The sequence below is a fragment of the Streptomyces sp. NPDC048172 genome, from assembly GCF_043202595.1.
Classification (GTDB): domain Bacteria; phylum Actinomycetota; class Actinomycetes; order Streptomycetales; family Streptomycetaceae; genus Streptomyces.
In genome coordinates this window covers 181,347-630,654 of the sequence record NZ_JBIDAT010000002.1, presented here as the reverse complement: position 1 = coordinate 630,654, position 449,308 = coordinate 181,347, and the positions used below count along the sequence as shown (strand labels likewise).

The following is a 449,308-nucleotide window of genomic DNA, read 5'->3' as shown; positions in this document are numbered from 1 at the left end:
CCCCAGCGCAGCGCCGCGCTCCAGGCGGTCGAGGCGGGCCTGCACGGACCGCTCGTCGCCGTACGTGGCGGGGAGCAGCACGCGGGCGCAGATCAGCTCCAGCTGCAGCCGGGGGGAGGTGGCCCCGCGCATCTCCGTCAGCCCGGTGCTCACGAGGTCGGCGGCGCGGCTCAGCTCGGCGGCGCCGAACACCGACGCCTGCGCCCGCATCCGCTCCACGACATCGCCCGGGGCATCGATGAGCCCCTTCTCCCCGGCCTCCGGAACGGCGGCGAGGATCACGAGGTCGCGCAGCCGCTCCAGCAGGTCGGCGACGAACCGGCGGGGATCGTTCCCCCCCTCGATGACCCGGTCGACGATCTCGAAGGCCCGCGCCCCGTCCCCGGCGGCGAAGGCATCGACGACGTCATCGAGCAGCGCCGCGTCCGTGTACCCGAGCAGGGCGGTCGCCATGGCGTACGTCACACCGTCCTCGCCGGCTCCGGCGAGGAGCTGGTCCATGACGGACATGGAGTCACGGACGGACCCGGCCCCCGCCCGTACGGCCAGCGGCAGCACGGCGTCGTCCACGGGGATGGCCTCGCGCTCACACACCTCGGCCAGATAGTCACGCAGCGTCCCGGGCGGCACGAGACGGAACGGATAGTGATGGGTCCGCGACCGGATGGTCCCGATGACCTTCTCGGGCTCGGTCGTGGCGAAGATGAACTTGAGGTGCTCCGGCGGCTCTTCGACGACCTTCAGCAGGGCGTTGAACCCCGCCGGGGTGACCATGTGCGCCTCGTCGACGATATAGATCTTGTAACGACTCGACGCGGGGCCGAAGAACGCCTTCTCCCGCAGCTCACGGGCATCGTCCACACCACCGTGCGAGGCGGCGTCGATCTCGATCACATCGATCGAACCGGGCCCGTTCCTGGCCAGGTCCGTGCAGGACTGGCACTCCCCGCAGGGTGTGGGCGTGGGCCCCTGCTCACAGTTGAGACAGCGGGCGAGGATGCGGGCGCTGGTCGTCTTGCCACAGCCGCGCGGGCCGCTGAAGAGATACGCGTGGTTCACACGGTTGTTGCGCAGCGCCTGCTGAAGGGGATCGGTCACATGCTCTTGCCCGATGACCTCGGCGAAGGTCTCGGGGCGATAGCGGCGGTACAGGGCGAGGGACGACACACCCCCGACGATATAGGGGACCGCCGACAAGTGGTCCCGGTCACACAAACGCCCCCCACGCACCCGCCAGAGCCAACCTACCCTTGCTGCCTTCCGGCCCTGGGGGAGTTCAGTCAGATAGCGCCACGTGAGGGGCTGGCGCCAACACTACCCGATCCCGACCGGCGACTACGAGTTCGCGAGCACTCCCCGGAGTCTTGTATTGTTTGCGGCGGAGGATTCGCCTAGTGGCCTAGGGCGCACGCTTGGAAAGCGTGTTGGGGGCAACCCCTCACGAGTTCGAATCTCGTATCCTCCGCCCAGCCTCACCGGGCTGAACGAAGACCCCGACCGGTTCGCCGGTCGGGGTCTTCGTAGTTTCGGGGTCGGGGTCGGCGGGATTTCTCTTCGTGTGACCAATCCGGTGCGTCGTCCGCTGCGAATCACAGGGTGATGGGCAGGCACGAGGAGCGTATGGAGGCTGGGATGCCGCGGGCGAGGAGTACGGCGAGGGCTGTCCGGTGAGGGAGCCCGTCGCGGTGGACGCGGGGGGCCAGGAGGAGGCTGCGCTGGAGGAGCTCGTCAAGCGGGTGGCCACCGGGGACCAGGACGCCTTCGCGCGCGTCTACGACCAGGTCGCCGGACCGGTGTTCGGGATCGTGCGCTCGGTGCTGCGCGACCCGTCCCAGTCCGAGGAGGTGACGCAGGAGGTGCTGGTCGAGGTGTGGCGGACCGCCGCGCACTTCGACGCGGGCAAGGGCAGCGCGATGACCTGGGTGATGACGCTCGCGCGGCGGCGGGCCATCGACCGGGTGCGCTCCGCGCAGGCCGCCAGCGACCGGGAGCGGCGGGCAGCGAGGCTGGACCGGACGCCCGACTACGACGACGTGGTCGAGCAGATCGAGGCACGGCTGGAACGGGAACAGGTGCGGCGCTGTCTGCGGATGCTGACCGAGATCCAGCTCCAGGCCGTCACCCTCGCCTACTACCGGGGGCTGACCTACCGCGAGGTCGCCGAACTGCTGGCGCAGCCGCTGGGGACGATCAAGACACGGCTCCGCGACGGGCTGATCCGGCTGCGGGACTGCCTGGGGGTGAGCGCATGACGGCCGCCGAACTCCACACGCTGACGGGCGCCTACGCCCTGGACGCGCTCTCCGAGGACGAGAGTGAGGCGTTCGAGCGGCATCTGGCCGACTGCGCCTCCTGCGGCCTTGAGGTCGCCGAACTGCGCGCCACCGGGGCGCGGTTGGGCCTCGCCGTGGCGGAGCAGCCGCCGCCGGAGCTGCGCGCACGCGTCCTCGGCCGTATCGGTGCGGTGCGGCAGGAGCCGCCGCGACCGCCCCGGAAGGAGCCGCGCCCGCGCGGCACCGGGGGAACGGCGGGCCACCCCGGTACGGCCGGTGGCCGGTGGAGCAGGGCGCGGCGGTGGCAGACCTTCGCGCTGGCCGCCTCCGTTGCCGCCGTCGCGCTGGGCGGCGTGGCCGTCTGGCAGCAGCGGGACGCGGACGACGCGCGGCGCGACAGCGCCCGGGAAAGCGCGCGTTCCGCCGAGTTGACCAAGGTGGCCGAGGTGCTGACGGCGGCCGACGCGCGGACGGTCTCCAGCAAGAGGCTGCCCGGCGGCGGTTCGGGCACCGCCGTCGTCTCCCAGCGGCTCGACAGGGCGGCCTTCCTCGCCTCGGGCATGGCGCCTCCGCCCAGCGGCAAGGTCTACCAGTTCTGGTTCGACGACCACGGAACCATGCGCTCCGCCGGTCTGATGGGCCGCGACAACACCGTGCTCCTCGACGGCAAGGTCGACGGCGCCCGGGGAATGGGCATCACGGTCGAGCCCGGGGGCGGCTCCTCGCAGCCCACCTCGAAGCCCGTGGCGCTGATGGCCTTCCCGGCGGATGGGGGGTGACGAGAGCGTTCCGTCCCGTTCCTTTCCGCATTGCCCCGTCCTGTCCTACGTCCGTTTCCTGGGCCTGCGGGGGAAGAAGCCGCTGGTGCGTGCGGCGTACGCGGCGTAGCCAAGGCGGTCCGCCATGTGCTGCTCCAGGAGGCGCTTGCCACTGCCGACGGTGAGCAGTCCGCTCATCGTCAGCGGGGCGGCCAGCAGCACCAGCGCCCCGGCGGCGTCGGCGACGGCCACCAGGTAGAGGCCCCACCACACGCAGAAGTCGCCGAAGTAGTTCGGGTGCCGGGTCCAGCTCCACAGGCCCTGGTCCATGATCCGGCCGCGGTTCTCAGGGCGTGCGGTGAACCGGGCGAGCTGCCGGTCACCGACGGCCTCGAAGACCATGCCCGCCAGCCAGACCGCGACACCGCCCCAGGCGAGCACGCCGGGCGGCTCGTGCGCGTACTGCCCGGCCTGGACCGGCAGTGAGATCAGCCAGACCAGGGCGCCCTGGAGCAGGTAGACGGTGCGCAGGGCCGCCAGCGCCGGGGGGCCGCTGGACCTGCCGAGCATACGGGCGTAGCGCGGGTCCTCGCCCTTGCCCCAGCCGCGCCGGGCCAGGTGCGCGGCGAGCCGCAGGCCCCACGTGGCCGTGAGGGCCGTGATCAGCGCGCGGCGCCCGGGGTCGCCGTGCCCCGCGGACAGGGCGCAGCTCGTCACCGCCACGGCCGTGAAGGCGAGGCCCCACGCGACGTCGACGTAACGGTGTCTGCCGCGGGCGGCCCCGAAGCAGAAGGTCACCAGCATCACGCCGAGCGCAACGCCCGCGCAGACACCGAGATGGGCGGCGCACGCCTCCCAGTCCACGCCGCCGGTCAAGCCGGTCGCCGGTCCGCCGGTCACTCGCCCTCCTGCCCTCGCTCCTCGCGGAGGAGGAGCAACTGGCGTACGTCGAGGTAGCCCGCGCGGAATCCCGCCTCCGAGTAGGCCAGGTAGAGGGTCCACATGCGGCGGAAGGTGTCGTCGAGGCCGAGGGCGGCCACCTCGTCGGCGCGTTCCGTGAACCGTTCGCGCCACAGCCGCAGCGTCTCGGCGTAGTGCGCTCCGAAGGCGGCGTCGGCGGCCGGGCGCAACCGGGTCTCCTCCCGCGCGATCCGGGACAGGGCCCGGAGCGAGGGGATCATGCCGCCGGGGAAGACGTACTTCTGGATCCAGGTGTGGGTGCGGCGGGTGGCGAGCAGGCGGTGGTGGGGCATGGTGATGGCCTGCAGCACGACCCGGCCGCCGGGGGCGAGCAGCCGGTCGAGGGCCTTGAGATAGACCGGCCAGTACTCCTCCCCCACCGCCTCGATCATCTCGACGCTCACGATCGCGTCGTAACTCCCCCGCACCTGGCGGTAGTCGCGCAGCAGCAGCGTCACCCGGTCCGCGAACCCCGCCTCCTCCACCCGGCGCCGCGCCACCTCCAACTGCTTCTGGGAGAGGGTGACGGAGACGACCTCCGCGCCGCGCTTGGCGGCGCACAGCGCCAGTTCACCCCAGCCGGTACCGATCTCCAGCAGGCGGGTGCCGGGCCCGGCACGGAGCTGGTCGAGCAGCATTTCCGTCTTGCGGCGCTGCGCGGGTGCCAGGTCCCGCCAGGCGGGCGGGAAGCTGCGGAAGACCGCGGAGGAGTAGGTCAGGGTCTCGTCGAGGAAGAGTGCGAACAGCTCGTTGGAGAGGTCGTAGTGGCGGTGGATGTTGCCGCGGGCGCCCTCGGGGGTGTTGCGCTGGGAGGCGGGCCGGACCGGGGCCCACAGCGGGCGCAGGCGCTGGAGCGGTGGCGGTACGAGCGTTTCGGCGTGCTCGGCGAACACCCGCAGGACGCCGACCAGGTCGGGGGCGTCCCACTCCCGGGCCATGTAGGACTCGCCGAAACCGATGAGGCCGGAGTGCCCGAGGCGGCGGTGGAAGGAGTCCGGGTCGTGGATCTCCAGGCGGGGGCCGCCGGTGCCGAGGGTCTCGCCACCGGGCAGGACGGTCCACAGCGGCAGGGCTTCCAGGGCGCGGCGGACCAGGTGCCGGGCGACGGCCGTACGCGGCCGGGAGACGCGGGGTACGACGGCCACGTCCGGCCAGCGGCGGCTGTCCACGTGGTGCCGCGCCGGGCCGGTACGGGGGGAGGTGGGGGCGCTCACTGCATTCCCTTCTGTACGGGGTGGTGCGGGCGTGGCCTCACGCGCAGGCCGCGCGCCCAGAGCCACAGGCCGTGGACGCGGATCGCCGCGGAGACGGCGAGCGTCGGCCAGGGGTGACATGCGGCCGCGCGCAGCAGTCCGGCGGGGGTGGCCCGAGTGCGGTCGCCGTGGACGGTGGCGAGGAAGGGACGGGTTCCTCGGCGCTCCAGGCGCACGGAGATCCGCAGGCGGGCGTCCGGTTCGGGGAGGCGCATGCGGTAGGCGCCGTCGACGGGGAAGAACGGCGAGACGTAGAACTCCTTGGGCACGTACGCCCGTCCGTCGGCGTCCGGGTGGAGCAGATGGCAGTGCCGTTCGCCGTACGTGTTGTGCACCTCGGCCACGATGCACAGCGGAGCTCCCGCCGCGTCGTGGCACCAGTAGAGGGTGAGCGGGTTGAACACGTGGCCGAACACCCGGGCGGCAGTGAGCATCGTGACCCTGCCGCCGTCCAGGTCGAGCCCGCGCGCCGCCAGGAAACGCTCCAGGCCCCCGCGCAGGGTGGGCGCCGTACCGCCGAAGTGATCGCGGGCCTCGAACCTGGCCAGCGGGTGCAGCGGGCGGGGCAGTCGCGGGGGCCGGTCGATGTCGAGGAACCACAGGTACGTGCGGTGGTGGAAGGCGTGCCGCACGGGCCCGTCGCGTACGTGCGTGACCACGCAGCGGTAGAGGGCGGGGACGGCCACGGTGGAGGGGGTCACCAGCTCACCCCCAGCGTGCGGGCGGCCTCGATACCGGAGCGGCAGCCGTCCTCGTGGAACCCCCACCCGTGGTAGGCGCCCGCGTACGCGACGGGCCAGCGGCTGAGGCCGGGAAGCCGTCGCTGCGCCGCCACCGACTCCGGGGTGTGGAGCGGGTGTTCGTAGGCCATGCGGGCCAGCACACTGCCGGGCCGGACGAGGTCCTCGGCGCCGAGCGAGACGACGTGCTCCCTCGGTGAGTCCAGGCGCTGGAGGCGGTTCATGTCGTAGCTGACGCGGACGTGCGCGGTCGGCGTACGGCAGTCGGGCATCAGGTAGTTCCAGGCGGCGCGGGCCGTGCGGGAGCGGGGCAGCGGTGCGGGATCGGTGTGCAGGAGCGCGGAGTTGCGGGAGTAGGGGAGGGCGCCGAGGACCCGTCGTTCGTCCTCGGTGGGGCCGTCGAGCAGGCGCAGCGCCTGGTCGGGGTGGACGGCGAGGACCACTGCGTCGTACTGCCTCGGCTCGCCGTCCCCGGTGGCCAGTTCGACGCCGTCGCCGCGCCGCCGTACCGCGCGTACGGGGGTGGAGGTGTGCACGGCCGCGAGTCGCTCGGCGATACGCCGCACATACGTCCGGGAGCCGCCGGTGACGGTCCGCCAGGTCGGCGAGGAGCCGACGCTGAGCATCCCGTGGTGCTCCAGGAAGCGGAAGAGAGGGCGGGCCGGGTGACGCAGCGCTGTCTCGGGCGCGCAGGACCAGACGGCCGAGACCAGCGGGGTGACGAAGTGCGCGACGAAGTACGCCGAGAAGCGGTTGCCGCGCAGGAAGTCGCCCAGGGTGGCCTCCGCCGCGTGGTCCGTGCCCGGCGTCGTGGCCGACGACGCCCCCGGAGCTGGGCCCGGAGCCGGGCCCGGCTCGGTGGCCAGCAGACGCAGCGCCCGGCGGTGGAAGACGGGCACCTCGGCGATCATCCGCAGGTACGCGGGCCGCAGGGCGTGCCGGGGCGAGGCGAACAGTCCGCGCGGGCCCTTGGCGCCCGCGTACTCCAGTCCGCAGCCCTGGCAGCGTACCGACATGCTCATCGCCGTCTCCTGGCTCGCGACGCCCAGTTCGTCGAAGAGCCTGGTCAGCAGCGGGTAGGTGCGCGGGTTGTGCACGATGAACCCGGTGTCGACCGGGAGGGTCCGGCCGTCCGGTGCGGCGACGTCGTGGGTGTGGGCGTGGCCGCCGAGCCTGTCGTCCGCCTCGTACAGCGTCACCTCGTCCCGTTGTCGCAGCACGTGGGCCGCGCTGAGCCCCGCCACACCGCTGCCCACGACAGCGATCCGCCGGGCCCCGGCAGAGCGTTCGGTCATGGCGCTCCCTTCCGTCCGTACCGGCTGTCCGGACGCATCGGCTCTCCGTCCGGCGCGTGCGATGCCTGTGGCAGGAGTTCGGAGCCGATCGCGTAAGGGATTGGTGTGAGTACGCGCCGACGTGCCGCTTCCTCCCCCGTTCACTCTTCCGGGGGGCGGACCAATCCTCCGGACCCGTCGCTCCGAAGCAGGGGTGTGAGTGACAGGAGAGACGAGACATCAGGCGCGGACGGCAGCCGCGGCCTCGGGGCTCGCTGGGCCCTCGGGGCCCTGAGCGGGCTGCTCGCCGGGTACACGGCGCTGGCCGTCGCCGAGCTGGCGTCCGTGCCCGTACGTCCCGAGGCGGGCCCGGTCGTGGCGGTGGGCGGCGCGGTCATCGACCGTACGCCCGTCTCCGTCAAGGACTGGGCGGTCCGCACCTTCGGCAACGACGACAAATTCGTACTGCAGCTCGGCATCGTCGTGCTGCTCGCGCTCTTCGCGGTGGCCGTGGGGATGCTGGCCGTGCGGCACCGGAGGCTGGGCGCCGCGGGGGTCCTCGGCTTCGGTGCGCTGGGCGCGTTCGCCGCGCTCAGCAGGCCCGACGCGGCCACCCTCGACGCGGTGCCCTCGCTGGCGGGCGCGGTGGCCGGTGCCCTCGTCCTCCACTTCCTGGTGGGCCGGATGTCCGCCCGGAACGAGGGGAGGGAAGCGGGCGAGGGCACGGACTCGAACGCGGACGGCGAGGGGGCGCGGAGCGGACCCGCCCGGCGCCGCTTCGTGCTCGCGGCCGGAGCCGTCGCCGCGGGCGCGACCGGCGCGGGAGCGCTGGGCCGCGGCCTCAACGCGTCCAGCGGGGGCGAGGCCGTCGCCTCGCGCGACGCCGTCCGGCTGCCCCGGCCCGTCTCCCCCGCGGCCCCCGTGCCGCGCGGTGCGGAGCTGGGGGTGAAGGGGCTGAGCCCGTTCCGTACCCCCAACCGGGACTTCTACCGGGTGGACACCCTGCTGCGCGTACCGCGTCTGACGACCGGCGGATGGAGCCTGCGCATCCACGGCGAGGGCGTGCGCCGCCCGCTGACCCTGGAATACGACGAGCTGCTGGGCCGCGGCCTGATCGAGCGGGACATCACAATGACCTGCGTCTCCAACGAGGTCGGCGGCTCCTACGTCGGGAACGCCCGCTGGCTCGGCGTCCCACTGGCGCCCCTGCTCTCCGAAGCAGGTGTCAGGCCGCCCTCCAGGGGCGGGCGTGCCGATCAGCTGGTGGCCCGTTCCGAGGACGGCATGACCCTCGGCAGTCCTGTGGAGACCGTCATGGACGGCCGCGACGCGATGCTGGCGGTCGGGATGAACGGCGAACCGCTGCCCTTCACGCACGGCTTCCCCGTCCGCATGCTCGTCCCCGGGCTCTACGGCTATGTCTCGGCCTGCAAATGGCTGCGCGAACTCGAACTGACCACGTTCGACGACTTCGACGTCTACTGGGTCGAACGCGACTGGAGCCGCCGCGCCCCCGTCAAGACCCAGTCCCGCATCGACACCCCCCGCCCCCTCGTCGGACTCCGGCGCGGCACGGTCCCGGTCGCGGGCGTCGCCTGGGCCCAGCACCGGGGCATCGACCGCGTCGAGGTACGGGTGGGCGACGGGCCCTGGCACCGCGCCCGGCTGGCCGACGAGGACAGCACCGACACCTGGCGCCAATGGGTGTGGGAGTGGGACGCGACCCCCGGTACCCACCGCCTCCAGGTCCGCGCCACCGACCGCACCGGGCGCACCCAGACACCCGACCGGCAGGGCACCGTCCCCGACGGCGCCACGGGCCGGCACTCGGTGGTGGTCACCGTGACCTGACCCCTCGCACTCCCCCTCCCGGTCCTTGATGTCCACCTCTCGCAAGGAGATCCCTCATGAACACCATCCGCGCGTCCCGCGCCCTGATCGCCGCCACCGCCGCCGTAGTGCTCCCCCTCGGGCTGGCCGCCTGCGGCAACGACGACGACGCGGGCGGGTCGAAGAAGAGCGAGCCCAGCAAGAGCCAGAAGAAGGAGGACATGGGCGAGGACTCCGCCATGAGCACCTTCGGCCCCGCGTGCGCCTCCGTACCGAAGAGCGGAAAGGGCAGCTTCAACGGCATGGCCAAGGACCCCGTGGCCACCGCGGCCTCGAACAACCCCGAACTGTCCACCCTCGTCGCCGCGGTGAAGAAGGCCGGACTCGTCGACACGCTCAACAGCAGCAAGAACATCACCGTGTTCGCCCCGACCAATGACGCCTTCAAGAAGATCCCGAAGGCCGACCTGGACAAGGTCATGAGCGACAAGAAGATGCTCACCAAGATCCTCACGTACCACGTGGTCGGCAAGCCGGTCGGCAAGGACCAGCTCAAGGACGGCACGTTCACCACGCTGGAGAAGGACAAGGTGACCACGGAGGGCTCCGGCGACTCCTACACCGTCAACGGCAGCGCGAAGATCGGCTGCGGCGACGTCACCACCGCCAACGCCACCGTCCACCTCATCGACACCGTCCTCATGCCCCCCAAGTAGCCGCGAACGGCAGCGGGTCCCCCGGGAGGGGGCAGGCCACGCGGCCTGCCCCCTCTCCCGCTGCCCACTGCTTGACCCGCTCGTGCACGGCCGGACGCGACACGTGCACCCGCCGGGCGATCTCCTCGTGGCTGATCCGCCCCTGCGCGGAGACCAGTCTGACGATCTCCCGGTCCACCGGGTCGAGGTCCTTGGGCATCGCTGTTCTCTTCCGTTCGTCCGAGTCGTTCCCACAGCTGGCAGCCCCTGCCAGCCGCTTCCGGCACCGGCTTCTATCCTCGCCGGGTGAGTACCACCAGTCGCACCCGCCAGGTCAGGCACACGCTCCGCTCCTGGGCGCTCCTGCCACCCGGCGACGGGAACGGCTACGGCTACGGCGGTACGGCGCGGGAGTCCGCGGCACGGCCCGTACCGCGCGGGCCCCGCGTCCCCCCGCGCGTCATGGACGTGGCGCTGACGGCGGTCGTGCTGCTGTTCGCGGTGTGGAACAGCTACCTGAACCCCTACATGGGACCGGCCGCCCACTGGGCGAACATGCTGCTGGCCGCGATGAGCGCGCTGCCCCTGCTCGCCCGGCGCAAGGCGCCCGAACTGGTGCTCGCCGTCGGCCTGCTCGCCAAGGTCCTCCAGGTCTCGCCCTTCGTGGTGCCCTTCGCCTACTACGCGGAGGGCGCCTACCGCGGCCCGCACAGCCGCCGCGCCGCGTGGGTCTCGGCCGGAGCCGGACTGGTGTTCGCCCTCGCGCCCTGGAACCCGGAGGTGTGGTCCAGCTTCCGGGCGGTGGCGACCTCGTTCGCCGTGAACTTCGTCTTCTCCTGCCTCGTGCCGCTGCTGCTGGGGCTCTACGTGGGCCAGCGGCGCGCGGTCGTCGCCGGTCTCGTCGAACGGGCGGAGCGCGCCGAGCGGGAGCAGCGGCTCATCGCCGAGGCCGCGCGGGAGGAAGAGCGGCGCCGTATCGCCGGAGAGATGCACGACGTGGTCTCCCACCAGGTGAGCCTGATCGTCGTGCACGCCAACGCGCTCAGCGCCGTCGCCCACGACCCGGAGACGACGGGCGAGACCGCGCAGATCATCCAGACCGCCGGCCGACGCGCGCTCACCGAGCTCCGCGAGATGCTGGGGCTGCTCAGGGGCGGACCGGCGGACGGACCCGCGGACGGACCGGCGGACGGACCCGCGGATGGACCCACGGAGAGTCAGACCGGGGCCTCCGCTCCCCGTACGGTCGTCGACCGGATCACCGAGCTGGCCGACAGCTCGCGGACCGCCGGGCTGCCCGTGGACGTGCTCGTCGAGGGCGCGCCGCAGCCGCTGGCGGAGCCGGTCGAGCGGGCGGCGCACCGGGTCGTGCAGGAGGCGCTGACCAACGTGCACAAGCACGCGCCCGGCGCCGCGACGCGCGTCCACCTCACGTTCGGCCCGCGAACCGTGCGCGTACGGATCGTCAACGGCCCGCCCGGGAGCCCCCTCGGGCGGCCCGAGGACGACGGCGAGCCGCTGCTGCCGAGCGGGGGACACGGGCTGATCGGCCTGACGGAACGGGTCCGCCTGGCCGGGGGCACCATCGGGTCCGGGCCCACCGAGGACGGCGGCTTCCGGATCGACGCGACACTGCCCGTGCCGACGCCCATGCCCACGCCCTGAACTCGTTCAGGACAGACCGGCGTCGTGGGTGATCAGCGCGACCTGGGTGCGGTTGACGGCGTCGAGCTTGGTCATGATGCGGCCGAGATGGACCTTGACCGTGGACTCGCTCACGAACAGACCGCTGGCGATCTCGGAGTTGCTCTGCCCCTGGGCGACGGCCTTGGCGACCTCGCGCTCGCGGGCGGTCAGTTCCGTCATCCGCGCTCGCGCGCGCGGCGCGGCGGCGCCCGTGCCCGTGGCGAAGGCGGCCAGCAGCTTGGTGGTGATGCGCGGGGAGAGCATCGCCTCGCCGCGCGCGAGGACCTGGACCGCGCTGGTCAGCTCGTGCGTCGGGGTGTCCTTGAGCAGGAACCCGGCGGCGCCGTGCTGGAGCGCGGCGTAGACGTACTCGTCGACGTCGAACGTGGTGAGCACCGCGACAGCGGGAGGGTCGGGCAGCGCGGTGAGCCTCCGGACGACCTCCAGGCCGTCGACGCGGGGCATCTGGATGTCGGTGAGCACCACGTCCGGACGGTGCCCGGCCACCAGGTCCACCGCCGCCGAACCGTCATCACCCTCGGCGACCACCTCGATGTCCGGGTCGGACTGGAGGATCAGCCGTATGCCCTTGCGCACCAGCTCCTCGTCGTCGAGCAGGAGCACCTTGACGGCCACTCGCGCCACCACCCACCTCGTACGCGTACGGGCAACACCACCCGCACACGGTATCCGGCGGCCCGGCGTACGACTTTCGGGCAAGTACGGGCGAGCGGAACGGGTGACGTGCCGGGGGTGCCGACCGGGAGGGGCTCGACAGTGTCGGAGTCCGGGAGAACGAAGGAGGCCGGGATGACCAAGCGGGGCAAGGTGGCGCTGGGCGCGGTGGCGGTGGCGGGGGCGGTCGCGCTCACCGTGGCCGGGACGCCGTCGGCATCGGCGATCATCGGGGGCCACAAGGCCACCTCGGAGTACCCGTTCATGGCGAGCGTGCAGAAGGACGGCAAGCACTACTGCGGGGCCTCCCTGATCAAACGGGACTGGGTCGTGACCGCCGGGCACTGCACGGTGAACGTCAAGACGAAACAGCTCTCCGTACGGGTCGGCGACCACGACCGTACGAAGGGTGAGGCGGCGAAGGTCACCAAGGTCGTCGCGCACCCGGACTTCTCCTACGAGCCGTTCCGCGACGACGTGGCCGTCATGAAGCTGGACCGCCCCGTGGACGCGAAGCCCGTCGAGCTGGCCAAGAAGTCCGGCCCCGCCGGCACCGGCACCCGGATCCTCGGCTGGGGGATGACCTGCGAGGACGGCAGCGAGTGCCCGAAGCCGCCGGTCACGTTGCGGGAACTGGACACCGAACTCGTCCCCGGCGAACGGTGCAGCGAGAACTACGACGCGGCCAACGAGCTCTGCACCGACAGCCCCACCAAGAACGCGCAGGCCTGCATCCTCGACTCCGGCGGCCCGCAGCTCAAGGGCCGCCCCGGGCACTGGGAACTGATCGGAGCCACCAGCCGCGACGGCGACGCCGACCCGAAGTGCGCCACGGGCCCCGGCATCTACACGGACCTGACCGCCCACCGTGCCTGGATCGAGCGAACGACCGCGAAGTGAGCCGCGATCCCCGGCCGTTCCGGAATCGGGCACTGTTAGATTTTCCGCGCAGTGCTCAACCTGCCGGTACCCAGCGGGGTTCGATCGTCGTACGGTCGGGACATGTCCTCAGTTCAGCAGTCGACGGCCGACGCGCCGCTCTCCCTGCGTGAGCGGCGACGGGCCGCTGCCAGTCGGGAGATTCTGGAGGCCGCTGAGCGGCACGTGACCGAGCAGGGACCGCACGCGCTGTCGCTGCGGGCGGTGGCGCGGGGGCTCGGGATGACCGTGCAGGCGCTGTACCACTACTTCCCGAACCGGGACGCGCTCGTCACGGCGCTCATCGCGCAGGCGTACGACGACCTGGCCGATGCCGTGCAGGAGGCCGTCGACGGGACCCCGGAGGGGGACGCGGAGGGGGACGCGGAGGGGGACGCGGACGGGGACGCCGAGGGGGACGCGAAGGTGCCGCGTCTGGTGATCGCGACGGAGGGGTACCGGCGGTGGGCGATCGCCCACCCCGAGCGGTTCCAGCTCATCTTCGGCGCCCCGCTGCGTCATTACGAGGCGCCCGTCGAGGGGCCGACCACGCAGGCGATGCGGCGGATCGGCGGGATCTTCGAGCGCGAGATGTTCGGCGGGTTCAGCAGGGAGCAGCTGGAGGCCGCCGACGTGCACGCGCTCTCCCCCGCGCTGCGGGGCCACTTGGAGGGGCTGCCGCAGAGCGGGCTGGGGAGCCTGCCGCCGCCCGCGATCGCGCTGCTGCTGAGCGCGTGGGGCCATATGCACGGGCTCGTCGTCCTGGAGGTGTTCGGCCACGGCTCGTTCCTCGGCGGCCATCAGCAGGAGATCTTCCGCCTGTCGATGCGGAACATGCTCGCGGACATCCGCCGCCGGATCCCCGGCGCGGAGGCCGGGTGAGCGACGGGCGCGGCGGACGCGACGGACGCGACGGGCGCGGCGAGCACGCGCGGTTGTGGACCGCGGCGGGGAGCGCGCGGGTGGAGCTGCTGGCCGCCCGGTTCGAACGGTTCGCCTTCGACCGGCACAGCCATGAACAGCTCTCCGTAGGCGTCATCGAACAGGGCGCGGAAGGGCTGCACATGGCCGGAGGGACGGTCGTCGTCCCGGCCGGGGAGCTGGTCGTGCTCAACCCCGGGCAGGTCCATACGGGGTTCGCCGCGGGGGAGTCGGGCTGGCGGTACCGGATGTTCTATTTCGACACCGGCATGGTCGAGGAGCTGGCCCGCACGCGCCTGGGAACGGGGAGCGTCTGGTTCCCGGACACCGCCGTACGGGACGCCGGGCTGTTCGAGCGGCTGCGGCGCGTCCACCGCGAGCAGGAGCACGCCGACGACCCCCTCACCGCCGAGTCCCTGCTGCTCGAAGGGCTGGGCGCGATCCTGCGACGGCACGCGCGGACGGGACGGGTCCGCCACCTCGTGCCCGGAGCCGGAGCCGGCGCCGGAACCGGAGCCGTGGGCGGCGGCCGTACGTCACGCGGGGTCGATCTCGCACGGCAGGTGCTGCACGACCGGTGGACCGAGCCCGTCACCGTGGCGGAGCTCAGCGCCGCATCGGGGCTGCCGCGGGCGTCGCTCATCGACGCGTTCCGGCACGCGTACGGACTGCCGCCGCACGCCTACCTGTTGCGTCTGCGCGCCAACCGCGCACGCCGCCTGCTGCTCGCCGGGCGGCGGCCGGTGGAGGTCGCCGCCGTCACCGGGTTCGCCGATCAGGCGCATCTGACGCGCGTCTGCAAGCGGTACTTCGGGGTCACGCCCGGCGCCATGCACCCCCTTCGCTGAACGGGCCGGGCTCGTCCGACTTTCGTTCAAGACCGGCCGTCGCCCGTACCGCGAGGCTGTGCCCGCCCGTACGAGCACGCGTACGGCGAACGGAAGGGTGACGGTGACGATGGTGTGGGCCTGGGCGGTGTCTCCGCTCGTCATGGTGCTGGGGGTGATCGCCGGACTGCGGAAGCCCGCGTACTGGGCGGCCGGGGCCGGTGTCGCGCTCGCGGCGGCGCTGATCTGGTGGCTGCCGGAGTTCACGCTGCCGAGCGGCGCGTGGGCCGGTGGCGCGGGCGGCGCCGGGCTGCTGGTGCTCAACGCCGCAGCGGTGATGCTGCCCGGCGTCCATCTCAACCAGGTGCTCACCCGCCGCGGCGTCCACGGCGCGCTACGGGAATGGGTGCGCGAACTGCCGTTGCCGGGGCCCGCGAAGATCGCCCTGGTGGTCGCGGGCATCGCGCCGACGGTCGAGGCGCTCACCGGGTTCGGGGTCTCGTTGCTGGTCACGGTCCCGGTGCTGCTCGCGCTCGCGCCGCCCGCCACGGCCCTGCGGCAGGCCATGCTCGGCATGAACGTCATGCCCTGGGGCACGCTCGGCCTCGCCACCGTGATCGGCGCCGCGCTCACGGGGACCGGTACGGCGGAGCTGGGCGCCGCGACCGCCGTGACCAGCGCCCTGGTCTTTCCGCTGGTGACCGTGTGGGCGGCGCTGCTGGCCCGGCCGCGCCGCCGCCTCCTTGCCACGCTGGTGGCGGCGGTCGCGGGCGGCACGCTCTCCCTCGGGCTGCTCGCCCTGAACCTCGCGGGCGTGGTCCAGCCCGCGGGCGTACTGGCGGGGTTGTGCACCACGGCGCTCGGGCTGACGCTGTGCGCCGTACGCCGATCGGCCAGAAGCACGGGCAGGGGTACGGGTACGGGCACGGGCACGGGCCCCGGTGGGCGGCTGGTTCCGCCGCGTGTCGTCCTCTCCGCGTACGGGCTCGTGCTGGGCGGCATCGCGCTCGCCCGCGCGGCGACCGCTGCCGGGGTGCCTCCGCTGGAGCTGCACGCGGGCGGCGCGGGGTTCGCGCTGCTCTCCTCGCCGGGGCTGCCGCTGCTCGCCGCGGCGCTGGTGCTGGACCGGGGACGCGCGCGCGGCGCGGACGTACGGGCCGCGTTCGGGCGCGTGGGACGGCCGTTGCTCGCGCTGTCGGGGTTCGTCGTGCTCGGCCGGCTGATGGGGGACAGCGGCATGATCCGGGAGCTGGGCGAGGCGGTCGCGGGGGCTCCGCCGCTGGTCACGGCGGTGACCGTGCCCGCGCTGGGCATGCTCAGCGGCTTCCTCACCGGCTCGAACGTCGGCGGCAACGCGCTCATGATGCCGCTCCAGCAGCGCCTCGCCCCGGACGGCGCCGGGCTCGACACCTGGTTCGCGGCCCTCCAGAACAGCGCCTCGGGGCACGCCGTCTTCACCTCGCTGCCGATGATCATGCTGATCCTCGCCGTCGCGGGCGACAGCCTCCCCCGGCGCGGGTCGGCCGTCGCGGAACACACCTTGCTGCGCTTCGGCCTGCGAGTGGCGGCCGCGGTGTACGCCGTACTCGCGGCGACGGCGGCGCTCCTCGTACTGCTCCACGGGGGCTGACGCGTATACGGAGGCCGGTCCGGGGGACGATGCCTGACGTGCGAGAGAACGAATCGCGGAACGGGACGGAGAACGGGCCGGAGAGCAGATCGCCGGGCGAGGACGTCGGCGCGGCCCTGCGGGAGGCGGCCCGGCACGGCCCCTTCTTCGCGCTGGCCACGGGCGGAAAGGGCGCGGAGGCGGCCGCCCCGGCGTGGCGCCCGCTCGCACGCTCCGGCCCCGAGGCACTGCGCCCCGTGATCGACTCGTACGCCGCCAAGCTCCGCACGGACGAGCCGCGCGTCGCCGCCTCGATCCTCTTCCAGGCGCTCGCCGCCCGGCTGTGGACACCGGTGCTCGCGACGGCCACGGGCCCGCACCGCGTCGTCCCCGACCTCGCGGAGCTGCGCTGGCGGTACGCCGAGGAGGACGGCCTCTCCCTGTGGCTGCCCGGGCCGACGGCGTACGGGGAGGGAGGGGGCGAGGGCGACCCCGTCGCCGCGCTCCACGGCACGGTGGTCGGCGCGCTGCTGCGGCCGCTGGCCGGGGCGTTCATGGCGACCGTCAAGATCGCCGAGCCGCTGCTGTGGGGCAACGCCGCCGCCGCGCTGGCCGGTACGGTGCACACGGCCCCGGCACCGGCCCGGCGCCGGGACCGTACGGCCGCGCTCGTCCGCGCGCTGCACGCCCTCGAACCGCTGCGCGACGCGGGCGACTTCACCCCCGGCGGCTACCTCCGCCGGAGCTGCTGCCTCTACTACCGGGTGCCGCCGGGCGGCGCCAAGTGCGGCGACTGCGCGCTGCGCACGGGACCGTGAAACGAAGGAGGTGCGGGCGGGTCGGTCAGGCGCTCAGCGGGGCTGCCTGAGCGCCGCCTGGAGCGTCTCGCTGATGTCGTGGAGGGCGTCGAGCTGCTCGGGCGAGAGGGCGTCGAAGAGGCACTCGCGGACCTCGCTGACGTGGCCGGGCGCCGCCCGTACGAGCGCGTCGTACCCGGCGTCGGTGAGCTGGGCCACGGCGGCGCGGCGGTCACCGCCCGCGAGGCCGCAGCGCGAGACGTAGCCGAGCTTCTCCAGCGCCGCGACGGCGTGCGAGAGACGGCTGCGCGAGGAGTTGCACAGCTCGGCGAGGCGGGTCATGCGGAGGGAGCGGCCGGGGCTCTCGGAGAGCATCACGAGGATCTCGTAGTACGCCACGGGCATGCCCGACTCTGCTTTGAGCTGGCGGTCGATACGGGCCTGGAGCGCTTGGTTCGCCGCCATGTACGACCGCCAGATCTGCTGCTCACGGGGGGTGAGCCAGCGGGTGTCGGCGGGGTCTTCCATGGTTCCAGGATACACGTGGTTGAAGACTCAACATCATCTGGTTATGGTTGTTGAGAGCTCAGCAACATGCACCATCGGGCACCGCACCCCGCGCCCCGCCCGTACCCCCGTCCACGAGCTCTAGGAGCCACCATGTCCACTCCCACCGAAGCGGCCCTCCCCGGCTACACGACCGGCACCTGGGCCATCGACCCGATCCACTCCGAGGTCGCCTTCTCCGTGAAGCACCTGGGCATCGCCAAGGTCCGCGGCCGGTTCGACGACTTCGAGGGCCAGATCGTCACCGCGGAGAACCCCCTGGACTCCACCGTCGCCGCGACCATCCGCACCGCCTCCGTCTCGACCGGGAACGAGCAGCGGGACGAGCACGTGCGCACGCCGGACTTCCTGAACGTCGAGGAGTTCGCGGAGATGACCTTCCGCTCCACGGGCGTACGGGCGAACGGGAGCGCCGGGTTCCAGGTCGACGGCGAGCTGACGCTGCGCGGCGTCTCCCGCCCCGTCACCCTCGACCTGGAGCTGAACGGCTTCGGGCAGGGCATGGAGGGCAAGCCCGCGCTCGGCCTCTCCGCGAGCACCGAGATCAGCCGCTCGGACTTCGGCGTCACGGCCGGTCCGGCGAGTGCCGTCGTCGGCGACACGATCAAGATCACGCTCGACGTCGAGGCGAACCAGGTCTGAGACGAACCAGGTCTGAGACGCTCGCACATCCGGTTGAGCGTCGGCGTCATGTCGGGCCCGTACGCGGGCGAGTTGACTGATCCGCATGACGAACACGAAGCAGAACACCACCCAGAACACCACGCAGAACGCCACGACGGACGGTCAGAAGACGCTGGTCATCGGCGGCACCGGCAAGAGCGGGCGCCGGGTCGCCGAGCGGCTCGTCGCGCGCGGAGTGCCGGTGCGCGTCGGCTCGCGCTCCGGTACGCCCGCCTTCGTCTGGGAGGACCCGGACACCTGGGACGCGGCGCTCGACGGCGTGGACGCTGTCTACGTCACGTACTACCCGGACCTCTCCTTCCCGGGCGCGGCCGAGCAGATCGGCGCGTTCGCGAAGCTCGCGGTCAGCCGGGGCGCCCGGCGCCTGGTGCTGCTCTCCGGGCGGGGCGAGGAGGGCGCCGTCGTCAGCGAGGACGCGCTGAAGGACTCCGGCGCCGACTGGACGGTGCTGCGCGCCAGCTTCTTCGCCCAGAACTTCAGTGAGGACTTCTTCCTGGAGCCCGTCCTCTCGGGCGAGATCGTGCTGCCCACCGCCGACGCCGTCGAGGCCTTCGTGGACCTCGACGACCTCGCGGACGTCGCCGTCGAGGCCCTCACCGACCCGCGCCACGCGGGCAGGACGTACGAGCTGTCCGGCCCGCGCCTGCTCAGCTTCGGCCAGGTCGCCGAGGAGCTGAGCAAGGCGACGGGGCGCGAGATCCGTTACGTGCCGGTCTCCAAGGAGGAGTACCGCGCGGCCCTCGAACAGCAGGGCATGCCGGGCGAGTTCGCCGAGCTGTTCGAGAGCGTGCTCGACGGGCGGAACGCCCACCTCGTGCCCGGCGTGCGCGAGGCGCTCGGCCGGGAGCCGCGCGACTTCGCGGAGTACGCGCGCGAGGCGGCGGCCACCGGCGTCTGGACGGTTCAGGAGCACTGACTCAGGTGCACTGACTCAGGTGCACTGACTCAGGTGCACTGACTCAGGTGCACTGACTCAGGTGCACTGACTCAGGCGGACCGGGCCTCTATCGCCCAGCGGCCGACCTCGCGGTAGGCCGAGTCGTAGATGACCGATCCGTCGCCCGGCTTCAGCTCGTAGTGGTGAAGGTTGCCGCCCCAGTACCGGAGGATCCGGCCCAGCTCACGGGCGGCATCCCCCTCGGACAGCACGTCGTCCATGTCGACCTCTAGTGAGAACTTCATGGCTTCAATTCTTTCATTGAAGTGCTTTTTGAGACTTTCACCGAGGATTCGACTGGCTCTGAGGGAATCTGATCGCCGAACCCTCAAATCCCGTTCCGAAGCCGAGGAGCGACGGGACACGGCGCCGGCCTCATCACTGGCCGGGTGGCCGGGAGTTCTGGCCAGTCGGCAGAGGCGGCGGGCCGGAAGGGCCTCGTACGCTCGAAGAATGATCGACGGCAGGGGTGTCACGGGCTTCGCGCCGCGGTCGCTGCTGCCGGGTGAGCTGGCGGCGGCGAGCGTGGGAGCGGAGGTGAGCGGGCGGAACGTGCGGCGGACGTTCCGGGACGGAGTGGTGGACGGGCTCCTGTTCATCGGCGCCGTGATGGTGGGCCTCTTCATGCTCGGCACCGGCCAGAGCACCAAGGGGGTTCCGCCGTGGCTCCAGGAGCTGGACCCCCTGCTGGGCGCGGTCTCCTGCCTCGCGCTGTGGGCGCGGCGGCGCTTCCCCCTGGGGGTGACGCTGCTCGCGCTGCCGGCGATATCGATGTCCGCCAGCGCCTTCGGCGCAGGGATGGTCATCATCGCCAACCTGGCGATAAGGGTTCCGTGGAACCGCTCCATACCCGTGCTGGGCCTCTGTCTCCTCGCCTCCGTGCCGAATCTGCTGATCGTCTCCGTCCCGCGCGGCGACGTCGGGATGGCGATCGCGATCACCGTGGCGTACTACCTGTTGTTCTTCGCGTGGGGCAGCGCCCTGCGGGCCCGGCGGATGCTGGTGCTGAAGCTGCGCGAGGAGGCCGACCGGGAGCGCGCGGACCACGCGAGGCGGCTGGCGGACGCCCGGCGGGCGGAGCGGCGCGCGATAGCCCGGGAGATGCACGACGTGATGGCGCACCGGATCTCCCTGCTCTCGGTCCACGCGGGCGCCCTGGCGTACCGCAGCAAGCAGGCGCACGCGGGCACGGCACCGGCGCTCAGCGACGCCGAGGTGTCCGAGAGCGCCGAGGTCATCAGGGGGAACGCGCACCAGGCGCTGGAGGAGCTCCGGGAGGTCCTGCACATACTCCGCAGCGAGGGCGGCGAGGAAGGGGACGAGGGCATCCGGACGGACGGGACGGAGGGCACGGCGGCACCGCAGCCGCGGCTGGAGGACGTCCGGCACCTGATCGAGGAGGCACGGACCGCGGGCCAGCCGGTCGACTTCCGGGACGGGGAGCTGCGGGGCGACGGCGTACGGGGCGACGGTGTACGGGGCGACGAGCCGCGAGGCGACGAGCTGCCGCTGCGCCCCCAGCAGCAGCGCACGGTCTACCGAGTGGTGCAGGAGGGTCTGACGAACGCACGCAAGCACGCCCCCGGCGCCAAGGTCACCGTCCGGCTGGGCGGCACCCCCGGCGGGGAGTTGACGGTGGAGGTGCGCAATCCGCTGCCGTCGGGGGCGTCGTCCTCCGGGATCCCGGGCGCGGGCGCGGGGCTGACCGGGCTGAGCGAGCGGGTGGGGCTGGAGGGCGGAGTCCTGGAGCACGACGGGGCGGGCGGCATGTTCATCCTCCGGGCCCGGCTACCGTGGCCCGCGAGGTGAAGCCATGATTCGCGTACTGCTGGCCGATGACGATCCGTTGGTCCGTGCCGGGCTGAAGCTGATGCTGCGCGGGGCGGACGGCATCGAGGTCGTCGGCGAGGTGGAGGACGGCGGGGGCGTGGCGGAAGCCGTGCGGGAGCTGACGCCGGACGTCGTGCTGATGGACATCCGGATGCCGGTGCTCGACGGGATCGCGGCGACCCGGGCCCTGGCCCAGGCGCGCGCCGCCGACCAGGAGGCACCGGCGCCGCAGGTGATCGTGCTGACCACCTTCGACAAGGACACCACCGTGCTGGAGGCGATGCGCGCCGGGGCGGCGGGCTATCTGCTCAAGCACACCGAGCCCGAGGAGATCGTCGAGGCGGTGCGCAGCGCCGCCAAGGGGAGACCCGCGCTCTCCCCCTCCGTGGCCCGCACCCTGATCGACTACGCGGCAGGGGGTTCCGGCACCCGCGCCGAGGAGGCCCGCACCCAGCTCGCCCGGCTCTCCGACCGTGAACGGGAGGTCGCCTCCGGCGTCGCGAAGGGCCTGTCCAACACCGAGATCGCCGAGCACCTCCACCTCTCGGCGGGCACGGTCAAGGCCCACCTCTCCAGCGCGCTCGCCAAGCTCGGCCTCGACAACCGCATCCAGCTCGCGCTCCTGGCCCACGACGCGAGCGACCGCTAGGCATCCGGGTATGCACCGCACGCTGACGGAGCACGCCCGGTGTCTCTACGGCGACGAGTACCGCCCGGCGCCGGAGTGCGCGGCGGAGCACCGGGAGCGCTATTTCGTCGAGGAGCTGACGTTCGCGGACCCGGACGCGGTCCTGGCCATGCTGCGTGAGCTGTGCCCGCACCTGGTCGACGGCCACCTGCCGGTCTGGGTGCGGAACCTGGCCTATCGGCTGGTGCTCCTCCAGCGCCCGGACGAGCCGTCGCTGATGCGGGAGGCCGCCCAGAGCCTGTGGTTGCACGGTCCGGACTGGGATGGCATCGCGGCGGACCTGGAGCGGCGGGCGGCGGAGCTGGAGGCCCGCTGAGCGGCGGGCCCGGGCCGGTCCGGGACGCCTTCCCTTCTTCCCCCACGTCACGCGCTGCCCGATGATGGGGGCCGGTACGGCTGAGAGCCGTGCTGACCGTGTGCCGCAAGTGCGCACCGGGAACGGGGATATGGGGGTTACGACATGGACAGGCGTGGTTTTCTGCGGGGCGCGGCGGTGCTTCCGGCGACGGGGCTGCTGGCGTACGCGGGTACGGGAACGGGCCTCGCGGCGGAACGCACCAGGGCACCTGGGAAGAAGGCGGTCGCCGGGCCGCAGGACTGGATGGCGGGGCTGGACGCGGCGACCCCGCTGCGCGCGCTGACGATCCCGGGCACGCATGACGCGGGCGCGCGCTTCGGCGGTCCCTGGGTGGAGTGCCAGGACACGGTGATAGCCGACCAACTGGCCGCGGGAGTCCGCTTCCTGGACGTGCGGTGCCGAGCGATCGACGGGGTGTTCGCGATCCACCACGCGGCGTTCTTCCAGAACCTGATGTTCGGGGACGTGCTCATCGCCTGCCGCGACTTCCTCGCCGCGCACCCCGGCGAGACCGTCCTGATGCGGGTCAAGCAGGAGTACTCGGAGGAGAGCGACGCGGAGTTCCGGCGCGTCTTCGACATCTATCTGGACCAGAAGGGCTGGCGTTCCCTCTTCCACATGGACGGCACGCTCCCGGCGCTCGGCGCGGCGCGCGGCAAGGTCGTGCTGCTCGCGGACAACGGCGGGCTGCCGGGCGTGCGCTGGGCCGACCCGTCGGTGTTCGACGTGCAGGACGCGTACCAGTCGGAGCCGTTCGCGAAGTACCCGAAGATCGAGGAGCAGTTCCGCCAGGCGGCCGGGAGCCCCGGACCGTTCTATGTGAACTTCGTGAGTACGGCCGCCGGGCTGCCGCCCAAGTGGAACGCCGACCGGCTCAACCCGCAGGTCCGCGCCTTCCTCGACGGCCCCGAGATGGCGGGGAAGACCGGCCTGGGCATCGTGCCCCTCGACTTCCCGCAGTCCGAGCCGGGCCTCCTCGCGTCCGTCCTCAAGCACAACCCGGGAGCGGCGTGACCTCCGTGACGCCCGGGGCACCCCTGCGCATCGGCCTCTATCTCGCCCACCCCCGCCCCGGCAGCTTCAACCACGCGCTGTCCGACGCCGTCGCCGACGAGCTGCGGACGCGGGGCCACGAGGTGTGCGCGCACGATCTGTACGCCGAGGGCTTCGACCCCGTCCTGCGCGCGGACGAGACGGAGACCGTCGACGCCGCGACGCAGGACGGCGCGGACTCCCCCGACCCCCTGCTCGCCGCGCACCGCGCCGAACTCCCCACGCTGGACGGACTGGTGTTCGTCCACCCCAACTGGTGGGGCATGCCGCCCGCGGTGCTCACCGGCTGGGCCCAGCGCGTGCTCGCCCCCGGCGTCGCCTACAAGCTCGGCACCGCCGACGGCGAACCCGTCGGCCTCCTCCAGGCGGGCCGCGCCCTCGTCCTCAACACCTCCGACACCCCGGAGGACCGCGAGCGCGAGGAGTTCGGCGACCCCCTCCAGCGCATCTGGGCCGCCTGCGTCCTCCCGTACACCGGCGTCACCGACGTCCGCCGGACCGTCTTCCGCACGGTCACCGACGCCACTGCCGAACAGCGCGCGGAGTGGCTCGGCCGGGCCCGTGCGCTGGCGGCGGAGTTGGTGTCCGGGAATGAGCGAAGTGGTCGTCGAATGCCCACATGACGGCTAATGTTCACCGCGCAGGCACTCAGCCGCACTTGACGCCACGGCCGGTCCAGCGCGCCCCACCGTGCCCCGCCCTGCCCGTGGTCGTACCGGTATCAGGGAGCAGGGAGCAAGGGGGCGCGGCATGCGCGAAATGGTCAAGGGTTCCAACGTCGGGCTGGCGGCCCTCAGCGACGACACGGGATCCGTCTTCGTGAGCCTCGGCTGGAGCAGCGCGGCGGGCGACGGCGACGCCGACGTCTCCGTGCTGCTCTGCACGAGCACCGGAAAGGTGCGCGGCGACGGGGACTTCTTCTTCTACAACAACCCGGCCGCACCCGACGGCAGCGTCCAGCTCCTCGGCAAGACCCCCACGGCCAACGGCAGCGAGGACCGCATCGGCCTCGACCTCACGGCCATGCCGCCGGAGATCGAGCGCATCGTCGTCGCCGCGAGCCAGTACGGGGACAGCACCTTCGGCTCGCTGCACGACCTCCGGCTGACGCTCGCCGACCGTACGGGCGAACCCCTGCTCGGTTACTCGGTGGAGGGCGCGGGAACGGAGACCGCCATCATCTTCGGCGAGCTGTACCGGCGCGGGGAGGAGTGGAAGTTCCGCAGCGTCGGCCAGGGCTACGACACGGGGCTGGCCGGTCTGGCGACGGACTTCGGCATCGACGTCGACGCCGACGCCGACGCCGAAGCGGGTGCGGAAGCGGAAGCGGGGCCAGGGCCGGAACGGGAACCGGAACCGGAGTCCGCATCCGAGCCGGGCCCCGCCCCCACGCCTGAACCCACGCCTGAACCCACACCCGAACCCGCGCAGGAGCCAACGCCCGCCCCCGCCCCCAAGCGGGCCGTGCGTCGCCCCCGTACGGCGAAGAAGAAGATCACTCTCCCGCAGACGGTCCGCAAGTCGCTCGCCGACAACGACGGCTGGCGGCAGGCGCGGCTCTTCCCCGCCCCGACGCTGAAGAGCGACCGGGAGCGCGAGACGCGCGCGACGTCCGTGCTGCTGTCGGTGATGGCGCAGGTGCCGGAGTTCGGGCGGCGGCTCACCGCCGGGTTCGGCGCCCCGGCGGGGCACATGCAGACGTTCACCGAGGTCACGCTCCCGAACGGGGACAGCCCCCGGCGGCCCGACGGGGTGATCCGCGTGGAGCGGGCCGGAAAGCTGTGGACCGCGCTCGTGGAGACCAAGACGAACGGCAATCCGCTCCGGGCCGAGCAGGTGCGCGAGTACCTGGACATCGCCTCGCGGCGTGGCTACGAGGCCGTGATCACGCTCTCCAACGACGTGGCCCTGGAGGGCAGTCCGCTCGTGGACGTGAAGCTCGACGGGCGGCGCAAGAACAGGGTCGCGCTCTGGCACCTGTCGTGGGCGGAGGTCGCGCACCAGGCGCAGATGCTCATCCGCCACGAGGGCGTCGGCAACGCCGCGCACGCCTGGCTGCTGCAGGAGCTGCTGCACTATCTGCAGCACGAGCACTCGGGGTGCCACGGCTTCCAGAACATGGGCCCGGCCTGGGTGCCCGTACGCAACGGGATCGACGCCGAGACGCTCTGCCGGGGCGACGAGCGGGCCGTCGCCGTCGTCGAGAGCTGGGAGCGGCTCGTACGCCAGGTCTCGCTGCGGCTCGGCGGCGAGCTGGGCCAGAAGGTGCTGCCCGTGCAGCGCGCCCGGCGCGGGACCGACCCGCAGTCGCGGCGGGCGGCGCTCGCCGACCGGCTCTGCGACGAGGGCAGGCTCTACGCGGAGCTGCGCGTCGACGGCACCCCCGGCATCCTCGGCCTCACCGCCGACCTGCGTACGGGCAGGCTGCGCACGTCGATCGACGTGCCGACGCCCGCGCAGGGCTACCCGCTGTCCTGGGCGAAGCGGCTGATACGCCACCTCGCGGAGGCGCCCGCCGACCTCCATGTCGAGACGCTGGTCGAGGGCGACGGCGGCGGGCCGCGCGGCACGCTGGAGCGGCTGCGCCCGGAGCCCGCCGATCTGCTGCCGAAGGACGGCGGGCAGGTCACGGGCTTCCGGCTCTCGCTGTTCCGGAGCATGGGCAGCACGCGGGGGAACGCCGAGTCCGGGTTCATCCGCAGCGTGGACGACGCCATCGACCGCTTCCACGAGAGCGTCGTGCTCCCACTGCGCCGCAAACAGCGCACGGGCGCGGAATCCGTCCCCGCGAAGGCTGAATTCGACACGGCGCGCTAACTCCGGCGGTACGCCGTTACGCAGTACGGGGCACGGTCCTCCTCAGAGGATCCGCGCCCCGTGCCGCGTAGGTTCTGCTACTTGCCGTTCTTGCCGCCCTTGCCCCCGCCGCCCTTCTCACGCTCGTTCTCACGCGTGACGGTGACGCCCTGCGACGCGTTCTCGGCCGTGATGCGGTACGGGCCCGTGACCGTACGGGAGGGGAGCTGGTAGCCGTCGGGCACGGCCGTCTCGCGCAGGTAGTACGAGTCCAGCATCAGGTCGTCCCAGGTGCAGCTGCCGCGCGCGTTCGTGGCGCAGCCGGTGCCGACGCGGGTGTCGGGGTCGGTGCCCGAGGTCTGGAGGCCGGGGCGGCCGTTGGTCTCGCGCCACGCCTCGAACACGGCTCCCTGGAGCGGCTTGCCGGTGGAGGCGTCCTTCTTCATCACCGTGAGCGAGCCCGTGGGCGTGTTCGGCGGCGGGACGTCGGCGCAGCTCGGCAGGTCGCCGTTGAACGGGTAGTTGTGGATCTCCTGGCCGCCGCCCCCGCTCGCGCTGGAGGTGTGGGTGAGCGAACCGGCGGTGTAGAGGCGCCCGTTGAGGCCCGGCAGGCTCAGCGTGGTGGTGCTGGACTGGTTGCCGGCCAGGACGCTGCCCTGGAACTGGCCCGTGCCCTCCAAGTTGATCTGGTCGGCGTCCGGGAAGTTCCACAGCAGCCGGTCGCGGAGCTGGTTGAACGGGTCGGTGTCGGCGATGCCGCCGCTGGAGGTGTTGATGGTGCGGGGCCCGCCGATGACGTTGACCAGGACGGTGGCGTCGGCCGGGATGCCCGCGAACTCCAGCGCCTGCTGGCCGCCGCCCGGGGCGACCATGTCGAAGTCGACGTTGAAGACCTGGAGGTCGGAGGTGCCGTCGCCGGTGAAGACGGTGGAGACGCCGGTGTTCACGGCCGTACCGGTGGCGGGGCGGCCCGAGCCGTCGTCGCCGTACGCGTAGCAGTTGCTCGCGTCCGTGAGCTGGTCGCGCAGCGCGCGGTACGGGGCGACCGCGTCCGGGTCCCGCACGGTGTCCTGCGCGAGGATCGTGCCGGTGGCGGTGCCCGCGTGCCGGACGACGCCCTGCTCGGCGAGGAGCCGCTGTCCGCTGGTGACGGAGATGCCGCCGCCCGTGGTGAGCCAGTCCGAGCCGTCGGGCGGCGGGACGCGGGAGCCGACGCCCGCCTCGCCGATGTTGTAGATGTCGCCGCCGCGCGTCCTGTTCATGTCGAAGTCGCCGAGCGTGACGACGCGCCCTTCGGCCTCCGCCGCGCCCTCGCGGACGAGGAAGTCGCCGCCGACGAAGACGCTGAGGTTGTTGTCGTGCCCGGCTACGGGCCCGTTGTTGATCGGCGGGAACGGGTCGGGGCAGTCGGGCCCCACGCACGGGCCGAGGCCGCCGGGGAGCGGGTCGGCGGCGGCCGGGGTGGCCGGGGCGAGGACGCCGAGGCCGCCCAGCACGAGCACGGCGAACCCCGCGAGCCCGGCCCGCACGGGGCGGGCCGCGCGCTCGGGACGACGGGTCGTCCTGTGGCGTCTGCGGACGGCCGAGAGCCAGGCTGACAGCGTCATCGTGTTCCTCTTCCTCCTGTGACGGCAGAGGCGTGTGCCCTGCGAAGGAGGATCGCGCCGCACCGGCGGCGGGCGGGAGAGCGACACTGCCGTACGGGTGCCGCCGGGCCGATGATCACTCCATCGGACCCGTACCTCTGCCCGTCCCCGTGCCCGTACCCGTGCGCTACGCGGCGACCGGCGGCGTCACGTCCACCGGCGCGGGGTTCAGCCGGGCGAAGCCCTCCTGGCGCTGGTACGGGAAGTACGGGTACGGCGCGTGGCGGGCGCTCGCCGCGTCGAGCCGGGCGGTCTGCTCGGGGGTGAGGGACCAGCCGAGGGCGCCGATGTTCTGCCGGAGCTGCTCCTCGTTGCGGGCGCCGACGATGACGGAGGAGACGGTGGGGCGCTGCAGCAGCCAGTTGAGGGCGACCTGCGGGACGGTCCTGCCGGTCTCCTCCGCGATCCCGTCGAGGGCGTCGACGACGCGGAAGAGCGCCTCGTCCTCGACGGGCGGCCCGAAGGAGGCGGTCTCGTGGAGCCGGCTCCCGGCGGGGAGGGGCTGTCCTCGCCTGATCTTCCCGGTCAGCCTGCCCCAGCCGAGCGGGCTCCAGACGACGGCGCCGACGCCCTGGTCGAGGCCGAGGGGCATCAGCTCGTGCTCGTAGTCACGGCCGACGAGCGAGTAGTAGACCTGGTGGGCCGCGTAGCGGGGGAGGCCGTGGCGGTCGGCGGCGGCCAGGGACTTCATGAGCTGCCAGCCGGAGAAGTTGGAGACGCCGGTGTAGCGGATCTTGCCCGCGCGCACGAGCTGGTCGAGGGTGCCGAGCACCTCCTCGACGGGCGTCGAGGCGTCGAAGGCGTGGAGCTGGAAGAGGTCGAGATGGTCGGTGCCGAGGCGGCGCAGCGCATCGTCCGTGACCTTGATCAGCCGGGCCCTGGAGGTGCCCCAGTCGCCGGGCCCGTCGCCCATCGGGAGCGCGGCCTTGGTGGAGAGGATCACCTGGTCCCTGCGGCCCTTGATCGCCTCGCCGAGCACCTCCTCGGAGGCGCCGTCCGAGTACACGTCGGCGCTGTCGAACATCGTGATGCCCGCGTCCAGCGCGATGTCCACCAGGCGGCGGGCGGCGCGGGCGTCGGTGTCGCCCCACGCCCCGAAGAGCGGGCCGCGCCCGCCGAAGGTGCCGGTGCCGAGGCTGAGAGCGGGGACCTTGAGGCCGGAGGCGCCCAACTGCCGGTATTCCATGATCGGTTCACTCCTTGGGGAGGGGCGAGGCTCTAACGGGACTGATTTCCCGTTAACCTGAGAAGTACCGTAGCAGGAGCGAGGCATTAATGGAACTGGAGACCCGTTATGGCGCGTGAGGCGGAGCAGAACGCACCCGGCCCTGGCCCTGGCCCCGGGACCGGCCCCGGGACCGTGCGGCCCGGTGGGCGGACGGCGCGGGTCCGCGAGGCCGTGCTGCGCGCGGCGGGGGACGCGCTGGCCGAGTGCGGGTTCGCGGACCTCGACCTCGCGGACGTCGCGCGCCGGGCCGACGTCGGCAAGACGACCGTCTACCGCCGCTGGGGCACGGCGACCGGCCTCCTGGCCGACCTCCTCGCGGAGATGGCCGAGTCCTCCCTGCCGCGCACCGACACCGGCACGCTGCTGGGCGACCTGAAGGCGAACGCCGCGCTGGTGCGCCGCACGCTCACCGATCCGCGCCAGGGCCCCCTGTTCAAGGCCGTGATCGCGGCGGCGACCTGCGACGAGCGCACGGCGGAGGCCCTCCGCCGCTTCTACGCGGTACGCGCGGAGGAGTGGGCCCCCTGCGTACGCCAGGGCATCGCCCGCGGCGAGGTCCCGGACGGCACCGACCCCCACGAGGTCGTCCGCGCCGTCTCCGCGCCCCTCTACTACCGCCTCCTGGCCAGCGGCCACCCCCTGGACGAGGCCAGCGCGGAACGGGCGGCGGAGGCGGCGTACGAGGCGGCCCGCGCGGGCGCGTACCGGACGCACGGCGCGGAGTGACCGGTGCCCGGAGCCGAACAGGCAGGAATGGGACGGGCGTTCGCCGTCGGGACGTTCTCCGGCGGCTCCGGTGCTGACAGACTCCGGCCATGACTGATGCTGCTGCTGTGTGGAACGTGGCCGTGTTCGGGGCCGGAAGCGTCGGGTGCTACGTCGGCGGCCATCTCGCGGGCGTCTGCGACGTGACGCTCGTCGGGCGGGCCGCGGCGATGGAGGCCGTGCGCGAGCGCGGGCTCACGCTGACCGCCTCGGACGCGGAGGAGCTGCGCGTGAAGCCGGGCGCGCTGCGCACCGCGGACGGCGCGACGGGCGTACGGGACGCCGACTGCGTGCTGATCACCGTGAAGTCGGCGGCCACGGCGGAGGCCGCCGAGGCGATACGCCCGCACCTGCGGGACGGCGCCGTGATCGTCAGCTTCCAGAACGGTCTGCGCAACCCCGGCATCCTGCGCGAGGCCCTCCCCGGCCACGAGGTGCTGACCGGGATGGTGCCGTACAACGTGCTGGGCACCGGGCCCGGCACGTACCACCGCGGCGTCGGCGGCGCGCTGATGCTGGACGAGGGCGAGGCGGGCGCGCGGCTCGCCGGGGCGCTGCGGGACGCGGGGCTGGAGGCGGAGACGCGGCCCGACATGCGCGAGGTGCAGTACGGCAAACTGCTGCTGAACCTCAACAACGCGATCAACGCGCTCTCCGGCCTGCCCCTGCGCGAACAGCTCGCGCAGCGCGCGTACCGGCAGTGCCTCGCGCTGTGCCAGGAGGAGGCACTGGCGGTCTTCCGCGCGGCGGGCGTCGAGCCCGCGCACCTGGGCCCGGCCGCGCCGGACCTGATCATCGACGTGCTCCGCCTCCCCGACGACGACTACCGCCAGCTCGCCGCCGGCAGCCTCGACATCGACGCCACGGCCCGCTCCTCGATGTGGGAGGACTTCCAGCGCGGCCGCCTCACCGAGATCGACACGCTCCAGGGCGAGATCGTCGAGCTGGCCCGCGAACACGGCCTGGAGGCCCCCGCCAACGCCCGTATGACCGCCGTCGTCCACGAGGCCGAACGCGCCGGGACGCCCCCGGCGTGGCAGGGCCCCGCACTGCTGGCGGCGCTCACCGAGGGCTGAGAACACACGGATCTCAGCAGGTCAGAGCACCTCGCGGGCCGCGTGCGCGAAGGCGCGGACCGTGGGGGTGTGGTGGGTCTCGCGCCAGACCAGCCCGTACGTGAGCGGGTCCGCGTCGGCGAGCGGGACATAGGTGACGCCGGGCCAGGGGTGGTACGTCGCGGCGTGCGCGGCGGTCAGCCAGGCGCCCTTCCCGGCGGCGACGAAGACCAGGGCCTCCTGGGCGTTGGACACCGCGGGGCCCGGCGGCACCGGGCGGCCCGACGGGGTGCGGTCCGGGGCGAGGACGGTGCGGCAGGCCGCCGGGAGGTCGGCGTCGACCGTGAGGAGCGGGACGTCCGCCAGGTCCTCCAGCGAGGCGACGGACCGCGCCGCCAGCGGATGGGACCTGCCGACCGCGAGCACCCGGCCCTCGGTGAACAGGCCGGGGCCCGAGACGAGGTCGGACTCGTTCCGCCCGATGGGGAGTTCGACGAGCTGCACGTCGTAGGTCCCCGCGCGCAGCGCGCTGTACGGGTCGGCGAACGGCACCTCGCACACATGCACCTCCACCCCCGGGTGCCGGGCCCCCAGCGCGTCGGCGGTCCGCATCACGGCCTCGCCCGCCAGCGGGCCGGAGAAGCCCACGTTCAGCGTGCCCTCGACGGCGCGGGCCGAGGCCGCGGCCCGCGCCAGCGCGGCGTCGATCGCGCGGTGGTGCGGCTCCAGCTCCTCGCGCAGTGCCGCGCCCAGCGCGGTGAGGACCACGCGGCGGCTCGTACGGACGAACAGGGGTGCCCCCACGCGGCGTTCGAGCCGCTGGACGAGCTGGCTGACCCGGGCGCGGGAGAGCCGCATACGCTCCGCCGTACGCCCGAAGTGCAGCTCCTCGGCGAGGATCAGCAGGCACTCGACCTCTTCGCGCTCCATGCCGCACCCTCCACCGGGGACGTTCGGTAAGCCTGGCTTACCGAACATTGCGCTGATCGCCGTTGTTCCCCCTCCGCACGCGGACGGAGGGTGGAGGGCATGCCCACCACCAGCTCTCAGCCCCCGCAGGCCCGCCCTGTCCGCATGTCACGGCGCGACATCGGCGTCCTCTTCGTCCTGTGCGGCGCCATCTTCCTCGAAGGCATCGACATCGCGATGCTCAACGTCGCCCTCCCCGAGATCCGTGCCGACATGGGCATGGCCACCGGCGAGCTGCAATGGGTGATGAGCGCCTACGTGCTCGGCTACGGCGGCTTCATGCTGCTCGGCGGCCGCGCGGCCGATCTCTTCGGACGGCGCCGGATGTTCGTGGGCTGGCTCGGCGTCTTCCTCGTCTTCTCCGGGCTCGGCGGCTTCGCGACGGAGGGCTGGATGCTGATCGTGGCCCGCTTCGTGGCGGGCGTCGCGGCGGCGTTCATGACCCCGGCGGGCCTCTCCCTGATCACCACCGGCTTCGCGGAGGGCCCGCCGCGCGACAGGGCGCTGCTGATCTACTCCGGCACCGGCGCGGGCGGCTTCGCGAGCGGCCTCGTCATCGGCGGGCTGCTCACCTCGCTCGACTGGCGCTGGGTGTTCTTCGCGCCGGTCGTGATCTCGGCGCTGATCCTCGCCGCAGCGCTCGTCTGGATCCCCAAGACGGCCCCCGGGCCCTCCGCCGTACGGTCGTCCGTACGGGCGCGGGGCCCGCGCTTCGACATCGCGGGCGGCGTCGTCATCACGTCCGCCATCGTGCTGCTCGTCCTCGGCGTGGAACGCGCCCCGCACGCCTCACCCGCCACCACCGCGCTCACCCTGGCCGCCGGACTCGCGCTGCTCGCCGCGTTCGTCGCCGTCGAACGCCGCTCCTCCGCGCCGCTCATCCGCCTCGGCATCCTCCGCTCGGCCACGCTCGTCCGCGCCGGCGTCTCCGGGCTGCTCCTGGCCGCCGGATTCTTCGGCTTCCAGTTCCTCGTCGTCCTCTACCTCCAGGAGCTGCGCGGCTGGAGCACGATGGAGACCAGCCTCGCGATGCTGGTCGCGGGCGCCGACGCGATCCTGTCGCCGACCCTGACCCCCGTCCTGGTGCGGCGCTTCGGCCTCGGCCGGGTGATCTTCGCCGGGCTGCTGGCGGCCGCGCTCGCGTACGGGCTCTTCCTGCCGCTCGGCGCCGACTGGACGTATCTCGCGATGCTGCCGGGCCTGATCCTGACGGGCCTCGCCTTCGCCCTGACCTACGGGCCGCTCACGATCCAGGTGACGACCGGCATCAGGGAGGACGAACAGGGGCTGGCGGGCAGCCTCTTCTACACCTGCTTCCAGTTCGGCGCCGCGCTCGGCCTGTCGGCCGCGGCGGCCGTCAACGTCGCGGCCACGCACGGCGACTCGCCCTCAGCCGCCCTCGACGGATACCGCGCCGCGCTCGTCGTCCCCTTCGTCGCCGTGCTGCTGGCGGCCCTGATCAACGGCCACGCCCTGCTGAAGCGCCGCCACGTCCTCGTACGACGGCACGTACCCGGTGACGGGGCGCTCCCCGCGCACGGCGACGGCGGCCTCGACGGCGGCACCGAGCGCCCGGCGGAACAGCAGCGAACCGAGGCTCACCCGGCCCACGCCCAGCGAGGCCAGCTCGGAGAGCGGGGGCAGCGCGGGGGTGTGCAGGACGTTCAGCGGGACGTCGAACGCGGCGAGCGCGGCGACCAGCCGGGCGATGTCTGCCGGACGTGAGACGCCGGGGACGAACGCGCCGTCGGCGCCCGCCCGCCGGTATCCGGCGAGCCGGTCCAGCGCCTCGTCCAGCCGCTGTTCCTCGGCGAGGCCGGGGAGCGGGAGCCAGTGGGTGTCGGTGCGGGCGTTGACGAAGAGGCCGGGCGCCGCGTCCTTGACGGCCGCGATCTTCTCGGCGTGCGCGGTGGGCGGGCCGAGGCCGTCCTCCAGGTTGATGCCGACGGCACCGGCCTCGCTCAGCTCGCGCGCGAGGTCGGCGACGGCCGCCGGGTCGTCGCTGAACCCGCCCTCGATGTCCACGGACACCGCGAACGGTGCTTTCTGCAGCCGCCGTACGAGCCGCACGGTCTCTTCGCGGGCCCCCTCGGTACCGGCCCCGTCCGGCAATCCGGCGGCGGCGGCCACGCCGAGGCTGGTCGTCCCGATCGCCGTGAACCCCTGCTCCGCCAGCGCCCAGGCGGAGGCGTGGTCCCATGCGTTGGGCAGCACGAGCGGCGCATGGGGCGCCCGGTGCAGTGCCGCGAACCCCTCGCCGCTCACCACGTACCCTCCACTTCTCCGGACCCGGCACTCGGGTCTGACCAGGGGCTGCCCCTGTCCGTGCGTCGCAGACCGCCGGTGCGCGGTGGCCGCTCGCGCAGTTCCCCGCGCCCCTGAGGCGCACCCTCCGGTTCTCCGGGGGGCTTCAGGGGCGCGGGGGACTGCGCGGGTGGGCACGGTGCAGTCGCGGGCCGGGGATTGGGGGCGGGGCAGCCCGTGCCCGGCCGTCCGAGGGGCCTGGTCTCCAGGATTCCGGTGGCGAGGGCGAGGGCGTGGGGTTCGCCGGGGCAGCGGCGAGGGGCGGCGCCGAAGGCGAGGGTGACGGAGGGAGGCGCGGCCTCGGCGGTGCGCAGCACCACCGTGTCGCCGGGCACGATCTCCGTGCCGCCCACGCGCGTGGCCGCGACGGCGCGGCGCCGCATCACCCGCAAGGGCGGGTCCTCGCGCAACGTACGGGCGAGGAGCTCCTCGACGGTCTCACCGGCACGCCGCCCCCGCGCGGCATGCGCGACCAGCGCCGCCGTCGCGTCGCACGCCTGCACGAGGATCCCGATCCGGTTCGCGGCGAGTTCCGCGTCCCCGCCGACCCGGGGCAACAGCCACCGCACCGCCTCGTCGCCCGCGGGGTCCGGGCCGTCGCCGCCGAAGTACCCGCCCGCGACGACGGTCACGGCGCGGGCGACACCCTCGGGGTCCGCGTACCCGAGGCACGCGGCGAGCGCCGCGACGGCGGTCACCCGTACGTCCTCGTCGTCGGCCCCACAGCCCCCGCGGGCGCGCGCCGCACGGCGTACCGCCTCCGGCGCCAGCCGCGCCAACTCGCCCTCGACCAACGCCCGCCGCCGCGCGTGCGGCTCCCCCGCGCAGAACCGCGCGACGGTCGCCCGCAGCCACGCCATGGTCCCGCCCGCTGCCCCGTCCACGGCCCCGGCCACCGGAGGTACCGGCTCCGGGACCAGCGCCGGGTCCGCGAGCGCGGCGACGACGTCCTCGTAACGATCACTCTCGTACGTGCCCATGCCCCGACGCTAGGCCCGCCCCGCTTCGGCCCCCGCCGAAGTGTTCGTGGCGGCGCCTTCCCGGGCGGCCGGGATGCCTCCCCCTGAGCGCACCCCGGCTGCCCGGTCGGCGCCGCCCGACGCTGTTCCGTCACCGGCCTCCCACGGTTCAGGACAGCGTCTCGCAGAGGTCCTCGTACTCGCCGTCGAGCGCGAGGACCTCACGTTTCGTGCGGTCGCCCTCGGTCGTGATCTTGATGGACATGTAGCCGTGCGCGATGAGCAGCTTGTTCGCGGGCTTGTCCCCCTTGTGCAGCACCCCGGCCCAGTCGGGGCCGCTGAGGATGTCGGTCTTCTTGTCGGGGTACGTGTGCGTGCCCGTGCCGGAGATGTCGCGCTCGACGGTCTCCCCGGTCCAGGTGTTCGTCACGCGTGCCACGAGCGGGCCGCTCTCGATCGCGAAGACGGGATCGCCCGCGTCGTTCTTCCACGTCCGCAACGTCAGGTCCGCGACGGGGAATTCGGTGTGCATGTCGAACGGGCACACGTCCCCCGCCGGGTTGTCCCGCGGCTTCATCTCCGGGTGGGTGACGAACGGCCCGTGCATCCCGCCACCCGCCTTCGGGCCCGTGCTCGCGTCGGCGTTCGCGGCCGGTGCCGCCGCCAGCAGCCAGGTGACGGCGGCACCCGCGGCGAACGCGGCGAGCGCCCGTGTTCTCCTCCGCGTCCTCATGGGCCTACGGTGCCGGGAGGGGGTGTGCCGCGGAAGACGATTCGGCCCTGCCCGACACGTCCGGCCCGGCCCAACACGGCACGGGACCGCACGGCACCGGAGCCCGATTCGGGGAGGACGAAGGGAATTGCGGATCCATTTCACGGTCGGCGACCTGGCCAGGACCCGGCTCGGCAGCCGTCCCAGCCCGCTCGCCATGGCCACGTTCAGCGCCTACCGGCTCTCCCAGCCGCCCGCCACGCGGCCCGAGCCCGCGATCGACCTGTGGCGCCGTACCGTACGGGCCGCGTGGCGGCAGCCCGCGCCGCCGATGTTCAGCGAACTGGCGGCCACCGACCCCACGCACCCGGTGCCCCGCTTCCTCCGCCCGTACGACGGACTGCCGTCGCTGAACGAGGAGTTGGCGCGGTTACGGGCCACCCCGCGCTCCGCGCTCCGCGCCGACCTCGCCTACGTGGCGCGGCACCGCGAGATGCCGGGCTGGGTGCGCGGCCTCGCGGACGGGGACGACGGCACGGCGAAGGGCCTGGCCGCCTCCGTCCGCGCCTACCACCGCGTGGCGCTCGCGCCGTACTGGCGCGGGATGGCGGGCGACCTCGACGCCGATCTCGCCGCCCGCACCAGGCAGTGGCGGGACGGCGGCGTCGAGCGCCTGCTCGACGGGCTCGGGCCCGCCTTCCACTGGCGCCCGCCCTTCCTGGAGATCGAGGGCGCCGAGGGGCCCGACTATCCGCTGCGGGGGCGCGGACTGCTGCTGACACCCGCCGCGTTCTCCGCGTATCTGCCCTGCGACCCGGACGACGAGCAGCCCACGCTCTTCTACCAGGTGCCGACCCGCCCCCTGAGGTCCGCGGCGCCCGCCGGTCCGGACGACGGCATGCTCGCCGCGCTGCTCGGGCACAGCCGCGCGGCCGTGCTGGAGACGATCGCGGCGTACGACGCGCTGTCCACCGGCGAACTCGCCCGCCGCGCCGGGCTCTCCTCCCCCTCCGCCAGCGAGCACGCGAAGGTCCTGCGCGGCGGCGGGCTCATCGCGACGGTCCGCTCCGGCAGGACCAGCCGTCACACGGTCACCGCGCTGGGCACCGAGCTCCTCCTCCGCGCCACGGCGCCCCCGGCACCCACCGAGCAGCCCAGCAGCGCCAGTGCGAGCCCCGCGACCAACGCCGGGGGTATGAGGGCCGGTTCGCCGGGCGCGCGGGTCGCGCCCATGTAGTCGAGCAGGGGCATGCCGTTGACGACGACGTACCAGAGGGGCAGATAGACGGCCTGGAAGAGCCGGTGCGTACGGCTCACCGTGCCCAGCGCGAGCGCCAGCGCGGGGATGAAGAGCGCGCCCGCCGCCCAGGACGCGATCCCGTGCCCCTCCCCGTCGCGCACGAGCGCCACCAGCGGGCCCAGTCCGAGCACGGCGGTCAGCGCCACCCCCGCCGCCCACTCGGCGCACACCCGCCGGGCGGGGCGGGGCACGGCGCCCAGCAGCGCCTCGACGCCGTGCTCACGCGCCTGGGTGCCGAGCCGGGACCAGAGCACCACGGGCCACACCCACGCCATGGGCAGCACGACTCGCGTGGCCCCGCTGCCGGTGGCGACCAGCGCGGTGAGCGAGATCAGCGCCGCGCCCGCCCACCACCAGGGGGACACGCCCCGGACCAGCACCCGCACCTCCCCCGCGACCAGTCGTGGCAGCGCGAACCCGCCGGTACGCGCCGGAGTCACCGGCAGCCCGACGGCGGACGCCGGGGCGGCCCACCCCACGCGGGCCGGCCCGCGCTCGCCCGCGCCGTCCCTCGTGCCGTCCCCCGCGCTCTCCTCCTCCTTCGCCTTCGCCTTCACCCTCGCCCTCGCCCTCGCCCTCGCCGGGTCGAACCGGGTGAACCAGAGCGCGGGCAGCAGCGCGCACGCCACCGCGCCCGCGATCAGCGCCGCGCGTCCCAGCAGGAAGGCGGCGTCCGGCGTGAACCCGCCCCAGTCGAAGGACGTCAGCGGCTTCTCGACGTACGTGAAGCCGAGACTGAACTCCCCGCCCTCCACGTCCCGTCCGCGCAGCGCCTCCCGCATCGACCCGGCCGCGACGTCCGTGCCCAGCGCGCCCTGGCCGCCGAGGACCAGCACCATCCAGACGAAGAACCACACGACGTTGCCGAGCCCGCCCCGCAGCCCCGGCAGCGCCTCCATCAGCAGCGCCGCGGCGCCCGTCGCCACGGCCAGCGGCAGCGCGATCACCACGAACGGCAGCAGCAGCTCCCCCGGCCGCACCGCGTACGACTCGCCGCGCAGCAGCTGCATCGCCAGCGCGGTGACCGCCAGCACGCCCAGCATCGAGGCGAGGACGAGCACGTTGCTGAGCAGCTTCCCCGCGAAGTACGCGAGGGCGCGCAGCGGGGTGGCCGCCAGCAGTCTGCCGACGCTGCCCGCCTCGTCGCGCGTGACCGGCCCCCGCACGACGTAGAACCCGCCGAGCGCCAGCCACAGCGACGCGGCGAGTGCCGTCGCGAAGCCGACGTACGCGCTCGTGTACCGGCCGCGGAACGGGCCGATCTGGAGGATCGCCCAGTGCGAGCCGGTGTCCGGCACGGCGAGATAACCCAGCCCGACGGCGGCGAGCAGCGTCACCAGATACGCGGGCCGCCGCACCCGGTCGCGGAAGTCGGCGAGGGCGACGCCCCAGGCCCCGCTCACAGCGCCACCCCCGTGTTCACGGCCCCGTTCGCCCCCGCGTTCGCCCCCGCGTTCACGACCGCCAGATAGGCGTCCTCCAGGTCGGGCACGGCCGGTGCGGCACCGGCCTGCGGGGAGCCGTGGGACAGCACCCGGACGCGCACGCCGTCAGCTGTGCGCACCATCCGGCTGACCAGGTGCCGCGACCGTACGGCCGTGAGCGCGTCCGGCGGGACCGTCAGCTCCCACACCATCCCGGCCGTCTCGCGCAGCAGCTCTTCGGGCGTGGCCCGGCGCAGCAGCCGTCCGCCCGCGACGACCGCGATGTCGCGGGCCACGGACTCGACGTCGGACACGATGTGCGTGGAGAGCATCACCACGCGGTCGGCGGCCAGGTCGCTCAACAGGTTCCGGAACCGCACCCGTTCCTCCGGGTCGAGCCCCGCCGTCGGCTCGTCCACGATCAGCACCTGGGGGTCGGTGAGGAGCGCCTGCGCGATGCCGACGCGGCGCAGCATCCCGCCGGAGTACGCACCGAGGGGGCGCTTGCCCGCCTCCGTCAGATTCACGAGGTGCAGCAGCTCCTCGATCCGCGCCCGCGCTGCTCCGGCCCGGAGTCCCTTCGCCGCGGCGAGGTACGAGAGGAACTCGCGCGCGGAGAGGTTGGGATAGACCCCGAAGTCCTGCGGCAGATAGCCGAGTCGGGCCCGCAGCGCCCCGGGGCGCGCGACCGCGTCCTCCCCGTGGAAGAGCACGCGCCCGGCGGAGGGCCGGGTCACTGTCGCCGCGATCCGCATGAGCGAGGACTTGCCCGCGCCGTTGGGCCCCAGCAGCCCCACCATCCCGGGCCCCATCCGCAGCGTCACGCCGTCCACGGCACGCTTCCCGCCCCGGTACGTCTTGGTGACGTCGACGAGCTCGAACACGCGCTTCCTCCCAGAGGCTCGGCCCCGCACGGGCACTTCCCGTACATCTCCGTACGTCTCCAAGCCTCCGCCCGCCAACCGGTCCTCCACATCTGCCGAACGGCAGATATCACCGGCCGACCGGCGGGGGGAGCGTCAGCCGGGAAGCAGGGCGCGGACTCGCCACCCCGCGCCGTGCGGCCCCCACTCCAGCGTTCCGCCCAGCGCCTCGACGCGCGCCGCGAGCCCGGCCAGCCCGGTGCCGCCGCCGACCCGCCGCCGGGCCTTGCCCCGCGCCCCGCCGGGAACCCCGCCGTCGTCCGTCACCGTCACCTCCACACCCTCCGCGACGCGTACGACGCGCACCCGTACCCGTACCCGTACGTCCCCCGCCCCCGCCCCCGCACCCGTCCCCGCCGCGTGCCGCCGTACGTTCGTGAGCGCCTCCGTCACCACCCGGTGCAGAGTGTCCTCGGCCGCGCGCGAGAGGGTGCCGTGGACGTCGTCGGCGAGGTCGAGCGTGGCGCCCGGCACATGTCCGACGGTCTCCGGAAGATCGGCCAGGCCCCTGATCCGTACGGGCGCCGCCTCGGTGCGCAGCGAACGCACCGTGTGGTCCATCGACTCCAGCGCCCGCGTCCCCGCCGCCTCGATCCGTTCCAGCGCCTCGCGGTCGTCCTCCTCGCCGCCCCCGAAGCGCGCCGCCTGCGCCTCCAGCACGATGCCCGTCAGCTCGTGCGCGACGAAGTCGTGCAGGTCGGCGGCGACATCGAGCCGCTGGGCGCGCAGCGCGTCGGTGACGGCACGGGCGCGGCGGTTGTCGAGCGTACGGAGCCAGAGCCCGGCGCCCACCGCACAGCCCGCAGGGAAGAGGGCCAGGGCGCAGGTGAGGGCCACCGCCTGGCCCTCGGCTCCGGGGTGCGCGAACAGGAACCGCACCGGCAGCGCGACCACCGCGCCCACGGAGAGCGCCCCCACGACCGCCGCCTGCCGCTCCCCCGCACACCGCGTCACCCGCCCCACCAGCACCAGCAGTGCCGGGAATTCCACGAGCGCCCACAGCACCACGAACCCCTTCGGCCCGTGGTACGCCGCGTCGGCGGCGAGGGAGAGCAGCGCGACACCGCCGACGAGCAGAGCGGCCCCTCCGGCGCCCGGCAGCAGCGCGGCGAACGCCGCGCCCGCCGCCGGGACGGCGACGACCAGGGCCACGGGCAGCCCCACCAGCGAGGGCAGCAGCACGGCGACGGCCACGAGCCCGGCGAGAACCAGCCGTCCACGGTCCGGCGTCACGGGGTGCGGCCCCGTCGTGGGGTGCGGCCCCGTCGCAGGGTGCAGCCCCGTCACAGGGTGCGGCCCAGTCGCGGGGTGCGTCACGGGGTGCCCTCCGCGTAGCCCCGCTCCCACCCGTGGACGGCGACGCCCACCCGGTTGCGGACGCCCAGCTTCCGCTGGATCGCGGCGACATGGGTCTTGACCGTGCCCGGCGAGATGAAGAGGGCGCGGGCGATGTCCGCGTTGGTGAGCCCCTGCGCGACGTGTCCGGCGATCTCCTTCTCGCGCGCGGTGAGCTCCTCGTGGGGCTCGGGACCCCGCCTGGCGGAGGGCGGGCCTCCGGTGACGTGCTTCAGGAGGCGGACCGTGACCGAGGGGCTGATCAGGCTGTCCCCGGCGACGGCGGCCCGTACCGCCTCCGCCAGCAGCGCCGGGCCCGACCGCTTCAGCAGGAAGCCGGAGGCACCGTGCTGGAGCGCCGGGTAGACGTACTCGTCCAGGTCGAAGGTGGTGACGACCACGACCCGTACGCCCTCCGGGCCCCCGCAGAGCCGCCGGGTGACCTCGATGCCGTCGAGGCGCGGCATACGGACGTCCACGAGCGCGACGTCAGGACGCAGCTCCCGCGCCCGTTCCAGCGCCTCCGCGCCGTCCGCGGCCTCCCCGACGACCTCGATGTCGTCCTGGCCGGAGAGGATGCGGCGGATGCCGCGCCGGACCATCTCCTGGTCGTCGGCGACGAGGACGCGTATCGGCCGGTTCACGCCGGGTCCCCCTTCGGCGGCCAGTGGTCGAGCGGGAGCGGGCCCCGGCTCAGCGTCGTCCGGATGGCGAAGACGCTGCGCGCGTCGCGTACGGGATGGATGCCGAGGATGTCGTCGAGCAGCACCTTCTCGTACGCCGCGAGGTCCGGCACGGCCAGCTCCAGCAGGAAGTCCGCGGACTCCCCGGAGACGACATGGCAGGCCACGACGGCGGGCAGCGAGGTCAGCGCGTCCTCGATCTGCCGGGAGACGGCGCGCGAGTGCTGGTCGACCTTGAGCGAGACGAAGACGGTCAGCCCGAGGCCGAGCTTGGCCCGGTCGACGTCCGCGCGGTACCCCGCGATGAGCCCGTCGGCCTCCAGCGCCTTGGTGCGGCGCAGACAGGCGGAGGGGGAGAGCCGGACGGCCTCGGCCAGCTCGACGTTGGGGATGCGTCCGGACCGCTGGAGGTGGGCGAGGATCTCGCGGTCCACACGGTCGTAGGTGGGTCTGGAGGGCGGCTTCGGCATGCTGTGCAGCGTAATCCGGGATCTGCGGCACAGAGTTGCGCGGATACGGGCCGGAGGGCGCCAACAAGCCACCGCGTGCGGCACCTTCCGCGCCATTCTGCCGCCATGACGCCTACGCCACGAGACGACACCCTCTCTGCGGCCCGCGACGACTCCCGTCGGACAGTCCGCAGCGGCTCCCGCCCGACAGCCCGCGACGACACCCTCTCCACCACCCGTGCCGCCTCCCTCTACATAGGTGCGCTGCTCGGCCCGGGGCTGCTCCTGCTGCCCGGCCTGGCGGCCCGCGCTGCGGGTCCCGCCTCGATCCTCGCGTGGGCCGGACTGCTGGCGCTGTCGGCGCTGCTGGCCGCGGTCTTCAGCGGCCTCGGTACGCGCGTCGGTTCGGGCAGCGGCGTCGCCGGATACGCGGCGGCCGGGCTCGGAGCGCGCGCCGGACGCGCCACGGCCTGGTCCTTCCTCGCGGGCGCGGTCGCGGGCGCCCCGGTCGTCTGCTGGATCGGCGGCACGTACGTCGCGGAACTGACCGGTACCGGCCGCACCGGCACCTTCGTCGCCTCCGCGGCACTGCTGGCGGTGGTCCTCGCGATGCGCCTGGCGGGCGCCCGTACGGGCACAGGCGTACAACTCGCCCTGGTGTGCGGCCTGACGGTCCTGGTCGTCGTCGCGGTGGCGGGCTCGGCGGGCTCGGTACGGGCCGCGCACTGGACGCCGTTCGCGCCGTCCGGCTGGCAGGGCGTGGCCCGCGCGGCGTCGCTGCTGATGCTCTCCTTCGTCGGCTGGGAGGCGGTCGCGCCCCTCACCGTCCGGCTGCGCGACCCCCGCCGCACCCTGCCGCGCGTCATGCTCCTCGCCTTCACGGTGACGGCCGCCCTCTATCTCGGCCTCGCCGCCGCCACGGTGGGCGCCCTGGGGTCCGGGGCAGGCGGCCCCGTCCCCCTCGCCGACCTCCTCGCGCTCGCCCTCGGCAGCGCGGGCCCGGCGGTCGCGGCGGCCATGGCCGTGGCCCTCACCCTCGCCGCCACCAACGCCTACCTCACGGGCGCCGCGGCCCTGGCCTCCAGCCTTTCCCGCCGCCCCACCGAAACCACTGAACCCACTGGACACAGCAGGCACGGCGGGCACGGCGGAACGCGGGCGATGACGGTGGCGATCGGGGTCGCGGGGGCCGTCCTGCTCTCGCTCGCGGGAGCGGGCGCGGTGACGCCCGAGAGCCTGGTCACGGTGCCGACGGCGCTGTTCCTCCTCGTCTACCTGACGTGCACGGCGGCCGGGGTCCGCGTGCTGTCCGGCGGCCACCGGGCCGCCGCCGCGCTCTCCTGCGCCCTGGTGGCGCTCCTCCTGCTCACCTGCGGCTGGGCCGCACTGCTCGCGGTCGTGGTGGCGGTCGCGACGGCGATGGCGACGGGCCGGAGCCCGGATGAGTAGCCGTACTCATCCGCGCCGCGACCCCGGCTGGGACGCTGCGTCCATGGATGACGGAAGGACGTTCGCGCTCTCCGTCGGCGTGCCGCTGTGGGCGGTGACGGTGGCGTCGTTCGGCTTTCTGGCCTGGGTGTTCGTCAGGGCGCTCGGCACCCTGGTCGTGATGGCCGTCGCGGGGATGTTCGGCGTCTCCCTCGAACGCCTGGAGGGACGAGAGGGACGACAGGGACGACAGGGGCGGCTCCGCTTCGGCACCCCCTTGCTCGCGGTGGCGGCGCTGGCCGTGAGCGGCGCCGCGTGCGGTCTCGCGTACTGCTTCCCGGCCATGCGCGCGCTGCCGGGAAGCCACCAGTTCGCGGTGCTCGGGGCGCTCGCGTGCGGCGCCCCGCTCGTGGCAGCGGTCAGAACAGCCACCCGGTGACTACGCGGCCCGCCGCCCCGAGAGCGCCAGCGCCCGTACGAAGTCCGAGGCCCCCTCGGGCACCGGGCACGGGTCGGCGAAGCCGTCGTACTGGCGGTAGATCTCCGCGTGCCGCTCGACGACGCCCAGGACGAACGCGCCCAGCCGGTCGGAGACCTGGACCTCCTGGCCCGTCGTGGTGGCGACGTCCCAGCCGTGGACGGCCATCTCCTTGACGACCATGCCCGCGATGTCCGCCGCCGGTACGGACATGTGCCCGAGGTCGATCTCGCCCTGCCAGGCGTCCGGCTTCTCCCACGCGGCGACCGCGCGGTCGAGCTGGCGGGCGTAGGAGGCGGCCCAGCCGGGCTCGGACGGGAAGTCGCGGGCGGTCAGCTCCGCGGGCAACTCCTCGCGCCGGGCGCGCCGTTCGAGGCCGTGCGCGGTGTAGAGGATCCAGTGCTGGAGGAGGGCCCGGAGGTCCCAGTCGGCGCAGGGGCTCGGCGCTTCCAGGGGCGCACCCTCGGCGCCGCGCGCGAGCCGGGCGGCCTCGACGGCGGCCTCGCGCATGCAGATCAGGCCGTTTTCGTACATCTGTTCGCTCATGACGACTACGCTACGGGCGCCGCCCGCAGCCCCTCTTGAAGAAACACGACAGAGGGTGTCCGCATTACCGGGTACGGTGTACTCAATTCTTCTGGCCCGCTGCCCCCTGGCCTCCCCGGCCCCGATCCCGAGCGAGGAATTCCCGATGCACGCCGACGCCCACCACGTCATCGAGGTCCGAGGCGCCCGCGAGAACAATCTCGCGGGCGTCGACCTGGACATCCCCAAGCGCCGCCTCACCGTCTTCACCGGGGTCTCCGGATCGGGCAAGTCCTCGCTCGTGTTCGGCACCATCGCCGCCGAGTCCCAGCGGCTGATCAACGAGACGTACACCGCGTTCATCCAGTCGTTCCTGCCGAGCCTGGGCCGCCCCGACACCGACGCGCTGCGCAATCTGAGCGCGGCCATCGTCGTCGACCAGGAGCGCATGGGCGCCAACTCCCGCTCCACGGTGGGCACCGCCACCGACGCGTACACGATGCTGCGGATCGTCTTCAGCCGCCTGGGCACCCCGCACATCGGCACCTCGACCGCCTTCAGCTTCAACAGCGCCGAGGGCATGTGCCCGGAGTGCGAGGGCCTCGGGCAGGTCTCCACGGTCGACATCGGCCAGATCCTCGACCGCGACCTCTCCCTCAACGAGGGCGCGATCACCGCGCCGGGCTTCGCCGTCGGCAACTGGTACTGGCAGGTGATGATCTCCAGCGGGCTCTACGACCCGGACAAGAAGCTGCGCGACTTCACCGAGCAGGAGTGGGAGGACCTGCTCCACCGCCCCACCGGCAAGATCAAGCTCGACCCCGGAGCGGGCGGGGCGGGGGTCACGAACGTCACGTACGAGGGCGTCGTCACCCGCATCCAGCGCACGATGCTCGCCAAGGACCGCGACTCGATGCAGTCCCACATCCGGGCCTTCGCCGACCGTGCCGTGGTCTTCGCCCCGTGCCCCGCCTGCGACGGCACCCGGCTCGGCCCCGCCGCGCTCTCCTCCACCATCGACGGGACGAACATCGCGCAGTGCTCGTCGATGCAGATCAGCGACCTCGCGGAGTTCGTGAGGACCCTCGACGACCCCGCGGTCGCGCCGCTGCTGGCCACGCTGCGCCAGACCCTGGACTCGCTGGTCGAGATCGGCCTCGGCTACCTCAGCCTCGACCGCACCTCCTCCTCCCTCTCCGGCGGCGAGGCCCAGCGCGTGAAGATGGTCCGCCACCTGGGGTCGAGCCTGACGGACGTCACGTACGTCTTCGACGAGCCGACCGTCGGGCTGCACCCGCACGACATCCGGCGGATGAACGACCTGCTGCTACGGCTGCGCGACAAGGGCAACACCGTCCTCGTCGTCGAGCACAAGCCCGAGGTCATCGCGATCGCCGACCACGTCGTGGATCTCGGCCCCGGCGCGGGCACGGACGGCGGCCGGGTCTGCTACGCGGGCGACGTCCCCGGCCTGCGCGCCTCCGGCACCCTCACGGGCCGCCACCTGGGCCACCGCGCCGAGCTGCGCGACACGGTCCGTACGCCGAAGGGCGAACTGGCGATCGAGGGCGCCTCGCTGCACAACCTCAAGGACGTCAGCGTGACCCTGCCGACCGGCGTGCTGACCGTCGTCACGGGCGTCGCCGGATCGGGCAAGAGTTCGCTGATCCACGGCTACCTCGCGGGCAGGGACGGGGTGCTCGTCGCCGACCAGTCCCCGATCCGCGGCTCCCGGCGCAGCAACCCGGCCACCTACACGGGCCTGCTCAGCCATGTGCGTACGGCCTTCGCCAAGGAGAACGGGGTCAAGGCGGCGCTCTTCTCCGCGAATTCGGCGGGCGCCTGCCCGAAGTGCAACGGGATCGGGCTCGTCTACACCGACCTGGCCATGATGGCCGGGGTCGCCACGGTCTGCGAGCAGTGCGAGGGCAAGCGGTACACGCCCGAGGTCCTCACGTACACGCTGCGCGGCAAGAACATCAGCGAGGTGCTGGCCATGTCGGTCGCCGAGGCCCGCGAGTTCTTCCCGTCGGGGCGCGCCTCCGGCGGCCAGGCCCGCGCCGTCCTCGACCGGCTCGCCGACACCGGCCTCGGCTACCTCCGCCTCGGCCAGCCGCTCAACACCCTCTCCGGCGGCGAGCGGCAGCGCGTCAAGCTGGCCATCCACATGGCGGAGAAGGCGACGACGTACGTCCTGGACGAGCCGACGACGGGCCTGCACATGGCCGACGTCGACCAGCTCCTGGCCCTCCTGGACCGGCTGGTCGACGACGGCAACACGGTCGTCGTCATCGAGCACCACCAGGCCGTGATGGCCCACGCCGACTGGATCGTCGACCTGGGCCCGGGCGGCGGCCACGACGGCGGCGAGGTCGTCTTCACCGGCACCCCGGCCGACCTCGTCGCCCACGCGGACACCCTGACGGCGACGCACCTGCGCGAGTACGTCGGCGGCTGAACCGGGCTCAAGAACGGCTATCGGGGGAGCAGTTCGGGATCGAGGTCCCCGTCGAGGAGCTGCCGCGCGACGTCGGCCAGCCGGACCCGGTTGGCGCGGGCGTACGTCCGCAGCACCGCGAACGCCTCGTCCAGGCTGGTCTGCCGGCGCTCCGACAGCACGCCCTTGGCCTGCTCGATGGCGATACGGCTGGTGAGCGCGGCCTGCAACTGCGCCCGCTCCAGGTTGCTCTGGGCGAGCGTGCGCTGCTGGAGGATGGCGATGGTCGCCACGTCCGCGAGGGCCTGCGCCACCCGCGCGTCGGCGGGGGTGAGCGTCCCCGCCCGGGTGTGGAAGAGGTTCATCGCGCCGATGGAGCGCTCACGCAGGCGCATCGGCAGCGCGTGGGTGGTCACATACCCGGCCTGCCGCGCCCGCCGCGCGAACGGGACGAAGCCGGCGGTCTCCCGGCTCGACGTCAGATCGACGTCGAGCCGGGCGACGCCGCCCCGGTAGCTCTCCACGCACGGGCCCTGGTCGTGCTGGAGCGCGAACAGCTCCAGCAGGCGGGTGTGTTCGTCGGAGGCGGCGATGGGCTGGAGCTGTCCGTGCTCGTCGGCGATCACCACGCCGACCGCTGCCACGTCGAGCAGTTCGACACACCTCACCGACACCCGGTGCAGGAAGTCGATCAGATCGAAATCCTCGGTCAGCGTGTCGATGGCCTCGACGACGATCTCCAGAACCCGTTCCTCGCGGGCCATGTCCTTCATCCCCTCACCTCGACGGCGGGGCCTGTCCCCTGGCCGTCGTCTCGAAACCGCAGCCGACGGGCGACGACGTCCTCCGCCACCTCGACCACCGTCCTGCCGTACCGGTACGCGTGCGCACGCAGCAGCAGCAGCGCCTGTGCCACAGGAACCCCCGCCTGGACACTGACCATTCCGCTCGCCTGGTGCACCACGACCCGGTGCAGCCCGGAACCGTCCTCACCCTCCGGGTTCCCGGCCCGCGCGTCCCCATCCAGCACCACCCCCGTCAAGGCGGCGCCGAGCACGAGCGCGTCGTCCATCTCGGCCGGGGACAGCGCCCCGGTCCGCCCCCTGTGCAGCGTAAGCACCCCCACGCCCGCCGCACCCACCCGTAGCGGAAAACAGAAGACCGCGCCCACAGCGAGCGCGGTCAGCTCCGGAAGCAGCATCGGCCACCTGGAACGGGGCACTCTGCCGAGGTCGTGCTCAAGGACCAGCGAGAGACTCTGGAGCGCCTCGACGCCCGGCCCCTCACCAAGGGTGAACTGAAGGTCGTCCAGCCGCGCGCTCACCCCCGGGGTGCTCCACACCAGCTCGCTCTGCCGGTCACCGGCGGCCAGGGAGACCGCGACGCCGTCCACGCCCAGCACGCGCGCGTACTCCCGGGGGTCGCCGCCGACGAACTGCTCCGGCGCGGAATCCCTGAGGGTGTGCAGCAACGCAGCCATCCGAGCACTGGCTACCATCGCTGTCCTTCCTGGGTCCGGGCCCGGGGCCCATGTTCCGGGCAGCCTAACGCCGGGGCCACGGACCCCGCGCGCCCAGCGCGTCCGTCCCGCCTCCGCCCGGCATTGGGTCCTTAACGGCATGCGCCCCTCCCTGTCCAGGCCTTCCCGGAACTCACACCCGAAAGGGTGATTTCACTCCCGGGTTGACGCGATGAATCGTCTCTTCGAACCATGGGCCGTACGGCGGCGACTAATCTGCCGGGTCCCGGCCCTGGACCCCGGCCGCGCATCCACCGGCACGCGCCGGGACCGCCGCCAGGGATGAAGGGCCGCTCATGGTTACCACCCTGCACCACCCCACCACGGAGCACAGTGGTTTCTGGCTCGTCCAGGCATCGGGCGAGCTCGACATCGGCACTCTCCCGGACCTGGAGCGGGAGCTGTTCCAGGCGCTCAGCATCTCCCCGCCGCCCTCGACGCCGCTCCTCGTGCTGGACCTGCTGCCCGTCACGTTCCTGGACTGCGCGGCCGTGCGGCTCCTCCACCGGACCCGGGCCGCGGTCCTGGGCCGGGGCGGCTGGTTCAGCCTCGTCCACGCCGAGCGGCCCACAGGCCTGCTGCTGCGCAGGCTCCGTCTCCAGCACCTCTTCCCCGCGTACGAGTCCGTCGGGGACGCCGTACGCGCGGCCTCCGTCCCCTCGTGCGGCAGCCCGCCGTGCGGTGGCGGAACCGGGGGATCCGCCCCAACAATGACGTATGAGCGGAATACCGGGTAACGACCCTCTCGCGCCCTTCGCCCGACTCGCGAAGAGCGCCTGGCAGACGGTGCTCGCCGGCGGCGTGCTGGCGCTGGTCCTCGGCGTGCTGGTGCTGGTGTGGCCAGGCGTGTCACTGCTCGCCGTGGGTGTCCTCTTCGGCATCTATCTGCTGGTCAGCGGCATCGCCCAACTCGTCGCCGCCTTCGGCACGCACACCTCGACGGAACTGCGCGTGATGGCCTTCATCAGCGGCGCGCTCTCGGTCCTGCTGGGCCTCTTCTGCTTCCGCGGCGCGTTCCAGTCGATCCTGCTGCTCGCCCTGTGGATCGGCATCGGCTGGCTCTTCCGCGGCATCACCCAGACCGTGGCCGCCGCCTCCGACCCCGGGATGCCCGCGCGCGGCTGGCAGATCTTCCTCGGCGTCGTCAGCGCGCTGGCGGGGATCGTCCTCCTCGTCTCCCCGTTCGAGTCCGTCGCCGTCCTCACCGTCGTCGGCGGCTGCTGGCTGCTCGCGCTGGGCGTCGTCGAGATCGCCACGGCGATCCGGGTCAGGCACCGGCTCCACGAGCACGGCCACGGCGGTCACGACCACGGCGGTCACAACCCCGGCCACCACCGGCCGCCGGACGCCCCGAGCACTCCGAGCGCCCCGAGCGCCCCCGGATCCCCGGCGGACACCACGTCCCCGGCTCCGTGAACACAACGACCACAACAACCAATACTTTCCTTACCGCGCACGTGCAGACACCGCTCCGGCACCAGGGCACGATGTGGGCCACCTCACCCCCGTCCCCCTGGAAAGGCGGTGCCGAGCGTGCGCCCCCGCGCCCTTCTTCCCCCGCTCACCGCCCTCGCGGCGACGCTGCTGGTGCCCCCGCTCCTCACCACCGGCAGCGGCGCCGAGACCGGGACGAACATCCCCGGTCTGCGCATCATGGTCCCCAACACCCCCGGTGGGGGCTATGACATCACGGCCCGTACGGCGGCCAAGAACGCCGAGGACGCCGGGCTCAACCACAACATCGAGGTCTTCAACCTCCCCGGCGCGGGCGGCACCGTAGGCCTCAGCCGCCTCGTGGGCGAGCGCGGCAACGGCAAGCTCGCGATGTCCATGGGCCTCGGCGTCGTCGGCGCCGTCCACACCAACAAGGCGCCCTCCACGCTCGCCGACGCCACCCCCGTCGCGCGGCTCGTCGAGGAGCCGAACATCGTGGTCGTCGCCAAGAACTCGAAGTACAAGACGTTCGGGCAGCTCCTCGCCGACTGGAAGAAGAACCCCCGCTCCCTCCCCGTGGGCGGCGGCTCCTCGGCGGGCGGGCCCGACCATCTCGCGCCCATGCTGATGGCCCGCGAGGCCGGGATCACGCCCAAGTCCGTGAACTACGTGCCCTTCGACGGCGGCGGCGAGCTCCTCGCCTCCGTCCTCGGCGGCAAGGTCAAGTTCGGCGTCTCCGGCATCGGCGAGTACCGCGACCAGATCAAGTCCGGCGAACTCCGCCTCCTCGCCGTCACCGGGCCCGAGCGCGTCAAGGGCTTCAAGGCGCCCACCCTCCAGGAGGCGGGCCTGGACGTGGAGTTCACCAACTGGCGGGGCATCATGGCGCCGCCCGGACTCTCCGAGGCCCAGCGCGACAAGCTCGTCCACTTCGTCTCCGAGCTGCGTCGCTCGAAGGAGTGGAAGAAGTCGCTCCGTACGAACGGCTGGGACGACGCCTATCTCCCCGGCGAGAAGTACGGCCGCTTCCTCAAGGCCCAGGACAGACGCGTCGACACCGTGCTGAAGGAGCTGGGCCAATGAGCGAGGCACGGACCATCCCGCCCTTCCTGCGCGGACGCTCCGAACTCGGCGTCTGCGTCCTGCTCCTGGCCGTCGGCGTCCTCGTGCTCACCGACGCGCTCACCATGGACACGGTCGCCTCGGTACGCGGCCCCGTCGGCCCCCGTACCGTCCCCCTCGTCGTCGGCGGCGCGCTGCTCGTCGTCGCCGTCCTGCTCGCCGTGGACGTGCTGCGCGGCGGGCGCGGCGAGGCCGAGGGCGGCGAGGACGTGGACCTGACCGAGCCGGGTGACTGGCGTACGGTCACGCTGCTGGTCGGCGTCTTCCTCGCGTTCGCCGCGCTGATCGAGCCGCTCGGCTTCCCGCTCGCCGGGGCGCTGCTCTTCTGGGGCTCGGCCTTCGCGCTCGGCTCCCGACAGCACACCCTCACCCGCGACCCGCTGATCGCCGCGGTCCTCTCCCTTCTGACGTACGTCGTCTTCAACACCCTCCTCGGGGTCCCCCTCCCCGGCGGCCCGCTGATGGAGGTGATCTGAGCATGGACTCCCTGAACAACCTCCTCGACGGCTTCGGCACGGCGCTGACCCCGCTCAATCTGCTGTGGGCCGCGCTCGGCGTGCTGCTCGGCACCGCCATCGGCGTCCTGCCCGGCATCGGCCCCGCGATGGCCGTGGCGCTGCTGCTCCCGGTCACGTACGGGCTCGATCCGACGGCCGCGTTCATCATGTTCGCGGGGATCTACTACGGCGGGATGTTCGGCGGCTCGACGACCTCGATCCTGCTCAACACCCCGGGCGAGAGCGCCGCCGTGATCGCCGCGATCGAGGGCAATCCGATGGCCAAGGCCGGACGGGGCTCGCAGGCCCTCGCCGCCGCCGCCATCGGCCACTTCGCGGGCGGCATCATCGGCACGGTCCTGCTCGTCGCCCTCGCCCCCACGGTCGCGGAGCTGGCCGTGGACATCGGAGCGCCGGACTACTTCGCGATCATGGTGCTGGCCTTCGTCGCCGTCACCTCGGTCCTCGGCTCGTCCCGCGTCCGCGGCTTCGCCTCGCTCCTCATCGGCCTCACCCTCGGCCTCGTCGGGCTCGACCAGATGACGGGGCAGCAGCGGCTGACGTTCGGCAGCCTGCAGCTCTCGGACGGCATCGACGTCGTGATCGTCGCCGTCGGCCTCTTCGCGATCGGCGAGGCGCTGTGGGTGGCCGCGCATCTGCGCCGGGAGCAGGACAGGGCGATCCCCGTCGGCCGCCCCTGGCTGGGCCGCGACGAGCTGCGCCGCACCTGGAAGCCGTGGCTGCGCGGGCCCGCGATCGGCTTCCCGTTCGGCGCGATCCCGGCGGGCGGCGCGGAGATCCCCACGTTCCTCTCGTACATCACGGAGAAGCGGCTCTCGCGCCACAAGAAGGAGTTCGGCAAGGGCGCGATCGAGGGCGTGGCAGGGCCCGAGTCGGCGGCCTCGGCCTCCGCCGCCGGGACGCTGGTCTCGATGCTCACGCTCGGCCTCCCGACCACGGCCGTCGCGGCGGTCATGCTCGCCGCCTTCCAGCAGTACGGCATCCAGCCGGGCCCCCTGCTCTTCGAGCGCGAGCCGGAGCTGGTGTGGGGCCTGATCGCCTCCCTCTTCGTGGGCATGGTGATGCTGCTGGTGCTGAACCTTCCCCTGGCCCCGGTCTGGGCGAAGCTGCTGCGCATCCCGCGCCCGTACCTCTACGCGGGGATCCTCTTCTTCGCCGCGGTCGGCGCGTACGCGGTGGGCGGCGAGGCGATCGACCTGGTCATCCTGCTGATCATCGGCCTCATCGGCCTGATGATGCGGCGGTACGGGCTGCCCGTGCTGCCCGCGATCATCGGCGTGATCCTCGGCCCGGCCGCCGAGCAGCAGCTCCGCCGGGCCCTCCAGATCAGCGACGGCAGCGTCACGGGACTCGTCAACACCCCGTTCTCGATCACGGTCTACGCGGTGATCGCGCTGCTTCTCCTCTGGCCCTGGCTCAAGAAGGGACTCAAGAGCACGGTCACGCGCGGGAGTTCGCGCGAGACCTGACCTCTCGGTCCCTCCCGGACCCCGTGCCCCGTCGCGAGCCCCCCGCGCGACGGGGCACGGTCGCGTTTTCGCAGGTCAGAGGCTTCGTAAATGATTTGGTAAAGTAACTATTAACGCCTTCTTGACGATCCCTTGACCTTGCCGGAGGAGCTATCCACTTGCTGACGCCTGCCCGCGCGCCCATATCCGTCCTGCGAGGCGGGTGATCATGGGGCACGCAGACACCCTGCTCGCCATGGGCGGCGCCTTCGTCGCCGCCGCCGTCCTCGCCCGGCTCGGCAGCCGCATCGGCCTGCCGACGATCCCCCTGTTCATCCTGGCCGGGATCCTCCTCGGCCCGAACACGCCCGGCTTCGTCCTGCTCCACGACCCGCACGACCTGGAGATGCTCTCCGCGCTCGGGCTCGTGCTGCTGCTCTTCTACCTCGGCCTTGAGTTCCACATGGACGACCTCAAGACCGGCGGCCGGAAGATGGCGACAGCGGGCGGCCTCTACCTCGCGCTGAACGTCGGCGCGGGCCTGGCCTTCGGCTTCGCCCTCGGCTGGGGCACCTCCGAGGCCCTGGTCCTCGCGGGCGTCCTCGGGATCTCGTCCTCGGCGATCGTCACCAAGACGCTCGTCGACCTGAACCGGATCGGGAACCCGGAGACCAAGCCCATCCTCGGCATCATCGTCGTCGAGGACATCTTCCTGGCGCTCTACCTCGCCGCGCTCCAGCCCGTGCTGGCGGGCGCCGAGGACATCGGCAGCGCCGTCTTCCAGATCGGCAAGGCGTTCGGCTTCCTGCTGGCGCTGGCCCTGATCGCCCGTTTCGGTACGAAGATCATCGGCAGGCTCTTCGCCACCAAGGACAACGAGCTGCTGGTCATCTCCTTCCTCGGCGCGGCCGTGCTGGTCGCGGGCATCGCGGAGGAGTTCGGCGTCGCGGACGCGATCGGCGCCTTCATGGTCGGCCTGATGCTGGGCAACACCTCGTCCGGCGAGCGCATCCGCGAGCTGGTCCACCCGCTGCGGGACGCCTTCGGTGCGATCTTCTTCTTCGCCTTCGGCCTCTCGATCGACCCCGGCGACCTGCCGACGGTCATCGTCCCCGTCCTCATCGCGGTCGCCGTCACGATCGCCATGAACATCCTGGCGGGCCTCTGCGCCGCGAAGATCTACTCCTTCGGCCCCGACCAGGCGGCCAACGTGGCGACCACGCTGCTGGCCCGCGGCGAGTTCGCGCTCATCCTCGCGACGATGGCCGCGGTCGCGGGACTCGACGCCCGCCTCTCCCCGTTCATCGCGAGCTACGTCCTGATCCTCGCCGTCGTCGCCCCCCTGGTGGCAGGCCGCAGCCACTGGCTGGCCCGCTTCCTCCCGGGCGAGACGAGTGCCCCGTCAGGGGCGCGGGGAACTGCGCGGGAAACCACGGAACAGCCGGAGTCCGCGACGCAGCGCTAGGGGCAGCCCCTCCCCGGCCCCCACCGCCGGGACGGCGGAACGGCGGAACGGCGGCAAGTCAGCGACGCGCGTGCTTGCCGCCGCCGCCACGGCGGGGCGGAACCTCACCGGCCGGAGAAGGAGCGGCGGCCTCCGCAGGGGCACCCTTCTTCCGGGCCCGCAGGAACTCGATCACGATCGGCAGGACGGAGAGCAGGACGATGCCGACGAGCATCGCCTCGATGTTCTCGTGCACGAAGTCGATCTGGCCCAGCGCGGCGCCCAGCAGCGTGACGCCCGCGCCCCAGAGCGTGCCGCCGATGATGTTGAAGAGCACGAACGAGCGGTAGCGCATCCCGGAGACACCGGCGATGATCGGCGTGAACGTCCGCACGATCGGCACGAAGCGCGCCAGGACCAGCGCCTTCGGGCCGTACTTCTCGAAGAACTCGTGGGCCTTCTCCACGTTCTCCTGCTTGAACAGGCGTGAGTCGGGCCGCTTGAAGAGCGAGGGCCCGACCTTCTTGCCGAAGAGATAGCCGACCTGGTCGCCCAGGATCGCCGCGGCGACGATCATCACGCACATCAGCCACAGCGGGAGGTGCAGATACTGGTCGGTGACGATCAGCAGGCCCGTCGTGAACAGCAGCGAGTCGCCCGGCAGGAAGAAGCCGATGAGCAGGCCCGACTCCGCGAAGACGATCGCCAGGATCCCGACCACGCCGAACGTCTGGATCAGGTAATCAGGATCCAGCCAGCTTGGTCCGAGTGCGAGTTGGGTCACGGAGGGCTCCTGATCAGGGGCACGGGAGAGCGGAGTCGGAGGTTACACGCTACCAACGCGGCCCCCGACCTCACCGTTCCCCACCGGCCAACCACGGGCCGTAAGCAGTCATCGGCACCCGTGGCAATCCGTAAATCAGGCGTTCCGCGCGCCCCCCGTGGCCCGCTACGTTCCCGCCGAACGGCACAGCACTGCGGCACCGTCCCTCGTACGGAAGGACCAGGTCTGTGAACGTCACGCTCCGCAAGAGACCCCGGCGCGCGAAGGCGCTGGCCGCGCTCGCGGCCACCGCGCTCGCCGCGCCCCTCCTCCTCTCGGCCGCCAACGGCGGCCCCGCCTCCGCGGCCGGCGGCGACCCCGGCAAGGAGGGCGACAAGCTGGCCAGGAAGCTCGTCCAGCGCACCGACGCCAAGGGCGCCATGAAGCACCTGAAGGCGCTCCAGGCCATCTCCGACGCCAGCGGCGGCGACCGTGCCGCCGGGTTCAAGGGCCACGAGCGCTCGGCGAAGTACGCGGGCGCCCTGCTGAAGGCGGCCGGGTACAAGGTCACGTACCAGAACTTCGAGTTCACGTTCCGCGAGACCCTGGCCGAGAAGCTCAACGTCCTCACCCCCGAACAGCGTGACGTGCCCATCACGCTGATGACGTACACGAAGTCGACACCCGTCGGGGGTATCGAGGCGCCCGTGGCGGAGGTGCCCGTGGACGCCGACGGCACGACCGGCTGCGAGGCGGGCGACTACGCGTCCGGCGCCTTCACCGGCAAGATCGCGCTGATCCAGCGGGGCGGCTGCACGTTCGCGCAGAAGCAGGCCACGGCCGCCGACGCGGGGGCGGTCGGCGCGGTGATCTACAACAACGTCGACGGCCCGCTCAACGGCACCATCGGCGACCCGGCCGCGGCCCGCATCCCCACCGGCGGGGTCAGCAAGGCGGACGGCGACGCGCTCTCGGCGCTCGTCGCCAAGGGCGGCGTCACCGTCAACCTGGAGGTGCGCGAGCGCCAGGAGCAGCGCACCACGCCGAACGTCCTCGCGGAGACCCGGGGCGGCGACCCGGACAATGTCGTCATGCTCGGCGCCCACCTCGACTCCGTCTCCGAGGGGCCGGGGATCAACGACAACGGCTCCGGCTCGGCCGGAATCCTGGAGACGGCGCTCCAGCTCGCCAAGGCCGACCACAAGGGCAAGCACGCCAACAAGGTGCGCTTCGCGCTGTGGAGCGCCGAGGAGCTGGGCCTGGTCGGCTCCGAGCACTACGTCGCGCAACTGCCGCCCGCCGAACGAGAGAAGATCGCCCTCTATCTCAACTTCGACATGATCGCGAGCCCGAACTTCGGCCTGTTCGCGTACGACGGCGACGACTCGGACGGCACCGGCTCGGGCCCGGGCCCCGAGGGCTCGGCCCAACTGGAGAAGGACATCGTCGACTTCCTCGGCAAGCGCGGTCTGGAGACCCGCGGCACGGACTTCGACGGCCGCTCCGACTACGGCGCGTTCATCGCCAACGGCATCCCCGCGGGCGGCACCTTCACCGGCGCCGAGGGGATCAAGACGGAGGAGCAGCGCAAGCTCTGGGGCGGCACGGCGGGCACCGCGTACGACTCCTGCTACCACCAGGCGTGCGACACCCTGAAGAACATCAGCACCAAGGCGCTCGACGCCAACGTCAAGGTGATCGCGAACGCCGTCGGCCACTACGCGTGGGACACCAGCGGCGTCAACGGGGCCGCGCGGAGCTCCGGGAAGGCGAAGTCGGCCTCCGGCAAGGACAGTTCCGCCGCGTACCGGGGCGGCCTGCTCGTCAGGTGAGCGAGCGCTCAGTGAGTTCTCACTGAGTCCTCGCTGAAGGCCCGGGGAGTTGTGCACAGCCTGTGCACAACTCCCCACCCTTGCGACCCCCTTCGAGCGAATCCCGCGCCGCCTGCCCTTCTTCGCTCCGAAAAGCCGGGATTGCACCAGTGACACAAGGCTGCGCCCGGTACCGCAAGCCCGGTAGGCTTTCCGTGTGATCTTCAAGCGAATCGGAAACGGGCGGCCGTACCCCGACCACGGCCGGGAGAGCACCCGCCAGTGGGCGGATGTTGCCCCACGCCCGGTGCGCCTTGACCAGCTCGTCACCACCAAGGGCCAGCTCGACCTGGAAACCCTCCTCGCGGAGGACTCGACCTTCTACGGCGACCTCTTCGCGCACGTCGTGAAGTGGCAGGGTGACCTCTATCTGGAGGACGGCCTGCACCGCGCCGTCCGGGCGGCACTCCAGCAGCGCCAGGTGCTCCACGCCCGCGTCCTGGAGCTGGACTGACGCCCGTACCCCCCTGCCGGGGTTGGCCCGATCGGGTTGGCGCTGCGACCATTCGCTGATCGTTCAATAGGCAGTGTGCACTCTGCGCATTACGCTGCGCACATGAGCATGCTCACTCCCCCCGGCATGGGCGGAAAGTACCGCATCAAGGGTGACCGTTACCCGCGTATGCGCAGGTCGCGGGGGCGGGGAAAGGTCATCGCGTCGTCCGTCGCCGCGGTCGTGGCCCTCGCCGTGATCGGGTGGGGGACGCTCCAGCTCATCGACATCTTCTCCGGCGGCGACAAGGCCGCGAGCGCCTCCGACGGGAGCGCCCGTACGACGGACTGCGCGAGCGCGTCCGCCTCGGCGTCCCGCGCCGCGAAGCAGGCGGAACCGCTCCCCTCGCCCGGCTCCGTCAAGGTCAACGTGCTCAACGCGACGTCCCGCGCGGGCCTGGCCAAGACCACGGCCGACGCGCTCAAGAAGCGCGGCTTCAAGATCGGCAAGGTGGGGAACGCGCCGAAGGCCCTCGACAAGAAGGTCAAGAAGACCGGCGTCCTCATCGGCGCCCCCGGCACGGACACCGCGGCCGGCCTCAAGGTGCTCGGCACCCAGCTCGACGGCGCCGACATCCGGCACGACAAGGCGCGCAAGGGCGGGGACGTCGACCTGGTGATCGGCGAGAAGTTCAAGAAGCTGGTCAAGGAGGGCGCGGCCACCAAGACCCTGGCCAAGCTCAGCAAGCCCTCCCCGAGCCCCAGCGCGACTCGCTGCTAGAGCTGCCGGTGGGTCACCCGGCGGTCCCGTACATCCGGTCCCCCGCGTCGCCGAGGCCCGGGACGATGAAGCCCTGCTCGTTGAGCCGCTCGTCGACCGAGGCCGTCACGACGGTGACCGGCGTGCCCGCCAGCTCCCGCTCCATGACCTCGACGCCCTCGGGCGCCGCGAGCAGGCAGAGCGCCGTCACGTCGTCGGCGCCGCGCTCGATCAGCTCGCGGATCGCGGCGACCAGCGTGCCGCCCGTCGCGAGCATCGGGTCCAGCACGTAGACCTGGCGGCCCGACAGGTCGTCGGGCATCCGGTTCGCGTACGTCGACGCCTGGAGCGTCTCCTCGTCACGGATCATGCCGAGGAAGCCGACCTCCGCCGTGGGGAGCAGCCGCACCATCCCCTCCAGCATGCCGAGTCCGGCCCGGATGATCGGCACGACCAGGGGGCGCGGGCGCGAGAGCTGCACGCCGGTGGTCTCGGTCACCGGCGTCCGGATCCCGACCTCCTCCACGCGCACGTCCCGCGTCGCCTCGTAGGCGAGGAGGGTCACCAGCTCGTCGGCGAGGCGCCGGAAGGTGGGGGAGTCGGTGCGCGCGTCGCGCAGGGTGGTCAGTTTGTGCGCCACCAGCGGGTGGTCGACGACGTGGGTCCGCATGGTCCGACAGTATCGGAGGGGTGGCGCGCGGGACCCGAGCGGGACCCGCGCGCGTGCTCGGCGGTCCGCACTGGCGTACGCCCGCGGGGAGAGGGAAAGTAGGCAGGTACGCCGGAGGTGTGCATATGCCAGAACCGCAAGAGCCCACGGACTCCCGGGAGTCGGTCCAGGCGGCCCGACGCCGGGCCGCCGACGCCGAGCGGCTCCGCCGCAGGGCGCGTTTTCTCCGAGAGCTGAACGAGGCTCGGGAGCTGCGCGAACGCGTCCAGCCGCGCCGCACCCGCGTCGCCCGCATGCGGCAGCAGGCGCTGCGCATGCGCTCGTTCCGCTGGTGAACCCGGAGCGGCACTCCGGGGATTCCGCCGAAGTGGTCCAATCCTCAACCAGCTCACGCGCAGCGAGGTATCTCTGAGTCGCGAGGGATGACGGTGCGTCGCCGCGGCGCCGGATCTGCACAAACACCGGCACGACGCACTGTCGAAGACCCTTCGCGCGGCGCGGGTTTCTGCCACGATTCCGATGGGGCGGGGGCACGGTCCTCGTCAGCACTCGGGCACATCTTGAATCAGTGGGAGAGTCACGGTGTATTTCGCCGCACTGCTCGCGCGCACCGAAGACGGGTGGGAAGCGAGCGACACGGAGCTGGATGATGTGGAGACCCTGGCCGACCTGGCCGAACTGGCCCGGGAGGCCGCGACCGACGACGAGACAGTGCTGGTCTGCATCGAGCAGGAGGGCGCCTGGTTCGGCGTCGTCCGCGTGGACGGCGAGGACGATCCCCGTGTCTTCGTCTCCGACGCGGCGGCGGCCATGCGCAGCTCGTACGGCGAGATACTGCTCTCCGACGAGCTGCTGGGCCGCGAACCGGAGGACCCGGCAGCACTCGACCAGCTCGTCGACCTCGACGGGACGGAAGAGGGAGAGCCGGAACCCGGACCGGACGACGAGGAAGAAGGGGGCGAGGCGGGAGATTCGGAGGCGGCCCCTCTCGGCCCCCTCGGCGACGCGAGCCTCCTGACCGACCTCGGCCTGGAGGAGAAATCCCTCCTCTCCCTCACATCGGAGGACGCCCTGAGCGAGATCGCCGACGCGCTGGGCTGCACGGACGTACTGGAGGCGGTGCGCTGACGGACCGCCGCCGAAGCGGCACGCGGCGGGAGGGGACGCCCCTTCCCGCCGCGACGGGCCTCCGGGCGACACTGTCCCCATGACCGCATCGACCGGACCCCGGGAAGAGCCCGACCCCGTACGCGACCCCTGGCTGCCCGCGATGCGCCAGGCCCTCGCGGAGGCGGCCGAGGCCCGCGAGACCGGGGACGTCCCGGTCGGCGCGGTGGTGCTCGGCCCGGACGGTACGACGCTGGCCCGCGCCCACAACACCCGCGAGGCCGACGGGGATCCCACGGCCCACGCCGAACTCCTCGCCCTGCGCGCCGCCGCGCGCGCCCGCGGCACCGGCGACTGGCGGCTGCGCGGCTGCACCCTCGTCGTCACCCTGGAGCCCTGCGCGATGTGCGCGGGCGCGAGCGTCCTCGCCCGCGTCGACCGCGTCGTCTACGGCGCCCTCGACCCCAAGGGCGGCGCCGCGGGCTCCCTCTGGGACCTCCTCCGCGACCGCCGCCTGAACCATCGCCCCGAGGTCGTGAACGCCGTCCTCGCCGACGACTGCGCCCGCCTCCTCACCGACTTCTTCCGCACCCGCCCCCCGTCCCCCGAATCGGATTTCGGCTCACGGCCCCCCTTGGGCTAGAGTTCCTCTCGGTAGCGTGTCCGAGCGGCCGAAGGAGCTCGCCTCGAAAGCGAGTGTGGCGCAAGTCACCGTGGGTTCAAATCCCACCGCTACCGCTCTGAGCAGCACGGAGAAGGTCCGGATCCCTGACGGGGTCCGGGCCTTCTTCGCGTGCTGGGTCACCTGCCCTGGCGTACGTTGAGAGGGCCGACTGTTCCCAGGGGGGAGCGAGGAGCGGGCCATGCGTGCTGTGGCGGTGAAGGAGCTGGGGGCCGGGCCCGAGGTGACGGACGTGGTGCGGCCCGAGCCCGTCGGCAACGAGGTGCTGGTGCGGGTCGAGGCCGCGGGCCTCAACCCGCTGGACTGGCGGATCGCCGACGGCATGCTGAAGGGCACGCGGGCGTACACGTTCCCCATGACGATGGGCGTCGACTTCGCGGGGTACGTCGAGGACACCGGGCCCGACGCGCGCCGCTTCCGGATCGGGGACCCGGTGTACGGGCAGGTGGTGGACCCCGGCCGGGGCGGGACGTACGCGGAGTACGTGGTCGTGCCCGACGACGGGGCGATCGCGCCGTCGCCCTCGTCCGTGCCGCACGACGTCTCGGCGGGCGTACCGACGGCGGGCATGACGGCGCGCGGGATCGTGGGCGCCGCGGCGCTGCGGGAGTACGAGAGCGTGCTCGTCGTGGGCGCCGCCGGGGGCGTGGGGACGTTCCTCACCCAGTTGGCCGCGGCGCACGGCCTGCGGGTCGTCGCGGCGACGCACGGGAACGACCAGCGCCGCATGGGCACCTTCGGCGCGGCCCTCACCGTCAACAGCAGGGAGCACCCGCTGACGGAGCGGGTGCGGGACGAGTACCCCGGCGGCGTGGACGCGCTGGTGGACCTGGCCTCGGGCCCGGAGGAGTTCGCGGCGCACGCGCGGCTCGTACGGAACGGGGGCGTGGCCGTCAGCACACGGTTCGCGGCCGACCCCGAGGCGCTGTACGCGGCCGGGGTCGAGGGGATCAACTTCTCGCTCGACGCCTCGGCGGAGCTGCTGGACGCGCTGGCCCGGGAGATCGACAGCGGGGCTCTGATCGTGCCGGTCGAGGCGCGGGTGCCGCTGGACGAGGCCCCGGACGCGGTCGCCAGGAACCGGTCCGGCGGGGCCCGCGGGAAGACCGTCATCACGCTCTGACAGGCAGTACGGAGCGCAGGGGCAGGGCAGACGCAGGGGCAGACGCAGGGGCAGGGGAAGCGGCTACGGGGGGACAAGCCGCTTCCCCCACCGTGGACGCGGCCCAGGTCCGGCTCCGCGCACAGGGGGAAGCCGCGTGCAGCCGGACCCCGCAGTGCGGGTCACGTCCCGGGCCGGCGGATTCCTGCCAGATCCTGCCTGGGCCCTGCACCCCATCCTTCCGGGCGCCCGCGCCGGGCGGGCCAGGCAAAGGACCTTGTTTGCCGGGTCTTTGGTCCCTGAAGCCTGTCTCGCGGACCGCGCACGGCCGCTACACTCACACAACTGCACAGATGTACGTACGGGGAACAGGGGCCGCATGGACCGCGTCCGGGGGGAGAGGCAGGACGATGGGTAACGCGAAGAAGATCCTGACCTACGGGGCTCTCGTCTTCGTGCTCTACACGATCATCACGTCACCGGCCCGGGCGGCCGACCTCGTCCAGATCGGCTTCGAGGGCATATCGGACGCCGCGCAGGGCGTCGGCACCTTCATGACCGAGCTGATCAGCTGAACCTTCGGTTCCGCTCCACCCCCTCGGCCGTTCGCGGCACGGGGGGCTTTTTCTTGCCCTTCGCGGCGTTTTCGCTGGTCTTCACCCCTCTTCACCCCTCCTCACCCCAACTGGCAAGCAACACGGAGTTATCGGGTGCTTGCGCATGGTGCACATGTCTTGTGATGCTATGACCGCTTTTGGCGGATGAATGACCGAACCGTAAAGGGGTGGTGGCTGAGTGGACGGGACAGGAACCACCGAGGCTCCGCCTTCCCCAGCCGAAGCCCAGCGGGAGCGGGCGGCACGGACCCGCGCGTTGACCCAGTCACTCTTCGAGCAGTTGACCGGCCTCCAGCCGGGGACGGCCGAGCACGAGCGGGTGCGCTGCGCGCTGATCGAGGCGAACCTGCCACTGGTGCGCTATGTCGCGGCGCGCTTCCGCAGCAGGAACGAACCGATGGAGGACGTCGTCCAGGTCGGCACGATCGGCCTGATCAACGCCATCGACCGCTTCGACTCCGGCCGGGGAGTGCAGTTCCCGACGTTCGCGATGCCCACGATCGTCGGCGAGATCCGGCGGTACTTCCGGGACAACGTCCGCACCGTGCACGTCCCCCGGCGGCTGCACGAGATGTGGGTGCAGGTCAGCGGCGCGACCGAGGACCTGACGACCCTGCACGGGCGCTCGCCCACCACGGCCGAGATCGCCGCACGGCTGAGCATCACCGAGGAGGAGGTCCTGGCCTGCGTGGAGGCCGGACGGGCGTACCGCGCCACGTCGTTGGAGGCCGCCCAGGAGCGCGAGGACGGGATGCCGGGCCTGCTGGACCGTCTCGGCTACGAGGACCCCGAACTGGACGGGGTCGAGCACCGCGATCTGGTCCGGCACCTGCTCGTACAGCTGCCGGAGCGGGAGCAGCGGATCCTTCTCCTCCGGTACTACCGGAATCTGACGCAGTCCCAGATCAGCGCCGAGCTCGGGGTCTCGCAGATGCATGTGTCGCGCCTGCTCTCGCGCAGCTTCGCCCGGCTGAGAGCCGCAAATCGAATCGACGCCTAACCGGATCGGGCGACCCTCGCCCCGGTCCCACAGCCCTCATCTGTGCAGTTTTATCGACATGAGGCTACGTCGCGTTGCCTACTTGTGACATTCTGCAAGAGCTGCGTTTGCCGCGGCGGCGCTTCCGGTAGGCAGGGGAGGGTGCTTCCCTCGTCCGAGGGCGCCGCAGCGACCCGTCCGCGACCTCAAGGGGGTGGCATGTCCGTAGAACTGGGCAGCTCAAAGGTGCTCACCGAGAACACGACGGCGGGAGGACCCCCGCCAGGCCCTCCGGCACCCGTGACCGCGCCGCACGACCTCGCGGAGACCCCAGGCACCCCCGAACTGGCCGGTGCCGACGTCCCCGCACCGTCCGCGATGTCGTCCTCCACCGACGCGATCGACACCCGCACGCTCTCCCGCTCGCTCTTCCTGCGCCTCGCGGCGCTCGACAAGGCGGCGGCGGCCGAGGGCGGCTCGGGCGCGCCCAGCGCGGAGCGTACGTACGTCAGGGACACGCTCATCGAGCTGAACCTGCCCCTGGTGCGGTACGCGGCGGCCCGTTTCCGCAGCAGGAACGAGCCGATGGAGGACATCGTCCAGGTCGGCACCATCGGCCTGATCAAGGCGATCGACCGCTTCGACTGCGAACGGGGCGTGGAGTTCCCGACGTTCGCGATGCCGACCGTCGTCGGCGAGATCAAGCGGTTCTTCCGGGACACGTCCTGGTCGGTGCGCGTGCCGCGCCGCCTCCAGGAGCTGCGCCTCGCGCTCACCAAGGCGAGCGACGAGCTGTCCCAGACGCTCGACCGCTCCCCGACCGTGACCGAACTCGCCACCTGCCTAGGGGTGTCGGAGGAGGACGTGGTCGACGGCCTCGCGGTGGGGAACGCGTACACGGCGTCGTCGCTCGACTCCCCCTCCATGGAGGACGACGGCGGCGAGGGCTCGCTGGCCGACCGGCTGGGGTACGAGGACACGGCGCTGGAGGGCGTCGAGTACCGCGAGTCGCTCAAGCCGCTGCTGGCCAAACTCCCGCCGCGGGAGCGCCAGATCATCATGCTGCGCTTCTTCGCGAACATGACGCAGTCGCAGATCGGCGAGGAGGTCGGCATCTCCCAGATGCACGTCTCCCGGCTGCTGACCCGCACCCTGGCCCAGCTCCGCGAGGGTCTGATCGCCGAGGACTAGCCGCGGAGGAGGCGGGATTGATTGCGGGGGATACGCTTCACATCTGACGTAGCGTCAGCAACACTGCGCGCATGCGACGGACTCATACGACGAGCCGCCGGGGCGGCCTGATAACCGCCTCGGCGGCTCTGGTCTGTCTCGGCGGCCCCGCGCTGACGGCCTGCGGCGCGGGCCAGGACGACGGATACGTGGCGGTCGGCTCGGCGGCAGGCTCGGAGCACTCCACGGAGGCCGAACGCCCGAAGGGCGAGGTCTCCCTCGTACCGCTCCCCGGACAGAGCCGCGGCGAACGCGCGTCCGGCACCCCGGACAGCACCCGGAAACGAGGAAGCGAGAAAAGCGGGGAGAAGGGGGAGAAGAAGGCGAGTGAGCCGGAGGCGTCCAGCGGAGCCTCCAGCGAAGCGCCCCGACGCCCCTCATCCGGCACGGAGCACCCCGCGGAACCGGGCGGACCCGACGACTCCGGAAAGCCCCCAGGCTCCCAGGGCCCCGGCTCCGCCGATCCCGGGCCCGCCGCCCTCAAGACGGGCAAGCCCGAGCGGGCGAAGGGCGAGGACCGGTGGTGCGAGAAGGTGACCGTGACGTTCCGGAACGCCGGAGGGCGCCCCGTGGACTCCGGCACCGTCACCTTCGGGACACACGTGATCGACGCGCTGGGCACCGACTGGGCCACCCGGGAGAGCACCCGGAAACTGCCCGTACCGATCGCACCGGGGAAGAAGAAGGAGAAGACCTGGACCGTCTGCCTCGACGCGTGGCGCGTGCCGCTCGGCATGCACGTCGAGACGCGGGACGTGAAGGTCAGCGGCTGGCGCTAGCCCCCACGCGCGTACGGGCGCCTTACGCGAAGGCCAGCCATCCCACCGCGGCGAGGACCACGACGGCGGCGACGATGCCGACGATCAAGCCGATCCGCGGACCGGACTGCGGCTGGACCGCCGCCGTGCGCTGCTGCGGGCCGCCCTCGTCGACGAAGGCGCGGAACATCTGGGTGCTGCCTGCCGGGTCCTGGTGACCGTCGGGACCCTGCGGAGCCTGCGGGTTGTGAGCCATGGGGCAGGACACTAGCGAACCGTACGCGCGCGAGACAGCCCGGGCTCAGGGCTTCCGGACCGTGCACGGCGCCGTGCGCGAGTGGGCCGTCCCTTGCCCCTCCCTTGGTGATCCGCACACGGTTCCTTTGTTGATTGTTTGCCTCGCATGCCCGAAATCAACTTGCGTGCAGCAACTAACCGACTCTATGGTTGCCCTAAGCAACAAGTTCATGGGGTACAGATGGCCGAACGCAGTCAGTACGAGGAGCTGGCCCGGCAGATCAGCGCCATCGGTGCCGTGAAGCGCGGAATGGCGCGCGAGCTTCCGCAGGACTGTCCCCCCGCTTCAGCGGCCGTTCTGATGCTGCTGAGCAGGCACGGGGAGATGCGGACGAGCGGCCTGGCCGAACTGATGGCCATCGACATGTCTGTCATGAGCCGCCACGTGGCCCACGTGGCGGAGCGCGGCTGGATCGAACGTCATCCCGATCCGCAGGACGGCCGGGTCCGGCTGCTGCGGATCAGCGAGGCGGGCGACCGCCTGCTCGACGACCTGTCCGAGCGCACGGCCCTGGCGCTGGAGCGGCACCTGAGCGACTGGAGCGACACTGACGTCGCCCAGCTCAACGCGCTGTTGGGGCGGCTCCGCACGAGCTTCGGGGACTGCCGCGCACGCGGCCCCCACCACGAGACCACAACGACCGCACCGTAACGAGTAAGAAGGACGCCGAATGGCAACCACCCGTCCCCAGGCGCAGGGAGCACACGGGGCCGGGGGCGGAGCGAGGCACGCGGCACACGGCCACGCGCACTCCGCCTCAGCTCCGGCCCCGGCCTCCGCGGCCTCCCCGTCGTCGCCCCCGGGCTCCGGCGACGCGGCACCGATGACCCACCGGCAGATCATGGAGGCGCTCTCCGGGCTGCTGCTCGGGATGTTCGTCGCCATCCTGTCGTCGACGATCGTCTCCACGGCCCTGCCGAAGATCATCTCCGATCTGAACGGCAGCCAGAGCAGCTACACCTGGGTCGTCACCGCCTCGCTGCTGGCCATGACGGCCTCCACCCCGCTCTGGGGCAAGATGGCCGACCTGGTCAGCAAGAAGGTGCTGGTCCAGACCGCGCTGATCCTCTTCGTGCTCGCCTCCGCGGGCGCCGGACTCTCGCAGAACCCCGGCACGCTCATCAGCTTCCGCGTGGCCCAGGGCATAGGCATGGGCGGTCTCTCCGCCCTGGCCCAGATCTGCATGGCCGCGATGATCTCCCCGCGCGAGCGCGGGCGGTACAGCGGCTACCTCGGCGCCACCTTCGCCGTCGCCACCGTCGGCGGTCCGCTGCTCGGCGGCGTGATCACCGACACGAGCTGGCTCGGCTGGCGCTGGTGCTTCTACGTCGGCGTCCCGTTCGCCGTCATCGCACTGATCGTCCTCCAGAAGACCCTCCACCTGCCCGTCGTGAAGCGCCAGGGCGTCAAGGTGGACTGGCTCGGCGCCTTCTTCATCGCCGCGGCCGCCTCGCTGCTGCTGATCTGGGTCACCTTCGCGGGTGACAAGTACGACTGGCTGTCCTGGCAGACGTACACCATGGTCGCGGGCGCGATCGTGCTCGCCCTGATCTTCGTGCTCGTCGAGTCGAAGGCCAAGGAGCCGATCATTCCGCTGCGGCTGTTCCGCAACCGCACCATCACGCTGGCCTCGGTCGGCTCGCTCTTCGTCGGCATCGCGATGTTCGGCGCGACCGTCTTCCTGAGCCAGTACTTCCAGCTCGCGCGCGGCAAGTCGCCGACGATGGCCGGCGTCATGACCATCCCGATGATCGCGGGCCTCTTCGTCTCCACCACCGTCTCCGGCCAGGTCATCAGCCGTACGGGCAAGTGGAAGGCATGGCTCATCTCCGGCGGTGTGCTGATGACCGCGGGCATGGCCCTGCTGGGCACGCTGCGGTACGACACCGAGTACTGGCACATGGCGATCTTCATGGCCCTGCTCGGCCTGGGCGTCGGCATGATGATGCAGAACCTCGTCCTCGCCACCCAGAACCAGGTGGCCCCGCAGGACCTGGGCGCCGCCAGCTCCACCGTCAACTTCTTCCGTTCCCTGGGCGGCGCGGTCGGCGTCTCGGCGCTCGGCGCCGTGCTCTCCAACCGGATCACCCACTACATGGAGGACGGCTTCACCAAGATCGGCGTGAAGCCGGGCGGCGGCGCGACGGGCGGCGGCGGCAGCGCCCTGCCCGACCTCGACAAGCTGCCCGCGCCGGTCAGGACCGTCGTGGAGAGCTCGTACGGGCACGGCATCGGCGACATCTACCTCTACGCGGCACCGATCGCGTTCGTCGCGCTGATCTGCGTGCTGTTCATCAAGGAGGTCCCGCTGAAGACCCAGTCCGGCATCGAGCAGGGCAAGCAGGGCGACGCCCCGGCTCCGGTCCCGGCTGCGGTCCCGGCCTCGGCCTCGGTCGACGAGGTCCCCGCCGTCGAGCGGACCGCGCCGCAGCCGGTGGCGGTGGGCGCGTCCCCGTCGAACGGCACCGGCCAGGAGGCGCAGACGCGGCAGCTCCGCGAGTACGCCGCCCCGGCCGCCGCCCCGGTGGCTCCGGCCGCCCCGGCCGCCCCGTCGGGCTCCGGCATCCACGGCACCGTCCGTAACGCGGAGGGCGTCGGCGTCCCGCGCGCCGCCGTCACGCTGATCTCGCTCAGCGGGCGCCAGTTGGGCCGCTCCGTCACCCGTGAGGACGGCTCGTACGGACTCGACGCGCCCGGCGCGGGCTCGTACGTGCTGATCGCCGCCGCCGACGGCCACCAGCCGCAGGCCTCGACGGTCGTCGTCGGCGAGGAGCCGCTCAGCCACGACCTGCTGCTCTCCGGCACCAGCGGCCTCGCGGGCCAGGTCCGCAGCGCGGTCGACGGCGGCGCCGTCCAGGGCGCGATGGTCGTCGTCACCGATGTGCGCGGCGAGGTCCTGGCCACCGGGCTCACCGGCGAGCAGGGCGAGTTCCGCTTCGACGAGCTGGTCACCGGCACCTTCACGGTCGCCGTCAACGCCACGGGCTTCCGCCCCACGGCGATCCCGGTCGACGTGCAGGGCCAGGGCATCACCCGCCTGGACGTCGAACTCGCCGCGGGCGCCCGGGTGTCGGGCGTCGTGCGCGCCGGTGCCGACCGCAGGCCGCTGGCCGACGCCCGGGTCACGCTCGTCGACGCCGCGGGCAACGTGCTCGCCACGTCCACCACCGGTGAGGACGGCGCGTACGCCTTCACCGACCTGGACGCGGGCGACTACTCGGTCATCGCGAGCGGCTACCCGCCCATGGCCAACGCCCTGCACGTCACGGGTCCCGGAGTGGACGCGTACGACATCGAGCTGCACCACCCGGACGAGTAACCCGTCCGACCAGACCCCCCGGGCCCGGACGGCGCGCGGATCGAGCGGAGCGCGCGGCGTCCGGCCCGGGGTGGGGAAGGGCCCCGGCAGCCGCTGCCGTGAGGCGGGCAGGGGACGGCCCGCCGGCACGGCGGCCGGGGCCCCGTATGCGAGCGATTGAGGAGCGAAGAGGGATGTCAGCCGCAGGACCAGCCTCGGGAGCGGGCGTACGCGCACGGGTGCGTACCCGGGACGGATGGGCGGTGCAGCACGCCGTGCTGACCGTCACGGACATGACGGGGACGCAGGTGCTGCGCGCCGAGGCCGACGACGAGGGACTCGTACGCAGCGGGGAGCCGCTGCCGTCCGGCCCGTACACGGTCATCGCCACCGCCGTGGGCTACGCCCCCGCGGCCTCCACGGCGATGGTCACGGCCTCCGGCCGGGCCGACCTCGGCACGCTGGTGCTGGCGCGGCAGGGCGGCGTGGAGCTGCCGCCGCCGGGCGCGTGGACGATCGACCCGATGCACTCGACGGTCGCCGCGAGCGCCCAGCACCTGGGGATGACCAGCGTGCACGGCCGGTTCACGGAGTTCGGCGGGCGCGTGGAGATCGCGCAGGACCCGGAGAAGTCCCGCGTCGAGGCGGTCATACGGGCCGCGAGCATCGACACCGGCAACGAGACGCGCGACCAGCACCTGCGCTCGGCCGACTTCCTCAACGCCGAGACGTACCCGGAGCTGACGTACCGCAGCACCGGCATCGTGCCCGCCGGGCCCGACCGCTGGACGGTCAACGGCGAGCTGGCGATGCACGGCGTCGTCCGCGAGGTCGGCCTCGACCTCAGCTACCTCGGCACCGGGCCCGACCCGTGGGGCGGCGTCCGCGCCTCGTTCCGCGCGACGGCCGAGCTGCGCCGCTCGGACTTCGCGATGAACTACAACCAGGTCGTCGCCGCGGGGATCGCCGCGATCGGCACCACGCTCAAGGTCGAGCTGGACATCCAGGCGGTGCAGGGGGAGTCACTGCCGTTCGGCTGAGCTCAGCCGGTGCGGCCGGTGCGGCCGGTGCGGCCGCTATGGTCAGCGCCCGGATGCCCTCGATCACACAGTCCAGCGCGACGGCGAACTCCCGCTCGCGCGCGTCCTGTCCGTCCCGCTGCCCCACCACCGGGACGGACTCGCCGTAAGCGGACTCGCCGTACTCAGGCCGCTCCCGCATCCGTACGCGCAGGGCGCGGCGGCACTCCTCGGGGCTGAGCCCCGCCTTCCGGCAACGGTCGTCCCACCCCGTCTCGACGGCCCCGTGCCCGTACACGAACGAGAACAGCGCGGAGAGCGCCCCGTCCGCCTGCCGCTCCGGGACCCCGGCGCGCAGCAGCAGGCCGCGCACGCCCGCCGCGTACGTCATCGCGCGGGGGCCGACGTTGAGACACCGGCCCAGCAGGGCGGGGATCCACGGGTGGCGGCGCAGCAGCGCGCGCAGGTCATGGGCCACGGCGCGGAGCGACGGCCGCCAGTCCCCCGCGCCCTCAGCGCCCTCAGCGCCACCAGCGCCACCGGGCTCCTCCAACTCGCCCTGGGCGGCGTCCAGGGCGAGTTCGAGGAGCTCGTCCTTGCTGTCCACGTACCAGTACACGGACATGGCCGTCACGCCCAGCTCGGCGGCGAGGCGGCGCATCGAGAACCGCGCGAGCCCGTCCACGTCCAGCATCCGGACCGCCGTGGCCGTGATCCGCTCGCGGTCCAGCCCCTCGGGCTGCGCCACGCTCCCGCCGGCCCGCCGCCGCGGCGCGGGCCGCTCCTCCCACCACACGCTGGTCCGGCGCCCGTCACCTGTGCGGCTGCCCTGCGTCATACGCGCCCGCTCCTTCGAGGGATCCCGCCCCGTTACCCCTTCGATACTAATCCGTGTCCCGCTATACGGACGCCTGTCGGCTGTGGGCGCCAAATCGCATACGCCCCTTGCGTACAGGGGGCGCGGGGCGGGCGCACGGACGCGTAACCACCGGACTCCCGCAGTTCTCCGGCACCTCATAAGTCGCCGTCAGTTCCCCTGAGTTCCGGGGAATTTGGGGCACCGCAGAAATATGCGAAAGAAAATGCCCAATTCCGTTTACAGGCGTGCGCGATACGTGCACCCTCGTGCGCCGCCTCATGCTCCCGCCGCGTCGTTTCCGGCATATACCCCGGGGGAGGCTCCGCCCCAGAATCGTGGCAGGCACCCCGATATGCCGGAGGACATCATGGCGATACCGAGCGGAAGGCGGGAGACCTATCTCTTGGTCGTCACGACCCTCGTCTCCTGCCTCGGGTCGTACGCGCTCACCTGGGCGCTCACCAGCTTCCCCGCCATCCAGTCGACGTCGATGGGGAACGCGGGCCAGGCATACGGAGCGGCGGCCGCCACCACGTCCGTCGTCGTCCTCGTCTACCTCGCCCGCACCTTCCGGCACCAGAGCGAGGAGGCCCATCTGCACCGCCAGGTGATGGAGGCTCAGGTCTCGGAGCTCGGCCTGCAGCGGGAGACCACGCAGGACCAGCACAAGACCGTCCAGCGCTCGGCGGAGGCGGCGGTCCGCGGCCAGCACGTGAAACTCCTCGAAATGGCCATCAACGACCCGCTCCTCATGGGGTGCTGGCCCGATTACGGCCCCGACGTCTCCCCGGAACGCAGCAAGCAGTACATGTACTGCAACCTCGTCGTCTCGCACCATTACATGTGCTACCAGCTCGGCTATTCCACCGACGACGAAGTGGAAGCCTCCCTCCACCACCTCTTCGGCAACGAGATCCTGCGGTCGTTCTGGGGAACCACCAGAACCCCCCGCGGTCGCACCGCCCCCTACGGCGGCCCCATGCGGAAGTTCTACGACCTCGCCGACCTCGCCTACGCCCGACGACTGGCGGACGACGGACTCACCGCCTAAGGCCTGTCGTCCGGATCAGGCCCTAACCCACCGGCGGCGTCCACCCCGCGCTGATCAGCACCTCCCGGGGAACGACCACGAACTCCTCCCCGTCCCCCACCCCGGCCCCCGCCGGCAACGCGCCCCGCTCCTCACCCGGCACCCGCCGCCCGATGAACGCGACGTCCCCCGAGGAGAGCGCGAAAACCGCCGGGCAGTTGTGCTCGTTCAGACACTTCCCACTCGGCGTGTCCAGCCGACGTGTAACCCGCATAGACGAGGGACTCTCCTCCTTGACCCCGAACCCGCCAACCAGGCCGGGAGGAGGATCCTAGGCGACACCACCCCCGCGCCGACGACGCCGCTCCTTCTGACGCTCAGCGATCTCGAAGACCACCACCAGCACCCCACCGAGCACGGCACTGCCGTACCAGCCCAACGGCTCCCGGAACACCCTGGCGCAGAGCCAGAGACAGATGGTGGCGCACGACCAGGACACGGCCCACACCAGCAGATCCGGGCTCTCGGACGATAAGTCCCTCATCCCCCGACGGTATCCACCCCACCCGTCCTCCAGCACAACACGAAAGAGCCCCACTCCGGTCAGCCGGAGTGGGGCTCTCACTTGGTGCGCGCTCGGCAGGATTCGAACCTGCAACCTTCTGATCCGTAGTCAGATGCTCTATCCGTTAAGCTACGAGCGCTTGTGCTTTCCGGCCTGTCTGGCCGGGCGGCGCGTTGCGAGAACAACATTACATGACCTGCGGCGCGAGGCGAAATCCGATTCGGATACCCCTTCTGACCTGCACAGATCCCCAGCGACGGGCCTGGAAACGCGAGAGCCCCGACCGGGGTCGGGGCTCTGGTGATCGGCGGGTCGCGATCAAGGCTGCGGAGGCTGAGGGATTTGAACCCTCGATCAGGGGGTTACCCCGAAACCGCATTAGCAGTGCGGCGCCATAGACCAGACTAGGCGAAGCCTCCAGACACACTCGGGCATGACCACGAGGTGTGTGCTGATGATGGCACAGCCGCGCGGGCTGTCTCCAATCGGCCCCTACCGTACTCGGTCCGGGGACCGCTGGGCAAAGGCGTTCTCCAGGAGGGCGCGAGGGCGCAACGAACCGCGCATATGGGCGTTAGTCGGAAGAGAGGGAGAGAGGGGTGCACGCCCCTCGGTCCGTTCCCCTTCCGTACTGACGCCCGAACCGGGAGTGCCCATGCGCCGCCACCGTCATCTCGCGAGCACCACCACCCTCACCGCCGCCACCGCGCTCGCCGCGCTCGGCATGCTGGCCGAGGCGCTGTCCGCCCCGGCGGCGCTGGCGCGCGGCGGGGCCGACGAGCTGACCGTCACCGTCACGGACAGCGGGGGGAACACGACGGACGGTACGTACACGGTGCGGTGCCGGCCGACGGGCGGTGACCACCCCGAGCCGGAACGCGCGTGCGCGGCGCTCGACGAGGCGGGCAGAGGAGGGCGTGACCCCTTCGCGCCGGTGCCGCGGTCCGAGCCGTGCACGATGATCTACGGCGGACCCGCGACGGCCCACGTCACGGGCGTCTGGAAGGGCCGTTCCGTCGACGCGCGGTTCAAGCGGAGCAACGGCTGCGAGATCGAGCGCTGGGACGCGCTCGTCCCCGCGCTCCCCAAGGTGTCCTAGAAGTCCCAGAGAGCCGCTCCGGCCCTCGCCGGTCCGCCTCCAGTCCCCCTCCGAGCCCTCTCCGATCCCTCTCCGATCCGCCCCGGTCCCTATCCTTCGGAACTCATCCGTACTCGTTCACACTCGTTCGTACTCGTACCTACTCGTCCGTACGAGGTCGTGGCGGCGGGCTCCGGTGGCGGGGGTTTCTCCCCGCCCCGGTTCACGTTCCTCCCCCACATCCGCCGCCGCGCGCACAACCGCTGCCCGTAGACTCCCCCTAGTGACACGCCCGGGGCGAGCGGCAGACTGACTGCCGTGATCTGACCGACCGGCCCCCGACGGGCGGACAGTCACGAGCACCGTGGGGTCAGCAGGGAGGAAGAGTCGCCGTGAGCAGCAGGCCATCCCGAGGCGCTGCTCGCCTCGCCGCCATACTCGACGCACTGCCCGATGCGCTGCTCCTGGTCAACTGCAACGGCACGGTGGTGAACGCGAACACCATCGCGCTTGAGGCATTCGAGACCCCGGGCACGGCGCTCGTCGGGCGCGGCCTGCTCGACCTGCTGCCGGAGTTCGACTCCAAGCGCATCCCGGGTTCGATGCGGCGCCCCGAAGAGGTCGCCCAGCAGGCGCGGGTCCGCACCAAGCCGACGCGCATGGTCGCGCGGCGCACGGACGGCACCGAGTTCCCGGTCGAGGTGACCAGCGCCAACCTGGAGGACGGGCGGACGCCGTACGCCTCCGCGTTCGAGGCCGCGTTCGCCGACCACGGCGGGTCGTCCGGCGGGTACACGGGGGACGAGCTGCTCATGCTCGTCGTCCGCGACCTCACCGGGACGCTCGACACGGAGGCGGAGCTCGGGCGTCAGCAGCGCCAGACGGAGATGATCCTGCGGGCCGCCTCCGAGGGCGTCGTCGGCGTCGACGCCGAGGGCCGCGTGGTGCTCGTCAACCCGGCGGCCGCTCAGATACTGGGCTACCGCGCCAGCGACCTCGGCGGCCAGCAGCTGCACCCCCTCGTCCACCACTCGCGCCCGGACGGCACCCCGCTCTCCTACGAGGAGACGCCGCTCGCCGACACCCTGCGCTCGGGGCGCAAGCACCGCGTGCGGGCCGGGCAGGTGCTGTGGTCGAAGGACGGGACCGCGGTCCCCGTGGACATGACGACGGCACCGGTGCGCGACGGTGAGCAGCTGGTCGGCGCCGTGCTGGCCTTCACCGACCGCCGCCCGTACGAGACCGTGGTCGCCCGGCACCAGCAGCTCAGGGCTCTGCTCGGCGAGGCGCTGCGCGGGCCGCTGGAGCAGCTGCGCGGTGATCTGACCGGGCTCGCCGCCGACCCGGCGGGCCAGCTCTGGCCCGAGGCGAACCAGGTCCTCCACCACCTCGCCGCCGGGTACGCCCGGATGACGACCCTGGTCGACAACGTGCTCAGCTACCAGCGCCTCGATGCCGGGCAGGAGAAGCTCGCGACCGAACTGGTCGCGCTCGACGGCGTGGTCTCCGCGGGCGTCGAGGGCGCGGTCGAGCTGATCGGGCCCGGCCGGGCGCAGTTCGCGGTGCACGCGCCGCCGATAGAGGCCGAGGTCGACCCGGAGCGGATGGCGACGGCGCTGGCGCATCTGATCGCCGACGTCGCGGGCGTCGACGCGACGGGCCAGTCGGCGGTCGCGCCGCCGCCCGGCGTGGACCCCACGATCGTGGTCGCGGCGGCCCAGCGCGGCGATGTCGTACGGATCGAGGTGCGCGGCCCGCACGGCGGCGGCAGCCCCGTGCACGAGCCCCTCGTCCGCGGCATCGTGCGGCGGCACGGCGGCGTGCTCCAGACCCACGAGGTGCCGGGCGCGGCCGGGGGCAGCGCGTACGTCCTGGAGGTGCCGGTCGCGTCCACGGGCGGTACGGGAGGCGCGGGCGGCACCGTCGGCGGTACGAGCGGTACGGGCGGCGTCACGAACGGTACGGGCGTCACGAACGGGCTGGGGAAGGCGACCGGCGAGACGACGGTGATGCCCGTCCCCGCCGAACCGGCGCGCGGGACCGAGCCCGTGCCGGGGCCCACGCCCGGGCCCGCCGCCCCGATGATTCCGGCCCAGCCTGCCCAGGAACAGCCGGTCCAGGGACAGCCCGTCCAGGGACAGCAGCAGGTTCAGGGCCAGCAGCCGGTCCAGGAGACGGTGGTTCCGGAGACGGTGGCTCCGGAGACGGCCGGGGGCGGCGTCGAGGCCGTACCGCGGCCGACCGGACGGCGGCGCGGGCGGCCGAGCCCCGCCGAGGAGCAGCACGAGCAGGCGGCGGCGCTGGAGCAGGCCGCCACGCGCGGCGGCGCCATCGCGCTGCCGCCCGGCGGCTCCGAGGGCGCGAACGCGCCCGTGCCCGCGCAGGGTTCGGGGCGGCGCGCCCGGCGCGCCCTCGCCGACCCCGCCGAGAACCAGCACCGTCAGCCGATGCCGCTCCCCGCGGGCGAAGGGGAAGCTCAAGCCGAGCCCCAGGGCGACGTGCCGGACGCGGGTCACGCCATTCCGGCCCAGGCCCAGGCCCAGGCCCAGCAGCCGCAGCAGGCCCAGCTCCAGGTGCAGCCCGGTACGGGGCGGCGCGCACGTGGCCGTGCCGTCGAACCCGACACCGCCGCAGGCCAGAGCATCGGCGAGGGCGAGCAGCTCGCGCCCGGGACGCCCGGGAGCGAGCTGGAGGTCCCGGCCGCGGGCGGGCGCCGGGCGCGCCGGATCGCCGCGGCACAGGCGCGTGCGCGGGCGCAGGCGGAGGCGCAGCAGGGGCCGCAGCACGCCCCGTTCGCGCTGCCGCCCGCCACGAACGACGCCGAGGCGGCCGTTCCGGCCGCCCCCGTCGAGCCCGAGCCGCCCCTCCAGAGCGAGAACGGCCTCGCGCCCCAGCAGGCCCAGCAGGCCCAGCAGCCCCAGCAGCCGCAACAGGCCGTCCCGGAGGCGCAGGAGGCGGAGCCCGAGGCGCAGCCGCAGTCCGTCGAGCACACCGTCGTCGCGGCCAGCCCGATCCTGGGCGGCGGCCCGTTCCCGCAGCAGCCCTCTTCGCCGCAGCCGCAGGGCCTGCCCATGCCGGAGCAGAACGCGGCAGCGCCGTACGGGGACGACCAGGGGCCGCGCGTACGCACGCTCGGTCAGGGCATGCCGTTCAGCCAGCGCGTAGCCGAGCAGGCGGCGCAGCAGTGGCACGGTCAGACGCCCGCCGCGCCCGCACCGGCGCCCGCCATACCGTCCACGCCCTCCACGCCCCTCCCCGCGCCGGGTTCGGGCCGTCGGCGGAAGCTGGGGACCCCGCAGGAGAAGAGCGAGACGGAGAGCACGGCACCGGGCGCACCGGGCACACCGGGCACCCCCGGCACACAGAGCGCACCGGCCCCCACCGCCTCGCCCCGCGAGTTCAGCATCGGCTCCATCGGCAAGCCCGGCGGCTCCGTGACCGAGGGGCCCGAGCCGCTGGACGGGCCCGACAGTCCGGTCGAGGTGACCGACGGGCGCGGTCTGTCGCTGCCGCCCCAGGTGGTGGACGACGAGCTTCCGCCGGAGCCGCTCGACAACCCGCGCAGGCTGCTGGTCTGGCCGGAGCCCGACGTCTCCACGCAGCAGGCGCTCTCCGACCGCGGCTACCGCCCCGTGCTGGTGCACTCGCGCGAGGAGGTGGACGCGCAGATCGCGGCGTACCCGGCCGCGCTCTTCGTCGACCCGCTGACGGGCCCAATCACCAGGACGGCGCTCCAGTCGCTCCGTACGGCCGCGGTGGCCGCCGAGGTGCCGGTGCTGGTCACGGCCGGGCTCGGGCAGGCGACGCGCGAGGCGGCGTACGGCGCCGACCCGGCGGTGCTGCTCAAGGCGCTGGCGCCGCGCGACAGCGAGCAGCACCCGCCGCGGGTGCTGCTGGTGGAGGAGCACGAGGCCATCGCGGGCGCGTTCGCGGCGACGCTGGAGCGGCGCGGGATGCAGGTCGCGCACGCCCCGACGGACTCGGAGGCGGTGAACGTCGCCGCGCAGGTCCGGCCGAACCTGGTCGTGATGGACCTGATGCAGGTGCGCCGCCGCCGCGCCGGGATCATCGACTGGCTGCGCGTGAACGGGCTGCTGAACCGCACGCCCTTCGTCGTCTACACCTCGGCCGACATGGACCCGGCCGAGCTGCCCCGGCTCGCGTCCGGCGAGACGGTGCTCTTCCTCGCGGAGAGGTCGACGAACACGGAGGTGCAGTCCCGGATCGTCGACCTCCTCACGAAGATCGGCGCGAGCTAACCGTACGAGCTAACCGTACGAACCAGCCGTACGGACTAGCCGTCGATACGGGTGACGTCCAGCTCCCCGTCGGCGTACTGCTTGCGCAGCACCTTCTTGTCGAACTTGCCCACGCTCGTCTTCGGCACGGACCCGACCGTCGTCCAGCGCTCGGGGAGCTGCCAGCGGGCGACGTTCTCGCCGAGGTACGTGCGCAGCTCGTCGTAGGGGACGGCGGGCCCGCCCTCGCGGAAGACGACGGCGGCGAGCGGCCGTTCGCCCCACTTCTCGTCCGGTACGGCCACGACGGCGGCCTCGGCGACGGCGTCGTGCGCCATCAAGGCATTCTCCAACAAAACGGATGAAATCCACTCGCCGCCCGACTTGATGACGTCCTTGGCGCGGTCGGTGATCGTGAGATAGCCGTCCGGCGAGATGCTGCCGACGTCCCCGGTGCGCAGCCAGCCGTCCGGGCTGAACTTGTCGTCGGGACGGAGCGGCTCGCCGTCGGCGCCGCCGTAGTAGGCACCGGCGATCCAGGGGCCGCGTACCTCCAGTTCGCCCGTGGAGTCGCCGTCCCAGGGCGCGAACGTGCCGTCGGGCGCCGCCAGCCGCGCCTCGACACCGGCCGGGAAGCGGCCCTGGGTGACGCGGTACGCGAACTCCTCCTCGGGGCTCACGCCGCCGGGGGGCATCGCGACGCTGCCGAGCGGGGAGGTCTCCGTCATGCCCCAGGCGTGGCACAGGGTCACGCCGTGCCGCTCCTCGAAGGCGGTCATCAGGGAGGGCGGGCAGGCCGCGCCGCCGATGGTGACCCGCTGCATGGAGGAGACGTCGCGCGGGCGCGCGTCCAGTTCGGCCAGCAGCCCCTGCCAGATGGTGGGCACGGCGGCGGCGTGCGTGGGGCGCTCGGTGGCGATCATCTCGGCGAGGGGCGCGGGCTGGAGGAAACGGTCCGGCATCAGCAGGTTCACGCCGGTCATCAGCGCCGCGTGGGGGAGGCCCCAGGCGTTCACGTGGAACATGGGGACGACGGGCAGGGACGTGTCCGCGTCCGTCAGCGCCATCGACTGGGTCATGTTGACCTGCATGGAGTGCAGGTAGATCGAACGGTGCGAGTAGACGACGCCCTTGGGCTCGCCGGTCGTGCCGGAGGTGTAGCACATGGCGGCGGCGGAACGCTCGTCCAGGTCGGGCCAGTCGTAGCTGGTGGGACGGTCCGCGAGGAGGTCCTCGTACGCGTGCACCCGCGCCGCGTGGCCCTCCAGGGCGGAGGTGTCGCCGGAGCCGACGACGACGATGTGCTCGACCGTCTCCAGATGGGGCAGCAGGGGCGCCAGCAGCGGGATCAGGGAGCCGTTGACGAGGACGACGCGGTCGGCCGCGTGGTTGACGATCCAGGCGAGCTGGTCGGCGGGCAGCCGGAGGTTGAGAGTGTGCAGGACGGCGCCCATGGAGGGCACGGCGAAGTACGCCTCCAGATGCTCAGAGTTGTTCCACATGAGGGTCGCGACGCGGTCCTCCTCGCGCACCCCGAGCTCGTCGCGCAGCGCGTGGGCGAGGCGCGCGACACGTTCGCCCGTCTCGGCGAACGTCTGCCGGTGCGGCGCGCCGTCGCCCGTCCATGTGGTGATCCGCGATCCGCCGTGAACCGTCGTGCCGTGGCGCAGAATGCGCGCGATGGTCAGCGGTACGTCCTGCATCGTGCTCAGCACCGGGGCCTCCCCAGGTTTCCGGTTGCCTGCGCCTACGCGTGAGTAGGCGCGGGTTTTCGCGGAAGCCTGCCACCGACCGCGCGGTATGTCACGGGGTCGTGCACAGGAGGCGGAGGTGGCGAGGGTGCCGTACGCCGCGTCGGCACGGCGCCGTACGCTGCGGCGCCGCGGTCGTCAGGCCGCGGCGCGCGCCTCGAACGGCCCCCCGGCCGTCGCCCCCGTCGTTCCCCCGTCCGTGGTCCCCTCCGTGGTCCCCCCGAGCACGTCGGAGGCGAGCTGCGTGTCCTCGCGCAGCTTCGCCAGCGCGCGGGAGACCGCGCTCTTGACGGTGCCGACCGAGACCCCCAGCACCTCGGCCGTCTGCACCTCGCTCAGGTCCTCGTAGTAGCGCAGCACGACCATGGCGCGCTGCCGCGCGGGCAGCTTCAGCACGGCCCGCCACATGGCGTCCCGTACCGCCTGCTGTTCGGCGGGGTCGGGAGCGGGCAGCGGGTCGGGCTCCGGCAGCTCGTCGACGGCGAACTCGTCCACCTTGCGCCTGCGCCACTGCGAGGTGCGGGTGTTCACGAGCGCCCGGCGCACGTAGCCGTCGAGGGCGCGGTGGTCCTCGATGCGCTCCCAGGCGAGGTAGGTCTTGGTCAGCGCGGTCTGGAGCAGATCCTCGGCGTCGCACGGGTTGGCGGTGAGCGAGCGGGCGGTGCGCAGCAGCACCGGCCCGCGCGCCTGCACGTACGACGCGAACGTCAGCGGTGTTCCCCCCGAGCCTGGGGGCACGGGAGGACGACCCGCGTGCTTCGTCTTTGTGGTCCGGGCCCTCTCGGTGCGAGCGGGCCGGACGGTCCCAGGCGTGGTCATGGCTCGACATTAGAAGTCGAGGGGGGTGCCACGGATCGCCCGGAGGTCCCGATGAGGCGTCCGCCCTAGGGCGTAGGGGTGGTGCTGCCTACACCTCCTGAAGGTGGAGGCCGTCCACCGAGGGGATCAGGGACGCGCTCAGGGTTTCAGCCCATCACGGCGACCGGAGCGTCCACCAGGTTCTGGTCGATGTGGAGCGTATGACCACCGTACGTCCGCTTCACGTTACCCGTGAACTGGTGGATACGGCGGTGCGGCTGCCAGGCCAGGGGGTGGATACGGCGCTCGGAGCCGGTCGAGGCGGGCACCCGCCAGCGGGCGAACCAGAGCGCCGTCGGGAGCCCCCTGCTGCCCGCGGCGCGGGCCCGCTCGATGTGGGTGATCCCCGAATCGGCGCTGCTGTAGAAGCCGGGGATGTACCGCTGCTGGCGTACGGCCGCGTCCCAGCCCTGGATGAAACGCAGGGTCGTCGCCGCGCAGCGGGACTCCTTCTGCCGGTACGCCTCCATGTCGAGGTAGATCGTGGTGCGGGGCACCATGCCGAGGGCGCGTGCCCGCTGCACCGCGTCCATGCCCTCGCGCCGGCCGCGCGTGTAGGGCGAGCTGTGGCTCATGGCGAACTTGCGCTTGTGCTTCGCGATCACGCAGGGCGACTGCGAACCGACGTACAGGGGGAGCATCTTCCAGCCCATCCGGTGCACACCGCGCGTCCAGGAGGGGGTGAGGTTCTTCTGGTTCGGGCAGCCGCGTCCCCGTCCGCCGATGTAGACGCCGACGGCGCCGTACGGGGAGGACTTCCGCCAGGCGCGCATGGTGGCGTACGAGGGGGCCTGACAGGCGTCGAAGGCGTGGCCGCTGAAGGTCCTGGCACCGAAGCGGCGGGGGTCGCCCTGGATGAGCGAGGGCGGTCCGGCGGCCGCACCCGTCCGCTTCTTCCCGGGGGACTCGGGGGAATCCGGGGTGGCAGGGCCCGCTCCCGCGCCCGTACTGGCGTTCGCGGGCAGGGACCCGCCCGTCAGCAGGGAGGCGAGGGCCGCGAGGAAGACGACCACCTGTCGCATAGTGTGACTTTTCTGGCGCATGCGCCGAGTGAAGCGAGCCCGCGCCCCGCGCGCAGGCCACCACGCCCGCCGCAGCCCCGGATTCAGCCGTCTGAGCCATCCGACGCGAGGACGAGGCCCGAGGTGGGCACACCCGTTCCCGCCGTCACGAGGGCCCGCTCGGCGCCCCGTACCTGGTTGACGGACGTCCCGCGGATCTGCCGCACGGCCTCGGCGATCCCGTTCATCCCGTGCAGATACGCCTCGCCGAGCTGGCCCCCGTGGGTGTTGAGCGGAAGCCGTTCCTCCGCGACGAACGGTCCGCCCTCGCCGCGCCCGCAGAAGCCGAACTCCTCCAGCTGCGCCAGCACGAAGGGCGTGAAGTGGTCGTACAGGATCGCCACGTCCACGTCCGCGGGGCCGATCCCCGCCGTACGCCACAGCTGGCGGGCCACCACGCCCATCTCCGGCAGCCCGGTCAGGTCGTCCCGGTAGAAGCTCGTCATCTGCTCCTGCGCCCGCCCCGCGCCCTGCGCGGCCGCCGCGACGACCGCGGGCGGGTGTCGCAGGTCGCGGGCGCGCTCGGGGGTCGTGACGACGAGCGCCTGGCCGCCGTCGGTCTCCTGGCAGCAGTCCAGCAGCCGCAGCGGCTCGACGATCCAGCGCGAGGCGGCGTGCTCGGCGAGGGTGAGGGGCTTGCCGTGGAAGTAGGCGGCCGGGTTGGTCGCCGCGTACTTGCGGTCCACCACGGCGACATGGCCGAACACCTCCGGCGTCAGCCCGTAGGCGTGCAGATAGCGGCGGGCCGCCATCGCCACCCACGAGGCGGGCGTGAGCAGCCCGTAGGGCAGCGCCCAGCCGAGCGCGGCGCCCTCGGCGGTCGGCTCGCGGTGCTGGACGCCCGCGCCGAAGCGGCGGCCCGAACGCTCGTTGAAGGCGCGGTAGCAGACGACGACGTCCGCGACGCCCGACGCGACGGCCATCGCCGCCTGCTGGACAGTGGCGCAGGCGGCCCCGCCGCCGTAGTGCACCCGCGAGAAGAAGGACAGCTCGCCGAGGCCCGCCGCCTGCGCGACGGTGATCTCGGGGCTCGTGTCCATGGTGAAGGTGACCATGCCGTCGACGTCGGCGGGCGCGAGCCCGGCGTCGTCCAGGGCCGCGCGGACGGCCTCGACGGCGAGCTTCAGCTCGCTGCGCCCGGAGTCCTTGGAGAACTCCGTCGCGCCGATGCCCGCGACGGCCGCCCGGCCGCCGAGCCGGTCACGGTGCCGGACGCTCATCGCACGGCCTCCGTCCCGTTCCCGCCCGCCGGGACGACCGTGACCGTGGCGGTGACATGGCTGCCCAGGCCGTTGGTGCCCGTGACGGCCAGCTCCACGGCACCGTCCTCCGCGACGGACGTCACCCGGCCCCGCAGGGTGAGCGTGTCCCCCGGGTAGTTGGGCACGCCCAGCCGTACGGCGACACGGCGCAGCTCGGCGCCCGCTCCGGCCCACTCGGCGACGTAGCGGCCCACCAGCCCGTTGGTCGTCAGGATGTTCATGAAGATGTCCGGCGAGCCCTTCTCCCTGGCGGCCTCCGCGTCGTGGTGCACGTCCTGGTGGTCCCGCGAGGCGAGGGCGCCGGAGACGATCAGGGTGCGCGTCACGGGAATCTCCAGGGGCGGCAACTCCTCGCCCACGGCCGTCCCCGGCGCATCGGCCGTCCCCGACACGTCGGCCGTCCCCGGCCCACCGGCCGTCCCCGGCGCATCGGCCATCCCTGTCATACGTCCTCCCGCCATTCGGTGTCGTTCCCGGGGTCGGCGAGCAGGTCGCCCAGTTCGGCCAGCAGGCGTCCCGGCGCGCCCAGATGGGCGTCCAGTTGGCGCCCCCACAGGAAGTGCCGGTGCACGGGATGGCCGACGTCCGCGCCGACGCCCCCGTGCAGATGCTGGCCCGCGTGCACGACACGGCGGCCCGCCTCGGACGCCCACCAGGCGGCCGTGAGGGCGTGCGTACGGAAGGGGAGGCCCTGGTCGTGCCGCCAGGCCGCCTCATGGACGGTCACGCGGATCGCTTCGGTGTCCATATGGGCGTCGGCGGCCCGGAGCTGCACCGCCTGCCGCGTGGCGAGGGGACGGCCGAACTGTTCGCGCCGGGTGGTGTGTTCCACCGCGCGGGCCACCGACCCGGCGCACACGCCCACCTGGAGCGCGGCGAACGCCGTACGGGCGCGGGCGAACGTCGGTCCGTACGCGCCCTCGCGCAGGGGCTCGCCGGGAGCGCCGTCCAGGTCGAGTCTTCCGCACGACCAGGGGGCGGTGGTCTCGACGGGGGTGACGGTCACCTCAGGGCGTACCGTCTCGACGAGATGGCACCGGTCGGTACCGTCCGCCACCAGGACATGCGTGGCGTCCCGCAGCCAGGGGACGACGGGGACGGTCCCGGACAGCCGCGTTTCCTCGCCCCATTCGGACGTCGAAACGGCCGCACCGTCCCCCGGGTCTCCGGGGAGGGGCAGGGCGCCCGCCACCACCGCAGAACCGTCGCGCAGGGGCGGCAGCAGACGGGCGCGCTGTTCGTCCGTACCGTGCGCGGCGACGGTCAGCACTCCGTACGCGCAGCTCGCCGCGAGCGGCACCTGCGCGGTCGTACGGCCCTGCTCCTCCAGGACGAGCGCGAGGCCCAGCAGCCCGGTCTCCTCGACGGCCTCGGGCAGTCCGGCGGCGCACAGGGTCTTCCACAGCGCGCGGTCGGTCTCCGTACCGTCGGCGTCGGTGTCGGCGTCGGCGCGGAGTACGGCCAGCCGGTCCGGCGTGGACAGGTCCGCGCAGATGCGGGCGGCCAGACCGCGCACCGCCTCCTGCTCCTCCGTGGGCGTGAAGTCCATCAGCGGGCCGCCTCCTCGTCCCCCGTCCGCGCCCGGAAGACGGGCAGCTCCAGCTCGTCGTCCACGCGCAGGAACTCCAGCTCGACCGGCATCCCGACGCGCACCCGGTCGTGCGGGACACCCGTGATGTTGCTGATCATCCGTACTCCCTCGGCGAGTTCGACCAGCGCGACCGCGTACGGCACGTCGAACGCGGGGAAGGGCGGATGGTGCATCACGACGTACGAGTAGACGGTGCCGCGCCCCGACGCCTCGACCGCCGTCCAGCTGTCCGAGCCGCACGCGTTGCAGCCGGGCAGCCAGGGGAAGCGGAGGGCCGCGCAGGCGTCGCAGCGCTGGACGAGCAGCCGGTGCTGGGAAACCCCCTCCCAGAAGCCCGCGTTGTCGCGGTTGACCACGGGCCGGGGGCGCCGCGCCCTGGGTGCGGACCGGGCCGCCGGCCGGTACTTGAGGATCCGGAACCGGTGCGTGCCGACGAGCGCGCCGTCCCCGGCCCTGCGGATGTCCATCCGGGTCGTCACGAAGTAGCCCGTGCCCAGCTTGGTGGTCTTGCGCGGGGAGACCGACTCGATCACCGCGTCGTAGCCGACCTCGTCGCCGGGGCGCAGCGGGCGCGCGTACTCCTGCTCGCTGTCGGTGGCGACGACCGAGGTGCAGCCCGCCTCGTCGAGGGCGCCGAGGAGTTCGTCGTACGCGGAGGCGCGGGCGCTACGGCCACGGTCGAGGCCCGGCATCGTCCAGACCTGGAGCATGGTGGCGGGCGCCGAGCCGTCGGGTGGCGCGGGGTGGCCCATGGCCTCGCACCAGTGCCGGATCATGGGCGTGTTGACCGGGTCCCGCCCCCGCGCGGCCTGCGCCGCGGGCTGGCCCTCGTACGCCTTGAGCTTCTCGAAGAGCGCGTCGGGACCGCCGTCGTCAGGTGGGCCGGTGCGGTCAGGGGTCTCTCTCCGGTCTCCGCTCACCGCTTCGTCCTCCGCATCCCCAGCCGGCTGGTCGCGACGATCTCGCGCTGGACCTCGCTCACTCCGCCGCCGAAGGTGTTGATCTGCGCGGCGCGGTTCATCCGCTCCAGTTCGCCGTCCCCGAAGGCGCCGGGCGCTCCGGCCCGCAGCAGTCCGCGCTCGCCGAGCACCTCCTGGCAGAGCGCGTAGACGGCGACGGTGCTCTCCGTGCCCGCGAACTTCACCCCGCTCGCGTCACCCGGCGCGAGGGAGCCCGCGCCCACGTCCCCGACGAGGCGCCAGTTGAGCAGCCGGGTCGCGGACAGCCGCGCGTACGCCTCCGCGAGGCGCCCCCGCGCCCAGGGCTGTTCGAGGGCGCCGGAGGCGCGTACGGCGTCCAGGACCTCGGTGAAGTGGTCGCCCGCCTGCATGCCGAGCGCGGCGAGGGCGACGCGCTCGTGGTTGAGCTGGTTGGTGATCAGGTCCCAGCCCGCGTTCTCCTCGCCGACCAGGTGCGAGGCGGGCACGCGGACGCCGTCGTAGTACGTCGCGGTCGTGGTCAGCCCGCCGACGGTCTCGATGGGCGTCCAGGAGAACCCCGGCGCGCCGGTCGGCACCAGGAGGATCGAGATGCCACGGTGCTTGGGCGCCTCGGGATCGGTACGGCACGCGAGCCAGATCCAGTCGGCGTGCTGGGCGTTGCTGGTGAAGCTCTTCGCGCCGTCGATCCGCCAGCGCCACCCCACGCCACCCGGCCCCACCGTCTCCGGGCGCGGCTCAGGTTCCCGTACGGCCCGCGTACGCAGCGACGCGAGGTCCGTGCCCGCCTCCGGCTCGGTGTAACCGATCGCGAAGACGGTCTCGCCGCTGAGGATGCCGGGGAGGAAGCGCGCCTTCTGCTCCTCGGTGCCGTACTTGATCAGCGTCGGCCCCACGGTGTTCAGCGTGACCATCGAGACCGGGGCGCCCGCGCGGTACGCCTCGTCGAAGAAGACGAACTGCTCGTCGGGCCCGCACCCCTGCCCGCCGTACTCGACGGGCCAGCCGAGCCCGAGCCAGCCGTCGGCGCCGATCCGGCGCAGCAGTCGGCGCTGCTCATCGGGGGCGAGCCCGCCGGGGGTACGGGCCTCCGGCGGCATCACCGCGCGGAAGTAGGCGCGCAGCTCGGCGCGGAGCGCACGCTGGCGCTCAGTCGGTGCGAGACGCATTTTCTGACTGTCCGTCAGATTCAGAGCACCTGTCAAGACACGGGACCTCTGGGCGCTCGGCCCCGGACGCACGACCCAGGACACAGAGCAGCCGCGCGTCCGCACCAGGTGCGGACGCGCGGCCTCAGCCCATCCCCATGAACGCCCGGCTCCTAGGGAGCCGTCAGTCGAACCAGCCGGCGTCAGCCGACGTTGCTGAACACCACGGTGTAGGTGACCGTGTTGTTCGTGGTCTCGTTCGACTGGTCGACGACGGCACCGTTGCCGTTGACGGTCGCGTTGTTCGCGTTGTTGGTGTTGTTGCCGTCGCCCTCGGCGTTCTGCGCCTGGACGCTGGAGCTCGACTGCGAGTTCGAGGCAGAGCCGTCGTCCGCGAAAGAGCCGTTGTCAGCGTTCGCCACGCCGCCGAGGACGGCGAAGGCCAGCGGGACGGAAGCGGCCGCTGCGATGACGCGGGCGGTGCGGATGCGTGCCATTTTCATTCCTCCAGGAACCGTAAGTGCCGTGTTTCGTAAGGCAGTTGGCCGTACTGCCTCGGTGTCGCTACGACGTCGCGGAACCAGAGTTGCCCACCGAATCCCCGGCGAACCACCCCGACCGGCATGATTCGCTCGCAAGCATGACGACGTGTCGATAAACCCCCTACACGCCCGCGATCCCCCCACAGCTCCCGTTTCACCGCAGGGGTCGCCCTTGCCCCGCAAGCGGTAAAGCGTTCCTGCATCTTTTCGGCCAAATTCACGTGCATGGCCGGTCCGGGCCAATCCACCCCTCCCGCCCACTTTTCGACCCCGAACTCGCGTACGAAGCTGACGGCATGAGCATTGCCGCTCTCGACCACGCGCTGGCCGCCGCCAGCCGCGGGCTGCCCGTGCTGCCGCTCTCCCGGACCAAGCTTCCGGCCGTACGTTCGCCTCACCGCGCACGGGAGACAGCGAGCGCCACTCCAGGCTCCCCCGCACCCCCCGACGAGCCGCTCTGCCAGGGCGAGTGCGGGCTCCCCGGCCACGGGGTCCACGACGCCACCACCGACCCCGACGCCATCCGCGCCCTCTTCGCCGCCGCGCCCTGGGCCACCGGCTACGGCATCGCCTGCGGCAGGCCCGCCCTCCACCTCGTCGGGCTCGACCTCGACGTGAAGAACGGCACGGACTCGCTCGCGGCGCTGGAACGCCTCGCCGTCGAGCGGGGGTTCACCATCCCCGAGACGACCACCGTGCTCACGCCCAGCGGCGGACGGCACCTGTGGCTGCGCGGGCCGAGCGACGTCACGATCCCCAACTCCGCCGGCCGCCTCGCGCCCGGCATCGACATACGCGGCCTCGGCGGCTATCTCGTCGGCCCCGGCTCGGTGACCGTACGCGGCACGTACCGCCTCGCCCCCGGCTCCCGTACGCGCGCGCCCGCCGCCGTCCCCTCCCGGCTGCTCCCGCTGCTGCTGCCCCCGCCGCCCGCGCCGCGCCCGTTCCCGCAAGGGGACGGGGACGACGGCCGGGTACGGGGCGGCGCCGCGCTCGTCCACTTCGTACGCGGCGCCCGCGTCGGCCAGCGCAACGCGCGCCTGTTCTGGGCGGCGTGCCGCGCGTACGAGACGGGGCGCGGCTCCGAACTGGCGGACGCCCTGGTCCAGGCCGCCGTCGCGACGGGGCTGCCGCCGCGGGAGGCCCGCGCCACGCTGACCTCGGCCTCCCACCGCGCGGCCCGCCTCAGCCCCCGTTCCGGCTGACTCCTCCGGGGTCGACGTTCCACGTACGCGGCAGGTCCGCGCCGCAGAAGACGCAGACGAAGTCGCCCTCGCGCACGATGGCCCGTTCCTTGCAGTCGGGGCAGCGGCGGAACACCACCTCGTGCGTGAAGCCGTCCGGACGTCCGAGCCCCGCGCGGTCCAGCGCCGCGGCGACCGCGTGCCACGTGCTCACGTCCGGGCAGTAGCCGGTCGACTGGTTGCTGACCTCGCTCACCGTCCACCGCGACCGGCGCCCCTCCTCGCGCGCGAAGGCGATCTCACCCGCGCCCAGCACCGGCTCACCGCCCGCGCACGCCACATGCTCGCTGCGGCGCGGGGCCAGCCGCAGCGTCCCCTCCGTGCCGACCACGAACGTGAACGGCTCGGTCAGTTCGGCCGCCGTACGTTCCCCGGCCCATGCCTCGAAGTCGGCCGCCGAGCCGATCCGCCGACCGCCCTCGTCCGGCCGGACGGCGGCGCGCAGTTCGGGCGGTCCCACGTACCGATAGCTCCGTGCCGCGCGTTCGCCGTCGTCCCTCATCCGGGAGAAACTAGCCCACCTTCGGCGGCTGCCAGTCCGGGTCGCGGCCGCCGAGACCCACCACCTGGTCCAGCAGGGGCGCGTCCGCCGCGACCGGAACGGGCGTCCCGAACAGCCCCCCGCCCTCCCCGTCCCCGTCTCCGTCCTCGCGCCCCTCCGCGTCCCCGTCTCCGTCCCCGGTCAGGTCCGCGGGCTGGGAGAGCAGGGCCTGGACCGCCCGCAGGCTCGCCTCGTCGCTGGTGAAGTCCTGGCCCGTGGCGCGGGCGAGGTCCCAGCCGTGCAGGACCAGTTCGTCGAGCGCGATCAGCCCGGCGACCTCGCCGGGGAGGTCCACGCCGCCCGCCCGCGTCATGCCGGTCCAGGCGTCCGGGGCGCGCCACGCCTCGGCGAGCGCGTCGAGCTCGCGCGGCAGCCGGTCCCGCCAGTCCGCTTCGAGGGGGCGGATGCCGCCCTCCCCCGGGTCGGTGTCCGTCGTCGGCCCGAGGTCCTTGCGTGCCGCGTCCCGGAACGCGACCGACAGGTCTCCCACGTGCCGGAGCAGGTGCCGTACCGCGTACTCCTCGCACGGCGTCGGATCGTCCAGCGCCTCGTTCCGGACCCCGCGCACGAGCGTGGCCATCGCGCGCGCGGCCGACCGCAGATCCACGGTGGGTACGGTCGTGTGCGTCGTGTCTGCCATGACCAAATGCCTCCGTCCCCGAACCCTCGCGGGCTCTTCTCTCCGTACAGACCGGACGGACGTACGAAACTCATCGGCGACGGCCCCGTGGATGTCGGCCGGTCACCTTCCAGGCAGCGACCTGCGCAGATACTCCGCCGTGTGCGAGTCGCCCTCGCGCGCCATCCGCTCGGGCGTCCCCGCGAAGACGACCCGGCCGCCGTGCGCGCCCGCCTCGGGGCCGATGTCGACGATCCAGTCCGCGCGTTTGATCACGTCGAGGTCGTGCTCGACGACGACCACCGTGCTGCCGTCGTCGACCAGCCGGTCGAGCAGCGTGAGCAGGGTGTCGATGTCGGCCATGTGCAGCCCGGTGGTGGGCTCGTCGAAGACGTACACCCCGCCCTGCGGCCCGCTCCTCCCGCCTCCGTCCCGGAGGTGGTTCGCGAGCTTGATGCGCTGCCGTTCGCCGCAGGACAGCAGCGACAGGGGGCGGCCGAGCGTGAGATAGCCGAGACCCACCTCGTTCAGGGGTACGAGTCCGCGGCGAATGGCCGGATCCGCGCCCAGCGGCCCGCTCTCCACCACCGCCAGGGCCTCCTCGACGGTCAGCTCCAGCAGATCCGCGACGTTCAGCCCGCCGATCCGGTGCTCCAGCACCTCCGCGCGGTACCGCCGCCCCTCGCACACCTCGCACACGGTCGTCACCGGCTCCAGGAAGGCCATGTCCATGGTGAGGACGCCCCGCCCCTGGCACTCCGGGCAGCCGCCCTTGGAGTTGAAGCTGAACATCCCCGGATCGACGCCGTGCTCCCGGGCGTAGGCGCGCCGCACCGGGTCCCAGACACGGGTGTACGAGGCCGGGGTCGAACGCGGCGAGATCCCGACGGCCGACTGGTCGAGAACGATCGCCTCCGGATACGTCTCGGCGAACACCCCCGAGACCAGCGTGCTCTTGCCGGACCCCGCCACCCCCGTGACCGCCGTGAGCACCCCGGCCGGGAAGTCGACCGCGATGCCCCGCAGGTTGTGCCGCGTGGCGTCCCGTACGGGCAGCGCCCCCGACGGCGTACGGACCTCCGCGTCCGTCTTGAGCGGGGGCAGCGCCCGGTAGCGGCGCCCGGTCGCCGTGTCGGCCTCGGCGAGCTCCGCGACCGTACCGGCGAACACGATGTCGCCCCCGTGCGCACCGGCCCCCGGGCCCATGTCGACGACATGGTCGGCGACGGCGATGACGTCCCGGTCGTGCTCGACGACCAGCACCGTGTTGCCCTTGTCGCGCAGGGCGAGCATCAGCGCGTTGAGCCGGTCCACGTCACGGGCGTGCAGCCCGACGCTGGGCTCGTCGAAGACGTACGTCATGCCCGTGAGGCTGCTGCCCAGGTGGCGCACGGTCTTGAGGCGCTGACCCTCGCCCCCGGACAGCGTCTTGGTGGGGCGGTCCAGGGTGAGATAGCCGAGGCCGACCGACTCGACGCGGCGCAGCGCGGTGAGCGCGGCGCCGAGCACGGGCCGCGCGGAACCGGGGAGCGGGGCGGCCTCCAGCACGCGGATGAGCGCGCGGACCTCCAGCCCGCACAGATCAGCGATGCTGTACCCCGCCGACCCGCCCGACCCGGCCGCCCCGCCCGCTCCACCCTCCCCTCCGATACGGGAGGCGAGGGCGCGCTCGTTCAACCGCGCGCCGCCGCAACGCGCGCACGCCTGCTCGGAGACAACGCCCTGGGCGAGCCCCCGCTCACGCTCGTTCAACGATTCCAGTCCGGGCTTGAGGAAGCGGCGCGTGAAGCGGGGCACGACGCCCTCGAAGTCGTTGACGGCGGCGGAGCCGTCCCGGTGGGGCCGCCGCGTCTGGAACCCGTGACCGTGAAGCAGCAGTTCACGCTCCTCCGGCGCGTACGCGCGCAGCGGCTTGTCCGGGTCGAAGACGAGCGGGCCAGGCGGCAGATCCAGCGGCTCGCCCTTCTCGTACCGGCTGATCTCGGCGTACCGCTTCCAGTAGTTGGTGCCGACGGCGAACGAGGGATGCCGGATCGCCCCCTCGTTCAGCGAACGGTCCTCGTCCAGCAGCTTCCCCAGATCGAGCTGGAGCGTCCGCCCGAGCCCCTCGCAGTCCGGGCACATGCCCTGCGGATCGTTGAACGAGTAGACGTGGGAGAGCCCGGCGCTCGGCTCCCCGTACCGCGAGAACAGCACCCGCAGCACCGGGTGGACCTCCGTCATCGTCCCCACGGTCGAGCGCGAGCCGCCGCCGACGGGCTTCTGGTCGACGATGATCGCCGGCGCCAGGTTCTCCATGAACTCGAACTTCGGCCGCTCGTACTGCGGCATGCGGTTCCGCACGAACAGCGGGTACACCTCGTTCAGCTGCCGCTGCGACTCCACCGCGAGCGTCCCGAACACCAGCGACGACTTCCCCGACCCCGACACCCCGGTCACCACGGTCAGCCGCCCCACGGGGATCCGGACCGTGACGCCCTTCAGATTGTTCTCCCGTGCTCCACTGACCACGATGTACTCGCCCGGCACCCGTCGCACTCCCTCCGCTCTGCGTACGGGCACCACTGTGCAGGGAAAACCAGACACCCCCTGTCTGGATTTCGCGTGACCCCGTACATCCCCGTACGGTCGCGTCGTGACCGCCGTCATAGCCGCAATGATCACCGCAGTCGTGGGCGTCCTGGGCACTCTCTTCGCGCCCTTCCTCTCCCACCGGATGGCCGCCCGGCAACGGAGCGAGGAGGCGCGCGAGGCCGACCGCGTGCGCCGCTTCGAGGAGCGCCGCGCCTCGTACACGGCGATGAACCGCGCCTCGCGCCAGTTCAGCACGCTGCTCAAGGACGCCCTCCACCGCCTCCGCGACGGCGTCTACACCGACCAGGAACGCACGGCCCTGGAAGAGGCCCGCCTCGACTACCGCGACCGCTACGCCGAGGCCCAGATGATCGTCCCCGAACGCGTCCTGGAGGCGTCCCGCGCGGTCAACCGCGTCCTGGCCTCGACCGACGGCGCCGTAAAACGCCTGGACCGCGGCCACCCCCACCCCGACGAAACCCCATCCGCCCTCCTCCAGACCCTCACCACGGAAGGCGACCCCCTCCTGGCCGCCATGCGCCACCTCATGCGAGAGGACCTGGGCATCGACGACTGAGCGCGGCAGCTCGGACGCGGCTGAGCCAGGAGGGCACGACGGTGCGTCAGGCGCGAGCCGTGTGGACCGAGGTGCCGTACGTCTTGCCGTTCTTCCACAGAGTGAACCGGAAGTACACCTTGGTGCCTTCCTTGATGTTGTAGTTCTTCGTCACGCTGTGCTTGTAGTCGCCCAGGTCGTATGAGTCGAAGTACTCCTTCTTGCCCTTCGTCCACCACATGGAGGCACTCATGTGCCACCCGTCCTTCTTCTTGTCGGTGATCTTGAACTTGTCACCCTTGTGGTAGAAGGTCATCGAAGCGCGCTTGTCCTTGATGGACTCGGACGTGCCCGCGACGGAGGGGGAAGCGCCGACGCCGAGCATGGTGAGTGCGGCGACACCGGCAGCGACGGCCTTGACGGCCGCATTGCGAAACTTCACGCGATCTACTCCTGAACTGTGTGGCCCTGTACGCAAGGTGAAAGCCGGCCGCACCGCCCCAAAGGCCATGCCCTGCCCCGCCGGAATGTTCTCGGCTGCCGTGAGGAATCGGCACTCCCACGGATTCACCTGCGCCGGAATGCCCAGCAAGCTTGCTTGCGCCCAGAAGCCCGATCAAGAGGCCTCTTCTTATCCCTGCGATCACTCCGGGCTATCGATGACCAGCCCCGAAGAACACACCTCACCCCTGAACGCGGCGCCCCCCCGAACGCCGAAGGGCCGCCCCTCTGCGAGGGGCGGCCCTTGAGAACCTGCTAGGTCTCTTGCTCCGGCGGAGGCGGTGGGATTTGAACCCACGGTGACATCGCTGCCACGACGGTTTTCAAGACCGTTCCCTTCGGCCGCTCGGGCACACCTCCCCGCGTCGTCCCTGGGGACGGCGCGGGGACAGCCTAGCGTGTGGTGGCCTGCGGGGACGAAGGACTACTGGTCGCCCTTGCGGGAGCCCAGGGTGACGTCGGTCGTGCGTTCCTTGCCGTCGCGCTCGTAGGTGATCTTGACCTTTTCGCCCGGCTTGTGGGTCCAGATCGTGCCGATGAGGGTCTGGCCGCTGTCGATCGCCGTGTCGTTGAGCTTGGTGATGACGTCGCCCGCCTTGAGGCCCGCCTTGTCCGCGGGGCCGTCCGACGTGACGGCGTCCTGGCCCTCGCCCTGGCCCGAGCGGGAGATGGCGGCGCCGTTCCCGTTGCCCGCGCCCGTGTCGACCGTGGCTCCTATCACCGGGTAGACCGGCTGACCCGTCTTGATGAGCTGGCCCGCGACGCGCTGGGCCTGGTTGACCGGGATGGCGAAGCCGAGGCCGACGCTGCCGGACTGGCCTCCGCCGCCCATGCCGCCCTCGCCCCCGCCGCCCGGCTGGATGGCGGAGTTGACGCCGACGACCGCGCCCTGCGCGTTCAGCAGCGGGCCGCCGGAGTTGCCCGGGTTGATGGACGCGTCCGTCTGGAGCGCGCTCATGTACGAGGCGCTGGCGCCCTGGCCGTCGCTGGAGGCGACGGGGCGGTTCTTGGCGCTGACGATGCCGGTGGTGACCGTGCCGGACAGGCCGTACGGGGCGCCGATGGCGATGGTGGCGTCGCCGACCTCGACATCGGTGGAGTTCGCGAGGGGGATCGGGGTGAGCTTGCGGTCGTCCGCGCCCTTGAGCTTGAGGACGGCGATGTCGTACCCCTGGGCCTCGCCGACGACCTCCGCGTCGTACTTCTTGCCGTCGGAGAAGGTGGCCTTGAGCTGGCCGCCCCGCGCCCCGTTCGCCACGACGTGGTTGTTGGTGAGGATGTGGCCCTCCTTGTCGTAGACGAAGCCGGTGCCCGTGCCCTCCTCACCGCCTCCGGACGACTGGATGGTCACGACGCTGGGCAGCGCCTTCGCGGCTATCCCGGCCACCGACTTGGGCGACCGGTTCAGCGTCTTGGGGTCGGCGGACGAACTGATCGTCGTCGAGTCCCCGTTGGAGCTGCGGTCCGCCGCCCAGAAGCCGAGGCCGCCGCCGACACCGCCCGCGACGAGCGCGGCGACGACGATGGCAGCGACGAGGCCACCCCGCCGTCCGCCTCCGTTCGGAGCCGGTACGGGCGCGGAGGGCATGGCCCACGGGTCGTGCGGCGGGGGCGTCCCCGGACCGCCGGGGCCGCCCGGACCGCCCGGACCGCCGCCGTACGGAGGCGGCGGGGGAGGAGTGCCCGCGCCCCCGGCCGCCGCACCCGACGCGCCGTAACCCCAGCCGCCGCCGGAGGCGGGCGGGGGCGGGGGCGGCGGCTCGGAGGAGTGCTTGCTCAGGTCGGCGGCACCCTGGGGAGGCGAGGGCTGCGCGGGCTGGGGAGGCTGCGTGGGCTCGGCGGCCTGCACCGGCTGCACCTGCGTGGCCGGCTCCGACGGGGAAGGCCCGCCCGGCTCCTCCTGCCGCCGCAGCAGCGCCGTGTCCCCCTTCGCCGCATCTGAAGAAACCGCGTCAGAAGGAACGGCGTCAGAAGGAGCCGCATCGGACGGAGCCGGCTCGGACGGAGCCGCCTCGGCCGCGTCCGGTGAGGCCAGCGAGAAGTCTTCGTCCTCCGCGCGCGTCGAGGCGCCGGCCGACGGCGCTTCGTCGGCCGCCGGGGGCGTGGGATCGGGCCCCGCCGCAGGCGTCACGGCAGCGCCCTCGTTCTCGGTGCTCACAACTTTCTCCTCATCAGGTGCACGACATCGCAAGGACGGGGTGTTCATATATTTGGGTATCCACAGACAGCCTTTCCCATGACACGTCAGACGGACGTAAGCCGCCGTACGCGCCCACCCGCCCGACGCTTACGCCCCACCGACGGGCATCCGCTCCGGGCGGCCGGAAACGCCGCACGCTCCGATCAAGAGTAGGCCGGGCCCCCGGAGGACGCCCGTGGGCGGGGTCCAGCGGGCGGGACCAGCGGCCGGGACCAGCAGGCGGGGCCAGCGGCCGGGACCAGCGGGCGCGGGGCCGGCAAGCGGGGGTCAGTGGCACGATGACCCGGTGAGCTCTGAGATCGACACCGGCCCGCGCCCGTCCCCCGCGCGCCCCCTGTCCGTCATCGCCCACCGGGGCGCCTCCGTGGCGGCCCCCGAGCACACGCTGGCTGCGTACCGCAGGGCGATCGAGGAGGGAGCCGACGGTCTGGAGTGCGACGTACGGCTCACCGCCGACGGGCACCTCGTCTGCGTGCACGACCGCCGGGTCAACCGCACGTCCAACGGCCGCGGCGCCGTCTCCGCACTGGAGCTGGCCGATCTGGCGGCCCTCGACTTCGGCTCGTGGAAGGACCGCGACGCCGATCCCTACGAGTCGCCCGACACCGCCACCGACGTGGACACCCACGCCGACGACCCGGAGCGCACCTCCGTCCTCACCCTCGAACGGCTGCTCCAGCTCGTCGCCGAGGCCCCGCGCCCCGTCGAGCTGGCGATCGAGACCAAGCATCCGACCCGCTGGGCCGGCCAGGTCGAGCAGAAGCTGCTGGAGCTGCTCGACCGCCACCGGCTCACGACGCCCGTCCGGGTCATGAGCTTCTCCGCGCGCTCCCTGCACCGCGTACGGGCCGCGGCCCCGCACCTGCCCACCGTCTACCTGATGCAGCTCCTGCTCCCCCGCCACCGCGACGGGCGGCTGCCGCCGGGCGTACGGATCGCGGGGCCCAGCATGCGCATCCTGCGGGCCCATCCGGACTACGTGGACCGGGCCCACCAGGCGGGGAACCAGGTGCACGTATGGACGGTGGACGACCCCGCCGACGTCGAGCTGTGCGCCCGGCTCGGTGTGGACGCCGTCATCACCAACCGTCCCCGCCAGGTCCGCGCCCAGCTCGACGAACTGGGCTGACGCCGCCCGGCGGCCCCCTACCGGGTGTGCACCGGCGCATTCACCGCGTAGGGGAAGGTTGCGAATGCGTCAAGACAGGTGGGGTGGCCGGTTTCCTGCCCACTCACTTGGGGCATTCATCCCGTGGCGTGGGGCAAAGGAGGTCTCGGGGGTGGCGTTGGTGGTGGCACAGGAGGTGCCAACTTCGTCGACCATGACCGTGCCCCATGGGCCAGCGGGCGTGGGCGTGGCACGGCGCAGGATGCGCGAGGAGCTTCTCGCGAGCGGTGCGCCGGACGCCGTGGTCGATGACGCGGTTCTTATTCTTTCCGAGCTGCTCAGCAATGCGTACCGGCATGCCCGGCCGCTGCTGAACAGCCAATCCGTCAGAGCGTCCTGGAGCCGGGACGCGCAGGGCGAGCTGACCATCGCCGTCACGGACGGCGGCGGTCCCACTCGCCCTCTTCCGGCCACACCCTCCGTGAGCGCGCGGGGTGGCAGGGGGCTGGCCATCATCTCGGCGCTCGCGCGCGACTGGGGCGTCAGGTCCGGGTCGCCGGGCGAGGGCGTGACCGTATGGGCGCTGCTCCCCGCGAGCAGCGGCTTCAGCGACCGACTCGCCGCGAGCCTGCAGCTGGACCTCGCGTCCATCGACGAGCTGGCGTGACGCGGCTCGCGTAGAGAACGACGCGACGCTCGTAGAGAACGACGTGGCGCTCGTGCAGAGAACGACGCGGCTCGCGCGAAGCGCGTGAAGAGGCTCGGGTGAACGGGGCCTGTACGTACGAGGTTCGTACGTACAGGCCCCGTCGCGCACCTCGTGCAGGGCCCGCGCGAAGGGGCCCGTGGAGGGGCGCGCGCGGCGCGTTCCGGGGCGCTTCGGTCCGGGACCGCGCCCGTCGGGCCCCGGACAGCGACTAGGATCGCGGCCCCAACCACTGCCGCAGACCTGGAGTACCGCTCGTCATGGCAAAGAAGCGCCGACCTCAGACCCCGGCCGCGACGGCGAAGGGAAGCGAGGGAAGCTACCCCGTCGTCGGCGCGCGCCAGCCGTGCCCGTGCGGCTCGGGCCGCCGCTACAAGGCGTGCCACGGGCGGGCCGCCGCCCACGCCGTCACCGAGCTGGTGCGCCGTCCCTTCGAGGGCCTGCCCGGCGAGAGCGACTGGGTGGCGCTGCGCGAGCTGGTGCCCGCCGCGACGGTGCGGCTCACCCTCAAGGACGGCCTGCCGGACGACGTGCCGTCCGTGACGCTCGCGACGGTGCTCCCCATGGCCTGGCCCGCGCTGCGCCGCGACAACGGCGAGGTGCTGCTCGGCCTGCAGAACGACACCGCGTCGGGCGACCTCAGCCGCGACCTCGCGGGCACGCTCCAGCGCGCGCTCACCACGCAGCCCGGTTCGCCCGTCGAGGGGCAGCGTCCGGACCTGGACGGTCCGCGTCTCCAGGATCTGCTCGACCTCGACGCGCCGTTCGTGCCCGAGGTCCACAGCGGGTTCGAGTTCTGGCTCGACGGTACGGACAGCGCGGAGAAGCCCTCGGGAGAGGTCGCGGCGTCGCTCGAACGTGCCAATTCAGCCGCCATCCCGACGGCCCGCCTGGCGGCGGTCGAGGGCGCCTATTGGTGCGACGCGGGCGACAAGAACCATTTGCGCTGGGTCATGACGCACCCCGAGGAGCAGCTCCTCGACGCCCTCGCACGGCTGCACGCGGCGGGCGCCTCCTCACTCGGAGACGGTCCTTCCGCCGCCGGGGGCGAGGGGTCGCGCCTTGTCGGTTCGTTCCGGGCGCACGGCCTGACGGTGCCGGTGTGGGACCTTCCGGTCGGTATGACCTCGGAGGACTGCGAGAAGCCCGCCGCGGCGTTCGCCGAGCGGCTGGCCGAGGCGATGGCGGTCACGGCACCGCTCACGGCCGACGAACGCCGGGCGCGCAGCGGTCTCACCAACCGTCAGGTGACGCTCAGCTAGGGGATGTCGAGGAGAGCGGCGGGGGATTCGGCAACGGCCTTGCGAAGAAATCGTGACCGTGACTCGCGTCACACTGGGCGCCCAACTACCTGTACTCACAGGTAAATCCGCGTCCGGATCTGCACGATCGAATTTGCGAACAGCCGATCTCTTGTTACCGTTCTAGGAGCCCGGTCGCTGGTGCATCCCCCGTCGCCAGCGACCGGGTTCTTCTATGTCCGGGACAGGGGCCGCGAGTTGTCGCCCCCAGGACCGCCGGGAGCGCTCCCAGCGCGCAGCAGAAGCCGCTCCCCGTCCCGCGAGGCGACCTCCGCCACCGCCGTGGCCTCCTCGCCCTCCGTCACCGGCACGCGCGGCGTCTCGCACAGCCCCGGCTCGCCCGCCGCCGGCATCGCGCACCGCACCCGCGTCGCACGGCCGTCGGGGCGCATCAGCGTGAGGACCGTCGCCAACTCGCCGTTCGTGGCGTTCCTGTAGTACGCCCTGGCCCAGGTGGCGTCCCCCTGGGTCAACACGCAGGTCTGGGCCTCCACCCCTTCGGGGGACGTGATTTCGGGCCCGCAGACGGAGTTCGGTCGTCCTTCGTCCGCGAGCCGGCGCGAGAGCGTGCCACTCCCCTCGCCCGATTCCGGCCCCGAGGCGCCCCTCTGCTCCTGCCTCTGCCCCGGCTCCCGTTCCGGCTCCGGTCCTGTCTCCGGTCCGCCCTTGCCGTCCGTCGCGGGAGGGGACGCGGGCGCGGGCGCGTCCTGGCCCGCCGTGGCGGCCGCGAGCGGCAGCGCGACGGCGAGCGCGACCGTACTGGCGAGCGCGACCAGGCGGAGACGGGAAGCGCGCTGCGGCTGTTGCATGAAGGGGCACACCTGCGAATCGCTGAAGAGAGGTGGGGGGGACGGCGAGAGAGCGGAAACTGCGGACCGCGCTGGTCCGGTGAGGTGAACATATCGGGGAAAGGGGCTGCCGACGCCGCCCGGCCGCCCGTTTCCCGTACTCGCCCGACAGCTCCTACCCGTACGAGTGAAGCCCCGAGGACGCGCGGCCTTCAGCCCTGCGGAGGTCTTGCGGAGGTCCTGCCGAAGTCCCCCTGCGAGGGGGAGGACCCGAGCCCGGAGGCCCAGGTCTCAGTACGCCAGCCTGCTGCCGCTGTCCGGCGTGGCCGCGCTCTCCTCGACGAGCACGTCCAGCAGGGTCTCCATGCGGGGCAGCCAGGGCGCGCCCTCGCTGCCGCGGGCCCCGTCACGAGCCCCGGCGCCCTCCGGCTCGCGCTCCCAGCGCACCTTGCCCGCACCGGTCTCGGAGGGGGGCAGCGCGACATAGCCGCCCTCGCCGTGGAAGCGCAGCGAACTGGGCACCCAGTCCTGCGCGTAGAGCAAATCGCCCAGCTCCTCCAGCCCGTACGGCTCGACCAGCACGGAGAAGCGGGTCGGCGTCGCGACCACGGGGCCCAGGCGGACACCTGTTCTGTCGAACGTCGCCAGGGCGCGGGCGCCCGCGACGGCGGGCAGGCTGATCGCGCAGGGCGCGCGACCGCCGGTGGCCAGGATCACCGGGGCCCCCGGCCGGTTCGTCCACCACCAGCGGACCATGGCCTCGTCGGTGGTCGCCGCGAGCAGGATCGGGTCGAAGGGGTGTGCCCCCGGCACCACACAGGCCGGGTCCGGGCAGGAGCACACCGCCGCGGCGGCCTTGCCCGACGCCTTGCCGGAGACGGCGGCGCCCGGGACCACGGGCCACTGCCATCGCGTGGCGCAGGTGAGCGCCGCGTTCCGCAGCGATGACCTGTGGGGATACCTCCGAGAAGTCCCCCACAGCCTCCGGCCCGAGAGGTGCTCCCAGGCCCAGGTGAAGCGTCGCCTTCCGAGGATCTCGCGCATGAGCGCTCGTTCCTTTCCGTCAAACGCCAACTGACCGTCTCGTCGGAGATCTAGCCCTACACACCGAGTGGATCGTTCGTGACCGCGCGTACAGGACAGCGCATCATGCCGCGGGCCGAGCGTGGAACGTGGCGGGGGGTGGCGCGCGCCTGGCGCTTGCGCTTCGTACTGCCACCGGTGCCGGTACTGCTCTGACTGCGCCCGTTCGTACAGCGACTGTGCCGCCTGGTGCATTCCCGCCGAGGAGAGGGTGGGACGCGCTCGCTGGTTCCTAAGACGCTCTGGCTCCCCACTGGGTTCCGTACCCGCAGCAGCCATGCCAACGCGCTGTCGGATGGCCTCAGTCGACAGCAATATGCACTCCGGGAGGGCTGTTTTCCGCCATTCTTCACCAACCCCGGCCAGCCCCCGTGAAATCAGCACGCCACCACGGACACCATCAACCCTGCTGGCACAGTGCTGGACATCGCGTCAACGGTGTGTGTACATGTAGTGCCATTGATAGCGGAGCAGCATGACATGGGGGTTTGCGATGCTATTGAGAGAGTTCCTCCGCAGTCAGAGCCGCCGCCCATGACGGCCCCGCGCTCGCCGAAAGTGGCTGGAATCCAACCGGCGTTTTCCCCACCGTCGCAGACTCCGCCCTCCGAGTCCCGGGCGGCCTCCTCGTCGGACACGGCGGAACCGGCGGACGTGTCGGAGCGGCTCTCCGATCTCACCGCCCTTCACGAACTCACCGCAGAACTCGCACGTACGGAATCCCTGGACTCCGCTCTCCGCGAGACCCTGCGCGCCGGGGCGGCGCTCCTGGGCGCCCGGCGTGGCCTGATCGCGCTCGAACCCGGAGCCGCGCCCGGCACCGCGCCGGAGCGCACCATCGGGCTGGGCCTCGGCCGCGCCGATCTCGGCCAGATCGAGACGGTGCCGCGAGCCTCGGCCGCGTACGCCCGCATCCTCGACGGGACGGCCGACACCGCACCGGTCACCAGCACGTCCCAGGCCCAGGCCCAGGCCCAGGGCCAGGCCCCGTCCTCCTCCCCGTCCCCTGGCGGGCACGCGCGCGCCGTCGAGCCCGAGGAACAGGCGGCCGAGCATCCTCATCCCGAACCCGCCTCCGGGGAGGAGGCACGCGCCGCCCCCTCGCTGGCCGGGATCGCGTACCCCGACATCGCCACCGACGAGGCCCTCGACCCCCTGCACCGCGAGGTCGCGGCCCGTATCGGCTTCGCCGCCAGCTACGCCGTGCCGCTCGACACCCGCGACGGCACCCGCCTCGGCGCCGCCGTCTGGCTCTACGACGACCCGGCCGAGCCCACCGCCCGCCAGCGCCACCTGCTCTGCCAGTACCTGCGGTACGCGACCGAGCACGCGGCCCGCATCGGCGAACTCGCACGGGCGCGTGCCGAGATGACGGAGCTCCGCGAGGAGCTGCTGCCCCCGGCGCTGCCCCGCGTCCCCGGCGTGCGGCTCGCCGCGCGGCACCGGACCGGGCCGCGCGGCGGCGGCGACTGGTACGACGCGCTGCCGCTGCCCGACGGTGCGCTGGGCCTCGCCGTCGGCGGGGTGACCGGGAGCGGTCCCACGGCCGTCGCCGCGATGGGCAGGCTGCGGGCCTCCCTGCGCGCGTACGCCGTGATGGAGGGCGAGGACCCCGTCGCCGTCCTCTCCGACCTGGAGCTGCTGCTGCGGCTGACCGAGCCCGCGCGCTCCGCGACGGCGCTGTTCGCTTACGCCGAGCCCGCGAGCCGCCGCGTCCTGATCGCCGGGGCCGGGCACTGCCCGCCGCTCGTGGTCGGGCCCGAGCGCGTCGAGCCCGTCGAGACGACGCTCTCGGCGCCGCTGGGCATGCTCGCCTGCTGGGAGGCGCCCAGCGTCGAGGTGACCCTGCGGGAAGGCGAAACGCTCCTCTTCTACAGCGACGGGCTGCTGCACCGCACCGGCGATCCCATGGACCGCGCCTTCGCGCGGCTGCACGGGGCCGCCGCGGGGGCGCCGCCCGCGGCGCGCGAGGATCCGGACGCGCTCGTCGAGCACGTCCTGCGCACCCTGCTCCCCGGCCCCCTCGCCGACCAGACCGACCACCCGGAGGACGTCGTCCTCCTCGCCGCCCGTTTCTGACGTCTTCGTTCGACGTCAGCGCTCGTCTTCGTCCGACGTCACCGCGTTCACCGTTCGTCTTCGTCGGACGTCGGCTTCCGACGTCCCTTTCCGACGCTCGCCGTCGCCCGGAGGGTTGCCTCCGTGGCGGGGGCCGAAGGTCACATCCGCACGCCTCTGGACCACGCCTGCCCCGGCCATACGATGGAAGACGGTCTTATCCATCCAAGAGGAGGCACACGTGGCAGACGCCGCTGAGGAGCAGCCGATCAAGCAGCGGAAGAACGGCCTGTACGCGGGCGTCTCCGACGAGCTCGCCGAGAACATGAAGTCCGGCTGGGCCGACACCGAGCTGCGCGATCTGGAGCCGATACCGCAGGCCGCCGAGACGGCTGCCCGTCGCGCCAGGCTCTCCGAGCGCTTCCCCGGCGAGCGGCTGGTCGTCCCGGCGGGCAACCTCAAAACGCGGTCGAACGACACGGAGTACCCCTTCCGCGCCTCCGTGGAGTACGCGTACCTGACCGGCAACCTGGTCGAGGACGGCGTCCTCGTCATGGAGCCCACGGGTGAGACCGGCCACAAGGCCACGCTCTTCCTCCTCCCCCGCTCCAACCGTGAGAACGGCGAGTTCTGGCTCGACGGCCAGGGCGAGCTGTGGGTCGGCCGCCGCAACAGCCTCGCCGAGAGCGAGCAGCTCTACGGGCTGCCCTGTGCCGACGTCCGTACGGTCGCCGACGACCTGCGCAAGGCCACGGGCCCGGTGCGCGTGGTGCGCGGGTACGACGCGGGGATCGAGGCCGCCCTCACCGACAAGGTGACCCTGGAGCGCGACGAGGAGCTGCGCGGCTTCCTCTCGGAGATGCGCGTCGTGAAGGACGCGTTTGAAATCGGCGAGCTGCAGAAGGCGTGCGACTCGACCGTGCGCGGCTTCGAGGACGTCGTGCGCGTCCTGGACAAGGCCGAGGCGACCTCCGAGCGGTACATCGAGGGCACGTTCTTCCTCCGCGCCCGCGTGGAGGGCAACGACGTCGGTTACGGCTCGATCTGCGCCGCCGGTCCCGACGCCACCCACCTGCACTGGATGCGCAACGACGGCGCGGTCCGCTCGGGCGAGCTGCTCCTGCTGGACGCGGGCGTGGAGACCCACACGCTCTACACCGCCGACGTCACCCGCACCCTCCCCGTCAACGGCCGCTTCACGGACCTGCAGCGGAAGATCTACGACGCGGTGTACGAGGCGCAGGAGGCCGGGATCGCGGCCGTCAGGCCGGGCGGGAAGTACGCCGACTTCCACGACGCCGCGCAGCGCGTGTTGGCCGCCAAGCTGGTCGAGTGGGGCCTCGTCGAGGGCCCGGTCGACCGCGTGCTGGAGCTGGGCCTCCAGCGCCGCTTCACGCTCCACGGCACCGGCCACATGCTCGGCATGGACGTGCACGACTGCGCCGTCGCCCGCCGGGAGACCTACGCCGACGGCACGCTGGAGCCCGGCATGTGCCTCACCGTCGAGCCGGGGCTGTACTTCCAGGCGGACGACACGACCGTGCCGGAGGAGTACCGCGGCATCGGCGTCCGTATCGAGGACGACATCCTCGTCACCGAGGACGGCAACCGGAACCTGTCCGGCGCCCTGCCCCGGACCAGCCAGGACGTCGAGCTGTGGATGGCGAAGCTGAAGGCGTGAGCCGCGGCGCACCGTAGAGGGCGCGCCCCCTGAGGTGTCGTACCCGACGAGGAAGAGAGCACGCTTTGGTATCCCGGTTCCGCACCGGACTGCTGTCCGCGTTCCCCTTCCTCGCCATGGGCTGCGTCACTCTCGTCGACCTCATGGGAGGGCCGGGGATCGGGCTGCTGCCGATGATGGCCCTGGGCCCCGCCTTCGCGGGGCTCATCGGCGGCATGCGGCGCACCGCCTTCGTGGGGGTGCTCGCGATGGCGCTCTCCATCGCGCTGAGCGTCTACAACGGGCAGTTCGGCGAGCGCCGCGGCGACGCGACGCTGATCTCGGTCGGCGGCGTCGCCGTGGCGGCGCTGCTGGCCACCTCCATGCGGCAGCGCCGCGAGGCCGAGCTCGCCAGCGTCCGTTCCATCGCCGAGGCGGCGCAGCGGGTGCTGCTGCGTCCCGTGCCGCGCGGCGCGGGGCGGCTGCGCGTCGCCGTCTCGTACACCTCGGCGGTGGCCGAGGCGCGCATCGGTGGCGACCTGTACGAGGTCGTCACCTCCCCGCACGGCGTCCGGGTCATCGTCGGCGACGTGCAGGGCAAGGGCCTGGAGGCGGTCGAGACGGCGGCCGTGGTGCTGGGCGCGTTCCGCGAGGCGGCGTACGACGAGCCGGACCTCGTCGCCGTCGGGGAGCGCCTGGAGCGGGCCCTGGACCGGCATCTGCTGGGGGAGAAGTTCGTCACCGCCGTCCTCGCCGAGGTCCGCCAGGCGTACATGGGGCACGGGAAGGACACGTCCGTGGCGGAGGAGGGCGGCGACCGGGCCGTGCTGCTCAACTACGGGCACCCCGCGCCCCTCGCGATACGGCACGACGGCACCGTGCACTACGCCGAGCCGCCGGAGCGGACCCTTCCGCTCGGCCTGGGGCTGCACGGGACCGATCCGCCCCGGCCGCACGAGGTGCCGTTCGCGCCGGGCGACCAGATGCTCTTCTACACGGACGGCGTCACCGAGGCCCGGGACAGCTCGAACACGTTCTATCCGCTGGACGAGCGGGCCGGCCTGCTCAAGGACACCGATCCGGACGCCGCGCTGGAGGCCGTCCGCCAGGACATCGAGGAGCATGTGCGCTCCCCGCTCAACGACGACGCGGCGATGCTCCTGCTCCGCTACCGCGACTGCACGGAGCCCGCCGTCACCGCGTCATGACGCCGACGCCAGTTCGTCGGCGACGCCCGGTTTCAGGAGCTTGTCGAAGCTGACGACGGCGCCGCCGCGCCCCGGCCGGTTCCGGAAGCGGACGTGGTCGGCGAGGGTCTCGATGAGGAAGAGTCCCCGCCCGGTCTCCGGCACGGCACCCTGCTCCGCGTCCTCCGCGTCCTCCACCTGACCGCCGCAGCCCGTGGGGAAGCCCGGGCCCGAGTCCGCGACCTCGATACGGCAGCGGTCGCCCTCCAGATAGGCGGTGACGCGGTACGCGCCGCTGCCGTGCTCGACCGCGTTGGCGCACGCCTCCGTCAGCGCGAGCGACAGTTCGAAGGAAATCTCCGGATCGGCCCCCGCCGCCTCCATCGCCCCCAGCAGCAGCCGCCGCGCGAGCGGCACGCTGGCGGCCTCGCGCCGCAGCCGGAGAGACCACCACAGGCTGCTCATGCTCACCCTCCACCCGGCTCGTCGGGGCCTGGCACACGGGTTACGTATTGCCTCACCGGCCGCTCGCTACGCGGCCCGGGGACGATGCCGCCCGTACGGCGGATGCGTACGCCGCCAGAGGTGTGTAGTGCGACCCCCACACGCGCACCGCGCGTCACGCGCGTACCCGCGCCGTTCCTGCCGCGTCCCGGAGTGGGCACCCTGCCCGGAATCGTCCGGGAGGGCCAGTGCGAGAATGAGTCCGCCATGACTGCCGGGCTGGATCTCAGAGCGCTGCGGGCCGCGGTGTTCGCCGCGGTCTGCGTCTCGGTGTCCGCCGCCGGTCACATTCTCGCGGCCGGTACGGGCGTGCCCGCGCTCACCCTGGTCCTCGGTTTCGCCGCCGCCTTCGCCGTCGCGCTGCCGCTCGCGGGGCGCGAGCGGTCCCTGCCCGGCATCGCCGCACTGCTCGCCCTCGGCCAGCTCGGGCTGCACCTGATCTTCTCCTGCGGCCAGGGCGTCCAAGGCGTCCAGGGGCACATGAGTGCGGGTGCCCACGGCCAGGGCGGCTCCGGCGGGAACGTACGGGACCTCGCACGCTCGCTGCTCTGCGGCGACGCGGCGAACGGGATGACCCAGGCCGAGGCCCACCGCGTCGTCTCGCAGGCCGGGCTCCCGGCCCCGGCGGGGGGCGCCACCGGGCACACCGCGGGGCACGCCGCCTCCGGCGCGCTCCCGGACACTCCGCTCGACTGCCTGCGCGGCGCCGCGCGCGCCGCGCTCGGCCTGCTCGACGCGCCCATGCTCCTCGGCCACCTGCTCGCGGCCGTCCTGCTCGGCTGGACGCTGCGCCGGGGCGAGGCCGCGCTGTGGCGCCTGGTGCGGCTCTCCGCCGAGCTGGCCGCCACCGCGGACGAGGTCGTCGCGGCCCGCGCACTGCGCGCCGCGATGGCGTACGTACGGGCGCTGCACGCCGGGCTGCTGCCCCACGCGCCGGTGACCATGGCCTTCACGGACGAGCGGGACGCGCGTACGCCCTGTTCCGTGACGTTGCAGCACTCCGTGCGCCGCAGGGGCCCGCCCGCGGACCGGGCGGATTCGCTCACCCTCGCGGCCTGACGTACACGAACCGCGCGTACGGGGCCGCCGACCGCGCGTGCGCGCGTGCCACGGCGCACGCCCCGCACCCCCGCGCGGTCCGCAACGTCGCAACGTCGCAACGTCGAACGTCCCCTGTCACTCCGTCCTGTCCGCACAGGAGCGCACACTCATGAAGAACGCACACCGCCGCGCCGCGATCGTCGGCGCCGTCGCGGCCGCCTCCGTCCTCACGCTGGCCGGTCCCGCCTCCGCGCACGTCAGCGTCGACCCGCAGGAGGCCCCCAAGGGCGGCTTCGCCACGGTCAACTTCAAGGTCCCCAACGAGCAGGACGACGCCTCGACCGTCAAGGTCGAGGTCTCCTTCCCGACCGACCACCCGCTCGCCTCGGTCATGCCCCAGCCGGTCCCCGGCTGGGACGTCAAGGTCACCAAGACCAAGCTCGACAAGCCGATCGAGATGCACGGCGAGAAGATCACCGAGGCCGTCTCCAAGGTCACCTGGAGCGGCGGCAAGGTGGGTCCGGGCGAGTTCCAGCAGTTCCCCGTCTCCATGGGCCAACTGCCCGAGAAGGGCGACCAGCTCGTCTTCAAGGCCCTCCAGACCTACGACAACAAGGACGTCGTACGGTGGATCGAGGAGCCCAAGGAAGGCCAGGAGGAGCCCGAGAACCCGGCGCCCGTCCTGAAGCTCACCGCCGCCGAGAGCGAGAGCGGCGACGCCAAGAACGGCGCGGAGAGCGCGAGCAAGGCGTCGGCCACCGGCGGAGACTCCGGTTCCGGTGACAGCTCCGACACCACCGCCCGCGTGCTCGGCGTCGTCGGCATCGTCGTCGGTGTCGCCGGCGTGGCCTTCGGCGTTCTCGCCGGACGCCGCCGCTCCGCCTGACCCTGCCCCATGGCGGCGCGGCCCCGGGCCGCGCCGCCCGCACCCACGGGAACGCACTATGCGCACAACCAGAACCGTCACCACGGCCGCCGCCTTCGCCGCCGCGGCCGCCCTCACGCTCACCGCCTGCGGCGGCTCGGGCGGCTCGGGCGACGACGCGGGCGCCGAGAAGCCCGCGACCGTCGAGAAGGAGCAGAAGAAGGGCGGCTCCGTGCTCGACTCGCCCTTCGAGAAGCCCGACCTGACGCTCACCGGCACGGACGGCAAGCAGTACGACATGATCAAGGAGACGAAGGGTTACCCGACCCTGCTCTACTTCGGTTACACGAACTGCCCGGACATCTGCCCGCTGACGATGAGCAACATCGCGGTCGCCAAGTCCAAGCTGCCCAAGGACGAGCAGAAGAAGCTCCGCGTCGTCTTCGTCACCTCCGACCCCAAGCGGGACAAGCCCAAGCCGCTCGGCACGTGGCTGAAGGGGCAGGACCCGTCGTTCATCGGGCTCACCGGCGACTTCGAGACCATCCAGGCGGGCGCCCGCAGCGTCGGCGTCTCCATCGAGCCCTCGTACAAGAAGAAGAACGGCGACATCGTCTCCACGCACGGGGCGCAGCTGCTCGCCTTCTCCCCCAAGGACGACAAGGCCCACGTGCTCTACACCGAGCGCAACACCACGCCTGAGGTCCTGGAGAAGGAGCTTCCGAAGATCATCAAGGGGGAGAACCCGTGAGGCCCGCCAGCCGCGCCCGCCGCAGTGCCGTGGTCCTTCCGGTCGCCGCGTCCGTCGTGACCGCCCTGGCGCTCTCCCTGGTCGCCTGTTCCTCCGACGGGGAGGGCGGGAAGGACGGCGAGAAGAAGGCCGCCGCCACGAAGTCCGTACCGAGGCTGAAGATCGAGGGCGCCTACGTCCCGCAGCCCGTCGACGACAAGATGGCCGGCGGTTTCCTCACCGTCCGCAACTCCGGCGGTACGGCGGACAAGCTGACCTCCGTCACGAGCGACCTCTCCGGCGACGTCACCATGCACAAGACGGTCAAGCAGCAGATGAGCGCGGTCAAGTCCTTCACCGTTCCCGCCGACGGCTCCTTGAAGCTGGAGCGGGGCGGCAACCATCTGATGCTCATGGAGCTGAAGCGGAAGCCGAAGAAGGGCGACGAGGTCACCTTCACGCTCCACTTCGCCAAGTCCGGGGCCGTGACCGTGAAGGCGCCGGTCGAGGCGACGAACCACACACCCGACAAGTGACGCGACAAGTGAGGTGCGCAGGCGTGCCGCCCACCACCGCTGAACGGTCCGTGCGGAGGTCCGCGCGGATACCCCGCGCCCTCCTCGCCGTCCTCCTCGGCGCCCTGTGCGCCTTGGGCGTCGTCGCCACGGCCACCCCGGCCGCGGCCCACGCCGCGCTGACCGGCAGCGACCCGGCCGAGGGCGCGGTGGTGGACAGCGCGCCCCGGCAGGTCGTACTGACGTTCTCCGAGGGCGTCGCCATGTCCGACGGCGCCATCCGTGTCCTCGACCCGCACGGCAAGCGCGCCGACAAGGGCACCGTCAAGGACGTCGGCAAGGGCGGCTCCGTGAAGCGCGCGGCGGCCCTCAAGTCCGGGCTCCCCCAGGGCACGTACACGGTCGCCTGGCAGGCCGTCTCCGCCGACAGCCACCCCGTCGCGGGCGCGTTCACCTTCTCCATCGGCAAGCCCTCCAAGACCACGGCCGGGGTGCCGGGGCAGAGCTCCGAGGCGGGCGGCGGCACCGTCGGCGTGCTCTACGACACCGGGCGGTACGCCGCCTACGCGGGCTTCGTGCTGCTCGTCGGCAGCGCCGCCTTCGTGCTCGCCTGCTGGCCGCGCGCCGCCACCGCGCGGTCCGTGCAGCGCCTGACCGTCGCGGGCTGGACGACGCTCGCCGCCTCGACCCTCGCCATGCTGCTGCTGCGCAATCCATACACGGGTTCGGGCGAACTGGCGGACACGTTCGACCTGGGCGGCCTGAAGTCCGTCGTGGAGACCAAGCCGGGCGCGGCGCTCGTCTCGCGGCTGCTGCTCCTTGCCGCGGCGGCGCTCTTCGTCTCCGTCCTGTTCGGCACCTACGCCAAGCAGCGCGAGGACGACGACCCGAAGGCAAGCCGCGATCTGCGCTTCGGGCTCACCCTGGGCGGCGCGGTCGTCGCGGCGGGGCTGGCCGCGACCTGGGCGATGGCCGAGCACGCCTCGACCGGCATGCAGACGGCGCTGGCCATGCCCGTCGACGTACTGCATCTGCTGGCCGTCGCGCTCTGGCTCGGCGGGCTGGCGGCGCTGCTCGTCACGCTGCGCTGGGGCCCGCAGCCCTCGCGCGCGGCGGTGGACCACTTCTCCCGGACGGCGCTCGTCTGCGTGACCGTCCTGGCGGCCACCGGGCTCTACCAGTCGTGGCGCCAGGTCGGCTCCTGGAACGCGCTGGGCAGCACCTCCTACGGACAGCTCCTGATCGTCAAGGTCGGGCTGGTCGCGCTGCTGGTGTCCGTCGGCTGGATCTCGCGCCGCTGGACCCGGCGGCTGGCGGACGCTCCACGGGAGCGCGCGCAGGAACGTGCCCAGGAACGCGTCACCGTCGGAGCCGGGAACGAGGACGGCAGGGAGGACGACGGGGAGGAAGCCGCCTCCGGCGATCCCGTACGCGCCGCGCAGCTCGCCCGGCAGCGGGCCGCCACCAATGCCGCCGCCCGCAGGAAGGAGCGTGACGCCGACCCCGACCGCGGCGGACTGCGCCGTTCCGTGACGGCCGAGACGGCGATCGCCGTCGTCCTGCTCGCCATCACGACCGTGCTCACCAGCACGGAGCCGGGGCGTACGGAGGAGCAGGCCCGCACCGCCGGGTCCGGATCCGGGTCCGGCGGTTCCGGGGAGCAGCGCGAGGCGCGGAGCGGGCCCGTGAAGCTGACCGTCCCGTTCGACACCGGGGGCCCGAAGGGCAAGGGGACCGCGAAGCTCCGCATCAGTCCGGGGCGCAGCGGCGACAACACCCTGGACGTGCGCGCGACCGCGCCCGGCGGCAAGCCGCTGGACGCGCCCGAGGTGAAGGTCTCGCTCACGCTGCCCGCCAAGGACGTGGGCCCGCTGCCGGTGAAGCCCGCGCCCGTCGAGGGCGAGAAGGGACACTGGAGGGCGACCTCGGTGCAGCTCCCGATGGCCGGGGAATGGAAGATCGCGGTCACCGTCCGCACCTCGGACATCGACCAGACCACGGAGACGAAGACCGCGAGGGTCGGCTGAACCACCATGACGCAGCACACACCTGAGAAGACGCCCGGAAAAAGTGAGACCTCTTTGGAGGCCGGTGTCTCCCGGCGCCGCCTCCTCGGCACCGCCTCGGCCGCCGGTGTCGCCGGGCTCGCGCTCGGCGGCGCGGGCGGCGCCTACGCGCACGCGGCCACGCGCGAGGAACCTCCCGCCGCGCTCACCACGCTCGGCTCCGGCTCGGTCCCCTTCCACGGCGTCCACCAGGCGGGCATCACCACGCCCGCGCAGGCGCACGGCCATCTTGTCGCGTTCGACCTGGCGCCGGGCGCGGGCCGCAAGGAGGCGGCCGCGCTGCTGCGCCGCTGGTCGGACGCCGCGCGCCGGATGATGGCGGGCGAGCCGGTGCAGGGCGGGCAGGGCGGCGGCGCGGACAGCGGCATCGCCCTGGACGCGGGACCGTCGTCCCTGACGGTCACCTTCGGATTCGGCCGTACGTTCTTCGGTCGTACGGGCCTCAAGGGCGGGCTGCCCAGGGAGCTCGCGCCGCTGCCCGAGTTCTCGGCCGACGCGCTCGACAAGAAGCGCTCGAACGGCGACCTGTGGATCCAGGTCGGCGCCGACGACGCGCTGGTCGCCTTCCACGCCCTGCGGGCCCTCCAGCGCGCGGCGGGGAAGGCGGCGAAGCTCCGCTGGCAGATGAACGGGTTCAACCGCTCGCCCGGCGCGACCTCGCACCCCATGACGGTCCGCAATCTGATGGGCCAGGTCGACGGCACCAACAACCCCAAGCCGTCCGAGAAGGACTTCTTTAAGAAGGTGTTCGTCCCCGAGGACGGCTCCCCGGAGTGGATGGCCGGAGGCTCGTACGTCGTGCTGCGGCGCATCCGGATGCTCCTCGACGACTGGGACGAGCGTTCCCTGGACGAGCAGGAGGAGGTCATCGGGCGCCGCAAGTCCGACGGCGCTCCCCTGTCGGGCGGCAAGGAGCACACGGAGCCGGACCTGGAGAAGCGCGCCAAGGGCAAGCTGGCCATCGCCGCGAACGCGCACATCCGGGTGGCGGCGCCGGAGACGAACGGGGACGCGGCGATGCTGCGCCGCCCGTTCTCCTTCCACGACGGCTTCCGGGACGACGGCGCCCCGGACGCCGGGCTGCTCTTCCTCGCCTGGCAGGCCGATCCCCTGCGCGGCTTCGTCCCCGTCCAGCGGAAGCTCGACAGGGGCGACGCGCTGTCGCCGTTCCTGCGGCACGAGGCGAGCGCCCTGTTCGCGGTGCCGGGCGGGCCGCGCGAGGGCGAGTACGTGGGGCAACGGCTGCTCGAAGGGTGACCCGCCGCCACGAGGGGGTGTCGTGCGGCTGCTCGAAGGGTGAGATCGCGCCGACGTGCCGTCCGGCCCGCGACTACCGTGGCGGCATGTCACCAGCCAGCCGCTACACGTACCTCGGTCCCGAAGGGACCTTCACCGAAGCAGCCCTGCACACCCTGCCCGAGGCCGCCACCCGCCAGCTGACGCCCATGGTCTCGGTGCCCGCCGCGCTCGACGCCGTACGCAGCGGGGAGGCGCAGGCCGCGTTCGTCCCGATCGAGAACTCGGTGGAGGGCGGGGTGACCGCGACCCTCGACGAGCTGGCGAGCGGCTCGCCGCTGATGATCTACCGCGAGGTGCTGCTGCCGATCGCCTTCGCGCTGCTCGTACGGCCCGGCACCGCGCTGGGCGACGTCAAGACGGTGACGGGGCACCCGGTGGCGCAGCCGCAGGTGCGCAAGTGGCTGGCGTCGAACCTGCCGGACGCGCTGTGGGAGTCGGCCGCCTCGAACGCGGACGGGGCGCGGCTGGTGCAGGAGGGGCGGTACGACGCGGCGTTCGCGGGCGAGTTCGCGGCGGCCACGTACGGGCTGGAGCCGCTGGTGACGGGCATCCACGACGCGGAGAACGCGGTGACGCGGTTCGTGCTGGTGGGCCGCCCCGCGCGCCCGGCGGCGCCGACGGGCGCGGACAAGACCTCGACGGTGTTCTGGCTGCGCAGGGACCACCCGGGCGCGCTGCTGGAGGTGCTCCAGGAGTTCGCGGCGCGCGGGGTCAACATGATGCGGATCGAGTCGCGGCCGACCGGCGAGGGCATCGGCCGCTACTGCTTCTCGGTCGACTGCGAGGGGCATGTGCAGGACCGCCGGGTCGGCGACGTCCTGATGGGCCTCAAGCGCGCGTGCCGCGAGGTGCGGTTCCTCGGCTCGTATCCGCGCGCGGACGAGCAGCCGCCGACGCTGCGCGCGGGCACGGGGGACGACGACTTCGTGGCGGCGGCCGACTGGTTGACGCGGTGCCTGGACGGGGGGGGCTGAGGAAAGCCCCCCGAGTTATCCACAGGGTGGGGTGGAGAGCTGTGGATTAGTCGACAGGCGAAGCGGACACTGTCGACAAAGCGGCATGCAGACCACATCTCCGTCCACAGCGCCTCACCTCACCCCCGTCACCACAATTCCCTTGATCAACGCTTTGGAGTGAGCAAAACCCGCTCGATTGAGTGTGTATTTCGGGTTTGGGGCGGGAATTCTGCGCCAGCCGAACAGACGGCGGAACGATCACGTCCAATTTCCACAGCCAGAGGAAAGAGCCTGTGGACAACCCCGTGGACAACTCTCCGGCTGTGGATAAGTTGGTGGATGACGCCTCCCCAACTCGCCCCGCGCGGCCCGCAGATCGGAGCACCGTGCCGTCAACGCGCCGCAGGGGAATTCCCCGAAAGTGGCCCGGGAATAAACAACCCCCAATACGGACAAAGTGCCACTAAAGCCATATCAAGTCGAGCGCCCGCCCCGGCCACCGGTAGGCTGGCGGCGTGATTGACCTTCGCCTGCTTCGTGAGGACCCCGACCGTGCGCGCGCCTCGCAGCGCGCCCGTGGAGAGGACGTCGGCCTTGTCGACGCGGTGCTCTCCGCCGACGAGCGGCGCAGGTCCTCCAGCGTCCGCTTCGACGAGCTGCGCTCCGAGCAGAAGCAGCTCGGCAAGCTGATCCCGAAGGCCGAGGGCGAGGAGAAGGCCGAGCTGCTGCGCCGCGCGGGCGAGCTGTCCGCCGCCGTGAAGGCCGCCGGCGCCGAGCAGGACGAGGCCGCGGAGGAGACCCGCCGCCTGCAGCTCCAGCTCGGCAATCTCGTCCACCCCGAGGTCCCGGTCGGCGGCGAGGAGGACTTCACCGTCCGCGAGACCCTGGGCACCCCGCGCGACTTCGCGGCCGAGGGCTTCGAGCCGAAGGACCACCTGGAGCTGGGCCAGCTGCTCGGCGCCATCGACGTCGAGCGCGGCGCCAAGGTCTCCGGCTCGCGCTTCTACTACCTGACGGGCGTCGGCGCGCTGCTGGAGCTCGCGCTGGTGAACGCGGCGATCGCGAAGGCCACCGAGGCGGGCTTCACGCCCATGCTCACGCCCGCGCTGGTCAAGCCGCAGGCCATGGAGGGCACCGGCTTCCTCGGCCAGGCGGCCCAGGACGTCTACCACCTGGAGAAGGACGACTTCTACCTCGTCGGCACCTCCGAGGTCGCCCTCGCCGGGTACCACATGGACGAGATCCTCGACGCCGAGCGGCTGCCGCTGCGGTACGCCGCGTTCTCGCCCTGCTTCCGCCGCGAGGCGGGTTCGTACGGCAAGGACACCCGGGGCATCTTCCGCGTCCACCAGTTCGACAAGGTCGAGATGTTCTCGTACGTCGCGCCGGAGGACTCCGAGGCCGAGCACCTGCGGCTCCTGGAGTGGGAGAAGGAGTGGCTGACGGGCCTGGAGCTGCCGTTCCAGGTGATCGACGTGGCCACCGGCGACCTGGGCTCCTCCGCCGCGCGGAAGTACGACTGCGAGGCGTGGATCCCCACCCAGGGCAAGTACCGGGAGCTGACCTCCACCTCGGACTGCACCGAGTTCCAGGCCCGCCGCCTGTCGATCCGGATGCGGGACGGCAAGCAGGTGAAGCCGCTGGCGACGCTGAACGGGACGCTGTGCGCCGTTCCGCGCACCATCGTCGCCCTGCTGGAGAACCACCAGCGCGAGGACGGCTCGGTCTGGGTGCCGCCGGTGCTGCGCCCGTACCTGGGCGGTCGCGAGCTGCTGGAGCCGATCACCAAGTGAGCGACGCGTTCCCTTACAAGCTGGTCGCCACCGATCTCGACGGCACCCTGCTGCGCTCCGACGGCACCGTCTCGGCGCGGACGCGGGCCGCGCTGGACGAGGCGTGCGAGCGGGGCGCGGCGCACATCGTCGTCACCGGGCGCGCCGTGCCCTGGACGCGGCACATCCTGGACGACCTGGGCTACCGCGGCCTCGCGGTCTGCGGGCAGGGCTCGCAGGTCTACGACGCGGGCACGGGGCGCCTGCTGACGTCCGTCACGCTCGACCGGCGCGTCGCCGGTTCGGCGCTGGAGCGGATAGAGGCCGAGGTCGGCCCGCTGGCCGTGGCCGCCTCGCGGGACGGCGTGGACGGCGAGGTGGTGGTCGGCCCCGGGTACGACGTGGGGAACGGAGGGTTGGCCAGCCTGCCCTTCGAGGACCCGGCGACGCTGTGGGCCGAGCCGCTCAACAAGCTCTACATCCAGCACCCCGGCGGCCTGGACGACGACGCGCTCGCGCGGGCCGCGCGGCTGGCCGCCGGTGACCTGGTGAGCGTCACGCTGTCCGGTCCCGGGATCATCGAGCTGCTGCCGCTGGGGCTGAACAAGGCCAGGGGGCTGTCGCTGGCGGCACGCCGTCTGGGCGTGCACGCGTCGGAGACGGTCGCGTTCGGGGACATGCCGAACGACGTCCCCATGTTCGCCTGGGCCGAGCGCGGCATCGCGATGGAGAACGCGCATCCCGAGCTGCTCTCGGTGGCCGACGAGGTGACAGGGTCGAACGAGGCCGACGGCATCGCCCTGGTGCTTGAGCGACTGCTCAACGACCAGTCGCGCGCGTAGAGACGCGTACGAGCGGCCGTTCTACACAGGCGGCAGAAAAGGCCCCGGGCCCTTGATGGAGCGGATCATCGGATACGTCTCCACCTGCCGTACGGAGGGCAGTTCGGCGATGGGGCCCGTCAGATACGTGTAGAGCGCGGCCGTGTCCCGCACGACGACGGCGAGGAAGAGGTTCGAGGGGCCCGTCATCGCGCAGGCGAAGCCGACCTCCGGGTGCTCGGCCACCGCCTTGCCCGCGGCCTCCAGTTCGGCGGGCGGGACGGAGAGCCAGAGGGAGGCGCGGACGCGCAGGCCGAACAGGTTGTGGCCGTAGTCCACGTCGAAGTAGAGCGCGCCGGTCCCGCGCAGTTCGGCGAGGCGACGGCGGGCCGTGGTGAGCGACCATCCGGCGGCGTCGGCGATCTCGGCGTAGGAGGCGCGGCCGTCCCTGGCGAGGACTTCGAGCATCCTGTGGTCGTCGGGGGCGAGCTCGACGGGCTCCGCGGGGCGTACGGGCGCGGGCGGCGAGAGCGCGGCCACCTGCTCGGGGGTGAGCATGCCGGTCTTGAGGACGAGCCCCTGGGCGCCGCCGAAGTACGAGCGGAGCTGCAGGTGCGCCGTCACGCCCAGGACGCCGGGCGTACGGGGCAGCTGGCTCAGCAGCACGTTGTCGGCTTCCAGGTCGCTGTAGGGCCGACCCTCCGGCAGGGGGCGCACGCCCGAGCGGACGACCGCGGTGACCTCCGTGCCGCCCGCCAGAAGGGCGACCCAGGACGTGTCGGTCCTGCGCGCCATCGCCTGGGCGAGGGGCACGGCGGCGTCGGGGGTGGTCTGGACGCGCATGCACCAGACGGTCTCGCCCAGCACCTCGGGCTCCGCCAGGCCCAGCACCCGCATCGTGCCGCTGGAGCGGAGCTTGGCCCAGCGGCGCGCGACCGTCTGGTCGGAGACGCCCAGCACCTCGGCGACGCGCGAGAAGGGCGCCCTGCCGTCGAGCTGGAGCGCGTGCCCGATCTTCCGGTCGAGGTCGTCGAGCGGGGGCATCTCGCGGCGGCTGGTGTCGGATCCCATCTCTCCAAGGCTAGCTCGCGTCGGAAAACACCGCCCTTCTGTCGCTGGCTGGGGAATCCGGTGAGGCAACTCGCAGCCTGACGGGCATGAGGAACAAGTGGTGGCCGCTGACGGCCATATGTCTCGGCGGCTTCATGCTGCTGATCGACGTGACGATCGTGACCACGGCCCTTCCGGAGATGGCGCGCTCCCTGGACGCCTCGTTCACCGCGCTCCAGTGGGTCGTCGACATCTACGCGGTCGCGCTGGCGGCGCTGCTGATGGCGGCGGGCTCGGTGGCCGATCTGTACGGCAGGCGGCGGGTGTTCGTCTGGGGGCTGGTGATCTTCGCACTCTCCTCGCTCGCCTGCGGTCTGGCGCCCGGCGAGAGCTCCCTGATCGCCGCGCGGGCCGTGCAGGGGATAGGCGCCGCGGCGGTGTTCGCGGCCAACGCGCCGCTGATCACGTCGACTTACCAGGGCAGGGACCGCGGGGTCGCGTTCGGCGTGTGGGGCGCGGTGATCGGCGCGGCGACCGGCTTCGGACTGGCCCTGGGCGGGCTGCTGACCGAGTACGTGAGCTGGCGCGCGATCTTCTTCGTCAACCTGCCGCTGTGCGCCGTCGCCCTGTGGATCACGCTGCGCACGGTCCCGGAGTCCAAGGCGCCCGCGCCGTCCTCGGGGCGGGCGCGGATCGACTGGCCGGGCGCTGTGCTGTTCACCGTGGCCTCGGGCGCGCTGACGTACGGGCTGGTGCGCGGCGGCGAGGCGGGCTGGACGGACACGCGCGCCGTGGCGGCGCTGACGGCCGCCGCGGTCGCGGCCGTCGCCTTCGTGCTGGCCGAGCGGAACCGCCCGTCGCCGCTGCTGGACCTCGGGCTGCTGCGGCGTCCGTCGTTCGCGGTGCTGATGGGCGCCGCGCTGCTGGTCCAGGCGGCGGCGTTCGCGCACTTCGTCTACAGCTCCCTGTGGGCGCAGTCGGTGCTGGGCATGAGCCCGCTGGCGGCCGGTACGGCGATGCTGCCGATGGCCGCCGCCTCGTTCCTGGTGTCGGGGCTGGGCGGCCGGTACTTCCTGCGGATGCGGCCCCATCTGCCGCTGGGCGTGGGCGTGATGGTGATCGGCGCCGGGGTGCTGACGATGACGCTGGTCGGCCCCGGCTCGTCCTGGACGGCGCTGCTGCCGGGCTGTGTGATCACCGGGTGCGGCGTCGGCCTGGCGATGACGGTGATGGTGTCGGCCGCGCTGGGCGCCGCTCCCCCGGAGCGCGCCGGGATGGCCAGCGGCGCGGTCAACACCTTCCGGCAGCTCGGGTACGCGCTGGGCATCGCCGTGCTGGGCACGGTCTTCGCCTCGCGGGTGAAGGACTCGCTGGGCGCGCACGGGGTGCCGGAGGCGGCGGCCGACGCGGTCGGCAGCGGCCGGGCGCGGGCGTCGGGCGTGCCGATGGACCAGGTGCGCGAGGCGTTCACCTCGGGGCTCGACCGGATCTTCGTGATCAGCGGGGTGACGGCGCTGCTGGTGGGCCTGGTGGTGCTGCTGGTCGTACGGGAGCGGGCACCCGGCGGGGACCACGGGCCGCGGCCCTCCGCCACCGACGCCGGTACCGGCACCGGCACCCCCTCCGAGGGGCCTCAGGGCGCCTCTGCGGCTCCGGGAGCCTCCGCCGGGTCCACGGGGGCCGCCGGGTCCGTCGGGGCCGGGGTGACGTCGTAGGAGGCGTCGTAGGAGGCGTTGTGAGTGCCGTCCCCGGTCCCGTCCTCGGCCCCGTCCGCGGTCCCGCCCCCGGACCCGTCGTAGAGGGCCTGGACGGCGGCGGCCCGGCGGGCCAGCAAGGTGCGGGCCTCCGGAGGGTCCAGGACCTCGACCCAGGTGGAGAACTGGAGGAGCTGGCTGACGGCGGGGAGCAAGGGGAAGGCCAGCCGGACGGGGACCCACTCGCCCGGCTCCTCCTCGGACACATCCGTCACGTTGGAGCCGAGGACCCGCAGGAGCATGTCGAGACGGATGCGCCGCACCCGCGCGGTCACATACACCGGGTCGGGCCACTCCTCGACCCAGCGGCGCAGTTCCTCCCACACCCCGGCCAGTTCGACGCCCTCGCGGCGCCGTACGGGCGTGTCCGTGACCGTCGCGGCGGCGACGCGGTCCGCGCGGAACGGATAGGGCTTCCCGCGCCGGTCGGCGACCAGGTACCAGGTGTCGGCCTTGTTGACGAGACCGTACGGATCGACCGTGTACGTCCGGTGCTCGGTCGTCCCTCCGTGCCGGTAGCGGATGCGCAGTCTGCGGTCGGCGAAGACGCCGGTGTGCAGCACCTCCAGGTCGACGGCGCGCTTCCCTCCGGAGCGCCAGGCGCCCGGGTCCACGAGGATGCGGCGGCTGGTGAGCTCGGCGGCGGGCCGGTGGGGTGCGGGCAGGGCCGCCATCACCTTGCGCAGGGCCGAGCCGAGCGCGCCCTCCAGGCCGAGCGCCGTATGGGCGCCCTCGGCGGCCAGGACGAACAGGGCGCGCGCCTCGTCGGTGGTCAGCCCGGTGACGTCCGTACGGAAGCCGGGGAGGAGGGAGATGCCGCCGTTCCGGCCGCGCTCGGCGTAGACGGGCACGCCGGAGGTCGAGAGGGCCTCGACGTCGCGGTAGATGGTCCGCGCGGACACTTCCAGGCGCTCGGCCAGTTCGGCGGCGGAGACGCGGCCCCGGGTCTGGAGGAGCAGCAGGATCGACAGGAGACGGTCGGATTTCACGCTCTCCAGGGTGCCGCGAAAACTTGACGGCCGGTGTCCAGTTATCCAGTGAGACTTCGTTCTGTCCGGGCCGTGGTCGGTCCGGACGGACCGAGGGAGTGAGAGAGCGTGAACGAGACATCCGCGGGGACGGGCCGGGCGACGGACGAGCAGGGTCGGTGGGACCAGCAGGACCGGCGGGACCAGCAGGACCAGCAGGATCCGCGCCTCCGGCTGGCGCGGGCGACGGAGCGGTTCGGGGCGCTGGTCGCGCGGGTGCGGCCCGAGCAGCTCGGAGGGCCGACACCGTGCGCGGAGTTCGACGTGCGGGCCCTGGTGGGGCACATGGTCGGCGTGGCACGCCGGATCGCGCACGTCGGCGAGGGCGGCTCGTACGCGGACGCGCCCCCGTGGGCCGAGGACGTCCGGGACGACGACTGGGCACGCGCGTTCGAGGAGGCGAGGGAGCGGATCCGCGCCGCGTGGGCGGACGACGCGAAGCTGGCGGAGACCGTCGGGGTGCCGTGGGGAACGGCACCGGGCGGTGCCGCGCTGGGCGGCTGGACGATGGAGGTCGTCACGCACACCTGGGACCTGGCGCGCGCCCTGGACCTGGACGGCGAACTGGACGAGACGGACGGCGTGAACGCCGAACTGGGCGCGTTCGCGCTGGAGCTGGCCGCGATGGTGCCCCGCGAGGCCCGGGGCGGCCCCGTGCCGTTCGGGGAGGTGCGCGAGGCCCCGGAGGGCGCGGACGCGCACACGCGACTGGCCGCCTGGATGGGCCGCGACCCGGAGTGGCGCCCGGCGCGCGGCCCGGTCCTCACGGCGGTCGACGAGGGGTACGACGAGGAGCGCAAGGGCTTCCAGGCGGGCGACGCGCACCGCCCCGACCGCCTGGTCGTCGCCGAGACGGCTCAGGACGTCCAGGAGGCCGTGGCGTACGCCCGGGAGCGCGGCCTCCCGGTGGCCGTGCAGGCGACGGGGCACGGGCTGTCGCGCGCCGCGCGGGACGGCGTGCTGGTCAGCACGCGGCGGATGACGGGCATCCGGGTGGACCCCGACGCGCGCACCGTATGGGTCGAGGCGGGCGTGCGCGCGGGCGACCTGGTGGCGGAGGCGGCACGGCACGGCCTGGCGCCGGTCAACGGCTCGTTCCCCGGCGTGGGGGTCGTCTCGTACGCCCTCGGGGGCGGTGTCGGCATCCTGGGGCGGCGCTTCGGCTACGCGACGGACCAGGTGCGCCGCGTGGACGTGGTGACGGCCGACGGGCGGCTGCGGACGGTCACGGCGGAGAGCGACCCGGAGCTGTTCCGGGGGCTGCGCGGCGGCGCCGCGCACCTGGGCGTCGTGACGGGGCTGGAGCTGGAGCTGGTGCCCGTGGAGCGGATCTACGGCGGCATGCTCGTCTTCGACGGCGGGGGCGCGGGTGCGGCTGCGGGTGCGGGCGCGGACACGGGCTCCGGCGGTACGGGAGCGGCCGAGGACGTGGTGAACGCCTGGCGGGAGTGGACGGAGACGGTTCCGGAGGAGATGGCGTCGGCCGTCTCTCTGCTCCCGATGCCGGACGTGCCGGGCGCCCCGGACGCGCTGCGCGGGCGCTATCTGGCCCAGCTGCACTTCGCGTTCACCGGTACGCCGGAGGAGGGCGAACGGCTGATCGCGCCGCTGCGCGAGACGGGGCCCGTACTGGTGGACACGGTGCGGGAGATGCCGTACACGGAGTCCTCCTCGGTCTTCAGCGAGCCGGGCGCGCCCCACGCGTACCGCGGCGTCAACGCGCTGGTGGGGGAGGGCGGGATCGGCCCGGCCGAGGTGCGGTCCCTGCTGAAGCGGACGGGCCCGGAGGCGCCCGTGATGTGCGTGGTGGGCATCCGTCACATGGGCGGCGCCCTGGCCCGCGAGCCGGAGGTGCCGGACACGGTGGGGCACCGGGGCGCCGCCTATCTGGTCGGCGTCCTCTCCCCGCTGGACGGGACGGGCGAGGACACGGTGCGCGGGCTGCACGCCCAGGCGCTGGAAGCGGTGGGCCCGGGCACCGTGGGACGGCGGCTGAACTTCCTGTACGGGCAGCACGACGCGGAGACCGTACGCGCCGCCTACGAGCCGGAGGACCTGGCCCGGCTGCGTGCCCTCAAGGAGTCCCTCGACCCGTCGGACATGTTCCGCTTCACCCCCGGCCCCGGGCTCCCGAGCGATGGCGGTAGGCCCTGAGGAAGACCCCGGCCGAGAGGGCGAGCAGCGCCCCGAGGGCGGCCAGGAGCGGCCAGAAGCCGAATCCGCCGCCGGTCTTGGGGAGCTGCGACGGGGGCTTGTGCGGCCCTTCCGAGGGGCCCGCCGTGGGCGTCGGAGTGGGCTTCGGCGTGTCCGTGGGGGACGGGGTGGGGGTCGGGGAGTCCGTGGGCGTCGGCGTGTCCGTCGGGGTCGGCGACGGGGTCGGGGACGGGGTCGCGCCGACCTCGTCGACGACCCAGGGCGCCTCGGTGGCCAGCAGTTCGGTCGTCGTGCCGTCCGAGTGACGGCGGTCGCCGTCTGCGGCGATCTTGTTCCAGGTGCGCTCGTCGCCCTGGAACGGGCCGCCGTCGGGGGCGCGTTCGGGGACCTTCATCGACCAGGTGAGCGTGTAGCGCTCGCCCGGGGTGAAGACATGGCCGTCGAAGTCGAACCGTACGGAGCGGATCTCGCTCCAGTCGGTGACCGCTGAGGCGGGCTTCCAGGAGGTGTCCTGCTGGCCGCCGCAGTAGAAGGGGGCCGTCTTCGCCTGGGTGTTGTCCATTTCGGGGCGGCAGGGGTCCGCCTTCGTCGAATAGGTCAGCGTGACGGGGGAGCCGCCCGTATCGATCGGACCGGTCAGTACGGGCCGCCATTCGTTCCCGGCGTAGTCGTTGTACCGGCCGCTGGTGACGCCGTGGTTGCCGGGCACGGGCAGCAGGTCGTAGGCGACGACATGGGTCAGGTCGGTGTTGCCCAGGTTGCCGAGGACGGTGCGGTAGGAGACGCTGCCGCCCGCCGTGGACCGTCCTACCTGGTCCTCCTTGCCGGGCACTTCCGCCGATCCCTTGTAGGCGTCGTCCTGGTCGCCCTTGACCTCTTTGGAGACGAACAAGGCGGCGGACTGGGCGATGGCGAAGTCGTCGCTCCCCTCGGCCACGTTCTCGGTCGTGTCGCCGTCGCCGTCGATGTCGTGCTCGTCGGTCTGCCGGGTGCTGACGGGCCGCTGAGCGTCCCACAGGCCGACCCTGTTGCCCGCGTAGTCGTCGTCGGCCGGCGAGCCGTCGTAGGTGCCGCTGGCGACGCCGGGCTTGACGGTGGTGCGGAACTCGTAGACGCAGGAGGAGTCGTCCGCGGGGATCTCCGCGCCGGGCCTGGCGACCAGTTCGACACGGGTACGGCCGTCGGCGGCGGGTGTGACCGTCTCGGTGAAGTCGTCGCCGCCGGGGCAGTAGGCGGGCTGCCCGTCGGCGAGCTTCCAGGAGCCGCGCACGTAGGTGAGCTGACGGGGGACGACGTCCACGACGCGCGGGCGCAGGGGCGAGGATTCGCTGCGGTAGCGGTCGTTGCGGACCGTCACGCTCCAGGTGTGCGTGCCGCCGGGCCCGACCGGGGTCGGGTCGGTGCGCTTGGAGACCTCCGGCTGCGCGACCTCGGGCCGGATCTCAAAAGAGGCGCAGGATTCCTGCTCGTCGGTGGCGCCGCCGCCGGTCTCCTCCAGGTTCAGCCGGGCGCAGTTGCGTACGGTGCCGCTGCCGCCCGGCACCTCGTCCGCGTCGGCCCGGCCGCTGATCTGGGCGATGAGCCGGGTGCCCGCCGCGAGCCCCGGGACGTCGATCCGTACGGCCGTCACGTCGCCCGCGTCGCGCAGGTCCACCTGTCCGTTGCTGGGGGTGAGCGTTTCGGTGCTCCCGTCGGCGCGGGTGACGACGACGCTCCAGTCGCCCGGATAGTTCGAGCCGTCCGTACGCGACAGGCGCAGCGATTCGGCGTCGAACCCGCGCGGGATCTCGTCGCGCAGCCGCGCGTCGGCCGCGACGGTGCCCGTGTTGCCGAACCGCATCACGTACGACATGCGCTGGCCGTCGCCCGCGAGCGGGGTGTCGGCGGACTTGTCGAGCGTGCCGGAGACCTGGCCGCTGGTGCCGATGGTGGTGGTCAGGCTGTCGGACTCGGTGACCTTGGTACTGTCCGGCCCGTACGGATCGCCGCTGACGGACGCCTCGTCGGTCAGCTGGGCGCCGTCCTGGACGTCGTCCTTCACCCGCACGGTGATCTCGTGCACCACCCCGTACGGATACGTCGTCACCTGTGCCAACTGGTCGCCCGCGCGGTCGGGTTCGGTGTCGACGGGCCAGGTGACCGTACGGGTCGCCGGATCGTACTGGTAGCCCGAGGGTGACGCGTCGACCAGTTCGACGCCTTCCGGGAGGACGTCGGTCATCACCGCGTTCTCCAGCGCGAGGTTGCCGCGCGGACGGTTGGAGTCGCGGGGGTCGTTGGTCGCGGTGAGCTTGTAGGTGAGCGTGTCGCCGGGGCGGGCCGCGCTCGGGCCCTCCTTCTTGACGGCCGGATTGGGCTCGGCGGTCACGCGCACGGTGGCGTCGTCCGTGCTGGGCGTGCCGTCGCCGTTGGACGCGCGGGCGCTCATCCCGGCGCGCTGGTCGCCGGGGGGCGTCCAGTAGTCCTCCGTCGGCCAGCTCACGGTGAGCTGGGAGCTCTGGCCGCTGGGGATCCTGTCGTAGGTGACGGTGACCGTGCCGTCGTCGTCCGCCGTGACGTCGGTGACGCCGGGCGGATACGGCTGGGAGACCGTGCCCTTGCCGGAGTGGCCCGGCGGCGGGGTGAACGTCACGGTGACGTTCTGGCAGTCGCCCGGGATCGAGCACTCGATGAGCCCGTTGTACGTGACGTTGTCCCCGGCGGGGACCGGGCTGGTGGCGGGGTCGAGCCGCACGCTCATGCGCGCGTCGGCGCGCGCCGGGGCGTACGGGAGCAGCACGAGCGCCACCAGCGCTGTGACCAGCGCCAGCGCGAGCATGGCGAGACGGCGGTCGATCCGGGGTCTTCCTGCGCGCACGGCTCTCTCCGGTGCCAGGGCCAGTCGTTCTCGGACCTCCCACGCTGCGCCCGGCCGCTCGCCACGGAGGGTCACGGGCGGGCGTGCCCGCCGTTTTTCACCTGTTCAGATCTACGGACCGGAGTGGCCCGTCCGTGAGGCCCTTCCGTGAGGCCCGTCCGCCACACTTCCCAGCCGCTTCCAGTCACCCCCCCTCGCGAATGTTAGACCTTATAACTCTCGCGATGTACTCTCATCCCGAGGGCGGCCAACGGGCCGTCACCGCGCCGAAGGGAAGTGCGTCATGCCCCAGCAGAACCCCCAGCAGATCCACGCCGTCCTGGGATCCGGCCCCGCCGGACGGACCCTCGCCGCCACGCTCGTCGCGCGCGGCCACGCGGTCCGTACGGTCGACCGGGGCACGGGCGGCGGCCCCGTCGTGCCGGGCGCCGAGCACGTCACCGCCGACCTGTCCGACCCCGCCGCCGCGCGCGAGGCCCTCGACGGCGCGGCCGTCGCGTACCACTGCGTGAACGTCGCCTATCACCTCCAGACCGAGGCCATGCCCGGCATCCAGCGGGCCGTGCTGGAGGGCGCCGAGGCGGCCGGGGCGCGGCTGGTGGTGCTGGACACGCTCTACCCGTACGGGCCGACCGGCGGGGCCGTCATGACCGAGGACACGCCCTGGAACGCGACCACGCGCAAGGGGCGGATGCGGGCCGACCTGGACGAGCGCTATCTGGAGGCGCACCGTTCGGGCCGGGTGCGCGTGAGCCTCGGCCGCTCGGCCGACTTCTACGGCCCCGGCGTCCTCAACTCCTCGCTCGGCGGCGCCGTCTTCCCCGGCGCGCTGTCCGGGGGCACGGTCCTGGGCTTCGGCGACCTGGACCTGCCGCACAGCTACACGTACATCGGGGACGTCGCCCTGGGGCTGGCCCTGCTGGGCGAGACCCCGGAGACGGACGGCCGGGTGTGGCACCTGCCCACGGCCCCGGCCCGTACGACGCGCGAGGTGCACGCGCTGATAGCCGGGGCCACCGGCGGCCCGCTGAAGGTGGAGGTAATGACGGAGGCGCGGCCCTGGGGACCGTTCGACGCGGTGTTCATGGACTCCTACGCCGAGCTGTTCTACCAGCACACCGAGCCCCAGGTGATGGACTCCTCCGCCTTCGAGCGGCGCTTCGGGACCGGCCCGACGCCGCTGGAGGAGGGGCTGTCCAGGACGGTGGCCTGGTACCGCGAACAGGGCTGAGCCTCCGGTTGCGGGATGGGGTCGCGGGATGGGGGTCGCGGGATGGGGGTCGCGGGGTTGTAGGATGACTGGGCAACCGGGCGAATCCAGACCCAGACACTCATCATGTGGGAGAAGCGCGCATGGCCCTCCAGGCGGCGGGACGGCAGTCCCTGGTCGACACCGTGGTCACCGAGCTGCGCGCGCAGCTCACGGCGGGCGAATGGCCCGTCGGCGAGCGCATCCCCACCGAGCACGCGCTGGCCGAGCAGCTCCAGGTCGGACGGAACACGGTCCGTGAGGCCGTCCGCGTCCTCGTGCACTCCGGCATGCTCCGCTCCCGCCAGGGCGAGGGCACCTTCGTGGTGTCCCACACCGACCCCGGCGAGGTGATGCGCGGCGTGCGGCTCGCGGACGTGCGCGACGTGCTGGAGCTGCGCATCGCGCTGGAGGCCGAGGGCGCCCGTCTCGCGGCCCTGCGGCACACCGCCGGGGACCTGGACCGGATGCGGGCCGCGCTCGCCGCACAGGCCGCCTTCAAGGACGAGGAGGGCTTCCCCTCGCTCGGCCAGCTGGAGCTGTACGCGGAGCACGACATCGAGTTCCACATCGCCGTCGTGGACGCCGCGCACAACACCGCGCTGAGCGCCACGTACGGCTGGTTCAGCACCTCCGTGCGCGAGGCGCTCGTCACCTCGCTGCACGACACGCAGATGCCGCGCATCCACGCCGACGACCACCACGCGCTGGTGGACACCATCGCGAGCGGCGACCCGGACGCGGCGGAACGGGCGGCCAGGGAGCTGCTCGCCAGGCCCAAGCAGGCCGTCGACGCCCTGCTGACGCACGACAACTGAAAGAGAGCACCACCCCGTATGCCGTCACACCGCACCGAAGGGCGCACCTCTCAAGAGCTCGCAGAGGCCGAACTGATCGACGCCGAGGAGGACCTGGCGCCCGCGCCGCCCGTCGCGACCGCGCGCGCCCGGCTGCGCGCGCATCCGCTGCTCCTGCTCGTCGGCATCGTGCTGGCCTCGCTCAACATGCGGGCCGCGCTCGCCGGGGTCTCCCCCGTCCTGGGAGACATCAGTGACGACTTCGGGATGACCTCGACCACCAGCAGCCTGGTGACGACCATTCCGCTCGTTTTCATGGGCCTCGCCTCGCCCGTGGCGCCCCGGCTGGCGCGGCGCTGGGGCACCGAGACGGTGCTCTTCGGCGCCCTCGTGCTCCTCGCGGGCGGCATAGCCCTGCGGGTCGCGCCGCCGGTGGTCACGCTCTTCGCCGGGTGCGCCGTGGTCGGTACGGGCATCGCGCTGCTCAACGTGCTGATGCCGGGCCTGATCAAGCGGGACTTCCCGGAGAAGGCCGCCGGTATGACGGCGCTCTACTCGACGGCGATGATCCTCGGCGCGACCGTCTCGGCCGCCGCGGCGGTGCCGCTGGAGCACGCCCTGGGCGGCTGGCGCGGTTCGCTCGTCTCCTGGGCACTGCTCGCCGCCCTCGCCGCCCTCGTCTGGCTGCCCCAGGCCGTGCTGGCCCGGCGCGGCACCCACCACGGGGAGTCGGCCGCCGTACCGGCGCACCGCACGGACGGCGCTGCGGACGACATCCCTCTCATGAGGTCGGGGCTCGCCTGGCAGGTCACGCTGTTCATGGGCTCGCAGTCCCTCATCGCGTACGTGACCATCGCCTGGATGCCGACCGTCTTCACCGACAACGGCATGAGCAGGGCCACGGCCGGTCTGGTCTTCGCGTTCAGCACCCTTGTCCAGATGGCCGGTTCGTTCGTGGTGCCGACCCTCGCGGGACGGATGCGCGGGCAGCGGACGCTCGCCGCGGCCGTCGCGGTGCTGATGGCCGCGGGGATCGCCGGTCTGCTCGTCGCCCCCGTGGCCGGGGCGTGGGTGTGGGCGGCGCTGCTGGGCGTCGGCCAGGGCGGCGCGCTCGGTCTGGCCCTGACGATGATGGTGCTGCGCTCCGGGGACGCGCACACGGCGGCCCGGCTCTCCGGCATGGCGCAGACCTGGGGCTATCTGCTGGCCGCCGTCGGCCCGTTGGCGCTGGGCGCGGTGCACCAGGCGACGGGCGGCTGGACCGCGCCGATCGTGCTGCTGCTGTGCGTGTGCGCGGGCCTGGTCCTGCTGGGCCTGGGCGCCGGACGCGACCGGAAGATCGGCGGTGCGCCCGGCGCCGTACGGTGAATTCGGCGGTACGGACGGACCGTACGGTGAACCCTTCGTCCGTACCGGGGACTCACTCCTCCCCAGCGAGCGTGAGGGTGCGCAGCTTCTGGCCCGCCAGCCACGTACCGCCCACGGTGACGACGACGAGCAGCACCAGGGCGACGGGCAGCCCCACCGATGAGGTGATGTCGGCGCCGTCGCCCGCGACCTTCTCGCCCAGCGCGAGCGCCCACTGCTGCACGCTGAGGGTCTTCGCGCCCTCCACCAGGCTGCCGAAGAGGGCCTCCCAGATGAGCGAGTAGATCAGGCCGATGACGACCGCGTGCCTGCTAACCGTGCCGAGCAGCAGGAACAGCGCGCTGTACGCGACGGAGGCCACGGCGGCGGCGAGCGCGTAGGCCACCGCGATCTGCTGGCTGTTGCCGTTGAGGATGAAGCCCGCGACGAGCACCGGTACGGCCGTGAAGACGGCCGTCACCCCGGTGGCGACGACGAGCTTGGTGACGATGATGCTGGGCCGCTTGACCGGCTTGGACAGCAGATAGACCACCGAGCCGTCGTCGATCTCCGGCCCGATCGCGCCCGTACCGGCGATGACGCCGACCAGGGGGACCATCGTCGCCAGGGCGAAGCCGCCCAGGAGCTGCGTGGTGACCTCGTCGTCCGCGCCGACCATGGCGCGCACGGCGGCCGCCACGACCAGGAGCAGCACGGGCAGCGCGCACAGGATCAGCGCGCGGCGGCGGCCGAGGAGGGCCCGGTAGGTGAGCCGGGCGACTGTGGGATTGAACATCGGAATGAGGCTCCCTTCGGGCCGCTAGGCAGCGACGAGGTACGAGAAGACGCTCTCCAGGGACTCGTCGGAGGGCGAGACCGTGTAGAGCCTGATGCCGTGCTCGCGGGCGACGCGCGGGAGCAGTTCGGTGAAGCGGGTGAAGTCGATGGCCTGGATGCGCAGGGCCTTCTCGTTCCAGTCCAGCTCGATGCCCGCCGTGGAGGCGTCCGCGATGAGCGCGGCGGCCAGCTGACGGTCGTCGCTGGAGCGCACCAGGTAGCGGTGCGGCCGGTCCGTCATCAGGCGGCGGATCTTCCGGAAGTCGCCGCTGGCCGCGTGCCGCCCGGCCACGATCACCTCGATGTGCGAGGCGAGCTGCTCGACCTCCTCCAGGATGTGCGAGGAGAAGAGCACGGTGCGTCCCTCGGCGCCCATCCTGCGCAGCAGATCCATGAGCTGCATGCGCTGCCGCGGGTCCATCCCGTTGAACGGTTCGTCCAGGAGCAGCACGGACGGCTCGTGCACCAGCGCGGAGGCCATCTTCACGCGCTGCCGCATGCCCTTGCTGTACGTCGAGATCTTGCGGTCCTGCGCGTACTCCATCTCGACCGTGGCGAGCGCCTTCTGCGCCGCCGCCTTCGGGTCGGGGAGCTGGTGCAGCTCGGCGTTGGCCAGCACGAAGTCGTACCCCGTGAGGAAGTCGTACATCCCCTCGCGCTCGGGGACGAGCCCGATCTCGCGGTACGCCTGCTCGTTGCGCCAGATCGGCGCTCCGTCCAGGGTCACGCTGCCGTTGGAGGGGGCGAGGAAACCGCCCATCATGTGGATGAGCGTGGACTTGCCCGCGCCGTTGGGACCCAGCAGCCCGGTGACGCCGGGGCCGATCTCCATGGTGATGTCGTTGACGGCGACGACGTTCCCGAACCAGCGGGACGTGCGGTCGATGTGGATCGTGGTCACAGTCCGGCCTTTCGGTAGCGGCGCAGCAGGAGCGCGTACGCGCCCGCGGTCAGCGCCGCGATGACGACGAGGTAGAGCGGGCCCTGCGCGTCGGTGAGGGTCTCGCCGCCCGGGAACTGGGAGATGCCGCCCAGGAACTTGCTCTGCAGGCCGTCCATGAGCGAGCCGGGCGAGGCCAGCCCGAGCCAGCCGATGGCCGAGTCGGCGTCCTGTTCCATGGCGATGCCCTGGAGCGCGCTGATGAGGAAGAACGGGATGGTCAGCACCACGATGATCGCGGCGATCCCGAAGCCCCGGCGCGGGGTGAGCGCCGCCATGCACGCGCCGATGGCCGCGTGCAGCAGGGCGAACACGGCGCAGAACACCAGCCCCTGGAGGAAGCCCTTGGTCGACTCGCCGAAGTCGAGCTTCGCCAGCAGCGCCCCGACGTACATGATCACGACGGGGAAGGCGGTGAAGACGAAGAGGGCGGCGGAGAGCGCCGCGTACTTCGCCGCGACGTAGTCGCCGCGTTCGATGGGGCGCGAGAAGTAGAGCGGCGTGATCTTGAACCGCAGGTCGAGCGAGACCATCTGGGGCGCGACCGCGGCGATGAAGATCCCGATGACGGGCTGGAGCATCAGCACGTACTCGGAGTAGCCGACGGGCAGTTCGTCCGCCTTGGTCGCGACCGCCACGGCCACGATGATCGCGGCGGGCATGCAGATCACGGCGAAGAGGATCATCGGCAGGACCTTGGACTTGGCCGAGCGTCCGAGGCCGTACGCGCCGCGCAGCGACTGCGAGAAGAGCGAGCGCCGGGCGTACGCGCGGCCGAGCCGGGCGCCCTCGTACTCGCGGTAGCCGATGTTGTGGATGACGTCCTGGCCGCGCTGGGCCGGGGCGGGTGCCGTCGGGGGTGCCGTGGGCGTGGGATCAGGCGACATCGGCGCTGCTCCTCTCCTGCTGGTGGTCCTGGCGCGGCTGCGCGGAACGGGCGGCCGCGTCGTCCGAGGTGAAGACCTCGGAGATCTGGTGCCTGCGCTGCTCCATCCGCACGAGGCCCACGCCGAGCTCGGCTGCGGCGTCGCGGACCGCGTCGTACGCGGACTCGTCGTCGGCGTCCACGTACAGCAGGTGGCCCGTGCCCGGGGCCGCGTGCCCGGCCGCGGGGCTGTGGACGCTCAGACCGGCGCGGTCGAGCGCGGTGCGCAGCGCGGCGGTGCCGTCCGGGTGCAGGTCGGTGTCGGTCACCTCGACGGCGAGGACCGCCGTGGTCTGCGTGAAGTCGGCGGTGGACGAGGACCGCAGCAGCTTTCCGCCGTCGATGACGACGACGTGGTCGCAGGTGCGCTCCAGCTCGCCGAGCAGGTGCGAGGTGACGAGGACGGAGATGCCGAAGTCCGTGTGGACGCGCCGGATCAGCGCGAGCATGTCATCACGGCCGACGGGGTCGAGCCCGTTGGTGGGCTCGTCGAGGAGGACCAGCCGGGGGTCGTGCACCAGCGCCTGGGCGAGCTTGACGCGCTGCTTCATGCCTGTCGAGTAGCCGCCCATCGGGCGGTACCGCTCCTCGTAGAGGCCCACGTGGCGCAGGGTGTCGGCGGTCCGCTCACGGGCCGCCGTCGGGGGCAGCCCCGACATCCGGGCCATGTGCACGACGAACTCGGTCGCCGAGACGTCGGGCGGCAGGCAGTCGTGCTCCGGCATGTAGCCGACGCGCTCCCTGATGGCGCTGCCGTGGGTCCGTACGTCCATGCCGAGGACAGTGGCACCGCCCTCGGTGGCGGGTTCGAGCCCGAGCAGGATCTTGATCAGGGTCGATTTGCCGGCGCCGTTGGCACCCACCAGGCCAGTGACGCCCGGTGTGATGCCGACGGTCAGCCGGTCGAGCGCGGTCACCCGGGGGAACCGCTTGCTGAGGCTTTCGGTCGCGATCACAGTCACGTCCTCGACGCTAGTGGCGCAGCTCACGCTCCGCGTCCGCCAGGGCGTCTGTTTCTCCGTACCTCTCAGGTCGGAGAAACCCGTAGGGGCTCGCTCTCAGGGGGGCTGACGAAAGTTATCCACAGGTCGGGGGTGGGCTCTTGCCCGCGCCATGGATCGATGTCACATTCGTTGATGTCAAGTTGCGGAGCGGGGCGTCCGGGAGATCGGCAGACCCGGAATTCAGGGATTCGGGAATTCGGGGATTCGGAGAGGGGCGGTGGGCCATGCCTGCGAGGAGTCACGGCTATTCCTCCGCTGACCTGCGGGGCTTCAGAGAAGTGCAGCAGCTCAGCTATGAGTGCGCCGAGTCGGTCGCCGCGCGGCTCAAGCCGGGGGTGACCGAGCGCGAGGCGGCGCGCATGCAGCGCGAGTGGCTGCGGGAGAGAGGGGTGCGGGACTGGTTCCATCTCCCCTTCGCGTGGTTCGGGGACCGCACCGCGTTCGCCGGTTTCAGGATCCCGCTCCAGTTCTTCCCGACGGACAAGCGGCTGGAGCCGGGGATGCCCTTCATCCTCGACATGGCTCCGATCCACCGCGGCTTCACCTCGGACATCGGCTATTCCGGCTGCCTCGGCCTCAATCCCCTGCACGAGCGGCTGATGTCCGACCTGCGGGAGCACCGCGAGCTGCTCCTCCGCGAGGTCCGCGAGCGCCGCCCGCTGAGGGAGATATACGAGGACGTGGAGCGGCTCATGGTCCGCCAGGGCCACGCCAACCGGCACCGGGCCTATCCGTTCGGCGTGATCGCGCACAAGGTCGACCGGGTCAAGGACCGCCGCTGGTCCCCCACGGTCTTCGGCTTCGGCACCAACGCCCTGCGGGGCCTGGCGAAGGACGCCCTGCACGGGCACAGGGACGGCTGGTCCCCGCTGTGGAGTCCGTACCGCTTCTCGGACCACCCGCCCGAGCCGGGCCTGTGGGCGGTCGAGCCGCACCTCGGATTCCGGGGCACGGGCGCCAAGTTCGAGGAGATCCTCGTCGTGACCGACTCGAAGGACCCGGAGGAGAGCGCCTTCTGGCTGGACGACGACCTGCCGCACGTGCGGCGCTGGCGGGAGGAGGCGGTCGCGCGATGACGGCGGACGGCAGGGCGCGGAAGACGAAGAGGGCTGAGGACAGGGGCGACGTGGACAAGGACCTGGGCGGAGAGAGCGAGCGGCACGGAGAGCGGGAGCGGCACGGGGAGCGGGAGCGCCGGGTGCGCACCGGCGGCATCGAGCTATGCGTCGTGGAGCGGGGCGACCCCGCGCGGCCCACGGTGGTGCTGGTGCACGGCTATCCGGACAGCAAGGAGGTCTGGTCCGAGGTCGCCGACCGCCTGGAGGACCGCTTCCACGTGGTGATGTACGACATGCGGGGGTGCGGCCGTTCCTCCGCGCCCAAGCCGCTGCGCGGCGGCTTCACCCTGGAGAAGCTGACCGACGACTTCCTGGCCGTGGTGGACGCGGTCAGTCCCGGCAAGCCGGTCCACCTCGTCGGGCACGACTGGGGCTCGGTGCAGGGCTGGGAGTTCGCGACGGTCAAGCGGACAGAGGGCCGTATCGCCTCGTTCACGACGATGTCGGGCCCCTCGCTCGACCACTTCGGGCACTGGATCAAGAAGCGGATGACCCGCCCGACCCCGCGCCGTGCCGCGCAGCTCCTCGGCCAGGGCGCCAAGTCCTGGTACGTGTACGCGCTGCACACCCCGGTGCTCCCCGAGCTGGCGTGGAAGGGCCCGCTCGGCAAGAGGTGGCCGAGGATCCTGGAGCTGATGGAGAAGGTCCCCGCGACCGGCACCGGCACCGGCACGGAGGACGCCCGCCCGGCGTATCCCACATCGTCCCTCCCCACGGACGCGGCACACGGCGCCTGGCTCTACCGGGACAATGTGCGCCCGAGGCTCCGCCGCCCCCGTACCGACTGCTACGCCCATGTGCCGGTGCAGCTCATCACCCCGACGGGAGACGCCTTCCTCAGCCAGCGGCTCTACGACGAGCTGGAGATGTGGGCGCCGAAGCTGACGCGGCGCTCGCTGCCCGCCAAGCACTGGGTGCCCCGCACCCGGCCCGACCAGCTCGCCGCCTGGATCGGGGAGTTCGTCTCCACCGCGGAGTCCGAGACGCCCACCCGCGAACCGGCCGCCCCCGGGCCGTTCGCGGACCGCTTCGGGGGTCAGCTCGTGCTCGTCACGGGAGCGGGCAGCGGGATCGGGAGGGCGACGGCGTTCTCGTTCGCCGAGGCGGGCGCGCGCGTCGTCGCCGTCGACCGTGACGCGGAGAGCGCGGCCCGCACCGCCGACATGGCGCGGCTCGTGGGCGCCCCGGAGGCCTGGGCCGAGACCGTGGACGTGGCCGACGAGCAGCAGATGGAGAAGCTCGCGCAGAAGGTCGCCGAGGAGTACGGCGTGGTGGACGTCCTGGTGAACAACGCGGGAGTGGGCGTCTCCGGCTCCTTCCTGGAGACCAGCTCCGAGGAGTGGAAGCGCGTCCTCGACGTCAATCTGTGGGGCGTCATCCACGGCTGCCGCCTCTTCGGCCGCCAGATGGCCGAGCGCGGCCAGGGCGGTCACATCGTCAACACCGCCTCGGCCGCCGCCTATCAGCCCTCCCGCGCCCTCCCGGCCTACAGCACCTCGAAGGCGGCCGTGCTGATGCTCAGCGAGTGCCTGCGCGCCGAGCTCGCGGGCCAGGGCATCGGCGTCACCGCGGTCTGCCCCGGCCTGGTGAACACCAACATCACCGCGACCACGCGCTTCACCGGGGTCGACGAGGACGAGCAGAAGCGCCGCCGCCGTCGCGCCTCCCGGTTCTACGGGATGCGGAACTACCCGCCCGAGAAGGTCGCCGACGCCGTGCTCCGCGCCGTCGTGCGCAACCAGGCCGTGGTGCCGGTGACGCCCGAGGCCCGCGGGGCCCGTGTGCTCTCCCGCCTCGCCCCGCGTACGCTCCGCGCGATAGCCCGGCTGAAGCCCCCGATGTAGCAGCCCCATGCGCCCCGCCCCCGGCCCCCTCCCGGGCGGCGCGGCGAGCGAGGAGACCGACCATGTCCCTGTCCGACGCCGAGTACCGGATCGAGGATCTCGCCCACCGCAGCGGCGCCACGGTGCGCACGATCCGCGCGTACCAGGACAAGGGCCTGCTGCCCAAGCCCGAGCGGCGCGGCAGGGCCAATGTGTACGACGACTCGCACCTGGCCCGGCTGCGGCAGATCGCCGATCTCCTCGACAGGGGTTACACGCTGGCGTCCATCAAGGAGCTGCTCCAGGCCTGGGACGAGGGGCGGGGCCTGGGCGGGGTGCTGGGGCTGGTCGCGGAGGTCGAGGGGCCGTGGACCGACGAGGAGTCGGGGCGGATGACCCGCGCGGAGCTGGACGAGCTGTTCACCGGGGAGCAGAACGACACGGCGGTCGCCGAGGCCGTCTCGCTCGGCGTGCTGGTCCCGCTGCCCGACCGGCCCGGCGAGTTCCTGGTGCCGAGCCCGCAGGAGCTGGCCGTGGCGGCGGAGCTGCACAAGGCGGGCGTCCCGCTCCTCGCGATCACCGACCATCTCCGGGAGCTGCGGGGGCAGATGGAGCACATCGCGGCCCGTTTCCTGGACTTCACGAACGAGCACGTGTTCATCCGCTATCTCGGCACGCGCCCCTCGGACAGCGACGCGTCCGAGGCGGCCGACTTGGTGCGCAGGCTGCGCCCGCTCGCGCAGCAGACCGTGGAGGCGGAGCTGGCCCGCGCCATGAGCAAGCTCGCTGCGCGCAACCTGCGCGACCACCTCCGCTCGGCCGCCGCCGCACCCCCGCCGGACCCCGCAGGACCCCGTGCCGAAGCGGTCCCCCTGCCCTCCGGCACGGTGGAATCGGTCCGCACCCTGGTCGGCGAGGACCGCACCCCCGCGTTCATCGCCGCCGCGACGGAACGCGAGGTCCAGGCCCGCACGATGGACCGCCTCACGGCGGAGGGGAGCGGGGGCGAACCGGGGCGGCACTGAGCGGAGCTGTACGGGGCTGTACGGGGCGGTGTCGCACCGAGCAGGTCGGCAAGGGGCGTTCGGCTCAGCGGTCAGGCCAGGCCCGCTCGGGAGAGGCCCTCTGTGGCCAGGCGTTCGAAGAGGGAGGGGGAGAGGGCGAAGCGGGTGTCGGGGATGGGCCAGTGGAGGACGAGTTCGTCGAAGCCGAGTTCCGCGTGGCGGGCGGCGAAGTCGGCGAAGGCGTCGAGGGAGTCCAGGGCGCCCTCGGTGCTGTCCGGGGTGAAGCCGGTGAGCAGGATGCGGTCGAGCTCGGCCGGGTCGCGGCCCTCCTCGGCGCAGGCCTTCTCCATGCGGGCGGCCTGGCGGGCGAGGGCGGTGTGGGAGTCGGCGGCGGAGCCGGAGGAGTTCGCCGCGCCGTCGCCGGTCGTCAGCCATGCCTGGCCGTGGCGGGCGGCAAGGCGGAGGCCGCGGGGGCCCGTGGCCGCGACGGCGAAGGGCAGGCGGGGGCGCTGGACGCAGCCGGGGAGGTTGCGGGCCTCGTGGGCCGCGTAGTGGGCGCCCCCGTGAGTGACCTCGTCCTCGGTCAGGAGGCGGTCGAGGAGGGGGACGAACTCGGCGAAGCGGTCGGCGCGTTCGCGCGGGGTCCACGGTTCCTGACCGAGGGCGGTCGCGTCGAAGCCGGAGCCTCCGGCGCCGATGCCGAGGGTGAGGCGGCCGCCGCTGAGGTCGTCGAGGGAGACGAGTTCCTTGGCGAGGGTGACCGGGTGCCGGAAGTTGGGGGAGGTGACCATCGTGCCGAGCCGGATGCGTTCGGTGACGCCCGCCGCCGCGGTCAGGGTCGGTACGGCGCCGAACCAGGGCCCGTCGCGGAACGGGACGCGCCACGTCAGGTGGTCGTAGGTGTACGCGGCGTGGAAGCCCAGTTCCTCGGCCCGCCGCCAGGTGTCGCGCCCGCCCTCGTGCCAGCGGTCGACGGGCAGGATGCATGTGCTCAGTCTCATGGTGCGAGCGTATGCCGGGCGACTGGGCCGCTGGGCTGCTGGGCGGGCCGGGCTCACCTGGCATGATTCGGTGGTATGGACCACTCGCACGATCCCGACCGCCCTCTCCCGAGCACCGAGGCGGCCGTCCGGGCCGTCCGCGCCGTCGCGGAGCGGCACGGCCACTCGGTGAGCGTCGAGCACGCGATCGGGGCGGACGAGTCGTCGCGGCGTTCGGCTGCCGGGGCGTTCGCCGTGACCGACGAGGACGGGTCGATGCCGCACGAGGCGTGGCTGGAGATCCCCGCGACCGAGGGCCCTCTCACCCCGCACATCACCGTGCAGGTCTTCGAGGAGGGGGACGCGCACATCACGCTGGACGGGATCACGTTCCATGACGTCCCGCGCGAGCAGGCCCCGGCGTTCCTGGAGACGGTCTTCGACGGGCGGGCGCGCGTGAAGATGACCTGGTGGCCGCCGTACTGCCGACTGATCGTCGCGCTGCCGGGCGACCGTACGTACAAGGAGGTCGTGCCGATGGCGCACGGCGGGCTCTCGCGGTGGATGAACGCGATCGCGAAGTAGTGCAGTGGCTCAGTGGCGCGGCGGCAGTGTGCTCGGGGCGTTCCTCGCGGACCGTACGCTCGTCCTATGACGGACGATCTCTCCCGTGCCAGGCGGCAAGTCTCGCTCGGTGACCCCGCGTTCACCTACCCGCTGTGGCCGCCGATGACGGCCGGATGTCCGAGGACGAGCACGGAGACGGTCTCCTACCCGGTGGAGGTCGACTACGCGTACGACGAGGTGGACGGCCCGGCGCTCTTCGCCGCCCCCGGCGCCCGCGGTGACGGCATCGGGCGGTGGGCGCCGCTGCTTCCGCCGCTCGTCGGGCCGGGGCTCGCGGAGGGCGGGACGCCGCTCGTGCCGTTGGAAGACGGTGTCTACGTCAAGGACGAGTCCCGCAATCCCACATGGAGCCACAAGGACCGGCTCAACCGCGTCGCCGTCAGCGCGGCCGTGCGCATGGGGGCGCCGGGGATCGTCGTCGCCTCGTCCGGCAATCATGGCGCGTCGGCCGCCGCGTACGCCGCACGGGCCGGGCTGCCCTGCGTCGTGATCGCGTCCTCGCACGTGCCCCCGGCCGTCCTGTCGTTCCTGCGGGCGTACGGCGCCGAGGTGCTGCCCGTGCCCGAGGCCGGGCGGTGGCCGGTGCTGCGGCAGATCGTCGAACGGTGCGGGCTGCACCCCGTCAGCAACCTCACCCCCACCCACACCGGTCACGCCTTCGGGCCCGAGGGCTACAAGACCGTGGCCTACGAGCTGTTCGCGGATCTCGGCACGGTGCCCTCGGCCGTCTACGTCCCCGTCGGGTACGGGGAACTGCTGTTCGGCGTCGGCAAGGGCTTCGAGGAGCTGCGCCGCCTCGGCGTGACGGACCGTGTGCCGCGCCTGTTCAGCGCCGAGCCCGACGCGGGCGGGCCGCTCGCCGCCGCCGTGCGCGCGGGCGTACCCGCCACGCACGTCGAGGTCGGCCCCACGGACGCGTACGCCATCGACTCCTCCGTCGGCGGCTACCGCGCCCGGTACGCGCTGGGGCGCAGCGGGGGAGAGGCGCTGCTCGTGAGCGACGCGCAGTTGCGGGAGGCGCAGCGGGAGCTGGCGGGGCAGGGGATGTGGGCCGAACTGTCGAGCGCGGCGGGGCTCGCGGCGTACCGCGCGCACCGTCCCGGCCCGGTCTCCGAGGGGCCCGTGGTGTGCGTGTCCACTTCGAGCGGTTTCAAGGATCTCGGGGTCGGGACGGAGTCCGTGCAGACCGTTCCGGCGGAGTGGGACGCGATCGCGCCCCGGCTGCGCGCGGCGGGCCTGCTCGACCAGGCTTCCTAGCGCTGCCGAAGACCGCGACGCCACCGCCGGTTCCGGGGACGGTACGGGTGCCCTCCCCGGGGGCAGCGGGGGGCCGCCGCAGGAGCGCGGACACCTGCGGCGCTTGGTGGCGTCAGACCAGGCCGTGCCGGTACGCGAAGGCGACGGCCTGGGCGCGGTCGCGGGCGCCGGTCTTCGCCAGCAGCCGGTTGATGTGGCTCTTGACCGTGCCCTCGCTGACGACGAGGTGCTCGGCGATCTCCCCGTTGGACAGCCCGCCCGCGATGAGGGTCAGCACCTCCGCCTCCCGGGGTGTGAGTCCGGCCGGGAAGCGGGGCGGTGTTGTAGGCGGACGCGGGGGCTGGTCGCCGCCCGCACCGGCGAGCGCGTCGATCAAGTGGTGCTGCACGGCGGGGTCGATGGCGGCCTGGTCGTCCAGCACGCGCCGCAGCGCCTGGTGGATCTCCTCGCCGCCCGAGTCCTTGGTGAGGTAGCCGCGCGCCCCGGCGCGCAACGCGTCCAGCACCGAACGGTCGTCCGAGTACGTGGTCAGCACGACGACCTTGGCGCCCGGCACACGCTCCCGCAGCAGCCGCGTGGCCTCGACGCCGTCGCAGCGCGGCATCCGGAGGTCCATGAGCACGACGTCCGGGGCGAGTTCGGCGGCGAGGGCGACGGCCTCCGACCCGTCCGCGGCGACGCCCACGACCTCGACGTCCGGCAGCAGCCCGAGCACCATCGTCAGCCCCTCCCGGACGACGCGCTGGTCGTCGGCGACGAGGACGCGGATCGGCGTCCTGCTCATGCTCACGCGGGCACCTCCAGGTCGACGCGGAAACCGGTGGGCGTCGGGCCGGTGACGAGTGTGCCACCCAGCAGTTCGGCGCGCTCCCGCATGCCGGTGAGGCCGTATCCCCCCTCTTCCTCGACTTCGTCCTCTCCCTCGTCCCTGGCGCCCTCGCCCTCGTCCCTGGGGCCCGCACCCTCGCCGCTGAAGTCCTCGATCGTCAGGCGGGCGCCCGGCCGTTCATAGCTGAGGGACAGCTCGACGCGGTCGGCGTGGGCGTGCTTGGCGACGTTGGTCAACGCCTCCTGGGCGACCCGGTACAGCGCGAGGCGGGACTCGGTGCCCAGCTCGTGCGGCTCGCCGGTGACGGTGAGGCGGCAACGGGTGCCGCGGTCCCGCTCGAACCGCTCCACCAGCGCGGGCAGCCGCTCGGGGCCCGGCAGTTCGTCGTCGCGGAGCGTGCCGATCGCGCGGCGGGCCTCCGCGAGGCCGGACCGGCCCAGGCGGTGCGCGCGGTCGATGACCTCGGGTATTCGAGGGTCGGCCGGGTCGGCGGCGGCCAGCATCCGGGCCCCTTCGAGCTGGAGCATCAGCCCGGAGAGGGAGTGCGCGAGCACGTCGTGCATCTCGCGGGCGAGATGCTGGCGCTCCGCCAGGCCCGCCGCCTCCGCCTCCGCGGCACGGCTCTGCTCCAGCTCGGCGAGGAGCCGCTCGGCCAGCCGGTTGGCCTCGGCGAGGCGCATGGCGAGGAACATCGCCCCGTAGAAGGCGCCGATCATCACCGCGTTGAGCAGCGCGGTGGTGAGGGAGCCGCGCTGCGCGACCGCGACGACCGTCGCCAGCAGCACCACGGCGCCCACCGTCAGCGGCACCGAGAGGTGGCCGCGCAGCCGGGGCGCGAGGAGGGACAGGCCGACGAAGACGCCCGCGACGGCCACCCCGTCCGGCTGGAGCCAGACCAGTGCCGCCGAAGCGGCCATCAGCACCCCGACGCAGGCGGCGTGGGCCCAGTCGGGGACGCGCGCCCAGCTCAGGACGTGGTCCCAGCCCGGCACGTGATCGCGGCCCGGCAGCCGGGCGCGGCCACGGCCGCTGCCCCGGAGCGTGACCAGGCATCCCACGCCCCCGACGACCACGCCGCCCAGGGCGCACGAGACGGCCAGCTCGCGGCCCGACGCCCCCGGACCCGGCCGGGAGTGCAGCGCCGACCAGACCACGACGGCCAGGACCAGCGGCGCCAACGGGCGCAGCCAACGCACCACCGCCTCCTCCTGCCGCACCCGCGACGCCCGCAGCACGGACGGCGAGGAAAGGGAGGAAGAGGAGGAAGGGGGAGGGGAAGAGGACGACCGGAGCGGTGGAGGGGCGGGGGTGTGGGCGGAGCTGGTCACTCCCCGAACGGTACGGACCGTCGCCCGCCCCGGCATCGCCTCACGGGTTGAGCCCGCACCCTCCACCCGTGGGTGGATACGGCCCCACCCCTGGTCAGAGGCTCCTGGTCCAGTGAAGTTCTGCCCAGGAGCCGACGCGTGGGACCGTCCCGCCGCCGCACGCTGGTTCGCCATGGACACCCTTGACGCCGGGAACACCGGCCCGCTCGAAGACCCCCGTACTCATACGTTCCGTGGCGTGAAGCGGCTTCTCGGGGCCTACGCGGCCCTCAGCGTGCTCACCGTCGTGGCCACCGTCCTGCTCCGCGACCACCACGACCTGGTGACCGACGCGGTCTGGATACGGGGCGTCGCCGTCGCCGTCAGCTCGCTCGCGATGTGTCTCTTCGCGGCCCGCGCGGCGCGCGGCTCGCGGGCGGCGTTCCGACGGATGCGGATCATCTGCGTCGTGATGGTTGTGGCCATCGTGGTGATCGTCGCGCTGCCCGGCGCCTTCCCGGTGTGGATGAGGGTCGAGCAGGCCGTCTGCGGGCTGCTCCTGCTGCCCGTCCTGGTACTGACGGGCCGGGGGCGGCTCCGGGGCCAGGAGCTCTTCGCCGACGAGCACTGAGGCCCCCCCCGGGGGAAAGGGAGCTGTCAGCCCGCCGCCGTCGTGATCACTTCGTCCAGTACGGAACGAGTACGGCGCAGGTCCCGGATCGAGCAGTCGATCCGCGCGCGCTCCGCCTCCAGCTGCTCGACCAGCCAGGGCGTCGCCGTCTCCGCCGGGCCGCCGTCGTGGTCCCGCATGCAGGGGAGGATGTTCGCGATCTTGTCGCTGCTGAGCCCCGCGGCCAGCAGCTGCTGGATGAGGATCACGCGGTCGACGGCCGCCTCCGGATACTCCCGGTGGCCGCCGGCCGTGCGGTCGGAGGCGAGCATGTGCTTCTGCTCGTAGTACCGCAGGGAGCGTACGCTCACGCCCGTACGCTGCGAGAGTTCGCCGATACGCATGGGATCCGGCCTCCTCGTCCGCCACCGCGACCCCAGCTCACAGGTTCACCGGGGTTGAATCTGACACCGGTGTCAGATCCTACGGTTCCGGCATGACGAACGCATCCTCTTCCCCCAGCCCCAAGTCCGCGCTCCTCATCCCCTACTCCTCCGCCCGCCTCTCCCTCCCCAACCGGATCGTCCTGGCGCCCATGTCCCGGCACCGGGCCCATGAGGACGGGACGCCGCTCCCGGTCGTCGCGGACTTCTACGCCCAGCGCGCGGAGGCCGGGCTCCTGATCACCGAGGGCATCTGGCCGCACCGCAGAGGGCAGAGCGGGTGGCGCATCCCCGGACTGGAGACCGAGGCGCACGTCGCCGGGTGGCGCGCGGTGACCGAGGCCGTGCACGCGCGGGGCGGGCGGATCTTCGCGCAGCTGATGCACGGCGGGCGCCAGGGCCACCCGCGTTCGCGGGTGCTCGGCGACGTCCCGGCCGGGCCGTCGCCCGTGCCGACGCCGGGCCCGCTGCACGTGAAGGACGGCAAGGCCGAGCCGCCCGTACCGCGCGAGATGACCGTCGACGACATTCGTACCGCGATAGACGATCACGTGGCCGCCGCACGCAACGCCATACGGGCAGGGTTCGACGGCGTCGAGATCCACGGGGCCAACAGCTACCTGACCCATCAGTTCCTCGCCGACAACACCAACCTCCGCACCGACGCCTACGGGCGCGACAAGACCCTCTTCGCGCGGGAACTGGTCACCGCCGTCGCCGACGCGATCGGCGCGGAACGGCTCGGGCTGCGCCTCTCCCCCGGCAACCCCCAGTTCGGCATGGTCGAGCACGACCCGGCGCCCCGCTACCGCGCGCTGCTCGACGCGCTGGACCCGCTCGGCCTGGCCTATCTCCACCTCACCGACAACGACGACTACCCGGCGCTGGCCGATCTGCGCCCGCGCTGGAGCGGCACGCTGATCGCCAACGTCGGGGAGAACCACGAGCCGACCACTCAGGAGCAGGGCGAAGGGACGCTCGCGGCGGGCCACGCGGAGCTGGTGTCGTACGGACGCGCGTTCCTCACGCACCCCGACCTGCCCGCGCGCATCGCCGCGAACGACCCGCTCGCCACGCCCATCGACATGGCGCACCTCTACACGCACGGTGCGGAGGGCTACACCGACTACCCGACGATGGAGGAGGAGCGGGAGCGGGAGAGGAAGCGGGAGAAGGAGACGGCGACGGCGGAGTCCCGGACCCGGGTCCTCAGCGGTGCAGCGGGACGGTGAACTCCTTCAGCCAGGTGCGACGTGCGAAGTCGCGGGCCTTGATCACGACTTCGTGCCGGCGCACCTCCACCTGGAGGCCCTGGTTGAACGGTCCCTCGACGGACTGTTCCCCGCCTGAACCGTTGTCGCGGTAACCCGTCTCGATCGCACCGGTGTTGACCACCGTGAATCCGGCGAGGTTCGCGGTGCCCGGCACCACGCGGCGTACGACCCAGTCGGACAGGTCGAGGTCCCAGTGGGTGTGCCCGCAGAAGAGGAAGACGTCGGGATGGCGGCCGAGGGTCTCCAGCAGACGATCCGGTTGCAGATAGTCGCTCATGTAGAGCTTGTTGCGGGTGCCGGAGACCGTGTTCGGCAGCGGGTGGTGGGTCAGCACCATCACCGGCCTGCGCCGCCGCGACCAGTACCGCAGCCGGTCCTCCAGCCACGCGAACTGCCGGTCGCTGATCCACACCTCGTCCCACAGCTTCGGGTCGTGGTACTTCGCGTACCGCTCCGTGCCGAGCGTCAGCACGGGTATGCCGCCGAAGGAGAACTCGTCGTAGACGCGGCCCCGTTCGGCGAACCGGTAGAAGCTGCGGAAGAGCGAGTCCTCGGTCGTGCCGTTCGGCCAGGTCTCCTGGGCGAGGGTGTCAGGGTCGCGGTACTTCGGCACGTAGAACTCGTGGTTGCCGATCGCCCACGCCACGTTCTTCGGGTGCGGGTGCTTCTTGATCCGCTCGCGCACCTGCGCGTACTCGAAGTCGTAGCCGCGCGGGGTGATGTCGCCCGCGACGCCGAGACCCGCGCTGTGCGGATTGACGGCGGCCATGTCGTCCAGGGCCTTGCCGAAGTCGTTCAGGTCGCCCTGGATGTCGCTGATGATGTTGAAGCGGACGGTCCCGCGGTCGGACCGTCCCGCCGCGGACCGTCCCGCTGCGGACAGTTCCGTCGCGGACTGTCCGGTACGGGACGCGGCATCAGCCCCTGTCCCCGTCAGCAGCACTCCGGCCGACGCCGCGCCCGCCGCGGCCCCCACGAAAGCTCTGCGTTCCATCCCTCGTTCTCCTCCCTCGCCCCGCACGGATCCCCGCCCGCCCAAGATCGCCGGGCGCGGTGACTATTCGATGTCGTCACGGTGGATTCGGAACTACCGTGTCCCGACATGCCACCGATTCCCACCGGTCCCGCCGATGCCACCTCTCCCCAGGAGATCGTGCGGCGCGGCTACGACGCGCTCGCGGAGCGGTACGACGAGGCGTTCGGCTCCGCGACCAAGTACGGCCCCTGGCTCGACGAGCTGCGCGCGCCGCTCGCGCCCGGCAGCGACGTGCTGGACCTCGGCTGCGGCGGTGGCGTCCCCGTGGCCCGCGACCTCACGGCGGCCGGGCACCGCGTGACCGGCGTCGACCTCAGCCCTCGGCAGATCGCGCGCGCCCGCGAGCGCGTGCCGGGCGCGGCGTTCGTCGAGGCCGACCTCACCGACCCCGCCGCGTTCGACCCGCGCCCCGGCTCCTTCGACGCCGTGGTCTGCCTCTACGCGCTCATCCACGTCCCCGAGGCTGAACACCCCGCCCTCCTGCGCCGGATCGCCGCCTGGCTCCGCCCCGGCGGCCGCCTCCTCTGCACCACCGGCGAGCACGCGCTCACCGGCTCCGACCCCGACTGGCTCGGCGGCGGCGTGCCCATGTGGTGGAGCCACCCCGACGCGGCGACCAGCCACGCGTGGCTGACGGAGGCCGGACTCGACGTCGTACGCCAGGAGTTCGTGCCGGAGGGCGACGGCGGACACGCGCTCTTCTGGGCACGCAAGGGCGGGAACGGTGGGAAGGGGAACGGCGGGAAGGGTGGTGCCGCGTGAGCGACGACGCCCAGATGCGCGACGGCCGGATGCACGACGACGAGCGCGAGATCACCCCCGCCCTCGTACGTCACCTCGTCGCCCGCCAGTTCCCGCACTGGGCGGAACTGCCCGTGACGCGGGTGCCGTCCACCGGGACCGTGAACGCGATGTTCCGGCTCGGGGACGACATGGCCGTACGGCTGCCGCGTATCCCCGGCGGTGTGGAGGACGTGGAGCGGGAGCACGACTGGCTCCCGTACCTCGCACCCCGGCTGCCCGTCCCGGTCCCCCGGGTGCTGGGCAAGGGCCTCCCCGCGCCGGACGACGGCTATCCCTGGCCCTGGACCGTGCTGCGCTGGCTGGACGGCGCGAACCCGGTCGTCGGCGGCCTCGCCGACCCCGAGGGACTCGCGCTCGGCCTCGCGGAGTTCGTCGCGGCGCTGCGCCGCGTCGACGCCACGGGCGGCCCCCCGGCGCACCGGGGCGGGCCCCTCGCCGCGCTCGACGGGCCGACCCGCGAGGCGCTCGGCCGGCTCGGCGCGCTGAGCGCCCGGGGACTGGTGGACCTCGACGCGGAGGAGGTGGCCGCGCTGACGGCGGCATGGGAACGGGCACTCGCCGCGCCCCGTTGGCCGGGCCCGCCCGTGTGGGTCCACTCCGATCTGATGCCGGGCAATCTGCTGGTGCGCGAGGACGGCGCGCTCGGCGCGGTGATCGACTTCGGGACCCTGGGCGTGGGCGACCCGGCGTGCGACCTGGTCGCCGCCTGGTACGTGCTGCCGCCGGACGCCCGCGAGACGTTCCGCGCGGCGCTCGTCGGGTCCCCCGGTGAGAGTGAGGGCGCGAGGGAGAGGGAGGAGAGCGCGCTCTGGGAACGGGGCCGCGGCTGGGCCCTGTCCATGGCGGCGACCCAGTATCCGTACTACCGCGAGACGAATCCGCCCTTCGCCGCCGACGCCCTGAGCACGCTCCAGGCCCTGCTGTCCCCGTAGGACGTCACTTCGTAGGACCTCACTTCGCGGGACCTCGCTTCGTAGGACCTCACTTCTCCTCGAACACCAGGTCCGTCGGCGGCCGGTTCATCCTGACCGTGCTGTCGGTGACGTCCACGACCGAACCGAAGCCCGTGGACTGGCCGTTGGAGATGATGAACAGCCGGTCCCCGCGCTGCTCCAGGTACTCCGGGAAGCCGGACAGCTCGACGTCGCCGTCGTTCAGCGCGAAGTAGTCGGCGAGCCGCCGGAAGAGCTTGGGCAGGATGACGACGTCCTCGGTGAGCGAGTCGATGCCCTGGATCTTGGCCCCGGCCTGCGTCTCGTCGGAGGGCCACAGCCCCTTGCCCGCCTCGCGCGCCGCGTCGGTCTCCTTGGTCAGCGACTCGCGCAGGTCCCAGAACAGCTTGCGGTAGTACGTCGGATAGGCCATGCCCTCCGCTATCTGGTGGTGGTTGACGGTCTGCCGCAGCAGCTCCGCGTCCACCCGCACACCGCTGCCGCTGCGCCCCGGCGCCTCGCCGCGCCCGGCGAACGCCACGCACCGGCCGTACGCGTCGGCGCCGCGCGTGAGGATGTAGCCCCCGACGCGCTCCGGTTCCGCGCGGGTCACGATGCCGTGCGCGTCCCGCTCCACCGAGGTGAACCCGAACCACGCCAGCAGCGAGGCGCTCGCCCGGTCGCCGAACTCGCGCGGCTGGTGCAGCTCGCGCCCGTGCTGCGGCCGGTAGTGGGTCTCCAGCGCGTCGATCGCGTCGAGCCGGAGCTGGGCGCCGCCGAGGCGGTTGTGCCGGATGCGCCCCGGCACCCGCTTCCACAGTTCCGGATTGTCCGGGTAGAACCGCACCGAGTCCCCGTCCGGGCTGGCCCCGTGGACGCGGTAGTCCCCCTTGATCACGAGCATGCTCATGGCTACCCCCCTGGTATGCCATCCAAGTGCCGTGCCGTGTAGTGCCGTGCCGTACCGGTCCACCGATTGCAGCACCGCCGACGCCCCCTGGGAACCGGGACAACAGGCCCTGCATATGCCCGCCATGGGGAAAGTAAGGGTCACTTCCCACCTGCACCCCTTATCATCGCTGGATGCACCAGGTCACGCTCACCCGCGCCACCGCGCAGGACGCCCCCGCCCTGACCGCCATGGTCCGAACCTCCCGCGCCTACGGGGGCGTCTACGCGCCGATGGTCGAGGGATACGAGGTCACCCCCGCCTACATAGCCCGCCACGAGGTCTTCAAGGCCACGGACACCACCACGGACACCACCACTGACACCCTCCTCGGCTTCTACGCGCTCCTCCTCGAACCGCCGCCCGAGCTGGACCTCGCGTTCGTCGCCGACGAGGCGCAGGGCCGGGGCATCGGCCGCGCCCTGCTCGCCCACATGCGCGAACGCGCCCGCGCCGCCGGGCTCACGGACGTACGCGTCGTCTCGCATCCGCCCGCCGAACCGTTCTACCTCCGCATGGGCGCCGAACGCGTCGGTACGGTCCCGGCGGCGCCCCCGAAGATCACCTGGCCCCGCCCGGACCTCCGCCTCCCCGTAACCTCCGTCAGCCGCTGACCGCCTCGGCGGGCGCGGGGAAGACGTGCCGCGTCTCCCCTCCCGCCCACCACACCCCGATCGCGAACGCCGCCGTCGCCTCCAGATACGCCGCCCGCGCGAGGCCCCCGCAGGCCAGCGGGGTGCAGCCCATGGACGTGATCAGTTCGGCCGTACGTTCGCGGGCGACGGCGTCGTCCGCGCAGTACGGGACGGCCAGCGGGGCGCCCTCGTACGTGAGTTCCTCCTGTGTCCATACGCTCTCGTGGGACAGGTTGAACGCCTTGACGACGTGCGCGCCCGGCGCGGCCTCGGCCAGCCGCCGCGCGACGGAGGTGACCCCGCCCGTCGAGAGCATCAGCCCCTCGTCCTCCACCGGGACGATCGGGTTCGTGCAGTCCAGTACGGTCCGCCCCGCGAGCACGTCGCCGAGCCCCTTCACCACCTCCGGCGCGACGTCCGCCGGGAGCGCGGTGAGGACCACGTCCCCGTGCTCCGCCGCCTCCCTGTGCCGGTCGCGCCCCGCGGTCAGCACGTCGTGCCCCGCCCGCCGCCAGGCGCCGCCGAGTGTCGTCGCCATGGCCCCGTTTCCCAGAATTCCTATTCGCATGGCCCGAACGTAGGAGTTCCGACGCACACCGTCCGGTGTCCGTCGCCCGGTGCACACTGGTCGTATGCAGCCGCCGTCGCCGCCGTACCCTCAGGTCGAGTTCACCTCCGACTGCGAGGCGCGCCTCGCCTTCGACGTGCTCGCCAACCGCTGGGACAGCGTCGTCGTCTTCACGCTCGGCGCCGCCGGTACGCCGCTGCGCCCGCGCACGCTGCGCGCCCGTATCGGCGGCATCAGCCCCAAGGTCCTCAACGAGGCCCTGCGCCGCCTCGAACGCAACGGCCTCATCGCCCGCCACGCCTACGCCGAGGCCCCGCCCCGCGTCGACTACGCCCTCACCGAAGCGGGCACGGCGCTCCTCGTCCCCATGCGCGCGATGGGCGCCTGGGCCAAGCGGTACGGCTCCGCCGTCCTGGCCGCCCAGGACCGCGCCGACGCCTATGACTCCTGACCGTCCCCCTCACACCCAGGGCACTCGCACGGTGGGTACGCGCACGGATTCCGCCCGTCCGCCGGCGGCATCCACGGCTCCTTCTCCACGACTCTGACGGTACGGACCGGGGTCTGCGCCCCCGTGTCCCCGTTCACCTGGTAGATACGCAGCGTCATCCGGTGAACCGCCCACTCCAGCACGGGACTTGATTCCTCGCTCATGAGCACCACGCTTGCGGCCTGCGGCTACGCTGAACAGTAGTGGCGCCGTCACAGAGCGCAGTTGTGGAGGGAGACTCCATGCCGGACCCCGAGCCGTCACCCCTGGTGCGGGCCGCAGGGAACCAGTTGCGCCTGTGGCGCGAGCATCGGCGGTTGTCCCGCGACGACGTCGGCAGGAAGACAGGGTTCGCGGCCTCGACGGTCGGTGCCTTCGAACGGGCGGAACGGATCCCCGACGACCGCGCCATCCGCGCCCTCGACGCCGCACTCGACGCCCACCAGATCCTCGCCGTCCTCGCCGACGACCTGGAGAAAGAGCAGTATCCGAAGCGCAAGTTCGCCGAGTTGTTCCGCCTTGAGGCGAACGCTGTGCGGCTCAAGACCTATGACAGCCGGGTCTTTCACGGCCTGCTCCAGACCGAGGCGTACGCACGCGCGTTGTTCCGGGCCCGAGTCCCGTATCGCAGCGACGACGAGATCGAGCGGCTTCTGACCGAACGGCTCGCCCGGCAGGCGCTCTTCACTCGCACGCCCCTCCCTGACCTGTGCTTCGTCCTGGAGGAGGGTGTGCTGTTGCGCCGCACCGGAGGGCGCGAAGTCATGCGGGAGCAGTGCCAGCACCTGCTGGAGATCGGCCGACTGCCCCACGTACAGATCCTGGTGCTGCCCCTCGATTGCGAGGTGCCGGTGGACGCGAGCGGCCCCATGATCCTTCTGGAGACGCCAGAGCATCGAACACTGGGGTACTCCGAGATCCAAGGGGAGAGCATCCTGGTGTCGGACAGAGACGAGGTGAGCACATGGACGCAGCGTTTCGACATGATCCAGGTGAACGCGCTGCGCCCCGCAGACTCGGCGAACCTCATCCGACGCCGACTGGAGGAACTGTGAGCAGCGAACTCAACTGGTTCAAGTCGAGCCACAGCGACGGCGAAGGCGGCGCTTGCGTCGAGGTCGCGAACGGCCAAGGCACCGTCCACGTACGGGACTCCAAGAACCCCGAAGGGCCGACCCTGCGGATTCGGCGGGACGCCTGGCGCTCGTTCGTCGCCGCGCGTACTCCGTGAACAACGAGATACGCGACTCCGACATCAACGGCCCCGTGATCCAGGGCCGGGACATCACCATCGTCCAGCACAGCGCGATCGAGACGCCCCCTCGCTATCTGCTGAACGGCAAGGGTGAGATCCCCCTCGTACGCGAGATCGGGTTACGGGAACTCGGCGTGCACCCTGCGGCCCAGTGGGAGGCGGACGCGGGATCGGACGCGTTTCCCACGTACGTACCGCGGGACTGCGACGGCGAGATCGAGCGGGCGTTCGCGCACGGCGGGCTCGTGGTCGTCGAGGGGCGGTCCGCCGCGGGGAAGAGCCGGGCCGCGGCGGAGGCGATGCGGCGGGTGGCGGCGCGGCGGACGCTGTACGTGCCGCAGGACACGGCCTCGCTCATGGCACTCGGCGAGCCCCCGGGGCGGCTGCGCGACGCGGTCGTCTGGCTGGACGATCTCGAACGGTACTGGCGTCAGGGCCTGGTGGACACGCACCTGATGAACCGGCTGTCACCACAGGGGTCCGGCGTGGTCGTGCTGGCGACGCTGCGGTCGGAGGAGCGGCGGCGGATGGAGGCCGTGCCGATGGGCGGTTCCGGTTCGCCGTCGGACGGTCCGCGGTCGTTCAGCGTGCTGCTCCAGATGGCGACGATCGTACGGCCCGCGTTCCGGCCCAGCGCAGGGGAACGGGAGCGCGCGGAGGAGCGGCGGGACGATCCCCGGATCGCCCGGTGGCTGGACGGGGGCGGGGACGCGGGGATGGCCGAGTACCTGGCCGCCGGGCCCGCGGCGCTGGACCGGTGGCTGACGGGGCGGGACGGGGCGCAGCTCGTGGGCGCGGCGCTGGTGTCCGTCGCCGTCGACGCGCGCCGTACGGGGTACTTCGGGGCGCTGCCCCGCGAGGTGCTGGCGGAGCTGTTTCCGCACTATCTGGACGTGCGGGACGCGCGGCGGCTCGGCTCGGCCACCGACGTGGAGGAGGGGCTCGCGTGGGCCACCGAGCCCGTGAGCGGCGCGAGTTCGTGCCTGCTGCCGCTGGGGGATGGGCGCTACGGCGCGTTCGACTATCTCGTGGACCACAGGGAGCGGGACGAGGCGGCGGGGCCGGTGCCGGAGGCCGTCTGGGAGGCGGTCCTCTCCCGGGCGACCGGGGAGGAGCTGCCGGGCATCATCAACGAGTCGATCCACGAGTCGATCCGCCACGACCGTCCCCGGGTCGCCGACCTGGGCCTGGCCCACCTGGACGGGAACAGGGACTTCGACGCGGTCGCCCGCCTCGTCTCCGGAATGATCCTCGGCCTGGGGCGTACGGGCGAGGGCTGGGACCCCACCGAGCGCTTCGCGCGCTGGCTGCGCCCGTACGTCGAGGCGGGGAACACCTCCGCGATGGCCGCGCTCGGCGCCGTCCTGCACCTGGAGGGCGGCCGTCCGGAGGAGGGCGAGGCGTGGATGCGCCGCGCGGCCGACGCGGGGAACGACGGGGCGGCGGCCGATCTGGCGCTGCTCCTGCACGGGGAGGGGCGTACGGCCGAGGTCGACGCGCTGCTGGAGCGGGCCGTGGCGGACGGCAGGGGGTCCGTGATCCTCCGGTTCACCGGGCACCTGGAGGAGAACGACGAGCACGCGGAGTCCGGCCGTCGGCTCCGGGCCGCCGCCGACGCGGGGTGCGGGCTGGCGATGACGCTGCTCGCGGAGCAGGCGAGGGATCGGGGCGACGAGGCGGAGGCCGACGCCTGGTACGAGCGGGCCGTCGCCGTGAACGAGCCGAACGCCCTGGTCAACCACGGGATCCGGTGCGTACGGCGCGGGGACCGCGAACGGGCGGAACACCTCTTCCTGGCCGCGGCGGAACTCGGCGAGGAGAACGGCATGTCCGGCCTCGGGAACCTGCGCCGCGAGGACGGGCGGGACGAGGAGGCGGAGGAGTGGTTCCGGCGCGCGTGGGAGGCGGGAAGCACGGAAGCGGCGCTCGCGCTCGCCTTCTCGCGGTACGAGCGCGGCGACTCGGCGGGACTCGCGGAGTGGCTGGAGCGCGTACGGGAGGAGAAACGGGAGGACGCCGGGCAGCGGATCTTCGACCTGGCGACGATGATCGACCGGGCCGACGACCCCGCGGGCGCCGAGCGCTGGTACCGGCGTGCGGCGGAGCTGGACTCCGCCCCGGCGATGACCGCGCTGGGCGACCTGTGCAAGCTGCGGGGAGAGACGGAGCGGGCGCGCGAGTGGCTCCGTAAGGCGGTCGGCCTGGGCGATCCGATGGCGAGGAACGGCCTCGGCGTGCTGCACGCGGAGGCCAGGGAGCCGGACGAGGCGGAGCGGCTGTTCGAGGAGCTGTGGGCGACCCAGACCCTGGGCGAGGAGGACGCGCGCACCGCCGCCGCCCGTACCAACGCCGTCTTCAACCTCGGTGTGCTGTACGAGCGGTGGAACCGGCACGAGAAGGCGAAGCGGTACTTCCGGGAGGCCGAGGCACGCGGACACCCGCAGGCCCCGGAGCGGATCCGGGGCCTGCGGGCCGGGCGTTGACGTCGTCCCTCCGGACGGAGACCGTTCCTCCGAGCGGAGGCCGTTACTCCGAGCGGAGGCCGTCCGGGCGCATCATGCGCCAGAGGGCGGGGAGGCTGGCGAGGGTCACGACGGCGATGACGGCGAGGCCCACTCCGGCGATGGGCAGGATCGCGGACCAGTCGGTGGCCCGCTGGCCCGTCATCCGCAGCAGCGCCCAGCCGAGGCCGCCGCCGGTGACCGCCGCGAGCGCGATGCCGAGGACGACGGGGATGGCGGTCTGCCAGAGGATGGAGACGGCCAGGAGGCTGCGCGGGGTGCCGAAGGCGACGAGGACGGCGAGCTGCCGCTTGCGCTCCCGGAGTTGTTCGAGGATGGACAGGATCATGCTGGAGCCGATGAGCACCAGCACGCCCACGGCCGCCGCGAGGATGCCGCGCCGGATGCCCTCGAAGATGCCGGAGGTCTCCTCCGAGTGCATCTCCATGACCGAGTATCCGGGGTCGTGGTGGAACGCGGTGGTGCGGACGTTCTCCAGTGCCTCGGGGTCCTTCGGGTCGAGGTTCACCCAGGCCGTGAAGCTGCGGGTGTTGAGATGGGAGAAGGGGATCGAGGACGGGGTGGCGAGGACGCCGCTGACCCTGTCGCCGTCGGCGAGCTTCTTGCTGGTGACCTTCCGCGTGTCCGCCGGAACGGTCCAGGGCTTGGCCTTGTGGCGCTTGCGCTCGTCGCCGAGGAGCAGCGTGGTGCGGCCGGGCTTGGGGTTGACGGTGTACTCGTCCTCCTCGGACGGCACCAGATAGGTCCCGCCCTCACGGCAGTCGCGGACGTCGGCGAGCTCGCGGAGGGTGGGGCAGGTGCCGACGACGACACTGGCGGTGGCCTCCTCCTTCCCGCCCTTCGCCGACTCGTACGACTCGACGTATCCGGTGGACTGGCGGACGCCCGGCGTCTGCTTGAGCTTCTTGGCGAAGGATTCGCCCTCGCGGACGCTGTCCACGGACTCGCCCGTGACCAGGATCTGCGCCTTGTCGGGGTTCTGCCCGGTGGCCTGCGTCTCGTCGGCCTCGACGCTGGAGAACAGCATCTGCAGGGCGATCGCCCCGGCGACGGCGATCGTGATGCCGTTGACCGCGCGGGTCGCGGTGCCGCTGGTGAGCTGGAGGCGGCGGACGGCGAACTGCCAGGCCAGCGAGCCCCCGTTGAGCCTGCCGACGATCCGCTCGACGAGCCAGGGGAGCAGCAGGACGACGCCGCTGAGCAGCAGGACGACGCCGCTGATGACCTGCACCTCGTTGAGCTCGGCGCCGTCTCCGGCGAGGGAGCCGCCCAGCGGGATCAGCAGCAGCAGGCCGATGACGGGCGGGGCCAGCCGCCACCACAGGCGGCGCTTCCGGGGCTGGGTCTGGCGCACGACGCCCAGCGGTTCGATGATGAGGTTGCGCATCGCCAGCAGGGAGACGGCGACGCCCGCGGCGGGCACGCCCAGGGCGATCAGCGCGCCGATGAGGGGGCTCGGCGCGATGTCCTCGGGGAAGACGCTCATGCCGAAGAGCGAGATGCCGCTCGCGCTCTGGCGCAGCAGCAGGAACACCCCTGTGCCCAGGACCAGTCCGAGGACGGCGGCGACGAGGGACTCACCGGCCGCCATCCGCCGGGCCATGGCGCCGTCGGCGCCGACGAGGCGCAGCGCGGCGAGGCGCCGGTCCCGCTGCTCGCCGCCGAACCGGGTCGCGGTGGCGATGAAGACGGCGACGGGCATGATCAGCACGGCGCAGGCCACGACGATCAGCAGCATCAGGATGGGACCGAGGGGCTCGGACTGCCCCTTCACCTGGAAGTCGTCGAAGCGCTCGGCGCCGCTCCCCGTGGAGAGCCCGTCGCTGCCCAGGTAGAAGGCGAGTTCCTGGGGGCCCTCCAGGCCTTCGTCACCGATGGTGCCGACGATGCGCTCGTCGAGCCGGTCGCGCAGCCCCTTGCCCTCCGGGGTGTCGAAGAGGTCGCGCAGCGCGGGCGAGACGAGCATCTCGCCGGGTGCCGGGATCCGGTCGACCCCCGCGGGCTTGACGGGATGGTCGCCCTCGGCCTGGAGCAGACGGCCGAAGACGCGGTCGTCGTGGTACTTCGTCCCGGCGTCGGCGACCAGCACCGTGCTGTCGCCGCGCTCGGTCTTGACCTTGGACGGCATGATCCAGCCGTAACCCCGGTCTTGCTGCCGGGCCTCGCGGTGCTCGATGACGCCGGGGATGGAGGCGGCGAGCAGCAGCACCGCGACGCCGAGGGCGACGCCCACGGCGGTGAGGACCGTCCGCGTCCAGCCCTGCCGTCCGCCGGAGACGGCGAAACGGGCGCCCATCCGCAGGTCCCGCGCCCAGAGCCGGATCCCCGAGGGGCTGGTACGGGCAGCGCGTGCGCCGCCCTGTCCCCCGCCCGCCCCTGGTGGACCGGCGTCGGCGGCTTCCGAGGAGTCCGCACCCTGCGCGCCGCTCGCGCCGCTCTTCGCCTCGGTGCCCGCGCTCATGCGGCACCCGCCATGTCACGGGCCTTGCCGTCGCGGACGACGATCTCGCGGTCGGCGAAGGCGGCCACCCGGGCCTCGTGGGTGACGAGGACGACGGCGGCGCCGGTGTGCCGGGCGGCGTCGGTGAGGAGCTGCATGACCCGGTCGCCGTTGACGGAGTCGAGGGCGCCGGTCGGCTCGTCGGCGAAGACGACGCGGGGGTCGCTCGTGAGCGCCCGGGCGACGGCGACGCGCTGGCCCTGGCCGCCGGAGACCTGCCCCGGACGGTGATGACGGATGTCGTCGACCTCCAGCTGCTGGAGCCGGGCGCGGGCCGCCGCCTCGGCCTCCTTGCGGTCGGCGCCGGCGAGGCGCAGCGGCAGCGCGGCGTTCTCCAGACAGGTCAGCTCGGGCACGAGCTGGCCGAACTGGAAGACGAACCCGAAGTCGGAGCGGCGCAGGGCGCTGCGGTCGGCGTCGGAGAGCGCGGACATCTCCTTCCCCTGGTACATGACCGTGCCCGCGTCGGGCGGAACGATCCCGGCGAGGCAGTGGAGGAGCGTGGACTTGCCCGACCCGGAGGGGCCCATGACCGCGACGACCTCGCCCGCCATGAGGGCGAAGTCGGCGCCGTCCAGGGCGTCCGTCGAGCCGTACGTCTTCCGTAGCCCCTGAGCTGACAGGAGGGCGCGCGACGTGTCACTGGTGTACATGCCGAGCACTCTACATCACGTGTATACACATGATGTATACCCCGGGTGTGCAGTTCTTCCGGGAGGAGTGGAGGAGTGTCAGTGGCCGGTGGGAGGCTGGGGAGCATGGTCGAAGACATCACGCCCGTCCTCCGCGTCGCGGACGCCGCCCGAGCGGTCGGGTGGTACGCGCGACTGGGATTCGAGAAGCGCTGGGAGCACCGCTTCGAGCCGGGCTTCCCCGCCTTCGTGGAGATCGCGAGCGGCGGCGTCCGGCTCTTCCTCTCCGAGCACGAGGGGGACGCCCGCCCGGACACGCTGCTGTATCTGCGCGTGACCGATGTGGACGCCGTGGCCGCCGAGTTCGGCACGGAGGTACGGGACGAGGAGTGGGCCCGCGAGACGGAGGTCGCCGATCCGGACGGCAACCGGCTCCGCCTCGCGGGCCCGGACAAGGAGTAGGGCAGGGAGTAGGGCAGGGAGAGCAGGCCCGTACGTCAGCCCGCGTGCCGCTCCAGCAGCACGCGCAGGACGTCCTCGGCGTGCGTCCACAGCAGCGCGCCCCCGGCGCCGGGCACCAGGTGGTGGACGGCGCGGGGCACGCGCCCGGCGAGCGTGACGCCCTGGTCGGGCGAGTGGCTGGTGTCCTCGTCGCCGTACCAGAGGTCCACGGGGACGTCGATGTCCGACAGTTCGATCTCCCAGCGCCCCATCGCGAGGACGGTGTCCCGCGCGTACCCCTCGGGGCCGCGCGCGAAGGCCCGTTCCATGGCGCCCCGGTACGCGGCGGCGAACCCGGGCTCCTGGTAGACGGCGAGATCGCGCGCCGGGCTGTGGGCGGTGACCATGTCCCACATGGCCTGCGGAGTGAATCCGGCGAACTCCTTCTCGGCGGCGTCCGGGTCCTCCACGGAGAGCCGCACCAGCCGCGCGAGCCCCTCGGGCAGCCCGGCGGCGAAGGCCGGGTGCCCGACCTCGTCGGCGCCGGAGACGACGGCGAGCGCGCCGATGACGCCCTGCTCGGCGGCGCACGCGAGGGCGAAGGGCGCCCCCTGCGAGTTGCCCACCATCGCGGGCCGCCCCAGTCCCCGCCGCGCGGCGAACTCCCGTACGTCCTCGGCGAAGTCCGCGAACGTACGGCCCGGCGCGGGCGTCGAGGCGCCGAGCCCCGGCCGGTCGAGGGCGATCAGCCGGACGCCGAGCGCGGTCACGGCGTCCGGGCCGAAGCCGAGGTCCCGCGAGGTCGCGGCACCGGGCGAGAACAGCACGGGCGTGCCGTCCTCCGGCCCCCACTCGGCCCACCCCAGCACCCGCGCGCCGGTCAGCGGCTGCTCGCCGGTGCGGGCGGGCGGGGCGGTCCATTCAGATGTGCTCATGCCCTGATCATGCCGCGCGCGGACCGTGATCACTTCACCGCAGCACCTCGATCACACTGGCGAAGCTGTCGGAACCGTGACCCGCGTCCCGCGCACGCACCATGGCGTCCTTGAGCAGTTCGGGCAGCGCGGTGTCGACGCCGCGCCCCGAGGCGGCGTGCAGCAGGTGCTCGACGGTCGCGATCTGGACGTCGACGGTGGCGTCGTCGCCCGGGTACGAGCCCGCGTCGACCTGTGCCGCGTAGCGCGTGACGAAGGCCGTGACGGCGCCCGACAGCCAGCGCAGCGCGACCGGCGTGTACGCCCTCGCGTCCACCTTCTCCGTGCCGACCAACGCCGTTCCGTGCAGCCAGCCCACGAAGACGGACCACATGAGGCCGAGCAGCGCGGTGTCGTAGAGGGAGGCGATGCCGGGCGCGGGGCCGAGGAGGAGGGGGTCGCCGAGGGCGGCGAGCGTGGCGCGGTGCTCCTCGAAGGCGGCCTCGTCGCCGCTGTAGAGGAACATCATCGCGGCGTCCCCGACCCCGTCAGGCGTCGTCATGATCGCCCCGTCGAGGTACCGGGCGCCGTGCGAGGCGGCCCACTCCGCCGTCGCCTCGGCCTGCTCCGGGGAGCCGGAGGTGAGGTTGACCAGCGTCCTGCCGCCGAGTGACGTCGTGTGCGGGGCCAGCGCGGAGCGCAGCGCGTCGTGGTCGAGCACGCAGGCCACGACGAGCGGGGACGCGGCGACCGCCTCGCCGGGATCGGTGGCGGTACGGGCGCCGCGCGCGGCCAGCGGGGCGGCCTTGCCGGGGGTGCGGTTCCACACGGTCGTCGGGTGGCCCGCCCCCAGCAGCGTGGCGGCGAGCGCGGAGCCCATCTGCCCCAGACCGAGCACGGTGACGGGCGGGAGAGGTGAAGAGGGAGCGGAGGAGGACGAGTTGGCGTTCATGGGGAACACGCTCGCAGCGCTCCCGCGGCGCGGACAGTGACACCCGTGACGGCGACCGCCAAATTCGTGCCATACGCTGCGGCCGCATGAGCGCGGGTACCGTCGCCGTGGTGGTGACCGAGGAGATCGGCGTCCCGTCCTGGGACCTGTACGAACTGAGCATCCCCTGCACGGTGTTCGGGAAGCCCCAGCCGGACCTGGCCGACCCCTGGTACGAGCTGTGGCTGTGCGGGAACGGGGAGGGCGACCGGGCCTGGGGTCCGGCCGCCCCCGGCTTCTCGCTGCGCTCCCCGTACACCCTGGACGATCTCGTCCGCGCGGACACGGTCGTCGTGCCGTCCGTGCCGGACGCCTGTGTGGAGGAGGGCGCTCCGCTGCCGTCCGCGCTGGTGGAGGCGTTGCGGCGGGCGCACGGGGCGGGCGCGCGGATGGTGTCACTGTGCACGGGCGCGTTCGCGTTCGCCGAGGCGGGCCTGCTGGACGGCCGCCGGGCGACGGCCCACTGGATGCACACCGGTGACCTCGCGGCCCGTTATCCGGCGGTGGAGGTCGACGACTCGGTGCTGTACGTGGACGAGGGCGACGTCCTGACCAGCGCGGGGCTCACCGCCGGGCTCGACCTGTGCCTGCACCTCGTCCGCCGCGACCTGGGCGCGCACGTCGCCAACCAGCTCGCGCGGCGGATGGTGGTGCCCGCGCACCGCCCCGGCGGGCAGGCCCAGTTCATCGACCAGTCGGTGCCGGTGAACGACGACGAGGGCCTCGCGCCCGTGCTGGAGTGGGCGCGGGCCCGGCTGGAGGAGCCGCTGACCGTCCGCGACCTGGCCCGCCGCGCCGCCGTCAGCCCCCGTACGTTCTACCGCCGCCTCCAGTCGGCCACCGGCACGACCCCGGTCCAGTGGCTGCTGAGCCAGCGGCTCCAACGGGCGCGTGAGCTCCTGGAGTCGACGGACCTGCCGGTGGAACAGGTCGCGGTCCGCAGCGGCCTGGGCACGGCGAACAACCTGCGGCACCACTTCGTGAACCACCTGGGCGTCTCCCCCGCGGCGTACCGCCGCGCGTTCCCGGGCGGGTCCTACGCGGGTGCGGTGGGGCGCGAGGAGTCGGTGGCGAGCCGGACCGCGAGGGCGCCGAGGACCGTGCCCATGACGTAACGCTGGGCGCGCAGCCAGCCGGGGCGGCGGGAGAGGAAGACGGCGATGGCTCCGGCGGCGAGGACGAAGAGGCCGTTCACGAGGGTGCCTATCAGCACCTGGACGCCGCCCAGCAGGAAGCCCTGGACCACGACATGTCCCCGGTCCAGGTCCACGAACTGCGGGATCAGGGAGAGGTACATGATGGCGATCTTCGGGTTGAGCAGGCAGGTCATCAGGCCCATCGTGAAGAGCCGCCGGGTGGAGTCGCGGGGCAGCTCCTGCGCCGCGAACACCGAGATCCCGCCGGGCTTCAGCGCCTTCCACGCGAGCCAGCCCAGGTAGGCGGCGCCCGCGAGCTTCACCGTCAGATAGACCTCGGGCACGAGCGTGAAGACGGCGGAGAGGCCGAGGTTGGCGGCGGTGAGGTAGAGCAGGAAGCCGAGGGCGACCCCGGAGAGCGAGACGAGCCCGGACGTGCGGCCCTGGGAGATGCTGCGCGAGACCAGGTAGATCATGTTCGGTCCCGGGGAGAGCGCCATCCCGAACGCGACCGCGGCGACACCTGCCAACGCACCTGTTGTGATCATGAGTTCCAGCATGCGCGCGGGGACCGCCCCGCACCAGCGACGATCGCTTCACCGTACTGTTCAGGGACGGTTCAGGGACGTCGTACGAGAGGCGTCTTACGAGAGGCGTCTTACGAGAGGGGAGACCGGCATGGCAGCGGGCGTCGAGGCACTGGTCGTCGTGGACATGCAGCGGGCGTTCGTCACCGGGGGCGGGGACGGGACCGCCGAGGGCGGCGCGGTGCCGGAAGCCGAGCGGGTCGTGGCGCGCACGCGGGAGCTGCTCGCGCGGGCGCGCGAGGCGGGCGCGTACGTGGTGCACCTGCGGAACGACGGCGAGCCCGGCACCCCCGACGAGCCGGGCACGCCCGGCTGGGAGCTGCACCTGCCGGTCGAGCCCGGCGAGGCGGTGGTGCGCAAGACCACCGACGACGGCTTCGAGGAGACGGACCTGGAGGAGCAGCTGCGCGGGCGCGGCGTGAAGGCCCTGGCCGTGTGCGGCGTCCAGTCCGAGATGTGCGTACGGGCGACCGCCGAGACCGCGCTCTGCCTCGGCTTCCGGGTGGTCCTCCCGCACGACGCGCACGCCACCTACGACGTGCCGCCCGCGCCCGGCGACACGGAGAAGGTCCCGGCGGCGATGGCCTCGCGGGTCGCGGAGTGGTCGCTGGGGGACGAGGTCGAGATCGTGGCGCGCGCGGCCGAGGTGGAGTTCGTACGGGCTTGACTTGAAGTTTTGTTCAACCTCTACGGTCGGCCCTGTACCCGACCGTACGAGGGAAGGACGGCACCATGATCTTCACCGAGATCGAACGGACGTACCTGAGGAGTCAGCGGCTGGGGCGGCTCTCCACCGTGAACCCGGACGGGGCGCCGCAGGTCCGCCCCCTGGGCTTCCGGCTGAACGAGGACGGCACGATCGACATCGGCGGCCCCTCCGTCACCACCACCCAGCGCTACCGCAACGTCCTCAAGAACCCCCGCGTCGCGTTCGTGGTCGACGACCTGACGTCGCCCGACGACCCCGACGCGGTCAGGCCGGGTTTGGGGCGCGGGGTCGAGATCCGGGGCCGCGCGGAGACGCTGGCCGTGGACGATCCGCCGGTCGCGCCGGAATGGTTCGGCAAGGACATCATCCGCATCCGTCCGACCCGCGTCATGAGCTGGCACCTGGACCCGGAGCAGCCGGAAGGGCGGTCCAGGAACGTCGTCAGCTGACGAGCCCCGGCGCGCCCCAGACCGGGAACCAGCGGGAGAGGTCCTGCTCGACCGCGAGGTCGTTCGAGAGCAGCCCTCTGACCTGCAGCTCCAGGCCGTTGTCACGCTTCTCGCCCTGCCCGGGGAGCGGGGCGAAGGGGTAGAAGGTGCCGCGCTTGTAGAGGTAGATGAGGGCGAGGGGGCGCTGCTCCGCGTCCTCGAACGTCACCAGGGAGCACAGCAGCTGGGGACCGAAACCGGCCTCCTCCAGCAGCGTGTTGACGGCGTGCAGGTCGCTCACCAGCGCGGCCATGCCCTCGGTCTCGTCCGGCGCGTGGCGTACGAGCAGCCAGGTGTAGCCGTAGCTGTCCCGGCTGAACTCGACGGGGATGCCGCCGCGTTCGGTGTCGGCGTCGAGCAGCGCGCGTACGTCCTGCTGGAGCCGGGAGAAGGCCCCGCCCTCGACGCTCGCGAAGCAGACGGCGCCGGTGCCCGTGGGCACGAACCCGGCACCGGCCTGGAGCGTGATCGCGGCGGAGGGGAGCGCGAAGAGCTGGTCGAGATCGGGCCGCTTCGGCTTGCTGCGCCCGAGGATCGCGTCCCAGAAGCCCACGGAGGGAGTCCTTCCTGTCCGGTCGGTGCGGCCTGTCCGGTCACTGCCCGAGCTGCGCGGAGATGCGGCCGAGCTGGTCGAGCCGCTTCTCCAGCGGCGGGTGCGAGGAGAAGAGGTTCGCGAGGCTCTGCCCGGAGAGGGCGGGAGCGAAGTAGAAGGCGTTGTACGGCTCGGCCTGGCGCAGGTCCCTGGTGGGGATCCGGGACATGTCACCGCTGATCTTGGTGAGCGCGGAGGCGAGCGAGGAGGGGCGGCCGGTCAGCAGCGCGCCCGCGCGGTCGGCGGACAGCTCGCGGTAGCGGGACAGCAGCCGGGTGAGCAGGAAGCTGATGACGTAGACGACGGCGCTGATCAGCGGGATCAGCAGCGCCAGCACGGCCGCGCCGCCGTTGTTGTCGCTCCCCCGCGCCCGGCCGAAGCCGCCCCAGAGGGCGACGCGGGTCATCATCCCGGCGAGGACGCCGAGGAACGAGGCGATCGTCATCACCGCCACGTCGCGGTGCGCGACGTGCGACAGCTCGTGCGAGAGGACGCCCTCCAGCTCGTCGGGGCTGAGGCGGCGCAGCAGTCCGGTGGTCGCGCAGACCATGGAGTTCTTCTGGTTGCGCCCGGTGGCGAAGGCGTTCGGCACGTCCGTGTCCGCGATGGCGACGCGCGGCTTGGGCATGTCGGCGAGGGCGCACAGCCGGTCGACGGCGCCGTGCAGCTCGGGCGCCTGTTCGGGAGTGACCTCGCGCGCGCCCATGCTGAAGGCGGCGATGCGGTCGCTGAACCAGAACTGCGCGACGAAGAGCCCGCCCGCGATCAGGAGCACCATGGGCCATGCCCGCCCCAGCAGGACGATCAGGACGCCGACGAAGACGACGTAGAGCAGCCCGATGAAGAACATCGTGGTGACCATGCGTGTGGTCAGCCCGCGATCGGGGGCGTATCGAGTCATGTGCGACTCCTCTCGAACGTTCCCCTTCGATTGTGCCCGTTTCGCCGGACAACGGCGGATGGAGGTCCTAGTTCCGTTTACCTTCGGCTTGCCCCTGGGGCACTCATCTGTGCGGACTCCCGCACGCATGTTCAGGCATATGCGCCAAGATGGTGCCCGTGACTTTTCCGCCTGCTCCCCGCCGCCCCCGTCCCCGCCCCAGACTCGTCGCGACCGATCTGGACGGCACCCTCCTGCGCGACGACAAAACCGTTTCTGCACGGACGATCGCCGCGCTCGCCGCCGCCGAGGCCGCCGGGATCGAGGTGTTCTTCGTCACGGGCCGCCCCGCCCGCTGGATGGGCGTGGTCAGCGAGCACGTCCACGGCCACGGGCTGGCGATCTGCGCGAACGGCGCCGTCATCGCCGACCTGCGCGACGGCCACCGCATCGTGCGGGTGCGGCCCCTGGAGCGCGACGACGCGCTCGCGACCGTCCACGCCCTGCGCGCCGCGGCCCCCGGCGTCAGCTTCGCCATCGAGCGGACCGAGGGCATCCACTACGAGCCGGCCTACCCGCCCTTCCACCACGACCCGGGCGCGACCTTCGCCCCCGCGGAGAAGCTGCTGACCGACCACAACGAGAGCTTCTACGACCAGCCGGTGATCAAGCTCCTCGCCCACCACCCGGACCAGGACCCCGACGCGTTCCTCACCCTGGGCCGCCGCGCCGCGGGCGCGCACGCGGAGTTCACCCGCTCCAGCCCGAGCGCGCTGCTGGAGGTCAGCGGCCGGGGCGTCAGCAAGGCCAGCACCCTCGCCCGCGCCTGCGAGGAGCGCGGCATCGCCCCCGAGGAGGTCGTCGCCTTCGGCGACATGCCGAACGACCTGGCGATGCTCGGCTGGTCCGGCACCTCCTACGCCATGGCCAACGCCCACCCCGCCGTCCTGGCCGCGACGACCCACCGCACGGCGACGAACGAGGAGGACGGCGTGGCCCGCGTCATCGAGGAGCTGCTCGACCGCTGACGCTCCGGCGGTTCACTCCGGCTTACCGCACTCGAAGAGCGTCCGGGCCGAGTGGGCGACGAAGGGCCCCTCGGCCCGGATCAGCGCGTCCAGCTCACGGAGCCGGCCGTCGTACGCCTCCGTCGTGAACCCCGGCACCATCCAGATCACCTTGCGGAGGAAGTAGACGACGGCCCCGATGTCGTGGAACTCCATCCGGAGCCGCTCGGTCCGTACGTCGGTCACGTCGAGCCCCGCCGCCCGCGCCCCCGCGCTCTCCGCCTCGGGATCCCTGCCCTTACGCGCCTCCGGCTGCGGACCGAGGAAGAACTCGACCAGCTCGAAGACGCTCGCGGGCCCCACGTGCTGCGCGAAGTACGTGCCGCCGGGCGCCAGCACCCGGGCGATCTCCTCCCACCACACGGTCGCCGGGTGACGGCAGGTGACCAGGTCGAAGGCGCCGTCCGCGAACGGCAGCGGCGGCTCGTCGGGATCCGCGACGACGACCACGCCGCGCGGGCCCAGCGTCCGCGTGGCGCGCGCCAGATTCGGCGGCCACGACTCGGTGGCCGCCATCGTGCGGGGGAGCTTCGCGGCGCCGTTCAGGACTTCGCCGCCGCCCGTCTGGATGTCGAGCGCGGACGGCGCCTGTGCCAGGCGCTCGCTCATCCTCCGCTGGTATCCCCAGGAGGGGCGCTCCTCTGTGGCCCTGCCCTCCAGCCAGGAGAAGTCCCACCCGTCGACGGACACGGAGTCGGCTTCGCCGACCAGCTCTTCGTATGCGCGCATGACCGTTGATCCTCGCAGCGCGCCTGTCGTGCCGCACACAAATACTTTCCGGGTACGGGGTGCCGCGTTCGGTGCGTCGCGGACTGCGGATACGTCGTGGCCGGTCGCGCAGTTCCCCGCGCCCCTGACGGGGCACTCCGGCGCCCGGAAGCGCCCCGAAGGGGCCGCTTCAGGGGCGCGGGGAACTGCGCGCTCAGCCAGGGAACATCCGCAGTCCGCGACGCGCGGAACGGGGCACCCCGAACCCGGAACCGGCACTCGGAACCGGCACCCGGCTACAACGGTGCGGCCCAGTTGACGGTCGTACCGGCGCCCCCGGCGGCCAGGCCGGGGCCCCATTCCGCGGTGCCGCCGAGATTCTCCGCGCGCCGTCGCAGATTGGCGAGGCCGCTGCGGCGGCCCTCTTCGGGGATGCCGATGCCGTCATCGGCGACCGTGAGGCGGACCCCCTCCCGACCGTCCGGCAAGGACACCGTCGCGTCGACGGTGATCTCGATGCGGGACGCCCGCGCGTGCCGGAACGCGTTGGAGAGGGCCTCGCGCAAGGCCGCGATCAGGTTCTTCGTCGTCCGCTCGGAGACCCGCGCGTCGACGGCGCCGACGAAGTGGACGGAGGGCTGGAAGCCGAGCGGCACGGCGGCGAGACCGGCCTCGCGCAGCACGCGCGTACGCAGCCCCGCCTGGGCCTCGCCGGGATCCTGCTGCAGGGCGAAGATCGCTGTGCGGATCTCGGCGATGGTGGCGTCCAGCTCGTCGACGGCCTTGCTGATCCGCTCGCGGACCTCCGGCTTCTCCGCGGCCCGCTGCGCGCTCTGCAGCGTCATGCCGGTGGCGAAGAGCCGCTGGATGACCAGGTCGTGCAGGTCACGGGCGATACGGTCGCGGTCCTCGTAGACCGCGAGGCGCTCGCGGTCGTGCAGCGCGTCGGCCATCACCAGCGCCAGCGCGGCCTGCGCCGCGAACCGCGTGGCCAGTGACTTCTCGGCCTCCGTGAAGCGCGGCGCGCCCCGCCCGCGCGGCACGGCGAGCGTGCCCAGCACCCGGCCGCCGCTCTCCAGCGGCAGCATCATGCTCGGGCCGAAGCGGGCGGAGATGGGCGTGATCATGCGCGGGTCGTTCGCCGAGTCGTCCACGAAGACCGGGCTGCCGCCGAGGAGCTGGTCCAGGACGGGGCTCTCGGGCGGGATCACGGTGCCGATCAGCCCGCGGGTGTCGTCGGCCGCGGCGGCGACGATCTCCAGTCCGCGCCGTTCCCCGTGGTCGTCGGCGGGGTCGCCGGGGAGGGAGGTGGGGAGCAGGACGAGCCCGGCGGAGGCGCCCGCGAGCATCCGGGCCTGTTCGGCGACGACGGCGAGCGCGTCGTCCGTGTCGCCCGCGAGCAGCGCGGTGGTGATCGCGGCGCTGCCGTCGATCCACTGCTCCCGGATGCGCGCGGCCTCGCGCAGCCGCGCGTTGCCGATCGCGATGCCCGCCTCGGTGGCGAGGATCCGCAGGAGCTGGACGTCGTTCTCGGTGAAGCCCTCCGCGCCGCGCTTCTCCGTCAGGTAGAGGTTCCCGAACAGCTCGTCGCCGACCTTGATCGGGATGCCGAGGAAGCTGTGCATCGGGGGGTGGTGCGCGGGAAAGCCCTCGAAGCGGGAGTCGAGGGCGAGGTCGGGCAGCCGCAGCGGCTCGTCGGTGCGCAGCACGGCGGCGAGCAGCCCGTGCTTCCCGTCGGGCAGGTGCGGGATACGGGCGATCTCCTCGTCGTCCATGCCGGAGGTGATGAAGTCCTTCAGCCCGGTGTCGTCCTCCTCGGCGAGGACGCCGATGGCCGCGTAGCGGCAGTCCACGACGCGCACGGCGGTCTCCACGATGTGGTCGAGGGTGCTGTGCAGGTCGGGGCCCGGGCCCGTGCCGATGGTGACCATGGCCTCCAGCAGCCGGGGCAGCCGCTCGGCCGAGTCCCGCGAGAGGGTCTCCAGGTCGGTGGTGGCCAGGCGGGCGGCCTCGGCGACGCGGGGCTTGGGGGACATGGAGGGCATGGGGCGAGCGTAGAAGGTCCCGTTTCGTTACGAAAGTCACCCCACGTGCACGAGCCCTCGCTCCCTCTCCAGCATCCGCTGGAACGGCCCCCCGGCGGCGGCCAGCTCCGCCGCGGACCCGCGTTCGACCGTACGGCCGCCGTCCAGCACGACCACCTCGTCCACCGCCTCCAGGCCCTGGAGGCGGTGGGTGATGAGCACCGTCGTACGGCCCTCGGTGACGTCGAGGAGGTCGGCCGTCAGCGCGTCGGCCGTCGGCAGGTCCAGGTGTTCGGCGGGCTCGTCCAGCACGAGCACGGGGAAGTCCGCGAGCAGCGCGCGGGCCAGCGCGAGCCGCTGCCGCTGGCCGCCGGACAGGCGCGCGCCGTGCTCGCCGACGAGCGTGTCCAGGCCCTGGGGCAGCGTGCGCACCCACTCCGCGAGCCGGGCACCGGCGAGCGCGTCCCACAACGCGTCCTCGCCCGCCTCTGGCTGGGCGAGCCGCAGGTTCTCGCGCAGCGAGCTGTCGAACAGGTGCGCGTCCTGGGCACAGAGCCCGACGTGGCGGCGGACGTCGTCGCCGTCGGCGTCCGTCGCGGGTACCCCGCCGAGCGTGTACGTCCCGCCGGGCTGCGGGTCCAGGAACCGCAGCAGCGCGTGCGCGAGCGTCGTCTTGCCCGAGCCGGACACCCCGACGACGGCGACCCGCCGCCCCGGCGTCAGATCGAGGCGGAACCCGTCCAGCGCGGGCGCGGCGTCCTCCGGCTGCTCGGGATAGCGCACGGTCAGCTCCCGTACGGCCAGCGGGAACGCGCCCGGCACGGCGCGCGGGCTCTCCGGCTCCCGCACCGGAACGGGCGCGTCCAGCACCTCGTGCACACGCTCGGCCGAACGCCGCGCGCGCTGCCGGTGCTGCACGGCCTGCGGCAGCGGCGTCACCGCCTCGAACGCGGCGAGCGGCGTCAGGACGACCGTCGCCAGCCACAGCCCGTTCAGCGCGCCGCCCGTCGTGGCCACGGCCCCCGCCCACGCGGCGGCGGTGACCGTCAGCCCGGCCGCGAGGGTGCTCAGTCCCGCCGCGAGCCCGGTCCGCGCGGCGGAGCCCGCCGCGAGCCGCGTCAGCGTCGCGTCGGCCTCCGCGACGTCGCCGCGCCGCGCGTCCAGCGCCCCCGCCACGGCCAGCTCACCGCTCGCGGCGCCGGTCAGCAGATCGACGGTACGGGTGGCGAGTTCGGCCCGCGCAGGCGCGAGCCGCCGCTCCGTACGCCGGGAGAGCGCGCCCGTCAGCGCGGGCACCCCGATCCCGGCCACCGCCAGCCCGACGGCGAGCGCGGCGCCCGCGGCGGGCAGCAGCGCGCCGGTGAACGCCACCGCGACGACGCCGACCGTCGCGCCGACGGTCGCGGGCAGCAGCCAGCGCAGGAAGTAGTCCTGGAGCCCGTCGACGTCGGCGACGAGCCGGGTGAGCAGATCCCCGCGCCGCGTACGCCGCAGCCCGGCGGGGGCGAGCCGCTCCAGCCGCCGGTACACGCTGACGCGCAGGTCGGCCAGGACGCGGAGCGCGGCGTCGTGCGACACGAGGCGCTCCGCGTACCGGAAGACGGCCCTCCCGATGCCGAAAGCGCGGGTCGCCGTGACGGCGACCATGAGATAGAGCACGGGCGGCTGCTGGACGGCACGCGAAATGAGCCAGCCGGAGGTCGCCATCAGCCCCACCGCGCTGAGCAGCGCCAACGCCCCCAGCAACAGGGCGAGCCCGAACCTTCCGCTCAGCCCCTTCGCGCTGGCGCGCAGCCGGGAGAGGGGGTGCGCCGTTTCCTCGGGGGCTGATGAGGGGGTGCCCCCTCGCGACTCCCGCAGACCGCGGGTGGATTGTGCTTGCTCGCGCAGTTCCCCGCGCCCCTTCGGGGCACGTTCCGTCGCCGGATCAGCGTGCGCCCCGTCAGGGGCGCGGGGAACTGCGCGAGCGGCCACGACGCAGGCGGCGGACGGCGACGGCGCGAGCTCCACCACGCGGTCCGCCGCGCTCAGCAGCGCCGGGCGATGGGTCACCAGGACAACCGTGCGGTCCACGGCCAGTCGGCGTACCGCCTCAAGAACATCGCCCTCCGTCTCCCCGTCGAGCGCGGCGGTCGGCTCGTCCAGCAGAAGCAGGGGCCGGTCGACGAGGAAGGCGCGGGCCAGCGCGACGCGTTGCCGCTGCCCGGCGGAGAGCCCCGCGCCGCCCTCACCGAGCACGAGGGAGGGGGAGACCTCGGGCAGAGCAGCGGAACGCAAGGCACCGCACACGGCATCGTCGTCCGCGTCCGGCCGCGCGAGCCGTACGTTCTCCGCGACCGTCCCGGCGAAGAGGTACGGGTGCTGCGGCACCCAGGCGATCTGCTCGTGCCAGGACGCGGGGGAGAGGGAGGCGAGCGGCACGCCGCCCACCCGTACGCGGCCCTCAGCGGGGCGTTCGAAGCCGAGCAGCACCCGGAGCAGCGTCGTCTTGCCCGCGCCCGACGGGCCCGTGAGGGCGACCGTCTCGCCCGCCCGTACGGTCAGCGAGGTCCGCGGCAGCGAGTCCGCGGAGCGCCCCTCGTGGCGGACGACGACCTCGTCCAGCTCGATGTCGGCGTCCCGGACACCGGAGACAGGGGTGTCACCGGCCTCCGGAACCGGGGTCTCCAGGACGGCGAAGACCTCCTCCGCGGCGGAGAGCCCCTCCGCCGCGGCGTGGTACTGCGCGCCGACCTGCCGCAGCGGCAGATACGCCTCCGGCGCGAGGATCAGCACCAGCAGCCCGGTGTAGAGGTCCATGTCTCCGTGCACGAGCCGCATGCCGATGCTGACGGCGACGAGCGCGACGGAGATCGTCGCGAGGAGTTCGAGGGCGAAGGAGGAGAGGAAGGCGATGCGGAGCGTGCGGAGTGTCGCGCGCCGGTAGTCGGCCGTGATGGCGCGGATGTTCTCGGCCTGGACCTTGGCCCGGCCGAAGACCTTCAGCGTGGGGAGCCCGGCGACGACGTCCAGGAAGTGCCCGGAGAGGCGGGCGAGGAGGCGCCACTGGCGGTCCATCTTCGACTGGGTGGCCCAGCCGATGAGGATCATGAAGAGCGGGATCAGCGGCAGCGTGCCGACGATGATCGCGGCCGAGACCCAGTCCTCGGTGACGATCCGGGCGAGCACCGCGACCGGCACGACCGCGGCGAGCCCCAGCTGGGGCAGGTAGCGGGCGAAGTAGTCGTCGAGCGCGTCCACGCCCCGGGTCGCGAGAGCCGTCAGCTCTCCCGTGCGCTGGGAGGAGAGGTAGCCGGGCCCCAGGGCCGTGGCGTGCCGCAACAGCCCTGTGCGCAGCTCGGACTTGACCGAGGCCCCGCACCGGTTCGCGGCGAGTTCGGTGAGCCAGGACACCACCGCCCTGGCCACCGACACGGCGGCGAGCATTGCTAGCGCCCGCCCCTCCAGCTCCTTCTCCCGGTAGGCGGAGACGACGATGTCGGCGATGAGCATCGCCTGCCCGACGACCAGCACCGCTCCGGCGAGCCCGAGGGCCACGGCGGCGGCGAGGAAGACGCGCACGGCACGGGCGTACCGGAGCAGGCGCGGATCGACGGGCTTCATCAGCGGACTCCCTAGTGAGCCTGGGCGATGTTCTTGGTACCGATGCGCTTGCGGAACACCCAGTACGTCCAGCCCTGGTAGAGCAGGACGACGGGGGTGGCGATGGCCGCGCACCACGTCATGATCCTCAGTGTGTACGGGGTGGAGGACGCGTTGGTGACGGTCAGGCTCCACTCCTCGTTCAGCGACGAGGGCATGACGTCGGGGAAGAGGGCGAGGAAGAGCATCGCCACGGCGGCGACGATCGTGACGCCGCTGTAGGCGAACGCCCAGCCCTCGCGCCCGGCCAGGTTGAAGCCGAGCGCCGCGACGAGCGCGACGACGGCGACGACCAGCGCGACGAGGCTCTTGCCGTCACCCGTGTCGGCCTGCGTCCACAGCAGGAACGCCAGTGCGAGCACGGCGGTCAGCACGCCGAGCCGGGTGGCCAGCCGGCGGGCCCGGGTGCGGATGTCGCCGAGCGTCTTGAGCGCGGTGAAGACGGCGCCGTGGAAGGTGAAGAGCGAGAGGGTGACCAGGCCGCCGAGGAGGGCGTACGGGTTGAGCAGGTCGGGCACGTTGCCGACGTACTCCCCCGCCTTGTCGATCTTCACGCCGCGCACGATGTTGGCGAAGGCCACGCCCCACAGGAACGCGACGATCAGCGAGGTGTAGAAGATCGCGTGTTCCCAGTTGGTCTGCCAGCGCTCGTCGTCGCGCTTGGCGCGGTACTCGAAGGCGACGCCGCGCACGATGAGGCAGACCAGGATGAGCAGCAGGGGCAGGTAGAAGCCCGAGAAGAGGGTGGCGTACCACTCGGGGAAGGCGGCGAAGGTCGCGCCGCCCGCGCTGAGCAGCCAGACCTCGTTGCCGTCCCAGACGGGCCCGATGGTGTTGATCAGGACGCGCTTCTCGGTGCGGTCGCGCGCGAGGAGCTTGGTGAGGACGCCGACCCCGAAGTCGAAGCCCTCCAGGAAGAAGTAGCCGATCCAGAGGACGGCGATGAGCACGAACCAGACGTCGTGTAGCTGCACGGTCTCTCTCCTCCCGACTTCTCAGTACGAGAAGGCCATGGGCCGGTCGGGATCGCGGTCGTTGCCGCCGATCTTGGTGGGCGGGTTGAGGTCGGACTCGGTCAGCTCCGGCGGCCCGGCCTTGACGTACTTCACGAGCAGCCGCACCTCGATGACGGCGAGGATCGCGTAGAGCGTCGTGAAGACGATCATCGAGGTGAGGACCTCGGCCTGGGAGACGCTGGGGGAGACGGCGGAGGAGGTGGGCAGCACGCCGTAGACGACCCAGGGCTGACGGCCCGTCTCGGTGAAGATCCAGCCCCAGGAGTTCGCGATCAGCGGGAAGCCGAGCGTGAGCAGCGAGAGGCGCCAGTACCAGGTGGTGAGCGTGCCGCCCAGCTCGCGGCCCCGGGTGAGCGCGAGGCGCGGCACCTCGTCCTCGCGCGTGCGCAGGTGCTCGGCGAGCCAGAGCTTGCGGCGCGTGAGGTAGAGGCCGATGACGCCGAGCCCGAGCGAGGCCATCCCGAAGCCGATCATCCAGCGGAACGACCAGTAGGCGAGCGGAATGTTGGGCCGGTAGTCGTCGAGCCCGATGGTGTCCCTGTACTTCTTCTGGAGCTGCTCGTTGGTGTCGTTGATGCCCGGGACGGATTCGTGGAAGTTGTCGTGGGCGAGGAAGGACAGTATCCCGGGGATCTCGATGGCGACCTTGTTGTGGCCCTTGTCCACGTCGCCGTAGGCGAAGACGGAGAACGGGGCCGGTGCCTGGGTCTCCCACAGGGCCTCGGCGGAGGCCATCTTCATCGGCTGCTGCTCGTACATGATCTTGCCGAGCCGGTCGCCGCTGAAGGCGGTGAGGGCGCCGCCGATGACGAGCGTGACGAGCCCGACGCGCAGCGAGGTGCGCATCACGGCGACGTGCTTCTTGCGCATCAGGTGGAACGCGGCGATGCCGACCATGAACGCGCCGCCGGTCAGGAAGGCCGCGGTGATGGTGTGGGCGAACTGCGCGACCGCCGTGTTCTGGAAGAGCACCCGCGCGAAATCGGTGAGCTCGGCGCGGCCCGACTCATGGTTGATCTTGTACCCGACCGGGTGCTGCATCCAGGAGTTCGCCGCGAGGATGAAGTAGGCGGACAGGATCGTCCCGATGGAGACCATCCAGATCGTGGCGAGATGGAGCTTCTTCGGGAGCTTGTCCCAGCCGAAGATCCACAGCCCGATGAACGTGGACTCGAAGAAGAACGCGATCAGCGCCTCGAAGGCGAGGGGCGCGCCGAAGACGTCGCCGACGAAGCGCGAGTAGTCGGACCAGTTCATGCCGAACTGGAACTCCTGGACGATGCCCGTGACGACACCCATCGCGATGTTGATCAGGAAGAGCTTGCCCCAGAACTTCGTCGCCTTGAGGTACTTCTCGTCGTTCGTCCTGACCCAGGCGGTCTGCAACCCCGCGACCAGGGCGGAGAGGGAGATCGTCAGGGGGACGAAGAGGAAGTGGTAGACGGTCGTGATGCCGAATTGCCATCGCGCCAGGGTCTCCGGCGCCAGCGCAAGGTCCACGTGGCTCTCTCCTTCGGTTCGCGCTGTCGGGCCACTGTGCAGTCTGCCTGTTACATGACGTTATGACGGGGACCAACCAGACAAAACGAACGCGGTCGTGAATGCGTTCACATTCACAAGGATTATGGCGCACCACCATTTCGGACATGCGAGCGGGGGCCCCTCCCCAGGAGAGACCCCCGTACGCCGCCGGACCCTGGCCCTACAGCTCCTTGCGGAACTCCGCCGCGACCTTCAGGAAGATGTCGTTCGCCTCGGTCTCGCCGACCGAGACCCGGGTGCCCTCCCCGGCGAACGGCCGCACCGTGACGCCCGCCTTCTCCGCCAGCTCCGCGAAGTCCGTGGTCCGCTCCCCGAGCCGCAGCCACACGAAGTTGGCCTGCGACTCCGGCACCGTCCAGCCCTGGGCCCGCAGCTCGCGCGTGACCCGCGTCCGCTCCTCGACCAGCGCGGCGACCCGCTCCAGCAGCGCCTCCTCGCTCCGCAGCGAGGCCACCGCCGCGTCCTGCGCGATCTGGCTCACCCCGAACGGCACCGCCGTCTTCCGCAGCGCCGCCGCCACCGGCTCGTGCGCGACCGCGAAGCCGACCCGCAGCCCCGCGAGCCCGTACGCCTTGGAGAACGTCCGCAGCACGCACACATTGGGCCGGTCCCGGTACAGCTCTATGCCGTCCACCACCCGCTCGTCCCGGACGAACTCCCGGTACGCCTCGTCCAGCACCACGAGCACGTCGCGCGGCACCCGGTCGAGGAACCGCTCCAGGTCGGCGCGGGGGATGGCCACGCCCGTCGGATTGTTCGGGTTGCAGACGAAAATGAGCCGGGTGCGCTCCGTGATCGCGTCGGCCATCGCGTCGAGGTCGTGCTCCTCGCCCTCCGTCAGCGGCACGCGCACGGAGGCGGCGCCCGAGATCTGGGTGACGATCGGGTACGCCTCGAAGGAGCGCCAGGCGTAGATCACCTCGTCCCCCGGACCGGCCGTGGACTGGAGGAGCTGCTGCGCGATTCCGACCGAGCCGGTGCCGGTGGCAAGATGCGCGGCGGGGACGCCGAAGTGCTCGGACAGCTCGGCCAGGAGCCCCGTGCAGGCCATGTCGGGGTAGCGGTTGAAGGCCGCCGCCGCGTGGCTCGCGGACTCCAGCACGCCGGGCAGCGGCGGGTACGGGTTCTCGTTGGAGGACAGCTTGTAGGAGACGGGCCCGCCCGCCGCCGCGGGCCTGCCGGGCTTGTAGCTGGGAATGCCCTCCAGCGCCTGCCGCAGCCTGGGGGCCGCCTGGGCCGCCTCCACGGGGGCGTTCTGCTCGCTGTGCTCACTCACCGCTGGTCCTCCTCGCACCGCTCGACGAATACTGCTCACCATAAGAGGATTCCCCCGCCCGGCGTACGGGGTCGTTCGCCGTCCATCGACGTACGCCCCCGCGCTGGTGGCGAGCGCGGTGGCGCGCATCGCTCGTGAAGGTGAGTTGAGACCTCTTCGCAACCTCGCGCATTCCCCGGGAGCAACCGCTCTCCCCTGGGCCGCCCGCCCAGGTCAGCGGCGGGAAGACCGGTCATTCCATGGTCGGTTCGACCTGTCGCTCATGCAGAATCGTGCCTGCTCCAGGTTGTCAAGAGGCGCCCTCGCGGCGGGCCACGCGGGCCTACGATCGGGTCGCCATGACAGCAGCAGAGAAGCATCAGGTGAGCCGGAAGTCCGCCCGCCCACCCCGTGGGGGCACCCGGCTGAACGGGCGGGCCGGGATCAGGGATGTCGCCGCCGCGGCCGGTGTCTCCATCACGACTGTCTCCGACGCGCTCAACGGCAAGGGCAGACTGCCGGACGCCACCCGGCGCCACGTCCGCGAGGTCGCCGAGCGGCTCGGATACCGCCCGTCGGCCGCCGCGCGCACGCTCCGCACGGGCAAGTCGGGACTGATCGGCCTGACGGTCACGACGTACGGCGAAGAACCGTTCACCTTCACGGAGTTCGCCTACTTCGCCGAGATGGCCCGCGCCGCGACCTCGGCCGCCCTCGCCAGGGGGTACGCCCTCGTGATCCTCCCCGCCCCCGCCCGCCACAGCCCCTTCGACGTGTGGTCGAACGTCGCCCTGGACGGCACCGTCGTCATCGACCCCTCCGACCAGGACCCGGTCGTCAGCGAGCTGGTCCGCTCCGGCCTCCCCGTCGTCTCCGACGGCCGCCCGAGCGGCTCCCTCCCGGTCACGGCCTGGGTGGACAACGATCACGAGGAGGCCGTCCAGGGCCTCCTCGACCATCTCGCCGAGTCCGGCGCCCGCCGGATCGGCCTCCTCACCGGCACCAGCACGGACACCTACACCCGCCTGTCCACCACGGCCTATCTGGAGTGGTGCGAGCGCGTCGGCCAGGACCCGGTCTACGAGACGTACCCCGCGCACGACCCGTGCGCGGGCGCCATCGCCGCCGACCGCCTGCTCGCCAGACCCGACCGCCCCGACGCGGTCTACGGCCTCTTCGACCCCAACGGCACCGACCTGCTCGCCGCCGCCCGGCGCTACGGGCTGCGTGTCCCCGAGGACCTGCTGCTGGTCTGCTGCAGCGAGTCCACCGTCTACGCCACGACCGAACCCCCCATCACCACGCTCTCCCTCAAGCCGGGCCGGATCGGCAACACGGTCATCCAGCTCCTCATCGACGCCATCGAGGGCATCGGCCCCGGCCGCCCGGTGCAGCAGGTGATGCCGACCGACCTCATCGTCCGTACGTCCTCGCAGCGCCGCAGCACCCGCACCACCGTGAGCGCGCCCCGCGCTCCCGCGCCCGACTGAGCGCGGGAGCGCGGGGGCGCGGGCGGAAGCGGCGAATTTCCGAGGCGCGTCCAGGACACGAGCGGGTGACGAGCGGGGTACGAGACCGGAGAATTCAGGAGGAATTCACACCCCGTTCGGCCACCTCGTCAAATGCGGGACCCCAGGTGCGTCACAAGCCGCGACCAGCGTTCCTATGATTGGGGGCACCCCCGGCCGAGGGCCGGGGGAGAACGACACCGGGACCGGCTCCCGACCTGGGAACACCCAGGCCGTACGACCAGCGGCCGGGAGCTTCTCCCCCGGGCCGCCCCGGCTCGACGCAAGGGGGAGGTCTGCGGTGGACGGCGGCGGCGCGATGGTGGAGGGGTCGATGACTCAGGGGGCCGGTCAGGGACCCGACGTATGGCACGGCGGGATGGCCGCACAGGCGGCGGGGCAAGCCGCGGGGGAGCCCACCCCGCAGAGTCCGGGCCCGGCGAACGGCCCGGCGAACGGCCCGGCGAACGGGCCGGGGGACCGCGGAGGCCCGCCGGGGCCGCCCGCTCCCCCAGCCGCGCCCGCACCGGCGCCCGCGCCCGTGTCTCCTCCCCCCGCGCCGGCACCCGCGCCCGCGCCCTCCGCGCCCCCTCCGGCACCGGCCCCGCGGCCCGTACAGGCCCAGCGGCCCGCACCGGCGCCCGCACCGCACGAGCCACCGGCCCCGCAGGCGCCCGCGGCGGCGCGGCCGCCCGGCGACGCGCCTGAGCCCGCGGCCGCGCCCGCACCCGAGCCCGAGCCCGTCCCCGAGCACGTCCCCGCGCCCTCCGGCGACGACGGGGTGCCCGAGGGGGTGCCCGACGGGATGCCCGAGGAGTACACGCCGACCGCGCGTGACCTTCCGGTGGTCGGCTCCCGCGCCTCCGCGCCGCCCCCGCCGACCCCCACGATGGTCGACGTCCCGGCGGCCACGAGCGGCAACGACGGCGAGGGCCCGCTCTACGTGGTCGGCGACGTCCACGGATACCTCGACGAACTGCGCGCCGCGCTCCGCCAGTTCGGGATCATCGACGCCGACGACCGCTGGATCGCGGACAACGCGCGCCTGTGGTTCCTCGGCGACTTCACCGACCGCGGCCCCGACGGGATCGGCGTCATCGAGCTCGTCATGCAGCTCTCCGCCGAGGCCGCCGCCGCCGGGGGCTACTGCAAGGCCCTCATGGGCAACCACGAGCTGCTCCTGCTCGGCGCCAAGCGCTTCGGCGACACCCCCGTCAACTCCGGCGCGGGCACCGCCTCCTTCCAGGCGGCGTGGCTGCTGAACGGGGGCCAGCGCAGCGACATGGAGCGGCTGCGCGACCACCACATCCAGTGGATGTCCCGGCTCGACGCGATCACCCTCGCCGACAACCATCTGCTGGTGCACTCCGACGCCTCCTGCTACCTCGACTACGGCGAGACGATCGAGGACGTCAACGACGCGATCACCGAGGCACTCCAGCGGCAGGACGCGGAGGAGACCTGGGAGCTGTTCCGGAAGTTCACCAAGCGGTTCGCCTTCCGCGAGGAGGGCGCGGGACCCGCCGCCGTGCGCGAGCTGCTCGACACCTTCGGGGGCAAGCGCATCGTCCACGGCCACAGCCCCATCCCGTATCTGCTGGGCGAGGTGGGCAGCGAGGACGACGAGGCGGCGCCGGACGTGACCGGTCCGCACGTCTACGCGGACGGGCTCGCGGTCGCGATGGACGGCGGCGTGACCATGGCCGGAAAGCTGCTCATCGCCCAGCTTCCGCTGGTGAATTGAGGCGCGGACGTCCCCCGAAGCTCCGGTCGCGCTGATTCACACGCGGAATCCCGGGCAGGTGTTTCCCCAGAAGTGATCGGCTGGGGGGCACCGCGAGAGCGGGTCAATTCTGGAAACTCTCTGTCACGTAGTGCCGGAGGCGCTCTACCATCGGTTTTGCCGACGAGTTCTCTCCGCCCTGCTGACCCGCCCCGCCCTCGACCGGCCACACGAGGCCCTACGGAGCATCGGGGGATGCACATGAACAGCGCTCCGCATCTGCTGCGCGAAGACCGGCCCGAGTTCGAGCGGGTCCTCGACGAGGCTCTGCGAACCGCGCACCGCCGCCCCGACCTTGCCGCGCTCGGCCAACGGCTGAACGCCGAGCAGCTGCGCACCATGGCCCTCAGCGCCGCCACCGCGATAGCCGCGTGCGCCGAGGCCGAGTACCAGCAGTTCGTGCGCCTGCGCGAGGAATTGCGCCAGCCCTCCAACGCGCCCTCGTCGATGGGCCCCCCGGAGCCGGAGCGGGGACCCGACGGCGTCCAGCCGCGAGGGGAGGGCGTGAGCAGGATCGCCAGCGCGATGGGCGGCGAGGGGCTCGCCGAGGCCACCGGCGCCGGGCTCGTCGCCATCGTCTCGGTGCTGGCCCCGGTCCTCGCGGGCACGGCCGCCGTGATCTTCCTGCTGCTGGGGTACGCGCTGCATCTGATGACCCCCGAGCCCTCCATCGCGGAGCCCATGCGCAGCGCGGGCTGGGTCTTCGCCGCGGTGGCCGCCGCGGGTGTCGTCATCGCGATGGGCGGCCTGCTGCTCGCCGCGCTGCGGAACGGGGCGAGTTCGGTGCGCGCTCCCGGCGGCGGCAGGGGGGAGCGCGGCCGCGGCGCCGATCACGGCGCGGGCGGACTCGCCGAGGAGGTCGCGCTGGCCCGCGCCGCCTGGCGGGAGGCGCTGCTGGAGCGCGGCATCGTGCCGTTCCTCCGCGAGGCCCTCGCCGACCCGCAGGGCGCCGAGCAGGCGCCCGCGACGTACGTCCAGCGCGAGCAGCGCACCACGTTCGGGTACTCGCACCCGGACTTCTCCAGCCGGCCCTCGTCCGAGCCCCCCGACGAACCGGGGCCCCGCCTCCGGTTCACCAGTCCCGACTACTCCAGCCCGGACTACGGGAGCCCGGAGCACCCGAACTCCTAGCCGGGGACGCCCTCTAGGGCCTAGCGTGCCGCCGCGTCCAGCGCCCGGCCCAGGTCGGTCACGAGGTCGTCCGCGTCCTCCAGGCCCACCGAGAGCCGGACGAAGCCGTCCGGGACGTCGTCGCCGCCCCAGCGCCCCCGGCGCTCGGCGGTGGAGCGCACGCCCCCGAAGCTCGTGGCGTCGCCGACCAGCCGCAGCGTGTCGAGGAACCGTTCGGCGAACTCCCGGCCGGGCAGCGTGAAGGAGACCACGCAGCCGTAGCGGCTCATCTGGCGCGCGGCCGCCGCGTGCGCCGGGTCGCCGGGCAGACCGGGGTGGCGTACGTCCGTGACCTCGGGGCGTACCCGCAGCGCCTCGGCGACGGCCAGCGCGGTGTCCGCCTGGCGCCGGGTCCGTACGTCCAGCGTCGCCAGCGAACGGTGCGCGAGCCACGCCTCCATCGGCCCCGGGATCGCGCCGACCGTCTTGCGCCAGGCCCGCACCGAGGCGGCCAGGTCCGCGTCCCGGCACGCCACATAGCCGAGCAGCACGTCGCCGTGCCCGGTGAGCGCCTTGGTGCCGCTGGCCACCGAGAGGTCGGCGCCCAGCGCGAGCGGGCGCTGCCCGAGCGGGGTGGCGAGGGTGTTGTCCACGGCGACCAGTGCGCCCCGCTCGTGCGCCGCGTCCGCGAGGGCGCGGATGTCGCACACGTCCAGGCCGGGGTTGGACGGCGTCTCGATCCACAGCAGCCGGGCGCCCGCGAGCAGTTCGCGCTGCGCCTCTCCGGCCGTGGGCGCGGTGCGGACCTCGATGCCGAAGTCCTCCAGGCGCTGCCGCAGGGAGGCCAGCAGGTTGTAGCCGTCGGAGGGGAGCACGGCCGCGTCCCCGGGCCGGAGCTGGGAGAAGAGCACGGCGGAGATCGCGCCCATCCCGGAGGCGAACGTGACCGTCTCCACGTCCGGGTCGCCCGGCGACTCCAGCTCCCCGATCGCGCTCTCCAGCCCCGCCCAGGTGGGGTTGGTGTCCCGCCCGTACGCGTACGGCGCGTCCGTGACGTCCCCGGGCAGGTGGTAGTGCGCGGCGAACACGGGCCCCGGCAGCGGCGGCGCGTACGGCTCCTCGCCGGGCAGCCCGGCCCGTACGACGCGGGTGGCGTCGGCGTCGTCCATGGTCGTTCGCTCTCCTCCGGTTCGGCTTCGGGCCCCGGCCTCGGATGCGTCTTCAGGCCGCGTGCAGCGCCGCCCGTGCCACGGCCCCGCACCGCGCACCGTAACCCCCGCCGAAGAGCACCGCGTGCACCAGGAGGTGCTGGAGCTGGTGGAGCGGGACGCGCGCCGCGAGCCCGGGGACGGGGCGCGCCTCCTCGTACGCCGCGAGGACCCGGGCGAGCCGCGGCGAGCCGAACAGGTCGAGCAGCGCGAGGTCCGTCTCCGGGTGGCCGCCCTGCGCGGCCGGGTCGATGAGGCGTGGGCGCCCGTCGGCGGCCCAGTGGACGTTCCCGGACCAGAGGTCCCCGTGGATGACGGCGGGCGGCTGCGGCGGGCCCCACACGGCCGCGTCGCCGGTACGGGCGCACACCGTCTCGACCTCGCGGGCGTCCTCCGGGGCGAGGTTCCCGGCGTCGACGGCGGCGCGCAGGAAGGGCAGCAGCCGGTGCTCGGCGTGGAACGCGGGCCAGTCGGCGGGGTCGGTCACCGGCTCGGCGGGGGACGTCAGGGGCAGCGGGCCCAGATAGCAGGGCTCGCCCGGGGTGCCGTAGGACGGCGCGGGCGTGGCGTGCAGCGCGGCCAGGTCGCGGCCGAGCCGCTCGGCCTGCGCGTCGTCGGCGGGGCCCGGCTCGATCCACTCCAGCACGAGCGCGTCGCGCCCCGCGCCGTACACCTCGGGCACGGCGACCGCGCCGGTCTCCCGCAGCCGGGCGAGCCCGGCGGCCTCGGCGGCGAAGAAGTCGGCGGGCGCGGCGTGCAGGGTCTTGGCGAAGACCTGCCGGGCTCCCGCCGCCCCGGGGCCGGGGCCGGGCCCGCCGTCGAGCGTGACGCGGTACGCGTCGCAGATCGAGCCGCCGCCGACCGGCGTCGCGGAGACGGCGTCGGCGCCGACCGCGCGCGACACCGCCTCCAGCACGGCGCCCGGCATCAGCCGCGCGCCCCGTCGAGGTCCGTCTCCAGGGACTCCGTCACGGCGTCCAGCAGGCCCGGAACGGCCGCCTCGACCATCTCCAGGCAGACGTCGAAGCCGCGCGTGCCCCCGTAGTACGGGTCCGGGACCTCCATGCCGCCCGGCTCGCCGGGGTCGGCGGCCGGGTCGTACGAGCGCAGCAGCCGCACCTTCGCGGCCTCGCCGGAGTTGCGGGCCATGGCGCGCAGCTCGGCCGCGTGGCCCTCGTCCAGCGCGACGACCAGGTCCTCGCGCGCGAACCAGTCGGGCGCGAACTGCCGGGCCCGGTGCGCGAGCTCCCCGTACCCGGCGGCGGCCAGCGTCGCGGCCGTACGCGGGTCGGCGTCGTCGCCGATGTGCCAGCTTCCGGTGCCCGCGCTGCTCACCTCCACGAGACCGTCGAGGCCCGCCTCCGCGACCCGGTCGCGGAAGACGGCCTCGGCCATGGGCGAGCGGCAGATGTTCCCGGTGCAGACGAAACAGACGCGGTACATACCGGTCAGTCCCTGTCCGGAAGGGCCATGTTCAGCGCCCAGGAGACGAGCGAGATGATCAGACCGCCGAGGACGGCCGTCCAGAAGCCCTCGACGTGGAAGCTGAGGTCCAGCTTGTCCGCCAGCCAGGAGGTCAGCATCAGCATCAGGGCGTTGATCACCAGCGTGAAGAGCCCCAGCGTGAGGATCAGCAGGGGCAGCGAGAACAGCTTGACGATCGGCTTGACCACGAAGTTCACGACGCCGAAGATCAGGGCGACGACGACCAGGGTGAGGGTCTTCTCGCCGCTGGAGCCGCCCGAGAGCGTGATGTCGCCGATCAGCCAGATCGCGACGGCCAGCGCACCGGCGTTGGCCAGCGTCTTGATGAGGAAATTCGTCATGGTTCGATCGTTCCAGACGTCGAGGAAGAGGGTGCAGGGGGAGTGAAGGCGTTCCGCCTGGAGGAGCTGGAGGCCGAACGGGCCGCCAACGAGGGCGCGTATCTGCAGTTCCTGCGCGAGCGGCACATGTCGGTCGGGCTCTACGCCCTCGACAAGGGTGCCCAGGATCCGCAGACCCCGCACGGCCAGGACGAGGTGTACTTCGTCGTGAGCGGCCGGGCCGCCGTCACGGTCGGCGAGGAGACGACGCAGGTCGCGCGCGGCAGCGTGGTCTATGTGCCCGCCGGGGTCCGGCACAGGTTCCACCACATCTCCGAGGATCTGCGGGTCCTCGTCGTCTTCTCTCCCCCCGAGAGCTGAGGGCGGGGGACCGGAACCTCAGGGTCACGTAGGGGTCAGGTTCAGGGGAGGACCGGGGCCGGAGCGCCTCCCGGGGACTCGCCCTCCCGCCTACCATCGAAGGCGGAACAGCAACTCTCTCTCAGCATCGGTCTCAGAACGGAGCGAAAGACATGGACGCGAAGGAGAACTTCTCGGCCCTGCCGTGGTGGGTGAAGTGGATCGCCATCCCGGTCATAGCCCTCGTCGTCTTCGGCGGACTCATCAGCGCCGTGGTCGGCTTCATCGTGGGCCTGCTCTTCAAGATCCTGGTCTTCGCCGCGCTCGTCGGCGGCGTGATCTTCCTGGTCCGGAGGTTCACTTCGGCTTCCTCCTCCTCCCGCGGCGACTGGTGACCGCCGGGACCGTCCCCGTCCCCCCACCGGTCCCCCCGCCCGTCCCCGCTCCAGCCGCCGCTCCAACCGCCGCTCCGGCCGTCTCCGGCGCCGCGCCGGTTCCGCTCCGGCCCGCGCGGCGCTGACGGTCGGCGGACACCACCAGTGCCGCGAGCAGCGTCGTCACCGGAACCGAGGCCACCAGGCCGATCGAGCCCACGAGCGTACGGACGATCTCCTCGGCGACCACCTCGCTCGTGGCCACCATCGACACGTCGCTGCGCGCGATCGAGAAGAGCAGCAGCAGCGGCAGCGCGGCTCCCGCGTACGCGAGGACCAGGGTGTTGACCACCGACGCGATGTGGTCGCGCCCGATGCGCATCGCCGAACGGTAGATTTTCCGCCAACTCGCACCCGGGTCCGCCTCCTTCAGCTCCCAGACGGCGGACGTCTGCGTGACCGTCACGTCGTCGAGCACGCCGAGCGAGCCGATCAGCACCCCCGCCAGCAGCAGGCCCTGGATCTCGATGTTCGGGTACAGGCCGTGCACCAGGCCCGTCTGGTCGTCCGTGTTCCCCGTGAGCCGGGCCCAGCCGATGAAGAGCGAGCCCAGCAGCCCGATCAGCAGCAGCGAGATCAGTGTGCCGAGCACCGCCACCGACGTACGGGCCGAGAGCCCGTGGCACAGGTAGAGCGACGCCAGCATGATCGCGCTGCCCCCGACGACGGCCACCACCAGGGGGTTCGAGCCCTGGAGTATCGCGGGCAGGATGAAGAGCGTGAGCACCGCGAAGCTCACCGCCAGGCCCACCAGCGCCAGCACTCCGCGCAGCCGCCCCACCAGCACCACGAAGAGCGCGAAGAGGCCCGCGAGCAGGACCATCGGCACGTCACGGTTGGTGTCCACGACGGTGTACTGGAGATTGCGGGGCGCCTTCTCGGCGTAGGCCACGACCACCTTCTGCCCCACGTCGAACTTCCGTGTGGCGTCCGGCGTGACGACCTCCGTGTAGCGGTGGCCCTTGTCCTTGCCCTCGGAGATCTCGACCGTGGCCTTCTGGCAGGAGCCCGACGACTTCCCCTCGCCGCCCGGCCCGCTCCCCTGTCCCTGGCCTCCCTGCCCGCCCTGGCCCTGCTGCGGGGGCGGCTGCTGGGCGTTGACGTCCCGGCAGTCGACCTCGGCCAGCTTGACGACCTTCGCCTGGAAGGTGGGCCGGTCGAAGCCGACGCCGGAGTGGTCGTGCTCGTGCCCGGGCGTGCCGCCCGGCCAGAGCACGACGAGCCCGGCGAGGACCGCGACGGCGAACGGCACGAGCACCGCGGCGATGACCTTGCGCAGATGCCGCGAGACGGGCGCGGGCGGGCCGTGGGCGTGCGCGTGGCTGTGCCCGTGGCCGTGCGGCTGACTGGGAAGGTGCGGCGGGGGCGGCGGAGGCGGCGGCTGATGCGGCTGCTGATGCGGCTGCGGCGACTGGGGCGGCGGGGGCGGCGGGGAATGGCTCACCGACAGATCATCGCAAGAACGTCCGGGCGGGCTGTTCAGTATGCGCGGTGTGCCGCTAGCGTAGAGACGCCTTTGCACATCGCGGGAGCTCCGAGCACGGGGCTGAGAGGGCGCTGACCTCCGTGGCGGGACCTACGGAAACGGCTGCGTCGACCGCCGAACCTGTTACCGGGTAATGCCGGCGTAGGGAGTGGGTCTACATGACCATGCAGGATGCACGCACGCCTGCGGAGACCGCCATCGGCTCGCACAAGGGATACGTGGAGGGGAACCGCCCGGACATCCGGGTACCCGTCCGGCGAGTGCACCTCACCAACGGCGCCGACGTGACGCTCTACGACACGTCCGGGCCGTACACCGACCCCAACATCACCACCGACGTGCGCCGCGGCCTCGCGCCGCTGCGCGAGAACTGGATCATCCAGAGGGGAGACACCGAGGAGTACGCGGGCCGCGAGCTGCGCCCCGAGGACGACGGCGTCAAGCACACCGCGCCACGCGGCGGCCTCCGCAACCTGGACGCCGTCTTCCCCGGCCGCCCGCGCCAGCCCCGCAGGGCCCGCGAGGGCGGCGCCGTCACGCAGCTCGCGTACGCGAAGCGGGGCGAGATCACGCCGGAGATGGAGTACGTGGCCGTACGGGAGAACCTCGCACCCGAGTTCGTCCGGGACGAGATCCTGGCGGGCCGGGCCGTCCTCCCCGCCAACGTGAACCACCCGGAGACCGAGCCGATGATCATCGGCAAGAACTTCCTGGTGAAGGTCAACGCCAACATCGGCAACTCCGCCGTCACCTCCTCCATCGAGGAGGAGGTCGAGAAGATGACGTGGGCGACCCGGTGGGGCGCCGACACCGTCATGGACCTCTCGACCGGCCGCAACATCCACACCACCCGCGAGTGGGTGCTGCGCAACTCCCCCGTCCCCATCGGCACCGTCCCCCTCTACCAGGCCCTGGAGAAGGTCGACGGCCGCGCCGAGGAGCTGTCCTGGGACGTCTACAAGGACACGGTCATCGAGCAGTGCGAGCAGGGCGTCGACTACATGACGGTGCACGCGGGCGTCCTGCTCCGCTACGTCCCGCTCACGGCCCGCCGCAAGACCGGCATCGTCTCGCGCGGCGGCTCGATCATGGCGGCCTGGTGCCTGGCGCACCACCGGGAGAGCTTCCTCTACGAGCACTTCAGCGAGCTGTGCGAGATCCTGCGCGCGTACGACGTCACGTTCTCGCTCGGCGACGGCCTGCGCCCCGGCTCCATCGCGGACGCCAACGACGCGGCGCAGATGGCCGAGCTGGACACCCTCGGCGAGCTCAACCGCATCGCCAAGGCCCACGACGTGCAGACGATGATCGAGGGCCCGGGCCATGTCCCGATGCACAAGATCAAGGAGAACGTCGACCGCCAGCAGGAGGTCTGCGAGGAGGCCCCCTTCTACACCCTGGGCCCCCTCACCACGGACATCGCGCCCGCCTACGACCACATCACCAGCGGCATCGGCGCCGCGATGATCGGCTGGTGGGGCACGGCGATGCTCTGCTATGTCACGCCGAAGGAGCACCTCGGGCTGCCCGACAGGGACGACGTGAAGACGGGCGTCATCACATACAAGATCGCCGCCCACGCCGCCGACCTGGCCAAGGGCCACCCCGGCGCCCAGCTGTGGGACGACGCCCTCTCGGACGCCCGCTTCGAGTTCCGCTGGGAGGACCAGTTCAACCTGGCCCTCGACCCGGACACGGCCCGCGCCTTCCACGACGAGACGCTCCCGGCGGAGCCCGCCAAGACGGCCCACTTCTGCTCGATGTGCGGGCCGAAGTTCTGTTCGATGAAGATCTCCCACGAGATCCGTGAGCAGCACGGGGCCGATCTGTCGGAGGCGGAGATCGAGTCCGGGATGGAGGAGAAGTCGAAGGAGTTCGCGGCGGCGGGCAACAGGGTCTATCTGCCGCTGGCGGAGTAGCCGTCTCCTGTTGAACCGTTGGCGGCGCGGGTCCGTTGTAGCCCAGGGAAGCTGCACGTCACTCGCACATGGAGGACCCATGAAGTCCTGGCGCTCCCGCGTCGCCGCCGCTCTCACCGTAGGCGCCGCAGCCATCGCCATCCCGCTGACCGCCAGCCCCGCGCACGCCGGCCCTCCGCCGGGCGGGGGCTGGGTCGTGGCCGGCGGCATGACGTACGACTCAAGGTCGCAATGCGCGCTTGAGGAGTGGGACGGCCTCGTCCAGAACTGGGATAAGTACGACAAGCTGTACTGCGAGGGCAACGGAGACCACGACCAGTACACCATCTGGTACCACAAGCGCTGAGCGCCACGCGCCCCACCGAGCCGCCCGCTCCCACGGCCACGGGAGCGGGCGGCTCGTGCCTCCCCCCTCGTGGCACGAGCCACCCCACGCCGCCTCATGCGTAAGCGGAAAGCAGCGCTCAACCAAGGCTAGTTGACTGTGCGTCAGTGTCCAATCACAGTATCGACATAGACCTATCGAGATATTTATCGTTGCGGCACTCTCGGTGACGACGGCGGCGGAGGCGGAAGAGGCATGGACCTGGCTCTGCTGCGTACGTTCCTCGCGGTGCACAGGGCCGGGTCCTTCACGCGTGCCGCCCCGCTGCTGGGGCTCTCGCAGCCCGCCGTGACCGGGCAGATCCGCACGCTGGAGCGGCAGTTGGGCCGTCCCCTCTTCCTCCGCCAGGCCCGGGGCGTGACGCCGACGACGGTGGGGGAGGAGCTGGCGCACAAGGTCGCCCCGCACCTCGACGCGCTCGTGGCGATCACCGAGGGCAGGCCCGACGAGGAGGCGACCGGACGCACCCTGCATCTCGCCGGGCCACCGGAGTTCACCTCCGTACGGGCGCTCCCGGCGCTCGCGCCCCTCGTCGAGCAAGGGGTCACGCTCCGCGTCGCCTTCGGTTCCGCCGAGGAGAGTCTCGAAGGGCTCGCCGCGGGCCACCACGACCTCGCCCTCAGCACCGCACGCCCCCGCGGCGAACTCCTCAACTCGGCGCCGCTCTGCGACGAGGAGCACGTCCTGGTCGCCGCGCCCCGCTGGGCCGCGCGGCTCGGCGGCGCCTCCGTCGTCCGCGCCAAGGGGCATCAGCAGCTGCACGGCGTGCCGGTGATCGACGTGCACGAGAGCATGCCGCTCCTCACCCGCTACTGGGCCACCGTCTTCGACGCCGAGCCCGTCCACACCAGCGCCCTCGTCGCCCCCGACCTGCGGGCCGTCCTTGAGTGCGTGGCCGCGGGCGCCGGGATGGCCGTACTGCCGCGCTACCTCTGCGACGAGTCCCTGGAACCCGGCCGCGTCGTGCCGCTGTTCGATCCGGCGATGCCGCCGCTGCGCACGTACTTCCTCTCCGTCCGCGCGGGCACCCTCGCCCTCCCGCACATCGCCCGCGCCCACGAGTGGCTGCTGCGCGCCGCCGTGCACTGGTGAGGCGTACGCACGCACGTTTGGCGTTTCGTCTCCCGCCGGACGGGCCAGACCTCACCCATGACCGACGAACGTCCAGTCGTCAAGCGCACAGCCCGTGCCATCCTCCTCGACAACGACCAGAACCTGATCCTCATCAAGCGCACCAAGCCGGACGAGCCGCCGTACTGGATCACCCCCGGCGGCGGCGTCGAGCCCGGCGTGGACGGCACCGTCGTCGACGCGCTGCACCGCGAGGTGGACGAGGAGCTGGGGGCCAAGGTCGTCGACGTGGTCCCGGCCTTCGTCGACACCGTCGCCGACCCGGCCGAGACGCCCGGCGGCGTGAAGGTCCAGCACTTCTTCGTCTGCCGCCTCGCCTCCATGGACCCCGGGCGGCGCCACGGCCCGGAGGTCGAGGAGCCCGTCGGCGAGTACGACATCGTGCGCGTGCCCTTCAGCCGCGAGGGCCTCGCCTCCGTCGAGGTCGTCCCGCCGAGCCTGCGCGCCTACCTCTCCGCCAACATCGAGGGCGTACGGGCACTCCTCGCGCCCGACCTCGGCTGAGCCTCAGCCGAACCAGCCCTGGAACGGTGCCTGTTCCCGCTGCTCCTCCCCCCGCCGCTGCGCCTCCGCGAGCGCCCGCTCGGCCTCCTTCTGCCATACGGAGACGGGGGCGGGGGAGGGTGACGGGGTGGGGGTGGGGGTGGGGGAGGGCATGTGCGGAACCACCGGCGCCGCCGCCGGAACGACGGGCGGCACCGCGGGCGGTGCTGGCGGCGCCACGGGCGCGGGCGGCGTCGGGGGCCGCTCCTCCGTCCCGGCGCGCTTCTCCTCCGCGCGCCGTTCCCGCGCCTCGCGCGCGGCGCCGAAGAAGTCGCCGCCCTTGCGCTTGTAGTCGTCGGTCCCCCAGTCGCGCGCGGCGCGCTTCGGGGCCTTCTGGAGGTGCGGTATGTGCTTGGCGCAGTGGATGTACGCCTCCTCCACCGTGACCCGCACCCACAGCGTCCCCCGCCGCCCCGGAACCGGGTCCTCCGGCAGGTCGGAGACCTCGGCGCGCAGCTCCGCGTCCTCGACGAGTTCGGCGCCGCCGTTGATGTGCAGCCCGATCCGCGCCCGTACGAAGTCGATGAGCAGCAGCCCCACATGGGGGTTCTCCTGGATGTTGCCCAGGCTGGCGTGGACGCCGTTGCCCCGGTACTCGGGGTAGACCAGCGTGCGTTCGTCCAGCACGCGCAGGAAGCCGGGCGGACCCGCGCGGAAGCTGCTGTCGCACTCGCCGGTGCCGTCGGCGGTCGAGAGGAAGAACATCTCCTGCTGGCGCACGAACTCCCGCATCCGGGGGTTCAGATGGTCCAGCACCTGGTCGTCGTAGAAGCGGTCGGCACGGTCGGACGAGCCCAGGCGCCGCTGGAGCGCGTGCTCCCCGTCGCTGCCGGGCCGCTCCCGCTCCGCCTCGTCACCGACACCCGGTACGCCGTAGCTGTCGCGCCTTTTCAGCCCGTTGAGCCCGCCGTGCCCACTGTGTCCGCCGTATCCGTTCTGCGCCCCGGGGGCCCGGTGCCGACCATTGAGCGGCCCCCCCGCATCCGCGTCAGCCACGCCTCTCACGCCCTCCTCCGTCATCAGCCGTCATCAGCTCACCAGTTCGTCGACCGCGTCGTGCCGTATGCGGTGGGCCGGTATACCCAGTCCCACCAGCGCGTCCCAGCCGCTCCGGATCAGCCCGGGCGGCCCCGACAGATAGCCGTCGTACGCCGCCCACGGCCCGTACCGTCGTACCGCGTCCGGCAGTTGTCCCGCCAGCGACGGCACCGAGGCCCGCCCGGCGGCGACCACGGGCCGCACCGACAGCCAGTCGTAGCGCCCGTCGAGGCGCAGCAGGGTGTCCAGGTCGTAGAGGTCGAGGTCGGTGCGCGCGCCGTAGAACACCTCGACGGGGCGCGGTCTGCCCCGGCCCGCCACGTCCTCCACCAGCGCCTTGATCGGCGCGATGCCCGTGCCGCCGCCCAGGCACAGCAGGCCGCTCTCCGCCGCGTGGTCGACGGTCATCGAACCCGTGGGCGGCCCGAGCCGCAGCACATGGCCGGGGCGCGCCCGGTGCACCAGCGCGGTCGAGACCCAGCCCGCCGGCACGGCCTTGACGTGGAAGGTGAGCAGCCCGTCGGGGCGCGGCGCGGACGCGAAGGAGTAGTACCGCCACACGCGCGGCCACCACGGCGTCTCGATGCTCGTGTACTGACCGGCGCGGAAAGGATACGGCTGGTCCGGACGGACCGTGATCACCGCGATCTCCGGCGTCCGCTGCTCGTGCGCGACGACCTCCGCCTGCCACCAGGCGGGCGCCCGGCGCTCGTCCTCCACCGCCGCGTCGATCATGATCTGCGAGATCGCCGTGTAGGCCCGCACCCACGCGGCCTCGGTCTCCGGGCCCCAGCTGCCCGGCGCGTACCGCGCGAGCGCGGCCATCAGGCACTCGCCGACCGCCGGATAGTGCGCCGGGAGCGTCCCGTACTTCCGGTGCCCGCGCCCCAGCGCCGCGAAGCGGGCGGTGAGCGCGGCCTTGTCGTCGTACCGCTGCACGGCCTCCAGCAACGAGCGGAACAGCCGGTCGCGCTGCGTGTCCATGGAGGCCGGGAACAACTCTCTCAACTGCGGATACTGCACGAAGAGAAGCGCGTAGAAGTACGCGGTGGCGGCGTCAGCCGACCCTTCGATCTCCTCCATCGTGCGGCGTATGAGCGCCGCGTCAGGGGTCATGGTGTGCCCTCGCTACGTTCGAACGAACCCGACCCCCGAGAACACCGAGTGAGGAAACCGTCACAAGTCCTTACAGCACGATGCGGAGTCGACCATACCGATATGACTTCACCGCACAACCCCCGTCCGCGGTTCCATCCGGCGCCCGTTTCGAGGAGTTCGTCAGCGGATGCCGGGGCTGACGAGCGCGTACGCCTCCCGCAGATCCCGGCCGCTGTACTGGTACGAAGCCAGCTCCCGGACGTGGTGATCAGCATTGACGGCCACGGACACCGGCACCTCGGCGAAGAGCTCGGCGTCCGAGAGAGAATCTCCGTACGCCACGCACTCCGCGGCCGGAATCCCGAACTCCGCACAGAGTTCCCTCGCGATCTTCACCTTGGCCGCCGGTGTGAGGATCCCCGCGGGGTCCACCGGCTCGCGCGGATACGGACCGGCGCCCGGACCGGCGCCCGGACTCCCGCCCGGACCCCCACTCGGCGCGAGCGTCGGCCACCGCGAGGCGCGCGCCGCGTCGGCGCCCCAGCCCAGCAGCCTGCGCACGAAGAAGTCCGGCGAGAGCGAGATCACCGCGCACCGCTCGCCCCGCGCCCGGATCTCCGCCCACACCTCGCGGATCCCCTCCAGCCAGGGCGCCCCGTCGAACGCACGCGCCACGACCTCGTCCGTCAGCTCTGACCACAGCGCGCACGCCCGTACGGCGAACTCCGAGGGCGCCAGCTCCCGCGCCGCGAACGCCCTCTCCAGCTCGTGGATCTCCTCCTCGACCCCGAGCTGCCGCGAGATCTCCACAGGTGCCGCGGATCCGTGGAGAAGGGTGCCGTCCAGGTCGAAGAGATGGAGTCGCGTCATATGCCGGATCGTACGGGTGTGCCCGGGTGCATGTGACCTCGTACGGCGTACTCGGCGTACTCGGCATCGAGCAGCGGCGGATACTCCCCGCGTCAGACGCCGTGAGGGCCCTCGCGCGGGACCGTCGAGGGCATGCAGCGACTCTCCCGCCCCGCCCGCAGGGCCACGCTCGTCGTCCACGTCGGCGCCTCCGCGTCCTGGCTCGGCACCACCCTGTGCCTGCTCGCCCTCGCCGTGACGGGCGCCGCGGCGGGCGGCACAGGACCGGGCAAGGACACGGCCGCGGCCACGACCACGGCGGCCGGGAGCTACCGCGCCATGAAGGTCTTCGGCGACTGGCTGCTCGCGCCCCTCTCCCTCCTCACCCTGGCCACCGGGCTGATCCTCTCGCTCGGCACCCACTGGGGGCTCGCCCGGCACCGCTGGGTCTGGACCAAGTTCTGGCTGACCCTGGTCACCACGGCGGCGAGCATCTTCGCCTTCCGCGCGACGATCGACTCCGCCGTGTCCGCCGCCGGGGCCGGGCAGGCCGTCGCCCCCGTCGACCTCCTGGTCCCGCCGTGCGTCGCGCTGAGCGCCTACCTCTTCATGACCGCCCTCTCCGTCCTCAAGCCCTGGGGCCCGACGCGGCGCGGCCGTACGGCACGGGCACGCCGTCCCGTGGCCCGGCCCCAGCCCCGGCTCAGGTAACCCTGACCCGAGGGACGTGCGGGGCGTACGCTCCGAGCGTGACCTCGCACTCCGCACCCTCAGACGCCTCGGCGTCCCCCGCCCTGCCCGAACTCACCGTCCGGCGGGCCACCGCCGAGGACATACCCGAGATCGTCGCGATGCTCGCCGACGACCCGCTCGGCGCCCAGCGCGAGACGCCCGGCGACCTCACCCCGTACCGCACCGCCTTCGCACGCATCGACGGCGACCCCCACCAGCACCTCGTGGTCGCCGTCCAGCAGGGCCGCACCGTCGGCACGCTGCACCTCACCGTCATCCCCGGCCTCTCCCGCCGGGGCGCGGCCCGCGCCCTGATCGAGGCCGTCCGCATCCACACCGACGCACGCGGAACGGGCCTGGGCACGCGCCTCATCGAGTGGGCCATCGCCGAATCCCGCCGCCAGGACTGCGTCCTGGTCCAGCTCACCTCCGACGCCACCCGCGTCGAAGCCCACCGCTTCTACGAGCGCCTCGGCTTCGAGGCGTCCCATCTGGGGTTCAAGATGGCGTTGTAGAGCGCCAATTGGGGGCGCGAATAGCAAGCATTCGCACCATTCGCGCGTGTCTTCATACTGTCGGACTCGTTTCCCCTCGGGGGGATGGCTCGTTCGGGACGCCGTCCCGACGCACGGGCCTGAAGAGGCCGTTGGAGGGGGCACGATGTTCGACGACAGCGTCCTGCTGGAGTCCGAGACCCTGCGCACGAGCATGACGGGGCGCACGGAAGTGCTGGACAGGGTGAAGACGCTCACCCTGCTCCCCGACGATCTCCATATGACGACGCGGATGGTCGCCGCCTACTTCGGCGTCGACATCAAGGCCGTCCGCTCCCTCGTGGTCGACCACCGGCAGGAGCTGGAGGCGAACGGCTACCGGGTGCTGAGCGGCGCCGAACTAAGCTCCTTCAAGGAGCTTAGTTCCCTCGACAAGCACACAGGGCGCCACTTGGCGCTCTTCACGCGGCGCACCGTCCTCAACGTGGCGATGCTCCTCCGCGACAGCGTCGTCGCACGTCAGGTGCGTACGTACCTGCTCGACGCCGAGTCGGGACAGCGTTCCGAGCCCTCCGCGCCCCCTGTGGAAAACTCGGTTTTCCACAACCTGGAGCAGTGGCTCGACGCCCGCGTCCTGCACCATGTCGAGCAGCGGCTCGCGGAGTGGGGTCCCCCGGAGACGCGGGACGAGGCGCGGTTGCGGGTCCTCGCGGAGGAGGCGGTGCGCTCGGCGGTGGGGCGGGCCGTCGTCCCGTTGTTGAACGAGCTGATCCGGTCCGACTCCGAGCTGCGCCGCCGCCTCTCCGGCCACCAGGAGGAGATCGCGCGGCTCAACAAGGTGCTGTGGGAACGGGATGCGGAGTCGGCGGGCTCGCTCGCGGCCCTGGACGAGCTGGGCCCGCGCGAATTCGCCCAGCACATCGCCTGGTTGTGCCGCCGCGACGGCTGTACGGGCGTGACGGTGCCCCCGGCGACCTCGGGACGCGAGGGACGTGCCGACGTCCTGGGGCACACGGCCGACGGACGGCGGCTCGTCGTCCAGTGCGAGCGACGGGCCCCGAACACGTCGGTGACCAGCGCGGACGTACAGGCGTTCGTCGGCGCGGCCAGGCGCGAGCACCGCGCGGACGCCGCGCTGCTGGTGTCCACCGCGCCGTTCACGCGCGACGCGCTGCTGAGGGCGGCACGGCACGATGTCACCGCCGTGCACCGGGGGTTGCTGGAGTCGTGGAACAACGGCGCCCGGCTCCGCGTGCTGGAATCCGTCGCCTGAGGCCCCCGCTCCCACCGGTCTACGCGTGCGCCCTGCGGCGCCGCTCCCGGTGCGCCTTCTGTCGGCAGGCCGCTCCGCAGTAGCGGGCCGGACGTCCGGTCCGGGGTGCGGGCAGCGGAGCACCGCACGTCTCGCAGCACGGGGTTTCGTTACGGGTCACCGCCCCGGCGCGCTCTTTTTCGTTACGGAATTTCGTTACGGTCCCATCGGTGCGCAGGCCGTCGAAGACGACGGCTGTGAGGAGCCCCGGCGGCCGTCCCACCCTCTCCCCGCGCTGCTCCATCGCCGCGCAGCCGACCAGCAGCGTATGGACGTGCGCCACGTCGACATCGCCGCGCACCGCACCGGCACGCTGCGCCCGTACGAGCAGCTCGCGCAACGCGATCCCGAACTCCCGTTGCGCGTCCGCCGCGTGGTCGGGGGCCCGGCCCGCGTGACGGGCGGCCTCCGCCAGCGCGTCGCACAGCGCGCGGTCGAACGCCGCGCGCTCAACCATCTGTTCGAGGAATCGGAAGAAGGCCTCGCCCGGCGCGCTGGACCCCGTCAACTCGCGTGCCTCCCGTACGCACGCCTCGACGCTCTCCACGATCACGGCCTCGAACAGGGCCTCCTTGGAGGGGAAGTGCCGGTAGACCGTCCCGGCGCCGACGCCCGCGCGGCGCGCGATCTCGCCGAGCGGCACCATCCGGCCCTCGGCCGCGAAGGCGGTGCGCGCGGCGTCCAGCACCCGCGCCCTGTTCCGCCGGGCGTCCGCCCTGCTCGCCGGGATGTCCGCCGCGCCCCGGTCGCCCGCGCCGTTCGCCATCCGTCGGCCCCTCTCGCCGTGCCTCCGCGCCCCGGAAGGCCCGTCGCCCGCTGACAAACGGGCCGAGCATTCCGTTACGTTAAACGGGTTATCCATTCCGATTCTAGCCCCGGAGAAAGGCATGGAGAACGCGGAATCGCCCCTACCTGCGGAGATGTGTCGTGGGCAGGGAAGCACGCAGAGTCACGGAGAGAAGGGGGGGTGAACATTCGTACGATTCTCGTCACCGGCGCGACAGCCCAGCAGTGCGGCGCCGTCGCCACGCGACTCCCCGCGGACGGCTGGCGGGTCCGGGCGCTGACGCGCGACGCCTCGGGCGAGGCCACGCGGACGCTCGCCGGCACGGGCGGAACGTCGCCGACGCGGCCCTCACCGCAGGGGCCCGGCAGGAGAACGAGCTCACCCCCCTCGCGAACAAATGGGCGATAGAGGAACACATCCGCGCCCTCTACCCCCTGAAGGGGGCCCCTGAAGAGGGCCCCTTGAGGAGGAGCCGCCCCCTCACGCCCCCAGCCGGGCCTCCACGCGCTCGCGCAGGCGCTCGTACTCCTCCGCGCGGCGCGGCGGGCGCCCCGGCGGGCGGGCCACCACGCGGCCCTCCGTCACCGTCTGGCCGCGCCGGAACTGGTCGCGGGTCAGGTCCGTCTCCACTCCGCTCCCCAGCCTGTTCCACCAGTGGTAGCCGTGCTGCTCGCCGTCCAGGAACACCTCGCCGCACAGCAGCTCGCCGCCGAAGAAGTCGTGCACGACCAGCGCCGTCACGTCGCAGTGGCCCCAGGCCGGGTTCTCCACCGTCCACGGCTCGCGCGCCATGTCGTCCGGAGAGCAGGTGTCGGCGGCCCAACTCGCCCGCACCGCCCGCTCGATGTCGTCCAGGGCCCATGTCTGTGACGCCGTCGGTGTGCTCATACGACCACCGTCCCACCCGCCACTGACAGTGCCGTGTCCGTGCCCTTACCGACGTGCCGGAGCCTCTCCGGCGGACGCCCCGCCGAAGGCCGCCGCGTGCGCCGCCGCCCACTCCGCGAAGGGGCGCGGCGGCCTGCCGGTGACCTCCTCCACCACCGGGGAGACCTCGACGGGGTGCGCCGCGGCCCGCGCGTAGTGCCCCGCCAGCCCGTCGGCCACCCACTCCGGGACGCCCGCGGCCACCAGGCCCGCCCGCCACGCGCCGGGGTCCAGCTCCTCGAACCGTACGGGCCTGCCCAGCGCCTCCCCGAGGATCCGCACCTGGTCCTCGGTGCTGAGCTGCTCCGGGCCGCTCAGGACGGGCGTACGCCCCGCCAGCGCGCTTCCCTCGCCGAGGCCGTCGAGGCCGTCGAGCAGGGCGCGCGCCGCGACCGCCGCGATGTCGCGCTCGTCGACGGGCGTGACGCGGGCGGCGCCGTACGGTGCCCGTACCGTGCCGTCCGTACGGACGCCCTCGGCCCAGGCCAGCGCGTTGGAGTGGAAGACGCCGGGGCGCAGCGCCGTCCAGCGCAGGCCGGACTCCCGCACCAGGCGCTCCAGTTCGCGGTGGTGGGCGCCGACGGGGTTGGCCTCGTCCAGCGCGGCGGCGGTCGACAGGAGTACGACGTCGCGCACGCCGTGCTCCGCGGCCTGCCGGAGCAGGGCCTCGGTGCGGTCGCCCACGGCGGCGTGGTTCACGAAGACCGTGCGCACGCCCTCCAGCGCCTCCAGCGGAAAGGTCCCGGGCCCCTCCGCCCCGTCCCGTACGGCCTCGACGGATGCGGGCAGGGCCGCCGCCGCCTTCTCCGGGTCGCGGCTGAGGGCGCGCACGGGGGCGCCCGCGGCGACGAGAAGCTCGACGAGGGGGCGTCCGACGTTGCCGGTCGCGCCGGTGATCAGGTGCATGTTTCCTCCCCAGGCTGATTCGCAACTCCGAGTTGCGATAGCGTGAGCCTGACACGAGCCGTCCCACAATGCAACTGGGAGTTGCGATGAGCGAGAAGAGCACGCCCGCGCAGCGGCAGGCCCGGGGCCCCAGGGTCCAGGCGGCCGTCCTCGCCGCAGCCCGCCAGGAGCTGGCGGAGAGCGGTTTCGCCGCGCTCACCGTCGACAACGTCGCGCGCCGCGCGGGCGTCCACAAGACGACCGTCTACCGCCGCTGGAAGGACCGCGAGACGCTCGTCACCGACGCGCTCACCGAGCACCTCGCCGACCGCATCCCCATCCCGGACACCGGCGCCTTCGAATCCGACCTGCGCGCGCTCGCCCGCGCCATGGTCCGCTCGGTCAGCAGCATCGACGAGCAGGGCGTCACGGCCGCGCTCTACTCCGACGCGGGGCGCCTCCCCGAGATCGCCGCCGTCCGCCAGGGCCTCTTCGCCGACCGCTTCCGGCGCGCCACGCCCCTCGTCACCCGCGCCGTCGAACGCGGCGAGCTCCCGGAGGGCACCGACCCCGCGCTCCTCCTCAAGTCGCTGATCGCGCCCGTCTACCTGCGGCTGCTCGTGCTCTCCGAGCCTCTCGACGACGCCCTCGCCGAGCACGCCGCCGACCTCACCCTCGCCGCCGCCCGCGCGGGTCTCTTCCGCCCCGCGTAGCGGCTCGTGCGGCTCGGCCCGCCTCGTCCCCGGGCAGCAGCGGGAAGACGCGGCTGACGACGGCCACGGGGCGCGCGCCCGCGGGACGCGCCCCGGCGTCCGTCTCCCGCGCCCGGTACGGCGCCAACGCGCTCCGCACGGCCTCCGCCACGGCCGTCATCTCCTCCGGCGTCAGATGGACGATCTCGCTGAACGCCTCGTCCCGCCGCCACTCCTCCGGTGCCGCGTCCCGCGACGCCAGCCACCGCTGGTAGCTCTCGTCCTCCAGGCCCCGCGCCAGCTCGCCGAACCCCTCGGGACCGGCCGCCGCCTCCTGCGCGGTCCGCAGCCGCCACGGGCGCGCGCCCCCGCGCCCGCCGCCTCCGCGCGGGGCCTCCTCGATACGCCCGTACCGCGCGAGCTGCCGCAGATGGAACGAGCACAGCCCCGAGCTGTACCCGAGCCGGGCCGCCGCCTGCGTCGCCGTCACGGTCCCGGCCTCGTCGAGCAGGGCCAGCAGCGCGGTCCGTACCTCGTGCGTGGGCAGCTGATCCTCTTCTTCAATCACTTTGCAAAGTCTGGTACTTTGCAAAACGCTTGGCAAGCGACAGCAACGACAACAGGAGAGGACGAGGACCCGGTGCCCACACGAGTCCAGGGACAGCCCGTCGAGCACTACCCCGCGCTCTCCCCCGAGGCCCGGCGCGGCTCCGTGCGCCGCGTCACCGAGGTCGGCGAGGAGGTCCTGCACCGCCCCTGCCGCCCCGTCACCGAGTTCGGCACCCCCGAACTCGCGGCGCTCATCGACGACATGTTCCTGACCATGTACGTCGCCGACGGCGCCGGACTCGCCGCCAACCAGGTCGGCGTCGACCTCCGGCTCTTCGTCTACGACTGCCCCGACGAGCAGGGCGTGCGCCACGTCGGCCACCTCGTCAACCCGGTCCTCGACCCGCCCGACCCCGCCACCCGCAGCCTCCTGGAGGACGGCGAGGGCTGCCTGTCCGTCCCCGGCGCCCGGATGACGCTCCCCCGCGCCGAGCACACCGTCGCCCGCGGCCAGGACATGGACGGCAAGCCCCTCGTCATCGAGGCCACCGGCTACTTCGCCCGCTGCCTCCAGCACGAGACCGACCACCTGCACGGCGGGACGTACCTCGACCGCCTCTCCCAGCGCGACCGCAAGGCCGCCCTCCGCCAGATGACCGACCGCCGCGAAGAGGTCTACGCCCGCCGCACCCGGAACACGGAACGCCTGACCGGCGAAGGCGAGTAGCCCCCCGGCCGCTCACCGGCGGGCGGCGCTGGAAGATGGCGGCGTGCAGCTTCCCCACGTCCATCGCGTCACCAAGTACGACCCCGCCGACCGTGACGCTCACGGGCACTACACCGGCCCGGAGGACACCACCAGCGATCACGGCGCGGTGGAGGCGGCCTACCTTCGGGCGGTACGGGCGTTCGCCGCGGATACCGGCGTCGACCGGTTGACCGTCCGCGAGCCGGAGGTCTCGTCGTCCGTCCATTTCGGCGTCGAGCCGCCTGTGGACGGCTTCGGTCTCAGCACGCTCCTCCCAGGAGGTCTCGCCGGCTTCCACGACGGAGCCGGGGTGCCGCTGGACACCGCGGTGGAGCTCGTGCGGCTCATGCTGCGGGACTCCGGCGCCTGGTGCCGGCTGGAGGTGGAGGGGGCGTTCGCCGTGCACGTCGGGTGGGACCAGTACCTCTACCTCGGCAGCAGCCGGCCCTGCCACGCGGCACTGGCCCGTACCCGCGAGCTCGGCCTGTACCCGGAACGCCTGGACGCGTCCCCCTACGACTTCGAGCCCGACGAGGACGGCGTCCTACGGCCGGGCGACGACGAGTTCTGGACCGGCCTGCGCGGAGCCGTGACCGGCGGCCGCTCCATGCTCCTGGAAGAGATCCACGTCCAGAACTCCTCGCGATGGCACCGCCTCACCGGCGACACCCTCGACACGGTTCGCTCCGCCCTCGCTCCCCGCGCCCGCCTGGCCGTGTGGCCGGGCCTGTCCTCCGACATCGCCACCGTCCTCGACGCCCTCCCCGCCGACGGCCTCATCGAGGGTGTCTGGCAGGACAAGGACGGCCTGATCCACAGCGCCGTCGCTGACGAGGAGGAGTTTCCGGAGCTGGTCGCCCGGATCTCCGCTGCCGACGCCGCGGCACTGCTGTCCATGGACGCGGAGGAACGCGTCCCTCTCCTCTCCGCTGTCATGCCCGACAGCGACGGAGTGCTGCGCGCCCGCTGGCAGGCCGAACGCTCCCTCGCCGACCTGCCCTCCGATCCACCCGGGAGCTAGGTCCCTTCTGATGGATCAGGCTGGATCAGGGAGCGGCGTCCTGCGGCTTCGGATCCAAGGCGGAGGAGGGAGTCAACGCGGAGCGTTGCCGACCGACGACAACGCCGGAGCCGGAGTCGCAGGGCGCCGCGAGCCCAGCAAGATCCATCAGAAGGGGCCTAGGTCTGCGCCATGTCCACGAAGCGGGAGTAGTGGCCCTGGAAGGCCACGGTGATCGTCGCCGTAGGACCGTTACGGTGCTTCGCCACGATCAGGTCCGCCTCACCGGCCCGCGGGGACTCCTTCTCGTACGCGTCCTCGCGGTGGAGCAGGATCACCATGTCCGCGTCCTGCTCGATCGAGCCGGACTCACGCAGGTCCGACACCATCGGCTTCTTGTCCGTCCGCTGCTCCGGACCACGGTTGAGCTGCGAGAGCGCGATCACCGGGACCTCCAGCTCCTTCGCGAGCAGCTTGAGGTTACGGGACATCTCCGAGACCTCCTGCTGACGGCTCTCGGGCCGCCGCGAGCCGCCCGACTGCATGAGCTGGAGATAGTCGATGACGATCAGCTGGAGATCGTTCCGCTGCTTGAGGCGGCGGCACTTGGCGCGGATCTCCATCATCGACAGGTTCGGCGAGTCGTCGATGTAGAGCGGGGCGTCCGTCACGCCCGGCATCTGCCGCGCGAGCCGCGTCCAGTCCTCGTCCGTCATCGACCCGGACCGCATGTGGTGCAGCGCCACCCGCGCCTCGGCGGAGAGGAGACGCATCGCGATCTCGTTCCGCCCCATCTCCAGGGAGAAGATCACGCTCGGCAGGTTGTGCTTGATGGAACAGGCGCGGGCAAAATCCAAAGCCAGCGTGGATTTGCCCATGGCCGGGCGGGCCGCGATGACGATCATCTGGCCGGGGTGGAGGCCGTTCGTCAGGGAGTCGAGGTCGGTGAAGCCCGTGGGGACGCCGGTCATCTGGCCGCTGCGGGAGCCGATGGCCTCGATCTCGTCGAGCGCGCCCTCCATGATGTCGCCGAGGGGGAGATAGTCCTCGCTGGTGCGCTGCTCGGTCACCGCGTAGATCTCGGACTGGGCGGAGTTGACGATGTCGTCGACGTCGCCGTCCGCCGCGTATCCCATCTGGGTGATGCGGGTGCCCGCCTCGACGAGGCGGCGGAGGACGGCGCGCTCGTGGACGATCTCCGCGTAATACTCCGCGTTGGCCGCGGTGGGGACCGCCTGGACGAGCGACTGCACGTATCCCGGGCCGCCGACGCGGGCGATCTCGCCGCGCTTGGTGAGCTCGGCGGTGATGGTGATGGGGTCGGCGGGCTCGCCCTTCGCGTACAGGTCGAGGATCGCCTGGTAGACGGTCTCGTGCGCGGGGCGGTAGAAGTCCTGGCCCTTGAGGACCTCGACCACGTCGGCGATGGCGTCCTTGGAGAGCAGCATGCCGCCGAGGACGGACTTCTCGGCCTCCAGGTCCTGCGGGGGGACGCGCTCGAAGCCGCCGGGCGGGCCGCCGGGGCCGTCGCCCTCGGGGCCGCGGTCGTGCCGCTCCGACTGTCCGTTCCCGTTCCCGCTGCCCCGCGGGGTGCGGCGCTGGGAGGCGACCGGGAAGCCCTCGGTGGCGGCGAGCTCGGTGATCCAGGGGTCCTCGACATGCTCGGGCTGCTGGGTCACCCCGTCACCTCCTCCCGGCCGGTGCCCCCTCTTCGTGCGGCACAGTCGCACGGCACAGTCTTACGGCACAGCTCTGACAAATGGGACGCCCAACTCCGGTTACGGCGCGTCGGTACCGCGGTGAAGTCGAGGGGAATCTGAGGCGGGCGCTGCACTACGGTAGGTGGGCCGCCGGGTTCAGCCAACCATCTAATCCACAGCAGGCTGTGGATGACGCCACGCATCCTGTGGACAACTGGGGAAAAGCTGTGCACGAGTCGGGGGACAGTCCTGTGGATTACTCGTCCACACTCTCCCCGCACCCCATCTGACCTGCACAAAGGCCATCCACCCCCTGTGCGGGGAAAAAACTTCGGGACTTGTACCCGCAGAGGTTCATCACCCCGGCGCAGAGCCTTTCCGTACACGGACAAGTAACAGGTCAATGTGCCTTGCGCTCATTACCTGTGGATGTTTGGATCGAACCCATGAGCCCCTCCTCCGCCACGCCGAGATCGTCGGCGCGAGCGGCCGTGCGCCGGCACGACCGCGAGATCGTCGCGCTCGCTCTCCCCGCCTTCGGCGCGCTCGTCGCGGAGCCCCTTTTCGTCATGGTCGACAGCGCCATCGTCGGCCATCTGGGCACCCCGCAGCTCGCCGGACTCGGCGTCGCGGCGGCCCTGCTCCAGACCGGCGTCAACATCTTCGTCTTCCTCGCCTACGCCACCACCGCGGCCGTCGCCCGCCGCCTGGGCGCGGGCGACCTGCCCGCCGCGCTGCGCCAGGGCATCGACGGCATCTGGCTCGCGCTGCTGCTCGGCGCCGCCGTCGTGGCCGTCGTCATCCCCGCCGCGCCCACGCTCCTCGACCTCTTCGGGGCCTCGGAGACGGCCGCGCCGTACGGCGTGACGTATCTGCGGGTCAGCGCGCTCGGCATCCCCGCCATGCTGGTCGTCCTCGCCGCCACGGGCGTGCTGCGCGGCCTCCAGGACACCCGCACCCCGCTCTACGTCGCGATCGGCGGTTTCACGGCGAACGCGGCGCTCAACGTCCTCCTCGTCTACGGCTTCCACCTCGGCATCGCGGGCTCCGCCTGGGGCACGGTGATCGCCCAGTGCGGCATGGCCGCCGTCTATCTGACCGTCGTCGTACGGGGAGCTCGCAAGCACGGCGCCCCGCTCCGCCCCGACCTCGCGGGCATACGGGCCAGCGCCCAGGCGGGCGCCCCGCTGCTGATCCGTACGCTCTCGCTGCGCGCGGTCATGATGATCGCGACCGTGGTGGCGGCCCGGATGGGGGACGCGGACATCGCGGCGCACCAGATCGCGCTCACCCTCTGGTCCCTGTTGGCCTTCGCCCTGGACGCCATCGCGATCGCGGGGCAGGCCATCATCGGCCGCTATCTCGGGGCCTCCGACGAGGAGGGCGCACGGGCGGCGTGCCGCCGGATGGTGCAGTGGGGGATCGCCTCGGGCGTGGTGCTGGGGGCGCTGGTCGCGCTCGTACGGCCGCTCTTCATGCCCCTGTTCACCTCGGACCAGTCGGTGATCGACCAGCTCACGCCGGTGCTGCTGGTGGTCGCGGTGACCCAGCCGATCGCGGGCGTGATCTTCGTGCTGGACGGCGTGCTGATGGGCGCGGGCGACGGCCCGTATCTGGCGGGCGCGATGCTGGTGACGCTGGCGCTGTTCGCCCCGCTCGCCCTGCTGGTCCCGTCGATGGGCGGCGGGCTGACCGCCCTGTGGTGGATGGTCGCGGGGCTGATGATGGGCACGCGCCTGGTGACCCTCTGGCTCCGCGCCCGCTCGGGCCGCTGGATCGTGACGGGTGCGGTACGGGCGTGACCACGCGCCGATGTTCCACGTGAAACGTCGCCGGGACGCCAGGACCGCCCACAGGACCACCCCGTGTTTCACGTGAAACGGGGAGCGGGGAGCGCGCAGCACGGAGCACGACGAGGGCCCCGCTCCCTCCGGCGGACCGGAGGAGAGCGGGGCCCTCATGCGTCGGCTGAGGCCGGGCGCGGAGTTACTCCGCGGCGACCTCGACGTCCACCTTCGCGGCGACGTCGGCGTGGAGCCGGACCGAGACCTGGTGCGCGCCCAGGGACTTGATCGGCGAACCGAGCTCGATACGGCGCTTGTCGACGTCCGGGCCGCCGGCGGCCTTGATGGCGTCGGCGATGTCGGCCGGGGTCACGGAGCCGAACAGACGGCCCTGGCCACCGGCCTGGACCGTCAGGCGCACCTTGACGCCCTCGAGCTGGCCCTTGATCTCGTTGGCCTGCTCGATCGTCGCGATCTCGCGGATCTTGCGGGCGCGGCGGATCTGCTCGACGTCCTTCTCGCCACCCTTGGTCCAGCGGATCGCGAAACCGCGCGGGACCAGGTAGTTACGGGCGTACCCGTCGCGGACCTCGACGACCTCGCCCGCGGCACCGAGGCCGGAGACCTCGTTGGTCAGGATGATCTTCATGCTGTGGTCACCCTTTCCTTATCGCGCGGTCGAGGTGTAGGGCAGCAGTGCCATCTCACGGCTGTTCTTCACGGCCGTGGCGACGTCACGCTGGTGCTGGGTGCAGTTGCCGGTGACCCGGCGGGCACGGATCTTGCCGCGGTCGGAGATGAACTTCCGCAGCAGGTTCGTGTCCTTGTAGTCGACGTAGGAGATCTTCTCCTTGCAGAACACGCAAACCTTCTTCTTAGGCTTGCGAGCAGGCGGCTTCGCCATTGTCTCTTCTCCAGATAATTTCGATCAGAAGGGCGGCTCGTCCGAGTAGCCGCCACCGCCGCCGCCGGGGCCGCCGCCCCAGCCGCCGCCACCGCCGCCCTGCTGGCCGCCGCCGGCCGGAGCGCCCGTGGCCCACGGGTCGCCCGCGGGACCGCCGCCGCCCTGCTGGCCGCCGCCGGGGCCGCCGCCCCAGCCGCCGCCACCCTGGCCGCCGCCGCCACCGCCGCCGAAGCCGCCGCCCTGGCCACCACGGCCGCTGGTCTTGGTGACCTTGGCCGTCGCGTTGCGGAGACTGGCGCCGACCTCGTCGACGTCCAGCTCGTAGACCGTGCGCTTGATGCCCTCGCGGTCCTCGTACGAGCGCTGCTTCAGGCGGCCCTGTACGAGTACGCGGGTCCCCTTGGTGAGGGACTCGGCGACGTTCTCCGCCGCCTGACGCCAGACCGAGCAGGTGAGGAACAGGCTCTCGCCGTCCTTCCACTCATTGGTCTGCCGGTCGAAGGTGCGCGGAGTGGACGCGACGCGGAACTTCGCGACCGCCGCACCGGAGGGGGTGAAGCGCAGCTCGGGGTCGTCGACGAGATTGCCGACGACCGTGATGACGGTCTCGCCTGCCATGGGTGAACCTCTCGGCGGGTGCTGCTGGCTGCTGTGGAGCTCGGTGGTGCTGTGGTGGTGCTACTCGGTGTCCCGGGACCTCAGTGGGTCGAGGGACGGAGGACCTTGGTCCGCAGAACGGACTCGTTGAGGTTCATCTGACGGTCGAGTTCCTTGACCAGGGCAGGCTCGGCCTGCAGGTCGATGACCGAGTAGATGCCCTCGGGCTTCTTGTTGATCTCGTAGGAGAGACGACGACGGCCCCAGGTGTCGACCTTCTCGACCTTGCCGTCGCCCTCGCGGACGACGGAAAGGAAGCTTTCGATCAGGGGGGAGACAGCGCGCTCCTCCAGATCGGGGTCGAGGATCACCATCACCTCGTAGTGACGCATGTGGAACCCACCTCCTCTGGACTCAGCGGCCACGGGCGTTCCGTGGCAGGAGGGTCGTAATGCGTGTCCGCGCCGCCGCGTACGACCGCTGTGTGCGGGCATACGGGGACTGCGCAGACGTGCCAGCGTACCTGTCCCGGGCCTTCCGGTTGAAATCCGGTGGGATCTCGCCGCAATCTGGACATCACAGGTGTGAGCGGCGTTACATCTCGCGCCGCCTTCCGTCAGGAGGTGCCCCATGGCACAGGCAGTGCGCCGGACCCCTTTCCGTCCCCTCTCCCTCCTCAACACCGACGGCAAGCCGCATCCCGTGGAGAACTCGTTCGCCGCGGTGACGGCGGTGCTCGGCGCGGTCGCGATCATCACCTCGATCTGGCCCGGGCTGCATCTGATCAGCGCGTGGACGGGCCTGGCGGGGATCCTCACCGGGATGTGGGGCCAGTTCATCTCCGCGACGACGGGCGAGCGGTTCGTGACGATCATCGGGCTCGGCGCGGCGGCGGTGGGGTTCTACCTGGGTGTGGCGCACGGCGGCCTGATCCCCTGACCCGGCCCCCTGACGGGGCCCGAACGGGGCTGTGCGGGGCACAGTAGGCTTCCGGCGAGCATTACACGTTCGCCGGAGGAGCGTCCCGACATGAGTCTGACCCTGAGGACCATCAGCCGAGAGCAGCATCTGGCGTATATCCAGAGCCTGCCGTCCGCCAGTCACTGCCAGGTGCCCGCGTGGGCGGATGTGAAGAGCGAGTGGCGCTCGGAGAACCTGGGCTGGTTCGACGAACGGACGGGCGAGATGGTCGGGGCCGGTCTCGTGCTGTACCGGCAGCTGCCGAAGGTGAAGCGGTACCTGGCGTATCTGCCCGAGGGTCCGGTGATCAACTGGTACGCGCCGAACCTGGAGGAGTGGCTCAAGCCGATGCTGGCGCACCTGAAGCAGCAGGGCGCCTTCTCGGTGAAGATGGGGCCGCCCGTCGTGATCCGCCGCTGGGACGCCGCGGCGATCAAGAAGGGCATCCAGGACCAGGACGTCAAGCGGCTGCGGGACGTGGAGGCGACGCACATCGAGCCGCGCGCGTTCGAGGTCGCCGACCGGCTGCGCCGGATGGGCTGGCAGCAGGGCGAGGACGGCGGCGCGGGCTTCGGCGACGTGCAGCCGCGGTACGTCTACCAGGTGCCGCTGGAGGGCCGCTCCCTGGAGGACGTGCACAAGGGCTTCAACCAGCTGTGGCGGCGGAACATCAAGAAGGCCGACAAGGCCGGTGTCCAGGTCGTCCAGGGCAACATGGCGAACCCCTACGACCTGGACGAGTGGCAGCGGCTGTACGAGATCACGGCCGAGCGCGACCGGTTCCGCCCGCGCCCCAAGGCGTACTTCCAGCGCATGTGGAACGTGCTGAACGCCGAGGACCCGAACCGGATGCGGCTCTACTTCGCCGAGCACGAGGGCGAGCGGATCTCGGCGGCGACGATGCTGATCGTCGGCGGCCACGTCTGGTACTCGTACGGCGCCTCGGCGAACCACAAGCGCGAGGTCCGGCCGTCGAACGCGATGCAGTGGCGGATGCTCCAGGACGCGTACGCGCTGGGCGCGAGCGTGTACGACCTGCGCGGCATCAGCGACTCGCTGGACGAGAACGACCACCTCTTCGGACTGATCCAGTTCAAGGTGGGCACCGGGGGGCAGGCTGCCGAGTATCTCGGCGAGTGGGACTTCCCGCTCAACAAACTGCTGCACAAGGCCCTGGACATCTACATGTCCCGGCGCTGACACTCACACAGCCCTCACACCCGGATCGAGAAAGGTGCCGTACCGGCCATGGCGCTCACCCTCTACGTCGACACCGAACGCTGGCGGGCGCACCAGCAGTCGGTGATACAGCAGTTCCCGGGGATCGTGCCGGTCTGCAAGGGCAACGGATACGGCTTCGGTCACGAGCGGCTGTCGGACGAGGCGACCCGCTTCGGCGCCGACATCCTGGCCGTCGGCACGACGTACGAAGCCGCCCGCATCAAGGACATGTTCGGCGGCGACCTGCTCGTGCTGACCCCGTTCCGCAAGGACGAGGAGCCGGTGCCGCTGCCGGACCGGGCGATCCGCTCGGTCTCCTCGGTGGAGGGCGTGGGCCTGATGCGCGGCGCCCGCGTCGTCGTCGAGGTCATGAGCAGCATGAAGCGGCACGGCATCACCGAGGAGGACCTGCCGAAGCTGCACGCGGCGATCGACGAGGTCCGCCTGGAGGGCTTCGCGCTGCATCTGCCGCTGGACCGCGCGGACGGTTCGGACGCGGTGGAGGAGGTCATCGGCTGGATGGACCGGCTGCGCGCCGCGCGGCTGCCGCTGGACACGATGTTCGTGAGCCACCTGAAGCCGCAGGAGTTCTCCGTCCTCCAGCAGCAGTTCCCGCAGACCCGCTTCCGGGCGCGGATCGGCACGCGGCTGTGGCTGGGCGACCATGACGCGACGGAGTACCGGGGCGCGATCCTGGACGTCACGCGCGTCGCGAAGGGCGACCGCTTCGGCTACCGCCAGCAGAAGGTGGGCGGCGACGGCTGGCTGGTCGTGGTCGCGGGCGGTACGTCGCACGGGGTGGGCCTGGAGTCCCCCAAGGCGCTGCACGGCATGACGTCCCGCGCCAAGAGCGTCGCGCGCTCCGGCCTGGCGACGGTCAACCGCAACCTGTCCCCGTTCATCTGGGCGGGCAAGCAGCGCTGGTTCGCGGAGCCGCCGCACATGCAGGTCTCGATCCTCTTCGTCCCCTCGGACGCGGCGGAGCCGAAGGTCGGCGAGGAGCTGACGGCGATCCTCCGCCACACGACCACAACGGTGGACCGGACTGTGGACCGCTAGCCCTGTCGGGGCCTTCCCGTCTGCGGGGATCCGCGTGCTTGCACCCGCGGGTGCATCGTGGCTGGGCGCGCAGTTCCCCGCGCCCCTTGAGCCTCAAGGGGCGCGGGGAACTGCGCGAGCAACCACAAGGCGCCCGCGGCCTGCAGAGCACGGGCAGGGGCAGCCTCTGCGCAGAACGCCGAAAGGGGCCGGGGAGAGAGTTCCCTGGCCCCTTTCGTCGGCTCAGCTCAGCGCGGTGTCAGCGCTCGACCTTGCCGTCGATGAAGTCCTGCACGTTCTGCCGGGCCTGGTCGTCGAAGTACTGGACCGGCGGGGACTTCATGAAATACGAGGACGCGGAGAGGATCGGGCCGCCGATGCCGCGGTCCTTGGCGATCTTCGCGGCGCGGAGCGCGTCGATGATGACGCCCGCGGAGTTGGGGGAGTCCCAGACCTCCAGCTTGTACTCCAGGTTCAGCGGGACGTCACCGAAGGCGCGGCCCTCCAGGCGGACGTAGGCCCACTTGCGGTCGTCCAGCCACGCGACCCAGTCGGAGGGGCCGATGTGGACGTTGCCCTCGCCGAGGTCGCGGTCGGGGATCTGGGAGGTGACGGCCTGCGTCTTGGAGATCTTCTTGGACTCCAGGCGCTCGCGCTCCAGCATGTTCTTGAAGTCCATGTTGCCGCCGACGTTGAGCTGCATCGTGCGGTCCAGGATGACGCCCCGGTCCTCGAAGAGCTTGGCGAGGACGCGGTGCGTGATGGTGGCGCCGACCTGGGACTTGATGTCGTCACCGACGATCGGGACGCCGGCCTCGGTGAACTTGTCGGCCCACTCCTTGGTCCCGGCGATGAAGACCGGCAGCGCGTTGACGAAGGCGACGCCCGCGTCGATGGCGCACTGGGCGTAGAACTCGACGGCCGCCTGGGAGCCCACGGGCAGGTAGCAGATGAGGACGTCGGCCTCGGTGTCCTTGAGGGCCTGGACGACGTCGACGGGCTGGGCGTCGGACTCCTCGATGGTCTCCCGGTAGTACTTGCCGAGGCCGTCGTAGGTGTGGCCGCGCTGGACGCTGATGCCCGTGGGCGGCACGTCGCAGAGCTTGACGGTGTTGTTCTCGCTGGCGCCGATGGCATCGGCCAGGTCGAGGCCCACCTTCTTGCCGTCGACGTCGAACGCGGCGACGAACTCGATGTCGCGCACGTGGTAGTCGCCGAACTGGACATGCATCAGCCCGGGGACCTTGGCGCCGGAGTCGGCGTCCTTGTAGTACTCGACGCCCTGCACCAGCGAGGCGGCGCAGTTGCCGACGCCAGCGATGGCTACGCGAACCGAACCCATTCCGGTTGCTCCCTGTGTGTTCTCGAAGAGGCTCCGCTCGCGCGGAGCCTCATGTGTCGGTGTCGTCGGAGCGCTGATCGCGCCCTGCCCGCTCGCTCTCGATGAGCTCGTTGAGCCAGCGGACCTCGCGCTCCACGGATTCCATTCCATGGCGCTGGAGTTCGAGGGTGTAGTCGTCAAGGCGCTCGCGCGTACGGGCGAGGGAGGCGCGCATCTTGGCGAGCCGCTCCTCCAGCCGGCTGCGGCGGCCTTCCAGCACGCGCATACGGACGTCGCGTGAGGTCTGCCCGAAGAAGGCGAAGCGGATTCCGAAGTGCTCGTCCTCCCAGGCATCGGGGCCCGTCTGGGACAGCAACTCCTCGAAGTGCTCCTTGCCTTCGGCCGTCAGCCGATAGACGATCTTCGCTCGGCGCCCGGCGAGCGGGGCCGCCGCGGACGGTTCCTCCGGCGGGGTGCCGGTCTCCTCCACGATCCAGCCGCGCGTGACGAGCGCTTTGAGGCAGGGGTAGAGCGAGCCGTAGCTGAAGGCGCGGAAGACGCCGAGCGAGGTGTTGAGCCGCTTGCGCAACTCGTAACCGTGCATCGGGGATTCGCGGAGCAGACCGAGGACGGCGAACTCAAGGATGCCGGAGCGCCTGCTCATCGTCCGCCTCACCTCCGTCGTACTGCCGCGCCGATGTCGAGCCGATGTATCGAGTCGATACATCTCGACGATAGAACGCGCTGACGGGTGCGACAAGTGGGGGTTCGGTGAGGGGGCTCACATCACTGATTCACCGCAGAAGCTTTGCGTCGATTGAGGCGAATACGCCGTAAGGAGGGTTTTGGAGCTGCGTAGTCTGTCGGCTGTGCAGACCACCACTGGGAACCGTGCGGCGCGAGTGAGCGTCCTCGTCCCGGGTGCAGTGCGCTCAGCTCCAGCGGCTCGGGGGATTCCGTGGCCATGGTTCTGGCGTACTCGGGGGGACCAGAAGTCAACTGCCACCTTCAGGCGCATGGGCCGCCTGCCCGAGGAGTAGCTGTTCCAATGAGCGAGCACCGTCGAAAGCCGCCACAGGGGCGCGGCCGACGCGCAGCCCAGCCACCGCCGTCGTCCGGTCGCCGCGCGGCGGCTCCGCGCGGCGCCAGCCCGAGCTCGGCCGGCAGCCGTGCGGAGGCCCGGAGAGGGCTGCCCCAGGGAGGGGCAGGCGGAGCCGGAGGGGCTGGAGGGGCGCGCCGAGCGCGCGCCGGGGGCGGATACGGTGGACCGCGCGGCCCGCGCGGACGCGGACGCCCCGCACCGCAGCGCAAGCGCTGGTTCGACTACCCCAGGTCGGACAAGGACGGACTACGGCGCTTCGTGCCGTCGTGGAAGCAGGTCGTGGGGATCTGCTTCGGGTTCTTCGCGCTGCTGATCGGCCTGACAGGCATCGCACTGGCGATGGTGGACGTGCCGGACCCGAACGCCGCGGCGAAGCAGCAGAAGAACGTCTACTACTGGGCCAACGGCAAGCAGATGGTGGTCGCGGGCGGCGGTGAGCACAACCGGCAGATCGTCCCGCTCTCGCAGATCCCGCAGTCGATGCAGCACGCGGTGATCTCGGCGGAGAACGAGTCGTTCTACGAGGACAGCGGCGTCGACCCCATGGGCATCGCGCGCGCCGTCGGCAAGATGGCGCTCGGCGGCGAGACCCAGTCGGGCTCGACGATCACGCAGCAGTACGTGAAGAACACCTACCTCGACCAGTCGCAGACCCTCACGCGCAAGGCCAAAGAGCTGTTCATCTCGATAAAGGTGGGCGCGACGGAGGAGAAGCCGGACATCCTGGCGGGCTACCTCAACACCGCGTACTACGGCCGTGGCGCGTACGGCATCCAGGCGGCGGCGCAGGCGTACTTCCGCAAGGACTCCTCGGACCTCACGGCGAGCGAGGGCGCGTTCCTGGCGGCGACGCTGAACGGCCCGAACCTCTACGACCCCGCGGGCGGCGTCGGCTCCTCGGCGACGCGCGAGAAGAACACCGCGCGGGCCAAGAACCGCTGGGCCTGGACGCTCAAGCGCGAGGTCGAGACCGGCAAGATGGCGGACGCCACGCGCGACAAGATCATCAAGAAGGGATTCCCGCACCCGAAGCCCCCGGCGAAGTCGACGGAGCTGAAGGGCCAGAAGGGCTATCTCGTCGAGATGGCGAACAACTACATCGCCAACGACCCCAAGAGCGGCATCTCCAAGCGCCAGCTCGAACAGGGCGGCTACCGGATCTACACCACCTTCAGCCAGAAGAAGACCTCGGAGCTGAAGAAGGCCGTCGAAGAGGTCAAGAAGAAGAACATCGACCCCAAGAAGCGCGACGTGGACAACCACGTGCAGTTCGGCGGGGCCTCGGTGAAGCCGGGCGACGGCGCGATCGAGGCGGTCTACGGCGGTGAGGACGCCACCAAGCACTTCACCAACAACGCCGACTACACGGGCGTCCAGGTCGGCTCGACCTTCAAGCCCTTCGTGATGGCCGCGGCGATGCGCGACGGCGTACGGAACCCGAGCCTGGGCCCGACGCAGACCACCGAGCAGCGCAAGCAGGTCTCGCCGAAGAGCGTCTACAACGGCAACAACAAGGTCAAGCTGCGCGACTACAACGGCAAGGTGTGGACCGACAAGGACGGAAAGGAGTGGCACCAGAAGAACGACGGCAACGAGAACAAGGGCATGATCGACCTGCGGACGGCCATGCAGTTCTCGACGAACACTCCCTTCATCCAGCTCGGCATGGACGTCGGCACCGACAAGGTGCGTGAGGCCGCCCTGGACGCGGGCCTCACCAAGGACAGCCTGGCCCGCACGACGCCGACGTTCTCCCTGGGCACCTCGGCGCCGAGCGCGATCCGGATGGCCAACGCGTACGCGACGTTCGCCAAGAGCGGCGTCCGCGCGGACCCGTACTCGGTCAAGAAGGTCGTGCGCAAGGGCTCCGTCGAGTTCCGCCCGGAGAAGAAGGAGCACCCCGCCTTCAACCCGGCCGTCGCGGACAACATCACCAACATGCTGGAGACGGTCGTCCAGAAGGGCACCGGCACGACGGCGAAGGCGCTCGGCCGCCCGGCGGCGGGCAAGACGGGTACGACGGACGACAACAAGTCGGCCTGGTTCACCGGCTACACCCCGCAGCTCTCGACGTCGATCGGCATGTGGCGGGTCAACGACTCGGCCAAGACGCAGAAGTTCCTGAAGATGTACGGCGTGGGCGGCCAGAAGTCGATCCACGGCGCGTCCTTCCCGGCCGAGATCTGGACCAAGTACATGAGGGGCGCGCTGGCGGGCCAGCCGGTCAAGTCCTTCCCGGTCCCGAGCCCGATCGGCGAGAAGGTCTTCGGCGACGGCGCCAGCCCGTCACCGACGCCGACCCCGACGGAGACCCCGGAGGAGACGCCGTCGGAGAAGCCGTCCGACAAGCCCTCGGACAAGCCGTCGAAGCCGGAGAAGCCGGACCCCTCGGACGACTGCCCGCCGCACGAGCAGCCCTGCGAACCCGACGGGGGCCAGGACAACGGCGGCCAGGAGCCACCGCCGGTCATCGGCGGCCACGACCAGGGCGGCGCCGCGGACGGCGGGGCCGACCAGGGCCAGGTGGACGGCGGCGCCAACGGCGGCGATCCCGGCGGCGCCAACGGCGGTGACCCGGGCGGCGCCAACGGCGATCCGGGCGACTGGTTCGGAGGCCCGAGCGCGCAGTCCAGAAGGGACTGACGCCGGCAGGCACGGCAGAAGGGGGCGCCCCCGGCTCGCGAGGACGAGCCGGGGGCGCCTTCGTACGGCGTGCGCCGTGCGGCAGGATGTGGGCCATGACGAGCGCCAGCGCGTACGTACGCCCTACCGAACAGGACGAGGTCGCCGCCGCCGGCAGTGAGCTGATCGGCGGCCCCCGGGGGCGGCGGGCGCTGAGCGGGTGGCGCGGGAACTGGTGGACGCCGCTGCGGGTGATCGCACTCGTCGCGATCGGCATGTACGCCCTGGGCATGGTGCAGAAGCTGCCCTGCTACGACGGCAGTTGGTTCTCGGGCCAGACCGCGCAGTACGTCCACGCCTGCTACTCCGACATCCCGCACCTCTACAACGGGCGCGGCTTCGCCGACGGGCTCGTCCCCTACTTCCAGCGCATCCCCGACGACGTGTCGGGCGGCATGGACTACCTGGAGTACCCGGTCCTGACAGGCGCGTTCATGTGGCTCGCGGGCAAGCTGACGTTCGGCACCGACGCGATCCAGGGCGAGGAGAAGCTCTACTGGCTGGTGAACTCCGGGATGCTGCTGGTGTGCGCCGTCGTGCTGGTGATCTGCGTGGCGCGCACGCACCGGAACCGGCCGTGGGACGGGCTGCTGGTCGCCCTCGCGCCCACGCTGGCGCTGACCGCGACGATCAACTGGGACCTGCTGGCGGTGGCGCTCACGGCCGCGGGGATGCTGCTGTGGTCGCGCGAACGGCCGCTGGCCTCCGGGGTGCTGCTGGGCCTGGCGACGGCGGCGAAGCTCTATCCGGGACTGCTGCTCGGCGCGCTGCTGGTGCTGTGCTGGCGCGCGGGCACCTGGCGCGCGTACGGCCGTGCGCTGGGCGGAGCAGCCGCCGCGTGGGCGGTGGTGAACGTGCCGGTGATGCTGTTCGCCTGGGACGGCTGGTCGAAGTTCTACCGCTTCAGCCAGGAACGCCCCGTGGACTTCGGTTCGATCTGGCTCATCATCCAGCAGCGGACCGGACACTCGTTCGAGGGTGCCAATACGTATGCCACGCTGCTGATGGCCCTCGGCTGCGCGGCCATCGCGGCCCTCGCCTTCTACGCGCCCCGGCGCCCCCGCTTCGCCCAGCTCGCCTTCCTGGTCATCGCCCTGTTCATCCTGACCAACAAGGTCTACTCCCCCCAGTACGTGCTCTGGCTGATCCCCCTCGCCGTGCTCGCCCGGCCCAAGTGGCGGGACTTCCTGATCTGGCAGGGCTGCGAGGCGCTCTATTTCCTGGGCATCTGGATGTACCTCGCGTACACGGGCAGCGGCGACAAGCACCAGGGGCTCCCCGCCGAGGGCTACCAGGTCGTGATCCTGATCCATCTGCTCGGCACGCTCTACCTCTGCGCCGTCATCGTCCGCGACGCGCTGTTCCCCGAGCACGACCCCGTACGCCGCGACGGCTCCGACGACCCGGGCGGCGGCGTCCTGGACCGCGCCCCCGACGTCTTCACCCTCAACCGCCATCCCCTCCAGGAACGGCACGCGGACGCCGGGGGGACGTCGGTGAAGTGGGGCCGCTGACGCACCGTTTCACGTGAAACAGTGTGTGAGGGTGTACGCATGCGCGCCGTCCAAGACCTCCGCACCCTCCTCCGCTTCCCCGGGTTCCGCCGTCTGCTGACGGTGCGGCTGCTCTCGCAACTCGCCGACGGCGTCTACCAGGTCGCGCTCGCCGCCTATGTCGTCTTCTCCCCCGAGAAGGAGACCTCCCCCGCCGCCATCGCCTCCGCGATGGCCGTGCTGCTGCTCCCGTACTCGCTGCTCGGCCCGTTCGCCGGGGTCCTGCTCGACCGGTGGCTGCGCCGCCAGGTCCTCTTCTACGGCAACCTGCTGCGCGCCACGCTCGCCTCCGTCACCGCCGCGCTGGTGCTCGCCTCGGTGCCGGTGTGGCTCGTCTTCCTCTCCGCGCTCACGGTCACCGCCGTGAACCGCTTCGTCCTCGCCGGGCTCTCCGCCGCGCTGCCCCGTGTCGTCGACGACGAGCGGCTCGTGCTCGCCAACTCCCTCTCCCCGACCGCCGGAACGCTCGCCGCCACGCTCGGCGGGGGCGTCGCCTTTCTCGTGCGGCTCGTGATCCCCGAGGGCGGACGGCACGCGGACACCGTCGTGCTCGTCACCGGCGCGGTGATCTACCTGCTGTCGGCGTTCGCCTCGCTCCGGATGGGCAAGGAGCTGCTCGGCCCCGACGCCTCCGAGGTCCAGCCCCGCATCCGCGCCGCGCTCGCCAGCACCGCGCGGGGGCTGCTCGCCGGGTTCCGGCACCTCGGGGAGCGCCGCCCCGCCGCGTACGCGCTGGGGGCCGCCGCGCTGATGCGCTTCTGCTACGGCGCGCTGACGGTCACGGTGCTGATGCTGTGCCGGTACGCCTGGAACGAGAGCGGCGACGCCGACGAGGGCCTCGGGCTGCTCGGCATCGCGGTCGGCCTCTCGGGGCTCGGCTTCTTCGCGGCGGCCGTCCTCTCGCCCTGGGGCGTCGGGCGCGCGGGCGTCTTCGGCTGGATGGCGCTGGCGGCGGGCACAGCCGCCGTGCTGGAGCCGGTGCTCGGCCTGCCCTTCGAGCCGACGCCGATACTGATCGCCGCGTTCGTCCTCGGCCTCGTCACCCAGGCCGCGAAGATCGCCACGGACACGGTCGTCCAGACCACGGTGGACGACGCGTACCGGGGGCGGGTCTTCTCCCTCTACGACATGCTCTACAACGTCGCGTTCGTCGGCGCCGCCGGCGCCGCGGCCGTGATGCTCCCCCCGGACGGCCGCTCGGCGGTCCTGGTGGTGGGAGTCGCGGTGCTGTACGCGGCGCTCGCCCTCGCGCTGCTCCGTGTTTCACGTGCCGCACCGAGCGCCGTTTCACGTGAAACAGCGCGAGCGGAGACGGAGTAGGCGGTCAGCCCTCCTGCGCCGCCCACCACTCCTTGAGGGCCGCGACCGCCGCGTCGTGCTCCATCGGGCCGTGCTCCAGGCGCAGCTCCAGCAGGTGCTTGTACGCCTGGCCGACCGCGGGGCCCGGGGGGATGTCGAGGACGCGCATGATCTCGTTGCCGTCGAGGTCGGGCCGGATCGCGTCCAGCTCCTCCTGCTCCTGGAGCCGCGCGATGCGCTCCTCCAGCCCGTCGTAGGCGCGGGAGAGCGCGTTGGCCTTGCGCTTGTTCCGCGTCGTGCAGTCCGAGCGCGTCAGCTTGTGCAGCCGCTCCAGCAGCGGGCCCGCGTCGCGCACGTAACGGCGGACGGCGGAGTCCGTCCACTCGCCGGTGCCGTAGCCGTGGAAGCGCAGGTGCAGCTCGACGAGGCGCGAGACCTCCTTGATCATCTCGCTGGAGTACTTCAGCGCCGCCATCCGCTTCTTGACCATCTTGGCGCCGACCACCTCGTGGTGGTGGAAGGAGACCCGGCCGTCCTTCTCGAAGCGGCGGGTCCGCGGCTTGCCGATGTCGTGCAGCAGCGCCGCCAGCCGCAGCGTGAGGTCCGGGCCGTCCTGCTCCAGGTCGATGGCCTGCTCCAGGACGGTCAGCGAGTGCTCGTAGACGTCCTTGTGGCGGTGGTGCTCGTCACGCTCCAGGCGCAGCGCGGGGATCTCGGGCAGTACGCGCTCCGCGAGCCCGGTGTCCACCAGCAGCCGCAGGCCCGTGCGCGGGTGCGCGGAGAGCAGCAGCTTGTTCAGCTCGTCCCGGACGCGCTCGGCGGAGACGATCCCGATGCGGTCGGCCATCTCCTTCATCGCCGAGACGACCCCGGGGTCGACCTCGAAGTCGAGCTGCGCGGCGAAGCGCGCGGCGCGCAGCATCCGCAGCGGGTCGTCGGAGAAGGAGGCCTGCGGGGTCCCGGGCGTACGCAGCCGCCGGGCCGCCAGGTCCTCCAGGCCGCCGTACGGGTCGACGAAGGTCTTGTCGGGCAGCGACACCGCCATCGCGTTCACGGTGAAGTCGCGGCGGACCAGGTCCTCCTCGATGGTGTCGCCGTAGGACACCTCGGGCTTCCGCGAGGTCCGGTCGTACACCTCTGACCGATACGTCGTCACTTCCAGGACAAAGTCGGATTTCTTGATACCGACCGTGCCGAAGGCGATGCCGACCTCCCACAGCGCGTCGGCCCACGGCCGGACGATCGTCAGCACGTCCTCGGGGCGGGCGTCGGTGGTGAAGTCCAGATCGTTGCCGAGACGGCCCAGCAGCGCGTCCCGTACCGAACCGCCGACCAGGGCGAGCCGGAAACCGGCCTGCTCGAAGCGGCGGGCGAGGTCGTCCGCCACGGGGGAGACCCGCAGCAGCTCGCTCACGGCGCGGCGCTGCACCGCACTGAGCTGCTCCGGCGCGGGCTGCACCGGCGAGGCGGGCGCGGCTGGCAGGGGACGCTGACTGTCACTGTTGGCGTTCGGCACAACAGCACAGGGTACGTTGCCACCCCCGTCGAGGGGCCACCCGATCATGTGGTGGAAGGCGCGGCACTTCCACCCTCCAGGCATCGTTACCATCAGGGATTCAGAACGACGGACCGACCACCCAGAGCAAGCACGACTTCACGACGACACGACTTCCACGACGACACGACGGGACGGATCAGCGCGTGGCCGAGGCGGCTGAGAGTCAGGCTCCCCCGGGATCCGGGCGGAACGGAAGGATCTCCGCCCCCACCCGACGATGGGCACGACGTACGACCGCTGCCCTGACCCTCTCCCTCGTGGCTCTGGTGCCGGGTCTGACGGCGCCCGCCGCCCACGCGGCCCCGGAGGCGCCCCGGACGCCCGGGACGGCCTCGTCAGCGGCCTCAGCGGCGGCCCAGGCGGCGCACAAGGCCCCCGCCGCACACAAGGCCCCCGCCACGCGCAAGGCAGGCAACGGCACCGGCTCGCGCAGCGCCGAGGTCTCGGTGAACTCGGTCACCCCCACCGTCCCCCAGGACGGCGACACCCTCACCCTCACCGGCACCGTCACCAACGACAGCAAGGCCACCATCGGCCGCGGCCGGGTCGGCGTCCGCGTCGGCCCCACCCTCGACAGCCGCAGCGCGATCGACCAGGCGGGGAAGCGCCAGGGCTACCTCTCCGGCGCCGACGGCACGGAGGTCGACCGGAAGTACGCGGTCAAGACCGGCACCCTCCCCCCGGGCATCAGCCGCTCCTTCACCCTGAAGGTCCCCGTCAGCGCGCTGCGCCTGAGCGCCGACGGGGTCTACCAGCTCGGCGTCTCCCTCAGCGGCCAGACGAAGGCCCGGCCGTACGAGCAGATCCTCGGCATCGGCCGCACCTTCCTGCCCTGGCAGGAGGGGGCAAGCGGCAAGAAGACCGAGCTCACGTACCTGTGGCCGCTGATCTCCAGCACCCATATGACGGCCCGCACCGAGTCGGACGAGCAGCAGACGCCCGTCTTCCACGACGACACGCTCGTCAAGGAGCTGGCCCCCGGCGGCCGCCTCCAGCAGATGGTGGCCCTCGGCGAGGAGCTGCCGATCACCTGGGTCATCGACCCGGACCTGCTGGCGACCGTCGACATGATGACCAAGCGGTACCGGGTGGAGAAGGAGAACGGCGGGACCGTCGCGGGCAAGGGTCAGGAGTACGCCAAGAAGTGGCTCAACGACCTCCAGCGCGCCGTGCGCGGCGAGGAGGTCGTCGCCCTCCCCTTCGCCGACCCCGACCTCGCCTCGCTGGCGCACCGGGGCCGCAGCGCCCCCGCCACCCTCAAGAACCTCAGCACCTCCACCCAGCGGGGCAAGGGCGCCGTCGACACGGTGCTGCACACCAAGCCCAGCACGGACTTCGCCTGGCCGGTCAACGGCGCGGTCGACTCCTCGATCGTCGACGTCGCGACCTCGGCGGGCGCGCACAACGTGATCGCGCGCAGCGACAGCATCCGCGACTCCGCCCTCTCCTACACGCCGACGTCGGCCCGCCCCATCGGCAGCGGCCACACGGCGCTGGTGGCCGACGCGCGGCTCTCCACGGCCTTCCAGAGCGACATGACGAACGCCCGCGCCTCGTCGCTCGCGGTGCAGGAGTTCGTCTCCCAGTCCCTGTCGATCGCCCGCCAGATGCCGACGCGGCAGCGGAGCATCGTCGTCGCGCCGCAGCGCACCCCGACCGCCTCGCAGGCCCAGGCGATGGCGGAGGGCATCCGCGCGCTCGACGAGAGCGGCCGGTGGACCAAGAGCGCCCAGCTCTCGGACGCCGCCGAGGCGAAGCCCGACGCCGGCGCCGACCGCCGGGTGCCGAGCCCGTCCTCGTACCCCGCGTCGCTGCGCAGGGACGAGCTGCCGGTCTCCGCGTTCGAGCAGGTGCGGCAGACGCAGACGACGCTGGGCGACTTCAAGGTGATCCTCAGCCGCTCCGACCGCGTCGTCCCGCCGTTCGGCAGCGCCATAGACCGTGAGATCTCGACGTCCTGGCGCGGCAAGCCCGCCCCGGCCGCCGCCTTCCGCGACGCGGTGCAGGACTATCTGCTCGACCTGAAGGGCCGGGTCCGGCTCATCAAGAAGTCCGACATCACGCTCTCGGGCCGCGAGGCCACCATCCCGGTGACCGTCCAGAACAACCTGGGCCAGCGCGTCGACGGCCTCTATCTGGAGCTGGAGTCGGGCCGCCGCATCGGCCTGGACGTGGGGGAGAGCAAGCCGGTCAAGGTGGACGGCGGGCACAGCCAGTCGGTGAAGTTCGACACGACGGCCAAGGCCAACGGGCGGACCGTGGTCAAGGCCCAGCTCTACACCAAGGACCACAAGCCGTACGGCAAGCCGATGACGTTCCAGGTCAACGTCACCTCGATCACCGCCACCGTGCTCCTCGTCATCGCGGGCGGCGTCCTGCTGATGGTCCTCGCGGGCATCCGCATGTACACCCAGCGCAAGCGGAAGGGCCCGGCCCCTGACCCGGACGCTCCGCTGGAGCAGGACCAGGCGGAGGATGCGGAGGATGCGGAGGACTCCGAGGAGTCCGAGGAGTCCGACGGCGAGGCCAAGGGGGAGCCCGAGGGCGACACCGAGCGACAGAACGACAACCCCCCGGGCACGGGTGAGAAAGTAGACCGTTGAGTCAACCGGGCGAGCAGGGGCAGGGATCACCATGAACGCGCCGTACGACGGCGACCGGGGCCGGACCCCCGGCGACGGTTCGGGGCAGCCGGAGGACCCCTACGTACGGGATGCGTACGCACACGATCCGTACGGGGACCGCGATCCGTCCGCCCAGGACCCGGTCGACGACGCGCTCTACGACCGCTCGGCGCACCCGCCCCCGCCCCCGGGCTCCGTCCCCGACCCGAACGCGCTCTACCAGCAGCCGCAGCCGGGCCCGCACGCCCCCGACCCCCGCCGCTGGGCGACCCCGCCGCCGCCCGAGCCGGAGGGCCCCTCGCGCCTGCTGCCGTACGGGGACGACCCCTCGACCGTCCAGTTCACCGGCGTCGACGAGCTGATCACAGGCACGCCGGAAGCGGACCAGCGCCAGAGCCAGAACCAGAACCAGGGCGCCCCGCAGAGCCCTCCGCAGGGACCTCCGCCGGACCAGGACGACGCGTTCGCGCACCTCTTCCGCGATCAGGGACATCAGGGGCACCAAGGGCACCAGGGGGGTCCCGGTGGCCAGCCGCCCCACCAGGCGCACCGCCCGCAGCAGGGCGCCCCGTACCCCCCGCAGGGCCCGCCCGCCCCCGCTCAACAGCCCCAGCAGCCCCAGCAGCCCCAGCAGCCCCAGCAGCCCCAGCAGCCCCAGCAAGGCCAACAGGCCCCGCAGTACCAGCAGCAGCCCGCGCCGCAGCCGTATCCCCCGCAGGCGTATCCGCAGCAGCCCCTCTTCCAGCCCGGGGCGCCAGGGGCCGCCGAGGAGCCCAGCGATCTCACGATGAACCTGGGCACGGTCGTCCCCCAGGGCGGCGAGCCGCCCGCGCCCCCCGCCCCGTCCGGCGGTGGCGGCGGGAAGAGCAGCTTCCTGAAGTCCAGCGCCATAATGGCCGCCGGAACCATGGTCTCGAAGCTGACCGGGTTCATCCGCTCGGCGATGGTCGTCGCCGCGCTCGGCGGCGTCGGCATGCTCGGCGACGCCTACCAGGCCGCCATCATGCTCCCGACGATGATCTACATCCTCTCGGTCGGCGGCGGCCTCAACTCCGTCTTCGTGCCGCAGCTCGTGCGCGCCATGAAGGAGGACGACGACGGCGGCGAGGCGTTCGCCAACCGGCTGCTGACGGTGGTCGCGGTGCTCCTCGGCGCCCTCGCGGTCGCGGCCGTCTTCGCCGCGCCGCTGCTGCTGCGCCTCGTCGCGCTGCCGATCGCCCGCGACCCGCAGGCCAGCGAGGTGGGCACCACCTTCATCCGCTACTGCATGCCGTCCATCTTCTTCATGGGCATCCATGTGGTCATGGGTCAGATCCTCAACGCGCGCGGCCGGTTCGGCGCGATGATGTGGACCCCGGTCCTCAACAACGTCGTGATCATCGCCAGCATCGGCATGTTCCTCGGCGTCTACGGGGCCTCCGGCAGCTCCCACCTCACCGTCCACACCATCCCGCCGGAGGGCATCCGGCTGCTGGGCATCGGCACCCTGCTCGGCCTCGTCGTCCAGTCCCTGGCGATGATCCCGTTCCTGCGGGCCGTCGGCTTCCGCATCCGGCCCCGCTTCGACTGGCGCGGCCACGGCCTCGGCAAGTCCGCCAAGCTCGCCAAGTGGACGATCCTGTTCGTGCTGGCCAACCAGGCGGGCGTGCTGGTCGTCTCCCAGCTCTCCACCGCCGTGGGCGCCAAGGGCGGCGACTCCGGAAGCTACCTCGCGTACTCCAACGCGCAGCTCATCTGGTCGATGCCGCAGTCCATCATCACCGTCTCGGTGATGGCGGCGCTGCTCCCCCGCCTCTCCCGCGCCGCGGTCGACTCCGACACGGGCGCCGTGCGCGACGACATCTCACAGGGCCTGCGCACCTCGGCCGTCGCCATCGTCCCGATCGCCTTCGGCTTCCTCGCCCTCGGCATCCCCATGTGCACGCTGATCTACGGCAGTTCCGGGATCGACTCGGCCCGCTCCGTGGGCTACATGGTGATGGCCTTCGGCGTCGGCCTCATCCCGTACTCCGTGCAGTACGTCGTGCTCCGTGCCTTCTACGCCTACGAGGACACCCGCACCCCCTTCTTCAACACGGTCATCGTCGCCGCCGTCAACGCCGCGGCCTCCGGGCTCTGCTATCTCTTCCTCCCCACGCGCTGGGCCGTCGTCGGCATGGCGGCCTCCTACGGCCTCGCCTACATCAGCGGCGTCGGGGTCGCCTGGCGCAGGCTGCGCAAGCGGCTGGGCGGCGACCTGGACGGGCGGCACGTGATGCGTACGTACATCCGGCTGGCGGGTGCGAGCATCCCCGCGACAATCGTCGCGGGGGCCGCGGCGTACGGGCTGACCCAGGTCGTCGGCAGCGGCGTTCTCGGTTCTCTGATTTCCCTGCTCGTAGGAGGGATCGCATTGGCCGCGGTTTTCGTCCTAGCTGCGAAACGCATGCGAATCGAGGAACTGACGGCCATGCTCGGCATGGTTCGCGCCAGGCTCGGACGATGAACCGGCGCATACAACCATCATTCGCCCCTGTGTGTCGTGCATAGCGGCGGACTGTAGGCACAATTGTTTTGGGCTGATTCAAAACCCGGCTGCAACGGATGGGGAGGCAGGAACGACGGTGGCGGAACGGAGCACAGCCGCTGTCGGCGTGGCAGAGACGAGCGGGGAGAACGGCGAGCCGCTGACCGTCCGGCAGGACGGGGCCACGAGCGACGGTGCGACGAACGGGCACGGCCGCAGCGGTGAGATCCCGTCCAAGGCGGCCGAACCCCAGGGATCGGTGTCCCCGTCCCCCTCGGGCCGGAACCGAAGAGACCCCGCCTCGGAGCCCGCGGAGCCTGCGGAGGCCCCCGAGGCGTCCGAGGCACCCGAGGCGTCCGGGGAGCCCTCCGAAGAGCCCGTGGCGCCCGGTGAGGACGCCACGGACCCGGCCCCGGACCCGGACACGGGCCCGGAGAAGACCGGCTCCGCGCGCGACGACGACGCCGGAACCGACGACGAGGACCCTCCCGTCGTCCCCGAACTCCACAGCGGCCACAAGCTCGCCCGCCGCTACCGTCTCGAAGAGTGCGTCACCCGTCTGGACGGCTTCAGCAGTTGGCGTGCCGTCGACGAGAAGCTGCGCCGTGCCGTCGGCGTCCACGTCCTGCCCGCGGCCCATCCCCGCGCCCGTCAGGTCCTCGCCTCCGCCCGATCCGCGGCGCTGCTCGGCGACCCCCGCTTCGTCCAGGTCCTCGACGCGGTCGAGGAGGACGATCTGGTCTACGTCGTCCACGAGTGGCTGCCCGACGCCACTCCTCTGGACGAACTCCTCGCCGCGGGACCGCTGGAGCCCCATGAGGCGTACCAGCTCGTCCTCCAGCTCTCCCAGGCCCTCACGGCCGCGCACCGCGAGGGCCTCGCGCATCTGCGGCTGACGCCCGCGTGCGTGCTGCGTACGGGCGTCGGCCAGTACCGCATCCGCGGCCTCGCGGTGAACGCGGCCCTGCGCGGCGTCACCAGCGACCACGCCCAGCGCGACGACACCGAGTCGATCGGCGCCCTGCTGTACGCCTCGCTGACCCAGCGCTGGCCGTACGAGGAGGACGCGCACGGCCTGCCGGGCGTCGGCACCCTCGCCAAGGGCACGCTGCTCGCGCCGGACCAGGTGCGCGCGGGCGTCCACCGCGGCCTCTCCACGCTCACGATGCGGGCGCTCGTCAACGACGGCGCGACCGCCTCCCGCCAGGAGCAGCCCTGCGCCACCCCGGAGGAGCTCTCCAAGGCCGTCTCGGCGCTCCCCCGAATCCGCCCGCCGGAGACCGCGTTCGCCGCCCCAGCGCCGTACCAGCGCACGGCGTACCAGCAGGGGACGTACGGCGCGGGCGGCGGCCAGGTCAACGGCACGCCGCGCGCGGGCGGACCCGCCGCGCGTCCCGCCCCCGAGCAGCCCGCGCCGCCCGCACTGCCGGGGCGGACCGGCAAGGCCCTCAAGTGGGGCGTCTCCGCGCTGCTCATCGCGGCGCTGGGGCTGGGCAGCTGGCAGGTCGCCGACGCGCTGCTGAAGGGCGAGCCGCCCAAGGAGAAGCCCAAGCAGCCGGCGCAGGCCCAGGACTCGGCGCCGGTCGGCAAGCCGCTGAAGATCGTCGACGCCAAGGACTTCGACCCGGAGAGCCCCGACGGCTCCGAGAACCCCGACAAGGTCCCGGACGCCTACGACGGCGACCCCCAGACGTACTGGCTCACCAGCAAGTACATCGGCCACGCCACCTTCGGGAACCTCAAGTCCGGCGCGGGCATCGTCCTCGACCTCGGCAAGGCGCAGAGCGTCAGCAAGCTCAAGGTCGACTTCATCGGCAAGACCTCAGCCGACTTCCTCGCGGCGCCGAAGAACGTGACGTCGATGCCCACCTCGCTCAGCCAGTTCAGCAAGGTCACCAGCGGCGGCGGCGAGCATCTCAGCCTCAAGGCGAAGAAGCCGATCAAGACCCGCTTCGTGCTGCTGTGGCTCACCAAGCTCCCACTCTCCGACGACGGCAACTACCGTGGTCGCGTCACGGAGGTCCAGGTCGTCAGTTGAGACCGCGGACACCGCCCCGGCCGTGGAGACGACGGGGCGAGGGGAGGGGCTGATGGCGAGCGACGACGCGACGCGCCGTCCTGGACACGCGCGCGCGCCCGCGCCCGCCGCCGGGGAGTCGGCGCCCGACGACAAGGAACTGCTCGCCCGTCACGTCGACGGCGATCCCGACGCCTTCAGCGAGCTCGTACGACGCCACCGCGACCGCCTCTGGGCCGTCGCGCTGCGCACCCTGGGGGACAGGGAGGAGGCCGCGGACGCCGTGCAGGACGCGCTCATCTCGGCCTACCGCGCCGCCCACACCTTCCGCGGCCAGTCGGCCGTCACGACCTGGCTGCACCGCATCACCGTCAACGCGTGCCTGGACCGTGCCCGTAAGGCCGCCTCGCGCCGCGCCGCGCTCACCGACGACACCGAGCGCCTGGAGCAGCTGCTGGAGCCGCACGAGTCCGCCGCGGGACCCGCCGAGCGGGGCGACCTCCACCGCGAGCTGATCGCCGCGCTCTCGGAGCTTCCCGTGGAGCAGCGCGCCGCGCTCGTCCTCGTCGACATGCAGGGGTATCCCGTGGCGGAAGCGGCCAAGGTCCTCGACGTCGCCGTCGGCACGGTCAAGAGCCGCTGTGCCCGCGGCCGTGCCCGGCTGCTGCCGCTCCTCACCCACCTGAGGCCGAACGGTGCCGAGGGCGACAGCGGGAACGAGGGGAACGGCGGGAGTACGCCACCCCCCGGCGGGGGAAGGAACCGGACTCAGGGGACATCCGTCCCAGCAGCGAGAGACATCCCGAAGGACGTCAGAGGGCCCGGAGCCGTGAGGGGAGGAGGACAGGGATGACATCCACTCCTTTCACGTCCGACCCGTCCGGAACGGACGAGCACCCGGAGGTCGCGGAGATCTCCGCGCTCGGCGAGGGCCTGCTCCCCGTGGAGCGCCAGTCCGACGTACGCGCGCATCTCGACGCCTGTGGACTCTGCGCCGACGTCCGTACGTCGCTGGAGGAGATCCGCGACGCGCTGGGCACGCTGCCCGGCCCGTCCCGGATGCCGGAGGACGTCGCGGGCCGTATCGACGCGGCACTCGCGGCCGAGGCGCTGCTGGACTCCACGCGGGCCGAGGAGAAGAGCGAGCCGGCCGAGGAGCCCGGGGAGCCCGCGGAGGACGCCGGGCACGGGGTCGTGGCCGCACCCGGGCCCGTCTCCGTGCCGCTGCCGGATGCCGTTCCCAGCACGCCCGCCCCTCCCCCTGTTTCACGTGAAACAGTGCCCGCGCACACGCCCGCACCCGTCCCGCGTGCCCGTCGCTGGCGGACGCTGACGCTCGCCGCGGCCGCCGCCGTCGCCGTGCTCGGCGTGGGCGGCCTCACCTTCCAGCTCCTGCCCTCCTCGGGCGGCAGCGACGACGCGCGCGCGGCCAAGGACGCCGCGGCGCCCCGCGAGGGGACCGGCGGCGACGCGGCCCTCCGGCAGCGCGTGCAGACCCTGCTGTCGAAGGAGGCGCCCTCCGCCGCGAGCAGTCCGTCCTCGGCGTCCCCGAAGAGGGGCAGCAAGTCCCCGGAGTTCGACAGCGGGCAGAGCCCCAGCACCGGAGCGGACACGCTGCACGAGGACGAGGCGACGACCACGACGGTGCCCTCGTGCGTGCGCGCGGGCATCAAACGCTCGGAGAGCCCGCTCGCCGTGGACGACAGCGCGACGTACGAGGACCGCACCGGCTATCTCGTCGTGCTGCCGCACCGGGGCGGCGACCCGGACCGCGTGGACGCCTACGTCGTCGATCCCTCGTGCGTGAGCGCCGACCCCTCGGGGCCGGGCAAGGTGCTGCTGAAGCGCACCTACCCGCGCGGGTGAGGAGGACGACGGCTCGGGAATGTCTGCCCCTTAGGATCCGTTGGGTGGGGTGAAAGCCCCGGCAGAAGAAGATCCCAGCAGATCCCGGTAAGCAGTCGGCAGACAAGGAAGACTTCCGTGAGCGACGTCCGTAACGTGATCATCATCGGCTCCGGTCCGGCCGGATACACCGCGGCGCTGTACACGGCGCGTGCGTCGCTGAAGCCTCTCGTCTTCGAGGGCTCGGTCACCGCGGGTGGCGCGCTGATGAACACCACAGAGGTCGAGAACTTCCCCGGGTTCCAGGAAGGCATCATGGGCCCGGAGCTGATGGACAACATGCGTGCCCAGGCGGAGCGTTTCGGCGCCGAGCTGATCCCGGACGACGTCCAGGCCGTGGACCTGAGCGGTGAGATCAAGACCGTCACCGACTCGGCCGGGACCGTGCACCGGGCCAGGACCGTGATCGTCTCCACCGGCTCCCAGCACCGCAAGCTCGGCCTGCCGATGGAGGACGAGCTCTCCGGCCGTGGCGTCTCCTACTGCGCGACCTGTGACGGGTTCTTCTTCCGCGGCCAGGACATCGCCGTGATCGGCGGCGGCGACACGGCGATGGAGGAGGCCACCTTCCTCTCCCGCTTCGCCGAGTCGGTCACGATCGTCCACCGCCGCGACACCCTGCGCGCCTCCAAGGCGATGCAGGAGCGGGCCTTCGCCGACCCGAAGATCAAGTTCGCCTGGAACAGCGAGGTCGCCGAGATCCACAGCAAGGAGGGCAAGCTCTCCGCGCTGACGCTCAAGGACACCGAGACCGGTGAGTCCCGTGAGCTGCCGGTGACCGGCCTGTTCGTCGCCATCGGCCACGACCCGCGCGTGGAGCTGTTCAAGGGCGTGCTCGACCTGGACGAGGACGGGTATCTGAAGGTTGACGCGCCTTCGACGCGCACCAACATCCCGGGGGTCTTCGCCGCGGGCGACGTCGTCGACCACACCTACCGCCAGGCGATCACCGCGGCCGGCACCGGCTGCTCGGCGGCCCTGGACGCCGAGCGGTACCTCGCGGCCCTCAGCGACAGCGAGGCGACCCCCGAGCCGGAGAAGACCACGGCGTCCGTCTGACGGTCACGGCGTCCGTCCGCGGACGCGCGCGACCCATCCCTTCCCCCCACCCCACCCTGAGAAAGAGGAGAACCGCAATGGCCGGTGCCACTGTGACCGCGACCGACGCCGACTTCGAGGACGTCGTCCTCAAGAGCGACAAGCCCGTGCTCGTCGACTTCTGGGCGGCCTGGTGCGGCCCGTGCCGTCAGATCGCCCCGTCGCTGGAGGCCATCGCCGACGAGCACAGCGAGAAGCTCACCGTCGTGAAGCTGAACATCGACGAGAACCCGGCCGTGGCCGCGAAGTACGGGATCATGTCCATCCCGACGATGAACGTCTACAAGGGCGGCGAGGTCGTCAAGACCATCGTCGGCGCCAAGCCGAAGGCCGCCATCGAGAAGGACCTCTCCGAGTTCATCGGCTGAAGAGCCTCCTCCCTACGCCGAGGGCCTCCGTTTCACGTGAAACGGAGGCCCTCGATGCGTTCCTAAGGCGCTCAACCCCTCTATAGGGGCCGCAGCACCGGCTCCTTCTGCACGGCGCCCAGCAACTGGTCCAGGGCCCTCTCGACGTCCTCGCGCCAGGAGACCGTCGAGCGCAGCTCCAGCCTCAGCCGGGGATGGCGCGGATGCGGCCGCACCGTCTTGAAGCCGACCGCCAGCAGATGATCGGCGGGCAGCACGCACGCGGGTTCCTTCCACCGCGCGTCGCCGAACGCCTCGATCGCCTTGAACCCCCGCCGCAGTAGATCCTTCGCCACCGTCTGGACGATCACCCGGCCCAGCCCCTGCCCCTGGAAGCCCGGCATCAGCCACGCGGTCATCAGCTGCACCGCGTCCGGCGAGACGGGGCTCGTGGGGAAGGCGAAGGAGCGGGGGACATACGCCGGAGGCGCGTAGAGCACGAAGCCCACCGGAACCTCGTCCACATAGACGATCCGCCCGCAGGAGCCCCACTCCAGCAGCACGGCCGAGATCCAGGACTCCTTCTCCAGCTCCGACCGCCCCGCCGTGGTCGCCGCCTCACCGCTGACGGGGTCCAGCTCCCAGAAGACACACGCGCGGCAGCGCTTGGGCAGGTCCGAGAGGTTGTCCAGCGTGAGCGGAACGAGCTGTCGCCCCATGGATCCATCGTATCCATGGGGCGACAGTTCTTCGGTGGCCTTTTGCTGGTTACTGACCCTCGGTGGTCTCTGCGGCCTGCTCCCCGGCCGGTTCTTCGGCGTCCCCGTCGGGGGTCTCCTCCGAGAGCTGCTGCTCCAGCACGCGGCCCTCGCCCGGGGCGAGCTGCCCCAGGATCCGCTCCAGGTCGTCCATGGAGGCGAACTCCACGACGATCTTGCCCTTCTTCTGCCCCAGGTCCACCTTCACCCGGGTCTCGAAGCGGTCCGAGAGCCGCCCCGCGAGATGGTCCAGCGCCGGAGAGACCCGGGCCCCGGCCCGGGGGCCCTTGGACTTCGACGTGCTCTTGGGCTTGGAGCCCATCAGCGTGACGATCTCCTCGACCGCCCGCACCGACAGTCCCTCGGCCACGATCCGGTGGGCGAGCCTGTCCTGCTCCTCGCCGTCCTCCACCGAGAGCAGCGCCCGCGCGTGCCCGGCCGAGAGCACCCCGGCCGCGACCCGCCGCTGCACCGAGGGGGAGAGCCTCAGCAGCCGCAGCGTGTTGGAGACCTGGGGCCGCGAGCGGCCGATACGGTCGGCGAGCTGGTCATGCGTGCAGTTGAAGTCCTTCAGCAGCTGGTCGTAGGCCGCGGCCTCTTCCAGCGGGTTGAGCTGCGCCCTGTGGAGGTTCTCCAGCAGCGCGTCCAGGAGGAGCTTCTCGTCCTCCGTCGCGCGCACGATCGCCGGAATCCGCTCCAGGCCCGCCTCACGGCAGGCCCGCCAGCGGCGCTCGCCCATGATCAGCTCATAGCGGTCCGGCCCCGTCTCCGTCTGCCGTACGACGACGGGCTGGAGCAGGCCCACCTCCTTGATGGAGGTGACCAGTTCCGCGAGCGCGTCCTCGTCGAAGACCTCACGCGGCTGGCGCGGGTTGGGCGTGACCGCGTCGAGCGGCAGCTCGGCGAAGTGCGCTCCCGCGACCTCGCCGCCCGCGGCCTCCAGCACCTCGTCCATGCCACCGGGCGGATCGGCGGGATCGGCGGGCCCCTCGGGCTCCGTTTCACGTGAAACGCCGTTCGGCTGCGCGGCGGGTGCCGGGCTCGGGGCGAGCCCGGCGACCTTGGCGGCCGCCACGCCCCGGGACCCCCGCTCCGGCGTCAGGACGGGCACGGCACTGGGGGAGGTGGACGCCGTGGACGGCTGGCCGTCCTTCTGCGCCGACTCGGCGTCCGGCCCGCTCGGCGCACCGGGGATCAGGGCCCCGAGCCCTCGACCGAGGCCCCTACGTCGCTCGCTCACTGCGTACCCTCCGCCATGGTGCTGTGCTGCTGTTGCGGGTGCTGCTGCTGAAGCTGATGCTGCTGCGTGTGCTCCGCGTGGGGATCACGCAGCGCGATCTCACGGGCCGCCTCCAGATAGGAGAGCGAGCCGCTGGAGCCGGGGTCGTAGGTGAGGACCGTCTGCCCGTAGCTGGGAGCCTCGGAGATCCGGACCGAGCGGGGGATGTTGGTGCGCAGCACCTCCTTGCCGAAGTGGCCGCGCACCTCCTCCGCCACCTGCGACGCCAGCCGGGTACGGCCGTCGTACATGGTGAGGATGATCGTCGAGATGTGGAGCCGGGGGTTGAGGTGCCCCCGCACCAGCTCGACGTTCCTCAGGAGCTGCCCGAGCCCCTCCAGCGCGTAGTACTCGCACTGGATGGGGATGAGGACCTCGGCCCCCGCGACCAGCGCGTTGACCGTGAGCAGCCCCAGCGAGGGCGGGCAGTCGATGAGGATGTAGTCCAGCGGCTGCTCGTACGCCTCGATGGCGCGCTGGAGGCGGCTCTCCCGCGCGACGAGTGACACCAGCTCGATCTCCGCACCGGCGAGATCGATCGTGGCAGGGGCGCAGAAGAGCCCTTCGACATCCGGAACCGGCTGGACGACCTCGGAGAGCGGCTTGCTCTCGACCAGAACGTCATAGATCGACGGCACCTCGGAGTGGTGGTCGACCCCCAGCGCCGTGGAGGCGTTGCCCTGCGGGTCGAGGTCGACCACCAGGACGCGGGCCCCGTGCAGGGCCAGCGAGGCGGCAAGGTTCACCGTCGTCGTGGTCTTGCCGACGCCGCCCTTCTGGTTGGCGACGACCATGATCCGGGTCTGCTCGGGCCTGGGAAGCCCCTCACCTGCCCGGTTCATCGCTTCGACGGCCTGCTGGGCTGCTCGGCCGATCGGGGTGTCGTCCAACGGGGGCGGCGTTTCCCCTGGCTCTGACCGGGGACCGGGGACCGGGTCGGCCATCGGTCCCGCGATGTTGGCGTCGGACCGCAACGGTTCACTCTCCTCAACATCAGGCTCGCTATGAGCGAAGCCTCCCATGCTTTCGGTGTCGTGAACCAGCGAGCCCCGCTCGGTTGTGGATGAATCCACGCCAGAACGGGGCTCATAGGCCTTCTGGCCACGCGTCCCGGCGGCGGCGCGACCTCTGCTGATGATTCCCTGCAAGAGTGAGCGGCGTTTCACGTGAAACACGATGCACCTGGCCGGGGAGGTATCGGCCGCGACACTCCGCTATGCGTAGTTTTAAGGGCTTTTATGGAGTAAGTGGAGTAATCAGACATCCACTTTCAGGGGATGCCAGCCCCGGCGGACACTCAGCGCCTGCGGCGCCCGCCCCTCGGAGCCCGGCCGCCCGCACGGGCCGCCTTCGCCGCCTTGGCCCGCTTCGCCGCGAACCGCACGCCACCGGGGCTCTCCCCGACCCGCGCCCGGACGACCGTCGAGAGCGGATCCACGACCCCCTCGCCCACGTGCTCGACCGCGGTGTCGACCACGCCCAGCTTGTGCAGCGCGTCCCGTGCGCCCCGCAGCTCCTCCTCGGCGGTGTCGCCCTTGAGGGCCAGCATCTCGCCGTACGGCCGCAGCAGGGGAACGCCCCAGCCCGCCAGCCGGTCCAGGGGCGCCACCGCGCGCGCGGTCACCACGTGCACCGGCGGCAGCGTGCCCAGCACCTCCTCGGCGCGGCCCCGCACCACCGTCACATGGTCGAGCCCCAGCAGCTCCACGACCTCCTGGAGGAAGGTCGTACGCCGCAGCAGCGGCTCCAGCAACGTGATCTTGAGGTCGGGCCGCACCAGTGCCAGCGGCACACCCGGCAGCCCGGCACCCGAGCCCACGTCGCACACGGTCACGCCCTCCGGCACGACCTCCGAGAGCACCACGCAGTTCAGCAGGTGCCGCTCCCACAGGCGCGGGACCTCGCGCGGCCCGATCAGCCCGCGCCGCACACCCGCGTCCGCCAGCAGCTCCGCGTACCGCACGACGTCCGGGAGGCTCTCCCCGAACGCCTTCAGCGCCGCCTCGGGAGGGGGCGGCAGCGCGGCCCCCTCCTCCTGCCCATCGGGCCCCTCACCGCGGTCGTTCACGGGAGAACGACCACGCAGCGCTGCGGTTCCTCACCCTCGGACTCGCTGCGCAGGCCCGCGGCCTTCACCGCGTCGTGCACCACCTTGCGCTCGAACGGCGTCATCGGCCGGAGCTTCACGGGCTCGCCGCTGCTCTGGGCCTCCTGCGCCGCCTTGGCGCCCAGCTCCGCCAGCTCCTCGCGCTTACGGGCGCGGTAACCGGCGATGTCCAGCATCAGCCTGCTGCGGTCACCGGTCTCCCGGTGCACGGCCAGGCGGGTCAGCTCCTGCAGCGCCTCCAGCACCTCGCCGTCCCGGCCGACCAGCTTCTGCAGGTCGCGGGACGAGCCCTCGCTGATGATCGACACCGCGGCACGGTCGGCCTCGACGTCCATGTCGATGTCGCCGTCCAGGTCGGCGATGTCGAGAAGCCCTTCGAGGTAATCCGCCGCGATCTCACCCTCCTGTTCCAGGCGGGTGAGAGTGTCGGTGCCCTCGGAGGCAGTGCCCTCAGAGGCAGTCGTGTCCGTCACGGCATGGACTCCTTTGTGCTCACTTCTTGGACGGGTGCTTGGGGCGCTGGGGGCCCTTGCGCTGCTGCCCGGACTTCTTCTGCCCCGACTTCTGCTGGCCGGACTTCTGGCCGGACTTCTGCTGGCCCGACTTCTGCTGCCCGGCCTTGGCGCCGGCCTTCTGGCCGGAGCCGCTCTTCTGCCCGGAGCCGGACTTCTGACCCGCGTCGGACTTCGGCGGAGCGTCCTGCGGCTCGGCGTCCTCGGTCTTCTCCAGCGAGGTGGTCTTGGCGGTCGTGTCACCGACCGTGGCGGCACCGCCCTGGCGCTGCGACTTCGACTGGCGCTTCGGCTGCTGACGACGGGCCCGGGCCTGCTCCGCGGCCTCGCGGGCCTCGACCTCCTTCGGGTCCTCCTTCAGCTTGCCCGCCTTGCGCAGCTTCTCCTGGCGCTCGTTGTAGGCCTTGGAGCCGGGGGTCGGGTTCCGCTTGATCACATACATCTGCTGGCCCATGGTCCACACGTTGGTGGTCAGCCAGTAGACGAGGACACCGACGGGGAAGTTGATGCCGAAGACGGCGAACATGATCGGGAAGACGTACATCAGCATCTTCTGCTGCTGCATGAACGGCGTCTTCACCGTCAGGTCGACGTTCTTCGTCATGAGCTGGCGCTGCGTGTAGAACTGCGACGCCGACATCAGGACGATCATGATGACCGTGACCACGCGGATGTCGGTCAGCGTGGTGCCCAGCTCGTGCGCCTTGCTGGCGCTGTCCATGAACTTCGAGGCGATCGGGGCGCCGAAGATCTTCGCGTTACGGGCGCTGTCCACCTGCGACTCGGTGAGCACGCCCACCGGGTTGTTCCGCGCGATGTGGTTGAGGACCTGGAAGAGGGCGATGAAGAACGGCGACTGCGCCAGGATCGGCAGGCAGCTGGAGAGCGGGTTGGTGCCCGTCTCCTTGTAGAGCTTCATCATCTCTTCGCTCTGGCGCTGCTTGTCGCTCTTGTAGCGCTCCTGGATCGCCTTCATCTTCGGCTGGAGCGCCTGCATGTTCCGGGTCGACTTGATCTGCTTCACGAAGAGCGGGATCAGGCAGATCCGGATCAGCACCACGAGGAAGAAGATCGACAGCCCCCACGCCCAGCCGCTGTCCTCGTCGAAGACCACGCTGAACAGCGAGTGGAACTGGACGATGATCCAGGAAACTGCGTAATAAAGGGGCTTCAGGACCGTGTCCACGAATCAGGCTCCTTGGGCGTTGGACTGGGTCCGGTGCTGCTGCCAGCGGGAGCGGATCCGCTGGTGCCATACCGGGTGCTTCCGGGCGGGGACATGGTCGACGCCACCGGGCGACCAGGGATTGCAGCGCAGAATGCGCCAGGCCGTCAGTGCCGTCCCCTTCACAGCGCCGTGCCGGTGGATCGCCGTATAGCCGTAGTGCGAGCACGACGGGTAGTACCGGCACACCGGCCCGAGCATCGGGCTGATGGTCCACTGGTACAGCTTGATCATCCACAGCAACGGGTACTTCACGGAGTAGTCCCTCCAAGCAGCCTCCGCAGTGCGGCGTCCAGGTCACGGACCAGCTCGTCGTGGTCCGCCTCTCCCGCACCGGGCAGCGCTCGTACGACCACCAGGCTACCTGCGGGCAGCGGGGCCAGCCGGTCCCGCATCAGATGACGCAGGCGCCGCTTCACACGGTTACGGACGACGGCGTTGCCGACGGCCTTGCTCACGACGAAACCCGCACGCACCGGGGGAAGGTCTCCCCCCGGCACATGCGGGTCCGTTCGACTGCGGAGATGGACGACGAGCAGCGGGCGTCCCGCCCTGCGACCCCGTCGTACCGCGGCTGCGAAGTCCTCGCGCCGCCTCAGCCGGTTCTCGGTAGGCAGCACGACATGGACCTGTGGTCAGACCGCTCAGGCCGACAGGCGGGCGCGACCCTTGCTGCGGCGGTTCGCGACGATCGCGCGGCCGGCGCGGGTCCGCATGCGCAGCCGGAAGCCGTGGGTCTTCGCGCGGCGGCGGGTGTTCGGCTGGAAGGTGCGCTTGCTCACTCGGGGGCTCCAGGAATGCTCGGTGCTCCGCGCTGATCGCGGAACGATGTGGGGAGTCGACCGGCTGTCACCGTGCGCCCACGAGTAGCTCGCAACGCCCGAGTGTGCACCGCTTCATGATCGCTCGGAAATATCCGCTGATCTTGCCCATCGGAGGCAGGCGGCAGCAGCCGTCGACAACTCGACCTGGTTACGGTACGCGCGGCTACGCCATCCGGTCAAACCAGAGCCACCTGGACCACCCGCTACTGCAGTCGTGCACAGCCTGTGGACAACGACTTGAACGGGGCACGTCCGCGTGACTACCGTGGCCGAACTTCCCTTCCTTCCCGACCGTCCCCAGAACCACACATTCGTGGGACAAGGTCGACCTCCCGGAACCACCCGTCACCCAGCGAGTGAAAGAGCGTGCCCCGTGGCTGACCTACCTGCCGATCTTGCCGCAGTGTGGCCACGCGTGCTGGAACAGCTCCTCACCGAGGGGCAGGGAGTGGAAGCGAAGGACCAGCGCTGGCTCCAGGACTGCCAGCCACTCGTGCTCGTCTCCGGCACCGCGCTCCTGGGCGTCCCCAACGAGTACGCGAAGGGCGTGCTGGAGGGCCGCCTCTCGCCGATGATCAGTGACGCCCTGAGCCGCGAGTGCCAGCAGCCGATCCGCCTCGCGATCACCGTCACGGGCCCGGCCCCGGAACCGACGGCGCCCCCGGCCCCCGCCGCTCCGGCCCCGTCCGCCCCCTCCGCCCCGTCGGCCCCGCACGAGAGCGGCGGCTACGACGGTGGGTACGAGCAGCAGCGCCAGCCCTCCCAGCCGTACGAGCAGGGCTACGAGCCCCAGCAGCAACAGCAGCCCCAGCCCCAGTACGAGCAGCAGGGGTACGACCAGGGCTACGAGCAGCAGCAACAGCAGCAGTACGAGCAGTACGAAGGGGCCCGCGACCTCCCGTCCGCCCGTCCCGCGTACCCGGACTACCCGCAGAACCACCGTCCGGGCCCCGGCCCCGGCGCCCCCTGGCAGCAGCAGCCCCAGCAGCCGCACCGCGACCCGTACGCCTCGCAGCAGCAACAGCATCCGTCGTACGAGCCCTACGAGCAGCAGCGGCAGCAGCCCCAGCAGCAGTACGACCAGCAGTCGCAGCACCAGCAGTACGAGCAGCAGTCGCACCAGCCCCCGCACCACCAGCGGCCCCAGATCCCGCCGCAGGGACGGCCGCCGGCCCCGCCGTACGACGGCCCCAGCCCCTCGCAGCTTCCGGCGCCCAGCGGCGCCCCCGGCCCGCTCGCCGCGCAGCCCGCGCCCGCGACGGGTCCCGGAGAGCCGACGGCGCGGCTGAATCCGAAGTACCTCTTCGACACCTTCGTCATCGGCGCCTCGAACCGCTTCGCGCACGCCGCGGCCGTCGCCGTCGCCGAGGCCCCGGCCAAGGCGTACAACCCGCTGTTCGTCTACGGCGAGTCCGGGCTCGGCAAGACGCACCTGCTGCACGCCATCGGGCACTACGCGCGCAGCCTCTATCCCGGCACGCGCGTGCGGTACGTGAGCTCCGAGGAGTTCACCAACGAGTTCATCAACTCGATCCGCGACGGCAAGGCGGACGCGTTCCGCAAGCGCTACCGCGACATGGACATCCTGCTCGTCGACGACATCCAGTTCCTGGCGGACAAGGAGTCGACGCAGGAGGAGTTCTTCCACACCTTCAACACCCTGCACAACGCCAACAAGCAGATCGTGCTGTCCAGCGACCGGCCGCCCAAGGCGCTGGAGACGCTGGAGGACCGGCTGCGCAACCGCTTCGAGTGGGGCCTGATCACGGACGTCCAGCCGCCCGAGCTGGAGACCCGGATCGCGATCCTCCGTAAGAAGGCGGTGCAGGAGCAGCTCAACGCCCCGCCGGAGGTCCTGGAGTTCATCGCCTCCCGCATCTCGCGCAACATCCGCGAGCTGGAGGGCGCGCTGATCCGCGTCACGGCCTTCGCCAGCCTCAACCGGCAGCCGGTCGACCTGGGCCTCACCGAGATCGTGCTGAAGGACCTGATCCCCGGCGGCGAGGACGCGACCCCGGAGATCACGGCCCCGGCCATCATGGCGGCCACCGCCGACTACTTCGGGCTGACGGTCGACGACCTGTGCGGCTCCTCGCGCAGCCGCGTGCTGGTGACGGCGCGGCAGATCGCCATGTACCTGTGCCGCGAGCTGACGGACCTCTCGCTGCCGAAGATCGGCGGCCAGTTCGGCGGCCGCGACCATACGACGGTGATGCACGCGGACCGGAAGATCCGCGCCCTCATGGCCGAGCGGCGCTCCATCTACAACCAGGTCACCGAGCTCACGAACCGCATCAAGAACGCCTGAGGACCCGTCGAGGGGTTCGCTGAGAAGCCTTCTCAGCGAACCCCTCAGTGCTCTCTCAGTGCTCTCTAACGCTCTCTCAGCGCTCTCGCGGCGCTCCGTCGGCGCCCTCTCGCGCCCTTCCCGACCCCCGCGGCCCTCCGGGATCAACTCCCGGAGGGCCTTTCGCTGTTCGAATCCAGGGCCCTGAAGGGCCCGGGTCCACAGGTCAGGGCGGTTTCCGACGTCCACACCCTGGGGACGCGGTGAGTTGTCCCAACAGCGTCCACAAGTGGGCCGGACCAGGCATGATTTGCCGAGGTCAGGTGGCTGTGCATTTGTGGGCGAGCGGCGTCCACAGGGTGTGGAGGGTGTCTGGTGCACCCAGATCGCCCTCGCACTTGTCCACCGGCCGCCCACAGGCCAGGGGATCTTTTCCCCAGCTTCTCCACAGCTCTGTCCACTGTTCGGCAAGGCAACGCGCCCTCTCACCGGTACGAGTGAAAGCGGTCACACCAAGACCCTGGATTGGCCTGTGGGAAAGGTGGGTAAAACTGTGGGCGCGGCTGTGGGCAAGCCGCCCCGGTCTGTGGGCGGACTGTGCAGAACTTTTCCCCGTCCACAGAAACCCCCCGTTCATCCACCGCTGCGCCCACAGGCGCGGTGGACAAAATTCCGGGTCTGAGCTGCGGAAATCGAGTTATCCACGGTTTCCACAAGCCCTACTACTACGACCACCTAGAGAGAGCCCGGGATTCGCTTCGAAGTGGGGGCTGTGCACAACTCGGCGTCGCGGCGTCCTACCCCGATCTCGACGAGTTGACCCGCACCCGCACCTGCTGTCAGCCCCGTGCGTCAGACTGGTCCCCGGCAAACAGCACGACGTGGCGGCAGCAGGAGGCGGCTGAAGGTGAAGATCCGGGTAGAGCGCGATGTACTCGCGGAGGCGGTGGCCTGGGCGGCCAAGAGCCTCCCAGCCCGTCCGCCGGTGCCCGTCCTCGCGGGCCTCCTGCTGAAGGCGGAGGACGGCTCCCTGAGCCTCTCCGGCTTCGACTACGAGGTCTCGGCACGGGTCTCCGTCGAGGCGGAGGTCGAGGAGGACGGCACGGTCCTGGTGTCCGGTCGGCTGCTCGCCGACATCTGCCGGGCGCTCCCCAACAGGCCGGTGGAGATCTCCACGGACGGTGTGCGGGTGACCGTCGTCTGCGGCTCCTCGCGGTTCACACTCCACACCCTTCCTGTGGAGGAGTACCCGGCGCTGCCGGAGATGCCCACCGCGACCGGCACGGTGCCCGGCGAGGTCTTCGCCGCCGCCGCCCAGCAGGTGGCCATCGCGGCGGGCCGGGACGACACGCTGCCGGTGCTGACCGGTGTGCGGATCGAGATCGAGGGCGACACGGTCACCCTGGCGTCCACCGACCGCTACCGGTTCGCGGTGCGCGAGTTCCTGTGGAAGCCGGAGACGCCGGACGCGTCCGCGGTCGCCCTGGTGCCCGCCAAGACGCTGCTGGACACGGCGAAGTCGCTCAGCGGCGGGGACAACGTGACGCTGGCGCTCTCGGGCTCCGGCTCCGGCGAGGGCCTCATCGGCTTCGAGGGCGCGGGCCGCCGGACGACGACGCGGCTGCTGGAGGGCGACCTCCCCAAGTACCGCACCCTGTTCCCCACGGAGTTCAACTCGGTGGCGGTGATCGAGACCGCGCCGTTCGTCGAGGCCGTGAAGCGCGTGGCGCTGGTCGCCGAGCGGAACACCCCGGTGCGGCTCAGCTTCGAGCAGGGCGTGCTGACCCTGGAGGCCGGTTCCAGCGACGACGCACAGGCTGTGGAGCGCGTGGACGCCGAGCTGGAGGGCGACGACATCTCGATCGCCTTCAACCCGGGCTTCCTGCTGGAGGGCCTCTCCGCGATCGACTCGCCCTGGGCGCAGCTCTCGTTCACGACGTCGACGAAGCCCGCGCTGCTCAGCGGCAAGCCCGCGAAGGACACCGAGGCGGACGAGGCGTACAAGTACCTGATCATGCCCGTGCGGCTGTCGGGCTGACCCGGGCTGACGCCGTAAGAGGCCCGGCTCCGTCCAGGCGTAGGCTCGTGCGGGGGTACGAATCGCAACGAAAGGGCGCCACTGATGGAGCTGGGTCTTGTTGGTCTCGGCAAGATGGGCGGGAACATGCGCGAGCGCATCCGCCGGGGAGGCCACACGGTCATCGGCTACGACCGGAATCCCGACGTCGCCGATGTGAACAGCCTGGAAGAGCTGGTCAGGAAGCTGACCGGCCCCCGCGTCGTATGGGTCATGGTCCCGGCGGGCGAGGCGACCCAGACGACCATCGACGCGCTGGCCGAGCTGCTCTCCCCCGGCGACATCGTCGTGGACGGCGGGAACTCGCGCTGGACCGACGACGAGAAGCACGCCGAGGAGCTCGCGGCCAAGGGCATCGGCTTCGTGGACTGCGGCGTCTCGGGCGGCGTCTGGGGCCTGGAGAACGGCTACGCGCTGATGTACGGCGGCGACGCCGAGCACGTGGCCAAGGTGCAGCCGGTCTTCGACGCGCTGAAGCCGGAGAGCGAGTTCGGCTCGGTGCACGCGGGCAAGGTCGGCGCCGGCCACTTCGCGAAGATGGTCCACAACGGCATCGAGTACGCGATGATGCAGGCCTTCGCCGAGGGCTGGGAGCTCCTGGAGGCCGTGGACTCGGTGACGGACGTCCGCGAGGTCTTCCGCTCCTGGCAGGAGGGCACGGTCATCCGTTCCTGGCTGCTGGACCTGGCGGTCAAGGCGCTGGACGGCGACGAGCACCTGGACAAGCTGCGCGGTGTCGCGGCCGACTCCGGCGAGGGCCGCTGGACCGTCGAGGCGGCGATCGACAACGCGGTGCCGCTGCCCGCGATCACGGCCTCGCTCTTCGCGCGGTTCACCTCGCAGCAGGAGGACTCGCCGCAGATGAAGATGGTGGCCGCGCTCCGCAACCAGTTCGGTGGGCACGCGGTCGAGGGCGCCGCCGAAGGCACCAAGTAAAGGATCACGGGGGAGGTCGGCGAAGGCCGTGCATGTGACGCATCTCTCGCTGGCCGACTTCCGGTCGTACGCCCGGGCCGAGGTCGCTCTCGACCCGGGCGTCACCGCGTTCATCGGCCCGAACGGGCAGGGGAAGACGAACCTGGTCGAGGCCGTGGGCTATCTGGCCACCCTCGGCAGCCACCGGGTCTCCTCGGACGCGCCGCTGGTGCGGATGGGCGCCCAGCGCGCGGTCGTACGGGCGCAGGTGCGGCAGGGCGAGCGCCAGCAGCTCGTCGAGCTGGAGCTGAACCCGGGGAAGGCGAACCGGGCGCGGATCAACAGGTCCTCGCAGGTCAAGCCGCGGGACGTGCTGGGGATCCTGCGCACCGTGCTCTTCGCGCCCGAGGACCTGGCCCTGGTGAAGGGCGATCCGGGCGAGCGGCGGCGCTTCCTGGACGAGATGGTGACGGCGCGCGCGCCGCGCATGGCGGGGGTGCGCGGGGACTACGAGCGCGTGCTGAAGCAGCGCAACACCCTGCTGAAGTCGGCGGCGATGGCCCGCCGGCACGGCGGCAAGGGCATGGATCTGACGACGCTCGACGTGTGGGACCAGCATCTGGCGCGCGCGGGCGCGGAGTTGCTGGCGCAGCGGCTGGACCTGATCGGGGTGCTGGCACCGCTGGCGGACAAGGCGTACGAGCGGCTGGCGCCGGGCGGCGGCCCCGTGGCGCTGGAGTACAAGGGCCCGGTCGGCGACGGCGGCTCGCGCGAGGAGCTGTACGGGCAGCTGCTCGGGGCGCTCGCCGAGGCGCGGAAGCAGGAGATCGAGCGGGGTGTGACGCTCGTCGGGCCGCACCGTGACGATCTGGTGCTGAAGCTGGGGGAGCTTCCCGCGAAGGGGTACGCGAGCCACGGTGAGTCGTGGTCGTACGCACTGGCGCTCCGTCTCGCGTCGTACGAGCTGCTCAAGAGCGAGGGCCACGAGCCGGTGCTCGTGCTGGACGACGTCTTCGCGGAGCTGGACGTGAAGCGGCGGGCGCGGCTGGCGGAGCTGGTGGCGCACGGCGAGCAGGTGCTGGTGACGGCCGCGGTGGAGGAGGACGTGCCGGAGCTGCTCGCGGGAGCGCGGTTCTCGGTGGCGGACGGGGAGGTGACCCGGCTGTGAGCGAGGGGACTCCCCCTGAACCCCCGGGTTCTCCCCAGGCTGGGGACGGCGAGCGGCCCGCGGCCCCCGCTCCGCCCGAGGCGAGCGGGGTCGATCTCGCGCGCGTGGCGCTGCGCGCGGCGAAGGAGCAGGCCAAGGCGCGGGGCGCGGCGGCGCAGCAGAAGCGGCAGGCGCGGCGCGGCGGCGGCCTGCGGTCGGGCGCGCGGCGGGACGGGCGGGACCCGATGTCGCTGGGCGCCGCGGTCAACAGGCTGATCACGGAGCGGGGTTGGGAGACCCCGGCGGCCGTGGGCGGGGTGATGGGCCGGTGGCCGCAGCTCGTCGGGCCCGAGGTGGCGCAGCACTGCGAGCCCCAGCGGTACGACGAGGAGGAGCGGGTCCTGGTCGTGCGGTGCGATTCGACGGCGTGGGCGACGCAGCTGCGGCTGCTGGCCCCCCGGTTGGTGGCGCGGCTCAACGAGGACCTGGGGCAGGGCACCGTGAAGCTGATCAAGGTGCGGGGCCCCGAGGCGCCCCCGTCGCGGTTCGGCGGCCCGCTGCGCGCGCCGGGGAGCAAGGGGCCGGGCGACACCTACGGGTGATCGCGGGGCGGTGCCGCGGCCCGCTGCCGCCGTTGTCGCCGCTGTGCGCTGGTGAAACGCGTGGGGGTCGGGTGGTGCTTTTCCCGGTTGCGGTGCGTTGACGTCCGGAAGCGCTGAGCGCCCGTGTGAGCCGCTTGGCCCCCCGGTCCAGATATGGGGAGTCGGTGGACGCCAGTTCAGGGCGGCACATGCGGACTCAGGCACCGCCAAAGCCCCATTCACGATGCCGACACAGGTACACTGGGCGGTAGCCGCATCGTTGCGGAACATGTCGAACGACGCAGCCGCTCCGCTTGCCCAGGAGACGGCCTGTGCTCTGTGCCAGAAAGGGCGCTTCGTGGCCGATTCCGGCGATCTCAACGAGAACGACAAGAACCAGTCCGCACACGGCGACGAAGCCGTGCCCGACGCCGCAGAGGCCGTCGAGGCCGCAGCGGCGGGCGGGCACGAGGAACCGTCGTACGACGCGAGCGCGATCACGGTCCTGGAGGGCCTGGACGCGGTCCGCAAGCGGCCTGGCATGTACATCGGGTCGACGGGCGAGCGTGGTCTTCATCACCTCGTGCAGGAGGTCGTGGACAACTCCGTCGACGAGGCCATGGCCGGGCACGCGGACACGATCGACGTGACGCTGCTGGCCGACGGCGGCGTGCGCGTCGTCGACAACGGCCGCGGCATCCCGGTGGGCATCCACCCCGTCGAGAAGAAGCCGGCCGTCGAGGTCGTGCTCACGGTGCTGCACGCGGGCGGCAAGTTCGGCGGCGGTGGTTACGCGGTCTCCGGCGGTCTGCACGGTGTCGGTGTCTCCGTGGTGAACGCCCTGTCGACCAAGCTCGCCGTCGACATCAAGGCCGACGGCTTCCGCTGGACGCAGGACTACAAGCTGGGGACGCCGACGGCCCCGCTGGAGAAGAACGAGGCGACGGACGAAACCGGAACAACCGTTACGTTCTGGGCAGATCCGGACATCTTCGAGACGACGGACTACTCGTTCGAGACGCTCGCGCGCCGCTTCCAGGAGATGGCCTTCCTCAACAAGGGCCTGACCATCACCCTCACCGACGAGCGCGCGGAGCACGTGGACGAGGAGGGCAAGCAGAACTCCGTCCGGTACCACTACGAGGGCGGTATCTCCGACTTCGTCCGCTACCTCAACTCCCGCAAGGGCGAGCTGGTCCACCCCACGGTGATCGACTTCGAGGCCGAGGACAAGGAGCGCATGCTCTCGGTCGAGATCGCGATGCAGTGGAACAACCAGTACAGCGAGGGGGTCTACTCCTTCGCGAACACGATCCACACGCACGAGGGCGGCACCCACGAGGAGGGCTTCCGCGCGGCGCTGACGGGCCTGATCAACCGGTACGCGCGCGACAAGAAGCTGCTGCGCGAGAAGGACGACAACCTCACGGGCGAGGACATCCGCGAGGGTCTCACCGCGATCATCTCGATCAAGCTGGGCGAGCCCCAGTTCGAGGGCCAGACGAAGACGAAGCTGGGCAACACGGAGGCGAAGACCTTCGTCCAGAAGATCGTCCACGAGCATCTGACGGACTGGCTCGACCGTAATCCGAACGAGGCCTCGGACATCATCCGCAAGGGCATCCAGGCCGCGACGGCCCGGGTGGCGGCCCGTAAGGCGCGCGATCTGACCCGCCGCAAGGGCCTGCTGGAGACGGCGTCGCTGCCGGGCAAGCTGAGCGACTGCCAGTCCAACGACCCGTCGAAGTGCGAGATCTTCATCGTCGAGGGCGACTCCGCCGGCGGCTCGGCCAAGTCCGGCCGGGACCCGGAGTTCCAGGCGATCCTCCCGATCCGCGGCAAGATCCTCAACGTCGAGAAGGCGCGGATCGACAAGGTCCTCCAGAACGCCGAGGTGCAGGCGCTGATCTCGGCGTTCGGCACGGGTGTGCACGAGGACTTCGACATCGAGAAGCTGCGGTACCACAAGATCATCCTGATGGCCGACGCCGACGTCGACGGCCAGCACATCAACACCCTGCTGCTGACGCTGCTGTTCCGCTTCATGCGGCCGCTGGTCGAGGCGGGCCACGTGTTCCTGTCGCAGCCGCCGCTCTACAAGGTCAAGTGGGGCCGGGACGAGCACCAGTACGCGTACTCCGACCGCGAGCGCGACCAGCTCATCCAGCTCGGCCGTGAGCAGGGCAAGCGGATCCGGGACGACTCGATCCAGCGCTTCAAGGGTCTGGGCGAGATGAACGCGGAAGAGCTGCGCGTCACGACCATGGACCGTGACATGCGAGTGCTGCGCCAGGTGACGCTGGACGACGCCGCCGCCGCGGACGACCTCTTCTCGATCCTCATGGGCGAGGACGTCGAGGCCCGCCGCTCGTTCATCCAGCGCAACGCCAAGGACGTCCGCTTCCTCGACATCTGATCGTCGGCCCGCACCCCGCACGCGCCGTACACACAGAAGGACTTGATCTGAGCAATGGCCGACGAGACGCCCACCCCCGAGGGCTCCCCGAGTCAGGATTCGCCGCTCGCCGACGCGCAGGTGGACGCCGAGGCGGGCGCCCGCGTGGAGCCGGTGAGCCTTGAGACGGAGATGCAGCGCTCGTATCTCGACTACGCGATGAGCGTGATCGTGAGCCGTGCGCTGCCGGACATCCGCGACGGGCTCAAGCCGGTGCACCGGCGCGTGCTGTACGCGATGTACGACGGCGGGTACCGCCCGGAGAAGGGCTTCTACAAGTGCGCCCGCGTCGTCGGCGACGTCATGGGCACGTACCACCCGCACGGCGACAGCTCGATCTACGACGCCCTGGTCCGCCTCGCGCAGACCTGGTCGATGCGGATGCCGCTGGTCGACTCGAACGGCAACTTCGGCTCGCCGGGCAACGACCCGGCCGCGGCCATGCGGTACACCGAGTGCAAGATGGCGCCGCTGGCCATGGAGATGCTCCGGGACATCGACGAGGAGACCGTCGACTTCCAGGACAACTACGACGGCCGTAACCAGGAGCCGACGGTCCTCCCGGCGCGCTTCCCGAACCTCCTGATCAACGGCTCGGCGGGCATCGCGGTCGGCATGGCCACCAACATCCCGCCGCACAACCTGCGCGAGGTCGCGGCGGGCGCCCAGTGGTACCTCGACCACCCCGACGCCTCCAACGAGGAGCTGCTCGACGCGCTCATGGAGCGCATCAAGGGCCCGGACTTCCCCACCGGGGCCCTGGTCGTCGGCCGCAAGGGCATCGAAGAGGCGTACCGCACCGGGCGCGGCTCGATCACCATGCGCGCCGTCGTCGAGGTCGAGGAGATCCAGGGCCGCCAGTGCCTGGTCGTCACCGAGCTGCCCTACCAGGTCAACCCGGACAACCTCGCGCTGAAGATCGCCGACCTGGTGAAGGACGGCCGCGTCGGCGGCATCGCGGACGTACGGGACGAGACCTCGTCGCGTACGGGCCAGCGCCTCGTGATCGTCCTGAAGCGGGACGCGGTCGCCAAGGTCGTCCTCAACAACCTCTACAAGCACACCGACCTCCAGACGAACTTCGGCGCGAACATGCTCGCGCTGGTGGAGGGCGTGCCGCGCACCCTGTCGCTGGACGCGTTCATCCGGCACTGGGTCTCGCACCAGATCGACGTGATCGTGCGCCGTACGCGCTACCGGCTGCGGAAGGCCGAGGAGCGGGCCCACATCCTGCGCGGTCTGCTCAAGGCGCTCGACGCGATCGACGAGGTCATCGCGCTGATCCGGCGCAGCCAGACCGTCGAGGAGGCGCGTGAGGGCCTGATGGGGCTGCTCACGATCGACGAGATCCAGGCGAACGCGATCCTGGAGATGCAGCTCCGCCGCCTGGCGGCCCTGGAGCGGCAGAAGATCACCGCGGAGCACGACGAGCTCCAGGCGAAGATCGACGAGTACAACGCGATCCTGGCCTCGCCGGACCGCCAGCGGCAGATCATCGGCGAGGAACTGACCGCGATCGTCGACAAGTTCGGCGACGACCGGCGCACCAAGCTGATCCCCTTCGAGGGCGACATGTCCATCGAGGACCTGATCGCCGAGGAGGACATCGTCGTCACGATCTCGCGTGGCGGCTATGTGAAGCGGACGAAGACCGTCGACTACCGCGCCCAGAAGCGCGGCGGCAAGGGCGTGCGCGGCACGAAGCTGAAGGAAGACGACATCGTCGACCACTTCTTCGTCTCCACGACCCACCACTGGCTGCTCTTCTTCACCAACAAGGGCCGGGTCTACCGCGCGAAGGCGTACGAGCTGCCGGACGCGGGCCGCGACGCGCGCGGGCAGCACGTGGCGAACCTGCTGGCCTTCCAGCCGGACGAGGAGATCGCCGAGATCCTCGCCATCCGGGACTACGAGGCGGTGCCGTACCTGGTCCTCGCCACCAAGTCCGGGCTGGTCAAGAAGACCCCGCTGAAGGACTACGACTCGCCCCGCTCGGGCGGCGTCATCGCGATCAACCTCCGCGAGATGGACGACGGCCGCGACGACGAGCTGATCGGCGCCGAGCTGGTCTCGCCGGAGGACGATCTGCTGCTGGTCTCGAAGAAGGCCCAGTCGATCCGGTTCACCGCGACGGACGACTCGCTGCGCCCGATGGGCCGCGCGACGTCCGGCGTGAAGGGCATGAGCTTCCGCGAGGACGACGAACTGCTCTCGATGAATGTGGTCCGGGCGGGTACGTTCTTGTTCACGGCCACCGACGGCGGGTACGCCAAGCGGACCGACATGGACGACTACCGCGTCCAGGGCCGCGGCGGGCTCGGCATCAAGGCCGCGAAGATCGTGGAGGACCGCGGGTCGCTGGTGGGCGCGCTGGTGGTGGAGGAGTCGGACGAGATCCTCGCCATCACCCTCTCCGGCGGTGTGATCCGTACGCGGGTCAGCGAGGTCAGGGAGACCGGTCGTGACACCATGGGCGTCCAACTGATCAACCTGGGGAAGAAGGACGCGGTGGTCGGCGTCGCGCGGAACGCCGAGGCCGGTCGAGAGGCCGAGGAAGTGGAGGCGGCGGCGGGACCCGGCGAGGAGCCGGACGCGCCGGAGGGCACCGCGTCGGAGGACCCCCAGGACCACCAGGACGACTAGGAGCAGGGCGTGAGTGGTGCTCAGCCTCAGCCGCAGGCACAGCCCCAGCCGAAGTCTCAGCCGACGTCACAGCCGCAGCCTGAGCCCCAGCCTCATCGCCCGCCCCAGGCGTACCCGGCTCCGCCGGAGGGCGGGGGCGGCGGCTCGGGCGCGGCCCGGCGGCCGCGTACGGGCGCCGGGAGCGGGGGCCGTACGGTCCCGCGCACCCGGAAGGCGCGGCTGCGGGTGGCCAAGGCCGACCCCTGGTCCGTGATGAAGGTCAGCTTCCTGCTGTCGGTCGCGCTGGGGCTGTGCACCGTGGTGGCCGTCGCGGTGCTGTGGATGGTCATGGACGCGATGGGCGTCTTCTCGACCATCGGCGGCACCGTGAGCGAGGCGACGAGCGCCGAGGGCAGCGGCGGGTTCGACCTGGAGTCGTTCCTGTCGCTGCCGCGGGTCCTGCTCTTCACCTCGGTGATCGCGGTGATCAACATGGTCCTGGCGACGGCGCTCGCGACGCTGGGCGCCTTCATCTACAACCTCTCGGCGGGCTTCGTGGGCGGCATCGAGCTCACGCTCGCCGAGGACGAGTAGGCCAGGAGCGGGCCCCGGCGAAGCCGCCCCGAATGCGATTTGGGGCACGGCCTGAAGTGCGCTAATCTTTCCGTGCAGCGCGCGGCTATAGCTCAGACGGTTAGAGCGCTTCCCTGATAAGGAAGAGGCCCCAGGTTCAAGTCCTGGTAGCCGCACCAGCACGAAGGGCCCCGACTCCGAAGAGTCGGGGCCCTTTCGCGTCCATCGCTACGGAAAGACCATCACCGTGCTCGTCGCCCGCTCTGTCGCGCTGTTCGTCGTCGCAGCCCTGTTCGAGATCGGAGGGGCCTGGCTGGTCTGGCAGGGGCTGCGTGAGCACCGGGGCTGGGTCTGGGTCGGCGCTGGCGTCATCGCCCTGGGGCTGTACGGCGTCGTGGCCACCTTTCAGAGTGACGACAACTTCGGCCGTATCCTCGCCGCCTACGGTGGCGTCTTCGTCGCCGGATCGATCGCCTGGGGGATGGCCGCCGACGGCTACCGTCCTGACCGCTACGACGTCATCGGCGCTCTGGTGTGCCTCGTCGGCATGGCCGTCATCATGTACGCGCCCCGCGACCACTGACCCCGCTCGGCCGGTGCTCATTAGGCTGGGGTTCTTTCGGCTGGCTTCCTTCGGCAGGGGAGGACGATGGGCGCGGAACGGGAACCGGAACGGGAGGGCGGGGCGGGCGGGGCGACCGAGAACGCGGTTTCCGGCGGGCGGGCCGAGAGCGTGCTCATGGGGCGGGACTTCCTGGGGCCCGTGACCGTCACGACCGCCGGGGGCAGGCGGGTTCCGGCGTATCTGCAGGACCCCGGGCGCTGGCCCGTGGCGGGTGGCTGGGGCGCGCTGGCGGCGGGGGCGCACCGGGCGCGGCCCGACCGGAACGGGGACGCGGTGCCGCCGTACGTGGTGCGGGACACCGACGGGGAGTTGCGGGAGCGGCTGGCCGCGGCGGCGCGGGACGGGGGGTTCGTGCTGCTGGTCGGGGAGTCGACGGCGGGCAAGACGCGGGCCGCGTTCGAGGCGCTGGCCGCCGTGCTGCCCGGGTACCGGGTGCTGGCGCCCGCGAAGGGGGAGGATCTGCCGCTGGGCCTGGAGGTGGCCGAGCAGGGCGGTGTGCGGTGCGTGGTGTGGCTGGACGACGTGGAGCGGTACCTGGGCCCGGAGGGGCTGGAACCCGGGCTGCTGGCGGAACTTGAGCGGCTGCGGGTGCCGGTGCTGGCCACGATGCGGCACCAGCAGTACGAGACCTTCACCGCGGCCCAGGAGGGCGCGCGGGGCGGCGGCGGCCCGCACGCCGAGGCGATGGACGTGGGCGCGCGGGTCCTCAAGCAGGTCGAGCCGGTCGCGATCGAACGGGTGTGGAGCCGGGGCGAGCTGGCGCGCGCCGAGGAGAGCGACGACGAGCGCATCGCGGACGCCCTGACGCACCACGGGCCTTACGGGATCGCGGAGTACCTCGCCGCGGGTCCCGTACTGCTGCGCGAGTGGCAGCGGGCCGCGCGGCCCGGCGGGCACCCCCGCGCCGCCGCGCTCGTCGCCGCGGCCGTGGACCTGGCCCGTACGGGACTGCGGCCGCCCTTCCCCCGCGCGCTGCTCGCCGAGGCGCACGAGGCGTACCTGCGCGCCGCCGGAGGTCCCCTGCTGCGCCCCGAACCCCTGGACGACGCGGTGGAGTGGGCCTGCCGCCACCGGCACGGGGTGACCAGCATGCTGGTGCCGACGGAGGATCCGGACGCGTGGGACGTCTTCGACTACCTCGTCGACCACGCCCGTACGGACGTTCCCGAGGCGACCTGGCACCTCGCGCTGCGGCACACCGCCGACGCCGAGGAGTGCTCGGCCATCGCGGTGCACGCCCGCAGGGCCGCTTCCCCGGTGGCCGAGGCCGCCTACCGCCAGGCCGTCGACGCCGGTTCGACCGGCGCCATGAACGGCCTGGGCGTGCTGCTGGCGACGGCGGGGCGGCTGGAGGAGGCCGAGGCGCTGTTCCGGCGGGCCGTCGAGGAGGGCGGCGAGCGGGAGACCCGCGCCGTCTTCAACCTCGGTGTGCTGCACCGGGAGGCGGGGCGCGCGGAGGAGGCGGAGGCCGCGTACCGGCGGGCCGCGGAGGCCGGGCACTCCAAGGCCATGAACAACCTGGGGACGCTGCTGCGGCAGGCCGGTCGGCTGGACGAGGCCGAGGACCTCTTCCGGCGCGCGGCCCGGGAGGGGCACGCCAAGTCCCACTACAACCTGGGCAATCTGCTGCGGAGGGCGGGCCGGCTGGAGGAGGCGGAGGCCGCGTTCCGCGAGGCGGCGGCGGACGGACACGCCAAGGCACAGCTCAACCTCGGTGTGCTGCTGCGGAGGACGGGCCGTACGGAGGAGGCGGAACTCTTCCTCCGGCGGGCGGCCCTGTCCGGGGATCCCAAGGCCCTGGACAGTCTCACCGCGCTGCTGAGGGAGACGGGACGGGCCGACGAACCCGAGGACTGGGGCTCCGAGGGCGAGCCGGAGGGCCCGTCGTAGACGACGGTGTGCACCGCTTCGTGTCGGAAGGTGGTTGGGTATCATCGGGCGCCAGAGAGGTCCCAACGTCAAAGAAGGACGAGGTAGCGCGGTGAAGAAGCTTTTCCTGGTCGCACTGGCCGCCATCGGCGGCCTCCTCGTGTACCGCCAGATCCAGGCGGACCGCGCCGAGCAGGATCTGTGGACGGAGGCGACCGACTCCGTGCCCGCAGGTTCGGGTGTGTGAAGCTCAGCTCAGCGAAAGTGTGCCGATGAGGCCCCAGCCGCTCCGACGGCTGGGGCCTCATTGTGTGCCGGATCGTGTTCCGGGGGTCGTCCCGGGGGTCGTTGCCGTTCCGTGACAGCGCGACGCTTGTATGTGCTTGTGCAAAGCCCCTACCGTCGGACGGCAAGCTGCTGACGGAGAGCCGACACCGGGTCGGCCGAGGGGGACGACACGAGATGGCACGACCACGGAGGCGTACAGCAGGGGCGTTGCTGGGAGGGCTGGCGTGCGTGCTGGCCGTACTGCCGCTCGCGGGGGCGGCGGAAGCCCGTACTCCGGCGGACGCCCACAAAGTTGCGGAGAGCAACACGGCCAAGGCCGCCGGCTCGATGGTGATGGTGCTGGACTCCTCGGGGTCCATGGCCGACGACGACGGCTCCGGCTCGACGCGGATCGCCTCGGCGCGCAAGGCCGTCGGCACCGTCGCCGACAGCCTGCCCGACGGCTACCCGACCGGACTGCGCGTCTACGGCGCGGACAAGGCCCGCGGCTGCACCGACACCCGGCTCGCGGAGCCCGTGAAGCCGCTGGACCGTACGGCGTTGAAGAAGGCCGTCGCGGGTGTGAAGCCCAAGGGGGACACCCCCATCGGCCACTCGTTGAAGAAGGCGGCCCAGGATCTGCCCAGGACGCCGCACGGCGCGATCGGGCAGCGCACGATCCTGCTGATCTCCGACGGCGAGGACAACTGCGGCGCTCCCCCGCCCTGCGAGGTCGCCGAGTCCCTCGCGGAGAAGGGCATCGACCTGCGCATCGACGCCATCGGCTTCCAGGTGCGCGGCAAGGCGCGCAAGCAGCTCGAATGCGTGGCGGGCGCGGGCAAGGGCCACTACTACGACGCGCCCGACGCCAAGGCCCTCGCCCGTCAGCTGCAGCGCGCGGGCCGGCTCTCCGCCGACGGCTACCGGTTCAAGGGCGAGCGCGTCACCGGGGGCCCCAAGCAAGGGGCGGCGGCGCCGCTGGGCGACGGCTCCGGGCCGACCGCCTCCGGGCAGTACGTCGACACCATCGGCCCCGGCGAGAAGCGCTACTACCGGGTCGGGATGGACAAGGGTTCGACCACCACGTTCTCCGCGACGGGCGTCCCGCAGCCGGGCTCGAAGGTGGACTCGCTCGACGGCCTGCGCACCGAGATCATTTCGCCTGAGAACACCACGCCCTGCGAGTCGAACACCACCCACTTCTCGCAGAGCGAGGGCGGCGTGCCGCTCGTCTCCTCCTCCAGCCGCATCCCCGGCGACGACGGGAGGTCCGGCGGCACCTGCGACTGGGGCGCCGGCCGGTACCTGCTGGCCGTCGAGCGCACCAGCAAGAAGGGCTCGGACTCGGCACGCTGGCCGCTGGAGCTCTCGTACACGGTCGAGCAGCCGCTCAAGAAGGGCCTCACGCCCGCGCAGTCCATGCCCGAGCTCGGCGCCGCCGGGGAGGGCGCGAGCCTGCCGCAGGGCACCCCGCGCAAGGTCACGGGCGGCACCGGCTTCAACGACGCGAAGACCGTCGGCACCGGCGTGTGGCGCGACAAGCTGCTGCCCTCGCAGACGCTCTGGTACAGGGTCCCGGTCGGCTGGGGCCAGCAGGTGCGCTACGACGTGGAGTTCAGCAACGAGCCCACGGCCGACGAGTACAGCTCCGGCTTCACCCGTATCGCCACCCAGGTGTACGGGCCCGGCAGGCAGCCGGTCTCCGACGAGCTGACCGGCACCGGCGCGTACACCGGCAAGCCCGACAAGATCTCCGCCGGTACGCCGCCCGTCTCCTGGACCAACCGCTGGGAGAGCGCCGCGCAGGCCAGGCCCGTGCACGCGGCGGGCGACTACTACATCGCGGTCACCCTCGGCGCCAAGGCCTCGCAGATCGCGGAGAACCCGGACATCGGCGTGACCCTGCGCCTCGACGTCAAGGGCACGGCGAAGAGCGGCCCGCAGCACGGCGCGCCCGCGGCCAAGGCGGGCGCCGGCGCGAGCGCGGGCGGGGACGCGGACGGTACGGCACCTCGCGCGGACAAGGACGGCGACGGGAGTGCAGGATGGAGCGGCGCACAGGTCGCAGCCGTCGCGGGAGGCACGGGCGTACTGCTGCTCGCGGGGCTCGGACTCTGGTACGTCCTCGCGCGCCGCGGCGGCAACGGTCCTGGGCCCGGCGGGCCTGCGGACGGATGGGATCCAACGAGGGGCGGGGCACGGTGAAGCGGCCAACGAGCGTACGGGGCGCGCGGGGCGTATGGCGCGCGCGGGGCGCACGGACGGCGGTCACGGTGACGGCGGCGCTCGCCGTCACCGCCGCCCTCCCCGGCACAGGATGGGCGGCCCCCGCCGACGGGCTCCCCACGTACGCCTTCGCGGACGACGCCAAGGCCGTCCAGGGCACCGCGAGCAGCGGTGACGGGCCGACGCTGAAGCCGGGGACGTACAAGGACACGATCAAGCGCGGTCAGAAGAAGTACTACGCGGTGAACCTCGACGCGAAGTCCTCCGCGTGGTTCTCCGCCGTCGCCGCGCCGAAGCCCGGCGCCAAGGTCGCGCGGTACGGCGAGGGCCTGGAGATCTCGCTCAAGACCGTGGACGGCGACGAGTGCGGGAACGGGCCCGTTTCGGGGGAGTTCGGCGGGGGCGGGTACGGCTACCCCGTCTCCACCAGCGTCGAGCGCCACATCACCGGCGAGGACGACGCCTGCGACGCGAAGGGCCCGTACCTGCTGTCGGTCACCCGCAAGGGCGCGGGCACCTCCGACCCCGCCGAGTGGCCGGTGGAGCTCACGTACACGGAGGAGCCGCCGGTCAAGGGCAGCAGGCCCGACGCGCCCGCCGACGTCGGGCTGCCGGAGGACGAGCCCCCGGTGCCGTCCGTCAGCGGCGCGAAGAAGCAGGCGAAGGGCGGTACGGGCTTCAACGACGCGGGCGCGGTCGACTCCGGCCTGTGGAAGGACCGCGCCAGGCCCGGCGAGACGCGCTTCTACCGGGTGCCGGTCGACTGGGGCCAGCAGCTGCACGCGAGCGTCGAGCTGGGCAGCTCGGGCCGCGGCGGCAAGTTCCCGCGCGCCGTCTACAACGCGGTCGGCGCCGTCGTCTACGGCCCGGCGCGCGCCCCGCTCGGCGACCCTCAGTTCACGGACTACAGCAAGGAGACGGCGGCCCTGCCGCTGCTCACCCCGAGGGTCGCCTACGGCAACCGCTACGAGACCGACGCGCCCGGCGCCTCCGCCTCCGGCTGGCACTACCTCGCGGTGACGGTCTCCCCCGAGCTGGCCCAGCGGTACTTCCCCGGCGGGAAGAAGGTGCCGCTGACGCTGCGCGTCGACGTCAAGGGCACGGCGAAGAAGGGGCCCGCGTACGCCGGGGACGCGCGGGAGGCGGGCTTCGGCGTCACCGACGAGGACCGCGACCAGGCGGCCGAGGGACAGACGGCGGCCGAGGCCGAGGAGAGCGGGAGCGGCACGAAGAAGCTGCTTGCCTTCGCGGGGATCGGCGCGGGCGCCGTCCTGCTGCTCGGGCTCGGCGGCTGGACGCTCGTCGCCCGCCGCCGCGCCGCGGCCACGCCGCTGGCACCGCCGCCCCCGCCGCCGGGCTACGGGTATCCGCAGCACCAGAACCAGCAGCACCAGCACGGCGGCTGGCAGTAGCGCCGCGGCGCCGTCACATGCCGAGCAGCGCCCAGACGCCGATGCCGAGGCAGACGAGCGCGACGACCAGCACCGGGACCGCGACCTTCGGGGGCGGTCCCGGTCTACGTACGGGCGCGGGAGCCTGCGCCGGTACGGGCGTCGGCGCGGGCCCTGGTACGGGCGCCGGCGCGGGCGCGTAGCCCTGCGGTGGCGGCGGAGCCGTCGGCTGCTGGACGCCGGTGTACGGCATCGTGCTGTTCGACGGCGTGGGCGTCGGCGGCGTGCTGGGCTGCGCCGGGGGCTGGGGCGCGGCCTGCGGGGGCTGGAGGTGGAAGCTCCCGGTGTCCGAGGGCGGCGGAACGGCCGGTGCCGGTGCCGATGCGGGTCCGGCGCCCGTACCGTCCCCGGCGCCCTGCGGCCGCGCACGGAGCGGGCCGTCGGGGCCGAACCCCTCGGGCAGCGGCCCGAGGTGGTCGAAGACCTCCACGACCTCCTGCTCCAGCGTCGCGTCCGTGCTGAGCAGCTCCGCCGTGCTCGCGAGCGCCTTGCGCGCGCCCGTGGCCGTACGGAACCGGGCCTGCGGGTCGGGCTGGAGGAGCTGGCCGAGGACCTGCCACATGGGCTCCGGAACGCCCTCGGGCGCGGCCGGCATCCCGTGCTCGTACTCCGCGAACAGCGCCTGCGAGTCCGGCTTGCGGCCGGTCAGGAGGTAGAGCCCCACCAGGCCGACCGCGTACAGGTCGGCGGTGAAGTCGGGCTCGGCGCCCATCATCTGCTCGGGCGCGAAGTAACCGGGCGTGCCCACCACGTAGTTGGTCTCCGTCAGGCGCGGCTCGCCCTTGCGCATGGAGATGCCGAAGTCCGACAGCCGCAGATGCGGCCTGCCCGTGCCGGTGGGCTCCAGCAGGATGTTGGCGGGCTTGATGTCGCGGTGGACGACGTCCTCGGCGTGCACGGCGGTCAGCCCCGCCAGGAGCTGGTCGAGCAGCGCGCACACGAAGGTGGGCGGCAGCGGACCGTAGTCGCCGATGAGGTGGGCCAGCGAACCGCCGCTGACCAGGTCCATGGTGAACAGGACCTTGTCGTCGTCGGCGGCCCAGCTCGCGGGGGCGAGCACGTGCGGATGATCGATGCGCAGGGCCTGTTCGCGCACGAAGCGCAGCAGCGTGTGCGCGTCGCTCTGCTGGAGCACCTTCGCGGCCACGTACCGCCCGCGCTTGTGGTCCCACGACCGCCAGACCGCGCCGACGCCGCCTCGGCCGATCGGGTCGACCAGTTCGTACCGCCCGGCGAAGATCTCTCCCATGGCGCTGTGCCCCTGCCCCCTGCTTGTCCCTGCTCGTCCTGCGCGTCCTGCTCGTCCCGCGCGTTCCGCTCGTCTCAGCTCTGGTGCGCCTCGTAGTGCTTGACCGCGTCCGCCGTACGGCCCGCGCCGTAGACCCGGAGGAACTCTGCCAGCTCCGGGTGCGTGGGGGCGAGTGCCGACGACGCCTCGATGATGTCGGCCGCGTCCGAGACGGAGCGCAGCAGGGCCTGGATCTCGCGGACGACGCGCTTGACGGGGGTCTGCGAGGCACCGGAGGAGGCGGTCTGCGACGTGTTGTTGAGCACGCTGCCGCCCGCGGTGCGGCGGATCTCGTCCATCCGGTTCGTGGCGTCCCCCGCGCTCACGTCGCCGCGCGCGACCTCGGCCGCCAGCTCCTGCAGTGCCTGCACCCGCTGGACGACGGCGGGGTTGCCGATCTTCGCCCGCTGGCCGCTCATGAGCTGCGACAGCATCGGCGCGGACAGCCCCAGCACGGTCGCGAGCCGGGCCTGGTTGAGCCCCAGATCCTCGATCAGCCGCCGGAAGAGGGTCCCCAACGGCTCTCCGTACCACTGGCTCTGAAGCTCCCGCGCTTTCGCGGTGGCTTCTTGCTGAGCTGCGTCCATCACACGTCTCCCCTGGCCCTCTGGGTCCCTCTCCATCGGCTTCGCTGCCGCGAACTTGCCGTGCATCCTACGGAGGGTGACGGGGGCGGGGCGATACCCGGTCGGAATTCGTCTCCCGCAGCGGGTACCCTGGTCCGCGACGGGGCCATAGCTCAGTTGGTAGAGCGCTGTCTTTGCATGGCAGATGTCAGGGGTTCGACTCCCCTTGGCTCCACTTCCCAAACCCCACCTGACCTGCGGGAACGCAATCAGGTGGGGTTTTTTGCGCGCACCCGCGCACTCCGGGGGCGCGCGGGTGGACGGTGGCCTTCCGGGGCCGTAGGAATCGCGCCGCACCGCTTCGACCTGTCCGGATCACGCCGTCCCGCACGGCGCGTGTAGTGATCAACGAGCGGGCGGCGCCGGGGCGTTGTCACGCTCCCCGGCCGGGGGACAGCGCGGGGCGGTGGCGGGACGGCGGGGCGGGGGGAGGCGGCGGCGCGGGGCGCGGCGGGCCCGCGCGGCCGTCGTCGCGGCGCTCTCGGGAGGGCGCGCGGGCGCGTTGGCGGGAGTGAAGCGGCCGGGGCGCCCCGGGTTCGCGATCACGGAACGAATGCATCCGCAAGCGATACGCAATTTTCTCACCCGATCGTGTGAGACGGCTCGGTGGGTACCCGAGGGACTTGACGACGGCTGCCTATGCTTACGGGCCGACTTCCCGGACCCCGAAGGTCGCCGCAGCCGCCACAGGTCACCTAGGTCACCAAGGTCATACGCATGGCACCGATGGCACGAGACATGGACGAGAGGGGATGCTCCCTGTCCTGGCCGGACGACAGCCCGGGGGGCACGGTCCTGGCGCGGACGACCCGGGCCCGTACCGTCGTCGAGCTGCATGGAGAGATCGACCTCGCCGTCGTCCTCGCGACGACCCCGCAGCTCTACGCGCTGACGGTCGCCACCGTCCCCGTGCTCGTCGCGGATCTGCGCGCGGTCACCTTCATCGACTGCAGCGGACTGGCCATGCTGGTCGACGTCCGCTCCCGGGTGCTCGCGGGCGGGGGCGAGTTCACGATGGTCTGCGCGGACCCCAAGGTGCTGCGCCTGCTGAAGATCACCGGCCTGACCTCGGTCCTCTCGCCCGTCCCCGAGCTGGCGGCGGAGCCGGGCCCCGACGGGGGCCGAGCCGCCGGCACCGGGCACGACGGGACAGGAGTGGGGGGGGGGGGGGGGGGGGGCCGCCCCCCCCCCCCCCCCCCCCCCACTCCCGTTCGATCACGGCGTCACGGCGTCACGGCTCGCGCCGGTCCTCCGACGACGACTCCGCGTCCGCGTCGGCCTGCTTGGCCCGCACCTCGGGGTCGAGCGCGTTCTCGGAGCCGTTCACCGTGGCGAGCGGCGTCCTGTCGCCGACCTCCGTCGCCGGCGGGGGCTCGACCAGCCAGTCCGGGTTCGCCTGCTTGTCCCACCAGCGCCAGACCGCGTACCCGGCGCCCGCCAGCACGGCCACCACGGTCACGCGCCGCACCACCCGTCCCGTACGGGCACGGCGGTCGCGGCGCCGGCTGAGCTTCCTGATCTCGTCCGGGGTCACCTGGCCGCGCAGCGCCGCCATCGCGGCGGCCCCGCGCGCGGCGGCCTCCTCACTGGCGGGTCCGGCGGCGGCGCGGGCGTCGGCCACGGCCTGCTCGATGCGCGGGCCCGCGTACCGGGCGGCCTGGCGGGCGGTGCTGCGGGTGCGCTGCGCGGCGCGCGTCGCGGCCTTGTCCACCTCGGCGGGCAGGGACTCACGGGCCTGGGCGACGCGCGGGCCGACGTAGTACGTGTATCCCTCACGCGCTGAGTGGCGGGCCTGCTGCGCGGCGTGGGAGACCTTGGGGCCGAGGCGCGCGCCCGCCTCCTGTGCGTAGTGCACCGCGGAATCCCTGGCGCTCCCGGCGTGCGGGGCCATCACCTCCGCGGCGTGGCGCACGCTCTCCTTCGCCGTGCCGGTGGCGGCGCGCACGCTGTCCATGCGGGTCACGGTTCCTCCTCCTCGGTGGCTCGGGGTGCTGTCGCTCTCCGTGTTGTAGGGGAACAAGGAAAGACGAGAGTCGTTTTCCACCCGATTTGAAGATCATGCCTGGTTATGCCCTGTCCAGCATGCTACGGCCAGGCATATGGGTCAGCGCACTCCCTCCGACAGCGTCCGTGGGAGGATCGGGGGAGTCAATGCAGACGGATGGAAGGTAGATCGTGGCTGAGCAGCTCTACGCCACCCTGAAGACGAACCAAGGCGACATCGAGGTACAGCTCTTCCCCAACCACGCGCCGAAGACGGTCAAGAACTTCGTGGAGCTCGCCGAGGGCTCCCGCGAGTGGACCCACCCGGCGACCGGCCAGAAGTCCTCGGACAAGCTGTACGACGGCACGGTCTTCCACCGGGTGATCAGCGGTTTCATGCTCCAGGGCGGCGACCCGCTGGGCAACGGCACCGGCGGCCCCGGGTACGAGTTCCAGGACGAGATCCACCCGGACCTGGCCTTCACCAAGCCGTACCTGCTGGCGATGGCCAACGCGGGCCCGGGCACCAACGGCTCGCAGTTCTTCATCACCGTCGCGCCCACGACCTGGCTGACCGGCAAGCACACCATTTTCGGTGAGGTCACCACCGAGGCGGGCAAGAAGGTCGTCGACGCGATCGGCGGCACCGCGACCAACCCGCGCACCGACCGTCCCCTGGAGGACGTGGTGATCGAGTCGGTCGTCATCGAGCGTCGCTGACCACGACCGGGAACCCTGCCGTTCCTCCCGTCCGTAGGAGGGAGTGAGCGGCGGGGTTCCGCGCGTTCGACGGGCGGACGTACGTCCGTCACAGCAGAGGGGACGGGAACCATGGAGCAGAGCGGGGGGCCGCAGGGTCCTGAGGGCAACCAGGAGGAGCGGGACACCGCGCGCTGCTACCGCCATCCCGACCGTGAGGCCAACATCTCGTGCACCCGGTGCGAGCGCCCGATCTGCCCCGAGTGCATGATCTCCGCCTCCGTCGGATTCCAGTGCCCCGAGTGCGTCAAGGGCGGGTCGGGGACCGGACACGCGGCGGACGCGAATCAGCCTCGTACGCTCGCGGGCGGCAGCCTCGCGGCGGACCCCCGGCTCGTCACGAAGATCCTGCTGGGGCTCAACGTCGCGGTGTTCGTCGCCGTCATGATCCAGGGCGACCGGCTGCTGGACGAGCTGCTGCTCTTCGGCCAGGCGACCACCGAGCCGTACGGGCCGCTGGAGGGCGTCGCGGAGGGGCAGTGGTACCGGCTGCTGACCTCGATGTTCCTGCACCAGGAGATCTGGCACATCCTGATGAACATGCTGGGGCTGTGGTTCCTGGGCCCGCCGCTGGAGGCGGCGCTGGGCCGGGCCCGGTTCACCGGCCTGTATCTGCTCTCCGGGCTCGCGGGCGGCGCGCTCACGTACATGGTGGCGGCGCCGCAGCAGGCGTCGCTGGGCGCCTCGGGCGCGATCTTCGGCCTCTTCGGCGCGACGGCGGTCCTGATGCGGCGGCTGCGCTACGACATGCGGCCGATCCTGGTCCTGCTGGCGATCAACCTGCTCTTCACGTTCACCTGGAGCAACATCTCCTGGGAGGCCCACGTCGGCGGGCTCGTCGCGGGCGCCGCGCTGGCCTACGCGCTGGTGCACGCGCCCCGCGAGAAGCGGACGCTGGTGCAGTACGGCGCGTTCGGGGCGATGCTGCTGATCGTCGTCGTGATGTGCGTCGTACGGACGGCGCAGCTCGCGTGATCAAGCGCCCCCCGAAGCGCTCCCCTGAGTTGTCCACAGCGTGCTCAGGATCTTGTGCATAGCGTAGGAGGCGTGCACTGCACTCGCTCAGGCGTCCGTTTTCCCTGGAAAACGGGGGTGACCGGGCCTTCCGTGGCGGCCCGCCCGGTCACATCGGCGTCAACACCCGGAAAGTTATCCACAGATCTTGTGAGTTTTCCAAGGCTGTGGATCAGCCTGTGGATAACTCGGCGCCGCGGACGGAGCGGGCGCTATTTCCACTGGGTGGAGACCACGAACCCCGTCGCGATGAAGCCGAACCCGACCACGATGTTCCAGTTGCCGAGGGCGTCGATGGGCAGCGAACTGTCCGTGACGTAGAACACCACGATCCAGGCCAGGCCGATGCCGAACATGGCCAGCATCAGCGGGGCCACCCAGCGGCGGCCACCGCTGCCGCGGCCCAGATCGATCTGGGTCGCCTTCTTCTCGGACGGGGGCGAGAAGTCGTCCTTCTTGCGGATCCGTGACTTCGGCACGAGAGACTCTCCTGTCGATGCGCTTCGTGACCGCGCTGGGGGCTCGGGGACCTGTGGCCTTCTGGTGGTCCGTTAGCGTAGTGCTTCCCCGGCGCTGAGGGAGACAAGGGTACGGTGACCAGATCGCTCTTCCGGCCTGCGCGGCTGGCCGCACTCGGGGTGTTCGCCCTGGCCGGACTCATCTTCTGGGTCAGCTTCAACACCGCGCAAGGGACGAACATCCGCAGCGACGATTCGATGCTGCGCCTCTCCGACCTGATCCAGGAGCGCAGCCGCAAGAACGAGGCGCTCGACAGCTCGGCCGCCTCCCTCCGCCGCCAGGTCGACGGCCTCGCGCAGCGCGACGACGGCAGCACCTCGGCGCAGAAGCGGGAGCTCGGCGACCTGGAGAAGGCCGCGGGCACCCGCAAGGTCTCCGGCTCCGGGCTGAGCGTCACGCTCGACGACGCCCCGACCAACGCGACGGCGAAGGTCCCCGGGCTCCCCGACCCCGAGCCCAACGACCTCGTGATCCACCAGCAGGACCTCCAGGCCGTGGTCAACGCCCTGTGGAAGGGCGGCGCCAAGGGCATCAAGATCATGGACCAGCGGCTGATCTCGACCAGCGCCGTGCGCTGCGTCGGCAACACCCTGATCCTCCAGGGCCGGGTCTACTCGCCGCCGTACAAGATCACCGCCGTCGGCGACCCGGGCAAGCTCAGCGAGACGCTCGACTCCGCGCCCGCGATCAAGAACTACATGGAGTACGTGGACGCCTACGGCCTCGGCTGGAAAGTCGACGAGCACAAGGCGGTGACTCTTCCCGGCTACTCCGGCACAGTGGATCTCCAGCACGCCAAGCCCCTGGAGTGAGCGAGTGCGGTAGTGACGTTACGAGCGGTCGTCCGAAGCGTCAGCGAACTGTGCATCACCATCGGCGTCCTGATCGTCCTGTTCGTTGTCTATCTCCTCTACTGGACGGGGATACGCGCCGACAACGCCTCGGACGGCGAGATCGAACGCCTCCAGGACAGCTGGGCCCAGGGCCCCGTCGGGCAGGACGGCTCGAAGGGCTCGAATGGCTCGGAGGACACGGCGAACACCGCCGCCGGAGACCCCGGCTCCCGCGCGTACGAGGACGGGAAGTCGTTCGCCGTGATGTACATCCCGCGCTTCGGCCGCGACTGGTCACGCCCCGTCCTCCAGAACACCGCCGAGGGCACCCTGCGCAAGGGCCTCGGCCACTACCCCCGCACCTCCCGCCTCGGTGAGAAGGGCAACTTCGCCGTCGCCGGGCACCGGCGCACGTACGGCGACCCGTTCAAGGACTTCCCGGCGCTCCGCCCCGGCGATCCGGTCGTGGTGACCGACGGCCGCACCTGGTACACGTACACCGTCACCCGGCGCCCCTACCGGACGCTGCCCAGTGACACCGGTGTCCTCGACACGGTGCCCGAGCCGCTCGACCCCGCAGCGGCGCCCTTCCGCGAAGCCGGTCGTTACCTCACTCTTACGACCTGTGATCCAGAGTGGGGCAGCAGCCACCGGCTCATCGCCTGGGCGCGTCTGGACGGCACCCGTCCGGCCGCTGAGGGGAAGCCGGCCGCGCTGCGCCGGTGACGCCGTAGTCTGGGACGGGACAGAGAGAAAGGACGGCACCGAGGGATGTACGGCTGGATCTGGCGGCACCTGCCGGGCAACGCCATCGTGCGTGCGCTGATTTCGCTGGTGCTCGTGGCCGGGGTCGTCTTCCTGCTGTTCCAGTACGTGTTCCCGTGGGCGGAGCCCCTGCTGCCGTTCAACAACGTCACCGTGGACGGAGCCTGAAGGTCATGACCGCGCGCATCCTGGTCGTGGACAACTACGACAGCTTCGTCTTCAACCTCGTCCAGTACCTCTACCAACTCGGCGCCGAGTGCGAGGTCGTCCGCAACGACGAGGTCGAACTCGGCCACGCCGACGCGGGCTTCGACGGCGTCCTCCTCTCGCCGGGCCCCGGCACCCCCGAGCAGGCCGGGGTCTGCGTCGAGATGGTCCGGCACTGCGCGGCGCGCGGCCTGCCCGTCTTCGGGGTCTGCCTGGGGATGCAGTCGATGGCCGTGGCGTACGGCGGAGTCGTCGAGCGCGCCCCCGAACTGCTGCACGGCAAGACCTCCTCCGTCGCCCACGAGGGCGCCGGGGTCTTCGCCGGGCTGCCCTCCCCCTTCACCGCGACCCGCTACCACTCCCTCGCCGTCCGCCCGGACACGGTGCCGGACGAGCTGACCGTGACCGCCTGGACGGACGGCGGCCTGGTGATGGGCGTCCGCCACCGCGAACTGGCCGTCGAGGGCGTCCAGTTCCACCCGGAGTCCGTGCTCACCGAGTGGGGCCACCGGATGCTGGCGAACTGGCTGATCGAGTGCGGGGACGCCGGGGCGATGGACCGCTCCGGACATCTCACGGGGGTCGCGCGGGCGGTCGGTCTGGGGACGGTCACGGGGTGACGGCCGTGCGCCCGGAGAACGAGGGTGCGTACGGGGATCCTTACGGCGAGCCTTACGGAGGCGACCCGTACGGAGCGGATCCGTATCGCGTCCCCGACCCCGCCGGGCAGTACGACCCGCACGGAGACCCGTACAGCGACCAGTACCGCGCGGTCGTGGACGGCCTCCACGACCCCCTCACGGACCCCCTGCCGGGCCAGCAGCCGCAGCAGCCCCAGCAGTACGCGCAGCCGCAGCCCCAGCAGTACCAGGAGCCTCAGCAGCCGTACGAGCAGCAGTACGGGCAGCAGTACGACCAGTACCCGCAGCCCCAGCAGTACGAGCAGCCGTACCAGCAGCCGTATCAGCAGCCCTACGAGCCCTACGAGGCGTACGAGGCGCCGCCCGAGCCCGACCGGCGGACGATGGGGCTGCGGCAGCCGCGCGCCGAGGAGCTGGCGCGGCGCCGGCAGCAGCAGTACCAGCAGGCGCCCGTACCGCCGCCCCGCGTCGATACCCCCCGTGCCGAGCGGCCCTCGGGGCCCACGCGGCTGGAGCGGCTGCGGGCCGAGCGGGCGAAGAAGCCGGGGCCGGGGATCATAGCCAGCCGTTTCATCGGCGAGGTCTTCATCACCTTCGGCGTGCTGATGCTGCTCTTCGTGGCGTACCAGCTCTGGTGGACGAACATCCGTGCGGGCCAGCAGGCCGGGGGCGCCGCCTCGGACCTCCAGGAGCAGTGGGGCGACGGCAAGGCGAAGGCGGCGAAGAAGGGGGTGGACCCGGCGCGCAAGGCGGGCGCGTTCAAGCCCGGCGAGGGCTTCGCGATCATCCACATCCCGAAGATCGGCATCAAGGCGCCGATCGCCGAGGGCGTCTCCAAGAGCGCCGTGCTCGACAAGGGCATGGTCGGGCACTACGGCGAGAAGCCCCTGAAGACGGCGATGCCCTGGGACAAGAAGGGCAACTTCTCGCTCGCCGCGCACCGCAACACCCACGGCGAACCGTTCCGGTACATCAACAAGCTGGAGGCGGGCGACCAGGTCGTCGTCGAGACCGAGAGCACGTACTACACGTACAAGGTCACCCGTCAGCTCCCCTCCACGTCCCCGTCCAATACGAGCGTGATCGACCCGGTTCCTGAGCAGTCCGGCTTCCGCAAGCCGGGCCGCTACGTCACGCTGACCACCTGTACCCCGGAATTCACGTCGAAGTACCGTCTGATCGTCTGGGGCAAAATGATGGACGAGCGTCCGCGCGACAAGGGGAAACCGGACGCTCTCGTCGACTGACCGAGGGCCGGTCGGCGGCTGAGCGGCAGCGGAGACGGGCGGTACGCGGTGACAGGGACCAGGCAGGACGAGCGGGCCTCGGCACCGGCGGACGGCGAACCCACCCCGGGGAAGAAGGGGTCAGGAGGAGGCCGGAGCCGGACGGCCATGGCCGTCGGGATCCTCGGCGAGCTGCTCATCACGGCGGGCCTCGTGCTCGCCCTCTTCGTGGTCTATTCACTGTGGTGGACGAATGTGCTCGCGGATCGTGAGGCGAAGCGCGAGGGCGACAAGGTCAGGGACCACTGGGCGCAGGACCGGGGCCCCGGCGGGCTCGACACCAAGGACGGCATCGGCTTCCTGCACGTCCCGTCGATGACCTCGGACGACATCCTGGTGAAGAAGGGCACGGACCCCAAGGAGCTCAACCAGGGCATCGCGGGGTACTACACCGAGCCGGTGAAGTCGGCCCTCCCCCAGGACCAGTCGGGCAATTTCTCGCTGGCCGCGCACCGCGACGGGCACGGCGCCAAGTTCCACAGGATCGACAAGATCGACAAGGGGGACCCGGTCGTCTTCGAGACGAAGAACACCTGGTTCGTCTACAAGGTCTACGCGATCCTGCCGCAGACCTCGAAGTTCAACGTGAACGTCCTGGACGACGTCCCGAAGGAGTCCGGCAAGAAGAAGGCCGGACGCTACATCACGCTGACGACCTGCACACCGGTCTACACCTCGCGCTACCGGTACGTCGTCTGGGGCGAGCTGGTCCGCACCGCCGACGTCGACGAGAAGCGGACCCCGCCGAAGGAGCTCCGCTAAACGGGTCAGCTGAACGGGTCAGGGGCGCCCCTGACGGGACGCCCCTGGAGAACCCTCGTCACGGGCCGCTCAGTCGCCGCCCCAGCCGCCGTGGTCACCGCCGTGGCCGCCGCCGAAGAGGCCGCCGCCCTCGTCCCCGCCGTCGCCCTCGTCGGGACCGGCCGGGCGGGTGACGATGTCGACCTTGTCGCCCTTCTTGCCCTCGGTGTTGGCGCCCGGGTTGGTCGAGACGACGATCGCCTCGTCCTCCTGCGGGCCCATGATGTTGCCCACGGCGAACCCGGCGTCCTCCATCGCGCCCTTCGCGTCACCCAGCTTCTGGTTGGTGACGTCCGGGACGGTCGCGGGCTCGTCGTCGGGAGCCTTGGCCACGGTGAGGGTGACCTCGGTGCCCTCGGTGTGCTTGGTGTTGGCCTCGGGGCTCATGCTCAGCACCGTGCCCGCGGGCTTGGAGCCGTCGTCCTTCTCCTCCTTGGCCACCTTGAAGCCCTCGCCGACCAGCTGCGTCTCGGCCTCGGCGTAGCTCTTGCCGACGACGTCCGGCACGGTGGGCCGGGACTCGGCGGCCACGGTGAGGGTGACGGTCGAGCCCTTGGGGGCCTTCTCGTCGCCGCCGGGCGACTGCGCGGTGACCGTGCCCGCGGGCTCGGACGAGGACTCCTGGCGCTTCTTGGCGACCTTGAAGCCCGCCTCGCTCAGCTCCTGCTTGGCGTCGGCGAAGATCTTGCCCTCGACGTCGGGGACGCTGCGGGGCGCCGCGTCCTTGGAGCCCTTCGACATCAGGAGGGTGACCGTGCTGTCCCGCTCGACCTCCTTGCCCGCCGCCGGATCCGTCCGGCAGACGGTGCCCTTCTTCTTCTCGCAGAAGACCTTCTTGCCCTCGGTCCCCTTGAGGCTGGAGTTCTGCATGTTCTTCTTGGCCTCGGTGAGCGAGAGCCCCGCCACGTTCGGCACCTCGGGCTTGTCCGAGGGGTTGCTCAGCAGCGCCTTGCCCACGAAGACCGCGCCGACCAGCACCAGGATCAGGGCGAGGATCAGCAGGATCGTCGAGACGCGGCTCTTGCGGGGCGCTCCCCGGCGGCCGCGCGGCTCGTCGTAGTAGCCCCCGTCCTCGGCGCGCATGGGCGGCAGCATCGAGGTCTGCGGGTCCTGCGGGCGCAGCGCGGCGGTGGGCTGGTCGTCGGGGTAGCCGCCGTAGCCGACGGCGCCCATCGCGGCGGTGGCGGCGACGGGCTGGCCGTCGAGGCACGCCTCGATGTCGGCGCGCATCTCGTCGGCCGACTGATAGCGGTAATCCGGGTCCTTGACCAGGGCCTTCATCACGATCGCGTCCATCTCGGACGTGATCTCGGGATCGAAGGCGCTGGGCGGCTGGGCCTCCTCGCGGACGTGCTGGTACGCGACCGCGACCGGGGAGTCGCCGACGAACGGCGGCCGTACGGTCAGCAGCTCGTACAGCAGACAGCCCGTGGAGTAGAGGTCGGAGCGGGAGTCGACGGACTCGCCCTTGGCCTGCTCGGGCGAGAGGTACTGCGCGGTGCCGATCACGGCGGAGGTCTGCGTCATGGTCATGCCGGAGTCGCCCATGGCGCGGGCGATGCCGAAGTCCATCACCTTGACCTGGCCGTTGCGCGTCAGCATGACGTTCGCGGGCTTGATGTCGCGGTGCACGATGCCGTTGCGGTGGCTGTACTCCAGCGCCTGGAGGATGCCGACGCACATCTCCATCGACCGCTCGGGCAGCAGCTTGCGCCCGGAGTGGAGCAGCTCACGGAGGGTCGAGCCGTCGACGTACTCCATCACGATGTACGGGATGGAGACGCCGGGGTTGCCGGGGGCGTCCTCGACCATGTCCTCGCCGGTGTCGTACACGGCGACGATGGCGGGGTGGTTGAGCGAGGCGGCCGACTGGGCTTCGCGGCGGAAGCGGGCCTGGAACGACGGGTCGCGGGCGAGGTCGACGCGGAGCGTCTTCACCGCGACCGTACGGCCCAGCCGGGTGTCCTGGGCGAGATAGACCTCGGCCATTCCTCCCCGGCCGAGCACCGAGCCCAGCTCGTACCGGCCGCCGAGGCGACGCGGCTCTTCCATAGTCTCCAGCCCTCTCCGGTCTTCCGTGCCGCGGCGCGTGGTGAACGTCCGGGCTACGACACGGCGGTGTGCTGCTCGGCATACGGTACCCGCCGTCCCGGCGGGCCTGGTGCGGCCATGGTGACGGACGTCACCACCGCGGTCGTACGTGCGTCACTGCTTCCCGTCGAGGACGGCCTGCATCACGGCCTTCGCCACGGGCGCCGCCAGCTTGCCGCCCGCGATGTCGCTGCGAAGTGTGTCCGAGCTCTCCACTACGACAGCGACGGCGACCGGTGAGCCGTCACCGTCCTTCGCGTAGGAGATGAACCAGGCGTACGGGTTGTCCTTGTTGTTCTCGCCGTGCTGCGCGGTACCGGTCTTGCCGCCCACCGTGACGCCGGGGATCTCGCCCGGCTTGCCGGTGCCCTCCTTCACGACGGTCTCCATGCCGTCCTGGAGCTTCTGGGCGTTCTCCGGGGAGACCGCCTGGCTCAGCTCCTTGGGCTTGGTCTGCTCGACGACGTTGAGGTTGGGCGCGACGAGCTGGTCGACCATGTAGGGCTTCATGAGCTTGCCGTCGTTGGCGATGGCGGCGGCGACCATGGCCATCTGCAGCGGGGTGGCGCGGTTCGATGCCTGGCCGATGCCCGCCTGGGCGTTCTGCGGGCGGTTGTCCTTGGGGTAGATGCTCTGCGCCGGGCGGACCGGGGTGTCCTGCGAGTCGTCGTCGAGGTCGCGGTTGAAGCCGAACTTCTCGGCCTGGTCCATCATGTCCTCGTTGCCGAGCTTGTCGCTCATCTTCGCGAAGACGGTGTTGCACGACCACTGGAGCGCGACCCGGACGGAGGCGTCCTTGCAGGCCGGGTTGTTGCCCTCGTTGCCCAACTCGCTGGAGGACTGCGGCAGCTTGTACGGGACCTCGGAGTCGGTCTTGCCGTCGAGGTCGTAGTCGCCGCTCTCCAGGCCCGCCGCCGCGGTGACGACCTTGAAGGTCGAACCGGGCGGGTAGGTCTGGCGCAGGGCCCGGTTGAGCGTCGGGTCGTCCGCGTTGTTCTTCTTCTGCAGCCCGTTGAACGCCTTGCTGTCCTCCTCGCCCATCCCGGCGAACGTCGAGGGGTCGTAGGAGGGCTTGTTGGCGAGGGCCAGGATCGCGCCGGTCTTCGGGTTGATCGCCGCGACGGCGCCCTTGCTGTCACCGAGCGCGTCGTAGGCGGCCTTCTGCGCCTTGGCGTTCAGCGTCGTGACGACGTTGCCGCCCTTCTGCTGCTTGCCGGTGAGCATGTCGATGGTGCGGTTGAAGAAGAGCCGGTCGTCGTTGCCGGTGAGGATCGGGTCGTACAGCTTCTCCAGCTGGTTGGCGCCGAACGCCTGCGAGGCGTATCCCGTTATGGGCGACCAGAGCTTGCCGTTCTTGTACGTCCGCTTGTACTTGAAGTCGACGACCTTGCCCTTGACCTCGGTCGAGCCCGTGACGGACTTGCCGTCGACGATGATGTTGCCCCGGGGCTGGGAGTAGCGCTCGATGGCGACCCGGCGGTTCTTCGGGTGCTCCTTCAGCTCGTCGGCCTGGACGAACTGGATCCAGTTGTCGCGGATCAGCAGGGCCAGGGTGAGCAGGCCGCAGAAGATCGCGATGCGGCGCAGCGGCTTGTTCACGAAGGACGCACCACCTGGGTCATCTCGGCGTCGGGTGAGGGAGCTGGTGAGGGCGCTGGGCGCCGGGCCGTGTCGCTGATCTTCAACAGGATCGCGATGAGGGCCCAGTTGGCGACCACGGACGAACCACCTTGCGCGATGAAGGGCATCGTCATGCCCGTCAGCGGGATGAGGCCCATCACGCCGCCCGCCACGATGAAGACCTGGAGGCCGAACGCGGAGGCGAGGCCCACGGCGAGGAGCTTGCCGAAGGGGTCACGGGCCGCCAGCGCCGTACGGATGCCGCGCTCGCAGATCAGTCCGTACAGCAGCAGGATCGCCATCACGCCGCACAGGCCGAGCTCTTCGCCGACGGTGCCGAAGATGTAGTCGCTCTTGGCGGCGAAGCCGATGAGGCGGGAGTAGCCCTGGCCGAGTCCGGAGCCCAGCGTGCCGCCGGAGCCGAAGGCCCACAGCGCCTGCATCGGCTGCTCGGAGCCGTCCTTGAAGGCCTGCATGGGGTCGAGCCAGTCGTTGACACGGCCCTGGACGTGCGGCTCGAAGCTGGCGACGGCCACGGCGCCGACGACGGACATCGTCAGACCGAAGACGATCCAGCTCGTGCGTTCCGTCGCGACGTACAGCATCACGACGAAGAGGCCGAAGAAGAGCAGCGAGGTGCCCAGGTCGGTCTCGAAGACGAGGATCATCAGGCTGATCGCCCAGACCGCGATGATCGGGCCCAGGTCGCGGCCGCGCGGGAGGTACATCCCCATGAAGCGGCGCGAGGCGAGCGCGAGCGCGTCCCGCTTGACCATGAGATAGCCCGCGAAGAAGACCGCGAGGATGATCTTCGCGAACTCGCCCGGCTGGAGCGAGCCGACGCCGGGGATGGTGATCCAGATCTTCGCGCCGTTCTTGGCCGGGAAGAAGATCGGGGCCGCCAGCAGGACCAGCGCCACCGCCATCGAGATGTAGGTGTAGCGCTGCAGGATGCGGTGGTCCTTGAGGAAGACCAGCACCATCACGAAGAGCGCCACGGCGAGCGTGGACCACATCAGCTGGGTCGGTGCCGCAGGGCCGCCCGTCGCGTCGGTGGTGACGGCGGGCTCCTGGTCGAGCCGCCAGATCAGCACCAGCCCGAGCCCGTTGAGGAGCGTGGCGATGGGCAGCATCAGCGGGTCGGCGTACGGCGCCCAGCGGCGTACGACGAGGTGCGCGACGCCCGCGAGCAGGCCGAGCCCCAGGCCGTAGCCGAGCATCCCGGCGGGGAGCGAGTCCTCCTTGGCCAGGCCCACGTTGGCGTAGGCGAAGACCGGGATCAGCACCGCGAAGACGAGCATCGCCAGCTCGGTGTTGCGGCGGCTCGGCAGGCCGCCGGAGGACACCGTGGTATTGCTGCCGGTGTTGGTGAGATTGCTGCTCATGCCTGTGCTGCCCCCTACGGCGCGGTGCACTGCTTGGCGAGCTCCTGCTGTTTCTCCGTGAGCCGGGGGCCGGGTGACGGAGAGCCGGAGCTGTCGCTCGCGCGCGTGCTGTCGTGGTTGGAGCCGGACGTGAGTGCTGAGGCGAACATCAGCTGGGTCGTGGTGCCGGTACCGGTACCGGTACCGGTACCGGCACCGGTGCCTGTGCCCGTGCTGCTGTTCGTCCCGGTGCCCTGTCCGTCGCTCTTCCTGCCCGCGTCCCCGGGCCTGTTCTGCTCTTCCCTGCTCGTCGCGCTGTCCCGGTCGCCCTTGCCGCCCTTGCCGCCCTTGTCACCCTTGCCGGGCTTCTCCGGCTTCTTGGGCTGCTGCTTCTGCTCCGCGACGATCTTGCAGACCTCGGCCTGGGCGCCCAGTTCCTTGATCTTGTCCTCGGCCTCGCCCTTGCTGTTGAGCGCGATGGTCTCCTGGACCTGCTTGCGCTGGAACAGCGGGAGGTACTTGAGTTCGATCTCGGGGCGGTCCTGGTACACGTCGTTCAGCTTGACGCCCGCCAGCTCCTGGCTGATGCCGCGGTAGAGCGCGACGTGCTCGTCGTTGGACCCCACGTAGTACTGGGACTGCGTCCAGGTCCAGCCCCCGTAGAGCCCGCCGCCGACCACGGCCAGGGCCACCGCGATCCACAGGGAGCGCTTGACCCAGCGGCGCTTGCCGCCGGGCTTGGTGAAGTCCTCGTCGGTGTACGGCCCGAAGGCGCCCGCGGGGGAGGCCATGCCCGGGTCGCTGCCGGGCGGCCCGAAGCCCTCCGGCGCGCCCCCGTCCGGCCCGTGCTGCGGCGGCACGCCCTGGGCCGCGCCTCTGCCGAGCTCCGCGGCGCGCGCCGCGGGGGTGCGCAGCGTGCCGGGGTCGCCGCCCAGCGGCTGCTGGTTCTCGGCGACGGCGCCGACGATGACCGGGGTGTCGTTGAGCTGCCCGGCCAGGCTGTCGTCGTGCTCGACGTCGAGGACGTCGGCCACGATGCAGGTGATGTTGTCGGGACCGCCGCCGCGCAGCGCGAGCTGGATCAGGTCCTGGACGGTCTCCTGCGGCCCCTGGTAGCTGGCGAGCGTGTCCTCCAGCGTCTGCTCCGAGACGACGCCCGAGAGCCCGTCCGAGCAGAGCAGATAGCGGTCGCCCGCGCGGACCTCGCGGATCGAGAGGTCCGGCTCGACGTGGTCGCCGCTGCCCAGCGCGCGCATCAGCAGCGAGCGCTGCGGGTGCGTCGTGGCCTCTTCCTCGGTGATCCGGCCCTCGTCCACCAGCCGCTGCACCCAGGTGTGGTCCTGGGTGATCTGCGAGATCTGCCCGTCGCGCAGCAGGTACGCGCGGGAGTCGCCGACGTGCACGAGCCCGAGCCGCTGGCCCGTCCACAGCAGGGCGGTGAGCGTGGTGCCCATGCCCTCCAGCTGCGGGTCCTCCTCGACCATGAGGCGGAGCTGATCGTTGGCGCGCTGCACGGCGGTGCCGAGGGAGGTGAGGATGTCGGACCCGGGAATGTCCTCGTCCAGCTGGACCATCGCGGAGATCACCTCGGACGAGGCGACCTCTCCGGCGGCCTGGCCGCCCATCCCGTCGGCGACCGCGAGCAGCCGTGGACCGGCGTAGCCCGAGTCCTCGTTGTGCTCGCGGATCATGCCGTCGTGTGATCCGGCGGCAAAGCGCAGTGACAGGCTCATGCGCACCTCGCCCGTCGGCTCCGGGTACATCCGCACGGTGCCCACCCTCCGGTCGTCATGTCGGTACTACTTCCGCAGCTCGATGACCGTCTTGCCGATACGGATCGGCGCTCCGGGCGGGATCGGCGTCGGTGTGGTGAGCCGGGTCCTGTCGAGATACGTGCCGTTGGTCGACCCGAGGTCCTCGACGATCCACTGGCCGTCACGGTCCGGGTAGATCCTGGCATGCCTGCTGGACGCGTAGTCGTCGTCCAGCACGATCGTGGAATCGTGCGCGCGGCCGAGCGAGATCGTCTGCCCCTGGAGGGCGACGGTCGTCCCGGTCAGCGAGCCTTCGGACACGACCAGCTTGGTGGGCGCGTTGCGCCCGCCGCCGCGCTGGCGGCGGCGGTCCTGCTGGGGCCGCTGCTGCTGCGCCTGCCGCTGCTGCGGGCGCTGGCCCTCGGCGCGGCGCGCGGCACGCTGGGTCACGCGGGTGCCGAACAGGTCACTCCTGATGACCTGGACGGACACGATGACGAACAGCCACAGTACGGCCAGAAACCCCAACCGCATGACCGTGAGGGTCAGCTCTGACATTGCCCCCGCTTCACCCTTCGGCTTGCCGGTAAATGATCGTGGTGCTGCCCACGACAACGCGTGAGCCGTCGCGGAGCGTAGCGCGCGTGGTGTGCTGTCCGTCTACCACGATTCCGTTTGTGGAGCCCAGATCCTGGATCGAGGGCGGATTTCCGGCCCGGATCTCGCAATGACGGCGCGAGACACCGGGGTCGTCGATGCGTACGTCGGCCTCGGTGCTGCGCCCCAGGACCAGGGTGGGCCCGGAGATCTGGTGCCGTGTGCCGTTGATCTCGATCCAGCGCCGTGTCTGGGCGCCCGGCAGCGGACCGCCCGCGCCGGGAGCGTACGCCGGCGGGGCGGAGGGGGCCGCGGGTGCGGAGGGGGGACGGGGAGGGTAACCGCCCACCGTCGGACCCGCTCCGGGCGCGCCACCGGGCCCCGCGGGGCCTCCCTGGCCGCCGGGGCTTCCGGGGCCGCCAGGACCGCTGGGGCCGCCAGGACCGCCGGGTCCCCCGGGGCCGCCGCGCGGCGGCTGCTGCGAGGTGCTGGACGCGAGGGTGCGGCTGCGCACGCGGTAGAGGCCCGTGTCGAGGTCCTCCGCCTTCTCCAGGTGGACCTTGATGGGGCCCATGAAGGTGTAGCGCTGCTGCTTCGCGTAGTCACGGACCATGCCCGAGAGTTCGTCGCCGAGCTGCCCCGAGTAGGGGCTGAGGCGCTCGTAGTCGGGAGCGCTCAGCTCGACGATGAAGTCGTTGGGCACGACCGTCCGCTCACGGTTCCAGATGGTGGCGTTGTTGTCGCATTCGCGTTGGAGGGCGCCCGCGATCTCCACGGGCTGCACTTCGGACTTGAACACCTTCGCGAAGGTGCCGTTGACGAGACCTTCGAGTCGCTGCTCGAAGCGCTTCAGAACTCCCACGGTGCACCTCCTTCCCAGATGCCCTCGGACCTAGTGCGTCCGCGGTGCGTCTCCCAGTGTCTCCCGGGCGCGCGCACGCCGCGTCTGCGGTACTGCTTACTGATCGTATCCACGCGCGGGGAAAACGACTGGTTCCCTGCTGGGGCCCTGTGCCCAAGTGTTGCCCCTCACAGTGCGCCGGACCACGCTCCACACCTTCGCATGGATCGTAGGGGCGCTGTGCCGAGTGTCTCCCAGGGCCTTCGAATACGGATGTGAGTCCACCCCCCGCACCGTGCTAATCTTCTGGATGTCGGCAGGCGCCCGCACCGGTACCTCCGACTCACCCATTGCGCGGGTGGCGGAATAGGCAGACGCGCTGGATTCAGGTTCCAGTGTCCGAAAGGACGTGGGGGTTCAACTCCCCCCTCGCGCACCACAGAGAAGCCCCTCCGATCAGCGGAAACGTTGAGTGGAGGGGCTTCTTTCGTATCCGCTCGCACAGCCGCCCCGCGGTCACGCAGAGCAGTGGCCGCGTGACGGTCCGCCCGGGCGGTGCTCAACGCGGTCGGACGGCGCGGGAGTTCACCCGCGTGCGCCGGACGGGTGTCCCGGTGCCAGGAGGTAACCGGGCGGCTACGCGTCGGCCACGAGCCCTTCGCGGCCCGTTCCGCACCCGGTTCCGGTGGGCCTGGACGGCCCTCGGCCAGCTTCGTGGCCGGAAAGCGGCGGCCTGTCGCGGCCGTCCACCGCTCCGTACCGGCCGGCGCGGAGGAGACGGTCGTCACGGTGCCGGAGGCGGAACCGCCGCTTTTCCGTACGACCGGGACGCCGCGGCGTCCGGAGCCGCGCTCCGGGGCCGCCGTCAAGTGCCGTACGGGGCCGGGCGCTTCGACGGAGCGCCGTCGTCCGGCGCCGCGGCGGACCGTAGCGCCCGTAGCGCCCGTGGCTCCGTAGCGCCCGTGGCTCCCGTAGGGCCCGTAGCGCCCATAGCTCTCCGTGGCACCGGGGTCACTCCTCCCCGCCGACCCCCGCGAGCCGCAGCACCGCCGTCACGAGGCGGTCGAGGTCGTCGGTGGCGGCGGCGTCGCTCTCGTCCGTGCCGTCGGACATCAGCAGATAGCGCTGCTCGATCCCGTCCAGCCCCGCCAGGAAGAAGCGGGCGACGACCAGGGGGTCCTCGGCCGGGGTCCGGCCCGAGCGCGCCGCCGTCTCGGTGAGCAGCGAGGCCGCCGTCTCCTCCATCCTCCGCTGGAAGTCCCGCAGCACCTCGCGCAGCTCGGGCGAGCGCAGCGCGTACGTGGACAGCTCGGTGTGCAGCAGGCTGCGCCGGGGCTGCTCGCGCATGCCCTCCCACAGTGCCCCCGCCATCCGCCTGATCGACCGCTCGAAGGTGTCGTCGGAGTGCGCCGCGCCCCGGACGCGGTCGACGAGCTCGCCGGTCATGTGCTCGATGACGGCGCGGTAGAGGTCCTGCTTGGAGCCGAAGACGTAGTGCACCGTCGCCTGCGCGACGCCCAGCTCCGCGGCGATGGCGCGGGTGCTCCCGGCCTCGACGCCCTCGCGGGCCATGAGGTCGATGGCGGCCTGGACGAGTTGCGGACGCCGCTCGGCGGCGGAGATGTGGGCCATGGGGTCAGAGTAGCGATACGAGTGAGCGACCTTGTCTCTTGACTTGGTCGAGTGACTAAGTCGTGCGTACAGTGTCCGGGATCCGTTCCGCGCGCATCTGTACGGAGGCGTCCCTCATGGCCACTGCCCTCTACCGACTGGCCCGGTGGTGCCATCGCCGCCGCACGGCCGTCCTCACCCTCTGGCTCGCCCTCCTCCTCGCCCTCGGCGGCGCCGCGGCCGCGTGGGCGGGGCAGACCAGCGACGAGTTCCGGGTCCCCGGCACCGAGGCGCAGCGCACGCTGGACCGCATCCAGGACGAGCTGCCCTCCTACGCGCACGCCTCGGGCCAGGTCGTCTTCGACGCGGGGAAGGGCAGGAGCCTGGCCACCCCCGAGGCCCGTGCCGCGGTCGGCGAGGCCGTACGGGAGATGGGGAAGGCCGACGGGGTCGGCTCGGTCGCCGAGCCGTTCGAGGCGAAGACCGTCTCGCGGGACGGGCGGATCGCCCTCGCGCAGGTCGTCTTCGACACCAAGGCCGCCGACCTCGGCGACGGGCCGAAGGACGCCGTGCGCGACGCGGCCACCGGGCCCGCGCGGGACGCCGGGCTCGACGTCGAATTCGGCGGCGACGCCTATACGCCCGCCGTGCAGGTCGACGGCGGCGAGGCGATCGGGGTCGCCGTCGCGGTCGTCGTGCTGCTCATCACCTTCGGCTCGCTGATCGCCGCCGGGCTGCCGATCGCCACCGCGTTCATCGGCGTCGGGGTCGGCATGGCGGGGCTGCTGGCCCTCACCGGGCCCTTCGAGATCATCTCCACCGCGCCCGTGCTGGCCCTGATGATCGGCATGGCCGTCGGCATCGACTACGCCCTGTTCATCGTCTCCCGCCACCGGCAGAACCTCGCCGAGGGCATGGAGCCCGGCGAGGCCGCGGCCCGCGCCAACGGCACGGCGGGCAGCGCCGTCGTCTTCGCGGGCGCCACCGTCGTCGTCGCGCTCGCGGGGCTCGCGGTGGCCGGGGTGCCGTTCCTCACGGTGATGGGCCTCGCGGCGGCGGGTGCCGTGGTCGTCGCCGTACTGGTCGCGGTCACGCTCGTCCCGGCGCTGCTGGGGTACGCGGGACGGCGGCTGACCCCGAAGGCCCGTCGGACCTCGGGGAAGGAGGGGAAGCAGCGGAGCGGTGACCCCCTCGGCACGCGCTGGGCCCGGTTCGTCACGCGGCGCCCCGTGCTCGTCCTGCTCGCGTGCCTGGTCGGCGTCGGCGTGCTGGCCGTACCGGCGAAGGACCTGCGGCTGGGGCTGCCCAGCGCGGGCTCGCACGCGGAGGACAGCGGGCCGCGTCAGGCGTACGACCTGGTCAGCGAGGGTTTCGGGGAGGGCGTCAACGGGCCGCTCGTCGTCGTCCTGGACGCGAAGGACGCGAAGGACGCGAAGGACGCGAAGGACGCGAAGGACGCGAAGGACGCGAAGGACGCGGAGAAGGCCGAACGGCCGCGGCGCGCGGTCGGCGGCTTCGCGCGGGAGATCGAGGAGCTGCCGGGGGTCGCGGCCGTCCTGCCGCCGTCGTTCGACAAGGGCGGCACCCTCGCGGCCGTACCCGTGATCCCGGAGGCCGGGCCCGACGCGCGGGCCACCGCCGACCTCGTCGACGAGCTGCGCGACCAGCGCGGCAAGGCCCGCGCCGCCGGGATGGAGCTGGACGTCACCGGCACGACGGCGGCCAACATCGACGTGTCACGGAAGCTGGGCGACGCGCTGCCGCCGTTCCTGCTGGTGATCGTGGGGATCTCGCTGCTGCTGCTCGGCGTCGCGTTCCGCTCGGTGCTCGTCCCGCTCAAGGCGGTCGTCGGCTTCCTGCTGAGCGTCGCCGCCTCGCTGGGCGCGGTCGTCGCCGTCTACCAGTGGGGCTGGCTGAACGACCTGATCCCCGTCGCGCGCACCGGGCCCGTCGTCAGCTTCCTGCCGATCCTGCTCATCGGGGTGCTGTTCGGGCTGGCGATGGACTACCAGCTCTTCCTCGTCTCCCGGATGAAGGAGGAACGCGCGCACGGCGCGGCCCCGCGCGACGCCGTCGTGACGGGCTTCGGCAACGGGGCCCGGGTGGTGACGGCCGCCGCGCTGATCATGATCGCGGTCTTCGGCAGCTTCGCCTTCGGCCACGACCCGATCGTCCAGCCCATCGGCTTCGCGCTCGCGGTCGGCGTGATCATCGACGCCTTCCTCGTACGGATGGCGCTGGTGCCCGCCGTGATGGCGCTGCTGGGCCGGGCCGCGTGGTGGTTCCCCGGCTGGCTGGGGCGGATCGTGCCGCACGTGGACATGGAGGGCGAGAAGCTCGCGGCCTCTCCGGAGCCGGAGCACGGACAGGAGGAGCGGGCTCCGGATTCCGTCCCCGTACGGGGCTGAGCGCCCCGCCCCCGGCGCCCGGACCCCGGCCCCCGGGCCCCGGACATGCGGAAGCCCCGTACGCCGTATCGCGTACGGGGCTTGCGCGCGGCGGTCTGCGGACCGGCGTCAGGCCGCGAGGCCGGCCGCCAGGGACTTGCCGTGGGCCGCCGCCTCCTCGTGGGCGCGGGCGCGGGACTCGCGGGCGACGTCGACCAGGTGCGCCATGGCCGGGTTGCCCTCCGCGAGGGTCAGCTCGGGGACGACGAAGCGGAGGTCGAGGCCGAAGCCGCCCTCGCCGAGGACCTTGGCCAGGTAGGTCTGGACGAACTCGAAGCTCTCGCGCGGGGTGCCCGGGCCGTAGCCGCCGCCGCGGCTGGCGATGACGGTGGCGGGCTTGCCCTTGGTGGTGGTCGCCTCGGTGCCGGAGGTGCGGCCCATGATGATGGTGTGGTCCAGCCACGCCTTCAGCGTGGAGGGGATCGTGTAGTTGTACATCGGAGCGCCGATGAGCACGGCGTCCGCCTGCTCCAGCTCCGTGGCGAGCTCGTGCCGCAGGCGGAACGCCTCGGCCTGCTCGGGGGTGTGCTGCTCGGGGGCGATGAAGCCCGCGACGGCGGACAGGCCGTCCAGGTGCGGCAGCGGGTTCGCCGCGAGGTCGCGATGGATCACCGTGCCGCCCGGGTGCTGCTCCTCCCATGCCTTGCGGAAGGACGCCGCGACGTCGCGCGAGACAGAACCTTCCGGTCCGTAGAGGGACGAATCAACGTGCAGCAGCGTGGCCATGAAGAGGCTCCTTGACGTTCGTAAGCAGGGGAAGTTTCTTACTCAACTAGTGATAACACAGGTACTTACTTTTTTGCATCCCCTTGCGCCGGAGCAGTACGCTGAGGCCATGACAGAGCTTCGGGAACGGCCTCATGAGCGCTCTCCTGGGCATGCCTGCGCGGAGCCCGAGCACGGGATCACCCGCGTCTTCCATCTCCTGGGGAAGCGCTGGACCGGCCTGATCCTCGCCGCCCTGATGAACGGGCCGGGCCACTTCGCCGAGCTGCGCCGCTCGGTGTCCGGCATCAGCGAGCGGATGCTCTCCGACCGGCTGACCGAGCTGGCCGCCCTCGGCCTGGTGACCCGCACCGTCGAGGAGGGCCCGCCGCTGCGGGTGAGCTACGGGCTCACGGATGCCGGGTACGCGCTGCGGCCGGCGATGGTCGAGCTGACCCGCTGGGCCGACGGTCACCTGCCGGAGACGGGCGCCGCCTGCCCGAAGGAGTTTCAGGGCTGAAGGTCCTGGTCCCGCCCGGCGCGCACCGCGCGGGCGGGCACGAGGGGGGATAGATGAATTCTACACGTATAGCCGCGGACGCTTCCGCGCGCATTCCGTCGGTCGAGGGCTTCGCCGCCTGGCCGCGCACCGGATCGCCCAAGCGCGCCGGGAAGGCGCTGCGCGAGCGGGTGCCGCGCGCCGAGCACGCGCGCTTCACGCCCGCCGACCGGCGCCCCGACCCCGTCGACGCGGTCCGCGCCTCGAACGAGGGGCGGCTGCCCGCGCTCACCCCGATCCGGGTCGGGCGGATGGCGGCCACCCCGTTCGCGTTCCTGCGCGGCGCCGCCGGGCTGATGGCGTACGACCTCGCGCACGGCACCCCCGCCACCGGGCTCCCCGCACAGCTGTGCGGGGACGCGCACGCCGCGAACTTCGGCCTCTACGGCGACGCCCGCGGCGGCCTCGTCATCGACCTCAACGACTTCGACGAGACCGCCACGGGCCCCTGGGAGTGGGACCTCAAGCGGCTCGCCGCCTCCCATGTGCTGGCCGGGCGCGAGGCGGGCGCCGACGAGGACACCTGCCGCGCCGCCGCGCGCGACGCCGCCGGGGCCTACCGCCGCACCATGCGGCTGCTGGCGAAGATGCCCGTCGCCGAGGCGTGGAACGCGATCGCCGACGAGGAGCTCGTCTCCCACACCCACGCCCGCGACCTGCTCGGCACCCTGGAGCGGGTCAGCGAGAAGGCCCGCCGCAACACCAGCGCCCGCTTCGCCGCCAAGGCCACCGAGGAGCGCGCCGACGGCGGACGCGCGTTCGTCGACGCGCCGCCCGTGCTGCGCCGCGTGCCGGACGCGGAGGCCGCCGCCGTCACCGCCTCGCTCGGCGGCCCCGGCGGCTATCTGGACACGCTGCCCGACGACCGGCTGCCGCTGCTGGCCCGCTTCTCCGTGCAGGACGTCGCGTTCCGCGTCGTCGGCACCGGCAGCGTCGGCGCGCGCTCGTACGTCGTGCTGCTGCTCGACCACCGCGGCGAGCCGCTCGTCCTCCAGGTGAAGGAGGCCCGCGCCTCCGCGCTGCTGCCGCACGTGGCGGACGCCGGGTTCCCGCAGGGGGCGGTCGCGCACGAGGGGCGGCGCGTGGTGCGCGGCCAGAAGCGGATGCAGGTCGTCTCCGACGTGCTGCTCGGCTGGACGACGGTGGACGGACCCGACGGCGCGCGGCCGTACCAGGTACGGCAGTTCCGCAACCGGAAGGGCAGCGTCGACCCCGCCGCGCTCGCCGCCGACCAGGTCGACGACTACGCGCGCATGACCGGCGCCCTCCTCGCCCGCGCCCACTCGCACAGCGCCGACCCGCGCGCCGTCGCCGGGTACGGGGGGAAGGGCGAGGAACTGGACGAGGCGGTCGCCGCGTTCGCCGTCGCCTACGCGGACCGTACGGAGGCCGACCACGGGGCGCTCGTGCAGGCCGTGCGCGCCGGGCGGATCCCCGCCGAGCTGGGCGTCTGAGCTGAGGTGAGCGCCGGGGGCCGCAGGCCGTAGGGTGGAGCCGATGAACGCCACCCCTGACGCGGCCCCCGGCAGTGAGGCCCCCGGCGAGGCCACCGGCAGTGCGGCCACCGGCAGCGAGCGGCTGGAGAAGGCGGTGCGGGCCGCCGAGGCCGCGCTGATCGAGTACGAGATCGCGGTCGAGACGTTCCGCATCGAGGTCGAGAACTTCTCCCGCCTCCACCACCAGCGCCTCGGCCCCATGTACACGCGGCTCGACGAACTCGACGCGCAGATCGCCGAGGCGGTCGCGGCGAGCACGGGCGACCCGGAGGACATCCGCAAGGCCGAGGAGGCCCGCGGCCTGGTGCTGCCGATGCCGCAGGTCGAGGAGTTGTTCGGCGGCTGGATCGACTCCGACGGCATGCCGCCCGAGGCGCAGGCCATGCTGAACGAGCAGCCGGTGCGCCCGCCCGGCCGGGTCCGCCCCAGCGAGGAGACCCGCAAGGCCTACCGCGAGCTGGTCCGCAAGGCCCACCCCGACCTGGCGCAGGACGACGCCGAGCGGGAGCGCCGCGAGTCCTTCATGGCCCGCGTCAACAAGGCGTACGCCGACGGGGATCTGGAGACGCTCACCGCCCTCGCCGAGGAGTGGGAGGCGGGCCCGCTGCCGGAGCCCGTCGCCGAACTCCTGCGCAGCGAGGAGCTGTACGCGCGCCTGGAGTGGCTCGCGCGCCGCAAGGAGATGCTCGCCGCGCGCGCCGCCGAGCTGGAGGAGAGCGCCATAGGCGCGATGCTGCGGATGGCGCCCGACGACCCCGACAAGCTGCTGGACGAGATCGCCGAGGAGCTCCTCGGCAAGGTGGCCGAACGCGAGCGGGAGCTCGCGCGGCTGACAGAGGCGAAGTGAGGCTGAACTCGTGAACTCCCTTCAGGTGCCCGTGGTCGATGTCGCCTCGGTGCCCGCCGACGGGCTGCTGCTGGACGTCCGCGAGGACGACGAGTGGGCGGCGGGGCGCGCCGAGGGCGCGCTGCACATCCCCATGAGCGACTTCGTCGCGCGCATGGGCGAGCTGACGGAGCGCGCGGAGGGCGGTGACCGCGTCTACGTGGTCTGCCGGGTCGGCGGGCGCTCGGCTCAGGTCGCCGCGTACCTGCTCCAGCAGGGGGTGGACGCCGTGAACGTGGACGGGGGCATGATCGCCTGGGAGCAGGCGGGACGTCCGCTGGTCGGCGACACGGAATCGCCCTCCGTCGTCTAGGTCCGTGTCCGGCGGATCATGGTTGCCCTCTGCCGTGGCCGCTGGGCAGGGGCTGCCCCTGCCTGTCCGTCGCAGACCGCGGGTCGTGGACGGTTGCTCGCGCAGTTCCCCGCGCCCCTGACGGGGCGCTCCGCTGACGGGCGTTGCGGGGAGTGCCCTCAAGGGGCGCGGGGAACTGCGCGACAAACCACGACGACGGCCGCGGTCTGCAATGCACAGGACGGGGCAGCCCCTGCCCAGCCCCGGGATGGGGGTGACCAGGAGCCGCCGGACACGGCCTAGCCCGGCGCCTCCGCGGCCAGGAGGTCGCCCAGGTGTTCCTCGTGCTGGGCGGCGGGGCCCGCCGTGAGTTCCAGCTGCTTGGCCCAGGCGTGGTAGCGGTGCAGGGTGTTGTCGGTGTCGGCGCCCGCGCCGCCGTGCAGGTGCTGAGCCGTCTGCGCCACCCGGCGCACCCCCTCCGACGCCCAGATCTTGGCCACCGCCACGTCCACGGGGGACAGCCGCCAGGCCGCCTGCCAGAGGGTGGCCTCCATCGCGCGCAGGTCGATGTAGCGGTCGGCGGCCTGGACGGCCACGGCCTGGAACGTCGCGAGGGGATGCCCGAACTGCTCGCGCTCGCCCACGTACGCGCTCGTCATCTCCAGCACCCGCGTGCCCAGTCCGAGCGCCTGCGCGCAGGTGCCCGTCGTCAGCAGGCGGGCCAGATGGCCCGCGGCCTCCGGGTGCGTGACGAGGCGGTCGTCGGGCACGCGGACGGAGTCCAGGCGGAGTTCGGCGTACCGCTCCCCGTTCGTGGACGTCTGCTCGGCGAGGGCGACGCCGGGGTCCGAGGGTGCGACGAGCGCGAGCACCGCCCGCCCTTCGGGCGTACGGGCCGGGACGGCGGCCAGGTCGCAGGTGGGGGCCCAGGGGACGGCGGTCTGGACGCCGTCGAGCAGCGTTCCCTCTGCCTCCGCCGACTGCCGTGCCTCGACCGCGTGTTCGGGCGGCTCGTGGCCCGTACGACCGTGCGCCGCTGCGGTGAGGGCCAGTTCGCCGCGTGCGACGCGGGGCAGCAGCGCGGCGCGCGTCGGCCCGTCGGCGTACGCCGCGAGGGTGAGCGCGACCGCGCCGGTCTCCAGCAGCGGGACGCGCGCGAGGACCTTCGCCGACTCGCGCAGCGCCAGGCAGAGCGCGAGCGCGTCGAGGCCCGCGCCGCCGTGCTCCTCGGGCACGGTGAGGCCGAGGACGTCCGCGTCGGCGAGGCGGGCCCACAGCCTGCGGTCGAAGTCGTCGGCCACCGGGCGTCCGGCGGGCCCGTGCTGGGGGCTCGGCACGTCGTCGGGGGAGACGCCGGAGAAGACGCCCCGGGCCGCCTCGCGGGCGGCCTCCTGCTCCTCGGTGAAGGTGAAGTCCACTGCGCGTTCCTCCGTCTTCTCCGACCCCTGGCTGGCTCCGGGATTCTGATGGTGCGTCAGATTACTGTCGGGGGGCGGGCTTTGCCAGAGCGCGCGCGCCGGTCGCTGTACGGGCGTGTCCTCCCGACGGCGCGGCAGGAGGGCGTACGGGCTCCGCCGTCTGGTGGCGGGCCGTACTCCGGAGTTTGCGGGCTTTCCCGTACGCGCGCTGCGGGTGGGCGCGGTGCAGACGCTCCCTGCCACCTGCGCGGGGATGGACCGCATATGCCCACGGGACGGGCGGGGCCGACGGGGTCGCGCGGCGGGGCGGTTGTCAGTGCGTGATCCCTCACGCAGGGTGTCATCTCACCCCTGCGGAGAGCCCTCCGGTACGAGGAGGCCGGCGGGTACCCGCAGCGGAAGGCGCCAGCGGACGCGTGGGGACGCGTGGGGGACGGGACGGGCAGCGCGGTCGTACGGGCGTACAGGCGTACGGCCGTGCGTGCGCGTGCGGACGGAGGGGGTAACAGCGCATGGCAGCTTCCACGACGACGGGCATGCGGTGGGCGGTACCGCAGAGCCTGGGGGGACGGTTCGCGGGGGAGGTGGGCGTCGCGTCGCACGCCGACGGCCGCCTGCACGTCTTCCACCGGGGCGAGGACGGCACGCTCCGCAGCAGCTGGCAGAACCGGGACCTGAGCTGGACCCGGGACCGCGAACTGGTGCCCGAGGCGCGCACCGCCGGTTCGCCCGCGGCCGTCCGGGGGAGGGACGGCCGTATCCATGTGTGCTGGCGGGACGGCGAGAACCGGCTGATGCGCGTACGGCAGCACGAGGTCAACGGCGCCTTCGGGCCGCCCGCGCCCCTCACCACGGGCCTCAACAGCGACCCGGTGCTGACGCTGAACGCCAACGGCCGCATCTCGGTCTTCTACACCGGGATCGAGGGCTCGCTCTGGGAGGCCCGCCAGTCCGGCCTGGACTCCTACGACTGGAACACGCCCGTCAGCCTCGGCGGCTGGGCCAGGGGCCGCCCCGCCGCCGCGCGCGCGGGCGACGGCCGGGTCTCGGTCGTCCACATCGGCCGGGACGACGAGGCGTGGGCCAACACCCAGAAGGGGCCCGACGCCACCGAGTGGGAGGGCTTCGCGCGCGTCGCGGGCGGCGTACGGGACGGGCTGCACGTCCTCCCCGACTGCAACGGCCATCTGGACGTGCACTACCGGGGCGAGCGGGGCGAGTCCCGCTGGTTCGGCCAGGTCACCGGCTACGGCGGCTTCTCCACCACCACGTACGGGCTCAACGAGCACCTCGTCGGAACGCCGCGTTCCGCGCTGGCCTGCGACGGGCGCCAGCACGTCTTCGCGCGCGGCGCGCACGGACGGTTGCTGACGGCTGCGCAGCAGCGCCCCGGCTCGCTGGAGTACGGGGAGTTCGCGGAACTCACCTCGGGTGCCGACGACGACCCCGTACCGGCACTCGGCCGCGACGGCCGTCTCTTCGTCTTCTACCGGGGCGAGGACGGCGCGCTCTGGTACGTGAACCAGGAGTTCGGCTAGAGACCCACTCGGGCCTTTCCGCGGCTCAGCGCGGTGCGCGGGGGACGTAGGCCAGGCCGTGGGCGCCGGGGTCGCCGCGTCGGGCGACGTCCAGGCGGGCCAGGTCGCGCGGCGCCGTGGGGTCGGAGAGGTCGACGACGTGGACGGTGGACGAGGCCACGCAGGAGACGTAGCCGATCCGGCCGTCGGGCGACGAGGCGAGGGTCAGCGGCAGGCTCCCCACGTCCAGGCCGCCGAGCCGCTCGTGGGTGCCGGAGGAGAAGAGGGTGAGGCGTCCCGGCGCGGGGCGCCCGAGGCGGGAGTCCGGGTCGGCGTCCTGGCGCACCTCGCCGACGAGCAGCGCGCCCGTGGACGTCAGATGCACCGGCATGACGAGATCGTCGGTGGCCAGGGTGTCCACGACGGAGGCCGTACGCGTGTCGATGACGCGGATGCCGGTGGCGGCGCTCCGGCCGTTGGCGGCGAACGAACCCGCGTACGGCGAGGCGACGTAGGCGCGCGTGCCGTCGGGCGCGAGCGCGAGGCCCTCGCTGCCGGGCACCTCCACCTTCGCGGTGAGGACGCCCCGTTCGAGATCGACGAGCGTGACGAACGGCGCCTCCTTGTTGGCCGCGCAGCCCGTCCGTCCGGCGGCGTCGATCGCGAACCAGTGGGGGCCCGGCGCGTCCGTGTCGATCCGGCCCAGGGCGCGGCGGCTCGCCGTGTCGATCACCACGACGCCGCCCGGCCGGTCGTCCCCGCCCTCCACGCTGACGTAGAGGCGACGACGGGCCGCGTCCAGCGCGAGGCCGTGCGGCCCGTGCTCGGGGGCGAGGTCGATGACCTCGACGACGCGGCGGGTGTCGGGGTCGATGACGGTCAGCTCGGTGCGGCGGCCGGAGTTCGCGTGGTAGTAGCCCGAGCTGTATGCCGAGGTGCACCACAGGAGACGGTCGGTGGGGTCGAAGCAGAGCTCGTGCGGCTCGGCGGTGACCTCGACCGAACCGAGGTGCGCGTCGGAGGCTGCGTCGAAGAACGCGACCGTGGGCCCGCTCTGGCTGACGACGGCGAGGACGTCGCCTTCGAGGTCCGTACGTGCGGCTGGCTGCATGGGTAACTCCCGGGAGGGGGTGGGGAATGGCGGAACCGGACGTCCTCCACTCTCGGCCCGCGGGCGCCCGCGCAACAATGCAAAGATGGGCACGGAATACTTGCCGCATACGTAAAGACGCAGCTCCGGGGGTGCGTGGATGGATCCGTGGAGGGACCTCAACCTGCTGCGTGTGCTGGACGCCCTGCTCCAGGAGAACAGCGTGACCCGCGCCGCGGAGCGGCTCGGCACCTCACCCGCCGCCGTCAGCCGCACCCTGGCCCGGCTGCGCCGCGCCGTGGGCGATCCGCTCCTGGTCCGGGCGGGGCAGGGGATGGTGCCGACCCCGCGTGCGGAGGAACTCCGGGGCGAGGTCGCCGCGTTGCTGCGCGGCTGCGACAACGTGCTGCGGCCCGGGGCCGGTTTCGACGCCGCGCACCTCCAGCGCACGTTCACCGTGCAGGCCAACGACCTGCTCCTGGTCGGCCTCACCCGGGCACTGACCGACCGCGTCCACGCGGAGGCCTCGCAGGTGGACGTGGTGTTCCTACCGGAGGCGCTGGAGGGCGGCCCCGGGCTGCGGCAGGGCTGGGTGGACGTCGAACTGGGCGTCCTCGACCACCTGGACCCGGAGATCCGCACCCGCCCGCTCACCCGGATCTCCCTGGTCGGCGTCGCCCGCGAGGGCCACCCGCTCTTCGGCGGCGTCGGCGGCGGTACGGGACACGGGGGTGGTCGTATCGACGTCCGTCGCTTCGCCGAGGCCGATCACATCGGCATCTCCCGCCACGGCAAACGCCTCGGCCCCATCGACAACGCCCTCGCCGCCCGCGGACTGCGCCGCCGCGTCGCGGTCGTCGTCCCCAGCCATACGAGCGCGATGCTGCTGGCCAGGGAGACCGACCTCATCGCCCTCACGCTGGCCGACTGGCTGCCGGGGACGATCGACGCGCTGGGGCTGCGCACCTTCCCGATCCCGCTCGGCCTGGAGCCTCTGGAGCTGGGCATGGCCTGGCACCCGCGCAACTCCTCCGACCCCGGCCACCGCTGGTTCCGCGACCATGTGGCCTCCGCCGTCCTCGCCCCGCACGCGAGGGAGGCGGCACGCGCAGTTCCCCGGAACGCCCCGTACCTCTAGGGGCGCGGGGAACTGCGCGAGCAACCACCCACAACCCGCAGCCTGCGGCGGACAGGCAGGGGCAGCCCCTGCCCGGCAACCACGACACAGGGCAATCATGATCCGCCGGACACGGCGTAGCCGACTACGCGTCGAAGTCGACCTCGACCTCGGACGTGAGGGGATGGGACTGGCAGGCCAGCACGTATCCGGCGTCCAACTCCTCCGGCTCCAGCGCGTAGTTCCGGTCCATGTGGACCTCGCCGCCCAGCAGGCGGACGCGGCAGGTGCCGCAGACGCCGCCCTTGCACGCGTACGGCGCGTCCGCGCGGTTGCGCAGCACCGTCTCCAGCACGGACTCCCCGTCGTCCACGGCCCAGGAGCCGCTGCGGCCCTCCAGGGTGGCCTTCACGGTCGCGGAGGTCGGCGTGTGCGCGGTGGAGGGCGGCGGGGCCGGGACGTCGTCCGCGTGGAAGATCTCCTGGTGGATACGGGCGCGGGGGACGCCGAGGCCGCGCAGCGCCCGTGTGGCGCCCTCGACCAGGCCCAGCGGCCCGCACAGGTACCACCCGTCGACGCCCTCCACGCCGCGCTCGGCGAGCAGCGCGGGAAGCAGCGCCGTGAGCCGCTCGGCGTCGAGCCTGCCGGAGGGCAGGCCCGTCTGCTGGTCCTCGCGGGAGAACGCGGTGACGAGCTGGAACCGGTCCGGATAGCGGTCCTTGAGGTCGGCGACCTCCTCCAGGAACATCGTCGACGCCGTCGAACGGTCGCTGCGTATCAGGCAGAAACGGGCCTCCGGCTCGCGCGCCAGCAGCGTCGCGGCGATGGAGAGCACCGGCGTGATGCCGCTGCCGCCGACGACCGCGGCGAAGTGCCCGGCGCGGGGCTCCAGGATGAACCGGCCGGTGGGCGGCAGCACTTCGACCTCGTCGCCCGGCATGAGCTCCTTGAGCGCGTACGTCGAGAACTCGCCGCCGTCCACCTGGCGTATCCCCACGCGCAGCGTGGCGGGCTCGGGCGTCGCCGGGTCGCAGAGCGAGTAGGTGCGGCGGATCTCCTCGCCGCTCTCGCTGAAGCGGCGCAGGGCGATGTGCTGCCCCGGTGCGTACCGGTAATCGGCGCGGAGGCCCGGGGGGACGGCGAGGGTGACGGCCGCCGAGTCGTCCGTCAGGCGCTCGACCGCTGTGACGCGCAGCGGGTGGAACATCCCTCACAGCTCCTTGAAGTGGTCGAACGGCTCGCGGCAGAACTCGCAGCGGCGCAGGGCCTTGCAGGCGGTGGACGAGAAGCGGCTGAGCAGCGTGGTGTCGGCGGAGCCGCAGTGCGGGCAGCGCACCGCCTCGGCGGGCTCCGGGGTCCGGTGCCGGGTGGCGCCGAGGGAGACGGGCACGGGGCCGGAGCGCTCGGGCCCGCGCGTGGTGCGGGGCGGGGCGATGCCGTGCTCGGCGAGCTTGCGGCGGCCGGAGGCGGTGATGTCGTCCGTCGACCAGGGCGGGGTGAGCACCGTGCGCACCGTGACCTCGCGGGCGCCGCCGCGCTCGCGCAGCGCCGTCTCGATGTCGGCGGCCATGGTCTCGATCGCGGGACAGCCCGTGTATGTCGGCGTCAGCTCGACCTCGACCCGCCCGGGCTCCGGCTCACTGACCCGCCGCACCACGCCCAGCTCGGCGAGGCTGAGCATCGGCAACTCCGGATCGGGAACGGCCCCCGCCACCTCGGCGAGCACCGCGGGGTCCACGCCCGTGCCCGATGCCATGGCCGGGCTCGCGCTCGCGGTCGAGCCCGTGGCGGTGTGCCGGTCCGGGCTCGTGCCCGTACCCGGAGCGGCCCCGCCGGGGTCCGTGCGGTGGGTGTCCTCTGCCGTCACCATGTCGCCCCCGGGTGGCTGCGGTGCAGGTGCTGCATCTCGGCGAGCATCCGCCCGAACGACTCGGTGTGCAGGCCCTGCCGTCCCGCGCCCGCCGTCCACGCCCCGGTGCGGGGGGACTCGGGCAGCGCGAGCCCGGCCCGGCCGAAGACCTCGGTGATGCCCGCTGCCCACTCCCCCTCCAGCGCCCGCCAGTCGACGTCCAGGCCCTCCACGGGCTGGAACAGCTCGCCGGTGAACCGCCACAGCGCGTCGACGGCGCGCTGGGTGCGGGCATGGCTCTCCTCGGTGCCGTCACCCAGGCGGAGCGTCCACAGCTCGGCGTGGTCCCGGTGGTACGCCGTCTCGCGCACGGCCTTCTCCGCGAGCGGCAGGCGCGGCGCGAGCTGGGCGAAGAGCGGCTCCTGGTAGCTGGAGAAGAAGAGCTGGCGGACGATCGTGTGCGCGAAGTCGCCGTTGGGCTGCTCGGTCAGCTGGCAGTTGCGGAACGCCCGCTCCTCGCGGAGGTAGGCGATCTCGTCCTCCGTGCCCAGCTCGTCCCGCATGTCCGCGTAGAGCGACCTGGCCTGGCCGAGCAGGTCCAGGGCGATGTTGGCGAGGGCGACCTCCTCCTCCAGGACCGGGGCGTGCCCGGCCCACTCCCCCAGGCGGTGGGAGAGGACGAGCGCGTCGTCGGCGAGGGGGAGCGTGGCGAGCGCGGGGGGAGCCGTCGTCACAGGTTCCGCACCCCCTCCGGCACCTCGTAGAACGTCGGGTGGCGGTACGCCTTGTCGGCGGCGGGCTCGAAGAAGGGGTCCTTCTCGTCGGGCGACGAGGCCGTGATCGCGCTGGAGGGCACGACCCACAGGGAGACGCCCTCGGAGCGGCGGGTGTAGAGGTCCCGGGCATTGCGCAGGGCCATCTGCGCGTCCGGCGCGTGCAGGCTCCCGGCGTGGGTGTGGGAGAGGCCACGCCTGCTGCGGACGAAGACCTCCCAGAGAGGCCAGTCGGCGGCGCTCATGACGTGACCGCCTCCTTCCTGTCGGAACGGGGGGTGTCGGCGTGCTTCTCGGCATACGCCGCGGCGGCCTCGCGGACCCAGGCGCCCTCCTCGTGGGCGCGGCGGCGCTGGGTGATCCGCGCCTCGTTGCACGGCCCGTTGCCCTTCAGGACCGCGCGGAACTCGGACCAGTCGATCTCGCCGAAGTCGTGGTGCCCCCGCTCCTCGTTCCACCGCAGGTCCGGGTCGGGGAGGGTGAGGCCGAGGGCCTCGGCCTGGGGGACGCAGATGTCCACGAAGCGCTGCCGCAGCTCGTCGTTGGAGTGCCGCTTGATCTTCCAGGCCATCGACTGGGCGCTGTGCGCCGACTCGTCGTCAGGCGGGCCGAACATCATCAGTGACGGCCACCACCAGCGGTCGACCGCGTCCTGCGCCATGGCGTGCTGGGCCTCGGTGCCGCGGCTCAGCACGAGCAGCAGCTCGTACCCCTGGCGCTGGTGGAAGGACTCCTCCTTGCAGATGCGGACCATCGCGCGGGCGTACGGCCCGTAGGAACAGCGGCAGAGCGGGACCTGGTTGGTGATCGCGGCGCCGTCCACGAGCCAGCCGATGGCGCCTACGTCGGCCCAGGTCAGCGTGGGGTAGTTGAAGATCGAGCTGTACTTCTGGCGGCCGGAGTGGAGCTTGTCGAGCAGCTCGTCGCGGCCGGTGCCCAGGGTCTCCGCCGCCCCGTAGAGATACAGGCCGTGGCCGGCCTCGTCCTGGACCTTGGCCATCAGGATCGCCTTGCGGCGCAGGGAGGGGGCACGCGTGATCCAGTTGGCCTCCGGCTGCATGCCGATGATCTCCGAGTGCGCGTGCTGGGCGATCTGGCGCACGAGCGTGGACCGATAGGCGTCCGGCATCCAGTCGCGCGGCTCGATGCGCTCGTCCGCGGCCACGGCGGCCTCGAAGGCGGCGCCGAACGCCGCCTCGGAATCCTCCCGCCCGCCCCCGACGGACGTGACCTGCGATGTCGCCGATGTCATCCGAGCCCCCTGCTCCCACGCCAGCCGACCGACCGATCGTTCGGTTCAATGGTGGGCCGTGCCCTCGCGGCATGTCAAGGGCGAATGCTCCGCACTCACGGGGCCTGGTCACGGGACCCCCAGTAGTCTCTGAGAGTCTCTGACGCGGACCGGCGTCGTCATGAGCATGGAATGACCATGGAAACGGTGGGGAGCGGGAGGGCATGGAGCCAGCAGCGCACCAGGAGCCCGGGCCGGTGGGCAGCGGCGGCACCGGCGGCATCGCCGGGCTCTCCCTGCCCGCCCGGATCGTCGTGGCGATAGCCGTGGCCGTCGTCACGGTCGCGGTCGCGGTCCACCTGGCGATGGTCTTCCTCCAGACCGCCCCGTCCAACACGGTCAGCAAACAGCACGCGGAGACCATCGACGCGTACGTGCTCCCGGAGTTCGAGCGGAACTGGAAGCTCTTCGCCCCCAACCCCCTCCAGCAGAACATCGCCGTCCACGCCCGTGCGAAGGTCGCCAAGGACGGCGGCACCGAGACCACCGGCTGGGTCAACCTCACGGCGATGGACGGCAGGGCGATCCGCGGCAACCCGGCGCCGAGCCACACCCAGCAGAACGAACTCCGGCGCGGCTGGGAGTTCTTCCTCAACTACCACGACAGCAAGGGCGCTCCGATCGGCATGCGCGGCGACCTGTCCGAGCGGTACCTCAAGCGGATCGTGATGCACCGCTTCGGTGCCGAGCTGAACGGCGGCAGCGTCGAGCGCATCCAGGTCCGCTCGGCGACCACCCCCGTCGAGGCGCCCCCCTGGAGCGAGGAACGCATCGACACCAAGACCACCTACCGCACGATGCCGTGGTGGCAGGTCACCAGCGCGGACCTCCCGGGAGGCGGCAAGTGACGGACCACGAGACGGCCCCGCGCCCCGGCCCGGAACCCCGGCACGCGCCGGTGTCCGCCCCCGCCCCCGGTCCCGGCCCCGCCCCCGGCCCCCTCGGCTCCTGGCGCGCGCGGGCCGAACGGACCGTGTCGCGGGCCCTCACCCAGGTCACCACCCGGGCCCTCGGCCCGTACCAGACGGCGATCATCCGAATCGGCTTCTCCGCCACCTGGCTCTTCTTCCTGCTGCGCGAGTGGACGCACCGGAGCGAGCTGTACGGTCCCGACGGCCCCTGGAACTGGGGGATGGCGGACCGGCTGATCGACTCCAACCACGCCTTCACGGTGCTGATGTGGTCGGACGGCGAGGGCTGGTTCCAGTTCGTCTACCTCCTGGCCATCGCCTCGGCCCTGGCGCTGCTGCTGGGCTGGCACACCCGTGCGGCCTCCGTGCTGTTCATGGTGGGCGTGCTCTCGCTCCAGAACCGCAGCGTGTTCATGGGCGACGGCGGCGACAACGTCATCCATCTGATGGCGCTCTATCTGATGCTCACCCGGTGCGGCCAGGTGTGGTCGCTCGACGCGCGCCGCGCGGCACGCGCGCAGGGGAAGCCCTCGACGGGCGGGGCGGTCCTCTGGGGCGTCCTCGGCGTCACCCTGGTCACCTGCACGTTCACCGCCGGGTTCAGCCTGGGCTGGGGCCTGTTCTTCTGGGGCATGTGGCTCGCCTACGGCCTGTGGGGCGCCCTGGAGCGCGCCGCGGCGGGCGAGCGCGCGGGGGCGGGGACGGGGACGGGACTGCGCGAGACGCGGACCGTCCTGGACATGTTCGCCAACCTCGCGCACAACGGCGCCCTGCTGATCATCATGGTCGAGGTCTGTCTGATCTACGCGACGGCCGGATGGTTCAAGATCCAGGGCTCCCGCTGGCAGGACGGCACCGCCGTCTACTACCCGATGCACCTGGACTACTTCGCGCCCTGGCCCGAGCTGAACGAGGTCCTCGCGGGCAGCGGCCTCATGATCTTCCTGATCACCTACGGCACGGTCGTCGTCCAGGTCGCCTTCCCCTTCACGCTCTTCAACCGCCGCGTGAAGAACGTCCTGCTCGCCCTGATGATCATCGAGCACCTCAGCATCGCCGTGCTTCTGGGCCTGCCATTCTTCTCGATGGCGATGATCACCGCCGACGCGGTGTTCCTGCCGACGGTCTTCCTGGTGTGGGCCGGGCGCAGGGCCCGGCTGGTGGCCCGCAAGGCCGTCCCCCGGCGCCCCGGTGGGCGGGGGACGCCCGGCGGCGCGGCGGACGAGGGCGCCTCGGCTTCCGGGGCTGCACCGGATCCGGGCACGGGCCCCTCCGACCCCTCCACGGTCACGGCCGCCCGGCCCTGACCGGCGGCCCCGGGCTGTGTCCGGGCCGTGCCCCGGGCCGTGCCCCCGGCCCGTGACCGTAGGGTGGCCGGGTGGACGAGGAGATCACGGAGTGGCGGACGTACGCCGGTGAGGGCGTGCTGCTGGACGGCTTTCACGCGCTGAAGCACGCCCTGCGCTTCGGCGCCCGCGTCCCCGTCGCCGTCGCCCGCGACCGGGAGGCCGCCCTCGCCCTCGCCCGGGACCTGGCCCCCGACCTGGCCCCCGCGCTCGACGGCCTGCTGCGCCAGGTCTCCGACCGTACGCTGGGCACGCTCGTCCCCCGCCCGCACCCGACGGGCGTCGCCGCGCTCGCGCTGCCCGCGCCCGACGGCCGTACGGACAGCGCGCTGCGGGACCGCGAGGCCCCGCTCGTCGTGCTCGACAACCCCCGCAACCTCGGCAACGTGGGCGCCGTCGTCCGTCTCGCGGCGGGCTGCGGCGCCGCCGGGGTCCTCACCACCGGCACGGCCGACCCCTGGCACCCCTCCGCCGTCCGTGCGAGCGCCGGGCTGCACTTCGCCACGGCCGTCGCGCACCGGGAGGTCACGGAGCTGCCGGAGGGCCCGCTCTACGCGTTCGACCCGGAGGGCAAGGACCTGCGCGGCCTCACGCTCCCCCCGGACGCGATGCTCGCCTTCGGCTCGGAGAGGCACGGCCTGACGGACGCCATGCGCGAACGGGCCGACCATCTGGTCGCGCTCCCGATGCGGCCCCAGGTCTCCAGTTTCAACCTCGCCACCAGCGCGGCCATGGCGCTCTACCACTGGATGGCGGAGAGCGGCACACCGTAGGAGCCGCGGCCGAAGGGTCGAGCGCAGCGAAAGTGCGCCCCTCTTAAAGAGGAGCGCACCTTCGGTCTGGTCCGGTGTCTGTGCGGGACTGCGGGGCTGCGGGGCTGCGGGTCTCCCAGGGACCTAGAGGTACGGGCCGCCCGTACGGGCCTGACGGGCCTGGGCCTCGTCGCTGTGCGCGCCCGCCATGTCGTCGGGGAGGGCGCCGGGCGGGAGCGCCCTGCGCATCTGCTCCAACTGCGCCCGCGCGGCCATCTGCTGGGCGAACAGGGCGGTCTGGATGCCGTGGAAGAGCCCTTCCAGCCAGCCCACCAACTGGGCCTGCGCGATGCGCAGCTCCGCGTCGGTCGGCACCGAATCCTCGGTGAACGGCAGGGAGAGGCGCTCCAGTTCCTCGATCAGCTCGGGCGCGAGGCCGTCCTCCAGCTCCTTGATGGAGCTGGTGTGGATCTCCTTGAGGCGCTGCCGGCTCGCCTCGTCCAGCGGAGCCGCCTTCACTTCCTCCAGCAACTGCTTGATCATGCTGCCGATCCGCATGACCTTCGCGGGCTGTTCGACCATCTCCGTCACGGGGACCTCAGCCTGCTCATCGCCGTCACTGTCGCCGCCCTTGGCCGCGGTACTGCCGAGGGCCATTCCGTCCGGGCCCACGACCAGGACCTGGGGGCTCTCCTGCGGCTGTTCGTTGCTCGGCTGTGTCATACCCCCATTCTGCACGCTGGCCCACATCGCGCGCGGGCCGCCGTAGGGCTCAGCCGCGCCGCAGGCGGAGGGCGAGGAAAGCGAGTCCCAGCCCGATCAGCGCCATCCCCGCGCCCAGGGGCAGCACGGGCAGGACCTCGCCGGAGGGCTCGGAGGCGACGCCCTGCCGGGGGAGTTCTCCGGCCTCTTGAGAGGAGAGCGGGACGTCCGGCTCGTACAGGTTGTGCTTGCCGATGGCCTGGTCGGAGGAGCGGGGTGCGGGCCGTCCCGTGGACGGCGGTACGGACGCGGGGGGCACCGCGGAGTCCTTCTCGCGGCGCTGCTCCCCGGAGCCCTCTCCGTCGTGCGCGGAAGGGTCCTCCCGGCCGGTGTCCGGACGGTGCGAGGGGCGCGCCGCGGCGGGCCCCTCGCGTCCCTCGCGCCCCTGGTGCCCGGAGCCGTCGGCGTCGTCCCCGGAGCTCCCGGAATCCCCGGAGTGCCCGGAGCTGCCGGAGCCCTCGTGCGGCCGGTGGCCGTCGGACGGCGGGTGCGTGGGGCGGTCGCCGGACGCCGGGGCGTCCCCGTCGCCGTCCCCGCTCCCGTCGCCGTCCCCGTCCCCGTCGCCGGGCTCGTCGGGGCCCGTGGCGGTCGGCAGCGGGTCGAGACCGGGCGGTACGCCCGGACCGTCAGGGTCGGCCCCGGGATGCGCCCTGCCGGGGCGCCGTCCGACCCCGGCGGGGTTGCCCGCGAGCCGTCCGGCCTTGCCCTCTCCGGCCTCGCGCCCGGCCCTGGGCGTCGTGTAGGGCTCCTCGTCGCTCCGCTGGCCGAGTCCGGGCGGCTCGACGCCGCGCGCGGACGGCGTCCACGGCGCGGAGGGCCGCGACGACTCCGCCGTGCCGTTCAGCTCCGTCGGCTCCGCCGGCTCCGAGGACCCCACCGGGGACCCCGCCGACTCCGTCGCGCCCCTGGGCACGGCGGGTGCCGGGGGCTCGCCCGGCGCCGTGTGCGCGAGGGCGAGCGGACCCGGCAGCGCCAGGACGGCACAGGTCAGCAGCGCGACCACCCCATGCCTGCGCTGTGCGTGACCCACCGAGACCCTCCCGAGCTGGCGTGACCAGAGAGGTAACAAGCGTCACACGCAGGGATGGATCCGGCATTTCGGGCAAACAGTGCGAAATGCGTGCGAGGGGGGGGGAGGGCGAGGTGAGGGCCGTTCTATGCCGTCAGCAGGATCTTCCCGACGTGCCCGCTCTCCTCCAGCGCCCGGTGCGCCTCGGCCGCGTCCCGCAGCGGCAGCAGCCGGTCCACCACGGCGCGCACCCGCGGCTCCCCGCCACCGTCCCCGCCCGTGCCCGTGCCCGCGCCCGCGCTCCCGGCGTCGTCCGCCTCCAGCAGCGGCCACACGTGCTCCCGTACGGCCGCCACGATCGCCGTCTTCTCCGCCGCGGGACGGGCCCGCAGCGAAGTCGCCGTCACGGCCGCCCGTTTGGTCAGCAGCGCGCCCAGGTTCAGCTCGCCCTTCGCGCCTCCCTGGAGGCCGATGACGGCCAGGCGGCCGTTGACGGCGAGCGCGGCGACGTTCCGCTCCAGGTACTTGGCGCCCATGATGTCCAGGATCACGTCGGCGCCGTGCCCGTCCGTGGCGGCGCGCAGCTCCTCGACGAAGTCCTGCTCGCGGTAGTTGATGAGGATGTCGGCGCCCAGTTCGGCGCAGCGGTCCAGCTTCTCCTTGCTGCCCGCCGTGACCGCGACGCGCGCGCCGACGGCCTTCGCCAGCTGGACGGCCATGGTGCCGATGCCGCTCGATCCGCCGTGCACGAGCAGCGTCTCGCCGGGGCGCAGATGGGCGACCATGAACACGTTCGACCAGACCGTGCAGGTGACCTCGGGGAGGCCCGCCGCCGTCGTCAGGTCCATGCCGCGCGGCACGGGCAGGAGCTGGCCCGCGGGGACGGCGACCTTCTCCGCGTAGCCCCCGCCCGCCAGCAGCGCGCACACCTCGTCGCCGACGTTCCAGCCCGACACCCCCGGGCCCAGCGCCGTGATCCGTCCGGAGCACTCCAGGCCCGGGTACGGGCTGGCGCCGGGCGGCGGGTCGTAGAAGCCGCGGCGCTGCATGACGTCGGCGCGGTTGACGCCGCTGGCCGTGACCTCGACGAGGACCTCGCCCTCGCCGGGCTCGGGGTCGGGCACCTCGGCCCACTCCAGTGCCTCGGGGCCGCCTGGTTCGGGAATCGTGATCGCATGCATGCGGCCGACGCTACTCGCCGCGCGGTCCCCGCATGGGGGCGCCCGGCGCGCCCGGCCGCTCGCGCCCTTCGGACAGCGGGGCCGGGGTGGAGCGGCGGATGACGACGAGCCGGTCCATGAGCTGGAGGGTCGCCGCGTCCGGGTCGTCGTAGGCGAGTATCCGGTGGCCGCGGATGACCGAGACGACCAGGTCGTCGCACTCGCGCGGAGAGAGTCCCGCTTCGGCCTTGGTGACCGGGCGTTCCTTCAGGTCCAGGCCGGTGCCCTGCTGGATCAGGTCCTCCATCACGGTGCTCGCGTACGGGCTGAGCATGGCCAGGCCCAGCAGCCTGCCCGCCGCGCTCGCGCTCGTGATCACCGAGTCGGCACCCGACTGCCGCAGCAGCGGCGCGTTCTCCTCCTCCCGCACCGCCGCGACGATCTTGATACGGGGGTTGAGCTGCCGCGCCGTCAGGGTGACCAGCACCGAGGTGTCGTCGCGCTGCGGGGCGATGACGATCTGCTTGGCACGCTGCACCTCGGCCCGCACCAGGACCTCGCTGCGCGTCCCGTCGCCCTCGATGCCCGCGAAGCCCTCCGCGTTGGCGGCCTTCACCACCTGCTGGTGCGGGTCGATGACGACGATCTGGTTGCGGCCGAGGCCGGTGGAGAGCAGGGTCTGCGTCGCCGAGCGGCCCTTCGTGCCGAAGCCGACGACGACGGTGTGGTCGCGCAAGGCGGACCTCCAGCGGGACAGGCGCCACTGCTGGCGGGTGCGGTCCGTCAGCGCCTCCAGCGTGGTGCCGATGAGGATGATCAGGAACAGCACGCGCAGGGGCGTGACGAGCAGGGTGTTGACGAGCCGCGCCGAGTCGGAGGCGGGGGCGATGTCCCCGTATCCGGTCGTCGAGAGCGAAACCGTCGTGTAGTAGACGCAGTCGAGGAACGACATGTGCCCGTCGGCGTTGTCGTTGTACCCGTCGCGGTCGAGCCAGACGAGGAACACCGTCGCGCACAGCACGACGCACGCCGTCAGGATGCGCCGCGCGACCTGCCGGAACGGGCTCACGTCCGGCCGGGGCAGCAGCACCGAGCCGTGCCGCTCCTCCTCGCTGTCCTCCTTGCTGCTGCGCAGCCCGCGCTTCACCTCGGCAGCTCCAGCAGGCGTACGTCCGTGCCCGGTGCGGCGCCGCCCGGCGGGATCACGGCGAGCGCGTCGGCCGTCGCGATGCCGCGCAGCATCGACGGGCCCGCGTAACGCAGGGGGCGCACCCGGGCGCGTACGCCCGCGCCCTCGTGCGCCACGGGCACCAGCCGGGTGTCGCGCGGATGGCCGGGGACCTCCTCGGCGAGCGTCCCCTGCTGCTCGTGCCCGGGGCCCGGCCTGCCGCCGAGGGTGCGCAGCAGCGGCGCGGCGAGCGTGACGAGCCCTGAGAGCGCGGCGAGCGGATTGCCGGGCAGCCCGACGAGGAACGTGCCCCCGCCGCCCTCCTCACCAATCCCCTCGCTCCGCTTCCTCAGCGCCGCGAGCAGCATCGGGTGGCCGGGGCGGACGCGGACGCCGTGGACGAGCAGCTCGGCGCCGAGGCGGCGCAGCGTCGGCTGGAGGTGGTCGACGGGGCCCGCGGCCGTGCCGCCCGTGGTGACGACGACGTCGGCCGTGGTGGTCGCCAGCGTCTCGTACAGCGCCTCCGCGTCGTCCCCGAGGCGCCGGGTCACGATCACGTCGGCGCCCAGCGTCGTCAGCCACGGGCCCATCAGCGGGCCCAGCGCGTCCCGGATGCGGCCCTCGCGCGGCAGGCCCCGGTGCAGCAGCTCGTCGCCCAGCACGAGGACTTCGGCGCGCGGACGGCGTACGACCTCCAGTTCGTCGTACCCGGCGGCTGCCGCGAGGCCCAGCACGGCGGGCGTCACCCGGGTGCCCCCGGGCAGCAGTTCGTCGCCCGTACGGCACTCCTGGCCGCGCGGCCTGATGTCCGTGCCGGGCTGCGGTGCCCTGGCGGTGCGCAGCCGGGAGGCGCCGGACGTCGCGCCGTGCTCGGAACGCAGCACCGCACTGGCGTTCGGCGGGATGCGTGCCCCGGTGGCGATACGGACCGCGTGCCCGTCCGGCAGCGGCGCGGGCTCCGTCCTGTCGCCCGCGAGGATGCCCTGTCCGGAGGTGCCGCCGGAACCGCCGGTACTGCCGGAACCGCCGGTACCGCCGGTACCGCCCGGCCCTGGCACCAACTCCCAGGGCCCGGGCCCCGACACGGCCCAGCCGTCCATGGCCGAGGTGTCGAACGAGGGCAGGTCCGTCAGCGCCTCCAGCGGCCCCGCCAGGGTGTGGTCGAGGGCGCGGTCCAGGGGGAGCGTGACGCGGGGGAGCGCGCCGGGCGTGCCCGCGGCGAGCGCCCGCGCCTCCGGCCACGAGGGCCGCTCGGGCCCGCGCGTACGTGCGGCGACACCGGGCTCCTTGGCGTCGCGGTCGGCGTCCCGGGCGGGCGGGGGCCCGTCCGTGGCGCCGTCCGTCGCGCCGTCGGCGGGGTCACGCGGCACCGCCGCCTCCTCCTCGGGCTGCCCGGGACCCGCGTCGGCCTCGCTCCACTGGATGCGCCGGATGCGCTTGAGGCGGGGCACGGGCGGGGCGGCCGGGCGCGTCCTGCCGCTGTTGGCGAGGGCGATGGCCTCGTCGAGTTCGTCGGCACCGCTCATCGTTCGCCGTTCCCGTCCGCGTTCCCGTCTGCGTTCCCGTCCGCGGTTCCGGGCGCGGCCCCGTCCGCGTTCCCGTCCGTAGTGTCCTCGTCCTCGTCCGACCAGCGGCGGGCGAGCGCGGCCGCCTTGCGGGCGGCGTCCGCGACGTCCTCCGGCGCGCCGCCCGCGCGTGCCGCCGCGTACCCCACCAGGAAGGTGGTCAACGGCGCCGCCGGCCGCGCGACACCGTGGGCCGCGTCCCGCGCCAGGTCCAGGAGCGGTCCGGTTTCCACGTCGAGTTCGATGCCGAGTTCGGCCTTGACCGCGGCGATCCATTCATCCAGCACGGTGCCATGCTCCCTGATCCGGGCCCTCGCCGTGGCAATGTCGCCCCAGGTGTCGCAGTCGAGCGAGCCGTTTCCGGGCGGCGCGGGGACGCGGCGCAGGACCAGGCCGTCCAGGACCAGCCGCAGCGGGATGCCGCGCAGCGTGCCGTACTCGGCGTACAGCAGGCCCAGTTCGCGCCGCAGCGGCTCCGTACGGTACGCCGCCAGCAGCGGCTGGTCGCGGCCGTCGTGCAGGACGGTGCCCTCGTCCTCCCCGCGCACGTCGAGCAGTTCGCGCACGGTCTCCGCGGCGAGGAACGGCACGTCGCAGGAGAGCAGCAGCACCGTCCCGCTCCGCACCTCGCGCAGGCCCGCGTCCAGCGCGGCCAGCGGGCCGCCGCCCGGTGGGTCCTCGCGCGCCCAGGTCACCGGGCGGTACGTCGGGCGGCGCGGCCCCACCACGGTCGTCGACGCCGCGTCCGCGCAGGCGGCCAGTACACGGTCGAGCAGCGTACGGCCGCCGACCGTCACCGCCGGTTTGTCGGCGCCGCCGAGCCGGCGGGAGCCGTCGCCCGCGAGGACGAGCGCGTCGAACGTGTCGTACGTGTCGTACGCGTCGAACGGTGGGTGTCCGGCCGCCCGGGCCTCTGGAGCGTCGTGTGTCACGCCTCAGAGCGTACGGATCAGAGCGTGCGGAGCAGCACCGCCGGTCGTTCCACGCAGTCCGCTACATGGCGCAGGAAGCCGCCCGCCGTGCCGCCGTCGCACACCCGGTGGTCGAAGGTGAGCGACAGCTGCACCACGTGCCGTACCGCCAGCTCGTCCCCGACGACCCACGGCTTGCGCGCGATACGGCCGACGCCGAGCATCGCGGCCTCCGGATGGTTGATGATCGGGGTGGAGCCGTCGACGCCGAACACCCCGTAGTTGTTCAGGGTGAACGTGCCGCCTGTCAGCTCCGCCGGGGTCAGCGTCCCCGTGCGGGCCGCCTCGGTGAGGCGCGACATCTCCGCGCCGAGCCCCTCCGCGCTGAGCCGGTGCGCGTCCCGTACGACCGGGACGACCAGGCCCCTGTCCGTCTGCGCGGCGAAGCCGAGATGGACCTCGGGCAGGACGACGATCTCGCGCGCCTCGGTGTCCACGGTCGAGTTCAGCGCGGGGAAACGGGCGAGCGCCGCCGTGCACAGCCGCCCGAGGAGCGCCAGCAGGGAGACGGGGCTCTCCTGCCGCCCCTCGTTCATCGCCCTGCGGGCCGCGAGGAGTTCCGTCGCGTCGGCGTCCACCCAGCAGCTCGCGTCGGGTATCTCGCGGCGGCTGCGGCTGAGCCGCTCGGCGGCGGTGCCGCGGATGCCGCGCAGGGGGATCCGCTCGGCGGAGGGCGGGGCGGCGGGTGCCGTTGTCGGCGCGGGGGCGGACAGGGGTTCGGGTTCGGGTTCGGTCGTGCCCTGGACCGCGCGTTCCACATCGGCCCGCAGGATCAGCCCGTCGGGCCCGCTGCCCGTCAATTCGCGCAGGTCGAGCCCGTGTTCGCGGGCGATGCGCCGGACGAGCGGGGAGATGACGGGCACCGTACGGGCGGTGTCGTCGGGCGCGGACGCGGGTACGGACGGGGTCCCGTCGGCCCCCTGGGACGGTGCGGGGCCGGGGCCAGGGCGGACGGTGCGGCGGGTGCGCCGCGTGGGCTCCTGCGTGCCGTAACCCACCAGCACGTTGCCGGAGCCGCCCACGTGCTCCAGCTCGGGCTCGGGCGCCCGGTCCTCCGTACGGTCCCCGGCTCCGGCCTCGGCTCCGGCCCGGGCCCGGCCGTCCGCCGTGGCCCCGGCCACGGCCACGGTGACCAGGGGCGCGCCTACCGGGATCTCGGCGCCCTCGTCCGCCATGTGCGCGGTCACCACTCCCCCGTACGGACAGGGGACGTCGACCATCGCCTTGGCCGTCTCGACCTCGACGACCGGCTCGTCGACCTTCACGGTGTCGCCCACCGCGACCAGCCAGCGGACGACCGTGGCCTCCGTCAGCCCCTCCCCCAGGTCGGGGAGGACGAACTCGCGGACCTCGCCCATCAGCGCACGCCCCCTTCGGGCCGCCCCGCGCCCTGGCCGCCGGGCGTCCAGGTGCTCTCCCACTGGAGCCGCGCGACCGCGTCCAGCACGCGGTCCACACCCGGCAGGTGGTGCCGCTCCAGCATGGGCGGCGGATACGGGATGTCGAACCCGGCGACGCGCAGCACGGGCGCCTCCAGGTGGTGGAAGCAGCGCTCGGTGATCCGGGCCGCCAACTCGCCGCCGGGACCGGCGAAACCGGGCGACTCGTGGACGACGACGGCACGCCCCGTGCGCCGTACGGACGCGGCGACCGTCTCCTCGTCGAACGGGACGAGCGAGCGCAGGTCGACCACCTCGAGGTCCCAGCCGTCCTCCCTGGCCGCCTCGGCGGCCTCCAGGCAGACCGGAACGGACGGTCCGTAGGTGACGAGCGTCGCCGAGGTGCCGGGGCGGCGCACGACCGCGCGGCCGATGCCGGGCACGGCCTCGGGGGAGGCGGGGTCCCAGTCGGCCTTCGACCAGTACAGCCGCTTGGGTTCGAGGACGACCACGGGGTCGTCGGAGGCGATCGCGGCACGCAGCAGCCCGTAGGCGTCGGCGACGGTCGCGGGGGTGACGACGTGCAGGCCGGGCGTCGCCATGTAGTACGCCTCGGAGGAGTCGCTGTGGTGCTCGACGCCGCCGATCCCGCCGCCGTACGGCACGCGCACGGTGATCGGCATCGGGACCTTGCCCTGCGTCCGGTTGCGCATCCGGGAGACGTGCGAGACGAGCTGCTCGAACGCGGGGAACGCGAAATGGTCGAACTGCATCTCCACCACGGGCCGCAGCCCGTACATGGCCATGCCGACCGCCGTGCCGAGGATTCCCGCCTCGGCGAGCGGGGTGTCGGCGCAGCGGGACTCCCCGAACTCCTTCGCCAGCCCGTCGGTGACGCGGAAGACACCGCCCAGGGTGCCCACGTCCTCACCGAAGACGTGCACGTCCGGATCGTCGGCCAGCGCGTCCCGCAGGGCGCGGTTGAGGGCCTGGCCCATGCTGACGGGCTTGCGCGCGGGCTGCGCTCCGCCCGCCGTCTGTGGTGGCTGGACCGCCGTGCTCATCGCCGGGCCTCCCCGCGTCCGTTCCCGTTGCCGTTCCCGTTGCTGTTCCCGCTGCCGCTGTTGCTCCCGTTGCTGTGGCCGGGGGCGTGTCCGGGCTCGTCCTCCGCCGCGGCCAGCTCGGCGCGCAACTGGTCCGCCTGGGCACGCAGTTGCGTGGTCTGCTCCGCGAAGACGTGCGCGAACAGCTCCATCGGGTCCAGCTCGGGGTCCTGGTTCATCCGCTCGCGCAGCTCCCCGGCGCGCTTCTCGGCGGCCTCCGCCGCCTCGCGCACGCCCGCGTCGTCCAGCAGGCCGCGCCCGCGCAGCTCGCTCTCCAGGAGCGCCACGGGGTCGTGCGCGCGCCAGGCGCTGACCTCGTCGTCGGTGCGGTAGCGCGTCGCGTCGTCGGCGTTCGTGTGCGCCTCCAGGCGGTACGTCACGGCCTCGACGAGGGTGGGGCCACCGCCCGTACGGGCCCGGTCGAGCGCTTCGGTCAGCACCTCGTGCACCGCCACCGCGTCGTTCCCGTCCACCAGCCTGCCGGGCATTCCGTAGCCCACCGCCTTGTGGGCGAGGGAGGGCGCCGCGGTCTGCTTGGCGAGGGGCACGGAGATCGCGAAGCCGTTGTTCTGCACGAGGAAGACCACCGGCGCCTGCCAGACCGCCGCGAAGTTCAGCGCCTCGTGGAAATCGCCCTCACTGGTGCCGCCGTCGCCGACCAGGGCGAGCGCCGCCACGTCGTCGCCCTTGAGGCGGGCCGCGTGCGCCAGGCCCACCGCGTGCGGGAGCTGCGTCGCCAGGGGCGTGCACAGGGGCGCGACGCGGCTGGCCCGCGTGTCGTACCCGTGGTGCCAGTCGCCGCGCAGCAGCGAGAGGACCTCCACCGGGTCCAGGCCGCGGGCGACGGCCGCGAGGGTGTCGCGGTAGCTGGGGAAGAGCCAGTCGCGCTCCTGGAGCGCGAGCGCGGCGGCGACCTGGCACGCCTCCTGGCCGGTGGAGGAGGGATAGACGGCGAGCCGTCCCTGCTTGGTGAGCGCCGTCGCCTGCTCGTTGTACCTCCGGCCGTTCACCACCGACGCGTACAGCCGCAGCAGCAGCTCTCCGTCGGGGGCCTCGGCGCCCTCGGCGCCCTCGGGCCTCTCGGCTCCCAGGACGCGGTACGGCTCGGCGTCCGGGAGGAGCGGCCCGGGCGCCGTGCGGGGGCGCCAGGACGGGGGAGGCGCGGGGGTGTAGGCGCCGTGCTGCTCTAGGACCGTCATGACGAGCACCTCTCCTCGTGGGGCCCTCGTGGGGCGGGCTGCGCAGGGGAGGGCCGGGTGATCCCTCCCCTACCGATTGTTCGGTCGCTGGCACATTTTGGCTACGGGTGGCCTCAGCCTGTGGACAAATGGCTGCCGGGACCGTTCGATGACCGCAGGACGTCCATGGAGGGGAGGCCGCAGGCGGTGCCGGATGAACAGATGGCCAACGATCCGTCCCGCGACTCCCACCAGGGTCGGCCGGACGATCCGCGTCCGCCCGCCAGGCCCCTCGACGGCATCGACCGGGACATCCTGCGGCTGCTCCGTTCGGACGGCCGCGCCTCGATACGGTCCGTGGCCGAACGTGTCCATGTGTCACGGGCCAACGCGTACGCGCGCATCAACCGGCTCATCGACGACGGCGTCATACGCGGCTTCAGCGCCCGCGTCGACCAGGAACGGGCGGGGCACGGCGCCTCCGCCTACATCACCCTCAAGATCGTCCAGGACTCCTGGCGCAGCGTCCGCGAACGCCTCAGGGAGCTGCCCGGCGTCGCGCACATGGCCCTGGTCAGCGGCGACTTCGACGTGCTGCTCCTCGTCCACACCTCGGACAACCGGGCGCTGCGCGACCTGGTCCTCACCCGCATCCAGTCGATACCCGAGGTGCTGAGCACGCGGACGCTCCTGGTGTTCGAGGAGACGGACGACCTCGACCCCGAGCCGTAGCGCCGAGCCGTAGCCCCCAGCCGTAGCCCTGGGCCGTAACCCCCGGGCCATCCGCGCGCAGGCCGTCCGCGCGCGTGCTCTACGCGGTGGTGCGCAGGCCCGAGAAGGCGGTCCGGACGACGGCCTCGGCGACCTCGGCGCTGGTGTCCGACGGCCCTCTCCCGTTGCTGCTCGCACGCTCCGGCCGGTACCACTCCGCGATCGAGTTGATCATCCCGAAGAGCAGCCGCGTCGCCAGCCGCGCGTCCACGTCGGCCCGCAGGTCCCCGTCGGCCGCGGCCCGCTTCACCAGCTCCGCCACCCGCTGGTCGAACTCGCGGCGGCGCTCCATCGCCCAGATCTCCGTGTCCGTGTTCCCCCGCACCCGCAGCAGCAGCGTGACGTAGGGCAGCTCCGTCATCAGCACCTCGACCGTGCGCCGCGCGACGTGCTCCAGCCGGTCCACCGCCCGGCCCTCGCGCGCCTCCGGCTCGTCGAGGACCCCGAACAGCCCGTCGAGGGCCCGGCTTATCCCCCGGCGCAGCAGCTCCTCCTTGCCGCGCACGTGGTGGTAGATCGACGACTTCGAGATCCCCGCGGCCTGCGAGAGGTGCTCCATCGAGGTGCCGTCGTAACCCCGCTCGTTGAACACCCGCACGGCGACGGAGAGCAAGGAGTCGGGGGTGTACGTGTCGCGCTTGGCCGTGGACATGCGCCTGATGCTAGCCGGGGCGTGATCGCGCCCAGAATCCCGCGCGGAACCGGAGTTATCCACAGGCTGCCGTACCCCCTTGCACCGACCGATCGTTCGGTTGCAGTATCTACCTGGTACGGCCCGGCCGCCAGCCCCGGCCGTCGTCCCAGCTCACGGCCTTCATTCCAGCTCACTGGCGTCACCACCGTTCACAGAGGAGTTGGTCCTAGTGACCTCCGGCACCGGATCCGGCGCAGCCGCGCTCGTCGAGAAGCACCGCCCCACCCTGGACCGCGCCCTGGAAGCCATCCGCTCCCGGGAGTTCTGGTCCCCGCACCCCGAGCACCCGAAGGCTTATGGGGAGGGGGCCCCCGAGGAGGCCAAGGCCGCCTTCGACGCGCTGCGCGGCTCCCGCTTCGAGCTGCCCGGACAGCCCGGCTCCGGAGGCTGGACGGCCACCGAGACTTCGCCCTACGGGCTGGAGATGGGCATCGAGTACCCGCGGGTGGACGCCGCGGCGATCGACGCGCTGCTGCCCGCGCTCCGCGCCGGAATGCCCGCCTGGCGGGATGCCGGTCCGGAGGTCCGCGCCGCCGTCTGCCTGGAGATCCTGGCCCGCATCAGCGCCAGGACCCACGAGTTCGGTCTCGCCGTGATGCACACCAGCGGCCAGGCGTTCATGATGGCGTTCCAGGCGGGCGGCCCGCACGCCCAGGACCGCGGCATGGAAGCGGTGGCGTACGCGTTCGCGGAGCAGACCCGCGTCCCCGCCGCCGCCGACTGGGAGAAGCCGCAGGGCAAGCGCGACCCGCTGCGCATGCGCAAGGAGTTCACCGCCGCCGGCCAGGGCGTCTCCCTCCTCATCGGCTGCAACACCTTCCCGACGTGGAACGGGTATCCGGGTCTCTTCGCCTCCCTCGCCACGGGCAACCCGGTCCTGGTCAAGCCGCACCCGCGCGCCGTGCTGCCCCTCGCGCTCACCGTCCGCGTCGCCCGCGAGGTCCTCGCCGAGGCGGGCTTCGACCCGAATCTGGTGGCGCTGGCCGCCGAGGCCGAGGGCGACGGCATCGCCAAGGACCTCGCCCTCCGCCCCGAGATCCGCATCGTGGACTACACGGGCTCGTCCGCCTTCGGCGAGTGGCTGGAGAGCCACGCGCTCCAGGCCCGCGTCTTCACCGAGAAGGCGGGGGTCAATTCGGTGCTGATCCACTCCACCGACGACTACAAGGGCATGCTCGGCAATCTGGCCTTCTCCCTCTCGCTCTACAGCGGCCAGATGTGCACCACCCCGCAGAATCTGCTGATCCCGCGCGACGGCATCGCCACGGACGCGGGCCACAAGGCGTTCGACGAGGTGGTCGAGGACCTCAGCCAGGCCGTCGGCAAGCTCCTGGGCGACGACGCCCGGGCGAACGCGCTGCTGGGAGCGATCGTCAACGACGCCGTGCGCGAGCGCGTCGAGTCGGCCCCCTCCCTCGGCGAAGTCGCCCTGCCCACCCGCGAGGTGGCCAACCCCGACTTCCCCGGCGCGACCGTGCGCACCCCCGTGATCGTCAAGCTGGACGCGGCGAAGCCCGAGGCCGAGGCCGGGTATCTCGCCGAGTGCTTCGGGCCCGTCTCGTTCGCCGTCGCCGTCGGCTCCGCTGAGGACGGACTGGCCCTGCTGCGCCGCACCATCCGCGAGAAGGGCGCCATGACCGTGGCGGCCTACACGACCTCGCCCGAGGTCGAGCGCCAGGTCGAGGAGGTCTGCTTCGACGAGCCCGCGCAGCTCTCGCTGAATCTCACGGGCGGGGTGTATGTGAACCAGACGGCGGCGTTCTCCGACTTCCACGGCTCAGGCGGCAACCCGGCGGCCAACTCCGCCCTGTGCGACGGGGCGTTCGTGGCGAGCCGCTTCCGCACGGTGGAGGTGAGGCGCATGGCCTGACGGCCACGGGGACCTGGAGTTGTGGGGCCACGGGGCTACCCGGATCTCGGGCCGCGGGGCACGGGGCGACCGGACCTCCGGTCGCCAGGCCGCCGGGTCCTCCGGACCTTGGGCTACGGGGCTCCCGGATCTCGGGCCGCGGGGTTACGGGGCCACGGGGCTACCGGGCCTCCGGTCGCCGGGCTGCCGGGTTATCTGGGCCTCGGGCCTCGGGCCGCGGGGTTACGGGGCCACGGAACTACCGGACCTCCGGTCGCCGGCTGCCGGGCTATCTGGATCTCGGGCCACTGGGCTACCGGGCCATCCGGGCCTCCGGTCACTTGGCCGCTCGGCCACCGGGCCGTCCGGAGGTCCGGTCACCCGGCCACCGGGCCATCCGGACCTCCGGTCACTCGGCCACCGGGCCGCACCGTCCGACAGCTGTACGGGCCGCAGAGGCGGACGGCCGCAGGGGCCGACGCCGCAGGTTTCCCAGGGCAGGACGGCCGCACGGTCCGACAGACAGACCCCGGTCTGACGGCCCGGTACGACCGCCCCGGCATGACAGCGGGGCGCCGCGCTCACGCGACGCCCCGCGATGCCGAGGTCACTCCGGCCGGTCCCGGCCTGGGCCTGGGCCCGGACCCGGTGCTCCGGTCGCCCGGGCCAGGGCTCCGGCCCGGTCATGCCGGTCCGGTCACTCCGGCGGCTTGCCCGTGGAGATCGTCAGGTCGACCTTGTCCTTCTTCGGGTCGAAGTCGTCGAGGTTCGAGGGGCTCTGCTCGAGCACCGTGTTCTTGCCCCAGACGTTCTCGTCCTCCTTGGTCACGTCACCGACCATCCAGTCGGCCGCGCGGAGGCACGCCTTGACGGAGGTGAGGTCCTTGTAGGTGAACTCGGGGAGCATGACCTTGCTCTTGTCGTCATAGGTCTTGGTGGCCTCGGTGCACTTGGAGACGTCTATGGTGCGGGACTTGTCCGGGCCCTTGAACTTCTCGGTCGAGCCCCCCGTCGTACCGCCGTCCGTGCTGCCACCGCCGCTGTCGCTGCCGCCGCCCGAGGTGGCGGCCGGGTCCTTCTGCTCGGTCTGCTTCCCCTTCGGCTTCGCCTCCGGCTCCTTGTCCTCGTCACCGGTGAGGGCGATCACGAGGAAGACGAGGCCGACGACGACGGCCGCGCCGGTGACGAGGTAGGCGATGAGGGCGCCGTTGTTCCGGCCGCCCCCGCCGCCGGGGCCGGTCGTGGGCGGCGCGATGTTGTACGGCGGAGGGGTGCCGTGGCCGCTCTGCGCGTTGTAGGGCGCGGGCGGCGTGCCGTAGGGCTGCTGCCCCATGGCGGCGGGCTGGTTGTGGGCGGGGGTGGGGGGAGGGGTGGAGGGGCCGAAGCCCCCGCTGGCGTACTGCTGCCCCTGGTAAGGCTGCTGCACGTTCCCCTGCGCCGGTGCCCCCGCGTCGTTGACGGGCGGGAAGACGGCCTGGCCCACGCCCGCGCCGCTGTTGGCGGGCGGGCCGCCGCTGATGATGATCGGGGCGGAGCCCGAGGCGACGCCGGAGCCGCCGATGCGGGCGCACTCGTCGTGCATCGACTCGGCGGACGGGAAGCGCTCGTTGGGGTTCTTCTTCAGCGTCCGCGCGACCAGCGCGTCCACCGCCGGGGGCACCGACTGGTTGATGGACGAGGGCGCGACGGGCTCTTCCTGGACGTGCGCGTAGGCGATGGCCAGCGGCGAGTCCGCGTCGAAGGGCAGGCGTCCGGTCAGCAGCTCGAAGAGCATGATGCCGACGGAGTAGAGGTCCGAGCGCGCGTCGACGCCGCGTCCCAGCGCCTGTTCCGGCGAGAGGTACTGCGGGGTGCCGACGACCATGCCGGTCTGTGTCATGGAAGTCACACCGGACTGCATGGCCCGCGCGATGCCGAAGTCCATGACCTTCACCACACCGCGCTTGGTGAGCATCACGTTCCCGGGCTTGATGTCCCGGTGCACGAGGCCCATCTCATGGCTGACCTCGAGGGCCGCCAGCACATCGCCGGTGATCTTCAGGGCCTTGTCGGCGGGCATGGCGCCGAACTGCGCGATGTCCTCGTCGAGCACGGAGCGCAGCGGCTTGCCCTCGACGTACTCCATGACGATGTACGGCACCATCGCGCCGTCGATGTCGTCCTCGCCGGAGTCGAAGACGGAGACGATGTTGGTGTGCGTCAGCTTCGCGACGGACTGGGCCTCGCGGCGGAAGCGCTCGCGGAAGGACTGCTCACGGCCCAGTTCGGTGTGCAGCGTCTTGACGGCGACCTGCCGGTCGAGCACCGAGTCGTACGCGAGATAGACCGAGGCCATCCCGCCCGCGCCCAGCAGGGACTGGAGCTGGAAACGCCCCCCGCCGACCATGCGGCCGATGTAATGACCGGCCGCCTGTGCGCCGTCCTCGCTCATCTGACTGCTTCCCCCTCGGCGGCGCCGCCCCGCGCAGGTGCGTTAGCTGGCTGGTGCAGATACGTTAAGTGACTCTGTGCTGTCCATCGGGTGATCCAATGGACCCGACACTGGCCCAAGTTTGCCCGAGGCCCGCGACACGTCAAGCTCGTTGCCCGTTCCGTGACCGGATGCGCACGGGACTGTCGCAGGCCGGAGGCGTACGGGGGCGGGGCCGGGGCTGTGCTGCGGCCGCGCGGCGGGCTGCCCGGGGCGTGACGGACGCCGCACCGGACCGTCGCGGCGCTTCCCCCGCCTGGCCGCACCCGCGTCGCCCTCGCGGTTCACCCGTACCGCACCTGTGCCGCACACGTACCGCACTCGCACCTCACCCGTTATCGCGCGCGGACGCGTACGCGGAGATAGCGGACGCGTCCGCAGAGACATGCGCGGAGACATACGCGGCGCACGCGGATGCGTACACGTGCCGTCGCTGTCTGCGAACTTGCCAGCCGGGTGCCGCAGCTTGTTGGATGGCCCCTTCCGTCCCCATCCATGTACCCCTCCCCGTGCCTGTAGCCTCCATGGGGGAGTACGCACCGCGCCCCCTCCTCACCGGGGTCGCGGATCCGATTCGACGGCGAGGACTGATGGCACAGACGCAAGCCGCCGGGGGCCCCTCCGACCCCGACGCGACTGGTGGCGGCTCCATGTCCGATACGCCGGAGCTGTGGGGGAACAACGGCCTGGTCGGTGACGGCAGGTACCGCCTCACCCACCGCCTCGGACGCGGCGGCATGGCAGAGGTCTTCGGGGCCGAGGACCTGCGCCTCGGCCGTACGGTCGCGGTCAAGCTGCTCCGTTCCGACCTCGCCGAGGACCCGGTCTCCAAGGCCCGTTTCACGCGCGAGGCCCAGTCCGTGGCGGGCCTCAACCACCACGCGGTCGTCGCGGTCTACGACTCGGGTGAGGAGATCATCGGCGGCAACGTCACGCCGTACATCGTGATGGAGCTGGTCGAGGGCCGCACCATCCGTGATCTGCTGCTCACCGCCGAAGCCCCGCCCGCCGACCAGGCGTTGATCATCGTCTCGGGCGTGCTGGAAGCGCTGGCCTACAGCCACCAGCACGGCATCGTGCACCGTGACATCAAGCCGGCGAACGTCATCATCACCAACCAGGGCGCGGTCAAGGTGATGGACTTCGGCATCGCCCGCGCCCTGCACGGCGCGTCCAACACCATGACGCAGACCGGCATGGTCATGGGCACCCCGCAGTACCTCTCGCCCGAGCAGGCCCTCGGCAAGACCGTCGACACCCGCTCCGACCTGTACGCGACGGGCTGCCTGCTCTACGAACTCCTCACGCTGCGCCCGCCGTTCACCGGCGAGACCCCGCTCTCGGTGGTCTACCAGCACGTTCAGGACGACCCGCTGCTGCCGTCCGAGATCTCCGAGGTCGTTCCTCCGGAGCTGGACGGCCTCGTGATGCGTTCGCTGGCCAAGGAGCCGGACGACCGTTTCCAGACGGCCGAGGAGATGCGCGGCCTCTCGCAGTACGCGCTGCAGATGCTGCACGAGCACGGCGGCCACACCGGCGGCGTGTGGAACACCGGGCCGACCTCGCACGCGGGCGGCTCCACCCCCGCCATGGGCGTCCCCGGCGCCGACGCGCGCCAGCACCCGCCGCACAGCGAGACCTCGCAGATGGGCGCAGCGCCCATGCTGGGGGGCCCGCGTGACGACGACGGCGGTTTCGACGGCGGTCAGCGCGGCGGCAGGGGCGGCAGCGGCGTCAAGTACGCGCTGATCGCGTTCCTCGCCGTGATCGCCATCGCGGGCGGCATCTTCTACGCGCTCAGCGGCAACGACGGCGACAAGGACAAGGGCCCCAAGCCGACGGAGACGACGCAGGAGCCCAAGGAGAAGAAGAGCAAGTCCAAGGAGCCGTCGAGCACGCCGACGGAGACCGAGGAGGAGCAGCCCGGCACCACCACGGGCGACACCGGCGACGACTACACGCCGACGCAGCCTCCGACGCAGTCCAAGCCGACCGAGAGCGAGCAGTCGCCGTCGGAGGAGCCGTCCGACACCCCGTCGGGCAGCGCCACGGGCGGTACGACCGAGGGCGGCAAGGGCGGCACCACCGAGGGCGGCCAGAGCGGTACCACCGAGGGCGGCAAGGGCGGTACGACCGAGGGCGGCAAGGGCGGCACCACCGAGGGCGGTGACGCCGGTACGACCGAGGGCGGCCAGGGAGGCGCCGACGACGGTGGCGCCGACGGCGCGGGCGGCCTGGTCGACGGCGGCGCCGACGGCGGCTGACGACACCGCGGAGCGACCCTGAGGCCCGTACGAGCGCTGACGCCTCGTACGGGCCTCGTCGCGTTTCTGTGGGCTGGCCTGGCCGCCTCGTACGGGCGATGTCCCGTGCGGCTCTGGCGTCCCACGTGCCCCCTGTGCCCCATTACCCCGGTTCGGGGACCGAGTCCAGTCCGGCACGCGAGCTCCCGGGCAGCCTCTACGATGCGGCTCGTGCAGCCGTCATCGTCCGCCCCACCGGTCCTCACCTCGCTCGACGGGGGCACGCTCCACTCCGTGCTGCGGCAGTACGACGCGGGGGAACCGCTGTCGTGCGAACCGGTGTCCCAGGGGCTGCTCAACCGGGGGTACCGGCTCGCCACCACCCGGGGCCGCTACTTCCTCAAGCACCACCTGGACGCCGTCCCCGACCCGGCCGACCCCGCGGGACCCGCGCGCATCGAGCGGCAGCACCGCGCGACCGACCGGCTGGGCGCGCTGGGGCTGCCCGTGGTCCCCGCCGTTCCCGCGCCGGGCGGGGGCACGGTCGTGGTGGACGGCGGGCGGTGCTACGCGCTGCACCCCTGGGTCGAGGGCAGGCACCGGCACGGGGGCGAGCTGTCGACGGCGCAGTCCCACAGCCTGGGCACGCTGCTGGGGCAGATCCACACCCGGCTCGCGCAGGTCATACCGTCCGCGGCGCCGGGCGCCGAGCCGGGGGCTGAGCCCGGGAGCGCCGGGCACGCGAGCGCGGACCCGGCCGCGACGCACGAGCTGATCGGGGAGCTGCTGACGCGTGTACGGGGGCGGAGGCGGCGGGACTGCTTCGACGAGCTGGCCGAGCACCGGCTGCTGGAGCGCCGCGTGCTGCTGCGGCGCTACGCCGCGTGCCGCCCGCCCGCCGTACGGGAGAGCTTCACGGGCTGGGTGCACGGCGACTTCCATCCGCTGAACCTGCTCTACCCGGCGGCGGGGAGCGAGGAGGCGCCCGTCGCGATCCTCGACTGGGACCGGCTGGGCGTGCAGCCGCGCGCGGAGGAGGCGGTGCGCGCGGCGGCGATCTTCTTCCTGCGGCCCTGCGGCGCGCTGGACCTGCGCAAGGTACGGGCGTACGCGCGGGCGTACCGGCACAGCGCGGGTGCCTCCCCGGAGGAGCTGGGCGCTGCCGTGCACCGGGTGTGGTGGGAACGGCTGAACGATTTCTGGATGCTGCGCTGGCGCTACCAGCTGCGCGACGTACGCGCCGACCCGCAGTTCCCGGCGCAGGCGGCGCTGGTGGTGTGGTGGAGCGGGCGGTACGAGGCGGTGCGCGGCGCGTTCTGCGGCTGAGCGGCGCGCGCTCGGCGCCGCATCAGAAGGGTCCTAGGCGTGGGTGACGCCGCCGAACCAGTGGACGGAGACGAACTCCGGTTCGATGCGGAGGTAGACCGGGACGAACGGCTCGCCGTTGGAGCGGGCCGTGCAGGGGCCGAAGCGGGTGAGCTGCGCGTCGGTCGGCTCGACGACCCGGGCCTCGCCCACGAACTGCACGGACCAGACGTCGTCGGCGCCGGTCTCCAGGTTGCCCGCCTCGTAGGCGACCACGGAGCCGTCGAGTGCCGTGTGGTAGCCGAAGCCGCGGTGGATGCGGATGAGGACGTCGCCGCTGTCGACGATGTGGCGGGCGATCGTCACGAACGGGAGGGCGTGCCTGCTCATGGCGACCCTGCCGTACCGGATGCCCGGCAGCATGCTCAGCGCCTCGGCGCGCTCCGCGGTCTGAGGGGACATTCCTCCACCGTGCCCGCGCGGCCCGCGCCGCCACCAGGGAGATCGGACCCCCGAGGCAGGGCCGAAAGTCCCTTGCGCCCGAGGCGCGGCGTCCCTACTTGTCGCTCTCGGCCTGGAGCCGTGCCACGTACGCCGCGGCCTGCGAGCGGCGCTCCATGCCCAGCTTGGAGAGCAGGCTCGACACATAGTTCTTGATCGTCTTCTCGGCGAGGTGGAGCTGCTCGCCGATCGCGCGGTTGGTCAGGCCGTCGCCGATCAGGTCGAGGATCTTGCGCTCCTGCTCGGTGAGCGACCTCAGCCGCTCGTCCTGCTTGCCGCCGGAGCCGCCGCCGTGCCGCAGCCGCTCCAGCACCCGCTGGGTCGCGGTCGGGTCGAGCAGCGACTTGCCCGCGGCGACGTCCCGTACGGCCGTGAGCAGCTCGGTGCCGCGGATCGCCTTGAGGACGTACCCCGAGGCACCGGCCATGATCGAGTCGAAGAGGGCCTCGTCGTCCGAGTACGAGGTCAGCATCAGGCAGCGGATGCTCTCGTCGCGGGAGCGGATCTCGCGGCAGACCTCGACGCCGCTGCCGTCCGGCAGCCGTACGTCCAGCACGGCGACGTCCGGACGGGTGGCGGGGATCCGGGCCAGCGCCTCGGACGCGGTGCCCGCCTCTCCTACGACCTCGATGTCCGACTCGACCGAGAGCATGTCGTGCACACCCCGGCGGACGACCTCGTGGTCGTCGACCAGGAATACGCGGATTCTTCCGTTTTCAGGCACAAGGTCAGTCTCACATACTGATCCTCTCTCTACTCTTCCCGGGCTTTGGCCCCCCGGGATAACGTGCGAGTGTCCGCGGCTCGCGAGGCCGTGACCAGTGATGTCCCCGATTTCCGCACGGTGCTTGGATTTCCAGCTTCTTTGTTGGATATCCGAGCAAAGTTGCAGGTCAGGGATGCCTCGTGCGTCTATGGAGATACTGGCCATGGCTTGGGGGCGCTCCTGACCGCTCCGGGCGAACGACTCGGAGCCGGGGAGCGCGGGCCGCGACCGGGACAGCAGTCACCGCCCGGCGCCGTCCGCGACGCTCCCACCCCGTGCGCCGCACCGGACCGGGCGAGCCTCCCCCCGCCAGTGGGTGGGGGAGCCCCAGGTCACCGGCAACCCCGGGGGCCGGACAGACGGAGGAGCACACGTGACCGTGGAGAGCACTGCCGCGCGAAGCAGCACCGCGACCGCGCGCCGCAGCGGCACCGGAGGAAAGAGCGCCACCGGGACGGCGGCGCCTGCCGAGGGCGGCACCGCGAGCAAGACGGCTGCGAAGAAGACGTCCGCGAAGACGGCAGCAGGCAAGACGTCCGCGAAGACCGCGGCGAGCAAGACCGCAGCGAGCAAGACGGCCGCAGGCAAGACCGCGGCGAAGACCCCCGCGAAGAAGACTTCCGCGAAGAAGGCCCCCGCGAAGAAGGCCCCCGCCAAGGCCACCCGAGCCAGGAAGAGCGCGGCGCAGCCGGACCAGCCCGAGCTCGTCCAGCTGCTCACCCCCGAGGGCGAGCGGGTCTCCCACCCGGACTACGACGTCGACCTGAGCGCCGAGGAGCTGCGCGGTCTCTACCGCGACATGGTGCTGACCCGCCGCTTCGACGCGGAGGCCGTCACCCTCCAGCGCCAGGGCGAGCTGGGCCTGTGGCCCTCGCTGCTCGGCCAGGAGGCGGCGCAGATCGGCTCGGGCCGCGCGCTGCGCCCGGACGACTACGCGTTCCCGACCTACCGTGAGCACGGCGTCGCGTGGACCCGCGACGTGGACCCGACGCTGCTGCTCGGCATGTTCCGCGGGGTGAACAACGGGGGCTGGGACCCGAACAGCAACAACTTCCACCTCTACACGATCGTCATCGGCTCCCAGGTCCTGCACGCGGCCGGGTACGCGATGGGCGTGCAGAAGGACGGCGCCGACTCGTCCGTCATCGCCTACTTCGGCGACGGCGCCTCCAGCCAGGGCGACGTGGCGGAGGCGTTCACCTTCGCCGCCGTCTACAACGCGCCGGTCGTCTTCTTCTGCCAGAACAACCAGTGGGCCATCTCCGAGCCCACCGAGCGCCAGAGCCGTGTGCCGATCTACCAGCGCGCCCAGGGCTTCGGCTTCCCCGGCGTCCGCGTGGACGGCAACGACGTGCTGGCCTGCCTCGCCGTGACCCGTGCCGCCGTCGAGCGCACCCGCTCCGGCGAGGGTCCGATGCTGGTCGAGGCGTTCACGTACCGCATGGGCGCCCACACCACCTCCGACGACCCGACGCGCTACCGGCGCGACGAGGAGCGGGAGGCGTGGGAGGCCAAGGACCCCATCCAGCGGCTCCGCGCCTACCTGGAGAAGGAGGGCCTGGCCGACGCCGCGTACTTCGAGGCGGTCGAGGGCGAGAGCGACGAGATGGGCAAGCACGTCCGCGAGGCCATCCGCACCATGCCCGACCCCGACACCATGGCGATCTTCGAGAACATCTACGCCGACGGGCACGCTCTCGTCGACGAGGAGCGGGCGCAGTTCGCCGACTACCTCGCGTCGTTCGCCGACTCGGCCGAGGAGGCCCGCTGATGTCGTCCACCACGCCTGTCCAGGGCACGAAGAAGCTCCCGATCGCCAAGGCGATCAACGAGTCGCTGCGCCACGCCATGGACAGCGACCCGAAGGTCCTCGTCATGGGCGAGGACGTCGGCAAGCTCGGCGGCGTCTTCCGCGTCACCGACGGCCTCCAGAAGGACTTCGGCGAGGACCGTGTCATCGACACCCCGCTCGCCGAGTCCGGCATCGTCGGCACCGCCATCGGTCTCGCGCTGCGCGGCTACCGCCCTGTGGTCGAGATCCAGTTCGACGGCTTCGTGTTCCCCGCGTACGACCAGATCGTCACGCAGCTGGCGAAGATGCACGCCCGCGCGCTCGGCAAGATCAAGCTGCCGGTCGTCATCCGTATCCCGTACGCGGGTGGCATCGGCGCCGTCGAGCACCACAGCGAGTCCCCCGAGGCGCTCTTCGCGCACGTCGCGGGGCTCAAGTGCGTCTCCCCCTCGAACTCCTCGGACGCCTTCTGGATGCTCCAGCAGGCCATCGAGAGCGACGACCCGGTCATCTTCTTCGAGCCCAAGCGGCGCTACTGGGAGAAGGGCGAGGTCGACACGGCCGCCATCCCGGCGCCCCTGCACACCGCGCGGATCGCCCGGCAGGGCACGGATCTCACCCTGGCGGCCTACGGGCCGATGGTGAAGGTCTGCCAGGAGGCGGCCGCGGCGGCCGGGGAGGAGGGGAACTCGCTGGAGGTCGTGGACCTCCGTTCGATCTCCCCGATCGACTTCGACACCCTTCAGCGGTCGGTCGAGAAGACCGGCAGGCTGGTGGTCGTGCACGAGGCGCCGGTCTTCCTCGGATCCGGCTCGGAGATCGCCGCTCGCATCACGGAGCGGTGCTTCTACCATCTGGAAGCACCGGTACTGCGCGTCGGCGGTTTCCACGCGCCGTATCCTCCGGCCCGGCTGGAGGACGAGTACCTGCCCAACCTGGACAGGGTGCTCGATGCCGTCGACCGCGCGCTGGCGTACTGAGGAGAGCCGTGACGATGACAGACAGCGCCATCAGTGCCACCCGCATCCGCGAGTTCAAGATGCCCGACGTGGGCGAGGGACTGACGGAGGCGGAGATCCTCAAGTGGTACGTGCAGCCCGGCGACACGGTCACGGACGGCCAGGTCGTCTGCGAGGTCGAGACGGCCAAGGCCGCCGTCGAACTGCCCATCCCCTTCGACGGCGCGGTGCACGAGCTGCGCTTCGAGGAGGGCACGACGGTCGATGTGGGCACGCCGATCATCACCGTGGACACGGACCCGTCGGCGGGCCCGGTGGGCCCGGCGGGTCCGGCAGGTCCGGCGGAAGCGGCGGCTCCGGCCGAGCGGCCCGCTGCCGCGGCGCTCGCGCCCGCGCCCGCGCCTGAGGCGGAGGCCGAGCCGGAGTCGGCGCCGGAGGCCGAGCCGGAGGGCCGTCAGCCGGTCCTCGTCGGCTACGGCGTCTCGACCAGCTCCACCAAGCGCCGCCCGCGCAAGCAGTCCGCCGCCCAGGGCCCGCCCCCGGAGGCGGTCCAGGCGATCGCGGCCGAGGTCAACGGGCACGGGCCCGCGTCCGGCGCGGCCACCCTCGGCGCTCCCGCGCCGGAGGCCCGTCCGCTGGCCAAGCCGCCGGTGCGCAAGCTCGCCAAGGATCTCGGCGTCGATCTGGCGACGGTCACCCCGACCGGGCCGGACGGCGTCGTCACCCGCGAGGACGTCCACGCGGCGGCGGCCCCCGCGGCCCCGGCCGCGGCTCCGACGGCGGCGCCCGCCGCGGCGGAACCGCAGGCTCCGTCCGTCGCGACGGAGGCCGAGCCGTCGGCGTACGCGCGCGAGACCCGTGTCCCGGTCAAGGGCGTCCGCAAGGCGACGGCGCAGGCGATGGTGAACAGCGCGTTCACCGCGCCGCACGTCACCGAGTTCGTGACGGTCGACGTCACGCGCACGATGAAGCTCGTACGGGAGCTGAAGCAGGACCCGGACATGGAGGGCGTACGGATCAATCCGCTGCTCCTCGTCGCGAAGGCGTTCCTGCTGGCCATCCGGCGCAACCCGGAGGTCAACGCCGCCTGGGACGAGGAGAACCAGGAGATCGTCCGCAAGCACTACGTGAACCTCGGCATCGCCGCGGCCACCCCGCGCGGACTGATCGTCCCGAACATCAAGGACGCCCAGGACAAGACCCTGTCCGAACTGGCGTCCGCACTCGGTGAGCTGGTGAGCACCGCCCGTGACGGGAAGACCAGCCCGGCGGCGATGAGCGGCGGCACGGTGACGATCACCAACGTCGGCGTCTTCGGCATCGACACCGGCACGCCGATCCTCAACCCCGGGGAGTCCGCGATCCTCGCCTTCGGGCAGATCCGGGAGCAGCCCTGGGTGCACAAGGGCAAGATCAAGCCCCGGCACGTCACCACGCTCGCGCTCTCGTTCGACCACCGCCTGGTCGACGGCGAGCTCGGCTCGAAGGTGCTCGCGGACATCGCCGCGGTGCTGGAGAAGCCGAAGCGGCTGATGACCTGGGGCTGAACCCCGCCCGGTCTCCGCGTGAACTGAGAAGGCGCCGTCCGCATCGTGGACGGCGCCTTCGCCGTACCGCCTGTTGTATCTATGGTGTGCACATGCCGTCCGCGTCGTCTCCCGCCCCCACGACCCCCGTCGCACAGCCCGCGAAGCAGCCACCCGCCGCCGAGCGCGTCTACGCCCACGTCAAACAGGCCGTCCTGGAGCGCCGCTACGAGGGCGGCATGCTGCTCACCGAGGGCGAGCTCGCCGAAGCCGTCGGCGTCTCCCGTACGCCCGTACGAGAGGGCCTGCTCCGGCTGGAGGTCGAGGGCCTGATCCGGCTCTACCCGAAGAAGGGCGCCCTCGTCCTGCCCGTCTCCGCGCAGGAGATCGCGGACGTCGTGGAGACCCGGCTGCTCGTCGAGCAGCACGCGGTGCGCCGCTCCGTCCCCGTCTCGGCGGCGCTCGTCGCCCGCCTGGAGGAGCTCCTCGCCGAGCAGCGCGCGCACGCCGAGTCGGGCGACCTGGCCGCCGTGGCCGCCGCCGACCGCTGCTTCCACGCCGCGATCGTCAAGCACACCGGCAACGAGATCCTCACCCGCCTCTACGACCAGCTCCGCGACCGGCAGCTGAGGATGGGCGTCGCCGTGATGCACGCCCACCCCGAGCGCATCGCCAAGAACATCGCCGAGCACGCGGGCATCCTCCGCGCCCTCCGGGACGGCGACGCGGAGGCCGCGGCCGACGCCGTACGCCGTCACGTCGGCCGCGTCAGCCACCTCGTACGCGGCGAGGACGCCCTGGACGCCTACGTGGAAGCACACGAACCCGTGGACGGTGAACGGTGAGCTCTGGCTCCTCCTCGTCGGGCATACGCGGCCTGCCCGGAGACCCTCCCCCGAGCTCGTCGAACAGAGGGGACCCCCCGGGCGGCGCCCGCGCGATGTGGGTGTGGGGCATCGGCGTCGCCGTCTACTTCGTCGCGGTCACCTACCGCACGAGCCTCGGCGTCGCGGGCATCGACGCCACGCACCGCTTCGACATCAACGCCTCGGCGCTCTCGACCTTCTCGATCCTCCAGCTCCTCGTCTACGCGGGCATGCAGATACCGGTCGGCCTGCTCGTCGACCGGTGGGGGACCAAGCGGATCCTGCTGCTGGGCGTCGTGCTGTTCACCGCGGGCCAGTTCGGCTTCGCGCTCTCCGGCTCGTACGGCATGGCGCTGGCCTCACGCGCGCTGCTGGGCTGCGGTGACGCGATGACGTTCATCGCGGTGCTGCGCCTGGGCACCCGCTGGTTCCCGGCCCGCCGCGGCCCGATGATCGCGCAGGTCGCGGCGTTGATGGGGATGGCGGGCAACCTGGTCACCACGCTCGTCCTCGCCCGCGTCCTCGACGTCTTCGGCTGGACGCCGACGTTCGCGGGCAGCGCGGCGGGCGGCCTCGTGATCCTGCTGCTGGTGATCTTCTTCCTCCGCGACCACCCCGAGGGCCACGCGCCCCCGCCGGTCTCCCACGCGGGCGGCGGCTACGTACGCCGTCAGATCACCGACGCCTGGCGCGAGCCCGGCACCCGGCTGGGCATGTGGGTGCACTTCACCAGCCAGTTCCCCGGCATGGTCTTCCTGCTGCTGTGGGGCATGCCGTTCCTCGTCGAGGCCCAGGGCATCGGCCGGGACACGGCGGGCGAACTGCTCACCCTGGTCGTCGTCTCCAACATGGCCTGCGGCCTGGTCTACGGCCAGGTCATCGCCCGCCACCACGCGGCCCGTACGCCCCTGGTGCTGGGCACGGTCCTGACCACGGCGACGGCCTGGGCGGCGGCCATCTTCTGGCCCGGCGACCACACCCCGATGGGGATGCTGGTGGTGCTCTGCGTGGTGCTGGGCGCCTGTGGCCCGGCGTCGATGATCGGCTTCGACTTCTCGCGCCCGGCGAACCCGCCGGGGCGCCAGGGCACGGCCTCCGGAATCGTCAACATGGGTGGTTTCACGGCCTCGATGACGACCCTGCTCGCCGTCGGCGTCCTGCTGGACCTCACGCACGACGACTACAGCATCGCCTTCGCGACGGTCTTCGTCCTCCAGGCCCTGGGCCTCACCCAGATCGTCCGCCTGCGCGGCAAGGCCGTCAGGCGCGAACGCGAACGCGTCGTCGCCAGCCGCGTGGAGGCGGTCCACGTTCCCGCGTAACCCGTCAGCCCCTGCCCCTCCCGCTGCGTGAGCGGAGGGGACAGGGGCTGACGACGACCCAAGGACCATACGGGTCAAACGGGTCAAACAGTCACGGCGTGACGGCGAAGTGCTGGAGGATCGCGGCGGCGAGATCGGCGTCGCCCTCGATCTTGATCCGCTCGGTCACCGCCTCGGGGCGCACCCGCCCGCACGCGAGCCGCAGATACGTCTCCCAGTCCAGTGACAGCGTCGCGGCCGGGCCGAGCGACGGGCTGCCGTCCACGGAGCCCCGCCCGTCACCGTCGACCCGCACGGTCCGCATGAACTCCAGCGGGCCGCCGACGTCGATCACCACGGCCGAATTCACGGGCGCCGACGCCTCCTTGGCGACGACCTTCGGCAGCGCCTCGACCAGCAGGTCCCGCGCGACCAGCGCGCCCGCCGAGTCGAGATTGCCCGGCTTGCCCAGCGCCCGGCGCAGATCCTGCTCGTGCACCCATACGTCGAAGGCCCGCGTCCGCAGCGCCAGTTCCAGCGGGACCTTCTTCGGCCCGAACGGCAGCGCGCTCGCCACCTCGTCCTCCGGCCCCCGCTTCTCGTTCCGCAGCTGCCGGGCGCGGCGGATGATCGTGTACTCCAGCTCGCTCGTCATCTCCGGGCCCGTGTGGTGCCGCCGCACGTCGACCTGGATCTCCATGTGACGGCTGATCTCGTCCTGCACGTGGTAGATGTCGCGCGGGAGTGTGTGGATGGGGCGCGGGTCGCCGAGCAACTCGCACTCGATCCCGATGAGGTGGGAGACCACGTCACGGACAGACCACCCGGGGCATTCGGTGGGCCGGTTCCACTCCCCTTCGGCGAGCGGCGTCACCAGCTCGGATATCGCTTCCATGGACTGGGTCCAGGCGTCAACATAGGGCTGAAGGCTTGGGTGGTCGGTCACGGGACCCCTCGGCGGTACGGATCGTTCGCGGGCTGGGTGCTCTCAAGTTACGCTGCGCACGGGCACCCCGGCAGTGCTTTTGGGACGATGCTAGGCCCAATCGACCCCCTCGATCGCATGGACGGTGGTACGGTGCGCGCTTCCCTTCTCCAAATACGCGTGGATCCGGACGAATCACCCGATTCGCGCCGCGAGCGCGCGGCCTCCCTCGTACGCGACCAGGCAGGCGCCGACCTGGTGGTCCTCCCCGAACTGTGGCCCGTGGGCGCCTTCGCCTTCGACTCCTTCGAAGCCGAAGCGGAACCGCTGCGAGGGCCCACGTACGAGGCGATGCGGGCGGCGGCGCGCGACGCGGGCGTATGGCTCCACGCAGGCTCGATCGTCGAACGCGAGCCCTCCTCCGGGACCCTCTACAACACCTCCCTCGTCTTCCGGCCGGACGGCGAACTCGCCACCACCTACCGCAAGATCCACCGCTTCGGCTTCGACCGCGGCGAAGCGGTCCTTCTCGGCCGCGGCACGGAACCGGTCACCGTCCCCCATCCCCAGGCCACCCTCGGCCTCGCCACCTGCTACGACCTCCGCTTCCCCGAACTCTTCCGCGCCCTCGTCGACGCCCGCCCCGACGGCGCCCGCGTCTTCGTCGTCCCGGCGGGATGGCCCGCGAAGCGCGCGGCGCACTGGTCCCTCCTCGCGCGGGCGCGCGCTGTCGAGAACCAGGCGTACGTGCTCGCGTGCGGCACCGCGGGCACCCACGCGGGCGTACCGCAGGCGGGCCGCAGCGTGATCATCGACCCCTGGGGCGAGCCCCTGGCCGAGGCCCCGGACGCGGAGGAAACCGTCCTCGACGCCGACCTGGACCTCGCCCAGGTGGAGAAGACCCGCGAGTCCTTCCCGGTGCTGAAGGACCGCGTACGGGAGCTGCGCACGCCGGAGGCGTGAGGGGCTGACGCGGGGACCCGGAGGGGGAGAGGACCGCCGCGCCCGGAAGTGGCAGTCTGGACACATGAACGACCACGCCCCCGCCACACCCTCCTCCCCTTCCGCCACCACCCGCCGGGCCCGCGTCCGCGCACCGGAGCTGACGGGTGCGGGCGGGTGGCTGAACACGGGCGGTGAGCCGCTGACGCTCACCGCCCTGCGCGGCAAGTGCGTGATCGTCGATTTCTGGACATTCTGCTGCGTGAACTGCCTCCACGTCCTGGACGAACTCCGCGAACTGGAAGAACGCCACCAGGACACCACCGTCGTCGTGGGCGTCCACTCCCCGAAGTTCGTGCACGAGGCCGAGCACACGGCGGTCGTGGACGCCGTCGAACGGTACGGCGTCGCACACCCGGTCCTGGACGACCCGGACCTGGCGACCTGGAAGCAGTACGCGGTACGTGCCTGGCCCACCCTCGTCGTGATCGACCCCGAGGGCTACGTCGTGGCACAGCACGCGGGCGAGGGCCATGTGCACGCGATCGAGAAGCTGATCACCGAGCTGGAGGCCGAGCACGAGGCCAAGGGAACCCTGCGCCGGGGCGACAGCCCCTACGTACCGCCGGAGCCCGCCGCCACCGACCTCCGCTTCCCCGGCAAGGCGCTCGCCCTCCCCGACGGCGGCTACCTCGTCTCCGACACCACCCGGCACCAGCTCGTCGAGCTCGCCCCGGACGGCGAGACCCCGGTCCGCCGCCTCGGCACCGGCGAACGCGGCCTCACCGACGGCGGCCCGGACACCGCCCAGTTCAACGAACCCCAGGGCCTCACCCTCCTCCCCGGCGACCGCCACGCCCTCGTCGCCGACACCGTCAACCACGCCCTGCGCCGCGTCGACCTGGCAACCGGCGACGTCGTCACCGTCGCGGGCACCGGCGCCCAGTGGTGGCAGGGCACCCCGGACGAGGGCCCCGCACGCGAGGTCGCGCTCTCCTCCCCCTGGGACGTCGCCTGGTTCGCGGACCGGGTATGGATCGCGATGGCAGGCATCCACCAGCTGTGGACCTACGACCCCGAGTCGGACACCGTACGAGCGGCAGCCGGAACCACCAACGAGGGCCTCGTCGACGCCCCCGCCCCCGAAGCCTGGTTCGCCCAGCCCTCAGGCCTCGCAGCCTCACACGACGGATCCCGCCTCTGGATCGCGGACTCCGAAACGAGCGCCGTGCGCTGGCTACAACGCGCGACCGACGACGTGACCGACGACGCCGACGACGACGCGACCGACGACGCTGCAGACGGCGTGGTCAACAGGGCGACCGACGGCGTGCCCGGCACCCCGGACGACCCGGCGGCCGACAGCTCGGCCGGCAATGAACACACCAGCGCGGGCGGCAACGAGGCCGACGGCGCCGTCGGAGCTGAGCACACCAGCACTGAAGACCGCGAGGCCGACAGCGCGGGCGGCAACGAGCACTTCACCGTCCACACCGCCGTCGGCACCGGACTCTTCGACTTCGGCCACCGTGACGGCCCCGCCGACCAGGCCCTCCTCCAGCACCCGCTGGGCGTGACTGCCCTCCCCGACGGCTCGGTCGCCGTCTCCGACACCTACAACCACGCGCTGCGCCGCTACGACCCGGCCACCGGCGAGGTCACCACGCTCGCCACCGACCTGCGCGAGCCCTCCGCCGCCGTACTGGCCGCCGACGGCAGAGACATCGTCGTCGTGGAGTCGGCTCGGCACCGGCTGACCCGACTGCGCCTGCCGGAGGAGGCGGTGCGCGTCGACGCCGTCGCGCACCGCACCCAGCGCGCGGCGACCGACGTCGCACCGGGCACGCTCCGCCTCGACGTCGTCTTCCAGCCCCCGCCCGGCCAGAAGCTCGACGACCGGTACGGCCCCTCCACCCGCCTGGTCGTCAGCGCCACCCCGCCTGAACTCCTCGCGAGCGGAGCCGGTCAGGGCACCGACCTGGTCCGGGACGTCCGGATCACGACGGACTCCGACGTCGCGGAAGGCGTCCTCCACGTCTCCGCGATGGCGGCCTCCTGCGACGAGGCGGACGAGAACGAGTTCCCCGCCTGCCACGTCCACCAGCAGGACTGGGGTGTCCCTGTTCGCGTCGCCTCCTCCGGAACCTCCCGCCTTCCTCTCGTCCTTGCCGGCCTGGACGAGGAGGCAGCGGGTTGAACCGGCTGTCGAACGTGCCCCTCTGGCGGAAGGAGCCGAGGAATGCTTCGGCTGCTTCGGGGCTGGCGACGGCTGAGGCTGGTTGGGACTGGTTGAGCCTGGTTGATGTGAGCTGACGTGAGCTGATGCGGGCGGCTGTGCGGCTGTGCGGCTGTCGGAGTTCATACGGAACTGGTGCGGACGGGACAAGGGGTCTCGCAGAGCCCTGCCTGACGGGTTCGGCCAGGACCGCCTGCCGCGGCGTGCACGGTCCACGTCCACGGCAGGCGAGGCGAACCGCACGGTTGTCGCCACCTCTACGAGTCTGGCGCGCCCTCCATGGCGAACGGCGCCGAGCAGACCTCTGCCCGTAGCGGTGCCTCTGCCCGTACTGGTGCCTCTACTGGACCGGTGCCTCTACCGGTACCGGTCGTCCACGGTGTGGCGGTGCGATTCCTCGATCACGGGCGCTGCCGGGCTCGGCGGCTGCACCCGGCGGCGCTTGAGGATGCTGACGTAGGCGCACAGGCCGATCGTCCCGACGAGCAGCAGGATCAGCCCCATGATGTCGAGATTGATGCCGCTGACGTTCAGATCGACGGCCAGGGTGAGGATCGCGCCCACGGCCATCATGCCAATGCAGACGATGATGCCCATGAATGATGCCTCCAAGATGAGTTGGGCATGAGCGCTGGCTGGAGCGCTCCAGCCAGCGAGTACCCGTCCCGGACACCCGGACACACGCATTCAGGCCGCCACCGTCCGCGGAACTCACCGCGGACCCATGGACTCTGCTCGCCCCCTTACTCCTCTGCCACCTCTTCTCCCGATGCGGCATCACCTCCCTCTCGTTCCTCCGGTCCGTCCACCGGTATGCCGAACCAGCGGAGCGCCACGGGCCTTGTGTCGGGGCGGGCCTCCTCGGGGCCCCGGGAGAATCGCCGCACCAACTCCAGGTAGGCGTCGTGGAACTCGTTCAACTCCTCTCTCGTAAGGTGGCTGAGGCTGCGTGAGCCCCGCATCCACCCCTCGGCGGACCGTCCTTCGACCGCGAAGCGCCGAGTGAGGGCCAGATCCTCCTCCGCGCGCATGCGCTCCAGCTCGCTCAGCACCGTCTGCTCGGCGGGCGTCAGCCCTTCGTCCGCCGGCATCCGTACGTCGAGCCCTCGGACCGTGCGCCACCAGCGCTCCCGGCCGCCGGTGTGGGCCGGGTCGTCCTCGATGAAGCCGCCACGCTCGAGCTGACGGAGGTGGTAGCTGAGCGTGCCTGTGTTCTGTCCCAGCGCTGCGGCGAGCGTGGTTGCAGTGGCGGAGCCCGAAGTGCCGAGCTGCCGCAGGAGCTTGAGCCGGAGGGGGTGTGCGAGCGCCTTCAACGACTCGGGGTCGCTGATGGTGGGGCGCTGCTCGTCGCGCTCGTCGCCGTTGTCCTGGGTCATGTCCGCCACTCTACGTCACAGAGTTTTCTCTGCATAGTTTTTTCTGCAGATATTCCGCTGCAGAGAAAAGTCTGCAATGCTCGAGGAGTGCGAGGCGGTGACCGCTCTCGCATAGACCACTCGTGTGCCCACACAGGGCACACGAGTCTCAACTGCTCTGGGGGAAAGCTGTGTTCACCACTCGCAGGTCACACACGCCTCGACGCGGGCTCCTCGCGCTCACGGGCCTCGCCATGGCCGCGACCGCCACGATGGCCACGCCCGCGGGCCCCGCCACGGCCGCCGAGCCGAAGCCGCACGCGGCCGAACTCCGCGGCGAGGACGCCACGTTCGCCGACTGCCCCACTCGTGCCGAGCTGCCCGAGGGAGCCGATCCGGCGAAGTGGCGATGCGAGGTCATGTCGGCGACGGGCAGCCTCACTCTCGGCCGGATCAGCGTGCCGCTGAAGAAGCCGGTGGTCATCACGCACGCGGAGGGCCGGATAGGCGGCGAGTTCCACCAGGTCTTCGGGGGTCTCAAGGCCGCCCCGGTCCGCGTGCCCCGCACCCCGCTCTCCCTCTCGCTGCGTTACGGCGGGTATTTCGACTTCCACACCAACGAACAGCGCATGGGCGAGCTGGACCTGAGGTTCGGCCTCTCAGCTCCCGGCGTTCCCCGCAGCTGCTCCATAGGCGGCGGAGCTCGGGAGGCGGTGCATCTGATACTCAAGGCCGTCGGGGAGCCGGAGCCCGGCGAGATGCCGGAGGCCGTGGACACCTCGTTCACGGCACCCCGCACCTCTGGCTGTGGCGCGCTCGGGTCCGTCCTCGACAAGGCCATCGACCTTCCCTCGCCCTCCGGCGAGAACGCCATCCACCTCAACGGCAAGCGCAAGATCCGCGCCTACGCCGAACTGCCCTGACGCGAAGGAGGAGCCGACGCACCGGGTCGGTCCAGAGGCCCAGGCGCCCATAGGCCCAGACGCCAAGAGGCCCAAATGCCCAGAGGCGGGCGCCGGGCTCGAATCCGAACCTCTGACCGGTCATCAACTGAACCTTGAGGCCCCTGCGTTGCGTGTCACCGATAGGTGGGCCCTGGGCATGTCTGGGGCCACGCCGAACAGGCAGTTCGCCGCCGCATCTCCTGCGGTCGGCGAGAACCGTCGGCAAGGAGGACACGGACGTGAACAAGCGCATGCGGGCCGGAATGATCACGGCTCTCGCCGCGACAGCAACGCTGGCGGGTGTGGCCACGGCCGAGGCCACACCGGGTGGTCCGGGCGTGACCAGCAAGACCATTTGGCAGAAGACGGTGGGCGGTAAGGACTACATCTTGCGCCAGATCACCATTCCTGCCGGGCAGAGCACCGGCTGGCACTTCCATGGCGGCACTCTGCGCGGCTACGTCGAGAAGGGAACGCTCAGCCACTTCGACTCCACCTGCAAGTCCGACGGCGTCTACAAGGCCGGGGATTCCCTGACTGAGCCTCCCGGCCCCAAGAACGTTCACATCGGGCGCAACCTCGGTGACACGCCCGTGGTCCTGGACGTGCTGTATGTCCTCCCGCACGGTGCACCGCTGTCGGAGGACGCCCCCAACCCCGGCTGCGACTTCCAGTAGCCGAGCGGTTTCACCGGCTGTCAGGGACTTCGGCACACGGAAGTCCCTGACACCAGCAGAACGACCAGGACCTGAGGAGGGAGAAGGCTCAGCTGCCCATGAAGGCGCTGAGGCAACCGGTCAGCAGCGCGGGGTCGTTGACGCCGCACAGCTCGCGGGCCGAGTGCATCGACAGGATCGCGACTCCGATGTCCACCGTCGTGATGCCGTGCCGGGCCGCCGTGATGGGCCCGATGGTCGTCCCGCACGGCACGTCGTTGTTCGACACGAAGTTCTGCCACGGCACGCCGGCCCGCTCGCACGCGGCGGCGAAGAGCGCGCGGCCCCTGCCGTCCGTGGAGTAGCGCTGGTTGACGTTGACCTTGAGGATCGGGCCGCCGTTGGGAAGGGGGTGATGACCGGGCTCGTGCCGCTCGGCGTAGTTCGGGTGCACGGCGTGCCCGGTGTCGGAGGAGAAGCAGACCGTCCCGGCATACGCGCGGGCCCGGTCCTCGAGGGAGCCGCCACGCGCGAAGACCGACCGTTCCAGCACCGAACCGAGCAGCGGGCCTTGGGCACCGGTGTCCGACTGGCTGCCGTTCTCCTCGTGGTCGAACGCGGCGAGCACGGGGATGTACGGCGGCTCGTCGGGGCCCTCGGCGATGGTGGTGAGGGCGGTGGTTCCCGAGTGCACCGACAGGAGATTGTCCATCCGCGGCCCCGCGATGAACTCGCGGTCGCGACCCAGGAAGGAGGGAGCTTCCACGCTGTGAGCCATCAGGTCCCAGCCGATGATCTCCCCGGCGGGGATGTCGGCCTCCTCGCCGAGGAATCGGATCAGGTCGCCCTCGTGGACGTCACCGAGGCCCCAGATGGGCGTCATGTGGCGCTGGCGGTCCAGCTTCAGCCCCTCGTTGGCCTGCCGGTCCAGATGGACGGCGAGCTGCGGCACCCGCAGCAGCGCGCGGTCGACCTTCACCAGCCGCGTGGTGCCGTCCTTGAGGGACAGCCGTCCGCTGAGGCCGAGGTCGCGGTCGAGCCAGGTGTTGAGGAGGGTGCCGCCGTAGATCTCGACGGCGACCTGGCGCCAGCCCTGGGAGCCGGTGTCGGGGTTGGGCTTCACGCGCAGGTTCGGGGAGTCGGTGTGCGCTCCCGTGATGCGGAACGGTGTCGCGGCCGTCGCCCCCTCGGGGACGTACCAGGCGATGAGCGCGCCGCCACGGAGCACATACCGTCCGCCGGTCCCGGAGTCCCAGGCGTCCGTCTCGGCAAGCTGCTGGAAACCGGCCTTCTCCAACCGCGCGGCGGCGTTGGCCACCGCGTGGTACGGCGAGGGTGACGCGGCGAGGAAGGACATCAGGTCCTCGGCGTGCGCGAGGTCAGGGCGGGCGGCATCGTTCATGCAGTCACCATATCCAGTGACACAGCGCCTATGACTCGTACACGGATCGTGCGGAGCCGAGGTGAGGGGCGCCGGGGGCCCGGACTTCCCTGGCAGCTATGGCCGGGCGCAACCAGAATGAGCGCTATGTCACTGCAAGCGAAAATGATCACGATCGACTGTGCACGGCCCCAGGCCCTGGCGGGCTGGTGGGCGACCGCGCTGAGAACGGAGGTGGATGAGGACTACGGGGAGTTCGTCGTGGTCGCGGCCGAGCCGCTGGTGCTGGGATTCCAGCGCGTACCGGAGGAGAAGCGGGTCAAGAACCGCGTGCACGTGGACTTCGTCGCCGCCGACCGCACCGAGGAGGTGGAGCGGCTGGTCGGGCTGGGGGCCACGGTGGTCGACGAGCACGCGGTGTGGGGCCCGACCTGGACGACGCTGCGGGACCCGGAGGGCAACGAGTTCTGCGTCTCGGACTGAAGGGACGGGAGTGAGGACGGAGCCGGGTGTCCACGTCCCGGGGCAACCACGTCCCCGGGGCAACTACGTCCCTGGGCAACCACACACCCGGCGGAGCGGGATGGACCGTCACTCGTGGCGGCGGCGGGCGTAGACCTCGATCTCGATCTTCATGCGGGGGTCGGCGAGGCCGCACATGAGCATCGTCGCGGCGGGGCGGCCCTCGCCGAAGGCGCGGCGCAGGACCGGCCAGCAGGGCTCGAAGTCGGAGCGGTCGGGCAGCAGATACCGGACACGCACCACATCGGCGAAGGTGCACTTCGCCTCGGTCAGGGCGGCCTCGATGTTGCGCAGGCACTGCTCAGCCTGTTCGACCACGTCGTCGGAGATTGTCATGGAGGTGTAGTCGAAGCCGGTCGTGCCGGACACATGGACCCAGTCGCCGTCGACCACGGCGCGGGCATAGCCGATCTGTTCCTCGAAGGTCGAGCCGCTGAGGATCGCACGTCGCTCTGTCATGAACCGAAAGTTAGGAGAACGGCAGTGATACGTCTAATACGGAAGTAGTCATCGCCTGATATCTCTGGGCGTATGGACAGGCCCGAGCTGCCCCTTCCGCAACTGCATGCGTTCGTCGTGCTCGCCGAGGAACTCCACTTCGGTCACGCCGCCGTTCGCCTGGGCATCGCTCAGCCGCCGCTGAGCCAGCAGATACGCCGCCTGGAGGAGAAGGTCGGACACCCGCTGTTCAGCAGGGAGCCCGGCCGCGTGGCCCTCACTCCGGCGGGGCGCGAGCTGCTGCCCGTCGCCCGGCGGGCACTTGCCGACCTGGCCGAGGGGCTCGCCGCCGCGCGGGCTGTGGGAGACGGCAGGGCGGGGCGGTTGCGGATCGGGTTCGCCGCGTCGCTCGCGCTGACCGTACTGCCGGGTGTGCTGCGGGAGTTCCGGGAGCGGTTTCCCGAGGTGCGGCTGGACATTCAGGAGATGACCACCGCGCCGCAGATCGCCGCTCTGCGTGACAAGACCATCGATGTCGGTCTGGTGCGTGAGCCCTCCGACGAGGACGGGAAGGAGCTGGAATTCAGGACTGTGCTGACCGAGCCGTTCGTGGCGGTGCTTCCGTCGGGGCATCCGCTGGCCGCTCGGCGGACGGTGTCCGTGGGGCAGTTGCGGGACTCGCCCTTCGTGCTGCTGCCGCGCGAGGTCGGGCCGGGGCTGCACGACCGGATCACCGGGCTGTGCGTGGCGGCGGGCTTCGCCCCGCGGGTCGTCCAGCGGGCGGTGGAGTGGCAGACCGTGTGCGGCCTGGTGGGGACGGGGCTGGGAGTCTCCCTGGCGCCGGCCTCCATCCGTCGGATCCGCCTCAGGGGCGTCGCCTTCCGGGGGATCGCGCCCGAGCCTGAGACCGGGCCTGAGTCCGATCTTGGTGCCGGTGCCGGTGCCGGTGCCGGTGCCGGTGCCGGTGCCGGTGCCGGTGCCGGTGCCGGGGTCGGGGTCGGGATTGGGGGCGATCGGGGGCATCGCCGTGCGGGTCGTCGTGCGGCCGCGCGTACGCGGATTGCTGTGGCCTGGCGGCGGGGTGAGCGCAGTCCTCTGGTGGCGCATCTGCTGGAGTGCGCCGGTGAGGGGGCGATGGGCAGGGGTCAGCCGCGGCTGTAGGTGAGGGGCGCGGTGCCGTCGGAGTTGTCGCGGCGGATCTGGTCGGTGCCGACCGGGACGAGGGTGGTGGGCTGGCCGGGGGAGCAGGACTCGGAGCCCGCGCCCACGGTCACCGTGGTGGCGGCGAGTTTGACGGTGTCTCCGGCGGAGGTGAGCTTGGCCTCGAATTCGCAGTGGTAGTCGGGGCCGTCGGCGGAGAGGGTCATGGCCGTCTCCCCCGGATCGGCCTGGCGGATCACCATGCTGCGGGTGTGGTCGGGCTTGCCCGGGAGGGCGCTCCGCCAGGAGCCCAGGAAGCGGTCCTGGATGTCGCCCCCGGAGGGCGAGGTCGACGACGGGTTGCCGGAGGACTCGGTCGCGGAGTTCTGGCTGCTGTTGCTCTTCTTGTCCTGGGCCTTGTTGTCACCGTCGTTGTCACCGTTGTCCTGGCCGCGGACAACGAGGAGTGCCGTGCCCGCTCCGGCGAGCAGGGCGACGAGGGTGACGAGGATGACGGCGACGGGAACGCCGTTGCGGCGCGGGGGTTCGGGGGCGGGGGGTGGGGGCTGGGCGTGCGGATATCCGTATCCGTAGCCGTGAGGGGAGGGAGGGGGCTGGGGGTGGGGGGAGGGGGCCCCCACCATGGTGGGCATGCCGTGGACCCCGTCCGCTCCGGCCGCGCCGTCTGCTCCGGCCGACCCGTTCGTCCCCGTCGTTCCTCCGCCCGTTCCTCCGACCGCTCCCGCGCTCGTTTCGGGCGGGGTCGGTGGGCCTGTTGGGGCGCCGTCGACGGTGGTGCGTTCGGCGGTTTTCTCCAGGCCGTCGGCGGGGGTGCCGATTTCGGTGACCGCTTCGGAGGAGCCGGGTGCCGGGGCGGGGGTGCGGGGGGCGTCGTCCGGGTTCTCGGTGTCGAGCAGGCGGACGGCGTGGCGGCCGAGTTGGGCGACCAGGGCCTCGGGGAGCCAGGACCTTCCGTCTGCCTCCACTCCCGTCCTGGCGGCGGCACTCGTGTCCTCGGCCTCTCTCCTGCCCTCTCCCTCTCCCTCTCCCCCGCCCTCGGTCTCGCCCTCGGGGTCGGCGTCTCCCTCGCCGGTGAAGTTCAGGACGGCGTCCAGGGAGGGGCGGTCCTCGGGGGTCTTGGCGAGGCAGGAGGCGATGAGGGGGCGGAGGGCGTCGGGGACGCCGTCCAGGTCGGGCTCTTCCTGGGTGATGCGGTAGAGCAGGACGTGGACGCCGCTGTCGCCGCTGCCGAAGGGGGAGCGGCCCGTGGCGGCGTAGGCGAGTACGGAGCCGAGGCAGAAGACGTCGCTGGCGGCCGTCACGCGGTCGCCGCGTACCTGTTCGGGGGACATGAAGCCCGGGGAGCCCACGCTGGAGCCCGTGCGGGTGAGGCCGCCCGCCGCCGAGGCCTCCAAGGCGCGGGCGATGCCGAAGTCGATGACGCGGGGCCCGTCGATCGTCACCAGGACGTTGGACGGCTTCAGGTCGCGGTGGACGAGACCGGCGTCGTGGATCGCGCGGAGGGCCTCGGCGAGGCCGGTGGCGAGGTGGCGCAACGAGCGTTCGGGCAGCGGCCCGTGTTCGTGGCCGACGACCTGGCGGAGCGTGGGCCCCGCGATGTAGCCGGTGGCGACCCAGGGGATCTCGGCCTCGGTGTCGGCGTCGAGAACGGGGGCGGTCCACTGGCCGCCGACCCTGCGTGCGGCGTTGACCTCGTGGCGGAAGCGGCCGCGGAACTCTTCCTGTTCGGCCAGTTCGCGCTGGACGAGCTTGACGGCGACCGTACGGCCGCGTGCGCTGCGGGCGAGGTAGACCCGGCCCATGCCGCCGGTGCCGAGTCGTCCCAGGAGGCGGTATGCGCCGATCCACGCCGGGTCGCTGTCGCGCAGCGGTTCCAGCCCCGGCCCTGACCTCGATCCCGGCCCCGATCCCGATCCCGGCCCCGGCCTCGATCCCGACCCCGATCCCGGACCCGTTTCCCTGCCTGTTCCTGATCCCCGTCCCGATCCCGACCCCGGCCCTGACTCTGACCCCGGCCCTGATTCCGGTCCCGTGTTCGGCTCCGACACCGGCCGTCCCCCCGAATTCACCGCTGTGCCCTCGTTGTTCCGCCGTTGAGGATAGACCTGTGGCGCGGCGGGGCGTAGGCGGCGTGGGCGGGGTGCCCGATCCGTTATCCGGCGGCACACACAAGACCCGGCGGCACACACAGGACCGAGGGCCGGGCGCCCCTCGCGGAGCGCTCGGCCCTCGGTCCGTCCCCGACCGGGTCCGTGTGCCTCACCCTGTGTGGATCAGAACGCCGCCTCGTCCAGCTCCATCACCGAGAGGTCGACGTCGTCGGCCAGTTCGCGCTGGACGGCGACGTTGGGCAGGACGTTCGCGGCGAAGAACTTCGCCGCCGCGATCTTGCCCTGGTAGAACGGCACGTCCTTCGGCGAGGCCGTGGCCAGCTTCTCGGTGGCGACGGCGGCGCCGCGCAGCAGCAGGTAGCCGATGACGACGTCGCCCGAGGCCATCAGGAAGCGGGTGGTGTTGAGCCCGACCTTGTAGATGGACTTGACGTCCTTCTCGGTGGCCGCGAGGTCCGTCAGCATGGTGCCGACGATGGCCTCCAGGTCGGCGGCGGACTTGGCGAGCTGGTCGCGGGCGCCCGCGAGCTCTTCGCCGCCGCTCGCCTCGGCGAGGAACTTCTTGATCTCCTCGGAGAGCGAGGTGAGGGCCTGGCCCTGGTCGCGGACGACCTTGCGGAAGAAGAAGTCCTGGCCCTGGATCGCGGTGGTGCCCTCGTAGAGGGTGTCGATCTTGGAGTCGCGGATGTACTGCTCGACCGGGTACTCCTGCAGGTAGCCCGAGCCGCCCAGGGTCTGGAGGGACTGGGCGAGCTGCTCGTAGGACTTCTCGGAGCCGTAGCCCTTGACGATGGGCAGGAGCAGGTCGTTCAGGCGGGTCGCGGCGGAGGCGTCCTCGCCGTTGTGCTCCTTGACCAGGATCTCGTCCTGGACCGTGGCGGTGTAGAGGACGAGGGCGCGCATGCCCTCGGCGTACGCCTTCTGCGTGAGCAGGGCGCGGCGCACGTCCGGGTGGTGGGTGATGCTGACGCGCGGCGCGGTCTTGTCCGTGAACTGGGCCAGGTCGGCGCCCTGGACGCGCTCCTTGGCGTACTCCAGCGCGTTGAGGTAGCCCGTGGAGAGGGTGGCGATGGCCTTCGTGCCGACCATCATCCGCGCGAACTCGATGATCTTGAACATCTGGCGGATGCCGTCGTGCTTCTCGCCGAGCAGCCAGCCCTTGGCGGGCTTGCCGTCGACGGCGCCGAAGGTCATCTCGCAGGTGTTGGAGGCCTTGAGGCCCATCTTGTGCTCGACGTTCGTCGCGTAGGCGCCGTTGCGCTCGCCCAGCTCGCCGGTCTCCCAGTCGAAGTCGTACTTGGGGACGATGAAGAGCGAGAGCCCCTTGGTGCCGGGGCCGTGGCCCTCGGGGCGGGCGAGGACGAAGTGGACGATGTTGTCCGACATGTCGTGCTCACCGGAGGTGATGAAGCGCTTCACGCCCTCGATGTGCCAGGAGCCGTCGTCCTGCTGGGTGGCCTTGGTGCGGCCCGCGCCGACGTCGGAGCCCGCGTCGGGCTCGGTGAGGACCATGGTGGAGCCCCACTGCTTCTCGGCCATCAGCTGCGCGATCTTGTGCTGCTCCTCGGTGCCCTCGTCGTAGAGGACGCCCGCGAAGGCCGGGCCCGAGGCGTACATCCAGATGGCCGGGTTGGCGCCGAGGATCGTCTCGGCGAAGCCCCACAGCAGCGAGCGCGGCGCGGTGGTGCCGCCGATCTCCTCCGGGATGCCCAGACGCCACCACTCGGCGTCCATGTACGCCTGGTAGCTCTTCTTGAAGGAGGCGGGGACCGGCGCGGTGTGGGTCTCCGGGTCGTAGACCGGCGGGTTGCGGTCGGCGTCCTCGTAGGACGCGGCCAGCTCGTTCTCCGAGAGGCGCGCGATCTCGCTCAGCACGCTCTTGGCGGTCTCGACGTCCATCTCGGCGAACGGTCCGGTGCCGTACACCGTGTCGCGGCCGAGCACCTCGAAGAGGTTGAACTCGATGTCGCGGAGATTCGACTTGTAGTGCCCCATGGCGACGGCTCCGTAAGGCTCGCTCGTACTTGTCAGTAGTCGTACTGATGATGCTACCCGTCGGTAATAAGGTGCAACCCCTCACCGCCCAACTGTGACTGGTTACGCTTTCCGCATGTACGGCTACGACCAGACCGCCGCCTCCGGGCAGGGGCAGCACGGCCAGCACAGCCAGCCCGGTCAGCATGGCCAGCACGGCTATCAGCAGCCGCCCCCGCCGCCGTACGGTGCCCACGGGGCGTCGCAGGGCGCGCCGCCCCCGTACGGTCAGCCGGACCCCGGTGCCCAGCAGCAGCCGCTCTACCCCGAGCCCTCCCCGCCCTCCCTCCAGGAGGCGGTCCGCGCCTTCACCACGGGTGCGATGTCGGCGGAGGACTTCCAGGGAATCTTCTCCACCTCCAAGGTCTACTGCCCGCGCGGCGACAACCCCGGCTTCCTCGCGCTGCACAACACCCAGCAGCCCGTGATCCCGATGTTCAGCACGCTCAAGGAGCTGCGCGCGTACGCGGGCAAGGAGTCGAAGTACTTCGTCATCACGGGCGCCGAGGTCCTCGACCTCCTCCCGTCGGGGTACGGATTCGTGCTCGACATGGAGGGCGAGCACCGGGTCGTCTTCGACGCGAAGGCGGTCGAGGAGATGGTCGACTTCGCCATGCGCCGTATGTACGGATGATGTACGGCTGAGGACTCGCACGACGGTGGAGCGCGGCTCGGGCCAGGCGTACGGACGCCCCCGGGCCGCTTCTTCTTGCCTCGCCCCGGCCCGGGAATGCCCCCGTGGGTCGTAGTTGTTAAGCGTTCAACTAAAATCACGGGGAACCCGGCCACAGGAGGTCACCATGCCCGCGATCACCGTTGAGAACCCGCTCGCGCTGCCGCGCGTGCCCGCGCCTCCGGCGGACGGCCCCGAGGCGGTGACGCCACGCCCCGTGCTCGCCGTGTCCACCGCGCCGAGCGGTTTCGAGGGCGAGGGATTCCCCGTGCGCCGCGCGTTCGCGGGGATCAACTACCGGCACCTCGACCCGTTCATCATGATGGACCAGATGGGCGAGGTGGAGTACGCACCAGGAGAGCCCAAGGGCACCCCCTGGCACCCGCACCGGGGCTTCGAGACCGTGACGTACCTGCTCGACGGAACGTTCGTGCACCAGGACTCCGCGGGCGGCGGCGGCGTCATCAACGACGGGGACACCCAGTGGATGACCGCGGGCAGCGGCCTGCTGCACATCGAGGCGCCGCCGGAGTCCCTGGTCATGAGCGGCGGCCTCTTCCACGGCCTGCAGCTCTGGGTGAACCTCCCGAAGGCCGACAAGATGCAGGCGCCCCGATACCAGGACATCGGCGGCGGCAGCGTCAAGCTCCTCACGACGCCCGACGGCGGCGCGCTGCTCCGGCTCATCGCCGGTGACCTCGCCGGGCACGAGGGACCCGGCGTCACGCACACCCCGATCACGATGATCCACGCGACGGTCTCGCCGGGCGCCGAGGTCACGCTGCCCTGGCAGCAGGACTTCAACGGGCTCGCGTACGTCCTGACCGGGCGCGGCTCGGTCGGTACGGACCGGCGTCCGGTCCACACCGGGCAGGCGGCGGTCTTCGGCGAGGGGGGTTCGCTGACGGTGCGGGCCGACGAGTCGCAGGACGCGCACACCCCGGACCTGGAGGTCGTGCTGCTGGGCGGGCGGCCGATCAGGGAGCCGATGGCGCACTACGGGCCGTTCGTGATGAACAGCCACGCCGAGCTCGCCCAGGCGTTCGACGACTTCCAGGCCGGGCGGCTAGGCCGGATCCCCGCCGAAAAGCTCTGAGGCCTGCTCCTCGCTCAGTACGGCGCCCGGGGGCGTGGGCCCGTCACCGTCACGGCCCCCGCCCCCGTGGCGCTCCCGGATCTCGAACCAGATGCACTTGCCCTCGCCCCGCGGGTCCACGCCCCAGCGGTCGGCGAGCATCTCCAGCAGCACCAGTCCGCGCCCCGACGAGGCCATCTCGCCGGGGCTGCGGCGGTGCGGCAGCTCGTCGCTGTGGTCGAGGACCTGCACGCGCAGCGTCCGTACGTCCGGGGGGCCGGTGATCTCGGCGACGAGGACGGCGTCGCCGTCGGTGTGCACGAGGACGTTCGTGAGCATCTCGGAGAGCATCAGCACCGCCCCGTCGACCTGGTCCTCGTCGGCCCAGTCGTGCAGCAGGTCGCGGAGCTGGTGGCGGGCCTCGGCGATGCGGTCGGGCTCGGCCTGCGCGATGGTCAGCACGCTGCGGCGGGACGAGACGGAGCCGCCGTCCGGGGCGGCGCCCGCGGGGGACGGGCCGGGCGCGAGCAGCAGCAGGGCGATGTCGTCGGCGTGGGCGGAGTGCCGGTCGGCCAGCGGGCCGGGGACGCGGGCGCCGCGCGGCCCGAGCACGCCCTCCACCAGCGCGTCCGCCAGCGCTTCCAGATCACCGGGGCCGCCGGGGCCCTCCCCTCCTGAGCCCTCCCCTCCGGTGTGCTCCTCGACGACCTCGCGGATCCGCGTCCACCCCGTCTCCAGGTCGTGGCCGCCGGTCTCGATCAGCCCGTCGGTGCACATCAGGAGCCGCTCGCCGGGCTCCAGGACGAGGCGCGTCGTCGGATAGTCGGAGTCGGGGTCGATGCCGAGGGGCAGGCCGCCCGCCGTGGGGCGTACGAGCATGGGCCCGTCCGGCAGCTGCACGGCCGGGTCGGGGTGGCCCGCGCGGGCGATGTCGAGGGTGCCGGTGGCGGGGTCGACCTCGATGTAGAGGCAGGTGGCGAAGCGCGGGTGGTCGGCCTCGGCCTCCGCGTCGCCGGGGGACTCGGGCCCGGTCACGGCGGTCGTCGCGGTGGCCGCGCCGGGGCCGGGCGGCGGCGCTCCGCTCCCCTCTCCCTCCCCAGTCCCCGTACGGGGCCGCAGCTCGCCCAGGGAGGAGGCGCCGCTCATCCCGTACAGGAAGCGGGAGGCGCGGGCGAGGACCGCGTCGGGGTGGTGGCCCTCGGAGGCGTAGGCGCGCAGGGCGATGCGGAGCTGGCCCATGATGCCCGCGGCCCGCACGTCGTGGCCCTGGACGTCGCCGATGACCAGGGCCGTACGGCCGGAGGGCAGCGGGATCACGTCGTACCAGTCGCCGCCGACCTGGAGGCCGCCGCCGGTCGGGATGTAGCGGGCCGCCAGCTCCATGCCGGGGATGACGGGCTTACGGGCGGGGCGCATGGTCCGCTGGAGGCCCGCGGTCAGCTCGCGCTCGGACTCGTTGAGGGTGGCGCGGGAGAGGGCCTGGGCCAGCATCCGCGCGACGGTGGTGAGGACGGCGCGCTCGTCGGGCGTGAAGGCGACCGGCCGCCCGAAGGCCACGGCCCACACGCCGATGGGGCTGCCCGCGACGATCAGCGGCAGATACGCCCGCGAGTGCGGTCCCCCGCCCTCGCCACCCCCGCTCTCCCCGGCGAGCAGCTCCGGATAGCGGCGGGCGTACTCGTCCGGGTCGAGCAGATAGAGCGCGCGCCCCGTGCGTCCCGCCTCGGCCGCCGGGTGGGCCTGGTCGCGGCGCACGGGGCGCTCGGCGGCTCCGGCTCCGGCTCCGCCTCCGGCCTCGTGGCCCAGGGGGCCCAGGGGGCGCAGGCGCTCGCCCTCCAGCGCGTAGAGCGTGAGGACGTCGGGCGCGAAGCCCGGCATGGCGAGGGAGGAGGCGACGCGCAGCACGTCGGCGGTGGTGTACGCCTCGGAGAGGGCGCGGCCCGCGTCGAGGAGGAAGGCCTCGCGGTTGCGGCGCCAGTCCCAGTCGGACGGCGCGGAGGGGGAGGCGGCGGCGTGCGCGGGGGCCGGCGGGCCGGCGGCGGCCTCCTCGTCGAGGGCGGCGCCGACGGGCTCGGGGACCTCGTAGAGCAGGCCGACGATGCGGGTCGTGGACTCGGGGGAGCCGGGCCCGGAGATCTCGGCGTGGGTGGCGCGCAGCGGGCGGACGAGCGTGCGCACCGTCCGTATGACCTTGCCGTCGCGGTCCACGACGCGCATGGTCGCCTCGGCGGGGGTGTGCTCGGTGAGGGCGAGGGTGACGATGCCCTGGAACGTCACGTAGTCCACGGCGTGCAGATGCGAGCGGACCGCGTTCCCCTGGAGGGTGAGGTCGGTGGTGCGCGGGGACCGGGGGGCGGTCTCGGGGGTGACGCCGAGGAGGTGCGCGGCGTGCGCGTCGAGGGTCACGAGACCTGTGGCGTTGTCCCAGGTCCAGAGCCCAGCGCCGGTGGCGGAGAGGGCTTCCTCGGTGCGCATTGCACTACTTTATTCGGAGTCGTGCGGGTTTCGGAAACGGGGGCGAGGGAGCCTTCCGCAGGGCGGTAGTCTGAGAAGCATCTCTCTGTGACTCCTGAGCCGAACGACTTGGATGAATGATGCATCGGTACCGGTCCCACACCTGCGGCGAGCTTCGCGCCTCGGACGTCGGCACTGACGTCCGGCTGAGCGGCTGGCTGCACAATCGTCGGAACCTGGGCGGCATCCTCTTCATCGATCTCCGTGACCACTATGGCATCGTCCAGCTCGTCGTCCGCGACGAGGCCAGCGAGATCAACGAGAAGCTGAGCTCGCTCTCCAAGGAGACGGTGCTCCGCATCGACGGCCGGGTCACCGCGCGCGGCGCGGAGAACGTGAACCCGGAGCTGCCGACGGGCGAGATCGAGGTCGAGGTCGCCGACGTCGAGGTGCTGGGCGGCGCGGACCAGATCCCCTTCACGATCAACGCGGAGGACGGGGTCAACGAGGAGCGGCGCCTGGAGTACCGCTTCCTCGACCTGCGCCGCGAGCGCATGCACCGCAACATCATGCTGCGCAGCAAGGTCATCTCCTCGATCCGCGAGAAGATGTCGGGCCAGGGGTTCAACGAGCTGGCGACGCCGATCCTGTCGGCCACCTCCCCCGAGGGCGCCCGGGACTTCCTCGTTCCCTCGCGCCTGCACGCGGGCAAGTTCTACGCGCTGCCGCAGGCCCCGCAGCAGTTCAAGCAGCTGCTGATGATCGCGGGCTTCGACCGGTACTTCCAGATCGCGCCCTGCTTCCGCGACGAGGACGCGCGCGCGGACCGCTCGCCCGGCGAGTTCTACCAGCTCGACATGGAGATGAGCTTCGTCGAGCAGGAGGACGTCTTCGAGGTCATCGAGAAGGTGATGACCGAGCTGTTCCAGGAGCTGGGCGAGGGCCGCGAGGTGACCTCCCCGTTCCCGCGGATCCCGTTCCGCGAGGCGATGGTGAAGTACGGCTCGGACAAGCCGGACCTGCGCGCCCGTCTCGAACTCACCGACGTCTCGGACGTCTTCAAGGGCTCCGGCTTCAAGGCGTTCGCCGACAAGCACGTCCGCGCGCTGGCCGTGCCGGACACCGCCGGGCAGCCGCGCAAGTTCTTCGACCAGATGGGCGACTTCGCCGTCGAGCAGGGCGCGAAGGGCCTGGCGTGGGTGCGGGTCGGTGACGACGGCGCGCTGGCGGGCCCGATCGCGAAGTTCCTGACGGAGGACGACGTCCGGGCGCTGACCGACGCGCTCTCCCTCAAGCCGGGTCACGCGGTCTTCTTCGGCGCCGGTGAGTTCGACGAGGTCTCGAAGATCATGGGCGCGGTCCGCGTCGAGGCGGCCCGCCGCGCGGGGCACTTCGAGGAGAACGTCTTCCGGTTCTGCTGGATCGTCGACTTCCCGATGTTCGAGAAGGACGAGGAGACCGGCAAGGTCGAGTTCTCCCACAACCCGTTCTCCATGCCGCAGGGCGGCCTGGAGGCGCTCCGCACCAAGGACCCGCTGGACGTCCTGGCCTGGCAGTACGACATCGTCTGCAACGGTACGGAGCTGTCGTCCGGCGCGATCCGGAACCACGAGCCGGAGATCATGTTCGAGGCCTTCGGCATCGCGGGATACTCGCAGGAGGACGTCCGCCGCGAATTCGGCGGCATGCTCCGCGCGTTCGAGTACGGCGCCCCGCCGCACGGCGGCATCGCCCCCGGCATCGACCGCATCGTCATGCTGCTGGCCGACGAGCCGAACATCCGCGAGACGATCGCCTTCCCGCTCAACAACAACGCCCTGGACCTGATGATGGGCGCCCCGAGCGAGGTCGAGGAGTCCCGCCTCAAGGAGCTCCACCTCTCGGTGCGGAAGCCGCAGGTGAAGTAGGCGGGAAGCGGGCGGCGCGCAGTCGTCCACCCGTACGAGGGAAAGGCCCGGGATCTTCGGATCCCGGGCCTTTCGTATGACTAGGTTCCCCGTCATGGCAGAGACGTCAGTGAAATCCCGGCACGCGTGCCGGGGGCCCGTACCGTGGAAGGCACCACCCGTCCCGGAGGAGGCCGTCGTGTGCAGCGCGGAGGAGTCGTCCAGCGTCCTGACCCAGGACCAGTTCGAGGAACTGTCGAGCGCCGCCGACAGGGTCAGCGACGCACTCCGCCTGGAGTTCGTCGCCGGGAAGATGGGAATCAAGGCTGTGCCGGACGGCAACCATGGGCGGATCATCGTGTGGCTGCAACAGATCTGCATGCAGTCGAAGCAGGGCTTCTGGCTCTTCCCCGATCAGGGGCTCCGCGTCGAGTCCTACCGCAACGGCAATGCCCGCCCGGATGGCGTCCTCGCGCCGATCGACACCTTCGTCGGCCAGGGCGAGTGGGCCGGCACCGAGGGCGTCCTGATGGTCGCGGAAGTCACCTCCCGGGACCGTGACACCAACCAGCGCGACCGCGTCGACAAGCCTCGCGCCTACGCCGAGGCCGAGCTGCCCGTCTTTCTGCTCATCGACCGCATCACCGGCGAGGTCAAGGTCCACTCCCAGCCCGACGGGGAGCGGTACGAGCAGGTGACGACCGTGCCGTTCGGCAAGACCGTCACGCTGCCCGATCCCGTCGGCGTCGAGCTCGACACCGAGCCGCTCAAGGAGTGGGCGGACTGAGGTCCGCGCGCCCTCTCATTCCGCCGCCACCGCCGCGTCCGTCTCCCTGCCCCGGGTGACCGACCACGTCGCCGCGAGTGAGGCGCCCAGCGTCAGGGTCGTTGCCGTGGCGGCGACCGCGGCGTAGATCCACAGGGGGCCGCTCGGGAGCCAGGAGTCCGCCGCCGCGACCGCGAAGGGGATCAGGGAGGTCGCCGCGGCCAGGGTGCCCAGGAGCAGGCCGACGGCCGTGACGAGCAGGGCCTCGACGGTGACGGTGCGCAGCACCTGGGCGCGGGTGGCGCCGCCGAGGCGCATCAGGCCGAACTCCCGCTTGCGGTGCGTGAGGGAGAGCACCTGGGAGTTGACGACGGCGATGGCCGTGTAGGCGACGATCATGCCGACGAGCAGGTAGTTGATCCACGCCTGGAGCTGGACGTCCTCCGCGTTCGCCGCGAGCAGCGCGTCGCGGTCGGCGGCCTGGAGGCCCGGGTGGTCCGCCGTGAACCGGTTCAGTGTCGCCATCAGCGCGCCCTCGTCCGTGCCCGGTTCGGCGCGGACCACGATCTGGCGGGGCAGGCCCGCCGTGGTGTGCGGGGCGAGGAGGCTCGTGGGGGCGAGCGCCGTCTCGTATCCGGCGCGGCCCTCGAAGAGGGCGACGATACGGACGTCCGTGGCCGAGCCGTCGCCCAGGCGCAGCCGCAGCGTGTCGCCGACGCCCTTGCCGAGCTCCTCGGCGCGGCCCTCGGGCAGCGCGACCGTACGGCCGGTGAGCGCGGTGAGCTTGCCCTCGGTGGGGTGCACGGCGGTGGTGCGGGCGGCGTCGCGCCCGGTGACGCCCTGGAGGGGGAGTCCGTCGCCGTCGTCGGCGCCGTCGTGCGGGCGTTCGATGTGGCCGGTGGTGGTGACGTACGCGCTCGCGGCGGAGACGCCGTCGAGCGCGCGGACGCGGTCGGTCAGCGCCGGGTCCACGCCGCCGACGGGCGCGGTGACCACGGCGTCGGCGCGCAGGTTCTCGCGGAAGGCGTCCTCGGTGGCCTGTACCTGCGTGGTCTGCAGGTAGAGGTTGCCGACGGCCATGCCCGTGGCAAGCAGGACGGGCGTGACGACGGAGGCCATACGGACCGTGCGGGCGCGGGAGTTGAGGACCGCCAGCTCGCCGCTGGGCCCGCGGCCGGTCAGCAGCCGCACGAGGGGGGAGACGAGGAAGGTGACGAGCTTGGTGAGGCCGGGGCCGAGCAGCGCCAGTCCGGCCGCCGCGCAGATCACCGTGGGTCCGGCCGTGCTCGCGGCGACGGGCCCGTCGAAGAGCAGCACCGTGAGGATCGCGAGCGCGGTGGCGCCCGCGAGGAAGAGGACGGCGAGGACGAGCCGTACGGGGTGCAGCCAGCGCTCTCCCGTCGCGGCCTCCGTCAGGGCCTGGCCGGGGTGGGCGCGGACGGCGCGGCGGGCGCCGATGCCGCCGCCGACGAGGGCGGTGAGCAGCAGCGCGCCGCCCGCCGCGGCGGCGGGGATCCAGCCCTGGGCGTGGACGACGACGTTCTCGACGAGCCCGGCGTCCACCAGCCGCGTGTAGAGCTGTTCCCCGGCGTACGGGCCCGCGAGCGCGCCCCCGGCGGCCGCGAGCAGCGCGACCAGCAGCGTCTCGGCGAGCAGCATGCGGCGCAGCTGGCGCGGCGTGGCGCCGGTGGCCCGCATCAGCGCGAACTCGCGGTGCCGCTGCCCCGTGGAGAGGGAGACGGTCGAGGCGACGACGAACACGGCGACCATGGCGGCCAGTCCGCCGAAGACCGAGGCGATGACGATGAGCCCCTCGCGGTCCTCCTCGACGTCCGGGTACTCCACGGCGCCCCGCTCGTCGCCCGAGACGACCTTCGCGCGGGCGTCGGCCCGCGAGATCCGCTCCGCGAGCCGGGACTTGAGGGCGCCCACGTCCTGGCCCGGCGCGGCGACGACGGCGATGTCGGCGATCTCGCCGCCCGCCAGGGCGCGGGCCCGCGCGTCGGTGAAGAAGACCAGGGCCTTGTCGACGTGCCGCCCGTCCCCGGCCGCGGCGATGCCGCTGACCTCGTACGTACGGGCGCCGCCGTGCGCGGCGAGGCGGATCCGGTCGCCGGGCCGCGCGCCCGCGGCGCGGGCCGTACGGGCGTCGAGGACGACCTGGTCGTCGGCGGCGGGGGCCCGCCCCGCGCTCGTCCGGTACGGGGTGAGCGCGGCCGAGCTCCAGCCGTGGCCCTCGACCTCGGTCCGGGCCCCGGAGGACTCCTCGGACTTCCCGAGCACCGCCGCGTCGAACACCGGCTCGGGAACCGCGGAGCGCACCCCCGTGGTGCTCCGCAGCTCCTTCGCCAGGCTCTCCGGCACGGGCACCCGCTCGGTGAGGACGGCGGACTCGCTGTCGTCCTCGCTCCGTCCGGTCAGCTCGTACGAGCGGTCGCCGGTGACGACCAGGTCGGCGCCCGCGAGGCGCTGCGGCGGGGCGTTGTTGCGGATGCCGGTCTCCAGGAGGCCGCCGCAGGACATGACCAGGACCGTGCCGAAGAAGAGCGCGAGGAAGGTGGCGACGAAGCCGCCTCTGCGGAACCGCAGGGTGCGCCAGGCGAGTGCGAACATCAGGCGGCCGCCCCCGTCGAGGTATGCCACGGGCGGGTCATGCGCTCGGCGACGCGCTCGGCGGTCGGCGCGTCCATCGCGTCGGCGATACGGCCGTCGGCGAGGAAGAGCACCTGGTCCGCGTACGAGGCGGCGACCGGGTCGTGGGTGACCATGACGACGGTCTGGCCCGTCTCCCGCACGGCCTGCCGCATCAGCTCCAGGACCTCGGTGGCGGTGTGCGTGTCGAGGGCGCCGGTCGGCTCGTCGGCGAAGAGGACGGCGGGCCGGGTGGCCAGCGCGCGGGCGATGGCCACGCGCTGCTGCTGGCCGCCGGAGAGCTGCGCGGGCCGGTGCTTGGCGCGGGCGGTGAGGCCGACGCGGTCGATGACGGCGGCCAGGTGGCGCCGGTCGGGGCGCTTGCCCGCGAAGCGCAGCGGCAGCGCGACGTTCTGCTCGACGGTCAGCGCGGGCAGCAGGTTGAAGGACTGGAAGACGAAGCCGACGCGCTCGCGGCGCAGCTTCGTCAGCTCCGTCACGTTCATGGCGCCCAGGTCGTGCCCCTCGACGGTGACCGTCCCGGAGGTCGGCCGGTCGAGCCCGGCGGCGCACTGGAGGAACGTGGACTTGCCGGAGCCGGAGGGGCCCATCACGGCGGTGAAGCTGCCCGGCGCGAAGTCGGTGGAGACACCGTCCAGCGCGATGACGGCGGCGTCGCCCTTGCCGTAGGTCTTCCGCACGTCCTTGAGCTGTACGGTCATCTCGCCGCTCCCGCCGGGTCGTTGTGCGCCTGTGTGCTGCCGCTGTGTCCTGCCGTTTTCCTTGTGTCTACGACGTTAGGCAGCGGCGCCCGGCGGACCCAGGGCCCCAAGTGGCGTCTGCGGGGGTGGTGTTGGCTACACCCCGGGGGACCGGTGTCCCCCCGTGGCGAAGCCGTCGAGGAGCAGTGCGAGGCCCGCCTCGAAATGGGCGTCCCAGTCGCTGTGCGGGGGCGTGGCGTGGGCGGCGAGCGTGGGGTAGCGGTCGGCGGCCTCGCGCAGCCGTTCGGCGAACGCGCCGCGCGCCCGGCGGTCCTCGGCCCCGTCCGGCCACGCGGTCTGGGTGGCGACGGAGCCGGTCACCTGCTGCGTGACCAGGGCGGCGGCGGAGGCCAGCGCGATGCCGTCGAAGCCCGCGGTGACGAGCGCGGCGTGCACGAACTCCGCGCGGGCCAGCGCGTGCGGGCCCAGCAGCGGGCGGGTGGCGGTGAGCCCGGCGGCCCAGGGGTGGCGCAGCAGCGCGGCCCGCAGCTCCCGCATGAACAGCGCGACGTCCTCGCGCCAGGTGGCGTGCCCGGCGGGCAGCGCGACCTCGCCGGAGACCGCGTCGAGGGCGAGGTCGAGCAGGTCGTCGCGGTGCGCCACGTGCCAGTAGAGGCTCGTGGCGTGGACGTTCAGCGCGTCGGCGAGCTTGCGCATGCTCAGCGCGGGGACGCCGCCGCCGTCCAGCGCCGCGACGGCCGCCTCGGTGATCCGCTCGCGGCTGAGCGCGGGCCCGGTGCGTGACGCCTGGCGCGGCGCGCGCAGCCAGACCGCTCCGGGAAGGGCGTCCGTCTCCTGCCGGGGGCGCTTGGGGCTCATGGCGCCCGATCCTACGCACTTGACCTACGCCGTTGCCTTGGTCCTACAGTGTTGGTCATCAATCCAACACTGTAGGGGAAACGAGGGAACGATGACGGACCCCGAAGGACACCCCCGCCGCCGGGCGATCCTCGCCGCGCTCTGCGCCGCGCTCCTCGTGATCGTGCTGGACAACACCGTCCTCAACGTCGCGCTGCCGGACCTCGCCGAGGACTTCGGCGCCTCGACGGGCACGCTCCAGGCCGTCATCGACGCCTACGCCGTCGTCTTCGCCGGGCTCCTCATCGCCGCGGGCGCCGCCTCCGACCGCTACGGACGGCGCCGCGCCCTGCTCACCGGGCTCGCCGTGCTCGGCCTCGCCTCGGCCGCCGCCGCGCTCGCGACGTCCGCCTGGTGGCTGATCGCCATGCGCGCGCTGATGGGCGTCGGCGCCGCGCTCGTCATGCCCGCGACGCTCGCGATCCTCGTGCAGGTCTTCCCCGAGCGGGAACGCCCCCGCGCCTTCGCCGTCTGGGCCGCCGTCGCCGCCGTGGCCATGGCCGCCGGGCCCGTGCTCGGCGGGGCGCTGGTGGCGGCCTGGAGCTGGGCCGGGGTCTTCCTGCTCAACGTCCCCGTGGTGCTCGCCGCCGCCCTCGCCGTCGCCCGGCTCGTCCCCGAGTCCCGCGACCCCCGCGCCCGCCCCGTCGACCCCGCGAGCGCCGCGCTCGTCACCGCCGGGATGGTCGCGCTCACCGGCGCGGTGATCGTCGCGGGCCACGGCGGTACGGGCGTGCCCGCGGCCGGTCTCGCCGTGGCGGTCCTCGCGCTCGTCGCCTTCGTACGGCGCCAGCGGCGCGCGGCGGCGCCCGTCGTGGAGTTCGCGCTCTACCGCGACCGCCGCTTCGCCGGGGGCAGCGCCGCCGCCGCGCTGCTCACGCTCGGCACCGGCAGCGCCCTGTTCGTCCTCACCCAGTACCTCCAGCTCGTCCGCGGCCACTCCGCGCTGGAGGCCGGGGCCGCGGTCGTACCGCTCGCGCTCGGCACGGTCCTCGGCTCCGCGCTCGGCGGGCGCGCGCCCGCGCGGATCGGGGCGCGCGCCACGATCGTCCTCGGTTTCACGGCGACGGCCGCCGGGTTCCTCCTCCTCGCCGCGCTCACCCCCACCAGCCCGTACGCGCTGGCCGCGGCGGGGCTGCTGCTCCAGGGCGCGGGCACCGGCTTCTCCAGCCCGGCGACGACCGCCACCGTGCTCGGCGCGGTGCCGCGCGAGCGCGCGGGCATGGGCTCGGCGCTCAACGACACCCACCAGCAGCTCGGCATCGCCCTCGGCGTCGCCCTCCTCGGCAGCCTGCTCGCCGCCGCCTACCGCGCCGGGCTGCCCGACGCCGTGCCCGAGGGCGCGCGCGGCTCGCTCGCCGCGACCCTGCGCGCGGGAGGCTTCACGGACGCCGCGAAGGACGCCTTCGTCACCGCCCAGTCCGTCACGATGCTCACCGCGGCGGGCTGCGCGCTCGCCGGGGCTGTGGTCGCGGGGGCCGTACTCAGGGACCCGTTGAGTACACGGACTCAGGACTCCGGGAAGCGAGCTCCGTAGCGTCGTCGGCGTGACCATGGAGGAGACCGCGGACGGGCCCGTGACCGGGGCAGCGACCGGCGGCGACAGCAAGTGGACGGTCGGCTGCGCCGTCGCGCTGACGATCGTGACGGTGCTCGCCGCGCTCGGCGCGATCGCGCTGCAGGAGTTCGAGAAGGGCCTCGACGGCACCGGCCAGGTCGAGGCCGCCGGGGGCCCGGACGGCAGCGTCGCCGACCCGTTCGCCGCCGGGGACACCGCGCGCTACGAGGACGGCCTCAAGGTCACCGTGGGCGACGCGGAACGCGGCTCCGGCGGCGTCCACCGCTTCACCGTCACCTTCGAGAACGGCACCGACGACCCCCTCCCCCTCGGCGAGACCGGCAGCTACGCGGCCGACGGCCTGCTCGGCGTCTGCGCGGGCGAGCCCCTCGACGACTGCACCCCCGACGACGCGCGCGACGTCGACTGGGTGAACTCCGAGAGCGTCACCGCCCGCTTCCAGGGCGAGCTGAAACCCGGCGACAGCCTCACCGTCCCCCTCCGCCTCAAGGGCGACGGCGAAGGGACCCAGCCGGTGACGGTGGAGACGACGCCGTACTCCGCCTCGTACCGTGACACGGTGTACTGGCGCCTCGACCTCGGCTGACCCCCACCTGACCCTCACCGCCCGTAATCGAGGGGAAACCGGGTTGCCCGGGCCGATAGGATTTCGCCCATGGCGGCCACTGGATCAGAGCAGAAGGGGCAGAAGGCGTACTACGTCTCCACCCCCATTTATTACGTGAACGACGCTCCCCACCTGGGCCACGCCTATACGACCGTCGCGGGCGACGTGCTCACGCGCTGGCACCGTCAGCGCGGCGAGAAGGTGTGGTACCTCACCGGCACGGACGAGCACGGTCAGAAGATCATGCGCACCGCGGAGGCGAACGGGGTCTCGCCGCAGGAGTGGTGCGACAAGCTCGTCGAGGAGGCCTGGAAGCCCCTCTGGGAGCACCTGGACATCGCGCACGACGACTTCATCCGCACCACGGAGAAGCGCCACACCGACCGCGTCCAGGAGTTCGTGCAGGACCTGTACGACAAGGGCGAGATCTACCAGGGCGGGTACGAGGGCCCTTACTGCGTGCCCTGCGAGGAGTACAAGACCTACGCGGAACTCCTCGACGGCGAAGGCGACTTCGAGGGGCAGAAGCTCTGTCCCATCCACAAGAAGCCGGTCGAGATGCTGAAGGAGGAGAACTACTTCTTCAAGCTCTCGGAGTACGGCGAGAAGCTCCTCGCGCACTACGAGGCGAACCCGGACTTCATCCAGCCCGAGTCCGCGCGCAACGAGGTCATGCAGTTCGTGCGCCAGGGCCTGGAGGACCTCTCCATCTCGCGCTCGACCTTCGACTGGGGCGTCAAGATCCCCTGGGACGACAAGCACGTCATCTACGTGTGGATCGACGCCCTCCTCAACTACGCGACGGCGGTCGGGTACGGCTCCGACCAGAAGAAGTTCGAGGAGACCTTCCCCGCCGACGTCCACCTCGTCGGCAAGGACATCCTCCGCTTCCACGCCGTCATCTGGCCCGCGATGCTGATGGCGAACGGACTGCCGCTGCCCCAGCGCGTCGTCGCCAACGGCTGGCTGATGGTCGGCGGCGAGAAGATGTCCAAGTCCAACCTGACGGGCATCTCCCCGCAGCAGCTCACCGAGCACTTCGGCGTCGACGCCTACCGCTGGTACTTCCTGCGCGCCATCGCCTTCGGCCAGGACGGCTCGTTCTCCTGGGAGGACTTCTCCGCGCGCTACACCAGCGAGCTGGCGAACGACTACGGCAACCTGGCCTCGCGCGTCGCGGCCATGGTCGGCAAGTACTTCGGCGGCACCCTCCCCGACGGCGCCCCCGCGCACGGCGACGCCGAGCAGGTCCTCGTGGACGCGCTCGCGAAGGCCGCCGCGGACGCCGACGAGAAGATCGGCGACCAGCTCGACTTCGCGGGCGGCATCGCGGCCGTCTTCGACTTCATCAAGCTGGTCAACGGCTATCTGACGGAGCAGGAGCCCTGGAAGGTCGCCAAGGACAAGAGCGACGAGGCCCAGGCCCGCCTCGCCACGATCCTCTACACGGCCGCCGAGTCGCTGCGCGCCTGCGCCGTGCTGCTCAACGCCGTGATGCCCACGACCTCCCAGAAGCTGTGGGACTCCCTCGGCGCCGAGGCGTCCCTGGGCGCCCTCGCCGACCAGCCCGCCGCCGACGTGGCCCGCTGGGGCCAGCTCCCGGCCGGGTCCACGGTCACCAAGGGCGCGGTGCTCTTCCCGCGCCTGGAGGAGCCGAAGGCGTAACGGCCGTACGGACACGGGAAGGGCCCGGAACCGGTTCACCGGTTCCGGGCCCTTCCGCTTCACGTACGCCCGTTACTTCACGTTCCACAGCAGCGGGTTGCGCAGGTCGCCCGCCCACGCGACCTGCTTCGGCTGCGTGCCCTCGGGCAGCAGGAACGTGGTGCAGAGGGAGTCGGTCATCCCGGCCTTCCACGTCTTGTCGTCGTCATCGGCCGGGCAGCCGCCCTTGATGTCGGACGCGCCGATGGCGATCAGCTTCTTGCCGGGCTTGTCGTCGTCGCCGAGGACCCGCGCCTTGATGTTGAAGTCCGGCTGGTCGAGCTTCTGGGCCGACTTCACGTTGTACTTGAAGTAGACGAAGACCGGGTACATGCCCTTGACGTCCTTGCCCTTGAGCCCGGCCGCGAGCAGGTCGGCGTTGGCGCCCTTGTCCACCTTCTGCGCCGTGATCTGGAGCTTCGCCTTCCCGGAGCTCATGTCGTATTCGTGCGTGCCGGGGGCCGGCTGGCCGAGGGTGAGGGGCCCGGACGGCGCCTCCTCTTCCTGCTCCTTCTCCTGGGAGCCCTGCTCGGTCTTGTCGGCCGAGGACGACTTGCCCTTCTTCCCGCCGCCGTCCGACGAGTCGTCGTCGGAGCCGCAGCCGGTGAGGGCGAGCGCGAGGACGGTGGCCGGAACGACGGCGCGGAGGAGCGCCTTCCTGCCGTGCGACATGGGGTGACACCTATCCGTAGTGGGGAACGCGTGAGTAAAGAGAGTCTAAAGAAGGCTGTGTGACAGCTGTGTCCGGGTTCCGGTACGGGCCGGTCCGGTACCCCGGCACCCGTTCCCGGTTCCCGTTCCAGGCAGCTCATATTTCCGCAGGTCAAAGGGTGTTCTGCCGTTCCAGCGTCCCTATCTCCCGGAGATCGTTGCGGTCCGGGCGGCGCCTCCCGGAAGCTTTTTCCCAGCAAGCACGAACCGTTCACTCCGGGGGGAGAACCCAATGCGTAAGAGCCTCATCCGCACCACCGCGCTGGCCGCCACCGCGATCGCCGCCACCTTCTCGCTGACCGCCTGCGGCAGCGGCGACAAGTCCGACGACGCGTCGTCCGACACCAAGACGACGACCGTCTCCGACAAGAAGGACATCAGCACGGAGAGCGGCGGCTCCGACAAGAACAGCGCCGACGGGATCGGCACCCGGAGCGGGGGCGGCGTCGAGCAGACCTGCGGGGCGAACGACCTCTCCTGGCACGTCTCCAGCAAGACCCAGGCGGGCGGCTACTACCAGCTTGAGGTGAAGGCCAGCGAGGGCACGACCTGCTGGCTCCCCGCCGAGCTGCCGTGGGCGGCGTTCAAGCCCTCGGGCGGCAGCGAAGCCCCCGAGATCGTGGCGAAGCCCGCCGAGCAGTCGGTCGGCAAGGCCATCAAGCTGAGCGGCGACAAGGCCGCTTACGCCGGTGTGAACCCCAAGTCGGTCAACCAGGACGGCGGGAAGATCGCGGTGGAGCTGCGGCACAAGGTCAGCGAGAGCGACAAGACGGCCTACCGCAGCGGCCCCATCGGCAAGGTGGAGGTTCTGAGCCCGGAGGTCACCAACTGGCACACGGACCCGCAGGACGCGGTGCCCGGCATCTACTGACAGGCCCGCACGAACGCGGACCACGCGGCCCCCGAGAACAGGAGCGTTCCGTTCTCGGGGGCCTTGCTGTCCCGTACGGGGACGGCACCGGGCACGTCGTCCGAGACCTCCAGGCAAGAGCCGCCCTGCGCGTCGCTGTACGACGACTTGCGCCAGGTCAGGGCTCGTTCGAGGGAGGAGGTGGGCATTCGTACCGCTCCTTCAGCGTCGACCTGATCAGATCCCGGCTCTCCTCCTGGGGGAGGGAGCTGACGATCAGGCGGTCGTAAGTCATTGCGTACTGCTTCACAGTCTGCGCCGACTCTACGACCTCGCCCAGCCCGGCTCCCGCGAGATAGGCGACCCCTGGCCCGTCGGGGAAGTCGAGCAGCGTCACCGGGCCGTCCATCATGGCGTGGTGACCCGCTTCGAGCGGCAGGATCTGCAGCTCGACGTTCGGCTTCGCGGAGACCATCAGCAGGTGGTTGAGCTGGTCGCGCATCACGGACGGGTCGTCGCCGAACGGCCGCATCAGGATCGTCTCGTCGAGGATCAGCCACAGGGACATGGGACACGGGCCCTCCAGCAGGCTCAGCCGACTGGTCCGCCCTTCCACCAGCCGCTTCACCGCCTCGTCCGAGAGGCCCGGGTCGTACGCCCGGAACAGCGTCGCCGCGTACTCAGGCGTCTGCAGCATCCCGTGCACCAACTGCGGCGCGAAGTACCGCATCCGGCAGGCGCGGCGCTCCAGGTCGAGGTAAGGGCGCACCCACGAGGGATGGTTGAGCCGGTTCATATGGAACCAGGCCACGTTCAGCTCGTCGCCCGCCTCCAGCGTGCGGTCGAGATCCTGGGTCAGGGCCTCGTTCGGCGGGTCCGTCGCCAGCTCGATCTGGGCGACGCGCGTCGGGGAGACGTAGAGCCGGTCGGCGAGGTCCTGCTGTGTCCAGCCGTACCCCTCCCGTAGGCGCCGGACCTGGGAGCCGAGGGCCGCGGCCAGGGACGCGCGGGGGTCGAGTTCCTTGGGACGGGCCATGCGCGCCCTCCTTCTCTCCAACGGCGGCGTCAATCACAAGAGTTGAAGCGGTTACCCCTGGTGAGCGTATCGACACACAAGCAGCATCGGTGGTGGCACAGAGCAACTGGCCATGAAGGAGAGTGAGATGGCCACCTCCGTTCGCGAAGGCGACAACAACGACCAGCCCCGTCCGCAAGACGGGCACGAAAGGCTGCGTGAACGCGTACGGCGGCGGAACCGGGACTCTAGCGAGGACAGGTCGGGCAAGCGGGGTGAGGCAATGTTTCTGCTGATGAACCCGGGAGTGTGTTGCCGTTGTGAGCTGCGTGTGACGCAGCGTGCGCTGATCGCGATCATCGAGACGGGTTCGGGGGCCGGTGGAAGCGCGTACGCCTGTCTGCCGTGTGCGCGGGAGTACGCGAAGACCCCGCTCGCCCCCGAGTGGCTGCCCGAGGTCATCGAGGAGGCGCAGGAGGCCCACGAGGCGCAGGAGGGGCCAGAGGACGGTGGGGGCGGTGGGGTCGTTGTGCGGATTCACCCGTAGTTCACCCTGCCGACGCCCGGCGGCGGACCTTCGCCCATAGCGTCACGCTTCGCGGCTGTCGTTCGGAATCCGGAGGAAACCCATGCCTAAACCGCTGCCCTTGCTGGTCTCGCACCCGGGCGGGAGATCAGCGATGACCTGCCGCTACCGGTGTGGTGACGCCTGCTTCCACGAGGTGCCCAACACCAGTGACAACGAGTACGTGGGCGACGTCGTCGCGCGTGCCCTCTCCCGTCGCTCGGTGCTGCGCGCCGGTGCGGTCGTCGGCGCCACGGTGGCGGCCGGCGCCGCGCTCGGCGGCGGGCCCGGCGCGACGCCCGCCGCGGCGGCGCCCGTCGCGGAAGCGGAAGGCGCGAAGAAGCACGGCGGCAAGCCCGCGAAGGGGCTGCGCTTCGAGCCCGTCGAGCCGAACACCACCGACGCCGTGACCGTCCCCGAGGGGTACGCGCAGGGCGTCGTCATCCGCTGGGGCGAGCCGATCCTGCGCGGGGCTCCCGAGTTCGACCCGGCGAAGCAGAGCGCGAAGGCGCAGGCGGGGCAGTTCGGCTACAACAACGACTTCCTCATGCTGATGCCGCTCGACTCCGGCCACGGCCGCACCGAGCACGGCCGCCAGCTCCTCGTGGCCAACCACGAGTACACCAACGAGGAGCTGATGTTCGCGGGGTACGACCCGAAGAAGCCGACCCGCGAGCAGGTCGAGATCTCCTGGGCCGCGCACGGCCTGTCGGTCGTCGCCGTCGAGGAGAAGCGGACGTCGGGCGCGCTCAAGCCCGTACGCGGTCACCACCTGAACCGGCGCTTCACCGCCACCACGCCCTTCCGCGTGACGGGCCCGGCGGCGGGCGGCGAGCTGCTGCGGACGAAGGCGGACCCGAGCGGCCGCAAGGTGCTGGGCACGCTGAACAACTGCTCCGGCGGCACCACCCCGTGGGGCACCGTGCTGTCGGGCGAGGAGAACTTCAACCAGTACTTCGCCAACGCCGAGAAGGTCACAGAGCCCGAGCGCGCGAAGACCCTGAAGCGGTACGGCTTCGAGGGCGCCGCCAGCGAGCGGCAGTGGGAGAAGTACGACGAGCGCTTCGACCTGACCAAGGAGCCGAACGAGCCGCACCGCTTCGGCTGGGTCGTCGAGATCGACCCGTACGACCCGCACTCCACGCCCCGTAAGCACACCTCGCTCGGGCGCGTGAAGCACGAGGCGGCGCAGGCCCGGCTGACCCCGGACGGCCGCGCGGTCGTCTACATGGGCGACGACGAGCGCTTCGACTACTTCTACAAGTTCGTCTCCAAGAAGAAGATGATGCGCGGCCACAGCGCCGCGGCGCGGCAGCACAACATGTCGCTGCTGGACGAGGGCACGCTGTACGTCGCCAAGCTGACCGGCGACAGCCCGGAGAGCGAGATCGACGGGACCGGGAAGCTGCCGGAGGACGGCGAGTTCGACGGCAAGGGCGAGTGGATCCCGCTGGCCAGCGGCGAGCAGTCGTTCGTGCCGGGGATGACGGCCGAGGAGGTGTACGTCTTCACGCGGCTCGCGGGCGACAAGGTCGGCGCGACGAAGATGGACCGCCCCGAGGACGTCGAGCCGAGCCCCCGCAACGGCCGGGTGTACATCGCGCTGACGAACAACACCGACCGCGGCAAGGACGGCAAGGCGGGCCCCGACGAGGCCAACCCGCGCAAGAACAACAAGCACGGACAGATCCTGGAGCTGGCCGAGCACGGCGACGACGGGCGCTCGACCCGCTTCCGCTGGCGGCTCTTCCTGGTCTGCGGCGACCCGGAGGACCCGGGCACGTACTTCGGCGGCTTCCCGAAGGACCAGGTCAGCCCGATCTCCTGCCCGGACAACGTGACCTTCGACCCGTACGGGAACCTGTGGATCTCCACGGACGGGAACGAACTGGGCTCCCATGACGGCCTGTTCGGCGTCGCTACGGAGGGGAAGCGACGAGGACAGGTCCGCCAGTTCCTGACGGTGCCGAAGGGCGCGGAGACGTGCGGCCCGCTGGTCCAGGAACGGCGCGTGCTGGTCGCCGTCCAGCACCCGGGCGAGGTCGACGGCGCGAGCGTCGAGAAGCCCGCCTCGACCTGGCCCGACGGCCCGGGCGAGTACGTCCGCCCGTCGGTCGTCGCGGTCTGGCCGGAGAACGGCGGCCGCGTGGGCGCGTAGCGCCAAGCCGTGAGGACGCGCGTGGAGGTCCGGACCCGCCGGGGCCGTGGGGGTCGGGACACGCCGCGCGCGTCTCGCGCGTCTGCGCGTCAGCCGTGAGAGCCGGGCGAGCCGCGCCGCGGCGCGCGGTCCGCGTTGCGCCGTGCCGACCGCGTGCGACGTGTCGGCCGCGTGAGCGGCGTTGAGATGTGTCAGCCGCGTCAGCCGCGGTCGATCGTTCGCGACGGGCTGGCGTCGTGCGGGTCGAGGGCGATGACGTACGTTCTCGCGTCATCGCCCTCGCCCGTGACCAGGCGTACGCGGTCCGGGCCCGACCAGGTGGCGGTGGTGAGGGCGTTGGAGGCGGCGTCGCCGTTGAAGTCCCCGATCCGCCGGCGGCGTTCGGTCAGGCCCGAGCCCTCGTGGACGTAGACCCGCCAGCGGGGGTCGAGCGTGCCCGTCCCCTTCTCGACCACGAGGTGCCGGTCCGTGTGCCGGGGTGCCGCCTCGTCCTGTGTCACCTCGGTGCCGCCCGTGAGTCCGGACAGGGCCAGCGCCGCCAGCGCTGCGAGGACGAGCGTTCCGGCGCAGACGGCCGCGAGCGTCCGTACGGCCCTGTTCCGTACTCCCAGGAGCACGGCCGCCGTGAGGGCGCCGAGGCCCAGCAGGGTGAAGAGCGCCGGGTGGTGCAGGGTGCGGGACAGGAGCAGCAGTCCGCCGGGCCGGGCGGACCACGCGCCGACGCCCCCGGCGACCGCGCACAGCGCCGCGCCCGCGACCAGTCCCGGCACCGCGCGCCGGCGGCGCCGTTCCGTCAACTCCACGTATGCGTACCCCCGTTCGACAGGGACTGTAGTGCCTCGGCTATCGACGGGTGCGTCTCGCTGCCCGCGCGGATGACGCGGAGCAGGCGGCGGGTGGGGCGCGGGGCGCCCTCCAGGGGGGTCCTGGCCACCGGGAGGTTCTCCGGGATGCTGACGAGGCGGGGCACGAGCGCGATGCCGAGGCCGTGCCCCACCAGGTTCGCGCGGAGCGAGAAGTCGCGGGCCTGGTGGGCGATGGTCGGCGTGAACCCGGCGGCGCTGCACGCCGCGAGTTCGAGCTGCCGGGCCGAGGTGCCCGGCATGCTGACGATCCACCGCTCGTGCGCGAGGCCGCCCAGCGCGACGGTGTCGTGCGCGGCCCGCGGATGGTCCCGGTGCGTGAGCAGGTCGTACGGGTCGTCGAAGAGCGGCTCGTGGGCGAAGCGGGCGTCGCCCTGCGGCGGGTTGCTCGGCGTGGACTCGACGACGGCGAGGTCGGCATCCCCGGAGAACAGCAGGTCGTAGCAGTCCGGGGGCTCCGCTTCCCGGATCTCGACGGTGAGTTCGGGCCAGTCGGACTGGAGGCGGGCCGCGAGGGGCGCGAGGAGTGTGCAGGCCGCTGTGGGGAACCCGGCGAGGCGCAGCACGCCGCTGGGTGCCGAGGACTGGGCGGCGTGCAGCTCGCCCTCGGCGCGCTGCCAGTAGCGCTCGATGTGGTCGGCGTGGCGCAGCAGGCCGCGCGCGGCCGGGGTGAGCCGGACGCGCCGCCCGTGCGGTTCGAGCAGCTCGACGCCCAGCTCGGCGGCGAGCCGCCGGATCTGCTGCGAGGCGGCGGACGGCGTCATGTGCACGGTCTCGGCCGCGGCCGTCACGGTGCCGTAGTGCGCGACGGCGCGGAGCACGGCCAGGCGGCGCAGATCAATCATGAAGCCGTTGTACACGGTTCCGCGAAAAAATCGAACCTGGATGTACACGTTCCCGGCCCTGATGCTGGCAGGGACGGACCGTTTCCCTCGCACCCCCTCCGGAAGGAGCGCTTCCCCATGTCCTCGTGCCCGTACTGCGGTTGGCCCGACGAGGAGCAGCCCGCTCAGATCGTCTCCGAGCACCCCACGGGCGACGGCGCCACGCGGTGGACGCGCTGCTGGTGCGGCTCGCTCCAGATGCGGCACGTGACCCGGGACGGAGAGCAGCGGATCACCGTCCGTGGGCGCCCGCAGCGCGCAGTGGCGGGGTGAAATGCCCCGTGCGAGCCTTTTCGTATGGAACGGACCAAGATCCTGATCGTGGGCGGCGGCTTCGCGGGGGTCGAGTGCGCCCGCGGCCTGGAGCGCGGCCTGCAGCCCCACGAGGCGGAGATCTCGCTGGTCACCCCGGCCAGCTACGAGCTGTATCTGCCGCTGCTCCCCCAGGTGGCCGCCGGGGTCCTCACCCCGCAGTCCGTGGCCCCGCCGCTGCGGCGGGTGCTGCACAGGACCGGCATCGTCCCCGGCATGGTCGTCGGCATCGACACCCGCGACCAGGTCTGCGTGATCCGGCTGATCTCCGGCGAGCTGGTCAACCGGCGCTACGACAAGCTGGTCCTCACCCCCGGCAGCGTCACCCGCAGTTTCGACATCCCGGGGCTCGACGAGCACGCGCGGGGCATGAAGACGCTCGCGGAGGCGGCGTACGTCCGTGACCACGTCATCGCGCAGCTCGACCTGGCCTGCGCCAGCCACGACGAGAAGGAGCGGGAGGGACGGCTCCAGTTCGTCGTCGTCGGCGGGGGGTACGCGGGCACGGAGACCGTCGCCTGCCTCCAGCGGCTCACCAACGCGGCGGCCAAGCGCTATCCGCGCCTCGACCCGACGCAGGTCAAGTGGCACCTGCTCGACGTCGCGCCGAAGCTCATGCCGGAGCTGGGCGACAAGCTCGGGCGGCGCGCGATGAAGATCCTCCAGTCGCGGGGGACGCATGTCTCCCTCGGCGTCTCGGTCGCGAAGGCCGAGGAGGACACGATCACGCTGACCGACAACCGCGTCCTGCCCTCCCGCACCCTCATCTGGACGGCGGGCGTCGCCGCCAGCCCTCTCATCGGCACGCTCGACGCGGAGACGTGGAAGGGGCGGCTGATCGTCGACTCGGACCTGACGGTGCCCGGCTGCGAGGGCGTCTTCGCGCTCGGCGACGCGGCGGCCGTCCCCGACCTGGCCAAGGGCGACGGCGCGGTCTGCCCGCCCACCGCGCAGCACGCCTCCCGGCAGGGCCACCACGCGGCGCGGAACCTGATCTCCTCGCTGCGCGGCATGCCGACGACCCCGTACCGCCACAAGGACCTCGGGCTCGTCGTCGACCTCGGCGGCACGGACGCGGTGGCGCGGCCGATGGGCTTCGAGATGTCGGGCCTGCCCGCGCAGGCGGTCACCCGCGCCTACCACCTGCTGGCCCTGCGCACGTTCACGGCCCGCTTCCGTACGGTCGCGAACTGGGGCCTCAACGCCCTGACCGGCGACGACTTCCTCCGTACGGGCTTCCTCTCCCGCCGCCCCGCCACGCTCCGTGACATGGAGGCGACGGACGCCTACCTCACCCCGGAACGGGCCCGCGAGCTCGCGGAGGACCAGAACGGTCAGAGCCGGACCGGCTAGAGCCAGCCGTTGCGGCGGAACGCGCGGTACATCAGCACGCACGTCAGCACGATCGTCACCAGGACCACCGGGTACATGAACGGCCAGTGCAGCTCGGGCATGTGGTCGAAGTTCATCCCGTAGATGCCGCACACCATCGTCGGGACGGCGACGATCGCGACCCAGGCGCTGACCTTCCGCATCCCCTCGTTCTGCGCGGCGGTCACCTGGGCGAGGTTGGCCTGGAGTATGGAGTCGAGGAGGGCGTCGAAGGCGGCGATCTGCTCGACGGCGCGCGTCAGATGGTCGTGGACGTCGCGGAAGTACTTGCGGATCTCGGCGTCGATCAGCCGGTTCGGCTGCCCGGACAGCGCCTCCAGCGGGCGCGCGAGCGGCCCCACCGCGCGCTTGAGCTCCAGCAGTTCCCGCTTGAGCTGGTAGATGCGGCCCGTGTCCACCTCGCCGATCCGCGCGTCCTCCTCGTTCGGCGAGAACACCTCGCTCTCCAGCAGGTCGATGTCGTCCTGGAACGAGTCGACGACGTCGAGGTAGTCGTCCACGACATGGTCCGCGATGGCGTGCAGCACCGCCGCCGGGCCCTGCGCGAGCTGTTCGGTGTCGCGCTCCAGGGTCTCGCGCAGCGGGCCCAGCGAGCCGTGGGGCCCGTGCCGCACGGTGATCACGAAGTCGGCTCCGGCGAACACGGTGATCTCGCCGGTGTCCACGACCTCGCAGGTCGCGGTCAGTTCCTCGTGCTCGACGTAGCGCACCGTCTTGAAGACCGCGAACATCGTCGACTCGAACCGCTCGACCTTGGGCCGCTGATGCGCCGCGATCGCGTTCTCCACCGCCAGCGGGTGCAGGCCGAACAGCTCGGTGAGCCGTGCGAACTCCTCCTCCGTCGGCTCGTGCAGCCCGATCCACACGAACGCGGACGCGTGCGACGACGCGCGCACGTACCGCAGGGCCTCCTCCGGCGTACGGTCCCCGAGCTTGCGCACCCCGTCCTCGTACGCGGCGCAGCGCACCACGGAGGTGCCGAGGGGGGAACGCGAGGGGTGGGCGAGGTCCACTCCCTGGCGCGGAACACGGGCGCGGACCACCCGCCGCAGACTGCGCACGACCGGGACCGACGGCATGGGGGGCTCCTTCGGACTTGAGCGGTCAGTTTGCCACGGGCCCTCGCGTACGCGACACAGCTCCGCCCCGCGCAGCAGACGGGGCGCCGATTGCGCCCCCGGGAGTACGGCCGTGTGCTCCTTCCGCCGGACGCGACGGCGGCGCCCGCCCGGGAGAGTGGGCGTGCCGGAGTCCAACGGCTCAGGGGAGGCACGGAGATGACGGTGGAGAGCGACACGGGGACCGATACGGGGACCGGAACGGGTGAACTGGAGGATTTCGGGCGGCGGTGGGCCAAGGCGGAGCGGGAACGGGACACCGACGCCCTGGAAGCGCTGCTGGCCCAGGACTTCCAGGCGGTGGGCCCGCGCGGCTTCCTCGTCGACAGGGAGCAGTGGCTGGACCGCTACGCCTCGGGGGCGCTCGTCCACGACGCGTTCACGTGGGAGGACGTGGAGCTGCGGCGGTACGGGGACGGGGCCGTGGCCCTCGGTGTGCAGAGCCAGCAGTCGACGTACGACGGGCGGGACGTCGACGGGCACTTCCGGGTGACGCAGTACCTGACGCGGGTGTCGGGCGTATGGCAGCTCGCCGGGCTCCACCTGAGCCCGATCGCCGGGACCCCGGCGGGGTGAGGCGCCCGGGCGCCCCGCGCGGAAGGGCCCCGGGCGGGTGCCCGGGGCCCTTCTCGTGTCCTGCCGCGGCGGGGGTCAGCCCATCGCGTTGAGCGACTCCTCGCTCTGGTTCATGCGGGTGGGGAACTTGTCCTTGCACAGCGGGACGGAGCCGACGTTGTCCACCCAGCGCGCGGAGACCCAGCGCTCGATGGCGCGCAGCTTGTACCAGTAGGTGTTGCCGCTGACGTACTGCGCGTGGACCTTGCAGTCCAGGCCGACCTTCGCGCCCTTCTTCAGCACGCCCTTCGCGGAGGAGTCCGTGCTGGGGTACTGGCGGATGTTGAGGCTGCTCGCGGTGACGACGCCGTACGGCTTGGCGGGGGCGGCGGCCGGGGCGGCGTCCGCGGAGTGCGCGGAGGGCGCGGCGGCGGCGACGCCGGAGCCGGCCAGCAGGCCCGCCGCGACCAGGGCTGCGGCGCGGGCGGTGTAAGAGACGGCAGTCATCTGTCGTCTCCCCCTTTCTTCAAGGAAACGGACGAAAGTGATGAAAAGCCACTTCGGCCCGTAGCTTAGAAGCCCGCGTCCCGGAATCCGCCGCGACACCACCTGAAGGGGCCCGGCGGCCCCGACGTCACCCGGAGAGCCCCGGCACGAGCACGACCTTGCCGGTCGTCTCGCGCCGCTCCAGCGCGGCGTGCGCCTCGGCGGCGCGCTCCAGCGGGAACGTCTGTACGGCGGGCACCAGGCGCCCCGCCGCCGCCTCCTTCAGCGCGAGTGCCGCGAAGTCCGTGCCGGTCGTGCCGTCGCTCTGCCGGGAGAGCATGATCTCCAGGGCGTCGACCCAGGCCACGCCGCGCGCCGCCAGTTCGTCCCTGCCCGGCGCGAACTTCTCCCGGGAGATGGCCCCGTACGTGAGGTGCCGTCCGCCCTCGCCCAGCAGCCCGAACGCGGCGCGGCTCTTCTCGCCGCCGACGCCGTCGAGCACGGCGGTCACCGAGCGCCCCCCGGCGTGCTCCGCGAGCCAGCCGGAGACGGTCTTCTCCCACCCCGGGGCGTTGTAGTCGACGGCCAGGTGGGCGCCCAGTTCGCGGACGGCCGCCGTCTTCCCCGGGCCGCCCGCGGCGCCGATCACGGTCGCGCCGAGCGCGGTGGCGTACTGGACGACGAGCCGCCCGATGCCGCCCGCCGCCGAGTTGACGAGCACGACGTCGTCGGCGGTGAGACCGGCGATGTCGAGCACGTCGAGCGTCGTGTTCCCGGTGACGACCATGGCGACGGCGGCCTCGTGGCTCAGTCCCGTCGGGACCGGGTGGAGTCCCTCGACATCGGCGACGGTCAGCTCCGCGTAACCGCCGGGCGTGCTGCGCGCGGTGACCACGTCGCGCCCGGCCCAGGACGGGTCGACGCCGGGGCCGACCGCGTCGACGGTGCCGGAGACCTCGCCGCCGAGGACGGCGGGCAGTTCGGGGAGCGGCGGCATCTCCGCGTCGGGGACGGCGGCGCGCATCACCGTCTCGATGGCGTGGACGCCCGCCGCGCGCACGGCGATCCGCACCTGGCCCGGACCCGGCTCGGGGTCGGGCAGGGTCTCGTAACGGAGGTTCTCGGCGGGACCGAAGGCGTGCAGGACGACGGCGTGCATGGGTGCCTCCCGGCAGGGTGGGGCGTGACGCGCGGCCGGGACGGCCGCGTCGTGCGGTGTGGCACCCACGCTCCTACTTGAACTTCACTTCAAGTCAAGCCTTCGGCCGGAACGTCCGCGTCCCCGCCGCCAGCGCCCCCGCGGCCAGCGCCACCGAGACGGCGGCCCCCACCGCGACCGCGCCCGTCGCGTACTGCCCGGCGAAGACGTCGCGCACGGCGTCGACCGTGTACCGGAACGGCACCGCGCGGGAGATCCCGTCGAGCCAGCCCGGCGCGAGCGACATCGGCAGCAGCACCCCGGACAGCAGCATCGCGGGCATCACGGCCGTGTTGGCGACGGCCGAGAACGCGGGCACGCTCTCCGTGCGCATGCCGAGCCCGTACGAGAGCGCCGAGAGGCCCGCGGAGAGCAGCGCGGCGAAGACGAAGCCCAGCATGACCCCGGCCAGCGGCGCCCGCAGCCCGAACGCCAGCCCGAGCAGCACCAGCAGCACCGACTGCGCGGTGAGCTGGACGACGTCCCGCAGCACCCGCCCGAGCAGCAGCGCGAACCGGCTGACGGGCGTGACCTGGAGCCGCTCCAGCACCCCGAGCCGCCGCTCCATGATCAGCGCGAGCCCCACGTACGAGCCGCCCAGCAGCGAGAGCTGGACCACCAGCCCCGGCACCAGGCTGTCCCAGGCGCCGCCGCCGGTGCCCTCGGCGGTGGGCAGCCCGTCCAGCAGCGGGCCGAAGAGGAGCAGGAAGAGAAGGGGCTGGAGCATCCCGAAGAGGAGGTTGGTCTTCGAACGGAGGGTCGCGCGGGCGCACCGCCCGAAGACGATCCCGGTGTCGGCGAGGAACGCGGGGAACTGACGCATGGCGAAGGCTTCCAAGGGTGGGGTGGGGGTGGGAGTGGTGGCGGTCAGACGGCGGCGGGCGCCGCGGGCGTGGGCGCGGCGCGCCCGGTGACGGCGAGGAACGCGTCCTGGAGGCTGGCGCCGGCCGAGCCCGCGTACGCGGACTTCAGCTCGCGCGGCGTCCCCTCGGCCGCGATCTCCCCGTGGTCGACGATCACGACGCGGTCGGCGAGCGCGTCCGCCTCGTCGAGGTAGTGCGTGGTGAGGAAGACGGTCGTGCCGTGCTCGGCCCGTACGCGCCGCACCAGGTCCCACAGGTCGGCGCGGCTGCCGGGGTCGAGCCCCGTCGTCGGCTCGTCCAGGAAGAGCACCTCCGGCCGGTGCACGAGCCCGGCGGCGATCTCCAGCCGCCGCCGCTGGCCGCCGGAGAGCGCGGCCGTCGGCCGGTCCAGCAGCTCGGTCAGCGCGAGCTCCGCGGCCAGCTCGTGGGCGCGCTCGGCTGCTTCGGCTTTCGGGAGCCGGTAGAGCCGCCCCTGGGTGACCAGCTCCTCGCGGACCGAGCAGCCCGGGTCCATGCCGCCCGCCTGGGAGACGTACCCGATGCGCGCCCGTACGGCCCCCGGGTCGCGCAGCAGGTCGCGGCCGACGACCGTGGCCTGCCCGCCGCTGGGCGGGAGGAGCGTGGTGAGCATCCGCAGGGTGGTCGTCTTCCCGGCGCCGTTGGGCCCGAGGAAGCCGAGGATCTCGCCCGTACGGACGGTCAGGTCGATCCCGCGCACGGCCTCGACGGGGCCCTGCTTGGTGGCGAACGTACGGCGCAGGCCGACGGTGCTGATGACGGGTGGCATGGGTCCTCGCTTCTCCGGTCTCCGGGGGCTGTCCAGAAAAGCAGAACATACTGCAAGTTTGCAACGCACTTCATTTTTGGACCGGGATACACTCCACCCATGGCCGTGGCGGAGGAGAGCAGGCGTGAGCGCAAGAAGCGGCAGACCAGGCGGCACGTCTCGGACGTCGCGACCCGCCTCTTCACGGAGCGCGGCTTCGACAAGGTGACCGTCGCCGAGGTCGCCCGCGAGGCGGACGTCGCCGTCAACACCGTCTACAACTACTTCCCCGCCAAGGAAGACCTCTGCTTCCCCGCCCACGAGACCAGCGTCGGCCGCCTCGCCGGGATCGTCCGCGAGCGCGCCCCCGGCGCCTCCGCCGCCGACGCGGTCTTCGCCCGCCTGCGCGAGGAGGTCGCGCGCCGGGAACCCTCACTCGGCCTCACCCCCGGCTTCGGCAACTGGCTCGCCATGGTCCGCGCCGCACCCACCCTCACCGCCCGGCTGGAGCGGCTCGCCGACGAGATGACGGACGCGCTCGCCGACCGCCTCGCCGAGGAGACGGACGCCGCGCCCGGCGACCCGCGCCCCCGCCTCGTCGCCTCGCTGCTCGGCTGGGCGCACGCCCACGTGCTGCGCGAGATCAGCGCCCGTACGGCCGAGGGCGACGGCCCGGACACCGTCGCGGCGAAGACGGAGACGCTGCTCGACGCGGTGGAGGGAGCGCTCAGCGAGGACGTACGGGCGTACGCGCGCCGCCCCCGGGAGGACGCGGGTTCGGAAAACCCGAACCCCTGACAGGGGTGGTGCCGCCATACCCCTGTGACCTGCGCGTTCGTAGCGTCGAGGACATGCGAACAGAGAGCGCGGGCGCGGTCGACGCGGCCCTCACGATGACCCGGGTGACCCGGCGGCACGGCCGCGGCGCCACCGCCGTGCACGCGCTGCGCGGCGTCGATGTCGCGCTGCGGCGCGGCACGTTCACCGCCGTGATGGGGCCCTCGGGCTCGGGCAAGAGCACGCTGCTGCAGTGCGCGGCGGGGCTGGACCGGCCGACGTCGGGCAGCGTCTCGCTCGACGGGCGCGAGCTGGCCCGGATGGGAGAGCGGCGGCTGACGCGGCTGCGGCGTACGCGCGTCGGCTTCGTCTTCCAGTCCTTCAACCTGCTGCCCACCCTCACCGCCGAACAGAACGTCATGCTCCCGCTCCGCCTCGCCGGTGCCCGGCGCGGCCGTGACCTGCGCGCACGGGCCCGCACCGCGCTCGACCGCGTCGGCCTCGCCGAGCGCGCCGCCAGCCGCCCCGCACAGCTCTCCGGCGGCCAGCAGCAGCGCGTGGCCCTCGCCCGCGCGCTGGTCACCGAGCCGGAGGTGGTGTGCGCCGACGAGCCGACCGGCGCGCTCGACCCCGGCACGGCCGAGGGCGTCCTCGCGCTGCTGCGCGGCGCGGTCACCGAGCTGGGCGCGACGCTGCTGATGGTCACCCACGACCCGGTGGCGGCGGCCTGGGCCGACCGCGTGCTCTTCCTCGCGGACGGCCTGGTCACGGACGAACTGGCGGTGCCCCGGGGCGCGGACGCCGTGGAGGAGATCGCCGGTCGCATGCGGCGCCTGGGCGGCGCGGGTGCCCCGGGGGTGCCGGTGGTGGCGGCATGAGTCTCGCGCTGGGGAACGGGCTCGCGCGTGCCTCCGTCCGCGCCCGGCCCTCCGCCTTCGGCGGCGTCTTCGCGGTCTTCGTGCTCTCCTCGACGGTCGTCACCTCGTCCGTCGCGGTCTGGCGCACGGCCTCCGCCGTACCGGACGGGGCGCTGAGCACGGACCGGCGCGAGGCGCTGACCAGCATGGGCGCGGGCTTCACGCTCGTCACCGTCTACCTCTCCTTCTTCGTCATCGGCCAGGTCATGGGCCTCGCCGTGGCCCAACGGGCGCGCGAGAACGCCCTGTTGCGCGCGGTCGGCGCGCTGCCCTGGCAACTGCGCCGCATGGTCGCCGTCGAGGCCCTGCTCACCGCGCTGCCCGCGCTCCCCGTCGGTTACGTGCTGGGCCGGTGGCTGGCGGGCGTGTGGTGCGAGGGAATGGCGGGGCAGGGGCTGTTGCCGCGAGGCGTCGAGTTGCGGGTCGGCTGGCCGCCGCTGCTGGTGTCGGCGGCGGTGCTGGTCGTGACCTCGCAGATCGGCGGCGTCATCGCGGCCCACCGCGCGGCCCGCGCACGCCCTTCGGCGGCACTGGGCGAGGCCGCGTCGGGCGGACGCGCGGGCCTCGGGCCCGTACGGGCCGTGGGCGCGGTCCTGGCGCTGGGCGGCGCGGCGGCGCTCACGGCGGCGACCCTCTCGGCCCCGGCGGACGAGGCGGCGGAGCACCTTCCGCTCGTCCTCCTCGCGTACCTCGTCGCGGTCGGCCTCGCGGGGCCCGCGCTCGGTCGCCTGGCGGCGGGCGTCTTCGGGCTGCTCCTGCGGGCGCTGGGGGACCGGGCCGAGGGCGAACTCGCCGTCTCCCACGCCCGCGCCCACACCCGCCGCCTCTCCTCGGCGATCGCGCCGGTCGCGCTGATGGTGGCGTTCTCGCTGGTCAAGTTCGCGGCGATGGCCGGTCAGGACGGTGACCCGTCCTGGATCGACCTCTACGCCACGGCCCTCTACGCCGGGTTCGCCGCGCTCGTCACCGTCAACACGATGGTCATGCTGACCGCTGAACGGGGGCGCGAGATCGCTCTTCTCCGCGCGGTCGGCACGTCCCCGGGGCAGATTCTCCGGGCCCTGTCGCTGGAGGCGCTCGTGGTGACGGCTGCGGGCCTCGCCTCCGGGTCCCTGATCGCCCTCACCCTGGACCGCACGCTGGGTACGGCCACGTCCTTCGCCCTCTCCTCTCTCCCGCCCACGACCTGGCCAGCCCTCTCGACGGCAACGGCTCTCCTGATCCTCACCTCCACCCTGACCCCCATGCCCTGGCTCCTCCGGAGGGGAACAAGTGGGTAGGGGGTTGCTCTGCTTCTCCCCCCGCCCCTCTGAGCTTGGGAGCTATGCGCTTCTCCCTCCGCCCCCTGCGAAGCTTGGGAAGTCTGCTCCCTCCGCCCCCGCTGAGCTTGGGAAGTCTGCGCAAGGCGCAGGGTTGGCAAGCGCAGCCCCCTGCGCCGGGTGCCCCGCGTATAGAGCCGCGCCCGGGGTGCCCCGGGCTGTGCTTCGCGGGCTGCGGCCGCGTCGTGGCTTGTCGCGCAGTTCCCCGCGCCCCTGAGGGAACAGGGGCAAGCCCCGGTGTGTCGTGACCGGGCGCGCCCACGCGGCGGAGCCGCACATCAAACACAGCCCCGCGCCCCTGAGGGCAAAGGGGCGAGCCCCGAAGTGTCGTGACCCGTCGCGCCCACGCGGCGGAGCCGCAAAACGAACACAGCCCCGTGTCCCTGATCGGGCAAGCCCCGAAGTCTCGGACCGGGCGACACAGCCCCGTGCCCCTGGAGGGGCAAGCCCCGAAGTGTCGTGATCGGGCGTGCCCCGGGGCACAGGGTGGGGCCCCATACTTGACGGCGCCCACAGAAAGCCGTGCTGGAGAAGATGAGACGTCTCGTTTATGCGCCGCTGGCACTCGTGCCGGCTCTGCTCGGCCTGCCCCTCACGGCGCTGCTCGCATACGGCGGCGCCCTCTGCGTCACGCGGCTCGGGCCGCCCCTGCTCTCGCTGATCCTGACCGGAGCCCGCCCCCTCTTCGCCCTGCACAGGCACCTGCTGCGCACCTTCCTCGGGGAGCGGATCGAACCGCCGGACCAGCCCGAGCGCGTACGGGACACGGTCACCGACCGCGCCTCGTGGCGCGCCGCAGCGTACGCCGCGCTCAGCGCGCCCCTCACCCTTCTCCTCTTCGTCTGCCAAGTGCCCGTCCGCCTCTACGCGCTGGCGGCCGTCGCCTACCCCCTCTGGTTCCGCGCCGTCCGCCAGGACGGGCACGACGGCATCGGCCTCCCCGGCGGTGCCCCGCTGGACACGGTGCCGCGCGCGCTGGCCGTCGCGGTGTGCGGCGTCGCGCTGTTCGCGGCGGCGACCTGGCTGGGACGGCACCTGACCACGCTCGTACGGATGACGGCCGGTGCCCTCCTGGGACGGCCCCGCGAGGACGCGGAGAGCGCGCGCATGGCGGGCCGTATCCACGATCTGGAGGAGACCCGCGCGCTGGCCGTACGGGACTCGGCCGCCACCCTCCGCCGTATCGAACGCGACCTGCACGACGGCGCGCAGGCCCGGCTGATGGCCGTCGCCATGGGTCTGACCCGCGCCAGCGGAGCGCTCTCACCCGGCCGTACGGACACCGGCAAGGCCCGCGCGCTCGTCGACTCCTCGCTCGCCGACGCCCGTACGGCGCTGGAGGAGCTGCGCGACCTCGTACGCGGCATCCACCCGCCCGTCCTCGACAACGGGCTCGACGCCGCCCTCGCCTCCCTCGCCGCCTCCGTCCACCCGCCGCCCCGCGTACGGCTGCGCACCGCGCTGCCCCCGCACCCGCGCCCGCCCGAGGCCGTCGAGACGATCGCGTACTTCTGCGCGGCCGAGCTCCTCACCAACGCGGTCCGGCACGCCTCCGCGAGCACGGTCGGCATCGACGCCGAACTCGCCCCGGACAGCGGCCTGCTCATCCTCACCGTCCGTGATGACGGCATCGGGGGCGCCTCCACCGCCAAGGGCTCGGGGCTCGCGGGCCTCGCGGAGCGCGTCCGTACGATCGACGGCACGCTGGCCCTCGACAGCCCGCCCGGCGGCCCGACCACCGCCACGGTCCGCCTCCCCGTACCGGAAGAGGACAGATGCGCATCGTGATCGCCGAGGACGCCGCGGTCGTACGGGAGGGCCTCGTCGGCCTGCTCGGCGACCGGGGTCTGGACGTCGTCGCCGCCGTCGGCGACCCCGACGCGCTCCTCGCCGCCGTCGACGAGCACCGGCCCGACGCCGTGGTCGCCGACATCCGGATGCCGCCCACGCACCGCGACGAGGGGCTGCGCGCCGCCGCCGAGATCCGGCGCCGCCGCCCGGGGACGGGGGTGCTGCTCTTCTCCCAGTACATCGAGACCCGTTACGCGGACACGCTGCTCGCGGACGGCGCGGAGGGCATCGGCTATCTGCTCAAGGACCGCGTGCTGGACGTCGACGACTTCGTGGACGCGCTGCACCGGGTCGTCGCGGGCGGTACGGCGCTGGACCCGGACGTCGTCGCGCGGCTCTTCGCGGCCCGCGCCGACTCCGCCGCCGAGAGCCTCGAATCGCTCACGGCGCGCGAGCGGGAGGCGCTGGAGCTGATGGCGTCGGGCCTGACGAACGCGGCGATCGCCGCGCGGATGGACATCTCGCAGCGGGCCGTGGAGAAGCATGTGGCCACGATCTTCGACAAGTTCGCGCTGCCGCGCACGGCCCAGGAGCACCGGCGCGTGCTCGCCGTCCTCCGCTACGTCCGGGTGTCGACCGAGGGAGCCTGAGAAGTCTGGTCCAGACCTATTGACGAAAGGTCTGGACCGCAGAACCCTCCCCGCATGACGACTCGGACTCGAACCCGAAGACGACGACCGTGGTACGTGCTGGGAATCGGCGTGGTGCTGGCATGCGTCGTCCAGCTCCTCACGGTCGGAGCGCCGAACGCGGCGGAACGTCCGTCCCGTGCACAGGCCCCCGACACCTGTCCCGTCAAGGGCAAGCCCTCCGGCAAGGTCCTCCAGGGCTACTGGGAGAACTGGGACGGCGCCGCCAACGGCGTCCATCCGCCCTTCGGCTGGACCCCGATCGCCAACCCGGCCATCAAGTCCCACGGCTACAACGTCCTCAACGCCGCCTTCCCCGTGATCCGTTCGGACGGCACGGTGCTGTGGGAGGACGGCATGGACTCCACCGTCAAGGTCGCGACCCCGGCCGAGATGTGCGAGGCCAAGGCCCAGGGCCAGACCCTCCTGATGTCCATCGGCGGCGCGGCGGCGGGCATCGACCTCGGCTCGCGCGCCGTCGCGGACCGCTTCATCGAGACCATCGTGCCGATCCTGAAGAAGTACAACTTCGACGGCATCGACATCGACATCGAGACCGGCCTCACCGGCAGCGGCAGCATCAGCCAGCTCTCCGCCTCGCAGGCCAACCTCATCCACATCATCGACGGCGTCCTCGCCAAGATGCCCCCGGAGTTCGGCCTGACGATGGCGCCGGAGACGGCGTACGTCACGGGAGGCAGCGTCACGTACGGCTCGATCTGGGGCGCGTACCTCCCGATCGTCAAGAAGTACGCCGACAACGGCCGCCTGTGGTGGCTGAACATGCAGTACTACAACGGCAGCATGTACGGCTGCAGCGGCGACTCGTACTCCGCGGGCACCGTCCAGGGCTTCACCGCCCAGACCGACTGCCTCAACAAGGGCCTGGTCGTCCAGGGCACCACGATCAAGGTGCCCTACGACAAGCAGGTGCCCGGCCTGCCGGCGCAGCCCGGCGCGGGCGGCGGCCACATGTCCCCGTCCCTCGTCTCCCAGGCGTGGAACCACTACAACGGCCAGCTCAAGGGCCTGATGACCTGGTCCCTGAACTGGGACGGCTCGAAGAACTGGACGTTCGGCGACAACGTGAAGCGCTTGCAGGGCCGTTAGAGCGCCGAGCGGAGGTTCTCGTGGGCCCAGGCGGCAAGCGTGGTCGGGGTCGTGGTGAGAGGCGACCGGCTGTCGTGGGGCACCCGCCCCTCCAGCATCCAGGACGTCATCCCCACCACGTCCTCGACCTGCTTGTCGCCGAGCCCCGCCCCGCGCAGCACCTCGCGCAGCGCGTCCTCGGAGATCTGCTCGGCCCGCACCTCGCGCCCCGTCGCCCGCCCGACGACGCGCGCGGCGTCCGCGAACGACAGATCCTCGGGCCCGTGCACCCCCTGAGAGGAGACCCCCTCCCAGCCCCGCGACAGCAGTCGCGCCGCCGCCACGTCCCCGATGTCGCGGGGGTCCACCCACGGCAGCGCGTGGTCGACGGGCAGCGTGGAGCGCAGCACTCCGGCGCGCAGGTCGTCGAGCATCCCGAAGAGGTTGGTGTAGAAGTACCCGCACCGCAGATGCAGCACGGCGCCCCCGTGCCCCGCCGCTGCCTCCTCCAGCAGCTCCTCGGTCCGCCCCAGCCCGTCGATCTCCCCGGCCCCGGAACGGAATTCGGCCCCGCCGCTGCTGAGGAAGACGGTGCGCCCGATCCGGTTCTCCCGTACGGCCAGGGCCCCGTTGGCCCCCATGCGCGCGTACCCGGCCGCCGGGTCCTCGTCGCCCGTCGGGGGATCGACCCAGAACAGGGCGTCGGCCCCGGCGGTCGCCCGTACGACGGCCTCCGCGTCCCCCTGGTCGCACGCCACGGCCTCCACCCGCTCCCGCAGCTCCTCCGGCAGCCGTCCCGGATCCCGCGCCAGTACGACGGGGCGCACCCCCGCCTGCGTCAGCAGCCGCGCGACGCGCGAGCCCACATGCCCGGTGGGCGTCGTCACCACGATCTTCACGGACGTCCTCCTCCTTGATCGGCCCCTGTCGTCGCCCTCGTATCGTCAGCTCATGACGCGAACGGAATGGACTCTGGGGACGGTTGAACGGATCTGGCGCTATCCGATCAAATCCATGGGCGGGGAGCGACTGCATTCGGTGCGCGTCGAGACGCGCGGCCTGGCGGGGGACCGGCTGTACGCGGTGCGCGACGCGCAGGGCAAGTTCGGCTCCGGCAAGAACACCCGCCGCTTCCGCCGCATGGACGGCCTGCTGCGGCTGGCGGCGCGCTACGAGGATCCCGGCGCGGAGGCCGCCCCCGTCCTCCTGGCCCCGGACGGCACGGAGGTCCCGGACCCCACCCCGTACCTCCGTGCCCATCTGGCGCGCGAGGACGTCGAACTGGCGAGGGAGGGCGCGATCTCCCACTTCGACCAGCTCCCCGTCAGCGTCCTGACGACGGCGACGCTCGACTGGGTCCGCGAGGCCGTCCCCGCCGCCGTCGTCGACGAACGCCGCTTCCGCCCCAACCTCCTCATCCGCACCCCGCCCGGCACGCGCCCCTTCGTGGAGGACGACTGGTTCGGCCGCCGCGCGCGACTGGGCGAGGACGGTCCGGTGCTGGAGTTCGTACGCTCCAGCGAACGTTGCGTCATGACGAACGCGCCCCAGCGCGGCCTGCCTCCCGCCCCCGGCGTCCTGCGGGCGATCGCCCGCGCCCACGACAACCGCCTGGACGCGCTGGCGCGCGTGACCGAACCGGGAATGCTCTCGCTGGGAGCCGAACTGACCCTCCTCCCACCCCTCCTCCCACCCGCACCGCCGGATCACCGGAACTGATCCAACTACCAGCGGAATGAAGCCACTTGGCTTGCTCGACCGGCCCTCGCGCATGGCAGTATCACCCTCTGCAAGCAAGGGAATTCGCAATCCGCAAGGGGAACGTGAGTGAAGACGAAGCGCTGGGCGTCGCTGGCCGGAGCCGCCGGAGCAGCCGGGGCCGTGATCGGCCTGGTGGCCGTGGTGGTGCCCGCCGACGCGGGCGAGAACGGGGACGGGGGCGGGAGCGGGAGCGGGGGCGGTACCCGCGCCGCGGGCTGGCGGCAGGTGGACACCGGCACCCCGGAGAAGGCCCCCGCGGGCTTCGACCTCGTCGAGGAGACCGCCTCGGGGGACGTCATGGCGGTGGACGAGCGCAACCAGGCCGTTCGCTGCTGGAACGGTGCGAAGTGGCTGACCGTGGACCGCGTCCCGATCCCCGAGACCCCCGGCCGGGCCATCAGCACGGTCGGCGGCGCCTCCTGCGAGAACCTCTACGTCTTCGACCAGCAGGAGACCCCGCAGCGCTGGCACTGGAACGGCGCGAAGTGGAGCCATGTGCCGAGCGGCGGCGAGTACGCCATGACGACGGTGCGCGCCTTCGCCGCCGACGACATCTGGGCGGCGGGCCACATAGCCACCGGCGACCTCCGCCACTACGACGGCACCGCCTGGCGCGAGCAGAAGCTCCCCGACATCAAGATCGAGAAGCTCGCGGGCACCTCCGGCAAGAACCTCTGGGCCCTCGGCGAGACGCCCGGCTACCCCTCGAAGCCCGTCGCCTACCGCTGGAACGGCACCGCCTGGAAGCAGGCGCCCCTCCCCGCCGCCTGGGACGGCACGCCTCACGAGCAGGTCACCTCCGCCGCCGACGACATCTCCGTCTTCGGCACCACGACGGAGGACGGCTACCTCCACTACGACGGCAAGGCCTGGACCTACGAGAAGCTCCCCGTCAAGGGCTACGTCCACGGCGCCACCGCCGCCAAGGGCACCCTCTGGCTCGGCCTCTACGACGAGTTCCTCCGCCGCGACTCCGACGGCACCTGGACGAAGGAACCCCTGCCCCAGACGGACACCCTGAAGAACCTCAAGATCCAAGACCTCGCCACCGACCCCCGCACCCCCACCCCCTTCGCCGCCGGCACCCTCCTCAAGGGCGAGACGCCGACGACGGCGGTGATGCTGCGGGGCGAGGGCTGACCGCCGCCGTATAAAAGGCGCTACGCTCGTTCTATACGGCACCGTATAGAACGAGCGTGAGGACAGGGGCCGATCATGAGACTTCCCCGTAGTGCGTACACGGCCCGTTCCTGGCGGGCGCACGAGGTTGCCGGTGACTTCGCCGTCGAGGACGTCTGGGCGCTGCCGACGCCCGGGGGGCGGGACGACTTCGGCGTGCTGGTCGAGCAGATGGCGGGCGGCGACACGGCGTACCGCGACGGCCTCGTCGCCCGATTCCTCTTCGCCGTCCGCTGGAAGCTCGGGGCCCTGCTCCGGCTGGACCGGGACGGCGACGGCGTCGGTACGCGCGTCATGTCGCTGCGCGACCGCCTCCCCGCCGATCTCCGCGAGGGCCCCCAGGGCCCCGGCTTCGCCACGTTGCCCTTCACCTCCGTCTTCCAGACGGAGGACGAGTGGCTGGCGGAAATGGCCAACCGGACGGTCCACGGCGCCCTGCACCTCGGCTGGGTGCCCGACGGAACGGGCGTCCACCGGGCCCAGATGACGGTCCTCGTCAAGCCGAACGGCCCGCTCGGCGCCGCCTACATGCTGGGCATCAAGCCCTTCCGGTACGTCGGGGTCTACCCGGCCCTGCTCCGCTCGATCGGCGAGGAGTGGGAGGCGCGGGAGTCGCGGGAGTCGCGGGGGCCGGGCGCCGGGAAGCGCGGCGTGGCCTGAGCGCCATGGCCGTCGTCCAGGTCGTGCGGCATGCCCCACCCCTCGGCGAGCCGTGACGGCCGTACGTTGCGGCCGCCGCCGAAGAACTCGCAGAACTTCATGATCAACGGATCCCAGGCCACCGGATCCACGTAGTGCGTGCCCGGAATCACCAGTTCCTTCTCCACATGGGCCCGCACGACCCGCACCTGGAACGCCGTGGCGTCCGGCTCCCGCCCCGGATCCGGATCGCCGAACGGATGGTGCGCGGTCACCACGCACTCCAGCTGCACGGGACACTCCCCGACCCGCGGCGCCCGTACGGTCTCCGCCGCCTGCTCGCTCAGCCCCGCGGCCCCGAACTTGTCGCGCTCGTACCGGTATCCCTGCCGCACCCGGTACTCCGGGATCTCCCGCCGCCCCGTCAGCAGCGCCAGCCGGTCGACCGCGTCGGCCATCGACGACGGCGCCAGATTCAGCACGCACTCCCGCTCGCGCCGCAGATTGGCCGCCGTCTGCGAGTTGTTCCCCATGCCGAGCATGCAGGAGTCCCCCAGCCACCAGGCCGAGGACATCGGCGCGACGTTCGGCGACCCGTCCTCGTTCCGCGTCCCGAGCAGCACGACGGGCGTCCCGAAGTACAGCACCTTCAGATCCACGACCTCGTGCACAACTCCCCTTCCGCCGTCACCCGATCCACCACGCCTCACTGTGCGCGACGGCGCCCCGGAACTCCGGCGGGAACCGGACGTCGAACTGGACGACGGACGGGGCGACGGACGGGACGTCAGTCCGGGGCGCCGTCCCCCGATTCCGATTCCGCTTCCGCGTCCGGCACGACCACCAGGCTGACGATGTGGCGCGTACGGCCGTCGCCCGGCGAGGTCCGGGCGCGGCTGGTCACCGCCTGCTCCAGGTCCGCGACCAGCTCCTTGAACTCCTCGTCCGTCAGCCACACCGAGCCCTGCCGGTAGAGGAGCCCGTCGTCGGCGGGTACGGCGTCGTCCCGGGAGAGGTAGCGCTCGAAGTCCCCCATCAGCGCGCCCGAGAACGCGGTGAACGCCCGCCGGTGGTCCTCGCGCGTCATCGACGTCCGCGCCTCCTCGCCGACGAGGGCACCGTCCTGGCGGATCCGGTAGCTGCGCTCGATCGCGCCGCGCACCTGCTTCTCGCTCACCACCTCCAGCACCTCGGCCTTGGTGAGGGCCGCGATGTGCCGGTACATCGTCGCGGGCGGGATGTCGGGGAGGCGCTCGCGGAGCTGCGCGGTGGTCAGCGGCTCGGAGCCGACCAGCGCCTGGAGGATCCGCAATCGGACGGGATGCAGGAGCAGGTTTGCGGTCGTCATGCGTCTATGGTCTCATGCTTGATAACGTTCTCGAAGTTGAGATTAATGAGTGTGGCGAGTTGGGGGGACGCGGACGTGCGGCGTGCGCAGGAGCAGGGCCAGGGGTACGGGCAGGGCCAGGGCCAGACGCGGGATGTCGAGATGACCGTCGTCGCCGACGACGCCGTCCCCCTCGCCGGGACCCTCACTCTCCCCGCGGGCCCCGGCCCCCACCCCGCCGTCGTCCTCCTGCACGGTTCCGGCCCGCTGGACCGTGAGGGCAACACCCCGAAGGTCCGCGTCGGCCTGGCCACGCCGCTGGCCGAGGCGCTGGCGGCCGAGGGCATCGCCACGCTCCGCTACGACCGGCGCGGCGTCGGCGGCACCCCCGGCGACTGGCGCGCGGCGGGCTTCGTCGGCAACCGCCTCGACGGAGCCGCCGCCGTACGTGCCCTCGCCGCGCGCCCCGACATCCGCGCGGACGCCGTCGCGGTCGTCGGCCACAGCGAGGGCGCGCTCCACGCGATGGCGCTCGGCGGGCGGCCGGACGTCGCGGCGGTGGTGCTGCTCGCGGGGTACGCGTGCCTCGGCGAGGACGCCCTCCGCTGGCAGGCCCGTTCGGTCCTCGCCGCCCTCCCCGCGCCCGTACGCCTGCTGCGGCCCGCCCTCCGCGCGTTCGGCAAGCGCCAGCTCCGCCGCTTCGCTGCCGGGACGGCGGACGTCTCGCGCGTCGCCGGGTTCCCGGTCAACGCCCGCTGGACACGCGAGATGCTCCGCCACGACACCCGTACCGACCTCGCCGCCCTCCGCGTCCCCGTACTCGCGCTCGCCGGGGACAAGGACCTCCAGATCGACCCCGCGCACCTGGACGAGATCCGCCGCCTGGTGCCCGGGGGCGGGGAGCAGGCCGAGGTCCACGAGATCAGGGACCTCACGCACGTACTCCGCCGCGACCCCGGCCGCCCCTCGATGGCCGCGTACCGCCGCCTGCTGCGCGAGCCGGTCGACCCCGAGGTGCTGACGCGGGTCACGGAGTGGCTCGTACGCCGACTCCCGTAACGGCGAACGGTGAACGGGGCGAGGGAGCCCCGACGACCACGCACTCTCCAAGCCGAGGAACGGACCCATGAACACCATGCACGCCACCACCGCCACCACCGCCACCACCGCCACCACCGCCACCACCACCACCACCGCCCACCAGTCCCGCTCCCGGAGCGGTCTCCTCCTCTTCATGGTCGTCAGCTTCGCCACGAGCTGGGCCGCCTGGGGGCTGGCGATGGGGCTCGACGGCTCGGCGACGGAGCCGCCCGCGATCGTTCCGTACGTGCTCGGCGCGTTCGGCCCGCTGATCGGCGCGCTCGTCGTCCGCGTACGGCGCCGCCGCCGCGGCGAACCCGTCCCCGAGCACGTCGTACGCTTCCGCCCCGCGACCCTGCTCTGGGCCCCGTTCCTGCTGGTGCTGGCGTCGGCGAGCGTGGTCGGCGCGGCGTTCCTGGGGCACGCGCTGGGCGGGCCCGGCGTGGATCTGTCGGAGGCCGACGGCCTGTTCGAGAAGGCGGGCGGCGCGGCGCCGTTCTTCGTGAGCATGCTGGTGACGGGCCCGCTGTCGGAGGAGGCGGGCTGGCGCGGCACCGCGTACCCGCGGATGCGCGCGTCGATGGGCCGCTTCACCGTCGGCCTCGTGCTGGGCGTCATCTGGTCGGTCTGGCACCTGCCGCTCTTCTTCATCGACGGCACCGTCCAGAACAAGCTCGGCATCGACACCCTCAGCGGCCTGCTCTTCGCCGCCAGCGTCATCCCGATGGCCATGCTCACCGGCTACGCCTACGAACGCGCGGGCGTCGCCGCCGCCATCGCCGTCCACTTCGCCGCCAACACGACGATGGTCCTGCTCGGCGTCGAGGAGCCGGTGACGCAGGGCGCAATCATGGGCGTCCAGGCCCTCCTGGCCCTCGCGCTCCTGGCGACCCAGCGCACGCGCACCCCGTACGCCGACCCGGCGGCGCGCCCCCTGGCGCACGCGGAGGCATAGGACCGCCCCCGGGCCTAGAGGAAATACAGGGCCTCGTCGCGGACGCCGGGATCGAGGTCGGGGTCGGCGGCCAGGATCCGCAGCCGCCGGGCGTGCTCATCAGCGAGCCCGGCGGCCGCCAACTCACCCGCGTAGGCGTGCACGTCACCCACGATCCGGTCGACGGTGCACCACGGCACCCCCTGCTCCCCCTGCACCCCCCGCTCCGCGGCACGCGCGAGGGCCCGGAGCACGATCCGCAGTCCGGCGACGTCGTTCCGCCGCAGCAGCGCCTCGGTCGTCGCCTGGGTGACACCGGTGTCGTACGGATCGAGCACCAACCGCTCCAGCACGGCCGGTACGTCCCCGTGCTCCACCCACCGGGCCAACTCCCGCCCGGCCGCCGCCCGCACCTCGTACGACGCGTCCTCCGCACCGCGCAGCGCACCCTCCATGGCGGCGCCGCTCACCTCTTCATCGCCCGGTACCGCTTGAGCAGCGCGGTGATCCGCTCGCTGTCACCAGCCCCGTTCAACTCGGCGAGCAGCTCGTCGGGGCACAGCTCGTACAGGTCCCCCCACCACCGCCGCCCCCGGTTGTCCCAGATCCGGTACCCACCCGGAACCCCGCGAGCCACATACCGCCGCCTGCTCACGTCTGCTCAACTCCCGCTCTCCTCGCCGACCACCGAGCCGCCGCTGTCCGCGGCGCCCGACTCGTCGGCCCGGTCGTCCTCGGGGGCGGGGAGCGAGGGGTCGCCCGTCTCGTCGGAACCGATGTGGTCGCTGTAGTCGAGACGGCCCCCGCCCTGGGGGATCACGACGGTCTCGCCGTTGTGCACGGCCCGTTCCACCAGACCGGCCAGTTCCTCTTCGCTCGCGTCGGGATGCTCCTGGGCGATGCGCCTGCCGACCTCGTTGTTGTGCAGGTCCATCGCCTCGCGCTCGGGCTGGTTGCCGGGCCTTGTCTCGTGCGTCGTCGCGTACTTCTCGGTCCACTCCGCGCCGTACTTCTTCGTCATGAGCGTGTTCCAGTAGGCGTGGCGGAACGCGTCGTTGTGGTTGTCGTTCCTGTCGCCGGGCGTGAATCGCGCGTCGGCGGCGTCGAACGCCTTGTCCTTGATGCCCTTGAAGTCCCGCAGCCCGTTGAGGCCCATCTCGTCGAGCATGTCCGCCTCGCGCACGGTGACGCTCTGCGCCGAGCCGAGGACCAACGCGCCCGCGTGCAGCACCCAGTTACGGGGGTATCCGACCACCCCGCCCGGGTCCGGGGCGACCTGGTACTCGCGGAGAATCCTGTCCAGGTCCTTCCGGGGGCCCGGGGGCGCGTACTCGACCTTGTCCGGGTTGAATCCGTGCGTTCCGGCCGCGCGGTCGTCCGGAGGTTCGACCGCGTCGACGAGGGTCCTCCGGATCGCGGCGTCCGCGTCGTTGACCGCCTCGACGGCCTTGTCGATACGGGACTGCCAGCCCGTGACCTCTTCGTCGAGGGCCGCCGCGTACGTGGGGTCGTGGCCCCGCGCCAGCCGCTCGCCCTCGTTCAGCCTGGTGGTGTCGAGCGTGACCCGGCCGTCGCCGTCCACGCTCATCTTGTCCTCCTCGGCGGCCTTCACCTTCCTGCCGAGGGCTCTCTTCCGCTCCACCAGGTCGTCGCACGCCCTGGTCAGCAGCGTGGCGAGGTGGCGGGCCTGGCGCCTGGCACGGCCGAACTCGTCCGAGGAGACCCGGGCCACCTCGTCGTACCGCACCTTCGCGATCCCCGCCCAGTAGCTGCGGGACAGCGCGCCGCGCACCTGCGCGTCGTAGTCGACCCGCAGCTCACCGAAGCGCTTGCCCGCCTTCCGGAACGCCGCCGCCGCGTCCTCCAGTTCGGTGACGTCCGCGGCCATGATCTCGCGGTACGAGAGTCTCATCGTCGTCGCAGTCGCCGTCAGGGGGAGGCGGCCGGGCGCAGGCCGGTGGGCCCGTTGCCGGGAAGCGTGGGCTGGTAGGGATCCGGGCCCGTGCCGGGGGCGAACGAGTTGTGCACGAGTCCGTCCCGCGACTGGAAGAGCACCTTCGCGCCGCGGAGCGCGTCGCGTTCGCCCTGGAGCCGGTGTTCGAGGTTGCGGACCTGCTTGCCCCACTTCCGCAGCACGTGTTCGACGCCCTGCCAGGACTCCCAGTCCTGCAAGGTGCCGCCGGGCTGGGCGCGCTCGCTGCCGAGCATCCCCTTCTCCGGCCCGTCGGACGGCTCACCGGCCATACGGCCGGCGCCGCGCACGTGCGGCAGCAGCTTCTCATCGATGTACTCCGCCGAGGCCCGCTTCGCCACGGGGTCCGTGGCCAGCCGGTCGGCTCCCCCGGGCCCTGTGCCCCCGCCGCCCGCGGGAGGCGCGGAGTTGAGCTGCGTCCCCGCCGCTTCCTGCTCCGCCCGGGCCCGCGAGACCAGCGCACCCCACTCCGCCTTGAACGAGTCCAACGTCATCCCCTAGCGCGCTGATCGTGACGTGGGCATGGTATCCCCGTGCCGGGCGCTGGCAGGTGAGTACGCTGAGCGCGCGAGCGGAGGGGAGGGGGAAGGCGATGACGCGGGCGGAGACACGGCGAACACCGCATCGCTTGCGGAGACTTACGCTGGCCGCCGCGCTGTGGTTCCTCCCGGCGGTGCTGCTCCTCGCCGGAGTCGCCCTGGCGCTGACCGACGTCCAGGCGAACGAGGACCCCGCCGACCCCACGGCCACGGTCGCGGAGCAGTGCGGATCGGTCCTCTTCCCCCTCCCGGACGACGGGGCCGCCGACCGGCACACCCGTATCTGCGAGCCCGCCCGGAGTGCCCACCTGACCCGGACGGTGCTGTTCCTGGCGGCCGGAACGGCCACCGCGGCGCTCGCCACGGCCGTGCACGTACGCCGAGGCCGCCGCGCACTCTGAGGGCGCTGCCCTCGCCCCCCCCCGCGAAGTAGTCGAAGAGCGGGGCCTGTCGGCCCGGCCGCCCGTGATCGTTCACGAAGACCTTCCGTCGTCGACCAGCATGATCCTCTTGCCTAATCTCTGCGTACATGCAGATAATGCGTATGCATAGTCACTGCTCTACGGCAGTAACTGCGCAAACGCAGTCACCGTGTCTGTGTCGCCACCGAACGGAGAGCCCTCGCCATGAACCGCAAGATCGTCAAGCGCGTCGCCCTCGCCTCCACGCTCGTCCTCGCCCTCGGCGCTACCGGCGCCTACCTCTATCTCGACGCCACCTCCGACGTCCGGCGCGTCGGTGCCGATGACTGCCGCGAGGTGATCCCGGCCGACGCCGACCGCGGCGACGGCAAGGCCGTCTGCGCCACCCTCGACGCCCTCGCCGCCGCCTGGGAGCGCGGCGACGCGGAGGCGTACGGCCGCCAGTTCACCAAGAACGGCACCTACACCACCTACATCGGCAGCCACTACGAGGGCCGCGCCGACATCACCGCGAGCCACCGCGAGCTCTTCAAGGGCTTCCTCAAGGACAGCAAGCTCGCCGCCAAATACCTCGACATGCGCTTCCTGACGAAGGACGTCGCCGTCCTCACCAGTCGCGGCGCCGATTACACCGGCGACAAGCCCGACGCGGACGAACTCACGAAGGTGACGACCTTCACCCTGGCCCGCGACACCGACGACGCCTGGCGGATCGCCGCGTTCCACAACACCGAGCGCAGCAACGTCATGGAGCGCTTCTCCTTCCTCTGGTCCCCCGAGACGGCCCCGAAAGCTGAGAAGTGACACTAGCCAGGATCGTCACTAAGTGACAGTATGGCGCTCAGCGACAGACGTTGAGGGGTTCGGCGCCTTCGGGTTCCGGTCCTGTCACTCGGGAGGAGTCGAGAAGGATGCAGAACGCCACTGCGCGCCACGGGATGTTCGACGATCTGGCCGATCCGGCGGAGCTGACGGACGAGGGAAGCGGACTGAACGAGCCGCTGGAGCTGTCGTCGAAGCCCCGGCGCCGCCGCCGCCCGGCCGCGCCCTACGCGGCGGCACAGGCGGATCAGCCGCACCGGACCGGCCGGGCCGGCCAGGCCGCGGGGAAAGCGAAGAAGCCGACCATGCTGGAGCAGGCCGGCGGCACCAAGGGGCTGATGTACTCCACGGCGCCCGTCATCGCGTTCGTGGTGGCCAACAACCTTCGCGGGCTGAAGTTCGCGATCATCGCCGCGTTCGCCCTCGCGCTGGGGATCGCGGTGGACCGGCTGCGCCGCAAGGAGTCCCTCCAGCCCGCGCTGGGCGGCGTGTTCGGCGTCGCGGTGGCGGCCGGGATCTCCTGGTACACCGGCTCGGCCAAGGACTACTTCCTGATCGGCATCTGGGCCAGCCTCGGCGGCGCGGTCGTCTTCCTCGCCTCGGTGGCCGTGCGCTGGCCGCTGGCGGGCCTGATCTGGAACTCCGCCACGGGCAAGGGCAACGCCTGGCGCGCGGACAAGCGCTCGCGCTTCTACTACGACATCGCCACCGTCACCCTGGCCGTCATCTTCGCCACCCGCTTCGCGGTCCAGCAGTACCTCTACAGCACCGACCAGGTCGGCGAGCTGGGCTTCGCGAAGATCGCCATGGGCTACCCGCTGCTCGGTGCCGGCCTCCTGGTGGTGGCCTGGGCGGCCCGCACCTCCGACAAGCGCCTCAAGCGGCTGGGCCTGCGGCCCGCCAAGCCCTGAGCCCCTTCCCCCGCGGGGCGGTCAGTGGTCGTCCGGCGTGTCCTGGAGGTCTTGGGCGAGGAGCTCGGCCGTGAGTTCCATGCAGCGCGTGCGGGCGGGGGAGAAGTCGTAGGGCATTTTGGTGACCGCTTCGAGGACGCCCGGCCGGGCGTCCTCTTCGCCCGTCAGATCGGCGTCGTAGATCTCGAAGAGCTTCTCCTCGGCCGCGTCCAGCCCGTCCGCCTCGGTGGCCCGCAGCAGGGCCTTGTGGTGGGCGTAGTGCCGCGCGGCGAGTTCGTCGACTCGCGGGTCATGGGGATCGACGCCGTCGTCGAGGGCGGCGTCGGCCGCGTCGAGACGGTCCGCCTCGGCCCGGAGGTCGGGGTGGGTGGCCAGCGCGATGAAGGTGCTGGCCTGGACGGCGGCTCCCAACGGCCCGAAGATCCGCTCCGTGACCAGCAGGGTGTCCAGGTCGGCGGCGCGCAGCGCGCCCGGCGACAGCTGGCTGAGCCGGTCCGTCACGAGCGAGGAGAGCAGCCCTTGCGGGCTGCCCACGGCCCGCAGGCGCTGAACCGCTGCGCGCCGCCGCTTGATCTCGGCCTCCTGGGCGGCCAGGGCGTCCTCCACCCGGCCCAGGCTCTCCTCGATGTCCCGGGCTCCGTCGAACGCGGACCGTATGTCATCCAGGCCGATACCGGCCTCCGCCATCTTCCGGATCCACAGCAGGCGGATCATGTCGTCGTACCCGTAGCGGCGGCGCCCGTCCCCGCCTCGCTCGGGCTCCGGCAGCAGACCGATCTGGTGGTAGTGGCGGATGGCGCGCGGGGTGGTACCGGCGAAGGCGGCGGCATCACCGATCTTGACCTGGCGGGGAGGCGTGGCGAAGGGGTGCGTCACGGAGCGGCCCTTTCTTGCGGTGGTGCCCCGACGACACCACATGCCGCTACGGCACCTGCAACAGCCCTCACACGCCGAAGGGCCGCCCCTCCACGAGGGACGGCCCTTCGACATGTGTGGGAGAGGAGGTGTCGTCAGTGGCTGCTGCTCTCAGGGCTGCCCTCCGCGATCAGCCCGAGCCCGCTCCACCGCGACCCCCGATCACCCCACCCTCTCAGTGGTCGTTGAGCCACCTGTAGGTGTAGGACGAGCCGCCGCCGTTGCCGTCGAGGTTGAAGTAGGCGTTGTTGCCCTCCATCAGGTTGTACCTGTTGCCGTGGCTGGCCCTGTGCGACTTGCAGGTGCCGGCGCCCGTGTTGACGGTCATCGTGTAGCCGACGTCGCCGGGGCTGTTCTCGTAGACGTTGACCTCTGCCGCCTGCCCGTTCTTCGAGGTGTCGCACACCTTGACGATGTCCCCGCGCTCCTCGAAGTAGACGCGCGCGCCCTGGTACGACTTGGCGTGGTCCCAGCTGAAGGCGGAGGCGCTCCCGGCATTGAGCGCGAGGGCGGCACCGGCGAGCATGAGGGTGCCTATGACGGTGCGGGTCTTGCGAAGCTTCATGTCACGTCTCTCTTGTCGAGGATCGGATTCCGGTTCGTGCGGGACGCTATCCCGATACGAGTGGTGAGTACATGGATCCGGGACCTGGTGACAGAGCTGAGACAAGCGGGACGGCACAGTCACGTTTGGCCATCGCACTGCGAGCTACGGGCTCGCACGCCGGCCAGCCGGTGGCCCACCCCCGACCTAGCATCCTGTGCATGTCCACAGTGATCACGACCATTGCGTTGGCATTCGCCGGATATGCCGCGACATATCTCAACGGGCTTCGCCTGGCTGAGAGGCAGGCACGGCTGACCAGGGTGAACTCTCAGCTGAGCGACTTCTACGGCCCTCTGTTCGCACTGATGCAGACGAACGGCCGTGCCTACGACGCCTTCGCTGAGAAGTACGCCCGCCCCGACGGCCGTGACCCCTTCCGGCACGAGACCCCTCCCACTGAGCGAGAACTCGCAGAGTGGCGGCTGTGGGCCACCACGGTGTTTCTCCCGAACATTCAGGCGATGCGCGACGTGGTGGTCAATCAGGCAGACCTCCTTGTCGAAGAAGAGATGCCACCGGTGCTGCTTCAGCTCTGCGCACACGTCGCCGGCTACGAAGTCACAGCGGTCCGCTGGGCGGAGGCCCAGCATGAAGAGCACCTGTCGCTCATCCCGTTCCCGGGCAGAGAGCTGAAGCAGTACACACGCGACCAGTTCATACGCCTGAAGCGTGAGCAAACGAAGCTGCTAGGGCGCAGCAGGAGCTGACCAAAGCTGACTCGGCCATGCCCACGTGTCCACAAGCTGGGCCATCCCGTGTGGGCCTCGGCCATCTGTCGCAGAACGAGGATTGCCTGATCGTCGAGCCCGTAGGCAGCGAATTCCGTGTCGTCGATCCAGTCGGCTCCGCCCCAGCCGTGCTTGGAGCTCGCCGAGATCGAAGGAGCCGCGGGCGTGACGCCGACCGAACTCTCCGAGTTCACTCCAGACCGGCGCGCACGACACCGGCGATGTTCTCCATACGATCCGGGCTCTCGGTCGCGACATCGAGGTCACATCGACGAGCAAGCGACGGTGCAGATCGGTGAGGTTCACGCAGCGGCCTGGGCGTTGTGAGCCAACTCGTCGAAGGCGCTCTCGCCTCAATCGTGGAGCGGGCGACGGGATCGACGAGCCCGAGAAGGCGAGCAACGACGACTGACAGCTCTGCTACCTCCCAGACTGAGCGCTGCGTCACAGGCCAGCACGGGGAGCCCGATGATCTCCAGCGGTCGGGCGGGGCCGAACCCGCAACCAATGGATCAAAAGTCCCCGCTCGATCATGACGCACGCTCCCGCGAGGTACCCGGCCATCCGGCCTCCCCTGTTCAGCAGGGCAGCAGGGCAGCAGCGTGCCCGCGAGCAACGCGACGGGGGGCGCTGGCCGCGCTCACAGCGACGCCGATCGCTTCAGGGGGTGGCGCCGGGAAGGGCCGTTTCGCGGCGGAGGGCTCGGAGGGTTTCGCGCTCGCGCTCGATGTCGCGCTGCTTCGCCGCGAGCCGCTCCGCCTGCTCGGCGAACAGCCGCTCCATCTCGCCGTTGCGCTCCTCAAGCGGAGCGTCCAGGCAGGGCAGCACCTGGTCGATGGTGCCGCTGCCCAGGCCCGCCGCGAACAGGTGCTGGATCATCACCACGCGGTCCACCATCGACGGGTCGAAGTCCCGCCATCCGCCCGAGGTGCGCTCGGAGCGGATCAGGCCGTGCTCCTCGTAGTACCGGAGCGAACGGCTGCTCACCCCGGTCGCCTCCGCCAACTCACCTATCCGCATGGCTCCTCCTGGCCGCCGCCCGTCGAGTGACCCGGCGCCGTCGGCGTTGCACCTGACACCGGTGTGAAGACCGAAGGTACAGGCACGGCGCACACCGGGTGCGCCGGAGGAAACCGGAGGCGAACATGGCGGCAGAGATCCACATCTGGTCCGACTACGTCTGCCCGTTCTGCCTGATCGCCGACGAGCTGATCGAACGGGCCGTGACGGACCGGCCGGACGTCGAAGTGGTGCACCACCCCCACGAACTGCGCCCGTTCCCCACGCCCACCCTGCGCCCGGAGGACCCGTACCTGCCCGAGATCTGGAACCGTGCCGTCTACCCGATGGCCCGGCACCACCGGATCCCGATGCGGCTGCCCAGCATCTCCCCGCAGCCGTACACCGAACTCGCCTTCCGAGGCGCCCAGTACGCCCAGGAGCACGGCCGTGGCCACGCCTACCACCAGCGCCTGATGGCGGCCTTCTTCCGGGAGGACCTCGACATCGGGGACCGGGCAGTCCTGGCACGCCTGGCCGAGGAGGCCGGCCTGGACCCGGCCGGTTACACCCAGGCCCTGGACGACGAGTGGTACGCCGAGCGGCACCGGGAGGCCCTGGCCGAGTCGGCACGGCAGAAGATCACCGTCGTACCGACCCTCGTGATCGGCGAGCGGCGCATCGAAGGCGTGGCCACCGAGGGAGTCATCCGCCGCGCCCTGGAAGACGTGGCCGTGTCATGAGCGAACCCACCCGTGCCCCATGGGACCTGATGACCAAGGCCGTGGAGCTCTGCATCCACCATGTCGACTCCGGTGGGCCCCCCTTCGTCGGGCAACTGCTCCACTCCGACGGCCAGGTCTCCGCACCCGGCGTGAATCTCGTCCTGGAGACCGGCGATCCCACCGCCCACGCCGAGATCACCGCGATCCGGCAGGCCCTGCGCGAGCACGGACCCGCCGGGGTCCGGGGCGCCGTACTCCTGGCGACCGGTGAACCCTGCGGCATGTGCTACCGCTTCGCCGCCGCCCACGGCATCGCCGAGGTCCACTACGCGGTGGACCGCGACACGGCCGCCGCGTGGGGCTTCGACTACCGGCCCGGATACCGGCCCGGATACCCGAGCGGCGGGACCGAGCCGCTTCCCCTGGAGCGGGATGCCCGCCATCTGCCCGTGAGCCGGGCGCTGGTGCCCTTCACCCGCTACCGCACCCTGCACCACCCCGCGTCCATCTGACGCTTCTGAACCACCACATGAACCACTCCGTGAACCACACATCCGGAAGGAACCCGTCATGCACTGGCTCTACCTCGCCATCGCCGTCGTCTTCGAGGTCGCCGTGGCTATCTCCGCGGGCAAGGCCCAGGGCTTCACCCGCCTCGGCTGGTCGATCGCCACGCTGGTCAGCGGCGGCATCGCCACCTACGTCCTGAGCCTGGCGCTGATCACCTTCGAGGTCGGGGTCGGCTACGCGATCTGGACCTCCGCCGCCGGCGTCGGGATCGCCTTCCTGGGAGCCCTCTTCTTCGGCCAGCGTCTCGACTGGCGCAAGCTCCTCGGGATCGCCGCCGTCATCGCCGGCGTCGTCGGACTCCAGCTCACCGGCACAGCCTGATCCCCACCACGGCCCACCCTGCTCCGTCACACACTCGCCCGAGAGGAACCCCATGCCCACCGCCACCGCAGCCATCACCACCACCGCAGCCACCGCCGACCCAAGCCCCGCCGCCGCGACCGGCAAGCGCACCCGGGCCTGGCTGGTCCTCCTGCTCGCCGGAATCTTCGAAGTCGGCTACGCCCTCGCCGTGGGCGGCAGCCAGGGATTCACCATCCTGCCCTGGTCGATCGTCGCGGTGGTGTTCTTCCTGCTCACCCTGCTGGCCCTGAGCATCTCCCTGCGCACCATCGACGTCGGCATCGGCTACGCGGTGTGGGCCGGGATCGGTGCCGTCGGAGCCGCCCTGCTCGGCCCGGTCTTCTTCCCCGAGACCCTCACCCTGGGCAAGGCCGCCTGGCTCACGCTGATCATCGGCGGCGTCGTCTGGCTGAAGCTCTCCGACCGGCCCACCGCGGAATCCACCGAGCGGTAGAGCGCAGTGGGACCCCGATGCCGGCACGGCGCGGAAGACCTTCCCGTACGAGCCACACCCAAGACCCGGCCCTCACCCCAGGGACCGGGTCGTCCCCTGTATGGAGGGGCGGGACAGGGAAGAGCCATGCGTTCCCCAAGGGAACATTGCTGGCCCGGCCGCACAGCGGCCTCGCCCATGCCCACCGCCCAGGGCCTGTTGGATCGTTGAATGGGCGGACCCTTCAACCGTTAGAGGAGCACCCATCCGACCCGACGACGCTGTCTCCCTCGAAATCCCCACCGCCACCTGACGAGTGGAGTTCCCGCCCCTGCTCGGAAGCCTCACCCACCCGTCTGCTGGCAGCTGATGATCTACTTCGGCGCCTACGGTCCGATGCGACCGGAGGAACAGATGGCCCCGACGGTCTGCTGTTCGTCGGCGAGAGGGGAGCCCCCTTCCGGCGGAGCACGTTCGGCCGCAAGTGGCGCAGTGCCCGTGCGGCGGTCGGCCTCCCGGACGACTTCCGCCACACCGGCCACACCCTGTCCACCCAGTCGGGCGCCACCCTCAAGGACACGATGGTCCGCGCCGGCCAGTCCTCCGAGAAAGCGGCGCTGATCTACCAGCACTCGGACGATGAGCGGCAGCAGGAGGTCGCAGAGGGCCTTGACGCCCGTGTGACCGCGGCTCGCCGCCAGGCCGCGAAGAAGTCCCCGCGCTCTGACTGCCGGTGCTGACCGGTGTTGACCGCTGATTACCGGCTGTTCTGGTGCGCATCTGGCGCGAGCGAGTGCGTCTACCGGAATCCAAGGTTTGCGCTTGTGTGTAACCCGATGACACGGGCTGTGAGCAGCGGCAGAATGTGCCGTGCTCGGTAAAACGCGACTCCCTGCATCCGATGCCCCGCTGTGGGCTTGACATGAGGGAGTCCCGCCATGGAGCCGATTTCGCTGCTGCTGATCATGATCATCCTCATGATCGTTCGCGACAGGTAACCGGTCGAGAAGCCGAGTGCCGAGGGCCCCTCCGGGGGTCCTCGGTCTTGGCTGCTGCTACCGAGTCGCGCTTGATTTCATGAGGACTAAATGCGGTGTGTAGCGACGTTGACGCCTGCTCTCTGCGCTCCGATATCGTCCACTGCGGCGTCACCAACTGACAGGGCAAAGCGTGGAAGCCCGAACCTCAGCGATCTGTCGGGTCGTTCTGGCAGTGTGCTCCGGTATGGGCGACAACGTTGGAACGAAGATCACTGAAACCCTGACCGCGACATGCGCCGGATGCGGTCGGCTCGTGGATTTCCCGCCGGGCAAGCTGAACGATGAAGGTACGAAGGAACTCCGGGAGTGCCCCGCCTGCGACTTGGTGTGGGCCGCAAAGGCTTGGTACTGGACTGCCCCAGAAGACAACGAGCGGCCTGATATGTAGAGGTCGGTGGGACGGCTTTGGGCAGTGTCCTGCCCGGTCTCGCCAGCGGATCGAGCAGCTCTGGTCTGCCCGCGTTCGTGCCCGATTGGCCCCCTGGCCTTGTCCGACGCGGGACCTGGACCCGGAGGGCTAAAGCCGTGGAGCCGACCGCCCCAGCCGCGACGTGCCTCTTCTTCGGCCTCAAGTGGCCGCTCCCTGCTGTCGCGCGCGGGCCGCCTTGAAGCCGTACGGAAAGTTGTTACGTGGCGATCGAGCCTGCAGGTCAGGGTGGAGGAACCGGCCTTGGGGTCTGGGCGTCACGTCAGCGCTGGTGTGGCGCGGTTCGGTATGCGTGGCTGTTGGGGAGCTGGGTGTCGGCGTCGAGGATTCGCTCCGGCTGCCTGTCCCCGCTGCGCTTCCAGATCCGCCCGTCCGCGTCGGTGAAGGCGATGTCTATCGCCAGGTCGTGGGTATCTGGGCCTGGCGAAACCTGGTCGCGAAGGTCCTGGGTATCAATAGTGGCCGTCACGGTTTGGCCAGGGGCGACCACTTGCCACCCGTACTGCTGGCGTTCGTCACGAGGTCGGAACTGGTGCTCCTGACTCCCCGACTGTCTGGTGACGGTGACCTGAGCGCCCAGCAGCTCCAGGTTGAGGACCGGGCTGGTGCCGAAGTTGCTTATCCGCGCCTGCGAGAGATCGTGCCCGAGCGTTGCGACGACGGTGCGTGCCTTCTCCTTCTCCCGGTCAGCTTGCTCCAGCCGCTGCTCAGCTTCGCTCCGGCGGTGGCGTCGAGCATCGAGCGTGGCAATAGTTACGGCCACGATCGCCGCAGCGCATGTGCCGACCGCGCCCAGGGCGTTCCAGACGTCTGTCATCACGCGATCCTCCCGCGGGGAGGACCATCGGTCTGCGGCATTCCGTCGGTTGTGCGGCGTAATGCGGGACGCCTTCGGTGACGAAGCGGAGCGCTGACCGGATCCGGCACACCGCCTGGTGAGGGCTGTCCGCTTCGCACGCTCACGGAGGCGCGGTTCGCGCCCCCTCCTGTCAGCCGCCACTGGGACGGCACACGTCCTGAGGGAGCTGGCTTCCTCTACGTCGAAGGCGCAAGTCTCAAGTCGCCTTAGAAGGAACCGAAGGGATACCCGTCGCTCCCCCCCACCTGGAGCCATCGGGCCGGGCTTCTGGTGCGATGTGGCGCGGAGACGGGATGGGTGGCTGCGGCTTGCGGCTTCAAGCCTGATCACCTTGGTCATGACCACCTGTCTGAGTCTTCCTGCTGTCCCCTCCACCTAGTTCATGAAAGAAGCCGGGTACCCCAAGAACAATGGCTGGAATGGCCAGAATCCACCACCAAAAATGGGCCCCTCCCTGCAGGGCTGCCCAAGTGCCAAGGATGATTCCACCGCCGCCAAGAACTACCCCAAGCCCTATGCCCACCTTGTCGCGTGAAAGCGAGTCTTCAAGTGCGCAGGTTGCGGCGTATTTGCGAGCCGTGGAAACAATCTGTGCTGCGAGAATATCGTTGGCTCCAGCCTCTTTGGGCAGTGACTGAAGTGACTCAAGCGACTGAAGAGCTTCGGCTTCCGCGGTTAGCCGTGCTAGATACCTCTGCGAACTGGACTGGCTGCGTTCGCGAGCTGCGAAGAATCCTGCCAACAAGGCAACGATTAATGGCGAGAAGGCTGTTACGGCCTGACTGAGCGAGGTCATCGAGTCACTCCCATCTATGTGAGGACCCGAATCAGCGTAGCGAATGCTGCGGCCGAGAGGCCGGTGGAACGGCTTCGGCGGTGGCCTGTCCGGTCTGAGGTCGGAGATGGCAGGGACTCCAAGCTGCGCCAGCCGATCGGCTGACTCTGACCTGTCCTTTGTAGCGCCTATCGGACTCCTGAACGGACCCGACTCGGACGGCATGGAGTCCCTGGGAATACTGGCCTGGGGGGCCAGTGGGGGTGGCTATCAGTCTTCGTCCGGATCCTCTAATTCCTGAAGTCGTTCCGCGATGTCATCGGCCCATGTCTGTGCCCACTGCCGCAGCGCAAGGATTGCTCGGTCGTCGAGCCCATAGGCAGCGAATTCCAGGTCGTCGATCCAATCGGCTCCGCCCAGTCGGGCTTGCAGCTCGCTCAGATCGAAGGAGTCGCGGGCATGGCGTCGGCCGAGCTCTTCGAGTTCGATGTGGCTCCAGCGGTCCGCAGCGGCCTGTACGTCGATCAGGTCCCTGGCGAGTCCGCGGTCGGCCAGTGCGCGGACCTTTGTGCCAACGACGTCCTGGAGGGACAGGACCAGACCGTGCTCAGTGCGTACGGGGGGCCGCCAGAGTGCTTCCTTGAGGATGTCGACTTCGCACTCTTCATGGCTGGTGGGGTCGGTCACGATCAGGCGCGCGGACAGTGGGTCTGTCTCCAGAGCCCTCACCCGCCATCCCCGTTGCTCCAGGCCGGAGCGGACGACACTGGCGATGTCCTCCATGCGGTCCGGGTTCTCGGTCGCGACATCGAGGTCCTGGCTGAGCCGATTGACCAATCCGTGCGCTTGGACCGCGTAGCCACCAGCGAGTGCCAGAGGGTAGGGGCCACCCACAGCGAGCACGTCGGCGAGCAAGCGACGATGCAGATCGGTGAGGTTCACGCGGCGGCCTGGTCGCTGCGGGCCAGCTCTTCGAAGGAGCTCTCCCAGACCTCGCGGACATCGCGGCTGACCAGCGTGCGGAGAACGGGCCACAGATCTACGAGGTGGTCGCGATTGAGGTAATGGACCAGATCGTCGTGCAGCCCCTCGGCCAGGACGATTCGGTAGTAGCTCATCCGCAGCCGGGGCTGATCGAGATCGAACGTGGTCAACCCCGACCAGGCCAGATGGAGCGGCAGGCACACTGTGCCGTGCTCGGGGCCGTCAAGCTCGGAGAGGGCGGCGGGCAAGCGTCGCGCGAACCTGGCACGACGGAGCTCGGAAGCACTGGGCTGTGATGCCATGCGTCGATTATCCAGGAAGAGGTCGCGACGAGCCCTCGGTTCGGAGGCACGCGCGGTTGCGGATGGAGAACATGGACCGGCCTGACCGGTCACACTCGACCTCGACGTCCCCTGTTTCATGGCGCTGGCCACGACCGCTATTTGGCATGGATCTGGCACGCGAGGGGGAGCCACTCCGCACAACACTAAGGCCCAGGTCTCTGACCTGGGCCTTAACTATGGAGCGGGCGACGGGAATCGAACCCGCGCTCTGAGCTTGGGAAGCTCATGTTCTACCATTAAACTACGCCCGCGAGGAGCCGGAGAAAGGGTGGCTCTTCGCCGGATACTGTACCCCATGCCGGACCCCCGCCGCACAGGTGAGGGGTCCTTTTTCGTGGGTTGTGGGTGGGGTGAAGGGGTGGTGGGGGAGCATCGGGGGAAGGGAGTTGGAGCGTACGGTGGTGGGCGGAGTGCCGGACGTGGGGGAGTTGGATTGATCCCCTAATGTGGCATTTGTGGTTGCGCCGGTGAGCCCGTTCCCGTTCCCGTCGCGCGACCGTGCCGTCACCACGTCCACGTACGTACAGGGGAGAGGGAAGCGATGGAGTCCACCGTCGTTCGGTGTGCCGAAGGGCACGTGTTCAGCACCTCGACGTTCCCGATGCAGAATCTGGGGGTGGGGCGCATCGGCCCGGGACGGCTGTTGCGCTGTCCCCGCTGCGGGCGGCTGCGGCACGCGGTTCCCGTGGCGGAGCAGAAGCGCTGAGTGAGGGCCCGGGACACGGGTCGGAGACACGGGCCGAGACACAGGCCACTCGGGGCCGGTCCGATTGGGCCGGCCCCGTGTCGTGCGCGTAGTCTCGGCCCGTGCTTCTCTCTGACAAGGACATCCGGGCCGAGATCGACGCCGGACGGGTGCGGGTCGATCCCTACGATCCGGCCATGGTGCAGCCGTCCAGCATCGACGTACGGCTCGACCGGTACTTCCGGGTGTTCGAGAATCACCGGTACCCCCACATCGACCCCGCGGTCGAGCAGCTCGACCTCACGCGGCTGATCGAGACCGAGGGGGACGAGCCCTTCATCCTCCACCCCGGTGAGTTCGTGCTCGCCTCGACGTACGAGGTCGTGAGCCTGCCCGAGGACGTGGCCTCGCGCCTGGAGGGCAAGAGCTCGCTGGGGCGGCTCGGGCTGCTGACGCACTCCACGGCCGGGTTCATCGACCCCGGCTTCTCGGGCCACGTGACGCTCGAACTGTCGAACGTCGCGACGCTCCCGATAAAGCTGTGGCCGGGGATGAAGATCGGCCAGCTGTGCATGTTCCGGCTGACGTCGCCCGCCGAGTATCCGTACGGCTCGGCCCGGTACGGATCTCGTTACCAGGGGCAGCGCGGGCCCACCCCCTCGCGCTCGTTCCTGAACTTCCATCGGACCCAGGTGTGAGAACAGAAAGAACGGCTGGAAGAGCATGAGCGACGGTACCCGTGAGAATCTGACGTACTCCCTCTTCGGGACGGCCATCCGCGAGCTGGCGCAGCGCGTCGCCGATGACGGGTACGAGCCCGACATCGTGCTGTCCATCGCGCGCGGCGGACTCTTCGTCGCGGGCGGCCTCGGGTACGCGCTCGACGTGAAGAACCTCCACGTCATGAACGTGGAGTTCTACACCGGCGTCGGCGAGACCCTCGACATGCCGGTCATGCTCCCGCCGGTGCCGAACGTCGTCGACCTGAGCCGCAAGAAGGTGCTCATCGCCGACGACGTCGCGGACACCGGCAAGACGCTCAAGCTCGTGCAGGACTTCTGCGCCGAGCACGTCGCGGAGGCGCGCAGCGCCGTCATCTACGAGAAGTCGCACTCGCTCGTGAAGTGCGACTACGTCTGGAAGCGGACGGACCAGTGGATCAACTTCCCCTGGTCCGTCGAGCCTCCCGTGGTACGGCGCGAGGGGCAGGTCCTCGACGCCTGACGCCTGACTCCTGAGGCCTCAGGCGTGTTCGCACATCTTGTCGGACACCGCCGCCGGGTTGCCGTCGGCGCTGCCGAACGCTCCGGCGTTGTCCTTGAACTTCCTGTGCAGGTCGCTGTCGGGGGCGACCTCGACCAGGCCGCCGCCCTCGTCGGACCATGAGGGGTAGTCGGCCTGGCGGTACTCCAGGTCGGTGTAGGCCGAGAGGACGTCCTTGAGCCCTTCCTTCTGGTCGTTGAACATCGCGTGGCTGCCGAAGCCGACGAAGATCCGCGGGTACTCGCGGCCCAGGCCCGCGCTGCCGCGGTCCCCGTTCCAGCTCTCGGCGTCGTCCCAGTCGGCGCTGCGGTGCTCGCCGTGCTTGCTCATGAGGAGCTTGGAGCGGGTCCAGTCGTCGCCGTTCCTGTTCCAGACCACGTCCACGTGTTCGAAGTCGTGGGGGTGGCCGGAGGGCTCGAAGCCGCTGGTGGCCTGGTAGATCGAGTAGCTGACGCGGATCTCGTCCGGGTCGCACTTCCGGACCGTGTAGAAGGTCGGGAAGTCCTCGCCGTGCGGCGCGCAGCCGCCGTCCGAGTCCGGCCAGTTCTTCACGTCGCCGCCCGGCTTCGGATTGCCGTCCCCGTCGAACGGGTCCTCCGGCCAGCACGGGTCGTTGGAGTTGGCCCGGGCGAAGTTCCACTCGGGCGCCGAGGCCCGCGCGAAGTCCTGGAGCGTGGCGGGGCCCTCCTTGAGCGGCTCGTTGGCCGCGCTGATCCCGCTGAACGAGCCGACGGTGAGCCCCAGCGCCATCGCCGCCACCGTTGCGGTGCGGCGGATGGAGCGGCTCGGGATGCGCTGTGACATGGCTGCTCTCCCTCGTCCTGCCGGTTGCCAGTTGCCAGTTGCCGGTTGCCGGTTGCCGTTTACCGGTCGCATACGCTCCTGCAACCGCCGATCCGTGGCAAGGAGCGTTCTCCTGTACGACCTCGCATTACGGGCAACTCGGCTTCCGTCGAAGCCCGTTGACCTCTCCGCCCCGTCCGTGGATGTGAGACGAGGGGACAGGTCGGTGCACGTTGGCAAAGCAGCGCTTCCCTGCCTCCGCCCGCTCGGCCACCCCTCGTGCCCGAGTGCGACCGAGTGGGCCGGAGGATCAGTTCTCGGCCAGGAAGCGCGTCAGCGCGTCCCCCAGCGCCGCGGGGTTCTCCTCCGGGACCCAGTGCGCCGTCCCCGGTACGCGCAGCGCCGTGACGTCCGTCGCGACCTCCCGCATCATCTCGGCGATGACCTCGCCCGTCGTGCTCGTCATGCCGCCGACCGCCAGCACCGGAACCGTCAGCTTGCCGTTCCGTTCCAGCGCCGCCCGGTTGTCCGCCGCGTCCTGGTCGAAGGCGCGGTAGAGCTCGAACCCGGCGCGCATCGCGCCCGGGGCCGAGTAGGCGCTGACGTACGCGTCGAAGTCCTCCTGCGGGATCGCGGCGGGGTCGGCGGAGCGGGCGTTGAAGAAGGCCTGGAGGTAGGGGCGTTCGCGGCCCGCGACGAGGAGTTCCGCGAGGTCGCGGGCGCCGGGGCTGCCCTGGAAGGCGAAGTGCCAGACGCGCGGGTCGGTGCGGACGAGGTCGAAGACGTCCGTGCCGGGGAGCGGCGCGTCGACGGTGACCAGGTGGGAGACCTCGTCGCGGTACGCCTGCGCGTAGGCGTACGCGACCATCAGGCCGATGTCGTGTCCGACGACGGCGACGCGGCCCTCGGTCCCGAGGTGGTCGCGGAGGAGGCGGTGGATGTCGGAGGCCATCGTCCGCTTGTCGTAGCCGCCCGCCGGGCGCCAGGAGTCGCCCGCGCCGCGGTGGTCGGGCGCCACGACGCGGAATCCGGCCTCCACCAGCGCCGGGATCACGCGGCGCCACTCGCGCCACGTCTGCGGGAAGCCGTGCAGCAGGACGGCCGTACGGGGCCCCGTCCCCGCCGTCACGTAGTGGAGCCGCAGGCCCGGTTCGATGTCGGCCATGCCGTGGGTGAGGTCCAGGGGGTCCGGGGCGGGAGGAGAGGAGGTCATGGGGAAACCGTGCCGTACGCGCTGTCTGTGACAAACCCCGCGCGAGAGCTTCCCTTCTCTCCTACCTACGGGTAAGTACCGCTGGTAACAACAGTTGCCAGGCAGAGGGGGGACACCTCATGGCACGTGTGAGACCCGCGGTGGCGGTGACGGCGGCTCTGGTGATGGCGTTCGGGGGCGCGGGGGTGGCGGCCGCACAGCCGGACGCGCCGACCGACGGCAAGGCGCAGGCGCGGGCACAGGCGCAGGCCCAGGCCGCAGCCGCCAAGCCCCTGCCGCCCGAGCTGGAGAAGATCCGGGCGGCCGAGGCCCAGAAGCTGTACGGGAGCCCGGCCGAACGCCCGGTGGCCGAGCGGAAGTCCTCGCTGATCTCGCTGGGCGACAGCGAGATATCGGGCGAGGGCGTCGGCACGTACGAGCCGGGCACGAACGGACCGGACAACTGGTGCCACCGTTCGCCCGACTCCGCCGTGCACCGTACGGGCATCCAGGCGGACGTCACGTACAACGTGGCCTGCTCGGGCGCGAGCACGGAGAACGTACGGATCGGCGGCACCAAGCAGTACGCCGACGAGCTGGTGCAGAGCGACAGCCTCGCGATCAAGGCGCGGAACACGAAGCTGAAGCAGGTCGTGCTGGTCGTCGGGGCCAACGACGATCTCCAGTTCGGGCCCGTGATGACGGACTGCGTGACCCGCTTCCTCACCCTCCAGGGCCCGTGCCAGCCCAAGTACGAGCCGGGCTGGCAGGGCCGGGTCGACGGCCTCGTGCCCAAGGTCGAGCGGACCGTGGGCGACCTCAAGTCCGTGATGCGGGACGCGGGTTACGCGGACGGCGACTACCAGCTCGTCGTCATGGGCTACCCGAGCCCGATCGGCCCGGACTTCAAGGACAACCCCAAGTTCCCCGGCAAGCTGATCGGCGGCTGCGTCGGGCACACCAGCGACTCCGCCTGGGGCCGCAACGCCGCCGTGCCCGCCTTCGAGAAGGGCATGCGCAAGGCCGCCGAGGCCTCCGGCGCGACCTACCTCGACGCCTCGCGCCTCTTCCACGGTCATGAGGTGTGCATGGAGAACGCCTTCGCGCGCGGCCTCTACGTGGACGTCTCCAACCCCTTCCCGCCGGACGCGAACTCCGTACGCCAGTCCTTCCACCCCAATGAGCGCGGCCACGGCGCCTTCGCCGAGTGCTTCACGAAGATCTACGAGGCGGGGCGGGCGAACGGCGCGCGCGAGGCCTCCTGCGCCGACCCGGACGGCGCGGGCAAGCCGAAGCTGTACGGGCTGGCCTGGGACGACGTGTTCAAGCCACTGAAGAACGCGGGCACGGGCTCCTGCCTGGACGCGGACGGCGGCGGCAGCGCCGTCGGCACGGACGTGCGCGGCTGGGGCTGCAAGGACCAGCGCAACCAGACGTGGTGGCACGACGCGAGCGGCGGCCAGGCGCTCTACACCGGGCTCACCCACGACCGCTGCGTGCAGCCCGAGGGCGGCGTCAAGAACGGCGCCGGTCTGGAGCTGGGCAACTGCGCGGGCGGCGAGACGCAGCGCTTCGTGAGGGACGGGCAGACGCTCCGGCCCGCCTCCGCGAAGGACCTGTGCGTGACGCTCACGGGCGCCGAGGCGCGGGCGCGCCTCGCGACCTGCGACGGCTCGCCGTCCCAGCGTTTCGCCTGAGAACATTCGATCCCCGTACGGCCTGTCGGACGCCCTCCGTCCGACAGGCCGTACGGCCATTCCCGGCTCCATTCCGGCCCCTTTCCCGCCCCCTTCCGGGCTAACGCGCCGCGTGAGGCACGCGAGGGCGTCGAACGGGCATCCGCCGCTGGTGACACGGCAGTTCGGCCCCCGGAGGCCAAGCCTCCGTTCACTCCGATGCCGCATCCGTTCACTCGCTTGCCACGTCGGCGGGCAGGCCGTCAGTCGTTGACGAGATGTGAACGTAGCGGAAGAAACCCACGTGTTCTGCTGGCCACCGGCCGCGCCCGTCGAGGGCGAGGCCGGTACGCGGGGTGCCCGACGCCCGGAATCCGGCGCTCTGTTGGACGACTTCCTGTCCGAAATGGCCGGGGTGGAGGCCGAGTTCCACCGCGCGTGGACGGCTCGGAGCGACGAGGGCCGTCTCGCGTGAACGAACGCATGGCGCAGGCCGACCAGTTCCGCAGCCCCTGGGCCCCGCCGCCCACCGTGCAGGTCGGGAACTGGGACCTGGAGCACGAGCTGGCGCAGATCCTCCACGACGCGGCCGCCCGTGAAGAGACGATTCCGCAGGACCCGGTCCCGGCCGATCCCGCGTACGACCGGCCGTACGACCCCACGTACGACCGGCCGTACGACGGCACGTACGAGGCCCCGTACGACCCGGCCTACGATCCGGCGTTCGCCCACGCGTTCGACCGGTCCTACGATCCGCCGGGCTCCCCCGTCACGGAGCCCGGATCCGGACTGTCCGGACCCCTGGGCGAGCGCGAGGCGGGGGCCGGGACCACGCCGCACCGCCGGGTGCGCGGCCCGGGGAACCACCGGCGGGTACGGCGCCGGATCACGGTCGCGATGGTGCGTACGTCGCTCTCGTTCGCGGCGACGGGCGCCCTGCTGGTGATCTTCGTGACCGTGAGCCTGCTGAGCGGGATGGTCACCACGGGCCCGCTGCGGCGGCTCGTGGAGCCGGTCGTCGGGGACTTCTCCGGCCTGTGGCCGCTGCTGATCCAGGGGCCGTGGGTGGCGGCCGTGCTCTCGATCCTGCGGACCCGGACGGTGCGGGGGAGCCACGCGCTGGTCGCCTGGTCGGTGCTGATCGTCTTCTCGGCGGTGACCGTCGCGCTCTACGTCACCCAGGTGCCCCGGAACCCGGTCGGCGTCATCATCGGCATGCTGCCCCCGGTCGCCGCGCTGGCCTGCCTCAAGCTGCTCACCCCGCATCTGGTCCCGGTGAGCGCCCGGCACGCGGGGACGGCCACGAAAACGGCCCCGCGGAAGCGGGGCCGTAAGAGCTGACGGGGGCGGGCGCCCGGCGCGCGGACGCGCGGGCACCCGGCGCGTCAGAGGGTGCCGAGCTTGATCAGGGCGAGCAGCGCGAGCAGCTGGATGGCCGAGGCGCCCAGGGCCTTGGGCCAGGGCAGGTCGTGCGAGCGGCTCACCATCGAGGTGAAGAGATAACCGGCGGCGATCCAGGTCAGCCAGCCGACGATCTGCACCAGCGGCGCCGTGCCGCCCATGAACATCGCGAAGAGCAGCCGCGGCGCGTCCGTCAGCGACATGATCAGCATCGCGAGGCCGACGGTCGGCGCCCACGCCCCGTCGCCGCCGAACTGCCGGGCCAGCGTGTGGGTGACGGTGCCCAGGATCAGCCCCGCGATCACGACGGCGATGCCGGTCGTGATGACGTACGGGATCGCGCTGGAGATCGTCGTGTTGATGACGTCCTCGCGGGCCTGGTCGAGGCCGAAGACGGCGAGCAGCCCGTAGAGGAACGTGACGATGAGCGCGGGCCCCCAGACGGGGTAGTCGCGCATCTGCCAGAAGGTGTCGCTGGGGCGCGTGACGATGCCGCGCAGCAGGTCCTTCCAGTGCAGCCGGGGGCCGGCGGGCGGCGCGGGCGCGTTCCCCGCGGCGTAGACGCCACCGTCCGCGTAGTACCCGTCGGGACCCGGGCCCTGGTCGGGGCCGTAGGGGTCGGGGACGCTGAAGGACTGGGTGTGCCCCGGATTGTTGGCGTACGGATCGGGCCCTGGGGCTCCGAAGTACTCGGGCTCGCCGGGGGCGCCCTGGTTCCCGTAGCCACCCTGGTGGCCGCCCGTTGGGCCGTACGGGGGTCTGCCGCCCTGGCCGTGCCCGTACGCCCCCGGGCCGCCGGGGCCCTGCGGGGGCTGCGGCCAGCCCTGGCCCGGCGCGGGTCCGGGACCGGGCCCGGGTCCGCGCCCCGGCGCCTGCTGCGGGGGCTGCGATGGATACTGCCCTTGCTGCTGCGCGCCCCGGGAACCCCGGCCGCGTCCGCTCCTGAAACCTGCCACGTAATCGAACGTACCGCGTCGCGCCGACCTGGGTGCCACAGCGGGGTGAACTGGCCGGACATCGCTGCTGACCTGTGACATCCCCTAGGGGGACCCGGTGGTGCGGGCACCACCACGGGGTGGAGCCAGCACCACCCCAGGGCCTCACCGGGTGTGTTCAGCCGCCGGGGAGCTTCACCGCGAGCGTGACGAGGGAGCCGGAGCCGCACGACTTGTCGGCCGCGGCGATGGTCAGCCGGTCGGTGACGAGCCGGGCGAGCCAGAGCCCGCGGCCGGTCGTCGCGCCGTCGAGACCGGGCAGCAGCTCGGGGATGACGTCGGCGGAGAAGCCGGGGCCCGAGTCGGTGACCTGGCACTCCAGCTCGTCGCCGATGTGGCGGAGCAGGAGCTGGCCGCGGCCGCCCGCGTGCTCGACCGCGTTGGTGGCGACGGCGTCGACGGCGACCACGAACTCCCCTCTCCGCGGCTCGCCGAGCCCGGCCCAGGCCGCGCAGGTCTCGACCTCGATCCTGACCCGTGGCAGATCCCTGAGGGTGAAGCGGAGACGGCAGAGCAGCTCGGGAGTCAGCATCCGTTTCCCTCCTCGACGAGGGTCAGCGAACGGACGGCGTCGGAGCCGAGCCGACGCAGTGTGCGCGCCTGGACGGGGGTGCAGCGGACGGTCGTACGGCTCGTGGCGCCGCGGCCGTGCGCGGTGGTGCCCGCGGCCGCGCTCAGCCGCAGCAGCTCGGCGGCGCAGCCCGCGCTGAGGAAGTGCAGGGTGCGCAGGTCGATCAGGAGCGGGCGGCCGGGCTCGGCGCGGCCGTACGCCGCGCGCAGGGCCGCCGTGAAGTCGTGGTGGGTGGCGATGTCTGCTTCGCCCACGAGGCGTACGGCCGTCCCGCCGCTGGTCCCGGTCCCGTTCCCGTCGGACGCGGGGACCGCGTGCAGGGAGCCGACCGTGCCGAGGAGGTTGACCGGGTGCGCCTGCTGCATCGCGTGCAGCACGTCGGAGCTGAACGTCCGGTCGTCGTAGGCGCAGACCTCGCTGTAGCGGCCTCCCTCGAAGAGGTGGCCGGAGCTGCGCTCGCGCCGCATCACGTCGCGGACGTCGGTACCGAGGTCATGGACCCATGCCATGTCGATGTACGCGCGCATGGCCGAATATCCCTGCCGTACGGCGTGTTCCGACTCCTCGGTGATGCGGTCCCACTGGCGTGCCGCCGTGAACACCTGGTCCGGGGCGATGAGCGCGCGCATGGTGCTCAGCGCGAGCTGTCCGCGCTCCCACGCCTGGGTGAGCGCGGGGGTCCCGGCGCCGATCCGCCGCAGCAGCTCGTCCCCGGTGATCCGGGGGTGCAGGAAGAGCAGCACCTTCTCGCTGAGCGCGAGGCCCTGGCGGACGAAGGCGCCGACGACGTCCCACTGGGTCGACTCGCTGTCGTAGGCGGTGAACGCGTGCTGGCCGGGGCGTATGCGCTGCACGGGGAGGGTCCGGGCGTCCGGGGCCACGGCCGCCGGGCGGCCGGGCACGTCCGTCCTGCCGGGTGCCTCGCGGTCCGACACCTCGCGTCGCCTCCTCGCGTCGCCGGGCGCGTCTGAGCGCGCTCCCACACTGGCGCTGACGCGCCCGCGCGCCTCCTCCGCTCCGCCGCTTAGGAGGCTAGGACGGGGACTGGTCGATGGGTATACCGCGACGAAGGATTGGCTCGTGTGGTGCATCAACTGATCGCATTTGACCATGCCTTGCGAGAAAAGCCACAACGACCGGCTCCGCAGAGTGCGAATCCGGCCGTTGTGGCGCTTTATGGCGGTTGGGTTTGACCTCTTGTTTTTCTCTCCGGCCCGTTCTACTTCGCGGGCTCGGGCTCCGGCTCCTTGGACTCCTCCGCGTCCCCGGCCGGCTCCTCGGGGGTCTTCACGGAGTCGAGCAACAGCTGCGCGACGTCCACGACCTGGAGATTCTCCTTGGCCTTCCCGTCGTTCTTCTTGCCGTTGACCGAGTCGGTCAGCATCACGAGGCAGAAGGGGCAGGCGGTGGAGACGATGTCCGGATTGAGGGAGAGGGCCTCGTCGACACGCTCGTTGTTGATGCGCTTGCCGATCCGCTCCTCCATCCACATCCGCGCGCCGCCCGCGCCGCAGCAGAAGCCGCGCTCCTTGTGGCGGTGCATCTCCTCGTTCCGCAGGCCCGGGACGCGGCCGATGATCTCGCGCGGCGGCGTGTAGACCTTGTTGTGGCGGCCCAGGTAGCAGGGGTCGTGGTACGTGATCAGACCCTCGACCGGCGTGACCGGGACCAGCTTGCCCTCGTCGATGAGGTGCTGGAGGAGCTGGGTGTGGTGGATGACCTCGTACTCGCCGCCCAGCTGCGGGTACTCGTTGGCGATCGTGTTGAAGCAGTGCGGGCAGGTCGAGACGATCTTCTTCTTGGACTTCGGCTTCTTCGTCTCCGGGTCCTCGTCGTCCTCGCCGAAGGCCGCGTTCAGCGTGGCGACGTTCTCCTCGCCGAGCTGCTGGAAGAGGAACTCGTTGCCGAGGCGGCGGGCGGAGTCACCGGTGCACTTCTCGTCGCCGCCCATGATCGCGAACTTCACGCCCGCGATGTGCAGCAGCTCGGCGAAGGCCTTGGTGGTCTTCTTCGCCCGGTCCTCCAGCGCGCCCGCGCAGCCGACCCAGTAGAGGTACTCGACCTCGGTGAGGTCCTCGATCGTCTTGCCGACGACCGGCACCTCGAAGTCGACCTCCTTGGTCCACTCCAGCCGCTGCTTCTTCGCCAGGCCCCAGGGGTTGCCCTTCTTCTCCAGGTTCTTCAGCATCGTCCCGGCCTCGCTCGGGAACGCGCTCTCGATCATGACCTGGTAGCGGCGCATGTCGACGATGTGGTCGACGTGCTCGATGTCCACCGGGCACTGCTCGACGCAGGCGCCGCAGGTGGTGCAGGACCACAGGACATCGGGGTCGATGACGCCGCCCATGGCGGAGCCATTGTCAGACGCAGCTTCCGCGGTGCCGATGAGCGGGCGCTCGGCCTCCGCCAGGGCAGCGGCGGGGACGTCCTTGAGCTGCTCCTCGCTCGCCTTCTCGTTCCCCTCCATGTCCTTGCCGCCGCCCGCGAGCAGATACGGGGCCTTGGCGTGCGCGTGGTCGCGCAGGGACATGATCAGGAGCTTGGGCGAGAGGGGCTTGCCGGTGTTCCAGGCGGGGCACTGCGACTGACAGCGGCCGCACTCGGTGCAGGTGGAGAAGTCGAGGATGCCCTTCCAGGAGAAGTCCTCGACCTGGGAGACGCCGAAGCGGACCTCTTCTTCGTTCTCGTCGTCCAGCGCCGTCTCGAAGTCGATCTCCTTGCCCCCGGAGACCATCGGCTTCAGCTCGCCCAGCGCGGTGCCGCCCTGGGAGTCGCGCTTGAACCAGATGTTGGGGAAGGCGAGGAAGCGGTGCCAGGCCACACCCATGTTGGTGTTGAGGGAGACCGTGATCATCCAGATGAAGGACGCCGCGATCTTGAGCGTCGCGAAGAAGTACACGAGGTTCTGCAGCGTGCTCGTGCTCAGCTCGCTGAAGCCCGCGACCAGGGGGTACGAGAGGAAGAACTCGGCCTCGTAGTGCTCGACGCCGTGCAGCGCTCCCTCCAGCGCGTGCAGCACCACGATGCAGACGCCGACGATGAGGATGACGGCCTCGACGAAGTACGCCTGCCAGGTGATCGAGCCCGTGAAGCGGGACTTGCGGCCCGGCTTCGGCTTGCTCAGCTGCCGGATCACGATCAGGACCGCGATCCCGACGGCGGTCATGGTGCCCATGAACTCGACGTACATCGCCCACGGCAGCCAGTCGCCGATGAACGGGATGAGCCAGTCGGCCTTGAAGAGCTGGCCCACCGCGTTGGCGATCGTCAGCAGGAGCGTGAAGAAGCCGATCGCGACGAACCAGTGCGCGACGCCCATGACGCCCCAGCGGTTCATCCGGGTGTGGCCGAGGAACTCCTTGACCAGGGTGACGGTGCGCTGCTTGGGGTCGTCGGTCCGCGATCCCGCGGGCACGGGCTGGCCGAGCCGCACGAAGTGGAAGATCTGGAGGAGCGCGCGGCCGAACAGCGCGAGTGCGACCGCGATGAGGACCAGCGACACGATGATCGCGGCGAGTTGCATAACGGCTCCCTCGGAGCACAACGGAGTGTCTGAGCGTCGGTCTACTAATCGGTAACTTATCCAGTCCGTACGAGACTACCCACATTCCACAGCGCTCTGTACCCGGGCATGCGGTGATGTGCGTCGCTGAGGGTCACCTATGGAGCGCGGTGCATATGGTTTATTCACGGACGTGACGTATCTTCTCCGCAAATTCTCCTATGCGCTGCAAACCGTGCCAAACACGCAAAAGGGGTCGCGAAGGCGTCCCCGGGTGACCGTCGTCCAGCGCGCCGTCCCGTCCCACCGCGCCCCGTTCTTCCGCCACCTGAGCCGGGAACTGGGCGCCCGGGGAGCCGAACTGGTCGTCACGCGCGGCGCGCGCGGCGCTCCCCTCGGCGGCCCGCTCGTCCGCGGCTCCGACGCGCTGATCATGGAACACGCGCTCTCCGGCGCCGAGTTGTACCCCGCGCTGCTGCGCAGCGGCCTCGGGCAGGGGCCGCCGCTCGCCCTCTGGGGCGCGGGCGAGCCGCGCGCGTACCGCCCCGCGCCCCTCGCCCGCGCCGCGCGCGCCCGCCTCGCGCTGCTGGGCCACCGGTACTTCGCGCACACCGAGGGCGGCCGCCGCGACGCGCTGCGCTGGGGCGTGCCGGACCACCGGATCACCGTGCTGCGCAACACCACCGACACCGCGCCCCTCCGCACGGCCCGCGACGCCGTACGGGCCGAGGACATGCGGGAGCTGCGCGCCCGCCACGGCCTCAAGCCGGGCCGCACCGCGCTCTTCACCGGACGGCTCGACGCGGCGGGGCGCATCCCCTATCTCCTCGCCGCCACGCACGCGCTCGCCAAGCTGCTGCCCGGCTTCACGCTGCTGGTCGCGGGCGAGGGGGAGCTGCGCGGCCTCGTCGAGGCGGCGGCCGCGGGCCCGGGCCCGGGCCCGAGGCGGGGCGGGGACGGCCGGAGCCCCGTGGTGGCGCTCGCGCCGCCGACGCCCCGCGAACTGGCGACGTACGGCGCCACGGCGGACGTCCTGCTCTCCCCCGGCCGCGTCGGGCTCACCGCCGTCGACTCCTTCGTGCTCGGCCTCCCGATCGTGACGACCCCGTGGCCGCTGCACGGCGCCGAGTTCGAGTACCTGGAGGACGGCCGCAACGCGGTGGTCGTACGCGGCGGCCCGGACGCCTACGCCCAGGCCGTGGCCGCCCTCCTCGCCGCCCCGGCCCGCCTCGCCATGCTCCGCACCGCCTGCCGCGCCGAAGCCGCCTCGTACACGGTCGAGGGCATGAGCCGCCGCTTCGCGGACGGGGTCGAACACCTGCTCGGCACCTGAGCCCCGGTCCGCCCGCCGGGCAACCGGGTGAAGGTCCTCACCCCTGCCTGTCCTCCCGGGCGCGGGGTGCGCGCGGGGGTGCCTACCGTCGGGGCATGACGAGGGGTTTCCGTGGCTTTCCGGGGGTGCTGGCGCGCCGTTGGCGTACGGTCGCGGCGCTGGCGCTGGCCGGGCTGCTGGCCGGAGGCGTGGCGGCGCTGACGGCGTCGGCGGCGTACGAGGCGAGCACCCGGGTCCTCTACTCCCCCGGGGGCGACGGCTCCGCCGGGTCCGCGCGGGAGCGGGTGCGCTCGTACGCGGGGATCGTCGCGAGCCCCCGTTTCACCGCGCCCGTCGTGCGTGAGCTGCGGCTGGACGAGTCGCCGGACGCGGTGGCCGGGCGCGTACGGGCGCGGGCCGTGCCCGGGACCTCGCTGCTCGACATCACGGTCACCCACGGCGACCCGCACGGCGCGGCGCGGCTCGCGAACGCCGTCGCTGCCGAGTTCGGCGCCCAGATGGCGAAGCTGGAGGGCCCCGCGCGCTCCCGCCCGGCCCCGGTCGTCGCCAAGCGCGCGACGCCGCCCGGCGCCCCCGTCTCCCGCGACCCGGTGCTCACCGTGCTGGCCGGGGTCTTCCTCGGGCTCTGCGCCGGGCTCGTGGCCGCCCTCGTACGGGACCGCCGCGACACCGCGCCCCGTACGGTCGCGGACCTCGCCGACGCGACGGGGCTGCCGGTGCTCGGGGCCGTGCCGTACGACCCGGACACCGGGCGCGCTCCGCTGGCCTGCCTCGGCGACCCGTACGGGGAACGGGCCGAGGCCCACCGCGTGATCCGGGCCGCCACGGGCTTCGCGCGGGGCGGCGAGGGGGCCCGGCTCCTCGTGGTGACCAGCGCGCTGCCCGGCGAGGGCAAGAGCGCCACGGCCGCCGACCTCGCCGCCGCCTTCGCGGAGGGCGGCGCCTCCGTCTGCCTGGTCGAGGCGGACCTGCGCCGCCCCCGGATCGCCGCCGCCTGCGGGCTCGTCCGGGAGGCGGGGCTGACCACCGTGCTCATCGGGCGCGCGGAGCTGGACGAGGTGCTGCAGCGGCCCGCGGGCGGCGCGCTCAGCGTCCTGGCCGCGGGGCCGCTGCCGCCCAACCCGGCCGAGCTGCTCGCCTCGGAGCGCACCGCGCGGCTCCTCGCCGAGCTGCGCGCACGCTTCGACGTCGTCGTCCTGGACACCGCGCCCCTGCTCAACGTCGCCGACACCACCGGGCTGCTGCCCTCCGCCGACGGCTGCCTGCTCGCCGTCCGCGCGGGCGCCACCCCGCGCGCCCGCGTCGCGGAGGCGGTGGCCGCCGTACGGGCCGTGGGCACGCCCCTGGCCGGCGCGGTGCTGACCATGGCCGACCTGGGCTCCGACCGGCGGTACGGATACGGGAACGGGCGCGCGGCCAAGGACCGCCCCGTACGCCCCGAGATGGCGCTGCCGCACGCCGGACAGCCCGACTGATCTCTCGAACCCTCTGCGAAAGGGACACACGTGCGCACGGATGTGCTCTTCGTCTGCACCGGGAACCGGTACCGGTCGCCCGCCGCCGAGCTGCTGCTCGCCGCCCGTACGGGCCACACCGTACGGGCGGCGAGCGCGGGCACCCGTGCCGTTCCCGGGCAGGGGCTGGACGCGGCGACGGCGGAGCTGGTCCGCGAGCGGGGCGGCGAGCCCGGCGCGTTCGCGGGGACGCGGCGGCTGACGGCGGCGATGGTGGCGCGGGCCGGGCTCGTGCTCGGCATGGAGACCGCGCACCGCGAGGCCGCCGTACGGCTGTGGCCCGCGGCGCTGCGCCGCTGCTTCACGCTGCGCGAGTTCCTGAGGCTGAGCGCGGAGGTCCCGGCGGGTGGGGAGGGGCTCGCGGCGGCCGTCGAGCGCGCGGCGGGACGACGGGGGGCGGCGCCGCCCCCGCCGCAGGGCCAGGACGAGCTGGCGGACCCCGCCGGACTGCCCGTACGGGCGCTGCGCCGCGGCATCGCCGGAACGGACACGGCGGTCACGGCCCTCGCGGCCCTGCTGTCGCAGCCGTACCCGCACCCGCACCCGCACCCGTGCCCGGCGGAGGTGGTCGCGCGATGAGGCCCGCCGCGTCCGTACGCGCCCTGGCCGCGGCGCTGGCCCGGCGCCGCCCGTCCCCGGAGCCGCCCCAGCCCGTGGGGCTGCTGCGCGCGTACGGCGTCAACGCCGTCCTGGACGTCGGCGCGCACGCGGGGGGCTACGGCGCACTGCTGCGCGGCGGCGGTTACGACGGGCGGCTGATCTCCTTCGAGCCGCTGGCCGGACCCCGCGCGACGCTGGAGCGGCGCGCCTCCCGCGACCCCCTGTGGACGGTGCGGCCGTACGCGCTGGGGGAGGAGGACGGCGGCGTGCGGCTGCGCGTCGCCGGGAACGACGGGGAGGGCAGCTCCGTTCTGCCCGTACTGGCCCGGCACGGCCAGACCGCGCCCGGTGCCGCGCACCCGGGCAGCCAGCGCGCCGAGGCCCGCCGCCTGGACGGGCTGTGGGACGACGTGGTCACGCCGGGCGAGCGGGTCTTCCTCCGGCTGGGCGTGCGGGGGTACGAGGGCCATGTGCTGCGCGGCACGGGCCGCCGCCTCGCGGAGTGCGTGGGGGTGCAACTGGAGACGCCGCTGGTGCCTCTCTACGAGGGAGGGCTGCTCCTCGACGAGGCGCTGGCGTGGGCGAGGGCCGAGGGCCTGACGGTCACGGCCGTGATCCCCGGGGCCGGGGAACCGTCCTCGGGACGGATGCTCCGCTGCGATCTCGTCCTCTTCCGCGCCTCTGAGCTGCGAGAAGACAGAAAGTTGAGTCTTGGTCGCTCACCTCTTTTGACGCGCGGCGATCCGTGAGGCATTCTTGAGCCAGATCGACTGAACTTCACGCTCCCCCGGGATCGGACCGGTTGCCCGGCCGACCGGCTTGTCCGGCCGGGGGTCCGGGGGTTGTCCCCCGTGAGGCGCAGTACTCAAGACTTGCTTAGCTGGAGGAACTGAAATGGCTCGTGCGGTCGGCATCGACCTGGGTACGACGAACTCCGTCGTCAGTGTTCTTGAGGGCGGTGAGCCCACCGTCATCACCAACGCCGAGGGCGCCAGGACCACGCCGTCCGTCGTGGCCTTCGCGAAGAACGGCGAGGTGCTGACGGGCGAGGTCGCCAAGCGCCAGGCAGTCACCAACGTCGACAGGACCATCCGGTCGGTCAAGCGCCACATGGGCACCGACTGGAAGGTCAACCTGGACGGCAAGGACTTCAACCCGCAGCAGATGAGCGCCTTCATCCTGCAGAAGCTGAAGCGGGACGCCGAGGCCTACCTGGGCGAGAAGGTCACCGACGCCGTCGTGACCGTCCCGGCGTACTTCAACGACGCCGAGCGTCAGGCCACCAAGGAGGCCGGCGAGATCGCGGGCCTGAACGTGCTCCGGATCGTCAACGAGCCCACGGCGGCCGCGCTGGCGTACGGCCTGGAGAAGGAGGACCAGACCATCCTGGTCTTCGACCTCGGTGGCGGTACGTTCGACGTCTCGCTGCTGGAGATCGGCGACGGTGTGGTCGAGGTCAAGGCCACCAACGGCGACAACCACCTCGGTGGTGACGACTGGGACCAGCGCGTCGTCGACTACCTGGTCAAGCAGTTCCAGTCCGGCCACGGCGTGGACCTCGGCAAGGACAAGATGGCTCTCCAGCGTCTCCGCGAGGCCGCGGAGAAGGCGAAGATCGAGCTGTCCTCGTCCACCGAGACGAACATCAACCTGCCGTACATCACGGCCTCCGCCGAGGGCCCGCTGCACCTCGACGAGAAGCTGACGCGCGCCCAGTTCCAGCAGCTCACGCAGGACCTGCTGGAGCGCTGCAAGACCCCGTTCCACAACGTCATCAAGGACGCGGGCATCCAGCTCTCCGAGATCGACCACGTCGTTCTCGTCGGTGGCTCCACCCGTATGCCCGCCGTCGCCGAGCTCGTCAAGGAGCTGACCGGCGGCAAGGAGGCCAACAAGGGTGTGAACCCGGACGAGGTCGTCGCCATCGGCGCCTCGCTCCAGGCCGGTGTCCTCAAGGGCGAGGTCAAGGACGTCCTGCTGCTCGACGTCACCCCGCTGTCCCTCGGTATCGAGACCAAGGGCGGCATCATGACGAAGCTGATCGAGCGCAACACCACGATCCCGACGAAGCGTTCGGAGACCTTCACGACGGCTGAGGACAACCAGCCCTCGGTGCAGATCCAGGTCTTCCAGGGCGAGCGCGAGATCGCGGCGTACAACAAGAAGCTCGGCATGTTCGAGCTGACCGGTCTGCCCCCGGCGCCGCGCAACGTGCCGCAGATCGAGGTCACCTTCGACATCGACGCCAACGGCATCATGCACGTGGCCGCGAAGGACCTGGGCACCGGCAAGGAGCAGAAGATGACCGTCACCGGCGGCTCCGCGCTGCCGAAGGACGACATCGACCGCATGATGCGCGAGGCCGAGCAGTACGCGGACGACGACGCCAAGCGCCGCGAGTCCGCCGAGACGCGCAACCAGGCGGAGCAGCTCGTCTACACGACCGAGAAGTTCCTCAAGGACAATGAGGAGAAGGTCCCCGCCGACACCAAGTCGGAGGTCGAGACGGCCCTTGAGGACCTCAAGGAGAAGCTGAAGGGCGAGGACACCGCAGCGATCCGCGAGGCCAGCGAGAAGGTCGCCGCGACCAGCCAGAAGCTGGGCCAGGCGCTCTACGCCGACGCGCAGCAGGCGCAGGCCGGCGGCGCCGAGGGCGCGGCTCCGGGCGGCGCCGACGCCGGTGCGGGCAAGGCCGAGGGCGGTGCCGACGACGACGTCGTCGACGCCGAGATCGTGGACGACGAGCAGAAGCCGAAGGACGGTGCAGCGTGACGGAGGACACTCCGGGCTTCGACAAGAAGTCCGACGTCCCCGCCGACGCCAACGGCAGCGCCGACGCCGCCGCCTCTCCCGACGAGGCGGCGGCCCCGGGGCCGCTGGCCGGGGACGCTCAGAACGGTGAGAACACCGAGAACGACATGCACGAAGAGCAGGGGTCCGGGACAGCGGACCAGGACGTGGCCGAGACGGCCGAGCTGGACCAGGTCCGCACCGCGCTGAACGAGCGCACCCAGGACCTCCAGCGGCTCCAGGCGGAGTTCCAGAACTACCGCCGCCGCGTCGAGCGGGACCGGGTGGCGGTCAAGGAGATCGCCGTCGCGAACCTGCTGACGGAGCTGCTGCCGGTGCTGGACGACATCGGCCGCGCCCGCGACCACGGCGAGCTCGTCGGCGGCTTCAAGTCCGTCGCCGAGTCGCTGGAGATGGTCGCGGCCAAGCTGGGCCTGATGCAGTTCGGCAAGGAGGGTGAGCCCTTCGACCCGACCGTCCACGAGGCGCTCATGCACTCGTACTCCCCGGATGTCACGGAGACGACGTGCGTGCAGATCCTCCAGCCCGGGTACCGGATCGGCGAGCGCACCATCCGCCCCGCGCGGGTCGGTGTCGCCGAGCCGCAGCCGGGCGCCAAGGGCGAGGCGGGCGAAGCGGACGCGGCAGAAGAGGAGAGCGGTGGCCCGGAGGAGGGCTGACTCGGCCTCGTACGGGGGCGGTAGCGCACAGGCACGGGAGGAGGGACGTCGGGGATGAGTACCAAGGACTTCATCGAGAAGGACTACTACAAGGTTCTCGGCGTCCCCAAGGACGCCACCGAGGCCGAGATCAAGAAGGCGTACCGCAAGCTCGCACGCGAGAACCATCCGGATGCCAACGCCGGTGACCCCAAGGCCGAGGAGCGCTTCAAGGACGCCTCCGAGGCGTACGACGTGCTCGGCGACGCCAAGCGCCGCAAGGAGTACGACGAAGCGCGTGCCCTCTTCGGCAACGGCGGCTTCCGGCCGCCCGGGGGCGCCGGCGGACCCGGCGGCGGCTCCTTCAACTTCGACCTGAGCGACCTCTTCGGGGGCACCCAGGGCGGAGGGGGCGGCGGCGCGGGCGGACCCGGCGGCGCCGGGGGCTTCGGCGGCGGCCTGGGCGACGTCTTCGGCGGCCTCTTCAACAGGGGCGGCACCGGTACGCGCACCCAGCCGCGCCGTGGTCAGGACATCGAGTCCGAGGTCACGCTCAGCTTCACGGAGGCCGTGGACGGGGCGACGGTCCCGCTGCGGATGTCGTCCAGCGCCGCGTGCAAGGAGTGCGCGGGCACGGGCGACAAGAACGGCACGCCGCGGGTGTGCCCGACCTGTGTGGGCACGGGCCAGGTCTCGCGCGGGGGCGGCGGGGGCTTCTCGCTCACCGACCCCTGCGTGGACTGCAAGGGCCGCGGCCTCATCGCGCAGGACGCCTGCGAGACCTGCAAGGGCTCCGGGCGCGCGACGAGTTCGCGGACGATGCAGGTCCGTATCCCGGCGGGCGTCAGCGACGGGCAGCGCATCCGGCTGCGCGGCAAGGGTGCCCCGGGCGAGCGCGGTGGACCGAACGGGGATCTGTACGTGGTGGTCCATGTCGACAAGCACCCGGTCTTCGGCCGCAAGGGCGACAACCTCACGGTGACCGTGCCGGTCACCTTCCCGGAGGCGGCCCTCGGCGGCGAGGTCAAGGTCCCGACGCTGGGCGGGCCGCCGGTCACGCTCAAGCTCCCGCCCGGCACCCCCTCGGGGCGCACGATGCGGGCCCGGGGCAAGGGCGCGACGCGCAAGGACGGCACCCGGGGCGATCTGCTGGTGACGGTCGAGGTGACCGTGCCGAAGGATCTCAGCGACAAGGCGAAGGACTCACTGGAGACATACCGCGACGCGACGTCGGGCGAGGACCCGCGCGCGAAGCTCTTCAAGGCCGCGAAGGGAGACTGAAGTGGACGGCCGAGGCGGACGCAGGCGGGGCATGGGTGCTTACGAGCTGACCGAGGAAACTCCGGTCTACGTCATCTCGGTCGCCGCTCAGCTCTCGGGTCTGCACCCGCAGACCCTGCGGCAGTACGACAGACTCGGGCTCGTCTCGCCCGACCGCACGGCGGGCCGCGGGCGGCGCTACTCGGCCCGCGACATCGAGCTGCTGCGCGAGGTGCAGCGGCTCAGCCAGGACGAGGGCATCAACCTCGCGGGCATCAAGCGGATCATCGAGCTGGAGAACCAGGTCGCTGCGCTTCAGGCTCGGGCCGCGGAGTTGTCCGCCGCGGTCGAGGGTGCGGCCGCGGCCATGCAGCAGCGTGAGGCCCAAGTGCATGCCTCGTACCGCAGAGACCTGGTCCCTTACGAGGATGTGCGGCAGTCCAGTGCGCTCGTGGTCTGGCGACCGAAGCGGGACCGCTAGCTGCGCTTTTTGCGGCTACTGGGGTGCCCCGTCCGGTGCGTTGCCGGGTGCCGCGCCGCCGTGGCCGGTCGCGCAGTTCCCCGCGCCCCTGAAGGGGCACCCCCTGTGTCATCGGCTGAACGCGTAGTTCATCAGCTTCTTCGCGTCCGACGTGCGCTTGGCGACCGAGGTCGAGGTGAGGACCGTGCCGATGACCGTCTTGCCGCCGCGGGTGGCGGCGAAGACCAGGCAGTACTTGGCCTCGGGGCCCGAGCCCGTCTTGACGCCGATGGCGCCGGAGTAGGAGCCGAGCAGATTGTTGGTGTTCGTCCACTTCATGGTGCGGTGACCACCGCTCCTCGTGGTGGTCCGCTGCGTGGTGGAGCGGGTCTTCACGACCGTACGGAAGGTCGAGTAGCGCATCGCGCTGCTGGCGATCTTCGTCAGGTCGCGCGGCGTGGAGTAGTTGTTGCCCCGGCCGATGCCGTCGAACGAGTCGAAGTGGGTGTTGCGCAGGCCCAGGCCGCGGGCGGTGGCGTTCATCTTGCCGATGAAGGACTTCACGCGCTTGGCCCGGGTCGAGCCGCTGCCGAACTTGTCGGCCAGCGCGTAGGCCGCGTCGCAGCCGGACGGGAGCATCAGGCCGTAGAGGAGCTGGCGGACGGTGACCTTGTCACCGACGATCAGCCGGGCCGAGGAGGCGGTGTTCCTGACGATGTAGTCGCTGTACGCCTTCTGGATCTTGACCTTGGCGTTCAGGTTGAGGTTCCGCTGGGCGAGGACCACGCGGGCCGTCATGATCTTGGTGGTCGACCCGGTCGACCTGCGGGTGTCGGCGGCCTTCGTGAACAGGGAGGCGCCGGAGCCGTTGTTCATCACGTAGCCGCCCTTGGCGGCGATCGACGGCTTGCGGGGAGCCGCGGCGGCGTGCGCCGGGGTGGCGAGCGCCCCCACCGCGAGGACGGATCCCGCGGTGACGGTCACCGCGGAGACCCGGGCGAGGACTTTGATTCCGTTATTCACTATTTTTGCTCCAAATACCCCTGTAGAGCGGCTCCGGTGGCTGGCCGCACCCTGTTCAGACCTCCGATGCTGCCCGGAGGATGCGGCCCCGCCGCGCATTTCACCAGGGTTTTGCCAGAGCGGCCGTGGGAGCCGGGAACGAATCCGGGGCACGGACGGTTGTACGGAACGGAAAGTTGAGCGAGTTGGGCTCAACTTGCTGCATACTGGAGAAGGCAAGCGACGAGTCGTAGGAGGAGACGCCAGGACATGGACGCGGAGCTCACCAACAAAAGCCGGGACGCCATCAGCGCGGCCAACAGCCGTGCGGTGACCGACGGCCACCCGGACATCACCCCGGCCCATCTGCTCCTCGCCCTCCTGACCGGCGAGGACAACGAGAACATTCAGGACCTTCTCGCCGCCGTCGAGGCCGACCAGGCCGTGCTGCGCGCCGGGACCGAGCGGCTGCTCGGCTCGCTGCCCGCGGCGCAGGGCTCGACCGTCTCCCAGCCCCAGCCCGACCGCGAGCTGCTCGCCGTCATCGCCGACGCGGCGCAGCGCGCCAAGGAGCTCGGCGATCAGTACGTGTCGACGGAGCACCTGCTCATCGGCATCGCCGCCAAGGGCGGCGCGGCCGGGAAGCTCCTCGCGGAGCAGGGCGCGGGCGACAAGAAGCTGCTGGAGGCGTTCCAGGCCGCGCGCGGCGGCAAGCGGGTCACCAACGCGGACCCGGAGGGGACGTACAAGGCGCTGGAGAAGTTCGGCACCGACCTCACCCGCTCCGCGCGCGACGGCAAGCTCGACCCCGTCATCGGCCGCGACCAGGAGATCCGCCGCGTGGTCCAGGTCCTCTCGCGGCGTACGAAGAACAACCCGGTGCTCATCGGCGAGCCCGGCGTCGGCAAGACCGCGGTCGTGGAGGGCCTGGCCCAGCGTGTCATCAAGGGCGATGTGCCCGAGTCCCTCCGGGACAAGCGGATCGTGGCGCTCGACCTGGGCGCGATGGTCGCCGGGGCGAAGTACCGCGGCGAGTTCGAGGAGCGGCTCAAGACCGTCCTGGCCGAGATCAAGGACAGCGACGGCCAGATCATCACGTTCATCGACGAGCTGCACACGGTGGTGGGTGCCGGTGCGGGCGGGGACTCGGCCATGGACGCCGGGAACATGCTGAAGCCGATGCTGGCCCGCGGCGAGCTCCGTATGGTCGGCGCGACGACGCTCGACGAGTACCGCGAGCGGATCGAGAAGGACCCCGCGCTGGAGCGCCGCTTCCAGCAGGTGCTGGTCGCCGAGCCCACCGTCGAGGACTCGATCGCGATCCTCCGCGGCCTCAAGGGGCGGTACGAGGCGCATCACAAGGTCCAGATCGCCGACGGCGCGCTGGTCGCCGCCGCGGCCCTCTCCGACCGGTACATCACCTCCCGCTTCCTCCCCGACAAGGCCATCGACCTCGTGGACGAGGCCGCGTCCCGGCTCCGTATGGAGATCGACTCCTCCCCCGTCGAGATCGACGAGCTCCAGCGCTCCGTCGACCGGCTCAAGATGGAGGAGCTGGCCCTGGAGAAGGAGACCGACCCCGCCTCCGTCGAGCGCCTGGAGCGGCTGCGCCGCGAGCTGGCCGACAAGGAGGAGGAGCTGCGGGGCCTCACGGCCCGCTGGGAGAAGGAGAAGCAGGGGCTCAACCGCGTCGGTGAGCTGAAGGGAAAGCTCGACGAGCTGCGCGGCCAGGCCGAGCGCGCCCAGCGCGACGGCGACTTCGACACCGCCTCCAAGCTGCTGTACGGGGAGATCCCGGGCGTGGAGCAGGAGCTGGCGGCGGCGAGCGAGGCCGAGGAGGAGGCCCGTAAAGACACCATGGTGAAGGAGGAGGTCGGCACGGACGACATCGCCGACGTCGTCGCCTCCTGGACCGGCATCCCGGCCGGGCGCCTGCTGGAGGGCGAGACGCAGAAGCTGCTGCGCATGGAGGACGAGCTGGGCAAGCGGCTCATCGGCCAGGGCGAGGCGGTCCGCGCGGTCTCCGACGCGGTGCGCCGCACGCGGGCCGGGATCGCCGACCCCAACCGCCCCACCGGCTCCTTCCTCTTCCTCGGCCCCACGGGCGTCGGCAAGACGGAGCTGGCGAAGGCCCTCGCGGACTTCCTCTTCGACGACGAGCGGGCGATGGTCCGCATCGACATGAGTGAGTACGGCGAGAAGCACAGTGTCGCCAGGCTGGTGGGCGCGCCCCCCGGATACGTGGGGTACGAGGAGGGCGGCCAGCTCACGGAGGCCGTGCGGCGCCGCCCGTACACCGTCGTCCTCCTGGACGAGGTCGAGAAGGCGCACCACGACGTGTTCGACGTGCTGCTCCAGGTCCTCGACGACGGCCGTCTGACCGACGGCCAGGGCCGCACGGTCGACTTCCGCAACACCATCCTGATCCTCACCTCCAACCTGGGCTCCCAGCACCTGATGGATCCCCTGGAGAAGGAGTCGGAGAAGCGGGAGCAGGTCCTCGCCGCCGTCCGGGCCGCGTTCCGCCCGGAATTCCTGAACCGGCTGGACGACCTGGTCGTCTTCTCCGCACTGGCGGGCGACGAGCTGCGGCGGATCGCCCAGCTCCAGATCGACGCGCTCCAGCGCAGGCTGGCGGAGCGGCGCCTCACCCTGGAGGTCACCGACGCGGCCCTCGACTGGCTCGCGCTGGAGGGCAACGACCCGGCGTACGGCGCGCGGCCCCTGCGCCGCCTCGTCCAGACCGCGATCGGCGACCAGCTCGCCCGCGAGATCCTCGCGGGCGAGGTCAAGGACGGCGACACGGTCCGCGTGGACCACGTCGAGGGCTGGGAAGGCCTGATGGTCGGCACGCCACCCCAGCAGAGCTGAGCGCGCGCGGGGCGCGGGGCGCGCGACGAGCAGCGGTCCGCCGGCGCGACCACCTGAGGGCCGCGCCCTGCGGTGCCGGGGGCCCGGCGGACGTCCGCCGGGCCCGCGCTCGCTTCTGCGGTGTGGTTGCCTGCGGCTGCCAGGCCCGCGCTCGCTTTCGCGGGGCGGTTGTTCGCCGCCGGCGCGCCCGCTGCCGCTCTTGCGAGGCGGCCTTCTGCCGCTGCCGGACCCGCGCACGCTGTCGCGGGGTGGCCAGCTGCCGCTGGCTCGTCCGCGCCCCCGCTCGTTTCTGCGAGGGGCGGTTGTCTGCCGCTGCCACGCCCACGCTTGCTTCCGCCGAGTGGCTGTCCGCCGCTGCCGGGTCCGCGTCCGCCCGTCCGGGGCGGTCAGACACAGCGGGCCCGGCTCCTGCGGGGCGGTCAGCCGCTGCCGCTGCCTCCGCCGCAGCCGCCCCCGCCGCCGCAGCTCATTCCGGCGCCTCCGCCGCTGGAGGCCCAGCCGTCGCCGTCGCTGTCGCGGCCCGTGTCCTTGATCCAGCCCTTGCCTCGGGCGACGTTGCGTGTCAGGTGGAACGCGAGGATGAGGCAGAGCAGGGCGAGGCCTGTGGCGAGGCTGAGTCCGCCGTTTCCGGTGAAGACGGAGTGGACCGAGGTGCTGAAGAGGACCAGTGACGTGGCCCCGAGGGCGACGGCCGCGGTCATCTGGAAGATCATGCGCTGCTGGCTCATCTGTTCCTGCCCCTCGTGGCCGTTCCCTCGTCGCCGTTCCCTCGCGCGTACCCGGTTCTCGATCACGGACGCCCCGGGCGTACGACGGGTTGCCCCCGGGGTTGTCATCACGGGCCCCCGGTGCGGGAGGATGGCGGGATCCGTATGAAGGGAACACCCACGTGAGCATCGACCCGTCCTCGATTCCGAATTTCGGGGGCCAGCCCGAGCCGGAGGAGAACGGTCCCGCCGGACCCGTCGTTCCGGACCAGGACCTCGTCAAGCAGCTCCTCGACCAGATGGAGCTGAAGTACGTCGTCGACGACGAGGGAGACCTCGCGGCGCCGTGGGAGGAGTTCCGGACCTACTTCATGTTCCGGCCCCAGAGCCCGGAGAACGAGGAGGAGGCGAGCCAGCAGGTCTTCTCGGTCCGTACGTTCTACGACCGTCCGCACACGATCGAGGACAAGCCGAAGCTGCTGGAGGCGATCGACGACTGGAACCGTCGCACGCTGTGGCCGAAGGTCTACAGCCACACGCACGACGACGGCAGCGTCCGTCTCATCGGCGAGGCCCAGATGCTGATCGGCACCGGCGTCGCGCTGGAGCACTTCGTCTCCTCGACGGTCAGCTGGGTCCGTGCCTCGATCGAGTTCGACAAGTGGCTCGTCGAGCAGTTCGGTCTGGAGAAGGACGTGGACTCCTCCGAGGGCGACAGCGGCGGCGACGAGAGCTGACTCCGTCGGCTCCGGCCCGCGCAGAAGGGCCCCCGGGACTCATCTGAGTCCCGGGGGCCCTTCGCGGCTCAGCGGCTCGGCGCCCAGCGGCTCAGCGGCTCAGGGCCGGGGGACCTTGAGGCACTCGCTGGGGACCCAGCCCTTGACGCCGCGGTAGTTGATCTTGTTCCACATCTTGTAGGTGCCCTTGGTGCAGGACCCGGTCTTACCGCCGCTCGCCTCCTTGATGAAGCACGCCTTCTTCCCCTTGGGGAGCAGCCCGAGCGCCGTGGACGACATCTTGCCCGTCTTCCGGATCTTGACGCTCTCCTTCGCCTGCAGCGGGAAGGAGGGATCGGGGCAGCCCGCGCCCGCCACGCCCGTCGTGGGGGCCTTCGCGGGGGCCTTCGCGGGCTCCGCCATGGCGGAGCCCGCCGCCGTCAGCGAGACGGTGACCAGGGCGGCGGTCGCCGCGAGGGCGGCGAGGCGATTCTTGAGCACGTGGACTCTTCTCTGCTCGTACCGGAGTATTTTGAGCGAGCCATGTCAGGCGCGCGCCGCGATCTTGCCATCTCACGCACCACGGGGCGAGCCCCGCCCCGGGGTGTCAGCGCTGGAGCGCCTTGAAGTCGTCGAAGACGGTGTAGTTGCGCGGGAGTTCACCCTTGGTGTGGCGGACGGTGAAGACCGGGTACAGCGAGTTGAGCAGCCAGGGCGGGGTGGTCTCGCGGATGTCCTCCACCATGGCGTGCGCCTGCTGCACCCCGTAGGTGGCCACGGCCAGGCGGTCCGTCTTCCGGTACGCCCGTACCTGGTCCCGCATGAAGTGCTTGTTCCTCTCGTACCAGGGGCTCAACCGCAGCAGGTCGTTCCACTGCTTCTGGGTGAGCCGGTGCTCCTCGGCGTACCGGAGCAGTTCCCAGAGCTCGGTCTGCGGGGTGAGGCGCAGCTCGTCCTTGTAGAGGGCGACGAACTTGGCGGGCAGGGGCCTGGCCATCTGCTGCTTGTAGAGCTTGATCAGTGAGAACTCGGTGACCAGGAACTTCTTCTTCTCGCTCAGCTCGCCGAGCACGAAGTTCACGGCCTTCGTGGCGTCCTCGGCCGACGCGACGTGCGGGTGGATGTCGACGCCCTCCAGCTCGGGCGTGCGGTTGACGAAGCCGATCCACTCGCGGACGGCGGCGGTCCGGTTCACCGGGTCGTCGAGGTCGTTCAGGGCGCCCATGTAGAGCTGCGTACGGCAGCCCTTCGGGAACTGGTCCTTCCGGGCGGCGATCGTGTGCGCGGCCACCTTCTGGTAGAAGGGGTTCATCCGCGTGGCCCGCTCCTCCTGGTGCGTTTCGAGGAGGGGCTCGTTCCCGATGGTCACGATGTCGATCTTGTCGAGGACGGCCTTCAGGACCTTGTCCACGGCCTTCAGCTCGGCCTCCATGCGCGGCCCCGTCGGCGACGGCACCGTCACGCCGTCCTTGTTGAACTGGAACTTGAGCGACAGGATCGTGCCGAAGCCCTGCGCGCGCAGCTTCAGCAGCCGCTTGATCGCCACCTGCTCCAGCGGATCCGTGCCCTTCTTGATCTCCTCCATCAGCACGAAGCCGCGCACCCAGGTGGCTCCGGCGCCGTCCAGGGTCGCCTTGCCGATGTCGGCCGGATCCTCGTTGAAGTTCGCGCCGAGGACGCCGACGGGTCCGCCTTCGGCGCCGGGCCGGTCCTGCCGCGCCCTCATCCCCTTGAGGTCGTCGGACTTCTTCGCGGAGCCCTTCTTCGGGCCGCCGTCCCCGCCGCCGGTGCCGCATCCGGCGGCGGCCAGCACCGCCGCGCCCGAGACCCCCAGCAGCCAGCGGCGCGAGACCGCGTTCTTGCCGTCGTTCTTGCCGTCGTTCTTGCCGTCGTTCATGTGGAACAACTCCCCCCTGCGTTGGACGGATCCGTGGTCACCGGATCCGGAGCGGCCCTTTCCGTGTCCATGACGCCGCACTCGTACGAGTGACGAGGCCCGGGCGGGCGGCAGTTGCGGAGGCGGACGGTACGGGTGCGACGGGGCTGATTCCGGGGGGCTCACTGGCCGAACCTGAAGGGCCCCGGAGATCTCCGGGGTCCGGGGCCCTTATGCGTGACGGAACGCTCAGACGACGTCGACGCACTGGCTGGGGACCCAGCCCTTGATGCCGCGGTAGCTGATCTTGTTCCAGATGTCGTGGGTGCCCTTGATGCAGGACCCGGACTTCCCGGCCTCGGCGGCCTTGAGGAAGCACGCCTTCTTGCCCTTGGGGAGGAGGCCGAGCGCCGTGGCCGACATCCTGGCCGACTTCCGGATCTTGACGCTCTCCTTCGCCTTGAGCGGGAAGGAGCTCTTGCCGCAGCCCGCGGTCGTCGAGGCGGAGGCCGAGGGCGACGCCGGCTCCGCCACGGCGGGGCTCGCGACCGTCAGGGAGACGGTGACGAGGGCGGCGGTCGCCGCCACGGCGGCGAGACGGTTCTTGAGCACGTGATCTCTTCTCTGCTCGTACAGGGGGGTGATTGAGCGCGCCATGTCAGGAGCGCGCCGTGATCTTGCCATCCCGCCCGCCGCGGAGCGAGCCCCGTCCCGCCGTGAGCCCCGTCCCGGGCTCAGATCTGGTTCATGCCGCCGTCGACGTAGAGGCTCGCGCCGGTGGTGAAGCTGCTCTGGTCGGAGGCGAGGAAGGCCACGGCGGCGGCGACCTCCTCCGGGCGGCCGAGGCGGCCCAGCGGGACCTGCGTCGCCAGGTGCCCGCGGAAGCCGGTGGCCTTGTCCGGCGCCGGGTCGAGGCCCGCGAGGCCGGGGGTGTCGGTCGGGCCGGGCGTGACGGTGTTGACGCGGATGCCGCGGCCCTTCAGCTCGTTGGCCCAGGTCCGGGCGAAGGAGCGGGTGGCGGCCTTGGTCGCCGCGTACACGCCGAAGGCCTCCGCGCCGGCGTCCACGTTGGTGGAGCCGTTGAGGATCACCGAGGCGCCCTCGTTGAGCAGGGGGAGCGCCTTCTGGACGGTGAAGAGCGTGCCCCGGGCGTTGATGCCGAAGAGGGTGTCGAAGTGCTCCTCGGTGATCTCCGCCAGCGGCATGAACTCGGCGACGGAGGCGTTCGCGAAGAGCACGTCCAGGCCCGCTCCCCGGCTGCTGACCGTCGCGTAGAGGCGGTCCAGGTCGGCCGGGTCCGCGATGTCGCCGACGACCGGGGTGGCCGCCGGGCCGATCTTCCCGGCCGCCGCTTCGAGTTCGTCCTTGCGCCGCCCCGTGATGAAGACGTGCGCGCCCTCCTCCGCCAGCCGCGTCGCGCTCGCCAGGCCGATACCGCCGGCGCCGCCGGTGACGAGCGCGGTCTTTCCCTCAAGCAGTCCCATGGGACACACCTCTCCCGTTCGACTTCTGCATCGGTCGATGCAGAAGTCGAACGTAGCACTTCTGCATCGGTCGATACGGAAAAGGTAGGGTGCGGGGGTGGCAACGAAGAAGAGCGGCTCCCTCGGCCGTCCCCGGGGATTCGACGCCGAACAGGCGCTTGAGAAGGCCATGCTCGTCTTCTGGGAGCACGGTTACGAGGGCGCGAGCCTGTCCCTGCTGACCGGGGCGATGGGGATCTCCACCACGAGCATGTACGCGGCCTTCGGCAGCAAGGAGGAGCTCTTCCGCAAGGCCTTGGAGCGCTACACGGAGGGCCCCGGCGGCTACGTCGAGCGGGCCTTGGAGGAGCCGACCGCCCGCGAGGTCGCCGCCGCGCTCCTCACGGGGTCCATCCGCTCCTCCACCCGCCCCTCCTGCCCCCGGGGCTGCCTGGGCGTGCAGGGCGCCCTCGCCACGAGCGACCCCGGGCGCGGGGTCCGCGACCTCCTCGCGGACTGGCGCAACGACGGCTGCTCCCGCGTGCGCGACCGGTTCCGGCGCGCGGTCGAGGAGGGCGACCTGCCCGAGGAAGCGGACCCGGACCTCCTGGCCCGCTACGTCACCACCATGATCTTCGGCATCGCCGTGCAGGCCGCGAGCGGCGTCCCCCGGGACGCGCTCCAGGAGATGGCCGACGCGGCCCTGCGCGACTGGCCGCTCACGGCGTGAGTCAGGTGAGCCTCTTGAGGCGTGTCACCGCCTCCGTCAGGACCTCTTCCTTCTTGCAGAACGCGAAGCGGACCAGGTGGGCGGCCTCGGACTGGTGGTCGTAGAAGACCTGGGTGGGGACGGCGACGACGCCGCAGCGTTCGGGGAGGGAGAGGCAGAAGTCGATGCCGTCGGTGGCGCCGAGGGGGCGGATGTCGGTGGTGACGAAGTACGTGCCCGAGGGGCGGTAGACCTCGAAGCCCGCGTCGCGCAGGCCCGCCGAGAGGAGGTCCCGCTTGGTGCGGAGGTCGTCCCGCAGGCCGGTGAAGTACGTGTCGGGGAGGGCCAGCGCCTCGGCGACGGCGTACTGGAAGGGGCCGGAGGAGACGTAGGTGAGGTACTGCTTCGCCGCGCGGACCGCCGCGAGCAGCTCCGGCGGGGCCGTCGCCCAGCCGACCTTCCAGCCCGTGAACGAGAAGGTCTTGCCCGCCGAGGAGATCGTGACCGTACGCTCGCGCATGCCCTCGAAGGAGGCCAGCGGGACGTGCTCGCCGTCGTAGACCAGGTGCTCGTAGACCTCGTCCGTGACCGCCAGCAGGTCGCGCTCCACGCAGAGTTCGGCGATCGCGGCGAGCTCGTCGCGGGTGAGGACGGTGCCCGTGGGGTTGTGCGGGGTGTTGAGGAGGATGAGGCGGGTGCGGTCGGTGACGGCGTCGCGCAGCTCGTCCATGTCCAGGTGGTACGCGCCCTCGCGCGGGCGGAGCGTGACCGGGACGCGGGTGCCGCCCGCGAGCGCGATGCTGGCCGCGTACGAGTCGTAGTACGGCTCCAGCGCGATCACCTCGTCGCCCGGCTCGACCAGGCCGAGGAGCGAGGCGGCGATGGCCTCGGTCGCGCCCGCCGTGACCAGGACCTCCGTGTCCGGGTCGTACGCCAGACCCAGTCCGCCGTAGAAGCGGGACTGGTGGGCCGCGATCGCCTCCCGGAGCTCGGGGACGCCGGGGCCCGGCGGGTACTGGTTGCCGCGCCCGTCGCGCAGGGCGCGGACCGCCGCCTCCCGCACGGACTCGGGACCGTCGACGTCGGGAAAGCCCTGGCCGAGGTTGATCGAGCCGGTGCGGACGGCGAGCGCGGACATCTCGGCGAAGATCGTGGTGCCGAACTCGGCGAGCCGGCTGTTCAGTGGAGGTCGTCCCATGGGCTCATCCTGCCGCCTGGGCGGCGTCCTTCACATAGGCCAGGACCGCGAGCACGCGGCGGTTGTCGTCGTCCGAGGGCGGGAGGTCCAGCTTGGTGAAGATGTTCGAGGTGTGCTTGATGACCGCGCGTTCGGTGATCACCAGGCGTTCGGCGATGGCCGCGTTGGAGCGGCCCTCCGCCATCACGTCCAGCACCTCCCGCTCCCGCGCGGTCAGCTGGCCGAGCGGCGCCGCGCCCTGGGCGCCCGGCTGCGCGGAGCTGGCCATCAGGCGGGCGATCACCTGGGGGTCCATGGCGGTGCCGCCCGCGGCGACGCGGCGTACGGCGTCCACGAACTCGTCGGGGTCGAAGACCCGGTCCTTCAGCAGGTAGCCGATGCCCCCGCTGCCGTCGGCCAGCAGCTCCTTGGCGTAGAGCTGCTCGACGTACTGCGAGAGCACCAGCACGGGCAGGCCCGGGACCTGGCGGCGGGCGTTCAGCGCGGCCTGGAGGCCCTCGTCGGTGAACGTCGGGGGGAGCCGGACGTCGACGACGGCCACGTCCGGGCGCTCGGTGACGAGCGCCCGGTGCAGCTCGGGGCCGTTGTCGACGGCGGCGACGATCTCGAAGTCGTACGCCTTCAGCAGGCGGATGAGACCGTCTCTCAGCAGGAAGAGGTCTTCGGCGAGGACGACGCGCACGGCAGCTCCATGGTCAGGGTCGTCGGGCCGCCCACGGGGCTGTTGACGGCCAGGATTCCGTCGAAGGTGGCCAGGCGGCGCTCCATGCCGCGCAGGCCGGTGCCGCCCGCGGGGTCGGCGCCGCCGTGCCCGTCGTCGGTGACCTGGGCGCGGAGCCGCCCGTCGGTGTGCCACAGCTCGACGGTGATCCGCTGGGCGCCGCCGTGCTTCGCGGCGTTGGTCAGCGCCTCGGAGACCGCGAAGTACATCGCGGACTCGACGGGCGCCTCGAAGCGGCTGTCCAGCTCGGTGTTGACCTCGACGTGCAGGGGGCTGTCCATGCCCAGGGCGCGCACCGCGTCGGCCAGGCCGCGGTCGGCGAGGACCGGCGGGTGGATGCCGCGCACCAGGTCGCGCAGCTCGTTCAGCGCGCTGGCCGAGGCGTCACGGGTGTCGGCGAGGATCGCGCGGGCGGCCTCCGGGTCCTTGGAGAGCAGCCGCTCGGCGACGCCCAGGTTCATGCCCATCGCCACGAGCCGCGCCTGCGCGCCGTCGTGCAGGTCCCGCTCGATGCGGCGCAGTTCGGCGGCGGAGGTCTCCACCGCGTCCGTACGCGTCCGGGTCAGGTGCCGGACCTGACGCGCCATCTCGGTCGGCGCGAGCAGCCTGCCGGCGAGGCGGGCGTGCAGCCGCGTGACGTGCGGCGCGGCGGCGAGGCCCGCGAGCAGGACGGGGACGCCGAGCGCGGCGGCGGTCAGCGCCGAACCGCTGTCGGTCACCTGGACGTTGATGTACCAGTTGTTGCCGCCCGCGTCGCTGATCGGCTCCCAGAGGAGCGGCATCAGCAGCCCCATCAGCCCGTACGCGGCGACCGCCAGCGGCACCAGCGCCAGCACCAGCCCGGCGAGGCAGCTCACCAGCGCCCACGCCATGTCGCGCCAGGTGCCCTGGTCGCTGAGCGCCCACTGGGTGCGCTGCGCCCAGCCCTTGATCCCGGCCTCGGGCGCGGCGCGCGGGATGTACGGCTCCTCGATCTCCACGCCCGACCAGCGCCCCGAGACGCGCCGGGTGAGATCGGCCGAGCGCTGCAGGGCCCGGCAGGCCGGGGGCACCAGGAAGACGCCGACGCCGATGCCGAGCAGCGCGACGGCGACGAGGACGGCGCTGAAGGCGAGGATGTTGAGGACGGCGAGGCCCGCCAGGGCGAGGCCCTGGAAGGCGGCGCGCACATGCCGGGCGACGAAGCCGTGGTGCTGCCTCTGGTGTCCCGTTCCCCTGATCGCGGTGCTGCTCATCGCGGTCCCCTCCCTCTCGCGGCCCGGTGCCGCTCCGTACTCCTCAGTCTGTTCGGGCGGGCACGGCGGGTCACTGGACCTCCGTGGCGTCTGCGGGGGTGTAGCCAGGTACCCCTCGGGAGACCACACCACCGTATGTGAGGGCGCTGACGCGGAGCGTTGAATATGGGGCATGGGAGTTCCGTTCTCGTGGGAGGGGCGAGGGATGGACGCGAACGTGCGGAAGCGGTTATGGGTACGGCTGTCGGGCGTGCTCGGCCTGCTGGGCCTGGTGGCCGTGCTGCTGGGTACGGCGATGCCGGGGGCGGCGCACGCGGCCGGGCGCGAAGGGGCCGCGCGGAAGCCCTCGTTGGGCGACACCCTCGACAGGACGGTGCGGCGGCAGCTCGACGCGTACCGCATCCCGGGCGCCGCCGTGGTCGTCGTCAGGGACGGCAGGCAGGTGTACGCCAAGGGGTACGGGGTCGAGGACGCCGACGGCGGAAAACGCGTGAGCCCGGAGCGCACGGGCTTCTTCATGGGATCCGACGCCAAGGTCTTCACGGCCATGGCGGTGCTCAAGCTCGCCGAGAGCGGGAAGCTCGACCTGCGTGCCGACGTGAACCGCTACCTGGACGACGTCGAGGTCGAGAACACCTACCCCGGCCACCCGGTGACGGCACGTCACCTCCTCACGCACACCGCCGGGTTCGACAACGCGATCGTGGGACGGGCCGACGCGCGGCCCGTGGCGGACACCGGCGAGCTGGGGAAGAGCCTCGCCGCGCACCAGCCCCGCCGCGTGCGCCCGCCGGGCCGGGTCGCCAGCTACGACAACTACGGCGTCGCGCTCGCCGGGCACCTGGTCGAGGAGGTCTCCGGGGAGCCGTTCGCGCGCTACGTCGAGCGGAACGTGCTGCGCCCGCTCGGCATGCGCTCCACGAGCTTCGCGCAGCCGCTGCCCGGCCGTCTCGCGGGTGACGTCGCGCGCGGCCACCGGCCCTCGGGCGACGGCGAGGGCGACGGCGACGGGCAGGCCACGGCGCGCGGGCAGTACGGCGCCTGGTCCCCGACCGGCGCCGGGGCTGTCACCACGGCGGCCGACATGGGACGGCTGATGCGCGCCCAGCTCGACCGGAAGGGCGCGCTGAGCGAGAAGTCGTACCGCGCCATGCAGAAGCGGCAGTTCGCCAACGACGGGCGGCTGCCCGGCATGGGCTACATCCTGGAGGAGCGCCGCCGGGACGGCCACCGCATGCTCGTCAAGGACGGCGACGTCCCCGGCTTCCACGACAACATGGCGCTGCTCCCGGACCGCGCGACCGGCGTCTACGTCGCCTACAACGGCGACGGCGAGGACGGCCGCGCGTCCCTCGCGGGCCAGGAGGTCGCGGAACGGGTCGCCGACCACCTGTACGGGAAGCCGCGCCCCGTCGCCGCGAAGAGCGCCGACGGGGACGACGGGGACGACTCCGGGGTGTACGAGGGCGAGTACCGCTCCACGCGCACCAGCCGTTCCGACCTGACGCGCGCCGCCGACCTCACCGGCGCGGTCATCGTCAGCGCCGGGGACGACGGCACGCTGACCACCGAGGGCCCGCTGAGTCGCGACCCCGACGTGACGACCCGGCACTGGGTGCCCGTCGGCGACGGGGAGTTCCGCGAGAAGGGCGGCGACGGGCAGGACCTGCTCGGGTTCCGCGACGGACGGCTCACCGTCTCCACGGACCCGAGCGTCGCCTACGAGCGCGCGCCCTGGTACGAGGCCCCGTCCCTCCACCGGGGCGTGCTGCTCGGGAGCCTGGCGGCGCTCGTGCTCTCGGCACTGGGCTGGGGCGTGGCGGCGCTGGTGCGCACCGTGCGCGGGCTCCCCGCGCCGCCGCCGGGGGCGCGCGTGGCGCGGGGACTGGTGTGGTGCGTGCTGGGCCTCGTCGGCGCCGCCGTCGTCTGCTTCATGAAGCTGGTCTCCGACCCGAACGTGATGAACGAGGCCGTCTTCCTCGGCGACTCCGCGCTGATGGGCGCGGTGCCCTTGCTTTTGCGGATCGCTATGGGGGTTGCGGGGTGCGTGGTGGTGTGCGCCGTGCTGAGCTGGTGGCGCGGGTGGTGGGGCGTTGCGGCCCGCATCCATTACGCCGCCGTCGCTCTGGCCTCGGCCCTGGTCCTCGGGGTCGCCGCCTCGTACCACTTGGCGTGGTGAGGGGAGCGCCCACGGCGCAGGGGCGTTCACCCCTCTGCCCGCCAGGACGTCGCCGGGCGGTGGTCCGTCAGCCTGGCTCGGGCCCAGGCGGCGAACTCCTGGCGTACGGCCGGGAGTTCGGCGCCGGAGCGCGACAGGGCGTGGAGGACCGTCGTCAGGGCGACGAGCTCTTCCGTGTCGGGGTTTCCGCGGACGACGCGGATCGTCGGCGTGGCCATCACACGGGCGCGTTTCCGTGCTTGCGGGACGGGAGGTCGGCGTGCTTGGCGCGGAGGGTCTTCAGGGCGCCGATGAGGACGCGGCGGGTGTCGGCGGGGTCGATCACGTCGTCCACCAGGCCCCGCTCGGCGGCGTAGTAGGGGTGCATGAGTTCGGCCTTGTACTCCTTGATGCGCTGGGCCCGGAGCGTCTCCGGGTCGTCGGACGCGGCGATCTCGCGGCGGAAGATGACGTTCGCGGCGCCCTCGGCGCCCATCACCGCGATCTCGTTGGTGGGCCAGGCGAAGGTCAGGTCGGCCCCGATGGACTGGGAGTCCATGACGATGTACGCACCGCCGTACGCCTTGCGCAGCACGACGGAGACCCGGGGCACCGTCGCGTTGCAGTAGGCGTAGAGCAGCTTCGCGCCGTGCCGGATGATCCCGCCGTGCTCCTGGCCGACGCCCGGCAGGAAGCCGGGGACGTCGACCAGGGTGACGAGCGGGATGTTGAAGGAGTCGCAGGTCTGCACGAAGGCGGCGGCCTTCTCGCTGGCGCCGATGTCGAGGACGCCGGCCATGGACGAGGGCTGGTTGGCGACGATGCCGACGACCTGGCCGCCGAGCCGGGCGAGCGAGCAGACGACGTTGGTGGCCCAGCCCTCGTGGACCTCGAAGTGGTCGCCGTCGTCCACGATCTCCTCGATCACGTCCCGCACGTCGTACGAGCGCGTGGGCTCGGCGGGCACCAGGTCGAGCAACGCGTCGTTGCGGCGGTCCACGGGGTCGGCGCAGTGCTCGGCGGGCGGGAGTTCGCGGTTGTTCTGCGGGAGCAGGGAGAGGAGGTGGCGCACGTCGGCGAGGCAGGACTCCTCGTCGTCGTGGGCGAACGCGGCGACCCCCGAGACCGTCGCGTGGGCCTGGGCGCCGCCGAGGCCGTCCTGAGTGATCTCCTCGCCGGTGACGGCGCGGACGACGTCGGGCCCGGTGATGAACATCTGCGAGGTCCCGCGGACCATGAAGACGAAGTCCGTGAGCGCCGGGGAGTACGCGGCGCCGCCCGCGCACGGGCCCAGCATCACGGAGATCTGCGGGATCACGCCGGAGGCGCGGGTGTTGCGGCGGAAGATGCCGCCGTACCCGGCGAGCGCCGTGACGCCCTCCTGGATACGGGCGCCCGCGCCGTCGTTAAGCGAGACGAGGGGCGCGCCCGCCTGTTCGGCGAGGCCCATGACCTTGTGGATCTTCTCGGCGTGGGCCTCGCCGAGCGCGCCGCCGAAGTGCCGGAAGTCGTGCGCGTAGACGAAGACCGTACGGCCGTGGACCTCGCCCCAGCCGGTGATCACGCCGTCGGTGTGCGGGCGCTTGTTCTCCAGGCCGAAGCCGGTGGCGCGGTGCCGGCGCAGGGTCTCGATCTCGGTGAAGGTGCCCTCGTCGAAGAGCAGTTCGACGCGCTCGCGCGCCGTGAGCTTGCCCTTCGCGTGCTGGGCCTCGGTGGCGGGGCCCGGGCCCTCGCGTATCTCGTCACGCAGGCGGCCCAGTTCCTGGGCGGCTGTCCGCAGCACGGTTCTCTCCCTTCGGTGGCCTTCGGTGTCAGACCCCGGCCCCCGCCCCGGCCCCCACGGGTGCGGGGGACGGCAGCAGCAGGGGTGAGGCGTCGTGCTCGGTCACGTGCGGGGGCGGGCCGAGCACGGCGAGGCAGGCGCGGTAGCCGGGCCCCGGGTCGAGGTCGGTGAGGTGGGGCAGGACGAGCGGCCGGGGGCGGGCCCGCCACGCGAGCAGCTCCGCTTCCGCGTCCGGCGGACTGACCGAGAGCTGGACGGGCTCGATCATCACGCCGTCCCCGGTCGCCTTGAGCGCGGACTCCTTCCTCGTCCAGTAGCGGATGAAGCCGGCGGCGCGGTCGCCGGGCGGGCACCGGTCGAGGGCCTCGCGCTCGGCCCCGGTGAGGACCGTCTCGACGAGGTCGTCCGGCCGCCCCGTCACCTGCTCGACGTCCACGCCGAGCGGGGCGCCCCTGGCCACCGCCACGGCGACGCGCTGTCCCGAGTGCGAGAGGGAGAGCTGCCAGTCGCCGGTGGCGAGGACCTGGGGCTTGCCGTGCGGGCCGCCGCAGTGCGCGCACACGGCGCTGAACTCCAGCAGATGCGGCGCCTGTCCGACGTGCGCGCCGAGGACCACACGGGCCAGGGCGTGCGCGGTGAGATAGAGGGCACGGCTCGCCGGAAGGCGGAGCCGCTGCCAGCGGGTGTGCTCCCTGGAGTCCAGGAGGGCACGCAGATCGGTGCGTTCGTCCGTCCCGTGGGTCGGGGTGGCCCACCAGACCTGCGCTCCTCCGGCGGGGAGCCGGGGTATCGGGTGGTCCATGGGTACCTCCTCCGTGAGGTGTCGCGGTGCCCGACGAAGCCGAACGCCGTGCCCGGCGGGTGCCGGTGCCGGTGGCGGTGGCGCGTGCCTGCGTCGTGGGTGCCGGGGCCGCCGGGGGCGGCGTCCGGCTGTCGCCGGGTGTCGTTGCCGTGCTGTCGCGGTGCTCCGGGTGTCGTGGCGTCGGACCCGCTGCGCGGTGTCCGGCCGTCGGTGCGGTCTCCGGTGTGCGGCGCCGGTGACCCGCACCGAGGGCGACGGTCGCGCGCCGCGGGCGTCACGCGTGCTGGGCCAGCAGGACGCGGTGCATCGGGGTGTCCAGGAGGGCTACGCGGCGCAGGCCCGCGTCGGAGAGCCACTGGTCGTAGTCCTGGACCGAGAAGGCGTCGCCGCCGCCGGTGGCGAGCATCGAGGCGGCGAAGAGCCGGAAGAAGCGGTTCTGGGTGGTGCCCTCGCCGGTCTCCTCGTCGACGATGTGGTCGGCGATGGCGATCACCCCGTCGTCGGAGAGCGCCTTGGAGGCCTTGAGCATCAGGTCCCGCGCGGACTCCGGCGTCTGGAGGTGGAAGATGTTGACGAAGAGCGCCAGGTCGCTGCCCGTGCCCCAGTCGTCGTTCCAGAAGTCGCCGGTACGCCCGTGGAAGCGGCCCGCGACGCCGAGGTCGGCGGCCTGCCGGTCGGCGAGGGGGATGATCCGCTCGGCGTCCAGCCCCTCGGCCTCCAGCTCGGGGAACTCGTTCAGCAGCAGGTGGCTGTAGATGCCGGTGCCGCAGCCGACGTCGAGCAGGCTCCGGCCCGCGCCCGAGGTCCAGCCCTGCTCGCGCAGCGCGTCGGCGAGGGAGCGGACGATGGGCGGTGCCCAGAAGTTGATGCCGCGGACCAGCGAGGTGTAGTCCTCCTCGGATATCTGGTTGAGCCGCTGCTCGCCCTCGGAGGAGCGGGCGCCGTCGCGGACGTTCCCGGCGAGGTGGCGCCAGGCGTGCCAGGCGACGTTGCGGTCGTGGCCGATCTTCCCGGCGAGGCTGAAGAGCCCGTCGGGGGCGAAGACGCCGTGCAGCTCGGTGGGGAGCGTGTAGACGGCCTGGCCGTCGGTGCCCCGGGTGCGCTCCACGATGTCGTACGCGGCGAGCCCGTCCAGCAGCACGCGGGTGGCGCGCAGGTCGGTGCTCAGCGTCTCGGCGAGGCCGGCCGCGGTGGCGGGGCCCTCGGTGAGCGCCGCGAACGCGCCCAGGTCCTGGGCCGCCTCGATGACGCCCGGCGCCCACATGCCGATGAGGTGTTCGTACAGCCGGTGTGCGGCGCGCACTTCGCCAGGGGCTCCGTCCGGAAACCGGCTCGTGTCGACGAGCGGGGTGAGGTTCGCGGAGGGAACGGTGGCGACAGGGGCGGTCGTGGCGACGGTGTTGACGGTGGTGACGGTCATGGTGGTCTCCTCGGACGTCGGAAGGGGAAGGAAGGGCGCGGCGGTCACAGGACGATCCCGCCGTCGATCTGGAGCACGGATCCCGTCATGTACGCGGACTTGTCGGAGGCCAGGAACGAGACGGCCTCGGCGACCTCGTCGGCGGTGCCGAACCGGCCGAGCGGGATCGCGTCGAGCGCGCGGCGGCGGGCGGTCTCGCCGAGCACGCCGGTCATGTCGGTCTCGATCATTCCGGGGGCCACGGCGTTGGCGCGGATGCCGTACTTGCCGACCTCCTTGCCGAGCGCCCGGGTGAGGGCGATGATCCCGGCCTTGGAGGCGGAGTAGTTGCCCTGGCCCGGGTTGCCGTAGACCCCGGAGATCGAGGACAGGGTGATGATCGACCCGGCCTTGCGCTTGACCATCGGGAAGAGCACGGAGCGCAGCACGTGGGCCACGCCGTCCAGGTTGGTGTCGATGACCTCCTGCCAGTCGGTGTCGGACATCATCAGCAGCGGCTTGTCGCGGGTGACGCCCGCGCTGGCCACGGCGACGGAGATCGGGCCGAGCTCCTTCTCGGTGCGCGCGACCCAGGCCCGTACGCCCTCCGGGTCGCTGATGTCGAGGCGCTGCGGCAGCCACTCCACGCCGATGACGTCGAGCTCCTTGCCGAGCGCCTCGGCGGACGCCTCGTCGGAGCGGTAGCAGAAGCTGATGGCGTGGCCGTCGCGGGCGAGGCGGAGGGCCGCGGCCCTCCCGATGCCGCGGGAGCCGCCGCTGACCAGCGCGACGGGCAGCTTCCCGTCCGTTCCGGCGCTCACTGCTCGCCTCCGCACAGCCGCAGCACCGCGCACGCGACCAGGCCGTCCCGGTCCACCGAGGTGACGACGGCCGTACGGCCCGCGGAGTCCGGGTCGTCGGCGGCGCCGACGAGCGCGGCGGCGAGCTGGAAGGCGCCGGAGGCGCCGGAGGTGTCGCCGATCAGCTCGTGCCCGGCGAGGCGCTCGGTGGCCTCGGAGCCGAATCGCTCGGTGAGCAGCGCCTGTTCGGCGGCCCCGTACGCACCGGGGAGTCCGCCGCCGAGCGCCGCCCACACCTCCTCGGTGCCGGTGCCGGACCGGGCGAGCGCCTCGTCGACGCAGGCGCCGAGGGTGCCGGGCAGGTCTCCGCGTACGTCGGCGCGTACGTCGATCGCGAGCAGCTCCGCGAGCGGCGGGTGCGTCTGCGCGCCCTCCGCGTCGCCGGGCTCCAGGACGAGCACGGCACACCCCTCTCCGAGCGGTACGGTCCCCGGCGCCTCCGCGCTGTGCTGCTCCAGCCAGGCACGCGCGGCCGAGTACTCCTCGACGGCGCCCACCACGGTCCGCTCGGCACGCCCGGCGGCCAGCAGCCGGCGCGCGTACGCCAGGGCCAGCAGCCCCGCCGAACGCCCGCCCGCGACCGTGGTGTTCGGGCCCTTGAGGCCGAAGCGGATGGCGGTGGCGGAGGCCGGGCAGTTCATCAGGACGCTCGGCATCATCTGCGCGGGCACGTCGTACGGCTTGGCCTCCTCGTAGGAGGCGCGGACGAAGGTGTGCTGGGTCTGGGCGCTGCCCAGCGCGGTGCCCAGCACGAGCGCCGTGCCCGTGCCGCCGGGCACCGGGCTGCCCGCGTCCTCCGCCTCCTGGAAGAGCTCGCGGACGGCGGTGACGGCCAGGCCCGTCATCCGGTCCATGGTCCTGGTGCCGGCCTTGCCGAGCACCTTGCGGACCTCGAAGTCCGGGACCAGGCAGGCGGTGGTGTCGGGGCCGCGCCAGGTCTCCGTGTCGAGCGCGGCGGCGGTGGGGCCCCCGGCGGTGATCCCCTCGGCGTGCGCCGTACGGCCGAGACCGTACGGCGAGACGGCCGACCAGGCGGTGATCACCGGATGGCTGACGCCTGTCATGACTGGTCCTCCTCGTGCCGGTCCTCGTAACGGCCCAGCACCAGCGAGGCGTTGTTGCCGCCGAAGGCCAGGCCGTTGTTGACGACCACGCGCAGCGGCGCCGGGAGCGCCCTGTTGGGCACGCAGTCGATGCCGCAGTCGGGGTCGGTGGAGCGGTGGTTGACGGTGGGCGGGACGAAGCCGCGGGCCAGCGCGATCGCCGAGGCGGCGGCGCCCAGGGCGCTGGCGGCGCCCATGGAGTGCCCGAGCATCGACTTGAGCGCGACGGTGCGCGGCGGGTCGTCCCCGAAGACCTGGCGGATGGCGCGGGCCTCGGTGACGTCGTTCGTCTTCGTGCCGGTGCCGTGCGCGGAGACCAGGTCCACCTCGTCGGGCTTCACGCCCGCGTCGGCGAGCGCGAGGTCCATGACGCGCGCGACGCTCTCCAGGTCGGGCGCCGTGGGGTGGTGGGCGTCGCAGTTCAGGCCGTAGCCGAGCAGCTCGGCGTAGATCCGGGCGCCGCGGGCGCGGGCCGCGTCCAGGCTCTCCAGCAGCAGGACCCCGGCGCCCTCGGCGGTGAGCAGTCCCTCGCGGTTGGCGTCGAAGGGCCGGCACCGGTCGGAGGCGACGAGCCCCAGCCGGGAGAACCCGGCGAACGTCCGGCGCGCGAGGGCGTCGGCGCCGCCGACCAGCGCGTAGTCGGCCTCGCCCGAGCGGATCGCGTCGAAGCCGTCGCCCACCGCGTAGTTGCCCGCGGCGCAGGCCGTGCCGACGACGGACGGGGCGGCGTCGGGGAGCCGCAGCTCCTGGACGATCGCCAGCGCCAGCCGGTGCGGCGGGAGCCGCCGTACGGCCGTCGGGTCCATGCCCTCGGGGCCGCCGCCGGTGACCTCGGCCTCGACGATCTCCTCCAGCTCCGCCGCCTCCCCGTCGGTGGTGCCGATGGTGACGAGGCCCCGCTGGTCCCGCAGCCTGCTGGGCTCCAGGCCCGCGTCCCAGGTCGCCATGCGCGCGGCGGCCAGGGAGAACTGCGTGGCGTGGCCCAGCTCCCGGTGCGGGAGGTGGTGGATCCAGTCGGCCGGGTCGAAGTCCTTGACCTCGTGCGCGAGCTGCTGGCGGAAGCCGGTGGAGTCGAAGCGGGTGATGGGGCCCGCGCCGCACCGCCCGGCGCGCAGCGCCCGGGTGAACGCGGCGGCGCCGTTCCCGATGCTCGACAGGACGCCGATGCCGGTGACGACGACGCGCCTGCCTTCCCCTGAGGGGCGCCCGCCGGTGCCGCTCATCGGGAGGCCGCCCGGGACAGCACGTCGAGCACGGCCTCCAGGTTCACCATCGCGGGCAGCTCCTCCTGCTCGATGGTGACGTCGAACGTCTTCTCCAGCGCGGACAGGACCTCGATCGCGCCGAGCGAGTCGGCGCCGTAGTCCTCGACGAACAGGCCGGTGCGGGTCAGCTCCTCGCCCTCCAGGTCGAGGGAGTTGACGAGGATCTCGCGGACGGTGGCCTCGGTCTTCTCGTCGATCACGACAGTGCTCATGGCGGGTTCCTCCGGTGTGGGATGTACGGGTACGTCGGTGGCGGTCAGGAACGGACGAGGCTCTTGGGCCGCAGGTCGGTCCAGGTCTCCTCGATGTGGGCCAGCGCCTCGGCCCTGGTGGTCGCCGGGAGGACCTCGGCCCAGCCGGGCGGCACCTCGGCGAAGGTGGGCCATATGCAGTGCTGGCCCTCGTCGTTGGAGAGCACCACGAAGGTGCCGGATTCGTCGTCGAACGGATTCGTCATTGCGGGGTCGCTCCCTTTTCGAGCTTTCAGAGCTTTTCGAGTGACCGGCTCAGGATTTCCGCGATGTCCTTCGCGGGGCCGGTGTCCAGCATTCCGTCGTGGTCGGAATTCACGTCGTGGCGGACGATTCCGCCCGCCGCGTGCGGGGCCCAGATCTCCTCGGGCGACGGGCGGCCGCCCTTGGTCGCTGCGAAGAAGAGCAGCTCGCCGTCGTACGTCCCCGGGCGGTGCGCGGCGCCGAGGGCGCTCAGGTGCCGGATGACGCCGAGGAGATTGCCGAGCTGGCGCTCGTCCAGCTCCGCGAGGGGGTTGGCGTGCCGCTTGAGCAGGGCGAGGACCGAGGCCGGCGTCGGCTCGGCGTCCGCCGGGTGCTCCAGGCCGAAGCGGGTGAGGACCTCCGTGAGAAGGCCGCGCTCGCTCAGGTCGGGCTCGGGGTCCTGGCTGCCGGGGCCGCCCGCGGGGAATCCGTCGAGATTGGCCAGCAGGCCCACCTCGCGCCCCAGCGCGCGGAGTTGAACGGCCATCTCGTGGGCCACCAGGCCGCCGAAGGACCATCCAAGAATACGATAGGGCCCGGCGGGCTGAATTTCCAGTATTCGCGCCACATATTCCTTCGCCAATTCCGTGACGCTGCCCGGGAGTTCCTCGGACTCCAGAATTCCGCCGGACTGGAACGCGTGCACGGGAATTCCCTCGGGAAGGGCGCCGGCCAGCTCCAGGAACGGCCAGCCGAGACCCACGCCGCCGTGCACGCAGAACAGCGGCGCCGCCGTGCCCCGCGGCCGTACGGCCAGGACCCTGCCGAAGGCCTCGTGGCCCGCGGTCACTCCTCCCGCCGCCTCCGTCTCCACCGCGACCGTGGCGAGCCCCGCCACCGTGCGGTGGACGAAGACGTCGGCCGGGGTGAGGTCCACGCCCAGTTCGCGGGCGCGGCCCACCAGCCGGATGGAGCGGATGGAGTCGCCGCCCAGCGTGAAGAACTCGTCGTCGAGGCCGACGCGTTCGCGCCCGAGGACGTCGGCGAACGCGCGGCACAGCGCCCGTTCGACGGGTGTCTCCGGCTCCCGTCCCCCGCCGGACTCCACCGGCGCCGGATCGGGCAGCGCCTTGCGGTCCACCTTCGCGTTGGGCGTCAGCGGCATCTCCGCCAGCTCGGTGAACGTCGCCGGGATCATGTAGTCCGGCAGCCCGAGCGCGAGATGGGCCCGCAGATCGGCCAGGTCCAGGCCCGGTTCGCCGCACGGCACCACGTACGCGGCGAGCCGGTCGGTGCCGTCGGCCGGGTCGGTGCGGACCACGACCGTGGCGCGGTCCACCCGGGGGTGGCTGAGCAGCGTCGCCTCGATCTCGGCGAGCTCGATGCGGAAGCCGCGGATCTTCACCTGGTGGTCGGTGCGCCCCAGGTAGTCCACGGTCCCGCCCGTCGCGTCGGGCCGCCAGCGCGCCAGGTCGCCCGTGCGGTACATCCGGGAGCCCGGCTCCCCGAACGGGTCGGCCGTGAAGCGCTGCGCGGTGAGCCCCGGGCGGCCGTGGTAGCCGCGCGTGACGCCCGTACCGCCGATGTAGAGCTCGCCGACGGCGCCGACGGGCACGGGGCGCAGGGCCGCGTCCAGGACGTAGACCCGGTTGCCCGCGAGGGGGCGGCCGATGGGCGGGGTGCCGGTGCCGTCGAGGTCGGTGCCCGTGGAGTAGATCGTGGTCTCCGTCGGCCCGTACAGGTTCGTCAGCCGCCGTGCCGCGCCGCTCACCGCCGCCGCCAGTGCCGGGCTGATCGCCTCGCCGCCCGTCAGCGCGTGCACGCCGCGCAGCGCCTCGGGGTGCTCGGTGACCAGGGTGTGCCAGAGCGTCGGCGTGGCCTGGAGGACGGTGGCGCCGCACCGTTCGAGCAGCGCGGCGAGCGCCGCCGGGTGGCGCACCGTCCCATGTCCCGCCAGGACGAGCGTGCTGCCGGTGAGCAGCGGCCCGAACAGCTCCAGGTTGGCGATGTCGAAGCCGAACGTCGTCACCGAGACGAACCGGTCCTCGGGGCCCAGTTCCAGCAGCCCCGCCAGCTCCGTGAGGAAGTTGGTGAACGCGCGGCGCGGCACGACCACGCCCTTGGGGCGCCCGGTGGAGCCCGAGGTGTAGATGACGTACGCCGTGTCGTCCGGCGCGGGCTCCCCGTCGCGGTCGGCGGCGGTCAGCGGGTGCGCGGGCAGTTCGGCGTACGCGTCCCGGTCGTCCAGGAGCAGCCGGGGCACGGCCTTCAGCTCCGGCACCGCCTCGCACACCGCGCCGTCGGTCAGCGTGAGCACGGGCCCCGCGTCGTCGATCATGTACGCGATGCGGTCCGGCGGGTACGTGGGATCGACCGGCAGGTAGGCGGCGCCGGCCTTGAGGACGGCGAGCGCGGCCACGACCATCCGCGGGCGGCGGGGCAGCGCGATCGCGACGAGCCGCCCGGGGCCCGCGCCGCGCGCGACGAGCGCGCGGGCCAGCCGGTTGGACTCCTCGTGCAGCTCGCGGTGGCTCATCCCGCGCAGCGCGGGCTCCGCCGTCTCCTGCCGCTTCCGCCGCCCCTTCTTCCCGGGCTTCTGCCCGGGCTTCTTCTCCGCCGCCTCGTCGTGCTCGTACAGCAGCGCCGTACGGTCCGCGAACTCCTGGCCCGCCGCGTCCAGCTGGGCGTGCAGCGGGAGGTGCGCGACGTGCGCCGGGGCGCCGTTCCAGGACTCCAGGACGCGGGCGCGCTCGCCGGGCAGCAGTGCGGGGATCTCCCCGAGCGGGGTCCCGGGCCGCGTCGTCACCAGCTCCAGCAGGTGGCAGAGGCGCTCGGCGAGCGTACGGGCGCCCTCCTCGGTGAACAGGTCGGCGCTGTACTCCAGCCGCCCCGCAAGACCGCCGGGCCCGCCCCCGTCCGTCCGCCGCTCCGCGAGGTCGAAGGCGAGGTCGAACTTGGCGCCGCCCGTACCGGCCGCGCCCGCGCGGGCGGTGAGGCCCGGCATCCGGAAGTCGGCCGCCGCGTTGTTCTGGAACGCCAGCATCACCTGGAACAGCGGGTGCCGGGCCACGGAACGGCCGGGGGCCAGGGCCTCCACCAGCTGCTCGAAGGGCACGTCCTGGTGCTCGAAAGCGGCGAGACCCGCCGTGCGCACCCGCCCCACCAGCTCGCGGAAGCTCGGGTCGCCCGACACGTCGGTGCGCAGCACCAGCGTGTTCACGAACAGCCCGACGAGGTCGTCCAGCGCCTCGTCCGTACGGCCCGCGACCGGCGTCCCCACGGGGATGTCCTCGCCCGCGCCGAGCTTGGACAGCAGCGCGGCGAGCGCCGCCTGCACGACCATGAAGAGGCTGCCGCCGCACTCCTTGGCGAGCGCCGCGGCCCGCTCGTGGACCTCCGGCGGGACCGTGAAGTCGACCGTGCCGCCCTGGTAGCTGGCGAACGCGGGCCGCTGGTGGTCGGTGGGCAGCGGCAGCTCGTCCGGGATCCCGGCCAGCGCCGCGCGCCAGTGCGCGAGCTGCCGGGCCGCGAGGCTGCCGGGGTCGGCGGGGTCGCCGAGCAGCTCGCGCTGCCACAGCGCGTAGTCCGCGTACTGCACGGGCAGCGGCTCCCAGCCGGGCTCCGCGCCCGCCCGCCGCGCCCCGTAGGCGGTGCCGAGGTCCTTCGCGAGCGGCGCGTTCGACCAGCCGTCGGCCGCGATGTGGTGGATCACGGTCACCAGCACGTGCGAGGTGGGGCCGAGCGCGAAGAGCGCGGCGCGCAGCGGGATCTCCCGCGTCAGGTCGAACGGCTCCCGCGCGAACTCCGCGACGGCGTCGTCCAACTCCTCCCCGGTCACCGCGCGCACGGGCAGCCCGACCCGCACGTTCTCCCTGATCACCTGGCGCGGCGTGCCGTCCGGGCCCTCGGGGAAGACGGTGCGCAGGCTCTCGTGCCGGGCGACCACGTCGCCCAGGGCCTCGGCGAGCGCGTCCGTGTCCAGCTCCCCGGCGAGCCCGAGCTGCCAGGGCAGGTTGTACGCGGTGGCCGAGCCGTCGAGCTGGTTGAGGAACCACATCCGCTGCTGCGCGTACGACAGCGCCGGCTCGTCGCTCCTGTCCGTACGGGCGACGAGCGGCGGGCGTCCCTCGGCGGCGGCGCCCAGCCGCGCGGCGAGCGCGGCGGGGGTCGGCGCGTCGAAGACCGTACGGACGGCGAGCTCGGCGTCGAGCAGCGCCCGCACCCGGCTGACCAGGCGCGTGGCGAGCAGCGAGTGGCCGCCGAGGTCGAAGAAGTCGTCGTCGGCCCAGACCTTCTCCACCCCGAGGATGTCCGCGAACGCGCGGCACAGCAGCTCCTCCTGCGGGGTGCGCGGCTCGCGCCCCGCGGTCGCGCCCGCGAGGTCGGGCGCGGGCAGCGCCTTGCGGTCCACCTTGCCGTTGGGCGTGAGCGGCAGCGCGTCGAGGACGACCACGACCGAGGGCACCATGTACCCGGGCAGCACGTCGCCGACGGCGGCGCGGACGGCGTCGGGCTCCGGCGCGGACCCGGTCCCCGCGACATGGGCGATCAGCCGGGTCGTCCCGTGCGCGTCGAGCGCGGTGGTCACGACGGCGTCGGTGAGCCCGGGCAGCGCGCGCAGCGCGGCCTCGATCTCGCCCAGCTCGACGCGGTGGCCGCGGATCTTGACCTGGTGGTCGAGCCGTTCGAGGAACTGCAGCCGCCCGTCCGCCAGTTGCCGCACCCGGTCGCCCGTGCGGTACATCCGCGCGCCGGGCTCGGGGTGGAAGGGGTCGGCGACGAACACGGCCGCCGTGCGCGCCGGGTCGGCCAGATAGCCGCGGCCGACGCCGGTCCCGCCGACGTACAGCTCGCCGGGGGTGCCGGGCGGCACCGGGCGCAGCCCGTCGTCCAGGACGTACAGCGCGGTGTGCCGCACGGGAGCGCCGATCGGCGCGTGCGGCGGGGTGAGCGCCCCGGGCCCCGCGAGGGTGGCGTGGGTGACGTCGTCGGAGCACTCGGTCGGGCCGTACGCGTTGACCAGCGGAATGCCCGGGTACCGCGCGAACCAGCGCTCGGCCAGGTCCGCCGGGAGCGCCTCCCCGGTGACGACGAGCCGCCGCAGCGTGTCGAGCACGGGCGGCGCCGTGCCGCCGTCCCACAGGTCCAGCGCGGCCCGCAGCAGCGAGGGCACGACCTCCAGAACGGTCACGGCCTCGGCGTCCACCACCCCGAACAGCGCGGTCGGATCGCCCGCGACCTCGCGGGGCACGACCCGCAGCCTGCCGCCGCTGGTGAGCGCGGCCAGCATCTGCCACACGGAGATGTCGAAGGTGACGGGCGCGTTGTGCACGAGGACGTCGCCCTCGCCCATCCCCAGATCCTCGATCTTGGTGTGCAGATGGTTCACCATCCCGCGCCGGTGCACCATCGCGCCCTTGGGCTTCCCGGTGGACCCGGACGTGAAGATCACGTACGCGAGATCGTCGTCCCGCCCGGTGAGGGGCGGCAGTTCGCCGTCGCCGGTGTCGCCTTCGGCGAGTGGCAGTACGGCGACGTCCGTACCGGCGGCCTCCCGTACGGCGTCGGCCAGCTCGCTGTGCTCCGGGCCGACCAGGAGCAGTTCCGCGCCCGCGTCCGTGACCAGGCCCGTCGTGCGGGCCACCGGGGCCTCCACGTCGAGCGGGATCCACGCGGCGCCGGCGCCCAGGACGCCCAGTACGGCCGTCACGAAGGGGACGCCGGGGGCCGCGAGGACGCCGACGAGGGAGCCGGGGCCGATGTCACGGGCCGTCAGGGTGCGGGAGAGGCCGCCGGAACGGGCGGCCAGTGCGCGGTAGTCGAGCGCCGTCGTGCCGTCCGAGACGGCCTCGGCGTCCGGCCGCAGCGCGGCGGTCTCGCGGACCCGCGCGACGACGTCGGCGAACAGATCGTCCGCGGCGGGCGGCGCGGGCAGCAAGTGCAGGGCCTCGCGTTCGCCCGGCAGCAGCACGTCCAGCCGTCCGAACGGGACGTCCGGCGCGTCCAGCAGTCCGCGCAGCACCCGCACCAGCCGTGCGGAGACTTCCGCGGCCTGCCCGGCCGTGTACAGGTCCGGCGCGTAGCCGAGGTCGAGGCGCAGGCTCTCGCCGGGCAGCACGGTGAGGCTCAGCGGGTAGTGCGTGGCGTCCTTCGCCTGGAGGTCCGTGATGCGCAGTCCGGGCGCGGGCTCCTCCATCTCGCCCGGGTCGAGGGGGTAGTTCTCGAAGACGAGGACGGTGTCGAAGAGCTCGGTGGCGTCCACGCACTGCTGGATACGGGTCAGACCCAGGTGCTGGTGGGCCAGGAGCGCGGCCTGCCGCTCCTGCAGCTCCTCCAGGATCCGCGCGAACGGCTTCGCCGGGTCCAGGTCCACCCGTACGGGCAGGGTGTTGATGAAGAGCCCCACCATCGTCTCCACGCCCGGCAGCTCGGGCGGGCGGCCCGAGACGGTGCCGCCGAAGACGACGTCCCGCTGCCCGGTCAGCGCGCCGAGGGTCGCCGCCCAGGCGCCCTGCACCACGGTGTTGAGCGTCAGCCCCCGCGCCCGCGCCCACGCCGTCAGCTCGGCGGTGACCTCGCGCGGCAGCCGCGTGCTCTGCCGTACGGGCAGCACCGCGCCCCGCTCCCCGGCGTCGGGCGCGACGAGGGTGGGGCCCGGCAGCCCGTCGAGGGCCGTGCGCCAGGCGGCCTCGGCCGCGTCCGTGTCCTGCCGGGCGAGGTGCGCGAGGTACGCCTTGTACGGGGTGACGCGCGGCAGGGACGCCCCGCCGTGCGCGCCGTACAGCGCGAACAGCTCCCGCACCAGCAGCGGCATCGACCAGCCGTCGAAGAGGAGCTGGTGCGCGGTGAGGACGAAGCGGTGCGCGTCCGTGCCCGTACGGATCAGGGTGAAGCGGAGCAGCGGCGGGCGGGCCACGTCGAAGCGGCGGACGCGGTCGGCGTCCGTGATCCGTTCGGCCTCCGCCGGGTCCGTGGTCGCCTCCTCGGTCCAGGGCAGCGGCACGGAGCGGGGGATGAGCTGGGCCGGTTCGCCGTTCTTGCGGTAGCGGAACGCGGCCCGCAGGTTCGGGTGCCGCTCCAGCAGCGCCTCGGCCGCGCCCTTGAGCCGGGCGGGGTCGAGCGGCCCTTCGAGGTCCAGGACGAGCTGGATCGCGTACACGTCCACGTTCCGGCCGCTCGCCTCGCCGGGATGCGTGAACACCGCGTGGAACAGGAGCCCTTCCTGGAGGGGCGTCAGGGGCAGCACATCGCTGAGGTTGGGTTTTCTCGATTGCGCTGTTCCGCTGTTCACAGTGACCATTCCCCCATCTCGGACATGTCCGCCTCGAACTCGTCGATCTCGTCCTGGCTCAGCGCCAGCAGGTCCACGTCGGACGGGGTGTGGCCGCCCGCCTCCGGGTCCCGCGCGTGGGCGGCGAGCGCCCGCAGCGCGCGGAACCAGGCCTCGGCGACCCCGGCCGCCGTCTCCTCGGTGAGCGCCTCGCCCGCCCAGGTCCACGTCGCGACCAGCCGCGGCCCCTCGGGCCCGTCCTCGGTCAGCGCGTTGACGCCCAGCACGTGGGGGAGCGGCAGCTCCGGGTCGGCCCCGGCGGCGACCGCCGAGGACTCGGGCGCGGGCGCCCAGTCCGCCGGCTCCGCCGAGGGCGCGGGGAGCCGCCCCAGGTAGTTGAAGCCCAGCTCGGGCGCGGCGGCCGCGGCCAGGTCGGGCGCGGCGCCGGGCGCCAGGTGGCGCAGCAGCCCGTGCCCGAGACCGTGGTCGGGCAGCGCGCGCAGCTGCTCCTTGACCCGCTTGAGCGCCCGCCCCGCGGCGGGGCCGCCCGCCCACGCCTCGTCCCGGTCGATGTCGCCGGGGTCGAGCCGTACGGGACAGGTGCTGGTGAACCAGCCGACGGTGCGGCTCACGTCCACCCCGTCCGCGAACTCCTCGCGCCCGTGCCCCTCCAGCTCGACCAGCACCCCGCCGGGCGTGCCGACGGCCAGCGCGAGGCCGGTCAGCAGCACGTCGTTGATCTCGGCGTGGAACGTGGCCGGAACCTCGGTCAGCAGCGTCCGCGTGGTCTCCGCGTCGAGGACGAGCCGCAGCTCGCGGGCCGTGGCCACGGTGTCGCGCGCCGGGTCGAGCGGCCGGTCGCCGAGCAGCGGCCCCCCGGTCCTCAACTGCTCGCGCCACAGCGGGATCTCGGCCGTACGGTGCTCCGCCACGGCCTCCCGGGCGAGCAGCCCCGACCAGTGCCGGAACGAGGTGCCGACCGGCTCCAGCGCCAGCGGCTCCCCGGAGCGGGCCGCCTCGTAGGCGCGGCCCAGGTCGGGCAGGAGGATCCGCCACGAGACGCCGTCCACGACGAGGTGGTGCAGCGTCAGCAGCAGCCGCCCCCGGCGCTCCGGGCCCGCGTCGAACCAGACGGCCTGCGCCATCACGCCCTCGCGCGGCGCCAGCCGCTGCCGCGCGGCGACGGCCGAGCCGGTGACGGCCTCGCCGACGGACTCCTCGGGGAGCGAGGAGATGCCCGTACGGGAGATCAGGTCCCGCGCGAACACGGCGCCGGGCTCGGCGGTCCGCAGCGTCCACGCCCCGTCGTCCCCCTCGACGAGCCGCGTCCGCAGCGCGTCGTGGTGGTCCAGTACGGCCTGGAGGGCGCGGGTCAGCGTCGGCAGCGAGGCACCGGCCGGGGTGTGCACCACCACGGCCTGGTGGAAGCCGTCGACGGGCGCGCCCACCGGCTCCGCGAGCCCGCGCAGCCAGTGCGCGATCGGCGTCGGCGCGAACTCGCCCACGCCGTCGCCGGTCCCGACGACCTCGCGTGCCGCGGCGCTGCCCGCCGACTCGGCGACGACCGCGAGCGCGGCGGGCGTACGGTGCGTGAACACGTCCTGCGCGGTGATCAGCAGGTCCGCGCGGAGCGCGCGGCTGACGAGCTGGATCGAGCTGATCGAGTCGCCGCCGAGGTCGAAGAAGCTGTCGTCGGCGCCGGCCTCGTCCAGCGCCAGCACCTCGCGGAAGATCCCGCACAGGATCTCCTCCCGCGGCGTCGCCGCGGCCCGCCCCGTCGAGACGGCCCCGAAGTCCGGCGCGGGCAACGCCTTCCGGTCCAGCTTCCCGTTCCCGGTGAGCGGCAGGGACCCCATCTCCACGAACGCCGCCGGAACCATGTACTCCGGCAACCGGGCCGAGAGGTGCTCCCGCAGCGCGGGGACATCGACCGTGCCCTTCGCCTCGTCCGCCGGGACCACGTACGCCGCCAACTGACGCACCCCCGGGCGGTCCTCGCGGACCACGACCGCTGCCTGGGCGACGGTGGGGTGGGCGAGGAGCGCGGTCTCGATCTCGCCGGGCTCGATGCGGAAGCCGCGGATCTTGACCTGTTCGTCGGCGCGGCCGACGTAGTCGAGGGAGCCGTCGGGGTTCCAGCGGACCAGGTCGCCCGTGCGGTACATGCGGTCGCCGGGGGCGCCGTACGGGTCGGCGGTGAAGCGCTGGGCGGTGAGGTCCGGGCGGTGCAGATAGCCCAGGGCCAGGCCGGTGCCCGCGAGGTACAGCTCGCCGGGGACGCCGACCGGGACGGGGCGCAGCGCGGTGTCGAGGACGCGCAGCCGCGTGCCCGCGAGGGGGCGGCCGATGGGCGGCCGGGCGCCGTCGGCGAGGGGCGCCAGCGGAGGGCTGACGGTGGCGCAGACGGTGGCCTCGGTCGGCCCGTACGCGTTGAGCATCGCGCGGCCCTCGGCCCAGCGGCCGACGAGCTCGGGCGGGCAGGACTCGCCCGCCGTGATCACGGTGAGGCCGCGCGGCATGGGCAGCTCCTCCGGCCAGGCGGCGAGCACCGTCGGCGGCAGGCAGACGACGTCCACGCGGGCGCCGTCGATCAGCCGGGCCAGCGGCTCGCCGGGCTGGCGGTGCGCGTCGTCGGCGAGGACGAGGACGGCGCCGGTCAGCAGCGAGGTGCAGACCTCCCAGGCCGCCGCGTCGAAGCTGAACGACGCGAACTGCAGCACCCGCGTGCCCTCCCGCACCCCGAACCGCTCGCCCTGCGCCGCCAGTCCGGCGACCGCGCCGTGCGGGACGGCGACGCCCTTGGGGCGGCCCGTCGAGCCCGAGGTGTAGATGACGTACGCCGGGTCGCGCGGGCTCAGCGGGCGCGTACGGTCGGCGTCCGCGACGTCGTGCGCGGGGGCCGCGGCGAGCGCGGTCGCCGTGGCGTCGTCGTCGAGCGTCACCGTGACGGCGTGCGCGGACTCCGGCACGCGGGCGGCGTGCGCGCGGGTGGTGAGGACGGCGGCGGGGCGGGCGTCCTCGATCATGTACGCCACCCGGTCCGCCGGGTACGCCGGGTCGACCGGCAGATACGCGGCGCCCGCCTTGAGCACGGCCAGCAGCGCGACCACGCCCTCCGCCGAGCGGGGCAGGACCAGCGCGACGGTGTCGCCGGGGCCCGCGCCGCGCGCGGTGAGGTGGTGGGCGAGCCGGTTGGCGCGGGCGTTGAGCTCGGTGAAGCTGAGCGCGGCGCCCTCGTACGCCGGGTCCAGCGCGACGCGGTGCGGGTGCGCGGTGACGCGGCGCGCGAAGAGCGCGGGGAGGGTGGCCTCCACGGCCGGGGACGGGCCCTCGGAGCCGCCGGTCGCCCAGTCGCCCAGCACCCGCTCCCGTTCGCCCGGCAGCAGCGCGTCGAAGCCGCTCAGCGGGCGGTCGGGGTCGGCGGCCAGCGCCCGGAGGAGACGGGTGAGCCGCTCCGTGAGCGTACGGGCGCCGTCCTCGGTGAACAGGTCGGCGCTGTACTCCAGGTGGCCGTCCACCCCGCCGCCGGGCCGCTCCGTCAGCTCGAAGGCCAGGTCGAAGCGGGCCGTTCCGGTCGGTACGGGCGCGACGGTGGTGGTCAGGCCGGGGAGGGAGAAGCCGGCGCCCTCGTTGTTCTGGAAGGCCAGCATCACCTGGAACAGGGGCTGGTGGCCCAGGGAACGGGTGGGCGCCAGGGCCTCCACCAAGTGCTCGAACGGCACGTCCTGGTGCGCGAAGGCCGCCAGGTCGGTGTCCCGCGCGCGGCCGACCAGCTCGCGGAAGGTCGGGTCGCCGCTCAGATCGGTGCGCAGCACCAGCGTGTTGACGAAGAAGCCGACCAGGTCGTCGAGGGCCGCGTCCGTACGGCCCGCGACGGGCGTGCCGACGGGGATGTCGTCGCCCGCGCCCAGCTTGGAGAGCAGCGCGGCGACGGCGGCGTGCAGCACCATGAAGACGCTGGCGCCGTTGGCGCGGGCCAGCGCCGCGACCGTCTCGTGCAGCTCCGGGTCCAGCTCGAAGCCGACGGTGCCGCCCACGTGCGAGGAGGCGGCGGGCCGCGGGTGGTCGGTGGGCAGGTCGAGCGCGTCCGGTATTCCGGCCAGCTCCTCCCGCCAGTGGCCGAGCTGCCGGGCCGCGAGGCTGGCGGGGTCGGCGGGGTCGCCGAGCAGCTCGCGCTGCCAGAGCGTGTAGTCGGCGTACTGCAGCGGCAGCGGCTCCCACGCGGGCGCCTCGCCGCGCAGCCGCGCCTCGTACGCGGTGCACAGGTCCCGGGCCAGCGGCAGTACGGACCAGCCGTCGCCCGCGATGTGGTGCAGGACGACGAGGAGGACGTGGTCGTCCTCGGCCAGCTCGAACAGCTCGGCGCGCAGCGGCAGTTCGTTGGCCAGGTCGAAGGGGCGCGCGGCCCGCTCGGCGAGCGCCTCGTCCAGCTCCGCCGCGGCGACGGCGGTGAGCGGAAGGTCCGGGTGCGCGGTCCCCGCGTCGAGGACGAGCTGCACGGGCCGCCCGTCGTCGTCGGGGTAGACGGTGCGCAGCGCCTCGTGCCGGTCGACGACGTCGCCGAGGGCGCGGCCGAGCGCGGCCGGGTCCAGCTCGCCGGTGAGCCGCAGCGCGCGCGGCAGGTGGTACGTGGCGGCCCGCGCCTCCAGGTGGCTGAGGAACCACATGCGCTGCTGCGCGAAGGAGAGCGGGACCTCCTCGGGCCGCTCGTCCGCCGGTACGGCCACGGGCCGGGCCCTGGCCGCGTCGGCGGCGGGCAGCGCGGCGGCCAGCTCGGCCGGGGTGGGCGCCTCGAAGACGTCCCTGAGCCGGAGTTCGACGCCCAGCTCCTGGCGGAGCCTGCTGACGACCTTGCTGGCGAGCAGCGAGTGCCCGCCGAGGTCGAAGAAGTGGTCGTCGGCCCAGATCCGCTCCTGGCCCAGCACCTCGGCGAAGATCCCGCAGAGCAGCTCCTCGTGCGGGGTGCGCGGCGCGAGCCCCGTACCGGCGTGCGCGAGGTCGGGCGCGGGGAGCGCCTTGCGGTCCACCTTGCCGTTGGCGGTGAGCGGCAGTTCGCCGAGGACGACGAAGGCGGCGGGCACCATGTAGTCCGGCAGGACGGCGCCCAGCGCCGTACGGACGTCGGCGGGCTCGGCGTCCCCGGCGAGGAACGCGACGAGGCGCGTGTCGCCGCCCGGGTCGAGCGCGGTGTCCACCACGGCGTCGGTGAGACCGGGCAGCGCGCGCAGCGCGGACTCGACCTCGCCCAGCTCGATGCGGTGACCGCGGATCTTGACCTGGTGGTCGAGCCGCTCCAGGAACTCCAGCCGCCCGTCCGGCAGCTGCCGCACCCGGTCGCCGGTGCGGTACATCCGCGCGCCCGGCCGCGGGTGGTGCGGGTCGGCGAGGAAGACGGTCGCGGTACGGCGCGGGTCGTCGAGATAGCCGCGCCCGACGCCGATCCCGCCGACGTACAGCTCGCCCGGCGTGCCCTGCGGCAGCGGCTGCAGGCCCTCGCCCAGGACGTAGAGGGAGGTGTTGCGCACGGCGCGTCCGATGGGCGCGCGGGCCGGGGTCAGGTCGTCGGCCGTGGTGATCACCGCGTGGGTCACGTCGTCGGCGCACTCGGTCGGCCCGTACGCGTTGACGAGCGGGACGTCCGGGTAACGGGCGAGCCAGCGCCTCGCCAGATCGGCGGGCAGGGCCTCGCCGGTGACGACGAGACGGCGCAGCGTGCCGAGCGTGGGCGCGGGGTCGCCGCTCTCCCACCCGTCGAGCGCGGCCCGCAGCAGCGAGGGCACGACCTCCAGGACGGTGACGCCCTCGTCGTCCACGAGCCCGAACAGCGCCGCCGGGTCGGCGGCGGTCTCCCGCCCGACGACGCGCGTGGTCCCGCCGGAGACGAGCGCGGTCAGCATCTGCCACACGGAGATGTCGAAGGTGACGGGCGCGTTGTGCACGAGCACGTCGCCCTCGCGCATCTCCAGGTCCTCGACCTTGGCGTGCAGATGGTTCACCATCCCGCGCCGGTGCACCATCGCGCCCTTGGGGCGGCCGGTGGACCCGGAGGTGAAGATCACGTACGCGAGCTCGTCTCCGTCGGGCACGACGGGCTCGAAGTCGGCGGAATCCCGCTGTTCACCGGTCAGTTGCACGACGCGTGGCCAGCCCCCGCAGCCCGCCAGCGCCTCGTGGGCGTACTCCTCCTGGCCGGGGCCGTAGAGCAGGACCTCGGCTCCGCTGTCGCCGAGGAGGGCGGCGGCGCGGGCGACGGGGGCGTGGACGTCGAGGGGGACCCAGGCGGCGCCGGCGCCCAGTACGCCCAGCACCGCCGTGACGAACGGCGCCCCGGGTTCGGCGGCGAGTGCCACCAGGGAGCCGGGGCCCACGTCCACCGCGGCCAGGCGCCGGGAGAGCGCGGCGGCGCGGTCCGCGAGGGCCGCGTACGGGAGGCGCCCGGTGCCGTCGTGCACGGCGGTCGCCTCCGGGTGCTCGGCGGCGAGTGCGCGGACGCGGGTGACGACGTCGGCGAACGTGTCTTCGTCGGTGGGGTGTTCGGGCCCCTGCCCGGCCTCGCGCAGCGCCCGCAGCTCCTCGGGGGTCACGGCGCCGACGCGGGCGAGCGGCAGCTCGGGCTCGGCCAGCGAGAAGGTGCGCAGATAGCCCAGGAGGCGCTGGAGGTGGGTGTCGAGCTCCTCCTCGGAGTAGCGGTCGGGGTGGGCGTCCAGTCGCAGCGTCCAGCCCTCGCCGGGCGCGTCGAGGTAGATGACCTGGAGGTCGGGGACCGGCCCCGTGGACAGGTTGTGCAGCGCTCCGGTGACGCCCTCGCCGAGGGTGAACTCGGCGCCGGACTCCAGGACGTTGACGGTCGGCCCGTAGGTGTGCGCGGCGTCGCCGGTCAGGCCCAGCTCGCGGCGGAGGCGGTCGCCCCGGTGGTTCTGGTGGCGCAGCGTGGAGCGCAGCCCCTCGGCGGTGGTGCGCAGCAGCGCGCCGCGGGTGGCGGAGGGCGGCACGGAGAGCGGCAGCGGCAGGAAGTTGGCGCGCATGCCGGGCACGGACCGCGCGGTGGCGCCCGTACGCGCGGGCACCGGGAGGGTGAGCAGCACGTCGCGCTCGCCGGTGATCTGGGAGAGGTAGCCCGCGGTGGCGGCGATCAGCGTGGTGGGCCAGGTGACGCGGTCCTCCCAGGCCAGCGCGCGCAGCCGCTCGGACGTCTCGCGCGGCAGGGGCGCGGTGCGGCGCAGGGTGTGCCGCGCGTCGCCGGGGCGTGCGGTGGAGAGCAGCGTGGGCTGGGGCGTGCCGTCGAAGCGCTTCTCCCAGAAGGCGAGGTCCTTCTCCTGCCGCTCGGAACCCTCGTACGCCGCCTCGTCCTCGGCGAGGAGCCGCAGCGGCGGCAGCGGGCCCTGGGCCGCGGAGTCCTCGCCCGCGTGGAGCGCCGCGAGCCGGCGGTAGAAGAGGGAGCGGCTGAAGCCGTCCATGAGGATGTGGTTGGCGAGGGTGAACAGCCGTACGCGCTCCGGTCCGAGCAGGTGCAGCTCGGCGCCGTACGCGCCCTCGGTGAGGGAGGAAGGCCGCGCCAGGCTCTCCCGCATCAGCCGCCGCGACTCCGCGTCGGGGTCGTCGGCGCCGGTCAGGTCCCGTACGGGCAGGGGCACGCCGTCCGCGGGGACGGGGTGCACGGTCTGCACGGGCTCGCCGTCGCGCTCGGTGAACCGGGCGCGCAGGCACTCGGTCTCCGCCACCAGCGTGGCCCAGGCGGCGGTGAGCCGCGCGGGGTCCACGGGACCGGCGAGGTCGAGGTGGTCGGCCATGGTGAAGACCGGGTTGCCGGGGTCGAGTTGCTGGGCGTACCACATCTCCCGCTGTGCACCGGAGAGCGGCAGCTCGAAGGGGGTTTCTTCACGCATCGTCAGTGCACTCCAGAGATGACGGTGTCCGGTGGCGCGGACAGTTCCAGCGCGTCCAGGCCGTAGAGGTCCCGGACCCAGCCGGCCCGGTAGATCGTGTCCAGGTAGCGGTCGCCGAGATCGGGCGAGATGGCCACGGCGGTGACGTCCTCGCCGGGGCGGTGGTCGGCGAGCCAGGTGAGCGCGCCGTGCACGACGGTTCCGGTGGAGCCGCCGAAGAGGAAGCCGCCCCTGGCCAGGGTGTGACAGGTGCGGACGGTGTCGGTCTCGGAGACCAGCACGAGGTCGTCGACGTAGGACTCGTCGAAGAGCGCGGGGCGTACGCCCGCTCCGAGCCCCGGGATCATCCGGGTGCCGGGCGGGCCGCCGAAGGTGACGGAGCCGACGCTGTCGATGCCGACGACGGTGACGGGGCTGCCGGGGCGGTCCTTGAAGTACCGGGCGCAGCCCATGAGGGTCCCGGTGGTGCCCGCGCCGACGAAGAGCAGCTCCAGTCCGGGGAACTGCTTCTCGATGGCGGGCGCCGTGGTGGTGTAGTGCGCCCGCCAGTTGTTGGGGTTCGCGTGCTGGTTCAGCCACACGTACCGCGGGTCGGAGGCGCACAGTTGGCGTACGTGGTCCAGGCGGGCCCCGAGGAAGCCGCCGACGCCCGAGGACTCGGTGACGACGTGGACCTCGCTGCCGAGGGACTCGATGACCTGCCGCGTCGAGAGATTGGTGCGCGGGTCGACCACGCAGACGAAGCGGTAGCCCTTGGCGGCGGCGATCATGCTGAGGGCCATGCCGAGGTTGCCCGAGGAGGACTCGACCAGGATCGAGTCGGGGCGGAGCAGGCCGCTGCGCTCAGCGGCGTCGATCATGGAGGAGGCGGCCTTCAGCTTCACGGAGCCGGCGAAGTTGAAGCCCTCGCACTTCAGATACAGCGGATATCCGTACATGGCCCGCAGGTCCACGAAGAGGTCGTCCTCGTTGAACTCCTGCGGCGTGGAGATGATGGGCACGATGCCCGCCCCCGTTCTGGTGTGATGTCCGATTCCCCGTGGCGTCTGTGGCTCAGTCCCAGCCGACACCGGGGGCGTTGCCGGGGGCACCGACCGCGGCTCCCTTGCTCCCGGGGGCGAAGTCCCAGCCCACGCCGTCCCCGTCGTCCCCGGCGGAGGTCACGGTGGACGCGGTGGACGCGGCGGAGTGGGCCGGCGCGGAGCTGGCGGTGGGGGCGAAGTCCCATCCGACGCCGTCTCCGTTGCCGTTGGCCGAGGCCGTGACGGCCAGGCCCAGGACCGCGGTGAAGGAAAGGGCGACGGTGGCGACGGTGCGGGCGGCGAAGGTGTGGACGTAGCGCATTGGATTTCCCTTTCTGGACAGTGGATTCGGAAAGCGGAAGGAATGAATTCCGGGAGTTTCTTGAACTCCCTTTCGTCTTCCGCTGACTCAAATTCTGTCGGTCGGGATATCCGGTGTCACGCAAAATCACTGGCAGGGAACTGCATGGGCAGCTGTTTGCCAGCCGGAAAACCGGAAGGTCACTTACCGGATTCGCGCCCTGAATCGTGCCCGGATTCGTGTCCTGGCTGGCGGCCTTCCCATTCCCAGCCGTTGAGCTCCTCGTGGTCGAGGAATCTCTGCATGATCCGGAACGCGGCCTTCTCCGCGTGCGGGGCCGAGGA

The 449,308-nt window shown here is 72.2% G+C and carries 409 protein-coding genes, 9 tRNA genes, 1 other RNA gene, 4 pseudogenes and 1 riboswitch (2 of these 424 only partly in view); of the genes and pseudogenes, 220 read left to right on the top strand and 203 right to left on the bottom strand.

All coding sequences use genetic code 11. From position 1 onward, the window contains the following. Together ACGF3A_RS11475 and ffs are read right to left on the bottom strand one after the other, a co-directional pair. A protein-coding gene (locus ACGF3A_RS11475; protein WP_393728289.1) for a DNA polymerase III subunit gamma and tau crosses the window boundary here: on the bottom strand, positions 1 to 1,167 show its 5' portion. The gene continues 1,134 nt to the left of window position 1, outside the view; 1,167 of the gene's 2,301 nt are visible here — the first part of the coding sequence; the start codon lies at positions 1,165 to 1,167; its stop codon lies off the left edge, out of view. Between the two features lie 44 nt (positions 1,168 to 1,211). After that, positions 1,212 to 1,306, bottom strand: an RNA gene (gene ffs / locus ACGF3A_RS11470) — signal recognition particle sRNA small type. A 74-nt stretch (positions 1,307 to 1,380) separates the two neighbouring features. Here ffs and ACGF3A_RS11465 point away from each other — a divergent pair. From ACGF3A_RS11465 to ACGF3A_RS11455, 3 genes are all read left to right on the top strand, one after another. Continuing rightward, positions 1,381 to 1,465, top strand: a tRNA-Ser gene (locus ACGF3A_RS11465). Positions 1,466 to 1,667: 202 nt separating this feature from the next. After that, entirely contained in the window at positions 1,668 to 2,252 is a 585-nt protein-coding gene (locus ACGF3A_RS11460; RefSeq protein ID WP_393728287.1) for a sigma-70 family RNA polymerase sigma factor, read from the top strand. Continuing rightward, entirely contained in the window at positions 2,249 to 3,052 is an 804-nt protein-coding gene (locus ACGF3A_RS11455) for an anti-sigma factor domain-containing protein (protein ID WP_393728285.1), read from the top strand. Before ACGF3A_RS11460 ends, ACGF3A_RS11455 begins: the two co-directional genes overlap by 4 nt. A gap of 45 nt (positions 3,053 to 3,097) precedes the next feature. Here the strand turns inward: ACGF3A_RS11455 and ACGF3A_RS11450 are convergent, their stop codons facing one another. From ACGF3A_RS11450 to ACGF3A_RS11435, 4 genes are read right to left on the bottom strand one after another with little or no spacing between them, the layout of a single operon-like run. Next, on the bottom strand, positions 3,098 to 3,931 hold the full coding sequence (locus ACGF3A_RS11450; protein ID WP_393728283.1) for a DUF1295 domain-containing protein: 834 nt from the start codon (positions 3,929 to 3,931) through the stop codon (positions 3,098 to 3,100). Further along, positions 3,928 to 5,205, bottom strand: a complete 1,278-nt coding sequence (locus ACGF3A_RS11445) for a class I SAM-dependent methyltransferase (RefSeq protein WP_393728281.1) — start codon at positions 5,203 to 5,205, stop codon at positions 3,928 to 3,930. Before ACGF3A_RS11445 ends, ACGF3A_RS11450 begins: the two co-directional genes overlap by 4 nt. Next, positions 5,202 to 5,945 (bottom strand): DUF1365 domain-containing protein, encoded by a 744-nt coding sequence (locus ACGF3A_RS11440; protein WP_393728279.1) that lies wholly within the window; start codon positions 5,943 to 5,945, stop codon positions 5,202 to 5,204. Before ACGF3A_RS11440 ends, ACGF3A_RS11445 begins: the two co-directional genes overlap by 4 nt. Beyond that, on the bottom strand, positions 5,942 to 7,279 hold the full coding sequence (locus tag ACGF3A_RS11435; RefSeq protein WP_393728277.1) for an NAD(P)/FAD-dependent oxidoreductase: 1,338 nt from the start codon (positions 7,277 to 7,279) through the stop codon (positions 5,942 to 5,944). The genes ACGF3A_RS11440 and ACGF3A_RS11435 overlap by 4 nt, the downstream gene beginning before the upstream one ends. A 195-nt stretch (positions 7,280 to 7,474) precedes the next feature. Between ACGF3A_RS11435 and ACGF3A_RS11430 the strand changes: the two genes are divergently transcribed. Together ACGF3A_RS11430 and ACGF3A_RS11425 are read left to right on the top strand one after the other, a co-directional pair. After that, positions 7,475 to 9,109, top strand: a complete 1,635-nt coding sequence (locus ACGF3A_RS11430; protein WP_393728275.1) for a molybdopterin-dependent oxidoreductase — start codon at positions 7,475 to 7,477, stop codon at positions 9,107 to 9,109. Between the two features lie 56 nt (positions 9,110 to 9,165). Beyond that, complete coding sequence (locus ACGF3A_RS11425) at positions 9,166 to 9,804, top strand: fasciclin domain-containing protein (protein WP_393728273.1); 639 nt, start codon at positions 9,166 to 9,168, stop codon at positions 9,802 to 9,804. Here ACGF3A_RS11425 and ACGF3A_RS11420 read toward each other — a convergent pair. Beyond that, on the bottom strand, positions 9,788 to 10,003 hold the full coding sequence (locus ACGF3A_RS11420) for an Lrp/AsnC family transcriptional regulator (protein WP_393728271.1): 216 nt from the start codon (positions 10,001 to 10,003) through the stop codon (positions 9,788 to 9,790). The two genes, ACGF3A_RS11425 and ACGF3A_RS11420, sit on opposite strands and share 17 nt — an antisense overlap. Before the next feature lie 86 nt (positions 10,004 to 10,089). Between ACGF3A_RS11420 and ACGF3A_RS11415 the strand changes: the two genes are divergently transcribed. Beyond that, a complete protein-coding gene (locus ACGF3A_RS11415) occupies positions 10,090 to 11,448 on the top strand; it encodes a sensor histidine kinase (RefSeq protein WP_393728269.1) in 1,359 nt (452 codons plus the stop codon). 6 nt (positions 11,449 to 11,454) lie between these two features. Here the strand turns inward: ACGF3A_RS11415 and ACGF3A_RS11410 are convergent, their stop codons facing one another. Beyond that, positions 11,455 to 12,105, bottom strand: a complete 651-nt coding sequence (locus tag ACGF3A_RS11410; protein ID WP_393729096.1) for a response regulator — start codon at positions 12,103 to 12,105, stop codon at positions 11,455 to 11,457. A 174-nt stretch (positions 12,106 to 12,279) separates the two neighbouring features. On the opposite strand from ACGF3A_RS11410, the gene ACGF3A_RS11405 reads away from it, so the two are divergent. From ACGF3A_RS11405 to ACGF3A_RS11385, 5 genes are all read left to right on the top strand, one after another. Continuing rightward, positions 12,280 to 13,044, top strand: a complete 765-nt coding sequence (locus ACGF3A_RS11405; protein WP_393728267.1) for a S1 family peptidase — start codon at positions 12,280 to 12,282, stop codon at positions 13,042 to 13,044. 102 nt (positions 13,045 to 13,146) lie between these two features. Beyond that, complete coding sequence (locus ACGF3A_RS11400) at positions 13,147 to 13,944, top strand: TetR/AcrR family transcriptional regulator (protein ID WP_393728265.1); 798 nt, start codon at positions 13,147 to 13,149, stop codon at positions 13,942 to 13,944. Further along, positions 13,941 to 14,831: an AraC family ligand binding domain-containing protein gene (locus ACGF3A_RS11395; protein WP_393728263.1), complete on the top strand. Its 891-nt coding sequence runs from the start codon at positions 13,941 to 13,943 to the stop codon at positions 14,829 to 14,831. The genes ACGF3A_RS11400 and ACGF3A_RS11395 overlap by 4 nt, the downstream gene beginning before the upstream one ends. Before the next feature lie 58 nt (positions 14,832 to 14,889). Beyond that, positions 14,890 to 16,440 (top strand): L-lactate permease, encoded by a 1,551-nt coding sequence (locus tag ACGF3A_RS11390; protein WP_393728261.1) that lies wholly within the window; start codon positions 14,890 to 14,892, stop codon positions 16,438 to 16,440. Positions 16,441 to 16,478: 38 nt separating this feature from the next. After that, positions 16,479 to 17,237 carry a (2Fe-2S)-binding protein gene (locus ACGF3A_RS11385; RefSeq protein ID WP_393728259.1) on the top strand — a complete coding sequence of 253 codons (759 nt, stop codon included), beginning with the start codon at positions 16,479 to 16,481 and terminating at the stop codon, positions 17,235 to 17,237. 33 nt (positions 17,238 to 17,270) lie between these two features. Here ACGF3A_RS11385 and ACGF3A_RS11380 read toward each other — a convergent pair whose 3' ends face one another. Then, the gene (locus tag ACGF3A_RS11380) at positions 17,271 to 17,744 is read right to left on the bottom strand and encodes a MarR family winged helix-turn-helix transcriptional regulator (RefSeq protein WP_393728257.1); all 474 of its coding nucleotides are present in this window, start codon (positions 17,742 to 17,744) and stop codon (positions 17,271 to 17,273) included. A 132-nt stretch (positions 17,745 to 17,876) separates the two neighbouring features. Here ACGF3A_RS11380 and ACGF3A_RS11375 point away from each other — a divergent pair, with 132 nt between their 5' ends. Together ACGF3A_RS11375 and ACGF3A_RS11370 are read left to right on the top strand one after the other, a co-directional pair. Then, positions 17,877 to 18,425 (top strand): YceI family protein, encoded by a 549-nt coding sequence (locus ACGF3A_RS11375; RefSeq protein WP_393728255.1) that lies wholly within the window; start codon positions 17,877 to 17,879, stop codon positions 18,423 to 18,425. 85 nt (positions 18,426 to 18,510) lie between these two features. Further along, on the top strand, positions 18,511 to 19,383 hold the full coding sequence (locus ACGF3A_RS11370) for an NAD(P)H-binding protein (RefSeq protein ID WP_393728253.1): 873 nt from the start codon (positions 18,511 to 18,513) through the stop codon (positions 19,381 to 19,383). Positions 19,384 to 19,454: 71 nt separating this feature from the next. On the opposite strand, the gene ACGF3A_RS11365 is transcribed toward ACGF3A_RS11370, so the two are convergent. Beyond that, complete coding sequence (locus tag ACGF3A_RS11365) at positions 19,455 to 19,649, bottom strand: hypothetical protein (RefSeq protein ID WP_393728251.1); 195 nt, start codon at positions 19,647 to 19,649, stop codon at positions 19,455 to 19,457. Positions 19,650 to 19,857: 208 nt separating this feature from the next. On the opposite strand from ACGF3A_RS11365, the gene ACGF3A_RS11360 reads away from it, so the two are divergent. The 6 genes from ACGF3A_RS11360 to ACGF3A_RS11335 all read left to right on the top strand — a co-directional run bounded on the left by ACGF3A_RS11360 (position 19,858) and on the right by ACGF3A_RS11335 (position 26,150). After that, entirely contained in the window at positions 19,858 to 21,213 is a 1,356-nt protein-coding gene (locus tag ACGF3A_RS11360; protein WP_393728249.1) for a sensor histidine kinase, read from the top strand. Positions 21,214 to 21,217: 4 nt separating this feature from the next. Then, the gene (locus tag ACGF3A_RS11355) at positions 21,218 to 21,883 is read left to right on the top strand and encodes a response regulator (protein ID WP_393728247.1); all 666 of its coding nucleotides are present in this window, start codon (positions 21,218 to 21,220) and stop codon (positions 21,881 to 21,883) included. Positions 21,884 to 21,893: 10 nt separating this feature from the next. Beyond that, positions 21,894 to 22,238, top strand: coding sequence for a hypothetical protein (locus tag ACGF3A_RS11350; RefSeq protein WP_393728246.1), 345 nt, complete (start codon positions 21,894 to 21,896; stop codon positions 22,236 to 22,238). Between the two features lie 144 nt (positions 22,239 to 22,382). Further along, positions 22,383 to 23,294 carry a phosphatidylinositol-specific phospholipase C gene (locus tag ACGF3A_RS11345; RefSeq protein ID WP_393728245.1) on the top strand — a complete coding sequence of 304 codons (912 nt, stop codon included), beginning with the start codon at positions 22,383 to 22,385 and terminating at the stop codon, positions 23,292 to 23,294. Beyond that, positions 23,291 to 23,956: an NAD(P)H-dependent oxidoreductase gene (locus ACGF3A_RS11340; RefSeq protein ID WP_393728243.1), complete on the top strand. Its 666-nt coding sequence runs from the start codon at positions 23,291 to 23,293 to the stop codon at positions 23,954 to 23,956. Before ACGF3A_RS11345 ends, ACGF3A_RS11340 begins: the two co-directional genes overlap by 4 nt. A gap of 136 nt (positions 23,957 to 24,092) precedes the next feature. Beyond that, positions 24,093 to 26,150, top strand: a complete 2,058-nt coding sequence (locus ACGF3A_RS11335; RefSeq protein WP_393729094.1) for a TerD family protein — start codon at positions 24,093 to 24,095, stop codon at positions 26,148 to 26,150. A gap of 77 nt (positions 26,151 to 26,227) precedes the next feature. Here the strand turns inward: ACGF3A_RS11335 and ACGF3A_RS11330 are convergent, their stop codons facing one another. Further along, positions 26,228 to 27,736: a choice-of-anchor A family protein gene (locus ACGF3A_RS11330; protein WP_393728241.1), complete on the bottom strand. Its 1,509-nt coding sequence runs from the start codon at positions 27,734 to 27,736 to the stop codon at positions 26,228 to 26,230. Positions 27,737 to 27,902: 166 nt separating this feature from the next. Continuing rightward, positions 27,903 to 28,961: an aldo/keto reductase gene (locus ACGF3A_RS11325; RefSeq protein WP_393728239.1), complete on the bottom strand. Its 1,059-nt coding sequence runs from the start codon at positions 28,959 to 28,961 to the stop codon at positions 27,903 to 27,905. A 108-nt stretch (positions 28,962 to 29,069) separates the two neighbouring features. Between ACGF3A_RS11325 and ACGF3A_RS11320 the strand changes: the two genes are divergently transcribed. Continuing rightward, positions 29,070 to 29,729: a TetR/AcrR family transcriptional regulator C-terminal ligand-binding domain-containing protein gene (locus ACGF3A_RS11320; protein ID WP_393728237.1), complete on the top strand. Its 660-nt coding sequence runs from the start codon at positions 29,070 to 29,072 to the stop codon at positions 29,727 to 29,729. Positions 29,730 to 29,818: 89 nt separating this feature from the next. Then, on the top strand, positions 29,819 to 30,844 hold the full coding sequence (locus tag ACGF3A_RS11315; protein WP_393728235.1) for a 2-dehydropantoate 2-reductase: 1,026 nt from the start codon (positions 29,819 to 29,821) through the stop codon (positions 30,842 to 30,844). 21 nt (positions 30,845 to 30,865) lie between these two features. Here the strand turns inward: ACGF3A_RS11315 and ACGF3A_RS11310 are convergent, their stop codons facing one another. Further along, complete coding sequence (locus ACGF3A_RS11310; RefSeq protein WP_393728233.1) at positions 30,866 to 31,753, bottom strand: LysR family transcriptional regulator; 888 nt, start codon at positions 31,751 to 31,753, stop codon at positions 30,866 to 30,868. A 99-nt stretch (positions 31,754 to 31,852) separates the two neighbouring features. Between ACGF3A_RS11310 and ACGF3A_RS11305 the strand changes: the two are divergent. Beyond that, positions 31,853 to 33,070, top strand: a pseudogene (locus ACGF3A_RS11305) (MFS transporter); the annotation flags it as partial. Between the two features lie 111 nt (positions 33,071 to 33,181). Here ACGF3A_RS11305 and ACGF3A_RS11300 read toward each other — a convergent pair. From ACGF3A_RS11300 to ACGF3A_RS11265, 8 genes are all read right to left on the bottom strand, one after another. After that, a complete protein-coding gene (locus tag ACGF3A_RS11300; RefSeq protein WP_393728231.1) occupies positions 33,182 to 34,057 on the bottom strand; it encodes an isocitrate lyase/phosphoenolpyruvate mutase family protein in 876 nt (291 codons plus the stop codon). Continuing rightward, positions 34,054 to 35,076, bottom strand: coding sequence for a hypothetical protein (locus tag ACGF3A_RS11295; protein ID WP_393728229.1), 1,023 nt, complete (start codon positions 35,074 to 35,076; stop codon positions 34,054 to 34,056). The genes ACGF3A_RS11300 and ACGF3A_RS11295 overlap by 4 nt, the downstream gene beginning before the upstream one ends. A 148-nt stretch (positions 35,077 to 35,224) precedes the next feature. Further along, the gene (locus ACGF3A_RS11290; protein WP_393728227.1) at positions 35,225 to 35,788 is read right to left on the bottom strand and encodes a hypothetical protein; all 564 of its coding nucleotides are present in this window, start codon (positions 35,786 to 35,788) and stop codon (positions 35,225 to 35,227) included. A gap of 1,062 nt (positions 35,789 to 36,850) precedes the next feature. Next, positions 36,851 to 38,470: a hypothetical protein gene (locus ACGF3A_RS11285; RefSeq protein WP_393728225.1), complete on the bottom strand. Its 1,620-nt coding sequence runs from the start codon at positions 38,468 to 38,470 to the stop codon at positions 36,851 to 36,853. Next, a complete protein-coding gene (locus tag ACGF3A_RS11280; protein ID WP_393728223.1) occupies positions 38,467 to 39,375 on the bottom strand; it encodes an ABC transporter ATP-binding protein in 909 nt (302 codons plus the stop codon). Before ACGF3A_RS11280 ends, ACGF3A_RS11285 begins: the two co-directional genes overlap by 4 nt. A gap of 135 nt (positions 39,376 to 39,510) precedes the next feature. Further along, positions 39,511 to 40,647 carry a sensor histidine kinase gene (locus tag ACGF3A_RS11275; protein ID WP_393728221.1) on the bottom strand — a complete coding sequence of 379 codons (1,137 nt, stop codon included), beginning with the start codon at positions 40,645 to 40,647 and terminating at the stop codon, positions 39,511 to 39,513. 80 nt (positions 40,648 to 40,727) lie between these two features. Further along, positions 40,728 to 41,393, bottom strand: coding sequence for a response regulator (locus tag ACGF3A_RS11270; RefSeq protein ID WP_393728219.1), 666 nt, complete (start codon positions 41,391 to 41,393; stop codon positions 40,728 to 40,730). Then, positions 41,390 to 41,902: an Lrp/AsnC family transcriptional regulator gene (locus tag ACGF3A_RS11265; RefSeq protein ID WP_393728217.1), complete on the bottom strand. Its 513-nt coding sequence runs from the start codon at positions 41,900 to 41,902 to the stop codon at positions 41,390 to 41,392. Before ACGF3A_RS11265 ends, ACGF3A_RS11270 begins: the two co-directional genes overlap by 4 nt. Positions 41,903 to 42,007: 105 nt before the next feature. Between ACGF3A_RS11265 and ACGF3A_RS11260 the strand changes: the two genes are divergently transcribed. Together ACGF3A_RS11260 and ACGF3A_RS11255 are read left to right on the top strand one after the other, a co-directional pair. Continuing rightward, the gene (locus ACGF3A_RS11260; protein WP_393728216.1) at positions 42,008 to 43,330 is read left to right on the top strand and encodes an amino acid permease; all 1,323 of its coding nucleotides are present in this window, start codon (positions 42,008 to 42,010) and stop codon (positions 43,328 to 43,330) included. A gap of 43 nt (positions 43,331 to 43,373) precedes the next feature. Beyond that, on the top strand, positions 43,374 to 43,748 hold the full coding sequence (locus ACGF3A_RS11255) for a hypothetical protein (RefSeq protein WP_393728214.1): 375 nt from the start codon (positions 43,374 to 43,376) through the stop codon (positions 43,746 to 43,748). Here ACGF3A_RS11255 and ACGF3A_RS11250 read toward each other — a convergent pair whose 3' ends face one another. Beyond that, the gene (locus ACGF3A_RS11250; RefSeq protein WP_393728212.1) at positions 43,749 to 44,333 is read right to left on the bottom strand and encodes a TIGR03086 family metal-binding protein; all 585 of its coding nucleotides are present in this window, start codon (positions 44,331 to 44,333) and stop codon (positions 43,749 to 43,751) included. Between the two features lie 145 nt (positions 44,334 to 44,478). Between ACGF3A_RS11250 and ACGF3A_RS11245 the strand changes: the two genes are divergently transcribed. Continuing rightward, entirely contained in the window at positions 44,479 to 46,770 is a 2,292-nt protein-coding gene (locus ACGF3A_RS11245) for an ATP-binding cassette domain-containing protein (RefSeq protein WP_393728210.1), read from the top strand. 17 nt (positions 46,771 to 46,787) lie between these two features. Here the strand turns inward: ACGF3A_RS11245 and ACGF3A_RS11240 are convergent, their stop codons facing one another. Together ACGF3A_RS11240 and ACGF3A_RS11235 are read right to left on the bottom strand one after the other, a co-directional pair. Continuing rightward, entirely contained in the window at positions 46,788 to 47,522 is a 735-nt protein-coding gene (locus ACGF3A_RS11240; RefSeq protein WP_393728208.1) for an ANTAR domain-containing protein, read from the bottom strand. Beyond that, positions 47,519 to 48,229, bottom strand: a complete 711-nt coding sequence (locus ACGF3A_RS11235) for an ANTAR domain-containing protein (protein ID WP_393728206.1) — start codon at positions 48,227 to 48,229, stop codon at positions 47,519 to 47,521. Before ACGF3A_RS11235 ends, ACGF3A_RS11240 begins: the two co-directional genes overlap by 4 nt. A 335-nt stretch (positions 48,230 to 48,564) precedes the next feature. Here ACGF3A_RS11235 and ACGF3A_RS11230 point away from each other — a divergent pair, with 335 nt between their 5' ends. The 6 genes from ACGF3A_RS11230 to ACGF3A_RS11205 all read left to right on the top strand — a co-directional run bounded on the left by ACGF3A_RS11230 (position 48,565) and on the right by ACGF3A_RS11205 (position 54,255). Beyond that, complete coding sequence (locus ACGF3A_RS11230) at positions 48,565 to 49,005, top strand: STAS domain-containing protein (RefSeq protein WP_393728205.1); 441 nt, start codon at positions 48,565 to 48,567, stop codon at positions 49,003 to 49,005. After that, a complete protein-coding gene (locus tag ACGF3A_RS11225; RefSeq protein WP_393728203.1) occupies positions 48,986 to 49,684 on the top strand; it encodes an HdeD family acid-resistance protein in 699 nt (232 codons plus the stop codon). Before ACGF3A_RS11230 ends, ACGF3A_RS11225 begins: the two co-directional genes overlap by 20 nt. A gap of 117 nt (positions 49,685 to 49,801) precedes the next feature. Further along, positions 49,802 to 50,785 carry a Bug family tripartite tricarboxylate transporter substrate binding protein gene (locus ACGF3A_RS11220; protein ID WP_393729092.1) on the top strand — a complete coding sequence of 328 codons (984 nt, stop codon included), beginning with the start codon at positions 49,802 to 49,804 and terminating at the stop codon, positions 50,783 to 50,785. Beyond that, positions 50,782 to 51,300 (top strand): tripartite tricarboxylate transporter TctB family protein, encoded by a 519-nt coding sequence (locus tag ACGF3A_RS11215; protein ID WP_393728201.1) that lies wholly within the window; start codon positions 50,782 to 50,784, stop codon positions 51,298 to 51,300. Before ACGF3A_RS11220 ends, ACGF3A_RS11215 begins: the two co-directional genes overlap by 4 nt. 2 nt (positions 51,301 to 51,302) lie before the next feature. Beyond that, positions 51,303 to 52,811, top strand: coding sequence for a tripartite tricarboxylate transporter permease (locus tag ACGF3A_RS11210; RefSeq protein ID WP_393728200.1), 1,509 nt, complete (start codon positions 51,303 to 51,305; stop codon positions 52,809 to 52,811). A 235-nt stretch (positions 52,812 to 53,046) separates the two neighbouring features. Next, complete coding sequence (locus ACGF3A_RS11205; protein WP_393729090.1) at positions 53,047 to 54,255, top strand: cation:proton antiporter; 1,209 nt, start codon at positions 53,047 to 53,049, stop codon at positions 54,253 to 54,255. A 58-nt stretch (positions 54,256 to 54,313) separates the two neighbouring features. Here ACGF3A_RS11205 and ACGF3A_RS11200 read toward each other — a convergent pair whose 3' ends face one another. Continuing rightward, entirely contained in the window at positions 54,314 to 55,018 is a 705-nt protein-coding gene (locus ACGF3A_RS11200; RefSeq protein ID WP_393728198.1) for a DedA family protein, read from the bottom strand. Positions 55,019 to 55,245: 227 nt separating this feature from the next. On the opposite strand from ACGF3A_RS11200, the gene ACGF3A_RS11195 reads away from it, so the two are divergent. The 3 genes from ACGF3A_RS11195 to ACGF3A_RS11185 all read left to right on the top strand — a co-directional run bounded on the left by ACGF3A_RS11195 (position 55,246) and on the right by ACGF3A_RS11185 (position 58,081). Continuing rightward, the gene (locus ACGF3A_RS11195) at positions 55,246 to 56,829 is read left to right on the top strand and encodes a M28 family metallopeptidase (protein WP_393728196.1); all 1,584 of its coding nucleotides are present in this window, start codon (positions 55,246 to 55,248) and stop codon (positions 56,827 to 56,829) included. A 196-nt stretch (positions 56,830 to 57,025) separates the two neighbouring features. Then, positions 57,026 to 57,322, top strand: a complete 297-nt coding sequence (locus ACGF3A_RS11190) for a type II toxin-antitoxin system VapB family antitoxin (protein ID WP_003999914.1) — start codon at positions 57,026 to 57,028, stop codon at positions 57,320 to 57,322. A gap of 102 nt (positions 57,323 to 57,424) precedes the next feature. Next, the gene (locus ACGF3A_RS11185) at positions 57,425 to 58,081 is read left to right on the top strand and encodes a LytR C-terminal domain-containing protein (protein WP_393728194.1); all 657 of its coding nucleotides are present in this window, start codon (positions 57,425 to 57,427) and stop codon (positions 58,079 to 58,081) included. Positions 58,082 to 58,094: 13 nt separating this feature from the next. On the opposite strand, the gene upp is transcribed toward ACGF3A_RS11185, so the two are convergent. After that, positions 58,095 to 58,730, bottom strand: coding sequence for a uracil phosphoribosyltransferase (gene upp / locus ACGF3A_RS11180; protein ID WP_344523968.1), 636 nt, complete (start codon positions 58,728 to 58,730; stop codon positions 58,095 to 58,097). Positions 58,731 to 58,855: 125 nt separating this feature from the next. Between upp and ACGF3A_RS11175 the strand changes: the two genes are divergently transcribed. The 9 genes from ACGF3A_RS11175 to ACGF3A_RS11135 all read left to right on the top strand — a co-directional run bounded on the left by ACGF3A_RS11175 (position 58,856) and on the right by ACGF3A_RS11135 (position 65,226). Then, the gene (locus tag ACGF3A_RS11175) at positions 58,856 to 59,065 is read left to right on the top strand and encodes a hypothetical protein (RefSeq protein WP_393728192.1); all 210 of its coding nucleotides are present in this window, start codon (positions 58,856 to 58,858) and stop codon (positions 59,063 to 59,065) included. Between the two features lie 247 nt (positions 59,066 to 59,312). Next, on the top strand, positions 59,313 to 59,858 hold the full coding sequence (locus ACGF3A_RS11170; protein WP_393728190.1) for a hypothetical protein: 546 nt from the start codon (positions 59,313 to 59,315) through the stop codon (positions 59,856 to 59,858). Between the two features lie 79 nt (positions 59,859 to 59,937). Beyond that, positions 59,938 to 60,480 carry a nucleoside deaminase gene (locus tag ACGF3A_RS11165; protein ID WP_393728188.1) on the top strand — a complete coding sequence of 181 codons (543 nt, stop codon included), beginning with the start codon at positions 59,938 to 59,940 and terminating at the stop codon, positions 60,478 to 60,480. A gap of 10 nt (positions 60,481 to 60,490) precedes the next feature. Further along, a tRNA-Ser gene (locus ACGF3A_RS11160) sits at positions 60,491 to 60,575 on the top strand. A gap of 125 nt (positions 60,576 to 60,700) precedes the next feature. Next, positions 60,701 to 61,642: an NADP-dependent oxidoreductase gene (locus ACGF3A_RS11155; RefSeq protein ID WP_393728186.1), complete on the top strand. Its 942-nt coding sequence runs from the start codon at positions 60,701 to 60,703 to the stop codon at positions 61,640 to 61,642. Positions 61,643 to 62,031: 389 nt separating this feature from the next. Then, the gene (locus ACGF3A_RS11150) at positions 62,032 to 62,196 is read left to right on the top strand and encodes a hypothetical protein (RefSeq protein ID WP_393728184.1); all 165 of its coding nucleotides are present in this window, start codon (positions 62,032 to 62,034) and stop codon (positions 62,194 to 62,196) included. Between the two features lie 220 nt (positions 62,197 to 62,416). Continuing rightward, positions 62,417 to 63,238: an RNA polymerase sigma factor SigF gene (locus tag ACGF3A_RS11145; protein WP_393728182.1), complete on the top strand. Its 822-nt coding sequence runs from the start codon at positions 62,417 to 62,419 to the stop codon at positions 63,236 to 63,238. A gap of 198 nt (positions 63,239 to 63,436) precedes the next feature. Then, entirely contained in the window at positions 63,437 to 64,408 is a 972-nt protein-coding gene (locus ACGF3A_RS11140; RefSeq protein ID WP_393728180.1) for an RNA polymerase sigma factor SigF, read from the top strand. Between the two features lie 71 nt (positions 64,409 to 64,479). Beyond that, the gene (locus ACGF3A_RS11135) at positions 64,480 to 65,226 is read left to right on the top strand and encodes a hypothetical protein (protein ID WP_393728179.1); all 747 of its coding nucleotides are present in this window, start codon (positions 64,480 to 64,482) and stop codon (positions 65,224 to 65,226) included. Between the two features lie 22 nt (positions 65,227 to 65,248). Here the strand turns inward: ACGF3A_RS11135 and ACGF3A_RS11130 are convergent, their stop codons facing one another. Beyond that, a complete protein-coding gene (locus ACGF3A_RS11130) occupies positions 65,249 to 65,461 on the bottom strand; it encodes a hypothetical protein (protein WP_393728177.1) in 213 nt (70 codons plus the stop codon). 222 nt (positions 65,462 to 65,683) lie between these two features. Between ACGF3A_RS11130 and ACGF3A_RS11125 the strand changes: the two genes are divergently transcribed. The 3 genes from ACGF3A_RS11125 to ACGF3A_RS11115 all read left to right on the top strand — a co-directional run bounded on the left by ACGF3A_RS11125 (position 65,684) and on the right by ACGF3A_RS11115 (position 69,841). Then, on the top strand, positions 65,684 to 66,154 hold the full coding sequence (locus ACGF3A_RS11125; protein WP_393728175.1) for a MarR family winged helix-turn-helix transcriptional regulator: 471 nt from the start codon (positions 65,684 to 65,686) through the stop codon (positions 66,152 to 66,154). Positions 66,155 to 66,173: 19 nt separating this feature from the next. Continuing rightward, positions 66,174 to 68,822: an MFS transporter gene (locus ACGF3A_RS11120; protein WP_393728173.1), complete on the top strand. Its 2,649-nt coding sequence runs from the start codon at positions 66,174 to 66,176 to the stop codon at positions 68,820 to 68,822. 173 nt (positions 68,823 to 68,995) lie between these two features. Further along, a complete protein-coding gene (locus tag ACGF3A_RS11115; protein WP_393728171.1) occupies positions 68,996 to 69,841 on the top strand; it encodes a YceI family protein in 846 nt (281 codons plus the stop codon). Here the strand turns inward: ACGF3A_RS11115 and ACGF3A_RS11110 are convergent. Beyond that, positions 69,786 to 70,658 carry a TetR/AcrR family transcriptional regulator gene (locus ACGF3A_RS11110; protein WP_393728169.1) on the bottom strand — a complete coding sequence of 291 codons (873 nt, stop codon included), beginning with the start codon at positions 70,656 to 70,658 and terminating at the stop codon, positions 69,786 to 69,788. The two genes, ACGF3A_RS11115 and ACGF3A_RS11110, sit on opposite strands and share 56 nt — an antisense overlap. 388 nt (positions 70,659 to 71,046) lie before the next feature. On the opposite strand from ACGF3A_RS11110, the gene ACGF3A_RS11105 reads away from it, so the two are divergent. Further along, a complete protein-coding gene (locus tag ACGF3A_RS11105) occupies positions 71,047 to 71,730 on the top strand; it encodes a DUF6082 family protein (protein ID WP_393728167.1) in 684 nt (227 codons plus the stop codon). A gap of 22 nt (positions 71,731 to 71,752) precedes the next feature. Here the strand turns inward: ACGF3A_RS11105 and ACGF3A_RS11100 are convergent, their stop codons facing one another. The 4 genes from ACGF3A_RS11100 to ACGF3A_RS11085 all read right to left on the bottom strand — a co-directional run bounded on the left by ACGF3A_RS11100 (position 71,753) and on the right by ACGF3A_RS11085 (position 72,693). After that, on the bottom strand, positions 71,753 to 71,983 hold the full coding sequence (locus ACGF3A_RS11100) for a hypothetical protein (protein WP_393728165.1): 231 nt from the start codon (positions 71,981 to 71,983) through the stop codon (positions 71,753 to 71,755). A gap of 57 nt (positions 71,984 to 72,040) precedes the next feature. Beyond that, the gene (locus ACGF3A_RS11095) at positions 72,041 to 72,253 is read right to left on the bottom strand and encodes a hypothetical protein (protein WP_393728164.1); all 213 of its coding nucleotides are present in this window, start codon (positions 72,251 to 72,253) and stop codon (positions 72,041 to 72,043) included. An 87-nt stretch (positions 72,254 to 72,340) separates the two neighbouring features. Continuing rightward, positions 72,341 to 72,413: transfer RNA gene (locus tag ACGF3A_RS11090), tRNA-Arg, on the bottom strand. 188 nt (positions 72,414 to 72,601) lie between these two features. Then, positions 72,602 to 72,693: transfer RNA gene (locus tag ACGF3A_RS11085), tRNA-Ser, on the bottom strand. Positions 72,694 to 72,929: 236 nt separating this feature from the next. Here ACGF3A_RS11085 and ACGF3A_RS11080 point away from each other — a divergent pair. Together ACGF3A_RS11080 and ACGF3A_RS11075 are read left to right on the top strand one after the other, a co-directional pair. Beyond that, positions 72,930 to 73,373, top strand: coding sequence for an SSI family serine proteinase inhibitor (locus ACGF3A_RS11080; RefSeq protein WP_393728162.1), 444 nt, complete (start codon positions 72,930 to 72,932; stop codon positions 73,371 to 73,373). A gap of 371 nt (positions 73,374 to 73,744) precedes the next feature. Then, a complete protein-coding gene (locus ACGF3A_RS11075; protein ID WP_393728160.1) occupies positions 73,745 to 77,611 on the top strand; it encodes a PAS domain-containing protein in 3,867 nt (1,288 codons plus the stop codon). A gap of 35 nt (positions 77,612 to 77,646) precedes the next feature. On the opposite strand, the gene ACGF3A_RS11070 is transcribed toward ACGF3A_RS11075, so the two are convergent. The 9 genes from ACGF3A_RS11070 to ACGF3A_RS11030 all read right to left on the bottom strand — a co-directional run bounded on the left by ACGF3A_RS11070 (position 77,647) and on the right by ACGF3A_RS11030 (position 86,696). After that, positions 77,647 to 79,305 carry a long-chain fatty acid--CoA ligase gene (locus tag ACGF3A_RS11070; RefSeq protein ID WP_393728158.1) on the bottom strand — a complete coding sequence of 553 codons (1,659 nt, stop codon included), beginning with the start codon at positions 79,303 to 79,305 and terminating at the stop codon, positions 77,647 to 77,649. Between the two features lie 174 nt (positions 79,306 to 79,479). Then, positions 79,480 to 80,160: a SigE family RNA polymerase sigma factor gene (locus ACGF3A_RS11065; RefSeq protein WP_393728156.1), complete on the bottom strand. Its 681-nt coding sequence runs from the start codon at positions 80,158 to 80,160 to the stop codon at positions 79,480 to 79,482. Positions 80,161 to 80,306: 146 nt separating this feature from the next. Continuing rightward, complete coding sequence (locus tag ACGF3A_RS11060) at positions 80,307 to 81,221, bottom strand: DUF1906 domain-containing protein (protein WP_393728154.1); 915 nt, start codon at positions 81,219 to 81,221, stop codon at positions 80,307 to 80,309. 83 nt (positions 81,222 to 81,304) lie between these two features. Then, on the bottom strand, positions 81,305 to 82,480 hold the full coding sequence (locus tag ACGF3A_RS11055) for a lipid-transfer protein (protein WP_393728152.1): 1,176 nt from the start codon (positions 82,478 to 82,480) through the stop codon (positions 81,305 to 81,307). Next, a complete protein-coding gene (locus tag ACGF3A_RS11050; RefSeq protein WP_393728150.1) occupies positions 82,477 to 82,968 on the bottom strand; it encodes a MaoC family dehydratase in 492 nt (163 codons plus the stop codon). The genes ACGF3A_RS11055 and ACGF3A_RS11050 overlap by 4 nt, the downstream gene beginning before the upstream one ends. After that, a complete protein-coding gene (locus tag ACGF3A_RS11045) occupies positions 82,965 to 84,071 on the bottom strand; it encodes an acyl-CoA dehydrogenase family protein (RefSeq protein ID WP_393728148.1) in 1,107 nt (368 codons plus the stop codon). Before ACGF3A_RS11045 ends, ACGF3A_RS11050 begins: the two co-directional genes overlap by 4 nt. Continuing rightward, positions 84,071 to 85,033 (bottom strand): Zn-ribbon domain-containing OB-fold protein, encoded by a 963-nt coding sequence (locus ACGF3A_RS11040; RefSeq protein ID WP_393728146.1) that lies wholly within the window; start codon positions 85,031 to 85,033, stop codon positions 84,071 to 84,073. Before ACGF3A_RS11040 ends, ACGF3A_RS11045 begins: the two co-directional genes overlap by 1 nt. Beyond that, positions 85,030 to 86,220, bottom strand: coding sequence for an acyl-CoA dehydrogenase family protein (locus ACGF3A_RS11035; RefSeq protein WP_393728144.1), 1,191 nt, complete (start codon positions 86,218 to 86,220; stop codon positions 85,030 to 85,032). Before ACGF3A_RS11035 ends, ACGF3A_RS11040 begins: the two co-directional genes overlap by 4 nt. A gap of 182 nt (positions 86,221 to 86,402) precedes the next feature. Beyond that, on the bottom strand, positions 86,403 to 86,696 hold the full coding sequence (locus ACGF3A_RS11030; RefSeq protein WP_393728142.1) for a hypothetical protein: 294 nt from the start codon (positions 86,694 to 86,696) through the stop codon (positions 86,403 to 86,405). Between the two features lie 341 nt (positions 86,697 to 87,037). On the opposite strand from ACGF3A_RS11030, the gene ACGF3A_RS11025 reads away from it, so the two are divergent. Further along, positions 87,038 to 87,946, top strand: a complete 909-nt coding sequence (locus ACGF3A_RS11025) for a bifunctional DNA primase/polymerase (RefSeq protein WP_393728140.1) — start codon at positions 87,038 to 87,040, stop codon at positions 87,944 to 87,946. Here the strand turns inward: ACGF3A_RS11025 and ACGF3A_RS11020 are convergent. The 3 genes from ACGF3A_RS11020 to ACGF3A_RS11010 form a co-directional block, all read right to left on the bottom strand. Continuing rightward, positions 87,927 to 88,487 (bottom strand): hypothetical protein, encoded by a 561-nt coding sequence (locus tag ACGF3A_RS11020; RefSeq protein WP_393728138.1) that lies wholly within the window; start codon positions 88,485 to 88,487, stop codon positions 87,927 to 87,929. The genes ACGF3A_RS11025 and ACGF3A_RS11020 overlap by 20 nt on opposite strands. Before the next feature lie 10 nt (positions 88,488 to 88,497). After that, positions 88,498 to 89,166, bottom strand: a complete 669-nt coding sequence (locus ACGF3A_RS11015) for a TIGR03086 family metal-binding protein (RefSeq protein ID WP_393728136.1) — start codon at positions 89,164 to 89,166, stop codon at positions 88,498 to 88,500. Positions 89,167 to 89,268: 102 nt separating this feature from the next. Further along, a complete protein-coding gene (locus tag ACGF3A_RS11010) occupies positions 89,269 to 91,683 on the bottom strand; it encodes an excinuclease ABC subunit UvrA (RefSeq protein WP_393728134.1) in 2,415 nt (804 codons plus the stop codon). A 97-nt stretch (positions 91,684 to 91,780) separates the two neighbouring features. Here ACGF3A_RS11010 and ACGF3A_RS11005 point away from each other — a divergent pair, with 97 nt between their 5' ends. Then, positions 91,781 to 92,296: a hypothetical protein gene (locus tag ACGF3A_RS11005; protein WP_393728132.1), complete on the top strand. Its 516-nt coding sequence runs from the start codon at positions 91,781 to 91,783 to the stop codon at positions 92,294 to 92,296. A gap of 46 nt (positions 92,297 to 92,342) precedes the next feature. Here the strand turns inward: ACGF3A_RS11005 and ACGF3A_RS11000 are convergent, their stop codons facing one another. From ACGF3A_RS11000 to ACGF3A_RS10990, 3 genes are all read right to left on the bottom strand, one after another. Continuing rightward, a complete protein-coding gene (locus ACGF3A_RS11000; protein ID WP_393728130.1) occupies positions 92,343 to 92,717 on the bottom strand; it encodes a hypothetical protein in 375 nt (124 codons plus the stop codon). 332 nt (positions 92,718 to 93,049) lie between these two features. Further along, positions 93,050 to 93,136: transfer RNA gene (locus ACGF3A_RS10995), tRNA-Ser, on the bottom strand. Positions 93,137 to 93,200: 64 nt separating this feature from the next. Next, complete coding sequence (locus tag ACGF3A_RS10990; RefSeq protein WP_393728128.1) at positions 93,201 to 94,934, bottom strand: S1C family serine protease; 1,734 nt, start codon at positions 94,932 to 94,934, stop codon at positions 93,201 to 93,203. 328 nt (positions 94,935 to 95,262) lie between these two features. Here ACGF3A_RS10990 and ACGF3A_RS10985 point away from each other — a divergent pair, with 328 nt between their 5' ends. The 3 genes from ACGF3A_RS10985 (at position 95,263) to ACGF3A_RS10975 (ending at position 98,052) form a co-directional block, all read left to right on the top strand. Next, positions 95,263 to 96,105, top strand: a complete 843-nt coding sequence (locus ACGF3A_RS10985; RefSeq protein ID WP_393728126.1) for a glycerophosphodiester phosphodiesterase family protein — start codon at positions 95,263 to 95,265, stop codon at positions 96,103 to 96,105. Between the two features lie 64 nt (positions 96,106 to 96,169). After that, positions 96,170 to 96,751: an ATP-binding protein gene (locus tag ACGF3A_RS10980; protein ID WP_393728124.1), complete on the top strand. Its 582-nt coding sequence runs from the start codon at positions 96,170 to 96,172 to the stop codon at positions 96,749 to 96,751. Between the two features lie 299 nt (positions 96,752 to 97,050). After that, complete coding sequence (locus ACGF3A_RS10975) at positions 97,051 to 98,052, top strand: DUF5926 family protein (protein WP_393728122.1); 1,002 nt, start codon at positions 97,051 to 97,053, stop codon at positions 98,050 to 98,052. Between the two features lie 212 nt (positions 98,053 to 98,264). On the opposite strand, the gene ACGF3A_RS10970 is transcribed toward ACGF3A_RS10975, so the two are convergent. After that, entirely contained in the window at positions 98,265 to 98,900 is a 636-nt protein-coding gene (locus ACGF3A_RS10970) for a hypothetical protein (RefSeq protein ID WP_393728120.1), read from the bottom strand. Between the two features lie 270 nt (positions 98,901 to 99,170). After that, positions 99,171 to 99,923, bottom strand: coding sequence for a bifunctional DNA primase/polymerase (locus ACGF3A_RS10965; RefSeq protein WP_393728118.1), 753 nt, complete (start codon positions 99,921 to 99,923; stop codon positions 99,171 to 99,173). A gap of 573 nt (positions 99,924 to 100,496) precedes the next feature. Between ACGF3A_RS10965 and ACGF3A_RS10960 the strand changes: the two genes are divergently transcribed. The 3 genes from ACGF3A_RS10960 to ACGF3A_RS10950 all read left to right on the top strand — a co-directional run bounded on the left by ACGF3A_RS10960 (position 100,497) and on the right by ACGF3A_RS10950 (position 104,888). After that, positions 100,497 to 102,041, top strand: coding sequence for a PP2C family protein-serine/threonine phosphatase (locus ACGF3A_RS10960; protein ID WP_393728116.1), 1,545 nt, complete (start codon positions 100,497 to 100,499; stop codon positions 102,039 to 102,041). A gap of 220 nt (positions 102,042 to 102,261) precedes the next feature. Beyond that, on the top strand, positions 102,262 to 103,701 hold the full coding sequence (locus ACGF3A_RS10955; RefSeq protein WP_393728114.1) for an aminopeptidase P family protein: 1,440 nt from the start codon (positions 102,262 to 102,264) through the stop codon (positions 103,699 to 103,701). Between the two features lie 116 nt (positions 103,702 to 103,817). Next, positions 103,818 to 104,888: a PP2C family protein-serine/threonine phosphatase gene (locus ACGF3A_RS10950; protein ID WP_393729088.1), complete on the top strand. Its 1,071-nt coding sequence runs from the start codon at positions 103,818 to 103,820 to the stop codon at positions 104,886 to 104,888. On the opposite strand, the gene ACGF3A_RS10945 is transcribed toward ACGF3A_RS10950, so the two are convergent. Further along, positions 104,883 to 105,332 (bottom strand): ATP-binding protein, encoded by a 450-nt coding sequence (locus tag ACGF3A_RS10945; protein WP_393728112.1) that lies wholly within the window; start codon positions 105,330 to 105,332, stop codon positions 104,883 to 104,885. The genes ACGF3A_RS10950 and ACGF3A_RS10945 overlap by 6 nt on opposite strands. A gap of 246 nt (positions 105,333 to 105,578) precedes the next feature. On the opposite strand from ACGF3A_RS10945, the gene ACGF3A_RS10940 reads away from it, so the two are divergent. From ACGF3A_RS10940 to ACGF3A_RS10900, 9 genes are all read left to right on the top strand, one after another. Next, positions 105,579 to 106,430, top strand: a complete 852-nt coding sequence (locus ACGF3A_RS10940) for a hypothetical protein (RefSeq protein WP_393728110.1) — start codon at positions 105,579 to 105,581, stop codon at positions 106,428 to 106,430. 151 nt (positions 106,431 to 106,581) lie between these two features. Next, positions 106,582 to 107,298, top strand: coding sequence for a YcnI family protein (locus ACGF3A_RS10935; protein ID WP_393728108.1), 717 nt, complete (start codon positions 106,582 to 106,584; stop codon positions 107,296 to 107,298). Positions 107,299 to 107,356: 58 nt separating this feature from the next. Continuing rightward, on the top strand, positions 107,357 to 108,028 hold the full coding sequence (locus tag ACGF3A_RS10930) for an SCO family protein (RefSeq protein ID WP_393728106.1): 672 nt from the start codon (positions 107,357 to 107,359) through the stop codon (positions 108,026 to 108,028). Continuing rightward, the gene (locus tag ACGF3A_RS10925; RefSeq protein ID WP_393728104.1) at positions 108,025 to 108,543 is read left to right on the top strand and encodes a copper chaperone PCu(A)C; all 519 of its coding nucleotides are present in this window, start codon (positions 108,025 to 108,027) and stop codon (positions 108,541 to 108,543) included. Before ACGF3A_RS10930 ends, ACGF3A_RS10925 begins: the two co-directional genes overlap by 4 nt. Positions 108,544 to 108,566: 23 nt before the next feature. Continuing rightward, entirely contained in the window at positions 108,567 to 110,549 is a 1,983-nt protein-coding gene (locus ACGF3A_RS10920) for a copper resistance protein CopC (RefSeq protein ID WP_393728102.1), read from the top strand. 6 nt (positions 110,550 to 110,555) lie between these two features. Further along, positions 110,556 to 111,845, top strand: a complete 1,290-nt coding sequence (gene efeB, locus ACGF3A_RS10915) for an iron uptake transporter deferrochelatase/peroxidase subunit (RefSeq protein ID WP_393728100.1) — start codon at positions 110,556 to 110,558, stop codon at positions 111,843 to 111,845. An 86-nt stretch (positions 111,846 to 111,931) separates the two neighbouring features. Next, positions 111,932 to 112,861: a prephenate dehydratase gene (gene pheA / locus ACGF3A_RS10910; protein WP_393728098.1), complete on the top strand. Its 930-nt coding sequence runs from the start codon at positions 111,932 to 111,934 to the stop codon at positions 112,859 to 112,861. A 497-nt stretch (positions 112,862 to 113,358) separates the two neighbouring features. Beyond that, entirely contained in the window at positions 113,359 to 114,636 is a 1,278-nt protein-coding gene (serS, locus tag ACGF3A_RS10905) for a serine--tRNA ligase (protein ID WP_393728097.1), read from the top strand. Continuing rightward, positions 114,633 to 115,457: an HAD family hydrolase gene (locus ACGF3A_RS10900; protein ID WP_393728095.1), complete on the top strand. Its 825-nt coding sequence runs from the start codon at positions 114,633 to 114,635 to the stop codon at positions 115,455 to 115,457. Before serS ends, ACGF3A_RS10900 begins: the two co-directional genes overlap by 4 nt. Positions 115,458 to 115,478: 21 nt before the next feature. On the opposite strand, the gene ACGF3A_RS10895 is transcribed toward ACGF3A_RS10900, so the two are convergent. Further along, entirely contained in the window at positions 115,479 to 116,507 is a 1,029-nt protein-coding gene (locus ACGF3A_RS10895; protein ID WP_393728093.1) for an Lrp/AsnC family transcriptional regulator, read from the bottom strand. Between the two features lie 86 nt (positions 116,508 to 116,593). Between ACGF3A_RS10895 and ACGF3A_RS10890 the strand changes: the two genes are divergently transcribed. After that, positions 116,594 to 118,201, top strand: coding sequence for an MFS transporter (locus ACGF3A_RS10890; RefSeq protein WP_393728091.1), 1,608 nt, complete (start codon positions 116,594 to 116,596; stop codon positions 118,199 to 118,201). Here ACGF3A_RS10890 and ACGF3A_RS10885 read toward each other — a convergent pair. Then, complete coding sequence (locus ACGF3A_RS10885; protein ID WP_393728089.1) at positions 118,120 to 119,229, bottom strand: helix-turn-helix transcriptional regulator; 1,110 nt, start codon at positions 119,227 to 119,229, stop codon at positions 118,120 to 118,122. The genes ACGF3A_RS10890 and ACGF3A_RS10885 overlap by 82 nt on opposite strands. A 108-nt stretch (positions 119,230 to 119,337) precedes the next feature. Here ACGF3A_RS10885 and ACGF3A_RS10880 point away from each other — a divergent pair, with 108 nt between their 5' ends. After that, entirely contained in the window at positions 119,338 to 121,422 is a 2,085-nt protein-coding gene (locus ACGF3A_RS10880; protein WP_393728087.1) for a TIGR03086 family metal-binding protein, read from the top strand. Here ACGF3A_RS10880 and ACGF3A_RS10875 read toward each other — a convergent pair. Then, positions 121,379 to 124,279, bottom strand: coding sequence for an LPXTG cell wall anchor domain-containing protein (locus ACGF3A_RS10875; RefSeq protein ID WP_393728085.1), 2,901 nt, complete (start codon positions 124,277 to 124,279; stop codon positions 121,379 to 121,381). The genes ACGF3A_RS10880 and ACGF3A_RS10875 overlap by 44 nt on opposite strands. Before the next feature lie 283 nt (positions 124,280 to 124,562). On the opposite strand from ACGF3A_RS10875, the gene ACGF3A_RS10870 reads away from it, so the two are divergent. The 3 genes from ACGF3A_RS10870 to ACGF3A_RS10860 all read left to right on the top strand — a co-directional run bounded on the left by ACGF3A_RS10870 (position 124,563) and on the right by ACGF3A_RS10860 (position 127,693). Continuing rightward, positions 124,563 to 125,510, top strand: a complete 948-nt coding sequence (locus tag ACGF3A_RS10870) for an NAD-dependent epimerase/dehydratase family protein (RefSeq protein ID WP_393728083.1) — start codon at positions 124,563 to 124,565, stop codon at positions 125,508 to 125,510. Between the two features lie 122 nt (positions 125,511 to 125,632). Then, positions 125,633 to 126,346 (top strand): FadR/GntR family transcriptional regulator, encoded by a 714-nt coding sequence (locus tag ACGF3A_RS10865; protein WP_393729086.1) that lies wholly within the window; start codon positions 125,633 to 125,635, stop codon positions 126,344 to 126,346. An 18-nt stretch (positions 126,347 to 126,364) separates the two neighbouring features. Further along, positions 126,365 to 127,693, top strand: a complete 1,329-nt coding sequence (locus tag ACGF3A_RS10860; RefSeq protein ID WP_393728081.1) for a CynX/NimT family MFS transporter — start codon at positions 126,365 to 126,367, stop codon at positions 127,691 to 127,693. A gap of 52 nt (positions 127,694 to 127,745) precedes the next feature. Here the strand turns inward: ACGF3A_RS10860 and ACGF3A_RS10855 are convergent, their stop codons facing one another. The 4 genes from ACGF3A_RS10855 to ACGF3A_RS10840 are packed head-to-tail and all read right to left on the bottom strand — an operon-like array spanning position 127,746 to position 131,336. Next, positions 127,746 to 128,468 carry an ABC transporter permease subunit gene (locus ACGF3A_RS10855; protein WP_393728080.1) on the bottom strand — a complete coding sequence of 241 codons (723 nt, stop codon included), beginning with the start codon at positions 128,466 to 128,468 and terminating at the stop codon, positions 127,746 to 127,748. A 24-nt stretch (positions 128,469 to 128,492) separates the two neighbouring features. Next, positions 128,493 to 129,410, bottom strand: a complete 918-nt coding sequence (locus ACGF3A_RS10850; protein WP_393728078.1) for an ABC transporter ATP-binding protein — start codon at positions 129,408 to 129,410, stop codon at positions 128,493 to 128,495. Next, positions 129,407 to 130,336 carry an ABC transporter permease gene (locus ACGF3A_RS10845; RefSeq protein ID WP_393728076.1) on the bottom strand — a complete coding sequence of 310 codons (930 nt, stop codon included), beginning with the start codon at positions 130,334 to 130,336 and terminating at the stop codon, positions 129,407 to 129,409. Before ACGF3A_RS10845 ends, ACGF3A_RS10850 begins: the two co-directional genes overlap by 4 nt. After that, complete coding sequence (locus tag ACGF3A_RS10840; RefSeq protein WP_393728074.1) at positions 130,326 to 131,336, bottom strand: ATP-binding cassette domain-containing protein; 1,011 nt, start codon at positions 131,334 to 131,336, stop codon at positions 130,326 to 130,328. Before ACGF3A_RS10840 ends, ACGF3A_RS10845 begins: the two co-directional genes overlap by 11 nt. A 266-nt stretch (positions 131,337 to 131,602) precedes the next feature. Here ACGF3A_RS10840 and ACGF3A_RS10835 point away from each other — a divergent pair, with 266 nt between their 5' ends. The 3 genes from ACGF3A_RS10835 (at position 131,603) to ACGF3A_RS10825 (ending at position 135,344) form a co-directional block, all read left to right on the top strand. Beyond that, positions 131,603 to 132,454: a M24 family metallopeptidase gene (locus ACGF3A_RS10835; protein WP_393728072.1), complete on the top strand. Its 852-nt coding sequence runs from the start codon at positions 131,603 to 131,605 to the stop codon at positions 132,452 to 132,454. Beyond that, entirely contained in the window at positions 132,451 to 134,340 is a 1,890-nt protein-coding gene (locus tag ACGF3A_RS10830) for an SDR family oxidoreductase (RefSeq protein ID WP_393728070.1), read from the top strand. The genes ACGF3A_RS10835 and ACGF3A_RS10830 overlap by 4 nt, the downstream gene beginning before the upstream one ends. Positions 134,341 to 134,402: 62 nt before the next feature. Beyond that, positions 134,403 to 135,344, top strand: coding sequence for a MerR family transcriptional regulator (locus ACGF3A_RS10825; RefSeq protein WP_393728068.1), 942 nt, complete (start codon positions 134,403 to 134,405; stop codon positions 135,342 to 135,344). Positions 135,345 to 135,415: 71 nt separating this feature from the next. On the opposite strand, the gene ACGF3A_RS10820 is transcribed toward ACGF3A_RS10825, so the two are convergent. Further along, the gene (locus tag ACGF3A_RS10820; RefSeq protein WP_393728066.1) at positions 135,416 to 136,324 is read right to left on the bottom strand and encodes an LLM class flavin-dependent oxidoreductase; all 909 of its coding nucleotides are present in this window, start codon (positions 136,322 to 136,324) and stop codon (positions 135,416 to 135,418) included. Between the two features lie 75 nt (positions 136,325 to 136,399). Here ACGF3A_RS10820 and ACGF3A_RS10815 point away from each other — a divergent pair, with 75 nt between their 5' ends. Further along, complete coding sequence (locus ACGF3A_RS10815) at positions 136,400 to 136,888, top strand: hypothetical protein (protein ID WP_393728064.1); 489 nt, start codon at positions 136,400 to 136,402, stop codon at positions 136,886 to 136,888. Between the two features lie 66 nt (positions 136,889 to 136,954). Next, positions 136,955 to 138,187, top strand: a complete 1,233-nt coding sequence (locus ACGF3A_RS10810) for a pyridoxal-phosphate dependent enzyme (RefSeq protein WP_393728062.1) — start codon at positions 136,955 to 136,957, stop codon at positions 138,185 to 138,187. A gap of 112 nt (positions 138,188 to 138,299) precedes the next feature. On the opposite strand, the gene ACGF3A_RS10805 is transcribed toward ACGF3A_RS10810, so the two are convergent. Further along, positions 138,300 to 138,971, bottom strand: a complete 672-nt coding sequence (locus tag ACGF3A_RS10805) for a response regulator (RefSeq protein WP_393728060.1) — start codon at positions 138,969 to 138,971, stop codon at positions 138,300 to 138,302. A gap of 2 nt (positions 138,972 to 138,973) precedes the next feature. Beyond that, a complete protein-coding gene (locus ACGF3A_RS10800) occupies positions 138,974 to 140,212 on the bottom strand; it encodes a sensor histidine kinase (RefSeq protein WP_393728058.1) in 1,239 nt (412 codons plus the stop codon). A gap of 370 nt (positions 140,213 to 140,582) precedes the next feature. Between ACGF3A_RS10800 and ACGF3A_RS10795 the strand changes: the two genes are divergently transcribed. Beyond that, entirely contained in the window at positions 140,583 to 140,954 is a 372-nt protein-coding gene (locus tag ACGF3A_RS10795; RefSeq protein ID WP_393728056.1) for a hypothetical protein, read from the top strand. A gap of 26 nt (positions 140,955 to 140,980) precedes the next feature. On the opposite strand, the gene ACGF3A_RS10790 is transcribed toward ACGF3A_RS10795, so the two are convergent. Beyond that, complete coding sequence (locus ACGF3A_RS10790) at positions 140,981 to 141,337, bottom strand: MerR family transcriptional regulator (RefSeq protein ID WP_393728054.1); 357 nt, start codon at positions 141,335 to 141,337, stop codon at positions 140,981 to 140,983. 92 nt (positions 141,338 to 141,429) lie between these two features. Between ACGF3A_RS10790 and ACGF3A_RS10785 the strand changes: the two genes are divergently transcribed. Beyond that, the gene (locus tag ACGF3A_RS10785) at positions 141,430 to 142,608 is read left to right on the top strand and encodes an alkene reductase (RefSeq protein ID WP_393728052.1); all 1,179 of its coding nucleotides are present in this window, start codon (positions 141,430 to 141,432) and stop codon (positions 142,606 to 142,608) included. Here the strand turns inward: ACGF3A_RS10785 and ACGF3A_RS10780 are convergent. After that, complete coding sequence (locus ACGF3A_RS10780) at positions 142,586 to 143,644, bottom strand: metallophosphoesterase family protein (protein WP_393728050.1); 1,059 nt, start codon at positions 143,642 to 143,644, stop codon at positions 142,586 to 142,588. The two genes, ACGF3A_RS10785 and ACGF3A_RS10780, sit on opposite strands and share 23 nt — an antisense overlap. A 108-nt stretch (positions 143,645 to 143,752) precedes the next feature. Between ACGF3A_RS10780 and ACGF3A_RS10775 the strand changes: the two genes are divergently transcribed. Together ACGF3A_RS10775 and ACGF3A_RS10770 are read left to right on the top strand one after the other, a co-directional pair. Beyond that, entirely contained in the window at positions 143,753 to 144,448 is a 696-nt protein-coding gene (locus ACGF3A_RS10775; protein WP_393728048.1) for a class I SAM-dependent methyltransferase, read from the top strand. A 14-nt stretch (positions 144,449 to 144,462) separates the two neighbouring features. Further along, a complete protein-coding gene (locus ACGF3A_RS10770) occupies positions 144,463 to 145,422 on the top strand; it encodes an aminoglycoside phosphotransferase family protein (RefSeq protein ID WP_393729084.1) in 960 nt (319 codons plus the stop codon). Positions 145,423 to 145,471: 49 nt separating this feature from the next. Here the strand turns inward: ACGF3A_RS10770 and ACGF3A_RS10765 are convergent, their stop codons facing one another. Beyond that, positions 145,472 to 146,332: a nuclease gene (locus ACGF3A_RS10765; RefSeq protein WP_393728046.1), complete on the bottom strand. Its 861-nt coding sequence runs from the start codon at positions 146,330 to 146,332 to the stop codon at positions 145,472 to 145,474. 173 nt (positions 146,333 to 146,505) lie between these two features. Here ACGF3A_RS10765 and ACGF3A_RS10760 point away from each other — a divergent pair, with 173 nt between their 5' ends. Next, positions 146,506 to 146,985 carry a GNAT family N-acetyltransferase gene (locus ACGF3A_RS10760; RefSeq protein ID WP_393728044.1) on the top strand — a complete coding sequence of 160 codons (480 nt, stop codon included), beginning with the start codon at positions 146,506 to 146,508 and terminating at the stop codon, positions 146,983 to 146,985. On the opposite strand, the gene ACGF3A_RS10755 is transcribed toward ACGF3A_RS10760, so the two are convergent. Then, positions 146,975 to 147,544: an NADPH-dependent F420 reductase gene (locus ACGF3A_RS10755; RefSeq protein ID WP_393728042.1), complete on the bottom strand. Its 570-nt coding sequence runs from the start codon at positions 147,542 to 147,544 to the stop codon at positions 146,975 to 146,977. The two genes, ACGF3A_RS10760 and ACGF3A_RS10755, sit on opposite strands and share 11 nt — an antisense overlap. Before the next feature lie 94 nt (positions 147,545 to 147,638). On the opposite strand from ACGF3A_RS10755, the gene ACGF3A_RS10750 reads away from it, so the two are divergent. The 4 genes from ACGF3A_RS10750 to ACGF3A_RS10735 all read left to right on the top strand — a co-directional run bounded on the left by ACGF3A_RS10750 (position 147,639) and on the right by ACGF3A_RS10735 (position 151,802). Then, positions 147,639 to 148,025: a winged helix-turn-helix transcriptional regulator gene (locus tag ACGF3A_RS10750; protein ID WP_393728040.1), complete on the top strand. Its 387-nt coding sequence runs from the start codon at positions 147,639 to 147,641 to the stop codon at positions 148,023 to 148,025. Positions 148,026 to 148,306: 281 nt separating this feature from the next. After that, on the top strand, positions 148,307 to 149,119 hold the full coding sequence (locus ACGF3A_RS10745) for a Scr1 family TA system antitoxin-like transcriptional regulator (protein WP_393728038.1): 813 nt from the start codon (positions 148,307 to 148,309) through the stop codon (positions 149,117 to 149,119). Next, positions 149,116 to 149,295: a DUF397 domain-containing protein gene (locus ACGF3A_RS10740; RefSeq protein WP_393728036.1), complete on the top strand. Its 180-nt coding sequence runs from the start codon at positions 149,116 to 149,118 to the stop codon at positions 149,293 to 149,295. Before ACGF3A_RS10745 ends, ACGF3A_RS10740 begins: the two co-directional genes overlap by 4 nt. Continuing rightward, complete coding sequence (locus tag ACGF3A_RS10735; RefSeq protein WP_393728034.1) at positions 149,292 to 151,802, top strand: tetratricopeptide repeat protein; 2,511 nt, start codon at positions 149,292 to 149,294, stop codon at positions 151,800 to 151,802. Before ACGF3A_RS10740 ends, ACGF3A_RS10735 begins: the two co-directional genes overlap by 4 nt. Before the next feature lie 43 nt (positions 151,803 to 151,845). Here ACGF3A_RS10735 and ACGF3A_RS10730 read toward each other — a convergent pair whose 3' ends face one another. Both ACGF3A_RS10730 and ACGF3A_RS10725 read right to left on the bottom strand, forming a co-directional pair. Then, positions 151,846 to 154,302: an FtsX-like permease family protein gene (locus tag ACGF3A_RS10730; protein WP_393728032.1), complete on the bottom strand. Its 2,457-nt coding sequence runs from the start codon at positions 154,300 to 154,302 to the stop codon at positions 151,846 to 151,848. Next, on the bottom strand, positions 154,299 to 154,994 hold the full coding sequence (locus tag ACGF3A_RS10725) for an ABC transporter ATP-binding protein (RefSeq protein WP_393728030.1): 696 nt from the start codon (positions 154,992 to 154,994) through the stop codon (positions 154,299 to 154,301). The genes ACGF3A_RS10730 and ACGF3A_RS10725 overlap by 4 nt, the downstream gene beginning before the upstream one ends. A gap of 105 nt (positions 154,995 to 155,099) precedes the next feature. Between ACGF3A_RS10725 and ACGF3A_RS10720 the strand changes: the two genes are divergently transcribed. Continuing rightward, positions 155,100 to 155,435 (top strand): glyoxalase superfamily protein, encoded by a 336-nt coding sequence (locus ACGF3A_RS10720; protein ID WP_393728028.1) that lies wholly within the window; start codon positions 155,100 to 155,102, stop codon positions 155,433 to 155,435. A gap of 35 nt (positions 155,436 to 155,470) precedes the next feature. Here ACGF3A_RS10720 and ACGF3A_RS10715 read toward each other — a convergent pair whose 3' ends face one another. Then, positions 155,471 to 156,349: an alpha/beta fold hydrolase gene (locus ACGF3A_RS10715; protein WP_393728026.1), complete on the bottom strand. Its 879-nt coding sequence runs from the start codon at positions 156,347 to 156,349 to the stop codon at positions 155,471 to 155,473. Positions 156,350 to 156,383: 34 nt separating this feature from the next. After that, on the bottom strand, positions 156,384 to 157,280 hold the full coding sequence (locus ACGF3A_RS10710; protein ID WP_393728025.1) for an NAD(P)-dependent oxidoreductase: 897 nt from the start codon (positions 157,278 to 157,280) through the stop codon (positions 156,384 to 156,386). An 86-nt stretch (positions 157,281 to 157,366) separates the two neighbouring features. On the opposite strand from ACGF3A_RS10710, the gene ACGF3A_RS10705 reads away from it, so the two are divergent. Next, a complete protein-coding gene (locus tag ACGF3A_RS10705; RefSeq protein WP_393728023.1) occupies positions 157,367 to 158,434 on the top strand; it encodes a GlxA family transcriptional regulator in 1,068 nt (355 codons plus the stop codon). On the opposite strand, the gene ACGF3A_RS10700 is transcribed toward ACGF3A_RS10705, so the two are convergent. Continuing rightward, the gene (locus ACGF3A_RS10700) at positions 158,356 to 159,003 is read right to left on the bottom strand and encodes a LysE family translocator (protein ID WP_393728021.1); all 648 of its coding nucleotides are present in this window, start codon (positions 159,001 to 159,003) and stop codon (positions 158,356 to 158,358) included. The genes ACGF3A_RS10705 and ACGF3A_RS10700 overlap by 79 nt on opposite strands. A 130-nt stretch (positions 159,004 to 159,133) precedes the next feature. Between ACGF3A_RS10700 and ACGF3A_RS10695 the strand changes: the two genes are divergently transcribed. Next, entirely contained in the window at positions 159,134 to 159,709 is a 576-nt protein-coding gene (locus ACGF3A_RS10695) for an isochorismatase family protein (RefSeq protein ID WP_393728019.1), read from the top strand. Positions 159,710 to 159,774: 65 nt separating this feature from the next. Next, positions 159,775 to 160,200, top strand: coding sequence for a PPOX class F420-dependent oxidoreductase (locus ACGF3A_RS10690; protein WP_393728017.1), 426 nt, complete (start codon positions 159,775 to 159,777; stop codon positions 160,198 to 160,200). Here the strand turns inward: ACGF3A_RS10690 and ACGF3A_RS10685 are convergent. Further along, positions 160,193 to 160,792, bottom strand: a complete 600-nt coding sequence (locus ACGF3A_RS10685; RefSeq protein ID WP_393728015.1) for a hypothetical protein — start codon at positions 160,790 to 160,792, stop codon at positions 160,193 to 160,195. The two genes, ACGF3A_RS10690 and ACGF3A_RS10685, sit on opposite strands and share 8 nt — an antisense overlap. 40 nt (positions 160,793 to 160,832) lie before the next feature. Continuing rightward, positions 160,833 to 161,732 carry a zinc metalloprotease HtpX gene (gene htpX, locus ACGF3A_RS10680; protein ID WP_393728013.1) on the bottom strand — a complete coding sequence of 300 codons (900 nt, stop codon included), beginning with the start codon at positions 161,730 to 161,732 and terminating at the stop codon, positions 160,833 to 160,835. A gap of 149 nt (positions 161,733 to 161,881) precedes the next feature. Between htpX and ACGF3A_RS10675 the strand changes: the two genes are divergently transcribed. Then, positions 161,882 to 162,739, top strand: coding sequence for a Cof-type HAD-IIB family hydrolase (locus tag ACGF3A_RS10675; protein WP_393728012.1), 858 nt, complete (start codon positions 161,882 to 161,884; stop codon positions 162,737 to 162,739). 12 nt (positions 162,740 to 162,751) lie between these two features. On the opposite strand, the gene ACGF3A_RS10670 is transcribed toward ACGF3A_RS10675, so the two are convergent. From ACGF3A_RS10670 to hisC, 6 genes are all read right to left on the bottom strand, one after another. Beyond that, positions 162,752 to 163,507, bottom strand: coding sequence for a class I SAM-dependent methyltransferase (locus tag ACGF3A_RS10670; protein WP_393728010.1), 756 nt, complete (start codon positions 163,505 to 163,507; stop codon positions 162,752 to 162,754). Positions 163,508 to 163,782: 275 nt separating this feature from the next. Continuing rightward, complete coding sequence (locus ACGF3A_RS10665; protein ID WP_393728008.1) at positions 163,783 to 165,531, bottom strand: GAF domain-containing sensor histidine kinase; 1,749 nt, start codon at positions 165,529 to 165,531, stop codon at positions 163,783 to 163,785. 36 nt (positions 165,532 to 165,567) lie between these two features. Further along, positions 165,568 to 169,113 (bottom strand): thiol reductant ABC exporter subunit CydD, encoded by a 3,546-nt coding sequence (cydD, locus tag ACGF3A_RS10660; protein ID WP_393728006.1) that lies wholly within the window; start codon positions 169,111 to 169,113, stop codon positions 165,568 to 165,570. A gap of 11 nt (positions 169,114 to 169,124) precedes the next feature. After that, positions 169,125 to 170,126, bottom strand: coding sequence for a cytochrome d ubiquinol oxidase subunit II (cydB, locus tag ACGF3A_RS10655; RefSeq protein WP_393728004.1), 1,002 nt, complete (start codon positions 170,124 to 170,126; stop codon positions 169,125 to 169,127). A gap of 21 nt (positions 170,127 to 170,147) precedes the next feature. Then, complete coding sequence (locus ACGF3A_RS10650; protein ID WP_393728002.1) at positions 170,148 to 171,668, bottom strand: cytochrome ubiquinol oxidase subunit I; 1,521 nt, start codon at positions 171,666 to 171,668, stop codon at positions 170,148 to 170,150. Positions 171,669 to 171,870: 202 nt separating this feature from the next. Next, the gene (gene hisC, locus ACGF3A_RS10645) at positions 171,871 to 172,956 is read right to left on the bottom strand and encodes a histidinol-phosphate transaminase (protein WP_393729082.1); all 1,086 of its coding nucleotides are present in this window, start codon (positions 172,954 to 172,956) and stop codon (positions 171,871 to 171,873) included. Between the two features lie 368 nt (positions 172,957 to 173,324). Here hisC and ACGF3A_RS10640 point away from each other — a divergent pair, with 368 nt between their 5' ends. From ACGF3A_RS10640 to ACGF3A_RS10630, 3 genes are all read left to right on the top strand, one after another. Next, positions 173,325 to 174,455, top strand: a complete 1,131-nt coding sequence (locus tag ACGF3A_RS10640; RefSeq protein ID WP_393728000.1) for a LacI family DNA-binding transcriptional regulator — start codon at positions 173,325 to 173,327, stop codon at positions 174,453 to 174,455. Positions 174,456 to 174,792: 337 nt separating this feature from the next. Next, entirely contained in the window at positions 174,793 to 176,217 is a 1,425-nt protein-coding gene (locus tag ACGF3A_RS10635; protein ID WP_393729080.1) for a metallophosphoesterase family protein, read from the top strand. 234 nt (positions 176,218 to 176,451) lie between these two features. Next, positions 176,452 to 177,387 (top strand): hypothetical protein, encoded by a 936-nt coding sequence (locus ACGF3A_RS10630; protein WP_393727998.1) that lies wholly within the window; start codon positions 176,452 to 176,454, stop codon positions 177,385 to 177,387. A 20-nt stretch (positions 177,388 to 177,407) separates the two neighbouring features. On the opposite strand, the gene ACGF3A_RS10625 is transcribed toward ACGF3A_RS10630, so the two are convergent. The 4 genes from ACGF3A_RS10625 to ACGF3A_RS10610 are packed head-to-tail and all read right to left on the bottom strand — an operon-like array spanning position 177,408 to position 180,400. Further along, complete coding sequence (locus ACGF3A_RS10625; protein ID WP_393727996.1) at positions 177,408 to 178,535, bottom strand: cystathionine gamma-lyase; 1,128 nt, start codon at positions 178,533 to 178,535, stop codon at positions 177,408 to 177,410. A gap of 52 nt (positions 178,536 to 178,587) precedes the next feature. Then, entirely contained in the window at positions 178,588 to 179,502 is a 915-nt protein-coding gene (locus tag ACGF3A_RS10620) for a fructosamine kinase family protein (RefSeq protein WP_393727994.1), read from the bottom strand. Then, complete coding sequence (locus ACGF3A_RS10615) at positions 179,502 to 180,017, bottom strand: low molecular weight protein-tyrosine-phosphatase (protein ID WP_393727992.1); 516 nt, start codon at positions 180,015 to 180,017, stop codon at positions 179,502 to 179,504. Before ACGF3A_RS10615 ends, ACGF3A_RS10620 begins: the two co-directional genes overlap by 1 nt. Positions 180,018 to 180,022: 5 nt before the next feature. Beyond that, positions 180,023 to 180,400: a phage holin family protein gene (locus ACGF3A_RS10610; protein WP_393727990.1), complete on the bottom strand. Its 378-nt coding sequence runs from the start codon at positions 180,398 to 180,400 to the stop codon at positions 180,023 to 180,025. 42 nt (positions 180,401 to 180,442) lie between these two features. Between ACGF3A_RS10610 and ACGF3A_RS10605 the strand changes: the two genes are divergently transcribed. Both ACGF3A_RS10605 and ACGF3A_RS10600 read left to right on the top strand, forming a co-directional pair. Beyond that, entirely contained in the window at positions 180,443 to 180,760 is a 318-nt protein-coding gene (locus ACGF3A_RS10605) for a cupin domain-containing protein (protein ID WP_393727988.1), read from the top strand. A gap of 152 nt (positions 180,761 to 180,912) precedes the next feature. After that, positions 180,913 to 181,134, top strand: a complete 222-nt coding sequence (locus ACGF3A_RS10600) for a DUF5326 family protein (protein WP_393727986.1) — start codon at positions 180,913 to 180,915, stop codon at positions 181,132 to 181,134. Here the strand turns inward: ACGF3A_RS10600 and ACGF3A_RS10595 are convergent. Beyond that, a complete protein-coding gene (locus ACGF3A_RS10595) occupies positions 181,097 to 182,617 on the bottom strand; it encodes a YibE/F family protein (RefSeq protein WP_393727984.1) in 1,521 nt (506 codons plus the stop codon). The genes ACGF3A_RS10600 and ACGF3A_RS10595 overlap by 38 nt on opposite strands. A gap of 71 nt (positions 182,618 to 182,688) precedes the next feature. Beyond that, positions 182,689 to 182,824, top strand: a riboswitch (TPP riboswitch). Here ACGF3A_RS10595 and thiC point away from each other — a divergent pair. From thiC to ACGF3A_RS10575, 4 genes are all read left to right on the top strand, one after another. After that, complete coding sequence (gene thiC, locus ACGF3A_RS10590; protein ID WP_393727982.1) at positions 182,818 to 184,578, top strand: phosphomethylpyrimidine synthase ThiC; 1,761 nt, start codon at positions 182,818 to 182,820, stop codon at positions 184,576 to 184,578. Its footprint overlaps the riboswitch before it by 7 nt. 79 nt (positions 184,579 to 184,657) lie before the next feature. Further along, a complete protein-coding gene (locus tag ACGF3A_RS10585; protein WP_393727980.1) occupies positions 184,658 to 184,924 on the top strand; it encodes a hypothetical protein in 267 nt (88 codons plus the stop codon). 234 nt (positions 184,925 to 185,158) lie between these two features. Beyond that, positions 185,159 to 186,055 carry a LysR family transcriptional regulator gene (locus ACGF3A_RS10580; RefSeq protein ID WP_393727978.1) on the top strand — a complete coding sequence of 299 codons (897 nt, stop codon included), beginning with the start codon at positions 185,159 to 185,161 and terminating at the stop codon, positions 186,053 to 186,055. 57 nt (positions 186,056 to 186,112) lie between these two features. Further along, entirely contained in the window at positions 186,113 to 186,598 is a 486-nt protein-coding gene (locus tag ACGF3A_RS10575; protein ID WP_393727976.1) for an NUDIX domain-containing protein, read from the top strand. A 3-nt stretch (positions 186,599 to 186,601) separates the two neighbouring features. Here the strand turns inward: ACGF3A_RS10575 and ACGF3A_RS10570 are convergent, their stop codons facing one another. The 3 genes and pseudogenes from ACGF3A_RS10570 to ACGF3A_RS10560 all read right to left on the bottom strand — a co-directional run bounded on the left by ACGF3A_RS10570 (position 186,602) and on the right by ACGF3A_RS10560 (position 189,643). Then, positions 186,602 to 187,435 carry a pyridoxamine 5'-phosphate oxidase family protein gene (locus ACGF3A_RS10570; RefSeq protein WP_393729078.1) on the bottom strand — a complete coding sequence of 278 codons (834 nt, stop codon included), beginning with the start codon at positions 187,433 to 187,435 and terminating at the stop codon, positions 186,602 to 186,604. A 231-nt stretch (positions 187,436 to 187,666) separates the two neighbouring features. Then, positions 187,667 to 188,788 (bottom strand): annotated as a pseudogene (locus ACGF3A_RS10565) (globin domain-containing protein); the annotation flags it as partial. Between the two features lie 165 nt (positions 188,789 to 188,953). Next, a complete protein-coding gene (locus ACGF3A_RS10560; RefSeq protein WP_393727974.1) occupies positions 188,954 to 189,643 on the bottom strand; it encodes an HAD family hydrolase in 690 nt (229 codons plus the stop codon). Positions 189,644 to 189,775: 132 nt separating this feature from the next. Here ACGF3A_RS10560 and ACGF3A_RS10555 point away from each other — a divergent pair, with 132 nt between their 5' ends. The 3 genes from ACGF3A_RS10555 to ACGF3A_RS10545 all read left to right on the top strand — a co-directional run bounded on the left by ACGF3A_RS10555 (position 189,776) and on the right by ACGF3A_RS10545 (position 192,121). Beyond that, complete coding sequence (locus ACGF3A_RS10555) at positions 189,776 to 190,333, top strand: DUF2269 domain-containing protein (RefSeq protein ID WP_393727972.1); 558 nt, start codon at positions 189,776 to 189,778, stop codon at positions 190,331 to 190,333. A 140-nt stretch (positions 190,334 to 190,473) separates the two neighbouring features. Then, complete coding sequence (locus tag ACGF3A_RS10550; RefSeq protein ID WP_393729076.1) at positions 190,474 to 190,869, top strand: GNAT family N-acetyltransferase; 396 nt, start codon at positions 190,474 to 190,476, stop codon at positions 190,867 to 190,869. Positions 190,870 to 191,014: 145 nt separating this feature from the next. Continuing rightward, positions 191,015 to 192,121, top strand: coding sequence for a restriction endonuclease (locus ACGF3A_RS10545; protein WP_393727970.1), 1,107 nt, complete (start codon positions 191,015 to 191,017; stop codon positions 192,119 to 192,121). A 19-nt stretch (positions 192,122 to 192,140) separates the two neighbouring features. On the opposite strand, the gene ACGF3A_RS10540 is transcribed toward ACGF3A_RS10545, so the two are convergent. Beyond that, the gene (locus ACGF3A_RS10540; protein ID WP_393727968.1) at positions 192,141 to 192,926 is read right to left on the bottom strand and encodes a TetR/AcrR family transcriptional regulator; all 786 of its coding nucleotides are present in this window, start codon (positions 192,924 to 192,926) and stop codon (positions 192,141 to 192,143) included. Positions 192,927 to 193,082: 156 nt separating this feature from the next. Between ACGF3A_RS10540 and ACGF3A_RS10535 the strand changes: the two genes are divergently transcribed. Further along, positions 193,083 to 193,355, top strand: coding sequence for an NmrA family NAD(P)-binding protein (locus ACGF3A_RS10535; protein WP_393727966.1), 273 nt, complete (start codon positions 193,083 to 193,085; stop codon positions 193,353 to 193,355). Between the two features lie 72 nt (positions 193,356 to 193,427). On the opposite strand, the gene ACGF3A_RS10530 is transcribed toward ACGF3A_RS10535, so the two are convergent. Next, a complete protein-coding gene (locus tag ACGF3A_RS10530; protein ID WP_393727964.1) occupies positions 193,428 to 193,835 on the bottom strand; it encodes a hypothetical protein in 408 nt (135 codons plus the stop codon). 45 nt (positions 193,836 to 193,880) lie between these two features. Beyond that, a complete protein-coding gene (locus tag ACGF3A_RS10525; RefSeq protein WP_393727962.1) occupies positions 193,881 to 194,780 on the bottom strand; it encodes an NAD(P)H-binding protein in 900 nt (299 codons plus the stop codon). A gap of 86 nt (positions 194,781 to 194,866) precedes the next feature. Between ACGF3A_RS10525 and ACGF3A_RS10520 the strand changes: the two genes are divergently transcribed. Beyond that, entirely contained in the window at positions 194,867 to 195,472 is a 606-nt protein-coding gene (locus ACGF3A_RS10520; protein ID WP_393727960.1) for a TetR/AcrR family transcriptional regulator, read from the top strand. On the opposite strand, the gene ACGF3A_RS10515 is transcribed toward ACGF3A_RS10520, so the two are convergent. Continuing rightward, positions 195,429 to 196,019, bottom strand: a complete 591-nt coding sequence (locus ACGF3A_RS10515) for a helix-turn-helix domain-containing protein (protein WP_393727958.1) — start codon at positions 196,017 to 196,019, stop codon at positions 195,429 to 195,431. The genes ACGF3A_RS10520 and ACGF3A_RS10515 overlap by 44 nt on opposite strands. A 72-nt stretch (positions 196,020 to 196,091) precedes the next feature. On the opposite strand from ACGF3A_RS10515, the gene def reads away from it, so the two are divergent. After that, positions 196,092 to 196,727 carry a peptide deformylase gene (gene def / locus ACGF3A_RS10510; protein WP_393727956.1) on the top strand — a complete coding sequence of 212 codons (636 nt, stop codon included), beginning with the start codon at positions 196,092 to 196,094 and terminating at the stop codon, positions 196,725 to 196,727. A gap of 43 nt (positions 196,728 to 196,770) precedes the next feature. After that, positions 196,771 to 197,769, top strand: a complete 999-nt coding sequence (locus ACGF3A_RS10505; RefSeq protein ID WP_393727954.1) for an RNA-binding protein — start codon at positions 196,771 to 196,773, stop codon at positions 197,767 to 197,769. A gap of 158 nt (positions 197,770 to 197,927) precedes the next feature. Here the strand turns inward: ACGF3A_RS10505 and dnaB are convergent, their stop codons facing one another. Further along, positions 197,928 to 199,427: a replicative DNA helicase gene (gene dnaB / locus ACGF3A_RS10500; RefSeq protein WP_393727952.1), complete on the bottom strand. Its 1,500-nt coding sequence runs from the start codon at positions 199,425 to 199,427 to the stop codon at positions 197,928 to 197,930. A gap of 467 nt (positions 199,428 to 199,894) precedes the next feature. On the opposite strand from dnaB, the gene ACGF3A_RS10495 reads away from it, so the two are divergent. Further along, positions 199,895 to 201,250 (top strand): MATE family efflux transporter, encoded by a 1,356-nt coding sequence (locus ACGF3A_RS10495; RefSeq protein ID WP_393727950.1) that lies wholly within the window; start codon positions 199,895 to 199,897, stop codon positions 201,248 to 201,250. Between the two features lie 184 nt (positions 201,251 to 201,434). Here ACGF3A_RS10495 and rplI read toward each other — a convergent pair whose 3' ends face one another. From rplI to rpsF, 4 genes are all read right to left on the bottom strand, one after another. Continuing rightward, positions 201,435 to 201,881, bottom strand: coding sequence for a 50S ribosomal protein L9 (gene rplI / locus ACGF3A_RS10490; protein WP_393727948.1), 447 nt, complete (start codon positions 201,879 to 201,881; stop codon positions 201,435 to 201,437). A gap of 18 nt (positions 201,882 to 201,899) precedes the next feature. Continuing rightward, the gene (gene rpsR, locus ACGF3A_RS10485; protein WP_003978893.1) at positions 201,900 to 202,136 is read right to left on the bottom strand and encodes a 30S ribosomal protein S18; all 237 of its coding nucleotides are present in this window, start codon (positions 202,134 to 202,136) and stop codon (positions 201,900 to 201,902) included. 24 nt (positions 202,137 to 202,160) lie between these two features. Then, entirely contained in the window at positions 202,161 to 202,754 is a 594-nt protein-coding gene (locus ACGF3A_RS10480; RefSeq protein WP_393727946.1) for a single-stranded DNA-binding protein, read from the bottom strand. Between the two features lie 80 nt (positions 202,755 to 202,834). Further along, positions 202,835 to 203,125: a 30S ribosomal protein S6 gene (rpsF, locus tag ACGF3A_RS10475; protein ID WP_393727944.1), complete on the bottom strand. Its 291-nt coding sequence runs from the start codon at positions 203,123 to 203,125 to the stop codon at positions 202,835 to 202,837. Between the two features lie 238 nt (positions 203,126 to 203,363). On the opposite strand from rpsF, the gene ACGF3A_RS10470 reads away from it, so the two are divergent. The 3 genes from ACGF3A_RS10470 (at position 203,364) to ACGF3A_RS10460 (ending at position 205,973) form a co-directional block, all read left to right on the top strand. Then, the gene (locus tag ACGF3A_RS10470; protein ID WP_393727942.1) at positions 203,364 to 203,672 is read left to right on the top strand and encodes a hypothetical protein; all 309 of its coding nucleotides are present in this window, start codon (positions 203,364 to 203,366) and stop codon (positions 203,670 to 203,672) included. A gap of 90 nt (positions 203,673 to 203,762) precedes the next feature. Continuing rightward, entirely contained in the window at positions 203,763 to 204,893 is a 1,131-nt protein-coding gene (locus ACGF3A_RS10465; protein ID WP_393727940.1) for a lipid II:glycine glycyltransferase FemX, read from the top strand. A 48-nt stretch (positions 204,894 to 204,941) separates the two neighbouring features. Continuing rightward, on the top strand, positions 204,942 to 205,973 hold the full coding sequence (locus tag ACGF3A_RS10460; RefSeq protein ID WP_393727938.1) for an alanine racemase: 1,032 nt from the start codon (positions 204,942 to 204,944) through the stop codon (positions 205,971 to 205,973). A gap of 238 nt (positions 205,974 to 206,211) precedes the next feature. Here the strand turns inward: ACGF3A_RS10460 and ACGF3A_RS10455 are convergent, their stop codons facing one another. Further along, on the bottom strand, positions 206,212 to 207,294 hold the full coding sequence (locus ACGF3A_RS10455) for an inositol-3-phosphate synthase (RefSeq protein ID WP_393727936.1): 1,083 nt from the start codon (positions 207,292 to 207,294) through the stop codon (positions 206,212 to 206,214). 49 nt (positions 207,295 to 207,343) lie between these two features. Then, the gene (locus ACGF3A_RS10450) at positions 207,344 to 207,937 is read right to left on the bottom strand and encodes a helix-turn-helix transcriptional regulator (RefSeq protein WP_393727934.1); all 594 of its coding nucleotides are present in this window, start codon (positions 207,935 to 207,937) and stop codon (positions 207,344 to 207,346) included. Between the two features lie 384 nt (positions 207,938 to 208,321). Between ACGF3A_RS10450 and ACGF3A_RS10445 the strand changes: the two genes are divergently transcribed. The 3 genes from ACGF3A_RS10445 (at position 208,322) to ACGF3A_RS10435 (ending at position 213,930) form a co-directional block, all read left to right on the top strand. Then, entirely contained in the window at positions 208,322 to 211,018 is a 2,697-nt protein-coding gene (locus ACGF3A_RS10445) for a transglycosylase domain-containing protein (RefSeq protein ID WP_393727932.1), read from the top strand. Between the two features lie 95 nt (positions 211,019 to 211,113). After that, positions 211,114 to 212,571: a glycosyltransferase family 87 protein gene (locus tag ACGF3A_RS10440; RefSeq protein ID WP_393727930.1), complete on the top strand. Its 1,458-nt coding sequence runs from the start codon at positions 211,114 to 211,116 to the stop codon at positions 212,569 to 212,571. 39 nt (positions 212,572 to 212,610) lie between these two features. Further along, a complete protein-coding gene (locus tag ACGF3A_RS10435) occupies positions 212,611 to 213,930 on the top strand; it encodes an MFS transporter (protein ID WP_393727928.1) in 1,320 nt (439 codons plus the stop codon). Positions 213,931 to 213,934: 4 nt separating this feature from the next. Here the strand turns inward: ACGF3A_RS10435 and ACGF3A_RS10430 are convergent, their stop codons facing one another. Beyond that, complete coding sequence (locus tag ACGF3A_RS10430; RefSeq protein WP_393727926.1) at positions 213,935 to 215,425, bottom strand: CCA tRNA nucleotidyltransferase; 1,491 nt, start codon at positions 215,423 to 215,425, stop codon at positions 213,935 to 213,937. Positions 215,426 to 215,610: 185 nt separating this feature from the next. Here ACGF3A_RS10430 and ACGF3A_RS10425 point away from each other — a divergent pair, with 185 nt between their 5' ends. From ACGF3A_RS10425 to trxA, 7 genes are all read left to right on the top strand, one after another. Beyond that, the gene (locus tag ACGF3A_RS10425; RefSeq protein WP_393727924.1) at positions 215,611 to 218,070 is read left to right on the top strand and encodes a DUF6049 family protein; all 2,460 of its coding nucleotides are present in this window, start codon (positions 215,611 to 215,613) and stop codon (positions 218,068 to 218,070) included. A 31-nt stretch (positions 218,071 to 218,101) separates the two neighbouring features. Further along, the gene (gene murJ / locus ACGF3A_RS10420; RefSeq protein WP_393727922.1) at positions 218,102 to 220,576 is read left to right on the top strand and encodes a murein biosynthesis integral membrane protein MurJ; all 2,475 of its coding nucleotides are present in this window, start codon (positions 218,102 to 218,104) and stop codon (positions 220,574 to 220,576) included. A gap of 118 nt (positions 220,577 to 220,694) precedes the next feature. Then, on the top strand, positions 220,695 to 222,635 hold the full coding sequence (locus ACGF3A_RS10415) for a protein kinase family protein (protein WP_393727920.1): 1,941 nt from the start codon (positions 220,695 to 220,697) through the stop codon (positions 222,633 to 222,635). A gap of 52 nt (positions 222,636 to 222,687) precedes the next feature. Then, complete coding sequence (sigM, locus tag ACGF3A_RS10410; RefSeq protein WP_393727918.1) at positions 222,688 to 223,467, top strand: RNA polymerase sigma factor SigM; 780 nt, start codon at positions 222,688 to 222,690, stop codon at positions 223,465 to 223,467. Beyond that, on the top strand, positions 223,464 to 224,480 hold the full coding sequence (locus tag ACGF3A_RS10405; protein ID WP_393727916.1) for a hypothetical protein: 1,017 nt from the start codon (positions 223,464 to 223,466) through the stop codon (positions 224,478 to 224,480). The genes sigM and ACGF3A_RS10405 overlap by 4 nt, the downstream gene beginning before the upstream one ends. Positions 224,481 to 224,597: 117 nt before the next feature. Further along, positions 224,598 to 225,578, top strand: a complete 981-nt coding sequence (gene trxB, locus ACGF3A_RS10400; protein WP_393727914.1) for a thioredoxin-disulfide reductase — start codon at positions 224,598 to 224,600, stop codon at positions 225,576 to 225,578. A gap of 77 nt (positions 225,579 to 225,655) precedes the next feature. Then, entirely contained in the window at positions 225,656 to 225,985 is a 330-nt protein-coding gene (gene trxA, locus ACGF3A_RS10395; protein ID WP_393727912.1) for a thioredoxin, read from the top strand. A gap of 80 nt (positions 225,986 to 226,065) precedes the next feature. Here the strand turns inward: trxA and ACGF3A_RS10390 are convergent, their stop codons facing one another. The 9 genes from ACGF3A_RS10390 to rpmH all read right to left on the bottom strand — a co-directional run bounded on the left by ACGF3A_RS10390 (position 226,066) and on the right by rpmH (position 232,627). Then, positions 226,066 to 226,683, bottom strand: coding sequence for a GNAT family N-acetyltransferase (locus ACGF3A_RS10390; protein WP_393727910.1), 618 nt, complete (start codon positions 226,681 to 226,683; stop codon positions 226,066 to 226,068). A gap of 49 nt (positions 226,684 to 226,732) precedes the next feature. Next, entirely contained in the window at positions 226,733 to 227,962 is a 1,230-nt protein-coding gene (locus ACGF3A_RS10385) for a ParB/RepB/Spo0J family partition protein (RefSeq protein ID WP_393727908.1), read from the bottom strand. Then, complete coding sequence (locus ACGF3A_RS10380) at positions 227,959 to 229,023, bottom strand: ParA family protein (RefSeq protein WP_393727906.1); 1,065 nt, start codon at positions 229,021 to 229,023, stop codon at positions 227,959 to 227,961. Before ACGF3A_RS10380 ends, ACGF3A_RS10385 begins: the two co-directional genes overlap by 4 nt. 275 nt (positions 229,024 to 229,298) lie before the next feature. Continuing rightward, positions 229,299 to 230,069, bottom strand: a complete 771-nt coding sequence (rsmG, locus tag ACGF3A_RS10375; RefSeq protein WP_393727904.1) for a 16S rRNA (guanine(527)-N(7))-methyltransferase RsmG — start codon at positions 230,067 to 230,069, stop codon at positions 229,299 to 229,301. Next, entirely contained in the window at positions 230,066 to 230,581 is a 516-nt protein-coding gene (locus ACGF3A_RS10370; protein ID WP_393727902.1) for a protein jag, read from the bottom strand. The genes rsmG and ACGF3A_RS10370 overlap by 4 nt, the downstream gene beginning before the upstream one ends. A 19-nt stretch (positions 230,582 to 230,600) precedes the next feature. Further along, positions 230,601 to 231,806, bottom strand: coding sequence for a membrane protein insertase YidC (yidC, locus tag ACGF3A_RS10365; RefSeq protein WP_393727900.1), 1,206 nt, complete (start codon positions 231,804 to 231,806; stop codon positions 230,601 to 230,603). A 3-nt stretch (positions 231,807 to 231,809) separates the two neighbouring features. Continuing rightward, positions 231,810 to 232,100, bottom strand: a complete 291-nt coding sequence (gene yidD / locus ACGF3A_RS10360) for a membrane protein insertion efficiency factor YidD (protein WP_344531290.1) — start codon at positions 232,098 to 232,100, stop codon at positions 231,810 to 231,812. After that, positions 232,097 to 232,465, bottom strand: a complete 369-nt coding sequence (rnpA, locus tag ACGF3A_RS10355; RefSeq protein WP_393727898.1) for a ribonuclease P protein component — start codon at positions 232,463 to 232,465, stop codon at positions 232,097 to 232,099. Before rnpA ends, yidD begins: the two co-directional genes overlap by 4 nt. Before the next feature lie 24 nt (positions 232,466 to 232,489). After that, positions 232,490 to 232,627: a 50S ribosomal protein L34 gene (rpmH, locus tag ACGF3A_RS10350; RefSeq protein ID WP_344531288.1), complete on the bottom strand. Its 138-nt coding sequence runs from the start codon at positions 232,625 to 232,627 to the stop codon at positions 232,490 to 232,492. Between the two features lie 415 nt (positions 232,628 to 233,042). On the opposite strand from rpmH, the gene dnaA reads away from it, so the two are divergent. The 14 genes from dnaA (at position 233,043) to ACGF3A_RS10280 (ending at position 251,725) form a co-directional block, all read left to right on the top strand. Continuing rightward, positions 233,043 to 234,977, top strand: coding sequence for a chromosomal replication initiator protein DnaA (dnaA, locus tag ACGF3A_RS10345; protein WP_393727895.1), 1,935 nt, complete (start codon positions 233,043 to 233,045; stop codon positions 234,975 to 234,977). A gap of 886 nt (positions 234,978 to 235,863) precedes the next feature. Beyond that, positions 235,864 to 236,994 carry a DNA polymerase III subunit beta gene (gene dnaN / locus ACGF3A_RS10340; protein WP_344531286.1) on the top strand — a complete coding sequence of 377 codons (1,131 nt, stop codon included), beginning with the start codon at positions 235,864 to 235,866 and terminating at the stop codon, positions 236,992 to 236,994. Between the two features lie 84 nt (positions 236,995 to 237,078). Next, positions 237,079 to 237,969 (top strand): phosphogluconate dehydrogenase (NAD(+)-dependent, decarboxylating), encoded by an 891-nt coding sequence (gene gnd / locus ACGF3A_RS10335; protein WP_393727892.1) that lies wholly within the window; start codon positions 237,079 to 237,081, stop codon positions 237,967 to 237,969. A 28-nt stretch (positions 237,970 to 237,997) separates the two neighbouring features. Then, positions 237,998 to 239,116 (top strand): DNA replication/repair protein RecF, encoded by a 1,119-nt coding sequence (recF, locus tag ACGF3A_RS10330; protein WP_393727890.1) that lies wholly within the window; start codon positions 237,998 to 238,000, stop codon positions 239,114 to 239,116. Next, positions 239,113 to 239,697 (top strand): DUF721 domain-containing protein, encoded by a 585-nt coding sequence (locus ACGF3A_RS10325; protein ID WP_393727888.1) that lies wholly within the window; start codon positions 239,113 to 239,115, stop codon positions 239,695 to 239,697. The genes recF and ACGF3A_RS10325 overlap by 4 nt, the downstream gene beginning before the upstream one ends. Before the next feature lie 268 nt (positions 239,698 to 239,965). Beyond that, positions 239,966 to 242,092 (top strand): DNA topoisomerase (ATP-hydrolyzing) subunit B, encoded by a 2,127-nt coding sequence (gene gyrB, locus ACGF3A_RS10320; RefSeq protein WP_393727886.1) that lies wholly within the window; start codon positions 239,966 to 239,968, stop codon positions 242,090 to 242,092. Positions 242,093 to 242,146: 54 nt separating this feature from the next. Continuing rightward, positions 242,147 to 244,774, top strand: coding sequence for a DNA gyrase subunit A (gyrA, locus tag ACGF3A_RS10315; protein ID WP_393727884.1), 2,628 nt, complete (start codon positions 242,147 to 242,149; stop codon positions 244,772 to 244,774). 9 nt (positions 244,775 to 244,783) lie between these two features. After that, positions 244,784 to 245,347 carry a DUF3566 domain-containing protein gene (locus tag ACGF3A_RS10310; protein WP_393727882.1) on the top strand — a complete coding sequence of 188 codons (564 nt, stop codon included), beginning with the start codon at positions 244,784 to 244,786 and terminating at the stop codon, positions 245,345 to 245,347. An 81-nt stretch (positions 245,348 to 245,428) separates the two neighbouring features. Next, positions 245,429 to 245,505 (top strand) — tRNA-Ile (locus ACGF3A_RS10305). Between the two features lie 68 nt (positions 245,506 to 245,573). After that, positions 245,574 to 245,909 (top strand): YnfA family protein, encoded by a 336-nt coding sequence (locus ACGF3A_RS10300; protein WP_393727880.1) that lies wholly within the window; start codon positions 245,574 to 245,576, stop codon positions 245,907 to 245,909. A gap of 66 nt (positions 245,910 to 245,975) precedes the next feature. Continuing rightward, positions 245,976 to 247,841 (top strand): tetratricopeptide repeat protein, encoded by a 1,866-nt coding sequence (locus ACGF3A_RS10295; RefSeq protein ID WP_393727878.1) that lies wholly within the window; start codon positions 245,976 to 245,978, stop codon positions 247,839 to 247,841. A gap of 91 nt (positions 247,842 to 247,932) precedes the next feature. Next, positions 247,933 to 248,067 (top strand): DLW-39 family protein, encoded by a 135-nt coding sequence (locus tag ACGF3A_RS10290; protein WP_019356762.1) that lies wholly within the window; start codon positions 247,933 to 247,935, stop codon positions 248,065 to 248,067. Between the two features lie 215 nt (positions 248,068 to 248,282). Next, positions 248,283 to 250,292, top strand: coding sequence for a VWA domain-containing protein (locus ACGF3A_RS10285; protein WP_393727876.1), 2,010 nt, complete (start codon positions 248,283 to 248,285; stop codon positions 250,290 to 250,292). After that, positions 250,289 to 251,725, top strand: coding sequence for a hypothetical protein (locus ACGF3A_RS10280; RefSeq protein ID WP_393727874.1), 1,437 nt, complete (start codon positions 250,289 to 250,291; stop codon positions 251,723 to 251,725). Before ACGF3A_RS10285 ends, ACGF3A_RS10280 begins: the two co-directional genes overlap by 4 nt. A 13-nt stretch (positions 251,726 to 251,738) precedes the next feature. Here the strand turns inward: ACGF3A_RS10280 and ACGF3A_RS10275 are convergent, their stop codons facing one another. Beyond that, a complete protein-coding gene (locus tag ACGF3A_RS10275) occupies positions 251,739 to 253,013 on the bottom strand; it encodes a serine/threonine-protein kinase (RefSeq protein ID WP_393727872.1) in 1,275 nt (424 codons plus the stop codon). A gap of 74 nt (positions 253,014 to 253,087) precedes the next feature. After that, positions 253,088 to 253,639, bottom strand: coding sequence for a DNA-binding protein (locus ACGF3A_RS10270; protein ID WP_344531276.1), 552 nt, complete (start codon positions 253,637 to 253,639; stop codon positions 253,088 to 253,090). A 141-nt stretch (positions 253,640 to 253,780) separates the two neighbouring features. On the opposite strand from ACGF3A_RS10270, the gene ACGF3A_RS10265 reads away from it, so the two are divergent. Together ACGF3A_RS10265 and ACGF3A_RS10260 are read left to right on the top strand one after the other, a co-directional pair. Then, positions 253,781 to 253,853: transfer RNA gene (locus ACGF3A_RS10265), tRNA-Ala, on the top strand. A gap of 542 nt (positions 253,854 to 254,395) precedes the next feature. Beyond that, positions 254,396 to 254,707: pseudogene (locus ACGF3A_RS10260) on the top strand (STAS domain-containing protein); the annotation flags it as partial. 202 nt (positions 254,708 to 254,909) lie between these two features. On the opposite strand, the gene ACGF3A_RS10255 reads toward ACGF3A_RS10260, so the two are convergent. Beyond that, positions 254,910 to 255,641 (bottom strand): DUF5324 family protein, encoded by a 732-nt coding sequence (locus ACGF3A_RS10255; RefSeq protein ID WP_393727869.1) that lies wholly within the window; start codon positions 255,639 to 255,641, stop codon positions 254,910 to 254,912. Between the two features lie 212 nt (positions 255,642 to 255,853). Here ACGF3A_RS10255 and ACGF3A_RS10250 point away from each other — a divergent pair, with 212 nt between their 5' ends. Continuing rightward, positions 255,854 to 256,381 carry a peptidylprolyl isomerase gene (locus ACGF3A_RS10250; protein WP_393727867.1) on the top strand — a complete coding sequence of 176 codons (528 nt, stop codon included), beginning with the start codon at positions 255,854 to 255,856 and terminating at the stop codon, positions 256,379 to 256,381. 111 nt (positions 256,382 to 256,492) lie between these two features. Further along, on the top strand, positions 256,493 to 257,395 hold the full coding sequence (locus ACGF3A_RS10245; protein ID WP_393727865.1) for a rhomboid family intramembrane serine protease: 903 nt from the start codon (positions 256,493 to 256,495) through the stop codon (positions 257,393 to 257,395). 251 nt (positions 257,396 to 257,646) lie between these two features. Here ACGF3A_RS10245 and crgA read toward each other — a convergent pair whose 3' ends face one another. Continuing rightward, positions 257,647 to 257,913 carry a cell division protein CrgA gene (crgA, locus tag ACGF3A_RS10240; protein ID WP_393727863.1) on the bottom strand — a complete coding sequence of 89 codons (267 nt, stop codon included), beginning with the start codon at positions 257,911 to 257,913 and terminating at the stop codon, positions 257,647 to 257,649. A gap of 114 nt (positions 257,914 to 258,027) precedes the next feature. Between crgA and ACGF3A_RS10235 the strand changes: the two genes are divergently transcribed. From ACGF3A_RS10235 to ACGF3A_RS10210, 6 genes are read left to right on the top strand one after another with little or no spacing between them, the layout of a single operon-like run. After that, the gene (locus ACGF3A_RS10235; RefSeq protein ID WP_393727861.1) at positions 258,028 to 258,765 is read left to right on the top strand and encodes a DUF881 domain-containing protein; all 738 of its coding nucleotides are present in this window, start codon (positions 258,028 to 258,030) and stop codon (positions 258,763 to 258,765) included. A 12-nt stretch (positions 258,766 to 258,777) separates the two neighbouring features. Continuing rightward, positions 258,778 to 259,512: a class E sortase gene (locus tag ACGF3A_RS10230; protein WP_393727859.1), complete on the top strand. Its 735-nt coding sequence runs from the start codon at positions 258,778 to 258,780 to the stop codon at positions 259,510 to 259,512. A gap of 45 nt (positions 259,513 to 259,557) precedes the next feature. After that, positions 259,558 to 259,719 carry a hypothetical protein gene (locus ACGF3A_RS10225; RefSeq protein ID WP_393727857.1) on the top strand — a complete coding sequence of 54 codons (162 nt, stop codon included), beginning with the start codon at positions 259,558 to 259,560 and terminating at the stop codon, positions 259,717 to 259,719. 5 nt (positions 259,720 to 259,724) lie between these two features. Continuing rightward, entirely contained in the window at positions 259,725 to 260,378 is a 654-nt protein-coding gene (locus ACGF3A_RS10220; RefSeq protein WP_393727855.1) for an aminodeoxychorismate/anthranilate synthase component II, read from the top strand. After that, positions 260,375 to 261,646 (top strand): class E sortase, encoded by a 1,272-nt coding sequence (locus tag ACGF3A_RS10215; RefSeq protein ID WP_393727853.1) that lies wholly within the window; start codon positions 260,375 to 260,377, stop codon positions 261,644 to 261,646. Before ACGF3A_RS10220 ends, ACGF3A_RS10215 begins: the two co-directional genes overlap by 4 nt. Positions 261,647 to 261,694: 48 nt before the next feature. Next, positions 261,695 to 262,447 (top strand): class E sortase, encoded by a 753-nt coding sequence (locus tag ACGF3A_RS10210; RefSeq protein ID WP_393727851.1) that lies wholly within the window; start codon positions 261,695 to 261,697, stop codon positions 262,445 to 262,447. Between the two features lie 69 nt (positions 262,448 to 262,516). Here the strand turns inward: ACGF3A_RS10210 and pknB are convergent, their stop codons facing one another. The 6 genes from pknB to ACGF3A_RS10180 form a co-directional block, all read right to left on the bottom strand. After that, positions 262,517 to 264,538 carry a Stk1 family PASTA domain-containing Ser/Thr kinase gene (gene pknB, locus ACGF3A_RS10205; protein ID WP_393727849.1) on the bottom strand — a complete coding sequence of 674 codons (2,022 nt, stop codon included), beginning with the start codon at positions 264,536 to 264,538 and terminating at the stop codon, positions 262,517 to 262,519. Between the two features lie 153 nt (positions 264,539 to 264,691). Beyond that, positions 264,692 to 266,176 carry a peptidoglycan D,D-transpeptidase FtsI family protein gene (locus ACGF3A_RS10200; protein ID WP_393727847.1) on the bottom strand — a complete coding sequence of 495 codons (1,485 nt, stop codon included), beginning with the start codon at positions 266,174 to 266,176 and terminating at the stop codon, positions 264,692 to 264,694. Next, positions 266,173 to 267,582: an FtsW/RodA/SpoVE family cell cycle protein gene (locus tag ACGF3A_RS10195; protein ID WP_393727845.1), complete on the bottom strand. Its 1,410-nt coding sequence runs from the start codon at positions 267,580 to 267,582 to the stop codon at positions 266,173 to 266,175. Before ACGF3A_RS10195 ends, ACGF3A_RS10200 begins: the two co-directional genes overlap by 4 nt. A 14-nt stretch (positions 267,583 to 267,596) precedes the next feature. Continuing rightward, positions 267,597 to 269,324 (bottom strand): Stp1/IreP family PP2C-type Ser/Thr phosphatase, encoded by a 1,728-nt coding sequence (locus ACGF3A_RS10190; RefSeq protein WP_393729074.1) that lies wholly within the window; start codon positions 269,322 to 269,324, stop codon positions 267,597 to 267,599. Between the two features lie 36 nt (positions 269,325 to 269,360). Then, the gene (locus ACGF3A_RS10185; protein WP_393727843.1) at positions 269,361 to 269,873 is read right to left on the bottom strand and encodes an FHA domain-containing protein; all 513 of its coding nucleotides are present in this window, start codon (positions 269,871 to 269,873) and stop codon (positions 269,361 to 269,363) included. 10 nt (positions 269,874 to 269,883) lie between these two features. Then, a complete protein-coding gene (locus ACGF3A_RS10180; RefSeq protein WP_393727841.1) occupies positions 269,884 to 270,774 on the bottom strand; it encodes an FhaA domain-containing protein in 891 nt (296 codons plus the stop codon). 331 nt (positions 270,775 to 271,105) lie between these two features. Between ACGF3A_RS10180 and ACGF3A_RS10175 the strand changes: the two genes are divergently transcribed. Continuing rightward, positions 271,106 to 271,192: transfer RNA gene (locus ACGF3A_RS10175), tRNA-Leu, on the top strand. Positions 271,193 to 271,764: 572 nt separating this feature from the next. On the opposite strand, the gene ACGF3A_RS10170 is transcribed toward ACGF3A_RS10175, so the two are convergent. Then, positions 271,765 to 272,385: a TetR/AcrR family transcriptional regulator gene (locus tag ACGF3A_RS10170; protein WP_393727837.1), complete on the bottom strand. Its 621-nt coding sequence runs from the start codon at positions 272,383 to 272,385 to the stop codon at positions 271,765 to 271,767. A gap of 116 nt (positions 272,386 to 272,501) precedes the next feature. Here ACGF3A_RS10170 and ACGF3A_RS10165 point away from each other — a divergent pair, with 116 nt between their 5' ends. Continuing rightward, positions 272,502 to 274,772: an MMPL family transporter gene (locus ACGF3A_RS10165; RefSeq protein WP_393727835.1), complete on the top strand. Its 2,271-nt coding sequence runs from the start codon at positions 272,502 to 272,504 to the stop codon at positions 274,770 to 274,772. Between the two features lie 108 nt (positions 274,773 to 274,880). Here the strand turns inward: ACGF3A_RS10165 and ACGF3A_RS10160 are convergent, their stop codons facing one another. After that, positions 274,881 to 275,537 carry an FMN-dependent NADH-azoreductase gene (locus ACGF3A_RS10160; protein ID WP_393727833.1) on the bottom strand — a complete coding sequence of 219 codons (657 nt, stop codon included), beginning with the start codon at positions 275,535 to 275,537 and terminating at the stop codon, positions 274,881 to 274,883. Between the two features lie 109 nt (positions 275,538 to 275,646). Between ACGF3A_RS10160 and ACGF3A_RS10155 the strand changes: the two genes are divergently transcribed. From ACGF3A_RS10155 to ACGF3A_RS10140, 4 genes are read left to right on the top strand one after another with little or no spacing between them, the layout of a single operon-like run. Further along, positions 275,647 to 276,036, top strand: a complete 390-nt coding sequence (locus tag ACGF3A_RS10155; protein ID WP_393727831.1) for a winged helix-turn-helix transcriptional regulator — start codon at positions 275,647 to 275,649, stop codon at positions 276,034 to 276,036. 53 nt (positions 276,037 to 276,089) lie between these two features. Further along, positions 276,090 to 277,529: a DUF2252 domain-containing protein gene (locus tag ACGF3A_RS10150; protein ID WP_393727829.1), complete on the top strand. Its 1,440-nt coding sequence runs from the start codon at positions 276,090 to 276,092 to the stop codon at positions 277,527 to 277,529. 43 nt (positions 277,530 to 277,572) lie between these two features. Then, a complete protein-coding gene (locus ACGF3A_RS10145; protein ID WP_393727827.1) occupies positions 277,573 to 278,418 on the top strand; it encodes a J domain-containing protein in 846 nt (281 codons plus the stop codon). A gap of 10 nt (positions 278,419 to 278,428) precedes the next feature. After that, entirely contained in the window at positions 278,429 to 278,770 is a 342-nt protein-coding gene (locus ACGF3A_RS10140) for a rhodanese-like domain-containing protein (protein ID WP_393727825.1), read from the top strand. Between the two features lie 278 nt (positions 278,771 to 279,048). On the opposite strand, the gene ACGF3A_RS10135 is transcribed toward ACGF3A_RS10140, so the two are convergent. Further along, entirely contained in the window at positions 279,049 to 280,167 is a 1,119-nt protein-coding gene (locus ACGF3A_RS10135; protein WP_393727823.1) for an acyl-CoA dehydrogenase family protein, read from the bottom strand. 512 nt (positions 280,168 to 280,679) lie between these two features. Between ACGF3A_RS10135 and ACGF3A_RS10130 the strand changes: the two genes are divergently transcribed. Beyond that, complete coding sequence (locus ACGF3A_RS10130) at positions 280,680 to 281,705, top strand: hypothetical protein (RefSeq protein ID WP_393727822.1); 1,026 nt, start codon at positions 280,680 to 280,682, stop codon at positions 281,703 to 281,705. 25 nt (positions 281,706 to 281,730) lie between these two features. Here the strand turns inward: ACGF3A_RS10130 and ACGF3A_RS10125 are convergent, their stop codons facing one another. Continuing rightward, positions 281,731 to 282,795, bottom strand: coding sequence for a YncE family protein (locus ACGF3A_RS10125; RefSeq protein WP_393727820.1), 1,065 nt, complete (start codon positions 282,793 to 282,795; stop codon positions 281,731 to 281,733). Positions 282,796 to 282,934: 139 nt separating this feature from the next. On the opposite strand from ACGF3A_RS10125, the gene ACGF3A_RS10120 reads away from it, so the two are divergent. Next, positions 282,935 to 283,912 (top strand): LysR family transcriptional regulator, encoded by a 978-nt coding sequence (locus tag ACGF3A_RS10120; protein ID WP_393727818.1) that lies wholly within the window; start codon positions 282,935 to 282,937, stop codon positions 283,910 to 283,912. A gap of 124 nt (positions 283,913 to 284,036) precedes the next feature. Here the strand turns inward: ACGF3A_RS10120 and ACGF3A_RS10115 are convergent, their stop codons facing one another. The 5 genes from ACGF3A_RS10115 to paaA all read right to left on the bottom strand — a co-directional run bounded on the left by ACGF3A_RS10115 (position 284,037) and on the right by paaA (position 287,765). Next, positions 284,037 to 285,098, bottom strand: a complete 1,062-nt coding sequence (locus tag ACGF3A_RS10115; RefSeq protein ID WP_393727816.1) for a 2Fe-2S iron-sulfur cluster-binding protein — start codon at positions 285,096 to 285,098, stop codon at positions 284,037 to 284,039. 3 nt (positions 285,099 to 285,101) lie between these two features. Next, positions 285,102 to 285,647 carry a 1,2-phenylacetyl-CoA epoxidase subunit PaaD gene (gene paaD, locus ACGF3A_RS10110; RefSeq protein ID WP_393729072.1) on the bottom strand — a complete coding sequence of 182 codons (546 nt, stop codon included), beginning with the start codon at positions 285,645 to 285,647 and terminating at the stop codon, positions 285,102 to 285,104. A gap of 107 nt (positions 285,648 to 285,754) precedes the next feature. Beyond that, positions 285,755 to 286,474, bottom strand: a complete 720-nt coding sequence (gene paaC, locus ACGF3A_RS10105; protein ID WP_393727814.1) for a 1,2-phenylacetyl-CoA epoxidase subunit PaaC — start codon at positions 286,472 to 286,474, stop codon at positions 285,755 to 285,757. Then, positions 286,471 to 286,758, bottom strand: coding sequence for a 1,2-phenylacetyl-CoA epoxidase subunit PaaB (paaB, locus tag ACGF3A_RS10100; protein WP_344531246.1), 288 nt, complete (start codon positions 286,756 to 286,758; stop codon positions 286,471 to 286,473). The genes paaC and paaB overlap by 4 nt, the downstream gene beginning before the upstream one ends. Next, complete coding sequence (gene paaA, locus ACGF3A_RS10095; RefSeq protein ID WP_393727811.1) at positions 286,755 to 287,765, bottom strand: 1,2-phenylacetyl-CoA epoxidase subunit PaaA; 1,011 nt, start codon at positions 287,763 to 287,765, stop codon at positions 286,755 to 286,757. The genes paaB and paaA overlap by 4 nt, the downstream gene beginning before the upstream one ends. A gap of 203 nt (positions 287,766 to 287,968) precedes the next feature. Here paaA and ACGF3A_RS10090 point away from each other — a divergent pair, with 203 nt between their 5' ends. From ACGF3A_RS10090 to ACGF3A_RS10080, 3 genes are all read left to right on the top strand, one after another. Next, a complete protein-coding gene (locus ACGF3A_RS10090; protein WP_393727809.1) occupies positions 287,969 to 288,652 on the top strand; it encodes a DUF5819 family protein in 684 nt (227 codons plus the stop codon). Next, positions 288,649 to 290,022 (top strand): HTTM domain-containing protein, encoded by a 1,374-nt coding sequence (locus ACGF3A_RS10085; RefSeq protein ID WP_393727807.1) that lies wholly within the window; start codon positions 288,649 to 288,651, stop codon positions 290,020 to 290,022. Before ACGF3A_RS10090 ends, ACGF3A_RS10085 begins: the two co-directional genes overlap by 4 nt. A gap of 71 nt (positions 290,023 to 290,093) precedes the next feature. Continuing rightward, positions 290,094 to 290,834: a TrmH family RNA methyltransferase gene (locus ACGF3A_RS10080; protein WP_393727806.1), complete on the top strand. Its 741-nt coding sequence runs from the start codon at positions 290,094 to 290,096 to the stop codon at positions 290,832 to 290,834. A gap of 123 nt (positions 290,835 to 290,957) precedes the next feature. Here ACGF3A_RS10080 and ACGF3A_RS10075 read toward each other — a convergent pair whose 3' ends face one another. The 9 genes from ACGF3A_RS10075 to pdhA (ACGF3A_RS10035) form a co-directional block, all read right to left on the bottom strand. After that, positions 290,958 to 291,536 (bottom strand): bacterial proteasome activator family protein, encoded by a 579-nt coding sequence (locus tag ACGF3A_RS10075; protein ID WP_393727804.1) that lies wholly within the window; start codon positions 291,534 to 291,536, stop codon positions 290,958 to 290,960. A gap of 49 nt (positions 291,537 to 291,585) precedes the next feature. Then, positions 291,586 to 292,605: a hypothetical protein gene (locus ACGF3A_RS10070; protein WP_393727802.1), complete on the bottom strand. Its 1,020-nt coding sequence runs from the start codon at positions 292,603 to 292,605 to the stop codon at positions 291,586 to 291,588. A gap of 125 nt (positions 292,606 to 292,730) precedes the next feature. Then, positions 292,731 to 293,765 (bottom strand): NAD(P)H-quinone oxidoreductase, encoded by a 1,035-nt coding sequence (locus tag ACGF3A_RS10065; protein ID WP_393727800.1) that lies wholly within the window; start codon positions 293,763 to 293,765, stop codon positions 292,731 to 292,733. Positions 293,766 to 293,775: 10 nt separating this feature from the next. Next, positions 293,776 to 294,891, bottom strand: coding sequence for a potassium channel family protein (locus tag ACGF3A_RS10060; protein ID WP_393727798.1), 1,116 nt, complete (start codon positions 294,889 to 294,891; stop codon positions 293,776 to 293,778). After that, positions 294,888 to 296,438 carry a molybdopterin molybdotransferase MoeA gene (locus ACGF3A_RS10055; protein WP_393727797.1) on the bottom strand — a complete coding sequence of 517 codons (1,551 nt, stop codon included), beginning with the start codon at positions 296,436 to 296,438 and terminating at the stop codon, positions 294,888 to 294,890. Before ACGF3A_RS10055 ends, ACGF3A_RS10060 begins: the two co-directional genes overlap by 4 nt. After that, entirely contained in the window at positions 296,435 to 297,409 is a 975-nt protein-coding gene (locus ACGF3A_RS10050; protein ID WP_393727795.1) for a DUF6457 domain-containing protein, read from the bottom strand. The genes ACGF3A_RS10055 and ACGF3A_RS10050 overlap by 4 nt, the downstream gene beginning before the upstream one ends. Positions 297,410 to 297,426: 17 nt before the next feature. Next, positions 297,427 to 298,806, bottom strand: coding sequence for a dihydrolipoamide acetyltransferase family protein (locus ACGF3A_RS10045; protein ID WP_393727793.1), 1,380 nt, complete (start codon positions 298,804 to 298,806; stop codon positions 297,427 to 297,429). Continuing rightward, on the bottom strand, positions 298,806 to 299,891 hold the full coding sequence (locus ACGF3A_RS10040; protein ID WP_393727791.1) for an alpha-ketoacid dehydrogenase subunit beta: 1,086 nt from the start codon (positions 299,889 to 299,891) through the stop codon (positions 298,806 to 298,808). Before ACGF3A_RS10040 ends, ACGF3A_RS10045 begins: the two co-directional genes overlap by 1 nt. Further along, positions 299,888 to 301,129 carry a pyruvate dehydrogenase (acetyl-transferring) E1 component subunit alpha gene (pdhA, locus tag ACGF3A_RS10035; RefSeq protein WP_393727789.1) on the bottom strand — a complete coding sequence of 414 codons (1,242 nt, stop codon included), beginning with the start codon at positions 301,127 to 301,129 and terminating at the stop codon, positions 299,888 to 299,890. Before pdhA (ACGF3A_RS10035) ends, ACGF3A_RS10040 begins: the two co-directional genes overlap by 4 nt. A 201-nt stretch (positions 301,130 to 301,330) precedes the next feature. Here pdhA (ACGF3A_RS10035) and ACGF3A_RS10030 point away from each other — a divergent pair, with 201 nt between their 5' ends. Continuing rightward, positions 301,331 to 301,840 (top strand): Lrp/AsnC family transcriptional regulator, encoded by a 510-nt coding sequence (locus ACGF3A_RS10030; RefSeq protein WP_393729070.1) that lies wholly within the window; start codon positions 301,331 to 301,333, stop codon positions 301,838 to 301,840. 79 nt (positions 301,841 to 301,919) lie between these two features. On the opposite strand, the gene ACGF3A_RS10025 is transcribed toward ACGF3A_RS10030, so the two are convergent. Then, a complete protein-coding gene (locus ACGF3A_RS10025) occupies positions 301,920 to 302,531 on the bottom strand; it encodes a TetR/AcrR family transcriptional regulator (protein WP_393727787.1) in 612 nt (203 codons plus the stop codon). Positions 302,532 to 302,742: 211 nt separating this feature from the next. On the opposite strand from ACGF3A_RS10025, the gene paaN reads away from it, so the two are divergent. Continuing rightward, complete coding sequence (gene paaN / locus ACGF3A_RS10020) at positions 302,743 to 304,443, top strand: phenylacetic acid degradation protein PaaN (protein WP_393727785.1); 1,701 nt, start codon at positions 302,743 to 302,745, stop codon at positions 304,441 to 304,443. Between the two features lie 676 nt (positions 304,444 to 305,119). Here the strand turns inward: paaN and ACGF3A_RS10015 are convergent. After that, positions 305,120 to 306,853: a protein kinase gene (locus ACGF3A_RS10015; RefSeq protein ID WP_393727783.1), complete on the bottom strand. Its 1,734-nt coding sequence runs from the start codon at positions 306,851 to 306,853 to the stop codon at positions 305,120 to 305,122. Positions 306,854 to 307,482: 629 nt separating this feature from the next. On the opposite strand from ACGF3A_RS10015, the gene ACGF3A_RS10010 reads away from it, so the two are divergent. Next, positions 307,483 to 309,156, top strand: coding sequence for a protein kinase (locus ACGF3A_RS10010; RefSeq protein ID WP_393727781.1), 1,674 nt, complete (start codon positions 307,483 to 307,485; stop codon positions 309,154 to 309,156). 201 nt (positions 309,157 to 309,357) lie between these two features. After that, the gene (locus ACGF3A_RS10005; protein WP_393727779.1) at positions 309,358 to 310,461 is read left to right on the top strand and encodes a phosphotransferase; all 1,104 of its coding nucleotides are present in this window, start codon (positions 309,358 to 309,360) and stop codon (positions 310,459 to 310,461) included. Between the two features lie 33 nt (positions 310,462 to 310,494). Here ACGF3A_RS10005 and ACGF3A_RS10000 read toward each other — a convergent pair whose 3' ends face one another. Continuing rightward, on the bottom strand, positions 310,495 to 310,902 hold the full coding sequence (locus ACGF3A_RS10000; RefSeq protein WP_393727777.1) for a pyridoxamine 5'-phosphate oxidase family protein: 408 nt from the start codon (positions 310,900 to 310,902) through the stop codon (positions 310,495 to 310,497). Positions 310,903 to 310,996: 94 nt separating this feature from the next. Next, a complete protein-coding gene (locus ACGF3A_RS09995; protein ID WP_393727775.1) occupies positions 310,997 to 311,665 on the bottom strand; it encodes a response regulator in 669 nt (222 codons plus the stop codon). Between the two features lie 415 nt (positions 311,666 to 312,080). Between ACGF3A_RS09995 and pdhA (ACGF3A_RS09990) the strand changes: the two genes are divergently transcribed. The 5 genes from pdhA (ACGF3A_RS09990) (at position 312,081) to ACGF3A_RS09970 (ending at position 318,172) form a co-directional block, all read left to right on the top strand. Continuing rightward, on the top strand, positions 312,081 to 313,478 hold the full coding sequence (gene pdhA / locus ACGF3A_RS09990) for a pyruvate dehydrogenase (acetyl-transferring) E1 component subunit alpha (protein WP_393727773.1): 1,398 nt from the start codon (positions 312,081 to 312,083) through the stop codon (positions 313,476 to 313,478). Then, complete coding sequence (locus ACGF3A_RS09985) at positions 313,478 to 314,479, top strand: alpha-ketoacid dehydrogenase subunit beta (RefSeq protein ID WP_393727771.1); 1,002 nt, start codon at positions 313,478 to 313,480, stop codon at positions 314,477 to 314,479. Before pdhA (ACGF3A_RS09990) ends, ACGF3A_RS09985 begins: the two co-directional genes overlap by 1 nt. 14 nt (positions 314,480 to 314,493) lie before the next feature. Further along, entirely contained in the window at positions 314,494 to 316,005 is a 1,512-nt protein-coding gene (locus ACGF3A_RS09980; protein ID WP_393727769.1) for a dihydrolipoamide acetyltransferase family protein, read from the top strand. A gap of 92 nt (positions 316,006 to 316,097) precedes the next feature. Beyond that, positions 316,098 to 316,829: a GntR family transcriptional regulator gene (locus ACGF3A_RS09975; RefSeq protein ID WP_393727767.1), complete on the top strand. Its 732-nt coding sequence runs from the start codon at positions 316,098 to 316,100 to the stop codon at positions 316,827 to 316,829. 95 nt (positions 316,830 to 316,924) lie between these two features. After that, complete coding sequence (locus ACGF3A_RS09970) at positions 316,925 to 318,172, top strand: nitrate/nitrite transporter (protein ID WP_393729068.1); 1,248 nt, start codon at positions 316,925 to 316,927, stop codon at positions 318,170 to 318,172. 91 nt (positions 318,173 to 318,263) lie between these two features. Here ACGF3A_RS09970 and ACGF3A_RS09965 read toward each other — a convergent pair whose 3' ends face one another. After that, on the bottom strand, positions 318,264 to 319,097 hold the full coding sequence (locus ACGF3A_RS09965) for a maleylpyruvate isomerase family mycothiol-dependent enzyme (protein ID WP_393727765.1): 834 nt from the start codon (positions 319,095 to 319,097) through the stop codon (positions 318,264 to 318,266). A 132-nt stretch (positions 319,098 to 319,229) separates the two neighbouring features. Between ACGF3A_RS09965 and ACGF3A_RS09960 the strand changes: the two genes are divergently transcribed. Continuing rightward, positions 319,230 to 320,039, top strand: a complete 810-nt coding sequence (locus tag ACGF3A_RS09960) for a carbon-nitrogen family hydrolase (protein WP_393727763.1) — start codon at positions 319,230 to 319,232, stop codon at positions 320,037 to 320,039. Positions 320,040 to 320,103: 64 nt separating this feature from the next. Continuing rightward, entirely contained in the window at positions 320,104 to 322,215 is a 2,112-nt protein-coding gene (locus tag ACGF3A_RS09955; protein WP_393727761.1) for a thioredoxin-like domain-containing protein, read from the top strand. A 396-nt stretch (positions 322,216 to 322,611) separates the two neighbouring features. Here the strand turns inward: ACGF3A_RS09955 and ACGF3A_RS09950 are convergent, their stop codons facing one another. After that, positions 322,612 to 322,851 (bottom strand): DUF6458 family protein, encoded by a 240-nt coding sequence (locus ACGF3A_RS09950; protein ID WP_393727759.1) that lies wholly within the window; start codon positions 322,849 to 322,851, stop codon positions 322,612 to 322,614. Positions 322,852 to 322,997: 146 nt separating this feature from the next. Next, on the bottom strand, positions 322,998 to 323,630 hold the full coding sequence (locus tag ACGF3A_RS09945; protein ID WP_393727757.1) for a helix-turn-helix domain-containing protein: 633 nt from the start codon (positions 323,628 to 323,630) through the stop codon (positions 322,998 to 323,000). A 233-nt stretch (positions 323,631 to 323,863) separates the two neighbouring features. Between ACGF3A_RS09945 and ACGF3A_RS09940 the strand changes: the two genes are divergently transcribed. Further along, positions 323,864 to 324,532 carry a hypothetical protein gene (locus ACGF3A_RS09940; RefSeq protein WP_393727756.1) on the top strand — a complete coding sequence of 223 codons (669 nt, stop codon included), beginning with the start codon at positions 323,864 to 323,866 and terminating at the stop codon, positions 324,530 to 324,532. A 272-nt stretch (positions 324,533 to 324,804) separates the two neighbouring features. Further along, the gene (locus ACGF3A_RS09935) at positions 324,805 to 325,230 is read left to right on the top strand and encodes a cupin domain-containing protein (RefSeq protein WP_393729066.1); all 426 of its coding nucleotides are present in this window, start codon (positions 324,805 to 324,807) and stop codon (positions 325,228 to 325,230) included. 88 nt (positions 325,231 to 325,318) lie between these two features. On the opposite strand, the gene ACGF3A_RS09930 is transcribed toward ACGF3A_RS09935, so the two are convergent. Further along, positions 325,319 to 326,611 carry a M18 family aminopeptidase gene (locus tag ACGF3A_RS09930; protein WP_393727755.1) on the bottom strand — a complete coding sequence of 431 codons (1,293 nt, stop codon included), beginning with the start codon at positions 326,609 to 326,611 and terminating at the stop codon, positions 325,319 to 325,321. Between the two features lie 126 nt (positions 326,612 to 326,737). On the opposite strand from ACGF3A_RS09930, the gene ACGF3A_RS09925 reads away from it, so the two are divergent. Beyond that, entirely contained in the window at positions 326,738 to 327,073 is a 336-nt protein-coding gene (locus ACGF3A_RS09925) for a VOC family protein (protein ID WP_393727753.1), read from the top strand. A 108-nt stretch (positions 327,074 to 327,181) separates the two neighbouring features. On the opposite strand, the gene ACGF3A_RS09920 is transcribed toward ACGF3A_RS09925, so the two are convergent. Further along, the gene (locus ACGF3A_RS09920) at positions 327,182 to 327,571 is read right to left on the bottom strand and encodes a RidA family protein (RefSeq protein ID WP_393727751.1); all 390 of its coding nucleotides are present in this window, start codon (positions 327,569 to 327,571) and stop codon (positions 327,182 to 327,184) included. A 72-nt stretch (positions 327,572 to 327,643) separates the two neighbouring features. On the opposite strand from ACGF3A_RS09920, the gene ACGF3A_RS09915 reads away from it, so the two are divergent. Continuing rightward, positions 327,644 to 328,711, top strand: a complete 1,068-nt coding sequence (locus tag ACGF3A_RS09915; protein WP_393727749.1) for a LysR family transcriptional regulator — start codon at positions 327,644 to 327,646, stop codon at positions 328,709 to 328,711. Here ACGF3A_RS09915 and ACGF3A_RS09910 read toward each other — a convergent pair. Then, positions 328,696 to 330,588 carry a serine/threonine-protein kinase gene (locus ACGF3A_RS09910; RefSeq protein WP_393729064.1) on the bottom strand — a complete coding sequence of 631 codons (1,893 nt, stop codon included), beginning with the start codon at positions 330,586 to 330,588 and terminating at the stop codon, positions 328,696 to 328,698. The two genes, ACGF3A_RS09915 and ACGF3A_RS09910, sit on opposite strands and share 16 nt — an antisense overlap. 396 nt (positions 330,589 to 330,984) lie before the next feature. Beyond that, a complete protein-coding gene (locus tag ACGF3A_RS09905; protein ID WP_393727747.1) occupies positions 330,985 to 332,817 on the bottom strand; it encodes an acyl-CoA dehydrogenase in 1,833 nt (610 codons plus the stop codon). Between the two features lie 115 nt (positions 332,818 to 332,932). Between ACGF3A_RS09905 and ACGF3A_RS09900 the strand changes: the two genes are divergently transcribed. Continuing rightward, positions 332,933 to 333,490: an SseB family protein gene (locus ACGF3A_RS09900; RefSeq protein ID WP_393727745.1), complete on the top strand. Its 558-nt coding sequence runs from the start codon at positions 332,933 to 332,935 to the stop codon at positions 333,488 to 333,490. Positions 333,491 to 333,656: 166 nt separating this feature from the next. Then, entirely contained in the window at positions 333,657 to 334,625 is a 969-nt protein-coding gene (locus ACGF3A_RS09895) for a pirin family protein (RefSeq protein ID WP_393727744.1), read from the top strand. Here ACGF3A_RS09895 and ACGF3A_RS09890 read toward each other — a convergent pair. Further along, positions 334,596 to 337,079, bottom strand: coding sequence for a SpoIIE family protein phosphatase (locus tag ACGF3A_RS09890; RefSeq protein WP_393727742.1), 2,484 nt, complete (start codon positions 337,077 to 337,079; stop codon positions 334,596 to 334,598). The two genes, ACGF3A_RS09895 and ACGF3A_RS09890, sit on opposite strands and share 30 nt — an antisense overlap. 119 nt (positions 337,080 to 337,198) lie before the next feature. Between ACGF3A_RS09890 and aspS the strand changes: the two genes are divergently transcribed. After that, on the top strand, positions 337,199 to 338,965 hold the full coding sequence (gene aspS / locus ACGF3A_RS09885; protein ID WP_393729062.1) for an aspartate--tRNA ligase: 1,767 nt from the start codon (positions 337,199 to 337,201) through the stop codon (positions 338,963 to 338,965). 94 nt (positions 338,966 to 339,059) lie between these two features. Then, positions 339,060 to 339,731 (top strand): Uma2 family endonuclease, encoded by a 672-nt coding sequence (locus tag ACGF3A_RS09880; protein WP_393727740.1) that lies wholly within the window; start codon positions 339,060 to 339,062, stop codon positions 339,729 to 339,731. Positions 339,732 to 339,746: 15 nt separating this feature from the next. On the opposite strand, the gene ACGF3A_RS09875 is transcribed toward ACGF3A_RS09880, so the two are convergent. The 3 genes from ACGF3A_RS09875 to ACGF3A_RS09865 all read right to left on the bottom strand — a co-directional run bounded on the left by ACGF3A_RS09875 (position 339,747) and on the right by ACGF3A_RS09865 (position 343,921). Then, the gene (locus ACGF3A_RS09875) at positions 339,747 to 342,353 is read right to left on the bottom strand and encodes an ABC transporter permease (protein ID WP_393727738.1); all 2,607 of its coding nucleotides are present in this window, start codon (positions 342,351 to 342,353) and stop codon (positions 339,747 to 339,749) included. Further along, positions 342,323 to 343,063 carry an ABC transporter ATP-binding protein gene (locus ACGF3A_RS09870; protein WP_393727736.1) on the bottom strand — a complete coding sequence of 247 codons (741 nt, stop codon included), beginning with the start codon at positions 343,061 to 343,063 and terminating at the stop codon, positions 342,323 to 342,325. Before ACGF3A_RS09870 ends, ACGF3A_RS09875 begins: the two co-directional genes overlap by 31 nt. 135 nt (positions 343,064 to 343,198) lie before the next feature. Further along, the gene (locus ACGF3A_RS09865; RefSeq protein WP_393727734.1) at positions 343,199 to 343,921 is read right to left on the bottom strand and encodes a TetR/AcrR family transcriptional regulator C-terminal domain-containing protein; all 723 of its coding nucleotides are present in this window, start codon (positions 343,919 to 343,921) and stop codon (positions 343,199 to 343,201) included. Between the two features lie 91 nt (positions 343,922 to 344,012). Between ACGF3A_RS09865 and ACGF3A_RS09860 the strand changes: the two genes are divergently transcribed. From ACGF3A_RS09860 to metG, 3 genes are all read left to right on the top strand, one after another. Then, positions 344,013 to 345,494, top strand: coding sequence for an MFS transporter (locus ACGF3A_RS09860; protein WP_393727732.1), 1,482 nt, complete (start codon positions 344,013 to 344,015; stop codon positions 345,492 to 345,494). A 10-nt stretch (positions 345,495 to 345,504) separates the two neighbouring features. Continuing rightward, entirely contained in the window at positions 345,505 to 346,122 is a 618-nt protein-coding gene (locus tag ACGF3A_RS09855) for a hypothetical protein (RefSeq protein ID WP_393727730.1), read from the top strand. 69 nt (positions 346,123 to 346,191) lie between these two features. Next, positions 346,192 to 347,808, top strand: coding sequence for a methionine--tRNA ligase (metG, locus tag ACGF3A_RS09850; protein ID WP_393727729.1), 1,617 nt, complete (start codon positions 346,192 to 346,194; stop codon positions 347,806 to 347,808). A gap of 72 nt (positions 347,809 to 347,880) precedes the next feature. Here the strand turns inward: metG and ACGF3A_RS09845 are convergent, their stop codons facing one another. Beyond that, a complete protein-coding gene (locus ACGF3A_RS09845; protein ID WP_393727727.1) occupies positions 347,881 to 348,519 on the bottom strand; it encodes a hypothetical protein in 639 nt (212 codons plus the stop codon). Between the two features lie 271 nt (positions 348,520 to 348,790). On the opposite strand from ACGF3A_RS09845, the gene ACGF3A_RS09840 reads away from it, so the two are divergent. Further along, a complete protein-coding gene (locus tag ACGF3A_RS09840) occupies positions 348,791 to 349,429 on the top strand; it encodes a DUF4232 domain-containing protein (protein ID WP_393727725.1) in 639 nt (212 codons plus the stop codon). Here ACGF3A_RS09840 and ACGF3A_RS09835 read toward each other — a convergent pair. Together ACGF3A_RS09835 and ACGF3A_RS09830 are read right to left on the bottom strand one after the other, a co-directional pair. After that, complete coding sequence (locus ACGF3A_RS09835; protein ID WP_393727723.1) at positions 349,423 to 349,617, bottom strand: DUF397 domain-containing protein; 195 nt, start codon at positions 349,615 to 349,617, stop codon at positions 349,423 to 349,425. The genes ACGF3A_RS09840 and ACGF3A_RS09835 overlap by 7 nt on opposite strands. Then, positions 349,587 to 350,444 (bottom strand): Scr1 family TA system antitoxin-like transcriptional regulator, encoded by an 858-nt coding sequence (locus ACGF3A_RS09830; RefSeq protein ID WP_393727721.1) that lies wholly within the window; start codon positions 350,442 to 350,444, stop codon positions 349,587 to 349,589. Before ACGF3A_RS09830 ends, ACGF3A_RS09835 begins: the two co-directional genes overlap by 31 nt. Before the next feature lie 310 nt (positions 350,445 to 350,754). On the opposite strand from ACGF3A_RS09830, the gene ACGF3A_RS09825 reads away from it, so the two are divergent. Continuing rightward, a complete protein-coding gene (locus tag ACGF3A_RS09825) occupies positions 350,755 to 350,970 on the top strand; it encodes a hypothetical protein (protein WP_393727719.1) in 216 nt (71 codons plus the stop codon). Positions 350,971 to 351,052: 82 nt separating this feature from the next. After that, a complete protein-coding gene (locus ACGF3A_RS09820) occupies positions 351,053 to 353,146 on the top strand; it encodes a PhoX family protein (RefSeq protein WP_393727717.1) in 2,094 nt (697 codons plus the stop codon). 200 nt (positions 353,147 to 353,346) lie between these two features. Here ACGF3A_RS09820 and ACGF3A_RS09815 read toward each other — a convergent pair whose 3' ends face one another. Together ACGF3A_RS09815 and ACGF3A_RS09810 are read right to left on the bottom strand one after the other, a co-directional pair. Next, complete coding sequence (locus ACGF3A_RS09815) at positions 353,347 to 353,949, bottom strand: hypothetical protein (protein ID WP_393727715.1); 603 nt, start codon at positions 353,947 to 353,949, stop codon at positions 353,347 to 353,349. Further along, positions 353,940 to 354,854 (bottom strand): LysR family transcriptional regulator, encoded by a 915-nt coding sequence (locus tag ACGF3A_RS09810; protein WP_393727713.1) that lies wholly within the window; start codon positions 354,852 to 354,854, stop codon positions 353,940 to 353,942. Before ACGF3A_RS09810 ends, ACGF3A_RS09815 begins: the two co-directional genes overlap by 10 nt. A 117-nt stretch (positions 354,855 to 354,971) precedes the next feature. On the opposite strand from ACGF3A_RS09810, the gene ACGF3A_RS09805 reads away from it, so the two are divergent. Both ACGF3A_RS09805 and ACGF3A_RS09800 read left to right on the top strand, forming a co-directional pair. Beyond that, positions 354,972 to 355,166 (top strand): hypothetical protein, encoded by a 195-nt coding sequence (locus ACGF3A_RS09805; protein WP_393727711.1) that lies wholly within the window; start codon positions 354,972 to 354,974, stop codon positions 355,164 to 355,166. Between the two features lie 24 nt (positions 355,167 to 355,190). After that, the gene (locus ACGF3A_RS09800) at positions 355,191 to 356,558 is read left to right on the top strand and encodes an NAD(P)/FAD-dependent oxidoreductase (RefSeq protein ID WP_393727710.1); all 1,368 of its coding nucleotides are present in this window, start codon (positions 355,191 to 355,193) and stop codon (positions 356,556 to 356,558) included. On the opposite strand, the gene ACGF3A_RS09795 is transcribed toward ACGF3A_RS09800, so the two are convergent. After that, positions 356,555 to 357,676, bottom strand: coding sequence for a magnesium and cobalt transport protein CorA (locus ACGF3A_RS09795; protein WP_393727708.1), 1,122 nt, complete (start codon positions 357,674 to 357,676; stop codon positions 356,555 to 356,557). The two genes, ACGF3A_RS09800 and ACGF3A_RS09795, sit on opposite strands and share 4 nt — an antisense overlap. 198 nt (positions 357,677 to 357,874) lie before the next feature. Between ACGF3A_RS09795 and ACGF3A_RS09790 the strand changes: the two genes are divergently transcribed. Further along, complete coding sequence (locus tag ACGF3A_RS09790; protein WP_393727706.1) at positions 357,875 to 358,291, top strand: nuclear transport factor 2 family protein; 417 nt, start codon at positions 357,875 to 357,877, stop codon at positions 358,289 to 358,291. Between the two features lie 75 nt (positions 358,292 to 358,366). Here the strand turns inward: ACGF3A_RS09790 and ACGF3A_RS09785 are convergent, their stop codons facing one another. The 4 genes from ACGF3A_RS09785 to ACGF3A_RS09770 all read right to left on the bottom strand — a co-directional run bounded on the left by ACGF3A_RS09785 (position 358,367) and on the right by ACGF3A_RS09770 (position 361,604). Then, complete coding sequence (locus ACGF3A_RS09785; RefSeq protein WP_393727704.1) at positions 358,367 to 358,777, bottom strand: hypothetical protein; 411 nt, start codon at positions 358,775 to 358,777, stop codon at positions 358,367 to 358,369. Positions 358,778 to 358,904: 127 nt separating this feature from the next. Then, positions 358,905 to 359,915: a zinc-binding dehydrogenase gene (locus ACGF3A_RS09780; protein WP_393727702.1), complete on the bottom strand. Its 1,011-nt coding sequence runs from the start codon at positions 359,913 to 359,915 to the stop codon at positions 358,905 to 358,907. A gap of 94 nt (positions 359,916 to 360,009) precedes the next feature. After that, a complete protein-coding gene (locus ACGF3A_RS09775; protein WP_393727700.1) occupies positions 360,010 to 360,777 on the bottom strand; it encodes an ABC transporter permease in 768 nt (255 codons plus the stop codon). 44 nt (positions 360,778 to 360,821) lie between these two features. Beyond that, positions 360,822 to 361,604: an ABC transporter ATP-binding protein gene (locus ACGF3A_RS09770; RefSeq protein WP_393727699.1), complete on the bottom strand. Its 783-nt coding sequence runs from the start codon at positions 361,602 to 361,604 to the stop codon at positions 360,822 to 360,824. 99 nt (positions 361,605 to 361,703) lie between these two features. Between ACGF3A_RS09770 and ACGF3A_RS09765 the strand changes: the two genes are divergently transcribed. The 6 genes from ACGF3A_RS09765 to ACGF3A_RS09740 all read left to right on the top strand — a co-directional run bounded on the left by ACGF3A_RS09765 (position 361,704) and on the right by ACGF3A_RS09740 (position 368,186). Next, entirely contained in the window at positions 361,704 to 362,381 is a 678-nt protein-coding gene (locus ACGF3A_RS09765; RefSeq protein ID WP_393727697.1) for a TetR/AcrR family transcriptional regulator, read from the top strand. 53 nt (positions 362,382 to 362,434) lie between these two features. Continuing rightward, positions 362,435 to 363,238, top strand: a complete 804-nt coding sequence (locus ACGF3A_RS09760) for an ABC transporter ATP-binding protein (protein WP_393727695.1) — start codon at positions 362,435 to 362,437, stop codon at positions 363,236 to 363,238. Next, positions 363,235 to 364,557, top strand: a complete 1,323-nt coding sequence (locus ACGF3A_RS09755; RefSeq protein WP_393727693.1) for an FtsX-like permease family protein — start codon at positions 363,235 to 363,237, stop codon at positions 364,555 to 364,557. The genes ACGF3A_RS09760 and ACGF3A_RS09755 overlap by 4 nt, the downstream gene beginning before the upstream one ends. 606 nt (positions 364,558 to 365,163) lie before the next feature. Beyond that, positions 365,164 to 366,384, top strand: coding sequence for a sensor histidine kinase (locus ACGF3A_RS09750; RefSeq protein ID WP_393727691.1), 1,221 nt, complete (start codon positions 365,164 to 365,166; stop codon positions 366,382 to 366,384). Next, on the top strand, positions 366,372 to 367,037 hold the full coding sequence (locus tag ACGF3A_RS09745; RefSeq protein ID WP_393727689.1) for a response regulator: 666 nt from the start codon (positions 366,372 to 366,374) through the stop codon (positions 367,035 to 367,037). The genes ACGF3A_RS09750 and ACGF3A_RS09745 overlap by 13 nt, the downstream gene beginning before the upstream one ends. Before the next feature lie 54 nt (positions 367,038 to 367,091). Continuing rightward, positions 367,092 to 368,186 carry a chitinase gene (locus tag ACGF3A_RS09740; protein ID WP_393727687.1) on the top strand — a complete coding sequence of 365 codons (1,095 nt, stop codon included), beginning with the start codon at positions 367,092 to 367,094 and terminating at the stop codon, positions 368,184 to 368,186. On the opposite strand, the gene ACGF3A_RS09735 is transcribed toward ACGF3A_RS09740, so the two are convergent. Then, a complete protein-coding gene (locus ACGF3A_RS09735) occupies positions 368,183 to 369,064 on the bottom strand; it encodes an NAD(P)H-binding protein (protein WP_393727686.1) in 882 nt (293 codons plus the stop codon). The genes ACGF3A_RS09740 and ACGF3A_RS09735 overlap by 4 nt on opposite strands. A 52-nt stretch (positions 369,065 to 369,116) precedes the next feature. On the opposite strand from ACGF3A_RS09735, the gene ACGF3A_RS09730 reads away from it, so the two are divergent. From ACGF3A_RS09730 to ACGF3A_RS09720, 3 genes are all read left to right on the top strand, one after another. Continuing rightward, positions 369,117 to 369,884: an MOSC domain-containing protein gene (locus ACGF3A_RS09730; RefSeq protein ID WP_393727684.1), complete on the top strand. Its 768-nt coding sequence runs from the start codon at positions 369,117 to 369,119 to the stop codon at positions 369,882 to 369,884. Positions 369,885 to 369,992: 108 nt separating this feature from the next. Continuing rightward, the gene (locus ACGF3A_RS09725; RefSeq protein ID WP_393727682.1) at positions 369,993 to 371,066 is read left to right on the top strand and encodes a hypothetical protein; all 1,074 of its coding nucleotides are present in this window, start codon (positions 369,993 to 369,995) and stop codon (positions 371,064 to 371,066) included. 75 nt (positions 371,067 to 371,141) lie between these two features. Next, positions 371,142 to 371,765 carry a DUF2867 domain-containing protein gene (locus tag ACGF3A_RS09720; RefSeq protein WP_393727680.1) on the top strand — a complete coding sequence of 208 codons (624 nt, stop codon included), beginning with the start codon at positions 371,142 to 371,144 and terminating at the stop codon, positions 371,763 to 371,765. Here the strand turns inward: ACGF3A_RS09720 and ACGF3A_RS09715 are convergent. Together ACGF3A_RS09715 and ACGF3A_RS09710 are read right to left on the bottom strand one after the other, a co-directional pair. Continuing rightward, positions 371,669 to 372,415: a flavin reductase family protein gene (locus ACGF3A_RS09715; RefSeq protein WP_393727678.1), complete on the bottom strand. Its 747-nt coding sequence runs from the start codon at positions 372,413 to 372,415 to the stop codon at positions 371,669 to 371,671. The genes ACGF3A_RS09720 and ACGF3A_RS09715 overlap by 97 nt on opposite strands. 116 nt (positions 372,416 to 372,531) lie before the next feature. Beyond that, positions 372,532 to 373,092 carry a helix-turn-helix domain-containing protein gene (locus tag ACGF3A_RS09710; RefSeq protein ID WP_393727676.1) on the bottom strand — a complete coding sequence of 187 codons (561 nt, stop codon included), beginning with the start codon at positions 373,090 to 373,092 and terminating at the stop codon, positions 372,532 to 372,534. Between the two features lie 141 nt (positions 373,093 to 373,233). Here ACGF3A_RS09710 and ACGF3A_RS09705 point away from each other — a divergent pair, with 141 nt between their 5' ends. Together ACGF3A_RS09705 and ACGF3A_RS09700 are read left to right on the top strand one after the other, a co-directional pair. After that, on the top strand, positions 373,234 to 374,130 hold the full coding sequence (locus ACGF3A_RS09705) for an alpha/beta hydrolase family protein (protein ID WP_393729060.1): 897 nt from the start codon (positions 373,234 to 373,236) through the stop codon (positions 374,128 to 374,130). A gap of 67 nt (positions 374,131 to 374,197) precedes the next feature. Beyond that, positions 374,198 to 375,106 carry a CPBP family intramembrane glutamic endopeptidase gene (locus ACGF3A_RS09700; RefSeq protein WP_393727674.1) on the top strand — a complete coding sequence of 303 codons (909 nt, stop codon included), beginning with the start codon at positions 374,198 to 374,200 and terminating at the stop codon, positions 375,104 to 375,106. A gap of 14 nt (positions 375,107 to 375,120) precedes the next feature. On the opposite strand, the gene ACGF3A_RS09695 is transcribed toward ACGF3A_RS09700, so the two are convergent. From ACGF3A_RS09695 to ACGF3A_RS09680, 4 genes are read right to left on the bottom strand one after another with little or no spacing between them, the layout of a single operon-like run. Next, positions 375,121 to 375,555: a hypothetical protein gene (locus tag ACGF3A_RS09695; protein WP_393727672.1), complete on the bottom strand. Its 435-nt coding sequence runs from the start codon at positions 375,553 to 375,555 to the stop codon at positions 375,121 to 375,123. After that, positions 375,552 to 375,740 (bottom strand): hypothetical protein, encoded by a 189-nt coding sequence (locus ACGF3A_RS09690; RefSeq protein ID WP_393727670.1) that lies wholly within the window; start codon positions 375,738 to 375,740, stop codon positions 375,552 to 375,554. Before ACGF3A_RS09690 ends, ACGF3A_RS09695 begins: the two co-directional genes overlap by 4 nt. Positions 375,741 to 375,746: 6 nt before the next feature. After that, on the bottom strand, positions 375,747 to 376,997 hold the full coding sequence (locus tag ACGF3A_RS09685) for a DUF6973 domain-containing protein (RefSeq protein WP_393727668.1): 1,251 nt from the start codon (positions 376,995 to 376,997) through the stop codon (positions 375,747 to 375,749). Positions 376,998 to 377,014: 17 nt separating this feature from the next. Continuing rightward, positions 377,015 to 377,551, bottom strand: a complete 537-nt coding sequence (locus tag ACGF3A_RS09680; RefSeq protein WP_393727666.1) for a hypothetical protein — start codon at positions 377,549 to 377,551, stop codon at positions 377,015 to 377,017. Positions 377,552 to 377,685: 134 nt separating this feature from the next. Here ACGF3A_RS09680 and ACGF3A_RS09675 point away from each other — a divergent pair, with 134 nt between their 5' ends. From ACGF3A_RS09675 to ACGF3A_RS09665, 3 genes are all read left to right on the top strand, one after another. After that, positions 377,686 to 377,997, top strand: a complete 312-nt coding sequence (locus ACGF3A_RS09675; RefSeq protein WP_393727664.1) for a hypothetical protein — start codon at positions 377,686 to 377,688, stop codon at positions 377,995 to 377,997. A 225-nt stretch (positions 377,998 to 378,222) separates the two neighbouring features. After that, positions 378,223 to 378,822 (top strand): SgcJ/EcaC family oxidoreductase, encoded by a 600-nt coding sequence (locus ACGF3A_RS09670; RefSeq protein WP_393727662.1) that lies wholly within the window; start codon positions 378,223 to 378,225, stop codon positions 378,820 to 378,822. A gap of 107 nt (positions 378,823 to 378,929) precedes the next feature. Further along, the gene (locus ACGF3A_RS09665) at positions 378,930 to 379,751 is read left to right on the top strand and encodes a DUF3159 domain-containing protein (protein ID WP_393727660.1); all 822 of its coding nucleotides are present in this window, start codon (positions 378,930 to 378,932) and stop codon (positions 379,749 to 379,751) included. A gap of 21 nt (positions 379,752 to 379,772) precedes the next feature. Here the strand turns inward: ACGF3A_RS09665 and ACGF3A_RS09660 are convergent, their stop codons facing one another. Both ACGF3A_RS09660 and ACGF3A_RS09655 read right to left on the bottom strand, forming a co-directional pair. Next, positions 379,773 to 380,627, bottom strand: coding sequence for a MerR family transcriptional regulator (locus tag ACGF3A_RS09660; protein ID WP_393727658.1), 855 nt, complete (start codon positions 380,625 to 380,627; stop codon positions 379,773 to 379,775). Between the two features lie 214 nt (positions 380,628 to 380,841). Further along, positions 380,842 to 381,231: a hypothetical protein gene (locus ACGF3A_RS09655; RefSeq protein ID WP_393727656.1), complete on the bottom strand. Its 390-nt coding sequence runs from the start codon at positions 381,229 to 381,231 to the stop codon at positions 380,842 to 380,844. A 200-nt stretch (positions 381,232 to 381,431) separates the two neighbouring features. On the opposite strand from ACGF3A_RS09655, the gene ACGF3A_RS09650 reads away from it, so the two are divergent. Further along, a complete protein-coding gene (locus ACGF3A_RS09650; protein WP_393727654.1) occupies positions 381,432 to 381,980 on the top strand; it encodes a hypothetical protein in 549 nt (182 codons plus the stop codon). A gap of 681 nt (positions 381,981 to 382,661) precedes the next feature. Here ACGF3A_RS09650 and ACGF3A_RS09645 read toward each other — a convergent pair. Then, positions 382,662 to 383,021, bottom strand: a complete 360-nt coding sequence (locus ACGF3A_RS09645) for a MerR family transcriptional regulator (protein ID WP_393727652.1) — start codon at positions 383,019 to 383,021, stop codon at positions 382,662 to 382,664. A 125-nt stretch (positions 383,022 to 383,146) separates the two neighbouring features. Here ACGF3A_RS09645 and ACGF3A_RS09640 point away from each other — a divergent pair, with 125 nt between their 5' ends. From ACGF3A_RS09640 to ACGF3A_RS09620, 5 genes and pseudogenes are all read left to right on the top strand, one after another. Then, positions 383,147 to 383,743, top strand: coding sequence for a DsbA family protein (locus tag ACGF3A_RS09640; protein ID WP_393727651.1), 597 nt, complete (start codon positions 383,147 to 383,149; stop codon positions 383,741 to 383,743). Continuing rightward, on the top strand, positions 383,740 to 384,237 hold the full coding sequence (locus tag ACGF3A_RS09635; protein ID WP_393727649.1) for a nucleoside deaminase: 498 nt from the start codon (positions 383,740 to 383,742) through the stop codon (positions 384,235 to 384,237). The genes ACGF3A_RS09640 and ACGF3A_RS09635 overlap by 4 nt, the downstream gene beginning before the upstream one ends. Before the next feature lie 58 nt (positions 384,238 to 384,295). Then, positions 384,296 to 384,616 carry a DMT family transporter gene (locus tag ACGF3A_RS09630; protein WP_393727647.1) on the top strand — a complete coding sequence of 107 codons (321 nt, stop codon included), beginning with the start codon at positions 384,296 to 384,298 and terminating at the stop codon, positions 384,614 to 384,616. A gap of 52 nt (positions 384,617 to 384,668) precedes the next feature. Continuing rightward, positions 384,669 to 385,091 carry a DMT family transporter gene (locus ACGF3A_RS09625; RefSeq protein WP_393727645.1) on the top strand — a complete coding sequence of 141 codons (423 nt, stop codon included), beginning with the start codon at positions 384,669 to 384,671 and terminating at the stop codon, positions 385,089 to 385,091. 395 nt (positions 385,092 to 385,486) lie between these two features. After that, positions 385,487 to 385,810, top strand: a pseudogene (locus ACGF3A_RS09620) (site-specific integrase); the annotation flags it as partial. A gap of 989 nt (positions 385,811 to 386,799) precedes the next feature. On the opposite strand, the gene ACGF3A_RS09615 reads toward ACGF3A_RS09620, so the two are convergent. From ACGF3A_RS09615 to ACGF3A_RS09595, 5 genes are all read right to left on the bottom strand, one after another. Continuing rightward, the gene (locus ACGF3A_RS09615) at positions 386,800 to 387,354 is read right to left on the bottom strand and encodes a hypothetical protein (RefSeq protein WP_393727643.1); all 555 of its coding nucleotides are present in this window, start codon (positions 387,352 to 387,354) and stop codon (positions 386,800 to 386,802) included. 358 nt (positions 387,355 to 387,712) lie between these two features. Next, positions 387,713 to 388,192, bottom strand: a complete 480-nt coding sequence (locus ACGF3A_RS09610; protein WP_393727641.1) for a hypothetical protein — start codon at positions 388,190 to 388,192, stop codon at positions 387,713 to 387,715. A 249-nt stretch (positions 388,193 to 388,441) separates the two neighbouring features. Continuing rightward, positions 388,442 to 389,113 (bottom strand): nucleotidyl transferase AbiEii/AbiGii toxin family protein, encoded by a 672-nt coding sequence (locus ACGF3A_RS09605; protein ID WP_393727639.1) that lies wholly within the window; start codon positions 389,111 to 389,113, stop codon positions 388,442 to 388,444. Then, entirely contained in the window at positions 389,110 to 389,457 is a 348-nt protein-coding gene (locus ACGF3A_RS09600) for a transcriptional regulator (protein WP_393727637.1), read from the bottom strand. The genes ACGF3A_RS09605 and ACGF3A_RS09600 overlap by 4 nt, the downstream gene beginning before the upstream one ends. 219 nt (positions 389,458 to 389,676) lie before the next feature. Further along, positions 389,677 to 389,750, bottom strand: a tRNA-Gly gene (locus tag ACGF3A_RS09595). A gap of 556 nt (positions 389,751 to 390,306) precedes the next feature. Here ACGF3A_RS09595 and dcd point away from each other — a divergent pair. Together dcd and ACGF3A_RS09585 are read left to right on the top strand one after the other, a co-directional pair. Continuing rightward, positions 390,307 to 390,882, top strand: a complete 576-nt coding sequence (gene dcd / locus ACGF3A_RS09590) for a dCTP deaminase (RefSeq protein ID WP_393727635.1) — start codon at positions 390,307 to 390,309, stop codon at positions 390,880 to 390,882. 25 nt (positions 390,883 to 390,907) lie between these two features. Then, the gene (locus ACGF3A_RS09585) at positions 390,908 to 391,408 is read left to right on the top strand and encodes a phosphoribosyltransferase (RefSeq protein WP_393727633.1); all 501 of its coding nucleotides are present in this window, start codon (positions 390,908 to 390,910) and stop codon (positions 391,406 to 391,408) included. An 18-nt stretch (positions 391,409 to 391,426) separates the two neighbouring features. Here the strand turns inward: ACGF3A_RS09585 and ACGF3A_RS09580 are convergent, their stop codons facing one another. Together ACGF3A_RS09580 and ACGF3A_RS09575 are read right to left on the bottom strand one after the other, a co-directional pair. Continuing rightward, complete coding sequence (locus ACGF3A_RS09580) at positions 391,427 to 392,251, bottom strand: hypothetical protein (protein ID WP_393727631.1); 825 nt, start codon at positions 392,249 to 392,251, stop codon at positions 391,427 to 391,429. Between the two features lie 289 nt (positions 392,252 to 392,540). Beyond that, complete coding sequence (locus tag ACGF3A_RS09575; RefSeq protein ID WP_393727629.1) at positions 392,541 to 393,443, bottom strand: alpha/beta fold hydrolase; 903 nt, start codon at positions 393,441 to 393,443, stop codon at positions 392,541 to 392,543. Positions 393,444 to 393,562: 119 nt separating this feature from the next. Between ACGF3A_RS09575 and ACGF3A_RS09570 the strand changes: the two genes are divergently transcribed. The 3 genes from ACGF3A_RS09570 (at position 393,563) to ACGF3A_RS09560 (ending at position 396,439) form a co-directional block, all read left to right on the top strand. Continuing rightward, positions 393,563 to 395,119 (top strand): ricin-type beta-trefoil lectin domain protein, encoded by a 1,557-nt coding sequence (locus ACGF3A_RS09570; RefSeq protein WP_393727627.1) that lies wholly within the window; start codon positions 393,563 to 393,565, stop codon positions 395,117 to 395,119. Between the two features lie 283 nt (positions 395,120 to 395,402). Then, positions 395,403 to 395,573, top strand: a complete 171-nt coding sequence (locus ACGF3A_RS09565) for a hypothetical protein (RefSeq protein WP_393727626.1) — start codon at positions 395,403 to 395,405, stop codon at positions 395,571 to 395,573. Beyond that, positions 395,570 to 396,439 (top strand): hypothetical protein, encoded by an 870-nt coding sequence (locus ACGF3A_RS09560; protein WP_393727624.1) that lies wholly within the window; start codon positions 395,570 to 395,572, stop codon positions 396,437 to 396,439. Before ACGF3A_RS09565 ends, ACGF3A_RS09560 begins: the two co-directional genes overlap by 4 nt. 44 nt (positions 396,440 to 396,483) lie before the next feature. Here the strand turns inward: ACGF3A_RS09560 and ACGF3A_RS09555 are convergent, their stop codons facing one another. The 4 genes from ACGF3A_RS09555 to ACGF3A_RS09540 all read right to left on the bottom strand — a co-directional run bounded on the left by ACGF3A_RS09555 (position 396,484) and on the right by ACGF3A_RS09540 (position 401,588). Next, positions 396,484 to 397,455, bottom strand: a complete 972-nt coding sequence (locus ACGF3A_RS09555) for a Yip1 family protein (protein WP_393727623.1) — start codon at positions 397,453 to 397,455, stop codon at positions 396,484 to 396,486. 157 nt (positions 397,456 to 397,612) lie between these two features. Beyond that, positions 397,613 to 398,026 carry an ATP-binding protein gene (locus tag ACGF3A_RS09550; protein WP_393727621.1) on the bottom strand — a complete coding sequence of 138 codons (414 nt, stop codon included), beginning with the start codon at positions 398,024 to 398,026 and terminating at the stop codon, positions 397,613 to 397,615. Then, entirely contained in the window at positions 398,020 to 399,000 is a 981-nt protein-coding gene (locus ACGF3A_RS09545; protein WP_393727619.1) for an MEDS domain-containing protein, read from the bottom strand. Before ACGF3A_RS09545 ends, ACGF3A_RS09550 begins: the two co-directional genes overlap by 7 nt. Before the next feature lie 284 nt (positions 399,001 to 399,284). Then, positions 399,285 to 401,588 carry a (Fe-S)-binding protein gene (locus ACGF3A_RS09540; protein WP_393727618.1) on the bottom strand — a complete coding sequence of 768 codons (2,304 nt, stop codon included), beginning with the start codon at positions 401,586 to 401,588 and terminating at the stop codon, positions 399,285 to 399,287. A gap of 253 nt (positions 401,589 to 401,841) precedes the next feature. Here ACGF3A_RS09540 and ACGF3A_RS09535 point away from each other — a divergent pair, with 253 nt between their 5' ends. From ACGF3A_RS09535 to ACGF3A_RS09500, 8 genes are all read left to right on the top strand, one after another. After that, positions 401,842 to 402,900 carry a glycosyltransferase gene (locus tag ACGF3A_RS09535; protein WP_393727616.1) on the top strand — a complete coding sequence of 353 codons (1,059 nt, stop codon included), beginning with the start codon at positions 401,842 to 401,844 and terminating at the stop codon, positions 402,898 to 402,900. A gap of 95 nt (positions 402,901 to 402,995) precedes the next feature. Continuing rightward, a complete protein-coding gene (locus ACGF3A_RS09530) occupies positions 402,996 to 404,375 on the top strand; it encodes a polysaccharide biosynthesis tyrosine autokinase (protein ID WP_393727614.1) in 1,380 nt (459 codons plus the stop codon). 30 nt (positions 404,376 to 404,405) lie between these two features. Then, positions 404,406 to 404,993, top strand: coding sequence for a low molecular weight phosphatase family protein (locus ACGF3A_RS09525; RefSeq protein WP_393727612.1), 588 nt, complete (start codon positions 404,406 to 404,408; stop codon positions 404,991 to 404,993). Further along, positions 404,990 to 405,763 carry an FkbM family methyltransferase gene (locus ACGF3A_RS09520; RefSeq protein WP_393727610.1) on the top strand — a complete coding sequence of 258 codons (774 nt, stop codon included), beginning with the start codon at positions 404,990 to 404,992 and terminating at the stop codon, positions 405,761 to 405,763. The genes ACGF3A_RS09525 and ACGF3A_RS09520 overlap by 4 nt, the downstream gene beginning before the upstream one ends. 145 nt (positions 405,764 to 405,908) lie before the next feature. Next, positions 405,909 to 407,786, top strand: coding sequence for a molecular chaperone DnaK (gene dnaK, locus ACGF3A_RS09515; protein WP_393727608.1), 1,878 nt, complete (start codon positions 405,909 to 405,911; stop codon positions 407,784 to 407,786). Then, positions 407,783 to 408,484, top strand: a complete 702-nt coding sequence (gene grpE, locus ACGF3A_RS09510; RefSeq protein ID WP_393727607.1) for a nucleotide exchange factor GrpE — start codon at positions 407,783 to 407,785, stop codon at positions 408,482 to 408,484. The genes dnaK and grpE overlap by 4 nt, the downstream gene beginning before the upstream one ends. 54 nt (positions 408,485 to 408,538) lie before the next feature. Further along, the gene (gene dnaJ / locus ACGF3A_RS09505; RefSeq protein WP_393727605.1) at positions 408,539 to 409,744 is read left to right on the top strand and encodes a molecular chaperone DnaJ; all 1,206 of its coding nucleotides are present in this window, start codon (positions 408,539 to 408,541) and stop codon (positions 409,742 to 409,744) included. A 31-nt stretch (positions 409,745 to 409,775) separates the two neighbouring features. Next, positions 409,776 to 410,204 (top strand): heat shock protein transcriptional repressor HspR, encoded by a 429-nt coding sequence (locus ACGF3A_RS09500; protein WP_393727603.1) that lies wholly within the window; start codon positions 409,776 to 409,778, stop codon positions 410,202 to 410,204. 108 nt (positions 410,205 to 410,312) lie between these two features. Here the strand turns inward: ACGF3A_RS09500 and ACGF3A_RS09495 are convergent, their stop codons facing one another. Continuing rightward, the gene (locus ACGF3A_RS09495; RefSeq protein WP_393727601.1) at positions 410,313 to 411,206 is read right to left on the bottom strand and encodes a D-alanyl-D-alanine carboxypeptidase family protein; all 894 of its coding nucleotides are present in this window, start codon (positions 411,204 to 411,206) and stop codon (positions 410,313 to 410,315) included. A gap of 249 nt (positions 411,207 to 411,455) precedes the next feature. Between ACGF3A_RS09495 and clpB the strand changes: the two genes are divergently transcribed. Then, positions 411,456 to 414,056, top strand: a complete 2,601-nt coding sequence (gene clpB, locus ACGF3A_RS09490; RefSeq protein WP_393727599.1) for an ATP-dependent chaperone ClpB — start codon at positions 411,456 to 411,458, stop codon at positions 414,054 to 414,056. Between the two features lie 419 nt (positions 414,057 to 414,475). On the opposite strand, the gene ACGF3A_RS09485 is transcribed toward clpB, so the two are convergent. Continuing rightward, positions 414,476 to 414,784: a hypothetical protein gene (locus tag ACGF3A_RS09485; RefSeq protein ID WP_393727597.1), complete on the bottom strand. Its 309-nt coding sequence runs from the start codon at positions 414,782 to 414,784 to the stop codon at positions 414,476 to 414,478. 161 nt (positions 414,785 to 414,945) lie between these two features. Here ACGF3A_RS09485 and ACGF3A_RS09480 point away from each other — a divergent pair, with 161 nt between their 5' ends. After that, positions 414,946 to 415,500: a YbjN domain-containing protein gene (locus tag ACGF3A_RS09480; protein ID WP_393727595.1), complete on the top strand. Its 555-nt coding sequence runs from the start codon at positions 414,946 to 414,948 to the stop codon at positions 415,498 to 415,500. Between the two features lie 99 nt (positions 415,501 to 415,599). On the opposite strand, the gene ACGF3A_RS09475 is transcribed toward ACGF3A_RS09480, so the two are convergent. The 4 genes from ACGF3A_RS09475 to ACGF3A_RS09460 all read right to left on the bottom strand — a co-directional run bounded on the left by ACGF3A_RS09475 (position 415,600) and on the right by ACGF3A_RS09460 (position 418,839). Further along, positions 415,600 to 415,980: an SH3 domain-containing protein gene (locus ACGF3A_RS09475; protein WP_393727594.1), complete on the bottom strand. Its 381-nt coding sequence runs from the start codon at positions 415,978 to 415,980 to the stop codon at positions 415,600 to 415,602. A gap of 106 nt (positions 415,981 to 416,086) precedes the next feature. Further along, complete coding sequence (locus ACGF3A_RS09470; RefSeq protein ID WP_393727592.1) at positions 416,087 to 417,376, bottom strand: hypothetical protein; 1,290 nt, start codon at positions 417,374 to 417,376, stop codon at positions 416,087 to 416,089. 228 nt (positions 417,377 to 417,604) lie between these two features. Next, complete coding sequence (locus tag ACGF3A_RS09465; protein WP_393727591.1) at positions 417,605 to 417,967, bottom strand: hypothetical protein; 363 nt, start codon at positions 417,965 to 417,967, stop codon at positions 417,605 to 417,607. A 122-nt stretch (positions 417,968 to 418,089) separates the two neighbouring features. After that, positions 418,090 to 418,839: an SDR family NAD(P)-dependent oxidoreductase gene (locus ACGF3A_RS09460; RefSeq protein WP_393727589.1), complete on the bottom strand. Its 750-nt coding sequence runs from the start codon at positions 418,837 to 418,839 to the stop codon at positions 418,090 to 418,092. A gap of 97 nt (positions 418,840 to 418,936) precedes the next feature. Between ACGF3A_RS09460 and ACGF3A_RS09455 the strand changes: the two genes are divergently transcribed. Next, on the top strand, positions 418,937 to 419,548 hold the full coding sequence (locus ACGF3A_RS09455) for a TetR/AcrR family transcriptional regulator (RefSeq protein ID WP_393727587.1): 612 nt from the start codon (positions 418,937 to 418,939) through the stop codon (positions 419,546 to 419,548). Position 419,549: 1 nt separating this feature from the next. Here ACGF3A_RS09455 and ACGF3A_RS09450 read toward each other — a convergent pair whose 3' ends face one another. From ACGF3A_RS09450 to ACGF3A_RS09440, 3 genes are read right to left on the bottom strand one after another with little or no spacing between them, the layout of a single operon-like run. Continuing rightward, positions 419,550 to 420,725, bottom strand: coding sequence for a pyridoxal phosphate-dependent aminotransferase (locus tag ACGF3A_RS09450; protein ID WP_393727586.1), 1,176 nt, complete (start codon positions 420,723 to 420,725; stop codon positions 419,550 to 419,552). 4 nt (positions 420,726 to 420,729) lie between these two features. Next, entirely contained in the window at positions 420,730 to 421,407 is a 678-nt protein-coding gene (locus tag ACGF3A_RS09445; protein ID WP_393727584.1) for a LuxR C-terminal-related transcriptional regulator, read from the bottom strand. Further along, a complete protein-coding gene (locus ACGF3A_RS09440; RefSeq protein WP_393727582.1) occupies positions 421,371 to 422,681 on the bottom strand; it encodes a sensor histidine kinase in 1,311 nt (436 codons plus the stop codon). The genes ACGF3A_RS09445 and ACGF3A_RS09440 overlap by 37 nt, the downstream gene beginning before the upstream one ends. Positions 422,682 to 422,886: 205 nt before the next feature. Between ACGF3A_RS09440 and ACGF3A_RS09435 the strand changes: the two genes are divergently transcribed. Further along, positions 422,887 to 424,860, top strand: a complete 1,974-nt coding sequence (locus ACGF3A_RS09435) for a serine hydrolase domain-containing protein (RefSeq protein ID WP_393727580.1) — start codon at positions 422,887 to 422,889, stop codon at positions 424,858 to 424,860. A gap of 26 nt (positions 424,861 to 424,886) precedes the next feature. Here ACGF3A_RS09435 and ACGF3A_RS09430 read toward each other — a convergent pair whose 3' ends face one another. The 14 genes from ACGF3A_RS09430 to ACGF3A_RS09365 form a co-directional block, all read right to left on the bottom strand. After that, positions 424,887 to 425,078, bottom strand: coding sequence for an acyl-CoA carboxylase subunit epsilon (locus tag ACGF3A_RS09430; RefSeq protein ID WP_393727579.1), 192 nt, complete (start codon positions 425,076 to 425,078; stop codon positions 424,887 to 424,889). Then, positions 425,078 to 426,622 (bottom strand): acyl-CoA carboxylase subunit beta, encoded by a 1,545-nt coding sequence (locus ACGF3A_RS09425; RefSeq protein WP_393727577.1) that lies wholly within the window; start codon positions 426,620 to 426,622, stop codon positions 425,078 to 425,080. The genes ACGF3A_RS09430 and ACGF3A_RS09425 overlap by 1 nt, the downstream gene beginning before the upstream one ends. A 28-nt stretch (positions 426,623 to 426,650) precedes the next feature. Further along, positions 426,651 to 427,424 (bottom strand): 4'-phosphopantetheinyl transferase family protein, encoded by a 774-nt coding sequence (locus ACGF3A_RS09420; RefSeq protein WP_393727576.1) that lies wholly within the window; start codon positions 427,422 to 427,424, stop codon positions 426,651 to 426,653. A 274-nt stretch (positions 427,425 to 427,698) separates the two neighbouring features. Next, positions 427,699 to 428,844: a methyltransferase gene (locus ACGF3A_RS09415; protein WP_393727574.1), complete on the bottom strand. Its 1,146-nt coding sequence runs from the start codon at positions 428,842 to 428,844 to the stop codon at positions 427,699 to 427,701. A 44-nt stretch (positions 428,845 to 428,888) separates the two neighbouring features. Then, the gene (gene fabG / locus ACGF3A_RS09410) at positions 428,889 to 429,644 is read right to left on the bottom strand and encodes a 3-oxoacyl-ACP reductase FabG (protein ID WP_393727572.1); all 756 of its coding nucleotides are present in this window, start codon (positions 429,642 to 429,644) and stop codon (positions 428,889 to 428,891) included. Then, positions 429,641 to 430,747, bottom strand: coding sequence for a beta-ketoacyl synthase N-terminal-like domain-containing protein (locus tag ACGF3A_RS09405; RefSeq protein ID WP_393727571.1), 1,107 nt, complete (start codon positions 430,745 to 430,747; stop codon positions 429,641 to 429,643). Before ACGF3A_RS09405 ends, fabG begins: the two co-directional genes overlap by 4 nt. Continuing rightward, complete coding sequence (locus ACGF3A_RS09400; protein WP_393727569.1) at positions 430,744 to 432,009, bottom strand: beta-ketoacyl-[acyl-carrier-protein] synthase family protein; 1,266 nt, start codon at positions 432,007 to 432,009, stop codon at positions 430,744 to 430,746. The genes ACGF3A_RS09405 and ACGF3A_RS09400 overlap by 4 nt, the downstream gene beginning before the upstream one ends. Beyond that, positions 432,006 to 432,263, bottom strand: coding sequence for an acyl carrier protein (locus tag ACGF3A_RS09395; RefSeq protein WP_393727568.1), 258 nt, complete (start codon positions 432,261 to 432,263; stop codon positions 432,006 to 432,008). The genes ACGF3A_RS09400 and ACGF3A_RS09395 overlap by 4 nt, the downstream gene beginning before the upstream one ends. 44 nt (positions 432,264 to 432,307) lie before the next feature. After that, positions 432,308 to 432,508, bottom strand: a complete 201-nt coding sequence (locus ACGF3A_RS09390; protein WP_393727566.1) for an MbtH family protein — start codon at positions 432,506 to 432,508, stop codon at positions 432,308 to 432,310. 26 nt (positions 432,509 to 432,534) lie between these two features. Next, on the bottom strand, positions 432,535 to 439,731 hold the full coding sequence (locus ACGF3A_RS09385; RefSeq protein ID WP_393727564.1) for an amino acid adenylation domain-containing protein: 7,197 nt from the start codon (positions 439,729 to 439,731) through the stop codon (positions 432,535 to 432,537). Positions 439,732 to 439,772: 41 nt separating this feature from the next. Beyond that, positions 439,773 to 447,641, bottom strand: coding sequence for an amino acid adenylation domain-containing protein (locus ACGF3A_RS09380; protein WP_393727562.1), 7,869 nt, complete (start codon positions 447,639 to 447,641; stop codon positions 439,773 to 439,775). 2 nt (positions 447,642 to 447,643) lie between these two features. Beyond that, positions 447,644 to 448,642 carry a 2,3-diaminopropionate biosynthesis protein SbnA gene (gene sbnA, locus ACGF3A_RS09375; RefSeq protein WP_393727560.1) on the bottom strand — a complete coding sequence of 333 codons (999 nt, stop codon included), beginning with the start codon at positions 448,640 to 448,642 and terminating at the stop codon, positions 447,644 to 447,646. Between the two features lie 52 nt (positions 448,643 to 448,694). Continuing rightward, positions 448,695 to 448,985 (bottom strand): hypothetical protein, encoded by a 291-nt coding sequence (locus ACGF3A_RS09370; RefSeq protein ID WP_393727558.1) that lies wholly within the window; start codon positions 448,983 to 448,985, stop codon positions 448,695 to 448,697. A gap of 179 nt (positions 448,986 to 449,164) precedes the next feature. Then, on the bottom strand, positions 449,165 to 449,308 hold the end of the coding sequence (locus tag ACGF3A_RS09365) for a hypothetical protein (protein WP_393727557.1). Its footprint extends 162 nt past the window's final position; the window shows 144 of its 306 coding nt (coding positions 163-306); its start codon lies off the right edge, out of view; it ends in the stop codon at positions 449,165 to 449,167.

Excerpts from the sequence above, each read along its gene's own strand:
- ACGF3A_RS11455 (WP_393728285.1), top strand. The coding sequence starts at position 2,249 with ATGACGGCCGCCGAACTCCACACGCTGACGGGCGCCTACGCCCTGGAC.
- ACGF3A_RS11435 (WP_393728277.1), bottom strand. The coding sequence starts at position 7,279 with ATGACCGAACGCTCTGCCGGGGCCCGGCGGATCGCTGTCGTGGGCAGC.
- ACGF3A_RS11425 (WP_393728273.1), top strand. The coding sequence starts at position 9,166 with ATGAACACCATCCGCGCGTCCCGCGCCCTGATCGCCGCCACCGCCGCC.
- ACGF3A_RS11420 (WP_393728271.1), bottom strand. The coding sequence starts at position 10,003 with ATGCCCAAGGACCTCGACCCGGTGGACCGGGAGATCGTCAGACTGGTC.
- ACGF3A_RS11405 (WP_393728267.1), top strand. The coding sequence starts at position 12,280 with ATGACCAAGCGGGGCAAGGTGGCGCTGGGCGCGGTGGCGGTGGCGGGG.
- ACGF3A_RS11400 (WP_393728265.1), top strand. The coding sequence starts at position 13,147 with ATGTCCTCAGTTCAGCAGTCGACGGCCGACGCGCCGCTCTCCCTGCGT.
- ACGF3A_RS11380 (WP_393728257.1), bottom strand. The coding sequence starts at position 17,744 with ATGGAAGACCCCGCCGACACCCGCTGGCTCACCCCCCGTGAGCAGCAG.
- ACGF3A_RS11375 (WP_393728255.1), top strand. The coding sequence starts at position 17,877 with ATGTCCACTCCCACCGAAGCGGCCCTCCCCGGCTACACGACCGGCACC.
- ACGF3A_RS11370 (WP_393728253.1), top strand. The coding sequence starts at position 18,511 with ATGACGAACACGAAGCAGAACACCACCCAGAACACCACGCAGAACGCC.
- ACGF3A_RS11365 (WP_393728251.1), bottom strand. The coding sequence starts at position 19,649 with ATGAAGTTCTCACTAGAGGTCGACATGGACGACGTGCTGTCCGAGGGG.
- ACGF3A_RS11360 (WP_393728249.1), top strand. The coding sequence starts at position 19,858 with ATGATCGACGGCAGGGGTGTCACGGGCTTCGCGCCGCGGTCGCTGCTG.
- ACGF3A_RS11355 (WP_393728247.1), top strand. The coding sequence starts at position 21,218 with ATGATTCGCGTACTGCTGGCCGATGACGATCCGTTGGTCCGTGCCGGG.
- ACGF3A_RS11350 (WP_393728246.1), top strand. The coding sequence starts at position 21,894 with ATGCACCGCACGCTGACGGAGCACGCCCGGTGTCTCTACGGCGACGAG.
- ACGF3A_RS11345 (WP_393728245.1), top strand. The coding sequence starts at position 22,383 with ATGGACAGGCGTGGTTTTCTGCGGGGCGCGGCGGTGCTTCCGGCGACG.
- ACGF3A_RS11335 (WP_393729094.1), top strand. The coding sequence starts at position 24,093 with ATGGTCAAGGGTTCCAACGTCGGGCTGGCGGCCCTCAGCGACGACACG.
- ACGF3A_RS11330 (WP_393728241.1), bottom strand. The coding sequence starts at position 27,736 with ATGACGCTGTCAGCCTGGCTCTCGGCCGTCCGCAGACGCCACAGGACG.
- ACGF3A_RS11325 (WP_393728239.1), bottom strand. The coding sequence starts at position 28,961 with ATGGAATACCGGCAGTTGGGCGCCTCCGGCCTCAAGGTCCCCGCTCTC.
- ACGF3A_RS11320 (WP_393728237.1), top strand. The coding sequence starts at position 29,070 with ATGGCGCGTGAGGCGGAGCAGAACGCACCCGGCCCTGGCCCTGGCCCC.
- ACGF3A_RS11315 (WP_393728235.1), top strand. The coding sequence starts at position 29,819 with ATGACTGATGCTGCTGCTGTGTGGAACGTGGCCGTGTTCGGGGCCGGA.
- ACGF3A_RS11310 (WP_393728233.1), bottom strand. The coding sequence starts at position 31,753 with ATGGAGCGCGAAGAGGTCGAGTGCCTGCTGATCCTCGCCGAGGAGCTG.
- ACGF3A_RS11295 (WP_393728229.1), bottom strand. The coding sequence starts at position 35,076 with ATGGGCACGTACGAGAGTGATCGTTACGAGGACGTCGTCGCCGCGCTC.
- ACGF3A_RS11290 (WP_393728227.1), bottom strand. The coding sequence starts at position 35,788 with ATGAGGACGCGGAGGAGAACACGGGCGCTCGCCGCGTTCGCCGCGGGT.
- ACGF3A_RS11265 (WP_393728217.1), bottom strand. The coding sequence starts at position 41,902 with ATGCCGAAGCCGCCCTCCAGACCCACCTACGACCGTGTGGACCGCGAG.
- ACGF3A_RS11260 (WP_393728216.1), top strand. The coding sequence starts at position 42,008 with ATGACGCCTACGCCACGAGACGACACCCTCTCTGCGGCCCGCGACGAC.
- ACGF3A_RS11255 (WP_393728214.1), top strand. The coding sequence starts at position 43,374 with ATGGATGACGGAAGGACGTTCGCGCTCTCCGTCGGCGTGCCGCTGTGG.
- ACGF3A_RS11250 (WP_393728212.1), bottom strand. The coding sequence starts at position 44,333 with ATGAGCGAACAGATGTACGAAAACGGCCTGATCTGCATGCGCGAGGCC.
- ACGF3A_RS11245 (WP_393728210.1), top strand. The coding sequence starts at position 44,479 with ATGCACGCCGACGCCCACCACGTCATCGAGGTCCGAGGCGCCCGCGAG.
- ACGF3A_RS11240 (WP_393728208.1), bottom strand. The coding sequence starts at position 47,522 with ATGAAGGACATGGCCCGCGAGGAACGGGTTCTGGAGATCGTCGTCGAG.
- ACGF3A_RS11235 (WP_393728206.1), bottom strand. The coding sequence starts at position 48,229 with ATGGCTGCGTTGCTGCACACCCTCAGGGATTCCGCGCCGGAGCAGTTC.
- ACGF3A_RS11230 (WP_393728205.1), top strand. The coding sequence starts at position 48,565 with ATGGTTACCACCCTGCACCACCCCACCACGGAGCACAGTGGTTTCTGG.
- ACGF3A_RS11225 (WP_393728203.1), top strand. The coding sequence starts at position 48,986 with ATGAGCGGAATACCGGGTAACGACCCTCTCGCGCCCTTCGCCCGACTC.
- ACGF3A_RS11215 (WP_393728201.1), top strand. The coding sequence starts at position 50,782 with ATGAGCGAGGCACGGACCATCCCGCCCTTCCTGCGCGGACGCTCCGAA.
- ACGF3A_RS11210 (WP_393728200.1), top strand. The coding sequence starts at position 51,303 with ATGGACTCCCTGAACAACCTCCTCGACGGCTTCGGCACGGCGCTGACC.
- ACGF3A_RS11205 (WP_393729090.1), top strand. The coding sequence starts at position 53,047 with ATGGGCGGCGCCTTCGTCGCCGCCGCCGTCCTCGCCCGGCTCGGCAGC.
- ACGF3A_RS11185 (WP_393728194.1), top strand. The coding sequence starts at position 57,425 with ATGAGCATGCTCACTCCCCCCGGCATGGGCGGAAAGTACCGCATCAAG.
- upp (WP_344523968.1), bottom strand. The coding sequence starts at position 58,730 with ATGCGGACCCACGTCGTCGACCACCCGCTGGTGGCGCACAAACTGACC.
- ACGF3A_RS11175 (WP_393728192.1), top strand. The coding sequence starts at position 58,856 with ATGCCAGAACCGCAAGAGCCCACGGACTCCCGGGAGTCGGTCCAGGCG.
- ACGF3A_RS11165 (WP_393728188.1), top strand. The coding sequence starts at position 59,938 with ATGACCGCATCGACCGGACCCCGGGAAGAGCCCGACCCCGTACGCGAC.
- ACGF3A_RS11155 (WP_393728186.1), top strand. The coding sequence starts at position 60,701 with ATGCGTGCTGTGGCGGTGAAGGAGCTGGGGGCCGGGCCCGAGGTGACG.
- ACGF3A_RS11150 (WP_393728184.1), top strand. The coding sequence starts at position 62,032 with ATGGGTAACGCGAAGAAGATCCTGACCTACGGGGCTCTCGTCTTCGTG.
- ACGF3A_RS11140 (WP_393728180.1), top strand. The coding sequence starts at position 63,437 with ATGTCCGTAGAACTGGGCAGCTCAAAGGTGCTCACCGAGAACACGACG.
- ACGF3A_RS11135 (WP_393728179.1), top strand. The coding sequence starts at position 64,480 with ATGCGACGGACTCATACGACGAGCCGCCGGGGCGGCCTGATAACCGCC.
- ACGF3A_RS11130 (WP_393728177.1), bottom strand. The coding sequence starts at position 65,461 with ATGGCTCACAACCCGCAGGCTCCGCAGGGTCCCGACGGTCACCAGGAC.
- ACGF3A_RS11125 (WP_393728175.1), top strand. The coding sequence starts at position 65,684 with ATGGCCGAACGCAGTCAGTACGAGGAGCTGGCCCGGCAGATCAGCGCC.
- ACGF3A_RS11120 (WP_393728173.1), top strand. The coding sequence starts at position 66,174 with ATGGCAACCACCCGTCCCCAGGCGCAGGGAGCACACGGGGCCGGGGGC.
- ACGF3A_RS11115 (WP_393728171.1), top strand. The coding sequence starts at position 68,996 with ATGTCAGCCGCAGGACCAGCCTCGGGAGCGGGCGTACGCGCACGGGTG.
- ACGF3A_RS11110 (WP_393728169.1), bottom strand. The coding sequence starts at position 70,658 with ATGACGCAGGGCAGCCGCACAGGTGACGGGCGCCGGACCAGCGTGTGG.
- ACGF3A_RS11105 (WP_393728167.1), top strand. The coding sequence starts at position 71,047 with ATGGCGATACCGAGCGGAAGGCGGGAGACCTATCTCTTGGTCGTCACG.
- ACGF3A_RS11100 (WP_393728165.1), bottom strand. The coding sequence starts at position 71,983 with ATGCGGGTTACACGTCGGCTGGACACGCCGAGTGGGAAGTGTCTGAAC.
- ACGF3A_RS11095 (WP_393728164.1), bottom strand. The coding sequence starts at position 72,253 with ATGAGGGACTTATCGTCCGAGAGCCCGGATCTGCTGGTGTGGGCCGTG.
- ACGF3A_RS11080 (WP_393728162.1), top strand. The coding sequence starts at position 72,930 with ATGCGCCGCCACCGTCATCTCGCGAGCACCACCACCCTCACCGCCGCC.
- ACGF3A_RS11065 (WP_393728156.1), bottom strand. The coding sequence starts at position 80,160 with ATGACCACGCCTGGGACCGTCCGGCCCGCTCGCACCGAGAGGGCCCGG.
- ACGF3A_RS11060 (WP_393728154.1), bottom strand. The coding sequence starts at position 81,221 with ATGCGACAGGTGGTCGTCTTCCTCGCGGCCCTCGCCTCCCTGCTGACG.
- ACGF3A_RS11055 (WP_393728152.1), bottom strand. The coding sequence starts at position 82,480 with ATGAGCGTCCGGCACCGTGACCGGCTCGGCGGCCGGGCGGCCGTCGCG.
- ACGF3A_RS11050 (WP_393728150.1), bottom strand. The coding sequence starts at position 82,968 with ATGACAGGGATGGCCGATGCGCCGGGGACGGCCGGTGGGCCGGGGACG.
- ACGF3A_RS11045 (WP_393728148.1), bottom strand. The coding sequence starts at position 84,071 with ATGGACTTCACGCCCACGGAGGAGCAGGAGGCGGTGCGCGGTCTGGCC.
- ACGF3A_RS11035 (WP_393728144.1), bottom strand. The coding sequence starts at position 86,220 with ATGCGTCTCGCACCGACTGAGCGCCAGCGTGCGCTCCGCGCCGAGCTG.
- ACGF3A_RS11030 (WP_393728142.1), bottom strand. The coding sequence starts at position 86,696 with ATGGCACGCATCCGCACCGCCCGCGTCATCGCAGCGGCCGCTTCCGTC.
- ACGF3A_RS11025 (WP_393728140.1), top strand. The coding sequence starts at position 87,038 with ATGAGCATTGCCGCTCTCGACCACGCGCTGGCCGCCGCCAGCCGCGGG.
- ACGF3A_RS11020 (WP_393728138.1), bottom strand. The coding sequence starts at position 88,487 with ATGAGGGACGACGGCGAACGCGCGGCACGGAGCTATCGGTACGTGGGA.
- ACGF3A_RS11015 (WP_393728136.1), bottom strand. The coding sequence starts at position 89,166 with ATGGCAGACACGACGCACACGACCGTACCCACCGTGGATCTGCGGTCG.
- ACGF3A_RS10980 (WP_393728124.1), top strand. The coding sequence starts at position 96,170 with ATGCGTCAAGACAGGTGGGGTGGCCGGTTTCCTGCCCACTCACTTGGG.
- ACGF3A_RS10975 (WP_393728122.1), top strand. The coding sequence starts at position 97,051 with ATGGCAAAGAAGCGCCGACCTCAGACCCCGGCCGCGACGGCGAAGGGA.
- ACGF3A_RS10970 (WP_393728120.1), bottom strand. The coding sequence starts at position 98,900 with ATGCAACAGCCGCAGCGCGCTTCCCGTCTCCGCCTGGTCGCGCTCGCC.
- ACGF3A_RS10965 (WP_393728118.1), bottom strand. The coding sequence starts at position 99,923 with ATGCGCGAGATCCTCGGAAGGCGACGCTTCACCTGGGCCTGGGAGCAC.
- ACGF3A_RS10960 (WP_393728116.1), top strand. The coding sequence starts at position 100,497 with ATGACGGCCCCGCGCTCGCCGAAAGTGGCTGGAATCCAACCGGCGTTT.
- ACGF3A_RS10950 (WP_393729088.1), top strand. The coding sequence starts at position 103,818 with ATGGGCTGCGTCACTCTCGTCGACCTCATGGGAGGGCCGGGGATCGGG.
- ACGF3A_RS10945 (WP_393728112.1), bottom strand. The coding sequence starts at position 105,332 with ATGAGCAGCCTGTGGTGGTCTCTCCGGCTGCGGCGCGAGGCCGCCAGC.
- ACGF3A_RS10940 (WP_393728110.1), top strand. The coding sequence starts at position 105,579 with ATGACTGCCGGGCTGGATCTCAGAGCGCTGCGGGCCGCGGTGTTCGCC.
- ACGF3A_RS10935 (WP_393728108.1), top strand. The coding sequence starts at position 106,582 with ATGAAGAACGCACACCGCCGCGCCGCGATCGTCGGCGCCGTCGCGGCC.
- ACGF3A_RS10930 (WP_393728106.1), top strand. The coding sequence starts at position 107,357 with ATGCGCACAACCAGAACCGTCACCACGGCCGCCGCCTTCGCCGCCGCG.
- efeB (WP_393728100.1), top strand. The coding sequence starts at position 110,556 with ATGACGCAGCACACACCTGAGAAGACGCCCGGAAAAAGTGAGACCTCT.
- pheA (WP_393728098.1), top strand. The coding sequence starts at position 111,932 with ATGTCACCAGCCAGCCGCTACACGTACCTCGGTCCCGAAGGGACCTTC.
- ACGF3A_RS10895 (WP_393728093.1), bottom strand. The coding sequence starts at position 116,507 with ATGGGATCCGACACCAGCCGCCGCGAGATGCCCCCGCTCGACGACCTC.
- ACGF3A_RS10890 (WP_393728091.1), top strand. The coding sequence starts at position 116,594 with ATGAGGAACAAGTGGTGGCCGCTGACGGCCATATGTCTCGGCGGCTTC.
- ACGF3A_RS10870 (WP_393728083.1), top strand. The coding sequence starts at position 124,563 with ATGCCCCAGCAGAACCCCCAGCAGATCCACGCCGTCCTGGGATCCGGC.
- ACGF3A_RS10865 (WP_393729086.1), top strand. The coding sequence starts at position 125,633 with ATGGCCCTCCAGGCGGCGGGACGGCAGTCCCTGGTCGACACCGTGGTC.
- ACGF3A_RS10860 (WP_393728081.1), top strand. The coding sequence starts at position 126,365 with ATGCCGTCACACCGCACCGAAGGGCGCACCTCTCAAGAGCTCGCAGAG.
- ACGF3A_RS10855 (WP_393728080.1), bottom strand. The coding sequence starts at position 128,468 with ATGTTCAATCCCACAGTCGCCCGGCTCACCTACCGGGCCCTCCTCGGC.
- ACGF3A_RS10845 (WP_393728076.1), bottom strand. The coding sequence starts at position 130,336 with ATGTCGCCTGATCCCACGCCCACGGCACCCCCGACGGCACCCGCCCCG.
- ACGF3A_RS10835 (WP_393728072.1), top strand. The coding sequence starts at position 131,603 with ATGCCTGCGAGGAGTCACGGCTATTCCTCCGCTGACCTGCGGGGCTTC.
- ACGF3A_RS10830 (WP_393728070.1), top strand. The coding sequence starts at position 132,451 with ATGACGGCGGACGGCAGGGCGCGGAAGACGAAGAGGGCTGAGGACAGG.
- ACGF3A_RS10825 (WP_393728068.1), top strand. The coding sequence starts at position 134,403 with ATGTCCCTGTCCGACGCCGAGTACCGGATCGAGGATCTCGCCCACCGC.
- ACGF3A_RS10820 (WP_393728066.1), bottom strand. The coding sequence starts at position 136,324 with ATGAGACTGAGCACATGCATCCTGCCCGTCGACCGCTGGCACGAGGGC.
- ACGF3A_RS10815 (WP_393728064.1), top strand. The coding sequence starts at position 136,400 with ATGGACCACTCGCACGATCCCGACCGCCCTCTCCCGAGCACCGAGGCG.
- ACGF3A_RS10810 (WP_393728062.1), top strand. The coding sequence starts at position 136,955 with ATGACGGACGATCTCTCCCGTGCCAGGCGGCAAGTCTCGCTCGGTGAC.
- ACGF3A_RS10805 (WP_393728060.1), bottom strand. The coding sequence starts at position 138,971 with ATGAGCAGGACGCCGATCCGCGTCCTCGTCGCCGACGACCAGCGCGTC.
- ACGF3A_RS10790 (WP_393728054.1), bottom strand. The coding sequence starts at position 141,337 with ATGCGTATCGGCGAACTCTCGCAGCGTACGGGCGTGAGCGTACGCTCC.
- ACGF3A_RS10785 (WP_393728052.1), top strand. The coding sequence starts at position 141,430 with ATGACGAACGCATCCTCTTCCCCCAGCCCCAAGTCCGCGCTCCTCATC.
- ACGF3A_RS10780 (WP_393728050.1), bottom strand. The coding sequence starts at position 143,644 with ATGGAACGCAGAGCTTTCGTGGGGGCCGCGGCGGGCGCGGCGTCGGCC.
- ACGF3A_RS10775 (WP_393728048.1), top strand. The coding sequence starts at position 143,753 with ATGCCACCGATTCCCACCGGTCCCGCCGATGCCACCTCTCCCCAGGAG.
- ACGF3A_RS10770 (WP_393729084.1), top strand. The coding sequence starts at position 144,463 with ATGCGCGACGGCCGGATGCACGACGACGAGCGCGAGATCACCCCCGCC.
- ACGF3A_RS10765 (WP_393728046.1), bottom strand. The coding sequence starts at position 146,332 with ATGAGCATGCTCGTGATCAAGGGGGACTACCGCGTCCACGGGGCCAGC.
- ACGF3A_RS10760 (WP_393728044.1), top strand. The coding sequence starts at position 146,506 with ATGCACCAGGTCACGCTCACCCGCGCCACCGCGCAGGACGCCCCCGCC.
- ACGF3A_RS10755 (WP_393728042.1), bottom strand. The coding sequence starts at position 147,544 with ATGGCGACGACACTCGGCGGCGCCTGGCGGCGGGCGGGGCACGACGTG.
- ACGF3A_RS10750 (WP_393728040.1), top strand. The coding sequence starts at position 147,639 with ATGCAGCCGCCGTCGCCGCCGTACCCTCAGGTCGAGTTCACCTCCGAC.
- ACGF3A_RS10745 (WP_393728038.1), top strand. The coding sequence starts at position 148,307 with ATGCCGGACCCCGAGCCGTCACCCCTGGTGCGGGCCGCAGGGAACCAG.
- ACGF3A_RS10730 (WP_393728032.1), bottom strand. The coding sequence starts at position 154,302 with ATGAGCGCGGGCACCGAGGCGAAGAGCGGCGCGAGCGGCGCGCAGGGT.
- ACGF3A_RS10725 (WP_393728030.1), bottom strand. The coding sequence starts at position 154,994 with ATGTACACCAGTGACACGTCGCGCGCCCTCCTGTCAGCTCAGGGGCTA.
- ACGF3A_RS10720 (WP_393728028.1), top strand. The coding sequence starts at position 155,100 with ATGGTCGAAGACATCACGCCCGTCCTCCGCGTCGCGGACGCCGCCCGA.
- ACGF3A_RS10715 (WP_393728026.1), bottom strand. The coding sequence starts at position 156,349 with ATGAGCACATCTGAATGGACCGCCCCGCCCGCCCGCACCGGCGAGCAG.
- ACGF3A_RS10710 (WP_393728025.1), bottom strand. The coding sequence starts at position 157,280 with ATGAACGCCAACTCGTCCTCCTCCGCTCCCTCTTCACCTCTCCCGCCC.
- ACGF3A_RS10705 (WP_393728023.1), top strand. The coding sequence starts at position 157,367 with ATGAGCGCGGGTACCGTCGCCGTGGTGGTGACCGAGGAGATCGGCGTC.
- ACGF3A_RS10700 (WP_393728021.1), bottom strand. The coding sequence starts at position 159,003 with ATGATCACAACAGGTGCGTTGGCAGGTGTCGCCGCGGTCGCGTTCGGG.
- ACGF3A_RS10695 (WP_393728019.1), top strand. The coding sequence starts at position 159,134 with ATGGCAGCGGGCGTCGAGGCACTGGTCGTCGTGGACATGCAGCGGGCG.
- ACGF3A_RS10690 (WP_393728017.1), top strand. The coding sequence starts at position 159,775 with ATGATCTTCACCGAGATCGAACGGACGTACCTGAGGAGTCAGCGGCTG.
- htpX (WP_393728013.1), bottom strand. The coding sequence starts at position 161,732 with ATGACTCGATACGCCCCCGATCGCGGGCTGACCACACGCATGGTCACC.
- ACGF3A_RS10675 (WP_393728012.1), top strand. The coding sequence starts at position 161,882 with ATGGTGCCCGTGACTTTTCCGCCTGCTCCCCGCCGCCCCCGTCCCCGC.
- ACGF3A_RS10670 (WP_393728010.1), bottom strand. The coding sequence starts at position 163,507 with ATGCGCGCATACGAAGAGCTGGTCGGCGAAGCCGACTCCGTGTCCGTC.
- ACGF3A_RS10665 (WP_393728008.1), bottom strand. The coding sequence starts at position 165,531 with ATGCCCTCCATGTCCCCCAAGCCCCGCGTCGCCGAGGCCGCCCGCCTG.
- cydD (WP_393728006.1), bottom strand. The coding sequence starts at position 169,113 with ATGAAGCCCGTCGATCCGCGCCTGCTCCGGTACGCCCGTGCCGTGCGC.
- ACGF3A_RS10640 (WP_393728000.1), top strand. The coding sequence starts at position 173,325 with ATGACAGCAGCAGAGAAGCATCAGGTGAGCCGGAAGTCCGCCCGCCCA.
- ACGF3A_RS10635 (WP_393729080.1), top strand. The coding sequence starts at position 174,793 with ATGGTGGAGGGGTCGATGACTCAGGGGGCCGGTCAGGGACCCGACGTA.
- ACGF3A_RS10630 (WP_393727998.1), top strand. The coding sequence starts at position 176,452 with ATGCACATGAACAGCGCTCCGCATCTGCTGCGCGAAGACCGGCCCGAG.
- ACGF3A_RS10625 (WP_393727996.1), bottom strand. The coding sequence starts at position 178,535 with ATGGACGACGCCGACGCCACCCGCGTCGTACGGGCCGGGCTGCCCGGC.
- ACGF3A_RS10620 (WP_393727994.1), bottom strand. The coding sequence starts at position 179,502 with ATGCCGGGCGCCGTGCTGGAGGCGGTGTCGCGCGCGGTCGGCGCCGAC.
- ACGF3A_RS10615 (WP_393727992.1), bottom strand. The coding sequence starts at position 180,017 with ATGTACCGCGTCTGTTTCGTCTGCACCGGGAACATCTGCCGCTCGCCC.
- ACGF3A_RS10610 (WP_393727990.1), bottom strand. The coding sequence starts at position 180,400 with ATGACGAATTTCCTCATCAAGACGCTGGCCAACGCCGGTGCGCTGGCC.
- ACGF3A_RS10600 (WP_393727986.1), top strand. The coding sequence starts at position 180,913 with ATGGACGCGAAGGAGAACTTCTCGGCCCTGCCGTGGTGGGTGAAGTGG.
- thiC (WP_393727982.1), top strand. The coding sequence starts at position 182,818 with ATGACCATGCAGGATGCACGCACGCCTGCGGAGACCGCCATCGGCTCG.
- ACGF3A_RS10585 (WP_393727980.1), top strand. The coding sequence starts at position 184,658 with ATGAAGTCCTGGCGCTCCCGCGTCGCCGCCGCTCTCACCGTAGGCGCC.
- ACGF3A_RS10580 (WP_393727978.1), top strand. The coding sequence starts at position 185,159 with ATGGACCTGGCTCTGCTGCGTACGTTCCTCGCGGTGCACAGGGCCGGG.
- ACGF3A_RS10575 (WP_393727976.1), top strand. The coding sequence starts at position 186,113 with ATGACCGACGAACGTCCAGTCGTCAAGCGCACAGCCCGTGCCATCCTC.
- ACGF3A_RS10560 (WP_393727974.1), bottom strand. The coding sequence starts at position 189,643 with ATGACGCGACTCCATCTCTTCGACCTGGACGGCACCCTTCTCCACGGA.
- ACGF3A_RS10555 (WP_393727972.1), top strand. The coding sequence starts at position 189,776 with ATGCAGCGACTCTCCCGCCCCGCCCGCAGGGCCACGCTCGTCGTCCAC.
- ACGF3A_RS10550 (WP_393729076.1), top strand. The coding sequence starts at position 190,474 with ATGCTCGCCGACGACCCGCTCGGCGCCCAGCGCGAGACGCCCGGCGAC.
- ACGF3A_RS10545 (WP_393727970.1), top strand. The coding sequence starts at position 191,015 with ATGTTCGACGACAGCGTCCTGCTGGAGTCCGAGACCCTGCGCACGAGC.
- ACGF3A_RS10540 (WP_393727968.1), bottom strand. The coding sequence starts at position 192,926 with ATGGCGAACGGCGCGGGCGACCGGGGCGCGGCGGACATCCCGGCGAGC.
- ACGF3A_RS10530 (WP_393727964.1), bottom strand. The coding sequence starts at position 193,835 with ATGAGCACACCGACGGCGTCACAGACATGGGCCCTGGACGACATCGAG.
- ACGF3A_RS10525 (WP_393727962.1), bottom strand. The coding sequence starts at position 194,780 with ATGCACCTGATCACCGGCGCGACCGGCAACGTCGGACGCCCCCTCGTC.
- ACGF3A_RS10520 (WP_393727960.1), top strand. The coding sequence starts at position 194,867 with ATGAGCGAGAAGAGCACGCCCGCGCAGCGGCAGGCCCGGGGCCCCAGG.
- ACGF3A_RS10495 (WP_393727950.1), top strand. The coding sequence starts at position 199,895 with ATGAGCCCCTCCTCCGCCACGCCGAGATCGTCGGCGCGAGCGGCCGTG.
- rplI (WP_393727948.1), bottom strand. The coding sequence starts at position 201,881 with ATGAAGATCATCCTGACCAACGAGGTCTCCGGCCTCGGTGCCGCGGGC.
- rpsR (WP_003978893.1), bottom strand. The coding sequence starts at position 202,136 with ATGGCGAAGCCGCCTGCTCGCAAGCCTAAGAAGAAGGTTTGCGTGTTC.
- ACGF3A_RS10480 (WP_393727946.1), bottom strand. The coding sequence starts at position 202,754 with ATGGCAGGCGAGACCGTCATCACGGTCGTCGGCAATCTCGTCGACGAC.
- rpsF (WP_393727944.1), bottom strand. The coding sequence starts at position 203,125 with ATGCGTCACTACGAGGTGATGGTGATCCTCGACCCCGATCTGGAGGAG.
- ACGF3A_RS10470 (WP_393727942.1), top strand. The coding sequence starts at position 203,364 with ATGGCACAGGCAGTGCGCCGGACCCCTTTCCGTCCCCTCTCCCTCCTC.
- ACGF3A_RS10465 (WP_393727940.1), top strand. The coding sequence starts at position 203,763 with ATGAGTCTGACCCTGAGGACCATCAGCCGAGAGCAGCATCTGGCGTAT.
- ACGF3A_RS10460 (WP_393727938.1), top strand. The coding sequence starts at position 204,942 with ATGGCGCTCACCCTCTACGTCGACACCGAACGCTGGCGGGCGCACCAG.
- ACGF3A_RS10455 (WP_393727936.1), bottom strand. The coding sequence starts at position 207,294 with ATGGGTTCGGTTCGCGTAGCCATCGCTGGCGTCGGCAACTGCGCCGCC.
- ACGF3A_RS10450 (WP_393727934.1), bottom strand. The coding sequence starts at position 207,937 with ATGAGCAGGCGCTCCGGCATCCTTGAGTTCGCCGTCCTCGGTCTGCTC.
- ACGF3A_RS10445 (WP_393727932.1), top strand. The coding sequence starts at position 208,322 with ATGAGCGAGCACCGTCGAAAGCCGCCACAGGGGCGCGGCCGACGCGCA.
- ACGF3A_RS10440 (WP_393727930.1), top strand. The coding sequence starts at position 211,114 with ATGACGAGCGCCAGCGCGTACGTACGCCCTACCGAACAGGACGAGGTC.
- ACGF3A_RS10435 (WP_393727928.1), top strand. The coding sequence starts at position 212,611 with ATGCGCGCCGTCCAAGACCTCCGCACCCTCCTCCGCTTCCCCGGGTTC.
- murJ (WP_393727922.1), top strand. The coding sequence starts at position 218,102 with ATGAACGCGCCGTACGACGGCGACCGGGGCCGGACCCCCGGCGACGGT.
- sigM (WP_393727918.1), top strand. The coding sequence starts at position 222,688 with ATGGCGAGCGACGACGCGACGCGCCGTCCTGGACACGCGCGCGCGCCC.
- ACGF3A_RS10405 (WP_393727916.1), top strand. The coding sequence starts at position 223,464 with ATGACATCCACTCCTTTCACGTCCGACCCGTCCGGAACGGACGAGCAC.
- trxA (WP_393727912.1), top strand. The coding sequence starts at position 225,656 with ATGGCCGGTGCCACTGTGACCGCGACCGACGCCGACTTCGAGGACGTC.
- ACGF3A_RS10390 (WP_393727910.1), bottom strand. The coding sequence starts at position 226,683 with ATGGGGCGACAGCTCGTTCCGCTCACGCTGGACAACCTCTCGGACCTG.
- ACGF3A_RS10380 (WP_393727906.1), bottom strand. The coding sequence starts at position 229,023 with ATGGGAGGCTTCGCTCATAGCGAGCCTGATGTTGAGGAGAGTGAACCG.
- gnd (WP_393727892.1), top strand. The coding sequence starts at position 237,079 with ATGGAGCTGGGTCTTGTTGGTCTCGGCAAGATGGGCGGGAACATGCGC.
- gyrB (WP_393727886.1), top strand. The coding sequence starts at position 239,966 with ATGTCGAACGACGCAGCCGCTCCGCTTGCCCAGGAGACGGCCTGTGCT.
- gyrA (WP_393727884.1), top strand. The coding sequence starts at position 242,147 with ATGGCCGACGAGACGCCCACCCCCGAGGGCTCCCCGAGTCAGGATTCG.
- ACGF3A_RS10295 (WP_393727878.1), top strand. The coding sequence starts at position 245,976 with ATGGGCGCGGAACGGGAACCGGAACGGGAGGGCGGGGCGGGCGGGGCG.
- ACGF3A_RS10285 (WP_393727876.1), top strand. The coding sequence starts at position 248,283 with ATGGCACGACCACGGAGGCGTACAGCAGGGGCGTTGCTGGGAGGGCTG.
- ACGF3A_RS10275 (WP_393727872.1), bottom strand. The coding sequence starts at position 253,013 with ATGGGAGAGATCTTCGCCGGGCGGTACGAACTGGTCGACCCGATCGGC.
- ACGF3A_RS10270 (WP_344531276.1), bottom strand. The coding sequence starts at position 253,639 with ATGGACGCAGCTCAGCAAGAAGCCACCGCGAAAGCGCGGGAGCTTCAG.
- ACGF3A_RS10245 (WP_393727865.1), top strand. The coding sequence starts at position 256,493 with ATGGAGCAGAGCGGGGGGCCGCAGGGTCCTGAGGGCAACCAGGAGGAG.
- ACGF3A_RS10225 (WP_393727857.1), top strand. The coding sequence starts at position 259,558 with ATGTACGGCTGGATCTGGCGGCACCTGCCGGGCAACGCCATCGTGCGT.
- ACGF3A_RS10220 (WP_393727855.1), top strand. The coding sequence starts at position 259,725 with ATGACCGCGCGCATCCTGGTCGTGGACAACTACGACAGCTTCGTCTTC.
- pknB (WP_393727849.1), bottom strand. The coding sequence starts at position 264,538 with ATGGAAGAGCCGCGTCGCCTCGGCGGCCGGTACGAGCTGGGCTCGGTG.
- ACGF3A_RS10195 (WP_393727845.1), bottom strand. The coding sequence starts at position 267,582 with ATGAGCAGCAATCTCACCAACACCGGCAGCAATACCACGGTGTCCTCC.
- ACGF3A_RS10190 (WP_393729074.1), bottom strand. The coding sequence starts at position 269,324 with ATGTACCCGGAGCCGACGGGCGAGGTGCGCATGAGCCTGTCACTGCGC.
- ACGF3A_RS10185 (WP_393727843.1), bottom strand. The coding sequence starts at position 269,873 with ATGTCAGAGCTGACCCTCACGGTCATGCGGTTGGGGTTTCTGGCCGTA.
- ACGF3A_RS10170 (WP_393727837.1), bottom strand. The coding sequence starts at position 272,385 with ATGGCCCACATCTCCGCCGCCGAGCGGCGTCCGCAACTCGTCCAGGCC.
- ACGF3A_RS10165 (WP_393727835.1), top strand. The coding sequence starts at position 272,502 with ATGGCCACTGCCCTCTACCGACTGGCCCGGTGGTGCCATCGCCGCCGC.
- ACGF3A_RS10160 (WP_393727833.1), bottom strand. The coding sequence starts at position 275,537 with ATGGCCACGCTGCTGCACGTTGATTCGTCCCTCTACGGACCGGAAGGT.
- ACGF3A_RS10155 (WP_393727831.1), top strand. The coding sequence starts at position 275,647 with ATGACAGAGCTTCGGGAACGGCCTCATGAGCGCTCTCCTGGGCATGCC.
- ACGF3A_RS10150 (WP_393727829.1), top strand. The coding sequence starts at position 276,090 with ATGAATTCTACACGTATAGCCGCGGACGCTTCCGCGCGCATTCCGTCG.
- ACGF3A_RS10145 (WP_393727827.1), top strand. The coding sequence starts at position 277,573 with ATGAACGCCACCCCTGACGCGGCCCCCGGCAGTGAGGCCCCCGGCGAG.
- ACGF3A_RS10130 (WP_393727822.1), top strand. The coding sequence starts at position 280,680 with ATGGCAGCTTCCACGACGACGGGCATGCGGTGGGCGGTACCGCAGAGC.
- ACGF3A_RS10125 (WP_393727820.1), bottom strand. The coding sequence starts at position 282,795 with ATGCAGCCAGCCGCACGTACGGACCTCGAAGGCGACGTCCTCGCCGTC.
- ACGF3A_RS10120 (WP_393727818.1), top strand. The coding sequence starts at position 282,935 with ATGGATCCGTGGAGGGACCTCAACCTGCTGCGTGTGCTGGACGCCCTG.
- ACGF3A_RS10115 (WP_393727816.1), bottom strand. The coding sequence starts at position 285,098 with ATGTTCCACCCGCTGCGCGTCACAGCGGTCGAGCGCCTGACGGACGAC.
- paaD (WP_393729072.1), bottom strand. The coding sequence starts at position 285,647 with ATGGCATCGGGCACGGGCGTGGACCCCGCGGTGCTCGCCGAGGTGGCG.
- paaB (WP_344531246.1), bottom strand. The coding sequence starts at position 286,758 with ATGAGCGCCGCCGACTGGCCTCTCTGGGAGGTCTTCGTCCGCAGCAGG.
- paaA (WP_393727811.1), bottom strand. The coding sequence starts at position 287,765 with ATGACATCGGCGACATCGCAGGTCACGTCCGTCGGGGGCGGGCGGGAG.
- ACGF3A_RS10090 (WP_393727809.1), top strand. The coding sequence starts at position 287,969 with ATGGAGCCAGCAGCGCACCAGGAGCCCGGGCCGGTGGGCAGCGGCGGC.
- ACGF3A_RS10075 (WP_393727804.1), bottom strand. The coding sequence starts at position 291,536 with ATGACACAGCCGAGCAACGAACAGCCGCAGGAGAGCCCCCAGGTCCTG.
- ACGF3A_RS10065 (WP_393727800.1), bottom strand. The coding sequence starts at position 293,765 with ATGCATGCGATCACGATTCCCGAACCAGGCGGCCCCGAGGCACTGGAG.
- ACGF3A_RS10055 (WP_393727797.1), bottom strand. The coding sequence starts at position 296,438 with ATGAGCGGTGCCGACGAACTCGACGAGGCCATCGCCCTCGCCAACAGC.
- ACGF3A_RS10045 (WP_393727793.1), bottom strand. The coding sequence starts at position 298,806 with ATGGGCGAGGTCCGCGAGTTCGTCCTCCCCGACCTGGGGGAGGGGCTG.
- ACGF3A_RS10040 (WP_393727791.1), bottom strand. The coding sequence starts at position 299,891 with ATGAGCACGGCGGTCCAGCCACCACAGACGGCGGGCGGAGCGCAGCCC.
- pdhA (WP_393727789.1), bottom strand. The coding sequence starts at position 301,129 with ATGACGGTCCTAGAGCAGCACGGCGCCTACACCCCCGCGCCTCCCCCG.
- ACGF3A_RS10030 (WP_393729070.1), top strand. The coding sequence starts at position 301,331 with ATGGCCAACGATCCGTCCCGCGACTCCCACCAGGGTCGGCCGGACGAT.
- ACGF3A_RS10025 (WP_393727787.1), bottom strand. The coding sequence starts at position 302,531 with ATGTCCACGGCCAAGCGCGACACGTACACCCCCGACTCCTTGCTCTCC.
- ACGF3A_RS10015 (WP_393727783.1), bottom strand. The coding sequence starts at position 306,853 with ATGAGCGAGGACGGCGCACAGGCGGCCGGTCATTACATCGGCCGCATG.
- ACGF3A_RS10010 (WP_393727781.1), top strand. The coding sequence starts at position 307,483 with ATGGCACAGACGCAAGCCGCCGGGGGCCCCTCCGACCCCGACGCGACT.
- ACGF3A_RS10005 (WP_393727779.1), top strand. The coding sequence starts at position 309,358 with ATGCGGCTCGTGCAGCCGTCATCGTCCGCCCCACCGGTCCTCACCTCG.
- ACGF3A_RS10000 (WP_393727777.1), bottom strand. The coding sequence starts at position 310,902 with ATGTCCCCTCAGACCGCGGAGCGCGCCGAGGCGCTGAGCATGCTGCCG.
- ACGF3A_RS09985 (WP_393727771.1), top strand. The coding sequence starts at position 313,478 with ATGTCGTCCACCACGCCTGTCCAGGGCACGAAGAAGCTCCCGATCGCC.
- ACGF3A_RS09980 (WP_393727769.1), top strand. The coding sequence starts at position 314,494 with ATGACAGACAGCGCCATCAGTGCCACCCGCATCCGCGAGTTCAAGATG.
- ACGF3A_RS09975 (WP_393727767.1), top strand. The coding sequence starts at position 316,098 with ATGCCGTCCGCGTCGTCTCCCGCCCCCACGACCCCCGTCGCACAGCCC.
- ACGF3A_RS09970 (WP_393729068.1), top strand. The coding sequence starts at position 316,925 with ATGTGGGTGTGGGGCATCGGCGTCGCCGTCTACTTCGTCGCGGTCACC.
- ACGF3A_RS09955 (WP_393727761.1), top strand. The coding sequence starts at position 320,104 with ATGAACGACCACGCCCCCGCCACACCCTCCTCCCCTTCCGCCACCACC.
- ACGF3A_RS09950 (WP_393727759.1), bottom strand. The coding sequence starts at position 322,851 with ATGGGCATCATCGTCTGCATTGGCATGATGGCCGTGGGCGCGATCCTC.
- ACGF3A_RS09945 (WP_393727757.1), bottom strand. The coding sequence starts at position 323,630 with ATGACCCAGGACAACGGCGACGAGCGCGACGAGCAGCGCCCCACCATC.
- ACGF3A_RS09940 (WP_393727756.1), top strand. The coding sequence starts at position 323,864 with ATGGCCGCGACCGCCACGATGGCCACGCCCGCGGGCCCCGCCACGGCC.
- ACGF3A_RS09935 (WP_393729066.1), top strand. The coding sequence starts at position 324,805 with ATGCGGGCCGGAATGATCACGGCTCTCGCCGCGACAGCAACGCTGGCG.
- ACGF3A_RS09930 (WP_393727755.1), bottom strand. The coding sequence starts at position 326,611 with ATGAACGATGCCGCCCGCCCTGACCTCGCGCACGCCGAGGACCTGATG.
- ACGF3A_RS09925 (WP_393727753.1), top strand. The coding sequence starts at position 326,738 with ATGTCACTGCAAGCGAAAATGATCACGATCGACTGTGCACGGCCCCAG.
- ACGF3A_RS09920 (WP_393727751.1), bottom strand. The coding sequence starts at position 327,571 with ATGACAGAGCGACGTGCGATCCTCAGCGGCTCGACCTTCGAGGAACAG.
- ACGF3A_RS09915 (WP_393727749.1), top strand. The coding sequence starts at position 327,644 with ATGGACAGGCCCGAGCTGCCCCTTCCGCAACTGCATGCGTTCGTCGTG.
- ACGF3A_RS09905 (WP_393727747.1), bottom strand. The coding sequence starts at position 332,817 with ATGGGGCACTACAAGTCGAATCTCCGCGACATCGAGTTCAACCTCTTC.
- ACGF3A_RS09900 (WP_393727745.1), top strand. The coding sequence starts at position 332,933 with ATGTACGGCTACGACCAGACCGCCGCCTCCGGGCAGGGGCAGCACGGC.
- ACGF3A_RS09895 (WP_393727744.1), top strand. The coding sequence starts at position 333,657 with ATGCCCGCGATCACCGTTGAGAACCCGCTCGCGCTGCCGCGCGTGCCC.
- ACGF3A_RS09890 (WP_393727742.1), bottom strand. The coding sequence starts at position 337,079 with ATGCGCACCGAGGAAGCCCTCTCCGCCACCGGCGCTGGGCTCTGGACC.
- aspS (WP_393729062.1), top strand. The coding sequence starts at position 337,199 with ATGCATCGGTACCGGTCCCACACCTGCGGCGAGCTTCGCGCCTCGGAC.
- ACGF3A_RS09880 (WP_393727740.1), top strand. The coding sequence starts at position 339,060 with ATGGCAGAGACGTCAGTGAAATCCCGGCACGCGTGCCGGGGGCCCGTA.
- ACGF3A_RS09870 (WP_393727736.1), bottom strand. The coding sequence starts at position 343,063 with ATGACCGTACAGCTCAAGGACGTGCGGAAGACCTACGGCAAGGGCGAC.
- ACGF3A_RS09865 (WP_393727734.1), bottom strand. The coding sequence starts at position 343,921 with ATGAGCCCCAAGCGCCCCCGGCAGGAGACGGACGCCCTTCCCGGAGCG.
- ACGF3A_RS09860 (WP_393727732.1), top strand. The coding sequence starts at position 344,013 with ATGACGGACCCCGAAGGACACCCCCGCCGCCGGGCGATCCTCGCCGCG.
- metG (WP_393727729.1), top strand. The coding sequence starts at position 346,192 with ATGGCGGCCACTGGATCAGAGCAGAAGGGGCAGAAGGCGTACTACGTC.
- ACGF3A_RS09845 (WP_393727727.1), bottom strand. The coding sequence starts at position 348,519 with ATGTCGCACGGCAGGAAGGCGCTCCTCCGCGCCGTCGTTCCGGCCACC.
- ACGF3A_RS09840 (WP_393727725.1), top strand. The coding sequence starts at position 348,791 with ATGCGTAAGAGCCTCATCCGCACCACCGCGCTGGCCGCCACCGCGATC.
- ACGF3A_RS09835 (WP_393727723.1), bottom strand. The coding sequence starts at position 349,617 with ATGCCCACCTCCTCCCTCGAACGAGCCCTGACCTGGCGCAAGTCGTCG.
- ACGF3A_RS09830 (WP_393727721.1), bottom strand. The coding sequence starts at position 350,444 with ATGGCCCGTCCCAAGGAACTCGACCCCCGCGCGTCCCTGGCCGCGGCC.
- ACGF3A_RS09820 (WP_393727717.1), top strand. The coding sequence starts at position 351,053 with ATGCCTAAACCGCTGCCCTTGCTGGTCTCGCACCCGGGCGGGAGATCA.
- ACGF3A_RS09810 (WP_393727713.1), bottom strand. The coding sequence starts at position 354,854 with ATGATTGATCTGCGCCGCCTGGCCGTGCTCCGCGCCGTCGCGCACTAC.
- ACGF3A_RS09805 (WP_393727711.1), top strand. The coding sequence starts at position 354,972 with ATGTCCTCGTGCCCGTACTGCGGTTGGCCCGACGAGGAGCAGCCCGCT.
- ACGF3A_RS09800 (WP_393727710.1), top strand. The coding sequence starts at position 355,191 with ATGGAACGGACCAAGATCCTGATCGTGGGCGGCGGCTTCGCGGGGGTC.
- ACGF3A_RS09795 (WP_393727708.1), bottom strand. The coding sequence starts at position 357,676 with ATGCCGTCGGTCCCGGTCGTGCGCAGTCTGCGGCGGGTGGTCCGCGCC.
- ACGF3A_RS09790 (WP_393727706.1), top strand. The coding sequence starts at position 357,875 with ATGACGGTGGAGAGCGACACGGGGACCGATACGGGGACCGGAACGGGT.
- ACGF3A_RS09785 (WP_393727704.1), bottom strand. The coding sequence starts at position 358,777 with ATGACTGCCGTCTCTTACACCGCCCGCGCCGCAGCCCTGGTCGCGGCG.
- ACGF3A_RS09780 (WP_393727702.1), bottom strand. The coding sequence starts at position 359,915 with ATGCACGCCGTCGTCCTGCACGCCTTCGGTCCCGCCGAGAACCTCCGT.
- ACGF3A_RS09775 (WP_393727700.1), bottom strand. The coding sequence starts at position 360,777 with ATGCGTCAGTTCCCCGCGTTCCTCGCCGACACCGGGATCGTCTTCGGG.
- ACGF3A_RS09770 (WP_393727699.1), bottom strand. The coding sequence starts at position 361,604 with ATGCCACCCGTCATCAGCACCGTCGGCCTGCGCCGTACGTTCGCCACC.
- ACGF3A_RS09765 (WP_393727697.1), top strand. The coding sequence starts at position 361,704 with ATGGCCGTGGCGGAGGAGAGCAGGCGTGAGCGCAAGAAGCGGCAGACC.
- ACGF3A_RS09760 (WP_393727695.1), top strand. The coding sequence starts at position 362,435 with ATGCGAACAGAGAGCGCGGGCGCGGTCGACGCGGCCCTCACGATGACC.
- ACGF3A_RS09755 (WP_393727693.1), top strand. The coding sequence starts at position 363,235 with ATGAGTCTCGCGCTGGGGAACGGGCTCGCGCGTGCCTCCGTCCGCGCC.
- ACGF3A_RS09745 (WP_393727689.1), top strand. The coding sequence starts at position 366,372 with ATGCGCATCGTGATCGCCGAGGACGCCGCGGTCGTACGGGAGGGCCTC.
- ACGF3A_RS09740 (WP_393727687.1), top strand. The coding sequence starts at position 367,092 with ATGACGACTCGGACTCGAACCCGAAGACGACGACCGTGGTACGTGCTG.
- ACGF3A_RS09730 (WP_393727684.1), top strand. The coding sequence starts at position 369,117 with ATGACGCGAACGGAATGGACTCTGGGGACGGTTGAACGGATCTGGCGC.
- ACGF3A_RS09720 (WP_393727680.1), top strand. The coding sequence starts at position 371,142 with ATGAGACTTCCCCGTAGTGCGTACACGGCCCGTTCCTGGCGGGCGCAC.
- ACGF3A_RS09710 (WP_393727676.1), bottom strand. The coding sequence starts at position 373,092 with ATGACGACCGCAAACCTGCTCCTGCATCCCGTCCGATTGCGGATCCTC.
- ACGF3A_RS09705 (WP_393729060.1), top strand. The coding sequence starts at position 373,234 with ATGACCGTCGTCGCCGACGACGCCGTCCCCCTCGCCGGGACCCTCACT.
- ACGF3A_RS09700 (WP_393727674.1), top strand. The coding sequence starts at position 374,198 with ATGAACACCATGCACGCCACCACCGCCACCACCGCCACCACCGCCACC.
- ACGF3A_RS09685 (WP_393727668.1), bottom strand. The coding sequence starts at position 376,997 with ATGAGACTCTCGTACCGCGAGATCATGGCCGCGGACGTCACCGAACTG.
- ACGF3A_RS09680 (WP_393727666.1), bottom strand. The coding sequence starts at position 377,551 with ATGACGTTGGACTCGTTCAAGGCGGAGTGGGGTGCGCTGGTCTCGCGG.
- ACGF3A_RS09670 (WP_393727662.1), top strand. The coding sequence starts at position 378,223 with ATGAACCGCAAGATCGTCAAGCGCGTCGCCCTCGCCTCCACGCTCGTC.
- ACGF3A_RS09665 (WP_393727660.1), top strand. The coding sequence starts at position 378,930 with ATGCAGAACGCCACTGCGCGCCACGGGATGTTCGACGATCTGGCCGAT.
- ACGF3A_RS09655 (WP_393727656.1), bottom strand. The coding sequence starts at position 381,231 with ATGAAGCTTCGCAAGACCCGCACCGTCATAGGCACCCTCATGCTCGCC.
- ACGF3A_RS09650 (WP_393727654.1), top strand. The coding sequence starts at position 381,432 with ATGTCCACAGTGATCACGACCATTGCGTTGGCATTCGCCGGATATGCC.
- ACGF3A_RS09645 (WP_393727652.1), bottom strand. The coding sequence starts at position 383,021 with ATGCGGATAGGTGAGTTGGCGGAGGCGACCGGGGTGAGCAGCCGTTCG.
- ACGF3A_RS09640 (WP_393727651.1), top strand. The coding sequence starts at position 383,147 with ATGGCGGCAGAGATCCACATCTGGTCCGACTACGTCTGCCCGTTCTGC.
- ACGF3A_RS09635 (WP_393727649.1), top strand. The coding sequence starts at position 383,740 with ATGAGCGAACCCACCCGTGCCCCATGGGACCTGATGACCAAGGCCGTG.
- ACGF3A_RS09630 (WP_393727647.1), top strand. The coding sequence starts at position 384,296 with ATGCACTGGCTCTACCTCGCCATCGCCGTCGTCTTCGAGGTCGCCGTG.
- ACGF3A_RS09625 (WP_393727645.1), top strand. The coding sequence starts at position 384,669 with ATGCCCACCGCCACCGCAGCCATCACCACCACCGCAGCCACCGCCGAC.
- ACGF3A_RS09615 (WP_393727643.1), bottom strand. The coding sequence starts at position 387,354 with ATGACAGACGTCTGGAACGCCCTGGGCGCGGTCGGCACATGCGCTGCG.
- ACGF3A_RS09610 (WP_393727641.1), bottom strand. The coding sequence starts at position 388,192 with ATGACCTCGCTCAGTCAGGCCGTAACAGCCTTCTCGCCATTAATCGTT.
- ACGF3A_RS09600 (WP_393727637.1), bottom strand. The coding sequence starts at position 389,457 with ATGGCATCACAGCCCAGTGCTTCCGAGCTCCGTCGTGCCAGGTTCGCG.
- ACGF3A_RS09585 (WP_393727633.1), top strand. The coding sequence starts at position 390,908 with ATGAGCGACGGTACCCGTGAGAATCTGACGTACTCCCTCTTCGGGACG.
- ACGF3A_RS09580 (WP_393727631.1), bottom strand. The coding sequence starts at position 392,251 with ATGTCACAGCGCATCCCGAGCCGCTCCATCCGCCGCACCGCAACGGTG.
- ACGF3A_RS09575 (WP_393727629.1), bottom strand. The coding sequence starts at position 393,443 with ATGACCTCCTCTCCTCCCGCCCCGGACCCCCTGGACCTCACCCACGGC.
- ACGF3A_RS09570 (WP_393727627.1), top strand. The coding sequence starts at position 393,563 with ATGGCACGTGTGAGACCCGCGGTGGCGGTGACGGCGGCTCTGGTGATG.
- ACGF3A_RS09550 (WP_393727621.1), bottom strand. The coding sequence starts at position 398,026 with ATGCTGACTCCCGAGCTGCTCTGCCGTCTCCGCTTCACCCTCAGGGAT.
- ACGF3A_RS09540 (WP_393727618.1), bottom strand. The coding sequence starts at position 401,588 with ATGCAACTCGCCGCGATCATCGTGTCGCTGGTCCTCATCGCGGTCGCA.
- ACGF3A_RS09530 (WP_393727614.1), top strand. The coding sequence starts at position 402,996 with ATGACGAGGGGTTTCCGTGGCTTTCCGGGGGTGCTGGCGCGCCGTTGG.
- ACGF3A_RS09520 (WP_393727610.1), top strand. The coding sequence starts at position 404,990 with ATGAGGCCCGCCGCGTCCGTACGCGCCCTGGCCGCGGCGCTGGCCCGG.
- dnaK (WP_393727608.1), top strand. The coding sequence starts at position 405,909 with ATGGCTCGTGCGGTCGGCATCGACCTGGGTACGACGAACTCCGTCGTC.
- dnaJ (WP_393727605.1), top strand. The coding sequence starts at position 408,539 with ATGAGTACCAAGGACTTCATCGAGAAGGACTACTACAAGGTTCTCGGC.
- ACGF3A_RS09500 (WP_393727603.1), top strand. The coding sequence starts at position 409,776 with ATGGGTGCTTACGAGCTGACCGAGGAAACTCCGGTCTACGTCATCTCG.
- clpB (WP_393727599.1), top strand. The coding sequence starts at position 411,456 with ATGGACGCGGAGCTCACCAACAAAAGCCGGGACGCCATCAGCGCGGCC.
- ACGF3A_RS09485 (WP_393727597.1), bottom strand. The coding sequence starts at position 414,784 with ATGAGCCAGCAGCGCATGATCTTCCAGATGACCGCGGCCGTCGCCCTC.
- ACGF3A_RS09470 (WP_393727592.1), bottom strand. The coding sequence starts at position 417,376 with ATGAACGACGGCAAGAACGACGGCAAGAACGACGGCAAGAACGCGGTC.
- ACGF3A_RS09460 (WP_393727589.1), bottom strand. The coding sequence starts at position 418,839 with ATGGGACTGCTTGAGGGAAAGACCGCGCTCGTCACCGGCGGCGCCGGC.
- ACGF3A_RS09450 (WP_393727586.1), bottom strand. The coding sequence starts at position 420,725 with ATGGGACGACCTCCACTGAACAGCCGGCTCGCCGAGTTCGGCACCACG.
- ACGF3A_RS09440 (WP_393727582.1), bottom strand. The coding sequence starts at position 422,681 with ATGAGCAGCACCGCGATCAGGGGAACGGGACACCAGAGGCAGCACCAC.
- ACGF3A_RS09435 (WP_393727580.1), top strand. The coding sequence starts at position 422,887 with ATGGACGCGAACGTGCGGAAGCGGTTATGGGTACGGCTGTCGGGCGTG.
- ACGF3A_RS09430 (WP_393727579.1), bottom strand. The coding sequence starts at position 425,078 with ATGGCCACGCCGACGATCCGCGTCGTCCGCGGAAACCCCGACACGGAA.
- ACGF3A_RS09420 (WP_393727576.1), bottom strand. The coding sequence starts at position 427,424 with ATGGACCACCCGATACCCCGGCTCCCCGCCGGAGGAGCGCAGGTCTGG.
- ACGF3A_RS09415 (WP_393727574.1), bottom strand. The coding sequence starts at position 428,844 with ATGACCGTCACCACCGTCAACACCGTCGCCACGACCGCCCCTGTCGCC.
- ACGF3A_RS09405 (WP_393727571.1), bottom strand. The coding sequence starts at position 430,747 with ATGACAGGCGTCAGCCATCCGGTGATCACCGCCTGGTCGGCCGTCTCG.
- ACGF3A_RS09400 (WP_393727569.1), bottom strand. The coding sequence starts at position 432,009 with ATGAGCGGCACCGGCGGGCGCCCCTCAGGGGAAGGCAGGCGCGTCGTC.
- ACGF3A_RS09395 (WP_393727568.1), bottom strand. The coding sequence starts at position 432,263 with ATGAGCACTGTCGTGATCGACGAGAAGACCGAGGCCACCGTCCGCGAG.
- ACGF3A_RS09390 (WP_393727566.1), bottom strand. The coding sequence starts at position 432,508 with ATGACGAATCCGTTCGACGACGAATCCGGCACCTTCGTGGTGCTCTCC.
- ACGF3A_RS09380 (WP_393727562.1), bottom strand. The coding sequence starts at position 447,641 with ATGCGTGAAGAAACCCCCTTCGAGCTGCCGCTCTCCGGTGCACAGCGG.
- ACGF3A_RS09370 (WP_393727558.1), bottom strand. The coding sequence starts at position 448,985 with ATGCGCTACGTCCACACCTTCGCCGCCCGCACCGTCGCCACCGTCGCC.